Raw genomic sequence first — 459,997 nt, 5'->3', positions numbered from 1 at the left:
ACATATAGTTAATAAACGCCATACCTTCCTTTGGGTGAGGAGCGTCTTTCAGCAGAACCAGATTTTCCGACCAGACCAGCGCTCCTTCGCGAGGAAGGCTGTAGGTAATCTTGCGTCCAGTGTTGGCCTTTTCGTTTATGGCCTGCGCAGCAAGGGCACCATTAGCCCATCCCACAACTGCACAAATATTGCCGTCAGCCAGGTCGGCGTCAATTCGGGATGAATCGAAATAGAGGACGTAGGGACGGATTTTTAACAGTAGGGCTTGAGCTTTCTGGTAATCATCCGGGTTCCTGCTGTTGCTGGGGAGCCCAAGGTAATGCAAAGCAATCGAAATGATCTCACTTGGAGAGTCAAGCATTGCCACACCACACGACTGGAGCTTGCTGATGTTTTCTTCTTTGAAGATCAAATCCCAGCTATTCACCGGAGCATTATCACCCAATGCCGCTTTGACTTTGTCAACGTCATAGCCAATGCCGGTAGTACCCCATAAATAAGGTACAGCGTAGCGATTACCAGGATCGTTGACCGCGACCTGGGACAAGATATCAGGATCGATATGTGACAAATTACTCAGTTGGTTACGATCCAGCGGCTGGAGTACTCCCGCCTGGATCAGGCTTGGCAACACATTGGAGGTGGCCACAACCACGTCATACCCCGTGCGCCCAGCCATTACCTTGCTCTGCATGATTTCGGCGCTGTCGAAAGCATCCATATGCACTCTGGTGCCGGTTGCCTGCTCAAACTCCTTTGGGGTCTCCGGTGCGAGAAGCCCGAACCAGTTATACAGATACACCCCAGGCTCTACAGCCCCCACTGATGTGCTTATCCCTGCACAGAGAAGCGAGGCTGAAAAAATGGTTCGCAAATGTGACTTTTTCATGCAGCATCCTTGTCAAGACGATGTGCCCTCATGGCCATCGTAAGTCCTGCCAGCGAATATACCGGGCGTTACCGAATAGTAAATACCTACGAATACTTAGCTCTGACCTACGAGTCCCTAACCCAAAAGGGGTAGAAAATGCCGTTCGACCTTCATAGCCTGGCTTGGCACCGATCAATCGGGAAACTGATCATGCAGTTGAACCGTCCAGAGTTCTGGAGTTCGCTTGTTCGTATATTAAATGAATACGTGCAAATCGATAATTGGGTTGTATTGATCTTTAGCAATCAACAGGTGCAAGTTGTTAGTCTTCCTGAGATAGCAGATGCCGAAGAGGTAGACGCGTTCACTCATCGCTATGTGAAGGGGCTATACCTGCTGGATCCATTTTATATAGCTAATCGAGAAAATCCCCAGAGTGGTTTCTTTCATTTGCTGGATATTGCACCGGAATACTTTCTTGAGACTGAGTATTATCATCAATATTTTGCACAATATATCTCTGTGGATGAGGCTCAGTACAATGTTCAGCTCGACGCCGATAGAACGTTATGCATTTCCATTGGTAGCAAAGTCCGTTTTAATCAAGAGCAAATAACAATGCTTGATATTGTCAAGCCATGGGTGACTGCATTAATGCATCAGCGCATGTGTTTTGAAAATGATGTAGAGAAAAGTCTCACTGAACCACCCCTATGGCCAGAAACGATTACCCAGCTTGGCACACAAATAACAACGCGCGAAAGTGATGTGCTCAGATTGTTGCTGAGTGGCTTCTCTAATAAAGAGATAGCCGGAAAGCTTTCCCTCTCGGTGGAAACGATAAAGGTTCACCGTCGCAATATTTATGCCAAATTAAATATCAAGTCACAATCCGAATTGTTTGCTCGATTTTTTATGCCAAAACAGGATGTTTTTTCTACAAGTTGAAGTCGGTGTTTTAGTTTGGATATTACCGTTGAGCAACCCTATCGCCCCGTTAGATAGCAACCGGGATTGCCGGCCCGTCGCGCGGCGGCGATGCGTTGGCTCAGGTTGAACCAGCGCCTTCGAGCAACCCTGCGGTCGCTCGAAGGCGCTCCGGTTACTTCAGGTTGCCGCTGAGGAATTGCTGCAGGCGCTCGCTCTTGGGGTTGCCCAATACGTCCTCGGGCGCACCTTGCTCTTCGACCCGCCCCTGGTGCAGGAACAGCACCTGGTTCGACACTTTGCGCGCAAAGCTCATTTCGTGGGTCACCATGATCATGGTGCGGCCTTCTTCGGCCAGCCCCTGGATCACCTTGAGCACTTCGCCCACCAGTTCCGGGTCCAGAGCCGACGTCGGCTCGTCGAACAGCATGATCTCCGGTTCCATGCTCAGGGCACGGGCAATGGCGACCCGTTGCTGCTGACCACCCGAGAGAAACGCCGGGTATTGATCAGCAACCCGTGCCGGCAAACCGACCTTGTCCAGGTAGCGCCGGGCGCGATCCTCTGCGTCCTTCTTGCTGACACCCAGCACCCGGCGTGGAGCCATGGTGATGTTTTCCAGCACCGTCATGTGGCTCCACAGGTTGAAGTGCTGGAACACCATCGCCAGGCGAGTGCGGATGCGTTGCAGTTCGTTGGCGTCGGCCACGCGCATGCCGTGGCGGTCATGGACCATTTGAATCGGCTGGTTGTCCAGACTCATGGCTCCGTCGTTGGGTGTTTCCAGGAAGTTGATGCAACGCAGAAAGGTGCTCTTGCCCGAACCACTGGCGCCGATCAGGCTGATCACATCGCCGGTCCTGGCGTTCAGCGAAACGCCCTTGAGGACTTCATGGTTGCCGTAACTTTTGTGCAGGTTTTCAACGGTCAGTTTGTACATGAAAAAGCATCCTGAATTAGTGAGCCGGGCCGAGAAAAGACAACCAACGGCGTTCAGCCAGGCGGAACAGGCCGACCAGGGAGAACGTGACTGCCAGGTAGATCAACGCGGCGAGGCCGAACGATTGGAAGGTCAGGAAGGTGGCCGAGTTGGCGTCCCGCGCGACTTTCAGGATGTCCGGGACGGTCGCGGTGAAGGCCACGGTGGTCGAGTGCAGCATCAGAATCACTTCGTTGCTGTAGTAAGGCAGCGAGCGACGCAGGGCGGAGGGCATGATCACGTAGGTGTACAGCCTCCAGCCGGTCAGCCCGTAGGCTTTGGCCGCTTCGACTTCACCGTGGTTCATGCTGCGAATCGCCCCGGCGAAGATCTCCGTGGTGTAGGCACAGGTGTTCAGGGCGAAGGCGAGGATGGTGCAGTTCATCGCATCGCGAAAGAACGCATCCAGTACTGGCTGAGCCCGCACCGCGGCCAGGCTGTAAATGCCGGTGTAGCAAATCAGCAGCTGGATATACAGCGGCGTACCGCGAAACAGGTAGGTGTAGAACTGCACCGGCCAGCGCACCCAGACATTGCTCGAGACCCGGGCAATCGACAACGGGATCGACATCACGAAGCCGAAGAGGATCGAGGCACTGAGCAGCCAAAGGGTCATGGCCAGCCCGGTGATGTGATTGCCGTCCTGGAACAGGAAAGGTTTCCAGTATTCCTGCAGTAGCTCGATCATCGCACGGCCTCCCGGGTGCCTGCGGCGTAGAAGATTTCCATCCGGCGCAGGACGTAGTTCGAAACGGTGGTGATCACCAGATAGATCAAGGCGGCCAGAATCAGGAAGAAGAACAGCTGATAGGTGCTCTTGCCCGCGTCCTGGGCCACCTTGACCAGATCGGCCAAGCCAATGATCGACACTAGCGCGGTGGCCTTGAGGATCACCATCCAGTTATTACCGATGCCCGGCAGGGCAAAACGCATCATTTGCGGGAACACCACCAGGCGAAAGCGCTGAGTGCGGGTCAGGCCGTAGGCGGTAGCCGCTTCCATCTGCCCTCGCGGTACGGCAAGGATGGCGCCACGGAAGGTTTCGGTGAAATAAGCCCCGTAGATGAAGCCCAGGGTAATGACCCCGGCGCTAAAGGGGTTGATCTCGACGTATTCCCATTCCATGAAGTCGGTAAACGAGGACAGCCAGGTTTGCAGGCTGTAGAAGATCAGCAGCATCAGCACCAGGTCCGGCACCCCGCGAATCAGCGTGGTGTAGGCCTGCGCAGGGACGCGCAGCAGTGCCGATTTCGAAAGCTTGGCGCTGGCGCCGATCAGGCCCAGGCCAACGCTCACCAGCAAGCACAGAAAGGATAATTTGACCGTCATCCAGGAGCCTTGCAGCAACAGCGGGCCGAAACCCTTGAGGCTAAAGTCTGACAGCCCAAGAATCTGCAATAGGTTTTCTAACATTGAGCAGCCCTACGTCAATCAAAGAAGAGCCCATCCGGAAATGGGCGCAGGGTCATTATTTGTCGCTGTAGAGATTCAGATCGCCAAAGTGCTTCTGCTGGACAGCCGCATAGGTGCCATTGTCGTGCAGTGCCTTGATACCTTTGTTCAGCAAGGCCTGGAGCTCGACGTTGCCTTTGGCCAGACCCACGGCGGTCTTGGCTGGAAGGAGGGGGTTTTCGACCGGCTCGCTGACTTGGAAGTCGGCGCCTGGTGGCGACTTCAGGAAGCCCAGTTCGGCTTGCAGCATGTCCTGGATCGAGGCATCGAGGCGTCCGGAGATCAAGTCAGCGTACACCTGGTCCTGGTTGGCGTAGGCCTGGGTCTCTACCCCGGCCTTGTCCAGCACGGCCTTGGCGTAGGCTTCCTGGATGGTGCCTTGCTCGTAGCCGATTTTCTTGCCCTTGAGGGAGGCCGGATCGGTGCCGATGGCCGCGCCTTTCTTGAATACCAGCGCGGTCGGGCCAGAGAACAGCTCGTTCGAGAAATCGATGACTTTCTCACGCGCCGGCGTGACGGTCATGGAAGAGATCACGCCATCGAACTTGTTGGCCTTGAGGCCGGGAATCATGCCGTCGAAGTCGCTTTCAACCCACTTGCACTTGACCTTCAGCTCCGCGCAGATCGCGTTGCCCAAGTCGATGTCGAAGCCCACCAGGCCGCCGTCGGCGGCCTTGGATTCGAACGGCGCATATGAGGGGTCGACGCCAAAGCGCAACTCCTTGTACTCCTTGGCTAGCGCAGAACCGGCAGCCACACACAAAGCCAATGCAGAAAGAGTGAGAAATGCTTTTTTCATTATTTTATTCCCAGGGACCATCGAAAGCGCTTGTGCGCAAGAGCGCGTGTACTGCGTTGCGAAATGTCCTATGCACACGCAAGTACTTGTACAGACAAGCATATGCAATCACCCGGCCAATTCGCCGATTGGGTGTTTGAGAAAACGCGTACAGCGCTCTGGGATGGGCTTGGCAGGCAGGTGAACGCTGGGGGGAGGAAGCCTGCGGGGCTGTTACCTAAGCAGGTTTTTACACCCGGCTGGGGTATGCGGTAACAAAGTGTGGAATGAAGGGCGCCGACTTTCCTGGCTCAAGCCTTGACCCAACGCTGACGGCTCCAGCTACTCAATGTATCGACCGCCAACACCAGCAACAGCATCGCCAGAATCACCGTGCTGGCTTGAGCTTCCTGGAACAGGCTGAGGCTGACATAGAGCATTTGTCCCAAGCCACCGGCGCCGACGAAGCCGAGCACACTGGCCATGCGGATGTTGTTTTCCCAGCGGTACAGGATGTAGGCCAGCAGCTGTGGCAACAGGTTGGGCAGGGTGCCGTAACAGAACGCCCATATGGCATTGCCGCCTTGCAACCGGATGGCGTCGGCGGGTTCCGGCGGGGTGTTTTCCAGTGCTTCGGCGAACAGCCGGCCGAGCACGCCGGTGGTGTGCAGGGCCAAGGCCAGGGTGCCTGCGTTGGGGCCGAGCCCGGCGGCCAGGACCATCAGTGCGGCCCATACCAGTTCCGGCACGGCACGCAAGGCGTTGAGCACCAGACGCGACGCACTTTGCAGCGGCCAGCCGTAGCGTCCGGCCGCGGGCAATGCCAATAGCAGGCCGAACACCGCCGCGAGCAGGGTGCCAAGGGCGGACATGGCGATGGTTTCCAGCGCGCCGTGGACGATGGCTTGCAGATGGCCCGAGCTCAGGTCCGGGCTGAGAAAGCGCTGCGCATACGCGCCCATCTGGTGCAGGTTGCCGGTGCCGCCGAGCTCGCCGAGGTCGATGCGCAGGTAAATGAACGAGGCGATGATCGCGGCGCCGATGCACAGGAGCAGTACCAGGTTGAACAGACGATTCATGTCAGCCTCCAGCGCAGCAGGCGGCTGAGTTGATCGGCGAGCAGCACCAGGACGAGGAACGTCAGCAACAGACTCGCCACTTCACCGCCGGCGAACATGCGCAACGACAGATCCATTTGCTGGCCCAGGCCGCCGGCTCCGACGAAGCCCATCACCACCGAGGCGCGGATTGCGCATTCCCAGCGGTACACCGTGTATGACAGCAGCTCCGCCGCGACATTGGGCAGGATCCCATAGCAAAAGGCTGCGAACCGACCGCTGCCGGATTGCAGTAATGCATGGACCGGGCGTTGGTCGACCGACTCGAAAATTTCCGCGTAGACCTTGCCCAACATGCCGCTGTAGGTAATGGCAATGGCCAGTACCCCGGCCGTCGGGCCCAGGCCGACGGCGCGCACGAACAGCAGGGCCCAGACGATTTCCGGCACGCTGCGCAGAAAGATCAGCAGACCACGTACGGGCCAGCGCAGCAGTTGTCCCCAATAGCTCGGGTGGCCGGCACGGGACGCCGCAGACAGCGACAAGGCACGACTGGCGAGCAGGCTGGCGGGGACTGCCAACAGGAGTGCCAATGCCATTCCGGCCGTGGCGATGGCCAGGGTCTGCAGGGTAGCTTGCAACAACAGCTCTAGGAATTCTTCGCCATGGGCCGGTGGCCAAAAGGCTGAAACAAACCGGCCCATCTCGCTTTGACTGTCGCTTGCCAACAGGACACTGAGGTCCAACTCACTGAAGCGGATGCCCGGCCACAACAGGGCAAGGGCCAGCAGGCTGAGCAGTAAACGGGGGCGGGCGGCCGGGTCGCGGGTGTCAGACGTCAGCATCGGGGAATCTGCACACTCAAGGGCGCCGGAGGAACCGGCGAGGATTGCAGCTGCTCATTGGCGTAGAGCTTGTCGAGCAAGTCGCGGTCGACGGCGCCGGCCGGCAGGTCGAACAGGATCTGGCCATCACGCAGGCCGATGATGCGCGAAAAGTGCGCCAGGGCAAGCTCCACCGCATGCAGACTGGCGACCAGGGTCACGTTTTGTTCCCGGGCATGTCGACACAGGACCGAAAGCGTGTGCCCGGCCAACACCGGGTCCATGGCTGATACCGGTTCATCGGCCAGCAACACCTCGGGCGCCTGATACAACACCCGGGCAATGCCCACGCGCTGGAGCTGTCCACCGGACAGTTGCTGGCACTGCGCGAACAACTTGTCACTCAGGTCCAGCCTGGCCAAGGCCGCGCGTGCCCCCGGAATATCCAGCGGATGCAGCAGGTTCAGCAGGCTCTTGCCCAGCCCCCACTGACCCAGCTTGCCAGCCAGAACCGCAGTGACTACGCGCTGGCGCGGGGGCAGGGGGGGCGCCTGATGGATCAGCCCGATGCGAGCACGCAGCCGCTGCCGCTGCCGGGCAGAAAGCTGCCAGGCGTGCTCGCCGAGCACCTTTAGCTCGCCATTGCCTGGTCGCAGGGCGGTGGCCAGCAGGTTGAGCAGGGTCGACTTACCCGCGCCAGACGGGCCGATGATGGCGACCTGTTCGCGTGCACCGATGTGCAAGTCCACGCCACGCAGCGCGTGGACGCCGTTGGCGTGGGTAAGGCTGACCTGGGTCAGATGCAATGTCATTTGAGCAGTTCGGCGGCGCGTGCGGCTTCCTCGATACCCTTGTAGTTCTCGGGCTTGGTTTCGATGAAGCGGCTGGCGGCCTGCAGATCCAGAATCTCCTTGTCTCTCGGGTTCGCCGGATCGAGCGCAAGGAAGGCTGCCTTAATCTTGGCCGCCAGCGCCGGGTCGAGGGTTCCGCGCACCGTCCAGTTGTAGTCGAAGTAGGCCGGGGTGGTCGAAAACACTTTGACCTTGGTGGTATCGACCTTGCCGGCGGCGACCAGTTTGTCCCAAACGCTGGCGTTGAGCACCCCGGCGTCGACCTTGCCGGCCTGGACCCAGGCAACGGTGGCGTCATGGGCACCGGAATAGCCTACGCGACTGAAGTAGCTTTCCGGCTTGATGCCCTCCTTGAGCATGAAATAGCGCGGCATCAGACTGCCTGAAGTCGAGGACACCGAGCCAAAGGCAAAGGTCTTGCCCTTGAGATCGGCAAGGGACTTGACGGCTGGGTCAGCGGTAATGAATTTGCTGGTGAATTGGGCGTCCTGTTCTCGCTGCACCAGCGGAATGGCATTGCCGGTTTTCAAGCGTGCCTGCACGAACGTGAAGCCACCCAGCCAGGCCAGATCGATCCGGTCGGTGGCCAGCGCCTCGACCACGGCCGGATAGTCACTCACGGGTACGAACTCGACCTTCATGCCCAACTGTTGCTCCAGATAGGCGCCAAGTGGCTTGAACTTGCGCAGCAGTTCAGTGGGGGCTTCATCGGGAATCGCGCTGACTTTCAGGGTGTCGGCGGCTTGCGTCAACAGGGTGCAAACAGACAGGGTCAAGCCGACGGCCATTGCCAGGGTACGCTTGAGCATGGAAAGTTCTCCGGTACTAAGAATGTCGAAGCGCCTGGCACAAACCGAGGGGTGCATGGCGCTTTGTGAGGGTAGACGAAAAGGAGCGATATTGACTGCTTTTGGCTCAATTGCAACTTGTCGTGAAGGGGCAAATGGCTTTATGGCCGATTGCTGCCCCCACCGAATGGCAGGAAGCAGATTACTGTCTGTCACCGCGGGTGAAAATCGCCCCAAAACGGTCGGTCGCGCAATTGCCCGTCGGGCATCAAGCAATAGTCAGCTTTGGGTCGTTGCAGCTCTTCCTGTTTCTGCAACTCTGGCGAAGTCACCCCGGATGATGACTGCTGAAGCGGCAAACGTTGCGCAGCCTCTGCTGCGCTCGACTCATCGATAGGCACAGTAGTCATTTGATAGTAACAACGACCTTGCCCTTGGCTCGTCCCTGCTCGACGTACTTCAATGCCTCTGCCGTTGATTCAAAGGTGAAGGAGCGGTCAACCACAGGTTTGATGATTCCGGCCTCAACGAGCGCGGTGATTTGTTGCAGTTGGGTGCCGTTGGCCCGCATGAACACGAACGCATAGCTGACGTCCTGCTTGCGTGCCTTGCGCCGAATACCCAAGCTCAGCAGGCGCATGACTTGCTTCAATGGCCAGGACAACCCTTGCTCCTGCGCGAACTGCGCAGTGGGAGGCCCCGAGATGGAAATGAGTTGGCCACCGGGCTTGAGGACCTTGAGTGACTTCTCCAGCACATCCGCGCCGAGGCTGTTCAACACCACGTCGTAGTCGTGCAAGACACTTTCGAAGTTCTGCTGTGTGTAGTCGATCACCAGATCGGCCCCCAGCGCCTTCACCCATTCGACATTCGCGGTGCTGGTGGTGGTCGCGACAAAGGCGCCGAGGTGTTTGGCAAGTTGGATGGCGAGGGTGCCGACACCGCCGGAGCCAGCGTGGATCAGCACTTTCTGACCCTTTTTCAGTTGGGCGGTTTCGACCAGCACTTGCCAGGCGGTCAGTCCGACCAAGGGGATGGACGCGGCCTGTGCCATGTTGGTATTGGCAGGTTTCAGGGCGATCGCGTTTTCGTTCACCGCGATCAATTGGGCGAACGTCCCGATCCGCGCTTCGGGCGGGCGAGCGTAGACTTCATCTCCCGGTTTGAACCGTTTCACCTGCGAGCCGACCTCAACCACGACGCCCGCCAGGTCATTGCCCAGTATCAACGGAAATGAATAGGGCAGGATCAGTTTGAATTCGCCTTTGCGGATCTTCGAATCCAGCAGATTGACGCTGCTGGCATGTACCTCAATCAAGACGTCTTGGGCGCCCACCGCGGGGGCGGCGGCCTCGCCAATGCGCCCGGTGTTCTTGCCATAGCGATCAATTAGAAATGCCTTCATCGTGGTGCGGCTCTTGTCGGTTGGAATGAGGGTGGGCGGAGCGTTTGCGGCGTTGAGGCGCCGCGTTGTCAGGCATCAAGGAACGCCCGTGCCTTGGTCACGAAGTCAATGTAGTGCTGGAAAATGCCGCCGTGCCCGGCGTCTTCATAAATAACCAATTGTGCGTTGGGGATGCGGTTGGCCAGCGCAGTCGAGTTAACGCTGGACACCATGATGTCGTTGTCGTTGTCGCCGTTGACGATCAGCGTCGGTGTCCGCAAGCGCCCGAGGTTTTGGGGCGCCTGTTTGCCCCACGCGGTGATGGCTTTCAATTGCCGGAGAAAAGCGCTGGGCGTTGGGCCTTTGTCCCGATTTTTTTTGCGTTCTTTCAGGCGTTGCAAATACTGTGAGGCGGATTCATTTCTACTCCGAACAGCGGGCCGGATTCGATGCAGTGCCTTGCCTGCCTGCATCGAATCCGGAGCGGGTGCTCGCTACCAAAAGATCACTATTGGGTTTGGTAGCGCTGGGCAACCGCAGACTGGCGGATTTGCTGCAGCAGTCCCTGACGTGCGGTCTGCAGGCCATCCCAGCGTTCAGCTTCGTGCAGCGGCGGGATGGTCACCGGTTCACGACGATCAAAGCCGACCAGTGCGGCATCCACCAGATCACCCACTTCCATGATTTCGCTCAAGGTGTTGATGTCGACGCCGGAGCGATCCCAGATCTCCGTGCGGGTGGCGGCGGGCAGCACGGCCTGCACGTAGACGCCCTGAGGCGAAAGTTCCAGGCTCAGGCCCTGGGAAAGGAACAGCACGAACGCCTTGGTCGCACCGTAGACCGTCATACCGAACTCTGGCGCCAGACCCACCACCGAACCGATGTTGATGATCGCGCCGTCGCCTGCCTTGGCCAGGCGTGGGGCGATGGCGCTGGCGAGCCGCACCAGCGCCGTGGTGTTGAGGGCGACCAGTTGCGCAACGCTGTCGGTGCTTTGGTCGATGAAATTACCGGACAGCGCGGCGCCGGCGTTATTGACGAGGATGCCGATACGGGCGTCGTCGCGCAGGCGGGCTTCAACGGTTGTCAGATCGCCGAGTTGGGTCAGGTCCGCCGGAATGACATCGATGGCGATGTCGTGTTCGCTGCGCAGCCGGGCTGCAAGTGCGTCCAGGCGTGCCTGGTCGCGGGCAACCAGTACGAGATCATGGCCGCGTTGCGCGAAGCGCTCGGCGTAGACGGCGCCAATACCGGTGGAGGCGCCAGTGATGAGAACAGTAGGGCGAGTGCTCATGGGGTATCTCTCTTTCAGGATGTGAGAAACAGAAAGCGCGATCACTGATGGCTCAGCTTGCGATAGCGCTCGATTCAGCCAGCGTCGGGTAGTCGATGTAGCCAGCCGCACCGCCGCCATAGAGGGTGGCGGGATTGAACGCGGACAACGGCGCGCCACGTTTGAAGCGCTCCACCAGATCCGGATTGCCGATGAACGGGCGACCAAATGCGATCAGATCAGCCTGGTCTTCGGCGAGCCGCGAAGTCGCCAGGTCCAGGTCATAGCCGTTGTTGGCGATGTAGGTATGTTTGAAGCGCTGGCGCAGGGCACCGAAATCGAATGGCGCCACGTCACGCGGGCCGCCGGTCGCGCCTTCGACCATGTGCAGATAAACGACGCCGAGGGCGTCGAGTTGATCGATCACGTAATTGAATTGCGCCTGCGGATCACTGCTGGAAACGCCATTGGCCGGCGACACCGGCGACAAGCGCACACCGGTGCGATCCGCGCCGATTTCCTTGATGACGGCCGTCGTCACTTCGAGCAATAGACGCGCACGATTTTCGATCGAACCGCCGTACGCATCGGTGCGCAAGTTGGCGCTGTCCTTGAGGAATTGATCCAGCAAATAGCCATTCGCGCCGTGAATTTCTACGCCATCGAACCCGGCGGCAATAGCGTTTGCCGCGGCCTGGCGGAAATCGGAGACGATCCCCGGAAGTTCGCTGATGTCCAGTGCGCGCGGCTCGGAGGCATCTTCAAAGCGGTTGTTGACGAACACTTTGGTGGCGGCGCGCAGCGCAGAAGGGGCCACGGGAGCGGCGCCGTTTTCTTGCAGATCAACGTGCGACACACGACCGACATGCCACAGTTGCAGGAAGATTTTTCCGCCCTTGGTGTGGACGGCATCGGTCACTGTGCGCCAGCCATCTATCTGCGCCTGCGTGTAGATCCCGGGGGTGTCCTGATAGCCCTGGCCCTGTTGGGAAATCTGCGTGGCTTCACTGATCAGCAAGCCTGCGCTAGCGCGTTGGCTGTAATAGGTGGCCGCGAACTCGCTGGGTACAAAGCCTTCGCCTGCGCGGTTGCGCGTCAGCGGCGCGAGGACAACACGGTTCGACAGAGTGAGGGCGCCAAGCGTGTAAGGGGTGAACAGATTCTGGTCGGTCATCTGATATTTCTTCCGTGCCCGTTGATGGAGGTCGGTTGTGCGTGCAATTAGGATGATGATCGAAATCTAAACTGTCAACGGTTTTGATTATGACCAGCATCTATGTATTATTGGGCGCATGATTTCCCAGCGGACACGAGGTATTGCACGTGAGAGTGACCAAGGCCCAGGCGCAGGCCAATCGAGAGCACATCGTCGAGACGGCCTCTGAGCTATTCCGTGAGCGCGGTTTTGACGGCGTCGGTGTGGCGGACCTCATGGCGGCTGCCGGTTTCACCCACGGAGGCTTCTACAAGCACTTCGGGTCGAAGGCCGACCTGATGGCCGAAGCCTCGGCCTGCAGTCTTGCCAAATCGCTGACAGGCGCCCAAGCGCTCGATGTTCCGGGCTTCATCAACGTCTATGTGACCCGAGAACATCGGGACGGACGTGGCAGCGGTTGCACCATGGCCGCGTTGTGCGGCGACGCGGCGCGCCAATCGGACGATGTGAAAGCGACGTTTGCCGAAGGGATCGAGCACATCCTGCAAACCCTCGGGGACAAATATCCGACAGGGACAGATGCCGCGCCGGGTGAGGGGAGAAGGAAAATGATCGACCTGTTGTCTCGTGCTGTCGGCGCGATTATTTTGTCGCGCGCCTGCCCGGATGATTCCGCGTTGGCGGACGAGATCCTTGAGGTGTGCCGCGCTGAGATGATTGCTTCGTTGCCGGTCGATGAGAGCGAGGCGGTGTAGAAGGGCGGCTCATTCAAAGCGTGGTTTTCGGTAGAACTTCGGATTTTGATGCTCGGACCAGAAAATCAACTTTGGGCCGACTGCGGCGGTTCACGGATGGCGGTTTTCGGCCAGCAGCGGTCAGCGGGATGCGCCTGGAAAACGAGTTGATTCAATGGGCATCAGAAATGACAGTGTGTGCCGACACGATAGCTGATATCTTTCCCGCGCCAAATCGTGTCCAGTCGACGCTGACCCCATCAAGGAAGATAAGAACAATGAAGATATTATTCATTGCTTCGCTAGGAATTTTATCGCTAATTCAAGCATCACTATCCTTCGCGGATAATGTTAATGGAAAAAATCTTTATTTACAGCGATGCACCATGTGCCACGGTGTAGATCTCAAAGCAACAGGGCCATTGGCTAATAAAAGCAATCCTCCTACACCTGATCTAACAACATCCGCTTTCAAAAAACGATTAAATGATTATCCGGGCGTAATTGTATCGTCGATAATACTTCGTCCAAATGGAGGCTTGATTCCAAAAACTTTGCGTGAGAATGGTGTAAAGCTATCGCCGTACGCTTGGAGGATTAATGATCTGCGAGATTTAAATCAATACATGGGGGGTATAATTTTAAAAAATCGATGATTTTTGAGAAGAGAAGTAGGCACAGAAATTAAAAGCCATTTCAGATTTGAGGGCTTGTGGGGCAATGCCGTGAGTCAGTCGATCACTCGCAAGCCATGCTCAATGAAGTGGCAAGGCAGCTAAATAGCCGCCTTTAATAACTGCTTTATTTTTACGACGATTTATGTTTTTAACTCGGTTTGTAAGTTCTTGAATGGTATCAGCTTAAGCTGTTGGGCCAGATTCCTGTGGTGCGTACTTAGTGCATAACGTTGGAAGTGGGATGTCGAGGAGGTTCTGACTGGGCCACGCTGGCTCTTAGCGCTCTGGCTACCTTGGTTTGAATCTCGTACGCAGGCGCCTCGACGGCTGTGTAATCACGGGTATAGCGAGTGGAAAACTCCCGAACCCCCCATTGCTGGTACTGCTGCACATGCTTCAATTCATGCGCCCACAGCGCGACATTGTTAAGTGCATCATCGGCACTGCGAAAGACGATGATGTCTATCAGGGTGACTGCAGTGACATCGGGGTTCTGCAGCATGGTGTTCGCGGCGTTCAGCTCCACATCATCGCCCACCTTGTAGCGAGCCGAATCAAGCACTTGAATGTCATAGTAGGGTTCGAGTTGGGCTCGGATATTTAGCGGGATTGTCCGAATATCGCCAGTTGCCGCGGTGTTGCGCGATTGCACGATCCAACTCTGTAATCCAGTGGAAGCCATTTGGCTCATGTTTTCAAAAATCGGCCCCATTTCCTCTTTGGAGCCTGGAGCACAAAAACAAGTGACCACGCAGACTTCGTACTGCCCTTTTGGGCAGGCGTAAACAGAGAACGAAGTGCCAACGGAAAAGAGCAGTACCGATAACCGGAACATTTGACGCAAAAAGACAGCGGACACTTGGTTCTCCCAGAGGTAGTGGCGGTCGGCAGGTGATGCTTCTGGTAGCTCGCACCTGGTGTTCAACCGCGCGTTGGACCGTTGCGGCCACCGTTTGTTGCCCCCAGGCCCACAGCTTTTTCAGGCCATCTCCCACATTACCTGAAAGGCCGCGCTTGGCCGTTTCTACCCGTCGCGTTCACAGCCGCGCGGCCGACAAACGGTCGGTCGCGCGCTGTCGATCAATTGCTCATGATGGGGGCCAGTGCGGTCTGAATCCTGGACATCTGTGCTGGCGTTGTCATGCGCGTCAGCAGCCGGCCAAAGTGTGGATGCTGCACGCCCGAGATAATGTACTGCCAGCGATAGGCGCTCAGCACGCAGGCATGGATTTGCGCTGTCTCATCGACACTGAACGGTCTTGAGACACTTCTAATAAAGTAGTCGGCATCGGATGCCGATTGTGCCTGCAGGATTGCATCTACGGCCGCCACCAGCGCAATCAGATCGTTCACTGCCTGGTCGCACTCGGCTGGCGACAGTTTCGCATGCTCCGCCTTCCACTCCAGTTCATCGAGTACCACGTGCCGGCTTTCATCCTTCCAGTGAAATTTGAAGACATCCTTGAATAGGGGGCACAACTCCTCGCGCGGTGCGATGCTTTGTGTGTAGTGCGCCTGAACAAACAGCTCGATATGACAGGTCAGCGCCAGTACCGACCAAGTGCTGGCAGCAAGTACCGCACGTGCCACATCGTTTGGATCGGCAACTTGACGATATCCCGCTGGCAATTGCGAACCCATCATCGTCTCCATGCGCCGGAATAACTCCTGGTGCTTGATCTCGTCGTTGGAAAAGCGCACCAGCGCTTCGAGTGCGAGCTGGTCGTCAAATACATGGGCTCGACCTTGATCGAGCATTTTGGCACTGATAAAGCGCTCGACCAGGCCAAAGATATACGCATAGGTTCGGCCCTGAATCTGACTGAGCAGGCGTGCCTCGGCCTCGGCGAGAAAGGTCAGGCGGTCGATCTGCGAGAGTCCATCGGGCAAGAATTTGCGCGAGAAGTCGAAACTCCGGTCCTGTAGCAAATCGCGATCAATCTGCCATTCGGTTTTTTTCGATGATCTGACCATTTGAGCATAACGGGCGGCGTTGCCCGACTCTGAGCCGGGTAGGGTAGCGACGGTGTTCATATAGATCTCCTGCTGCCTTGGTCGTGTTGGAACGGGGCAATTACGGTTGACGTCGGAGCCAATGACCATCGATCTCTGAGTCCGCGTTGGTGCTAATCTAGGCGTCGCAGTTCAGGCGGTGAATGACCGATGCGCCTGAATACCTGCTCCGGAGTCCGGAAAAGAGGACGGGCAAGTGTTGGATGCGCTTTCTGATGTCTTGCGTGTGATCAGGCTGTCTGGAGGGGTCTTCCTCGAGGCGGAACTCACTGCGCCCTGGTGCATCAACGGCAGAATCTCGGCGGATGATTGCAAACCGTTCCTGGCGGCACCTCGACATATCATTGCGTCGCATTTTGTCGCCGCGGGGCACATGCAAATTCGAATAGACGGTGGTGCCACCCTCGACGTGGGGGCAGGCGAACTCGTTCTGCTTCCTCGCAACGACGCTCATTCTTTTGGCAGTGACCTGAGCATTGCGCCCATGCCGGCGAGGGAAGTCATACAGCCGCCAGAAGTCGGCGGCATTTCACACATCAAGTATGGCGGGGGCGGCGAGGTGACGCAGTTATTGTGCGGATTCCTCGGCTCAGAAACACCCTTCAGTCCGTTGCTTTCGTCGCTGCCATCCTTATTGAAACTGGACCTGCGCGCGACAGCTTCGGGTACCTGGATCGAAAGCTCATTCCGTTTTGCCGTGAGTGAAATCGCGGCGGGACGCGTGGGCTCGACAACGGTCATCGCCAAGCTATCCGAATTGCTATTCGTCGAAGCCGTCAGCCAGTATGTCGCAAGCCTTCCCGCTGAGCGGCGCGGGTGGCTGGCGGGGTTGCGAGACCCGCATATCGGGCGCGCACTGGCGCTACTCCATGCTCGTCCTACCGAGGGCTGGACTGCAGAAGCCCTGGCGCTTGAAGTGGGCATGTCGCGCTCGGTGTTCGCGGAGCGATTCACGGCATTGGTTGGACAGCCACCGATGCAATACCTGACGCTCTGGCGTATGCACGTGGCGGCTCAACACCTGCGCGAAGGTCGCGGCAATGTGGCGCAAATCGGCTTTGCAGTTGGCTACGAGTCCGAAGCCGCGTTCAGTCGCGCATTCAAACGCCAGTTCGGCACGTCACCCGGCACCTGGCGCAGACAATCGGCATGAGAAGTTCCTTGCATGCCGCTACGTGAATTCTGAGTCCGGAAGCTTCTGGCAAACGTAAAGATTTCAAACTTAGACTCGTACTTTTCTGCCGCGCGAACCATGATCGACTGTTACCTGTTGCGATAAGGCTGCAACCCTGAGCGGACACTCGTCAATGTCCGTCAGGGGCGAAAGCTGCTTGTTCCGCTATTGCAGCGGAACATACACATCAGTTTGCCATTGATCCTGCGGTGTCTCGGGGTAGACGCTCAGGTAATTGAAGAATAGCGGGTGGTCACGAAGTTCCTCTCCACTGGCAGGAAGCCAGTCGCGGTAAATCGGGTAGATCGTTTCGCCGATGTGATCCGGTGATCCCGTATGTCGCACCACGACGCAGCGACCGCCAGGAATGACGATCTCGTGCACACCAAACTCATTCGACGCCACGGCCTCGTGAATCTCGCCGCAGATTGCGAAGCGGAATGCTTGTGCAGGTGTCGTGTCGGGGTTGCTATAGGGAATGCCAAAGGTGCGACTCGATGCCACCGGCGACTGTCCGCTCTGCATACGCCACTCAATGAACCTGCGCACGCTCTCATTGACGAGCCCGGGTGGTCCGCAGTGCTCAAGCGCTGCGACCCTGATTTCAGGGAATTCCACGATTCGTACTTGCATGATGATAGTCCTGGAAAAGTGAGGGATTGCGAATACCGCATTCCAGACCTGCCAGTTCGGTTCCTTCCTGAACGCACTCGGCGTCATGCCGAACGCCCGCCTGAACGCCCTGCAAAATGCCTCGGGGCTTTCAAAGCCGGCACCGAGTGCGGCATCCAGTACCGAGTGATCAGCGAGGGCGGCCAGGCGATGTGCCGCGCGTCTTAGCCGCATCAGTTGCACATAACGTGAGACAGGCACTCCTGCGAACGCGCTGAATTGTCGATGGAAGTGAAACACCGAAAAGTTCGCCACGTGGCTCAACGTCTTCACCGACAGGTCACCTTCGAGATTGGCATCAATGTAGGCGAGTACCGCGTTGAAGCGTTTTGTGTAAGCGAAGTTGCTCGGCATGTCAGACACTGGGAATAGGCTCCTGGAAGTACGGTCGGCAATAGAATCGACTATAGCGGCGTGAACGTACCTAGCCGCGTTTGCTCAAGGTACGTTTTGGGTTGGCCGATGCGATCTCTTCCAGGGCGATGTAAAGGTCGGGGTTGGATCCACAACCCAAAGCTGTCGTTCACTGCCTGCAAATGGCGACCAGAAAGTGCCGGAGTGTGTGGTTTTTTTTATGAGGGGGGTATGAAGCGAGGGCAGTGATGCCCTCCCTATGCGTTTGCGCAACTGTCGTGGGACTCTGTCAGTGCACGCGGGTACTCACTACCTCACCGGTGGCTGCATCCTCCAGCCATACTTCAAGCCGATTGAGGCCCACGTACTTTGAGCGTGCCATTATTTTCTGGCCCGGTTTTCCGTCGAACTTCAGATTCGCAAACAGAAAGTAGCGGGGCAGCCGGTATTCCAGTTGGATGGTATAGATGCCTGGCTTCAACACAGCGCGCTGCGGGGAGTCGTTCTTGTAGTAGTACGTGGAGAACGGGATGTTGCCGACTTTGTCATCGTTGATCCTTATGATGTTCAGGTCCGGCTGGAGATCGGCAAAGTGACGCTGGGCCCTGCCCGCATAAGTATCGGTTTCGACCACGGTATAACGCGACTCGTCACCCATCGTAGCGGGATCGACGTTGGAGTACGCGGGCATTTCCGCACAACCGTGCAGGCACAGCAGTGCGATGAAAAACGGCAGGAAGATCTTTTTCATCAATAGAACCTATTATCACCCAAAAAAGTTATAGGCCTTTGGCGTGTCCGACGTGGGCAAACCGTCCAGACGTTATTGCCCAATACCTGCTAAACCCGGGATAGCGCGCATCCAGTTGCTATACATCGCTCGTTCGACGTCGCCAGCGCGCCAAGGGTAAGCTTTGCAGCGGCCGAACTTCAGGCCGCAATCGACCCAAAGCAGGCCCTTATGCAGTCGTGATTGCGCATTATTCAGCCGCCCTGAGCGTGTTGATCTGGACGATGAGTTTAGAAATATCGGCGGTTTCCACGAACAGGTCATAGGCCTCTAGATAGAGGTATTCGTTACTTGTCTGCAGGGCATTATTGGTGACGCAAGTAACCTTGCGGGCCATGCCTTGTAGTGATGCGACTGTTTGTGTGGCAGGAAGGGACTCACCAACCGAACACTCAAATTTCTGCACGAATGGTTTGCCCGTGCTCTGAGTGAAGTGTTTGTTGTAAATGATAACGCTCCCAGGTTTGAGTTTTTGCCAATCGCCATCCAGGTCGATGTTCGTGAGGATGCTTTGCTGGTTGGATTTGCCGGCGAGCTCAGTGCTGCTTGTCGCGGCGAGTTCGATCAGCCCGCGCCAGCGCAGGCTCACACGCTGGCTGCCTAGCGCTCCCGTCGCTTGCTCGCGCCAAATGCCGCGGGCCGGGCCTGATTGCAAATACACGTCCATTGGATGGTCGTTGAGCACGGCACGCGGCACGAGCGGGGAGCTGGCGTTGTAGGTGAATTGCAAATGGCTGAGCGTGTGGGTAGGTTGGCCCTGAGGCAGGGCGCTGACCTGTGCCAACAATGTCGCCGGTAGCTCCGGTGTACGCATATCCGGCGGTAATTTTTGCCGAGTGACTGGTGTAGCGAGTTTCGCCAGGGTGGCGGGCTCGGCGCATACGGCGCCAATTAGCCTGGCACGTTGCGCAGTGTCCAATGCACTGCCAATTGGCTGAACGGGCGGCGGCAGCAAAATCGGATCGCCTAAACGATAAGCCTGGCGGGTGCTGGCCTGACGGGTCGCACAGTCCACCTCGACACGCTCGAACTGGCGGCCGTAGGGCTTCCCTTCGCTTTCGTCCAGACGGATGCGCCTGAAGTCGATGGCCGCCCAGATCGAACGTCGGGTATTCACGATGCCCAGGGTGCCCGGGTCCAATAACAAGAGGTCTTCACTGTCACCGGGAAGCTGCTTCCAAACGCTGTCTCGGACCGCTTGGCACATCTGCTGAGCGATGTTCCGCGCCGTGTCTGCTGGCAGAACGTAAGGACTGCTCCACCTCTTTGCTTGTCGATAATCCATGGCTAATGTCAACGAACCGCAGGTCGCGAAAAGCCGGGCCTGGGTAGCTGGCTCGGTGCCTTCTGCCGGTACGTCAAGCGTCAGCACTGCAGTTTGGTCGAGTCTGAAAGTGCTATCCAACGGCAGCGGCCGGGATTGTACTCGGGTCGCCATGGCTCGATTTTTTGCCTGCTGCTCGGCAGCCTCGCGCTTATAGTAGTTGGCCATCCCGTTGCCTTGCAGGGCACAACCCGCGAGGGTCACTGCGATGGCGACACCCGCCAGGCGAAATAGAAGATTCACTGCAAACAGCTCCTTGGCGCACCTGGAATTCATCGTGATAACAGGTGCATCTTGTGGGGTTATCGAGGCTTTGACGTTGTTGCGGCGTGGTCGAGACAGTGGCCGTGGTAGTCGAAGGCCAAGAAATATCGAGGGGGCGGTCCTTCGTCGGCATCTGAGTATCGAGTTCATTTGAATCGGCTTGACCATCAAAATCTTTAGGAAGGGGAGAGGGCGAGGCTCGAAAGAGACTTCTCCATCCTCTTTTTCTCGAGCGGGCAGCAATCGCCCTCAGGCAGTTATCGAGAAGAGATCCAATAGGGATACGCTAAAGTTATGCGAGTCGTCGATCAATTGTGACCCGCTGTTCGCACTGCTTCCGTTCCTGGAGGGCCCAATGCCGGCCATCACCACGCGCCTGGTGGCGCTGTTTGTTCTTTGCCTGCCTCTTGCAGGGCCAGCCCAGACCAACACCTGCCCGGCTGGCGAGAAGCAAGTGTGCCTGGACGGCTGCATCTGCCTGCCGGATCTGGGGCGGATGCCTGATGGCATCTACCAGGTCGCGGCACCTGCCCTGGCGATGTGGCTGACCCAGGCCCGCGCTGAAGCGGCCAATGCCGACATCCAACCCATTCCGCCGCGCATCCGGGAGCAACTGCTGCGCTGGTACGCCCCCGGCGTCCTCGATACCGCACGCTACAAAGTCAGTGACGACGGCCAATTCAACGCCGCCACTACCATGCTGCAAAACCCCGATGTCGGTGCCGTGACGCTGATCGACATCATCCTCTTCCGGGACGCTCAAACCGCGGAACAGAACATCGCGCTCTGGGCTCACGAACTAAAACACGTGCAGCAGTTTCAGGAATGGGGGGTAGAAGGATTTGCCCAGCGGTATACACAAGATTTCAATGCTGTGGAGGCGCCGGCTTATGCCATTCAGGCTGAGGTCAGACGGGCGGTGCGGGAAGGGACTTACTGAGGGCGGCTTGACTGACTGGGTCATTTACCCGCTATGTTCACAACCATCGATAATGACTGTTTGCGAGGTCACGCCGGCGCATTACCCGGTTCGTCGCAAACATTTTGACCGCTCGATTTCAGAGGAGGCGCAGCATGGACCGATTTACCGGCGGTTGCCTGTGCGGCAACGTGCGAATTGAGACGTCGGGGCGCCCATACCGGGTCGGGATTTGTCACTGCCTGGACTGTCGCAAACATCACGGGGCCCTTTTCAATGCTTGCGCGGTGTTCCCCCAGGAGGCGGTGACGATCGAGCACGATCGTGACCCCTCGGGGCGCTTTGAGGTGTAGGTCGCACGAGCGGACGCGCTAAACCAGCGAGAGCACCTGAAGCCTCAGCTACCCAGACTGTCCGCCAACCTCCTGGCCTGCCGAGTCGCAGCCTCGCGCGCACTGAGGTCAACGTCTTCGCCCAGGATGGTTTTCTCCACGATTATCGAGTGCACATCGATCACGCCGATAAATTGCAGCCAGGCTTCCACATAGGGTTTCTGGAAGTCGAAGCGTTCCGCCGGCGTGATCGACTGCGCCGAAAAATCCAGGCCGCGGGCGTACATCACCACGGCGGTCTTGTTGTGCAGCATGCCCTCCAGGCCGCGTTCCGGGTCGAAGCTGAACAGGATGTCTTTTTGCGACACCAGGTCGATGAAGTGCTTGAGTTTGTACGGGATGCTGAAATTCCACAGTGGTACAGACATCACCAGGACGTCTGCGCGATGCAGGTGCGCGGCCAGATCTTTCAAGGTGTTCCAGGCGTCTTGCTGCGCCGGGGTCAAGGGCGTGCCGTTGAGCCCGGCGTATTTGGCGTCCATGGCCAGCTCATCGAATTCCGGCAATGCCATGTTCCAAAGATCGAGGGTCATGATTTCGGTGTCCGGGGTGTTTTCCTGATAGCGCGCAATGAAGCTGCGGGCGACTTCAAGGGAGGCCGAACGCTGTTTGCGTGGGGAACATTCGATATGGAGGAGTGTGGTCATGGGAGGCTCGGGCGGTGGGGAAGTGCGGGGCATTGCAACATAGTTTTATTTGGAATATAAATTGCGAATAAATACGCCATTAATCACGAATATAACTATGTTCGATGTACTGCTGCTCAAGACATTTGTCACTGTCGTCGATGAAGAAGGCTTCAGCCGCGCAGCCGAGAAGCTGCACCTGACCCAGTCTGCGGTCAGTGGTCACTTGCGGCGACTGGAAGAACAGGTCGGTAAACCGCTGTTGAAGCGTACGACCCGCTCCCAGCAACTGACTCCCGACGGCGAACGCTTGATCGCTTATGCGCGCACAATCCTTGCGCTGAACCGTGATGCCTGGGCGCAACTGACGCGCACGCCGTTTCACGGCCGGGTGCGGATCGGGGTGTCCGAGGATTTTGTCGAAGCACGGTTACTGCGGGCTTTTCAGGATTTCGCGGCGCAGTACCCGGGCATGGAGATCGACGTGCAGGTGGGTATTCCCGGCACGTTACTGAACCTGATGAAGCAAGGTGATCTGGAGTTGGTCATCGGTTCGCTGTGCGAAACCAAAGAGCCAGGGTTGCTACTGTGGCAAGAACCGCTGGTGTGGGCCTGGTCGGCGCAACCCGTCAGCCAATTACCGACGCCGTTGCCGCTGGCCCTGTTCCCCGAGCCGTGCCCTTATCGTGAGGTAGCGCTGACGCGGCTGGCTCAGGCGGGCATCGCCCAACGCATGACGATGTTATGCACCAGCACTGCCGGGTTGCGAGCGGCGGCGCTGGCTGGCTTCGCGGTGGCACCCATGGCGCTCAGTCAGTTGGGGCAGGGGCTGACGGCTCTTGGTGCGGAGCAAGGGTTACCGGATTTACCGGATGCGCAATTTCGGTTGTTTACCTCTGCCGAAGCGGATCAGGCGATCGTGGCAGTGCTCTCGCAGCTCATGGTTGAGTATTGCTCTGCGCGCAGGGTTTGAGGTCATTAGTGATTGAACTGGCGCTCTAGGCCCCAGGCGTTGTTGCCAACGTTCTCCGCTAACATTTTGGTAAAAAGCGCTAACCGGTTAACCACCCAGAGCCGCTTCGATCGCCGTTTCGGCGTAGAACCTCGCAGCGTCCAGCGCAGTGCCGTCGTACCAGAGACAAATCGTGTTCTTGCTGATCATCTTGGTTCTCCAGGGGGGGGACAGCTACGTGGATTCTAGCAGTGCAGGTAACCGGGCTATTTTGGCGGCTTGTGTACCGTGGAGCGGGCCTTTGCGACGGGCTGCTGTCGACCGATTCTGTTGAAAAAGTCGGCAGAATTCGATGAAAAATGCCGCGCCAGACTGGCTGCTATATTCAATGAGCCTGTCCGCTCACGTTGCTCACCGACTAAAGACGTTGCGTAAGGCGATAGTTACCCGTCGCAAGCAGCGGATCAGCGTCGCCCGGTCCGGGTGCTCACGTCTACCCACACGGCCAACACCAGAATGCTGCCCTTGACGATCATCTGCCAATAACTGTCGACGTCGAGCATGGACATGCCGTTGTCCAGGCTGGTGATGACCAGCGCGCCGAGGAGGGCGCCGTAGACCGTACCGGAGCCGCCGCGCATGGAGGTGCCGCCGATGAAGCAGGCGGCGATGGCGTCGAGTTCGCCCATGCTGCCGGCCGAAGGCGAACCGGCGGCCAGGCGCGCGGTGTTGACCACGCCGGCGAGGGCGCACATCACGCCCATGATCCCGAAAATCCAGAGCTTCACGGCCTGTACATTGATACCGGACAGGCGCGTCGCTTCCATGTTGCTGCCCACGGAATAGACGCGTCGGCCGAACACGGTCTGACTGGTCACATAGCTGAACACCCCCAGCAGGATCAGCAACAGCAGGACCGGCACGGGAATACCGTCATAGCTGTTGAGGGTCTGGACGAAACCGGCCAGTACCGCGCCGATCAACAGCACGCGCACTACGTCACGCACCAGTGAATGGGCCGCCAGGCCGTGAAGGGCGCGATTGCGCCGTTGTTTCCAGGTCAGGAACAGCGTCAGTGCGAACAGCAGAACGCCCAGGCCCGTGCCGATCGTGTGTGGCAAATAACCCTGGCCAATGTAGACGAGCTCCGGCGACACCGGGGCGATGGTCGTGCCGCCGGTAATCCCCAGCAAAATGCCCCGGAAAGCCAGCATGCCCCCCAGCCCCACGATGAAAGACGGAATGCGCAGGTAGGCGGCCATGTAGCCGTTGGCGAGGCCGATCAGCAGTCCGCACAGGACGACAAGGCTCAGGTTCGCCAGCAGCGGTATGTGGTAGATAACGTCGAGAATGGCCGCGACGCCACCGAGCAGGCCCAGCAATGAGCCGACCGACAAATCGATCTCGCCGCTGATGATGACCAGCACCATGCCGCAGGCGAGAATCCCGGTAATGGACATCTGGCGCAGCAGATTGGAGAGGTTGCGCGGTGTCAGGAATCCGCCCTCGGTCTGCCAGCTGAAGAACAGCCAGATAAACGCCACGGCAAACACCAGCGCGAGCATCTTGTAGCGGGTGAAGAGTTGTTTGACCTGATTCATTTACGCGGATTTCCGATCTTTATTGTTATGGCTGTCAGGCTGGCTGAGTGCGGCGGCGAGCACCTGTTCCTGAGTGAGTTCATGGTTGATGAAGTCGCCCTGCAACCGGCCTTCGCCGATCACCAGTACGCGGTCGGAAACGCCGAGCACTTCGGCCAGCTCCGAAGACACCATGATGATCGACACGCCTTCGGCTGCCAGCGCCCCCATCAGCTTGTAGATCTCATACTTGGCGCCGACATCCACCCCCCGGGTGGGCTCATCGAGAATCAGGACCCGGGGTTTGGTCAGCAGCATCTTCGCCAATACGGCTTTTTGTTGATTGCCACCGGACAGGCTGGTGATCGGCAGGAACGGGCTCGCGGTCTTGAGGTGCAGGCGCGAAATTTCTCGATCGATGCTGCCCAGTTCGGCTTCGGCATCGATGCGGGTCAGTTTCGAGTAACTGTCCAGCACGGCCAGGGTGATGTTCTGGCCGACTCCCAGGTCAGGAATGATGCCCTGGCGCTTGCGGTCCTCGGGCACCAGGCACAGGCCGGCACGGATTGACTTGAGCGGCGTGCGGGTGTCGATGAGTTGGCCATCCAGCCAGACTTCGCCTTCGTGGCGACCGGGGTAGGCGCCGAACAGCGCGGTCACCAGTTCGGTGCGGCCTGCACCGACCAGCCCGGCAATGCCGAGGATTTCCCCACGTTTGAGGGTGAACGAAATATCGTCGACCCGCTTGCGCCTGGGGTTGTCGACGTCGTAGCAGGTGATGTGGCGGGCTTCGAAAATCACCTCGCCAATGTCGTGTGGCTCGGTGGGGTAGAGGTTGCTCATTTCCCGTCCGACCATCTGGGTGATGATCTGTGGAATATCCATGTCCGCCATGGCGGTCGTGGCGATGTGTTTGCCGTCTCGGATCACCGAAATGGTGTCGCACACGGCGGCCACTTCATCGAGCTTGTGGGAGATATAGACACAGGCAACACCCTTGGCCTTGAGGTCGCGGATGATGTCCAGCAACACCTCGATTTCCGAACGGGTCAGGGCCGATGAAGGCTCGTCGAGGATCAGCAGGCGCGCCTGCTTGTTCATTGCCTTGGCGATTTCCACCAGTTGCTGATAGCCGCCGCCGTACTGCGAAACGGGCAGCGATACGTTCATGTCCGGCACTTTCAGTTCACGCATCAGGGCTTCGGCGCGGTGGATCATCGCCGGGTAATTCATCCGCCCACCCGGCAGCGTCAGCTCATGACCCATGAAAATGTTTTCGGCCACCGACAGGTCGGGAACCAGCGTGAGTTCCTGGTGAATGATCACGATGCCGGCGGCTTCCGTTTCGCTGATCGATTGCGCCTTGAGCGGTTGACCGTCCCAGAGGATCTCACCGTCCCAGGTGCCATGGGGGTACACCGCGGAAAGGATCTTCATCAGCGTGGACTTGCCGGCGCCATTCTCGCCGCACAGCCCGACGCACTCACCCGGCTTGACCTTGATGTCGATGCCATTGAGCGCTTTGACACCGCCGAAGGTTTTGACGATACCGTTCATTTGCAGCAGATAGTCGGACATGGCAGAGACTCATAAGCGGCAGGTACGAGGCTGGTCCCGCAGGAGCGAGCTCCTGCAGGGGGGCATTACGGGGTGATGATCACTTTCCGGCAATCTGCGCCTTGGTGTAGAACCCGTCCTGTTCCAGCAGGTCGATGTTGTCCTTGGTCAACGGAGTCGGAGTGAGCAGGATGGTGTCGACTTTTTTGCTGCCGTTGTCGTACTGCGAGCTGTAGGCGGGCTTCTCGTTACGCGCCAGTTGCACCGAGAGCTTGGCGGCTTCGGAGGCGATGAGTTTCAGCGGCTTGTACACGGTCATGGTTTGAGTGCCGGCGATCACTCGCTTGACCGCTGCGAGGTCCGCGTCCTGCCCCGAAATCGGCACCTTGCCGGCCAGTTGCTGAGCGGCCAGGGCCTGGATGGCGCCGCCCGCCGTGGCGTCGTTGGAGGCGACGATGCCGTCGATTTTGTTGTCGTTGCGGGTCAAGGCGTTTTCAACAATGCTCAGCGCTTCGGTAGGGTTCCATTCCTTCACCCATTGTTGGCCGACGATCTTGATATCACCCTTGTCGATGGCCGGTTGCAGCACTTTCATCTGACCTTCGCGCAGGACTTTTGCGTTGTTGTCGGTGGGCGCACCACCGAGCAGGAAGTAATTGCCCTTGGGCGCTGCGTGCAGCACGCCGCTGGCCTGCATCTCGCCGACCTTTTCGTTATCGAAGGAAATGTAGGCGTCGATATCCGCGTTGAGTATCAGACGGTCATAGGACACGACCTTGATTCCGGCTTTCTTCGCTTCGGCCACTGCATTGGTCAGGACCGTGGCGTTGAACGGCACGATGACGATGACATCGACGCCACGGGAAATGAGGTTTTCGATTTGCGAAATCTGCTTTTGCTCATTGGCATCGGCCGACTGTACGAAGACCTTGGCGTCCATTTTCTCCGCCGCCGCAACGAAGTAATCGCGGTCACGTGACCAGCGTTCCAGCCGCAGATCATCAATGGAGAAACCGATTTTCGGGTGGGCAGCATCGGCCATCACCGGCAGCGACAGCAGAGCCAGGGCGCCAGCAAATAGCGTGCGTTTTACGTTCTTCATGGTGGTGCGTCCTTTTATTTTTGTTTGAAAGACACGGCCTGACGATGAGTATCGGGCTGGTAGAACTGTAGAGAATCTGCAGACGCAGCGGACACAGATTTGTCGTGCGAATGTCACAGCGTTGTTGCGCCCGCAGACCCCGTTGGCGATCAGCGATAGATAAACCGGTTGACGACGTTTTCGAGCATCTCCTGCCTGCCGCTGACGGCCTGCGGATTCAGCTCGTTGGCGAATGCGTGTTCGGCTAACGACTGGAGGTTGAACTCACCCGCCAGCACCGCCTGCCCGAACGGCTGCTGCCAGCCGGCGTAGCGTTGGTCCTTGAACAGCTGAAGCTGGTCGTTCTGCACCATGGCGGCTGCCCGCTCCAGGGACAGGGCGAGGACGTCCATGGCGCCGACGTGACCATGGAACAGATCGATCTCATCGAGACTCTGGCGGCGAACCTTGGAGTCGAAGTTGAACCCGCCATTCTTGAACCCGCCGGCCTTGAGAATTTCATAGGTGGCCAGGGTCATTTCTTCGACGCTGTTGGGGAATTGATCGGTGTCCCAGCCGTTTTGCGGATCACCGCGGTTGGCGTCGATGCTGCCGAAAATCCCCAGCGAGACGGCCGTCGCAATCTCGTGATGAAAGCTATGACCGGCCAGGGTCGCGTGGTTGGCCTCGATGTTGACCTTGATTTCCTTTTCCAGGCCGAACTGCTGGAGAAAGCCAAACACGGTGGCGCTGTCGTAATCGTATTGGTGCTTGGTCGGCTCCTGCGGCTTGGGTTCGATCAGCAGGTCGCCTTTGAAACCGATCTTGTGCTTGTGCTCGACCACCATGCGCATGAAGCGGCCCAGTTGTTCGCGTTCACGTTTCAAGTCGGTGTTGAGCAGGGTTTCGTAGCCTTCGCGACCGCCCCACAACACGTAGTTGGACCCTTTCAGGCGTTGGGTCGCGTTCATGGCGCTGAATACCTGGGCGGCAGCGCAGGCGAACACTTCAGGGTCAGGGTTGCTGGCGGCGCCTGCGGCAAAGCGCGGGTTGCTGAAGCAGTTGGCGGTTCCCCACAGCAGCTTGATCCCGTTTTGTTCCTGGTGTCGCTCCAGGTGATCAATCATTTGCGCGAAGTGGTTGCGGTACTCCTTCAGCGAATTGCCTTCCGGGGCGACGTCCGTGTCGTGAAAGCAGTAATAGTCGATACCCAGTTTGGAGAAGAACTCGAACGCGGCCGCCGCCTTGCCAATGGCCAGCTCCATCGGGTCGCCGGCGTGTTGCCACGGGCGCTTGAAAGTACCAGCACCGAACACATCGGAACCCGGCCAGACGAAGGTGTGCCAATAACAGGCGGCCATGCGCAGGTGTTCGCGCATGGGTTTGCCGAGGATGATTTTGTCGGCGTCGTAGTGACGGAAGGCGAGGGGAGAATCACTGGCAGGGCCTTCGTAGCGAATCCGGTCGACATCGGGGAAGTACGGCATTGGCAATGTCCTTGTTGTTCTTGGGCGTGTCTCGATACTAACAACGGCCCCATGCCTGCTGATTATGAAAATCACCAACAGCGGGTGCGATTTTGCGTATTGAGATTCGCCGTCTGCACGCCTAGTCTGTGCAAACCGCCTCTATGGCAAGGGGCCCGGAACAAGCCTGAAAACAATGAAAACCGTACCGCCTGTTCACCGCATCGCACTGTTGTTCAACGGGAGCAAGATCTATGACCGCGGCATCATCAGCGGCATCGGCAACTACCTGAGCAGCACCCGCGCGTCCTGGGACCTGTTCCTGGAAGAGGATTTTCTCTGCCGGTTGAAAGGGATCGAGCGCTGGCAAGGTGATGGAATCATTGCCGACTTCGACGATCCGCTGATTGGCGAGGCGCTGGCTGACATCAAGCTGCCCGTGGTGGCGGTGGGTGGTTCTTATCAGGATGAACGGGCCTATCCCAAAGGGATCCCGTACGTCGCTACCGACAATAACGCACTGATCACACTGGCTTACGCGCACTTGATCGAGGCAGGGCTGCAGCGTTTTGCCTGCTTCAGCCTGCCTGAAGCGCAGGCGAATCGTTGGGCTCAGGAGCGGGAAAAATCCTTCCGACGACTGATGCAACGTGACGGCTTGCACGCCGAGGTCTATCGCGGCATGGGTACCAGCGCACCGCTCTGGGACAGCGCCGTCGAACAGCTGATCGCCTGGCTCCAGAGCTTGCCCAAGCCCATTGGCATCATCGCCGTCAGTGACGCCCGCGCCCGGCAGTTGCTGCAAGCCTGCCTGACCGCCGGAATCGCCGTACCGGAGCAGGTGGCGTTGATCGGCATCGACAACGACCCCCTGACACGCAGCCTGACCCGGGTCCCCCTGAGCTCGGTCATCCAGGGCACCGAAACCATGGGCCGCACCGCCGCGCAACTGCTGCACCAGATGCTGCACGGCAAGCCGTCCACGGGCACGCACATCCTGATCCCGCCTGATGCGATCAACGTGCAGGTGTCGAGTTTGCACCAACCTTTGGGCAACCCCTACGTCATGCAAGCGCTGCTGTTTATCCGCCAATATGCCTGCCAGGGCATCAAGACAGCGCAGGTAGCGGCTTATGTTGGCGTGTCGCGTTCATCGCTGGAGTCGCACTTTCGCACTGCGCGAGGCTGCAGCGTGCACGACGAGATTCTGCGCTTCAAACTGGCGGCGGCCACCAGCGGGCTGGAAAATACCAACACAGCGATTGCGGACGTTGCCCGTAATTGCGGTTTCAAATCCGCACAATATCTACACACGGTGTTCCGTCGCGAGTTTGGATGTACGCCCCGTGAATACCAGCAGGGCGCCAGATAGCGATGCGGGGTGCAAGGTCGCCAGTCGATTGCAGGTCAACGAGAGCAAAGCACTGCTGTCGGCAGCGCTGGACGGGTTCGGGATTGTCCTTGGCGCCGAAGACTTTCTTGAGCCGGTGTTGCGCAATGACGAGTTAGATGCAGGTACCCGGCGTCGCTACCTTTACCGTAGACATCGCCTGTGGCGGTAATTTCTACGCTGTGGTCGAGCCGCACACCATTTTTTGTCGACGACAAAGACCCGCTTCGTCACGGCTTTCAACTGGCTTGATCAGTCGCATAATGGCGCTAGGGCTTTTGCGCTTCTGCAGTTAGCATTAGGTTTTATCTACGCAGTCACCGAGTGGATCGAACATTGATCGAACGTCGCCAATTCAGCGGGGGCATGAAGGGGAAAAATCTCCGCTATCTGAATGAGAATCCTGATGAGCCTGCTCGAATGACCCGAGCAGGCTTTGTGCTGCTCGAGCATTTCTCGCTGCCCGCGTTCACCCAGGCACTGGACACCATCGTCACCGCGAATCTTCTACGCCCCAGGCTGTTTTCTTCGCGAACGTTCGGCTTGAACGACGGTGAGGTCATCAGCGATCTGGGCCTGGTCATCCGGCCGGATGCACGTCTCGATGCTACAGCCATCCACGATCTGGATCTGCTGGTTATTTGCGGTGGCTACAGGACAGAGCTCAAGGCTAATGATGAGTTCACCAGCCTGTTGCGAATGGCGGCGGATCAGGGTGTCTGTCTGGCCGGGTTGTGGAATGGCGCATGGTTTCTGGGCAGCGCAGGTTTGCTCGATGGGTATCGTTGCGCCATTCACCCCGAACATCGTCCCGCACTCGCGGAAATCTCCAAGGCGGCGCAGGTCACCAGCGAGCCCTATGTCATTGATCGCGACCGCCTCACGGCCTCCAGCCCCTCGGGGGCATTCCACATGGCGCTGGACTGGATCAAGGGCCTGCACGATAAAGCCCTGGTCGAAGGAATCGAGGACATTCTGGCGTTCGAGGAGTCCCGTTATCGGCGGATCAAGCCGGCTGAAAACATCTGTGTGAGCGCGCCATTGCGCGAGGTGGTCAAGCTGATGGATGCCAACCTCGAAGAGCCTCTGGAGCTGGAGCAACTGGCGGTCTATGCCGGCCGTTCCCGGCGGCAACTGGAACGCTTGTTCAAGGAGCAGCTCGGTACCACGCCGCAGCGCTATTACATGGAGCTGCGCATCACCGAAGCGCGGCGACTGCTTCAGCACACCGAGCTGTCCCAGGTCGACGTGTTGGTGGCCTGTGGTTTTGTATCGCCCAGCCATTTCAGCAAGTGTTATAGCTCGTACTTCGGGTACAGGCCTTCCAAGGAAAAGCGGCTCGTTAAATAAAGGCTTTCCTTCACGTCTGCGCACCTGACTTCCGGCCCGATGGCTGCCCCGTCCCGCAGGGCAGCCATCGATCGGCTTTTGACGCTATTTGTAATGCTGCTCAAACATCGCCACCTGATCCGGTGTGATCAGCTGAAAGGGCACCCAGACATCCGCCTCGACCGGCTCGCCCTTGATCATCTTGATGGCCGCTTGCACTGCGCTGGTCGCCTGGGCCTTGGGGTCTTGAAAGACCGAGGCGACCAGCATCCCGCGCTTGATCGCCGCGAGGCCGTCGGGCAGCCCGTCGATGCCGACAATCGCAATCTCGCCCTTGGCCTTGCCGGCTTGTTGCAGTGCCATGGCGGCACCGATGGCCATCTCGTCGTTGTTGGCGACGATGGCATCGAAGCCGGTGCCGGCCAGCAGCCAGTTGCTGGTCAGGTCCATGCCTTTGTTGCGCTGCCACTCGGCACTTTGTTGTTCGATGATCTTGATCCCGGGGTAGTCCTTGAGCACCTGTTTGACCCCTTCGGTGCGGTCGTGCGTGGAGTTCTGTGCCAGGTCGCCCATGATGATCACGATGTTGCCTTTGCCCCCCAGTTTGTCGGCCAGGTAGCGCATTTGCAGTTGCCCGGCCTCGATGTCATTGGACGCCACCGTGACCACGCCTTTGGGCAGCACGCGTTCGTCCGGGTGGCGGTTGACGTAGACCAGCGGAATCTTCGCCTCGACGGCGGCGCGGGTCATGTTGGCGGTGGCGGCGGTGTCCACGGGCAGGACGATGACGGCATCCACCTTTTGACCGAGAAAGCCCTGAATCTGATTGAGCTGGCGAACCACATCGCCCTGGGCATCCTCGAACTGGATCTGTACGTTCTCCTTCCTGGCAGCGTTTTCCAGGCCGCTGCGCACATAGGTCATGAAGTTGTCGTCAACCCTGGCAATGCTGACGCCGATGCGATAGCTGGCGGCGGCCCATTGGCTGGCGAGTAATAACAGCGTGGCAAATAGAAGTGTGCAGCGACGCATGATGGTTTTCCTTTTGTTGTTATGAGAGATCCAAAACGTAGGGGCTGGTTACGCTGTAGCAGCTGTCGAGCCCCAGTGAGGCTGCGTTCGGCTGCGCAGCAGTCGTCAAACCAGAAGTCGCGGTGCGTCAGGCACACCGCGTCAGCCGGATTCACGACGGCTTCGCCGTCGAACGCAGCCTCGCAGGCTCGGCAGCTGCTACAAAGAGAGCGACATTTCAATCAAGTGTGAAGGCTTGCCGAAAACGCTCAAGTGCCACTTCGCTGTCACCGCTGGCCCAGCCCTCGAGCCCGACGACACCGGTGTATCCCATGCGGAACAAGGCCTTGGCAATGGTCGGATAATGGATTTCACCGGTGCCGGGCTCCATGCGGCCGGGGACATCGGCCACCTGGATTTCGCCGATGGCGCTGCCGGCGCGCTGGATCAGTTCGATCAGGTTTCCTTCGCCGATCTGGGCGTGATAAAGGTCCAGGTTCATCTTCAAATGCGGGCTGCCCACGGCCTCGATCAGCGCCAGGGTATCGTCGGCACGAGCGAAGGGCGTGCCGGGGTGGTCCACCTCGGTATTGAGGTTTTCCAGCAGGAATACCCGGCCGGCGTCTTCACCCAGGCGGGCGATCTTTTCCAGGGTCTTGCAGGCACTCAACCACATGCGTCCCGTGGTGTGGGCCACGGGTTTGACCGGCAGGCCCTTGTCGCCCAGGCCAGTGCCATGCAGGTTGAGGCTCGGACAATTCAGCTGTGCGGCCACGGCCAGCGATTCCCGTGCACTGTCGAGCAGGTGCTGGATGCCTTCGGCGTCGGTGAGGTTGCCCGAGATGTAGCCGGTCATGGAGGTGAAGTCAGCGCCGGTGGCGACCAGGGCCGGAATGTCTTTCTGGGTCCAGTCCCAAATTTCGGCGCTGAAACCCAGCGCGTGAATCCGTTTGACGCGTTCGGTGAACGGCAGGTCGAGGAACACCATCTCGGCACTGATCGCCAGTTTGAACGGGATGAAACTCATGAACGGGCTCCTTGCACGCGCACCGCTTTGCCCTGTTGGACGGACTCGATACACGCGCGGGCAATGGCCAGTGCCGCCCGGGCATCTTCACCGCTGGCCAGTGGTTTTTCACCGGTGCGCAGGCAGTCGACAAAATGATTGAGCTCGGCCACATAGGCATCCCGCAGCAGGTCGGTGTCCATGCGTTGGGTGTCGGCCTGGATGCCATTGGCCAAGTAGCGCAGCAGGTCCGAGTCATTGAGGCTGCCCATGGTCAGCATGCCGGCGCTGCCGAACACTTCCCCCCGAACATCGTAGCCATAAACGGCCTGGAAATTGGCCTCGGCGGTGGCGATGGCGCCGTTGTCAAAACGGATCGTGCCCACAGCGGTGTCCAGAAACCCTTTGCTCTTGTAGTCCGGTGCAATCAGCGCATCGGCCATGACATAAACTTCGACCGCTTCGGCGCCGGGGTTGAGGTAGCGCAAGGTATCGAAGTCATGGATCAGGGTTTCGAGAAAAATCACCCACTGCGGCGAAGCGGCCGGATTGTTCAGCGCCGGATCGCGGGTCAGCGAGCGCAGCAGTTGCGGCGTACCGATACGGCCGGCGACCACGTCCAGATGGGCGGCGCGAAAGCTTTTGGCAAAACGACGATTGAAGCCGACCTGCAACGGCACACGGGCATCGGCGGCTGCAGCGATGGCGCGGTCGGCCTCGTCGAGGGTGATGGCCATGGGTTTTTCACAGAACACCCCTTTGCCGGCCCGGGCCGCACTGATCACCAGTTCGGCATGGCTGCGGGCGGGGGCGGCGATCAGGACGCCATCGATTTCCGGGTCATCGAGCAGTTGCTGTGGATCGGTATAGATTTTCTGCACACCCAACTCTGCCGCCAGCCGGGCGGCCTGGCCGGGGGTAGGGTCGGCGATGGCAGCCAGGCAGGCACCGGGAATGTGCCGGGCGGCGGTCTGGCCGTGAAAGCTGCCCATGCGGCCGGCACCGATGAGGCCCAGGCGGATGATCTTGGACGTACTCATGAATTGACTCCCTTTTATTGTTGTTCAATGACTTGGCCGCAGGAATGTCCTCGCTGGCATAACCCTTGGAGCAAGCGCTGTGCCAATATTTAAGTCATTGATAATTAATGGTTTAATCAATATTTTCTGAAAGAAGTGTTCATTCGCAGGACATGTCTACACTGACATGTCAAAAACATGAACATGGAAGCGGATGTCGATGATGGTCAACCCACAGGTAACAGCCTTCAGCGCGCAAGACCTCGATTACATCACCGCTCTCGGCCCTGCCTCGTTGAACGACGGCCCGATCGCCGCGCTGGAGCAGGCTTGGCTGGACTGCCTGAAAGGGCACACCGATCGACCTGTCGGGGTCAGGCAGGTGATTTGGGATTCCTGGCGGCGCAGCGTCGGCACCGGCCTCGATCCCGAGGATGGCGAATACCGGTTTGTTGCTCCTACCGTTCTGGCCGCGACGCTGGCGGCCAATCGCACGTTGATTGCAGCGGCGGCGCAGGTCATGGGGGGATTGCTGGCCTACAACCCCAGGGGCCATATCAACCTGACCGATGCTCAAGGCACGACCCTGTATTTCTGCGGCCTGGACCTCACGCCGGTGGGCAGCCGGTTGCTGGAGTCGGTGCAGGGCACCAACTGCACGGGGCTGGCGCTTGCTGAAGATCGCTTGGTGTATGTGCTGGCCGAGGAAAACTTCGCCAGCGGCTTGCGTCGACGGCGCATGCACTGCGCCGCCGCGCCGATCAGGGATGCGCAGGGCAGGACGCTCGCCATGCTGACCCTGACCGCTGAGCCGGGCTGGTTTCATTTTCATACGCTGGGCACCGTCCAGGCCGCAGCCGAAGCGGTCTCGCGGCAGATGGCGCTGCAAGCCCTGCTGGAAGAGCAACAAACCGTGCTTGAAGTGCTCAACGAAGGGCTTGTGGTGCTGGATGAGCAGGGCTGCATCAAGGCGCTCAACCGTTATGCCCGGCAATTGTTCCGCGTGGGCCAGGATCTGCTCGGCAGCCCGTTCCAGCGTCTGGGGCAAAGCGAACTGACCAACCAGATTCTGCTGCGCGGCGGGGAAGGGCTACGGGATTTGGATTGCACGTTTGAGCTGCATGATCGCAGCCACTTGGCGTGTCTGGTGTCGGTATGCCCATTGGAGCAGGGTGGGCGGATTGTTTCGTTGCGCGAGAACCGGCGCATCCGCGAAATTACGCGCCGGGTCATCGGCACTCAAGCCAGCTACACCTTCGAGACCATTCAAGGTAATTCGCGAGCGATACAGGACGCCTTGCACCTGGGACGGATCGCCAGTCGCAGTGAATCGACCACGCTGATCCTGGGTGAGAGCGGTACCGGCAAGGAGCTGTTCGCCCAGGCGATCCATAACGCCAGCGAGCGTTGCGACGGTCCTTTCGTGGCGGTCAATTGCGGGGCGATTCCACGGGATCTGGTGCAGAGCGAACTGTTTGGTCATGTCGAGGGCGCCTTCACCGGATCGGCCCGTGGCGGATCTGCCGGGAAGTTTGAGTTAGCCGATGGCGGAACGATCTTCCTCGACGAAATCGGTGACATGTCTTTCGATGCCCAGGTCAGCCTGCTGCGCGTCTTGCAGGAAGGCGAGGTGACGCGCGTGGGGGCGAAAAAGTCGCAGCAGGTGGATGTGCGCATCATCGCCGCCACCCACCGCAACCTGAGCCAGGCGGTGGCCGATGGCGCTTTCCGTGAGGATCTTTACTATCGGCTCAACGTCCTGAACCTGACGGTTCCGCCGCTGCGGATGCGCCGGGAAGATGTGCCCTTGCTGGCGCGACATTTTCTCGGTCGTTGCGCCCGCTCGCTGCGAAAATCGGTGCAGGGCATCTCGCCTGAGGCGCTGGATATTCTTTCGGCCTACAGCTGGCCAGGTAATGTTCGGGAGCTTGAAAACACCATCGAGCGCGCAACCAATCTGGCGATGACCGAACTGATCCAGCCAGGTGATCTTCCACTTGAAATCAAGCAAAGGCTGCGGCCATCGGTGCCGGGAAGTGTGCCCGAACCTCGGGCTGCACTGGACCTTGGCACCCATGAAATGAACGCGATCATCGCCGCCCTCAGGGATGCCCGAGGCAACATCCGCCTGGCTGCCCGGCAGCTGAACGTTTCTCGTGGCGGGCTGTACAACAAGATGAATCGGTTCGGGCTGAGTGCCGATGCTTTTCGTGCGAGCACCGACCTCTGATGGGTAATGCTGTTCACTTAAGCCGTAATGCGATCTGTAGCAGCTGCCGAGCTTGCGAGGCTGCGTTCGGCTGCGCAGCAGTCGTAAAACCAGAACTCGCGGTGTGTCAGGCATACCGCGTCAGCTGGATTCACGACTGCTGCGCAGCCGAACGCAGCCTCGCAGGCTCGACAGCTGCTACCAGCGAACGCAGCCTCGAGCGTTCTCTGAGGTAATGATCTGCAACGGAATATGCACCCGATGCCGGAGCGGATCGAAGTCCGGTGCGGTCTGCAACTCGATCAGTAGTTCGATCAATGCGGCCGCCAGCAATCGCGGCTGAGAGTCGATGACCAGGTCGATCAACCCTTGATCCAGGGCTTGTCGCGACAGCTCGGTCGACTCCTGCAGGATGCAACACAGCGACGGCCGTTTCGGCAGCTGTGACAGGGCCCGGATGATGCCATCGCCGCCACCGCCGACCACGCACAGCCCCCGCAAATCGGCATGGCGCGCGATGAGTTCCAGCGTCGCCTCTTCGGTGACATCGCAGTTGTCCAGGTTGATCACCGCTTCGAGTAGCCGCAACCCCGGTGCGCGCTCCGCCAGGTAACTGTGCAGCCCCTCGACCCGAGCCTGATGACCAAGAAAACGATGGCCGCCGAGCAATACGCCGATGCTGCCCTTGCGTGCGCCGCAGGTGTGAGCCAGCAGCCAACCCATGGTGCGCCCGACCTCATGATTATCCTGACCGATGTAAGGTTCTTCTGCCGCCTCATGAATGTCCGATAGCAGGGCGATCACCGGCACGCCTGCGGCTCTGATCTGCGCGATGGCGGCATTGATCAGCGGGTGAGCGAAGCTGACCACCGCCAGGCCATCACACTGCACGGCCAGTTGTTCGATCTGGGCAATGATCGCGCTGGGTGTGCGATCGAAGACGTATTCGAACTGGCAGCTCAGGTTGGCCCCGCCCTGACGTTGCGCTGCCTCGGTGATGGCGGCGGCAACGTTGGCATAGAACGCCTGGGCGGTACCGAGCAACAGGATGCCGAATCGATAGCTGGGACGACGTTCGCGAATGCGCTGGCCGATCAGCCGGGCGGCGAAATAACCGACGGCTTCGGCGGCCTGGAACACCTGCTCGGCGGTGGCCGGGCTGACCGGAGCCCGGGCGTTGAGCACCCGGTCCACGGTGGCGACACTCAAGCGAGCGTGCTCGGCAACGGTGGCGATGGTGGGGCGTTTTTTGTCGTTCATGGTGGGCCCTTGAGTCGCTTTGATAGAAAACTATCAAGCTGCAATGGGCCTGGATGATAGCTTGATAGGGAATGTATTCAAGGGATTGAGGGTGGTTTGTGCGCTCTCTATATTTTCTCCAGCGATGCCATCCCGCATCGAAAGCAAGTGCTTAAAACCATCAAGCTTGCGGAGAACAATAAAATGCCCGAACACAACGCAGCCTTTGAAAAAACCGATAAACCCGTGCCAAGGGATTATCGATTGACCGGTCCCGAAGCCGCCCGAGCGGCGCAAAAAGGTTTGGTATCGGCAACGTGGTACCAATCGCCCATCTCCCGCAAACGCATGAAAGAATTGATGCAGCGTCGCGATGGCCCGGCCCTGCGCGATACCGCCATCTGGCTGTCGGCGATGGTCGTCACCGGCTTCGGCGGCTACTGGTTCTGGGGCTCCTGGGCCTGTGTTCCATTTTTCTTCGCCTATGGACTGCTCTACGGCACAGCGTCCAATGCCCGTTGGCACGAAACGGGTCATGGTACGGCGTTCAAGACCCGCTGGATGAATGATGCGGTCTATCAGCTGTCGAGCTTCATGTTCATGTTCGAACCCCAGGTCTGGCGCTGGAGCCATGCGCGGCATCACACCGACACCATCATCGTCGGTCGCGATCCGGAAATCGTCGAGCCGCGTCCACCGAGCCTGATCATGATGGTGCTGAGCCTGTTCAGAATGCCTTACGCGTTGAAGACGATGGGGTCAGTTTGCCGGCATGCAGTAGCGCGGATGGGTGAAGAAGAGCGGACCTTCATCCCTGAATCCGAATGGCCCAAAGTGGCGAGAGACGCGCGCGTCTGGCTGGCCATCTATGGGCTTACCGTGGGTACTGCACTTTATCTGCAGAGCTGGTTGCCGCTGATGTTTATCGGCCTGCCGACCCTCTATGGCGGTTGGCTGTCTTACCTGTTCGGCCTTTCGCAGCATGTCGGCCTGGCGGAAGACGTACTCGACCACCGCAGCAACTGCCGCACGATTTACATGAACCGACTGCTGCGTTTCCTGTACCTCGACATGAACTATCACCTGGAACATCACATGTATCCGATGGTGCCTTTTCATGCGCTGGCGCAGCTTCACGAAGAGATCCGCCACGACTGCCCGCCGCCTTACGGCAGCCTGTCCGAGGCCTTCAAGGAAATCATCCCGACTATCTGGAAGCAGCGCAAAGACCCGAACCATTTCGTCTGTCGTCCTTTGCCACAAAGCACCAAACCCGCCGCAACTGTCCGGGCACAACCTGAAGCAATGCCGGGCTGATATCCAATAGGCACACCCCCTGTGGGAGCGGGCTTGCTCGCGAAGACGGCGTCACAGTCAATATCGATGTCGCCTGATACACCGCTTTCGCGAGCAAGCCCGCTCCCACATGACACCCTGTCTGTACCACTACCAGAGAAAACGCCATGACCGATCAATGGATCGATGTATGTGCCGTGGGCGATATCAATGAAGAAGACGTCATTCGTTTCGACCATGGCCAGCACACCTATGCCGTGTACCGCTCCGCCGACAGCGAGTTTTTCGCCACCGCGGGCCTGTGCACCCATGAGTCCATCCACCTGGCCGATGGCCTGGTGATGGAGCACGTTATCGAGTGCCCCAAGCACAACGGGCGTTTCGACTACCGCTCCGGCAAAGCCCTCGGCGCACCGGTGTGCGTCAACCTCAAGACCTATGAAGTCCGGGTCGAGGCGGGGCGTGTCTTGCTCGCCATCACGGTTTAACTGCACGGAGTCTGTGCCATGAGTCCTGCCAATGCTCCACTGGTCATTGTTGGCGCCGGGCATGCCGGTGGCCGCGCGGCCCTGACCCTGCGCGACGAAGGTTATAGCGGTCGCCTGATCCTGATAGGCGACGAGTTTCACCCGCCTTATGAACGTCCGCCGCTGTCCAAAGGGTTGCTGCAGGGCACGGTCGATCTGGCGGGCTACAGCCTGTGCAATAGCGCTCGGCTCGCTGAACTGGGCATCGAGCACCTGGCCGGTAACCCGGTAAAAGGCCTGGACCCGCAACGGCATCGTCTGCAATTGGCCGACGGCAGCTGGCTGCATTACGCCCGGCTGTTACTGGCGACGGGAGGGTGCTCGCGCAAGCTTGCCTGTGTGCCCGAGCATCTGCGCAATGTGCTTTATCTGCGTAGCCATGACGAGGCGCTGGCACTGCGCGCTTCGTTGCGGCCCGACACCCGACTGGTGATCATCGGCGGCGGCTTCATCGGCCTCGAAGTCGCAGCCAGCGCCCGAGCCTTGGGCTGCGCGGTGACCTTGCTCGAAGCCGGGCCGCGCCTGGCGGGACGGGTGTTGCCGGAACGGTTGTCCAGCGTTCTGTTGGAATTGCATCGCAGCCAGGGCGTGGATGTCCGGTTGAACGTGGCCATTGAAGCAGTGCAGGGCACTACTCATGTTGAATCCGTGCAACTGGTCGACGGCCAACTGCTGCCCTGTGATCTGGTGGTGGTGGGTATCGGCATGCAACCCAACACCGAGTTGGCCATGGCCGCCGGGCTTGAGGTCGGCCAGGGCATCCGTGTCGATGCGCAACTGCGCACCAGCGCGCCGGACATCTTTGCGGCGGGGGATGTCTGTGAGTTTCGGCTGCACCCGCAAGGGGTTTTCCAGCGTCAGGAAACCTGGCGCAACGCCGAAACCCAGGGCCGTCACGCCGCCCTGAATCTGCTGGGCGGCGAGTTGCCCTTCGAAGTCATTCCCGGTTTCTGGTCCGACCAGTACGACTGGGGATTGCAGACCGTGGGTGTGATCGCAAACACAGAACCCACGGCGAGCCGGACAACCCCGGGCGGCGGTTTCCTGTTGTTCTACCTCGATGACGAACAACGTCTGCAAGGTGCTTGCGGCTGGGGCCAGGGCAATAGCGTCGCCAAGGACATCAAGTTGTGCGAACGGCTGATCGCTTCGCATAACCCCCTCTCGGTAGAGGCTCTGGCCGACGCCGAAGTATCGCTCAAACAACTGCTGAGGAACTGACATGCGTGAATTCCTGGTCTTCCAGTCCCTTTGGGCCATGCAAGATCACCATGGCCAATGCGAGCTTGCGCTGGAAGCGCAACTGGAGAAAATCGCCGCCGCCGGTTTCGACGGAATCACTGACCATTTCTGGGTGGCAAACCATGCCGCACGCTTGCATGCCGCCGCCAAGGCGCAGGGCCTGCAAATCGAAGGTCAGGTGTTCCCCCGCACCGTGGATGATCTGGCGGCAGCGATCGACGTCGCGTCCCGCTACGGCTGCCACCATCTCACCCTGCAAGCCGATGTCCGGCCGCGCACGCTGGCGCAAGCCATCCAGTTGATCGAGGGGTGGCAGCGACTGGCCGAGCAGGTGGACTTTCCGATCCTGCTGGAAACCCACCGTTATCGCCTCACCAGTGATCTGCTGTTCACCCTCGACATTCTCGCTGAAATGCCCGATCTCAAACTGTTGGCCGACTTGTCCCACTATGTCGTGGGCCGCGAACTGCCGGAGCCGGCCGCGGCTGTAGACGACGAACAGATCCAGACCATCCTGCGCCACAGTTGGGGTTTTCACGGCCGTGTCGCCAACAGCGAACAGGTCCAGGTGCCTTTGAGTTTCGCCCAGCATCGACCTTGGCTGGAGCGTTTCCTGGGCTGGTGGCGCTATGGGATCGAGGACTGGCTGGCCCGACCGGACACGCTCACCAGCCTGTCCTTCACCTGTGAACTCGGCCCGCCACCCTATGCCATCACCGGGGCTGACGGACGCGACATCACCGATCGCTGGGCCGAGGCGTTGATGCTTAAGGAATTGATGCGTCAGGTTTGGAGTGATTGCCGGGGGCGACCTCGCGATGGCCTCTGATCGAGACACATACGGAGCTGTTCATTCGTATGAGCCAGGCCAAGGGCGGATACGACTCCGTTGTTCCACCCTTCCTGTGTCTCCGCCCGGGTTGCGGGTGCAGCTGGTTCTGAGCGGCTATATAAGCGTTTTCAGGTCGATCTCCTCGGCCATCGCCTTGTTGCCGGTATCGCCGGGATGCAAGTGGTCGCCGGAGTCGACAGTCGGCAGTAAGCGACTTGGGTGTTCAGGGTCGCGGGTCATTAGATCGAAGTCGATCACGGCATCGAATGCGTGGCTGGTCCGTATCCAGTCATTAATGGCCTGGCGCAGTTGTTCTTTCTCGGCGCTGTGATAATTCTTCACGATCGTTCCATCCAGGGCGCCTTCGACCGGCATCAGGGTTGTTCCAATGATGCGAATGTTGTTCCGGCGCGCTTGATCGATCAGTTGCCGATAGCCCGCAATCAACTGTTCCTTGGCTGGCAGGCGTTCGTTCGGTGCGAAGGAGGAGCCCGGCCAACTGATGTCATTGATGCCGAGCATCACAATCACCGTTTTTACTCCGGGCTTGCCCAGCACATCGCGCTTGAAACGCGCCAGTGCGCTGACACCCATGCCATCTTCGAGCAGGCGAGCCCCGGATATCCCGGCGTTGAGCACCGCGAGCCTCTGCGCGGCCAAGCGTTGAGCGAGGAAGTCCGGCCAGCGTCGATTGCTGTCCAGGGTCGAGCCATTGCCATCGGTAATCGAGTCTCCGAGCACCACCAAGGCATGGGTGTCGAGCGGTGCATCCACCAGGATGTCGCTGAGAAACAGCCGCGCTTCCACCTGTTCGCTGCCTTCCAGTCGTTGAGTGTCGACGTGATTGCCGGGGGTGATAAATGCGGTTTGTTTGCCATCCCAATGGAAGGTGGTCAGCGGTGTGTGCTGCGGCAGATAAAGAGAGATCGCAAGTTCACTGAGTGCCGGAACTGCCAGTTCCATCGGGTCGCTGACTCGTGTTTCGCCCGCAGCGAGGGTGAGCTGCTCCTGACTGCCGAATGTTAGGGTGTGCCCGGAACCGGCACGAATGTGATCGGCGCCCTCCAGCAAGGCGATACGCGCGGCACCGATGACCAGCGGTTGCTTGCCGTATTCGTTGGAAACCACCACCCGTACGCGGCTTCCGCCGCTGCTGATGCGCACCTTCTGATGAAGGGTGCTGTCGGTCAGCGCTTCAGGGATGCGCGTGGGCAGCGGCAGTTCGTTGCCCCAGGTGGGTTGAGGGCTGGCCGTCCAGGTGGTGACCCAATTTTCCGCCGCCATGACAGGGCTTGCGGCAAGCAGGGCAATCAAAGCGAGAGGCAGTGGGATTCTCGAGTGAAAGGCTTTCATCCAGGTATCTCCTTGGGTGGGGTTCAAGAAGGCCAGATTGTTCTATTCAAAATACGTGTGGTAGAAGGGTTAACCGCATACAGCCCATTCCTGAATCGAATACCCATGGACAGTCTTAAAGCAATGCACTGTTTCGTCCGCGCCGTTGAGCTCGGAAGCCTGTCGTCAGCCGCCCGTGAATTGGGCAGCACTCAGCCCACTGTCAGCAAACTGGTCGCCGCCCTGGAAAAACAATTGGGGGCCCGTCTGCTGATTCGAGGTACTTCCGGGCTGATACCTACCGAGCCGGGAAAGCGTTTTTACGAGCGTGCCAAAGGCGTGCTGGAGGAGTACGGCGAGGCCGTTGCGGATGTGCGCGGTCTGACCGAACGCCCCGAAGGGTTTCTGCGCGTCAACGTGCCGGTCAGCCTCGGTGTGTTGCGTTTGAATGCGTTGCTGTTGTCGTTCATGGCGCAGTACCCGGCCATTGAAGTGGAGCTGATCCTCAATGATCGTTTCGTCGACCTCACTGAAGAAAACGTTGACCTGGCCCTGCGCCTGGGGGGCAGCTTGCCGCCGAACGCTATCGCCCGACGCATAGCGACTTCACCGCGTTATCTGGTGGCCGCGCCTGAATACCTGCGCAACCATTCCCCATTGAACAGCCCGGCGGACTTGAGCGAGCACAACTTCCTGCGTTTTGCGTGGTTGACCGCGGGCGACCGTCTGGAGCTCAACGGCCCCCATGGTGAGCAAATCAGTGTCACGACTCAGGGGCGCTATCGAACCAACAGCTCATTGGCCATTCGCGACGGTCTTCTGCAGGGTGCGGGGCTGTGTATCACGCCGGCCTGGCTGGTCAGCGATCTGCTTGAAAACGGGCAGTTGGTCCGGGTGCTGCCCGACTGGAGCGGCCCACCGAACGACGCTTTTCTGATCTATCCCGAACGCCGCTACCGCCCGCTGCGCACGCGTTTATTGATGCAGTATCTGGCCGAACGGGTAGGGCAGTTGCCTGGTTTCTTGCCTTGACGGAGCACCCTTGATTTGACGGGTATTTGGTTGTGTTATACAACTAAATGCACATTCTGTTCGAGGTGCTTGCCGTGACCCGTACCCAGTCAGACCTGATCAACCAAGTCCGTTCAGCATCGCGCCTCATGGTGCGCGAGTTGGGGTTCATGCAAACCACGCTGGCGGCGACGGACTATTCGCCTTCGTTTGTTCACACGATCGTGGAGATTGGAGATCGGGGGGCGCTGACAGCAGGGGAACTTGTGGAACTGCTCGGCCTGGAAAAATCCACCGTGAGCCGGATGGTGCGCAAGCTCATTGAGGCCGGCGAGATCGAAGAAATTCCACACGAGGAGGATGCGCGCTCCAAGAAACTGCGACTCACGGCACAGGGCAAGAAAACCCTGCGAGCCATTGATTCGTTCGCCAGGCAACAGGTGGACGCTGCCTTGGTTTATCTGACGAATGAGCAACAACAAGCGGTGAGTGAGGGCATCGCCAACTATGCCGGCGCACTGCAAGCTCATCGACTCGGTACAGCGCCGCAGCCACCCGCGCAGCTGGAGATCGCTCGGGGCTACCGGCCCGGAATCATCGGCCGCATGGTGCAAATGCATGCCGACTACTACGCACGGCATTCGAATTTCGGCCAGCCATTCGAAAGCCTGGTTGCATCGGACATGGCGGAGTTGATGGGGCGTTTGCACAATCCACGCAACGAAGTTTGGGTGGCGTTGGATGGCCAGCGAATTGTCGGTTCCATCGCCATAGACGGTGAAGGCGAGGGCGGCGAAGCGATTCTGCGCTGTTTCATTCTGGATGACTCGGCGCGAGGCAAAGGCGCAGGCAAACGCTTGTTGGCTGAAGCCATGAAATTCTGTGACGAACAGGGCTTTTGCGCGACGCGGTTGTGGACGTTCAAAGGCCTGGATGTGGCTCGCAAACTGTATGAAGACTTTGGCTTCAAGTTGGAGCAGGAGCAGGAGGGCCAGCAGTGGGGCGCAACGGTTATCGAACAGTGTTTTGTTCGACCTGGTCCGGTTGCTGGGCCGCTAAATGGAGTTGGCGATACGCATCCACCAATTGATCTTGCGTGAATGCGCGATTTCGCCCGCTGGGATTGGGCAGGACCCAGACCGAGGCATTGCCGAAGATCTTGGACTGAAGCCCCCACGCAATTTCCCGTTGACCGGATAACGCGCTGTACGCAGCTTTGCCGAGAAACGCCACAAAGCGTGGCGCATAGCGTGCGATCTTTTGTTCAAAATCCGCGGCGGCAGCGGTGAATTCATGCACGGACAGCTGATCCGCTCGCGCCGTAGGCCGTTCAACCACTGCGGTTAATCCACATTGATATTGCAAGATCGTCCGGTCGTTTTCCGGGTGCACCTCAGTAGGCGTAAAACCGGCGAGATGGAGTGTGCGCCAGAAACGATTGCCTCGACCCGCAAAATGATGACCTTGGGCGGCGGCAGTCACGCCCGGATTAATGCCACAAAAAATCACCGCAAGTCGTTCGGTGAGAATGTCTTCGAGTCCTTCAGCCACCCTGCACCTCATACACCGCACATTACGTTGACCGCATTGCGCACAAGCTCCGTCAATTCCGTTCGGGATTTGCCCGCCCGCGCCCGTATCGAAATGCTATGCAACAGGGATGATGCGAGTACGGCGAGGGCGGCTGGGTCGACATCGTCTTTCAACTCACCGGCGCTGACTGCCGCGCGCAGACGCGTTTCGAGATCGGCATCAAGCCGGCTGAGCCGGTCCGCAAGAACCTCTCGTATTGCAGAATCCTCGACGGCTTCGGTCGTCGCCGTGCCGATCGCAAAGCAGCCACGCGGTTGCCCCTCACCCGAGAAGTAGATCGACAACTGCCCCTCATAGAAGCCCAGCAGCGCCTGCTTCAATGTCAGGTTTTTGTCCATAAGCGCTTCCTGCATGGCCGCGGAGGCAGATTCCCAATACTGCTCGAGCGCCTTGATGTAGAGCGCGTGCTTGTCACCGAATGCCGCATAGAGGCTGGGGCGATTCATGCCGGCCGCGGTGGCGATGCTGTCCAGGGAGGCGCCGGAATATCCGGTGTTCCAGAAAACCCCGAGTGCCTGTTGCAGCGCTGTCTGCGGGTCATATGCGCGGGGGCGGCCTCGGCCTTTGCCCTCTGTAATCTTTTTTTGTGCCATGTCGTACAAAATCCTTGTGTGGGGATGGACTGCTCTATATTCTTACATCATCGCACAAAATTAAGGAACCAGAAGTTCCTGAACGTCAGGTTTGTTGTAGCTGAGCTCGAACTGGGTGTTGCGGCGACGAAACCGGTGCGGTGGAGCGATCCTCCCTGACCGTGCACGGGTTTGCTTTCTCACAGCAATTTTTGCCATCAGGGCCGCAGGCGATTCTCGCAGGTGCTGGCCCGATTTCCCGGTTAAAGGTGTATTCGATCATGACTAAACAGTTCGACATCCCGGCTACGCAGACCTTCGAGCACGCAAGGCCTGACGCGCCCATCAAAAAACCGTTCAAGCAGAAATTTCGGCCCTTGTTGATTGTCGGTTTGCCGGTGCTCTTCGCAGCGCTGGGCTATGCCCGCTATCAAGCAGGCGAGGCGTTCATTTCGACCGATAACGCCTACGCCCGAGTGGCGAAGGCGTCGATCAACGCGCGTATTTCCGGACAAGTCGTCGAAATTGCGGTCGAGGACAATCAACCGGTTCACAAAGGCCAGATGCTGTTTCGGATCGACCCGAAACCGTTTCAGATCGCGGTTGACCGTGCGCAAGCACAGCTGAGCGTGGCGCGGCTGCGCATCGATGGGCTCAAGGCCGGTTACCGGCAGCAGCAGGCTGAACTGCAATCGGCCAAAGAGTCGGCCGATTTCGATCAGCGCGAGTTTGCCCGCAAGAAAGCGCTGGTCGCTACCGAGTTTGTCTCGCGGGCGATTTACGAGCGCGCCGACACCGACCTTAAAGTGGCCCGGCAACGCATCGCGTCGATCGAGCAACAGATCGCCAGCACGGTTGTCGCGTTGAACGGTAATCCGGACATCGAAGCCGATAACCACCCGACGGTTCGTGAGGCGAGGGCGCAGCTGGATGAGGCGCAGCTCTACCTCTCATATACGACGGTATATGCGCCGGACGATGGCATCGTGGCCAAGGTCGACGATCTGCAGGTAGGCAACTACGTCAGCAACGGTGCGCCGGCCTTTGCGCTGCTGTCCGATCGGCAGATTTGGGTCGAGGCCAACTTCCGCGAAACGCAGGTGACCCACATGCGTCCAGGCCAGGAAGCAACCATCAGCATCGATACCTATCCCGATCACGTTTTCAAAGCCCACGTGACCAGCATGAGCCCCGGTGCCGGATCGGACTTCGCCTTGCTGCCGCCTGAAAATGCCACTGGCAACTGGGTCAAGGTTGTCCAGCGGGTACCGGTGCGCCTTGAACTCGACGAGGCCGACCCTGCGTTTCCGCTTTTTTCGGGCACCAGCGCCACGGTCAAGGTCGATACCGGGTATCACACGCCATGGTGGCATCCGCTCAAGGCGCTGTTGACCGCAGGTAACTTCTGATGAACGCCAACCTTGCCAGACCTCAAGGTGCGGGAACATTGAGGTTCGCCGCGCTGCTCGCGACCTATATGCAGTCGGCGAACCTGCCTTTGCCGAATGCGGTACTCAGGTTTATCCAAGGCAGTCTGTCGATGACTGACGACCAGGCAGGCTGGGTATTCACCTCGTACCTCGCGGCGAGCGCCATCACCATGCCGGTTGCGCAGTGGCTGGCCGGGCGTTATGGCTTGAAGCGGGTTTATCAGGCCGCGTTAGCCTTCTTCGTTCTTGGCTTGCTGCTCGCCACGGTTGCGACGACTCCGCTGGAGTTCGTCGGTGCGCGAATTATTCAAGGCCTGGCGAGTGGCGTGCTGGCGCCGCTGTCGATGGCGATTTCAATGGAGACGTTGCCTCTGGAGAAGCGTGCGAAATTTGGCGCGACGTGGACGGCAATCGTGCTCTTGGGCATCGTCAGCGGCCCGAGCATCGGTGGTTGGGTCAGCGAGCATTTTGGCTGGCGCCCGATCTTCTACATCAGCCTTCCGTTGTCGGCATTCATCTTTTTGGTGATGGCGCTTTTGCTTGCCGAGAAGAAGGCCGAGCAACGTCCGTCGTTCGATTTCTTCGGCTTCGGCAGCTTCACGCTGGCGTTGATCAGCCTGCAAATGTTGCTCGACCGCGGCGAACGCCTGGACTGGTTTGCCTCGACCGAAATCTGGCTGGAGGCGGCGGGCTGCGCGTTGGGGCTGTACCTGTTCGCCGTGCATCTGTTGAGCAAGAAGGTGCATTTCCTCAACAAGCGTCTGTTCAAGGACCGCAACTTCGTACTGTCGACGATTATCTTTTTCGCCGTGGGTTTCGTGCTGTTGTCGACCATGGCACTGACGTCGCCGATGCTGGACGAGATCCTCGGCTATCCGCCTGATACGACAGGTTCGCTGACGATACCGCGTGGTGTGGGGCTGGTAGGGGCTTTCCTGCTGATGGGCCGTGTTCCCGAGCGTTTCGACCGTCGGTTGTTCGTGGCGATTGGCGTGGCCGTGGTGATTTACGCCAACTGGCTGATGCTCGGTTATTCGCCGTTGATGGACTGGTCGCCGGTGGCGATTGCCGGGGCGATCCAGGGGATTGGCATCGGCATCTTGATGCCGTCGCTCACCAAGATCGCGTTCAGCACGCTCGATCCCAAGTTACGCCCTGAAGGCACCGGTTTTTTCAATCTGTCGCGTGTTTACGGGAGCACCTTGGGCGTTGCGATCGTGCAGATTTTCTTCTTCAACAATACGCAAGCGATGCACCTGGCACTGGTCAGCCATCTGACGCCTTATCGCGCCGCTGCGCATGCCGTGCCGATGTCCCTGCAAGCACTGGCGGGGCTCAACGAAATGATCACCGGCCAGGCGGCTTTTATCGCGGTGATCGACCAATTCAAGCTGTTGATGGTGGCGATGCTGGTGGTCAGTCCACTGGTTGTCTTTCTTCGCAAGCCCGTTCCGACCAACTAGTTTTCGTGGAGTTTGCCCAATGAAATCCAATGCGCGCTTCATCAACAGACAGACGTTCCAAACCACGTTCGGTGCGGTGTCGGTTCTTGCGTTCCTGACGGCCTGCACCGTCGGCCCCGACTATCAAATGCAGCCGCCGAGCCTGTCGCAGCACTACGACCAACAGGCCGAGCAGCGTCTCGGCCTGGGCGGCAACCAGCCTGGCGGGCAACACATCAACCTTGGCCAAAAGGTCAGCGGTGACTGGTGGACGGCCTTCCATTCGCAAAAGCTCGACCAGGTTGTGCGTCGCGCCATCGAGGGCAATCTTGAACTCGTGGCGGCGGATGCAACGATCCGGCAAGCGGCGTCGTCCGTCGCGGCGGCGGAGGGTGCGCTTTATCCGCAGGTCGACTTTGGCGCTCAGGCGGGTCGTCAGCGGGTACACAACGCGAAAGAGCCTTCGATCTCCAATTTCTACGCGATCGGGCCGCGGGTCGGTTTTGACCTTGATGCGTTCGGCGGTAACAAGCGGCGGATCGAGCAGCAGCAAGCGTTTGCCGATCTTCAGATGCATCGATACGAAGCGGCGTACCTGACCCTGACGGGGAATGTCGCCAGTCAGGCGTTGTTGGTGGCTTCTGCCAACGCGCAAATGGCTGCCGTCGAAAAGTTGCTCGCCAATGACGCCAAGAACCTCGACCTGGTGCGCAGGGCACACGCCAGCGGCGTCACCACGCAGATCGACGTTTCGCTGGCCGAGACCCGGCTCGCCCAGGACCGCACACTGTTGCCGCCCCTCGCTCAGCAGCGTGATGCCGCGCGTCATGCGCTGTCGATTCTCACCGGCAAGGGCCCCGGTGACTGGACCGCGCCGGACTTTGATTTTGCCGAGTTCGTATTGCCGGCCAACGTGCCGGTGAGTGTGCCTTCGGAAATGGCCCACGGCCGACCGGACGTCCTGCAAGCGGAGGCAGAACTGCACATGGCCAGCGCCGCAGTCGGTGTCGCGACCGCGAACCTCTATCCCCACGTAACGCTGTCCGCGTCGCTGGTACAGGCCGCTTCCGGTAATGGCGGCGCCGCACTCTGGGGCTTCGCCGCAGGGCTGGCCGGGCCGATCTTCGATGGCGGAACGCTCAAGGCTGAACGTCAGGCTGCCGTCGACGGCTACAAGGCGACGCTCGCCGGCTATCAGCAGACGGTTATTCAGTCGTTCGGCCAGGTCGCGGACTCGTTGCAGGCGATCAACCATGACGCCGAGCAAAACCTGGCGCAGGAAGACGCGTTTCGCGCTGCCGAAACCAGTTTTCGGTTGAATCAGCAAGCCTACGCGCAGGGCGAGAACAGCATTCTCCAGGTGCTGGAAGCGGAACGTGCCTATGAGCAAGCGTTGTTGGGGCAAATCCGGGTGAAGACTGCGCAGTATCTCGACACGGTGCAGCTGTATGTCGCCCTCGGCGGTAATTCCGTCGGTGCGTTTGAGCAACGGATTGCCAGTCGCGAAGCACAGAACCCTTCGTATCAATAGCGGCTGCGGCCCCGAACATTGGAGTCAAGAGATGTCTTACGAACCTTTTTACGATGCACTTCGCGATACCCGGTTTGCGCTGAACAACGGCTCTGGTGAAATGCCGGCCGTTGGATTTGGCACGCTGTTCAGCGACCTCAGTGTCACCACACAAGCGGTCAAGGATGCCTTGGAAGCGGGCTTTCGCCATTTCGACTGTGCAGAGCGCTATCGCAATGAGGAGCGTGTCGGCGTTGCGTTACAAGAAGTGCTGGAGGCGGGCAAGATCCGCCGGGAGGACGTGTTCATCACCACCAAACTGTGGAACACCAACCATCGTCCCGAGCGAGTCAAACCTGCCTTCGAGGCCAGTTGCCGGCGCCTTCAAGTGGACTTTATCGACTGCTACCTGATCCATACGCCGTTTGCCTTTCAACCCGGTGAGAATCAGGACCCGAGAGACGAACAGGGTCGCGTCATCTACGACTCCGGCGTGACACTGATCGAAACCTGGAGAGCACTTGAACGCCTGGTGGATGAAGGCCGCTGCAAGTCGATCGGCTTGTCTGATATCACGCTGGAAACGTTAAAAGAGATTGTGGCAGTGGCCCGGATCAAACCTGCCGTGGTGCAGGTTGAATCCCACCCTTATCTGCCGGAATGGGAACTGCTCGAGTTCTGCAAACAGCATGGAATCGTCCTCCTGGCGTTCGCGCCACTGGGCCATGGCATGGAGCCGAAAGTGTTGGAGGATTCGGTGATTACAGGGATCGCCAAGCGCTTGCAGAAGACTCCGGCTCAAGTGGCATTGGCCTGGTCTGTACAACGGGGCGTTGCTTTTTTGACCACGTCCGCTACACCAAGTCATATCAAGGAAAACCTGGATATTTCCACCCTGCCGCATAGGGCGATGCTTGAGATCAAGGAAGATATTACGATCAGGATACGATTCAACTCGGTCGTGGAAACCGGTGTGCCTGGATTTATTCCACGGAAAAAGTGACACATGACGAGGAGGGCGGTCTTCTGTAAGGCCGCCCTCTGTTATCCACGCCCTTGAGGTGAAAACGATGGACGTTTTCCAGACCATGCGGTTTTTCATGGCTGTTGCCCAGAGCGGCAGTTTTACGGCGGCCGCCGAGCTATTGGACACCACGACAACCAACGTCTCCAAAGCGGTTTCCAGTCTAGAGGCCAGGCTTCAAACCCGTCTGATTAACCGCACTACCCGACGCCTGGCGCTTACCGAAGCCGGTGCGCGCTATTTGCAACGATGCGAGAGGATTCTTGACGAGGTACGTGAAGCCGATGAGGAAGCCGGGACCGCTCACACCCGACCCGTGGGCAGGCTGAAAATTCATGCCATGTCAGCCATCGGCAATCATTACGTGATCGATGCCATTGCCAAATACAGAGAGACCCATCCCTCGGTCATGTTTGATTTGACACTGACCAATCGGCTACCCGACTTGCTCGAGGAAGGGTATGACATGTCGATTGTTTTAGCGCGGGATCTGCCCGATTCAGGGTTTGTCGCTCAGCGGCTCGGCATCACTTACAGCATTCTCTGCGCCTCGCCTGCCTATCTGAAGAAACGCGGAATCCCGGACTCTCCGGGTTCTCTTTGTTCACATGATTGTCTGAGGATTGTTAATACCGTAATGCCGGTTGAAAACTGGACATTTGAGGGGCCTGAAGGCGCGGAATCAATCAATGTCCCCTTGTCTCCCTTTCACATCAATACCGCTGATGGAATGACCGTCGCTATAACAAACGGGATGGGCATCGGTATTCAGCCGATTGCTTCTGCGGTCAATGGCCTGAGGGCCGGTACGTTAGTGCGCGTGTTGCCGGAGTATCGGCTTGAAGAGTTGAATCTATTTGCAATCTACCCATCACGAAAATTCGTGGATGCGAAGACAAAGACTTGGGTGGAGTTTCTTAAACATCACATCCCGGGCATGTTGGCCTCCGATGAAAAAATCGTAGGCTCAGGAAAAACATCAGTTTTTGAGTGAGTTGCGCCGCAGGCGTGGAGTGTCGACCCTCCATCGTCCGCACGGTACTCAACCGTTTGAACATCCAGTGCCCATCACTTGATATTGCATGATATGCCGTTGATCGTGGGAGTCTTCATAGGTCATTTGTACCGGGACCGGTTTGCACTCGTCCGGAATCTCTGTGAGGCTAATGACTTTCTTAATGTCGAGCTTCGTTTCGTACGTGTAGATCTCAACAGGTGTCTTGCTGGTCGCGTTAGTTGAATGGCCATCGTCTGCAAAGGCGTGTACGCCTATACCGGCAAGTGCCAGAAGAACCGCAATTTTTAAAGTTTTCATTATCTTCACCGTATCGTCCAAGGTTTACTCGGGGGCCGGGATGATCGTAAAGCTCATCTCGGATTTTCGAGTGACTACCTCATGAGCTAATGGATACTGACGCTATTGGCTCACTGGGTAGAGACGATGTTAGGTGTTTGAACTTCTTTCAAATAGCGGCCGACTGGACAAACACTGTTGCCGGATTTCGCATGAATAGCCCAAAGATCGCAGGCTCCTACAGGGCATGGGTACGGGAGTACTCAACCTCTGCAGGAGCCTGCGATCTTTCTATTTTTGGCTACCCGACAAGGGCGGGGTGCGCGGTGGGATCAAGCGTTTCGTCCCCGTCGACTCGAACGCCGAAGCCAGGCGAAGCAGTGTCGAATCGTCGTAGGCGCGGCCGGCAAATGTCAGCCCGACGGGCATGCCGATGTCCGGCATGACGCCCATCGGCACCGTGACCGTGGGAACGCCCAGGTGGCGGATGGCGAGATTGCCGTTGGCGACCCAGACCCCGTTACTCCACGCGATATCCGCAGACGCCGGATCGACGTCGGCATTCGCCGGCCCGACGTCGGCTACCGTCGGGAAAATCACCGCGTCGAGCCCCAGCCGATCCATCCATTCTTCCAGATCGATTCGCCGGGTCAGTTCCAGGCCACGCAGTCCATCCGGCAGCGTGTCGATCTGGTTCCACGGCGTAATGCCGCGTTCGGCCATCCGCACATACTCGTCCATGCCGGCGGCAAGATCGCCCTCGCGGTTGGGCAGCGTCCCCGGGTCGTGGGGGAAAATCAGCGGCCCGTTCACGTCGACCAGGCGATGCAGTTTTGGATCACCGTTGGCCTGAAGAAAATCATCGAACGCCCAGGCCGTCAGATCCCACAACTCATGGTGCAGGAACTCTTTGGATACCAGGCCCCGGTTAAACACCGTCGGTGCCCCAGGACGATCGCCCTCGCAATTGGAAACCAGCGGGAAATCGACCTCGAGCACTTCAGCACCGGCCGCTTCGAGTGCCTTGCGCGCCTGCTCCCAGAGCCCGATCACGGAGGCGCGGGTGTTGATGCGCTGGCCCGTCGGCCCACCGATGCCGGGTGCATCGCTGGTGCCCGCGTCGGGATCGGCGTTGATGTACATGCGAGGCACGCCAAAGCGCTTTCCGGCGAGCGCATGGGCATTCGCGGCAAGCGATGCATAGGAAGCGGGGCGCACCGAAGCGACGCTCGGAATCGGCACCCAGGGTTGCATCCGCCACAGATCGCCCCGGGTATCGGGATCATCGGCCACCACCACATCGAGCACTTCGAGCAGGTCCGCCATGGTCCGGGCAAACGGCACGACCACGTCCATGGTCGGCGTCAACGGCCAGTTGCCGCGCACCGAGATCACCCCACGCGAAGGCGTATAGGCGCACAAACCGTTGTTCGAGGCAGGGCCACGTCCGCTCGACCAGGTTTCCTCCGCCAGACCGAAGGCCGCGAAACTGGCGGCGGTCGCGGTGCCTGCGCCGTTCGATGAACCCGAGGCAAAAGGGGCGGTGAGGTAGTCGGCGTTATACGGACTCTCGGCCCGGCCGTAGACTCCGCGCTGCATACCGCCGTTGGCCATCGGTGGCATATTGGTCTTGCCCAGGCAGATCGCCCCGGCACCGCGAAGCCGTTCGATGGTGAACGCATCGCGATAAGCAATCAGGTCGGCGAAGGCGGGACTTCCAGAGGCGGCGGTCAGCCCCTTCACCAGATAACTGTCCTTGGCCGTGTAGGGGATACCGTCGAGCGGGCCCAGCGTCTCGCCCTTGGCCCGACGGGCATCGGACGCCTGCGCTTCCTTGAGCGCATCGGGGTTGCGCACCACCACCGCGTTGAGGGCGGTGGGCGTGTCGGCGCCATCGTAGGCGTCGATCCGGGCCAGATAGGCCTGCACAAGCTCAACCGCCGTGGTCTGGCCGGATTCGAGCGCAGTACGCAACTCGGCAATGGAAACCTCGGTGACCTCGATCATGCGGTTACCGCCTGCCGCAGACGGGGAGCGTGGTGAAGGTTGTGGTTACGCCGGGTTTTCGGCTCAGGGACATCACATATTTCACAATGGGTTTTCATTTCGGTTCTCATTGCACTGCATTTGCGCGACAGTATCGGAGAACTCGTTGCTCTCTGTCATTCACCTGTGCCCTGAACCTGATGAGGGGCGTGTTTTTTTCTAATTGCCATCCGCCACCTTGCGTTCGATCTCGGCTATTTTCCGGCTGCGCTCGTCAGCATCCTGCTCCTGGGTTCGAGTCGCAGAGGGATCTTCACCGTTGAGGTCTACGTCGCTGTCCTCAAGCTCTGTGTCGATGAGTTCATCAGACGGATCGGTGGGCGGGGTGTCTGAGGTGGTTTCTGATTCGATGTCGTCAACACGGTCATCATTGTTCATTTCGCTTACCTCCGTTGGCCTACACATTGGATTCAGCGATAGGGTCTGAGTTCGAGATTTTTTCGGCATGCCAGCCCAATGGATACCGGAAGCTTGATGGCGCTGATATCAAAATCACATAAGTGTGGTGTGTACCCAAAAAGGTAGAGTGCCGAGCTCTGATGCCAGTCAGCTCAGCGCAATCCCCGTGGGAGCGGGCTTGCTCGCGAAAGCGGTATGTCAGGCAACATCAATGTTGACTGTGACGCCGTCTTCGCGGGCAAGCCCGCTCCCACAGGTTCCGCGGTTTGACTGACTGCTGAGCTCTAAAGACGGCCGTGATAAGCCGCTTCGAAAATTTCTGCCGCGCCATTTCGCGTCAATGGCAGCGGATTACCACCGGCACAGGGATCGACAATCGCCATATCCGCGATCAGGTCGGCCTGCTGATCATCCACCCCCAGCTCGACCAGCGTATGCGGCACGCCGATGTCCTTGCGCAGCTTGAGGACGAAGGCCATAAAGCTGTCGAAGCCCGGGGAGGGCAGGCGCAGATACGCCGCCAGACGGGTAATGCGTTCCTCGATGGCCGGGCGATTGAACTTCAACACATAGGGCATGAACGTGGCATTGGTCATGCCATGGTGGGTGTCGTACAGGGCGCCCACCGGATGCGAGAGGGCGTGCATTCCTCCCAGGCCTTTCTGGAACGCGGTGGCGCCCATCGCCGCCGCCGCGAGCATTTGTGCGCGCGCGTCGAGGTCGGAAGGGGTGTGTACCGCCCGCACCAGAGTATTGGCCACCAGGCGCATGCCTTCCACCGCGATGCCTTCGGCCATGGGATGAAAACCGGGGGCACAGTAGGATTCCAGGCAATGGGAAAACGCGTCCATGCCAGTGCCGGCGGTAACCTTGGCCGGCATGCCGACGGTGAGGGCGGGGTCGCTGATGACCACCCGCGGCATCATCTTCGGATGGAAGATGATGCGTTTGGTGTGCGTGCGCTCGTCGATGATCACCGCCGCACGGCCGACCTCGGAACCGGTGCCCGCCGTAGTCGGCACCGCGATGATCGGGGCGATGCTGCTTTCGTCGGCGCGTGTCCAGTAGTCGCCGATGTCTTCGAAATCCCACACCGGTCGGGTCTGACCGCTCATGAAGGCGATGAGCTTGCCCATGTCCAGGCCGCTGCCACCGCCGAACGCCACCACGCCGTCATGCTTGCCCGCACGCCAGGCGTCGAGCCCACCCGCGAGGTTGGCTTCGACGGGGTTGGGCTTGAGGTCACAGAACAGCGCGACACCGAGGCCGGCGGCGCGCAAGGACTCCAGCGCCGCCGTGGTGATCGGCGCACGCGCCAGGCCACTGTCGGTGACCAGCAACGGTCGCTGGATCCCTTGGCTGCGGCAGACTTCCGCCAGTTCGGCGATGCGGCCGACACCGAAGCGGATGCTCGTGGGGTAGTTCCAGTTCGCGGTCAGGCTCATGGCTCAGATCTCGTGGCGCAAGTGGAAGGATTTGGCTCGGGTCAGGTGTTCATAGCCCAGGCGCGACAGCGTTACGCCGCGCCCGCTGTTCTTCACCCCGGTCCAGGCCAGGGCCGGGTCCAGGTAATCGCAGCGGTTCATGAACACGGTGCCGGTAGCGATCTCGTTGCCGATGCGTTCGGCGGCGGCCAGGTCTTGCGTCCAGATCGAGGCGCTGAGCCCGAACTCGCTGTCGTTCATCAAGGCGATGGCTTCGTCGTCGCTGGCCACTGGCATGATGCCGACCACCGGGCCGAAGCTTTCTTCGCGCATCACCGACATGTGATGGGTGACGTCCACCAACACCTGCGGCGCGAGGTAGGCGCTGCCCGGCGGGCCGGCGGCGAAGTCCTTTGGATCGATCAGCGCCTTGGCCCCTTGTGCCAGTGCATCGGCGATCTGCTTGCGAACGAACTCAGCGGCGCCCGGTGTGACCATTGGCCCGAGGGTGGTGGCTTCGTCCAGCGGGTTGCCCAGCACGTATTGACGGGTCAGGGCAGCGAAGCGCTCGACAAAGGCCGGGTAGATTTTTTCATCGACATAAATCCGTTCGACGGCACAGCAGCTCTGCCCGGAGTTGAAGAAGCTGCCGTCCACCAGGTTTTCCACCGCATGCTCAAGGTTGGCATCTGCCCGGACGTAGGCCGGGTCTTTGCCGCCAAGCTCGAGCCCCACGCTGAGGAAACCTCCGACGGCCGCGTGCTCCATGGCCTCGCCGCCGCTGACAGAACCGGTGAAGTTCACCTGCTGCACCCGTCCGGAGGTGATGATCGCCGCGGCATAGACATGACTGAGCAGCAGGTTATGGAACAGCCCTTCGGGCAGCTGGGCGCGGCGAAAGGCTTCGGCGAAACGCTCCCCGACCAGCAGCGTTTGCGTAGCGTGTTTGAGGATCACGCTGTTGCCCGCCATCAGCGCCGGGATGATCGTATTCACCGCCGTCAGATACGGATAATTCCACGGCGCGACGACCAGCACCGTACCCAGCGGCTCGCGTTTGATATAGCGCCGAAAACCCGCGACAGGCGTGGGCTCTACCGCTGCCAACGCTTCAGGCGCAATGGCGATCATGTGCCGGGCCCGTTCTTCGAAGCCGCGCAGCTCGCCAGCGCCGAAGCGTACCGGGCGCCCCATCTGCCAGGCCAGCTCCGGCACGATCTCGTCCTTCATCGCCAGCATCGCGTCCACGGCAGCGCTGCAAAACGCGGCGCGTTCGCTCAGTGGCCGGCGTTTCCATTGCGCCTGGGCGGTTTCGGCCGCCGTCAGCGCCTGCTCGATCTGCACCGCATCGGCACGGCGGCGTTCGGCATAGACCCGGCCATCGACCGGGGAGATGAGTTGAACGGTCTCAGTCATGGTGTGCTCAATAGCGCTCGAAGCCGCGCTGCAGTTCCCAGTCGGTTATCCGCCGGTCGTACTCTTTCTGTTCCCAGTCGGCGGTGTGCACGTAGTGGTCGATCACTTCATCGCCGAACGCCTCGCGCAACATGCTTGAAGCCCTGAGCGCGGCGCAGGCCTCGCGCAGGGTTTTCGACACTTCAGGCAAATGCTCATTGACATAGGCATCGCCCTCGAACGGCGCCGCGAGTTCGAGCTTTTCGTCGATACCGGCCAGGCCTGCGGCGATCAACGCGGCGAAGGCCAGATAGGGGTTAAGGTCGGCCCCGCCGATGCGGCATTCGATGCGGATGGCTTTGCTGCCTTCGGCGCACAAACGAAAGCCTGCGGTGCGATTGTCCCGGCTCCAGACCGCCCGCGTCGGCGCGAAGGTGCCGGCCTGAAAGCGCTTGTACGAGTTGATGTAGGGCGCCAGAAAACAGGTGACGTCATTGGCGTATTTGAGCTGCCCGGCGACCCACGAGCGCATCAACTTCGACATGCCGAACTCGGCCTTGGAGTCGAAGAACAGTGACTTTTTGCCGTTCTTGTCCCATAGCGAGTTGTGAATATGGCTGCTGGAGCCGGCGGCGTCATAGCGCCATTTGGCCATGAAGGTGATCGCCTTGCCTTGCAGTTGCGCGATCTCTTTGCAGGCGTGCTTGATGATGACGTGGTGGTCGGCCATGGTCATGGCATCGGCATAACGAATGTTGATTTCTTCCTGGCCTGGCCCCCATTCGCCCTTGGAGTTTTCCACGGGAATGCCGCAGGCCTGCAGGTGCTTGCGAATCGCCCGCAGCACCGGTTCCTCGCGGGTGGTCTGCAGGATGTTGTAATCCTCGATGTAATGGCCGGCGGTCTTCGGCTGGTGGTAGTTGCGCTCGTGGATCGCCTGGTAACTCTCGTCGAACAGATAGAACTCCAGCTCAGAGGCGAACATGCCGGTATAGCCGCGCTCGCGCAGGCGTTCGACCTGTTTTTTCAGGATCGCTCGCGGGCTGTGGGGCAGGTCTTTTCTATGGTGATGATCGAGCACATCGCAGAGCACCAGCGCCGTGCATTCCAGCCACGGCACGCGCCGTAATGTAGACATGTCGGGTTTGAGCACAAAATCGCCATAGCCTTTGCTCCAACTGGCAGCGGCGTATCCCGGCACCGGTTCCATGTCGATGTCGTCGGCCAGCAGGTAATTGCAGCAGTGGGTTTCTTCGTGGCCGCTGTCGATGAAAAATTCGACCTGGAAGCGCTTGCCGACCAGTCGCCCCTGCATATCGACCATGCACACCAGCACGGTATCGATCTCGCCGGCGGCAGCGGCGCGTTTGAGTGCTTCGAAGCTGAGGAGGGGCTCGGTCATCGCGTCAGTCCTGCGTGAATGATCTGGACCTGTCTGAAATAGCTGTTGCAGACGCTCTCCAGAAAAAATCCAAACCTGCAGACGCGAGCATCGTGAGCAATAAGCTGCTGAAAGCTTAGCCTACTGTTGCTGTGCGCAAGTTTCGGTGAGCGCTGCTTTACCTGTGGGAGCGGGCTTGCTCGCGAAAGCGGTATGTCCGGCGACATCAATGTTGACTGTGCCACCGTCTTCGCGAGCAAGCCCGCTCCCACAGGGCGCTAGTTATTCCTTCGGTTCCACGTGATCCAGTGCCTGGTTCACCGCCAGTTCACCGAGCATGACCACTTGTGCAATGCCCAGCAGGGTCTTGCGGTGTGAGGTTTCCAGCAACGCTGCGAAGTTGTTGAGCATGGTGGTGGCCGAGCCGAGTGTTTCGCTGGCGTTGGCCAGCAGGGCTTCGGTGTTGTACTTCGGGTTGGCGAGGTACATGGGCTCGGGTTCGTTGGCCGTGGCCATGATTTGGGCGGCGGGGTTGAGGTAGTGGTCGAGGGCGCGCTCGGCGGCTTCGTGGAGTTTTTTTGAATCGAGGGATTCGTAGGGGGATGTCGGGTCTGTGGCAGGCGGATTGGGTGTAGGTTTGAACATGGATGAAACTCCTGATGCGAGTTTATTTAAATGGGAGCCATCACATTCGCTACCAAACGAATTAGGGTGATGGCCATACGCGGGTTGGTAGACCGGTCGCATCAGGAACCCGGCGCCCTCGAAAGGGCCCCGCGCATGGCCACCATAATAGGTGATGCCGTGCGCCGTGATACGAACGGGCTACCAAACCCGATCACTGTTTTTCAGTGACCGGGAAACGATAAAACCCGAGCCCAAAGCGCACAAGCCGGCGGATTCTGGCGCAGTCGTAGGCAACGACGCAAGGCGTTGTAGCCTTGATGAAGTAACACCGGGTGTCTTTAAACACCCGGCTTAAACACCGTTGGTGCATGCCCTGAACGCTTATGTGTGATGAATCTCCCGATCCTTGGTTTCCGGCAGGAAGAAGGTGCCAAGGATGGCCGTCATCACCGCGATCACGATCGGGTACCACAGCCCGTAGTAGATATCACCCGTGGCCGCGACCATGGCGAACGCCACCGTGGGCAGGAAGCCGCCGAACCAGCCATTGCCGATGTGGTAGGGCAGCGACATCGAGGTGTAGCGGATGCGCGCCGGGAAGAGTTCCACCAGCCAGGCGGCGATCGGGCCGTAGACCATGGTCACGTAGATCACCAGGATGGTCAGGAGCAGCAGCACCATCGGGTAGTTGGTCTTCGCCGGGTCGGCCTTCTCGGGGTAGCCGGCGTCCTTGAGGGCGGTGCCGAGGGTGGCGACGAAGGCGTCGTTGCGGGTCTTGAAGTCGGCGGCCGGCATGCCGGTGCCCTCGAAACTCGGGATGACCTTGTCACCGATGCGCACCTGCGCGACGGCGCCAGGCGCGGCTTTCTCGTTTTTGTAGGGGATGGCCTTCTTCGCCAGCACAGTCTTGGCGAGGTCGCAGGAACTGGTGAATTTGGCCTTGCCCACCGGGTCGAACTGGAACGAGCACTGGCCGGGATCGGCGACCACCGTGACCGGATTCTTCGCCTGCGCGGCGAACACGTCGGGGTTACCGAACTCGGTCAATGCATGGAAGATCGGGAAGTAGGTCACGGCGGCGAGGATGCACCCGGCCATGATGATGCCCTTGCGGCCGATGCGGTCGGACAGGCTGCCGAACAGGATGAAGAACGGCGTGCCGATCAGCAGCGAACCGGCAATCAAATAGTTGGCGGTCTGCGGGTCGATCTTCAGCGTCTGCAGCAGGAAGAACAGCGCATAGAACTGCCCGGTGTACCAGACGACGGCCTGACCAGCCGTGCCGCCTAGCAAAGCCATGATCACAATCTTGAGGTTGTCCCAGCGGGCGAAGGATTCGGTCAGCGGTGCCTTGGAAGACTTGCCTTCTTCTTTCATCTTCTTGAATACCGGCGACTCGGCGAGTTGCAAGCGAATGTAGACCGAGACGATCAGCAGCAGGATCGACACCAGGAAGGGAATCCGCCAGCCCCAGGCCTCGAAGGCTTCGGTGCCGAGCAGGGTGCGGCAGGCGAGGATCACCAGCAACGACAGAAACAGGCCGAGGGTCGCGGTGGTCTGGATCCACGAAGTGAAGTAGCCGCGCTTGCCTTTGGGCGCATGCTCGGCCACGTAAGTCGCCGCGCCGCCGTACTCACCCCCCAGGGCCAGGCCTTGCAGCAGACGCAGGGTGATCAGGATGACCGGTGCCGCCACCCCGATGGTTGCGTAGCCGGGCAGAAAACCCACGATGGCGGTGGAGACACCCATGATCACAATGGTGATGAGGAACGTGTGCTTGCGCCCGATCATGTCGCCCAGTCGGCCGAACACGATGGCGCCGAAGGGCCGCACGGCGAAACCCGCGGCGAACGCGAGCAGCGCAAAGATGAAGGAGGTTGTTTCATTGACGCCCGCGAAGAAGTGCTTGGCGATGATCGCCGCGAGGGAGCCGTAAAGATAAAAGTCGTACCACTCGAAAACGGTGCCCAGGGACGAAGCGAAAATGACCTTGCGCTCCTCCCTGGTGATCCCGCGGTTGGGCGTGCTGCCCGTGGCTGTAGTGTCAATCGTGGCCATGAGTCTTCTCCGTCTTGCTCTTGTTGAAGGCCGGAGTACCTCATCAACGTTGCCGCACCCAGGCCCTAGGGCTGATGTCGTCGGATTACCAATTGCGCGAATAATGGAAACAGGGCTGACGGCCTCGCATTGCTGCATGGTTTCTTGAAGCATAATCGGCTTCGCGCAGATATCCACTCGCCAGCCTGCCCGGCGGGGGCCGCTTGCGGAACGAAACCTGTGGGAGCGGGCTTGCTCGCGAATGCGTCGGGTCAGCCAACATCAATGTTGAATGACACACCGCCTTCGCGAGCAAGCCCGCTCCCACAAGGACTTCGCTTAACTGACGGGCACTAGCCCTTGGCCGCCATCGCGGTGACTTCCACACGCATGCCTTCGACAGCCAAAGCGGCCACGCCAACAGCGGCGCGAACCGGCCAGGGCTTGGCGAAGAAGCGCTGGTAGACCTCGTTGAACGCGGCGCGGTCGGCCATGTCGGTGAGGTAAATGGTCAGATGCAGCACCCGGTCCATGGAACTGCCGGCGTTCTCCAGTGCGACCTTGAGCGCTTGCAGAGTGCACTCGCTCTGCAGGGTGATGTCGCCCAGCTCCAGGCTGCCGTCGGCGCGGGTAGGGATCTGAGTGGAGACCAACAGGCCGCCGAAACCGGCGACATCGGAAGAGATGGATTCCGGGTCGGGATCGGGGATGAAGGTAAGGTCGTGGTTTGCCATGGGGATCTCTTGGTTGAGGTGGTATGGGGCGGTCGATGAGACACCGCTTTTTTGCGCGGCCAGTTTACAGCCTCGTCATCGGGTCGCTCGTGCAATGGCTCGAAAAAATCCTGTGGTTCGATCCAGCGTATCCGGCGATGGATGACGTCATCGACGCACTCGTGCAGAGGCGCGCGCCGCTGATGGCTCAGCGGCGCTTGCCGAATACCGATTTGGGTGGTTTGCCGAAAAACCGGGTAAAGGCCGCGCTGAAATTGTTGGGGAACTTGTAACCCACCTGATAGGCCGCCTGGGCCACCTGGCAACCGCTTTCGAGCAGGGTATAGGCCTTGCGCATGCGGATCTCGTGAAGCATGCGGTGCGGGGTGGAGTTGAAGCGGTAGTGCAGGCCTTCCTTGAGTTTGAATTCATTGAGCCCGACCGCGGCGCACAGGTACGGAATGGTCAGCGGCCGGTCCATCTGCTCGATCATGATGTCCCGGGCACGGTCGAGTTTCTCGATGTCGACGGCGCTGAACTGCAGGCTGTCGGAACTGACCGCGGGGCTCAGCAGCTTCAGCTGTTCGGAGAGCAGGCTCAGGGTGTGGATGTGCATCTCCAGCGTACCGGTCACCCCTTGATTGAGGTAGCGGGTCAGGGCGGTGGCGTGGCTGGCACTGGCCGCCGAGGTCTTCTGGAACGCCAGTTGGCGGACGTTGCCGTTGCCCAGCAGCTGGCGGGTACGCTGTTCGCCAATGTACTTGTTGAGCATGTTTTCGCCGATCAGCAGCCGCAGTTGGGACACTGTTGCCCCGGCTTCATAGCAGCGTTCGCCGAGGCTCATCTGGAACGAGGTGATGGTGGTGTAGCCAGCGCGAAACGACACCGCCGAACCGTCGACGCCCTTGTACCCGGAGTCGCCCTGCATGCCGAAGGTGATCACCAGCATATGGCGATTGTGCGGGCTGACGGTTTCTTCGATCAGGTTGCGGGTGGGGCGGTAGCGCGAGCGCACCACCATCAGGTCTTCATCCAGGCACAAACGTTCGGAATAGCACTCACCCAACTCTTCCGGCAATTGCTGGCGCATCCAGCCGCCGGTGTCGTTGCTGACCAGTCGCGAGTGTGTTGACGCGACTCGATACGACTGGGAAATCCTCTGTAAAACCGCCACTTCTATTGTCCTCCTTGATTGGGCTACGGCTCGCATATGGATTGATCCAGAATCCATACGTACACACATGATAAGCATTCGCATTAATGAATAACATGTTTCCAAGTCATCTGCCATCTCCGGGGGAGGCAGTGCGCTGATTCATTGATGGGGAAAGCAATGAGCATGCATGTGTTAAACGCCAGCGGTTATACGCTGTTTATCGGCTGCTGGGTGGGTGGGACGACGACTGTCATTGCGCAGACAGAACTGCCGGCGGTCATGGTCACCGCGAACAAGTTCGAGCAGGAACAGGAGACAGTCCCGGCCAGCCTGTCAGTGCTAAGCGGCGAAGACCTGCGCAAGGGCGCCATCGATGATCTGCAGCACCTGGCCCGGGTCACCCCCGGGTTCACTTTTCAACCCTTCGGCCAGTCTGGCACCAACCTGCCAGTGGTGCGCGGCCTGACCTCGAGCTCCACGGCATTTTCGTCATCGATGCTGATGCTGGTGGACGGCGTGCCGACCTTGATGGCGCAGGGCTTCGACCACAATCTGCTGGGGGTGGAACGCGTCGAGATCCTCCGTGGGCCTCAGTCGACCCTCTACGGCCGCAATGCCGAAACCGGGCTCTTGAGCATTCATACCCGTCAGCCTGACACCGAGCCTTACGCACGGATTGAAGCCGGTGGCGGCAGCCGCGACCAGCGTACCCTGAGCGCCGATGCCAGCACCGCCCTGGTGCCGGACACCCTGTATGCCGGGGTGTCCGGGCAATGGCTGGAGCAGGACGGTTTTATCGACAACGCCTATCGCGGCGGCCAGGCCGATGACCGCGAACGGCACAGCGCCCGGACGGTCCTGCGCTGGACCCCGGGCTTGGCCACGGACGTCAACCTGCGCTACAGCCGCCAGGATTATCGTGACGGCGGCTCGCAGTGGGGCGCGGTGAATGCGTCGCGGCGCGAGGTGCGTTCCGGCACTTCAAGCTGGAACCACTCCAGCGGCCGCAGCCTGTCCCTGGACGTGCTGCATGAGTTCGATACCGGCCTGAAGCTGCGCTCGATCACCGCACGCAATGACTTCTACGACCAGGTGCGGCAGGACACGGACTTCATGCCCGCGGACCTGTTTCACCTGGGGCGCGATTTCCACATGAACACCCTGTCCCAGGAGTTTCGCCTGGAGGGCCAGTGGCGCGCCAACCAGTGGCTGCTCGGTGCCTATGCCGATCGCGACGATCATGATTTGTCCTATGAACAGAAGCAGCCCTTGAGCCTGACCCGCACCGACGTGCAATTGGGCGGCAACACCACGGCGCTGTTCGGCCAATGGGTGATGCCCCTCGCCGAACGCTGGACGCTGACACTCGGTGCCCGGGCCGAACAGGACAAGGTGCATATCGACCCGGCGGTCGGCAGCCGCCAGAGCGCCAAATGGCAACGCTTCACCCCCAAGGCGGCCCTGCAATTCGAATGGCAACCCGATGCCTATCTATATGGCAGTTACGCCGAAGGTTTCCGCGCCGGCGGTTTCAACGCCTTCTCCAGTGCCGCCAATTACCCCGGCTACGACCCGGAAAAAGTCAAAACCTATGAGGTCGGAGCCAAGGGCTGGCTCGACGACAAGCGCCTGCGCTACTCGGCGGCGCTGTACTGGATGGACGTCCGTGACATGCAGGTGCAGCAGATCTTCCAGCCCGGCGTGGTGCATATCACCAATGCCGCCTCGGCGCGCTCCACCGGGCTCGACCTGGAAGCCGAATACCTGTTCACCGACAACTGGCGGGTGGTCAGTGCCGTGGGCCTGAACCGCACCCGGTTCGAGCGCTTCAAGGAAGGCAGCAACGACTACCAGGGCAACCACAACCCCTACGCGCCGGACCTCACCGGCCACCTCAGCCTGCGTTATGACGCCCCCCAGGGTTGGTACGCCCAGGGCGGCATCAGTGCCGTCGGCAAGATCTATCTGGATTCGGCCAACCAATACAGCCGTGGCGGCTATGGGCTTATCGACCTGAATGCCGGTTATGACTTCAGCCACTACGGCATTTGCGCCTATGTGAAAAACGCTGCGGACAAGCGCTACGACGCCGTCGGCTACCTCAATGGCACCGCCCGGGTCTACAGCCCGCCACGAGAGATCGGCCTGCGGGTCAGCTACGAACTGTGAACGATGAAGAGAGTGAGTGGCGAACTATGAACGGAATCAACCTGGCATCCCCCCATCCCCTGCAACCTTACTGGGACCTGACGCTGGCGGCGGTACGCGCCGATGTCCTGCGCATCGCCCTGGACTGGAAACTGTTCAACCTGCTGCAAGTGCCGGTCACGGCCCTGGCGATTGCCCGGCAGTTACAGCTCGACCCAGCCAATACCGGCTATTGGCTGGAGGCTCTGTGGAGCATGGAACTGTTGGAGCGCGACGATCGTCAGCCGCCCCATTACCGCAACGCCGCAGTGGCCAGCGATTACCTGCGGGCCGAGGCGCCGGACTATTGCGGTGACGCCTGGACCTTTCGCCTGCGCGGCTTGCGGCACTTCGGCAGCCAGCTCGGCGACCAGGTGCGCACCGGCCAGCTCAGCGGCCAGGCGCCGAATGTGGCGACCACCATCGACAACTGGACCACGGCGGCGCGCTTGCAGATCGCCCAGGAACAGCGGGCGGTCACCGTGGATGTGGCGTTACGACTGATGGCCCAGGTGCCGGAGTTCTCGGTCGCGCGGCGCATGCTCGACCTGGGCGGCGGTCCGGGGCTGGTGGCCATTGCCCTGGCCCGGGACAACCCGACGCTCACCGGCGAGGTGTTCGACTTTGCCCAGACCGTGACCGTGGCCGCGGATAACATTCGTCGGGCCGGCCTTGAAGGGCGGCTGGGGGTTCGCGGTGGCGATCTGGCGAGCGATCCGATCGGTGAAGGCTACGACCTGATCTGGTGTTCCTCGGTATTGCATTTCGTCCCGGACATGGCCGCGACCCTGGCCAAGATTCATGCGGCGCTGCGACCGGGCGGGGTGCTGGTCAGTGCCCATGCGGAAATCCCCGCCGACCTGGAGCACGCTCGGCGGGTCATGCCTTATTACCTGTCGATGCAGATGCTCGGGCGCCAGTTGACTCACGCCGGTGGTTTGAGCGAAGCCCTGCAGCAAGCCGGTTTCGTCAATATCGACAGTTACCCCGAAGTGGCTTTCGCCGTGGCGCCGGTATCGGTGCTGGTGGCGCGTCGGAGTGCCTCATGAACCGCCAGGACGGCGCTGGCGCCTGGCGTCTGCAACTGCTGTTCGGCTGGCTGAGTTTCGTGTTGGCGGTGCCGAGCATCTACCTGCTGCTCGGGTTGCCGCTGGTGATGCGCGAGCACGGCTGGTCGGGCACTGAAATCGGCTTGTTCCAGCTGGCCGGTTTGCCGGCGGTGTTCAAGTTCCTGCTGGCGTTGCCCGTGCAGCGCTTTGGTTTCGAGCGCGGGCATTACCGAATCTGGGCCCTGGTGCTGTGCCTGATGCTGGCGCTGTTGCTGGTGCTGGTCAGCCAGCAAGCGATCACGGCCCATCGCGGCTACCTGTTCGGCCTGGCGTTCAGCGCCGGGGTGCTGGCGACCTGGGCAGACATCCCGGTCAATGCCCTGATGATCAAGCTGCTGCCCGAGTCCCAGCGGATTCGCGCCGGCGGCATCCGCTCGGCGGCGCTGTTTCTAGGCGCCATCGTCGGTGCCGGGGTGATGTTGCTGGTGCATAACCGCTGGGGCTGGCAGGCGCCGTTTCTGCTGATGGCCGCGGGGCTGCTGTTGGGGTTGTTGCCCCTGGCCTGGGTACGCGAAAGCAGCGCCGCGGGCGCAGCTGCCGCGCCGACCAGACTTTCTCTGGCCGACTGGTCGGGCTATTTCCGCCAACCCGGTGCGCGTCTGTGGACCTGGATACTGCTGAGCAGCTTTCCCTTTGTCGGTGCCGCCTGGCTGTACCTCAAACCCTTGTTGCTGGACCAGGGCATGGCCGCGCAGCAAGTGGCCTTGATTGCCGGTGTTGGCGGAGGCGTGGTGGGGGCCCTGGCCAGCGTGCTGGGTGGTCGCCTGATTCAGCGCCTGGGGCCGGGGCGGGCGATTCCTCTGTTTATGGTCTGGGCTCTGTTTGCCCTGCTGGCGCTGACCGCGGCGGTGGGATTGCAGGCCGGGATGGTTTGGTTGGTGGTCGCGGCTTTTGTGCTGGCCACGGCCATGGGGGCGGTGTCGACACTGGTTTTCGCCCTGATGATGTTTTTCTCCCGCGCGCACCGGCAGGCCGCCGACTACGGGCTGCAAGCCAGCCTGTTCGTGCTGACACGCATGCTGGTGCCGATTGCCGCCGGGGTGCTCCTCGACCGCAGCGGTCACGTGGGGATGCTGACCGGGCTGTCCCTGGCGATGTTCGTGGTCTGTGCGCTGGCCTTGGTTGCCCGGCGTTCGATCGCGGCGGCCACGGCCGGTCTTTATCAGGAGGCGCCAACAAGGCTGTTGGCGCCCCGTCCGGTTCGAGCCGAGGCCCATGGGCCTCAGCCACGAGCCATTCAATCGTAAGTCTGACTTGAGTAAGGATGAGTTCATGAAGGCAACCTTAGGCATCTGTCTGGTGACCCAGGCTGAGCCTCTGATCGAGGATGTGACCTTTGTCATCGAGCAGTTGCAGGCCGGCTTGCAGCCACCTGCCAGCGCCGCTGACTGGCCACTGACGATCGGAGGCAGCGAAGAAATGCACCGGGCCCTGGGGCCGCGGCCAAGGAGTGAGGCGGTTCTGGAAGCCCTGATGGTCCAGGCCCGGAGCTATTTGCAAGGTAGCCCGGCGAATACCGCGGCGCTGCCGGATCTGTGGTTGATGACCTTCGATTCAGTCGAGGCGGCGCAATCGCGGTTGCGTCACCTTGACCCGCAACTGTCGAGCGAGCTGTTCATTCTCGATCTGGGTGAACAAGAGGAGGCCGGCATCGCCGACCCTTTCGACGAGTTGATTGCCGCCGCGCCCAACTCGCGTCTGTCGCCCCATTCGGCCTTGCTGTATTGCAGCCTGTCGGCCTTGGCGCAATGGATGAACCGCATCGGTGGCAATCGCCATCTGCGGGTGGCGGGAGAGGACCGCGCGGCGCGGCGTGCGGACTTGTTGCGGATCGTCCTGGATCACCTGGAACACGCGCACTTCAACCGCCTGCTGGCGCGCTCCATCAGCGGCCCGCTGCTGTCGGTGAGCCTGGCGACGGAAGTGACTCGCTTCATGCGCAGTCGCTGGCAGGAGCGCTGGGATTTTCATTCCTACACCGGGTCCATGGTGGCCGGGTTGATTCAGTCCATGCAGCAAAATGTCGCCGGCACGGGTGTGCGTTGCCTCAGTGGCTGCAACGAACACAACCTGGCGGTGAGCGCCATGGCCGGATGGCAGCTGTTCGGTCGGGCCTATGTGATCACCGTGACCTCGGGCATGATCGATGAATTCCGTGGCACCCTGGCCAACCTCAAGCGTCTCGGCGCGCCGGGGCTGATCATCTGCGCCGACAGCCCGGAAAGCGTCTGGTATGCCTTCCAGGGCACCCACGATGGTGACAACGACGGGCGCCGGGTGATCGAGGCCAAGGGCCTGCGCCAGGTGTTCATCCGCAAGGTCGAGGAGATCGGTGCCTGCCTGGAGCAAGCCTTCGCCATGCTCGCCGAGCGGGCCGAGCCGGTGTTCATCCTCGCCACTCAAGGAGTGCTGGAGTCCCGGCCCCTGGTGCCGCTGAATGTGCGTCTGCCCGAGCCGCCAGCGACCCCGGCAACCGTTCTCAGCAGCACCCGGATCGAGGCGCTGGATCAGGCGCTGGACCTGATCAACCACCAGCCGCTGCACCTGCTCTGGCAGTGCGGCAAGCTCAGCGATCAGCAGCGGCAACGGGTGCATGCCCTGGCTGAGCGCGGGGCCATTGGCCTGGCCGACAGCATCACCCAGCCCGGCAGTGTCGGCCCTTACCACGAAGGAAGGCCGGTGCCGAACTATCTGGGGCCATTGTCGTTGTATGGCTTCAGCCGACGGGTCTATCAGTTCGTGCACACCGACCACGAATTGAACGGGCCGCAAAGCCATTGCGTGTTCTTCCTCAAGGGCAAGGTCGACCAGGCCGCCACGCCGTTTTCCGAAGGCAAGCTCAAGCGTCAGTTGCGGGTGGTGCAGGTCAACCATGAGCCGCGGCATCTTTCGCCGTTTACCGACCTGGCGCTGGATGTGCCGCTGGATGTGTTCCTCGATCACATCGAAAGGGGATTAGAGGTCGAGCCGCAGATCCTCGCCATGCGTCGGGCCAAGCTCCAGATGTTGTCGGCCACCAGCGAGAGCGTGGCGGCGGACCACATCGAAACCCTGCCGATGACCTCCAATTACTTCTTTCGCCGCCTGGGCAACCTGGTGCGCGAACTGATCGAGCAACAGGGCTATCGCTATGTCGGCGTCTATGACGTCGGCCGCTGTGGCATCTCGGCGATGCGCAATGTGCCACGCACCGATCCGGGCTTTTCCGGCTGGTACGGACGCGCCCTGATGGGCGATGCCCTGATGGCCTTGCCCTATATCGCCATGACCGGCGGCGGCAATGTCCTGGCCTTTGTCGGCGACGGCGCCCGGGCGCTGGTGCCGGATATCGAGGCGCGGCTGGCCCAAGGGCTGGCCGAGGACCCTGAGGCGGCGAAGCGCAACGTGACCCTGTTCTACCTCACCAACGGCCTGTTGTCGCTGATCCAGACCTACCTCGACAAACGCTACGCCCACAATGGCGCGCAACAGGTTTCGGTGACCAGTGCCGCGCCGTTGGCGGCACCGCTGGAGCGAGTCGGGCCGATCAGCCTGCACCGCGAACGTCTGGTGAGCTTCGATGAAGCGCATCTGCGCAACGCCCTGACGCGCCCCGGACAATTGAATATTTTCGACGTGTTGCTGGCCCATAACTCGGAGGGCGACGGCTTGAGCCTGGTCTCCGAAACCGCTTGGACCCGTCAATGAGCCAGAACCCAGGAAAGACCCCCATGAAATTCGGATTTATCGCCCACCCGACCTCCATCGCCCTGCAACGTCAGGTGAAGATCATCGACCTGCTGGACCGCACCCTCGTTGAGCAGGATCGTGGTTACCAGGCCCAGCTCTGGCAGCCACGCAACCTGGTGCCGTTCGCCGACTTCGGGCGCATCGTCAGTGCCAGTGGCGCAACCTGCGAAGGCATCCTGCATTACCTGCCGCTGACCGCCGAGCAAATGCTCAGCCAGCCGCGAACCATTGCCGGCCGCGTGCTCGAAGGTGTGCAAAGCCTGAAAGAGCAGGGCGCGCAATTGGTTGGCCTGGGCGGTTTTACCGCCATCGTCGGCAATCGCGGCTTGCAGACCCTGGACCGCAGCGGCGTGCCGGTCACCACCGGCAACTCGCTCACGGCCTACGCCGCCTACAAGAATGTGCTGGAAGCCATGGCCCGCCTGGAGGTCTCGCCTGCGGACAGCGAAGTGGCCGTGGTCGGTTATCCGGGGTCGATTGCCCTGGTCATCGCCAAGCTGCTGGCCCGGGACGGTTGCCGCTTGCGTCTGGTACACCGTGGCAGTGTCGAGCAAGGCCGCGAAAGCCTGGCGTATCTGCCGGCGCAGATGCACGGCCAGGTGCGCATGACCGCAGACATCGACAGCTGCTACGACGAGGTGCGTTTCTATGTCGCCGCAACCTCCAGTGGCGGGGTGATCGACCCCTATCGGCTGGCACCGGGTTCGGTGGTGGTGGACGCCGCGTTACCCCGTGATGTGCTGCCGTTTCACCACGACCGCAAAGACATCCTGATCATCGATGGCGGTCTGGTTTCGGCCAGTGAAGCGTTGCGTTTCGGCACCGAGACCCTGGGGCTGGCACCGAAGAAATTCCTCAACGGCTGCCTGGCGGAAACCCTGGTGCTGGCGCTGGAGGGGCGTGCCGAGGCGTTTTCCATCGGCCGCGAACTGCCCGAGGAGCGGGTGCTGGAGATCGGCCGGATCGCCGAGCTGCATGGTTTCTCCCCGTCGCCGATGGCGTCCTATGGCGAACGTCTGCGCGAAGAAGACTTCCAGGCCTTGCGCCGTTTCCATCGACGGCCCACGGCCACCCCGACCGCCGAGCAGCCGACCGCGTTGCGCGCCGAAGTCCTGCGTTGTTTTGGCGAGCACATTAATCCGGTGTTGCGCGAGTTTTATCAGTTCAACCATATCGAGCGGGTGTTCACCCACGGCAGCGGTTGCTGGCTGACAGACCTGGACGGCGGGCGTTACCTGGATTTCGTCGCCGGTTATGGCTGCCTGAATACCGGACATAACCACCCGCGGGTCAATCAGGCATTGCAGACATACTTGCAACAGCAGCACCCAACCTTCGTCCAGTACGTCTCGGTGCCGCTGCAAACCAGTCTGCTGGCGCAGCGTCTCAGCGAACTGGCGCCGGGTAATCTGGAGCGGGTGTTCTTCAGCAACTCCGGCACCGAGGCGATCGAGGCCGCGTTGAAGCTGGCCATGGCCGCCATGCGTCGCCCACGGCTGCTGTATTGCGACAACGGCTATCACGGCAAAACCCTGGGCGCACTGTCGGTGACCGGCCGCGACAAGCACCGCGATCCGTTCAAACCGCTGTTGTCGCGCTGCGATTCGATCCCCTTCGGCGATCTGGCCGCGCTGGAATCGGCCTTGCGCCAGGGCGATATCGGCGCCTTTATCCTGGAACCGATCCAGGGCGAGGGCGGGGTGATACTGCCGCCGGAGGGCTACCTGAAACAGGTCCGGGAGCTGTGCAGCGCCCATGACTGCCTGTTGATTCTCGACGAGATCCAGACCGGTCTGGGGCGCACCGGCAAGCTTTTCGCCTGCGAGTGGGAGGCGGTGGTGCCGGATATTCTGGTGCTGTCCAAGTCTCTCTCCGGCGGCGCCGTGCCCATCGGCGCGACCCTGTCCAGCGCGGCGCTGTGGGACCGCGCCTACGGCAGCATCGATACCTTCGCCTTGCATACCTCGACCTTCGGCGGCGGCAATTTCGCCTCGGCCTCGGCCCTGGCGACCCTGGACGTGATCGCCGACGAAGACCTGGCCGGCAATGCCGCGCGGGTCGGCGGGCAGCTCAAGGAGGCCCTGCGCGAGGCGGTCAGCGGCTACCCGTTCATCCGCGAGGTGCGCGGTGTCGGGCTGATGATTGCCATCGAGTTCGAGTACAGCTTCCACGGTGGGGTCGAGGCATTCGTGCGCGAGTTCGCAAGCCGGATACCGGGGAACGCGGCGGGCACTTATCGCATGCTGTCGGGCAAGGCCAAGCGGCATATCGAGGAGGCCATCAGCGAGGTGGAGAAAAACTTCGAGGAAATGTTCGTGCTGCGCTTCGTCAGCAAACTGTCGCGGGAACACGGGGTGCTGACGTTCGTCACCGCCAACAACAACCGGGTGATGCGCATCCAGCCGCCGCTGGTGCTCAGCGACGCTGAAGCGCGGCATTTTGTCGAGGCGTTCAGCGCTGTGTGCAAGGACATGTCGACCTTCCTCGCCTGACACTAAAGATGCACCCCTGAAAGCCCTCGAAAGAGGGCTTTCTTCTATTCGTCATAGTCACTGGTGATTGTTTAAATGCATACAAAAACGTGGCTTCCGAATATGAAAAGCCAGACCCGTTGAATTGATTAATTGAAGTTGCTGCCTGAGAATCTGTTGCATTCAGTAACAGGTGTTAACCATGAAACTTCCCGCTCTTGTAGAACCTCTTGCAAACCTGAGTAATGAAGAAATAACCCGCTATAGCCGACACTTGTTAATTCCCGATGTGGGCCTTGAAGGCCAGCGTCGCTTGAAGAGCAGTAAAGTGCTGGTCATCGGTGCGGGCGGCCTGGGTTCACCGGCCTTGTTATATCTGGCGGCGGCTGGCGTCGGCACTCTGGGTATCATCGATTTCGACCGGGTGGACGAGTCCAACTTGCAGCGCCAGGTGATTCACCGGGTCGCCACTGTGGGCCAGTTGAAGGTTGAAAGCGCCGCCGCGGCGATCAAGGATCTGAACCCCCACGTGCAGGTCAATCTTTATGACCAGCGCCTGGAACCGGAAACCGCGGTGCAGTTGTTCAGCCAGTACGACCTGATCCTCGATGGCACCGACAACTTCGCTACCCGCTACCTGGTCAACGATGCTTGCGTGCTGGCCAACAAGCCTTATGTCTGGGGTTCGATCTTCCGTTTCGAGGGGCAGGCCTCGGTATTCTGGGAAAACGCTCCCGGCGGTGTCGGCCTCAATTACCGCGACCTGTACCCGGAGCCGCCCCCCCCGGAGCTGGCGCCATCCTGTTCGGAGGGCGGTGTGCTGGGCATTCTCTGTGCCTCCATCGGCGCGATCATGGCCACCGAGGCGGTCAAGCTCATCACCGGCATCGGCGAAAGCCTGCTGGGACGCCTGATGGTCTACGACGCTCTGGAAATGTCCTACCGGCAGATGCCGCTGCGTCGTTCACCCGGGCGCCAGCCGATCACCGCCCTGAGTGATTATCAGACGTTCTGCGGGCTGACCGCGCCCAAGGGCGTGCAACCTTCGGACATTCCGTCCATCAGCGCCCGGGAGCTGCAAGCCCTGCGCGAACGGGGCCAGGATGTGCTGGTGATCGATGTGCGCGAGCGTACCGAGTGGGACATCGTGCGCATTCAGGGGGCACAGCACATACCCAAGGGACCGAACACTGCCGCGCTGATCGAAACCCGCTTCGGCAAGCACGCCAACCTGGTCCTGCACTGCAAGTCCGGGGCGCGCTCCAAGGCGGTATTGCAGGAATTGCAACAGTTGGGCTTCAGCAATGTGCGCAACCTGGAGGGCGGCGTACTGGCCTGGGTGCGTGACGTCGAGCCGACGTTGCCGAGTTATTGAACGGGGGCGACGGGCGAGGATGTTGAGTATTCGTGCCGGCCTGCTGGAGGCCATGCTGGAACAGGCGCGGCGGGATCATCCACTGGAAACCTGCGGCATCATCGCCGCACCCGCCGGCACCAGAACCGCCGAGCGGCTGATCGCCATGGACAACGCGGCGCGCTCGCCGACTTTCTTCAGCTTTGCGCCGAAACAGCAACTGGCGGTCTGGCGTGAACTGGATGAGCGGGACGAGGAGTGCCGGGTGATCTATCACTCGCATACCGCCAGCGTGGCCTATCCCAGCGCTGAAGATGTGCAGTATGCCGGTGATGCCTCGGTGCACTACGTGATTGTTTCAACCGTTCCGGATATTGATGTCGCGGTGCGCAGCTTTCGAATCGTTAATCGTAAAGTTACCGAAGAAAGTATTCATGTCGTGCGCTGAAACTTAATGCCGGTACAGCGTTAAACAAGATTAATTAACTAATAAAAAGAGCCTTATTCGGCTCAGGGAGTTCTGCATGTCGATTTCCGTCATTGTGCCAACTTTGTTGCGCTCTTTTACTCAAGATCAGAAGCGCGTCGAAGTTCAGGGAAGTACGGTTCTTGAAGTGATCGAGCACATGGAACGGGAGTACCCCGGCGTTAAAGAGCGATTGATTCGCGACGGTCAAGTGCATCGTTTCGTGAACATCTACGTCAACGATGACGACATCCGTTTTGCCGACAACCTGGCCACCCCTCTCAAGGCCGGCGATGCCATCACCATTCTGCCGGCGGTTGCCGGTGGCTGATTGCCGGCCGATCGCTCCGGGCCTGCGTGACGTACCTCACCCGAGGCCGTCCGCGCAGCGTTATGTAACCACTCTGGCGTAGGTTTTATGTCACGTCTTCTACATGGATGTAGCCTCAGCGGCTCCTTTGCTTCTTCATCTGCCAGGCTCGCACCTCTGGCCGCGTCACTGCGCTACCAAGCGACGGCGCTGGGCCTGAACCCGCAGCCCCTGACTGATGACCCGGTGCGCGAGGGTTTGGGTTTTACCTTGCACCACCCCGATTTGAAACCACTCGATGGGCTGATTCATGGCTGGCCCGACGGCAGCTGCGCGGGTATCACCGAGCACACAGCTCAGGCGGCCTGCGGCTTGATGTCGGTGCATGGCCGGGCCAGCGGCAAGGCCCAAGGGTTGGGGGTGGATTATGTCTCGACCCTGAGCGCCAGCCTGGCTCTGCAAGGCGTATTCGCCGCCGCGCTTGGGCAGTTGCGCGGTGGTGATTTCAACGGCGTGACCACTTCCATGGCCGCGGCCGGAGTGCTGGGCATTGCTCAGTACCTGGCGGGGGCGACTGCGGGGGCGGAAGCCGAACGTCTGTTGCCGGGGGCCACGTGCGCGAAGAATCGTCCGCCGTTTGTCTCGGCCGATGGCGTGTACTTCGAACTGGAAACCCTGGATGCCGAACCCTGGCGGCGCTTCTGGGCGGAAGTGGGCATTGACGGCGAGCAGGCCGGGCAGGGCTGGAAGGCGTTTCTGCTGCGTTACGCCAAGGCTGTGGCGCCGATGCCGGCGGTGTTCCGTCAGGCGCTGGCGCGCTTATCCATGGCGCGGATCAGCGCCCTGTGTGACTTGAGCGGTGTTGCGCTATGCCCGGTGCGCAGCCTGGCCGAGCGCCGCACCGACAGCAATCTGCGCGCTCAGTTGGAGCAGGGGCCCTGGGCCTTCGACGCCATCAGCGCTGGCGGCAAACCGATGCGCGACCTGGATGGGCAGGCACTGCCGTTGAGCGGCCTGACGGTGATCGAGTCATGCCGGCGGATCCAGGGTCCGCTGGCCGGGCACCTGTTGGCGCAGCTGGGTGCCGAGGTGATCCGCATCGAGCTGCCCGGCGGCGACCCGCTTCGGGGCATGCCGCCTTGCGTCGATGGCGTGTCGGTGCGCTTCGATGCCCTCAATCGGCACAAGCAGGTCCGTGAGCTGGACATCAAGTCCGCCGCCGGCCGCGAAGAGCTGTACGAGCGGGTTCGGGACGCTGACGTGTTCCTGCACAACTGGGCGCCGGGCAAGGCCGCCGAACTGGCCCTGGATCGCGCCGACCTGATGCGGGTCAATCCGGGGCTGGTGTACGCCTATGCCGGCGGCTGGGGCCATGACCGACCGGGCGAAGCCTTGCCGGGTACCGACTTCGTGGTCCAGGCCTGGTCCGGCGTCGGCGAACAGATCGGCCAGGCCTCGGCGACGCCGGGCGGCTCGCTGTTCACCGTGCTGGATGTGCTGGGCGGGGTGGTCGCGGCCCAAGGGGTCAGCGCCGCCTTGCTGCATCGTGCCCTCAGTGGGCAGGGCGTACGGGTCGACAGCTCGCTGCTTGGCGCCGCCAACCTGCTGTGCGTGCAGCAACTGCAAGAGACCACCGCCGAAGACAGTCTGCTCAAGGGCGTGTATCCGACCCTGGCCGGGTTGCTGGCCATCGACTGCCAGACCCCGGCCCAACTTCAGCAACTGGAAATCATCCTCGCCTGCGATCTGCACAGCGACCCCGAGGGGCGTGACGGGCGGCTTCGCAGTGCCTTGGCGTCGCAGTCCGCCGCTATCTGGCAACAGGTGCTGGGCGACGCCGAAATACCGGCCTCGGTGGCCGTAGAAGACCTGTCACAGCTGGCTCAAGACAGGCGATTGAAGACGTGTTTAAGCGTGAATACCTACACCTCGGTCAACGCTCACTGGAGTTTTCGATGAATAACGCAGGCATTATTGATCTGGTTCCCGCCGACGTTCGCCGTGTTTGGGAACTCGACGGCACTTACCCCAACCGTTCGGTCTACCAACTGTTCCGCGAGCACGCGCAACGTGCCCCGGAGAAAACGGCGGTACTTTCGCCCGAAGGCAACCTGAGCTATGGCCAGTTGCATGACGCCGCGCTGCGCCTGGCCGCGAGCCTGCGTGCCGCCGGCATCGTCGCCGGCGATGTGGTGGCTTATCAGCTGACCAACAGTTGGCGCAGTTGCGCCATCGACCTCGCCGCCGCAGCCCTGGGGGCGGTGGTCGCGCCGTTTCCACCGGGACGCGGCAGCCTGGACATCCAGGCCCTGGTGCGTCGTTGCGATGCGCGGGTGGTGATCGTCCCGGCGCAGTACGCCGGTATCGATCTGTGCCAGGTCATCGAAGCCTTGCGCCCGAGCCTGTTGTCGCTGCGGGTGCTGGTGGTTGAAGGTAGCACCCGGGACGGCTGGTTGAGTCTGCAGGACATGCTTGAGGCCGAGCCGTTGACCCAAGCGCAATTGCCCCAGGTTTGCCCCAACTCACCAGTGCGTTTGCTGGTGTCGTCCGGTACTGAATCCGAACCCAAACTGGTGGCCTATTCGCACAATGCCCTGGTGGGCGGGCGCGGGCGTTTCTTGCAGCGCATCCACCCCGAAGGCGAGAGCTTCCGCGGGCTGTACCTGGTGCCATTGGGGTCATCCTTCGGTTCCACCGCCACCTTTGGCAGCCTGTCGTGGCTCGGTGGTTCGATTGCGGTGCTGCCGCAGTTCGACGTGGAGGCGGCGATCGAGGCCATCGAGCAACTGCGTCCGACGCACATCCTCGGGGTGCCGACCATGCTCCAGCGCATCGCTGCCGACGCTCGCCTGCAACAGGTCGACAAGTCCAGCCTGCTGGGGTTGATCTGCGGTGGTTCGCTGATCGATGAAGTGACCGTGCGCCGCTGCGTCGAGGCGTTCGGTTGCGGTTTCATCAGCCTCTATGGTTCGGCGGACGGAGTGAACTGTCACAACACCCTGGACGATGCCCAGGACGTGGTGTTCTACAGCGTCGGTCGGCCGAACCCGGCGGTGTGCGCGATCAAGATTGTCGACGAACAGGGCAACGAAGTGCCCCAGGGCGGCGTCGGTGAAATCAAGGCCCGTGGCCCCCTGAGCCCGATGCAATACGTCAATGCCCCGGAACTCGACGCGCAGTACCGCGATGCCGAAGGCTGGGTCAACACCGGCGACTTGGGCTACATCGACGCCGACGGCTACCTGATTCTGGCCGGGCGCAAGAAGGACATCATCATCCGTGGTGGCGCCAATATCAGCCCGGTGCAGATCGAAACCCTGGCCACCGGTCACCCGGACGTGGTCAGCGTCGCTTGTGTGGCGGTGCCGGACCCGGACCTTGGCCAGCGGGTGTGCATCTGCGTGACCCTGCGTGACGGCGCGCCACGTTTCTCCCTGAGCGAGCTGACCGACTACCTGCGCGAGCAAGGCCTGGAGGTCAACAAGCTGCCGGAATACCTGCGCTTCTACCGTCAGTTACCGCTGACCCCGGCCGGCAAGATCGACAAGAAATCCCTGGCCGCCGAAGTGGCGTTTCTGGAGAGCGGGGCGGGCATCGCATGTTGAGTGCACAGGCATTGAACGCCCGCCGGGACAGCGCCGAGCTGGCCCGGGCGGTGCGGTGTTTTGTCGACGAACGCATCATCCCGCTGGAAGCCGAACTGGCGGCGGAGCCCCGCCAGGCCGCCCGGCGCATGGCCGAACTCAGCGCCGAGGCGCGGGCCGCCGGGCTCTGGGGCAGTTTTTACCCTCAGGCCCTCGGCGGGCGTATCGCCAGCCTGCGCGACTATCTGGCGGTGGCCGAGCAGGAGGGGCGTTCCGAGTACGCCCCGGCGATCTTCGGTGACGATGCCACCCTGGATCTGCACATGCTCACCCGGCATGCCAGCGAGGACATTCGCCAGCGCTTTCTCGCGCCGTTGGCCGCGGGGACGCTGGTCTCCAGTTACGGCATGTCCGAGCCCGACAGCATCGGTTCGATCCCGGCGACCCTGAGTAGCCACGCCGAGTTCGTCGACGGCCAGTGGCTGCTGAGCGGGCGCAAGTGGTTCATCTGCCGCGCCGAGCGTGCAGGCCTGATCACGGTGATTGCCCGCACCGGCTCCGGTCCTCTTGAGAACGCCTTGTCGATGTTGCTGGTGCCCAGTGATGCGCCGGGCTTTCGGGTGGAGCGGCCGTTGTCGATCCTTGGCCGGTTCTCTGGTCAGGCTGAATTGTCCTTCGACCAGGTGCGGGTCCCGCCCAGCCATGTGCTGGGGCAACCGGGGCAGGGTCTGGCGCTGATGCAGGAACGCCTGGGGCTGGGGCGGATATTGCGTTCGGTGCACTGGCTGGGCCTGGCCCAGCGCTGCTTCGACCTGATGTGCGCGCGTATCCACTCGGCCCGTGGCCAGCAGGCGCGGCTGGCGGATAAGCAGCTGGTGCGCCAGCGGGTATTCAAGGTCTATCAAGCCATCGCCAGCGCCCGTGCGTTGCTGCAGGACGCCGCCGGTAAACACGATGCCGGGGTGGCCAACAGCATCGAGGTCAACATCGCCAAGGTCGCTGCTTCCCAGGCCTTGAGCGAGGCGGTGGATTCGGCGATCCAGATCATGGGCGCCGAGGGCCTGAGCGAGCTGTCGCCGCTGTCGGGGATCTACCGCACCGCGCGCACCACGCACATTCTCGACGGCACCGACGATGCGCTGATCAGCGCGGTAGGGCGGCAACTGCTGGACAGTTGCGCTGATGCCGGGCTGGATTTCGACGGGCCGTCGGCGATCCGGGGGATGGCCCGATGACCGAACACAAAGCCCCCCAGGGCTGGTGGTTGCGGGTGATACTGACCGCGGCGATGGCCTTGCCGATGCTGATTTTCTACGCGGTCGGCACTCTCGGCCCGTTAATCGTCGCCGACCTCGGGGTGCCGACCCATTGGCTGGGCTGGCTGATCACCAGCGCCTTCGGTTTTGCCGCGCTGTTGTCGTTGTGGGCCGGGCCGCTGGTCAACCGGCTGGGCACCCGGCGGGCCATGGCGGTGCTGTTCTGGAGCACGGTGGGTGCCTATGGATTGCTGGCCAGCCTGCCGGGATTCGTCGGCGTGGTGCTGGCGTTGGCGGCATGCGGAATTGCCCAGGCACTGGCCAACCCGGTGACCAATCTGTTGATCGCCGAGCGTGTCGAACCCCGGCACAAGGCGGCGGTGGTCGGTTTGAAACAATCCGGGGTGCAGGTCTCGGCGCTGTTCGCCGGCTTGCTGCTGCCGAGCCTGGCGATGAGTCTTGGCTGGCGCGAGGCGCTGGCCAGTTTACTGATACCCGCCTTGTTGCTGGCATGTCTGGGGCCGCGAGTGGCTCCCCTGGGGCACAAGGGTCAACCGCTGAGCCTCGCCATTGCCCGACCCAACGGGCGGCTGGCGCTGTTGATGAGCGTGCAGTTGTGCGTGGGCATCGTGCTTTCGTCGTTCGTGACTTTTCTCGGAGTGTTCGCGGCGGGCCAAGGGATGCCGGCGACATTGATCGGCGGCTTGATCGCCGGTTTTGGCGTGATGGGCATTGTGGCGCGGATTTTTTTCACGCCTTTGGGCGCGCGCATGGTCGATGAGTCCTGGCTGCTGCTGGTGTTATTGCTGCTGTCGAGCCTGGCCTTGTGGCTCACCTCCCTGGCCGCGCCGGGCAGTCACTGGCCATTGTGGGCCGGGGCTCTGGGTATGGGGCTGACGGCGGTGGCGACCAATGCGATCGCCATGAGCATGGTCCTGCGCGACCCGGGCTTCGGCAGCCCGGCACCGGCCGCGGGTTTGCTGTCGGTGGGGTTCTTTGGTGGTTTTGCCCTGGGCCCGCCGTTGTTCGGGCTGGTGCAGAACGGGCCATGGGGTTTTGCCAGCGCCTGGCTGGCGCTGATCGGCGTGTTGCTGTTGGGTTGTCTGCTGTGCCTGCTGTTGATGCGGGGTCGGCAACGTCACAGAAACAGCGCCGTCGAATCCTCCTTGAGGGCGGTCAAATGAGCATGTTCGAGGTTCTGGCGCGGCCACTTGAGACGACTGAAGTTCGGCACGCCATCAACGCTATCTTCGCGCGACTGGAGCAGATCGACGCCGAGTGCGGCCTAGGCTTTCCCCTCTATCGCACGGGAGGCGGCGAGGCATGGAAGGTCTCTGTCAGCGGCTCCTGGCTGGGTGGGTTCTGGGCTGGCCTGTGGTGGTTGCGCGCCCATTGCACAGGGCATCGTGACGATCTGCAAAAGGCCTGGCGCATTGCCGAGAGACTGCGGGGCCAGCTCGACAGCGAGACCCATCATCGCAGCCTGATTTTCTGGTACGGCGCCGGGTTGGGCGCACGGCTGTTGGCCGATCCCCAGGCCGAAGAACTGACGGAGCAGGCGGTACAGCGTCTGGCATGGGCCTTCGATCCGGTGTTGGGCTGCATCCCCCTCGGTCGCGAGATGGGTGGCGGTGAACACGGTGACAGCCGTTTGAGCATCGATCCGCTGGCCGCGACCCTGCAGCTGTTTGCCCTGCATGCCGATCCACGGCTGCTGGGGCTCGGCCGTCAACAGTTGCAGACCTCCTTCCGCGCCTGCGCAGGCACGGGCGGTGCCTGGAGCAGCCATGGGCATTTTGACCAGGGGCAATGGCAGGCCGGTGATGTCCCGGGTAATTGGTCACGCGGGCAAGCCTGGGCCATGCTCGGTCTGGAAACCGGTGCCCGCTTATACGGTGAGCCGTTTCGCAGTGACGGCAACCAGGCGGGGCGGTACTGGCGGGACAGTCGCGGCTTGTCCATCCCGGCCAATCGCCTGGATCAACCCCAGGGACCGAGCGACCCTTGCGCCGCGGCGATGGCGGCACTGGCCCTGCAAGGGCGGGCAATAGACGCTATCGAGGCTGAAGGTGCCGTCGAGTCTGAGGTGTTGCGGCAACAGGCCGGGCAGTTACTGGCGGCGATCGTGCGCAGCACCGACTTCGAGGAAGGGCGATTTATCGGCCATTGCTATCGCACCACCGCAACGGTGGAACAGAAGGTCGAATCAGCCTGCGGCAGCTTCTTTCTGTTGGCGGCGCTGCTGGCGTGGACCGGGGAGATCGATCCGCGTCGGATCTGAGGGAAGGGCGTGCGCCTCATAGCGACGCCCGGACCACCAACGGACAATCAACCGGCTGCGCGCCTTCTACTTCAAGGGCTTCGATCAGGTGCCGGGTGGCCTTGCGACCGATTTCGTAGTACGGCAGTTGCACCGTGGTCAGCGGCGGGATGAACAGTTCAGCGATACCGATCATGTTGTCGTAGCCGAGCACCGCGACATCGTCGGGAATTTTCAGACCACGGCCCAGCAGCAGCTGATAGGCACAAAACGCAATGCGGTCGTTGCCACAGATCAGAATGTCGAATTGCGGACGACCCTCAATGATGTGCCGGTCGAGGATGCCTGCGGTTTCACCATAGGCGTCATGATCGGAAAGGTCGTATTGCAGGAGCGCGTCAGGCGCCAGCCCGAATGCCTGACAGGCGCGCTGCAAGCCTTCTTGTCGCAGGCCCCAGGCCAGGCTCTGTTTGGGCAGATTGATACACAGCGGGCGCCGATAACCCTGGCTCAACGCATGATGTACGGCGCGATACTGCCCGGCTTCGTCGTCCGGCACATAACTGATCAGGCGACTGTCATCGGCCAGGCAATTGGCGAGCACCAGGGGTTTGCTCTTCAAGCGCTCGGGAATGCTGACGTGGCGAAAGCCCATGGCGCTGAAGATCAACCCGTCGGGCCGGTGCGACAACATCAGGTCGATGTTCTGGTCGGTGGGCGGGTTGCTCAACAGGTTAAGGATGAAGACATTCCAGCCCGCCTGCTGCGCGGTCTGCTCGATGGACAGCAGCAGTTCCACCGCGAACGGTGTGGTTGCGGTGTCCAGCGCGAACACGCCGATGGTGCGCGACTGGAGATTGTCGCCGCGCATTCTGCGCGCCGACAGGCTCGGTACGAATTGCAATTCGTCGATGGCGCGACGCACCCGCTGAAGGGTTTCGGGGCTCAGTTTTTCCGGGGTGTTGAGCGCTCGAGAAACCGTCATCAGGGACACGCCGGCCAGTTGTGCAACGTCTTTGACTGAAGTCATGCGAGGCGAGGCCGGTCAGGTTGACGCAGAATCATGACACAGGGCTCGGGCTTCTCGCGACTCGAATGACGCCGCTCACAGCCATCCCGAGGCCAGAGGCCACGCTCCTGGAATGCGGACGCGCCCGCCACCGCCGCTTGCCACAAGCTTCACTCCCAGACTGTCGGGCCGCGGATAGAGACGGCTGCTGAGGCTGAAGCCCCCGTTTTCGTCGAACACCTCGATGGACGAGCGATCAAGGAACACACGCAGCGCCAGCCGCTCTTGTGTCGGGTCTATCGGCACACTGCGCTGACCGGTGACTTGCGCGCCCGAACGGCTGCGGTCCAGCACCAGACGCTGCAGCGCCGCATCGTAGTAGAGCAAGGTTTCTTCATCACCCTCGTCACTGCAACGCAAGGCGATTCCCAAGTGCCCATCGGTGCACCCGAGCAGATCCAGATGCACATGGATTTCGAGCCTGTCGCCATGCACTTCCGGCACCCACCGGGCCCCCGAGCCATCCCACCAGGACGTACCCGGCAATGGCGCCTGGCGCAGAGCGGTGAGCTCCCGTGCCGGATACACGCAAAGGCGATCGTCATGCAGTTCAAGTTCGCGTGGCAAACCGAGCATGCCGCACCAATGATGGGCCTGGCTCGGCATCGGGCTTTCCCACATGTCGAGCCACGCCCACACCAGGCGTCGACCATCGGCGGCCACCAGCGTTTGCGCGGCATAGAAATCGTGGCCGTTATCCAGTTCGATAAAAGGCCCGCCGGTGAAGTGCCATTGGCTGTCGAGTTGGCCCACTCGATAACCGGTCTGGTATTTGTTGAGCCGTTCGTAACCCTGGGGTTGCATGCCTTGGGGGGAGTACAGCAACACATCGCGCCCGTTCAGGCGGAACAGATCCGGGCACTCCCACATATAGCCGTCGCCCTCGCTGCCGCTGGCCACGTAGTCGAGGAACTCCCAGGCATGCAGATCCGTGGAACGGTACAGCGGCAGCAGCGGTTGATCGCCCAGGCGTGCGCCCGCTATCAGGTACCAATAGTCATCTTCCTGCCAGACCTTGGGGTCACGAAAGTGCATGATCGCGTCTTGCGGCGCGGTCTCGATGACCGCGCCATGCTTGACGAAACGGATGCCGTCGACACTGGTGGCCAGGCACTGGACTTGACGGATCGAGCTTTCGTCACCCACGCCCTTCAGCCAGGTGTGCCCGGTGTAGATCAGCGCCAAGGTGTCTCCACACACCACCGCGCTCCCGGAAAAACAGCCGTCGCGGTCGAAGTCATCGCCGGGCGCCAGGGCAATCGGCAGATGCTGCCAATGGACCAGGTCGGCGCTCTTGGCATGCCCCCAATACATCGGGCCCCATTTCGCGTCGAAGGGGTGGTGTTGATAGAACACGTGATACTCGCCGCGAAAGAACACCACCCCGTTAGGGTCGTTCATCCAGCCCGCCGGTGGGGCAAGATGATAGGCGGGGCGGTAATCGTGGATGACCCGCGACAGGCCGTCAGCCAACGCGTCCTGCGCAAGCTCAAGGACAGAGGACATAGGAGCGCTCATGGTATTCAACGACACAGTCATAGGGCGCCTGCTCGTGCCGAGCGCAGAGGGACGCTTTCAACGGCGTGGCGCTTCAAGGCCGTGCCGTCGGCGTCGAACAAGTGCAGGTTGTCGAGGTCCAGTTGCAGCTCGACCCGATCACCCGCCTGCCATCCGGCGTTGACTTCGCAGCGACAGATCAGCGGCTCGTCCTGACCAGTCTCCAGGTGCACATAGGTTTCGCTGCCCAGGTATTCGACCGCGGTGACGACGATGCCGGCAGTTCCCTGCGCCGCCTTGAGCGATACCTGTTCCGGACGAATGCCCAGGCTCAGCAACGTGCCTGCCGCCAGATTCGAGCTGTCGAAGGGCAGGGATGTCATACCCAGGACGGGGCTGTCGACCAGGCTGGTTTCGCCTGGCGCCTGCAGGCGCACCGCCAAAAAGTTCATTCTTGGTGAGCCGAGGAAACCGGCGACAAACTGGCTGGCCGGACGTTCATAAAGGTCACGCGGGGAGCCGACCTGCTCGACGCGACCGCCATTGAGCACGACAATTTTGTCGGCCAGGGTCATCGCTTCCACCTGGTCGTGGGTGACGTAGATCATGGTCGAGCCCAGTCGATCATGCAGCCGGGCGATTTCGTTGCGCATCTGCACCCGCAAGGACGCATCCAGGTTGGAGAGCGGCTCATCGAACAACAAAATGTCCGGTTCCCGCGCCATCGCTCTGCCCATGGCCACACGCTGACGCTGCCCGCCGGACAGTTCCTTTGGCTTGCGTTGCAGCAGTTTGTCCAGTTGCAGGATTTTCGCGGTTTTCAGCACCCGCTCGCGCAGGCTGGTTTTTTCGGTCTTGGCCAGCTTCAGGCCAAAACTGATGTTGTCGTAGACGCTCATGTGCGGGTACAGCGCATAAGACTGAAACACCATGCCGACGCCACGCTCGCGCGGCTCCAGGTCGTTGACCCGACGCCCGTCGATCAGCAGGTCGCCGGCGCAGATCGAATCGAGTCCGGCGATCAGGCGCAGCAGGGTCGATTTTCCGCAGCCCGAAGGGCCGACGAACACCACGAATTCACCCGCCGCGATCTCCAGGCTGACGTCGCGCAAAATCCGCATGCCGCCTAATTGTTTATTCACGTTGTCCAGTTTCAACTTGATCACGATGCTGTTCCTTGTAGTTGTCGGGCATCAACCCTTTAACGCGCCGGTAGTGAGACCGGAAACGATTCGGCGCTGGAAGATCAGCACCAGAATCACCAATGGGACGGTGACCACCACCGATGCCGCCATCAACAGCCCCCAAGGCAACTCGTGGGGGCTGCCGCCGGAAATCAGGGCGATGGCCACCGGCACCGTGCGCTGGGTGTCGGTGAGGGTGAAGGTCAGGGCAAATAGGAACTCGTTCCATGCGGCGATGAAGGCCAACAAGCCAGTGGTGACCAGGGCGGGCCAGAGCAGCGGCAACAGCACTCGGGTCAGCGCGACCCAGGGCGATGCACCATCCATGATTGCCGCTTCTTCCAGTTCATGGGGCAGTTGGCCCATGAATGTGGTCAGCACCCAGACGGTGAAGGGCAGGGTGAAAATCGTGTAGCTGAGGATCAACGCCCAGGACGTGTTGTACAGGCCCAGGGCGCGGATCACCTCGAACAGCCCCGACAGCACCGCGACCTGAGGGAACATCGACACCCCGAGGACCATCATCAACACCGTGCCGCGCCCGCGGAACTTGACCCGGCCCAAGGCATAAGCGGCAGTCAGGCTGAGGAACAACGCCAGCGTCACCACGCACAGCGCAACCACCAGCGAATTACCGATAGCCCGCAGGAATGAGGCTTGGTTGAGCACCACCGCGTAATTGGAGAAGTCGGGTTTTTTGATCCAGTAGCTCACCTCGAACAAGGCGCTGGACGGCTTCAGCGACGTGACAATGGCGTAGTAGAAGGGGAACACCGCATACAACAGCAACACCCCGATCAGGCACCAGAACCCGAGACGCAACAGCGCTTTTTTCAGTAGTCGCGGGCTCATGACCGGACCTCCAGTTGACGGCGTCCGAGGTAGAGATAAAGCATGGCAATCACCGCAACCACCAGAAACAGCAGGGTCGAGGCCGCGCTGCCGTAACCGACGTCCTGGAACTCCACCAGGTGTTGGCGGGCATACACCGACATGCTCATGGTGCTCGACGAGTTCGAGGTCAGCACATAGATCACGTCGAACACCCGCAGTGAATCGAGGATGCGGAAGATCGCCGCTACCAGCAGCGCGGGCATCAGCAGTGGCAGCGTGACGCGCCAGAACACTTTCAGCGGATGAATGCCATCGACCCTGGCGGCTTCGTAGCAATCGCCGGGCAACATCTGCAAGGCCGCCAGCATCAGCAGCGTGACAAAAGGCACGGTCTTCCAGACGTCGACGATGATCACCGCCCACATCGACAGGTCCGCATCGGCGGTCCAGGCCAGGGGGGCGTCAATCAGGCCGAGGCTGAGCATCAGGTGATTGATGATGCCGAACTGGTCGTTGAGCATCCAGGACCAGATCTTCGCCGAGACAATGGTCGGAATCGCCCACGGAATCAGAATCAACGCCCGCACCAGGGCGCGGCCGGTGAACTTGATGTTCAGCAATAGCGCCACCAGCAGCCCGAGGACGACCTCCAGCCCCACCGACACCACGGTGAAATGCAAGGTGTTGCGCACCGCGTTCCACCATTGCGGATCGACCAGAATGCCCGACCAGCTGGAGCCGTTGTGGAACAGATAATTGCTCAAGCCGACGAAGGTGCCGCCAGCAGTGTCCGCCAGGTTGGCGTCGGTCAGGCTGAACCAGAATGTCCGCAGCAGCGGCCAGGCCGCCACCAGGGCCAGACACAGCAGCATCGGTGTCAGAAACAGCCAGGCGGCGCGTACTCGGCGACGCTGTACCGGCGTTTCCCTGGTGAGCAGGAGCTCGTCACAGGGGGCATGGGTAGTAGAGACAGACATGGTGAATTCCTTCCTTGTGGCTTACCAGTTCCGGTGTTTGATGCGCGTGAGTTCGCTTTCCAGTTCTGTCAGCGCCTGATCGACCGGCAACTCACCGGCCAGCACGCCATGCACTTGATCGAAGAACGCATTGGAAACCCGTGGATAACGAGCGGCGGTGATTGAAGCGGGGCGCATGACCCCATCGTTGAGAATGCTGTGCAGCTGACCGTAATAAGGCATGGCCGCGAGCAACTCGGGATCCTGGTAGAGCGACTCGATCACCGGGTTGTAGGCGCCAATCAGCGCACGATGTTTTTGCTGTTGGGCACTGGTCAGGTAGCTCACCAGTTCCGCGGCGAGTTTGGGATGGGCGCTGTAACGCGATACCGCCAGACCCCACCCGCCGAGGGTGGAGGCATGGGTGCCGGTGTTGCCGCCACGGGGCAGGGGAGCGACGCCGACCTTGTCTTTTACGGCGCTGTCCGGGCTTTGCACCAAGGCCCAGACATAAGGCCAGTTACGCATGAACAACGCATTGCCCGACTGGAATACGCCACGTCCTTCTTCCTCGGTGTAATTGAGTACGCCACGGGGGGAGATGTCGCCGACCCAGCTTTTGGCCAGGGTCAAGGCAGCTCTTGAAGCCTGGCTGTTGACCACGATGTCGCCTTGAGGATTGACCAGCCCGCCCTCCGGTTGGCTGCTGATCCATTCCAGCGCATTACACGTCAGGCCTTCGTAGGCACGCCCTTGAAAGATGTACCCCCATGCGTTGGCGTTGCCGGCATTGCGCTCGGCCTGTTGTACATCCTTGGCGGTAGCGGTCATTTCCTCCCAAGTCTGGGGGACTTGCTTGTTGTATTTCTCGAGCAAGTCCTTGCGGTAATACAGCAGGCCCGAGTCGGTGAACCACGGCATTGTCACCAGCCGTCCGTTCACCGTGGCGTTGTCCACCTGCGCCTGGAAGTAGCCTTGGGTTGCGTCGGCGGGCAGCACCTCGCGCAGATCCAGCAGATGTTTGGCCAGCATCCCCGGCCACACCATGTCGATTTGAATGATGTCGATGTCGCTGGACTGCGCACTGAGGATCTGTTGGTAGAAGGACAAGCGCTCGGTGGCCGAGTTAGGCGTGGACACCACCTCGACGTGATTGCCGGTCTGTTTCGACCACGCCTCGACGGCCTCCTTGCACAGTTGTAATTCCGCGCCCACCGCACCGCAGGAGATCGTCAGATTGGCTGCGCTGGAGAGGGATGGAAGCCCGGCGCAAAGGGCAAGCAGTGCTGCTGGAAGGAGTGATTTGAGCTGTTTCATAAAGCCCTCTTTATTTTTGTTTTTAGAAAAGTTAACGTTAACATCGCCAAATGTAGCAGCGTATTTGCGATGAGGCATCCTTTTTTTCGTGGATTTTGACATTTCAGAGTTCACGCAAGAAAAGACCGGTCGCAGGACAAAACAATAAAAACAAAACAGGAAATTCCTATGCAGAAAGCATCAAGCTGGCTACTCGCAGGCGTGCTCGGCACCTCGGTGGCCACCTCTCAGGCCGCGACTCTGGAAGAACGCATGGCCGCGTTTGAAGCCCGTGCCAGCGCCGCGGAAAAGCGTGCAGCTGCCGCCGAACAGCAAACCCAGGCACTCGCCAGGGAACTGCAGCAGCTCAAACAGTCCACTCCCGCCTTGCAGCCTGTTGCATCCACTGCGACCGCCACTGCGGCGCCCAGTTTGGATACTCGGTTGGCAAAACTCGAAGCCCGTCAGCAAAGCCTGGAGAAGGAGGGCAGTACCGGACACCTCACCGACGGGTTCAGCTTCAAGGGCTACGCCCGCTCCGGATTGCTGATCAACGATGGCCTGGGGGGCGGGCGGGGCGGTCCTTATACAACGCCTGCCGGTTCAGTCGGTGGTGCAGTCGGGCGACTGGGTAATGAAGACGATACTTACATGCGTATAGACCTGTCGAAAGAAGCCAATGCGCAGAACGGCACCCATTCCAAATTCACGGTTTCCATCGCCGATGGAGTGGAAAGCTCCAATGACTGGACGGCCGCCGAAAGTAACCTGAATGTGCGCCAGGTATTTACGGAACTCGATCATCTCGCCGCATTCAAGGGCAATTCGACGTTCGAGAACGCCACCTTGTGGGCAGGCAAGCGATTCGACAGGGACAATTTCGATATCCATTGGCTGGACTCGGACGTCGTCTTTCTGGCCGGCACCGGGGGTGGTATCTACGACGTGCAGATGAACAAGAACTGGCGCTCGAATTACTCGTTGATCGGGCGTAACTACGGGGATTTCAGTGAGGGCGGTGTCAATGCCGATGTGGAAAGCTACATCCTCACCTCCAATCAGTTCTTCGATAATGGTCAGTGGCAGTGGATGTTCAATGGCATTGGCTCAAAGAAAAACGACTTTGGCACTCGCACCAATGAAGCGGGCCTGAAGCCTGCGGACTCCGGCTTGCACACCATGATCGCCAATCATCAGAAAAACTTTTTCGGCAGGGAAGGCTTCTTCAAGACGGCGCTGCTCTACGGGCAAGGCCTGGGAGCCGAGGTCAAGAACATCGGCTCGGACGGCGAACTGATCGACGACGCCCGTGCGCTGCGCCTGGCGCTGTACGGCGAAACACCGATTGCACCCCACTGGCGTATCGGCCCCAGCTTGCTGGCCGAACAAAGCAAGGATCGCTACGTCAAGGGTGACGACTACCGCTGGATGACCCTGAACGTGCGGTTGGCCAATGAAATCAACAGCAATTTCGAGATGGCCTACGAAATGAGCTGGCAAACCATGAACCTCGACCCCAAGGGTTACTTGCAACGTAATGCGGTGGACGGCAACTTCTGGAAATTCACCATCGCCCCGACCTTCAAACCTGACGTTGGAGACCTGCTTACACGCCCTGAATTGCGAGTGTTCGCAAGTCTCATGAACTGGTCTTCGGACTTGGACCGCTACAGTTCCACAGACAACTTCGGCAAGACGGACTTCAATGCCGGCGGTGTGTGGCAGTACGGGATCCAGATGGAGACCTGGTTTTGATAGCCGCGTCATCGGCGGCAGTTCGGAACCTGATGGGCTGCTAATGTCAGGTCGTTAAGGTATGGAACCTGTGGGAGCGGGCTTGCTCGCGAAAGCGGTGTGTCAGGTGACATCAATGTCGAATGACGCCGTATTCGCGAGCAAGCCCGCTCCCACATGGATTGCGCCGGGCAGTGGCGGTGATTAGCCCCTGCCAGGCATGTCGATGTCATGTTGATGCACCCGTCGATACAGCGTTGCCCGGGAGATGCCCAAAGCCTTGGCGGCGGGGGTGGGCTTCCAGCGATGGCGCACAAGGGCATCGATGAGTGCCTGGCGTTCCGGACTGGCGCAGCGTTCCAGCGTGTCAGCTGAAGCCGGCTCATTGAGTCGATGGCCGGGCAGATGCTCAGGCAAGTCACTCAACAGAATCAAGTGGGTCTCGCACACCGCACAGGCGTAACGCAACACGTGCCGCAGTTCGCGCACATTTCCCGGCCAGCGATAGCCGAGCAGGCATTCCAGTGCGGCGCTTCCCAGTTGCATCGATACTTCGCAGGCCGACGATTCTTCTTCGAGTATCCGGTTGATCAATGCCAGTCGATCACTGCGTTCGCGCAACGGCGGCAATTGGAATCGCGCACCACTGAGGCGGAAGTACAGGTCCTCGCGAAACTCGCCAGAGGCGACCAGGGCCTCCAGATCGCGGTGGCTCGCGCAGACCACCTGAATGTCTATCGCTTTGCTTCGCGACGCTCCCAGGGGCGCCACTTCGCCCTCGGCTAAAACCCGCAGTAGGCGGGTTTGCAGGGGCAGGGGCATATCGCCGATTTCATCGAGAAACAGGGTGCCGCCATCGGCCTGTTCCAGCAGACCTTGCATGCCTTTACTCGAAGCCCCGGTGAAGGCGCCGGCCGCATAACCAAACAGCTCGCTTTCGATCAGGTTTTCCGGAATCGCTGCGCAGTTCACCGCGATAAAAGGTCGATCGCGGCGCAGACTGGCCTGGTGCAGCTGGCGGGCGAAGACTTCCTTGCCGGAACCGGTTTCGCCGTGGATCAGTACCGGCAGATGACGGTCTTTGACGCGAACCGCAAGGCGCAGGCTTTCTTCCAGTCGCGGGTCGAGTTCGGCGGGTGACAGTACCCGACGTGTTGGGCTGCGTTTCACCCGCCGTGGCGCGCTGAGTCGTCCATGCAGGACGTGGCGGCCACCCTGGCAGTGAAACAGGCAGAGCGATTCGTCCCTGGCCCGATGCAACAACTGCTGATCAAACACTTGGCCGACGTGTTCCGGCAGTTGACCAAAGCTTTGCAACAGCCACTGCCGCGCCGCGGGGTTCAGCGCCTGCAGTTGTCCGTCATCGTCCCAGGCGAGCAGGTAATCGGGTTGGCTGTCGACGTAGCCCGGGCTGTTGTGGGCCCGCAGCACCCAGTAACCCTGGGCACTGTTCATGAAAAACGCTTGTTCTATTTCCCGTGCGCTCTGCACCACCATCTGCCGGATCAGGTGTTGCGAACGACGGTCGTCCGGCGAGCGCACCGCAGACACATCGAGCACCCCGAGCAGTTCGCCCCGAGGATCGAAGACCGGAGCGGCGGAGCAGGTGAGTCCGATAAAAGCCGCTCGGAAGTGATCCCGTTTGTGCACCGTGACCGGTGTTCGTGCGGTCAGCACCGCAGCCACCCCGCAGGTGCCTTCCTCACCTTCCGACCAGCAGGTACCCAGGTACAGGCCTGCTTTGCGGCAATCATTACGGATGGAGGTTTCCACGCGATAGTCGATGGTCTGGCCCTGGGCGTCGGTGAGCAACACGCAGTAGTCGGCATCGCGCACGCGACCGTGGAGCCGGGCGACTTCTTCGCTGGCGATGCGCAGGAACAGTTCGGAGCGTTCTCGACACTCCTGCAACACATTCTGGGACAGGATCCGCGGCCCTTGTAATGAGCCAGGGTCCAGATGGTGTTGCTCCATGGAGCGGCGCCAGGAGTCCAGGATCAAGTCCGGCACCGGCAATTGCGGCAGGTGCGCTGCGTTCTTCAAAACACGGCTGACGCAATCCACATGCGCCTTCGAGTGTGCGGAAAGCATTTAAGGCCTCCGGTTCGATCTTCTTTTAGTTGTGCGGGCTATTAAGCGCCGTTCACGGGCGGTCGACAAGCATCGGTTCACCCCACTGCGAAGCTGAGACGCGACGTCTCAACGTCTCACCATGAACCCGTGCAGGCTGACATGGGACGTCTCAATCAAGCGAGATCCCACCACTTGTAATGCAATCAAGAACCGCTCTGGACCGGGCTTTCTGGCGATCTTTTGCGAATCTGGCACCGGCCTTGCTCTAACCCCTGCAACCAGTACGACTGGCAACCCGATAATAACAAGAGGTGCCCTATGTCCTCCTGCCGAGGCCTTTACTCTGCTTTATCTGTGGTGGCGACATGAGTCGCTTGCCCCTGACCGTCGGCATCATTGCCAATCCGGCGTCCGGTCGGGACGTACGGCGCCTGACGGCGAATGCCGGGCTGTTTTCCAGCACCGACAAGGTCTCGGTGATCCAACGGCTGCTGGCGGCTTTTGGCGCCACCGGTGTCGAGCGCGTACTGATGCCCACCGACATGACCGGCATCGCGGCGGCGGTGAAGAAGAACAGCCATGGCCGCCAGGCGCGTGACAGCCACTGGCCAACCCTGGAGTTCCTGGAACTGACCTTGCGCCAGAGTGTGGCGGACACTCGCCAGGCCGCGCGCTGGATGGCTGAACGCGGCGTGTCGCTGATTGCCGTGCTCGGCGGTGACGGCACCCACAAAGCCGTGGCCGCCGAAGTCGGCGATATTCCACTGCTGACCCTGTCGACGGGAACCAACAATGCCTTCCCGGAGCTGCGTGAGGCCACCAGCGCCGGGCTGGCCGGCGGGCTATTCGCCAGCGGCCGGATCCCGCCCGACATTGCCTTGCGTCGCAACAAGCGCCTGCTGGTGCGGATTCCGAGCCGCGACCTGTGCGAAGTGGCGCTGGTGGACGTGGCGGTGTCCTCGCTGCCCTTTATCGGCGCCCGTGCGATCAGCCGTGGGATCGATCTGGCGGAGGTGTTTGTCACCTTCGCGGAACCTCAGTCCATTGGCATCTCGGCCCTCTGCGGCTTGTGGTTTCCAGTATCGCGCCAAGCCCCCAACGGCGCCTGGATGCGCCTTGATCCGCAATCGTCCGAAGCCTTACTGGTGCCCCTGGCGCCCGGCCTGTTGCAAGGCTGCGGCGTGCTCGCGGCCGCCAGCCTTGAACCCGGTGTTGCCCATCGCCTATGCCTGAGCAGCGGCACCCTGGCCCTGGATGGCGAACGGGAAATCGAATTCAACGCCCATGACTTGCCCACCGTGACCCTCGACTCCGGCGGCCCGCTGAGCATCGATGTCAATGCGGCGCTGGCCTATGCCGCGCAAGAGCGGCTGCTGGCCATCGGTCGTGAACACCCGCAACACCCTTTGAACCTTGCACTTTGAAACTTTGAGCCTCAAGACACCCTGGAGAATAAAAATGTCGACACAGCTGACCGCTGATCAATTGCTGCATGCCTATCGGGTGATGCGCACCATCCGCGTCTTTGAAGAACGCCTGCACGTGGAGTTCGCCACCGGCGAGATACCCGGTTTCGTCCATCTTTATGCCGGTGAAGAGGCCTCGGCCGCCGGTGTCATGGCTCACCTGAGGGATGACGACTGCATCGCCTCCAACCACCGTGGCCACGGTCACTGCATCGCCAAGGGCGTCGATGTGCACGGGATGATGGCCGAAATCTACGGTAAGAAAACCGGGGTCTGTCAGGGCAAGGGCGGCTCCATGCACATCGCCGATTTCGAGAAAGGCATGCTCGGTGCCAATGGCATCGTCGGTGCCGGTGCACCGCTGGTGGTAGGGGCGGCCCTGGCCGCCAGGCTCAAGGGGACCGACGGCGTCGCCGTGGCGTTCTTCGGCGATGGCGGTTCCAACGAAGGGGCCGTGTTCGAAGCGATGAACATGGCCTCGGTGTGGAACCTGCCGTGCCTGTTCATTGCCGAGAACAACGGTTACGCCGAGGCCACGGCGTCCAACTGGTCGGTGGCCTGCGATCACATTGCCGATCGTGCTGCTGGTTTCGGCATGCCTGGGGTCACCGTCGACGGCTTCGACTTTTTCGCCGTTCACGAAGCCGCCGGTGCCGCGGTGGCGCGCGCCCGAGCCGGTGAAGGACCGTCGTTGATCGAGGTCAAATTGACCCGCTACTACGGTCACTTTGAAGGCGACGCCCAGACCTATCGGGCACCGGACGAGGTCAAGTATTTCCGCGAACACAATGACTGCCTGATGCAGTTTCGCGAGCGCACCACTCGGACCGGTTTGATCGATGCCGGCCAGTTGGACCAGATCGATGGCGAAGTGGACCTGTTGATCGAAAATGCCGTGCGCAAGGCCAAGTCCGACCCCAAGCCGAGCGCGGCCGACCTGCTCACCGACGTCTACGTTTCCTATCCCTGAACGCCCCCTATAACAAGAATCGAGACCTTCATCATGGCGAGAAAAATCAGTTATCAGCAGGCAATCAACGAAGCCCTGGCCCAGGAAATGCGCCGCGACCCCAGCGTGTTCATCATGGGGGAAGACGTCGCCGGCGGTGCCGGTGCTCCTGGTGAAAATGACGCTTGGGGAGGGGTATTGGGCGTGACCAAGGGCCTCTACCACCAATTTCCCGGCCGCGTGCTGGACACGCCGCTGTCGGAATTGGGTTATGTCGGTGCCGCGGTAGGCGCAGCGACCTGCGGCGTGCGCCCGGTGTGTGAGTTGATGTTCGTCGACTTCGCCGGTTGCTGCCTGGACCAGATCCTCAATCAGGCGGCCAAGTTTCGCTACATGTTCGGGGGCAAGGCTTCCACCCCGTTGGTGATTCGCACCATGGTCGGCGCGGGCCTGCGGGCCGCCGCCCAACACTCGCAAATGCTCACGTCGCTGTGGACCCACATCCCCGGCCTGAAAGTTGTCTGCCCGTCATCCCCTTATGACGCCAAGGGCCTGTTGATCCAGGCCATCCGCGACAACGATCCGGTGATCTTCTGCGAACACAAACTGCTCTACAGCATGCAGGGCGAGGTGCCGGAAGAGCTCTATACCATCCCGTTCGGCGAGGCCAACTTCCTGCGCGACGGCAAGGACGTGACCCTGGTTTCCTATGGGCGCACGGTCAATACGGCGATGGATGCAGCCCGCAGCCTGGCAGGGCGAGGCATTGACTGCGAGGTCATCGATTTGCGCACCACCAGCCCGCTGGACGAAGACAGCATTCTCGAAAGCGTGGAAAAGACCGGGCGCCTGGTGGTGATCGACGAGGCCAATCCACGCTGCTCCATGGCCACCGACATTTCGGCCCTGGTGGCGCAAAAAGCGTTCGCCTCGCTCAAGGCGCCCATCGAGATGGTCACCGCGCCGCATACACCGGTGCCGTTCTCCGACTCTCTGGAAGACCTCTATATCCCCGACGCGGCGAAGATCGAAAACGCCGTGCTCAAACTGATCGAGTGGAGCAAGCGTTCATGAGCCAGATCCATACCCTGACCATGCCCAAGTGGGGCTTGTCCATGACCGAAGGCCGGGTCGATGTCTGGCTCAAGGAGGAGGGCCAGGCGATCGCCAAGGGCGATGAAGTGCTCGACGTAGAAACCGACAAAATTTCCAGCAGTGTCGAAGCGCCGTTTTCCGGTGTGCTGCGCCGTCAGATCGCGCGCCAGGATGAAACCCTCGCGGTCGGTGCATTGCTCGGCATCGTGGTCGACGGCGAAGCCAGCGAGGCCGAGATCGATGCGGTGATCGAGCAGTTCCAGGCCGCGTTCGTGCCAGGTGACGGTGCCGAGGAAGACAGTGGGCCGAAGCCGCAGAAGGTCGAACTGGAGGGGCGACTGATCCGTTACTTCGAGCGTGGCGAAGGCGGGGTGCCGTTGGTGCTGGTGCACGGGTTCGGCGGTGACCTGAATAACTGGATGTTCAATCATGAAGCATTGGCCGCCGGGCGCCGGGTGATAGCTCTGGATCTGCCGGGCCATGGCGAGTCAGGCAAACAGTTGGAACACGGAGATCTGGATGAGTTGAGCGGGGTGCTGCTGGCTCTGCTCGATCATCTTGATGTTCCCGTGGCGCATTTGGTGGGTCACTCCATGGGCGGGGCGGTGTCGCTGAACACGGCGCGCCTGGCTCCCCAGCGGGTGCGTTCCCTGAGCTTGATCGGCAGCGCCGGCCTGGGCGCGGAAATCAACGGCGATTACCTGCAAGGTTTTGTCGAGGCAGCCAGCCGCAATGCCCTCAAACCACAATTGGTGCAACTGTTCTCCGACCCCGAATTGGTCAATCGGCAGATGCTTGAAGACATGCTCAAGTACAAGCGTCTGGAAGGGGTGGATGCGGCCCTGCGCCTGCTGGTTGCGGAGCTGTTCAAAGACGGGCGGCAACAACTCGACCTGCGCGGAGTGGTGCAAGAAAGCCGGCAACCCGTGTTGCTGATCTGGGGCAGTGACGACGCGATCATTCCTGCGACCCACAGCGCGGGACTGACCGCCCAGGTCGAAATCCTGCCGGGTCAGGCGCACATGGTGCAGATGGAAGCGGCCGAGCAGGTCAATCGGCTGATTCTGGACTTTGTCCAACAACACTGATGCCTCCCCTGGCGGCCATTTGCCGGGCGCCAGGGCCAACGATTTCAAGGAGATTCCAACATGAGCCTTCCAATTGATCCGACCCGCAGCATGCGTGCCGCTGTCTGGCATGGTCGTCACGACATCCGCGTCGAAGATGTGCCGTTGCCCGTCTCGCCACCAGCGGGCTGGGTGCAGATTCGCGTGCAATGGTGCGGTATTTGCGGCTCCGACTTGCATGAATACGTGGCCGGGCCAGTGTTCATTCCGGTGGATGCGCCGCACCCGCTGACCGGCATCAAGGGGCAGTGCATTCTCGGTCATGAGTTCTGTGGCGAGATCGTCGAAATCGGCGCCGGGGTCCAGGGGTTCAGTGTGGGCGAGCCGGTGGCCGCCGATGCCTGTCAGCACTGTGGCACTTGTTATTACTGCACCCATGGGCTGTACAACATTTGCGAGAACCTGGCGTTCACCGGGCTGATGAACAATGGCGCGTTCGCCGAGTTGGTCAACGTACCGGCCAACCTGCTTTACAAGTTGCCGGCCAACTTTCCCGCCGAAGCCGGGGCGTTGATCGAACCGCTGGCAGTGGGCATGCACGCGGTGAAAAAGGCCGGGAGTTTGCTGGGGAAAAATGTGGTAGTGGTTGGCGCGGGAACCATCGGCCTGTGCACCATCATGTGCGCCAAGGCGGCTGGCGCGGCCCAGGTCATTGCTCTGGAAATGTCGGGAGCGCGCAAGGCCAAGGCCCTGGAGGTGGGGGCGAGCCATGTACTGGACCCCAATGAGTGCGATGCTTTGGCAGAGGTGCGGCGACTGACCGGTGGGCTGGGGGCGGATGTCAGTTTCGAATGCATCGGCAACAAACACACGGCCAAGCTCGCCATTGACCTGATCCGCAAGGCCGGCACGTGTGTGCTGGTGGGCATCTTCGAGGAGCCCAGCGAGTTCAATTTCTTCGAGCTGGTCGCCACCGAAAAACAGGTGCTGGGGGCACTCGCCTACAACGGTGAGTTCGCAGATGTAATCGCCTTTATCGCCGACGGCCGGCTGGACATCACGCCGCTGATAACCGGGCGCATTCAGCTGGAACAGATCGTCGGGCAGGGCTTTGAGCAATTGGTTAACAACAAGGAGCACAACGTGAAAATCATCGTGTCACCCGCTCGAATCTGAGATACCTCGGCAAGCGATTGACGACGGTCGGGCCTGAACATTCCTGCCGAATTCGGGGCAGGAAATGTTCAGGCAACTTGTGGCCCACCTTTTCAGAGCTGCACCCGCCGCAGCCTGCCGCTCAACGGGACGACGGTATTGTCTGGCATGGGCAGTGGCCGGCCGGTCAAACCCATGCCTTCGCTCACCAGTACCGCATCCTCCAGCAGACACAGGTTGGAGGGGGTATCCAGGTCGCGGGCGAGCACGGCGATCTGGGCGGTTTGCGGGTTGCAGCTCAGCAGTCGCCCGGTGAAACGGGTAAAGCCGCCGTGCAGCGGTTCGCCGTTCCAGTCCGCTGGCAAGGGTTGCTGCAGGCGGTCGCAGAGCTCCAGGACCAGCACGTTGCCCTTCGGACACAGCGCCAGTCCGGTGGGCAGTTGCAGGCCGCGAATAAGCAGCTCGACTTGCCCACTGTCAGGCCAGACCCGAATTACCTGGCCGGCCCTCTCGGCGAAGTCGATGCCCTTGCGCGTCGGGTCGCCTTGCAACTCCCCGGAAAACAGACTGATCAGCACTGCGTCGGTCGCCGGTTCGTACACCAGGGTCACCGGGACGGCTTCCTGATCCTGATCCAGTTCGAGTAACTGGACCAGCACACGCTCGCCGTGTTCGCCGCTGAATTCCACCAACTGATTGGTATCGGGCTTGACCGCCAGCCAACTGCGGCGGGTCGGGTGGTAACACAGCGCATTCAGATTGCCACGGCTGTGAAACACCGGTTCGGGCGGTGTGAATTGCAGGTCCAGCAGTTTGGAACCCTCGACGTAATCGGTCTGGCTAACCAGACAGCGCCCGTCACCGCAGGCGATGTCCGACAGTCCCATGACTTCATCACGCAGCATGCGGGCCTGCATGTTCATGGCGCGAAAGCCTTGCGCGAGTATTTCGCCGGGCAGGTAGGCGCCGGGCTTGTGTGGATCCGGTCGCAGTCGACTGATACGGCCGCTGAAGGGCTGGTCCGGCAGGCCCGAGCCGGCTTCGGTCAGCAGCAGGCTGCCATCGGCCTGCACACAAACGCCCCGAGGGTTAAGCAAGCCGTCGGCGATGATCGTACTCGGGCGCAGGGTTTCACGCGGTTGCGCAGGAATATGAAGGGGAACGGGCATAGGGCTTCTCTCCATGGACAAGGGATGGACGCGGTTACTGCGGCGGTTGCCACGGTTCGCCGGTGAGATAGGCCCGGAGCAGCGCCCGCTGGCAGGGCGACATCGAGCGCACCACGGGCATGAACAGGGTGGTGCCTTTGTAGGCGTCCGAGGTTCGGGCGAGGATGGGGTTCTTCGCGGCCATGATCGCGTCGGGCTGATTGAGCGGGATGTAGCGCGACATGGCGGGGAAGGCCAGGTAGTGAAACCGCAGGACGTTGGGGTACATCAGCGGCCAGGTGATGGTGGTGCCCTTGGGGATGCCGAAGTCGGTCTGTGCGTATTTGCGAAAGCTGGTGAAGTAGCCACCGCTTGCAAGACCGTTGACCGTGTAAGTCAGCGCGACAAACCCCGCCTGGGCCTCGGTGCCCGGCTTGAGGGTGACCGGGAAACTGACGTCGAGCTGGCCGGGGTTGATGGTCAGCGAGTCAGGAAACTCGAGGAAATTCCAGTATTTCGGATTTTTGTATACCGCAGGGGCACCGGCCTTCAGGTCGATTTCGGTGGCACTGGTGACCGGGCCACCCAGGTACCTGACCTGCAGGGTGATCGACAGGCCGTTGGGGTAGTCCTCAAGATAAACGTTGCGCTGATCGGCATACACCCGATAGGTCGATTCGATGGCGTGCAGCGTGGTTTCGGAGACGGTATTGGGTGCGTTGATGGCCAGCGCCGCGGTTCGCACCGCTTGCTGCTGAGTGGCACTCAAGGGCAGGTCGACGATGCCGCCATACACGTAATAGTCGAACAACGGGCTGCTTGCCGGGTCGAGGGTGGTCAGGGTGGTGGTGCCGGCGCTGATCGTGACGGGACCGTAATCCGCGTTGGGCCCGATGGGGCTGGTGATGTCGTCCCTGACGGCCCTGAAGGTTTGCTTCGGGATGACATTCACCATGTCGATGCTCAGGATGCCGCTGTCGCCCAGATCGGCATAACCCGTGCTCTTGACGCTCTGGTTGACCAGTTGCCGGCCCGGCTGGCAGTTCAGCGGCTCATCGTCGAAGGCCGGGGCCAGCGTCCCGATGACCCGGCCGATGCTCGGGTTGGGGGTGTATTTACCGGCGGCGTAATCGGCGTCCAGTTGCTCGGTGGTCATCGTGGGACACATCTCGAACATGACGAAACGCAGGACGATGCCGGTTGCGCCCGGCGCCTGGATGATCGACCGCAGGCCGCTACTGTTCTGGTTCCAGCTGACAATACTGCTCAGGGGAAAGGTCAGCTGAAATGTGCCGCTGGCATGGAAGGAGCCGGGCGCATCCATGCTCTCTGGCTCCAGCACCCGTGTTTTGACATCCAGACTGCTGCAGACCGTGTTGGCGCGGATCAGTAGCTGGATATTGCTGTTGCCGCCAATTTGCAGACCGCCGACAAATATCTGGGTGGTGGTCGAGGAGGTAGGGTCCAGGTCCACCATCATCGGGCCGGAAACGGGTCCCTGTCCGGTCACCGGGTCCACTGAGCCGAGCAGATAGACCGGCTGGCCCACCATGTCGCCGGTGGTGCTGATACTGCCCGGACTACCCTGGGAACTGATCAAGGCGTTCTGCATGTCGACGACGTGCTGCCCGTAGTGATTCCAGCCGCCGGCGGTGTAGTAGTCGCCCGTGGGTGCATTGATCATGTTGTTCAGCTGATCGTCGGTGTAAGACTGGGCTCCCGGCGCCAGGGTCGAGGTGGTCAGGTCGAAGAGCGGCCAGTGATCATTGCCGTCGTAAGGAATAGTGGGGGAGTTGTTCGGCAGGCTGACGTCCGTGCGGATGCCGCCCCAGAAATTCAACCGTGGTCCATTGAGAATGCTCATGATCTATTCCTCGTCCTTGGTGGTTTTGCCGACAGGCGCATTGGCGAATTTGAACAGGTAGGAGAAATCGGACTTGTAGGGGCTCTTGACCGGCGTCGCCATGGAGTGGCAATTCATGCAGCTGCTGTTGGGCTGGATGTAGCTCTCCATGGTCACGTTGGCCGAGAGCGACGGGGTCGGCTGACCCAATGGGTTGCTGGGGTTGTCCGGCATCAGCGGACGCTGGGTGGTGATGAGTTGGTAGTACTTCAGCACGCTTCTTTGCAGGCCCGGGTCGGTGCGGTAATTGGTGTTGACGGCGTTGGTGATCTCGGCAATCGGGGTGACCCGGTTCAGCGGGTTCGGGGTCTGGAACGTGGTGCCGGGCTTGGGCACGCAGACCAGTTTTGTACCCTGAGTCTGCCAGTCGCAGGGTGACTGGTTGAGGGTGATGGCCGGGGCCGCGGGGTTGAAGTAGGAGTAGGTCATGCCGGCTGTTGGCTGATCGACCCATTGGCCATGCACCAACTCCTTGGGCGGAACGTTATCGATCTGCTCGAAGGTCGACCAGATCCACTGCGGATAGCCGTTGACCTTGGTGATGATGTGCAGGCCCACCAGGCCCAGGTAGGCCTCGGTGACACCGGTGCGTTGGCCCTGGTCGTTGAACGTGGGCACGCGCGCCAGCATGGTCAGGTAGCGGCTGGCGTTGTCACTGGTCGTGAGGATGCGCCAGCTCGACTTGACCTCGATGACCCCGTTGGGAAAGTTAATGTTGTTGGCTTTGGAAACGACATCGGCGTTATAGAAGCTGTTGTTGACGATGTAGTCGTAGGACGTCTCGTTGGCCGAAATGTCGTAGTAGGTCGGGTTACCGGCCTGGTCGATCAGCCAGCCGCCGACAGCCTGATCCACGGCATTCACCTGGGTGCTGTTCTTCAGCGCGGCGATGTTGATGATGCCCAGGCTTTTGGCGGTCTGCGGGGTGTTCCACGGGCCAGGATCTGCCCCCTTCGGCAGGAAGATTTCCTCCACGGTCTTGTAGGTTTGCCAAACGGTGTAGCCGGGGTCCCCAGGCTGTTTGGCGCAGTCGGGATCACCGCGCTGCCCGTTCTGTGCAGGCCAGTTCAAAGCGATGAACATCTGCCAGCTGTATTGATCGAACTGATCCTGGCTGGCGCTGGCGGCCGGCGCGGTGCTGGGGGGCTGGCAACTCAGGTTACTGGCCTGCGTCGACGGCATGGCCTGTTCCCGGGCCAGGGCCAGGCCCGACAGACTGGCCAAGCCCACTAACATCACGCAGAAACGGAATGTGGTTTTCATGGCGATCCTTCGTCGTTATTCAGGGTTTGCGTTGCATGAGCTTGTTCCACTGCGCCTTTTGGCCGTTGCTCTGTGACGCCGGTGGTTCGAACAATTGGCAGGGCGGTGGATTCGCCGGACACATGGCGGCCACTTGCGCCCAGGTCTGGGCCGGGTCCGGTTTGGCGATGCGGAAGTTGGTGTAGTTCTGGCTGACGATGGGGGCATTGGCGACGCTGGCATCACCGGAGAAATAGAACGACTGCGGATGCCGGTAGGGCGGTTGTCCCGTGGCGTTCTTGTAGAAGGCGTAGCCGAACAGGATCGGGCCTTGTGGCGAGTCGACATCCAGGGCATAGGCTTGCACGCTGCCATTGAGGTTCTGGCTGCGCGCGGCACTGTAGGGCAGGTGCTTGATGAAATCCTGCCGTGGTGGGTGGTTCATCGGCGAGAACATGCAGCAGGCCGGCATGTCCTTGGGACGGTCCTGGGGATAGGTCAGGAAGTAGGCCTTGTTGCCCAGTGACACGAAGGAGCAGGTGTAGTTGTTGTTCTTGATCGGGAAGATCGGCAGGCAGTATTTCTCGTAGTGTTCCATCATCGCGCCGAAGCCGTCGCCATCCGGCGGGATGTAGGCGGTGTCGTAGTAACTGGTGCCGCGAGAGACGGTGTAGTCCGCCGGGGTCAGGGTGGTGGGTGGATTGCTGTAGGGCGGCGGGTTTTTCTCGTAGTTGTGCATCACCCGGTACATGGTCCAGTCGCTGATCCAGTAGGCCGGGAAAAACGGATCGGAAGGCTCGCCCACGGAACGCTTGGCGATGCAGTTGCCGTTCTTTTCGTTACACCCCAGGTTGTTGTGCACCCCCATGCTGAAGTAGATGGCCTCGCTGTCCTGGGCGAAAACAGGCGGGCTGAGCAGCAGGATCAGCAGCAACAACCGGTCCAAGATGATTTTCATGGGACACCTCCTGTGAAGTGCCGGGTGGCGGACTCGCCACCCGGTAATCCGGCGTGAAACGTCAAAGGTCGTTGTAGTCGCTCATGGAGAGCTTCCTGGGTGGGAAGTTGAGTTTCACCAGGCGTTTGGCCCACAGCTGCAGCACGGCGCGGCGGCTTTGCGACAGGTCTCGGGTGATCGGCATGGCCAGGGTGCTTTCGTCCTGGTTGTCCTTGTTGATCAATATGAGTAACTGGTCGACGGCGCCCTCCACCCGCGTGCGTGAATCAAGGGGCATGTACTTGTTCATGATGGGGTAGAGGTAATAGAACGACTGCAGCACCTTTGGAAAGATGAACGTGTTCCATATTTCTTCCGGAGCTTGCGTGGAGGTGCACATGCCGTTCCAGGTGTCGATGAAGTCCTGTTGCAACTTCATGTCCAGCGGCAGGACCCGCAGCGGGGCAAGGAAGTCGACGTAGGCCTCGCTGAGCGGGAAGCTGAAGGGGATGGTCGGATCCTTATCGCCTTCCTTCACGAAGAAGCGCAGGGTGGGGAAGCCTGGCGCGACTGCCTTGCAGCCTATCTGAGCGATACCTTGGGCGTTGGTGGTGATGACGGCATAGGTGTAATTGACGGAGTTGCCCTTCTCGTCGTTCAGCGTACCGGTGCGACCGATGGGCTTGTCCAGGGTCAGGCAGGGGCGCAGGTTCACCGCGACCGGTTTACCGGAAACAGTGAGGAACTCTTGATAACCGACTGGGGTTCCAGAAGGTTCAGGCACGTCCTGCAGGTCCGTCAGTCGGCGGCCGCTGCCAGTGCTGCGGTAGAGGCCGACCGAGGGTGCGTCGGTGAACTGCGGCAGACCGGCCGTGTTCTTGCTGCGGTCCGCCGGGTTGTCGTAGAACAGCGTGAAGTCGGCGGCGTTGCTGAATGCCAGGTAGTAGTCGCTGCTGGTCACCATGTAGGGGTTGTTGTACTCGGCCACCCACAGTGTCGTGTTGGCGGCCGGCTGGCCATTGTTCTGCACCATGATGGTCAGCTTCTTGTAGTCGCCGACGTCGATGAAGCTGCCGCTTTCGATCACCTCGGCGGTCCATGTCTGCTGGGTGGCGGCGACGGTCTGGGGAGCGCTGTACAGGCCCAACCGACGTAGAATCAGGGGACCGGATTCCAATACACCCTTGGTATAGTCATCGAGGGGAACATCGAGGATACCCGAGCGCTGGTTGAAGGCCGACTGCCGATAGTCCGCGAAGTTCAAGATGACCGCCGGCTTGAATGTTCCATCCTTCTCGGCACCCAAATGGTAGGTACCGGCATTGAATTTTTCCGGGACGGGGATATCAGCCGTGGCATCCACGGGATAGCTCGGAAAGGTATTGCCCAGGTCAAGTGACAGGGTGTAGTCGTTGATCTGTGCCGAAATCACCCCCAACTTGACTTGTTGTGTCTCCTGGGAATACAGCTGGCTCATCGACACCGCCTCATTGGCCACCAGTCGCCTTCCGGCGGGCGCGGTGGGGTATTCACCGGCGAACCACAGCCCCAGGACCGCCGAGGTGCGGCTGTAGGCAGGATTGAAGAAAATCTCGTTGACGTTGTCCAAGCCCTTTCTGTAGAGGTCACGCACTTTCGCCATGACGTTCGGGTTGTTGGAACGGGTGTCGAGGCGCTGTGGGTAATCGTTGAATATCCCGTTCTTGTCATAGCAGGTCAGGTAGACGCAAAAGCGGAACATCAGGCCCTGTGCCCCTTGCTGCTCCATCTGCTGCTTCAGGTTGGCCAGCAGGGACGAGTTGCCGAGCGCCCATTCCAGATTCTCCTTGGGGAAGCAGGTCTGCCAGGTGGTGCTGACGTTCACCAGGCCACCCAGGGCTCCCCAACTGAAGTTCAGGAAACGGTCCATCATCCGGTACTTGCGGTTGAGGGTCAGGCCGCAGTTCGCGTCCCCTAACACCAGTTTGTCGAAGTACAGCGCCGTGAAGGTGTTCTGCCATGGGCTGATATCCACGAAGCGCGCCGCGGTCGGGGTATTGCTGCCCAGGGGGCTGCCGAGCAAGTGGTATTGCGCGCCGATCAGTGCATCCTTATCGATGTAGCTATTGGGCTGCACTTCGCCGCCGATAACGGTCGACTTGGTTTTCCCGTAGTTCACCAGGCCGCAACCGTTGTCGCCAAACAGATCCCATTCGGCGGGCATGTACGGGTCATGCTTCGGATTGATATTGTTTGGCACCTGCTGTACATAGGTCGGCATGCCAGCCATGTACTGCGTCGAGATGGCCCATGGCATCAGGGTGTCGGGAGCATTGTTCCGGTCGATGCCGAAGTGCGTCATGAACGACCAGTTGATATCCGTGTTCACCGCGTCATACAGCGGGAACATGTCGTTGTTGTTGGCTGTTGGCGGGTTCCAGAACATCTGGCCGTTGAGGTAGATGCGGGGAAAATTCAATACGCTCATGTCGTGCTCTCCTTAGCGTTTCCACTGGGCGCGTTTCAGCGACCAGACAAAATCCAGTTTTTTGTAGCCGTTGAAGTCTTTGTCCGGCAGCGGTGTAGTGGGGTAGGTGAGACCGCCCTGGGTCGGGATGGCGAAATTGAAGTAACCGTCGGTCTTCGAGTAGGCGGCGGTGCCGTGGCAGGCCAGGCAGGATGAGGTGTCCTGGAACGCCGATTCCAGCTGCGAGTTCGCCAGCACCTGGGTCTTGGGTTGATATTCCACGCCGATCAACTCGTATTTCGACAGCGTCGGGTTGTTGGCCTGGAACTGCGTATTGACCGGTATGGCATCCGATGTCGGTCCGGTGCTGTTTGTCATCGGCCGGGGCGGGTGGCCCTTGGTCACGGTGTACTTTCTGTTGTTGACGTTCTCGAAGGTGGTCCAGACCCAGCTGGAGTCCAGTTTGTTGACCACATGCAAGCCACTCAACGCCGCATAGCCGACCCTGTAGTCGGTGCCCTGCTGGTAATAGGCCTGGGCGGTGTAGTAGCCGTCGTTCTCCAGCTTCTTCTTGTAGTCCATGTCCGCGCCGATCCACAGCCAGGCGGCTTTCAATTCCCAGGCCGTGGCGGGAAAGTTCAGGTTGCTCGTCAGGGCCTCCTGGCCATCTACGTTGTAGACATTGTTCTTGACGATGTAGTTATAAGTGTCCTGGGACATCAGCAGTTGAAAGCGCACGACTTGGCCTCGCTGTGCCTCAGGCACGACGGTACCGCCCATTTCCAGGCTCATCCCGTCGACCTGCTGCGTGGCATTGAGGTTGTGCAGCAGACGGTTCGCGTCCAGCCCCAGGGCCTTGGCTTGCTTGAGCACCTCGTCCGGCGGCTTCATGCGGCTGTCATACGAGCCAGGGTTGACGCCATTGGCCAGGTAGACCTGGTCGGAAGGCTTGAACGACTCCCACACGCGGTTGTAACCCTGGGCGTCGGGCTGGTTCAGGCAGACGAACCAGTTCCAGGCCATGGTCTCGGGGTGCTTGTTGAACGCCGTACGGGTCTGGTCGGCACTGATTCCAAATTGCAGGAAGTTGCTGCAGTTGAAGTTGTTGGTGTCCTGTGCCTGAGCCAAACCGGCCAAGGCACTCAGAACTGTTATAGAAATGGCTCGCCGCATGGAAGCTCCTTGGCATTGGCCGGGTCGGTGTGTGAATGCCCCAGGAAGTGTTCCAGGAGCAGTTGCTTCACTGCCGTGGCCGCAAGGCGCTGGGGCAACGGCAGATCGCAATTGGTGATGAGCAGCGGGCCGGTGTTCTCGCTGTCGGGCAGGCGACCATGGCTGCCACGGACCAGGCGGGTGTCCAGCGGAATCAGGTCCATGTAGTAGCGAAAGCCGAGCTTTTTCTGCAGCAGGCGGCGCGCCACTTTCAATTTGGGGAAGCGAATGGCCGGGTCGATGAACAGTTCCAGCGGGTCGTAGCCGGGCTTGCGATGGATGTCCACGGTGCGGGCAAAGTCGGGTGCCTTGCGATCGTCGAGCCAGTAGTAGTAATCGAACCAGTAACCCGGCGCGGCCACGGTCACCAGCTCGCCGCTGCGCGGATGATCCAGTTGCCAGACCCGTTGTTCGGCTTTATCCAGCACCTGCTCGATGCCGGGCTGGCGCTGCAGCAGCGCTTTGACGCGAGGAATGTCTTGCGCCTGTTTCACGTAGATGTGCGCGATCTGATGATCGGCCACGGCAAAGGCCGCGCTGGCGCCGGGGTCGAGCAACTCCCAGGTCAGCGACTGGCGCACCTGCAACAAGCCTTCCGAGCGCAACAACCGGTTGATCGATACGGATTGCTGTACCGCTTCGATCCCATACTCAGACAACAGCATCACCGCCGCGCCTTGCTCCTGGGCAAAGGCCAGCAGGCGACCCACTTCACTGTCGATGGCCCGCACCTCGTCGGCAATCGACGGATGATCGGGGCCCAGTCGCTGCAGGCAGTAGTCGAGATGCGGCAGGTAAACCAATTGCAGATCGGGTCGATCAATCTGGAACTCGGCGATGGCGCAGTCGACGATCCAGCGGCTCGACGCGATGCCGGCCGCCGGGCCCCAGAAACCCGGAAACGGGAATTCGCCGATCTGCTGCTCGATACGCTCATGCAACGAGGCCGGTGACGAATACAGGCCGAACAGCTTGCGGCCATCGGCCGGGTAGTGCGGGCGTGGGGTGATGGCGGCGTCCACGTCCGCATACATGTTGTACCACCAGAACAACTGGCTGCAGCGAAAACCCGGGAGTTCGCGCTTGAGCGTCTGCCAGACCTTTTCTCCCTGGATCAGTGCGTTGGGTTGCAGCCAGAAACGCACTTCAGCCTGGTCGCGAAAATACCAGCCATTGCCCACGATGCCGTGCTCCGACGGCGACAGGCCGGTGAGAATCGACGCCTGCACCGTTGACGTGACAGCCGGAAACACCGGTTGCAGGCTGGCCATTTTCGCCGTTTTCAACAGGGCATTGATGTGCGGTGTCGCCGGCCCCAGCAGCGCCGGGGTCAGCCCGACCACGTTGATCAGCAGCAGCGCTTGGCGCGGATTTTCAGAGGGCATCAGCGTACGCCTCCCGCGTTTGGGATTGCAGCAATTGGCGTTGGCGCAGTTGCTCTTCGACCCAGTGCAGTTCCGCGGCGATCCCCTGCAGTTGGGCGTGCTCGGTGTCGGGCCGCAGTTGCGCGGGCAGCACGCCCCAGCTGTAGGTTTCCACTTCCAGCACAGGGCGGAAATCCCCATGGTCCGCCAGAAAGTCGAAGGTCTGCGACAGGGCGATCTGGCTGCCGCTGAGCTCAGGCAGCAGCAAGTGTTCGCTGAACAGCGGAATGTGGAAATGAATCCGCAGTTCGGGGTATTGCCCCAGGTTGTTGGCGCAATCGTCGAGGGCGGCGGGCAGGTCGGCCCAGCCCGATAACCGCGCCTGTGCATCGCGGGCTTTGACTTGATGCAGGTAGGTGGTTTCGGCGAAGTCGCTCAAGGTCTTGAGCACGTGTTCGCGCCGGTTGTGGTCTTCAGCGGGCAGGCGACAAATCAGCGCGTTGGACAATTGGATCTTGCCGACAGGCACCCGGGCCTGGCGCAGCTTTTCCAGCGACTGATAGCAGTGTTCGAAAACCACGGCCTGGTGGCATACATCAAAACACAGCGCCAGATAGTCATGGTGCGGGTCGCTGGCTTGGTAGCGGTGGAAGAAGGCGATGGCCTGGTCGGTGTTTTCCAGCACGCAGTCCGGCTCCATCTCCAGGCAGAACACGATCTTCTTACCCGTCTCCCGATGCAGCCTGGCCAGTGAAGCCGTGAGTTGGCGCAGCAGATGTTCGGCACGCTGCTGTCGCCGCGGGTTCCAGTCGGCGGCATAGCCCAGCGGTACGGTGGAAATCACGCCTTGGGGGCAATCCGACGGCAGGGCGTGTGCCAGGATTCGGGCCAGATTCAGGCTGTACGCCAGCCGTTTCGGATCAGTCCAGTTGGGCAAATAGACGTCGGCTTTCACCGCACCTTGATGAAATTGGCCATAGGGAAAGCCGTTAAGTGAAGTCAGCCGCAGCCCACTGCGTTGCAGCAGGCTGAGGAAATCCGCGCGAGCTGACGCCTGCTGTAGTTCGGCCGCGGCGAGGGCGCTGATCCACAGCCCACTGTCTTGCTCGTTCAGGCCGCGTAGAGTGCGCACACCCTGGAAATGCCATTCGATGGATGACCGTAGCCCCGCCAGGTCACGGGCCGGGTGCACATTGCTGCAATAACCGACCTGCGCGGCAGCCCACCCCGTGCCGGCACTCATTTGATCACCGGTTCCTGGCCACGCAGGGCAGAGTTGTCCTGCCACTGCCGACGCTGGTCGATGGGCAGCGGGGTGCTGACCAGGGACTTGTCCAGTTGGCCGCTTTGAGCAAAAAAGTCCACGGGGTTGTGGAACAGCACCTGTTCGACCTGGCTTTCGCTGAAGCCGGCAGCCAGCATCGCTTCACCCGTTTTCGGCACCTTGAGTGGGTCGCTGATGCCCCAGTCGGCGGCGCTGTTGACCACCATTTTCTCGGTGCCGTACTGCTGCAACAGGGCGACCATGCGCTGTTCCGACATCTTGGTGTTGGGGTAGATCGAATGGCCGCGCCAGCAGTCGCTGTCCAACACCAAAGGCAAGGTCAGTTCGTTGAGGTGGTCGATGATCACCAGGTGCTCGGCAATCCCGACTTCGCGAATCACCGCCAGGGTGCGTTTGGTGCCACCGATCTTGTCGCGGTGCGGGGTGTGCACCAGCACCGGCAAATTGAATTGTCTGGCCAGCTCCAGCTGAGCGGCGAGGAAGCGATCTTCCTCCGGGGTGATGTCGTCGTAGCCGATTTCGCCGACGGCCACGACGCCGTCTTTCACCAGATAGCGCGGCAGAATCTCCAGCACTTCATTGGCCACTGACAGGTCGTTGGCCTCCTTGGGGTTGAGGCCGATGGTGCAGAAATGATGAATGCCGAACATGCTGGCGCGAAAACGCTCCCAGCCCAACAGGGTGTCGAAGTAGTCGATGAAACTGCCGACGCTGGTCCTCGCCTGGCCCTGCCAGAAGGCCGGTTCGATCACTCCGGTGATGCCGGCGGCGGCCATGTTCTGGTAGTCATCGGTGGTACGGCTGACCATATGAATATGCGGGTCGAAGTACTTGAGCATGGTAAATCCTCGTCAAGGAAAAGGAGTCGTTGAGTGTCAGTTCTGTGAGGCGTCGGCCAGGTACTCGTGCCACTCAGGCGGCAAGCGTTGCTGCTGACTCAGGCCGGTCAGACGCTGGTGTTGCGCCGGGCTGAGCAGGTCGAAGGCAATCACTCGGGGCAGCCCGGCGGACACCGTTCGTTCAGCGGCGAGCTGTTCGTCCAGCAGGTCGAGGGCCAACTGGTTGAGGGCGACGCTGTGTCGTTGCGTCAGGCCGATCAGGCGGCGTATGTCGAGCCCCATGCCCAGTGCTTTGAGCACCAGTTGATGGAAGGCCCGTTCGCTGTAGTGACGCGACGGGTAGAAGGTGTCCAGGGCGAGGGCGGCGAACACCTGGCTGTTACTGGTACGCCCGGCTTGCAGTGCCAGTTCCACGCAAAGCCCACGGCTGTCGAGCCAGTCGAGGGCTTTCAAGGTGGCGATTTTTTCCTGATCTTCACCCCACAAAAACAGTTGGCGCAGCAACGGCAGTTGCCCGGCGAGGGGCTGTTGCTCCAGGACCTGAGCCAGCAACAATGCCCGCGCCAGCTGGACGTTGCTCCAGCCGGGACTGTGGGGCAGCGGTTGCTCCTTGAGGTTGCGCTTGCACTGGCTGCTCAACAGCGCCGCGGTATTGGCGTCCGGGCGTTGGGCAAGCCGCTCCTGGGCCTGGCGCCACCACTGCAGTTCGGTGTCATCGAGCTGTTGGGTGAGGGCCTGGTGTTGTTCGGCGAGGCAGTCGTGGCGCATTTCGAGGGCCGCCGATGGCGATGCAGTGACGTCCATGTTCATGTCGGTTTGATCCAGCGCTGGAAGTGTGGAAGCAGGAAAAACACCAGAACGCATAACAGGCTGCCCAGCGGCTGGTTGGCCACAGCCAGCACCAGGGCATCGAACAGTGGCAGAGCCGCCAGGCCAGCGCCGATGAAGGCACGGACTTGCCGTTGCTGCGGGTGGGCCAAGTGGTGCCAGTAGTGCCAGCCCAGCCAGCCAAGCCAGAGCAGCAGCACCGGCCAGAACCAGGCGTTGTCGGAATAGATCGCCAGCGCCAGCGGGCTCAACATCAGCAGTAGCGGCAGGCGACTGAGCAACTGGTTGTTGTGTTCCTGACGAGCCAGGTAGGTCAGGCCGCTGATGTAGACACCCAGCAACATGGCGCACAGCCAGATCGGCTCCGGCGGCACCGCCAGGCTGGCTGCTGCCGTGAGGTAGAGGGCCGAGCGACAGGCGCCCATCAACCAGACGCTGTGGGCGTATTTCTTGTGCAGCAGGTTGTAGCCGAGGATGCAGCCCACCAGCAGGGTGGCGCTGCCCAGTAACCAGTGCGGTTGATCGATCAACCGGCTCAGGCCCAGTACCGAGGCCGCAGCCAGTATCAGCAACAGCACAGTGGCCAGTCCCACTTGTTGGCGACTGACCAGACCCAACGTGATCGGGCGGGGATTATGGTGCTGTTGGTCCCAGTCGGCGTCCAGCAGGTCGTTCAATAACATGCCGGCCAGATACAGCAGCGACAGTGCGGCCAGCAGCAGGATCCACACCAGCGACGACGGCGGCGCCAGGGCACCGGCACTGCTGGCCAGCAGGGCGGCGGCCAGGGTGTTGGTCCACACCGTGGGCAGGTTGGATACCCTGCCCAGGGTCATCCAGGTCTTGAGGTTCGGTGATGTCTGGCTCATCGCGCGCAGCCTTCGCTGAGGGTGAGTACCGGGTCGATGCGGGTGGACAGTCGTTGCAGCGCCTGTTCCATCCGCGCGGCATCGATTTCATGCAGGTCCACCGACTCGCCGATCCGGCTGAGCATGGGGATGGAAAGTTGCCCGCCCAGGTGCTGGCGGAATTCCTCCAGCCCGAGCAAAACCTGTGAGCGCCCCTGTGCATCTTTCAAGGACAGTTCCGGCGGGCACAGGTTGAAGCCGAGCTTGTGCAGCAGGTTCAGCACCCGTTCGGTGTCGGTATCGCTCAACAGTCCCAGGACATTGGCATAGAGTCCATCCAGGGCCATGCCCACCGCTACGGCTTCACCATGGCGCAGTCGGTGCTGGCTGAGGTTTTCCAGTTTGTGCGCGGCCCAGTGCCCGTAATCCAATGGTCGTCCGTTACCGCGTTCGAAGGGGTCGCCGGCCCCGGTGATGTGCGCCAGGTGCAGTTCGGCGCAGCGGCGAATGGCATAGCGGCTGGCCGGGTGATCGAAATGGGCGAGGGCGTCGGCCTGTTGCTCCATCCATTGGAAGAAGGCCTGGTCTTTGATCAGCGCCACTTTTACCGCCTCGGCCAATCCGGCGATCTGGTCACGGCGGGTCAGGCTGGTCAGCAGCTGGAAGTCGTTGATCACCGCAGTGGCGGGGTAGAACGCCCCCAGCAGGTTCTTCTGGCCGAAGGCATTGATGCCGTTTTTCACACCGATGCCGGCGTCGTTCTGCGCCAGCACGGTGCTCGGGATGCGGATCAGGCGAATGCCACGGTGGAAGGTGGCGCAGGCGTAGCCCACCGCATCCAGCACCGCGCCGCCGCCCAGGGCCAGCACATAACAATGGCGGTCCAGCCCATGGTGCAACATGTCGCGGTAGAGCTGCTGCAACACCTGCGAATCCTTGCTCAACTCGCCGGCCGGCACCGTAATCGGCGCGGCCTGCAAGTGCAGGTCCGCCGCATGGGCGGCAAAGTAGGCGTCGATCTGTTCCAGCAATTGCGGGGCGCTTTGCAGCAGTTGTTCATCGGCGAATACCAGTACCGTCACCGGCCCTCTGTGCCGGAAGGTGAGCTGCTGGTGCAGGCAGGGATTGGCCGGATCGAACAAGTGATCGGTGAACAGCACCGGGTAGTCGTAATTGACCTTGAAACGCCCGTGCAGCGGTTGCGCTGTGTCGTGTCTGCGCAAGCTCTTGAACAGGCTGAACCCGGCGATAAACAACCCAGGCAACACCATGCTGGCGAGGATAGTCACCAACAGCGCGTTCTGCTCGACGAGAAAGGTGCCGATGGCGCTGTAGGCCAGTGCCAGACCGGCATTGGCCAGGGTGGTGACCAATACGAACGCCGGCAGCGGATAACGTTGCATCCCGGCGGCCACCACCGAAGTTTCGGCCAATACCGGCACGCCGCGCAGGCAGATCAACGATAGCGTGCCCAGCTTATATGCCAACTGCCCCGGTTGGCGCTGATGCAGGCCCAAACGACCGGACAGCAGACGAAAGTAGCCGGCCCCCAGCGCATAACCCAGCCCGGCTCCCAGGCACAGGCCAATGAAGATCACCAGGTAACCGCCCACACCGCCGAGCATGGCCACGGCCAGCAGCGCGACCATGCTCGACGGCACCGGCAGCACCACATCCAGCGCGAGCAGGGCGATCAGCAGCAGTGCCAGGTTGAGTTTCTGGGTGGGTGTGGAGGGCAAGTACAGGTTGAGATGGGTCAGGAAGTCCTGGATCTGTTGTTCGAACAACAGAAAACTGACGATCACCAGGCCTGAGAAGCAAAGCAGTGACAACCAGAAATGTCCGGCCGGCCCCTTTTGCGAGAACGCACGATACCCATGGCTGCGCTTCATCAAGCATCCCTCTTTTTTGTTATGACTGATTCCGTGTCAATAATTAAAAGCAGCGTCTGGTCGGTTTTAGATCAATAGATTCTCTCGCCTGAGGGGCTGGTTTATGTACGGTTTGGTTACGCCTGTAGAGCTAGTTTTGAACTTAGACGGTCATGGTGTTTTTGCAAGGCGGCCTGATGGCAATCTGACTTTTTCACTTGCGTGAACGCGACCCGTAGCAGCTGTCGAGCCTGCGAGGCTGCGTTCGGCGGCGCAGCCGTCGTGAATCCGGCTGACGTGGTTTGCCTGATGCACCGCGAGTTCTGGTTTTACGACTGCTGCGCAGCCGAACGCAGCCTCGCGAGCTCGACAGCTGCTACAAAAAAGCGCGTCGCGGCTATCGATGCACCTGAGTCGATGTTAAAAAATGTTATTTTAAAAAAATACTTCACATAATCTGTTCATTGATGGATTATCTGCTCAACCAGTGCCAAGCGATCGTAGCTGCCACTGTGTTGGGCGATCCGCTGGCCATGCCGCCGGTGCCCATCTCTACATCGCGGCCCGCCGCCTGCGCTTTACCGGCGTGGAACAGGCCGTTGCTTCCCTCAGGAGTACCCCATGAATAACAAGAATGTCGGTGTTGTCGGTGTTGTCGGTCTGGGCGCGATGGGGTTGGGCATTGCCCGCTCTCTGTTGCGCAGTGATTTCAATGTGCATGCCTGTGATGTGCGTGCGCAGGTGACTGAACAGTTTGCCGGGGAGGGCGGCGTGGCGTGTTCTTCGCCCGCGCAGATGGCCGCGGCGTGCGACGTGATCATTACCGTGGTGGTGAACGCCGAGCAGACCGAAACCGTATTGTTTGGCGAGGGTGGCGCCGTCGCTGCGTTGCGCCCTGGCAGCCTGGTGATCGGTTGCGCCACCGTGGCCCCGACCTACGCCGTCGACCTGGGCCAGCGCCTGACCGCCCAGGGCTTGCTGTATCTGGATGCCCCGATCTCCGGTGGCGCAGCCAAGGCGGCTGCCGGTGAAATGACCATGATGACGTCTGGCCCGGCCGATGCTTACGCCAAGGCCGAAGCCGTCCTGGCAGGCATGGCCGGCAAGGTTTATCGCCTGGGCGACAGCCATGGCCTGGGTTCCAAGGTCAAGATCATCAACCAGCTGCTCGCCGGGGTGCACATCGCCGCTTCCGCCGAAGCCATGGCGCTGGGCCTTCGTGAAGGGGTCGATGCCGACGCGCTTTACGAAGTGATCACCCACAGCGCCGGCAATTCCTGGATGTTCGAAAACCGCGTGCCGCACATTCTCAAGGCCGATTACACGCCATTGTCCGCGGTGGATATTTTCGTCAAGGACCTGGGCCTGGTGCTGGATACCGCACGGGCCAGCAAATTCCCGCTGCCGCTGTCGGCCACCGCTCACCAGATGTTCATGCAGGCTTCCAGTGCCGGCTTCGGGCGTGAGGACGACTCGGCAGTGATCAAGATTTTCCCCGGCATCGAGTTGCCGACTGCCAAGACCGAGCCGGTTTGAGGAACGCCCAATGAACACAACCCCTGCACGCCCATTGCTGGGCTGCATCGCCGACGATTTCACCGGTGCCACGGACCTTGCCAACATGCTGGTGCGCGGCGGTATGCGCACCGTGCAAAGCATCGGCATTCCGAGCAGCGAAGTGGCGGCCGGGCTCGATGCCGATGCGATCGTCATCGCCCTGAAATCGCGCACCATTCCAGTCGCCGAAGCGGTCGAGCAGTCCCTCGCCGCGCTGGCCTGGTTGCGTGAGCAAGGCTGCGAGCAAATCTTCTTCAAGTACTGCTCGACGTTCGATTCCACCGGGGCCGGCAATATCGGCCAGGTCAGCGAAGCACTGCTGGCGGCGCTGGGCAGCGACTTTACCCTGGCGTGCCCGGCGTTCCCGGAAAATGGCCGGACGATCTTTCGCGGCCACTTGTTCGTCCAGGATCAACTGCTCAGCGAGTCGGGCATGCAGCATCACCCGCTGACGCCGATGACCGATGCCAACCTGGTGCGGGTGCTGCAGTCGCAGACCCATCTGAACGTCGGCTTGTTGCGCTACGACACCATTGCCCAAGGGGCCGAAAAGGTGCGCGGGCGCATCGCCGAACTGCGGGCTCAAGGTATCGGCATGGCGATTGCCGATGCCTTGTCGGACCAGGATCTGTACACCCTCGGCACCGCCTGTGCCGACTTGCCGTTGTTGACTGGCGGCTCGGGGCTGGCCTTGGGCTTGCCGGAAAACTTCCGTCGCGCCGGTAAATTGCGCGACCTCGATGCCTCGAAACTCCCGGCGGTGGCCGGTGGTGAAGTGGTGTTGGCCGGTAGCGCTTCGATCGCCACCAATGGCCAAGTCGCAGCCTGGCTCGAAGCTGGTCGACCCGCGCTGCGGATTGATCCGTTGGCCCTGGCGGCTGGCGAACCCGTGGTGGCCCAGGCTCTGGCCTTCGCCAAGAACAATGAACAAACCGTATTGATCTACGCCACCAGCTCACCGGACGAGGTCAAGGCGGTGCAACAAAAGCTCGGCGTCGAACAGGCCGGCAGTCTGGTGGAAAACGCCTTTGGCGAAATTGCCCAAGGCCTGCGTCAGAGCGGCGTGCGGCGCTTTGTGATCGCCGGTGGTGAAACCTCGGGCGCGGTGGTTCAGGCGCTGGGAGTGCAACTGCTGCAAATTGGCGCGCAGATCGATCCGGGTGTGCCGGCGACCGTCAGCAGCACCGATGAGCCTCTGGCCCTGGCGCTCAAATCAGGCAACTTCGGTGGTCGGGATTTTTTCAGCAAAGCCTTGAAGCAACTGGCGGAGGGTGTTTCGTGAGTAATGAAAACGCCTTGCGCGAAGAAATCTGCGACGTGGGCCGCAGCCTTTATGAGCGCGGTTACACCGTCGGCAGCGCCGGCAATATCAGCGCACGGCTGGACGACGGCTGGCTGATCACGCCGACCGATGTCTGCCTCGGCCGCCTCGATCCGGCGACCATCGCCAAGGTCAATCTGGCCGGTGAATGGGTCTCCGGTGACAAACCGTCGAAGACATTGGCACTGCATCGCCAGGTCTACGACCGCAACCCGAGTGTCGGTGGTGTGGTGCACACCCATTCCACTCATCTGGTGGCGTTAACCCTGGCGGGTGTCTGGCAGCCGAACGATATCCTGCCGCCATTGACGCCGTATCAGGTGATGAAAGTCGGGCATATCCCGTTGATCAGCTACCAGCGTCCCGGCTCGCCAAAGGTGGCTGAACAGGTCGCGCAACTGGCCAACAGCGTTCGCGGCGTGATGCTCGAACGGCTGGGGCCGGTGGTCTGGGAGAGTTCGGTGTCCAGAGCCAGTTACGCCCTGGAAGAACTCGAGGAAACCGCGCGGTTGTGGCTGATGAGCAATCCCAAGCCCGAACCGCTCGATCAGGTAGCACTGGACGAGCTGCGAGCGGCCTTCGGCGTGCACTGGTAGTGCGCTGAAGTTTTTTAACACGATAGACCGATAAAGCAGGCCCTGTTCGGGAGACGCGCAGCGACTCCCACGACCCCGGCTTGCCTGAAAAATACAATAACAAGAGGACATCCAGGCATGACTCACCTTCACTGCGGCATTTTCAGACCCGGTTGCAGCACCCTTGTGTTCGCCCGGCGCGGAGGGCTTGTGAAATGAGCCCGTTAATCCTGATGGTTACCGCGGGGCTAGGGATCGCTCTGTTGTTGTTTTTGGTGCTCAAGTACAAGTTCCAGCCTTTCGTGGCGTTGATGCTGGTGAGCATTCTGGTGGCGCTGGTGGCCGGGGTGAAACCGGCCGACCTGGTCGCCACCATCGAAGGCGGCATGGGCAAGACCCTGGGTCACATCGCGATCATCATTGCCCTGGGCGCGATGATCGGGCGGATCATCGAGCTCTCCGGTGGTGCCGAGGCGCTGGCCAAGACGCTGATCAGCTGTTTCGGCAATCGACGCACGCCGCTGGCGCTGACGATTGCCGGGTTCATGGTCGGGGTGCCGGTGTTCTTCGAGGTCGGTGTGATCATCCTGATGCCGCTGGCCTATGGCGTTGCTCGCAGTGCACGCAAGCCGCTGTTGGTGTTTGCGCTGCCGATGTGTGCTGCGTTGCTGACCGTACACGCCTTCCTGCCGCCACACCCCGGCGCGGTGGCCGCTGCCAGTCAGTTGGGTGCCGACCTTGGCCGGGTGCTGATGTTCGGTCTGCCGATCACGGCGTTCCTCTGCTATGTCGGCTACCGCGTGGCCGGGCGCATGACCCGTCGGGTGTACCCGATGACCGACGATATCCGCGCCGAAGTCTATGGCCCGCATGTCACCAACGAAGACTTGGTCGCCTGGGCCAATGGCAACGGAAAGAGCGCTGAACGAGCCGCCGTCGCCGCGTCGCACATGGGCCTGGAAGAAGCCACCAGCGCGATCGTTTCCAAGTTGCCGCCAGCACCCGCGCCGGGTTTTGGCATGATCGTCAGCCTGATCGCACTGCCGATCATTCTGATTCTGCTGGGAACGCTGTCCAACTCGTTGCTGCCTGCCGACTCGGTGCTGCGCGGCATCATGACTGTGCTCGGTGCGCCATTGGTGGCGCTGCTGATCGACACCTTGCTGTGTGCCTGGTTGCTGGGTTCGCGTCGAGGCTGGAGCCGTACCCAGGTGTCTGACGTGATCGGTTCGGCCTTGCCAGGCGTGGCCATGGTGATTCTGATTGCCGGTGCCGGTGGTGTATTCGGCAAGGTGTTGGTGGATACCGGCATCGGCGCAGTGGTCTCCGATTTGCTGCGCACCACCGGCCTGCCGGTCCTCGCGCTGGGCTTTCTGCTGACCATGCTGCTGCGTGCGGTTCAGGGTTCGACCACGGTGGCGTTGGTGACCACTGCCGGCATCATCAGCCCGCTGATAGCGACCCTCAACCTCACCGCGAATCACATGGCGTTGCTGTGCCTGGCCATGGGCGGTGGCGGGTTGGCCATGTCCCATATCAACGACGCCGGTTACTGGATCTTCACCAAGCTGTCCGGGCTGAATGTGGCCGACGGCCTGCGTACCTGGACCGTGCTGACCACCTTGCTCGGCACGCTGGGTTTCGGTATTACCTTGCTGATCTGGCCGTTTGTCTAACGAACTGTCGACTTGTAGGAGCCAGGCTTGCCGGCGAAGGCGCCTTTAAGAGCGCCTTCGCCGGCAAGCCTGGCTCCTACAAAAAACATACATAGGAGCTACCATGCCTCGTTTTGCTGCCAACCTCAGCATGCTCTATCCGGAACATGAGTTTCTGGATCGCTTTGCCGCCGCTGCCGCCGATGGTTTTGAAGCGGTGGAATACTTGTTCCCCTACGACTACAGCGCCCAGGAACTCAAACAACGCCTGAGCGACAACGGCCTGGTGCAGGCGCTGTTCAACGCCCCGCCCGGCGATTGGGCGGCGGGTGAGCGGGGCACGGTGTCGTTGCCGGGCCGGGAGAGTGAATTTCGCAGCGGTTTCGATCGCGCGCTGGAATACGCGGCGGTGCTGGGCAACTCGCGCATCCATGTGATGGCCGGGTTGCTGCCGTCGGAAAGCGATCGCCCACGGCATCACGGCGTGTACCTGGAGAACCTGGCGTACGCCGCCGCGCAGGCCGCCAAGGTCGGTGTCACCGTCCTGCTGGAACCGATCAACACGCGCGACATGCCGGGCTTTTTCCTCAACCGCCAGGATCAGGCCCAGGCCATCTGCAAGGAAGTGGGCGCCAGTAACCTGAAGGTTCAGTTCGACTGCTACCACTGCCAGATCGTCGAAGGTGACCTGGCGACTAAACTGCGTCGGGACTTCGCCGGTATCGGTCATATCCAGATCGCCGGCGTACCGGATCGACACGAGCCAGACCTGGGTGAAGTCAACTATCCCTATCTGTTCGAGTTGATCGACCAGTTGGGTTATGACGGCTGGGTAGGGTGCGAATACCGGCCCCGTGGCAACACGACGGCCGGCTTGCAGTGGCTGCGGGACTGGAAGGCGCGCTAACGCCTTACAGGTTGTTATCAGAGGGCAACAGCAGTTCGACACCCTGCTTGCGGATGCTATCGGCCGCGGCAGGGGTCAGTGCGTCGTCGCTGAGGATGATGTCGAACTGCTCGAGCCCGGCGATCCGGTACATGCTGAACGTGCCGTACTTCGAACTGCTGGCCACCAGCACCACTTGCGAGGCCGATTGCATCGCGACTTGCTTGACCTCCACCTTCAGCGCCGACGGCGTGGTGAGGCCGCGACGCAAATCCCAGGAGCTGGTGGAAATGAAAGCGATATCGGTGACGATCTGACGCAAGGTGGCCACCGCCAGCCCACCCACGCACGATTGATTCGAATGATCCAGTTGCCCGCCGGTGTGAATCACCGTGACATGGGGCGCATCGATCAACGCCTGGACAATCCCGAAGTCGTTGGTCACCACGGTCATTCCCGACAGCGCCTTGATGTACGGGACGATTTCCAGTGTGCTGGTCCCCGCATCCAGATAAACCGTCATATCGGCATGCAGTAGTCGCGCGGCCAGCTTGGCCATCGCCTGCTTCTGCGGCAACTCGACCACCGCCTTGAACTGATGACTGGGCTCGCTGTGGAGCTGGCTGGCAATTCGCACGCCGCCAGTGACCGAGTAAGCACGGCCTTCCTGTTCAAGCAGCGCGATATCGCGGCGAATGGTCATGTGCGAGCAGTCGAACATTTCCATCAGTTGATGAACGCTCAGCACCTGATGCTTGCGCAGCTGGCGCAGCATCAATTCACGGCGCTGTTCAGGAATCATCGGTGCGCCGCTTTCGGCGGCGATGTCCTTTTGACTAGGCATTCGGGCTCCAGAGTGAAGAAATCCGCCGACAAGGAAAGCGGTGCAAACATAGTAGCGAATCTACGGTAAAGGAACGAGCTGTTGCGGATCTCTGTTCTGGTGACGGCAGCCTCAATCCAGATCCCGGCGGATAGCGTCCAGGCGTTCGTCGAGCAATGGGGTGAGGAGGGCGTAGCACTGCGCCGGAGTGATCGACACGGTGGTTGTACCAATCAGGCAGCGTTGCAGTTGTTCGAGCGCAGTGTGCAGCGAATGGGGAGCGTGCTTGAGCAAGCGTTCGTGCAGGTACTGCAATTGAATCAGCATCTCCAACGGGCAACTTCGATGCGCGGCGGCGCGTACCGACAGCCCGCGCAGTCGTCCCAGTTCTTCAAGTTCCCAGCAGCGCGCGGCGATGCTCGGGCGCGCCAGGCTGAGCGCACAGCGTTGCAGCTCGAGGTGCTGGATGGCGCCGAGCAGGTCCTGCAGCAATCGGCAATGGCCATCGAAATCCGCCGGGTCGCGGCGTAACGCGCTCCAGGCCTGGCACTGTGCGGAATACGGCCACTCCCTCCAGCGTTGGTCGAGCGCGTGCCCCAATGCCTGGCAACGTTGTTGCGCCTCGCGGGTGACTTGTCCGCCGAGACCGCGATGCTGCTGTAGTCCTTGCAGCAGGTCGAGACCGAGCAACAGCGCCTGCCTTAGTCTGGTGTCACCCTGCGGCAGACGGACTTGGCGGGATGGCCCATCGTCGAATGCTGTGGCGAGTGCTGGATTCATGGGCGGCTTCCGACGGTGAGCTGGTTGAGATAACGGGTCAGGTCGTGCAGCGCATTGGTTTGCGTGCTCTGTTCCTGTACCGCGCCATTGACCTGTTGCAACTGTTCGCTGAGGGCATGATTGGCTAGCTGATGCTCGCTGAGCGCCTGTTGCATGGCGCCGAGGTGTTGCAGATTGATCTGGCTATGTTGCGCCAGGTCGTCGAGGTTGGCGGCGAGCTGCTCGCTCTGCTGACTCCCGGCGGCCAGCAGGTCGCGGTGTTCCTTGACCTCGCCATCCACCTGGCGCACGGCCATGGCGATCGCCGTCGCGGCGCTGGTGATTTCGTGGGTCGCCCGGTCGGTGGCCTGGGCCAGACTGCGGACCTCATCGGCGACCACGGCAAAACCGCGCCCGTGCTCGCCGGCGCGGGCTGCCTCGATGGAGGCATTGAGTGCCAGCAACTGGGTCTGTTTGGCCAATGCCTGAATGCTGTTGACCGTGCTTTCCACGGCGGTCGTGCGCTGCAGCAACGCTTCCACGGCGTGTGCGGTATTGCCCAGGCGGTGCTGAATGGCGCGCATGCTGTCACCCACTGAGCGCGCCTCCAGGCAACCGGTTTCGCTCTGAGTGTGAGCGTTGGCGAAGGCTGCCAGCGCGCCCTTGGCCAAGGCATCGATGCTGTGCAGGGTCTGATCGATCTGTTCGCTGGCGGCGGCGATCATCGCGATGCGTTGGCTCTGTTCCGCTCCTTGGTCGCGGGCCTGTTGGGCCATCTGCTCCAGGGCACGGCTGGCGAACTGTACTTCGCTGCGCAAGCGTTCGTTGTTGCGCAGTTGCAGGCTGGCGGCCACCAGCAGCGTCGCAGGGTCGGTATCCCGGGAGCTGCGCAGCAGTTGTGCCAGTTCCGTATCCCAGAATGTCTGCAGCTGGCGTTGATGACGCTCGCGAAGCTGCCAGGCGCATCCCAGGTACAGCACGCCAGGTATCAGGGCCAATGCGCTTGCGGGCTGTTCGGCCAGTGCGAGACCACAGGCGCCGAGGGCTAATCCGAGCGGTAGCCAGAAGCCGATCCTGCTGCGTTCGAGCAGGGCTCTGCCAGGTTCGAACAAGGCTTTGGCGAATGATGTGCCGGCCGGGTGCGATGTGCCGCCATCGCTGCGCAGATGAACGATGGCGTGACCCGGTGGGTGCATTCCTTGAGCGGACATGAGGATTTCCTTCTGATGCCGGGATGAAAGCAAAAACGGCGCACGCTCTCCTGCCGCAATGTGCAGGGGAGCGGACGCCGTTGTCCGAGATGTTTGCCAAACCATCGGTGTTGATGGCTCAAGCCTGATCAAAAAGCCTAAGCAAGTTGTTTGCCAGCCTTTGCGTTCGACGGCAGGTCAGCCGGTGGAAGGCGGATTGCATTCAATGACGAAGGCAGAACAGACGAGCAACGCACCAGTCGCGGGAATGGCTGCGTCGCTGTGCTCTGTTCTGGTTCGTGCCCATCCGCATCGGGCGCACGCTTGGTAGCAGCTGTCGAGCCTGCGAGGCTGCGTTCGGCTGCGCAGCAGTCGTAAAACCAGAACTCGCGGTGTGTCAGGTAGACCGCATCAGCCGGATTCACGACTGCTTCGCAGCCGAACGCAGCCTCGCAGGCTCGACAGCTGCTACGGATCGCATTGCGGCTTACACAACGCGAGAAAATCCGGCATCGTTAGTTCATGAATTTCTGAACTAACTATTTGCTGCAGCCTATTCAATCGCTTGTCGCCATAGCCTTAGGATTCGTCACACGGGACCGCAGCCATCAGAGCAGCGGCCAGCAGCAACTTCTTTCGACTGCCCAGTAACGCCAGCCCAAACAGCGGGTGGCCTGACGCAGCCGAGAGGAATGCATGAAGCTAGAAATTTTCCGCACGTTATGGGGCTATACCGCCAGCAAGGCACAGGCCCTGGATGAACTGCTCGCCGCTGGCTTCGATGGCCTCGAAGCACGCCTGCCATTGCAGGCCGATGAGCGTGGCGAGTTCGGCGCTTTCCTGCGCAGTAATCAAGTTCCCTACATCTGCACACTGTTCAGTGCCTACGATGTATTGCCCGACCAGAACGCCACGCCCACCCAGCACTTGGCCGACATTGATCGCAAACTGGGCTGGGCCTCGGAGCTGACCCCACGTTTCGTCAATCTGCTGGCAGGCAACGACCGCTGGCCGCAGGCATTGCAGGTCGAATTTTTCGGCCAGGCCATGGAACTGGCCGCCAGGCATGGCGTGTTCTGCAGTTTCGAGACGCATCGCGCCCGTTCCCTTTACAGCCCTTGGGTGACCCTGGAGCTGATCCGCCAACTGCCGGGCCTGCGTTTCACCAGTGACATCAGCCACTGGGTGGTGTGCTGTGAGCGACTGCTGGACGATCCGGCCGACGATCTTTCGGCCTTCGTCGCACGCGTGCATCACATCCAGGCTCGGGTCGGCTACGACCAAGGCCCGCAAGTCCCTCATCCCGCCGCCCCGGAATATGCCCGTGAATTGGCGTTTCATCAGCGCCACTGGGAGGCCGTCTGGACCGCTCAGCGCGAACGTGGCTACCCGGTCAGCACCTTGACCCCGGAGTTCGGTGCCGACGGTTATCTGCATCACTTGCCCTTCACCAACATGCCGGTGGCCGACCTCTGGACCTTGAACCAGTGGATGGCCCGGACCGAGCGCGAACACTTCGACCGTTTCACCCGTGAAGGAGCCCGCCATGCGTAACACCTCGCCAACCCAAGCCAACTTCAACAGCATTCCGGTGGTGAACATCGCCGGGCTCTTCAGCATCGAACTGGAGCACCGCCTGGCCGTGGCCGAGCAACTGGGCCGCGCCGCCAGCGATGTGGGCTTTCTGTACATCACCGGGCACGGCATCGATCCGGCGCTGATCGAGGGCTTGCGCCAGGCGGCCAGGGATTATTTTGCGCAACCGCTGGACGCCAAGATGCGCCACTACATCGGCGCCTCGGAAAGCCACAAGGGCTTCGTGCCCGAAGGCGAGGAGGTCTATTCAAAGGGCAAGCCGGATCACAAAGAAGCGTTCGATATCGGCTTCGAAGTGCCAGCGGATGACCCGCTGTTCCTCAACCGTACACCGCTGCTGGGGCCGAACCACTGGCCCGACGTGCCGGGTTTCCAGAGCGCGGTACAGAACTACTATCAGGCGGTGTTCGCGTTAGGCCGCCGGCTGTTCGATGGCTTCGCCCTGGCCCTCGGGCTGGAGGAGGGCTATTTCGACGCGCTGGTGACTCGCCCACCCTCCAAATTGCGGCTGATCCATTACCCCTTTGACGCCGATGTCGTCGATGCACCGGGCATCGGCGCGCATACCGACTACGAGTGCTTCACCATCCTGCACGCCGATCAACCGGGGCTGGAGGTGCTCAATGATCAGGGGCAGTGGATCGACGCACCGCCACTACCCGACGCGTTCGTGGTGAACATCGGCGACATGCTGGAAGTCATGACCGCAGGTGCTTTTGTCGCCACTGCCCACCGGGTGCGCAAGGTTGCCCAGGAGCGCTACAGCTTCCCGCTGTTCTACGCCTGCGACTATCACACGCTGATCAAGCCGCTGCCGGCCTTCGCCAGCGATACCCGCGAATACGAGGCGCTGGCGATTGGCGAGCACATGTGGAGCCAGGCCTTGCAGACCTACCAGTACCTGCGCAAACGCGTGGAGAGCGGCGAGCTTGAGTTGCCGTCCCGGGCCCGAAAACCATCGAGTTTCGGCCATCTGAAGAACACCACCTCTCATTCCTAAAAAAACAACCCACGGAGCTTCCCACCATGAAAAGCCACAACGCCCTGACCAAACTGAGCCTGCTCGCCGCCGGCCTGTTCTGCGCCAGCACCGGCTTCGCCAGCACCGCGACCCCCGGTGTGTTGAAGGTCGGTATGGAAATCACCTACCCGCCGTTCGAGTCCTACGACGCTGACAAGAATGTGGTCGGTTCCGATCCTGAGTTGGCCCACTCCCTGGCCAAGGCGATGAGCGTCAAGGCCAATTTCGTCGACACCAAGTTTCCCAATCTGATCAACGGCCTCAACGCCGGGCATTACGACGCGATCATTTCCGGCATGTACATCACCCCCGAGCGCCAGCTCCAGGCCCGCACCATCGCCTACGCCAATACCGGCGCCGCGATCATGGTGCCCAAGGGCAGTGAGTTGAGCCCGCAGGTTCCCGAGGACTTGTGCGGCCTGAAGATCGGCCTGGAGCATGGCACTACCTGGGTCGCCAAGTTCAACCAGTTGTCCAGCGACTACTGCGTTCCCAACAACAAAGGTGCGATCACCGTCAACGAATACCCCTCGGCCCCCGAAGTGACGCAGGCGCTGCTGTCGAAGAACATTCAGGCTCAGGTGGAAATCGCCGGCGCCGCGCACATGATCGCCCAGCGCACCAACGGGCGGGTCGTGGTCAGCTCGCAGAAACTGGTTTACCCGCAGACCTTGGGCATCTACGTGAAGAAAGACGCCGAGGCGACCTATCAGGCGCTGGTCAAGGCCCTGGCCGACAGCAAAGCCAACGGTGAGTACGCCGCCATTCTCAAAAAATACGACCTGGAACCGGTCTCCGAGTAATGGCTGAAGCCGCGCCCTCGGTCGAGGGCGCGGCGTGCACGAGGTGTCTATGCAATTCGACTGGTCTTACTTTATTTCGCTGTTCTCCAAGACTGACTTCTGGGCGGCGAGCCTGACCGTCATCGAACTGAGCGCCCTGGCCTGGTTCCTGGGGATGTTACTGGGCTTCATCCTGGCGTCAGCCAAGCTGTCCGGCTCGCCCTGGCTGCGCCTGCCGGCGTCACTCTACATCTGGTTCTTTCGCAGCATTCCGCTGCTGGTGCTGGTGGTTTTCATCTACAACCTGCCGCAGTTGCTGCCCGGTGCCGGGCCGGTGCTGTCGGTACCGTTCTATTCCGGCCTGTTGGCGCTGGTGGTCACTGAGGCCGCCTACATGGCTGAAATTCATCGTGGCGGGCTGATCTCGGTCGCCAAGGGCCAGAAGGAAGCCGGCCGCGCCCTGGGTATCGGCCTGTTCGGCCTGCAACGGCTGATTGTGATTCCCCAGGCATTTCGTATCTCACTGCCGACCTTGATCAACGAATACATCACGGTGGTCAAACTGACCTCGTTGATCTCGGTGATTTCATTGACCGAACTGTTGACCGTCGGCCAGCGCCTGTATGCGCAGAACTTCCTGGTGATGGAAACCCTGGCGGCGGTGGGCGTGTACTACGTGCTGATCGTCACGCTGTTCGGTTTCGCCCTGCAGCGCCTGGAGCGCTATCTGGAGCTCAATCTGCGGACACCGCAAACCCTCGACAGCGCCTCGACACAAGCGCTGCGTGACAGCCTGGCACCTGTGCTATCGAGCAAGCTCAAGCCCCCATCCAAAGGCGCCGCCCCGGCCCTGCAACTGCAGGGCGTGCACAAACGCTACGGCGATCATCATGTGCTCAAGGGCATCGACCTGAAGGTGCAAAGTGGCCAGGTGATTTCGATCATCGGCCCGTCCGGCTCCGGCAAGACTTCGCTGATTCGTACGGTCAATGGCCTGGAACACATCGACCGGGGCGAAATCCTCTTGTTCGGCGAGGGCTTCATCAATGCCTGGGACAAACCGGATAGCCGTCGGATTCGTCAGGGCGTACGGCGCATCGGCATGGTGTTCCAGAGCTTCAACCTGTTCCCGCACCGCACACTGCTGGACAACATCAGCCTCGCTCCCCGTTATCACGGTGTCGGTCGTGTGTTGAGCGAACAACGCGCCTGCCAGTTACTCGACAAGGTCGGCCTGTTGGCACACGTCCACAAATATCCGCATCAACTGTCCGGCGGCCAGCAACAACGCGTGGCGATTGCCCGGGCCATGGCCATGGACCCGGATATCCTGCTGTTCGACGAACCGACCTCGGCGCTGGATCCGGAGCTGGTCGGCGAAGTACTCGCGGTCATCAGCCACCTGGCCCGCGAAGGCATGACCCTGCTGATTGTCACCCACGAGATGGATTTTGCCCTGTCGATTTCTGACCGGGTGATCTTCATGGAAAACGGCCACATTCAGCTGGACGCCTCGCCACAGGCGATCCGCGAGCAGCCCGAGGCTCATAGAGTGCGGCGGTTCATGGGGTTGCAGGCGCCAGAGGAGGGATGCCTGGCAAATGCATTGCCTTGAATGCCCACTCGGGACGTTTTTTTGCCTGACGTTTGACCGCGTCATCATCCATCGCGAGCTGGTTCGCTCCCACAGGTACTACGCTTCCTTGTGGGAGCGAGCCTGCTAGCGATGGCAGCCGTACGCTATAAAAACTCACCCCGGATTCAGCACTGCACACTCAGGGGGAGCGAATCGCCCTTGAAACCATCGCGCGTTTCTGCGCCCTGTTTAACGCAAATCAGGGCAACGACTTGTTGCTGCTCTGCAGATTCCCATCCACATCCTTGACCGGCCCACTGGCCAGAAAAAGGAGTACCAGGTGCTTCTGTGGTGGGCCTGCAACAGGCCCCATGACTGATCGATATGATCAATCGTAAGCTAGGGCCTTAATCCTCCAAAAGACCACACATCAAGGAAATCGGCATAGCCCTTGCTTTTGATTGTGCGGTCGGGAAATCTTCCCGCTCGAACACCTGGCGCGACGCCGGGCATAGAGAGTATTTGCCTATTCTGGTTAATTGGATAAATACAACCATTCAATGGGTATAGTTCATGATGAGTGTCGATGATTCTGGCGTCAGGGTATTCGATTATGTGGGCGTTACTATCTCGCGCGTCAGTTGATTGTCCGTCACGAACAGTATTGTTCGTGAGATCGCAGACCCTGGCTCGATTTAAGTGAAATATGCGGGAGGAAAGACACATGGCTATTTAAAAAAAACTGACAAAAGCTAACACTTGTTGAGCCGGTCCAGCACGAGGTCAGTTTTGTTTTGTTAGACAATTTTCGTTTTTCGGATTTTAAGACGCTAACAAGAGTGCCGGGTTTATTGACGTATTGATTCGAGGGGTGGAGGGTGTGTTTGGTTCGACTCTGATTTTATGCGAGTTGATAATATTGCCATTGCTGCACTATGTTAGTGCATCTGTTGTGAGGGGTTGGGATGTCGATTGAAGTTTGCTTATCATGTTCCCCGCTGGGCACCCAAGAATGATAAAAGAACTGGGGGGCTTGCGGCAGCTAAAGCACATGATCGTATAAAAAGGCCCAGGTGGCACAGGAGTTTTGTCATGGTTAATGAAAAGGATGGCGGGAGACGTTATGGAAAATAACCATCCACAACAGGTCCATGAAGTACTAGACATCTGGGGGGCTCTACAGTCGTTCATTCGAACGGCCGCTCCCCTGAAAGTGGATATGATTCTTGAAGGGGAGACGGGTACCGGGAAAGACACGTTGGCGCGGCGAGCCCATCAACTTTCCGGACGTCCAGGGTCATTTATCGCTCTGAACTGTGCCGCGGTGCCTGAGCAATTGGCGGAAAGCGAGTTGTTCGGGGTGATGGCAGGGGCTTTTACAGGGGCGCATAAATCTCGATCCGGTTACATCGAGGCTTCCGACAAAGGCACATTGTTTCTCGATGAGATTGACAGTATGTCACCGCTATTGCAGGCAAAACTGCTCAGGGTGCTGGAGATGCGTGGTATCGAGCGACTGGGCTCGACGCGTTTCGTCCCCTTGGACCTGCGCGTTCTTGTGGCAACGCAAACCCCACTGAAAACGCTGGTCGAACAGGGTAAATTCCGTCGCGACCTGTATTTTCGGCTGAATGTCATCACCGTCAAACTTCCGACGCTGCGTTCGCGACCCGACTTGATATTGCCCTTGTTCGAGCGCTTTACCTTAGACGCGGCATTCAAGCACACCAAGCCTGTGCTTCAAGCCTCGGCCGATTTGCGCAAGCAACTGCTCAACCATCACTGGCCGGGTAATATCCGGGAGCTCAAGGGTGCTGCAGAGCGCTTTGTGCTGGGGGTTTCGCCCTTGCAGGGCGAGCATCATGCCGGCGTTGAAAGTACGGTATTACTGAGGTCCCAATTGAGATCGTTCGAGAAAGCGCTCATTCAGGATTCACTTTCACGCCATTCCAAATGTATCGAGGCTGTTGTCAGCGAGCTGGGGATTCCCAAGCGTACCCTTTACCACCGCATGAAAGCTTTGGACATCACCTCTGCAAGCGAATGGATGGGAGGAGTAGTGCGTCTCTGAGCGGTTGCCAGGCATAGCCTCAATTCGTTCATGCACTGTTTTGGTTCTAAAACCTGGTGTTTATCAAACTCCCATTAGAGGAGTTCTGGAGCCCCCGATGGATCAGTCGGAATATGGCCGTGCGTATGCTCCCTTATGACGCAACCAATAGGCGTGAAAGACAGGAATTCCCTTGGCATGCATTGATCACTGGCCCGAGCAGACGACTTGGTCGATGGCTAATGATGCAGGCAAGGACTATCGGAATTTTTTGTCTCTGAGAAATATTGGAACCATTTTCTACGCACCTCCACTCATTAAGCGAATGTCATGTCGATGTTCAAAAAAACCTTCAATGATCAGGAGTAATAATTATGGCTGGTGGTGCTTCCCTTGGCGCTTCGATGGCTGCAATGACTAAGATGGACGCAACTGCTGCTGCGACCACTACGATGAATGCTGAAGCGCAATCGAACAAAATGATGACCGATACCGTGAACGGCATTTCCAGTGCCTATCAGGACTCGGCCACTAAAAGTCAGAACGCTATGCAGCAAACTGGTAAAGCGATCAACTACTAAGTTGTCGACAGCCCTGCCCGTATAAACGGGTAGGGCTGTAAGGTCAGCACTTTCAAGGAGCAGAACACATGATTTCTTCTTTGTTTAGTACCGCTTCATTGACCAGCAGCTTCAATGTTGCCGATTTCGACAGTGAAAATAGCGATACTGCCAGTAGCATCGCCTCTTTACTGAGCGACGTCTTACTTGAAAAGAAAGGCAGCGGTGCAACATTCGACAAGAAAAATCCGCTGGTCACCATGGTCGCCGAACATATGGACAAGAATCCGGAAAAGTTCGGAAAGCCTGACGATGCCACCGGCAGTGTGAACGGTTGGAAGGATGAGTTGGAGGAGGATGACTATCTCAGCGGCGATGAAAAGAAAGCCTTTGCCAAAGGGCTGGAGAGTCTGATCCAGGAGATGCTTGGGGGGAGCGTGGACAACAGCGACAGCAACAGTACGCAGAATGCTTCAGGCTCGCTGGACACGAACGACTTGCTGTCGGCCTTGCTCGGCGATCTGGGTGAAGAGACACTCGACAATCTGCTCAAGCCGACCGGCGATCCTGTTCGCGACAAGCGCGGAGAGGTGGCGTTCCAGCCTGAAGACAAGGATGTGCTCAAGGAAGTGGCGCGCTTCATGGACATGCACCCGGAAGAGTTCGGCAAGCCGGATGGCAAGTCGAAGGACTGGATGGGCGAATTGTCCGAGGGCGATACCTACATGTCCCGTGCCGAAGGCGAGCAGTTCCAGAAAGCCATCGACATGATCAAGGGGCAGGTCAAAGACAATGCCCAAGGTAATGCGCTGGCGGCAGACATGCCGAACTCCGCTCAGAATTTCCTGAACGGTGGCGCTGGCAATACGCTGCAGACCGACGCCAGCATTGCGGCCGGCAACGTACTTTCCGTGCTGGTCCAGCAGTCATCCACCAGCGCCCGTGGTTGAGGGCAACACCCATGTCTTGGCAGGAGAAGCGTGATGGCGATTGCACGCATAACAGGTAGTCATGCTGAGGTATCCGGTTCTGAAATAACGTCAGACGGTGCTCCTGCCAAGGCAGACATCGCCTGGTTCAACGCGACCTTGCACCGGCCCGTCGAGAAACCGGCCAGTGCCGATCAGGTGGCCATACCGGCTTCGCAGGCCTCGCTGTCTCTACAGCGTTTCAGCGATCGGGCCGCACGGGATCTGGATCGGGCCTCGAGGTCCATCAACCCGCAAGACGCGATGAAGGCCAACCGCTCGTTGTCCTCGTTTTATCTGGAGAGTTTGCTCAGCGCAAAAATCGTCAGCAAAGCCGCACAGAGCGTGGAAAAACTCACCAGTCTGCAATAGGCATGAATATGCGTCTTAGAGTATTGAGACTGGCCAGCGTCCTGCTGCTGTCGATGTCGATGGCGGCCTGTGGCGACCGCATGGAACTGCATCGTGGCCTTTCCGAACAGGATGCCAATGAAGTACTTGCCGAGTTGTCGAACAAGCACATCGATGCACAGAAGCGCGTGGACAAGACCAGTGTGGCGGTTCTGGTTTCTGCGCAAGATATTTCGCGCGCAGTCCGGGTGCTCAGTGCCGTGGGTCTGCCGCGCGACTCGCATTCGAGCCTGGGCGATATTTTTCGCAAGGAAGGGGTGATCTCCTCGCCGCTGGAGGAGCGGGCACGCTATATCTATGCCCTCTCGCAAGAACTGGAACGCACGCTTTCGCAGATCGATGGCGTGGTGGTCGCGCGAGTGCATGTCGTGCTGCCCGAGCGCATTGCGCCGGGAGAGCCGGTGCAACCAGCCTCCGCGGCGGTGTTTATCAAACATCGTGAGGATTTTGATCCGGACAGTGTCGTGCCGCGCATACGCAGCATGGTCGCCAGCAGTATCCCGGGGATGGCGGGCGCCGATGAAAAGAAACTCTCGGTGATCTTTGTGCCTGCTGAAACCTATCAAGCGCAGCCGGACATGGTCAATTTCGGGTTGTTCGTCATCACTCGCGATCAGTGGGAGTTCTGGCAGTTGATTATGCTGCTCAGCGCGGTAGGGCTGTTGCTGTTTCTGATAGGGCTGTTCGCGCTGAACCCGCGCTGGCGCCAAACCATGATGGCTCGACTCAAGCCCGGCAAAGAACCCTTGAGTGATTCTCGATGAGTGTCGGAGCCAATGCCGAGCTTTCACTCTACTGGTTGCGCTGGTGGGCCTATGGATGGTCGCACGCCCATCCCAGCTGGTGTCTGCAAGCGCGTATCGGTCTGGATGCCGAGCTGTGCACAACGGTTGGCCAGATTCGCTATTCATGGCTAAGCCACAAACTGGATGTTATGGCGCTGCCAGCGCAGAAACCGCGTCCAGCCTTATGGCGTCTACTCCAGCTTGCGCCGGAGGGCCGGCAACGAGCCCTGGATCTGGCGGTTGCCATCTGCGGCGGTGGCGAGTCGGGCCCGACCCTGGACGATGCCGGTCATACATGGTGTCGGCGCATGGCCAAGGCTTTGCAGCCAGGGTACTGGATGCCCGAAGGATGGCGCCATTACCCGCCCGAGGAGGCAGGTTTGTTGTTACTCAAGGCCTGGGTTGCAGAACCCTGTTGGGAAAAACTGCGTCTGGGATTTCCCCGTGCAGCCGTCGAGGCGGTCGAGCGAATCAAATTGCCAGCGATGCCGTTGTCCAGACTGGATGCAATGTGGGAGGCGGTCAGTTGGCACGTCTTTAATGTCATGGAGTAAGGGGATCAGACATGCTGGCCGTTCGCAAACTCACACTGGCTGGGGATTGCCAGCTCATTGGCGAGTCACTGTTGCGCCGCGAAGAGATAGACGATTGTTTGCTGGCCGGCCAGGTTCTGGAGGCTGCCCGAGAGCAGGCAAAAAGCATTCTCGACGCCGCGCTCACCGATGCGCGGGCGTTGCGCGAGGTTGCCGCTGAGCAAGCGCAGGCGCAAGTTTGGGAGCAGGCACAGGCATTGCTCGACGACTGGCGAGCGCAGCGCGAACAGATGTGGGAAGGGCTGAATGAAACGGCTCGGCAGCTGCTCGACGAAGCCTTGCGCACGTTACTCGCTGAAGTGCCGGAGCCTGCGCGGATCGATACCTTGCTGCGCCATCTGAAGGCCGCTCAGCCGCATGACGAAGCCAGTGTGCTGCATTGTCATCCCGACCTTGCACACGTGCTCGCCGAGCGCTTGCCGGTGCTTGGCCATTCGAACTGGACGGTGCGCGCCGACCCGCAATTGCCCGCCGATGGTTTGAGCCTGCGGGCCAGTAGCGGTGACTTCAATTTGAGTTGGCAGGCCCTGCAGCGCTGGGTTCTGCCAGAGCAAGAGCGTCTCGAAAGCTGCGCTTGAGTTTCGATCCGTCGAACATGCGATGGAACCTAAGTGGGCGCCGTACCACTCATGAGAGAATCAAGAACCAGGAGTATCACCATGTTTTCTTTGGAAGCAATCCGACACCGTCTCGATAGCAATTTCGAGCGCACGCAACAACAGTTGGACAAATCAGCCGTAGAGATGGATGGCCTTTCCCCGGATGACTGGCACGCCTTCAATACCGCCATGCGTCAGACATCCACCGCCTCCTGGGCGGCGAATCAGGAGGTAGTGGTCAAGCACAACCTCGCCAAGGCAATCATCAATGAAATCCGCTGAGCTCAGTCTGACTGTCGAGCGTTGGCTGGACAGTGGTGAGCATTCGCTGAGCCTGGCGGTCGATAGCTCCCGGATGTCTTTGCAGCGACGCGGAGGAGGGGTGTTGTGCTGCGCGATGCTCAGCACGGTGTGGCGTGGCGACGATACTTCGCTTGAGGCTGCACTGCGTCTTTGCGGTCCCAGCCTTGGACGCTTTGTCGGTGCATTGGCGCTCGATCCCCAGGAACGTCGACTGTGTCTTTTGCAACGCCTGATGAGCGATGACAGCTCGGCCATCATCCGTGCACTGGAGTCATTGGCCAATCAGCGCGATGTCTGGCAAGCGTTGCTCGCGCAAGCCCCTGCGGCGACTCGACGCCCGGACCGACCTACCTTGATGGGAAGACCTTATGTTTAAGCGACTTTGCTGGTTATCCCTGCTGGCTGCCCTGGCGCTACCGGCGATGGCGGGAGTCCCGGAGGACTGGCGCCAGTCGGCCTACGCCTACGAAGCGGTTGAAACACCCTTGTCGACAGTGCTTGCCGACTTCGCTGAGTCGTACGGGGTCAAGTTGAGCATGCATGGGGTTAACGGTGTGGTGAACGCAAAGATACGTTCAGCCAATGCCGAAGAGTTTCTCAACCGGCTGGCGCTGGAGCATCAGTTCCAGTGGTTTCTCTATAACGGCAAGCTGTATGTGAGCCCTCAGGCCGAACAGGTTTCTCAGCGCCTGGAGATTTCCGCCGATGCTGCACCCGACTTGAAGCAGGCCCTGACGGATATCGGTTTGCTGGATAAACGCTTCGGCTGGGGAGAGCTGCCTGACGAAGGCGTGGTACTGGTCAGCGGCCCCTCGAGTTACGTCGAATTTATCCGCGGCTTCAGCAAAGAGAAGGTCAAGCCTGAAGAGAAACAGCAGGTTATGATGTTCCCTTTGCGGTATGCCTCGGTGGACGATCGGGAAGTTCGTTATCGCGACCAGACTCTGGTGATTCCAGGCGTGGCCAATATGCTTAACGGTCTGCTCGACAGCCGACGCATACCTGTTTCGCCGGTGGGTTTTCAAGACAGCATACAAGCCTACCAAGGCCTGGCAGACATGGCCCGGGAGAAAATTCAGACCCTGGCGAGCGGGCGAGATACGATCAAACCTCGATCCGTCGGCACATCCGCAAGGAAGTCCAACAAAAAGGTGGTGGCTGACTCGCGTAACAATGCGCTGCTGATTTATGACGACCCGCAGAAGTACAGTGTCTATGAGAAGCTGGTCGAGCAGCTGGATGTTTCACGCAATCTGGTGGAGATCGATGCGGTGATTCTGGATATCGATCGCACCCAGTTATCGCGTCTGGAGTCGCGCTGGAACGCCCAGGCAGGAGCAGTCAGTTTCGGCAGTTCCTTGTTGACCGGTGGTACGTCGACGCTCTTTATCAGCGACTTCAAGCGTTTCTTTGCCGACATACAGGCCCTGGAAGGTCAGGGTGTGGCGTCGGTGATCGCCAATCCGTCAGTACTGACGCTGGAAAACCAGCCGGCGGTGATCGATTTCAGCCGGACCGTGTATATCACGGCCACCGGTGAGCGGGTGGCGAACATTCAACCAGTCACCGCCGGCACCAGTTTGCAGGTGATTCCGCGAACCATACCCAATGGCGCGCAGAACCGCTTTCAGTTGATCATCGACATCGAAGATGGTCAGATCGAACAGAACGCCAACAGCACCACGCCAGGGATCAAACGCAGCAGTGTCAGTACTCAGACGGTCATCAGTGAGAATCGATCGCTGGTCATCGGCGGCTTCCATGTCGATGAAAGCGGCGATCATGAGGACAAGGTTCCACTGCTGAGCGATCTGCCGCTGGTGGGGTCGTTGTTTTCCTCCAAACGCCGGGAAAACTCACGACGCGAGCGGCTGTTCATCCTGACCCCGAGGCTGATTGGCGACCAAGTGGACCCGGCACGTTACCTGGCAGCGGAGAACAAACCCCAGTTGGCGGCGGCGCTGGCGCACACCAGATCGCCGGGTAAGGACGCCCAGCTGCGCGACAAGCTGGCCAATGCCTTGGGTGAGTTGGTCAAGGGGCGCATTCCCGCCGGGGTCAACGCCTTGTCTTCTGGCGCGGAGGTACGGGATCTTTGCAAGGTCAGCGATCAGCCCCTGGCATTCAGACCTGAAAAGAGGCAGTGGTTCGCGGGAGTCGACTACAGTGTTGCCGTGGGTGTGGTGCGCAACATCGGCAAGCGGCCGCTTCAGTTCGAAGAGCAATCCTGTGCCGGGCCGCAGACGCTTGCTGTGACGGTCTGGCCGCATACCTTGTTGCAGCCCGGGGAGTCTGCTGAAGTTTTTATTGCCTTGCGTCCTGTTGCAGTTTCTGGTGTGCCGAGAATACCATCTAGAGTGTCATTATTGCCGTTGTGAAGAAAGATAATTAAGTTGATTAATTAATCATGATTCCATGTTGTTGCCTGTCCAGGTGCTTCAATAATTAGTCTTACTATTGCGGGTGGCAGGAGCGATGAAAGTAAAGGGATATAAGTATGAAAGTTAACTATTTTTCTTTTTTGTTGATCGGGAGTCAGTTGCTTTTGAGTGGGTGTTCCTCTATAGGTACAACGAACTGCCATTCGTCTGACTGTGCAAGCCCCGTGTCTAATGAGCAGCAGTTGAGTGTTTGGTGGTCACCGGCTTTACGCAACGGACAGAGTGATTACAGTAGAGTGTTGCTGCATGAATGATGTGATTATCCGAAGTGCCGATCAACACAGTTTCATTACCCATGTCGGTGATGGACGAGCCAGTGTCTGGCAATGGGCTCCCGGTATAGAACTTGTCTTTCGTGAGGAGGGTGTCGGTTGGGGCATTGCCTTGAATATTCGGCACAGTGCGCAACGACCGAACCTTTTTTCCGATACGTTGAAGCGCCGCTTTGAAGATGTAGAAACCTTCGATGGTTATTATATTTGCCTTGATAGCCAGCATACATTCGTTATCTGGCATGCGCTGCCCTGCGAGCAGCGCTCCAGCGATGCACTGGAGCAATTCCTGGCTCAGGTGTTGGAACTGGCGGGTCTGAAACACTGAATCTGGCTCGGTTCCAGAAGGAACCGAATGCCATTATTTTGGTCCTTCACGGAATCCCGGGCAACACAGGTACAAGAACGCCGCTTTGATTGATGATGTTCGTGCGAGCAAACACATCTAACAAATCGGCGTTCTTATGCGCGACATAATACCTTCCTTCCTTTTTGGGAGCGTTTTCTGTCGTCATGATCAAGCCTGATGGCGACGCGCTACAGATCGATCTGATTCCCCACTCCACCTGATTCCCTTCCTGTGGTGGATGCCAAAAGCCCTGTTTAACCACATATGAGTATTGCGAACGAGTCGTTTCGCTGTACTGCTTCGAGCAACAGGCGGGTATATCGCTGATGCTTGTCATTGTTCCTGTATTAAAAATACTCCAACTGCAGAGACGGTGTTCCACAAAATAGATGGAACCATTTTAGCTTGATCGACCACTTAGCAGCGTATTTTATTGAGGTGTGCTATGAAAAATGCATTTGATCTTCTGATTGAGGGGTTGGTTAGAGACTATAGTATGTCTAGCTTGCCGAGCAAGCAGCATGAAGATGAGGTCTATTGCTTCCAATTCGAAAGCGGAATTTCTATAAAGGTGTATCAAGACAAATTTAGATGGATATATTTTGTTGCTGAGCTTGGTGCGCTTAAGAAGGTGACTAGTGAGATTCTGATTGATTTGTTAAGCCTGAATGGTTTTAGCTTCAGAAAGCCGTTTTTCACATTAGGCTTGGGTAAAGATGGAGTCGGGGTTCTACATGCTCGAGTTCCTCTGATTGAAGTGAATAATGTCGAGATGCGTAGGGTTTTTGAAGATCTTCTAAGTGTCGGCAGCAATATTAAAAAAACTTATAGTTTTGTACAGTGAGGTAGATGAGTATGGGGAATATTTGCGGAACAACGAGTTCCCACAACGTATATAGCCCACCGGTTAGCCCAAGGCAACCTTCAGGTTCTGGGGGGGGGTTCACATCGGTGGTGGTCATGTTCTCACGTCTGTCCATCAGCTCCCCTCTGCAGAACGGGAGCGATTTCTTGAGATCCACGATCCAATGCGAAGGTTTGGCTTAAACGTAGATACTCCGCTTTATCGAACGACGGACAAAAAGTATGTGCAAGGTGGAAAGCTGGCCGGTAATCCTGAGTCATGCGCAAGGATCGCTTTGCATGAAGAGTTACAAGCGAACCCAAACGCACGGTACATCGGAGCTGCCCCGGGTGAAGCACACGCCTATTTACCGCGGCAAATGCATGCATCGGATTTGAAAGATCCGTCTTTAAATGTAATGGTCGGCTCGCAAGCACGTAGCGCGGTGCGGGGTTACTCGACCAGGAACCATGTGGCGGTTAAGATGAGGCTTGGCGACTTTTTGGACAAGGGGGGCAAGGTGTATAAGGATGTCTCATCTGTTGCTTCCAATGGCATTACTGCTAATGCGCTGATTGTTACATTGCCGAAAAATAAAAAGGTGCGAGCGCAAATTATTAACGACTAGTCGACCCGAAAATTGCCCAGTGCCTTGTTTTGGAAGTTCGTTACCTTCTCGACGAGCGCCTGAGCCTGGCAGTTATAGCGGGTATGGCGAGGGGGCAATGCCGCTGGGCAGTCTCAGATGTTTCCAATACAGAAACCAAGGCGATAGTCGTTCTTCCGTCCCTTCCAAATTCTGACAGTGCTATATCTACAGATAGAACACTTAAGATCAGACTCTCTGCAGAATTAGTTGATAGTGAGGGGCGGAATCCCTTTGCCTCTACCGATTAAGAACGCGATCTCGTTCTGCCGTCGGTTTGGGCCACTGATTATGGAGAGCACTTCACCGATATGTTCAAACGCTGCTATCGATATTCTGTCCGGTACTGCCGGGCAGATGTTTCTGGATAGCTATAGCAAGCATTTTCTTACCTTAACGTATGACCAAAAGACCTCACTCGGGAGTGACACAACATTTTTTAAGGTCTTTATGGAACTGGCTTGGCTGAACTGTCACTTATAGAGCTGAACGCTAATACCGCTCCAGGATGGGGCTTGTCCGCGCTGACGGATAAAAATTAAGGAAGACAAACATGAAGCTATCCCCCCTTGGTCAGGTGTCCAGTTCGAGTTCCGTGGATGCCGCACAGCGAACCGGCGGCAGCAGCGAATTTCATCAGCGAGCGGAACAACCGACCCAGCGCAGCTCCCACTCACTGGGCAGCATCGGCAAACGCTTCAGGAAAAAGCTCGGCAAACTCCTGCATATCGGCACCCCCTCAGGCAGCCGCCCCAATGCTTCGGCAGCGGCGTCTGGCACCACCACAACCGCTGCCGCAGCAACCCCAGCGCCAGCCATGGCCACGCCCGCCGCCCCCAGACCCGCCAGCCGCAACTCCTTAGGCGCGCAGCTTGAGCGCGCGCGCCAGCAGGAGAAACTGGACGGTAAAAAACCAGTGACACAGGGCCCGGCGAACGATGAGCCCTCGACATCAGGGAGTGCAGAAGAAGAGCCGCAAGCCTCGAACAAACTGGCAGCGAAAGGTGAACAGAGCGCTGCCGATAAAAAGACCAGCCCTTCACAGAGCCCGGCCACTACCGTCAGCGAGATCGAGGAAGTCGGCGAAGACACCGACCTGCACGGCATCAGCCTGCAAGATGGCAAAACCCCCGAGCAGGATGAACAGGCGATCAAATCGGCGCTCAGGGAAAGTCGCCGGGATGGTGCACGGTTGCAGGGCGGCGACGGTTTCGGCCGTTCGATCAGCGATCAACTGGCACCCACCGGCGAACGACCGCTGGCCAATGAACCGGGCCCCAAGTTGTCACGCAGCCATGCCGGGCGCTTCAACCATGGCACCGAACTGCTGGAGCGGACCCACGACCCGAAACGACCCCTGAGCCTGGACCGCGAGGGCCAGTTGCAGGTCGGGCGCATGGACCCGCCAGCGCTGGCCGACATCGTCCAGTCGAAACTCAAGACCGCTGACAACTCATTCGTCGCCCTGCACAGCGAGTCCGGGGCCAATAGCCACGAACACGTGCTGCTGGATAACAAGGGCAACCTGCTTCATCTCAAGCAGTCCGACACCGCGACCACCTTGCTGCGCAGCAGCCAGACCAGCGACGCCCACCAATTCCTCAAGGATTTCACCGACGCCGCCCCGCAACTGCGTAATCAGAACGGCAGCCTGGGTCTGTACGGGCACAACACTCAAATCGGCAAGGAGATCCTCGACGCGCCCGGCAAGGCCCAGTTCAGCCAGTTGACCGGCGTCCACGAAGACCACAACGGCCAGCAACTGCGCCTGCATGACGACAAACTCTATCGCTTCGACGCGGCCACCAAGGGCTGGCAAGCGCATCCGCAGCTGGCCGGGCAGACCTTCAGCGCCCTGAGCACCCAGGGCGATGGCAAGACCTACGGCCTGACCGCCGATGCGGTGGTCGACCTGAGTTCGCAAGATATTCGGCACTATCCTGCCAATAACATCAAGGCCTTCTCCGTCAGCCGTGAGGGTGAAGCCGCCTTGCTCCAGGTCAAGGACGATAAACAGAGCCTCGGGCTGCTCGATCTGACCACCACTCCAGTCACGGCGCTCACCGCCAGCATCGACGTGAAACTCGCCGATGACGCGGACGCCAGCAGCATCGCCCTGACCAAGGACGCGCTGTTGCTCAGCGACACCCAGGGCCGGCTGTACCATGTCGACCGCCAGCAATTGGGCGGCGACCGCAGCGAACTGCCGCTGACGCCAGAGCAGGCAATCACGCACCCGGACGTCAAGCTGGGCGTGACCCACCAGGCCCAGGCGTTGATCAGTGACGACCAGGGCAAGGTGCATGCGCTGGTCAAGGATCCGGCCGGTCATACCCATACTCTGCCGGTCGATACCGCCAGCGGCTCGCTCAAGCCTGGCTGGAACCTGACCGACGCCATGGTCCTGAACAACACCCGCGGCCTGCCCGGGGTCACACCGACCCCGAGCAACACCTTCGACCTGGGCCGTCTCGGCAAAGTCGGTCTGGACAATCAGCAGGTCCAACGCTGGGACGCGGCCACCCGTGCCTGGGGGCATACCGAGATCAAGGACGTCAGCCACCTGAGCATCGGCCTCGACAGCCGGGCTTACATGCTCCAGAACGGCACGCTGAAAAAGCTCGACGTGAGCCAGGCCCCGGCAGCGCAATCCTTCGGTCGTGACTATGCGCTGTCCCAGGCGACCCAAACCACCCAAGTGAGCGCCGGCAGCGCGATCGCCGGGCTGGAGGGGCGCACCATCACCAGCTTCGCCATGGTCAACCCGGAGCACTTCGTGGCCCTGGACGACACCGGCAAACTCACCGCCCACCACAAAAAAGGCCCGCTGACCGAGCTGACCACCGAGGGCCTGAATGGCTCGATCAAGTCCCTGGCGCTGGACCAGCATTCGGACCTGTTCGCCCTGAACGATCAAGGTGAAGCCTTCCAGCTGGACAAGGAAGACTGGCAGGCCAGCGAGGCGAAACCGCGTCCCGAAGCGCAATGGAAAAAGATTGCCACACCGGACGACGAACCGCTGGGCTCGCTGCGCACCGGTGATGACCAGCAATTGAACGCCACCCTGTTGCATGGCGACGACAAACCGCTGGCTCGGCAAAACAACCATGACTGGAAAGCGGTCGAACCGTCGGAAAGCAAGGATGTCCTCGGCGATTTGCATGGGCGCCTCCATGATGGCGTCAAAACCAGGCGCATTCCTGGCACCGGTCTTACGGCGCGGTTCACCGCCAGTGCCCTGGGCCGGGGAGGAATGGAAACGCAGAACCGGGTCAGTACCAAAGAATTCATCACCGCCCATGTGTTCAAGCCCACCCTGGAAATGCCGCGCTGGGTGAAGGCCACGGGCGACAGTCTGGTGCATACCGCCAAAGGCCGGGACGGTCTCAACGAGGTCTACCAGGCCGAGGGCAAGGTGATCAAAAAACTGGAAGCCATCGCCGACGCCAACACCCCGCTGCCGGCCACGGGCGAAGACCTCAAGTCACGGATCGCCCGGCTGGACCTGGGCCCGGAAGGCAAGGAGCTGGTTGAACAGCTCGAGGGGTTTCGCAGCGAGCTGGAAAACCATGCGCGCAAGAGCACCGTGCATCTGGGGCAGTCCAAAGGTCTGCTCAATGAGCATGGGGAGTTCAATCCGCCGTCCAAACGCACGGCCCTGAGCATGGGCATGTCCGATGTCGCGCGTAAGCTCAACATCAACAGTTCCGACCATAACCTGATGCAGGAGCTGCAGGGCGCCCTGAAGAAGATCGGCCCTTCGGAGGAGAACCCCACCGGCGAACTGCTGGGCAAGCTCGAAGAAAAGGGCATGAAGATTTCCCACCAGAAGGAAGAGATTCCCCTGGGTCGTCGGCGCAATCCGAGTGACGACCTGGCCCTGACCAAGGCTCGCCTGGCGCTGGATGTCGTGGCCCTCAAGGACTTGTCCGATCTGGTGGACAAGATCGAAAACGAACAAAAGCAAGCCCAGGCCCAAACACCACCGCACCCATCCCAGCCGGCAGAGTCACCGCGGATGCGCACCGCGCAAATCATGGAGTATCGCGACGGCTTGCTGCAACTGCGTGATGTGCAGTACGAAGAGCACCCGGTCAAGCAGGTCACCGACATGGGCTTCCGTGGGCATGCCAGCCTGGAGTCGACCTACGACGGCCTCAAGGCCTTCATCAAAGGGTTCAGCAAAACCGACCACGCCACCAGTTCCAACCTGCGGGCCGCCACCGGCAGCACCACCCAAAAGGAATTGGCCGGCACACTCAAGTCGGCGTTGAAACAGCTCGATCATGGCGATGATGAAATCAGCATACAGCGCAGCTATGGCGCGAGCCTGTCCACCCCTTTCGTCGGCCTGATCGGTAAACCCTTCGGCCCCTTCCCGAACGGCGGTGTCGGCGCGGCACGGACCTATACCATGGGTGCCTTGCGTGATAAAGAAGGCATCGTTGTCTATATGACGCGTGATGGTGCCCTCTCGGGTACGGCTGGGGTAGGTGCGGGCCGGGACATACTGAGCAAGCTCACACACAAGGAGGCCAACAACAAACCGATAGGCAACGATCGCGAACTCCAACCAGGTGTGCGTATGGATGCAGGTCTGAGCGCTACGGCCACGAGTACCCTGAGTAATGGCCTGCAGTTCAAGATTGCCAATGAAGATATCGACCAGTTCGTCGACCATTTGATCGACGGCAAGATCACCCCCATGGAGCTGATGAAAAGTGGCTTTTCCCATGAGGTACAGCGGGCGAAACGCTTCAACGTTGACGTAAACCTCACCGCCGGGGTCGATGGACGTGTCGGGGTCGGTCTCAGTACGGCCGACAGTACACCCTTGAACGCCGCGGCCCGCGTCATGGGTGGGGCTAACGTCAGCGTAAACCTGCTGAACTACAGCGACTATTCAATGAAATCGACTTCGGATAAAGCTACCGTGAGTGAGTCGGGCATGAACCGTCCACGCTTTTTGAACAAAGCGACCGCCAGTGCTTTCCTTCGTGCTCAAGTCGCCGGTGGACGCACAATCGCACCGCCTGCCCCTGCTCCCGGCAGTGGCGCAAAAGCCCCCCTTCCCGGGGGGCTGGGTACCGCCTCCACGCCGGAACTCATTGGATCGATGAGTGTGGAGTCGAAAACTTCCAAGATGGTCAATTTCAAGTTCGAGGAAGCACAACCCTTGAAAGAGGAGGACATCGTGAAAGTCTCTGACACGTTGAAAAGCGCCTTCAAGGACAAAGCCGCTCAGAAAGAGCTGGCTCGGCTCAGCGAGCAGTCGAAAGCGCCTGAGTTGGCGGCAGATCCAGCCAAGGCCATTGAGTCGCATCTGGAGGGGCTGGATAAACACTTTGCCAACAAGCAACCCGAGAATGACGACCAATATGCCGCTCTGCGCGCACTGACCAAGGCCGGCCACCGGCATGTCGCGGCCAAGGAGCATCACAACCAGCTCGCAGGCGCCATGTTCGAAAGTGCTTACACGAACCTGTCACGTCTGGACGAGAAAACCCTCTTGACTCAACTGGCGTCCGGCTTGAATCCAAATCATGTCGTGAGCAATGCTGAACGTATCGGCGAATTCATGGAGAAAGACCCGAAATTGAAGGCCCTTATCGGGCACCTTCAATCCACCAACGGCACGGTCGCCCGCGTCAGGCATGAACTCAAGGACAAAGCGGCCGATACCGTGGATATCGGCTCAAGGAACGGCACCATTACTCATAGTGACCTGACCACGATGCTGGGTAACCGCGACAACACGCGTATCCAGTCAATCATGGTTCTTCACGGTGTAACCCAGCCGGAAAGCTTCAGCACGCCGACACCACTTATCAGTGCCGCCAGTAGCTCGTCCCTGACGCTCACCAAGACACTTGGCAAGATCAACTTCCTCTACGGTGCGGATGAGAGTATGCCGAAGGGCTATACCCTTGATGGCGATATCGCCAGAACCAGGACAAGCGAAAAACAACTATTGAAAGAGTTGAAAGACGCAGATCTGCACCTCAAGAGCTGATCCAACAACAATCAGAATGCCGAATGGGGGGGACGACTGCTGGAGGGTTGTTTCATAAAGTCCTCTTTATTTTTGTTTTCATAGAAGATAACGTTAACATCGCAGTGCATCCGGATTAGGGGTTGGTGATTGCACTGCTGCATGTTTTTGTCATAAGTCTGCAAGAGGGATTGTTATGAGTATTGGCTGTAATGACGAGCCCGGGATGTGCCTTTCACTTACTGATTTGTTTGCGCGCATTGGCGACAAGTGGACACTGAAGGTGGTCGATGCGCTGGTCCATAGACCAATACGTTACAACGAAATCCATCAAGCGGTCGCAGGCATTTCACAACGCATGCTGACGCGGACTCTCAAAGGTCTGGAGCAGGATGGGCTGATCAATCGAACGATGTATCTGACAATACCACCTCGAGTGGAGTATGAATTGACCGAGCTTGGGCAGCAGTTGATTGTCGCCCTGCAATCACTTTATGACTGGGCCTTGGTACACCAACAGGCGATGTCCGCGGCCAGGGCGAACGTTGCCCGGACAGCACAGGATGACCAATTGCAGCCTGGTCATGATTAGCCTTGCAATGGAAAAACAGATGGGCTGAATCGCTGTTGGAATGACAACCCTGATCCGAATGAAACATTACTTCTCGGGGCTCCCTCGCGCGCCCCAAACCACCTTCTGCGCTCGACAGGGCTGTACTGGGTCCGGGCTTCCAATGGTTCAAGCGCTGGAACTGGCAGGTCTGAAAAACTGAGTCCGGCTCGATTCCAGAAGGAACCACATGCCACTGTTTTTCCACTCATGAGCTGAGCCAGACGTGTGTCCGGCATGCGCTAACATGAGAGGGATCAAAGATGGCGGACTCCAATAAAACTATTCAGCGCTTTCTCGACCGGATGGGTGAGCGGTTGGGTCTCCCCTTGGCTTTGCAACAGGGAGTATGTGCACTTTATGACAGTGACGATAATCAAGTGGCTGTTATTGAACTGCCGGAACATAGTGAAAATGTCGTCCTTCACTGTCGGCTCGGAAACGTACAAAAACGTGCTGATAATCTGCAACGCTTGCTTGATCTGAACTTCGATATCTCTGCCTTGCGCGGTTGCTGGCTCGCGCTTGATCAGGGTGAGGTACGTCTGTGCACTCAGCGCGAACTTGAGTATTTGAATGAAGACCACTTCTGCCATTGGGTGACCGGTTTTATTGCGCAGGTCCGGGAAACCCGTACTTCCCTTGGGCGACTGTTGGCGTAATGCCCATAACAGGGAACTGGCTGTTATTCGGCGCCACTTAGCGAGGGATGGTTGCAATCAGTAACTATCCCATTCACTCAAAAGCGAGGCTACAGATCATGGCAGATTTAGGTATTTCACAAAGTGTATTGGGCACATCCGGCCTGGGCGGTCTTGGCGGTACGAGCGACACGGGGCTGGGCCAGACCGGCCTGGGTGGCGGTCAATCCGGTGGTTCATCGCTGGAGGACCTGGTGGGGGCACTGTCCAAGTTGCTGCTCAAGTCGTCCGAGGGCTCAGGACAACAAGGCGCCAGTGGCACCGGGAGCGGCAGTGGTGCTGGCTCGGACGCCCTCAGCAAGTTGCTGGATCAGTTGAAGAGCGGCACCCAGGACAGCGGTCAGAGCGATGCCTCCCAAACCAAGGGCGGTGAAGATGCAGCCAGTCAGGATTTGCTCAAACAGCTACTCCAGGCGCTCCTCAAGCAACTGCAAGGTGGTGAGAGTGGTGACGGCACCGGTCAGAGCAAGGGCGTCGATGGCGCGGGTGGCGCGAGTGGTGCCAGCCCGGGTGGGGCGAGTGGAGCCGGCAGTGGCCAGGGCCTTGAAGAGCTACTCAATACGTTGATGAAAAGCCTCGGTGGCAGCTCGTTGTCGAAGTCGGTAACGCCGACTGCCGATGGTGGTGGTCAGATCAGCAAGGAGGGAACCTCGCAGGAGACGCTCGGGATGGTCGGTCAGCTCATGGACACCTATCCAGAAACGTTCGGCACGCCAGGACAGGGCAGTGGCGGTACTTCCGGTGTTGGCGACGCGCCAACCACCAAAGTTTAGAGCGCCGAAATCCAATGACTGGCTACTTATACATGAGGCTCAAAATATGGCGGACTTGAATATCATAATAAACCTTGGCCAAGGTGCTTCCGGCGCCAATGGTGTCGGCGCTCAGGGCGACACCGGGCTGGGGCAGACTGGCGCCAATGGCGGCCAGTCCGGTGCTTCGGCGCTGGAGGATCTGGCGGGCCTGCTGGCTGAAATGCTGCTCAATTCGTCTTCAGGGCAACAGGGCACAGGCACTATGGGGAGTGGCGATGGTTCCAGTGCCATCAGCGATCTGCTGGAAAAGCTGAAGAGCGGCAACAGCGACGTTCAGGGCAGCGGTCAGGGCGGTACGTCCGATAGGGGCGCGACTCAAGGCGGTGATGAGGCGGCGGACAAAGAACTACTCAAGCAGGTTTTGCTGGCACTCTTCGAGAAGGTTCTGGGTGGCGATAATGCCGAAGGCTCGAACCAGAGCAAGGGCAGCGACGCCTCGGGCGGTGCGGGTGCCGGCGGCAATCAACTCAACTCGCTGGGCGGCACCAACGAGTTGGGTGGTGGCTCGGGCGTGGGCGGCACCAGTGGCTCAGGTGACAGCCAGAGCATTGAAGACTTGCTCAACAACTTGATGAAGAGCCTCAGTGACAGCTCGTTGAAAAACTCGGTATCGCCGACCGCCGACGGCGGCGGCCAGGTCAGTCAGGATGGCAACCTGAAAGAGCTGCTGGAGTTGATCAGTCAGTTCATGGATAGCCACCCGGAAACCTTCGGCGATGCTGCGAAAAGCGGCAATACGTCGTCTGGCCAGGGCACTTCGCTGGTCTCGGCTGGCGGCAGCCCGTCGCCGGTTTCCGGTGGCGGAGGAGGGAGCGGTGCTGCTCCAGAGGTCGGTGGTTCCGAGGGCGCAGCGCTTACGGTTAGCGGAACTGCTGGCGACGGTGGCGGTGCATTGGCGCCTGCTGGCACTGACGCTACAGGTCTGGCGCCGTCCTCCAGTGCGACTTCAAGCACTGGCGGGGCTTCAAACATCGATTTCCCGAGCGCATCGAGCAATCCGACAGTGGTCAACGAGACCATCAAGGTCGGTCCTGGCGAAACCTTTGACGGTGGCGGCAAGACCTTCACCGCAGGCTCGGCCCTGGGTGATGGCGGTCAAAGCGAGGGGCAAAAACCTCTGTTCGAACTGGCCGAGGGCGCCACCTTGAAGAACGTTGTGATTGGTGAAAACGGCGCAGATGGCGTTCACGTCAAGGCGGCGAGCGAGAAGGCGGTCAACGTTGATAACGTGCACTGGACCAATGTCGGCGAGGATGCGTTGACCGTGAAGGACGGCGGTGCCAAGACCACCAACCTGAACGTCACCAACAGCACCGCTCAGGGCGCCAATGACAAGGTCTTCCAGCTCAATGCCGATGCCAACGTGAATGTCGATAACTTCAAGGTCAAGGATTTCGGCACCTTCATGCGCACCAACGGCGGCCAGCAAGGTAACTGGAATCTCGACCTGAACAACATCAGTGCCGAGAATGGCAAGTACTCTTTCGTCAAAAGCGACAGTGAAGGCCTGAACCTCAAGACCCACAACATCGATCTGCAGGGTGTCGAAAACGCCTACACCAAACTGCCTCAATCGACCAAGCGGGAGGACGTGTGATGGCAGACAGGCAGACCGAGGACCAAGCGCCTGTGAGCTGGAAGAGTCTGGTACAGGGTGGCGGTTACCTTTCGCCGGAGCAACGCAAGGCGTTCGAATACGCGATCGACCTGGTGCTCGGGCGCTTGCATGCGACGCTCGATCAACCGACGCAAGGCAGCGGACACTTTCAACTCGACCGCTATGTCGATGGGCTGGAGACCTTGTTCTTGCGTGATGCGACTGCTCAGGACCTGCAAAGCGATGCAGCCGTGACCGCTTTCTGGATAGTGCGGCTATTTGCCGACAGGATCCTGCGGGCCGCTGACACAAGCCCCAGCATGCACTGATATACCGCTGGAACCAGGCCCGGTCATTTGACCGGGCTTTTTCGTTTGGGGCTGCGATCTTTTGCTTTCCTCAGACCCGCGCCCGAATCCGCTGCCCCAGCACATCCATCACATCACAACCACCGCGCGGCAACATCGGCACCGCATGCGCCAGTTGCTGCACACCCGATCACGAATGAGTCGTGGCAGGTGGGCGCAAAGGAAGTGAGGGCAGGGCAGTCAACCGGCTGAGCGCCTGCAACAGACGGTTTGCGTGTAGGTTTGTTCGGCAACTGACGTCGGTTTTTTGCGGCTTACTCCAACTCTCCACGGCTCGCCATCCTGGCCTTGTCGAACTCAAGGTAAAGGATCGTGCGCTCGGCATTCGAGGCATTGACCACGAAATGATCGAGCGAGCCATCGAAGATCACCGCCTCGCCCGGGCGATGCTGATGGAACTCACCGTTGACGTTGAGGTACGCGTAATTGCCTTCAGACGCGGCGCTCAGGGTGATGTGCATCTGTAGCAGTCCCTCGCTGAAAATTTCCGGGTGCCGGTGGCAGGTCAGGAAACTGTGAGCGGCCAGGCGCGCCAGGGAGCACACTTTGATCCCGTCAAGGGCGCCGAGCAGGTCGAGAGTCTTGGGGAAAAACGCACGGGCGGCCTCGATCGGCTGGTTCTGCACCTGTAGCGCAAACTGCACCCAATCGCGATTACCACCTGCCTGCCCCCAGCCCTTGAGCCAGCCGTAGTCACCGCCCGAAAGCAAGTGCTGGTTGAGTTCTGTGAAGACCTGACCATGGCTCTTGTCGGTCCGGTCGATGTCAAGCAGAGGTGCATGCAGATGCGATAGTTCGTCGCGAATGATCTGCCAGTTGTTCTTCAGTTCCAGCAACGGTTTGAACGAATCCAGCGAATAAAAAGAGGGGCGCACGGCAAGGTACTCCGGATGAGCGAATAAGGAAAAATCAGCGATTGTCGGTGACCACATCAGGCGTGTACTCCTGCGAATACACGCCTGATGCGAGGTACTGTCTGTTTAACTCTTGAGCTGCAGGCCTGCGTCTTTCAACTCGGTCAGCAGCGCTTTAGTGCCAGCGTCGGTCCTGGCAATGTCGCCATCCAGGGTGTAGCTTTTCGGGACGTTTTGATCTTCACCATAGCTGAAATTGATTTTGCCAAGTGTCTTGCTGATGCTCAGGGAGGCGCTGCTGCTGGCACTGAGCAGTGGGGTCGGCGTGGTGAAGCTTTCAGGTTGAGTGACGGAGTGGAAAACAGTGATGGCCTTGATCCGCATATTGTCGCGAGTGCCGAGCATTTTGCTCAGGTCATCATTGGTGATAGTGCCGTTTCTCGAGCCGATATCCACGGTATCGGCTGGCCCGTCCTTGAGTTCCAGTCGAACGCGGGCGAGGGTACCTTCGGTCGATTGAAGATGCTTTATCAGCGCATTGAGTTTGGGGTCTTGGGCCATGAACCCGGTAATCCGTTCGGCGTTGCTTTCGACATGCTTTGGATTCAAGTCAGACAGCAGTTGGGTCAATACACCGTTCTGATCCAGGCGGGACAGGTTTGTGTAAGAGCTTTCAAATCGTGCGTTATCAAGCATGTTGTGATGGTTTTTTGCAGCCACATGTTGATTGTTGGCCTTGGTCAGGGCACGTAACGCTGCATATTGTTCGTCATTTTGCGGCTTCTTCTCTGCAAAATACGTATTCAGCCCTTCCAGGTGTGATTCGAGCGCCTTCTCGGGATCCTCCGCAGACGCTGGAGACGTTGACTGCTCGGTGAGTCTCGCCAGCTCTTTTTCGGTGGCTTTGTCCTTGAAGGCATTCTTCAAGTCGCCGGATACGGAATTTACGTCCGACTCTTTCAAGGGTTGCGCTTCAACAAACAGAAACTTGACGCGTTTGGTCGTTTTTGACTCTACCGTCACCGATCCGGAAAGCGCTGGAGCAGAAATTAGTCCCGCGCTCCCGGCTGTTGGGGCCTTTGTTGGCATGGCAGGGGCTGTGTTGGTTTGCTCAGTCGTTGAAGATCTACCGGATACGAGGGCATGTGAACCGGCAATTTGAGTACGTAAATGAATACCAGCGGTGGCATTGTTGAAAAAGCGTGGACGGTTCATGCCCCCTTCCCGACGAGTACCTTTATCCATCGTCGAGACGAGTGAATAGTCGCTGTAATTCAATAGATTGACATTAACGCTAGCCCCTCCGGTGGCACGGGCCGCTGCGGACAAAGGCGTACTGCCGCTTTCACTCAAGCCGAATCCGGCACGAGCATCGGCAATGGCGGAGAGGTTCACGTCGAAGTTGAAACGCTGCCCTTTCTGCACCTCGTGTGAATAGCCGTTTTTCATCAGCTCCATGGGGGTGATCTTGCCGTCGATCAAATGGTCGACGAACTGGTCGATATCTTCATCGGCAATCTTGAATACAAGGCCGTTGCGTGTGATGCCTGTAGCCGTGGCACTCACATCGGCATCCAGACGTATAGCTGGCTGGAACGTGCGATCGTTGCCTATCGGTTTGCTATTGGACTTCTCTCCGGTGATATCTGTGAGCACGTCCTTGCCCGCTCCTACACCGGCTTTTGCCGAGAGAGCACCTTCGCGCAATATATAGACGTTGATACCCTCACCATCACGTTCGGCATTCATGGTGTAGGTCCGAGCCGCGCCGACACTGCCATTCGGGAAGGGACCCAAGGGTTTACCGATCAGGCCGACGAAAGGGGTGGACAGGCTCGCGCCATAGCTGCGCTGTATGCTGATTTCATCATCGCCATGATCGAGCTGTTTCAACGCCGACTTGAGTGTGCCGGCCAATTCCTTTTGGGTGGTGCTGCCGGTGGCGGCCCGCAGGTTGGAACTGGTGGCGTGGTCGGTTTTGCTGAACCCTTTGATGAAGGCCTTGAGGCCGTCGTAGGTCGACTCCAGGCTGGCATGCCCACGGAAGCCCATGTCGGTGACCTGCTTGACCGGATGCTCTTCGTACTGCACATCACGCAGTTGCAGCAAGCCGTCGCGATACTCCATGATTTGCGCGGTGCGCATCCGCGGTGACTCTGCCGGCTGGGATGGGTGCGGTGGTGTTTGGGCCTGGGCTTGCTTTTGTTCGTTTTCGATCTTGTCCACCAGATCGGACAAGTCCTTGAGGGCCACGACATCCAGCGCCAGGCGAGCCTTGGTCAGGGCCAGGTCGTCACTCGGATTGCGCCGACGACCCAGGGGAATCTCTTCCTTCTGGTGGGAGATCTTCATGCCCTTTTCTTCGAGCTTGCCCAGCAGTTCGCCGGTGGGGTTCTCCTCCGAAGGGCCGATCTTCTTCAGGGCGCCCTGCAGCTCCTGCATCAGGTTATGGTCGGAACTGTTGATGTTGAGCTTACGCGCGACATCGGACATGCCCATGCTCAGGGCCGTGCGTTTGGACGGCGGATTGAACTCCCCATGCTCATTGAGCAGACCTTTGGACTGCCCCAGATGCACGGTGCTCTTGCGCGCATGGTTTTCCAGCTCGCTGCGAAACCCCTCGAGCTGTTCAACCAGCTCCTTGCCTTCCGGGCCCAGGTCCAGCCGGGCGATCCGTGACTTGAGGTCTTCGCCCGTGGCCGGCAGCGGGGTGTTGGCGTCGGCGATGGCTTCCAGTTTTTTGATCACCTTGCCCTCGGCCTGGTAGACCTCGTTGAGACCGTCCCGGCCTTTGGCGGTATGCACCAGACTGTCGCCCGTGGCCTTCACCCAGCGCGGCATTTCCAGGGTGGGCTTGAACACATGGGCGGTGATGAATTCTTTGGTACTGACCCGGTTCTGCGTTTCCATTCCTCCCCGGCCCAGGGCACTGGCGGTGAACCGCGCCGTAAGACCGGTGCCAGGAATGCGCCTGGTTTTGACGCCATCATGGAGGCGCCCATGCAAATCGCCGAGGACATCCTTGCTTTCCGACGGTTCGACCGCTTTCCAGTCATGGTTGTTTTGCCGAGCCAGCGGTTTGTCGTCGCCATGCAACAGGGTGGCGTTCAATTGCTGGTCATCACCGGTGCGCAGCGAGCCCAGCGGTTCGTCGTCCGGTGTGGCAATCTTTTTCCATTGCGCTTCGGGACGCGGTTTCGCCTCGCTGGCCTGCCAGTCTTCCTTGTCCAGCTGGAAGGCTTCACCTTGATCGTTCAGGGCGAACAGGTCCGAATGCTGGTCCAGCGCCAGGGACTTGATCGAGCCATTCAGGCCCTCGGTGGTCAGCTCGGTCAGCGGGCCTTTTTTGTGGTGGGCGGGTGAGTTTGCCGGTGTCGTCCAGGGCCACGAAGTGCTCCGGGTTGACCATGGCGAAGCTGGTGATGGTGCGCCCCTCCAGCCCGGCGATCGCGCTGCCGGCGCTCACTTGGGTGGTTTGGGTCGCCTGGGACAGCGCATAGTCACGACCGAAGGATTGCGCTGCCGGGGCCTGGCTCACGTCGAGCTTTTTCAGCGTGCCGTTCTGGAGCATGTAAGCCCGGCTGTCGAGGCCGATGCTCAGGTGGCTGACGTCCTTGATCTCGGTATGCCCCCAGGCACGGGTGGCCGCGTCCCAGCGCTGGACCTGCTGATTGTCCAGGCCGACTTTGCCGAGACGGCCCAGGTCGAAGGTGTTGCTCGGGGTCGGGGTGACGCTGGGCAGGCCGCGGGTGTTGTTCAGGACCATGGCGTCGGTCAGGTTCCAGCCGGCCTTGAGCGAGCCGCTGGCGGTATCGATCGGGAAGGCATGGGTGTGGCCGACCGGATCCTTGACCAGTGCATGCACCTGACCTTTGTCGTCACCGATCAACGCTTCGGTATGGTGGGTCACCCCCAGGTTCACCTTCGGGTGTGCGATGGCCTGCTCCGCTGTCAGTGACAGCTCGCTGCGATCTTCACCCAATTGCTGGCGGTCGACACGGTACAACCGGCCCTGGGTATCGCTGAGCAACAGCGCGTCCTTGGTCAGGGCGATGCTGGTGACATCTGCATCATCGGCGAGCTTCACGTCGATGCGCGGCGTGGTGGGACGAGCGTTCAGATCGAGCAGCCCGAGGCTTTGTTTATCGTCCTTGACCTGGAGCAAGGCGGCTTCACCCTCACGGCTGACGGAGAAGGCCTTGATGTTAGTGGCGGGGTATCGCCGATGCTCTGGCGAGCTCAGGTCGACCACCGCCTGGTCGGTCAGGCCGTAGGTCTTGCCATCGCCCTGGGTGCTCAGGGCGCTGAAGGTCTGCCCGGCCAGCTGCGGATGCGCTTGCCAGCCCTTGGTGGCCGGGTCGAAGCGATAGAGCTTGTCGTCATGCAGGCGCAGTTGCTGGCCGTTGTGGTCCTCGTGCACGCCGGTCAACTGGCTGAACTGGGCCTTGCCGGGCGCGTCCAGGATCGCCTTGCCGATTTGAGTGTCTTGCCCGTACAGGCCCAGGCTGCCGTTCTGATTGCGCAGTTGCGGGGCGGCGTCGGTGAAGTCCTTGAGGAACGGGTGGGCGTCGCTGGTCTGGCTGCTGCGCAGCAAGGTGGTGGCGGTGTCGGACTGTTTGAGATGAAGCAGGTTGCCTTTGTTATCCAGCAGCACATGTTCGTGGCCATTGGCCCCGGACTCGCTGTGCAGGGCGACGAATGAGTTGTCGGCGGTCTTGAGTTTCGACTGGACGATGTCGGTCAGCGCCGGCGGGTCCATGCGTCCGACCTGCAACTGGCCCTCGCGATCCAGGCTCAGGGGTCGTTTCGGGTCGTTGGTCCGCTCCAGCAGTTCGGTGCCATGGTTGAAGCGCCCGGCATTGCTGCGTGACAGCTTGGGGCCCGGTTCATTGGCCAGCGGTCGGTCGCCGGTGGGCGCCAGTTGATCGCTGATCGAACGGCCGAGGCCGTCGCCGCCCTGCAACCGTGCACCGTCCCGGCGACTTTCCCTGAGCGCCGATTTGACCGCCTGTTCATCCTGCTCCGGGGATTTGCCGTCTTGCAGGCTGATGCCGTGCAGGTCGATGTCTTCGCCGACTTCCTCGATCTCGCTGACGGTAGTGGCCGGGCTCTGTGAAGGGCTGGCCTCGCTGCGTGGGGTTTTATCGGCGGTGCTCTGTTCTCCTTTCGCCGTCGTTTTTGGTTTGGGCAGGCTGGCGGCGAGCTCGCGGTCGAGGCCTTCCGAGGTTTTGGGCGCCAAAGGCGGGTCGATGAAGTGGTCTTCCGGAACTGACTCCAGCTTGACCGGCATTTTTTTCAGCGGGCGGGTGGTCACTAGCTCGTGCACGCCACCCGACAGTAGCCTGGTTCGCGGTTTGTTCGAGGCTTTCGGCTCTTTCTCTGCACTCCCCGACGTCGAGGGTTCGTCGCTCGCCGAGTCCTGTGTCATCGGCTTTTTACCGGCCGCTTTCTCCTCCTGACGCGCGCGCTCTAGCTGCGCGCCTAACGAGTTGCGGCTGGCGGGTCTGGGGGCGGCGGGTGTGGCCATGGCTGGCGCTGGGGTTGCTGCGGCAGCGGTTGTGGCGGTGCCAGACGCCGCTGCCGAAGCATTGGGGCGGCTGCCTGAGGGGGTGCCGATATGCAGGAGTTTGCCGAGCTTTTTCCTGAAGCGTTTACCGAGGCTGCCCAGTGAGTGGGAACTGCGCTGGGTCGGTTGTTCCGACCGTTGATGAAAATCGCTGCTGCCGCCGGTTCGCTGCGTGGTATCCACGGAAGCCGAACTGGAGATCCGGACGTTTGATGATGGAATCATGTAGATGCTCCTCGACTCGTGCTGATATGCCGCGCGCCCGGAAAATCCCTGTCCTGGGCGAACATTAGGGATGTATTCAGTCCGGTGAGTGGCTGGCCGCATCCGCCGGTTCCACGGCGATGGCGAATAAAGGCCGGATATCGAGGGGCAGAACTCAGTTCAGGTTGTCGGTCATTTCGATGATGTCGTCAGCAGCGTGCTCATCCAGTTCGCGCAACAGGCGATAAGCCTGGGCCACCGCTTGCAGGGTTTCGCGCGGGATAAAGCGACCGACCTCACTGCGATACAGGGTGCGGGCCAGCCAGACGAAGCGTATGACCGGCACACCGGCCTCGCGGGCACGCTCGATCAGGTCACGGGCATCAGCATCCTGACCCTTGCAGATGATGCGTGGCAGGGCGGTTTCCTCTGGCCGGTAGAACAGCGCCACGGCGTAGTGCGTGGGGTTGACCAACAGCATGTCGGCGTCTTCCACCGGGGCCTTTTGCGGAGCGGGAGCGGCGCCACCCTGAGTGAGTTCGCGGCCCATGGAGCGGCGGTGCGACTTCATGTGCGGGTCGCCTTCGGAATCCTTGTGTTCCTTGCGGATGTCCTCGTGGCTCATGCGCTGACCTTTGAGGAAGAAGTATTTTTGCAGCCCGAAATCAAGTGCCGCCAGTACCAGCAAAACGCCCAGGCAGATTCGTGAAAGTCGCGAGAACATGTCGATCATGGCGCGCCAGTACGTATCCAGATCGGTGCTGGCCAGCCCGATCAAGTCCTCCACGGCGGGGGGTAACAGCGCATACAGCACGCAGGTGATCAACACCGCTTTGCTCAGGCTGTTGAACAGGTTGAACAATTGTTTGGCCGAGAACATCTGCTTGAACTGATTGATCGGGTTGAGCCGGTCGAAATCCAGTTTCAGGGCCTCTGGCGCGAAGAGGATACCGAATTGCGACCAGCCGCCGATGACCCGCATGATCACCGCCAGGCCCAGCGCCGGCAGCATGAACAGCAGAAGGTCGACGCTGGCCTTGATGAACATCTCCTTGAGCGCGGTCTGGAAAGGCATGCCCAGTTGGCCGAAGGGCACGGACATCAGGCCTTTGAGCTTATCCATGCCGCTTTCGGCAAGGGTGAAAATCAGCTCGATCAGGGCACCGAAGATCAAGAGTTTGTGAACATCCTGGCTTTGCCCGATCTGGCCTTTCTTGCGCGCGTCGTTGAGTTTTTTCTGGGTCGGTTTTTCTGTTTTTTCGCTCATCGATGGCTCCTGGCAAGGGTGTTTTTCAAGGCATCAGGGCCGCGGGTGCAGCAGCAATGGCAGGGTATGGCGCAGATCGCCCAAGGCGTCGAGCCGACCTTCGGCAAGGAACGACAGCATCGGCAGGTACAGCACCAGGAACGCCAGCCCGGCCAGGCTCTTGGCCGGCATCGCCAGGGTAGAGACTTGCAGTTGCGGGCTGTACAGACTGAGAATCGCCATGCCGAATTCGATCAGCAGCAGCAGGCCGACCAAGGGCGCAGCATAGAGCACCATGAAGCGGAAAATGCTCGCGATCAGGCTCAGGTAAACAACGAATCCATCAGCCGCGGGTATTGGCATCCATTGGGTTGCCGGCCACACGCTGTAACTGTCCCACAGCACTTGGGTGAGGCTGGAAAAGCCTGCACCGAGGATCAACAGCATGATCAGCACTTGCTTGAACATGAATCCGAGTTCAGAGGTGTTATCGCCGAGTGCCGGGTTGATCTGTCCACCGATCAGGGCGCCGCGCTGGTTGTCGAACAGGCAGCCAATGGATTCGAACAGCCAGAACGGCATGGACAGCAGAACTCCCAGCAGCATGCCGAGTACCGCTTCCTTGAGTGCCAGGCCGCAAAGGTTCAGCCAATGGAATTCAACCCCGACCAGCGTGGTGCGGATCCCCGGCATGGGCATCAGGGCCAGCGCCAGGACGATGCCGTTGCGCTGCATGCCTTTGAGTTCGCGGAAGGAAAACGCCGGAACCAGCAGCAGGCAAGGGTAGATCCGCGCCATGCCAAGGGTCAGGGCAATGACAGAGTCGGACAACAGACTGATGGCGTGCTCGAGCATGTCAGTGCCCGGTCTGCGCAATCATGCCGAACGCCAGCAGGGTCAATTGCATCAATTCGACACCGATCCAGCGCCCGGTCAGGGCCAGGGCGATGCCGACCGCGACCAGTTTGATGGCGAACGGCAGCGTCTGGTCCTGCAATTGCAGCACCGCTTGCAGCAACGATGTGACGATGCCGACGATCACTGCCACGATCAGCGGCGGCGCCGAGAGCACGACCACCAGCAGCATGGCCTGTTTGAACAGGTTCAGGATTTCCATAAGTGCCTCGATTTTTCGGGGGCAGGCGGGCGGTTACAGGTAGCTGTAGAACAAACCGTCAAGCAGGCGCGTCCAGCCGTCCACCAAAACGAACAGAAGGATTTTCAGGGGCAGGGAAATTGTCATGGGCGCGACCATTTGCATGCCCAGAGCCAGCAGGATATTGGAGACGATCAAGTCGATGACGATGAATGGGATATAGATCAAAAAACCGATCTGAAAACCGGCCTGCAACTCCGAGAGCACGAACGCCGGGACGATCACCAGAATGTCCTCACGACTGGCCTTGGCCGCCATCTCCGCCGGCCACATACGCTGGGCGTTTTCCAACAGGTGGGTCTGAATGTCGGGATCGACGTTGCGCGACATGAACAGCCGCAACGGCTCGACGACCTGGCTGGCGGAGGCCTGCATTTGCACCACTGTTTCATGCCGTTCCGGCAATTGCTTGAAGCGTTGCCCCATCTCGTTGAACACCGGGGCCATGACAAACAGGGTAGCCGCCAGCGCGATGCCATACAGCGCCATGTTCGGTGGCACCTGTTGCACCCCGATGGCGTTGCGGGTGATCAGCAGCACCATGGAAATCTTCAGGAACGCGGTGCAGATCACCATCAGCAACGGCACCATCGAGAGCCCGCCAAGAAACAAGGCGAGCATCATCGGGTCGATTTGTCCCTGACTCATCGCGGTTGTTCCAGGCGTGTAATCTGCAGACCCAGACGCCCCTCCACATCCACCAATTCGCCATGAGCCAAGGGCCGTTCGCCATGGCACAGCATGGCATTGCCCACGGTGCTGCCCTCCACGGTCAGTACCGAGCCGATGGCCAGAGTCCGCAGTTCCGATAGCTTGAGTGAGACGCTGCCCATGCGCAGGGTCAACGCCAGCGGCAGGTCGGCGAAACGGTCTGCGCTGGCGAGAGTTTGTCCGAGGGCGGAGGTGTCCAGATCAGGCAAACCTTCAAGGGCGTTCATGGGGTCAAGGCTGGGAGGGTTGAGGTAATCAAACGGTGCATTCATGGCGGTTTCTTCCAGTTCGGTGACAATGAAACGCGGAGGGTTGGTACTCTCCATCTGTAGACTCAGACGGCAGCCACCGATTTGCAGGGGGCCTTGCCCGTCCGGGGCGAAAAGTGCTTGCTCGGGGAATACGATGTCGCCCTGGCGCAAGGAGCGAAGGGCTGCTTCACTCATGTGGGTACGACCCAGCAGGAAGGGGATGCAGAGGGGCAGGTCACTGTCCTGGCCTGACAGCGGTGGGCGCCAGTTGCCTCGATCGAGCAGCCGCAGCAAGGTGGTCGGCGCCAGTCGTAACTGGCTGCAAATCCGCACATCGTTGATGCGCGCTTCCAGCAAACATTCCAGGCCGTCATCGAGGGTCGTTTGCGCAGGTTCCAGATGAATGAACAGCGCCTGCAATTCGGGGCTCAGGTACTGGTTATAGATCTGCCAATACCAGGCGCTGTCCTCCGGGTTGCGGTCACTTTCCGGCAGCATCGCCGGGCAACTGGATATCAGGCTGAGCAAGGCTTCCGCATCGCTCAATAACAAGGGGCCGCAGCCGCTGGCGATGACGTTGCCGGTGATCGATCGGGGGCCAGTGTCGAGCAGGTGCACGCTCAACGTGCCGCGGGCCGCTTCCAGCTGAAAGTCCAGCGTCAGGCCTTTACCCAAACGTCCGCGCACTTGGGCTTCATCGCTTTTCATCGGCCGCAGCCTGAGTGCTTGAATGGTCATCTCAACGGTCCTTCAGTTCGAATGACAGCTTGACTCGCCGCCCGAGACGCTGGCTCAACAGTCGGCGGCTGGATTCCTGGTTTTCCCGGCAACGCGTCCAGGCATCGCCCTGGGCAAAACGCAGGGCGATATCCATGACATTGCCCTGGCGCATGACCTGTACAGCGACTTCGCCAAGGTTCGGCAGTTCGAAAACAGCCTCGATGGGCAGGTCATCGGCGAGCGGTGGTTGTTCGTCGATATGTTGTGTGAGGGCATCCCACAGCGGAGCGCTATAAGTCGCGGCGCCAGACTCCGGTTCGAACGATGGCGTGCTGCCGGCGAAGCCCTGGGAAGACCCTTCGCCGGTGAATCCGCCAAGTGCCGGGGAGAACCAGCCGAGATCGGGGCTGATCAGCGTCTCGAAGACTTCACCGTCGTGGCGGATCTCGCTCACAGGCTCGAACGGGGGCGCGGTTCTGGGGAACTCGTTGCGGCCAGGTGTTTCCTGAGGGCGGGTGTTGGCCGTTTTGGTCGGGGCGTGGGCGTGGTTCATGACGCCTCCCGGGCAAGATCGAGCAAGTAATCGAGCTTTTCCACATCACGCAGTCGACGGCTGACTTCAAGGCGACTTTCTTCAGCCCAGAGCGATTGTTGGTCGTGTTCCTTTTGCAGCGCGATGCGTGCCTGTTCGCTGCGCTCGATCCTGCGCAGCGACAGTTGTTCCTCGGCTAGGGAATCTTTGAGTTCCGTCAGCGGCATTGGTTTGTCGCGATACTGTTCGAGCAACTCGAGGCGCCGTTGGTGATGGATCGTGCGCAAGCGCAGTGTTTCGCTGCTCAAGCTGTCGAGCCGGATGCGCATCTCATCGAGTACCTGGCGCTGACGGCGCCAGGCCTGTTCGGCAAGCCTCAAACGTTGCCGACGAATAGGCACCAGCATGTCGACGGTTTGGCCAATCATCGCGAAATCGCCGGCAGGGCAGTCGTCTTGGTCTGCATCAGAGTGGGACATTGGCGGTTACCTGAGCAAGATGATCGAGGGTGTCCTCGAAGGACACCGGTTCGCGCAGTGACTGTTGCAGGAAGTCATTGATGGCGGAGCGCGAGTCCACCGCACAATCGGTCAAAGGGTCATGACCCGGTTGGTACTCACCGAGCTTGAGGAGCATTTCCACTTGTTGATACGCGGCCATTAATTTGCGTATCTGGGTGGCGCTTCTGACCTGTTCGGTTCCCACCACACCGCTCATCGTGCGGCTGAGACTGGCGAGGATATCGACCGCCGGGTAATGGCCGCTTTCGGCGAGCCTTCTGGAGAGAACGATGTGGCCATCGAGCAGCGAGCGGACTTCGTCGGCAATCGGATCGTTCATGCTGTCCTGTTCGATCAGCACCGAATACAGGGCGGTGATCGCTCCGTCGTGGGTTCGTCCGGCCCGTTCGACCAGACGTGGCAGCAGGCTGTATACCGAGGGTGGTAATCCGCTGCGGCCGCTGGGCTCACCGCTGGCCAGGCCGATTTCGCGCTGGGCGCGGGCGAAACGCGTCAGCGAGTCGACGATCAGCAGCACCGATTTGCCTTGTTCACGAAAACCTTCGGCAATCGCGGTGGCGGTGAAGGCGGCCCGGGCTCGCTCCATGCTGCTGCGGTCGGATGTCGAGCAGACCAACACGGTGCGGCTGCGCAACTGCTCGTCGAGTTCATGATCGAGAAATTCACGCAACTCCCGTCCGCGCTCACCGATCAGGCCGAACACGATTGCATCGCATGGGGTATTACGTGCCAGTTCGGCGAGCAGGGTGGTCTTGCCGCAACCGGCGCCGGCGAACACCCCGACCCGTTGTCCTTCGCCGAGGGTCAGCATCCCGTCGATGCTGCGCAGTCCGGTGGGCAGGGGCACCTCTATTCGTGGGCGGGCGGTCGCGGCCGGGGCATCGCGAATCACCGGGATGGCGCCCGGTGTGCCGGCATCGGCGAACGCACTGGGGCCGTCGCCATCCAGGTTGCGTCCAAAACCGTCGAGCACCGCGCCGAGCAGACCGTCGTCGACACACAGACTGTGGGGCTGGAACAACGGTTTCACCGACGCGCCAATGGCAATGCCGTCAAGCGGGCCAAGGGCCGCTAGCAAGGTGTTCTGGCGGTCGAAACCGACGATTTCAGCCATGACCAGACTGCCGTCGGCCCGGTGGATTTCACACAGATCACCCATGCGCGCGTGGGGGATCTGGCTGTGCAGGAGAATCCCGCTGACCGCGCAGATACGCCCGTGAACCTCCACTGGAGCCGCTCGTTGCAGGCGTTCGCGCTCGCCCTGCGCCCAGTCTTCCAAACGCTCGAAAGCTTCACGCATCACCAGCTCAACTCGACTCGGCGCTCACCCTCGAAAATCACCCGGTGATCGTTGATCTCCACCAGACGCATCCCGTCGACCTCATCACCGAGGAACAAGCGGCGCCCATCGTTCGTGACGATATGGGCCAGCCGGCCATTGCTGATCTGGGCCACGGTAAACGGCAGGATCGGTGTCGCGACCGGCAAGGCACTCTGGACCTGGATCGGGCTTTGATACTGACGTTCGAAACGCAGCAGCATCCGTTCGGTCAGCTGCAGCAAGTCGTCTTCGGCGAAGTTGCCATGCAGGAGGATTTTTCCCGGTTCTTCGGTCAAGGTGATGCGGTTTTGCAGGTCTCGCTGTTGCAGCATTTTCAGGACGACTTTGCGCACTTCCTGTGCATCGGCCAGCTTCACTTTGGTGGCCGGTGGCGGTGCGGCGGGTACCGGTGCCTGGCGGTTGAATGCCCACAGCAGGATCCCGAGAAACAGCGCCAGACCGCTGATCATCAACACTGAAGCGATCAGTGAGGGTGGCTGACGGCGCGGCTGCGGGTATGTTGTTTCATCCCGTTGGGCGTTCATGGACAGCAGTTCTGGCTGCTCTTGGGAACCGTCCGGTTGTTCACTGACGATCGTAGGCTTGTCAGGAGGTGCTTGCTCGGCGGTGACGGTCTCGTCTTCCAGCCAGTCGGTGTTGGCGCTGACTACCGAGAGCCAGACGCCGTTCAAGGCAAAGGGGGTATCGGGTTGCAAGGTCGCAATCGCCTCGACGCGGTGCCCCTCGTTGTCGGTGACCACGCCTTCCTGACCGGTCAGCGACCAGGTGCTGTCAACCAGCCGTAGCAGGCAGTGGCGGTGTTTGATCCCGGTATCGTAGAGCGCAAGGTCGGCGTCGCTTGACGAACCGATGCTCCACTCGGCGCCGGACAAGGGCAGTGCCGCGCCACGATGTAAACCGGTTAATACGCGCAATTCATACAGCATGTTGTGCTCCATCAGGCCATTAAGGCCTGGGCCTCTTCCAGGTCGATGCGCCCCAGGACGTTGACCTGCACCGTGGATAACAGCTCGGCGAAGGACAAGACCGGAACATGATTGAAATCATCCTGCAGCAGGCTGCGCATCGGGCTGCGCAAATCCTGGGCAACCAGCAGCACCGGCGCCGGTCTGGCCCGCAATGGAAAGGCTTCGCGCAGTTGTTCGACGAAGGCGCCGGCCAGTTCCTGTTCGAGGGCGAAATAGGATTCGCTCTGGGTCTGGCGTAGCGCGTCGCGTAGCAGCACCTCGGTTTCCGGTGTCACCAGCCAGGCGTGCATGATTCCGCTTTCACTGTGCTGGTGGCAGATCTGGGCCTTGAGGGCGATGCGCACATAATCGGTCAAGGCACTCAAGTCACGTTCATGCTGGCCTTGTTCAATCAGCGTCTCGGCGATCAGGCGCACTGCCCGCAGGGATACCAGTTCGGACGAAAGCCGTTGCAGCACCGCCGAAAAACGCGCCAGGGGCAAGGTCCGTTGCAGCTCCTGGGCAAGTTCAGGTTGCTCGCTTTCGAGCCAGCCGATAATCGCCTTGGTTTCCTGCAAGCCGATGAATTGCGGCCCCGTGGACTGGAAGGCGCGGTTCATGCGTTCAAGAATCAATGCCTCGCAACTGGCTCCTTCAACGTCATCGCGCAGCAGAATGGGATGCTCTGGATCGAACCAGAACCACTGGCTTTCATCGCGCTCGGGCGTGCCCGGTTCACCGCCATCGTCTTCATTGACGTGACGGTAATCCACGGCCAGTTTTTGCGTGGCGAAACTGGCGCGGATCAGTGGAACCTCATACACGCTGAACAGAAATTCGTCGGTTTTTTGCTGCTCGTCGAATTCAATGTCGAACGAGGGCAGGGTCAGGCCAAAACGATGAACCAGGGTGTTGCGCCGTTGGCGGATCGTCTGGATCAATTGCTCGACTTCGCGGCTACCCTGATGGCTGGCGTGGAAGCGCAGCAGATAGGCCCGTGACGGGTTGAAACGGCGGATGTCTTCACGGCCATTCAGCTCGGGGTTCTTGAGTCGCTCTTCTCCGGCGTTGGCCTGTTGGGTGTTTTTATGGCTGGCGCGCAACAGTTGGATCAAGCCACTGGCCAGGCACAGCATGCTGATGGTGATGAACACCAGGCTGGGCATGCCGGGGATGGCCGCAAAGCCGAGCATCCCCACCGAGGAGATGACCCAGGCCTTTGGCTGGCTGGTCAACTGTTCGGCGATTTCGCGGCCGATATTCAGGTCCAGGGACTGACTGTCGGGGGCCACCCGGGTGATGATCATGCCGGCGGTCAGGGAAATCAGCAGGGCGGGGATTTGCGCGATCAAGCCGTCACCGATGGTCAGCACCGAATACAGGTGCATCGAATCCGCTGGTTCCATGCCGTTCTGCAGCACACCGATCGAGAAGCCGCCGATCAGGTTGATGAACACGATGATCAGGCCGGCGATGGCATCGCCCTTGACGAATTTCATCGCACCGTCCATGGCCCCGAACAATTGACTCTCCTTGGTCAACTGCTCGCGTCGCTGGCGGGCCTCGCGGACATCGATCAGCCCGCCGCGCAGGTCACTGTCGATGGACATTTGTTTACCGGGCATCGCGTCCAGGGTAAAGCGCGCAGCCACTTCCGCCACACGCTCCGAACCCTTGGTGATAACCAGGAAGTTGACGATGGTCAGAATCAGGAAAATCACCAGACCGACCGCCAGGTTGCCGCCCACCACAAAGCTGCCGAATGCCTCGACGATATGTCCGGCGTCCTGTTGCAGCAGGATCAGGCGCGTGGTGGCGATGGACAGGGCCAGGCGAAACATGGTGGTCAGCAGCAACACGGCCGGGAACGTCGAAAACGCCAGCGGCCGTGGCAGGTACATGGCCAGCACAATCAGCAAGGACGAGATGCAGATGTTCAGCGCGATCAGTACGTCCACCAGTCCGGTGGGCAAGGGCAGGATCATCATGAAGACGATGGCCATGACCATGAACGCGCCGACGATTTCGGTACGGCGCATCGCCGAAATGGCCAGTCGGTTGAGCCAATAAATTAGCTTGTTCATCACTTGGGCTGCCCCTGTCCATCGGCAAGCCCGAGTGTTTTGCGTTCCTGTCGGGATACCTCGTCCATCAACCCCAGCATCAACCGAAGGCAGTTCTGCCGGGTCTTGTTGTCTTTCCATACCGGCAACGGCAAACGCTGTAACAACGACAACAGGCCATTTAGGAAAATCGGTTGCAGGCGCTGATCGCGGCCAACGGTTTCTTCGGTCAGGGAGGAAAGGTCACGGGCAAAGAAACCATTGCCGCAGAACCGCACGATCCGCCGGGCCAACTGCAGGGTGGTCATCTTGCCGGTAGCGTTCTTCTGCGCGAGTCGCTCCAGCAGCTCGCGACAGATTTGCAGCATATTGCTCAACTGGCTGGAGGCGCTCAGGCCACGCAACATCGAGCGTAATGCCGCGCCGGGTAACGACGGTGCCATGGCCGCAATGTCGTCGGCCAGCGCCCGTTGCAGGGTGCGCAGCACCCGGGGAAATTGTTCTTCGTTGAAGCGTTCGAACAGCGACTCCAGCAGAACGGACAGCGGTTGCTGGCCGACGATGGCTTTGTAATAGAGCTGACGAATGAGCTTGCGTTGGTCGGCGTCCTGACTGAACAAGGCGATGGCGCTGGCGGTGTTCAACCCGGCGCGAATCTTGTCGCCGTGTAACGCTCGCAATTCTTCGATAGCCGTCTGTACGTCAGCGATTTCTTTGTCGTCGCCACTGGCGGTTGCCAGGCGCAGGGTTTGCTGCAAAACGATGTCGGTGCGTGCCGGATCATCCTGAGTCAGTGCCAGCATCGCCTGCATCGAAGGCTGCTGTTGCAGCAGCATCTGCATGCGCCGGGCCTGTTGTTCCAGGCTTGGTTGATCAGGATGATCGAGCAGTCGATAGAGCTCGGTCAGCTTCTCGATTCGCTCCAGACGGTTCGGCGCATGGGAGGTCTGGACGTGGCGTTCGTCGATACTCTTGGAATGCCGTTCGACACTCTCGCTGAACTTCATGCCGATTTCTTCCATGGAGTCCAGCAACGGATTTCTGGGGACCTCCACGAGTTCTCCCTTGGGGGCGGGCGCAGGAATGAAATCCGGTATTGCAGGCGTGTCGTTATAAGCGCCGATTTTCATAAATAAGGAACGCCATGAAAGAGTCTAGGTGTGTTCTGTGTGGCACTTTCCAGCGTTGGGTTCCCTTTGTTTTCACTATTTTTTGTTTCAAAGGTTGTGCAAGAAATTGCATTGGATTTGTATATTTAATGCAACAAATGGCACGGTAGTGCCATGTTTGTCTTATAAATACTCAATAAAATCAGTTGGTTAAAATTTTATAAAGATTGGTACATAAGCTGCTCTATCTCTCTCGCCATGTTGGCAATTTCATTTGCATGAAGCGAGGGATTTATTGTGGAACTAAGCAGCGTTCAGCCTGACGTGATGGGCTCAAAACATCTGGATGTTGGGGCGTTGGCAAGAAACAGCGAGCGCAAGTTGCGCAGCTTTATTACTCAACGGGTATTCAACGCAGCCGATGTCGATGATTTGATGCAAATGACTTATCTGGAAGCATTGCGTAACCAGCACAAGTTCATTGGGGCTTCGAAACCGGAAACCTGGTTGTTCGGCATTGCCATGAATCTGGTGCGCAACCACTTCAAATGCATGTACAGCCAGCCACCGTGTAGCGAACTGGAGGAGTCAGGTGCCGACAACCTTGAACACGGTCATGACCCAAGCCACGTGAGTGATCATCAGCGCATCCTCAGCCGTACGCTGAAGGCCATCGGTGAACTGTCGGAAGACATGCGTAACGTCATGAATCTGGTGGTCGAAACCGATATCAGCTATCAGGATGCAGCGGACAGTCTGGGTATTCCGATCGGTACCGTGCGCTCGCGCTTGTCCCGTGCTCGCGAGCAGTTGAAGGCCAGCGTTTTTGCAGGAGCCGTATACTCATGAGCAGCCTCAAGCAAGGAGTACCTCAGCAAGTCTTGCCACGTGGTGTACGCGAATCCACTGATGCGGATCTTCCTGCCATGATGGCGATTTTCAACGAGACGGCGGACACGGGGGCCAATTCCCCGGTGACCCGACCCATGACCCTGGAGGAGGTCACCTTTTATATCAACCTGTATAAAAACGACGGCTTGCCGGTGTATGTCATCGAGCGTGGCAACGAAGTTGTCGGTTGGTTATCGATCAACCGGTTCAGTTGGGGCACCCAGGCCTGTCGTAACACGGGTGAGGCCGCCATTTATGTGCGCGCAGACCATTACGGTCGGGGAGTGGGGGTACGCCTCGGGCAAGCCTCGGTGATTCTGGCCAGGCAATATGGCCTGGAAACGGTGGTTTCGTGGATCATGGGGGCGAACACGCCGAGCCAGCACATCGTTCAGGCCATCGGAGCACGCCTGTGGGCACGTCTGCCTAATATTGCCCGATTCGGTGAAACCCGTGCGGACGTCCTGCTGTTTGGCTTGCCGCTCTATGAAGAGCTCTCGAACCCGGCGCCGCTGTTCAATCAAAACGCTTGATAGGACGCCGATCAACGTGTGGGAGCGGGCTTGCTCTTGAAGTCAGTGTGGCAGTCGACATGGATGTTTGAATGGACTGGCCACTTCGCGAGCAAGCCTCGCGCCTGCACGGGATTTCGGTTGAGAGTGAAGTTTGTGTCACAGAGGATGGCATTGGCGTGTGCCGATGCCATCCATTTGAGCGTTTAGCGTGCCAGTCTGAGCGCCGGGTTGTCCGGGTTATAGCCTTTGGCGGCGAGCGCGGTTTTCAGCTTTTTCTCCAGCGAGCCACTGCTGCGATCGCTCAGCGCTGTTGTGATGATTTCGGCTCGTGACATGCCATGACTGGTCGAGTCACCCTGGACCGTTTCGGCATAGGCCAGGCCTTTGCCCGCTGACTGCATGCTTGCGGGGGTATGGTCGATGAAGGCCTGCGCTGGCAACATGCTCTTTAGTTTACGGCCCAATTCCTGGGTCTCGGCGTAATCGCTGCGGACATAGAGAATGGCGGAATCGGTTCTTTGGCCGAATATTTCGGGGCCGGCTATTTTTCCACTGAGGATGCTGTTCTCACTCTTGATCAGTGTTGTCATGGCCTTTGCCAATTCGCCGGCATAACGCGGTTCGACACCGATGGTCAGCCGTCCTTCGTCTTCGCCCTCCGCTTGGCGACGTGCGGGTTCAGGCACGATTCGGTAGAAGTCCTTGCCTGCACGAGGATGCTGCTCCATGTAGACACCGAGGAGGCGGTATTGCTTGCTCATGCCGTCCAGCCCTTGGGGGTACAGTTCGATCCCGTCCGTGCGTTCAAGCTTTTTCAACCCCGCCATGTAGGCTTTCTGCGCGTCGGGCGCCATCGGCTTGGTCTTGGGTGCGTCGTTCTTGAAAAGCTCGTAAATGGTCTCTCGCATGGGTTGTTTGAGCTTTTGTGCTTTTTTCGCCCAGGCGAGCAGGCTGGCAAAGGTTTTCTTGCCGTCGGGAATCTCGCCGTCCTTGATCGCGACACGGCTCGTCGCGGAGCTGCTCTGGCCTTGCTCCAGGTTGATCTGTTGCAGATTGAGGCGTCCACCCAGTGGGCGCGCAGCCTGCAGCTGTGCCTCGGCCGCTTTCTCGTTGAGCGTCTGGGCGATCCGCGAGCTCTGGCTCTGTCCGCCGAGGAGGTGGCTGGCGCTCTTGAAGAATTTGTCCACAGCGGCCTGCTTGTCCGGGCGTTGCACGCTGAGCTGCCCATCCACTGCGGCACGGATTTCATAGTGCTTGCCGTTGACCTCGATCCGTCCATGGGCCTTGAGCGCCCGAACATCGACATTCGAATCTTTCAGCGCCTCGACACTGGTGAAGCGTGATTGCACAGGGTTCATATACGAGCCTCGCGCCAGCCTTTGATCCAGTCGCACAGCGTCGCGATTTCGCGCATCAAGACCGCAACACTGAGCTTTTCCCGGGCGATGCTTTGATAGGCAAAATACAAACCGCTGCCGGCGTCCCAGCCGAGCCCGGGGCCGGCGCTGACGAGGGGGTTGAGTGCGCCACCGAGCAAGCGCTGCAGGGGCAGGTCTTTTGGCGTCTCGAGCAGGCCGATCAGCAGCAGGCGCTGGTGAAGGTCATTGCACGCCAGCTTCAGCGGATAGTCGCCATTGACGATCAGATCGCACATCCCTCGGCCATCGAAAGCCAAGGGCTGCATGTCAAGGGCGGCGGAAAGATCTTTGAGCAAGGTTTTGTAGAGGAGGTCATTCACGGCTGAATCCATACATTATGGAGATAAGGCCTAAGTGGTATGGCGGTCGCTGTCAGTTCCATCAATATGTCCCAAAACGTTGGGGAGAGACATTGCGCTCATAACGCGGATGGCTCTTTATTTTCGTGTAGGGGTGCATCTATTAATGATGCCTCCTGAGCATTTAACGTTGTTTAATTCGGCACAGCAATTTTTTCCAATACATCATAAGTCGTTCTTGTTTTCATTTGGCCTCTTTTTTTCGGAAGGCAACTGATGAGTGATCTATTTTGGCCGCGTCGCCAGCAGCATTTTATTCGCATGGTTGAACTAAGTCGACCTAACTCCCTTAATAAAGATGTACTGAATTTGTTGGGGCGTATACTGTCCATGGTTAATGCGCTTCGTAGCCTCCAGTCTCTTGGGGATGCCGGCAAACCCTTGCGTGAAAGTATCAAAAAAACCATTGCGAATCACCTGAGTTCCGCGTCTGGCTTTGTGCAGGATGATGATTCAAGCCGAATGCTGGCTTATGCGGCTGAGGGGTTGACCAGCCCTGACTCCAATCGGGCCATGGGGCCCTTATTGGCAGGCCTCAATGAAAAGGAAGTGGTCGGTTACGTGGGAGGCTTGACGACCTGGCTCGGTAAAACCAGAAGCCTTTTCTACTCGGCTTTCTTTGGAACTCCCAATGCACGGCTTCAGCGAGTGTCCGATATCATTGATGGGCATTTTCAAGAAAGTCTTCTGAGGATAAACGGTCTGTTGGGTTCGTCGCTGCGAACAGTTCCGGGTTGCTCTTATAAAATCATCGACCTGTTTGGCATTGCAGGTGAAGCCAATTCATTTCCTAAACATTTTGCCTACTTTCTTCCAGAAGATAACGGTGTCAAGCACTCGCCAGTCAAGAGAACGGTTGTCTTCGCCAATACCTACAAAAGCCTTTATGAGCATATTTCCCTGGAGCAGATTTCTCTGTTTGGCTGGACAGCCGAGCAGCTTCCTGCTCTGGAGGAAGTTGATGGGTATTTGATCGCCTGGTTTCGAGGACATGACCTTGGCCATTCGATCGTGCTGAAGGATACCGATTACGCGGCTTTGAGCCGATGCGATCGTTGGGGGTCGATGGTTGTACAAGAGGCCGTCGCCGATGTTTTTGGGTTCCTTGTTTCTCAAGACCCCGAGGTTGTTGCGCGACTTGGACTGGATCCTGCAAAAGCCGCGCGGGTTTACATGCTGGAACTCCTCAGGTACCTGAGGCGTGGTCCCGCTCTCTTTCCAGACGCCGGAGCCGCCTATATTCAACTTCGTCTGTTGGAAGAATGTGCCGTCGTTGTCAAAGAGGGTGACCGGTTGAGGGTTGATATCAATCGTTTTCATGTCGGCATGGTCTACATTGCGCAAGTGCTGCTCAATAACGTACTGAATGCAGATGCCGACACATTCAAACAATTCATCTCGCGATACAGCCCGCATTTGCTCGAGAACGCCGGGGAGGATCTGCTTTACGGACAGGACATCTGTGACATGGCTCTCGGTTATCATCAGGCGCTGATCGAGGGTAGTGACAGTGGAGTTCAATAACGGATTTTTGTTAAGTCTTTCGCTCTGCCTGGACATAGGTCTAGCCAACATGGCAATGATCACGATCGCCATTCAAAGGGGTTTTTCGCGGGGCGTCTGGCTTGGAATCGGCACCTGTGTGGGTGATTTGATTTACGCCATTTTGGCGATGGCAGGCATGGCGGTGTTGCTGCAGTTCGAAGTCGTCAGGTGGGTGCTTTGGATCGGAGGCTCGGCGGTATTGTGCTATCTGAGTGCGAAGATTCTTATCTCGACCCTGAGAGCTCAGTCAGAAATGGCTGTAGTAGAAACGGAAGGGGGTATCAGTAACCTTTCTCTATTTTCCCGTGGCATGTTCCTGGCCATGTCTTCCCCCAGTGCCATTTTGTGGTTCGCGGCAGTGGGGGGAGCCATTATCGCCCGCCAGGGTTCAGATGCTGTCAGCGCGGGGTTATTCCTCTCGGGCTTTTTCTCCGCGGGCGTGGTGTGGACGATGGTTCTTTGTACGCTGGCCTATCAAGGCGGAAAGATGCTGGGTAAAAAGATGCTTAAATTTTCACAGTTGGCTTCTGCCCTGATCTTCGCCTACTTCGCCGTTTACGTCATTTATAACGGCTATGCAGAGTTCATCGTTGGCCGTTCAGCGCTATAGCATCGAGGTGTATCTGACAGGGGAAACGCCCATGACCTTGCGAAAGGCGTTGCAGAAGTGGCCTTGGTCATAAAAGCCGAGGTCCATGGCAATCTTCAGAGGCGTTTCCCCTTTGCGCAATCGCCGTCTTCCCTCGATTAACTTCAACTGTTTGAAGTATTGCATCGGGGGTAAATTCGTCGTCTTCTTGAAGGCCCTGACCAAGTGAAACTTGGAAATGTTGGCTTCGCGGCAGAGATGTTCGAGGCTGATGTTTTCCTGCAGATTGTCCCTCATGTATTCGATCAGTCGAGACAGCCTGATTGGCGTGATGGAAATATCAGGCTTGCTTTGAAAACGTGTCATTTCGAAAAGCAAGTGGATGAGCCGTTCTTCTTGTTCGTCGGGCTGTGCCGATTTTTCGAATTCTCTGATGGCGCTCAAGAGCGCGTTATCGGTAATGACCCCTTCCTGAAAGATCGGCTGGTCCTGGTTGCCCAAAGCATTGTTTTCCGCCAAAACCGCTCGCACCTGCTGGGCATCGAGATGGATGCTCATAAAGTGAGTGCCCGTTGGACAAAACTCGGATGATTGTATGGTCAGGGGATTGTAGAGCGTTACCTGATTTGGCCCCACCTCTTGTGACTTTCCATCGAACCAGATCTTTTCATGGCCCGTCAGATTGGCGCTAATTACATATTCGTCATGAGTATGCTTGGGGTAATGAGTCCCGGCGGCATACATCTTTGAGAACTCCGCAAAGGAGTGTTTCGATACGTGTTCCATCACGAGTGTCATAGTGCACCTTTATGCTTTGCAGGAGGGCGGTCATTGAATAAATGATACGGCCTGTCGTGGATCGCACAAGACGGCACATTGTTCGCTGTTACGAACATAGTTGTTCGTAACAGGCCGCGACTTGTACCGCGCGGGCCTCTATCAGGTACTGACACGTACCGTTATTGTGGCAAATAGCGCTGTTGTATGCGCGCCAGGGTACCGTCATTGCGAAGCGTTTCAACCGCCTTGCGCAAGTCTTGCACCAGTTGAGCGGAGCACTGCTTTGAGCAGGCGAGATAGAGCTCCGCATTGCTCATGACGGGGCTCATGAACAGCTTGTGTTCAGTCAGTTTCGGCCAGATGTACAGACTCTCCGGGATACCGTTGAACCAGGCATCGATGCGACCTTTCAAGAGCATCTGCGCAGGGTTGTCGCCAATGGTCAGCGGGTGGATCTGATCGTCTCTGAAGCCTTGGGCACGGAGGATTTCCTCCTGCGCACTTCCCAGGCCGACGCCGATCACCCGATAGGTTTTCTTCGCTTGTTCGAAGCTATTCACTGGCCGGTCAAGGCTGAAAAAAGCGCGCTCCATGGGCATGATCGACGCGATCCAGGTGAAGCGATCCTCACGTTCCGGGGTGCGTGACAAGGGCGCGATCAGGCTGTCCTGCGTCTCGCTGACGTGTTTCTGCGATCTGGCCCAGGGAAGCTCATGGACATGCGCGACATAGCCTGCGTTGGCAATGGCGGTCAGGACGGCTTCTCCGACCATGCCGTGGCCCTGGGGGCCATCGACAAACGTCAGTGGTGGAGCGTCCGGGATATACAGTTCAAGCGGCAAGGGAGCGCCACTCACTTGATTGGCAATCAGCAGCGAGACCGATAGACACAACCTGCAAAGTGACGTTGCCCAGGCAGTTGAGACTCGTGAGCTCCCGCTCATGATTGGATTGTTCAGGCATTGAAAGTAGGGGAGAGCCACAATTCACCAGTGGTATTGAGCACAGGGATGATGAGTCTGATTTTGTATGGGTTCTGGTAGCGACACCGTATTCTACGCAGACTTTGCGGTGGGACACATCCACCCCAAGTGAATGTATTTTGCTGGTGCAGCGCCCCCTGGCAGGGGCGCCCATTATGCTTTAGTCAAGCCTCTAATTGCGCGATCAGTGCGTACAAATACGCTGCGCCTTTCTCGCCGATCGCGTTGCGCAACGTCCTTTCGGCTGCCGTGACTGCGTTATGGCTGGCCGCCCGGCAAAATCGATACACCAGGTCGACGGTTTTTTGCGGGTCCAGTGCCTGCTGTGTTTGCGCATCACAATGGGCAAGCAACAGGTAGCGCAAGGTCAACGTCCGGATCGCCAGTGTGATCGCCCACTCGGTAAGGCTCACACCGTAATCGAGCCCGGCACTGGTACTGGAAATGAACGGGAAACCCGTGCGGGTCATTTCGGCGGCAATGAAACGCTTCAGGATCGGGTCGAGCGTGGCGTGAACCTTTTCCCGGTAAAGGTCGCGATAGGCGGGTTTGAGCAGCCATTGAGCCTGCTCCGGCGTTTCGCCGGGTTCGATGGCCGAGGCGCCGAGAATGTGTTGACGCAATGCCGGCGGCACGCCTTGTGCGTTGAGGATATTCATCAGCACGATCAGCAGCGGGTCAGCTGTGATCGGCTCGCTGCTGACGATGGGCGGTTCATAGCCTGCCGCCTGCAGCGCCAGCTTTTCGGCCCAAAATGCATGGGGCAATGCTTCCAGCCTGGCGGCAATCCAATGCAGACGCAGCAAGACCTGTCCGGTGGACAGGTCCGTCGACAGCGCCATTTGCAGAAGAAAGTCGACTACGGCGTGCCATTGGGACGCGTCCATGCCTGCAAATGCCTGGTGGCTGGTGCCGTAAAGGTGGAAGTCGTCCTGCAGACTTTCCTCGATACGGTACGGATCGTCGCCAAACAGACCCAGGCGGGCGATTTCCGGGCAGCTCATGGTCGCAGATTTGACCAGCGAGTCATTGATCCGGCGATACATGCGTGGGTAGTTGGCACAGGTATCGGTAAGTACCTGTTCGCCCTGCTGCGCATGGATCTGGCAACGTCCGCCCTGAAGCGCTCCACATTGACCACCGGCCCGGCTCATTTGATAGCCAGAATCGTCTTTGACGATCAGGTTCAAGAGTTCAGGGTAAGTGCGGCTATACAAGTCCTGACTGCGCTCACTGACCGCGATACGCCAGTCACCCTTGCAGCAGTTGTCTTCGCAGCGCTCGGCCAAGCACGAGAATTGTTGCACATACCTGAAAGTCCTGGCGGACTGAATGCCCATGAACAATCTCCAACGGATCAAGGTGGGTTTCAGACTGAGTGGCCGTTGTGCCGGAGTTGTTCCATGTAACAAGAGTAAATAGCGACTGCTTCGCAGCCGAACGCAGACTTCGGCTGTTGCTACAAAGAGTGCGTCGCAGCCTGATCGAAGTGGATTGCCTCCCGATTCACCGGCTCAAAAAGTCTGCCCCATAGAGAACTGGAACACTTGGGTATCAGCGTTCTCAGGCTTTTTGACCGGGAACGCCAGGTTGAAACTCAACGGTCCCATCGGGCTGTACCACGTGACGCCGACCCCGACGGAACTGGCCAACTGGGCGAGGTCGACACCGTCACAACCCTGGGTGGTGCTCAGGTAGCACTTGTTGGAGTAGACGTTGCCGACGTCCCAGAACATCGAGGTGCGCAAGGACTTGCTGTCTTTGATGAAGGGCATGGGGAACAGGTATTCGACCCCGCCGGTGATGAGGATATTGCCGCCCAATGCATCGGTGTCCCGATCCGAGTAATACGCCTGGCCGGCACTGGCATAGGTGCCGGTGGCCGGGGTGTTGCGCGGGCCGAGGGTACCGCTTTCAAAGCCACGCACCGAGCCTTCGCCACCGGCCGTGTAGTTTTCATAGAAGGGCAGGCCGTCGGTTGAGCCGTAGCTGTTGCCATAACCGAGCTTGGTGTGCAAACGCAGCGAAGTGGCATTGCTGAGCGGCAGGAAGGTCTGCCCGGTGTAATCGATCTTGTAGAAACTCAGATCACTGCCGGGCACTGTCACCGTCAGGTTGAGGTTCTGCGAATGTCCGCGGGTGGCCAGCACGCCCTTGTTCAGGGTCGATTCCGACCAGCCGAGGTTGGCCTTGAGGTTGTTGAACTCCTTGCCCTCGCGTGCAATGAAATCGTAGATCTCGTCGGCGCTGTAGGTGCCTGGCTCGATGTTGTCGTGTTGCACGGTCAGGCCGAAACTCAGCCGTGAGGTTTCATTGATCGGGTAGCCAAGTGAAGTGCCGGCGCCATAACTGTTGATGGAGTAGTACGAAACGCCGTCACTGTAATAATCGCTGTAGTCGGTGGCGTTGTAGAACAGGTTGTAGCCCAGACTCACCCCGTCCGGCGTGAAGTAGGGGTTGGTAAAACCGATGTTGTACTTACTTTGGTAGTCCGAGCGGGTCAGGCCCAGGCTGGCGTAGTTGCCGGTGCCCAGGAAGTTGTTCTGAGTGATCGACCCCCCGAGGATCAGGCCGGAGCTCTGGGAGAAACCGACGCTGGCGGTAATCGAACCAGAGGCCTGCTCTTCGACGCTGTAGTTCACGTCAACCTGGTCGTCGACGCCCGCCACGGCCGGCGTCTCGACGTTGACTTCCTTGAAGAAACCCAGACGCTCAAGACGGGTCTTGGACTGGTCGATCAGGTAGGTCGAGGCCCAGCCACCTTCCATCTGACGCATTTCGCGGCGCAGCACTTTGTCGTCGGTCTTGGTGTTGCCACGGAAGTTGATGCGGTTGATGTAGGCCCGCTTGCCCGGGTCGACCACAAAAGTGATATCAACGGTGTGGTCGTGATTGTCCGGGGTCGGCACTGCGTTGACATTGGTAAAGGTGTAACCCTCGTTGCCCAGGCGACGGGTAATCAGTTCGGACGTCGTGGTCATCAGCTTGCGCGAGAACACCTGGCCTTGCTGAACCAGCAACAGGGAACGGATCTGGTCTTCAGGCACTTTCAGGTCGCCGCTGAGCTTGACGTCACGAACGGTGTACTTCTCGCCTTCGTTGACGTTGACGGTGATATAGACGTGTTTCTTGTCCGGGGTGATCGATACCTGGGTCGAGGTGATATCCATGTTGATATAGCCGCGATCCAGGTAGTAGGACCGCAGACGCTCCAGGTCACCGGAGAGTTTTTCGCGGGCGTACTTGTCATCGTTCTTGAAGAACGACAGCCAGTTGCTGGTCTTGAGCTCGAACAGGTTGATCAGGTCTTCATCAGCAAAGACCGTGTTGCCCACCACGTTGATGTGCTGGATCGCCGCGACAGAACCTTCATCGATCTTGATTTTCAGGCCCACGCGGTTACGCGGTTGTGGGATCACCTCGGCATCGACCGACGCCGAGTAGCGGCCCTGAGCGACGTATTGGCGCTGCAGTTCGTTGCGCACGCCTTCAAGGGTGGCGCGTTGGAAGATCTCGCCTTCGGCCAGCCCCGATTGCTTGAGGCCCTTCATCAGGTCTTCAGTGGAGATCGCCTTGTTGCCTTCGATCTCGATACTGGCGACCGAGGGACGCTCGACCACCGTGATGATCAGCACATCACCGTCGTGCCCCAGTTGAATATCCTGAAAGAAACCGGTCTTGAACAATGCACGGGTGGACTCCACCAGGCGACGATCGTCCGCTTCATCGCCGACGTTCAACGGCAATGCACCGAACACGCTGCCGGCGGAAACCCGCTGCAGGCCGTTAATGCGAATATCGGAAATTTTGAAGCCTTGGGCGTGCGCAAGTGTGGCGTTGAGCAGTAGTGCAGCCGAGCAGAGCAGGCGCGAAAAATTCATCAAGATCTTATCCAGAACACATCGACAAGCAGCGTAGGCGGGCGCGGATATCTCACAGCAAGACGAGTTACCGCGAAGCGAGCAGGCTGGTGGAGGTGAAGCATAAAAGCTCGGTGCGTTTGATGCGGTTAACCAAGTGTCAAGTTAGGTAAAGGTTTGCCCGGGGCGATGACGCTGTGCAGCACAAGGGCGATAATGCGCGGCCCCCACTCAAGAGCCCGCCAATGATCTCCGTATTGCTCGTCGACGATGACCAGGAACTGACAGGAATGCTCAGCCAATACCTGGAGCGTGAAGGCTTCGAGGCGACTGCCGTGCACACCGGCGAGGAGGGCGAGATTCAAGCACTGTCCGGGCGCTACAGCATTGTGGTGCTGGATGTGATGCTGCCGCGCCTGTCGGGGATCGAGGTGCTCAGGCGCATTCGCGCGGTCAGCCAGGTGCCGGTGGTGTTGCTCACGGCCCGTGGCGACAACATCGACAAAATCACCGGCCTGGAACTGGGCGCCGATGACTATGTGCCCAAGCCCAGTTCGCCGGGGGAGCTGGTGGCGCGTTTGCGGGCAATCATGCGTCGGGTGCAGCCGGTGGGCCAGTCGATCTCTGAGGTGATCAGGACCGGACCGCTGGTCTTGTGGCCCGGCAAGCGCCAGGCCCTGTGGCAGGGGCGTGAGCTGGGGGTGACCAGTACCGAGTTCAGCCTGCTTGAAGAACTGGCCCGCTGTGCCGGGCAGGTGGTGAGCAAACAGGACCTGTCGCTCAATGCCTTGGGCTGTCCCTTGACCCGCTACGACCGGCGCATCGACGTGCACATCAGCAGCATTCGCCAGAAGCTCGGTCCGCGTCCTGACGCCAAGGCCTGGATTCAGAGCGTGCGTGGCCTCGGTTACTTGTTGATCGCCGAATGATGAAACCCAGCCGGCTGTTCTGGAAGCTGTTCCTGGCGTTCTGGCTCGCCACCAGCCTGACGTTTCTGGTCGGGTTGGGCATTCTGGTGCTGGGCAGTCACGGGCTTGGCGATCCTCACTTGGAGGCCATCCTGGCCAGCGAAGAGCAACTGCTGCGCCAGTTTGGCGTCGAGTCAGGAAGGCAGCTGCTGTCGGTGTGGGAGCACCCCGGTGACGAAACCATTGGCGTCTATGACAGTGCCGGTCAACTGCTGGCAGGGTCGCCGGTCCCGCGGCCGGCCTTTGAGCGATCGGTCATCAGCAAGGACGGTTTGACCCTGTCGCTCAGATCTTCACAGCCGCTTGGCAGAGAAGGTGAGCAAGGGCCGGGGCGTTCGATTCCGCTGATCATCGGCACAGTGATGAGTGCGCTGTTCAGCGGCTATATGGCGTACTACCTGGCGTGGCCGCTGGCCTATCTCCGGCGGGCGATGAGCGACGTGGCCAAGGGGCGCTTCGAAACCCGGGTCAAGCCGATGATGGGCGGGCGCCGCGATGAAATCGTCGATCTGGCCGAGGACTGCGACCGAATGGCCAACCAGCTGAAGCTGCTGGTGGAGGCCCAACAACACCTGTTGCACGACATCTCTCACGAACTGCGCTCACCGTTGACGCGCATGCAAGCGGCCATCGGGCTGTTGCAGCAAGATCCGGCCCGCCAGGAAATGGTGGAACGCATCGAGCGCGAATCGGTGCGCATGGATACGCTGATCGAAGCGTTGTTGACCCTGGCACGCATGCAGGGTCGGCCCGAAAGTATCGACCGCGAGCCACTCGACGTCATCGAATTGCTGACGGTGATCGTCGAGGACGCTCAATTCGAGGCGGGAATGAAAGGTTGCCGGGTCAGTCTGCAGGCGTGTCCGGCTTTTGTCAGTCGTGTCAGCGGCGAGTTGCTGTATCGGTGTTTCGAGAACGTCATCCGAAACGCAGTGCGCCATACCAGGTCCATGACGACGGTTGTGGTATCGGCTGAGGTCAATCTTGACCCAGATTGCCTGACGGTGCGGATCGCCGATCAGGGGCCGGGCGTTGAAGAGGGGCGACTACACAGCATTTTTCACCCGTTCGAGCGTGGCCTGAACGAGGCCAGTAGCGGCTTCGGCCTGGGCCTGGCGATCGCTTCAAGGGCCGTGGAAATGCACGGCGGCACCATCGTGGCGCGCAACCAGCCGTCCGCTGGGCTGACCGTGGAAGTCAGCTTGCCCCGTCAGGTGTGATCTTTACACGATATTACATTGGCTTGACGGCTCTGTACGCCTCGCCTCAGTAGACTTCCCGCTCAAACTTACGCAGCGTTTGCTGATGTTTCAGCGTGGAGGTGGGCATGTTTCTGGTTCATAAAAAGGGCTTCGTTTCCGGCAAGAAAATGGTCGACGGGCTAGTGCCCTATGACTTCTTTTGCGAAGACAATCCGGCCATCAATCTGTTTGTGTTTACGGGTTCTACCACGCAGGGCAAAACGGTCGAGGAACAGACGCTCTGGGGCTTTACCCGGCTGGAGCGTTTCGAGGCGCTGACCAGCACCCTGGTATCGAACAAAAAAAATGATGGCTGGTTTCAAACGGTCAATGTGCTCACCGGGCCTGCCCAGAACGGCACCCAAAGCGTGAAATTTCAGCGGGTGCTGAAAATCATCAAGCATGCCGCTGTATCGAGCCGTGTCGCCAGCAAGGTGCAATACGAGATCCTCACGGATGACGGCGACACTTATTTCACCCGTCCGCCCGCGACAGCAGACAGCGCGCAAACCATCATCTATGCGGCAGAGCAATAACTCGTTAGTTAATAGCCGCTTGGGTGTTTACTGGAAATACATCGCACCATACAATGAGAATCATTACTACTAACTCATTGAGTGCAACGTCTTGAGCCATCCCCACCTCTTTGCCCGCCGCAAGGTTTTCATCAAACACGCGCTGCCGACACTGTCCTGCGTGATGTTCGCCGGTCCTTTGTGGGCACAGGAACTGATCGAACTGCCGACCACGGATATTCAGGCGAGTCGCGTCAGTCAAGACACCAGCTACACCACCTCTCAAGCCAGCACCGCGAGCAAAAGCGATGTGCCGATCAAGGAAGAGGCGCAATCGGTCAATGTAGTAACCCGGCAAACCCTGGCCGACTATCAGGTGCGCTCGCTGGACGACGCCATGAAGTTCGTCAGCGGCGTCAGCCAGGGCAACACCCTGGGCGGTTCCCGGGACTCGCTGGTCAAGCGAGGTTTCGGCACCAACGATGACGGCTCGATCCTGCGCGATGGCGTGCGTTCCAACCTGGGGCAAAACTTCAGCGCCACGACAGATCGCATAGAAGTGCTCAAAGGGCCTGCGTCGATGCTGTACGGCGCGCTGGAACCCGGCGGGTTGATCAACGTGATCAGCAAGAAGCCTGAATACACCCAGAGCACGACCCTGAGCGGCTCGGCCTACAGCGAAGGCGGCGGCACCCTGGCCGTGGACACCACCGGGCCGCTGGGCGATACCGGCCTGGCCTATCGCCTGATTGCCGAACGCGGCCACGAGGATTACTGGCGCAACTACGGCGTGAATGAAAGCACCCTGGTTGCACCCTCGCTGACCTGGACCGGCGAGCGCGCCAGCCTGACCCTCAGCTACGAATACAACGATTACTCCAAACCCTTCGACCGTGGCACGGTGTTCACCAATGGTCATCCGGCGGACATCGACTACGACAAGCGCCTCGACGAGAAATGGGCCAAAAGCGTCGGTATCCGTGAATTGGCTACCGCGCGTTTCGAGTATCAGCTGAGTGACGACTGGAAAACCCGCGTTACCTACGGCTGGAACAACGACCGCTACAGCCTCTCGATTGCCCAGCCGAGTTCGTTGACCGGCAACAACCTGCGACGTGCTGCCAACGGCGCTCACTACGATGACGAGACGCGCTACGCCAGCTGGGATTTCATCGGTCAGCAGGAACTGTTCGGCCAGCGCCATGACTTGCTGATCGGCGCGGACACCGAAGCGTCCGACCAATTCCGTGGCAAAACCTACCGCAATACCGCGCGGTCAGGTTTCGACATCACCTCTCCGGTTTATGGTCGTCTGGCCGAACCGAGCCTTGTCAGTGCCAGCCAAAGTGATCTGAGCAACCAGCTGAACTCCAGCTCTGTGTACTTCAAGGATAACTGGCACCTCGATGACCGCTGGATCCTGGTTCTCGGCGGTCGCCAGCAGCATTACGATCAGTACAGCGATCAGGGCCGCGGCAGCAGCTACACCGTCAACCGCGACGATAACGGTGATGCTTTCGTACCGTTCCTGGGGCTGGTCTACAAAGCCACCGATAGCTTGTCGCTGTACGGTAACTACAGCCGTTCGTTCAAGCCCAATACCGATGTCGACGATGCCGGCAATACATTCGATCCGGAGGAGGGGCGCAGCTATGAGGTCGGCGCGAAATACGATCCGCTGCCGGGGCTGAATATCAACCTTGCGCTGTTCGACATCGTCAAGAAAAACGTCGTGACCACCCAGACCGTCAATGGTACGAGCCTTTCGGAAGCCGCGGGCAAGGTCGGTTCGCAGGGCCTGGAACTGGATATCACCGGGCGCGTGGCCGAGCGCTGGGACCTGATCGGCACCTACGCTTACACCCACACGGAAATCCTCGACGACCCGGATGACGAAGGTCACCGCCTCGCTAATGCGCCGAAGCACACCGCGAGCCTGTACCTTACCCATCACCTGAATGTGCCCACGGAGTTCGGGGCCTGGCATGCAGGCGGCGGTGCGCGTTATGTCGGCGAGCGTGCGGCCAATAACGCCAACGATTTCTGGCTGAGCAGCTACACCGTCGCCGATGCCTTCGTGCGCTGGGAGGCGCCGATGTTCGGGTACAAGACTTCGCTGCAGTTCAACGTCGACAACCTGTTCGACAAACAGTACTACCCGTCCTCCACCGGCAGCCAACTGGCGGTCAATGTCGGCGAGCCGCGCACGGCACGCCTCAGCGCCAGCGTGACGTTCTGATCACACTGCCTTGACTCGCTGCCCCGTTCTGCCGGTGGAACGGGGCGGCAGTCATCCTCAGCCTTGACGACGCATCAGACCTCGGCGAGCTGAAACCGATAACCCACCCCATACAACGATTCAATCGGATGCTCCCCCGGGCAGGCCTGTTCGAGCTTGCGCCGCAGATTGCGGATATGGCTGTCGACCGTGCGGTCGGTGACCACCCGGTGATCGGAGTAGATCCGGTCGAGCAACTGATCCCGGGAAAACACCCGTCCCGGCGAGCGGGCGAGAGTGCTCAGCAGGCGCAATTCCAGGGGTGTCAGGTCCAGCGTTATGCCGTCGAGGGAGGCCAGGTACTGTTCTTCATCAATCTGCAGACGCGGCGGTGCAGTCGTCAAAAGCTGCGGGCTACGCCGCAAAATGGCTTTGACCCTGGCCACCACTTCACGCGGGCTGAAGGGTTTGCAGATGTAGTCGTCGGCGCCCAGGTCCAGCCCGAGCAGGCGATCCACTTCCTCGACGCGGGCGGTGATCATGATGATCGGCACGGCACTGAAACTGCGCAGTTCCTTGCACACTTGCAGACCGTCGCGCCCAGGCAGCATCAGGTCGAGCAGGATCAGCCGTGGCTCGCGGGCACGGACCGTCGGCACCACCTCCAGCCCGTTGTCCAGGCATTGGGTCGCATACCCGGCGGCAATCAGGTAATCACGCATCAACGCGGCCAGTTTGGGCTCGTCTTCGACGATCAGGATCGGGTTGTCGTTGACCATGGTTCAGGCTTTCCGTGGCAGGCGCAGGGTCAGCCAAAGGCCGCCCAAAGGAGAATGATCGGCACTGAGGCTGCCGCCGTGAGCCAGGGCGATGCTGTGACAGATCGCCAGCCCCAGACCGGCGCCCCCACTGGCGCGGTTGCGTGAGGATTCGCCACGGTAGAAACGCTCGAACAGCCGCGGCAATTGATCCGCGTCGACTCCGGGGCCGGAATCCAGGAAATCGATGCGTACGTTGTCGCCATCGCTAGCTGCGAGAATACGCAGCACACCGCCTTCATCGGTATAGCGCACGGCGTTTTCCAGCAGATTGCCAAACAGTTGCTGCAAGCGCTTGGGGTCGGCCTCCACCCTCAGTGGTGGTGTCGGCAGCTCCAGCTCCAGACGCAAGTGCCGGGCATTGCAGCGTTCCTGGAACATCGCTGCGCAACTGTCCAGCAGCTCGTTGAGATCACATTCGCTCTTGCGGTAAGTCAGCGCGCCCACATCGGCCAGGGACAGTTCATACAGGTCATCCACCAGTTTACTGAGCATGCCGACTTCGCCTTGCAGTGATTTCATCGACGACTGATCGAGCGTGCGCACACCGTCTTCGATCGCTTCCAGTTCACCTCGCAACACCGACAGCGGGGTGCGCAGTTCGTGGGACACATCGGCCATGAACTCCCGGCGCATTTTTTCGTTGCGCTCCAGCGTATAGGCAAGTTGATTGAAGTCGCGGGCCAACTGACCGACTTCGTCATTGGAGGACACCGCCACCCGGTTGCTGTACTCGCCTGCGGCCAATCGATGCGTGGCGGCGGCCACCCGCTTGACCGGGTCCAGCAGGGTGCGGGCGATCCACCAGGCGATCAGTATCGCCAGCAGCAACGAGAACACACCCATGGCCAGGCTGGTGCGCAACAGGTACAGACGAAAACGTTCGCCGCCGGCTTCGGTCACGTTCTGGAACGGCGTCACCGCCAGCCAGCCGACGGTTTTACCGGCGACCTCGATCGGGCGCATCAGGGCGTCGTCGGCAATCGCCGAGTAACCCATCACCAGCTGCTTTTGCTGGTCCAGCAGGGCGATGCGAAACACTGCGCCGGTCAGGTCGGACGTGGGCAGGTTCGGCCGGTGCAGGTCGGTGAAGTCTACGCCGGGCTCCGGCCGCATGAGCTCGAACCAGCGATCCGGCTGGTTGCGCAGAAATTCCCAACTGCCTTCGCGCTCATAGGCGCTGGCCAGGCGCGGCAGCACCGGGGTCATGCGCAACAGCGCCTGTTCGTTGAGGTAATCGAGAAAACCTTTGCCGAAGCTCCAGCCGTTGGCCAGCCCCATGCTCAGGATGACAAACAGCACACTGGCCAGTACCGCGATAAACAGTTTGGTGGAGATACTCAGTTTCATGGGCTCGGGCAGGTCAGTGAATGGCCCGCCCATTTAGGCCCTGGTGCGGTGAAGATTCAAGGGCGGCGGGCAATCTTCAATTTTCCTGCACATTTGCCTCGCAGTATGGCGTCTGGCTTCAGCCACCCCGTCTTGCAGAGGCATTTATGTCGACCAAAATTCTCGCCAAATCCCTGGTAACCGCCGCGGTTTTACTGTCCTTGATCGTTCTGTTGGTATTGAGCGGCTGCTCCCCCGGCGCATCCGCGCCCGTGGTCGAACCGGCCAAGGTGTCAGTGATCACGGTGCAACCCCAAAGCCAGGCGCTGACCACGGAGCTGGCCGGGCGCACTCAGGCGTTCATGGTCGCCGAGATTCGCCCGCAGGTCGGCGGTATCGTCCAGCAGCGGCTGTTTGTCGAAGGCGCCGAGGTCAAGGCCGGGCAGGCGCTGTATCAGCTCGACGCGTCCTCATACAAAGCCGCATTGGCTGAAGCGCAGGCGACCCTGGCCAAGGCTCGCGCCACATTGAAGTCGGCTCAGGCCACGGCCAAGCGTGATGCCCAGTTGGCGAAGATCGATGCCATCAGCCAGCAGGACAACGAGGATGCCCAGGCCAGTCTGCTGACAGCCGAGGCTGAACTGCAAGTGGCCCAGGCCGGCGTGGATACCGCGCGCATCAACCTGGCCTATACCCGCATCAGCTCGCCCGTCAGCGGGCGCATCGAAACCTCGACGGTCACCCCCGGCGCACTGGTGGTGGCCAATCAGGACAGCGCACTGACCACGGTGCAGCAACTGGACCCGATCTACGTGGATATCACGCAATCGACCACCGAGCTGTTGCGCCTCAAGCGCGACCTCGCCAGCGGTGTGCTGCAAAGCAACGGCGAGGGCGAAGCGCGGATCAGTCTCAAGCTCGACGACGGCAGCACCTACGCCCGTGAGGGCCGCTTGAAGTTCAGCGGGGTCAGCGTCAATGAGGGCACTGGCACCGTGACCCTGCGGGCGGAAATCGCCAATCCGGATCGGTTGTTGCTGCCGGGCATGTATGTGCGGGCGGTGCTGGAACAGGCCCGGGACGATCAAGCGATCCTGATTCCGCAGCAAGCCGTGACCCGCAGCGCCAGTGGTGTGACGTCGGTGTTGCTGGTGGTCAATGGCAAGGTCGAACAGCGTGTGCTGACTATCGATCGCGCCGTGGGCAACCAATGGTGGGTCACCTCGGGCCTGACGGCGGGTGACCAGGTGATTGTTGAGGGCGGGCAGAAAGTCCGGGTCGGCGCCCCGGTGCTGGCGCAAAACACGGGCACTCGCAGCCGCACGCGGCAATCGGCGCCGACTGCCATTGCGCAGGAGGGTTGAGCATGGCGCGGTTCTTTATCGATCGACCGATTTTTGCCTGGGTCATCGCCATCGTCATTATGCTCGCCGGCGCCTTGTCGATCAGCCAACTGCCGCTGGAACAGTACCCGGACATCGCGCCGCCAACGGTACGGATCTCCGCCACCTACACCGGCGCTTCGGCCGAGACCGTGGAAAACTCGGTGACGCAGGTCATCGAACAGCAGATGAAAGGGCTGGATAACCTGACCTACATGTCGGCCTCCAGCAGTTCGGCGGGCAGCGCCAGCATCAGCCTGACCTTTGCCGCCGGCACTAACCCGGATGTGGCGCAGATGCAGGTGCAGAACAAACTGCAACAGGCCGAATCACGACTGCCGCAATCGGTGCAGAGCGAAGGCCTGACCGTGACCAAGGGCGGTTCGGACTTTCTGATGATTGCCGCCCTGGCCTCCGACAACCCAAGCGTCACCGGCACCCAGATCGGCGACTACATTTCCAGCACCTTGCTCGACCAGATCAGTCGTATCGATGGCGTCGGCGACGTGCAGACCCTCGGTTCGGGCTATGCCATGCGCATCTGGCTGAACCCGGCACTGCTGGAAAAGTATGCGTTGATGCCCTCGGACATCAGCAGCGCCCTGGAAGCACAGAACACCGAAGTGTCCGCCGGCCAGCTCGGTGCCTTGCCGGCGGTGGCCGGGCAACAGTTGAACGCCACCATCAGCGCCCGCAGCAAGCTGCAAACCGCCGAAGAATTTCGCAACGTGGTGGTCAAGTCCACCAGCAATGGGGCGGTGGTGCTGTTGGGGGATGTGGCGCGGGTCGAATTGGGCAGCGAAAGCTACGACGTGAGTTCTGCCCTCAACGGCAAACCCGCCGCCGCCATGGGCGTGCAGCTCGCCGCCGGGGCCAATGCCTTGAGCGTGGGTGAGGCCGTGAAGGCCAAACTCAAGGAACTGGAGCCTTTCTACCCGGCAGAAATGCAGCTCAAGAACGTGATCGCATACGACACGACCCCCTTTGTCAGCCTGTCCATCGAAGAGGTGGTCAAGTCTCTGGGCGAAGCCATCGTGCTGGTGGTGCTGATCATGTTCCTGTTCCTGCAGAATCTGCGGGCCACGCTGATCCCGGCGATCACCGTGCCAGTGGTATTGCTGGGCACCTTTGGCGTGCTGGCGCTGTTCGGCTATTCAATCAATACCCTGACCATGTTCGCCATGGTCCTGGCTATCGGACTGCTGGTGGACGATGCCATCGTGGTGGTGGAGAACGTCGAGCGAGTGATGGGTGAGAAGGGACTTTCGGCGCTGGCGGCGACTCGCCAGTCCATGACGGAAATCACCAGCGCGCTGATCGGCATCGCTCTGGTGCTCAGCGCCGTGTTTATTCCCATGGCATTTTTTGGCGGTTCCACCGGGATTATCTATCGGCAGTTTTCGGTGACCATTGTCTCGGCCATGCTCCTGTCGGTGTTGGTGGCGATGACCCTGACACCGGCCTTGTGTGCGACCTTGCTCAAGCCTTCCGATGCCCAGGGCCATGGTGCGCAAAGCGGCTTCTTCGGCTGGTTCAACCGCAGCTTCGAACGCAGCGCCTTGCGCTATCAACAAGGGGTCGGCGGCATTTTGCAGCGCGGGCGTCGGAGCCTGCTGGTGTACGGGGTGATTTTGCTGGCGATGGGCGCTGGTTATGCCAGCCTGCCGACTTCGTTCTTGCCGGACGAAGACCAAGGCATCCTCATGGCGCAGGTCCAATTGCCGGTAGGCGCCACCGATAGCCGCACTCAGGCCGTGATGAAGCAGTTCGAGAGCTACATGCTCGAACAATCGGAAGTCGAGGCGCTGATCAGCATCAGCGGCCTGGGCATGGGGGGCAACAGCCAGAATACCGGCCGGGCTTTCATCAAACTCAAGGACTGGAGCGAGCGATCGGGGAAAGGGCAGGACGCAGCCTCTATTGCCCAGCGCGCGACCCTGGCGTTGGCGAGCATTAGCGATGCCAGCGTGTTTGTCATGCAGCCGCCGGCTGTACGTGGCCTGGGGCAAAGTTCGGGGTTCGACCTGCAACTCAAAGACCTTGGCGGTCTGGGGCATGACGCCCTGGTCGCCGCGCGGGAGCAGTTCATCGAGTTGGCGAAGAAAGACCCTCGGCTGCTGGGAGTACGCAGCAATGGCCTGGACGATACACCGCAGCTCAAGGTCAGCATCGACGATCGCAAGGCCGGCGCCTTGAGCCTGAGCACCAGCGACATCAACAGCACCTTGTCCACCGCGTTGGGCGGCACTTACGTCAACGACTTCCTCAACCAGGGCCGGGTGAAAAAGGTCTACGTGCAGGGCGAGGCGTCGGCGCGGATGCAGGCGGCCGACCTGGAGCACTGGTTCGTGCGCAACAGCAAAGGTGAGATGGTGCCGTTTTCCTCGTTCGCCAGTAGCGCGTGGAGCTATGGCTCGCCGTTGCTGGAACGCTACAACGGCAATGCCTCGCTGGAAGTGGTCGGTGATCCGGCACCGGGGGTGAGCTCCGGGGTCGCCATGGATGCGGTGGAAGCGATCATCAAACAACTGCCCGAAGGCATCGGCTACGAGTGGACCGGGCAGTCATATCAACTGCGCTTGTCCGGCTCCCAGGCACCGCTGCTGTACGGGATCTCGGTGCTGTTTGTGTTCCTCTGCCTGGCGGCGTTGTACGAGAGTTGGTCGGTGCCGTTTTCGGTAATGCTGGTGGTGCCGCTGGGGGTGGTCGGCGCGGTGCTGGCGACTCGGTTCAGTGGTTTGAGCAACGACGTGTACTTTCAGGTCGGGTTGTTGACCACGGTGGGGCTGGCGGCGAAGAACGCGATCCTGATCGTTGAGTTTGCCAAGCACCTGCAAGAGCAGGGCAATAGCCTGAGGGACGCGACGCTGACCGCCGTGCGTCAACGCCTGCGACCGATCCTGATGACGTCTTTGGCCTTCATGTTCGGCGTGTTGCCACTGGCATTGAGCTCCGGCGCCGGTTCAGCCGGGCGCCAGGCCATCGGCACTGGCGTGCTGGGGGGCATGTTCAGCGCCACCGTGCTGGGGATCTTCTTTGTGCCGCTGTTTTTCGTGCTGATCCGTCGTCGTTTCGGTCGCGTATCCACCGCAACAACCGCCAACCCAACCGCGCAGAAAGGTGATGCATGATCAAGTTTCATTGGCCCTTGTTGGCTGCTCTGACGTTGCTCAGTGGTTGTGTCAATCTGGCGCCGCAGTATCAGCGCCCCGAAGCGCCGGTCGCCGGGCAATGGTTGCCGTCGACCAGCGTGCCCTCAGGTGATGCGGCGGCGGATATTCACTGGCAGCAGTTCTTTACCGACAGTCGCCTGGCGCGCTTACAGACCCTGGCCCTGACCAACAACCGTGATTTGCGTCTGGCCAGCCTGAACATCGAAAAGGCCCAGGCTCAATATCGCATTCAACGGGCGGCGGCGTTTCCCACCATCGATGCCGGAGTCAGCGGCACACATAGCCGCACGTCCAGCAGCGGCACGGCGAGCACCAGTCATGAGTACAGTGCGCAACTGGGGCTGAGCAGTTATGAACTGGATGTGTTCGGGAGAGTACAGAACCTTCAGGACGAAGCGCTGGAAGACTATCTGGCACTGACCGAAACCCGGCGCAGCACCCAGATCAGCCTGGTGGCTGAAGTGGCCACGGCCTGGCTGACCCTGGCGGCGGACAATGAGCGTTTGCAACTGGCCCAGGAAACCCTGCGCAGCCAACAGGCAACCTACGAACTGACCCAACGCAGCCATGCCTTGGGCGGCTCTTCCGGCTTGGCCCTGGCCCAGGCGCAAACCACTGTGGAGTCGGCCCGAGGCGATGTGGCGGTCTACGCCAGTCAGATTCTCCAAGACCACAATGCCTTGCGCTTGCTGGTCGGCAGCGATATTCCCGATGAACTGCTGCCCGGCGCGAGCCTGCAATCGGTCGCGCTGCTGGTGCAGGTGCCGGATGAGTTACCGTCCAGTCTGTTGCAACGGCGCCCGGATGTGCTGGCCGCCGAACACACCCTCAAGTCGGCCAACATCGATATCGGCGCGGCCCGGGCGGCGTTCTTTCCGAGCATCAGCCTGACTGCCAATGCCGGTTCTGCGAGTTCGGCGTTGTCCGGTCTGTTCAAGTCCGGCAGCGGCGCCTGGACCTTCGCCCCGAGCGTCAGCCTGCCGATCTTCGATGCCGGCAGCAATCGCGCGACACTGGATGCGGCCAAGGTCGAGCGTGAAATTCAGGTGCAGACCTACCAGCAAACCTTGCAGACCGCCTTCAAGGAAGTGGCCGATGCCCTGGCGGTGCGCAGCACCCTGGACCAACGCCTGACAGCCCAGCAAGCCTTGACCGACGCCAGCCGTAAAAGCTTTGAACTGGCCGACGCGCTCTATCGCGGCGGCTCGCAAAGCTACCTCGAAGCGCTCGACGCCCAGCGTTCGTTGTACAGCGCCCAACAGGACTTGATCACCCTGCGTCTGGCCGAGCAGAGCAACCGGGTGACGTTGTACAAGGTAATGGGGGGCGGCTGGAATTAATGTTCGCGATAACGGACCGGCAGGCGACATGGTGGTTGGCGGTGATGGCCTCATCGCGGGCAAGCCCGCTCCCACAGGGGGTATGTGTCGAGTGAATAGCCGGGGCAATGCAGTTCAAAAAGGTGGGAGCGGGCTTGCTCGCGAAGAGGGCGTGTCAGTCGACATCAATGCTGCCTGAAACACCGCCTTCGCGAGCAAGCCCGCTCCCACAGGGGGGATGTGTCGGGTGAATAGCCGGGGCTATGCAGTTCAAAAGGTGGGAGCGGGCTTGCTCGCGAAGAGGGCGTGTCAGTCGACATCAATGCTGTCTGAAACACCGCCTTCGCGAGCAAGCCCGCTCCCACAGGGGGGATGTGTCGGGTGAATAGCCGGGGCAATGCAGTTCAAAAAGGTGGGAGCGGGCTTGCTCGCGAAGAGGGCGTGTCAGTCGACATCAATGCTGCCTGAAACACCGCCTTCGCGAGCAAGCCCGCTCCCACAGGGGGTATGTGTCGAGTGAATAGCCGGGGCAATGCAGTTCAAAAAGGTGGGAGCGGGCTTGCTCGCGAAGAGGGCGTGTCAGTCGACATCAATGCTGCCTGAAACACCGCCTTCGCGAGCGAGCCCGCTCCCACAGGGGGTATGTGTCGGGTGAATAGCCGGGGCTATGCAGTTCAAAAAGGTGGGAGCGGGCTTGCTCGCGAAGAGGGCGTGTCAGTCGACATCAATGCTGCCTGAAACACCGCCTTCGCGAGCGAGCCCGCTCCCACAGGGGGTATGTGTCGGGTGAATAGCCGGGGCTATGCAGTTCAAAAAGGTGGGAGCGGGCTTGCTCGCGAAGAGGGCGTGTCGGTCGACATCAATGCTGTCTGAAACACCGCCTTCGCGAGCAAGCCCGCTCCCACAGGGGGGATGTGTCGGTTCGAATAAGCGGGGCAATGCTGTTCAAAAATGTGGGGGCGGGCCTGTTCGCGATGAGGCCCGCAACCCCCTGGATCAGTGCCCGCCCACCACCATATGGCTGAACGGCGCCACATACGCCTGCAGCGTCACCAGCCCGCCGACCAGAATCGCCAGCACCACGGAGTGGAAAAACACATAACGCAGGATTTCCCCTTCATGGCCGTACCAGCGGGTGGCGGTGGACGCGACCACGATCGACTGGGCGTCGACCATCTTGCCCATGACCCCGCCGGAGCTGTTCGCGGCGGCCATCAGCACCGGGCTCAGGCCCAGTTGCTCGGAGGTTACCCGTTGCAAGCCGCCGAACAGCACGTTGGAAGCCGTGTCAGAGCCGGTCAGGGCCACACCGAGCCAGCCGAGCAGGGTGCCGAACATCGGGTAGAAAATGCCCGTTGCGGCGAAGGCCAGGCCCATGGTGGCGTCGAGGCCCGAGTAGCGGGTCAGAAAACCCAGGGCGAGCATCGCCACAATGGTGGTGAGCGAATAGCGCACTACCCACAGCGTTCGCAGGTAATGGTGCAGCAGTTGCGGGATGGAATAACCCATCAGCAGCCCGCCAAGGATCGCCGCGAGCAAAATGCCGCTACCGGTGCTGGTGAACCAGGTGAACTTGTAGATCGCGTCCTCGGTTTTCGGCGCAGGCACCACGGGCGGGACCTTCTCGATCTGTTGGTGAATCGTGGTGAAGGTCACGGTCGGGGCAAAGATCGGGTTGGCCTCGCGCATGGGCTTGCCCTGAGGATCAAGCCTGGCCGAGTGGGTTTGCGGATCCATGGCCGGGCGGGTATCGAACAGGTTTTTGAAGCTTTGAGTGCCCCAGGCGAAAACGAACACCGTGAGGATGATCCACGGCATCCATGCGCGCATCACGGCAGGTTTTGCATCGCTGGCAAAGGTCGCGCTGGCGACGGGTTTTTCGTCATGCTCCTCGGCTATTTTGGAGTTGTCGACTCGCCCTGAAAGGGCGGCAGAGGTATGCACGGTGGCTGGTTTCCAGACCCTGAGGAAACCGGTCAGGCAGGCCATGGAAATCAGCGCCGCGATCACATCCACCAGCATCGGCCCGTGGTAGTTGGAGACCAGGAATTGCGGTATGGCGAAACTGACGCCGGCCACCAGGATCGCCGGCCAGATTTCCAGCATTTTACGCCATCCGGCGAAGGCCCAGATCAGCCAGAACGGCACGATCACCGAGAAGAACGGCAACTGCCGACCGACCATCATCGACAGCTCCATTTCATCCAGCCCGGTCACTTTGGCCAGGGTGATGACGGGGGTGCCCAGAGCGCCGAACGCCACCGGCGCGGTATTGGCGATCAACGCCAGGCCGGACGCGGCCAGGGGCGAGAAACCCAACCCGATCAAAATCGCCCCGGTTACCGCCACGGGAGTGCCGAAACCGGCGGCCCCTTCGAAGAAAGCACCGAAGCAGAAGGCAATCAGCAGCAATTGCAGACGTCGATCGTCGGTGATGCGCGCCAGGGAGTCTTGCAGCACTTTGAACGAGCCGTTTTCGGTGGTCAGCCGATGCAGGAAAATGATGTTGAGCACGATCCAGCCAATCGGCAACAACCCGTTGGCGGCACCGAACAGTGCAGCTGAGCCGGCCATGTTCGCGGGCATGCCGAAGGCGAAAATCGCGATCAGCAAGGCCGAACCCAGGGCCAACAACGCCGCCAGATGCGCCTTGATGTGGAAAAACGCCAGGGAGACCAGCATCACCACCACCGGCACTGCCGCCATGATGGTTGATAGCACGGGGTTACCAAAGGGGTCGTAGATTTGCTGCCAGACCATGTTCCACCTCTGCTTTTTATTGTCGGTAGCGCAGGCCCCCCCATGGGGGGTAGGTGGCTTGAGTATAGGTGGCATTACGTTGCTGTCCTGGCGGGCGCTTGTCAGCCCTACGATGCGCTTCAGGTTTCTAGGCTCTCCCGAGGCGCGCGCTTCTTTCGACCATCGCCACGATCGTTTCAAAGAGTTCGTTCTGCGCCTGCACTGCAGTGATTTCTCCGGTCGCAGCCGCATGGGACAGCGCCTCGGCGGCACCGAGCATCGCCCGAAGACTCGCTGGCGCGATATCACCGGTTCCGGCGAAGGGGAGCAGGGCGTTGCGGCACTTGTCCATGAAGATCGCTTCGTAATCGCGCTTGATCTTTTCCAGCTCGGGCGAGCTGGTCAGCGCCGCGATCACACCCGGTATCTCGCGGCCCTGAAGCAAAACGCAGTCGACATAAGACGAGGCGATGACCATTGCCTTGCTGGCCAGTGTCGGTTCACTGGTTTCAAGCGCGGTATCCATGAGCGCGGTCTGACGTGCGTCGAACTCCTGATAGAGCACCGCCAGCAACCCGGGGCGGGTGGTGAAGTGATCGTAAACCACCGGTTTTGTGACCCCCGCCTGTTCGGCGAGCCGGCCAAGCGTCAACGCGTCCGTACCTTCCTCTCGAACGAGTTGCCAGGCGACATCCAGCAACTGGCGCAGGCGCTCCTCCCGCGACATCCGCCGGCGCGGTTGCGGACTGGAATCTTGCTCGGGTGTTTCGGTGCTTGACATGGCTATATACCAAAAGTAGCTTAGTGTGCGTAACTTACCAAAAGTATATAAGGCTCGCCTTTCACCCTCAATCACTCATTCCGTAGCAGGAGATTTTGTTATGCACGCGCTCATCGTTGTGGCTCACCATGACCCCCAATCGCTCACCCATAGCCTCGCGAGGCACGTCGCTGAAGGAGTAACTGAGGCGGATGTCGACCACTCTTTTGAAATTGCGGACCTCTGGGCGCAAGGATTCGATCCGAGATTCGGCGCGGCCGATCTCGCCGTCCATCACCGTGAAGCACCGCCGCCCGCCGATGTGGCCGCCGAGCAGGCGCGAATCGACCACGCCGATGCGCTGGTGCTGGTTTATCCGGTTTATTGGTGGTCGATGCCGGCGCTGCTCAAAGGCTGGATCGACCGCGTGTTCGCGAATGGCTGGGCGTTCGATTTCGCGGCGGATGCCAGGTTGGAGAAGAAGCTTCGCCATCTGCGGGTTCATCTGGTGGGTGTTGGCGGTGCCGACGCAGGAACCTATGCGCGCCACGGTTATGCCGACGCCATGAAGACGCAGATCGACCATGGGATCTTCGATTATTGCGGTGCTTGCGTGGTGACGTCCGAGTTGCTGCTCGAATCGGAAATCCAGGACCCGACAGTTCATCTGGAGGCTGCGCGCGCGATCGGTCGTGAGCTTTTCGCTGCCTCCGGGCGCTGCGACGCGGGGCAAGATGTTCAACGTTGCCGAGCGGTCGGTGCCGAGGCTTTTTGACAGGCAAAAAAAGAGCCTCAAAGCTCTTTGATGGGGAGGAAGTAGAGCCCAGAGGCTCAAGATGCGCATGAAACAAGTGGTGGGCTTATTGGGGTTCAGTTCACCCACCGCTTACGCAGCGATTTAAACCTCCAACCGCTGCGTATCATCATCGTAGGAAGCTGCGGGTTCGGGCTCAAGTACCATTAGTCTACTGAGTCCGGTCGGCCTGCCTGGTGTTGAATCACCCTTTTGATCCTCAACTACCCCTGCCTGAACACCAACGCCTTCAACCCACACTCAACATCGGCATCGGGAAATTCCGGCGGATTTTCCAGCCGCTGCTCAAACCGCAGGCTCGGCGCTTCGCGGGTGACGCCGTCGATGAGAAAGTCCGCGCCAAAGGCCGGGTCGTTCATGCAGGCCAAAACCGTGCCCTGGGGGCTGAGCAGTTCCGGGAGACGGCGCAGCACGCGCTGATAATCCTTGGTCAGCAGAAAACTGCCTTTCTGAAAGGACGGTGGGTCGATGATCACCAGATCGTAAGGGCCGCTATTGATCACTTTGCCCCAGGACTTGAACAGGTCGTGGCCGAGAAAACTCACCTTGCTCAGGTCATGGCCATTGAGCCGATGATTGTCGCGGCCACGGCTCAGGGCTGCGCGGGACATGTCCAGATTGACCACATGCGCCGCGCCTCCCGCAATGGCGGCCACCGAAAACCCACAGGTATAGGCGAACAGGTTCAACACCCGCTTGCCATCGGCGTTGGCCCGCACCCAATCACGACCGTAGCGCATGTCGAGAAACAGGCCGGTGTTCTGTTTGCGGCCCAGGTCCACACGATACTGCAGGCCGCCCTCGGTGATCGTCATTTCCTCGATCGGCTCCCCGAGCAGCCATTCGGTGGTGCTTTCCTGCAGATAGCGATGTTGCAGCAGCAAGGTATGCGCGCCGGAGGTCTTCCATGCAGGCGACTGCGTGAGCACCATCAGCCGCTGCTTCAAATCCTCCAGTTGTGATGCCTGCGGCTCCTTGAATATGCAGACCAGCACCACGCCTTGCAGCCAGTCGACGGTCAATTGCTCCAGCCCCGGCCAGCAGCGGCCACGGCCATGAAACAGCCGACGGGTTTCTGCGGGTGCTGCCGCAAGCGCGGTGAGCAAATGGTCGTGGAGGATGGAGAGGGCGTCTGGATTCATCGGGCAGGGTCGATCATGTGGAAAGGGCGGCATTTTAACCACAATTATGCGCGGACAAGCGGTCATGTTTAGCGGCCTGGAACGCAGAATGCCCTGGATAGGTGTATCAAAAATGAATTTTCCGCGAGGTCCGCTGTTCATACCTGTAGGTGGCGGATTTGAGCCTGCGAAACTATTTGCGCAATCAGGGAGTGGCACAGTCATGAGTCCAGCATCAACGGCGGGCACGCACATGTCTGACGGATTGATTCTTGTGGTTGAGGACGACCCGTTGATCCTGGAGTTTCTTTGCGAAATTCTTCAGGAGGAAGGCTTTACGGTTGAACCACAGATCAGCGCGGACGCCGCGTCGCAGTTTCTGGAGCAGCACGCCCCGCAGGTGGGGTTACTGCTGACGGACATCACCATGCCGGGCAAACTCAATGGCGCGGACCTGGCCAATCAGTTTGGCGACCGTTGGCCAGACAAACCGATCATGATCATGTCCGGCTTTGAAACCCCGAAAAGCTCCGGGGTCAAACATCCGGTTTCGTTCATCAAGAAACCCTGGGCGGTGGGGCAGTTGCTCGATTGTGTGCAAAGCGCCTTGCAGTCGAGCCGAAACCTGTAGCGGATGGTGTACATTGCCTGGCAACACTTGCCTGGTTCTTGCCGAAGGAAACCTCCCTTTTGTCTGTTCAAACATCCCTGCTCAACAGGTCATACCGCGCCTTCCTGTTTGATATGGACGGAACCGTCCTCAACTCCATCGCCGCCGCCGAACGGATCTGGACTGCCTGGGCCGTGCGCCACGGTGTCGATGTCGAGAGCTTTCTGCCAACCATTCATGGTGTTCGTGCCATCGACACGATCAACCGTCTGGCCTTGCCGGGGGTGGACGCTGAAGCTGAAGCGGCGTGGATCACCGAGGCGGAAATCGACGATGTGCAAGGGGTTGTCGAGGTGCCCGGCGCGGCGAGTTTCTTGAAGTCACTGCCCGCCAACCAATGGGCCATCGTCACCTCGGCGCCACGGGCGCTGGCGCTGCGCCGAATGGCGGCGGCCGGTATTCCCGAACCCGACGTGATGGTCACCGCGGAAGACGTCAGCGCCGGCAAACCCGACCCTGCTGGTTATTGGCTGGCGGCTCATCGCTTGCAGGTTGATCCTGCCCAGTGCCTGATTTTCGAAGATGCGGCCGCCGGGATTCGTGCGGGCGAAGCGGCGGGCGCCAATGTCGTGGTCATCACCGCGACCCATGTTCATCCGCTTCAGACCCTGCACGCCACACTGGCCCGTTATGACCTGGTCGAGGCACGAGTGGATCTCGACCGCCACATCAGCCTGTACGCAATCTGATGTGGGAGCGGGCTTGCTCGCGAAGGCGGTGTGTCAGTCGACCTCCATGCTGGATGTTAAACCGCCTTCGCGAGCAAGCCCGCTCCCACCGTTGATTGTGGTCAGCTCAATAGATCCCCGGAATCAATCGCCAGCTACGGGCGCAGTAAGCCTCGTATTCGCTGCCGAACTGTGTGCGTAACAGCGCTTCTTCGGAGCGAATGCGGGCGATCAGCGGTATCAGCATCAGCGCCACCAGCAGCAACCCGACACTGGAACGAAACGCCAGCGCCCAGCCCACGCCATTGATCAGCAACCCCAGGTAGCTGGGGTTGCGCACATTCCGATAAATCCCGTCGGTGACCAGGCGATGCCCCGGTTGAATCGCCACCAGCCCGCTGAAGCGTTTGCCGAGTACAAATACCGGCCACATCCGCAATGCGCCGCCGCCGATGAACAGCAACGCGCCCAGCCAACGCACGCCCTCGCCACCGAAGGTCCAGAAGTCGATCCGGTCGGTGTAGGCCGGCAGATACCCGCTCAACAACCCGAGCACCCCAAAGACCGGCAGAACCCAGCGATTGGCCCGGTCTTCACGTTCGCCAGTGCTCAAATTGCCCTCACTGAACAACGACACGATCGCCATCACCAGGGTCGCAAGCGCAATGACCACCAGCGGTGGATGCGAGAAAAACGCCGCCAACCCGCCCAGCCCGAACACCGCGAGAGCGAGGTAGGCAAGGGTGCTGACGAGGGCGAAAAACGCGAGTTTGGCTGAGATTTTCATAACTGATCTCGCAAAAAGGGCATATCACCAGTGTAGAGGGCAGCCCGTTATGAGAGCGGTAGTCGTCGAGCAGGGTGAACTAAGCTTGGATAAGGATGATCCCGCCCGTTCACTCCCGGTTCATTGAGCGACCTCAATGAACCGGGTCTGCCACAAGGAGCACGCGATGCTTCACATCAGAACGCCGCTGATTCTGCACCCGGGCCTGTCGACTCCGGCCCGGCGAATCTGGCTCAAACTGGAAAACCTGCAACCCAGCGGCTCGTTCAAACTGCGCGGCATGGGCCTTCTGTGCAGTCAGGCGGCGGCGCAGGGCAAGCGCAAAGTCGTCTGCCCTTCCGGTGGCAATGCCGGTTTGGCCACGGCGGTGGCCGCCGCCAGCCTTGGGCTCAAAGCCTGCATCGTGGTACCGAGCACCACCCCGGAAACCACCCGCGCCCGGATCAGGAAAACCGGGGCCGAGGTGATCGTTCACGGCAAGGTGTGGGACGAGGCCAATCAACGGGCGAAAGAACTCGCACAGGGGGCGGACACTGAATACGTCCCGGCTTTCGATCACCCGGTGTTGTGGGAAGGGCACAGCACGATGGTCGATGAAATCCTTGAGGACTGTCCTCAGGTCGATGCGTTGGTGACATCGGTCGGGGGCGGTGGTTTGCTGGCGGGTCTGCTCACCGGGTTGATCCGTCATCAACGTATGGACTGCCGGATTGTTGCGTGCGAAACCCGGGGCGCGGCGTCTTTCGCCGCTGCCATCGCTGCCGGGCACCCAGTCAGGTTGCCGCGCATCGATACCGTCGCCACCTCACTCGGCGCCGCGCAAGTAGCCGCCTGGCCGGTGCAGCACATCCTCGATTTTGCCCACGAATGCGTGGTGCTCAGCGATGAGGAGGCGATCATGGGCGTGGTTCGTTACGCCAACGACCTGCGCCAGTTGGTCGAACCGGCGTGCGGTGTTTCATTGGCGGTGGCGTACCTCGACCATCCGGCGATTGCCGAGGCCCATGACGTGGTGATTGTGGTGTGCGGTGGCGTCAGCATCAGCGCGCAGTTGGTCGCCGGCTGGGCACGCCTGTCTGCCGGGGTTGAAAAACACAGCGCTGAAGCAAGGTAGGGCTGTCACTAGCCCTACCGCTTACGTTTGAGACTTTATTGACCGGCTGGAACACCTTCCTGAACGAGGATCGCTCTGGCCAGATCTTCATCGCTGGCCTTCAGATCGGGATGATTCTGGCGAATCTCCTTCAATACCGACTCCAGGTAAACACCACGGATCGTGCCGCCGCTGGCGACAAAACTGGAGGCGTCATCCCGGGCGGGAACGACCAGTTTATTATCCTTGAACGTCGAGTACAGCGATGCGGAGACCCCGGCTGAGGTGGCGACATCTTTTGCATCCACCCCGGCCATAGCCGAACCAACGGGCAAACAAAGCACTAGCGAAGAGATGAGAAACAGACGGCGCATGACGGCGTCCTCCAAAGCGTGAAGCGTAAAGGAAGTAACACATAATTTAGGATGCCGGGCGGTGGTCAGGAGTTCCCTGTCGATGCGAGATATGCACCGGCGACTGTTCAGAGCCGACTCAAGGGCCGAGAACTCCCTCCGTGCCGCATTCGCTTCGTGGTCATGGACTGGCGATATTCTTCAGCCTGATCGATGATCGGCAGCCAGGGCTGGCTTGAATGAGTGGAGGGCAGGTGAGCATCGATATCGAATGCGTGGTGGTCGGGGCCGGGGTGGTCGGGCTGGCGGTGGCCAGAGCCATGGCCCGCACCGGTCGGGAAGTGATCCTGGTCGAGGCGGGCGAGGGGATTGGCGTGGGCATCAGTTCGCGCAATTCGGAAGTGATCCATGCCGGCATCTATTACCCGAGCGGCAGCCTCAAGGCGCAATTGTGCGTGGAAGGCCGGCAACGCCTGTATGCCTTCTGCGATGAGCATGGCGTCGATTACCGGCGCCTCGGCAAGCTGATCGTGGCCACCGATGATCGCCAGCGTCATGCCTTGCAGGTGTTGCTGGAGCAAGGCCTGCGTAACGGTGTCGATGACTTGCAATGGCTGGATGCCGGACAGGCACGGGCGCTTGAACCGGCGTTGTCCTGTGTCGCAGCCCTTTGGTCGCCGTCCACCGGGATCGTCGACTCCCACGCCTTGATGCTGGCGCTGCAGGCAGACGCTGAAGCGTGCGGTACTTCGATAGCCTTTCATACACCGCTGGAATCGGCCCGTTGCACCGCGCAGGGTTTCGAACTGCACATGGGCGGTGCTCAGCCCATGACCTTGAGCTGTCGTCAGTTGATCAACTGCGCGGGACTGTCCGCGCCTGAGGTGGCCGGCCGGATCGAAGGCTTGTCGGCGCGGCACGTTCCCCAGGCCTGGTTATGCAAGGGCAGTTATTTCAGTTTCAGTGGCCCGGCGCCGTTCCGGCATCTGGTCTACCCGGCACCGGAAAGCGCCGGGCTGGGCGTGCACATGACCTTGGACCTGGGCGGTCAGGCCCGTTTCGGGCCGGATGTCGAATGGGTCGGGCAGGTTGATTACCGTGTCGATTCCCGTCGTAGCGAAGGTTTCTATCAGGCGATCCGCCGTTACTGGCCGGCGTTGCCCGATGGCAGCCTGCAACCGGCCTACAGCGGCATTCGCCCGAAAATCAGCGGACCGGGCGAGCCCGCCGCCGACTTCATCATCAGCGGCCCGCACGTCCATGGCGTGCCGGGGCTGGTCAACCTGTTCGGCATCGAGTCACCGGGGCTGACCAGTTGCCTGGCGCTGGCCGAACGGGTGGTGCAGGCGATCGACCGGTAAGCGCGTGCCAATGATCGGCGGCAGCGATGACGAGCGCCGCGAGGACTATTCTTGGCAATGCGCCCATCGCCATGGGAGACCTCTGATGATCAACGTACGCACTGCCCGCATGCTCACCGATTACAAGCGCTGGGCCGATCAGCGACTCTTCGACAGCCTCATGGCGCTGCCACCGGAAGAGCTCAACCGCAAACGGCGGTCGGTGTTCAACAACATGATCGGCACCTTGAACCAGATCTACGTGGTGGACTGCATCTGGCAAGCCCACCTGGAGGGCCGAGGGCACGACTTCAAAACCTCCCATGACCTGCTCCATACCGAACTCCCCGAGTTGCGAATGGCGCAACAGGAGATCGATCAATGGTTCTGTGGCTGGAGCTCGGCCCAGACGGAGGAGTCGCTGGATAAACCCATCGAATTCACCTCCGTGTCGGGGGAAAGCGGGGTCATGAGCGCCGGCGCCATACTCTTGCATGTGGTCAACCACGCCAGTTATCACCGAGGCTGGGTGGTCCAGATGTACGCCGAGATTCCGGCCATGCCACCGATCACCGATTTGTCAGTGTTTTTGCGCGAGGTTCCGGGGTATTGAGTTCCTCCTGACTCAGAAGAATCCTGTGGGAGCGGGCTTGCCCGCGAATGCGGACTTCCAGTCGACAAAAATGTTGCCTGACATACCGCTTTCGCGAGCAAGCCCGCTCCCACGGGGTAATGCTGTTCACTTAAGTCATTTCAGTCGTGTCGTAATTCTTTGTAGCGGCTGCCGAAGGGTTGCGCACGTCCGGATCTGTGGAAGTAACTGGCCGGTCGTCCCGACTCTCCCTTTACCGATAACCACTCGTCGCTACTATCAGTTCTGACAGTAGCCGCCTCCCTCGTTCCGCTATTTCATAACTCCAGCCCACTTCCATCGTGCCGGAGCCTCACACATGACCGCCCCCGAATCCCCTGACAACACCGTACTCGCGCTGTCCCGGCCCTGGGTGTCGGGCTCGACTTATCCCGTTTCAGGCGCGCACATCGGCGTCTCGCTGGCGATTTATGATTTGGTCCCTGATGGCCAGGGCGCCACCGTTCAGGTAGATCCGCCGTTGACGGGTACGGTTGATCCGGGCGATGAGATAACGCTATGGTTGGAAGGGGAGAGCACGTTCCTGGACAGTAAAATCATTACTGATGTGGACGCGATCACGACCTTGCGCATCCCCAGGGGCCGCCTGCATCCCGACCGGATCAACAAGCTTTTTTACACGATCTCCCGCGGGAGCCAGAACATCGGCACCTCCGATGTGCTGACAGCGCTCTACAACAAAATCCGCCCTGCTCTGAAAGACAGGTTCCCCGATATCGACGGCCATTCCGAGATGGCGTTGTGGTTGTCCGACGCAATCAAGAACGGCGTCGGCGCCGACTTTGTCAGTGCACAGGTGTGCGTGTCCTACCCATACTGCCGGGCCTACGACACGATCACCTTGAAGTGCAACGGCGAAATCATGACGTACACCGTCGGCCCGGATGAAGCGCCACAGCCGCCGAACCCGGGCTCGGCGGAGCCGATCACCGTGTGTTTCATCGTGGACCGTGCGTTCCTGGAGAAGGCGGTAAGACCGGGCGGCAAGCTGGATTTTTCCTGCACCTGCACCGACCAGCTCGGCAACACCCCGGACACCGATGCGGTGTGGTCGGCGACGCAAACGGTGGACGAGGACCTGGCCGGCACGCGGTTCGCGAAGCCGATTCCGCTGGAAAACCTCGACGACTACCCCGGTGATGATTCAAGTCTTATCGAACTGGACAAACTGGGCAGCAAGCCGCTGTCGGTGTTCGTCCAGACCGATGACAACCGCATCCAGATCGGTGACCGGATTGAGGCGGTTTACACCGCAGGGTTAACGGGGTCACCCGACATCGTGGTGCCACTGGGCGGTACCGTCGAGGGCAGGCTGGGGCAGAAACTGCCCTGTGTGCTGGAAGTTGCAAATGACAAGGTTAAATCCGGTTACAGTGTCACCATTGTTTATAAGGTGTTCAGAGGCGAAACGCTGATCGGGGAATCGCGCGTGGCTTATGCGCAGGTTATCGGCGAATACCCGATAGAACTCATTGTGGACACGACTCCTCTTACTATCTCCGGGCAGAATATCTCCATTGCAGGTTCTGGACTTCCTTGGACTCTCACTGGGGTCGATCTTCCCGGCACTTTCGCCCATCGTCCTGCGTCCGGCGGCGTGCCCCCCATCACATTTACATCATCGGATGAGTCCATCGCTTCGGTCGACCGCAGTGGAATGATTCGAAGTGAAGGGAATGGGAAGGCTACCGTCACCGTCTCGGACGCCGGTGGTCAAACAAAAACCATCGACATTTCCTGCGAAAACGTCATCACATACCTGTTCAACCCAACCACTTCCACGCATCAAACGTACGAAGCGTGGCGAACCTCGATCAATGCACACCACCCCATTACCCAATCCGGCGAGGTTATTCACATAGATCTCCTTGTCCGAAAATTCACGTCACACACCCTAACCAACACCTGGGCCGGACCGGTCGTTGTAACCAACCCAATATACGCTTGGGCCTTCACCATCCCCTTCCAGCACATTAATACGCTTCTTCTCACCACCCGTTGCCCCGGCCTCTCATGGCGAGTCATTAATTCTGCTGGGGCTCCTGGCTCCCGATCAGAGGATCAGTAAAACAATATTTCCATCCTGCACTTTCGCGTCGCCTCGCAGGATGGATGCTATCCGTGGCGAGGGAGCTTGCTCCCGCTTGGCCGCGCAACGGCCCCCAAAAAGGCACCGCTGCACAGCCCAACCTCAGTTACCCACTCACCCCAGCAGACTGCCCCTACTTGGGCAGATCAATCTTATCCAGCACCCGGTTCGCGGTGATCTCCGCCACCATGATGCTGTTGGAAATGCCCAGCAGGGCATAGCGCGACTCACCCTCCAGATGATCCACCAACTGGTGGACCATCACATCGACCGAGGCCAGGGTCTCGACCAGAAAAACCGCCAGGGTTTCGGCCGTCGCCTCTGGGGCCACGGCAAACAGTTTGCTGGGTTTGCGCGTGGTGGCTTTGATGTCGGCGTTCGACGGGAAGTGGAAGTTCAGAGCCCGCTCGGCGGCCTCGTTGAGTTTCTTTGAATCGGGTTCGTACGGGGAGGTCGGATCGGTGTCCGGTGGGTTGGGTGTTACTTTGAACATAGTTGCTTACCTTTTGTAGTAGGGGCTGCAACCATCTCGCGACTAAACGAGGGTGGCAGCCGTGCGCAAGTTAGTCGACCGGCAAGGTAAAGCAAAATCCGGCGCGTCCGAAGACGCCTTGCGCACAGCTACCATAAAGTACAGGCGAATACCTGACTGACGATGCTCATGCGACCGCTTTACCTTAGCCGGGCGACTAAACCCGATCACTGATGGGCAGTGACGGGAATCAAGTTACCGAGCGGCCCCAAGGCGCACAAGCCGGCGGATTCTGGCGCAGCCGTAGGCAACGGCGCAAGGATTTGTAGCTTTCAGGAAGTATCCTTGAGGGCGCTTAAACAAGCCCCGTTTCAAGGTTAAACACGAGCAAGTGTCAAGCCTGGGGAATCAGGTCCTGCCGGCAATCGAGCACCAACCGCGCGCCCCCCAACTCGCTGCTGTCCACCTGCAGCGTAAATCCATGCAGGCTGGCAATCGCGGCGACGATCGACAGGCCCAGGCCGAATCCGCTTTGCGGGTTGCCGCCTTCGGCGCGATAGAAACGCTGAAATACCGCCTCGCGCTCGGCCGGCGCAATCCCGGGGCCGGAGTCGAGCACTTCAATGCGCGTATGCCCCGCGTCATTCACCCCACGCAAAATCACTTGGCCACCCGGCGGGGTGAATTTGATCGAGTTGCTCAGCAAATTCGCCACGGCTTCAAACAGCAGCGCACGGTCGCCGTTGAGCCCGGGCAAGGATTCGGGCATTTGCAGCTCAAAGGTCAGTTCGCCTTCTTCCGCCAGCGGCAGATAAAAGTCATGCAACTCCTGCAGCAATGGCACCGGGTCCAGTCGCACGAACCCCGAACGGCGCTGACGATCCTCCAGCTCGGAAATCCGCAACAAGCCACGGAAACGCGCCATCAAGGTGTCCGCCTCGCCGAGCACCGAGTCCAGTTGCACGGCCAGTGTCGATCCTTCATCGGCCTGTTGCTGAATCCGGTACAACTGCGCCCGCAGGCGAGTGAGCGGCGTGCGCAGGTCATGGGCGATGTTGTCGCACACGCCCTTGACCTCATGCATCAAGCGCTCGATGCGTTCGAGCATGGCGTTGACGATGGCCGCGAGCATGTCCAGTTCGTCACGGCGATTGGACAGCGGCAGGCGCCGGGTCAGGTCGCCGGCGACAATGGCTTCGGCGCTGGCCTGGATCGCCCGGATCCGCCGCAGCGGGCGCCGTCGCAATAAATGCCAGCCGGCGATGCCCGGCAAAATCGTCAGCGACACGCCCCACAGCAGCGCGTGCAGGATGATCCGGGTCACGGCAAACAACGAACCGTTGTCCCGCACCAGCACCAGCCAGCGTCCGTCCAGGGTCCGGGTGGCGACGGCGTCGCAACTGTCGGCGGGCAGGGTCGGGTCGTCGGCGTCGACGCAGTCGCCGAGCATGTGAATCTTGCCGTCCAGCGGCAGGCCTTGGGGGATCTGGCGCAAGGCGCCGAAGAGGTAGCGCTGTTGGTCATCGAACAAGCCATAGGCGTCGATGCCGCGAACGTCGAAGGTCATGCTGGCGGCGAGGGCGTCTTCCAGTTGCTCGCCCTGGAAGCGTGAAAACAGATGCTGACGTTGCATCAGCGAATGCTTGGCCAGCGTGTCCAGGTAGCTGGAGACCTCGTAGTACATGACCCCCATGAGAATCCCGCTCCAGGCCACGAACAGCGAACTGTATAGCGCCAGCAAGCGGCTGCTGGAGGAACGCCAGCCTTTAGAGGGGTTCAGCAATGACATAACCCGAGCCTCGCACGGTCCGTATCAGTGGGACTTTGCCTGGCGGGTCGATCTTCTTGCGCAGACGGCCGATGTGCACATCGATCAGGTTGGTGCCGGGGTCGAAGTGATAACCCCAGACCTCTTCGAAAATCATCATCCGCGACAGAATCTGCCCGGTGTTGCGCATCAGAAATTCCAGCAACTTGTATTCGGTGGGCAACAGCGTCAGCAACTGGCTGTCGCGGCTGGCTTCGTGGCTGATCAGGTTCAGCTCCAGATCGGCCACCCGCAGCGTGGTGGCCTGGGCGGTTACGGTGTTCTGCCGGCGCAGCAAGACTTCGACCCGGGCGGCCATTTCATCGGTGGCGAACGGTTTGGTCAGGTAATCGTCGCCGCCGGCGCGCAGGCCGCGCACCCGTTCATCGACGTCGGAGAGGGCGCTGATCATCAGGATCGGCGTGGCCACGCCCATGGTGCGCAAGGTGGTGACAATCGCCAGGCCATCGAGCTCCGGCAGCATGCGATCGAGGGTGATCAGGTCGTAGTCGCCGCTGACGGCGCGCTCCAGGCCTTCGCGGCCATTGTCGACCCAATCCACTTCAAGGCCGTGGTTGCTCAGTTCGGCGACGATTTCCCGGGCGGTCACGGCGTCGTCTTCGATGGTCAAAATACGGGTCATAGGGCTTGCCTGATAATCGGTTCAATACGAAGTTGAGGCATTTTGCCAAGAATTACGTGCGGCAAATTAAATTAACTTTCATGTGGCCTCGTGTGGCTGGTCGCAACATTGATATCATCCGGCCATGACTCTAAAGGGAAGCTGCACTGTGCGCACTTTAATGGTTCGTGGCTGGATGCCAATATCTGTGCTGTTGTTGTGCCTGTTCGGTTCCTCCGCCTGGGCTGCCAATACGCAGTGTTCGGGGAAGAAGGGCGGTATCGATCGTTGCGATGGCGATCTGTTCCTGTGCAATGACGGCTCCATCAGCGGCTCGAAGAAAAGTTGCTCGGCGATGTTTGGCACTCAAGGCCAGGCGCGACCGCAGACACTGTTACAGGAAACCGACGGCTGCGCCTGCGGCACCGGTACGTTCTGCACCGGGCCCAGAGGCGGGGTGTATTGCCTGACGCCCAGCGGCAACAAGAGTTACAAGCGCAAGTAGTTTGGTTGGCGCAATGCATAAAACCCGCCGCCATCGTCGGCTCCTTGCAAAGTGCATGGTCCTGAGAAGTTCATTGTTTTCAACTTCTTGAAATTCAACGATTTATTTAAGTGGTACGACTGGCACGCTGTCTGCAACGGCTCCTTTTGACGAGTTGTAACAACTGCCTGGAGTACAACAACAATGAATAGATCCCCCGATGGTTTTTATCCTGTCGTCGAAGAGTCCAGCACACTATCGGGCGTCTCGTGGCCCGCAATCTTCGCCGGGGCCGCAGCGGCCGCGGCGTTGTCGCTGATCCTCGTACTGCTCGGTTTTGGCCTGGGTTTCACGGCGGTCTCGCCGTGGGCCAATGAAGGTATGAGCACCAAGGGCCTGGGTATTTCGACGATTGCCTGGCTGGCCTTTACACAGATCGTGGCGTCCGGTCTCGGCGGTTACATCGCTGGCCGCCTGCGGGTGAAGTGGGCGTACATGCACGGCGATGAGGTTTATTTCCGTGACACGGCCCATGGCTTCCTGGCCTGGTGTGTGGCGACGCTGGTGACCGCGACCCTGGTGGTCGGTTCGGTCAGTAGCGTCGTCAGCGGTGGTGTGCGGGCCGGGGCAGTGGTCGCCGGCGGTGCCGCCAGCGCCATGACCCAGGCTGCCGGCAGCGCTATCGGCAATCCCGCGAATGATCCGTACGGTTACTTCATCGACAGTCTGTTTCGCGATGACCGCCCGGTGGCTGTCAGTGATGACGCCACCCACGGCACCGTCACCCGCATCTTCGCGCGCAGCCTGAGCAACGACGGTCAACTGGCCGCCGAAGATCGGGCTTACCTGGCGCAATGGGTGGCCCAGCGGACCAACCTCACGCAAGCGGATGCCGAGCGTCGTGTCGATGAAGTGTATGCCCGTACTCAAAAAGCCGTGGCCGACGCCAAACTGGCCGCGCAACAAGCGGCTGACACCGCCGCGAAAGTAGTGGCATGGACGGCTTTGTGGATGTTCATCGCGTTGCTGGCCGGCGCGTTTTTCGCCAGCCTCGCCGCGACCTTCGGCGGTCGTCGCCGGGATGCCGTGGAGTATCTGGAAGCCGACGCCTATGTGACCACCACCACGACCACGACATTGCCACCTGTTCGCTAACCCGGGAGAACCCCCATGCGCTCATTACTGCTGTTCCTGCTCGGCGTGCCGATCCCGATCATCATTCTGATTGCCTTGTTCATGCACTGATCCCTTTGAGGCATTTGGCCTCCGCCGCTTCTGCCTCCGGTAGAAGCGGCGTTTTGCTTTTTGGGAAGCGGTGTTCACAGATTTTGTGTTCGCCCCATGCCCCTGTGGGAGCGGGCTTGCTCGCGAAAGCGGCCTGCCAGTCAGCACTATGTTGGACATTGCGGTCCCTTCACGAGCAAGCCCGCTCCCACATTAGTCCGTCGGTGCAGGTGTTTTTACTGGCCTGGATCAATATTTCCTTCGGCGATATTTCCTAATATAAAACGATCCAGCCCCATCCTGCGGTATCGACTACATTGCGTTGACACGCAGCTGATGCGTTGTCGAAGTACCAGTGCAGACCTTCCCGTTTATCAGTCAGGTGGCCCGCAAGGTGTAGTGCAGCATGGAGCTGATGAAACTCACCTGAACCTTTCACGGATGAACAATCGCAATGCAACGTTTAAACAGAACCTTCGATATCCAGCCCCTGGTGCGGGCGGATATGACTGTGCGCATCAACGGCCAGACCGTCAGCGCCGCCATCGGCGAAACCGTCCTGACGGTCATTCAATCACTGGGCATTCGCCAGGTGGCCCGAAACGATCACGATCAGATCAGCGGTGCCTACTGCGGCATGGGCGTGTGCCAATGCTGCCTGGTGAAAATCGATGGCCGGCACAAACGGCGTGCCTGCCAGACGATCGTGCGTGAGGGCATGAGCATCGAAACCCGGGTCAACCGTATCGCCGGGCAGGAGGTTTTATGAGCCTGCAACCGGTGATCGTCGGCGGCGGGCCGGCGGGTATGGCCGCGGCCATTGAACTGGCACGCCATGGCGTGCGTTGTACCGTGCTTGAAGAAGCTTCGCGCCTGGGCGGGGTGGTGTATCGCGGCCCCTTGCGCGATAACGTTCAACTGGATTACCTGGGGCCACGCTATTCGGAAGCGCTGGCCAAACTGCATGGCGAGTTCCGGGAGCTGTCAGGCCTGATCGACGTGCGCTTGAATCACCGTGTGGTCGGCGCCGAAGGTGCCCGGGCGCTGGTGGTGCTGGATGTCGATGAGCGTTTGCAAGAGGTCGAGTATCCGCAACTGCTATTGGCTGCCGGTTGTCATGAACGCAGCGTACCGTTTCCCGGCTGGACCTTGCCCGGGGTGATTCTGCTGGGTGGGCTGCAACTGCAAATCAAGAGTGGCGTGGTTAAACCCCAGGGGCCGGTGGTGATCGCCGGCACCGGTCCGCTGTTGCCGCTGGTGGCCTGCCAGTTGCACGCTTCAGGGGTGAGCGTCGCCGGAGTTTATGAGGCATGCGCGTTCGGCAAGATCGCCCGGGAAAGCCTCGCGCTACTGAACAAACCGCAGTTGTTCCTCGATGGCTTGAGCATGCTCGCGTACCTGAAAATGCACGGCATTCCCATGCACTATGGCTGGGGAGTGGTCGACGCACAGGGCGAGGATGAATTGAGTTCGGTGACTGTCGCGCCGTACTCCAGCACCTGGGAGCCAGACCTGAGCCGCGCCGAACGGATTGCCGCGCAGACCCTGGCGGTCGGCTATGGCTTCGTTCCACGCACGCAACTCAGTCAGCAAATGGGCCTGGACCACGGCTTCAGTGATGACGGCTACCTGCGGGCCTGCGCCAATGTCTGGCAACAAAGCAGCGAACCGCATGTGCACCTGGCCGGTGACATGGGCGGTATTCGCGGTGGCGAGGCGGCCATGCTGGCGGGAAGGATCGCGGCGGTGTCGATCCTGCTGCAACGGGATGTGCTGGACACGGAACGGGCGCTGGTCAAACGTGACCGTTACCTGTCGAAGCTCAAGTCCATCGTGCGCTTTCGCGCGGCCGTCGACCGTTACACCGAACGCGGCGCCGGGCAGACCGCATTGCCGGCTGCCGACACGGTGATTTGCCGCTGCGAGCACGCGACCCGCGCCGACATCGATCGGGCACTGAAGCAGGGGGTGCAAGACCTGGCCAGCCTGAAAATGCGCACCCGCGTGAGCATGGGCGACTGTCAGGGGCGGATGTGTGTCGGCTATTGCACCGACCGTTTGCGCGAAGCCACCGGCCGGCAAGACGTGGGCTGGTTGCGCCCGCGCTTTCCCGTCGACCCGATTCCCTTTTCAGCGTTCCAGTCTGTCGGCACGGAGGCCGCGCGCCATGAGTAAGTTCTATGACGTAGTGATCGCCGGCGGCGGTGTGATCGGGGCGTCCTGCGCCTATCAATTGTCCAAGCGCAAACACCTGAAAGTCGCGCTGATCGACGCCAAGCGTCCCGGCAACGCGACCCGTGCTTCGGCCGGTGGCTTGTGGGCGATCGGTGAGTCGGTAGGCCTGGGCTGCGGGGTGATTTTCTTTCGCATGATGTCGGCCAATCGCAAGCGCGAAGCCCAGGGCGCGGCGGTGGCGGTGGATGCCAGCACGCCGCATATCCTGCCGCAGTCGTTCTTCGATTTCGCCTTGCAGTCCAATGCGATGTACCCGGACCTGCATCGAGAGTTGCAGGACAATCACGGGATGGATTTCAAGTTCGAGAAAACCGGCTTGAAATTTGTCATCTACGACGATGAAGACCGGCTCTACGCCGAGCACATCGTGGCGTGCATTCCGCACCTGGCGGATCAGGTGCGCTGGCTCGATCAAGCGGCCCTGCGCGAAGCCGAGCCGAGCGTCAGCCATGAGGCAAGGGGGGCGCTGGAGTTTCTCTGCGATCATCAGGTCAGCCCGTTCCGCCTGGCCGACGCCTACACCGAAGGCGCGCGGCAAAATGGCGTCGATGTGTATTTCAACACCAACGTCACTGGCGTACTGCACCACGGCTCGCGGGTCAGCGGCGTGCAGACCACCGAAGCCGGGGTGTTCCATTGCGACACGCTGATCAACGCCGCCGGTGCCTGGGCTGCCGACCTCAGCGAGCAGGCCACCGGCATTCGCATTCCGGTGAAGCCGGTGAAGGGCCAGATTCTGCTCACCGAACGCATGCCGAAAATCCTGCGCGGTTGCCTGACCACCAGTGACTGTTACGTGGCGCAGAAAGACAACGGCGAAATCCTGATCGGCAGCACCACCGAAGACAAAGGCTTCGACGTGACCACCACCTACCCGGAAATCAGCGGTCTGGTGCAAGGCGCGGTGCGCTGTATTCCGGCGCTCGCCGACATCAACCTGAAACGTTGCTGGGCCGGGTTACGTCCTGGTTCGCCGGACGAATTGCCGATTCTCGGGCCGATGAAAGGGGTGCAGGGTTACCTGAATGCCTGCGGACATTTCCGCACCGGTATCCTGACCTCGGCGATTACCGGCGTGCTGCTGGACAAACTGGTGAATAACGAGCCGTTGCCGCTGGATATCACACCGTTTCTGGCGGATCGGTTTGAGGTGGCGCCGGAGGTTGAATCGAAAGAGGCGCAGATGGCTTGACCGCAACCTCACCACAGACGCGCGAGCGCTGTGGTGAGGGCGCTTGTGCCGTCACTCTTTAACGCTCATGAACTCCTTGGCCCAACGAATGTAGTCCTCCGGCTGCGTATAAGTATGCGTCAGTTCGGTGGCGTTCAGGTCGGAGGCTTGGGTGAAGATCTGGCGTTGTTCGCGCAGGCTGTCGTAAGTGGCTTTGATGGCGGCGAAGTAGGCGCCATGGCCGTCGATGGTGACGCGCACGCCCAATTCGGCCAGGCGTTTGTCGTCGCGCAGCAACGGGTTGCCGTAGGTGACCAGCATCAGCGGTACGCTCAGGTGTTCGGCGATCTGTTCCAGATGATCGAAATCCTGCACGCCCACCATGCAAATCCCGTCGGCCCCGGCCTGTTGGTAATGCTGGGTGCGGCTGATGATTTCCTGGACTGGCAGGATGCCTGCGTTGGTGCGGGCGATGATCGCCATTTCCGAATCGACCCGGGCTTCCAGGGCCGCGCGGATCTTGCCGACACCTTCGGCGACCGTGATCAGATCGGTGGACTTGCGACCGAATTGCGCCGGCAGCAGGGTGTCTTCGATGGTCAGGGCGGCCACACCGGCGCGTTCGAGTTCGACGATGGTGCGCATGACATTGAGCGCGTTGCCGTAGCCGTGATCGGCGTCGGCAATGACCGGCAATTGCGCGACGCGGCCGATGCGGGTGGCCTGTTCGGCGAACTCACTGAGGGTGATCAACGCAAAATCGGGAGCGCCCAATACCTGCAACGACGCCACCGAACCGCCCAGGATTCCCACCTCAAAACCCAGGTCGGCGGCGATGCGTGCCGACATCGGGTCGAAGACCGACGCTGTGTGGTAGCAAGTGTCGGAAGCGAGCAGTTGGCGGAAATTACGGCGCAAATCTTGATGAGAAAGCCTGGACATACGAGTTCCACCATATAAAGGAATGGAAGGGCTTGAACAAAAGTGTCAACGCCGAAGGAACAAAAGGCTATCACGCGGGCGGGTAAAGGATGATGACGAATTTACAGGCCAAGGGCATTTCGTCTGGCTTCGCCGGCGGCTATATCTCACGCCGCAGCCACCGCCTGCTGCTGTTGGTCGCGCAGCAGCACGGCACGGACCGAATTGCCAGGTTGCAGTTGCAGGCGTTTGGCGGTGAGTCGGTCGACGATCAGGTTGTTGCCCACCACCCGCGCCCGGGCGGAGGTGATGCGGCAGTTTTCCAGGCGGCGATTGTGGATCAGCCATACCGGTGCCTGGTCGTCGGGCGTGCCGATGTCCAGTACCAGGGATTGACTGTCGCGCACCGTGCGGATTCTCGACACCGGGGCTTCGATCACCGGGCCTGCGTCGAAGATGTCGATGTAACCCTTATGGGCAAACCCCTCGGCGGTGAGAATCTTCAGCGCAGGTTCGGTGTTGGGGTGAGGTTTGCCGATCACCGCTTGGGCCTGTTCGGTGAGCAGGCAAGTGTAAAGCGGTTGACGTGGCATCAGCTCGGCGATGAAGGATTTGCTGCCCAGCCCGGACAAGTGATCGGCGTGGCTGAAATCCATCTTGAAAAAGTGCCGGCCCAGGCTGTCCCAGAACGGTGAGCAGCCTTGCTCGTCGGCACTGCCGCGCAGTTCGGCAATGAGCTTGTCGCCGAACAGCTGGGGGAACTCGGCAACGAACAGCAGACGCCCCAGCGACAGCAGTCGACCGTTACTGCCATAGCGTTGGTCGTGTCGCAGAAACAGCGAGCAGATTTCCGATTGCCCGGTCATCTCGTTGTTCAGGAACAACGTGGGGATCTGGCGCTGTATGCCCAGGTCCGGCGATGAACTGACCGTAAGCCCGACCCGGTAGTTGTACCAGGGCTCCCGCAGCCCCACGGCCCCCACGAGGGCACTGACACCGACCACTTGCTGATCGTCGTCTTCGAGCACGAACAGGTAATCGGCGTCCGCGCGCTCGACCTGGCCGGCGAAGGTGCGCTGGGCCCAACGCACCCGGTGGGTCAGGCGGTCTTCGTTGACCGGCAGGGTGGTGAACCCGGGGCCGGCCCGTTGTACCAGATCCATCAAGGCGGGCAGGTCGGTCATTTGAACCGGACGCAGAATCATGATGCAGCTCCTTCTTCGCGCCTGCTCGGGCGCTGTCGTTGGGCATGGGGCCGGTGGCAGCTCACAGGGCGACCAACCGGATCGCACTGGCGTCGGTGACGTTCAGGGCGGCACACATCTCGGTGCTCAGGGCCACGGGTTGTCCGGCGCGGTAGTCCAGTTCGGCGACGATGGCGCGATAACCCTTCAACGATTCGTTGCTTACCAGGTAACAGCCACGGGCGTCGATGGGCGAGCCTGCTTGCACCGTAGCGGTCTGGCTCCGGGCGATGGAGCGAATGTTCGAGGTGCGTGCATACAACGTCGGCCCCCCATCGAACAGGTCGATGTAGCTGTTGGTCTCGAAGCCTTCGCGTTCCAGAATGTCGAAGGCCTCCTGGCCATCGGGGTGGATCCGGCCGATGCAGTCTTGTGCAGCCTGCGGCAGCATCGGCACATAAATCGGGTACTGCGGCATCAGTTCGGCGAGGAATCTCCGGCTCTGCAGGCCGCAAAGCCGCTCGGCCTCGACATAAGGCAAATCGAAGAAATGCTTGCCCAGCGCATCCCAGAACGGTGACTGCCCCTGTTCATCGCTGTAACCGACGATCTCGGTGATCACCGCTTCGGCAAAGCGCGCCTTGTGTGCAGCGATGAACAGCAACCGCGCCCGGGACAGCAACTCGGAAAACGGTGTGCGTTCCAGCGCCGGGTCAATATGGAAACCGCGCAACAGGGAATGGCCGCTGAGGTCGTGGCACAAGGACAATGCCGGCACCCCATGCTCGATGTTCAGCTCCCGTGAGGCACTGGTGAAATGGCGGTTGCGCAAACTGTAGAACGGCTCGCCGAAGCCTGCGGTGGCGAGGATTTCCGAGCAGCCCACCAGACGCCGGGTCGTCAGATTTTCCAGCACGAAGAAGTAGTTCTCCGGGCCTTGACCCTGAACGTCTTTTTCGAACGAAACGCCGGAGTCGAGAATTTTCTCGCGCAGGCGTTCGGTGTCGTCCGGCAAGGACGTGACCCCCACCAGACTGTCACGCGCCAGTTGCTGCAACTGGGGCAGGTCGGCTATCTCGACTGGACGTAAGACCAGCATGGACATACTCCTGTATCAAAAGGTTCGGCGGCTTGCACCGAACCTGACTATCACTGTCGGTTTCCACGCGTAAAATCGGCAGTCGCCTGAAATCATGTCAGACGTTGCTCTTTTTCTTGTCAGCCGTTGCTTGGGTCGGGCAATGCGGTGCTGGCACCCAGTTTGTTGAGGAAGAACAGATAGACCAGGCCCAGGGCAATCCAGATCAGGCCGAGTTTCTGTGCATCGACGCCCATGTTGTACATGATGGCCGCGACGATGATGAAGCCGATCACCGGGCAGATCAGGTGCCGGATCACTTGGCCGGACTTCTGTCGGCGCCAGTAGTAATTGATCACGGTCAGGTGCAGCAGCATGAAACCGCTCAGGGCGCCGAAGTTCACCAGGGAGGTGAGGGTGTCTACCGAGTTGATGAACAGGTAGCAGATCACCAGCGACAACACCGCCACCAGATAAATGCTCAAGTAGGGCGTGTTGTGTTTCGGGTGCACCTTGGCCAGCACTTTCGGCAGTTTGCCGTCCCGGGCCATGCCGAACAGCAGACGCGAAACCGCCGCTTGGGAAGTAATGGCGACCGCCACGCCCCAGGCCAGCGCGGTGGCGACCGCCGTCAGGGTTGCCAGCCAGCTGCCGGCGGCGATTTCGGCGATTTCATAGAACGCGGTGTCGGCGGACTTGAAGCCCAGGCCGGCGGCCAGGTCGGTGGCAATCCAGGTTTGCACGACGAAGATCACGCCCATGACCACCAGGGTAATCAACGCCGCTTTGCCAACGCTGCGGCCCGGGTCGCCCTTGATCTCTTCGGCCAGGGTGGAAATGGCGTCGAAACCGAGGAACGACAGTACCGCGATCGACACCGCTTGCATCAGCAGGGCGAAGTTGAACGTCTCAGGGTTGTACAGCGGCGCCAGGGTCAGCTGACCGTTACCGCCGCCACTGTGCAAGGCGTTCCAGGCGTAGAACAGGAAAATCCCCAATACCACCAGTTGCGCCAATAGAAAGAGGATGTTCATTCGCGCGGTGAAGGTGATGCCCCGCAGGTTGACGAAGGTGGCGCTGACCAGAAAGGCCAGGATGAAGCCGACTTTCGGGATGTCCGGGTACAAATGATTCAGCGCCATTGCCGCGTACACGTAGAGCAGCGGCGGGATCAACAGGTAATCAAGCAGCATCAGCCAGCCGGCGATGAATCCGACATGTTGGTTGAGGCCGCGTTGTGCGTAGGAATACACCGACCCTGCAATCGGAAACGCCCGGGCCATGCTGCCGTAACTGAGGGCAGTGAACAGCATCGCCACCATGCCGATGATGTAGGCCAGCGGCACCATCCCCGGCGCTTCGGCGTTGACGTAACCATACACGCCGAACGGTGCGATGGGGATCATGAAGATCATCCCGTACACCACCAGGTCCGTCAGTGACAGGCTACGTTTCAACTCTTGCTTGTAGCCGAATTCTTCAATTTCCATGAAGCCGTTCTCCTTGATATGAAAGCAGCGGCACGCTGCGAGTTTGAAGCTGTTTCTATAGCAGCGGCGCCAGATAGTCGGTCCAGCGACTGACGTCCTCGGGGGTGCGCAGCAGATCGTTGCGCACCTCGATCAGCACCGAGTCCAGCCCGCGCGCGTCGCCGTGAACCGGCACCGTCATGTCACTCAGCGGATCGACTTTGTACGGCTGATTACCGGCGACGTTCAATGGGTGCCGGCTCAGGCCGTCGATCATTCGCTGGGCGTACTCCCTGGCCTGGCCGTACAACACGCCGACTTCCACCGACCGTGGCTGGCCGTAATATATCGGCGTAAAGCTGTGAATCCCCACCACTCGCACCGGCCGACCGTGGGCTACACGGTCGTCGATCAGGGTTTGCAGGCGTGCATGAAACGGTTTGAACAGGCAGTGCCGGCGGTATTCACGGGTGGCCTCGTCCAGATCCCGATTGCCTGGCACCTGATAGATCTCGCTCTGCAACGGAATGCTGTCCGGCGCATGGCGCGGGCGGTTGAGGTCGATCAACAGGCGTGAATAGTTGGCCGCCAACAGGGTCGCGCCCAGTGTTTCGGCCAGGCCCTCGGCCAGCGCCAGGGCGCCGATGTCCCAGGCGATGTGTTCGCGGGCGGCCGTCTCGTTCAGGCCAAGGTCATTCAACCCGGCCGGGATAAAACGACTGGCGTGTTCACACACCAGAATCAGCGGGTACTCGGAAGTTTCCCGGCTCAGGGTGTACGCAGGCTGGGTGTAGAGGCCCAGTTCGGCGGATTCAGTACAGGCGCGCATAGTGCTCACAGAGTTCGGCGGGCGAGAGCTGTTCCGTCAGCGTCAATTCCTCGGTTTTCAGGGCGAAATAGGTGTCCAGCAAGGCGCTCGGCAAGGCTTCGATCAGCGCTTCGCTGTGGCGCAGGCAATCCAGGGCCTGGGACAGGGACGCGGGCAGGGCGACGATACCGCGGGCATGGCGTTGCTCTTCGTTCAGGGAGTCAGGGATTTCATCGGTGATGGCGTTCAACGCCAGGCGCTGCTCGATACCCAGGCGTCCGGCGATCAGCAATGCAGCCATGGCTAGGTGCGGCGAGGCGGTGGCGTCCATGGCGCGAAATTCCAGGTTGTACTGCGTCGCCACGGCTTTGCCGCCCAGGCTGACGGTCGGGCAAATCCGCAGCGCCGCTTCGCGGTTGCGTTGGCCGAGGCAGGCGTAGGAAGCGCTCCAGTGATGGGGCTGCAAGCGTTGGTAGGAAACCGGTGTCGGCGCAGTGAAGGCACAGAGCGCTGGCAAGTAATGCAGAACACCGGCGGCCCAATGCTGGCCGAGGGTCGACAGGCCGTTGGTGGTGCCGGCGTCATACATCACCGGTTGGCCGGCCAGGTCCTGCAGGCTCATATGCAAATGCACGCCATTGCACACGGCATGCTCGGCCGTCTTGGGGGCGAAGCTCAGGTCAAGGCCCATTTGCCGGGCGATCTCCCGGGTGATCTCGCGCACGTTCACCGCGCGGTCGGCGGCGGCGACACCGAGGGCCGGACGGCAGGTGATTTCGTATTGGTGCTTGCCGTATTCCGGCAGGAACATTTCCGGCTCCACACCGCCGGCACGCAGCGCACTGAGCAGCCAGCCGCCGAACTCGGCGCCCTGGCGCTGGGCTTCAAGGGAGAACGCCAGGTGCTCGGCCGCACCGCTGTCGAGGTTGAATTCGTGTTCGAACGCGGCGTTGACCTGCAAGCCCAACTCGTCGCGATAGCGCTCCACCTCGTTGTGCAACAGCGTACGAGGACAGGCGCCCCACGGACGGCCATCGGTTTCGCGAATGTCGCCGTGAATGAAGTCCAGCGCCGGGGCGTTGGCATCCGGACCGTTGTTGACGGTCACCCGGCTGCTCAAGTCGGGAATCAGCCGTAAGTCCCCATAAGCGCCCCAAGGGTTGCTGGAGGCGATGATGTCTTGCGGGGTCAGCGCGCTGTTGGCCGGCACCCAGCCGCAGCCGGCCAGTTGATAGGCATCGAGCTCGTCGGTGGGGAAGGAACGGCCGCGCGTCACGCCGATCAGGTCGGTGGTGACGATGGTGGTCATGGGCAACGGCGACAGGCGAGCGCTCATGGCTGCATCTCCTGCAACCGGCCGAGCACGGTCTGGGTGTCGGTGATCCAGCAGTAGCCCTTGATGGCGTTCAGGCAGGCGTGATGCCGTTGTTCGGTGTAGGTGGCGCAGGCATCTTCGACCAGCGTCACCAGATAGCCACGGTCAGCTGCGTCGCGCACGGCCATGTCGACGCATTGGTCGGTGACGATGCCGGCGATGATCAGGTGCTTTGTTTCAAGGTTGCGCAGCACGTAGTCGATGCTGGTGGAGTTGAACACCCCGGAAGAAGTCTTGGGCAGCACGATTTCGTTTTCGGCCGGTGTCAGCTCATCGATGATCCGTGCTTGCGGGCTGCCCTTGGGCAGGTGCATGTCCGAGAGTTTGTGGTCCAGCGAACGGTCGCGACCATCGGCGGTGAGGCTTTCGATGAGCGTGTGCAACACGTTTTGCCGTGCGCTGCGAAACCCGTTGAGCAACTTGCGCTGATTGGGCACCACCTGCATGCGGGCGCGGGTCAGGAAGTAGTCGGCATCCGGCTCATTGAGGTGCGGGTCGAACTGCGGCTCGAGCCAGGCACGCTGCATGTCCACCAGCAACAGTGCGGTGTGGTCGGCGGTAAACGGCAAATTCCGGGGCGAGTGATGGGGGAGCGTGAACATCCTTATTTATCCTCCAGCAGGTGGGTGTCGAAGTCGGCTCGCAGGGCATCGATGCCTTCCAGGCGATCGGCCAGATCGGGGCTGCGCAGGGTCAGGCAGGCAATCAGTGCCTCGACCTGGGCCAGCGCCGGAACCATCGAGTCGAAGGCCGATGCCGACTCTACCGGTGCGCTGATGATCAGGTCGGCTATTTCCCGCAGCGGCGATGCATAGATGTCGGTGAACAGTACAACTCGCGCATGTCGGCTTTTTGCCGCATTGGCGACCCGCAGGGCCTGGGATTGATAGCGCCGGTAGTCGAATACCAGAAACATGTCCTGACGTTGCACGTCGAACAATCGGTCCGGTAACTGTGCGTTGTCTTCCATTACGAAACAGCCGGGCCGCAACAGGCGCAGGTGATTGAGCAAATAGTTGGCGAGGAAACTGCTGAAGCGACCGCCAAAGCAATGAACCTGGTGACGGGTGTCGAGCAGCCACTCCACCAGAATCCGCACATCTTCGGGTTGGGTCAGCGCCTGGGTTTCTACCAGTGTCCGTTGGCTGTCCGCCAGATAGTGACTCCAGGGATCATCTTTCTTGAGTTGGGCGCGGGGTTGCAGCAGGGTACTGGGGGAGCGCAGGCGGTGATCCATGTCACTGAGCAAGGCTTCCTGAAAGTCGGCGTAACCGCTGAAACCGAGCTTTTTTACCAGCCGCACGATGGTCGGATCGCTGACACCGGCATGTTCGGCCAGACGTGACATCGGCCCCAGTCCGTTACGCGGATACTGGTCCAGCAAGGCGCGGATGACTTTGCGTTCCGATGGCGTGAAGTCCAGGCCGGGCTCGGTGATCAGGTCTCTGAGAGGGGGCATCCGGGCTCCTGCTGGATGGGTGTGTCGGTTTCATTTCATAAATCGCTAAAATAGTATTTATGTAACGTGCGCTACATGTCTAGTGAATTTTTGCGCGCGTTTTCAAAGCACCAAAATGGGGCGAAAGCCCCGTGCGTGAAGGGCTACATGGATGTCGACCGGCCTTGTAGGAAATCGACCGCCGGAGCGTGAGGTATCGCCACCACTCAGGAATAGACTGGTGCTGCGAGCATGCCCATCACGTGGAAAGGAATGCGTTCAGGCTGCGCTTCTTGCGGCACAATAAGCCGATTGCTCGCGGCATCGTGCCGTCTTTCATCCCATCGACAGAGAGATCCTTCGTGCAGGCAACCCGCTTGACCCTGATTTGTCACGCTCGAACCGTCGCACAAAAACTGGCGCGTTTTCCTACGAATGAGCCATTGGAAATGGATTGGCAATCGGCGAAAGGCTCGCGCCGCAGTCAGTTCAAGCGAATGCCACGCTTGCTCTGCGGCCCGGAACTGCGAACCCGTCAAACGGCTGAGTTGTATGGCGACAACGTGGAGATTGTCGGGGCGTTGAGAGATTGCGATTTCGGCCGCTGGGCAGGCATGTCGATCGATGATCTGCAGGAATCCGAACCCGCGACGCTCCAGGCCTGGCTCGGTGACCCGACATCGGTGCCCCACGGTGGAGAGTCGGTGGCGCAGCTCGGTGAGCGGGTAGCGGCGTGGTTGAAGACCCTTGAGACGACACCGGGGCATATCGTTGCCATCACCCATCCGTTTGTCATTCGCGCCGCACTGATGCAGGTGTTGCAAGGCGCGGGGTTCAACCAGATCGATGTCGAACCGTTGTCGGCCATTGAGTTGCGGTTCAATGGTCGCTGGCGGCTACGCTTGACGGGCACAGCCCCTGAAGGAGTGCTTTGATGAAAAAGCTTCTGGTCATCGGTGTCGGCGCCGGCAATCCCGACTACATCACCATGCAGGCGGTGAAGGCGCTGAATCGGGTCGACGTGTTTTTCCTCATGGACAAGGGCCAGAGCAAAGACAAACTGATCGACCTGCGCCGCGAGATCTGCGAACGCTACATCACCGATCGCGACTACCGCTTCGTCGAAGCCCACAGTCCCGAACGTGAGCGCGGGGAAGTGGACTACAACGCCAGCGTCGAAGACCTGAACCGCGCCAAGCAGCAGACGTTCGAGCGGCTGATCAACGAGGACATGACCGACGACCAGTGCGCCGGTTTTCTGGTGTGGGGCGATCCGGCGCTGTACGACAGCACCATTCGGATCCTGCAGGCGATTCTGGCGTCCGGTCGTTGTGTGTTCGAGTTCGAGGTGATCCCCGGGATCACTAGCGTGCAGGCGTTGGCGGCGCAACATAAGGTGCCGCTCAATAGCATCGGCCGTTCGATTGAAATCACCACCGGTCGACGGCTGGCGGCCGGGCAGGTGAGCGATGCCGAGAGCCTGGTGGTGATGCTGGATGCGCAAGATGCCTACCATCAGGTGGCCGATCAGGAGACAGAGATTTACTGGGGAGCCTATCTGGGAACGCCGGATGAAATCCTTATCAGCGGCAAGCTCAAAGACGTGGCGGACGAAATTGAGCGGGTGCGCAAGGCGGCGCGGCTCGCGAACGGGTGGATCATGGATACCTACCTGTTGCGCAAGCCTTGATCGTTTTGCGGTGTTTCAGTGCTCCTTGGCTTTCCTGATTCTGATCAAAATAAACAGCAGGATGCACAGTGCAAGCGGGGTCATGGCGAGCATGGCGTCCCTCGCGGAAATGTTCGCGCCCATGGTGTGCAGACCCGAGTAGAACAGCTTGAACAGGCTCAGCAAATAATAGGTGATGGCGATAATCGACAAGCCTTCCACGGCGCGCTGGATTTTGATTTGGGTATCGGCGCGGGCGTTCAGGCTTTTGAGGATTTCCGAGTTTTGCTCTTCCATTTCCACCTGTACCCGCGCCTGTAGCAGATCCCCAAGGTTGGCGACGCTTTTGGCCAGTTGCTCCAGGCGCTGTTCGGTGACGTCACAGTACCGGACGGTGGGTTTGAAACGTCTTTCGATGAAGATACCCAGGCGTTGGCAATCCCCCACGTGAGTTTCCCTGAGTTCACCCAAACGCTCGAAAACCAGTTGCGCATACGCTCGGGTCGCGCTGAAGCGGTGTCGGGTTTTCGCCGTGCTGCTGACGACTTGCGCCGACAGGTTGGCAATGTCGGTCAGCAAGGCTTTCGCATTGCCGGTGTCGGGACCGGCATTACGTTCCGAGAGGTTTACCAGGGTCTTGTCGTAGACGTTGAGCTGAGCGCTCAAGGCTTTTGCGGTGGTGAGGGAAAGCGAAGCCATCATCCGGTAGGTTTCGATTTCCAGCAGGCGGCGGATCATCCGTCCCTGGCGGTAGGCATTCAGGCGTTTGTTGATGAATAGAAAGCGGTTGGTGCCGTCCTCGCTCAGGCGAAAATCGCTCCAGACCGTCGCATCGCCACCGCCGATGCATGAACCACAAGGGTCTTTGAATCCATAAACCGACTGATCGCCGGTAAACGACGCATCGTTGCGAACCACAATCTGCACGGCATTGATCAGGTGCTGCATGAAGGGTTCGACCCGGTCCATCAAGGCCTTGGGTGGCTGGCTCCAGCAAGGTTCGTGACTGGAGGAGGGCACCACCAGCGTCAACGTCAGGAACTCCGCGTGCCGCTCCCACTTCAAGGCATGGCCCTCCAGCTCGGTGATGCCCTGGGCCGCATCCGGGTCGACGGGGCCAGGACAGCAGCGACTCAGCAGGGTGTCGCATTGCCCGTCATTGGCCAGAAACGCCAGATGAAACACATGGGCGGGCTCGTCGAAATACAGGGACGGACGCGCGTGCAACTCGTTGTGCAGGGACAGTCTTTGCGGGTGCATGCTATTGAGGCCATGTTGGAGTTGTTTGTTCTTGGGACTGGGTGCCCCTTTTTTTAGTCACAAACAAAACCTGGCGTTGGTCAGTCTGGCCGCGAAACCTGTGGGAGCGGGCTTGCCCGCGAAGGAGCAGATCGCTGAATTCCAGACCAGCAGCGCGCGCGGATGAGCCTGGCATGAGATGCCCGGGCCGTTGTGAACTATTCTTTTTCAGGTGGCCCCTTCAATGCCGCCTGAAGGGAATCGAGGTTAATCAGGGCCCAAGAGCATTTAAGGGAGGAGCCTGGGCTAACGCCGGGTTCCTGATCTGTCGAAGACGCCATCGCTGACGATGGCAGTGATCGGCGTCGGGGATCCTGTCCGGAGTCAGATCATGAGCCAGTATCAACGGTTATTGCTGATCATCAACCCGCTGCTGCGTCACTCGCCTGCGATAAACCATGCCGCTGCCCTGGCCAAGGCCAGCGGCGCCAGCTTGCATATTGCCGCGCTGATTCCCTCGCTGGACATTCTGTCGCTGCTTGAAGAAGGCGATCGGAAAAAGGCCCGGGCGAGCTACCTGCAGGAACACCGCGACTGGCTCAAGGACCAGGCGCAAAAGATGGAGGGCAGGGGCATCGAGGTGACAACCGAAGTCGCCTGGGCCGACAACATGCGCCAGGACATCCTTGATCACGTCACTGAAATGCAGCCCGATCTGTTGATCAAGCAAGTCCAGCATGAGTCCATGCTCAAGCGCGCATTCTTCACGCCGCTGGATTGGCGGTTGTTGCGCCATTGCCCGACACCGGTCTATCTGGTGGGGGCCGAAGGCCATGCCTTGCCGCAGAAGGTCGTGGCGGCGGTTGATGTGGTCGATACCGAGCCGTCGAACAGCGAACTCAATGACCGGATCATCCTGCAGGCATCCAGCCTTGCGCTGCAGTGCAATGCCGAGTTGCATCTGCTGTACGCGTGTGACATTCCGGTCGCATTCCTGGCGGATCTGGGCGGCGGCCTGACGCTCTCGGAGCTTACCCGGGAGTTGCGCAAAGATCTGGAAACCTCATTCCTCAAGCTGTCCGCCCGCTTCGGCGTGCCCTCTGAATGCCGGCATTTCATCACCGGGCATCCTGTTTCGGCGCTGAGCGAGTTCGCCCACGAACATCAGATAGATGTGATCGTGATGGGCAGAACGCAATACGGCAGCCTGGAGAAACTGCTCGGCAGTACCACCGAACATATTCTTTATCAGGTGCCATGCAGCATTCTGGCGGTCTAGGGGCAGGGCCTCCGACCGGATGACTGCCGGCAAACGAATAGCCGGTTTAGGGGCGCGCGCCCCAGGGAGATGTTCAAATGACTCAAATTCCCTCATTGCAAACCCTCTTGCATGACCGGGCCGAGGCGGGTCGAGGCCTGGTGGAGCCGTTGCTCAAATACGCTAAAAGAGCGGATGTCATCGTCCTCGCCTTACCCCGGGGCGGCGTGCCGGTCGCCTATGAGGTGGCCACGGCCCTGGAGGTGCGCCTGGACGTGATGCTGGTCCGCAAGCTGGGAGTGCCGTCCCACCAGGAGTTCGCCATGGGCGCGATTGCCAGCGGCGGCATCCGGATCGTCAATGACGATGCGCTGCGGGCTAATGGTATCGATCAACCCACGCTCGATGACGTGGTTGCACGGGAGACGCAGGAGTTGTCGCGTCGCGAGCGTGCATACCGGGCATCGCGTGCGCCTTTGGCACTCAAGGATCAGGTGGTGATACTGATCGACGACGGCCTGGCGACAGGGGCGACGATGATGGCCGCGATCCAGGCCGTGCGCCTGCAAGCGCCGTCTCGCATCGTCGTCGCGGTGCCGGTGGCTCCCATGGAAACCGCAGAGGCGCTGCGCGACGAAGTGGACGAACTGATTTGCCCGCTCAGCCCTGATTGGCTGGTATCGATCGGTTATTGGTACACGGATTTCTCTCAGACGTCGGATGAAGAGGTCATCGATCTTTTGCATCGGGCCTGGCAAAGAGAGTCACCGATGAAATGAGGCAAACTGCTGGCCCCCCGATCTCCGGTTCGTTGTCAAACTTGCTTTCTTTTCAGAAGGTTAGGCATTGGCGATATGCGGACTTTGGTATGGATGGCTGCAACGTTTGTCCTGGTGACTGTCTCGCTCGGGGCTCAGGCAAAGGAACTCAGCAAGAACGCTCGCTATGTATGCAGCTGGGGCTCGGAAATCGCCGAGGGCGCGCAAGCCTCGAAACTTTCCGGGCTCACCCTTTACGGGGCGCGCAAGAAGCTGCAATCGCGCAAGTTTCCCCGGCCGTGGATGCGCATGACGGCCATGGGCATCACGGAGCAAACCTACAACAGCCCTTCGCGGCTGAAGCCCGCCGGCATCAGGCAAACGTATTACGAGCAATGCATCCGTCATGAGTTGGCGCAACGGTAGCCCACCGGTCGTGGGAGCGGCGCCTACGACCCCCATCCCTCCCGCACGGCCTTGCGAATCCCCTCCAGCGACATCGCAAACGCCGGGTTGTCCACAGATCGCATTACGGCCAATGACTGGTCATGCATTATCCGGCGCTTCACGAAACCGTTGTGCAAGGCGATCCGCAAACGGATAGAGCGAAAACCAGGGCCTGGCTTCGTCGATCACCCGCAGAAATGACGGTCGCTGGATCAACCGGTCGAAATAGGCGCTCAAGTGTTGATAGTCGTCGGGAAACGGCAGGAGCGTGCAGGCATAGAAAAGCGCCGGGGCAGCGGCGCAATCGGCCATGCTGAAGTCCGGGCTGGCCACCCAGATTCTGGACGCCATCCGGCGATCAAGCATGCCGTACGCGGTCTCCAGCGTGGATCGTTCCCTGCTCAAATCACCGTTGGTCGCGTGTAGTCGATCACTGACAATCCGTTGGATCGGGGTTTGTAGATAATTGTCGAAAAAGCGGTCCCATAACCGCACCTCCAACGCGGCCTCCCAATCGTCCGGAAGCAGGCGCTGTTCACCGGGGTACAGTCGATCCAGGTATTCGATGATGACGCTGGATTCCGGCAGGTTACGTTGGCGAGCATGGTCGCGAATCACCGGAAACTTTCCGATTGGCCACAATGCCTGAAGCTCGGCGCTGTCGGCGGCGTCTGTGAGATCGATGATCCTTCTTTCGAACTCGATGCCGTTTTCATAGAGCGCGATAAGCACTTTGTGGCAATACGACGCCAGTGGATGGTAGTAGAGCGTCAGCGACATTTTTCAACTCCTCGTTGGGCGTGAGGGGCGGGCGGTACAAGGCCATGACCCCTGAGATAAAAAAGCGAGGGGTAATAAATAATCATAGGCGGATGTGGGCGAGGTGTCAGGGCCGCCACTTTCCAGCGTATTTGCTTGCACAAGGAAAAATCCCTGCTTAACTGGAAACCGCTGGTCGGGTTGTGACTCATTGGTCATGGCGTTCATCTCAGCGCCCTTGTACCGTTGTCGCTGGTTTGTGCTGTCAGGCTTGCCCGGAGGAACCCGGACAGTCGATCGAACCGTGTGTCTGGTCCCAATTTGTTCAAGGAATAGAATGAAATGATGCCGAAAACTGCCATCGTCGAGATTGGTAAGAAGTACAAGGTTTATACCGAGCACTATCTCAACGCCGCTGCTGACAAGACGATCATTCTGGTCAATGGCTCGCTGGCAACGACCGCATCCTTTGCGCAAACGGTGCGTTACCTGCGGCCACGCTTCAATGTGGTTCTCTACGATCAGCCCTACGCCGGTCAATCGAAACAACACAACCGGCACGACCAACCGATCCGCAAGGAAGACGAGGCCGAAATACTGCTGGAGTTGATCGAGCACTTTCGCGCCCAGCATGTGCTGTCCTTTTCCTGGGGCGGCGCGGCGACCTTGGTGGCATTGGCCCAGCGGCCGCACCGAATCGAAAAGGCGGTGATCAGTTCATTCGCCGCGCGGATCAATACGCCGATGCGTGAATATCTGGAGAGCGGGCGGCACTTTCTCCAGGCATGCGATCGACGCAATGTCGGGCGTTTGATCAACAGTACGATCGGCAAGCACCTGCCGTCGCTGTTCAAGCGTTTCAATGAGCGCCATGTCAGCAGCCTGGACGAACACGAATACCGGCAGATGCATTTTCACGTCAATGAGGTGCTGACCCAGGACACTCACTGCTACGTGTCCTGTGCCGATGCCATCGAAGTCCCGCTGCTGTTTATCAACGGTGAATGGGATGAGTACACGTCGGTGGAAGACGCCCGTCTTTTTGCCGCTCATACCCGTCAGGCGCAGTTTCAGACCATCGAGAACGCCGGGCACTTCCTCGACATGGAACACCCGACGGCCTGGCATGACACCCAGCGGGCCTTGCTGGGCTTTCTGCAGCCGCCAGCCGTGAAGGCGCCGAGCCAGCCACGCAACCTGGCTTTCAGCGGCAAGTCGTCAGTAATCCCGCCCCTTCAGTCAGCTCACTGGTTGCGGCTTTAACTGACTCAGCAATGCGATCTGATCCGCCGGAACCCGCATGCGCAGGGCTTTATACAGCGCACGGGTTTCCAGCAGGTTCCACACCCGCAGCATGGTTTCCAGGGCATCCAGCGGCTTGCTGATGAAGTCCTTGGCGCCCAGGGCCAGCGCGCGCAGCCGGGTATCCCGGGTGGCGTCGGCGGTGAGCACGAGGATTGGCAGGTATTCGCCGGTCGGGATGCGCCGGTTGAGCTGTTCGAGTACGGCAAAGCCGTCGAACTCCGGCATGTGCAGGTCGAGAATGACCAGGTCCGGCTCAAAGCTGTTGAACAGGTCCAGGGTTCGCAGCGGCTGGGTGCTGCTCAGTACGTTGGTCAACCCTTCGCGGACAAGCAATTGTTCCATCAAATCGAGGTTGGGCCTTTGGTCGTCGATGATCAGAATGCGCAGGTCGGTGTTCACACGGGCTCCGGTAGATGCTGGTCAAGATGGGCGAGGAATGAAGGAATATGAATCGGCTTGGTCAGCACCGCGGTCGCTCCTGCTTCCAGCAAGGCCAGGTGAGTGAGGTCGCTGGCATCGGCGGTAATCATCAACACGGGTGTGGCGCGGGTACTGGAGGACTGACGCAAGCGTTGCAGGACGTTGAAACCATCAATATCCGGCAGCGTTACGTCCAGCAAAATCAATTGCGGTGCATGTTGCCGGGCCAGGTCCAGGCCCATTTGCCCTTGCATGCTGGAGAGCAACTGGATGTGCGGCCGTCGTTGCAGCAGGGTTTCGATCAGGGCCAGGCTCGACAGGTTGTCTTCGATGCACAGCACTTTGCCCTGGTAATCGGGGGCGGCGAGGGTGGGCGTTGCCGTTGGTGGGCTGATCAGTGCCACAGGTGGCTCAGTGGTTGACGGCAAGCGTTCGAAGGGCAGCTCCAGGGTGAAACTGGAGCCGTTGCCGGGCTGGCTTTCGACGGTCAGGCTGCCGTTCATCATTTCCAGCAGGCTCTTGCTCAAGGCCAGGCCCAAGCCAGTGCCTTCCACGTTCGGATCAGTCTCCAGGCGCTCGAACGGCTTGAACAGTTGATCCAGCCGATCGGCCGCAATGCCCTTGCCGGTATCGCAGACCGACACCGCAATTCGTTGTTGCAGAACCCTCACCTCAATGTGCACCTGACCCTGGGGCCGGTTGTATTTGATCGCGTTGGACAACAGGTTCAGCAGCACCTGGACCAGTCGCTGCCGGTCGGCGACGATCCCGCTGTCGGCGGCCAGCTTCGGCAGTTCGAGCAACCGGATGCCCGCATCGCAGGCCATGGGGGAAACCAGCGTCAGGGCTTCTTGCAAAACGACCGCCAGGGGCACGGCTTCGACATTGAGTGGCAGGCGCCCGGCTTCGATCTTGGCGATGTCCAGCACTTCGTTGATCAGGGTCAGCAGGTGTTGTCCGGCCCGCAGGATGTGACCGATCTGCGCTCGCTGCCCTTTGGGCGAATCCATATCCAGCAGTTGCGCGAAGCCGAGAATCGAGTTGAGCGGGGTGCGCAGTTCGTGGCTCATGCGCGACAGAAACTCGCTTTTGGCACGGCTGGCGCGCTCTGCTTCTTCCCGTGCGGTACTCAGCGCGATCTCGGCGGCACGGCGATCGGTGATGTCGCGGGTGATCTTGGAGAAGCCGCGCAGGGCACCACTGCTGTCGTATTGCGCGGTAATCACCACACTGGCCCAGAAGCGGCTGCCGTCCTTGCGGCAACGCCAGGCCTCTTCCATGTAATGACCATTGCATGTGGCCTCGCGCAGCGCCATGTCGGGATGCTGCGGACATTCTTGCGGCAGATAAAATACCGAGAAATGCTGGCCGACGATCTCCTGTTCGGTGTACCCCTTGATCCGTTCGGCGCCCGCATTCCAACTGGTGACGAAGCCTCGTGTGTCGAGGGCGAAAATGCCGTAGTCCTTTACCCCGTCGATGATCAACCGCAAGCGTTCTTCGTTGTCGCGCAGGGCCCGTTCACGTTCAGCCAGCAACAGCCCGGCCTCGACCAGGCGCGTGCCTAATTGACCGATCTCATCGTTCTCCGGCGGTTGCGGCAATAACGGTTGACCGAGTGCCAGCCGTTGGGCGTTGCCCTGAACCTGCTGCACCCGGGCGACGATGCCTTTGGACAGAAACAGCACCGCGACAATGGCGCCGAACAGCCCGCAAACGGCGGCCAGCAGGGTGGAGAACAACAGGCGTTGTCGAGTGGAGGCGGCTGCCGCGGTGCGCTCGGCCAGCAGGGTGTCCTCAAGGGTACGCATGGCGCTGATGCGTTCGCGCAATTCGTCGAGGACATGTTTGTTGTTGATCAGGATCGTGGTGATCGACTCGGGGGTTGCGTTGCGATCGTCAAGCAGTTCAACCAGACCTTCGACCTTGGTGTCGATCAGCGGCGTGATCGCCTCCAGATGTTTGCGCACCCGCTGATCGCGAACGTTGCGGTCGAGCCGTTGCAGGGCCGACTCGATCAAGGGCTTGGCTTGCCGGTAACCCGGCAGGAAATCCTCGCGATGGGTCAGCAGATAGCCGCGCACGCTGGCGGCGGCCTCGGCGAGCAGGGTGTGCACCGCCTGAATATCGCCTTGCACCAGCAGCACGCGGCGCACGTCTTCTTCCGCGCGCGCGGTCTGCCGTTCGGTGGTGTAGATCAGCACCAGCGAGAGCAACAGAATCACCAACGGCAGGGAAATCACCACCAGGGCTTTGCCGCGTAACGGCAAGTCGGCCCAGCGGCGGGCGCTGGATGCTTTCATGATTGGGTCACCAGGCCCAGCGCAATGCCACGGACAGCGGCCTGGGTGCGGTCGGCGGCGCCGAGTTTGCCGATGACCCGCTCCACATGCGCTTTGGCCGTGCCGGTGGTGATGCCAAGTTTTTCGCCGATTTCACGGTTGCTCATGCCGCTGGCCACCAGCCCCAGCACCTGGCGTTCCCGTGGGGTCAAGGTGACGGGGGCGGCGCCGCTGGCGTTGCGCTCGGTCAGGCGGCGCAGCAACTGCGCGCTGACCGAACTGTTGAGGGCCTGCTCGCCGGCGGCGACACGTTGCAAGGCGTCGATCACTTCATTACGGCTGGCATCCTTGAGCAGATAGCCCACGGCGCCGGCGTTCATGGCGGCTTCAAGGTGATCGGGGCTGTCGTCCATGGTGAACATCATCACTTTCAGGCTCGGCAGGCGCTCTTGAAGCAGGCGTGCGGCGCCCAGCCCGTTGAGCACCGGCATGCGGATGTCGAGGATGACGATGTCGGGCAAAAGACGTTCACATAAGTCCAGTGCTTGCTGGCCATTGCACGCTTGGCCGACCACTTCGAATTGCGTCAGGCCGGCGAGCAATGAGACGAAGCCGGTGCGCGTGACTTCATGATCGTCCGCCACCACCAGTCGTATGGCGTCAGTCATTGAGGGGTTCCATTCAGGCCTGAGGGGACAGTGGCGCGCAGTTGCGTTGCGCCGTGCGCATGGCTGATGCAAGTGAATTCGCCGCCCAGCAGGCTCGCGCGTTCCTGCATCGCGGCAAGCCCCAGGTGCCGGGCGCCGCAGGTGTCGAGGGGTTGTTCCATGGCAAAGCCCTGGCCGTTGTCGTCCACCCGCAGCGAGGCTTGTCCTTCATGCAGCTCCAGCGCCAGCACGACGTGGCTGGCCTGCGCATGTTTGAGAATATTGTTGATGCCTTCCTGGGCGATCCTGAACAGGGCGATCTCCACCTGGCTGGGCAAACGTGCTTCGCAACGCGCCTTCCAGTTCACTTTGATCCCCGCCTCGCGCAGGCGATCGGCCTCTTTGTCGACCGCTTTCAGCAAGCCAAAGTCGTCGAGCACCGTCGGGCGCAGGCCGCGGATCAATTGCCGGCCTTCACCGACGCAATGCTGGGCCAGTTCAAGAATCGTCTGCAAGTCCGCACCGAGTTCATCGGGCAATGGCGGGCAACGACCGGCAAAACCTTGCAAGCGTTGATGCAGCCCGGCGAGGGTTTGTGCCAGGCCGTCGTGCAGGTCGTAGGCCATGCGTTTGCGTTCGTCTTCCTGTGCCCGGAACAACCTGTGAACCAGATCGGACATGGTGCGTTCGCGGGTCAGCAATGCGTCGAGCAAGCGCTGGTTTTCCAGGTGCGCGGCGAGCAGGGTGGCGAGCAGTTGCAGGGATTCGAGGTCTTCGGTGTCCGGTGCGCTGATGCTGACGCTGTTGGCCAGCACCAACGCACCGAAGGCGGCACCATCGCCACCGCGTAAAGGCACCCGCAACACATTGGGCAGATCCGCGCTCGGCTGTTCCTGCCATTGCGGTGCGCGCATCGCGGTGTCGGCGAGGCGTTCGAGGCTGTGCAAACGATCGCGGCTACCGTGACTGGCAGTGGTTTTGACCTGCGCATTCTCATCCCATTCCAGCAGTAGCGCATGGTCCATCGCCAGGAAGGCGCAGGCCCGTTGCAACACCCGTTGGCGCATGGCTTCGGGAGCCAGTTGGGTCAGTTCCTGGCCGGTATCCACCAACAGCCGCAGCCGCGCGGCGCGACTTTGCGACTGCCGATACTGGGTACGAATGGCCAGGGCGCTAGCGGGGTCATGATCGGGGTTTTGCATGGGGCGGCTTCCGACACTGGCATGCCCGTTCGGGCAGGGGCGTCATTAAACCTTGTTAACGGGGCAGGGCGCCATCTGCCGAATGGCATAGGCAAATGGCTCCGGTTGGCCGATGGCGGGGCGCGTTCCGGGCGGCACAGTGTGCCCATCGACCATCATTGGAATAGCGCAATGAAACTCAAGACCTCAACCCTCGTCCTGTTGTTCGCCCTGACCGCCCCACTGGCTCAGGCATTAGAGGCAGTCCCTTACGTTTACAGCAGCGTGGCGCAGCAGCCCACCAACGTGAAGGATCGTGAGATCGCCGCCCTGTTTGACCATTGGAACAGCGCGTTGAAGAGCGGCAATGTTCAGAGCGTGGTCGACCTGTATGCGCCGAACGCGGTGCTGCAACCGACGGTTTCCAATCAGGTGCGCACCACGCCGGCACAGATCAAGGACTACTTCGATCACTTCATGGCGCTCAAGCCGGCAGGGCAGATCAACTTCCGTGAGATCCGCCCATTGGGCGCCAACGTGGCCATGGACAGTGGCGTCTACACCTTTACGTTGACCGAAGCCGATGGCAAGACCCGTCAGGTGCAGGCGCGCTACACCTTCGTTTATGAGCAGGTGGGCGGTCAGTGGAAGATTCTTAACCACCACTCTTCGGCGATGCCGCAAACACAGGTGTTGCACGCCGGGAAATAACTGCGATTTCGACGCCCGATCGAAACGGCCCAATGCCAGTCAGTTGAGTACAATCCATGTGGGAGCGGGCTTGCTCGCGAAGAGGGCGGCATACACAACATTGATGTCACCAGATACACCGCTTTCGCGAGCAAGCCCGCTCCCACAGGTTCCGCGCCTGACTGCCATTACCGACACGGCCCACCTACAAGTGGGCCATGTGCGTTGTGCTCAGTTCAACGCCAGGTCGTCTTCAGGCTGCTGCCCGCGTGCCTGCGCCGCGCGTTGCAAGCGGCTGGCGATCAGGGTGTTTTTCAGCAGATAGGCAATGGTCATCGGCCCGACGCCACCGGGCACCGGCGTGATCGCGCGGGCGACGGTACGAGCGCTGGCGTAATCGACATCGCCCACCAGACGGTTGCCGGACTCGTCGGTAATTCGGTTAATGCCGACATCGATCACCACCGCGCCAGGCTTGAGCCAACTGGCGTCGATCAACGCTGGCCGGCCCACCGCCGCGACCACGATATCCGCCAGCCGACACAACGCCGGGGCATCGACGCTGCGCGAGTGCACCACGCTGACCGAACAGTTGGCTTGCAGCAGCAAGGTCGCCATTGGCTTGCCGACAATGTTCGAACGGCCGATGACCACCGCGTGCAAACCGCTCAAGTCGGCACCGCAGGTTTCATGCAGCAGGCGCATGCAGCCGCTGGGCGTGCATGGGGTCAGAACCTCGATGCCCTGCACCAGCCCGCCGACGTTTTCCCGATGAAAACCGTCCACGTCCTTGATCGGGTCGATGGCATGAATCACGGCCTGTTCATCGACAGGGGCCGGCAAGGGCAGTTGTACCAGGATGCCGTTTACCGTGGGGTCGGCATTGAGTTGTGCAATCAGCTCCAGAACCTGGGCCTGGCTGGCGGTTTCCGGCAGGCGGTATTCCAGGGAGCGGATACCGACTTCCTTGGCGCGCAGCAGTTTATTGCGCACATACACATGGCTGGCCGGGTCGTCGCCGACCAGTACGACCGCCAGAGCGGGGTAGATCTGTTGGCCAGCGAGGGCCTGAACCTCTTCCCGGACCTCGTCGAGGACCTTGGCAGAAATGGCTTTGCCGTCGATATCACGGGCAAATGTGGGGGTGCTGCTGATCAAGAGAGTCACCGTTGTCTTGATTGAATGGGGGTGGAGTGATCATCGCGGCGTCTTTGCGCGCCGATGATCCATCAGAGACATGCAGGCAAGGGTGCTCAGGCTATCAGGTGAGGGCAGGCCAATACCACCGCAACACCAGAAGATCAGACACGCAAACGCACTTTTATGAAGCTCGTCGCGCACGGCCTGCACTATGCCAAGGCAAAAACCGAATCGCCCCGAGCCTCGATCGCCCTGAAGGCAAATCACGTTAACCCCCGATAAACCCTTACTGAAACGACGTTTAAAACCGCTCGACCCGCAACTGGCACAAACGCTGCATTACATCGATCAGGGTCCACGCAGTGGGCCGCCCCGTCGATCAACGAAGATCGACCGGCCGAGCAGGTCGTGGGCAACATCGGTGGATCAGGCGAAGGCGCCAGGTCGAACACCGCGAGAACAGGCAAAGACGCCTGAAACCGAGAGGTTTCAGGCGTTTTTTTTTGCTTTTTTAACCGTGATTGGCTTTGGCTGGGTGCTTACTATGAATTCCAATGTTGCCGCGTTGAACAAACTGCAAACACTGATCGTGATCGGCAATGGCATGGTCGGACATCATTGTGTCGAGCAGCTCATCGAGCGCGGCGCCCTCGACCACTACCGCCTGCATGTCTTCAGCGAAGAGCCGATGCGCGCCTACGACCGTGTGCATCTGTCCGAGTATTTCGGCGGTCGCGATGCCGAGTCGCTGGCCCTGGGTGAAGCTTCCCTGTACCAGACGCCGGGCGTCACCCTGCATCTGGGCATGCCGGTGCTGGAAATCGACCGCGCCCGGCGCCAAGTGATCACCGCACAAGGTTGCGTCGCGTACGACAAGCTGGTTCTGGCCACTGGCTCTTATCCTTTCGTGCCGCCGATTGAAGGTGCCGAAGGTGACTCGCGCCTGGTGTATCGCACCCTTGAAGACCTTGATGCGATTCGCGCTGCGGCGGCCAATGCCCGGCGTGGCGTGGTGGTCGGTGGTGGTCTGCTCGGTCTGGAAGCCGCCAATGCCCTGAAAAGCCTGGGCCTGGAAGCCCATGTGGTGGAATTCGCCCCGCGCCTGATGCCGGTACAGCTGGACGAGCAGGGTGGCCTGGCGCTGAAGGCGCAAATCGAGCGGCTCGGCGTGGGTGTGCACCTGTCCCGTGGCACGCAGTCGATCAGTGCCGGTGAGCAGTACCGTTACCGGATGAATTTTGCCAATGACGAATTTCTCGAAACCGACCTGATCGTGTTCTCCGCCGGTATTCGTGCGCAAGACGCACTGGCCCGCCAATGCGCGCTGGACATCGGTCCTCGCGGCGGCGTAGTGATTGACGATCAGTGCCTGACCAGCGATCCGAATATCTACGCCATCGGCGAGTGTGCCGCCTGGAATGGCAGCCTCTTCGGTCTGGTCGCCCCCGGTTACCAGATGGCCCGAGGCGTGGCGTCACTGCTGTGCAATCAAGCCGCCGAGCCGTTCCAGGGCGCCGACATGTCGACCAAGCTCAAACTGCTTGGCGTCGACGTCGGCTCCATCGGCGATGCCCATGCGCAGACGCCGGGGGCGCGCAGTTATCAGTTCATCGATGAAGCGACGGCCAGTTACCGTCGGCTGGTGGTGGATGCGGACAGCAAGCGCGTGCTCGGAGCGGTGTTGGTCGGCGACAACAGCTATTACGACACCTTGCTGCAATACATGCAGAACGGCATTGCCTTGCCGGCGGAACCGGCCAGCCTGATTCTGCCGTCGTCCGCCGGCGCGCCAACCCTGGGTCCGGGCGCGTTGCCCGAGTCGGCAACGGTGTGTTCGTGCCATAACGTCACCAAGGGCTCGATCTGCTCGGCCATCGACGGCGGTTGCACCGATCTGGGCCTGCTCAAATCGCAGACCAAGGCCTGCACCGGTTGCGGCGGTTGCGCGGGGCTGCTCAAGCAAGTGTTCGAGCATGAACTGATTGCCCGTGGCGTCAGTGTCGACAAGAGCCTGTGCGAACACTTCGCCTACACCCGCCAGGAACTCTATGCGCTGGTGCGGGTAGAAGGGGTGATCACCTTCGAAGAACTGCTGGCCAAACACGGTCGTGGCCACACCGGTTGCGACGTGTGCAAACCGGCGGTGGGCTCGATCCTCGCCTCGTGCTGGAACCAGCCAATCATGGACGCCTCGCTGGTGCCATTGCAGGACACCAACGATACCTTCATGGCCAACATGCAGAAAAACGGCACCTATTCGGTGGTGCCGCGCATCGCTGGCGGTGAGATCACGGCGGACAAGCTGATCGCGATCGGCGTGGTGGCGAAGAAATACGACCTCTACACCAAGATCACCGGTGGCCAGCGGATCGACCTGTTCGGCGCGCAGTTGCATCAGTTGCCGGACATCTGGTCCGAGTTGATCGAAGCGGGTTTTGAAACCGGGCACGCCTACGGCAAATCGACCCGCACGGTGAAATCTTGCGTGGGCAGCACCTGGTGCCGTTACGGCGTGCAGGACAGCGTGAAAATGGCCCTGACCCTGGAGGATCGCTACAAAGGCCTGCGCTCGCCGCACAAACTCAAATTCGCCGTCTCCGGTTGCACCCGTGAATGTGCCGAGGCGCAGAGCAAAGACGTGGGCGTGATCGCCACCGAGAATGGCTGGAACCTCTATGTGGCCGGCAACGGCGGCATGCGTCCGCGTCACGCCGAGTTGTTCGCCACCGACCTGGACGACGCAACCCTGATCCGTTACATCGACCGTTTCCTGATGTTCTACATCCGCACCGCCGACAAATTGCAGCGCACTTCCGTGTGGCGCGAAAGCCTGGAGGGCGGCCTGGATTACCTCAAGGACGTGATCATCAACGACAGCCTGGGGCTTGGCGCGGAACTCGAATCGCAGATGCAACTGGTGGTCAACCGCTACGAATGCGAATGGGCCAATGCCCTCAAAGACCCGGAAAAACTCAAGCGCTTCCGCACCTTCGTCAACGATAAACGCCCCGACCCGGACATCCATTTTGTCCAGGAGCGCGGTCAACGCCGGCCGATCATGGCCGCCGAACTCAACCTAATCCCTGTCACCGAGGAGAATGCCTGATGAGCCAGTCCAATACCCAGCGTGTCGATGCCCTTGCCACCGCGGCCAATGCCCAAGCCTGGCAGGCGGTGTGCAGCCAGCAGGATCTGGTCAGCAACTCCGGCGTCGTCGTCTGGCTCGACGGCGCCCAGGTGGCGCTGTTCTACCTGCCACAAGCCGAAGGCCGCACCCTCTACGCCATCGACAATCATGATCCGCAATCCGGGGCGAACGTCATCGGCCGTGGATTGATCGGCAGCCTCAAGGGTGATCTGGTGGTGGCGTCGCCGATCTACAAGCAGCACTTTCGTCTTGAAGACGGCAGCTGCCTGGAGTACCCCGAACAGCGCCTGCGGGTGTGGCCGGTGCGTCTGAACGCCGGCGTCGTGGAAGTCGCGGCGGCTTGACCGCCGCGCTGAACCGTATCGGAGAACGTTGATGAAAACAGCCGCACAGTTGCTGAAACTGAAGATCGTGCAAAACCAGCAGGTGCACAGCATCGCACCGGATCAGATGGTCCTCGACGCCCTGAAGATGATGGCCGAGAAGAACGTCGGCGCGCTGCCCGTGATCGAAGCAGGGCAGGTGGTCGGCGTCATCAGTGAGCGCGACTATGCGCGCAAGGTGGTGCTACAGGGGCGTTCTTCGGTCGGTACGCCGGTGCGCGAGATCATGAGCGCGCCGGTGGTGACCGCCGACAGCCTGCAGAGCATCGAGCGCTGCATGGAAGTCATGACCGACAGTCATTTGCGCCATCTGCCGGTGCTGGAGGGCGGCGAGCTGATCGGGTTGCTGTCGATCGGTGATCTGGTCAAGGAAGCCATCGTCGAGCAGGCCGATTTGATTCGTCAGCTTGAGCACTACATTCGCGGGCATTGAGCCCGCGCATACCGTAGGTCGTAAAAATCGGCTTGCGTGGAAATAAGCCTCAGTAACTGGTTGGAACAGTCGATAACCCAACAGTAGGCAATTAGCCGACCATGCACCTGCCGACAGGGGAACCATCGAGTGTCCATAAAATTACGTTTGATCTTGTTGATCGGCACTGGCTTGCTCACCGCCCTGGTCTTGAGTCTGGTCAGCTATGTGGGGAACACTCGGATGGCTGAAGCGGTGAGTGACAACGAGGTCAGCATGACCGCGCTGCGCAACCACCTCGAAGCCGACATGATGCACGATGCACTGCGCGCCGATGTGCTGTCGGCGATGCTGGTAGGGTTGGACAAGAGCCCCAGCAGCAAGGCCGAGGTGCGCAGTTCCCTCAATGAGCATGCCGCACACTTTCGCGAGATGCTCGGCGACAACCTCAAACTGCCGGTCAACGACACCCTCAAGGCCGCACTGGACAAGATCAAGCCCAGCCTCGATACGTACATCAGTGCCGCCGAGCGCATTGTCGGGCTGGCGCTGGATGATCCGCAGCTCGCACAACAGCAACTGGGCACGTTCAATAACGCGTTCAGCCAACTGGAAGACCAGATGGCCACCCTCAGTGAGCTGATCGAAACCAACACTCAACAGACCAGCGCGGGGACTCGGCAAACCATCAGCAGTGCCAACTTCACCCTCGGCGCCGTACTCATTGCCAGCTTGTTGCTGCTGCTCGCCCAAGGGCGCTCGGTCATCCTGAGCATCATGGGGCCATTGCAAACCGCCAGCCGGATAGCCGACAGCATCGCCCATGGCAACCTGAGCGAGCCTATCGTCGAGCCCACCCGCAAGGACGAAGCCAGCACCTTGATTCGCAGCCTGGCGACCATGCAGCGCGACCTGCGCGGCATGATCGAGGTGGTGCGCAGCAACGCCCACGGCGTGAGCGGCATGAGCCAGCAGTTGAGCAACGGTTGCCATCAGGTCGCGGGCAGCAGCCAGCAGCAAAGCGTCGCCGCCAGCACCATGGCCGCGGCGGCCAGTGAAATGACTGCGAGTATCGAAGAAATCACCCGGCATGCCGGGCGTGCACTGAACATGGCCAACCAAGCCGAGGAACTGGCGAAGGACGGCGGTCGGGTGATTCATCAGGTGGTCAGCGACATGGACGGGATTGCCCGTTCGGCGCAGCAGTCGGCCCAAGTGATCCGCACCCTGGACAAGGAGTCCGAGGGGATTTTCAGCATCATTCAGGTGATCAAGGGCATCGCCGACCAAACCAACCTGCTGGCGCTCAACGCCGCCATCGAGGCCGCCCGCGCCGGCGAGCAGGGCCGCGGTTTCGCCGTTGTTGCCGATGAAGTCCGCAGCCTGGCGGGTCGTACCAGTGCCTCCACCCAGGAAATCGCCACCATGGTCGCCCGCATCCAGCAAAGCACCCGTGAAGCGGTCAGCAGCATGGAGGCGGGCGTTGCACAGGTCGACAAGGGCATGGCGGTGACCGCCGACGTCGAGCGCGCCATCCGCGAAATCCTTCAGGCCACGCTCAGTACCACAGAATTGGTCAATGACATCAGCCGCACGATCGGCGAGCAGAGCCTGGCGAGCAACGAAATCGCGCACCAGGTGGAAATGATTGCCGGCATGTCCGAAGGCAATAGCAAGGTCATTAACCAGACGGCCTCGACTACCGATGAGCTGTCCACCCTGGCCGGACAGCTCTCGCAATCAGTGGATCGGTTTCGCCTTTGAGGCATCGGCTGGCCCTGTAATCGGGGCCAGTCAGCTCATCCAGTTGCCACCATCGACGTTATAGGTCTGCGCCACGATGTAATCGCTTTCGGCGGACGCGAGGAAGATCGCCATGCCGACAAGGTCTTCTGCCGTGCCCATGCGTCCATACGGTACTTCCTGTCCCGCCAGTTTTTTCTTTTCCCCGATCGGCCGGTTCTCATAACGGGCAAACAGCGCATCGACGCCATCCCAGTGCTCACCGTCCACCACACCCGGCGCGATGGCATTCACATTGATGTGATGGGGAATGAGATTGAGGCCGGCCGATTGCGTGAGGCTGATCACCGCCGCTTTGGTCGCGCAATACACCGCGACCAGCGCTTCACCGCGCCGCCCGGCCTGACTGGCCATGTTGATGATCTTGCCGCCGTGACCCTGGCGGATCATCTGTTTGGCCGCGGCCTGCAGCGTGAACAGGGTGCCGGAAACGTTGATCGAGAACAGCCGTTCGTAGCTGTCCCGGGAAATCTCTGTAATGGGTGCGAGATCAAACAGCGCCGCGTTGTTGATCAGGATATCGAGCTTGCCTGTGGTGGTGATGACCGCCGCGATAGCACCGTCGATGGATTGCTGATCGGTCACGTCCATCTCGATCGCATAGGCATTCGGCCCCAGTTCAGCTGCTGTGGCTTGCGCGCGTTCAAGGTTGATGTCGGCGATTGCGACCGTAGCGCCTTCGCGGAGATAGGCTTGCGCGAAGGTTCTCCCGATGCCCCTGGCAGAACCGGTGATAAGCGCGCTTTTTCCTTCCAGACGTTTCATTTTTTTCATCCATTCGTAAGAGCTATAAAGACGCCCCCGTTGAGGGCATTACAAGTCTGCGCAGAACCCTGTGGGAGCGGGTTTGCTCGCGAAAGCGGTATGTCAGGCGACATCGCTGTTGAATGTGCCGCCCTCTTCGCGAGCAAGCCCGCTCCCACACGGACTACCTACTTGGGATAACCAGCGCGCTTCATCTCCCGCTCGGTGCTTTGCTGCGCTGAGGCCAGGGCCTGTTCCACCGGCATCTGCCCGGTGAGCGCCGCAGATACCAGCTTGCCGACTGACGTGCCGATGGCCTGGAATTCGGGGATGGTCACGTACTGGATACCAACGTAGGGCACCGGCTGGACCGAAGGACGCGCCGGGTCGGCGTGCTGCATCATTTTCAGCGTGACACTGGCAAAGGGCGCGGCCTGCAAATACGCGTCGCTGTAGGTGGACATGCGGGTGCCTGGCGGTACGTTGCTGATGCCATCCTTCTCGGTGACCAGTTGGATGTATTCCTTGGAGGTCGCCCAGGTCACGAAGGCTTTGGCGGCTTCCTTGTGTTTGGACGTCGCCGGGATGGCCAGTGACCAGGCGTAGAGCCAAGACGAGCCCTTGTCGGTGACTTCTATGGGCGCGGCCACGAAGCCGACATTGTCGACCACTTTGCTTTGGGTTTTGTCAGTGATGAAGGAGCCGGCGACGCTGGCATCGACCCAGATCGCGCATTTGCCGCTGTTGAACAGGGCCAGCGTCTCGTTGAAGCCATTGCTCGAAACGCCCGGCGGGCCGTACTGCTTGAGGGTGTTGACGTAGAAGTTGGCGGCGGCGGTCCACTGCGGCCCGGTGAGTTGCGGTTGCCACTGCTCGTCGAACCAGCGTGCACCAAAGGCATTGGACAGGGTTGTCAGCAGCGCCATGTTCTCACCCCAACCGGCCTTGCCACGCAGGCACATTCCGTACTGTTCCTTATCCGGCTGATGCAGTTTGCCGGCGAACTCACCGAGCTGTGTCCAGGTCGGGTGTTCGGGCATGGTCAGGCCGGCGTCCTTGAACAGGTCGGTACGGTAATAGGTGATGGTGCTTTCGCCATAAAACGGTAAAGCGTAAAGGGTGTCGTTGACGGATAACCCCTGGCGAACCGAGGGAAAAATATCCTCCAGGTCATAGCTGGCGGGCAGATCTTTCATCGGCTCCAGCCAATGCTTGGCGCCCCACAGTGGTGTTTCGTAAGTGCCGATGGTGAGCACATCGAACTGACCGCCCTGGGTCGCAATGTCGGTGGTCAGGCGCTGGCGCAACACGTTTTCTTCGAGCACCACCCAGTTGAGCTTCACGTCTGGGTGCATCTGTTCAAATGTTTTGGACAACCGCTGCATGCGGATCATGTCGCTGTTGTTCACGGTGGCGATGGTCACCGTTTCGCCAGCCTGGCAGAGCAGGGCAGAGGACAGGCCGGCGGACAGAAAAAGCGCTTTGGGAATGATCTTCATCGTGTTCTCCGCTCTGCGCCTGGGGCGGCAGAAGCTTTATTGTTGTTGTAGTCCACGGAGCGGTCATAGCCGCCACGGGATGACCACAGGATTGCAGCTACCCAAGCGACGAACAAATGAACGGCACACACGCCACTGATACTTTTTTGACCGTGGAAAAAAAGTATCAGCGGGCGCCATATAGCGCGCTAGGCACCGGGCGTCGCTAGTGCGAGTCTCATGTCAGCGTCCTGAGACTTCGACTCGTCCCATGCTTCGCGGTACCTTGATAAAACCAACAAAAACGGAATCGCCCGGGTGATGAACCATCACGCAACCGCAGACAAGCCGCCAGCGCTTGAAGTCATTCTCAACGAGCCCCAGCACAGCTTTCGTTGGTATGAGCACGACTATCCCTTCGACCTGGCGCGCTGGAACCATCATCCGGAATTCGAGATCCACCTGATCCGCGAAGGCAGCGGACGGCTGTTGGCTGGTGACTACATCGGCGTATTCGAGGCCGGTCATGTCGCCTTGATCGGCCCTGGCCTGCCTCATGACTGGATCAGCGACCTGGGCAAGGGAGAGGTGATCACCGGCCGTGACGTGGTGTTGCAATTCGATGGCCAGATGCTGATGCAACTGCGCGACAAATTCCCTGAACTCAGCGAGTTGCAAAACCTGTTTCGCCTGGCGGCGCAGGGCATCGAATTTCATGGCAATACCCGCAAGGAAGCGGCTCGACTGCTGGAAGAGATCGGCCAGTGCCACGGATTGCAGCGGTTGTGCCTGTTCCTGTCATTGTTGCAGTTGCTGGCTTCGGCCCCCGACAGCGAGAGACAAACGCTTGCCAGCCTGCAATACGCGCCTATGCTCGACGCGTTGACAGCCCAGCGCATGAGCATTGTCTTCGACTACATCCTGAACGACCTCGCCGATGAGTTGCGCATGTCTGTCATCGCCCAGCGCCTGGACATGAACGAACCGGCCTTCTCCAAATTCTTCAAGCGCGCCACCGGCCATACCTTCGTCGACCTCACGCGCAAACTGCGAGTCCAGCGCGCCTGCCGTTTGCTGGCGCAAAGCAGCTTCAGCGTGGCCAATATCTGTTTTGAAGTGGGGTACGCCAACTTGTCGAATTTCAATCGGCACTTCCGCCACGAAATGCACGAGACGCCCAGCGAGTATCGGCAGCGGTTGCAACGAGCAGTGGCGGTTGGTCATTGAAGAGCACAAGATCAAAAGATGGACGTTCCCGCGATAGCGCATCTGGAATTATTTTCTTCCAGTTCTTGACATGCCTTTCGAACCAGTCCAGAATTGCGTCCATTCCTGATTCAGGAAGCCGAAAACCCCTTAGATTTCAAAGGGTTGGAAGCTAGATTAGAATCTTGTTTCCAGGTGCAAGTTTACACGTTTGATGTTGAGCTACAGAACATCAGATGTTTGAGGCCGAATAGCAAAATGGTTATGCAGTGGATTGCAAATCCACCTACGCCGGTTCGATTCCGACTTCGGCCTCCACTTTAAACGAGCTCCGTAGATCCATGATCTACGGAGCTTTTTTATTTCCTCGGTCCTGCAAGATTTAGTCTTGAAAAGGATCCTTGCGAACTTGCTTCACCGGGGCGGGATGTATATATTTCCCCCTCTGTTGCACAAGCGTCAGAACTGCCAGGTCGTAACTGGTCAGTCTCCAGACTGCTTCACCGCGCTACCGCCCGAATGGCGAAACTGGTAGACGCATGGGACTTAAAATCCCCCGCTCGTAAGGGCGTGCCGGTTCGATTCCGGCTTCGGGCACCATCTTAAATCAAGGGTTTGCGAGCGAAAGCTGATGCAAACCCTTGATTGTTTCTGGTTTTCTATTTTGGAGTTGGTCCGCAATTCACTTGGTTGGAGTAACTTTCTTGCCTAGGCGATTCCGGATGTATTGCTCGTCATAACCACGGTCGTATGCCCAAGTTGATCTCTCGCCTGCATGATGTCACCAATCGATTCGGCTTTATCCGTACCTGCCTTGGCGCGTAAATCCCGCATCTGAAATGCAGACTTCGCAACACCGGCCGCTTCTCTGGCCAAATCAAACCTTCTCCGCAACATCGCCACCGTCATTGGTGTGCCATCCTCTGTAACGATCAGTAACGATCAGCCGGGTCGAGCGGACCTTGTGTTCTGATTTTCGGGACATGATTCGATCAATCAAAACCTTCAGCTCACCGGTTACTTCTATTCGCCGCTTGGCCTTCTTTTTTCCCTGAAGCACCCAGATTTGTCCGTCGCGGACATCCCGTTCGTCCATCAGTCGCGTGTAAGTCACACGTTGGCCGGTCAGATATGCCAAGTCCATGGCGTCTTGCAAGACTACATCAGCCTTGTCGTGCATGCGCTTGAAGAGCTCATCCTCGACGTATGTGTCACGCCCCGTCTCTTTGTTGCCCTTGATGCCAGCGCAGGGGTTGGCCAGAGACGTGTTTCCAGGGGAGCCGGCGGATCACCACCGATGGTCAAACCATCGCTGGACTGATCACCGGTTCTACCGCGGAGCCATCTCCGCAACTGCGTGAGAGGCTCCAAGTCCAGCAGTTCGGGCACTACCTCTATCACCCAGCGATGACCATGAGCCACGTAATGAATGCGGTACTGCTGATCACTGCCAAGGCCGAGTTGCCAGACCTGACATCAGCCAAGCGCGTGAAGGCTCAGTACCTGGTGACCCTAGCCCTGCAATCTTACAAGGGCGAGGTAGTCGGGACGGCAGAGTGGGGGCCGGCCCGGATCACCGCCGAGATGAAAACCTTCTTCGGCGTGACGATCGATCCGAAGAACTGGACGCGTGACTGGCTCGACCTGTGGGAGTCCCTAAAAGAAGTCATCAAGGAAGTGGATATTCAGGCGCAACAGCCGGTATGGCAGGTCATTCACTCGGAAAAAGATGAAGAGGCGGCACGTGACGGGGTTTGTGCGTACTTTTCCCATAGTGCACAAGTAACGCGAAACGCACACGAAACCCTGAACCCGGCCATCGAGACGGGTTTTCATTGCCCGCCATTCGTCCACTGCCCGGCACTCATAATGTGCTACCGCCTCATATTTTTAAGCATGGATATCCCGTGCCTCTGAACGGAGAGCCAGCATGGACATTGACGAGAATGCACCAGGGAACAGATCACAACAGGAAGTAACGCGCACAACGGACAACGAAACGGGCCATGATCCTAAGCGGAATGAACCTGAGGTTCCGCTGCCGCCGGACGACGAAGCGCCTGTTGATGAAGAAATGGCTGATGTGGATGCCAACAATTCGGTGTCGAGCGAACACCCTAAGCCCTGATGATTACTTCTAGTTAATGAGCCCGGCCACTGTGTCAGGCTTTTTCGTTTTCGGCTCAGCCAACCCATTGCTCCGAGCTGGGAGTGCTGCTGTAGCCGACTTGATTCGGCAAGTTTCACCGCAGCTAGGGCGGTCTAACGGAGGGTTTGGACACTGAAAAGCCGGCAGTACAATGCTCCGCAGTTCTTGCGTCCATATCGACGAACCACGCGGCTTCTTAATTTATTTATTGAATATCAATAAGTTGCATTCTGATGTGTGTAGAGTTTTGTCGATGATGGAGTGATTTAGCCAAAAATATGGCGGCGCTCAACATTTCATAACTGAAGGTCGGCTTTACTTTAAAAAAACCAGTGCTACTCTCAGGTTTCCGTCTGGATTGTATAATGGAAGTAGGCGGGTAAATTGCACAAAAGGAGTATTGTGATGAAAGATATTAGTGTTTTGATTGTGGTTGATGTTGAGAATGCACTGGCAACAAATGATCTGAGCAGTAATGTGTATTTGATAGATAACAACAAGAACTCTGGGTCTAGTTATGAAGGTAATGATGAGCTGGTTACTGCTTGTTCTAACGGGCAGCTCATCAGCTGGAGTGTCGTTGGTGTTGTAGCTGAAAACCAAGTCGAAATTAATAATTTTACTGGCAACATGATTAACGATAAAATCTGTTTGCCTCAGAAGACGCCTAGTCAAGGACGAACTTACTGGCAAGGCCGCGTCAATGATACGGATGTTGGTGCTAAAGTGCAGTACAGCGTGGAACTGCTAATGGATGGGAAGCACACGATGAGTTTTGATCCATTTCTTTTTATTGTAAAACAATCGCAGTAGAAGGGTTGACTAGGGCAGTGCTAGGGCCGCTATATAAGTATTCCTGTAACAACTTATTTAGCTGTTTCAGTGCAACCCCTTAAAGAAAGCCCGGTTACTGTGCCGGGCTTTTTATTGTCCAAGATTCCCAACGCCCTCAGAGCCTCTGAGCGTGAGGCTCAAAGAGGTTTTTTTCGCGCCTCAGCATTGCACAAAAAGACCAGGATCGCCTGCGTGATCGTCTTGCCACTTCTGATTTGCGGCTGTCAGTCCTCCTCGCCGAAAGCGGGATATAAACATGGCTTCGACTTCAACCCTTGGCCGACTACCAGCACACGCCGCGTAAATCAGGAATCAGAGCGGACACCAAGGGTCTCCACCATTGGCACTTTCAACCAGTTTTTCAAAATTTCGTTTGAAAACCCAATTGGCGGCGACAGCAGTCATCGTCGTTTTGCAGGCTGGATTTTTTCCGGAGACGACAATATTTAGATAGTACTGATCACCGTAAATGGTCGGTCCGAACAAAACCATGTCGGTTTTCTCTGCCGTTTTATTTAGATCCAATCTAGTCGATTCGACGATATATGCACCATTCGGCAGGGCGATATTCTTTGCGTGAAAGCAATGATTCAGATAATTCTGGACTCGTTCTTCTACTTGTCCACGGTCTTGCGCCAAGCAATATTCCGGGCTCGCGGTTCCTATGCTCAGCAAATCACTCTTGGTATGAGGGTAAAGCGAACAGCCGCTCAAGAGCAGACAAAATACACCGGTGACCCTCTTGTACATCATTGAAGCTCCAATTAAACGGGTGGGATGGCGAGACATGTGGCCACTACAGTTGTCGGCCACTTTGGGCAGCACTTGAGCAACTGGTCATTTTGTGGGCGTCTTCTCTGTCATGCCTACGGTGGTGTGCCCAAGTTGATCGCGTGCAGCACGAATGTTGCCTGTCGATTCTTCCTTATCCGTCGCGGCCTTCGCCCGTACGCGCATTTGAAAATCAGCCTTTGGAATGCCGGCAAACCTCGCGGGCATCATCAAACGACTTCCTGAGTATGCTCGTCGTCATCGGCTACACCGCCAATGTCGGCAGCGCTGGATGATCTCGGCCGTGGCGCGGGTGATGCTGCAATGGCCATTGCTTCAATGAAGTGATGACTTTAGCGATGATTGTTTTTCCACGTTAATGGGAATCAGTGTTAATTACGAATGATTTTGTATAGCATGCGCCGCAGTTTTTGGCGGTTTTACTCCCTGCATTGGCCTATTCGTAAAGGTTTTTCTCTACATGCGTCGAACCCTGCTTTCCATTTGTGTGCTGCAAGCATTGTCGTCTACCTCATGGGCTGAACAAACGGAGGTATCACCCTCAACGCTTGAGCTGGACGCAACCGATGTTATCGGTACTGCGAATTACGAAAGGGCGGACGGCCCGGTGCAGGGTTATCTGGCTACGCGCTCGGCCAGCGCCACACGCACCGACACGTCGATCCACGAAACCCCGCAATCGATCAGTGTGGTCTCGAAAGATGCGGTCGAGGATCTGGGAGCCACCCGTTTGCAGGAGGCGCTGGACTACGCTGGGGGTGTGGGGCGAGCGAACAATTTTGGTGGACAGGGTTTGACCACGTTTACCGTTCGTGGCTTCACCACTGGCGAGTTTTATCGCAACGGTTTTCCGATCAACCGCGGTTATCCGAACATGCCGGATGCCAACACTATTGAGCGACTCGAAGTGCTACGCGGTCCGGCAACCATGCTCTACGGTCGGGGTGATCCTGGGGGCACGTTCAACGTGGTTTCCAAACAGCCGTTGCCCGAGCGCACCGTCACCTTGGGCAGTCAACTGAACGATCAGGGCATGAAGCGTGGCACGCTGGACGCTTCCGGCCCGCTCGACGAAGAAGGGCGCCTGGCCTATCGACTGAACGTAGTGGGCGAGGGCGGCGACACCTTCCGCGATCACGTCGAAACCGAGCGCTACGGTATCACTCCGGTGCTCACGTGGCAGGCAACCGACGCGACCAAGCTGATTTTCGAAGGCGATTTCATGCGTAACAACGCGCCTTTGGATCGAGGCCTTACACGTTACCCGAGGCAGACGGGTACCGCCTCTCGCGACAGTTTTTTCGGCGAAAAAGATGCTGGCAAACTGCATAACGACAACAACATGGCGCAACTGCGTTTCGAGCACATGCTCAATGACGACTGGACGTTGGGTGGTGGCTTCCAGTGGCTCGATGGTTCGCTCAAGGGCAACGCAGTCGAGGCCAACGGTATTGCCGCTGACGGCCGCACCTTGGGGCGCAACTTCAACTATCGCAAGCTGGAGTGGACCGACAAGGATACCCAGCTCAATCTGACCGGCCATTTCGATACCGCTGGTTTGCAGCACACGTTGCTCACCGGTATCGAGTACGAAGATTATGACTACAAGTCGATCATTCAACGCTCCAGCGGTGCTGTCGATGCGTATCCGATCGACATCTTCGATCCGGTGTACGGCCAGTCGCGTCCGGCACTGACTCGTACGCCGACCCACGACAAGGAAAACCTCAAAACTTATGCCGCGTTTGTGCAGGATCAATTGGCACTGACCGACAAACTGAAGGTGCTGGCAGGGGCGCGTTTCGAACGCTTCGAACATGACTACGAAACCTATGTCCCGGGCGGCAAGAGTTGGCAGGCGAGTGATAACGCAGTGACCCCGCGTATCGGCGTGACCTACGATTTGACCGAGACATTAGCGGTTTATGCCGACACCGCGCGCTCGTTCAAGCCCAACACCGGCGCAAGCCGCCTCGGCGGAGGGTTCGCGCCGGAGAAGGGCAAGTCGTACGAAATGGGTATCAAGTGGCAAGCACTGGATCAGCGGTTGAGTGTCGATGCCGCGATCTACCAGATCGAGAAGCGTAACGTGCTGACCACCGACCCTGTCGATTCCACTTTCAGCGTTGCTGCCGGGGAAGTGCGCAGCCGTGGTTTCGACATCAACGTTGCCGGCAACCTCACTCCCGAATGGCGCGTGATTGGCGGCTACGCCTATGTCGATGCCGAAGTGACCAAAGACAACGTACTGCGCTCTGGCACGCGGCTGCTGAACATCCCGAAAAACAGCTTCAGCCTGCTGAATATGTACGAGTTCCAGGACGGCACCCTCAAGGGATTGGGCTTGGGCACCGGATTCAAGTACGTCGACGAGCGCGCCGGACAAACCGCCAACACTGCGTTTTCGATGGGCAGCTACACCGTTGTCGACTTGCTTGGCTTCTACAAGATCAATGACAAGGTGCGGCTCAATCTTGACGTGAAAAATCTGTTTGATCGCGATTATGAAGAAGGCGCGTTCGGCAACGTTTACGCTTATCCGGGTGCGCCACGAACCGTGCAAGTCGGTATTTCCTACACGTTGTAGTGCGTTCTGCTGGCGCACGCTGCGTTTGCTCGATAACGCGGAAACCGCAGAAAATAGGCGGAAACGATCCAGAAATGATGGAACAGAAATCTAAAGCGCTATAAACGACAAAGCCCTGAATAATCGGGGCTTTGTCGTACATAAGATGGCGAAAGGCGACGGGATTCGAACTCATGGTCCTGTTGCGGTCGACGCATACCTAATACTTTCAATCATGTTCAGACCATTTTGCACGTCAACCACGCCCCCCAGAAAAGGCTGCTGAAGAAACGGGTAGCGTCTCCAAATCCGGCGTCATGCAAGAGTTTTTGAACCGCCGCCTCGGAATGTGGAGGATCAGCACCTTGAAGGATTTTCCCAAGCTTGACCTTCACTTCATCCGGGCTGGCTCCATGCTGCCGCCACCGCTGCCCCCAAGCCGCGAGCAGTAGCGGCTGGCTGGCATAAGCGTATTGATTCCCCGCGACAATCAGCGGCGCACCCGGTTTTAGATGAGCCCGAATGGACCGTAAAATTTGTCGCTTGGTTTCATCTCCATCGAGATGATGGAGTACTCCGATCAAGGTCGCTGCGTCGTATGACTCGTCTGCTGCCAGGTCTTCAACATGCCCAAGATGCATGGCCGTTCTTTCAAGCAAATTGTTTGCCTCTAATTGCTGCTTTGCAGCCTCCAACATCGGCTCGGACGGATCAACGGCCGTGAAGCGCCAACCCGGCTCAAGCTTGGCCATAGCAATAATTTCCTGCGCCGTACCGCCAGCGCCAACTACAAGTATTTTTGCCGAACGTGTAGTGCCCAGGCTTGCCGCCAGCATGCACGCAGCCAAGTCTTGGCAGGCGTCATATCCTGCTAGCGCAATTCGGCTCTGTCGTCCGTACTCATTGGCTCGTGAGGTATCAAATTTTTCTGAGTTGAGAGGGGATGATTTCAAGGCGCTTCTCCATGTCCTGAAATCAAGCTACGCCAGACACAGCAATAATAAATTCATTAATTTTATGTGGCGCATTCCTGAATGGAATGCATGCCTCAAAAAATTGCATCGTCGGATCAAGTCCGATGGCTGTTACCCATGTTTTGACTATTCGAGCGTATTGTCTGGTGGAGAGATGATCCGGATCATCCACAGCAATGCGCGTCGGTCGGGCGCTGCTTTCGGGCGCAAGTCCTGCACCAGGTCCTGGACGAGGACTGTATTGAACACCTTGACCGTGCTGGAGTGGGGCAGATGCTCGGCGAGCAGCAATGGTCAACGAAGGGCCGAAAAGCCACTCAATGTGGTGAGTAGGTTCTCTGGTGGTAGCCGTGCCTGAGTTCAGGCCAGCTGAAAATCCGACTTTTTCAACAGGCATAGGCCGAAAGCAGACGATTTGGAACGCCCCGCGAAGACAGTTTCCCATCCGCAAAACAGGTCCACCAGAGGCACCGTTTTCAGTTTTATCGCAAGACTGCCAGACTCAAACCAAGTCTTCAGGCTGCATCGTCAAAATGACTTTCCCGACGTTCTGGCAAGACTCCATCCGGCGATGAGCATCGGCAGCACGTGATAACGGGAACGTACTGTCAACGACAGGCTCGAGGCTTCCAGCGCCATCGAAGCGATCAAGCCAATGTTCGCGGAAGCGCTTGATCATGTCGTGCTTTTCCGGCTGCGTGCGGGACTTCATGACCGTGCCTATGATCTGCAAGTGTCGGTAGAGGATGTGCTCCAGCTCTACAGTCACTTTGCCGCCACCGCCGAGGATGCCGACCTGAATCAGCCGGCCGCCTTGAGAAAGGGACGCGACGTTGCGTGCGAAGTAGGGCTCGCCGACGAAGTCGATGACGACATCGACGCCTCGACCATTGGTTTTATCGGCAATGACTACGGCAAAGTCCTGCGTCTTGTAGTCAATCGCGACATCAGCCCCCAAATGCTCGACACGCGATAACTTGCTGCCTTCGGTTGTGGCATACACTGTGGCGCCTGTGGCGTAAGCAAGCTGCACGGCGGCAGATCCAACGCCTCCAGCGGCAGCGTGAATCAACACCGAGTCACCGGCCTTGAGTCGAGCCAGATGCATCATTGCTTCATGGGCGGTGACGAACACCTCCGGAATTGCTGCCGCGTGCACATAGTCCAGCTGTGCAGGGATGTGCATGGCCATGCGGTAGTCGATGCGAGCCAGTTCGGCATAGGCGCCGCCTCCAACCACGCCCATCACTCGATCTCCTACTTCGAAACCCGTTACAGCACGACCTATCTCAATCACTTCGCCGGCGATTTCCAATCCGATTATCAGCGAGTCGCCGAAATTCGGATGGCCGTACCCACCGGTTCGATGAGTCAAATCCGCACGGTTCACCCCCGCAGCATAGACACGCACTAGCAGGTCGGTAGGGCGTACTTCAGGAGCTGGAGCATCTGCGAGTTCCAGGACGTCTGCCGCGCCAAACTCTCTGATGTTGATGGCTTTCATGCTTGGTTGTTCTCCGATTCGGTAAACGTGGCATCGGCGATAGCAGACGCGGTGATGGCGCCAGGGAAACCCACATAGAAAGCCAGGTGAGTGAACGCGCGCGCCGCTTCGCGAGGACTGCTGAAATTGATATTGGACATGGGAAGCTCCCTTAAACCTGGCTGATGAATTTGTGGGTCAGATAGTGTTCGATGCCTTCAATGCCACCTTCCGAGCCGTGACCGCTTTCTTTCATGCCGCCGAAAGGAAGCTCGGTAGCGACGATGCGGTATTGGTTGATCCCGATCATCCCGGCCTCCAACCCGTCAGCGACGTCAATTGCGGTGCGCGCGCTGGATGTGAATGCGTACGCTGAGAGCCCGTAGGGCAGGCGGTTCGCTTCTTCCAGGCCATCAGCCAATTCATTGAACGGCATCAGTACGGCGATGGGGCCAAAGGGTTCTTCGTGCATGACTCGGGCGCTCATCGGCACATCTGCAAGAACGGTGGGTTGGAAGAAGAAGCCTTCACGTGACAAGGCTTCACCACCGATCAATACCCGTGCACCTTTCTCGACGGCATCGGCTACCAGTTCTTGCATCTTTGCCAATTGCCTTGGGTTGGCCAGGGGGCCGACTTGAGTGTCTGGATGCAGGCCATCGCCGACTCTCAGGGCTTTGGTAGCGGCGACAAAGTGATCGATAAATGCTTGATAGGCGCCACGCTGGATCAGAAATCGAGTGGATGAAATGCACACCTGTCCGGTCCCGCGAAACCGGTTCGCGACACCTTCGGTTGCAGCCTTTTCAATGTCTGCATCCTCGAATACGAGCACGGGTCCGTGCCCACCCAACTCAAGGGTGATGGGCTTCACGCCTTCGCCAGCTCGGGCAGATAGCAGGCGACCGATGGGCACTGAACCGGTAAAGGTCACTTTGCGAATGATCGGTGAGGCGATCAGATGGCTGGACACCTGATCCGGTACGCCGAAGACCACTTGCAGCACCCCTTTGGGCAATCCTGCGTCATCGAGGGCACGAGCCAGGGCCAGCGCTGTGGAGGGGCTTTCTTCACCTGGCTTGAGGATGACGCTGCAACCGGCGGCCAAGGCCGCCGAGAGCTTGCGAGCAGGGGTAATGGCCGGGAAGTTCCAGGGGGTGAACGCTGCCACTGGGCCGATGGCCTGGCGTTTGACCAGTTGCAGTACTCCAGGACGGTTGGCCGGTACCACACGACCATCGATACGACGGGCGCTCTCGGCGAACCACTCGAAGTAATCCGCCGCACGGGTTACTTCATCCATGCTTTCACCCAGCGGCTTGCCTTCTTCCAGTGTCATTTGCGCGGCAATGTGAGGTGCTCGTTCAATGATCAAGTCGGCGGCACGCTTGAGGATTTTTGCGCGTTTGTCAGGTACGGTCTGGCGCCATTGTTCGAAGCTCAGTCGAGCCACCTCAAGAGCATGATCAAGGTCGCCTGCGGTGGCGAAGGGGACGCGTCCGATATCCCGTCCGGTTGCCGGGTTAACGACGGCAGCAGTATCGCGCCCTTCGGCACTGATCCATTCACCACCGATAAAAAGATAAAGCGGGTCGTAGGAAGTGTTCATGATTTGGCCTTCAGTTGGTTGTCAGAGCTTCTTATGAAGTTCGGCGCCAGAGTGGCTGTGCCGCAGGGCCTGTTCAGGCAGCCTGTGCAACCAAGTCTATGGAAGGAGAGACCTTTGATTTAGTCGGCCCAAAGGGAATCATTGTTGTCAGCAGAGGTAATATCGAGCACCGGGCCGAGCGTGTAGCATCATGGAAAAATGCGGGTTATCACGGGTGGGCGTCAGATCTATAGGAAGGTCGCAATGGATAAGCTTTCGAACATGTCGGTCTACATAAAGGTTGTCGAGATGGGCAGTTTCACCGCTGTGGCAAATCATCTGGACTCCACAGTAGGTAACGTATCGCGTGCTGTTTCTGCACTTGAACACGTGCTGGATGCGCGTCTGTTGCAACGCTCGACCCGGCGCCTGTCGGTCACCGATGTGGGGCGGCGGTTCTATGAGCGGTGCACGAAAATACTGGCTGATCTTGAGAGTGCGGAAGCCGAAGCGAGCAATGCGGCCTTGCAGCCCAAGGGAACGCTACGTGTGCATTGCGTACCCGGACTGGCTCGGCAGCTCGTCACGGGTGCCGTGCTGGAATACCGCAAGCAATTTCCGGATGTCACTGTGGATTTATTGCTTTCCCAACGCATGCCTAACCTGCTGGAAGACCAACTGGATGTCTCGATTCTGATTGCCCGGACGCTGCCGGATTCGGCGTATGTCAGCCAAAAAATCGGTGTCAGCCATTGTGTCCTGGTGGCGTCTCCAGACTACCTGGCCCAGCATGCGGCCCCACTGACGCCAGAAGACCTCCGCGATCACCAGTGTCTGCTGCTGGGCACTGTGGACTATGTAAGGGATGAGTGGCAGCTGAAGAGCAAGGCGGGCGACGCGACATTTGTCCCCGCGGGGCCAAGTTTCAGCGTGAACGATATGGATGCGATGGCGGTGGCTATTCGGGAGGGGGCTGGAATTGGTTTGCTGGCTGGGTTTACGGCCATCGACGACTTGCGCTCCGGGAAGCTAGTGCGAGTTTTGCCTGACTATCATACGTATGAGCGCAACGTTTATGCCGTCTACACCTCACGACAGTTTGTCGACGCAAAAATCACTCGCTTTATTGACACGTTAAAAGACCGGGTTGGCAGTCAGCTGGCAGCCACTGCTCAGGAACTCATCGATTGAAACGCCGTGAGGGGTAAAGGTATTTGCGCCTCAATGAGACAATCCATCATCATGGTCCACGAGACGGCCATTATGTTGTTCTGCTCATTATCAAACATTTATGCTGCTACCCCAAACAGGGTACCCACCGCAGCAGTCAACGCCATTGCCAGGGCCCCCCAAAAGGTGACACGAGCAGTTGAAGCAATCATGGGGGCGCCGCCGGTATGGGCAGCCAGAATTCCTAAGAGCCCGAGAAACAGAAGCGAGCTGCCAGCAACCCCCCACATAAGTGCAGCAGTCGGAACTATCAGAACCACCAGTAATGGTAATGCAGCGCCCACAGAAAAAGTCGCCGCGGAGGCAAAGGCAGCTTGCACAGGACGCGCGGCCAACGTATCGGATATCCCCAATTCGTCGCGTCCATGAGCGCCCAGAGCATCGTGTTGCATCAACTGTGTGGCAACGTTTGAAGCCAGCGCTGTATCCAATCCCCGCTCGACGTAAATGGCAACCAGCTCTTCGTACTCCTGCTTGGGGTTGGCGGCCAACTCTTTACTTTCCCGAAGCAAGTCTGCGCGTTCGGTATCGGCTTGGGAACTGACCGATACATATTCACCAGCCGCCATCGACATTGCTCCGGCGACAAGGCCGGCAACACCTGCGACCAGAATGCTCTTTGAACTCGCACCGGCCGCCGCAACTCCCAGGACGAGGCTAGCCGTTGAAACGATGCCGTCATTCGCGCCAAGAACAGCAGCGCGGAGCCATCCTGTCCGGTGGGTTTTGTGTCTTTCGCTGTGTCTCATGGGGATGACCCCGCAACGGAATGTTTAGTCAGGTGCCCAACGCATAGGCAGACTGGCGTCTGTCAGGCTTTGAGCATTGATATCCAGCGTTTCCATGGCCGCCATTGCGTTAGCGGCGACATTCTCGGTTCCATTTTCAGAGAACCAATTTGTCACCAATGGCCGCACATATAGCGTGCTGATTGTGCAGCAGCAGTGTGAGAGCGTCTGTCATGGCTATGTTCACTTCAGAGCGATCCGGCATTGGTACGGTTCCTGGGTACGTGATGTGATTAGACTAGCTGAACTTGCGCCAGCAGAAGTCATCTCTCTAGACCGACGTCCACCTGCTTTGCCTTGGCCAACTGGAGGCATCGCGGCAGCTATGAGTTCTTCCGCAATTTATTTTGAGGTGCTGATTTTACTGGCTTTAAACGGTGGGAAAATTTGTGAGCCGCTTGAGCAGGCAAAATCCAAAGGATCGAACCGATCGGTCGTGTCCATCCGGATACTGCGCAGGCTCACCGTTTCCAGGTGTGACGCGTATAACGTCTCTGCAAAATAACTGATCAGGATGGAGCGCCGGCGTGCGCCGATCGAGTTCAGGCTACCCGCATGCACTAAATCCACATCAAACACCAGGATGTCACCCGCGGAGCCTGAAAGCTGCACAGACCGGGACTCGTCATTGAAGTCGAAGGGCTGCTCTCCCTGTTCTGGGCGATGGCTGCCGGGGACGATGCGTGTCGCGCCGTTCTCGGGGCCATAATCGTCAAAATAGGCAATGGCGTTCACTATGTCGCCTGGCCGTTGGGCCGACAAGTCGCGGTGCAGTTGCTGATGACCGCCACCTGCAAGGGGCTCGCGACCCTCTACCTGCGAGAGGAAAAACCGCTCTGCGATCAACTCACCCACCACCGCCAGCACCTCCGGCAAACGACACACAGCCTGAACCTTCGAATCCGCGTCCAACAGCGAATGGCGCCAATCCATGCCACGCGGCACTGGCCATTGCTCCGGCGGCTTCACGCCCGCATCGAACACGGCGCGAAGGTCGCTCAGCCATTCGGCCGGGATCGCTCGACGAAGCAGCGCATAACCATCTCGATGGAGTTGCTCGCGGTCAATCATGGATTCCTCGATTTCCTTATCAGCAACGCAGAACGTCCCGGAGCCGGACAACAGCATTGGACAATAATACGGCGATGGGCCGAGTAACAGTATTGAACGGGCACATCCTCGCTCGGGGGCGCTGGATACGAATGACCGTTTTTCCTGGGTGTTCAATACGCCGGGAGAGTTCGAGTATTTTTGTGCGCTGCACCCGCAGATGATCGGGAAGATTGTGGTCACGCAGTAAACGGAGGCGGGGGCGCGGGCAACAACCGGCAAGGAGCAGCCCCCTCTTCAAGCGTTAAGCCACTTTCTACTTCCTGGCAGATTCCGGTGCTGGAATAATGCGCCTTTCCAGTCAATCGGGTGAATTAATCGCCCAACACAAGCAGCCGCCTGGACTCGGCTGCCACCACTACAGGAAGGCGCTTTCACATGTCATACCGACTTGCCATTTTCGACTTTGACGGCACGCTCGCTGATTCCTTTCCGTTCTTTGTTTCGGTGTTCAACCAGGTTGCTGACAGGCACGCTTTCAATCGGATTCACCCGCAAGAGTTGGACTGTCTGCGCAAGCAGGGGGCTCGGGAGATCATGGCTCATATCGGAATGCCCCGCTGGAAGTTGCCTCTGGTGGCGCGAACCTTCATGAGCTTGATGAAGAAACATCGAAGCTCGATCCCACTGTTCAATAACATTGCCAATACCCTGGCTCATCTTGACGAAAGGGGAGTGATTCTGGCGGTGGTATCTTCTAACTCCCAAGAAAATATCACGCAAATTTTGGGCTCCAGCTGTCGCCATATCCGAGCCTTCGAGTGCGGCGTCTCGATTTTTGGCAAGGCGTCTCGCTTGCGTCGTGTGATGCGTAAATTCGACGTGGCGCGAGAGGAGGTTATCTACATCGGTGACCAACCTACGGATGGTGAAGCAGCCGCAACTGCCGGTATCGCCTTTGGTGCGGTCGCCTGGGGATATGGGACATATGATGCATTCCACAGTCTTCAATCCCATGAGTGGTTCGCCGATGTGAGCGAATTACGGCGACTGGCAGGAGGTGATGTGCACCTTGAGTCATGCGCAAGTCTGTAGGCTTGACCACTATGGGGCGATTTCAATCTCAGGTGCACTTCTTTGCTGGGGTAATCGAACCTGACTTTTCCAATGGTCATTCATTTCTGTTTCTCACCGTGGCGAGCTAACAGGACCTGCCCATCCCAATCCGCATCTGCCGTTCCTTCGGTCCGAGAAAGGAGCCGTCCACCGTCAAGAACGGTCGCTAGCGCGCTGCGCCAGGAAGAACGCCGCCAGATAGGCGACATGCGGGTGCGCCGTCAGGAACTCGATGATCGATGAGACCAAGGACGTCATGTTTCTCGACTGCCTGGTGAGGACCAGTGGTGAGGCGATCGAGATGTGTGTCTGCAATTCTCGGCCGCATCTTCTTCATGTTTCAAGGCTGGTGACCGGGCTGGTTGGCTTGTCTACCGACGGCTCCGAATTCAACCGGGGTCTTTATGTAAAACAAGGAGATATCTTCGGCCTCAAGTCGCTCAAACAGGCGAACGAACTCCTCTTCGGTAATTGCCAGGCGGATTTCAGTAGGCTGATCGGCCAGCTCAAAAAAATGCGAGGAATGCAGTTTCCCTGAATGCCCGAAGCCTTCGATGCCCGTTGCCAGGGTGGCACCGCGCAAACCCATCTCTTTGGCCAGATCGACGAGCCATTCACCGAGCATTTTTCCGCGATATCGACGGTTCTGTTGGGTAAAGAAAATCACCAAAAAGCCTTTCATGACTCATCACCTCTCTAACGTGTACCCATCAATTGAAACGAAATAAGCCCGGCAACGGTCATCGCCAGTGAGCCTGCCACGTGTAGCAAAATGGCGCCAATTGCCCAAAGAAGCCTGCCTTCCTGAATCAAGGTGACAGTTTCGGCTGAAAATGTAGAAAAGGTCGTCAGCCCTCCACAGAAGCCAGTGATGATCAGAAGTCGCCATTCAGGACTCAGTGACGGCGTTGCAGCCAGGAAGGCAATCGCAAACCCGATGATGTATCCCCCGATCATGTTGGCAATCAGGGTTCCTGGCGGAACAGTCGGGAACAGGGCATTGAGTTTGATGCCCAGTAGCCAGCGTAACCAGGCCCCAAGGGATGCGCCGACAGCGATGACGAGTAGTGACTTCAGCATAGCTGTCCGTCTCCTCGCAGCATGAGCAGGCGGGAAATCTCTAACAACTGAATGAGCAGATGGGGGGGCAACGGAGAGTTTGTAGTCACGGTCCTGTCCTGAGTAGAGGGACAGGGAGGCACACCTACGCACCCTGTCCAGGGTTCACGTAGGCATCATCAGCACGAAGGCGGTTAAAGGAGGTATGCCATCTCCTGAGCGAATGCTAAACACCCCCGCTTAACTAATCAAATCTGTACGAGATGAACGGTTGAGTCCATATACAAGTGTTCGCATTTGTCCGGCTTCATATCTTTTCACGCGCCATGCAGGCGCCAGTGACAAACGTGACTAGCGCCACTGGCCTAAAGCCGATGTATCCAATGCTTGCCACGCTTGGGAATGACAAAGTTGATCCTTCGTCAGCCAGAGTCCCGCGTGCGGGCACAGGGGCTCGGTGGGAAGTGCCAGCAGGTCGCTCAACTTCATCATGCTGATAGAGCCTCGGTCTGTTTCATCTTCGGCCTCCCAGTCGCGCAGGAATAGACGCACCTTCAAGACATCGGCACTGAAACCTTCAAACTGTGGTCGATTGTGGAGCCACTGAGGTGAATGCCTCAAGGTCCGCTCCTGGACATCCAACAGCAAGATCTGCCATGCCAAGCGACCTCCGTGGTCATCGTCGATGTTGGTATGGAGTCGAGTCAGCGCGAGATAACGTGCATCCTCGGACCAGATCATCGAGGGCGCGAGATGGCTGATGGCGCAACCGGACGCCGTCAGCAAATGCCCGCCCAGACGTGGGCTCTGGACGCGAAGCCAGCTGTCGGCGTATTCGGTTTCACAACCGAACAGCCAAGCGGCATCTTTATCCATCGGTGCTGGCTGGACAAAGTTTCCATCGGCGATTGCAGACTGTGGCCGTTTAACCAGGCGCCAATCGGGGAGGGTGCTCAGGCCTTGTGGGCTGACATTGAGCTCACACCACTCGTAGTAAAGCCGTGAGTCCTGTTGATACTGGCAAAATACAGCGGCATCGCCCGCCTCGGGTGGCGATTGATCAAAACGCTGCAATGGAGTGCTTTGCCGATCCAGATCCAGGCGACCTCGAATCACTGCCAGGCTCAGTGTCGGCCCACGAAAGTCCAACAATCGCGCGACCAACAGAGGAGGGCTGTTCATCAATTGTCGTTCCTGTGCGTCGACTACCACCACATGACCTGCTGTGGCGGGCGGCAGGGTGAACGGTATCAATGCGATGTAACGTCCAGTGTCTGAAACTCGATGATCGAGCAGCCAAACGCCCGGTAACTCCCAGCCCCCAATCCTGCAGGTATAACCCCCGAGCCCCAGGCTGTTGTCTTGCTGCCAGCTGAATTGAGCCCGCGTATCACCCATCAACGGTGCCGACTCGACCATCGTCGCGCCTCGCTGTCCATCACCCACCAGCGGCACAGCCAACCGCACGCGAGTCAGCTGCCGCTGCGCAACCTGCACCCGGCCGTTCGGATCATGGCCCACCTGAGATTCACAGTCGCTGTGTACGCTGTACAAGCCATAACCATAGCGACCGCGATCAGGCTGCGGGTAGTCGAAGTAGCACGATAGCCGCAGGTAGTGGTCATCCAGCTCCAGGGGTTCGCTCCAACCCATGGAGGGTTCGCTGTCGGCGGATCGCCACGGGCAAGGCAATGCTTGCCAGCCTCGGTCTACGTGCCAGAGCCAATATTCGAGGGGTTGCGGTTGCCCATCATCCATTCGTCCATGGCAAGCGAACGAGCGGCCATTGTGATTCCAGATGATTGAGGTATCGGCGCTGATCAACAACGAAGTGGGCTCACCGTTGATGCTCACGCTGTATTCCGGGCTCATCAGCGGGGCACACGGCTGTGGCAATTCGCGCAGGCTGGCCGGCAGCACCAGACAGGCGTCCAAACGTTGCTGACCATCGGGGGACATATGCCGGAACGTTTCGAGCGCAAGTTTTTTTTGCCAGTCACCAGGCTCGACCCACAGGTCAACAACGGGCACCAGGCTGACTTTTTCAGCCGTCGTCAGCAGTTGCTCCAGGCTGATCTCCCGTGCGCCGTTGTCGACCAGAGGGCTGTAACGCCCACTCAGGGTGCCGTCGTTAAAGGCATCCAGTTCCCAAAATTCATCACACGAACACTGGTAAAGCTGACGCAACTGTCGATCCAGAATCACCAACCCCCAGGCTTGGCGCGAGGGTAAAGGCGCGGCGAAATAACGGCCGTCATCCGAGAAGCGAGCCGACGACCCAAGGCCCTGCAGCAGCACCCCATCGGGAAACAGGTAATCGCACAGAACGGGCCCGCCCATGGCGATTTCGCTGTAGTTGAACACCCTGATGGGCTCACCCTCGGGTGTTTGTCGCGGTTCGTCCCCACCCCAGGCACTGGCGCCGTTTGAAGACTGACCAGGCGATAGCGGTGACGAGCCGGCCTGCGTTTTATCGACCAGGCCAAACCGTCTTTCCAGGTGACTGACGCAAGCCAGCCCGAAGAACATCACGACCGCTGCCCCCGCAATGTCCCAGTACGCCGGCAAAGCCCTGCCCAGATTAAAACCCAGGCCTATTGCGGCAGAGGTCATGACCCGGGCCGCCCCTCGGCCGGTACGTTGCCAACCGGCCCGCGCCGTCAGCCACATCATGGCAGCGCAACCCAGTACTACACCGAGCGCCCACGGCAGCGGTAATACCGCGACAAGGAAAATCGGGATCAACAGTACGGCGATTTGCCAAAGTAGATCGAGTAACAATCGAGGCAGGCTTTTTTCGTCAGCATGTTGATCGGAAGAGTGGGTCACCAGTACCTCGATAACAAATGGGCGATTTCAAATAGGCGGGTTTGTGCAAAAGTATCACGCTGAGTCACCAACGATCAGCCTGAAACAGTCGGCGGCTCAACCGGCAAGATCCGTATGGGCCAGGAGAAATACTGTCTAAACCAGCGACTTTTGAATGTGATGATCAAATGTAGCCAGAAAATCGTGCATGCCGATTTCTCCGAGATCCACGGCTTTAGCACCGCCGGCCGCAATAAAGGTGACATCAGTGATGCCCAGGACATTCAGGATCAGTTTCAAGTATTGGCTCGCAATGTCACGGTCTCTAATCGGGGAGTCGTGGGTATATACCCCTCCCGAAGCGAGCAGCACCGTCGCCTTTTTACCGGTCACCAACCCTTTACCATCAAAGCCCAAGGTCAGGCCTTTACGTACCACGTGGTCCACCCAGGCCTTGAGCGCCGCAGGGACGTTATAGTTGTAGACCGGTGTTGAAATAACCAAGTGATCGGTTTCCAGCAACTCGGCCGTAAGTTCATCGGATAACTGCAACACGGCTTTCATATCAGGCGAATGTTGGGTTTGCGGGGTGAAGTAAGCCTGTAACCAGGGGGCCGTCACGAACGTAAGCGCAGTGTCCGTCAGATCCCGTATTTTGACGCTGCCCTCTGGGTGTGCAGCTTCCCATGCGGCCACAAATCGGCGAGTGAGCTGCCGGGAGATTGAGGCATCCCCACGTGAACTGGTTTCAATGGTGAGAAGCCTGGACATGAAAGTAACTCCTGCGCGGTGAGGCGGCGGTATGGTTTGCGTTGTCGCCTTAGGCGATGTGCGACACACTCTACCCAATGCGATCTCTATGCAGGAGTGATGTAAATATGATTGAGTCCATCTGTTTATGTGATGGGTCATGATCGGAAATCTCAGCCTGGATCAGTTGCGGATCCTTGTAACCATTGCGGATACAGGCAGTTTCTCGGCCACCGGACGTCACCTGCGGCGTGCTCAATCTGCCATTAGCCAGTCGATTGCCACACTTGAGTCCGTTCAAGGTGTGAGGCTGTTTGATCGCAGCGGCCATCGTCCAACGCTCACTGAGGTAGGTAGAGTGCTCGTGGTTCAGGCGCGCGCGGTGCTGGCAAGCGCTGCCCAGTTTGAAGCAATGGCCGCAAGCACGGCAGCAGGAGTTGAGCCGGAGTTGGCCCTCGCCATAGATCCTTTAGTCCCCAGCGCACCGCTCATTGAAAGCCTGAGCGCTCTGCGCGAGGCTTTTCCGCATCTGGCAGTGAGTTTTTCTACAGAAGGCTTGGGTGGCGCAGAGCGCCGATTGCGCAACGGCGATGCGGCACTGGCGCTTTGCACATTGATTCCGACAGTGCCCGACGATATCAACGCACTGCCGCTGCTCAGTGTTGACTTGAGGCCAGTAGTCGCCAGCGGACATCCCCTGGCTATGTTAGGCCGTCGGGCAACAAGTGCAGACCTCAAGCCTTATGTGCAACTGGTACTTTCCGATCCGGTTTCTCCCGACGGCCCTAGCTATGGGGTGACGGGCAGTCACCAGTGGCGGTTTGTAGATCTGGCGCGGCGGCTGGATTTTTTGCTCGCCGGGTTCGGTTGGTGTCGAATGCCAGAGCATCTGATTGCGGATCATCTGGCTTCAGGACGCCTCCTGCCACTTGAGTTAGCCGCCGAGCTTCAGCGCACACCAGACACACTTACGATCTACGCCGCGCACATGCAAAATCGCGCTTTAGGGAGAGCCGGCCGATGGCTTCTGAATGATCTGACCCGTCGTCTGTGCAGGTGATGATACGAAGACGACTAACGCCAGCAGCAACGTCAGGAGTGAACCGGGTAATCCAGGTATCCACGCTGATCGCCACCAAAGAAGGTGCTCGGATCCGGCGCATTGAGCGACAACCCGTCGCGAATTCGCCGTGGCAGATCGGGGTTGGCCAGAAACGGTCTGCCGAACGCGATGATGTCTGCGCGGCCGTCGATCAAGGCTTGTTCCGCCGTCTCGGGGTCGTAGCCACCGGCGATCATCAGCACGCCGTCCCACGCGGCACGCAGTTGGCCGATGATTGCATCCCAGCGTGGATCGAAGTTCTCGTCCTTGACGGTGCCGACGACGGCAGGCTCGACGAGGTGCAGGTAGGCCAGATTCCACTGGTTCAACGAACGCACGATATGGCCGAAGGTCGCTTGCGGCGTCTCATCGCCCATGCCCATGAAGCGTCCCATCGGCGTGAGGCGTACGCCCACGCGCTGCGCACCGACTTCGTCGACGACGGCAGCAACCACTTCCAATAACAGGCGCGCACGGTTTTCCAGGCTGCCGCCGTAGCTATCCTCGCGCTGGTTACTGTTGCTGTTGATGAACTGATCCAGCAGATAGCCGTTGCCTGCATGGATTTCCACGCCATCCATCCCGGCATTCAGCGCATTGCGCGCGGCCCGGCGGTAGTCGTTGATGATGTCAGCGATCTCCGAGGTTTCCAGTGCCCGCGGAACCGGCACATCGCCCCACACACCGTTGCCATCCGTGTCGACAATGAACGTCTTGCCCGGCACGGGTAATGCGCTCGGGGCCACTGGAAGGGCATTGCCAGGCTGGAAGCTTGGGTGCGACACGCGGCCCACGTGCCAGAGTTGCATGAAGATCAAACCGCCGGCCTCGTGCACCTGGCTGCTGACTTCGCGCCAAGCCTGTACCTGCTCATCGCTGTAGATTCCCGGGGTCCAGGCATAGCCCTGGCCCTGTCGGGAGATTTGCGTCGCCTCGGTGATGATCAACGCCGCGCTCGCACGCTGGCGGTAATATTCGGCGTTCATGGCCGTCGGGACATCGCCCGGTTGTCCGGCACGAGAGCGGGTCAGCGGCGCCATCGCCACTCGGTGCGGGAGTGTGTATGGCCCCAATGCGATGGGTTGGAACAGTTGCTGCGTCATAGAATTTCTCCAGGTTTCGAAAAGAGGGAGCAAGGCGGCGATGGACGTTTGGCCAGGCACCGTATGGCCGTAAGTTAATCCGCTGCATGCCGCTTGATAATCCGCATCAGCCTCTACGCTGCATTGCGCGAAACGCAACGCTGCGCAGGGTCAGGACGGTTGCTCTGAGCGGGTCAAAGGAAGGTTCAGCCAGCGTCGGCCGGTAGCGTTCGCCACAGCATTGCCGAGGGCGGCGGCCATCGGTCCCTGGACGATTTCGGCGGCGCCGAGAAACGGCTGTCCCGGTTGGTCGAGCAGGTGAACGTCGACCTTTTTCGGCACCTGTGAAAAGCGCAGGATCGGGTAGCCACTCCAGTCGTAGCTGCGTATGCCCCCGGCGTCGTAGGCGACTTTTTCATACAGCGTCCAACTGGTGGACTGCACGATCCCGCCTTCTACTTGGTTGCGCAGGCCATCGGGATTGACGATTTGCCCGACGTCTACCGCCGTGACGACGTGATCGACCTGCACCTCGCCGGTCTGCGGATGTACGCGCAAGCGCACCGCGATCGCGCAATAGCCCATGATGTTTTTGTAGCGGGCAAACGCGAAGCCGATGCCCGCGCCGGGTTCGCTGCTTTTTTGCGACCAGCCGATGGCGTCGCGCACGCGCTCCACCACGGCCCGCGCCCGGGGATCCGCCAGATGGGCAAGGCGCAAGGCCACCGGATCGCTCCCGGCCCTGGCGGCAAGCTCATCGATGCACGCCTCGATCGCGAAGACGTTGATGTGCGCACCCAGCGAGCGCATGGCAGAGGTGCGAAACGGCATCTCAGTGACGAAGTTCATGTTGATGCGCGTGGATGCCAGCGTGTACAGCGGCACGGCATTGCGATCGCCGTCGCCTTCAGGTTGAGCGATGGGCACCGAAGGCGCAGAGGTGAACGGCCGGGCCAGCAGTCGCGCCGGCAGCAACCGGCCCGCATTGACGATGCGTTCGTTATGCGGCGTGGTCCACAGTTCATAATTCCAGTCCTGCAATCGACCTTGCGCATCAAGATTGGCCTGCACTTCAGTCACCATCGCCGAGCTGTAGGGTTCCCAGAGATTTTCCTGCTCGCGCATCCACTGCACCCGCACCGGCGTGCCCGGTATTCGCATGGCAATCAACGCCGCGTCGGCCGCCGCATCGTCTGCGCCGTTGTGGCCGTAACAACCGGACCCTTCGGTGTGGATACAGCGAACGCGCTCGGGCGGTAGCCGCACCATTTCGGCGATCCCGGCGCGCAGCGGATACACGCCTTGGGTGTGGGTCCAGACAGTGAGGGTGCCGTCCTTGAACCAGGCCACGCCGCAGGAAGGGCCGATGGATCCGTGCATCAGATATTGCTTGGTCACGCGCGCTCGATAGCTCTTGTCGGTCGCCACCTGTGGGGTGCCCTCATGGCTGATCGGGTAGCGACGTGAAGGCAGATGTTCGAGCAATGTGTGGATGTCCCGTGACTCGGGGATGGCTTGACCACCGCTCCAGCGCGCCGATTCATATCCGCTGCGCATGGCCTTGATCGCTTGCCATTCATCACGCGCCACCACGGCAAGGTAATTGCCGCCGCGAATTACCTGCACAACCCCGGCCAGCGTTTTGATCGACTCCGCGTCGAAGGTTTCCAGCGTGCAGCCGGGACGAGGAGGGCGAATGACCCGAGCGTGCAGCATGCCCGGCAGACGAATGTCCTGAACAAATGCAGGACCGCCGCTGACTTTTGCCGGAATATCCAGCCGTTGCAGCGAATGCCCGATCAGCTTGAACCCCGTCGCTGGCATTGGCGGCGATTCGGATTTGGCATAGAGGTGCAGATCGACGTTTTTGACGGCGTCGGCGTAGGACATTCGTTGTCCGGCAGGGCCGTGAATGACGCCTTCCTGCGTCGTCAACAGTGGCGGTGCCACCTCCCAGCTGCGCCCGGCCGACTGCAGCAATAACTCACGCACCTGCGCCGCCGCGTTGAACAACGCGGTGCCGCTGTCGAAAATGCTGTGGCTGCCGGCGGTGTAGCCTTCGTTGGGCGTCAGGGCAGTGTCGGCAGTCAGCAAGTTGATCGCCGTCGGCGAAACCTCCAGACGTTCGGCGGCAATTTGCAGCAAGGCTGTTTTGACGCCAGTGCCCAATTCGACCTTGCCGGTGTAGACGGTGATGCCTTCAGGGCCCACGCGGATCCACGCATCGAGGTAGGGATTGGTGCGCAGGCTGCCGGGCAGATCAGGCGCCAGCACCACCGTGCCGAGCGTATCCACTTCGGTGTCGGCCCATGCACGACGCGCCGCCGGCACCAGGGTAAACGCCACCAGCAAGGCGCCTCCACGCAAGAACGCCCGGCGACTGTGGTCGACTTTTTTCTCCACGGTCATGTCGCGCTCCCGTCTTGCCCGGCCACCAGGCTGATGGCCTCGATAATCCGCAGGTGGGTGCCACAACGACACAGGTTGCCTGCCATGTGCTCGCGAATGGTCTGCTCGTCCGGGTGCGGATTGCTTTCCAGCAATGACTGCGCGCGCATCAGCATGCCGGCGATGCAGTAGCCGCATTGGGCCGCCTGTTTATCGATAAAGGCTTTTTGCAAAGGGCCGGGACGTTCGGCGGTACCGAGGCTTTCAACCGTTCGAACCTTCTTGCCTTCAAGGCCTGCGCAGGGCGTCACGCAAGAAAAGACCGGTTTGTCATCGACGATGACCGTACAGGCGCCGCACTGCCCCAAGCCACACCCGTACTTGGCACCGTTCAGCCCCAGATGATTGCGTAGCGCATAGAGCAGCGGCATGTCAGGTTCCAGCTCCAAGGCTTGGGCCGAGCCGTTGACGTTGAGCGTGACTTGGGTCATTTCGTCTCCTGACGGATCGCTTCAATAGTGGAAGAAAGTTCTGTCCAGGGTTGGTCAGGTCTGGCTTGCTGGCGCAGGTAGGACGCCAGGGCGGTGAGTTGAACGTTGTCCAGGCTGGCGGCAAACGGCGGCATGACCGGTCCGGGCACGCCCGGAGTTGCCGGCACACCTTCGAGCACGGTTTTCAGGAAGTTGCGTGCACTCGGGGCTAGCAGCGCCGAGGTGCGATCCAGCCCCGGACGCCCGTCGATTTCGCGCATCGGCGCCGCAGGGGCATGACAACCGGCGCAGGCACTGGCGAACAGCAGGGCGCCGCTGGTCTGGTCCAAGGTCTCAACGCTCCCGGCGCCGGGTTGGATTTCGGTGATCGCAGCCTTGGTTTGCAGGCTTAGCAAATACTCGGCAATCGCCTCTGCGTCGCTGACCGGCAAGCGAGCCAGACTGAGGCTGACCGGGCGCATCGGGCCTGCGGCTGTGCCGTGCCCGTCCACCACTTCTGCCCGCAGATAGTGGACCAACTGCTCAGTGCTCCACGGGTTTGCGCGACGGGCCATGCCGAGCAGCGAAGGTGCCTCCCAGCCATCCACCTCACCGCCCGCGAGGCTCTCGCCGGACTTCTCGGCACCGATCAGGTTCAACGGTGAATGGCAGCCTGCGCAGTGGCCGGGGCCTTCAACCAGATAACGTCCGCGATTCCACGCTTCAGATTGTTGCGCCACCGGCGTCAGCGGCTTTGCATGCAGAAACAGCAGATTCCAGAACGACACCAGCGGCCGGATGTTCATCGGAAAATTCATGTGGTTTTGCATGGCCGGTGAGTTCACGGCAGGGCCGCTCATCAAGTACGCATACGCGTCGGCAATGTCGTCTTCGCTCATGCGCCGGTAGTGCACGTACGGGAAGGCGGGGTACAAGAAGTGGCCATCGCGGGAGATCCCTTCACGCATCGCCCGCTCGAACGCCGGCAGTGACCATTGGCCGATACCGGTCTGCGGGTCGGGTGTGATGTTGGTGCTGTAGAGCGTGCCGAACGGCGTCACCAGCGGCAGCCCGCCCGCCATGTATTGACCGCCCGGACGCGTATGGCACACCGCACAATCGCCGGCTTCGACCACCCGCGCACCGCGCTGCAATTGCGCGGCATCGAACGTTCGCGGGCGCTCAATCGGTGCTATCGCCGGGCGCCACATCAGCAGCGCCGCGCCGATTGCGCCGATCGAAGCGAGGACGGCCGCGCTGATCCAGAGGGGGCTGGATCTCAGGAAGTTGCCCTTCATGAGGATTTGAAACACGAGGGACGCGCGGTGCGCATCGATGAAGGATTCGGGGTCATGAACAGCTCCTTGAGCAACCGGGGGAAGGGCGCTGATGGAGAGCCCTGCGCCAAGTGCCCAAGGGTAGAGAAGACGCGAGCGGCGGAGTATTGCCACGTCGCGCAATAGCGCTTTGCGCCAACAGCAACGCCGGGGTCGTTGCGGATGGCGCATCACTGCATTGCCGGTGGCATGGATTCTCTGTGTCGGCCCATGCCCTTAGCCTTGGCACCACTTTCCTGAACTCAACGAGGTGTCATCATGCTCACGGGTAACCCCGCAGCGGCGGCCAAGGCCGAACAGCCTGCTTCACTCTCCGGCCTGATGGTCGCGTTCCTGGCGTTTTGCTGCGGCGCGGTCGTGGCCAACCTCTATTACGCCCAGCCGATTGTCGAACTGATTGCGCCGCAGATTGGCCTGTCCAGCGCCAATGCCAGCCTGATCGTTTCACTCACACAGTTTGGTTATGCGCTGGGTCTGCTGTTGCTGGTGCCGCTGGCCGACCTGATGGAAAACCGGCGGCTGGTCGTGGGCTTCACCCTCGCGGCGAGCGTTACGCTGTTGTGTGCCGGGTTGACGCACTCGCCGTCGATGTTCCTCGTGTTTTCATTGCTGATCGGCCTGACTTCAATCTCGGTGCAGATTCTGGTGCCACTGGCGGCGCACCTGGCACCCGAAGCCACGCGCGGCCGCGTGGTGGGCAATATCATGAGCGGGCTGCTGCTGGGCATTCTGTTGTCGCGTCCGTTGTCCAGCCTGCTGGTGGACGTGTTCGGCTGGCGCGGGGTGTTTTACAGCGCGGCGGCACTGATGGCCGTCATCGCCCTGATCACCGCGGCTGCGCTGCCGCGCCGTGTGCCGACGCATCAGGCGACTTATGCCGCGTTGATCGGCTCGGTGTTTACCCTTGCCCGTCGCTACCCGGTGCTGCGTCAACGTTCGTTGTATCAGGGGTTGTTATTCGCCAGCTTCAGCCTGTTCTGGACCCTCGCGCCGATTGAGCTGATGCGTCACCACGGTTTCAGCCAGGCGCAGGTGGCGATTTTTGCCCTGGTCGGAGCGGTAGGTGCAGTCGCTGCGCCGATTGCCGGGCGCTTGGCCGATGCCGGTCACGGCCGCCGCGGAACACTGGTCGCACTGCTGCTGGCACCGGCTTCATTGTTGATCGCTGCGCTGCCGGGCAGCAGTTACCTGTGGCTGGTGGTGTGTGCGGTGTTGCTGGATTTCGCCGTGCAACTGAACATGGTGCTGGGCCAGCGCGAGGTGTACGCCATCGACCCGCACAGCCGGGCACGACTCAACGCCGTGTACATGACCAGCATCTTCGTTGGCGGTGCCTTGGGATCGCTGGTGGCGAGCCCGCTCTACGAACACTTCGGCTGGAACCTGTCTGCCGCATCGGTGGCATTGCTCCCGACCCTGGCTTTGGTGATGTTCCTCGGTCGCAAGGCCAATGCCTGAGCGCCGGGTGTGGGGGCGTCCGGTGAAGCACGGTCATACAAGACGGCTGGCGAACGGTGATGCACTATCATCACCGTTTCTTTTTGACCGGATTCCGCTTATGGACAAGTTGCTGGCACTGAAGATGTTTGTTGAAACCGTGCGTTGCGGCGGTTATTCCTCCGCGGCGCGCAAGCTCGGCATCTCGACGTCTTCGGTCACTCGCCAGGTGGCGGGGCTGGAAAACGAGCTCGGCGCCAGCCTGCTCAACCGCACGACACGCAACACCAGCGTGACCGTCGCCGGGCAAACCTATTTCGAAAAGGCTGTGGCGATTCTTGACGCCATCGACGAAGCCGATGCCGTGGTTGCCGACCGTGGCAGCGAGGCGCAAGGACGCCTGCGGATCAGCGTGCCCGTCGAGTTCGGTCGGCGGATCATCGCGCCGCATCTGGGCCGCTTGCTCGAGCGCCATCCGGGACTGGAAATAAGTGTGTCGTTGAGCGATCAGGTCAGCGACCTGCTGAGCGAACAGATCGATGTGTCAGTGCGTCTGGGATCGTCGGTAGTCAGTGAAGACATCGTCAGTAAACGGGTAGGGGCCTTCCAGCGCTGGGTAGTGGCCAGCCCGGATTACCTGAGCCGCCACACGGCGCCGTGTCATCCTCGCGACTTGCTCGAGCACCAATGCCTGCGCTTCGATTACGGCGGTTCGCACCATTACTGGACGTTCCAGGGCGACGAAGAAACCATCCAGCTCAATGTGCATGGCCGCCTGCAAAGCAACAACGCCGACATCCTGCGCGAAGCGGCAATCGCCGGCGGCGGGGTGACCCTGCTGGCCGACTGGCTGGTGCGAGACGATGTCGCCGCAGGCCGGTTGACGCGGTTGCTGGAGCATTACGAAGTCAACCCCGGCAGTGCGAGCAGTTGCATCAATGCGCTGTACTTGCCCAATCACCGGGGTTCCAGCCGGATCAATGTGTTTATCGATTTTCTGGAGGAAATCCTCACGCCTGGTGGATTGAATAGCCGATAGATTCATTGCCCGTCACTTGCTGCGCTCGAACCATAAGCCGGGCACGGCCAAGCGCCTCAGCTACACAAATGGCTGACCAGTAAAACCACGTGGCAGTCTTTGCCGTCCGGGCATTTCGATCAGCCGTTGGGTCCACTCTGAGCGCCAATCATTGGCGGTGTGGGTGGCTTTGGCCTTGCGTGCGGCCCGACGGGCGGCGTTACGTTCGGTTTTGCGCGCTTCTTTGAACGCATCGGTGTTGCGGCAGCTTCTGCATTTGACGCGGTTCAGTATGCTGCTGGAGGTCAAGTTGCTGCCTTTGTGCCCGCAGGCCAGGTGCCCGCCGACTTTGAAGTGAGTGACCATGGGACATCTCCTTCGTGATGTGTAAGCGTTCGACAACCGGCGGATGAGGGCGTTCGTTCGGGATATGGCAGGCAAAAAAATGGCCCGCATGCGGGCGGGCCAGGGGATGTTTTCAAAGGAGCAAGTGAACTGTAGGGGCTCGGTTGTGAAGGCAATGTGAAATGGTCAAAGCACGTATAAAAAAAGCCCGGCAAACCGGGCCGGGTTGGGCGGCAGCGCGAGTCGGGCAGGCAGGCACAACCACGGTGACGAAGAGGTCACCGCTCAGGTGTGCTGGATTGGACTCTGTCCCTGGCTCAAATAACGCGGTCGCCTGATTTGAACCGAGGCAGTGGCGGCTCGACATGTTTGAGTGCAGACAACGCGCTACGAATCTGCGGCGTGTCTTTCTCGATGTCGTTCAAGCGGTCACGAATCCTGAGCGCTGTCGGATGCCCCCCTTGATGATCGACCCAATCGGCGATCTCCTTGCACGCAGCAGCAAGGCGGGCCTGACGGGAGTCAAGCAGGGTGAGCAGGGTGGCGATAGACTCTTTCTCGGACATGACAATCACCTCCGTTCAAGGAAATCGGCTAAAGGGCAACAAAAAGCCCGCGGGGGAGCGAGCTTTCTGCCGATGGGTCGCTGGTCCTTCAGCTCCTTCAAGTATAGACCCGGAAAATGAAAGTGGCCGGCGTCAAGCCAACCCGTGCGACACGGGCGAACTGGCCGCGTTAAGCCGGCGACATTCGCGCCTGGCGTCCTCTTCAAGATCGTAACCGTCACCGATAAAGCCGCGAGTGCGGGTATCGATGATGCGATACCAGACAGCGGCGTCGTGTGGTGGATGAGCGGTTTCTCCGGCCCGGCGGCCATGAACGATGATCTTGTTGCAGCGTTTCACAACGAAAATGTCTTCCATGGCGTCACCGAAGCTGTTCGTGTTCAGATCAAGCATAGAAGCGCTTGGCGATCATGCAAAAAACTGGCGGGTCAGTTCGTCGGTTCACTACCCTTGAAGACGACTCATGGTGTTTCAGCCTTCTCGATAAGCTTCTCCAGAAACACCGCCAGCGCCACTTCCTCTGCCCTGAGCCTTTTACGTCCCCGCGACGGAGGTAGTCCGGCCAATGCGCCTTGCATAAAGCCATCGACGACCGCCGGGTGGATGTAGCACTTGCGGCAAACCGCCGGGGTGTTGCCCAATTGCCGGGCGACATGCTTGACCATGTCCACCACCTGGCGCTTTGCATCGGCTGGCGATTGCCACTGCAACTTGCGCAACACCGCCAATGCCAGTGCGCTGCCAGCCCAGGTGCGGTAATCCTTGGCGGTGAAATCGGCACCGGTCAGCGTCTGCAGGTAGGCGTTGACGTCGGAGGAGCTGACGGTGTGCCGGTCGCCGTTCTCGTCCAGATACTGAAAAAGGTTTTGCCCGGGAATCTCCAGGCAGCGCTTGATGATCCGTGCCAGGCGTCGGTCTTTTACGGTGATCTGGTGCTCGATGCCGCTCTTGCCGCGAAACTGGAACAGGATTGCACTGCCGTTGATCTCGACGTGACGGTTGCGCAGGGTCGTCAGGCCATAGGAGCGGTTATCCCGAGCGTACTGCGTGTTGCCAACCCGGATCAGCGTCGCATCGAGCAAGGTAATCACCGTGGCCATCACCTTGTCGCGACTGAAGCCAGGAGTCGCCAACAGGGTTTCAAGCTGCTTGCGCAGCTTCGGCAGGGCCTGGCCGAACTCCCGCAAGCGCGAATATTTGTCGGCATCGCGCACTTCGCGCCAGCGCGGGTGATAACGGTATTGCTTGCGGCCACGGGCATCGCGACCGGTGGCTTGCAGATGGCCGCGCGGATCGGGACAAATCCACACATCGGTGTAGGCGGGCGGTACCGCGAGGGCATTGATGCGTTTGATCTCATCCCGATCGGTAATGCGCTGACCCGACGGAGCGAAATAGCCGAATGCGCCGCGCAGCTTCTTGCGGGTGATGCCGGGTTGGCTGTCGTCGACGTAATGCAGGTCGGACGGCAGTCCATCGGACAACGCGGTATCTGGCATGGCAGGCAATCCCGGGCGGCGAGTCAGGGTGTTAAGCCATTGACCACGCGCCGTTGCCGGGGTGCCAGGAGAATGTCTGGAGAATGCCGACAGATTTCAGGCCAGCACCGCCACCGCTTTGATTTGCGCCCACAGTTGCTGGCCGGGGTGCACGCCCAGTTGATCCCGGGAGTAGCGGGTGATTCGCGCCAGCAGCGGTGTGCCGGCCGCGTTGAGGCGGATCAGTACGTGAGCGGCGTTGTCGGCGCCGATTTCGCTGATCACCGTGACCGGCAGGCGATTGAGGATGCTGCTCTGTTCGACGCCCTGCAGGCTCAGGCTGACATCCCGCGCCTGAACCTTGCAGCGCAGGGCCTGGCCCTTGGTCATCGGCGCGTGGGCAACCCGAATGCTCAGGTTGGTGTCGGGCAGTTGCAAGGTCAACAATTGATAGTCGGCGTCATAAGCGCTGACGTGTCCTTCGATCACCACACCAGCGTCGTCGCCCAGCGCCAGCGGCAGATCGAGCCGGGCCAGGGTTTCGCCGATGGGGCCGCTGGCCAGGGCCTTGCCGTCGCTGAGCAGGACGAGGTGGTCGGCGAGCCGCGCAACTTCATCCTGGGAATGGCTGACGTACAGCACGGGGATATCCAGTTCATCGTGCAACCGTTGCAGGTACGGCAGGATTTCGTTTTTACGCTGGGTATCGAGTGCCGCCAGCGGTTCGTCCATCAGCAACAATCTGGGGCTGGTGAGCAAGGCGCGAGCGATGCCGATCCGCTGGCGCTCGCCACCGGAAAGGTTCTGCGGGCTGCGGTCGAGCAAATGGCTGATTCCCAGCAGTTCAGTGGCATGGGCCATATCGACCCGGCGCTGTTGGCGGGGGATACGCTTGAGGCCGAACTCAAGATTGCCCCGCACCGACAGATGGGGAAACAGACTGGCTTCCTGGAAGACATAACCCACGGCGCGTTTATGCGGCGGGATGAAAATCCGCCGGTCGCTGTCCTGCCAGACTTCATCGTTGATCTGGATAAACCCCTGTTCGGCGTGTTCCAGGCCGGCGATGCAACGCAGGCAGGTGGTTTTGCCCGAGCCGGAGTGACCATAAAGCGCAGTCACTCCACGGCCGGGCAGTTGCAGATCGACATCCAGGACGAACCCCGAATAACTCAGCTTCAAGCGCGTTTGAATCATCGATCAACCCCAACCCGTTTTGGTTTTACGGCTGGAGTAGAGCGCCAGCAACACCGCAAAAGAGAACACCAGCATCGCCCCGGCCAGCCAATGAGCCTGGGCGTATTCCATGGCTTCGACGTGATCGTAGATCTGCACCGAGACCACGCGGGTCTTGTCGGGAATGTTGCCGCCGATCATCAGCACCACGCCGAACTCGCCGACGGTGTGGGCGAATCCGAGAATGGCCGCAGTGACGAATCCGGGGCGGGCCAGTGGCACCATCACGCGGAAGAACGTATCCCACGGATTGGCGCGCAAGGTAGCGGCCACTTCCAGCGGTCGAATGCCAATGGCGGAAAAGGCATTTTGCAGCGGCTGGACCACGAACGGCATCGAGTACAGCACCGAGCCGATCACCAACCCCGCAAAACTGAAGGTGAGGGTGCCGAAACCCAGTGATTGGGTGAACTGACCGACCCACCCGTTAGGGCCGAGCGCCAACAGTAAATAAAAGCCAATCACCGTGGGCGGCAGCACCAGGGGCAGGGCGACGATCGCCCCGACCGGGCCGCGCAACCAGGATTGGGTCCGCGACAGCCACAACGCTATCGGAGTGCCAATGATCAGCAGGATGACCGTGGTCAGGGACGCCAGTTTCAGGGTCAGCCAGATGGCGGAATAGTCGGCACTCGATAGCGTCATTTAGAGTTGGTAACCGTAGGACTTGATGACAGCGGCGGCTTTCGGCCCCTTGAGGTAGTCAACCAGCGCCTTGGCGGCCGGGTTGTCCTTGCCCTTGTTGAGGATCACCGCGTCTTGTTTGATCGGGTCGTGCATCTCGGCCGGAACGATCCATGCCGAACCGCTGGTGACTTTGCCGTCTTTATAGATCTGCGACAAGGCCACGAAACCGAGTTCGGCGTTGCCGGTGGACACGAACTGGTACGCCTGGGTGATGTTCTGGCCTTCAACGATCTTGTCTTTGACCTTGTCGGTCAGGCCTTGCCTGGCCAGCACCTGAGTGGCAGCCAGGCCGTACGGGGCGGCTTTCGGGTTAGCGATGGAAAGATGCTGATACTGGTTGACGCTTAGAACCTTGCCCTTGGCGTCGACATAACCTTCCTTGGCCGACCACAGCGCCAGGGTGCCGATGGCGTAGGTGAAGCGCGAACCCTTGACGATGTCGCCTTCGGTCTCGAGTTTTTGTGGAGTGGTGTCATCCGCCGCGAGGAATACTTCGAACGGCGCGCCGTTCTTGATCTGGGTATAGAACTGGCCGGTTGCACCATAAGCGGCCACCAGCTTATGCCCGGTGTCTTTTTCGAAATCGGCGGCGATGGCCTGGATCGGCGCGGTGAAGTTGGCGGCAACGGCGACCTGGACTTCATCCGCCTGGGCGGACCCGAAAGCGAACACAGTGAACAGGCACGCGGGGGCAAAACGTGAGGCACGAATGATCATGAACGGCTCCGTCATAGGCGAATGAAACGCTATATAGCGGAATATATAGCGAAATGCCTGAAAACGGAACGTGACGAGATGTTTGTAGGCAGTGCGTCAAACACAAACCTGTGGGAGTGGGCTTGCCCGCGAAGACGGGGGCACAGTCAACATTAATGTCGCCTGACACACCGCTTTCGCGAGCAAGCCCGCTCCCACAGGTTTTGCGCCTAGCGATGGGTTAGCTTGGCCAATCCTTCATCCGCCAATCGCCGGGTCAGCTCTGCCGTGCTCAGTTCAACGCCCAGGGTGAATGCCTGCCCGGCCCAAAGGTTGCTGAAATCCGCTTCCCCTTTAGCCCGCAATGGCATCAGCGCACCGCCCGCCAAGGGGAAGGCCGGTGCCTTGGCGCTTATCGGTCCGAGCTCACGCATCACCCGATTGAGAATCCCGCGCGCCGGGCGCCCGGTGAAAATGTTGGTGACCGCTGTCTCGCTTTCCTTGGCCGTGCGCAACGCCTTGTGGTGGGACGCGCTGACCTTGGCCTCTGGCGTGAACAAATAAGCCGTACCTACCTGAACCGCCGATGCGCCCAACATGAAAGCCGCTGCGACGCCACGCGCATCGCTAATCCCGCCCGCCGCAATCACCGGCACTTTCACCGCATCGACGATTTGTGGCACCAGCGCAAAAGTGCCCACCTGGCTGCTCAAGTCATCACTGAGAAACATCCCCCGGTGACCACCAGCCTCGTAACCCATCGCAATGATCGCATCGCAGCCATGCTGCTCCAGCCAGATGGCTTCATCGACGGTGGTGGCCGAGGAAAGTATTTTCGCCCCAGTAGCTTTTACCCGATCCAGCAAGGACTTTTCCGGCAGGCCAAAGTGAAAACTCACCACTTCGGGACGAAACTCTTCGATCACTTCGCAGGCCGCGTGATCGAAGGGCGCGCGATTGGACACCGGCGTCGGTGCGTCGAAGTCGACGCCCAATTCCCGGTAGTACGGTTCCAGCAGATTTTTCCAGTCCCGGGCGCGCTGCTCATCCGGCAGTGGAGGCTGATGGCAGAAGAAGTTGACGTTGAACGGGCGCTGGGTGTGTTGGCGTATCGTTTTCAATTCTTCGCGCAACTGCTCGATGCTCAGCATTGCGGCGGGCATCGAGCCCAGGCCGCCGGCGTTGCACACAGCAATCACCATGGCCGAAGTCGTCGCGCCGGCCATAGGGCCCTGGATGATCGGCAGCTCGATCCCGAGCAGGTCAAGAATGCGGGTGTCTGGCCATTGGCTCATGTGCAGTGCTCTCCGACGTCGAAACAGGGCAGGGACGGTAGAAGCGAATTTGTATCAGTAATGACTGACACAAGGCCAGTCGAGTTTGAAGATTGGCTTAAAGTCGGCTGCATCGATGTGTTTTCATGTGTTATCTCAACAGCACGACAACTGAACGATTCCACCAGGAGGCAGTGATGTTCAAAGGCATTCTGATCGACAAAGACGACAGCGGTTACCGGGCCACGTTGCAAGAGATCGCTGATGATCAATTGCCTGAAGGCGATGTGACGGTGCGTGTGGCGTACAGCACGCTGAACTTCAAAGATGGGCTGGCGATCACCGGCCGCAGCCCGGTGGTGCGCAAATTCCCGATGGTGCCGGGGATCGATCTGGCAGGCACTGTCGAAGTCAGCAGTCATCCGGACTTCAAGGTCGGTGATCAAGTCCTGCTCAATGGCTGGGGCGTCGGCGAAGGACATTGGGGCGGATTGGCGCAGAAAGCTCGCTTGAATGGCGACTGGCTGATTCCGTTGCCCAAAGGATTCACCGCCGCGCAAGCGATGGCCATTGGCACGGCCGGCTACACGGCGATGCTGAGCATCCTGGCGCTGGAGCACAACGGCGTGAGTCCAGAGCAGGGCGACGTACTGGTGACGGGCGCCAACGGTGGCGTAGGCAGTTTCGCCATCGCGCTACTGAGCAAACTCGGTTATCGCGTGGTGGCCTCCACCGGCCGCACCGCCGAGCACGACTACCTCAAGCAATTGGGCGCCAGTGAAATCATCGACCGCGCCACATTGTCGGAGCCGGGCAAGCCGTTGGCCAAGGAGCGTTGGGCGGCGGTGATCGACTCGGTCGGCAGTCACACGCTGGCCAACGCTTGCGCAAGCACCAAGGCCAACGGCACCGTCGCTGCCTGCGGTCTGGCCCAGGGCATGGACTTCCCGGCTTCCGTCGCACCGTTCATTCTGCGCGGTGTGAACCTGGCCGGGATCAACAGCGTGACCCAACCCAAAGCCCGGCGGATACTGGCCTGGAATCGCCTGGCCAAGGACCTGGATATCGCCTTGCTGCCGCTGATCAGTCATGAAATCGGCTTGAGCGAGGCCATCGACGCCGCACCACGTTTACTTGCCGGTCAGCTGCGCGGCCGGGTGGTGGTCGACGTCAATCGTTGATCGTCTTGGCACCCATCAAACAGACAAACTGTAGTGAAAAGGAAATAGCGACAATGGATGTAAAACTGCGTGAAGTGCTGCCCTTCAGCGTCTCGGGTTTGCAGGTGCGAACCCGCAATGCCGCCGAGCAACAACCGGATACCGCACGTATCGGCCCTATGTGGGAACAATTTTTCGTCGAGGACGTTTTCGACAAAATCGCCCACAAACAGCCGGATTCCTTTATGTACGGCGTGTATTCCAACTACGAGTCCGACGCTTCAGGCCACTTCGATGTAACCGCGGGTGCGGCAGTCACCGCACCCTCCGAGGACTTTGCGCAGATTCAGGTTGAGGGCGGCGATTACCTGGTGTTCAGCGCCAAAGGGGCGATGCCGGACAGCGTCATTCAGGCTTGGGGCTTTATCTGGGCTTACTTCGAAGACAACCCGCAGGTTCGCCGCAAGTTCGCCACGGACTTCGAGGTCTACACCGGCCCGGAATCCGTGGCGGTCTATATCGGCATTCAGGACTCAAACGCGTTTTCGCGCGCCAGCAACTGACGCTTACGCTCCACCCCCCAGCGATAGCCCGACAGGTTGCCGTCGCTGCGCACCACGCGATGGCAGGGGATCGCCACCGCCAAACTGTTCGCGCCACAGGCTTGGGCCACGGCGCGCATGGCTTTCGGTGCGCCGATGCGCTGAGCGATATCGGCGTAACTGGCGGTGCTGCCGACGGGAATCTCCCGCAGGGCTTGCCACACTCGCTCCTGAAACGCTGTGCCGCGTACATCCAGCGGCAAGTCCAGGCCAAGGGCCGGTGCTTCGATAAAGCCGACGACCTTGGCGATCAACTGCTCGAACTCATGATCGGCGCCAATCAGGTTGGCGCGGCGAAACTTGTCCTGCAGGTCGCAGACCAGTTGATGCGGGTCGTCCCCCAACAGGATCGCGCAGACGCCACGCTCGCTTTGTGCCACCAGAATCGCTCCCAGAGAGCACTGGCCGACGGCAAAGCGAATGTCGTTGTTCTGCCCGGCCGCGCGATAGTCGCCAGGTTTCATGCCCAGCAATTGGTCCGCCGCCTCATAGAAACGGCTGTTGGAGTTGAATCCGGCGTCGTACAGCGCGTCGGTGACCGTGCCGCCATCCGCCAGGCATTCGCGAACCTTGCGTGAGCGATGGGCAGAGGCATAGCCCTTGGGCGTCAGGCCAGTGATGGCCTTGAACACGCGATGGAAGTGAAAGCTGCTCAGACCGGCGGCATCCGCCAGTTCATTCAAGGCCGGTAGCGTCTCGGCGGATTCGATGTGACGGCATGCGGCGGCCACGGTGGCGGCGTGTTGCGCGGCGACGTCACTTTGATCCTTCGCGGCCCGCTTGCTGGGGCGATAACCCGCCGCCTGAGCTTGCTCGGCGGTGTCGAAGAACTCGACGTTCTGCGGTTTCGGCAGGCGTGCCAGGCTGCTGGGGCGGCAATAGATACCGGTGGTTTTCACCGCATATACAAACTGCCCGTCGGCGCGAGGATCACGCGCGACCACGGCGGCCCAGCGAGGATCGTTTTCGGTGGCGATTGTTATCGATTGAGTTGTCATGGCTTCATGTCCGTTGACCCGTTTCATGCAGATTAACCAGCCGGTAGAGACGCCACACTCCGGGTCTTGCGGTCGAATTCGACTGTTTCATCCCGCGGTACGAAAGGTGAAGTTGATCCGTTGTTCGCCCAACTGAGGGTGATAACCCTCCTTGATCGGCAATACGCCGTGATAACGCAAACGATCCACGCCGCCCCAGACCACGATATCGCCATGGAACAGCGGCACCCGTTGGCTTTTGGCGCTGCGTTCGAAGCCGCCGAACAGGAACGTCGCCGGCAATCCCAAAGATACCGAGACGATGGGGGCTGTATAGGCGTTTTCGTTTTTGTCTTGATGCAATGACATCCTGGCCCCGGGAACATAGCGGTTGATCAGGCAGGAATCCGCTACGAAACCCACAAACCCGGCCTCTTGCGCCGCGGCCTGGGCCAGTTCGAAAAACACCTTGGGCATTTCAGGCCAGGGGGCGCCGGTCTGCGGATCGTGGCGGGTGTATTGGTAGCCGCTGCGATCGGTGGTCCAGCCCCAGGTGCCGCAACTGCTCAAGGCCACCGACATGGTAAAGCCGCCGGGTGTGATCATTTGCCGAAACGGCGCCGCTGTCAGAACCGTCTCCAGAGCCGGCAGCAACCGGTCTAGCCAGGGCAGGGCGAAGCCTCTGAGGACGCAGGATTGTTCGCCGATCTGCTCGCGCCTCGGCTGCTGTTCGGGTTCGGCGTCGGCAAACAGATCGAAAGTGATTGGGCTCATGGGGTCATAACGCATCGTGAAAGATGATTCCAAGGGTATGCCGTTTTCCGCTGTGCAGACGACTCACGCCGTGACGCAGGGTCACTCGGTAATAGCCGCGAATGCCTTTCACCGGACGCTGACTGACGGCAAAAATCAACGCATCACCTTTCTTCAGGTCAATCACTTGCGGGCGTGACTGCATCCGCGGGCGTTGTTCGGTCAACACAAATTCACCGCCGGTAAAGTCTTCTCCAGGTGATGACAGCAGAATCGCCATTTGTAGCGGGAACACGTGCTCGCCGTACAGGTCCTGATGCAAGCAGTTGTAGTCCTGCGGGCCGTATTGCAGCAATAAAGGTGTCGGCCGTTCCTGACCGGCGGCATGGCAGCGTTGCAGAAACGCTTCATGGGATTCGGGGAAACGGGTCGGCAGCTCCATGCATTCTTACCAGCGATTGGCGATGGGAACCAGTCGAGGGTAGAGCGCACTGCGCAAGCGGGCCACCGGATCCGGCAGCGGGTATCTGAAGTATTTGTACTCGCCACGGCCAAAACCGTGGCGCGCCATTACCACTTTCGAGCGAAAGGGTTCGGGCCGGGCGTACAGGGCGCTGATTTCATCGCAGGTTTCATGGTTTAAAAGCGACCTGACGATTGCGCAGCCATCCTGATCGAGTTGCTGCTCGAGCGCGCCCCAGTCGAGGGCATCGTGGTGAATCGGATCGGTAAGCAAGGGTTCTGACTCCTTGACCAAAAGGTCGAGGCGGCCAGTTTATTGCGCGTTGCAAGAGTGGACACTCCGGCGCTTGCGGTCGAATTCGCGAGGGGAGCAGACGTCCATGTTGCCGCTCCGGATCGCGTTACAGCGCTTTGCTGACGCTGATCTCGCTAATGACGTCTTCGCTCTGACCATGCAGCTTGTCCAATGCAGCCTTGGCTTCTTCTGGGGTGCCATTTTCAAGCTGGGCGAATTCGAAGCGACGCTCGCCGTTGAGTTTGTATTTAATGACGTATTTGGTCGTCTGGGCCACGGTCGTACCTGCTTGTGTTCGTATGGGCTCAGCTCAGCTTCGAGCTGGAGCGGCGGATGATCTTGATCGAGTGCGTCAGGGTCGGCTTGCGGGTCACGCTGATCGGCCGGCGGTTGACCGTGTCGATGGTGATATTCCAGAAACCGGTGCTCGGCGCGGTGATCCGGGCCGGGAAGGTGTCGAATGCGCCGCCGTGGTATGTGTGACGACCGCCGTTCTTGAAGCTGCGGAAGTTGGCGTCGTTCATCAAGCGGATGTTGCACATTTGGGAGCACTGGATGACGACGATGTCGTCTTCGTTGAGGTGCTCGCGCTGGTGGATAAATTTCATGAGGCGCCTCCAGAAGGGCTTTTTCTACAAAATCAAAACGATAGCATGGGCGATTGGCGCAGTTTATCAGCCCGAACAGGTTATTATCTGGCTGTCGGGGTCTGCTTTGACAATTAAAAACAGTTATTCGGAATTCTATGAGCGATAAAAGCAGGGAGCCTTGGAGAAAAACAGCGTTTGTGCTGTCGGAGGGTCTTTATCGGAGGTTTCGTATGAGATGGGGTGTTCTGGTCGTACCGTTGGCATTGGCGGTGGGTGGATGTGCGACGGTCTCGGACATCACTGCGACGTTGCCTACCATGAGCGTGATTTCAGGCAAGAAACCCCACGAATATGCCCAGTGCCTGTCGGAGAAGCTGGCTGATAGCCGTGGGGCGTTGCAAGTCGAACCGCATAAGGAAGGCATGCGGGTTATTGTGCCGCAGAAGTTCTCCTCGGGGCCGGCAGCGGTGTTTGACATTGAAGACCGTTCCGGCGGCAGCAGCATCAAGCTGCACGAGCGTATTTCCAATGTGCCCTTGCGCCCATGGGATGTGCGCAATGCCGCCACCGCGTGCATCTCCGGCTGATAAACTACCCCCGGTCAACATCGATGCCGTCAAAGTCGCGCTTTGACGGCATTGTCATTTCTGGAGTCGAGCATGAAGCGAGAGCAGGTGCGGGAGCGCCATGCAGAGGGTCATATCTCTGCCACCCATGTGATTCAGAACCCGGCGAATCCGGGGGAGTGGATCGTGTTTTTCAAGAAAAGTGCCGGGCGCAGTTATTTCCTGGTGGATGAAAACGATGAAGTCGAATCCTTCAGTCGCCTCGACGATTTGATCGAGACCGTGCGTGGGCTCGGGATCAAATTCGCGGAAATCCATATGTAGGGCAGGGCACCTTACTTGCAGACCACCACCACGCTGCGATTTTTGTAGTTACCGACGTCGACGCCCAGGGTTTTGTCGCTGTCCTTGGTCGAAGGTGTACCGTCGGTACCCACAATCCGATAGCCGGTGCCGGCGCAAGAAGCATCGGCTTTTTCATAGCAGGTGGCCCAGGCGTTGGCTTCGCCGGAGCAGTCGATAGTCAGGCCTTGCTCGCCATTTTTCAGGTAAGTGGTTTCGGACGTGGCACAACCGCTCAGGGCCAGTACCGCAAACAGTGGCAAAAATATTTTCATGTCGTGGTCATCATCAGTGATGGGGGCTAAACGCTGTGACAGCGGCGGCATCGAAAGGTTATAGCGAATGGCCACTGTATTGCAGGCAATCACAAAAAAGCCCTGCGCAAAGACAGGGCTGCGGTCGCGACAGGTTCAGTTCAAGGCTTGTCCTTGCCACGCCGCTTTGGCGCTGCGGGTTGATCTTGCAACACCGATGCCACTTCAATCGCCAACGCTTCTGTGGGGAACGGCCCGGCAATATTCTCTCCGCCGACACTGTCTACCCACCACTGGCCGTCTTTCACCTGATTGATCAGGTACCCGTTGACGCTTTTTGCTGCCGACATCTATCTGCCTCGTTGGCTGGTTCAAGTGGGCAATGATAGCGCCAAATGCCCTCAACAGGTGCCGATGGGTGTAGGGTAGGCGGGTTGTCTTTCGACTGATGGTGATGCAGATCTGTAGATCTCTGCTATCTATAAGAGGTTGTGCAGGTTATCTGCGGAACTATCCATCAGAATATTTCTCTATGTTGGCATCGGTTAGCCAGTGCGGGGCATTGTAAGGTGCACGCCGCCTGATTAGACTGCGCCGAAACTCGTACACACAGCCCTTTCAAGGACTTATATGATCAAGAAATGCTTGTTCCCAGCAGCCGGTTACGGTACTCGCTTCCTGCCAGCGACTAAAGCCATGCCCAAAGAAATGCTGCCGGTGGTAAACAAGCCACTGATCCAGTACGGCGTCGAAGAAGCCCTGGACGCCGGGTTGACTGAAATCTCCATCGTCACCGGTCGCGGCAAACGCGCTCTGGAAGACCACTTCGACATCAGCTACGAGCTGGAAAACCAGATCAAGGGCACTGACAAGGAGAAATACCTGGTCGGCATCCGTAAGCTGCTCGACGAGTGCTCGTTCTCCTACACTCGCCAGACCGAAATGAAAGGCCTGGGCCACGCAATCCTGACCGGCCGTCCACTGATTGGCGACGAACCTTTCGCCGTGGTACTGGCGGACGACTTGTGCGTCAACCTCGAAGGCGACGGCGTACTGACCCAGATGGTCAAGCTGTACAAGCAGTTCCGCTGCTCGATCGTGGCCATCCAGGAAGTCGATCCTCAGGAAACCAACAAGTACGGCGTGATTTCCGGCGAGATGATTCGCGACGACATCTATCGCGTTCACAGCATGGTCGAAAAGCCAAAGCCTGAAGATGCACCGTCGAACCTGGCGATCATCGGCCGTTACATCCTGACCCCGGACATTTTCGACCTGATCGAACAGACCGAGCCAGGCAAGGGCGGTGAAATCCAGATCACCGACGCCCTGATGAAGCAAGCCCAAAACGGCTGCGTCATGGCCTACAAGTTCAAAGGCAAGCGTTTCGACTGCGGTGGCGCCGAAGGCTACATCGACGCGACCAACTTCTGCTTCGAGAACTTCTACAAGACTGGCAAGGCTTACTGATAGCGGCCTGACCTGTTTGTACTGAAAAGCCACCTTCGGGTGGCTTTTTCATTTTCCGGCCCCAAATAGTTTGCAACGCTTGCCCAAAGGCCGCCCGCAGGTATGCTGGTGTCCTGCCGAGGAGATAGTAATGGCCTACGATTTTGACCTATATGTGATTGGCGCCGGTTCCGGCGGTGTGCGGGCTGCGCGATTCGCGGCCGGTTTTGGTGCGAAAGTCGCCGTGGCCGAGAGCCGCTACCTGGGCGGCACGTGCGTGAACGTCGGCTGCGTGCCGAAAAAATTGCTGGTGTATGGCGCACATTTCGCCGAAGACTTCGAGCAATCCCAAGGTTTCGGCTGGACCCCGGGTGAAGCGACATTCGACTGGGCGACGCTGATCGCCAACAAGGATCGCGAGATCAATCGCCTGAACGGCATCTATCGCAATCTGCTGGTCAACAGTGGCGTGACCTTGCATGAAGGCCACGCGAAGATCGTCGATCCGCATCAGGTCGAGATCAATGGCGAGCGTTACACCGCCAAAAACATCCTGATTGCCACCGGTGGCTGGCCGCAGATTCCGCAGATTCCGGGGCACGAGCATGCCATCAGCTCCAACCAGGCGTTCTTCCTTAAAGAGCTGCCTAAGCGTGTTCTGGTGGTCGGTGGGGGTTACATTGCGGTGGAGTTCGCCGGGATTTTCCACGGGCTGGGAGCCGAGACCACGCTGCTGTATCGCGGTGATCTGTTCCTGCGCGGCTTCGACGGTGCGGTACGCAAACATCTGCAGGAAGAGCTGACCAAGCGCGGCATGGACCTGCAATTCAATGCCGACATCGAGCGTATCGACAAACAGGCCGATGGCAGCCTGAAGGCGACGCTCAAGGATGGTCGTCAGCTGGAAGCGGACTGCGTGTTCTATGCCACCGGTCGGCGTCCGATGCTCGACAACCTGGGGCTGGAGAACACCGGCGTCAAACTCGACAAGAAAGGTTTTGTCGAGGTGGATGAGCAGTATCAAACCGCAGAGCCGTCGATCCTGGCGCTGGGCGATGTGATCGGTCGAGTGCAACTGACGCCGGTCGCTCTGGCTGAAGGCATGGCCGTGGCGCGGCGCTTGTTCAAGCCCGAGCAATATCGTCCGGTGGATTACAAGATGATCCCGACCGCCGTGTTCAGCTTGCCGAACATCGGCACTGTCGGCCTGACTGAAGAGGAGGCGCGCGAGGCCGGGCACGATGTGGTGATCTTCGAAAGCCGTTTCCGGCCGATGAAACTGACCCTGACCGAATGCCAGGAGCGCACCTTGATGAAACTGGTGGTCGACGCCAAGACCGACAAGGTCATGGGCTGCCACATGGTCGGCCCGGACGCCGGCGAGATCGTGCAAGGGTTGGCGATTGCCCTGAAAGCGGGCGCGACCAAACGCGATTTCGACGAAACCATCGGCGTGCATCCGACGGCCGCCGAGGAATTCGTCACCATGCGTACGCCGGTCGCGGGTTAATCGTCCTTCCGTGGCGCTGATGCGTCTGGCGCTGTCGCAACGACAGCGGCCAGGCGCGCGCTTTCATCCAGGCTTGCCTGCAACTTGATCAGTTCAACTTCCAGCGCTTTGTTGATGTGCGACTGCTCGTCGATGTTCTGCTTGAGTGACTGGCTTTCCAGCAAGGCAATGCGCAAGCGTTCCTGGAGGAGGGTGCGCTCGCTGTCGATGCGGTTGACCTGTTCGAGCAGCTGATCCTGTCGGCTGTTGGTGTGTTTGAGTTGCTCCTGCAACAAACTCAACTCCCGCAGCGTGCCACGGTTTTCGGTCAGCAGGCGTTCGTTATCGCGATGCAGTTGGGTGATTTCATCCTGGCGCACCAGTGCGCTTTGCTGGGCTTGACGCAACTCCATCTGAATCTGCTGCACCTGGCCTTCGTGGCGCCGCTGTTCCTGTTCGCGCTGGTCTTTGACGGCGTTGCGATAGTGCTCCAGTGCTTCGCGGGCGTGCAGGTGTTTTTCTTCCAGTGAGCGGATCTGCTCGTCCTTGTCCTGCAAGCGCAATTCGAAATCCGCCAGCGCCTGGTTCAGCCCGGCGTTGCGGGTTTGCTCGGTTTGCAGCATGGAACGGGTGTCGTGCAGTTCCGCCGATTCCTGGGTCAGTGCCAGGCTTTGAATTTCGTATTGCTGCTGCAATTCGGTATTGGCCTCGCGGGCCTCGTGCAGCTGGGTTTCCAGTTCTTTTCGTTGTTGCTCGAACTGCGCGCGCGCCTGGTCGATGGGCTCTTGCGCCTGCTCTTTCAGGCGTTGCGCCAGCCGCGCTACCAGCGCTGTCAGCTCATCATCGATCGGCTCGGAAGGTGTTTGCGCGGGCTCTGCACCGTCATCGAGCTCTTTCAGATAGCGATGGATCGTGGTTTTCGAGCCGGTATTGCCCATTTCGATCCGTACCGCGTCGATGCTCGGGTGTTCGCCGCGGGCAAGGATTGCCGAGCGTGCCGCTTGCACCAGTGCCTTGTTTACGCCGCCACGTGCCATGTCTTCTCCTACGATTTGATACTGTGGTACATACCACTAATATACACAATGTACCATGCCACGAATAAAGTTAAAAACTTGTGATAGTTGATGCGGGATATACTGGTATTACCCCGTGTGATCACTGATAAACCGGGTTTTCATATAACTAGGCAGTACGTTTTCGAGCACGAGCCCATGACCGATCTGGATCGCTACCTGCAAGCCGCCACCCGCGACAACACCCGTCGCAGCTATCGCGCGGCCATCGAGCACTTCGAAGTCAGCTGGGGCGGGTTCCTGCCGGCGACTGGCGATAGTGTGGCGCGTTACCTCGTGGCTCACGCGGGCGTGCTGTCGATCAATACCTTGAAGTTGCGCCTGTCCGCGTTGGCGCAGTGGCACAACAGCCAGGGTTTTGCCGATCCCACCAAGGCGCCTGTGGTGCGCAAAGTGTTCAAAGGCATTCGCGCGCTGCACCCGGCTCAGGAAAAACAGGCTGAACCCTTGCAGCTTCAACATCTGGAGCAAGTGATCGCCTGGCTGGAGCAGGAAGCGCAAACCGCCAGGGCGCAAGGCGATCGCCCCGGATTGCTGAGGGCCCGGCGAGATGCCGCACTGATCTTGCTGGGCTTCTGGCGTGGATTCCGCAGCGATGAGTTGTGCCGCGTGCAGATTGAACATGTGCAGGCCCATGCGGGCTCAGGTATCACCCTCTACCTGCCACGCAGCAAGGGCGACCGCGAGAACCTCGGCCAGACTTACCAGACACCGGCCTTGCAGCGCCTGTGTCCGGTGCAGGCCTATATCGAATGGATCACTGAAGCGGCGTTGGTCCGCGGCCCGGTGTTTCGGGGTATCGACCGCTGGGGCCATTTGAGCGAGGAGGGCTTGCACGCCAACAGCGTGATTCCGTTGTTGCGCCAGGCACTGGAGCGCGCCGGCATTGCGGCCGAGCACTACACCAGTCACTCCTTGCGTCGTGGCTTTGCCACTTGGGCTCATCAGAGCGGTTGGGATTTGAAGTCGTTGATGAATTACGTGGGCTGGAAGGATATGAAGTCCGCCATGCGCTATGTTGAAGCCAGCCCGTTTCTCGGGATGACCCGAATCGCTGAAAAGCCGTTGGCGCCATAGATCACGTTTTCTTCTATTAATACGTTCAGCTAATAGCGAAAACCAATCAGTAGCATCAGGTTTGCCAATGAGCCAACCGTCGATCGGGTGGGTAGGATTCACTTCATCAACTTCTTAACCCCTGACGGAGAGTCAACGATGCCTATCATCAACAGCCAAGTTAAACCGTTCAAAGCTACCGCCTACAAAAATGGCGACTTCGTACACGTGTCGGACGCTGACCTGAAAGGCAAGTGGTCTGTCGTTTTCTTCTACCCGGCCGACTTCACTTTCGTTTGCCCGACTGAACTGGAAGACCTGGCTGACAACTACGCCGAGTTCCAGAAACTGGGCGTCGAGATCTACAGCGTTTCCACTGATACCCATTTTGCCCACGCTGCCTGGCACAACACTTCGCCAGCCATCGGCAAAATCCAGTACACCATGATCGGCGACCCGACTCATGTCATCTCCCGCAACTTCGACGTGCTGATCGAAGAAGCTGGCCTGGCTGACCGTGGCACTTTCGTGATCAACCCTGAAGGCCAGATCAAAATCGTTGAACTCAACGATGGCGGTGTAGGCCGTGACGCTTCCGAGCTGCTGCGCAAAATCAAGGCCGCTCAATACGTCGCTGCTCACCCGGGCGAAGTTTGCCCAGCCAAGTGGAAAGAAGGCGAGGCCACTCTGGCTCCGTCCCTGGACCTGGTCGGCAAGATCTAACTCTGTGACGCGCTTCATCAGGGCGGAACTCCGCACCTCCTAAGTAAGCTGCACCGCCCTATAAAAACGCCCGGGCGAGATTCGCTCGGGCGTTTTTTTTCGACTTCTTTTTATCAAATACATGGAAATCGCCCGTATGTTGGACGCCAATCTTAAAGCCCAGTTGAAATCGTACCTGGAACGGGTCACCCAGCCGATCGAGATCGTTGCCTCCCTCGACGACGGTGCGAAATCCCAGGAAATGCTCGTATTACTCAAAGACGTTGCCAGTCTTTCCACCCAGATTACTTTGCTCGACAACGGTGACGATGCGCGTAAACCATCGTTCTCGATCAATCGCCCGGGAGCCGATATCAGCCTGCGTTTCGCCGGCATCCCGATGGGCCACGAATTCACATCCCTGGTGCTGGCCTTGCTGCAAGTCGGCGGCCACCCATCGAAAGCCAGTGCCGACGTTATCGAACAGATCCGCTCGCTCAAAGGCGAGTTCAACTTCGAGACTTACTTCTCGCTGTCCTGCCAGAACTGCCCGGATGTGGTTCAGGCGCTGAACCTGATGGCCGTGCTGAACCCGAACATCCGCCATGTCGCTATCGACGGCGCGTTGTTCCAGGCCGAAGTCGATGAGCGCAAGATCATGGCCGTGCCCAGCATTTACCTCAATGGCGAGATCTTCGGCCAGGGCCGCATGGGTCTGGAAGAAATCCTCGCCAAGATCGACACCAGCGGCATCGAGCGTCAGGCCGAGAAAATCAGCGCCAAACCAGCCTTCGACGTGCTGGTCGTCGGCGGTGGCCCGGCCGGTGCTTCGGCGGCGATCTACGCGGCTCGTAAAGGCATTCGCACCGGTGTGGCGGCGGAACGTTTTGGCGGGCAGGTGCTCGACACCATGGCCATCGAGAACTTCATCTCCGTACAGGAAACCGAAGGGCCGAAACTGGCCGTGGCGCTGGAAGAACACGTCAAGCAATACGACGTGGACATCATGAACCTGCAACGCGCCGACAAGCTGGTGCCGGGCAAAAACGGTGAGCTGCACGAAATCCATTTCGCCAGCGGCGCGTCCTTGAAAGCCAAGACCGTGATCCTCGCCACCGGCGCGCGCTGGCGTGAAATGAACGTTCCGGGTGAGCAGCAATACCGCAACAAGGGTGTGGCGTACTGCCCGCACTGTGACGGTCCGCTGTTCAAGGGCAAACGTGTCGCGGTGATCGGTGGCGGCAACTCCGGCGTCGAAGCAGCCATCGACCTGGCAGGGATCGTGTCCCACGTAACCCTGCTGGAGTTCGACGTGCAATTGCGCGCCGATGCGGTACTGCAGCGCAAGTTGCACAGCTTGCCGAACGTCACCGTGATCACCAGTGCGCAAACCACTGAAGTGACCGGCGACGGCCAGAAGGTCAACGGCCTGCGCTACAAGGATCGTCAGTCGGACGAGCTGCGTACTGTCGAGCTGGAAGGGATCTTCGTGCAGATCGGTCTGCTGCCTAATACCGATTGGCTCAAAGGCACCATCGAGCTGTCGCCGCGCGGCGAGATCATTGTCGATGCCCGTGGTGAGACGTCGATCCCCGGCGTGTTCGCGGCCGGTGACGTGACCACCGTGCCGTACAAGCAGATCGTGATTGCAGTGGGCGAGGGCGCCAAGGCTTCCCTGAGCGCATTCGATCACTTGATCCGCACCTCGGCGCCGGCATAAACGCCGAAGCTGAAAACACAAAACCCCATGAGTGATCATGGGGTTTTTATGTATTGCACATCCCGAATGTGGGAGCGGGCTTGCTCGCGAAGGCGGCCTGTCAGCCAACATCACTGGTGAATGACACACTGCTTTCGCGAGCAAGCCCGCTCCCACACTAGATTTGTGGTGAGTTTTACAGCGGTGCCGGCTGAATGATCTCGACCCAGTAACCATCCGGGTCCTTGATGAAGGCCAGGCTTTTCATGCGGCCGTCGTTCAGGCGTTTCTGGAAATCGCAGCCCAGCGCTTCAAAACGTTCGCACGCGGCGCGGACATCCGGCACCGAAATGCAGATATGGCCGAAGCCGCGCGGATCGGTGTTGCCGTTGTGGTAGGCGAATTCCGCATCGTTCTCGGTGCCATGGTTGTGGGTCAGTTCGAGAATGCCGGGGATCGATTTCATCCACTCGGTGCGTGCCGCGGCATCGGCCGGGATCCGGGTTTTGTCGACCAGCGCCAGGAAATACAGGCTGAACTCGGCTTCCGGAAAATCGCGCTTTTCCACCAGCGAGAAACCCAGCACACGGGTGTAGAAATCCAGGGATTTGGTGATGTCCTTGACCCGCAGCATGGTGTGGTTGAAGACGAACTTTTGGGTGGCGGTGTCGGGTTGGGCGGTCACACCGGGAAATGTATTGAGTTCTTGCAGGCTCATGGGCCCTCCGGAAAATATGTGGGGCTAGGGGGCGTTCTCAATCAGTTTCCCCGGTGCGGCGGGGAAACTGATTGAGAACGCCCCCCTGATGATCACAATGATACGCAAGGGCTCCGACATCACCAAACCAAAACCACAGGCTTGCCTGGCCGTCGGGTGAGGCTCAGACTTTGCGTCTCAATCCGTGAGTGTTCATTGCAATGATCCGATCCTGTCAATTGATGTTCGTCCTGATGTATCTGCTTACAGGTGTTACCAGTGCTCATGCAGAGGCTCCGGTCGTGACTTGGCCAAACGGATGGGTAGTCGAAACCGTCCCGCAAGACGAGGCCAAGCCCCAGGTTTCCCGGCAACGCGCAGTAAAGAACGACCAGAACGGCACACCGGTGATGGTAATGGAGCTGACCATGACTCAAGTGGAAAGCGGTCATCAGGTGAACCTGGAGGGTGTGTTGCTGGAAATGCGCAAGTCCGTGCAGAAGGACTTTTTCCAGGGCGGGTATCAGAGCGTTTGCACCAAAATTCACGCGACTACCTTGAGCCGGCTATCGGCGCTGGAAACTACTTGTACGATTACGCAGAACGGTCGACATGTTCTGTCTCAAACATTGGTCGCCGCGGTGGACGCCGATAAGGCCTATGTTCTTTCCTATGCGGGGCAGGCTGAGGTTTATAAGGCAAGTCAGGAGGACATCGAGGTCGCTCGAAACAGCTTGAAACTTTAGTTCAAGGTTTACGAATCAGCCGATTTCAGCGCACTGAGCTTTTTTAGATAGCCAAAGGGATTAAGCACAAAGTTGATTGGAATTGATCGTCGCATTTAGGCGCCACACATGAAAAAGCCCTGCATTGGCAGGGCTTTTTTATTGCCGCGAGTGCTTAGCCACGCAGCCAGGAATCAACGGTAGCGGCACCGTATTGTTCCTTCCAGGCTTTCAGGCCACGGTGGTTGCCGCCCTTGGTTTCAATCAGCTCACCGGTGTGCGGGTTCTGATAAACCTTGACCACCCGAGCGCGGCGGGTTTTAGGTGCTGTTGCCTGCAGGCCGGATTTTGCCGGGTGCGGGTCGAGGATGGCTTTGATGTCGCGCAAGCTCTTGCCGTAGGTTTTCATCAGCCCCTGGAGCTTTTCTTCGAATTCGATTTCTTTTTTGAGCCCGGCATCGTTCTTCAAAGATTCCAACTGCTTGAGCTGTTCTTGAAGGGCCTTTTCAGCTGCACGGAATTCAGCGAGTCTGGACAATATCTTTACTCCAATAGTGTGTTTGGCTGATACCAACCGCAAACAAAGCTATAAGCCAAGAGCCTTGAAGCGACTCGGTGATAATGACTCACCTGCCGATTTTGCACAGGTATGAAAAATTGTAGTAGTTAATTGGTCAAGAGTAAATCCTGACTTTTTCTTCATGTAACAAGAGTAGTCTTTTGATTCAATTTGGTGCGCATCATGATGGTCTCGGCGCTTAAAGTGGTTAGTTAATGATCACTTAATGCACTAATGAATTCGGTACCGGGCATCGGCCGTCCAAACAGATAACCTTGCAGGAAGTTCACACCGTGGGCGGTCAGATAGTCACTTTGCTCCTCGGTTTCCACGCCTTCGGCGACGATACCCAGATCGAGCTTGACCGAGAGTTCGATGATGCTGTCCAGAATGTGTCGGGAAAGGGCGTCGGCACCGATCATGGCGACAAAGCTCTGGTCGATTTTCAGGAAGTCCACATTGAACTGACGTAAATAACCAAGGCTTGAATGGCCGGTGCCAAAGTCGTCGATGGCGATCATCACACCCAACGCGCGAAGCTGCTCGAACAACTGCAGCGTGATGGCTGTCGGTTCGATGAGTTCACGCTCGGTCAACTCCAGCACCAGGTGGACACTGCCCGGCGCAAAGGTGCCGAGAAATTCACGGCAGTCCTCGACCAGCTCCAGGTCCCGACAGTGCCTGGCGGTGATGTTGATGCTAATGTGAAACGGACCGTCGAACGACGCCGACAAGGGCGCCAGTAATGCGGCGGTCTGTTGCATCAACGAACGAGTCATTGGCACGATCAGCCCGGAATGTTCGGCAAACGGGATGAACAGGTCCGGGCTTACAAGGCCTTCCCGGGGATGTTTCCAGTGCATCAATACTTCGGTGCCAGACCACAGCTTATTGTCGCCATGCACCACGGGCTGAAAGTAAGGAATGAATTCTGCGGCCTCCAGCGCCCGCTGCATTTCACGGCTGGGCGACATCGAGCGCTTCTGCAGCACATGCCCGATCGAACCTGACACCACGCCGAAGAACATCAACAGACTGAACAGTGGCGGGTATTCACTACGCATGTAACGCCAGGTTTCTCCTTCGGGGAAACCGGCGGCCACCGTAAAGGCATAACGCGAGGACGTCAGCGTACTTTGTGCTACCGGCAAGGCGGGCAGGGCGTCCTCGTGAACTTTGCCGTCGGCAGACAACCAGTTGGGACCGACTTGTAGCAACAGTAATGTCTTGCGGCCGATCAGGCGCAATTCGTTGCTCAGGTGATAACCGTTCAGCGTGGTCAATGCCCCTTTATTTCCTTCGCTGAGCCGGTACACCAACAGCGCGGTATTGGGCGTGACCGAGTTGCCGTTCATGAGCCATAACTGACCTTGGGTGTAGTCACCGGGATTGACCTTTTCCTGATATTCACCGAACAACGAACTGCAATAGAGGTTGTCGTCCCACACCAGGTTGGTCGAGCGCACGAAGGGCCGGCGCGTAACTTGTTCGCGCAAGGCCAGTTTGACGTCATTGCAGTTTTTGCCAGCCAGCGGCAGGAGCTCCTGCGCCGCTTGGGCGGTGTTGTCGAGCATCAGTTCGAACTGGCGAATGGATTCTTCGCCAGTCAGTTCAGTACTTTGCTTGAGGGTACGTTCAGCTTGCAGATAGAGAATGGCGACTCCCAGCAACACCGGGAGCAAACCGCTCAAAACAGTCACAGTGATCCGGATGCCACGCTTGCGGCGACTTTTGAGGTTCAGTGGCATTCGCAAATCCATCGCGATAAAAGAGGGCTCTCAACGGTTGGCAGGTCGACATGCCTCCCAAAAGAGTTCAGCCATGATAGTTGGCTATCGGCGCTTATGCCGCTCAACCTTTAATCAATCTTGAGGCCAGTTTAATAAAGGCCAGCGTCGCGGGGGATGACTGACGCTGATCGAGCACCGCCAGACCAACCTGGCGGCTGATGGGGGGTGACAGCGGTTTTTTCACGTAGCGGTTGTCGTTGTCGTCAGGCAGTGAGCTTTCGGCGACGACAGTCAAGGCATCCCCACGGCCTACGACGTCCAATGTGCTGAGCAACTGCGAGCAGCGATAGCGAATGTTCGGTGTCAACCGCGCTGCATTGAATAGGCGCGACACCAGCTCTGAAGACCCGGCTTCGGTCAGTACAAAAGGGTCGTGGCACAAGTCGCTCAAACTCACGCTGTCGCGACCGGCCAGTGCATGATCGGCAGGCAGCAGCGCGACCATCTGGTCTTCGATCAGTGCAATCGTGTCAAAACGTTCCTGGGGTAACACCACGAAACCAATATCGATACGCCGTTCTTCCAGCCACTGGATCACCTGGCGATCCGGCCCTTCATCGATATGAACCTCGATGCCCGGATGCGAGGCGCGGTAGTGCTGCAAGATCCTGGGCAACAGCTTGATCGATGAGGTCGGGCCGAACGAGCCGATACGCAGAGTGCCGGTTTTCATCCCGCGTGAATCGGCCGCCTCCTGGCGCAAAGTGTTGGCCAGCCCGAGCATCGCCCGAGCCCGCATTAATAGCTGCTGGCCGATGTCACTCAACTCGACCTGGGACTGATGCCGACGCAGCAGCTCGACACCCAACTCCTGCTCCAGCGACTTGAGTGCGTGGGAGACCGCAGACTGGGAAATCTCCAAACGATGGGCGGCCGCCGTGAAGCCGCGCAGTTCGGCCACCAGCGAGAAAATCTCGAGTTGAGTGAGGGTCATGAGCTTTTACTCATTTTACGATGATCGATCATTAGTCGAATGATACGCCACATGCCCGATTGCTGGCGGTGGAGACTTATGACTACGTGTGAACAGACCCTTGCGAACTCTTCGGATGTGCCGGTTTATCTGAAACTGGCGGCGGTCACCATGATCTGGGGCGGGACGTTCGTCGCCGGCCGGTTTCTGGCCGACAGCCTCAGTCCGTTATTCGCTGCGAGTCTGCGGTTCCTGCTGGCGAGCGTGGCGTTGCTGTTGTTCCTGCTGCTGGCGCGGGTGCCCTTGGTGCGACCCAGCCCCAGGCAATGGTTGCAATTGGCGCTGTTGGGATTCTTCGGGATTTTCTTCTACAACCTGTGCTTCTTTTACGGGCTGCATTACATCAACGCGTCTCGGGCATCATTGATCGTTGCGTTGAACCCGGCCGTGATCGGCTTGGCGTCGTGGCTGCTGTTCAAGGAGCGACTGAGCCGGGCGAAAGTGGCCGGTATTGCGATCTGTATTGCCGGCGCCAGTCTGGTGATCGTCAGTCGCAATCCGCAATTACTGGCCGGCAACGCCGATGCCTGGATCGGCGATCTGTTGATCTTCGGTTGCGTGCTCGGCTGGGGCATTTATTCGCTGTTCTCCAAAGGCCTGAATCAAACACTGGGGCCGGTGCAGACGGTGACGTATTCGATTTTGCTCGGCACGCTGATGCTCTGGGTGACCAGCGCTGTGCGGGGCGAGTTGAGTGTCGCGGCGCTCACCGGGCTCGGCGCACAACAATGGTTGAGCCTGATGTACCTGGGCGTGCTGGGTTCGGCATTGGCCTACATTGGTTATTACGACGGCATCCGCAAAATCGGCGCGACGCGCTCGGGCGTGTTCATCGCCTTGAACCCGTTGACGGCTGTTCTTCTTGGCGCGTTGTTGCTGGGCGAACAGCTGACACTGGCGATGTGCCTGGGCGGCGGGCTGATCCTGGCGGGGATTTTCCTGTGCAACAAACCGCTTGCGCGGGCCACGAAAAAGGGGATTGTATAAGAAGGCGGACAAACTGATTTACGCTGTGTAGAATCCGGTTACGCATATAAGAATAATCGTCTTCTGGCAGCAGAAGCCTCGCCCGCAAGAGCCTTGGGTCGACAATGAAGATATTTGGGTTTCAATTGATCTACGGTGACTTCCTCGCCCGCAGCGTGAGGGGCATCTCCTGCGCGCCACCCGCCGGTCTCAGCATTGCTAGCAACTAACGATCCGTTAATTCTAAAAGCATGATGAGGCGCCAAAATGGCAGATTTATACGAAAACCCAATGGGCCTGATGGGCTTTGAGTTCATCGAATTCGCATCACCGACCCCGAACACCCTGGAGCCGATCTTCGAGATCATGGGCTTCACCAAGGTCGCGACCCACCGTTCCAAAGACGTGCACCTGTATCGCCAGGGCTCGATCAACCTGATCCTCAACAACGAACCCCACAGCGTGGCCTCGTACTTCGCGGCCGAGCACGGCCCGTCGGTGTGCGGCATGGCGTTCCGGGTCAAGGATTCGCAAAAGGCCTACAAGCGTGCCCTGGAACTCGGCGCCCAGCCGATCCACATCGAAACCGGCCCGATGGAACTGCACCTGCCGGCGATCAAAGGCATTGGCGGCGCGCCGCTGTACTTGATCGACCGTTTCGGTGAAGGCAGCTCGATCTACGACATCGACTTCGTATTCATCGAAGGTGTTGACCGAAACCCGGTTGGTGCCGGTCTGAAGATCATCGACCACCTGACCCACAACGTGTATCGCGGTCGCATGGCCTACTGGGCCAACTTCTACGAGAAGCTGTTCAACTTCCGCGAAATCCGTTACTTCGACATCAAAGGCGAATACACCGGCCTGACTTCCAAAGCGATGACCGCACCGGATGGCATGATCCGCATCCCGCTGAACGAAGAGTCGTCCAAGGGCGCCGGGCAGATCGAAGAGTTCCTGATGCAGTTCAACGGCGAGGGCATCCAGCATGTGGCGTTCCTCACCGATAACCTGATCGATACCTGGGACCGTCTGAAGAAAATCGGCATGCGCTTCATGACGCCGCCGCCGGACACTTACTACGAAATGCTCGAAGGCCGTTTGCCGAACCACGGCGAGCCGGTCGATCAACTGCAAGCACGGGGCATCTTGCTGGACGGTTCATCCGAGCCGGGCGACAAGCGTCTGCTGCTGCAGATTTTCTCGGAAACCCTGATGGGCCCGGTGTTCTTCGAGTTCATCCAGCGTAAAGGTGATGATGGTTTCGGCGAAGGCAACTTCAAGGCGCTGTTCGAATCCATCGAGCGTGATCAGGTTCGTCGGGGCGTGCTCGCCACTGATTAAGCCGGTTCACCTGTAGAAAAGCCTGGTCAGCAGTAATGCTGGCCAGGCTTTTTTTTTGGATGGCGCAAATCCAATGTGGGAGATTCTATGTTGCAGGACAACCCTGCAACGGTCGATTCGGTTGGTATTCGCTCTGGTTTTTCATCAGAGCGAACGCCACCCGGGCGAGTTTTCGGGCAAGGATTACCAGGGCCTGAGTCCTCTTGAAACCTCTGGCCAGGTACCCTTCATAAAATGGTTTCCAGGTCGCTGAACGACAGGCGGCCATGGCCGAGTTGTGGGCCAGACGTCGTATTTCCGGATCCCCTTTCTTGGTCAGACTGCGACTCCCCGTCTTTTTTCCCGAGTCATCGACCCTCAAGTCCATGCCCAAAAAAGCGATGAAGGCATTGCTGTCCTTAAACTCGCCACGCAAAAAAGCCGTCGCAAATCCAGTTGCCGTCAGTACACCAACGCCTTCAATGGCCTTGCAACGCTCAATATTTTCGGCGGCTCCGGCCTCTTTGCTCAGGTCACGCAGCTGTTTTTGAATGGCCAAATCCGAGCGCTTAAACGTCTCCATCAGACATTTCAGCTCTTCTTCCAGGCGCGGCTCATTGGCCCAGCTCTGAGCCAGGCTGACACGCGCCTTGATCAGTGCTGCCCGTCGATGAAGCAGGCTTTGCAGGGCCTTGTAAGCCTTGGGCGGCGGGCTCCAAGCGCGTAACCCACCCTGTTCATGCGCCAGATACCGAGCCAGAAGACGAGCATCACACGGATCATTTTTAGCTCGTTGGCCGACACCGCGGCGGTAATGACTCAAGCGATAACCGTCCACGACGTAGACCTGATGACCCAACTCATAGGCCAACTCAACCGTGTCCAAGTGGTAAATGTTGGTGGCCTCAACGGCAATGCCACTTTTGGCGGGCAGCGTCTTGAGCCAACGTTTGAGTGCTGCTCGATTATTGGAGATGGCTTGTGTGGTTTGCAGATCGGCGCGATAGACGAGCACCTCAGCCTTGGCCACATCAACACCCACGACCGCTTGCGAAGTAAGGATTGTCATGACGAATCCTCGGAGCTAGGGTTTAAGAGCTTGTTGGGGTCTACCGTTGCGCTGGCTTGTCTCTATCGTCGGCCTAGCCGATGAATTCCTTATTGGCGCTTTTAGGTAGAAGGGGTGGGACGAAGTCTCCCACGGTCTGTACTGGCTAGAGTCAGAATCGGGCTTTTAGTCCCACCCACCCCTTCAAGTCTAAACATACAAGCGGGCTTGCTCGCTCCCACAGGGTTCGTCATTGCCTGGCTTATCGTCGATGCCGCATCAAATGCTTGAACCCTTCAAACACCAACACCACCACCGCCAGCCAGATCGGAATGTAGGTCAGCCATTCGCCGGCCTTGATGCTTTCCCCGAGCAGCAACGCAACGCCCAGCAACAGCACGGGCTCGACGTAACTCAACAACCCGAACAGGCTGAACGGCAGCAGCCGGCTGGCAATGATGTACACCACCAGCGCCGAAGCGCTGATTACCCCGAGTATCGGAATCAACAGCGACAGCCACGGATGTTGATCGAATACGTTAAAACCTTGTTCACCTCCCTGCACGAACCAGAGCGCCACCGGCAGCATCAACGCCATGTCCAGCCAGAGCCCGCCAAGGTTGTCCGTGGCCAAGCGTTTGCGCAGGATGAAATAGATTGGATAGCCGATCACCACCAGCAACGTCGCCCAGGAAAAACCGCCGACCTGATACAACTCGTTGAGCACGCCGAGGCTGGCGAAGAACACGGCGATTTTCTGCAGGTAGGAAAGTCGCTCGCCATAAACGATTCGCCCGGTCAGGACCATCGACAGCGGCAACAGGAAATACCCCAGCGACACATCAAGGCTATAGCCGTTGAGCGGCGCCCACATGAATAGCCAGAGTTGCAGGCCCAGCAATGCTGCAGACCCGATCAGGGCGACGAGCAACTTCGGCTTGGCGGCCAGCCGCCGAACAATCTCGACCACGCGTTTCCATTCCCCGGACACCACCATGAACACCGTCATGCAGGGCGCGGTCAGCAGCATCCGCCAACCGAAAATCTCCACGCCGCTCAAGGGGGAGAGCAGTGAGGTGTAGTAATACATGACGGCAAACAGCATCGAGGCTGTGACCGATAGAGCGATACCTTTAGACAAACTGTCCTCGCGTGACATTGATTGAGCATGAAGCGGGCGCAGAGGATACGTGGTTGATCAACACAAACCTAATGTGGGAGCGGGCTTGCTCGCGAAGAGGCCGTGTCAGTCGACGTCAATGTTGAATGCCCCACCGCTTTCGCGAGCAAGCCCGCTCCCACATTTTTGGCCGGTGTCGTACACAGAATTTGCGGTCGACACAAAACCCTGTGGGAGCGGGCTTGCCCGCGATAAATCTCAAGCCGAACGCGGTTTACGCCCTGACACAAAATGGCTCACATCATTGAACCCCGGCGTCGACGCGTGCCCCGATGTCACCAGCGAATCGATAAAGGCTTCATCTTCCGCCGTGATCTTCACCGCCTGCGCCTTGGTGTACGCATCCCACTGTGCTTCGGTGCGCGGGCCGACGATGGCCGAGGTGACGGCGCTGTTGTTCAGCACCCAGGCGATGGCGAACTCGACGATGCCCACGCCACGGTCCCGGGTGTATTGCTGGATCTGCTGGGCAATGCGCAAAGACTCAATCCGCCATTCGGTTTCCAGGATGCGTTTGTCCTGGCGTCCGGCACGGCTGTTGGCGTCCGGGGTCACGTCCGGCGCGTACTTGCCACTGAGCACACCCCGCGCCAGCGGGCTGTAAGGCACCACGCCGAGGCCATAGTTTTGCGCGGCGGTGATCTGCTCGGTTTCCGCCTGGCGGTTGACGATGTTGTACAGCGGTTGGCTGATCACCGGCCTGTCGACGCCAAGTTTGTCGGCCAAACGAATCACCTCGGCGATGCGCCAGCCGCGATAGTTCGACAGACCCCAATAGCGAATCTTGCCCTGACGGATTAAATCGCCGATGGCCGAAATCGTGACTTCCAGCGGCGTGGTGTGGTCTTCGCGGTGCAGGTAATAGATATCGAGGTAGTCAGTGCCCAGACGGGTCAGGCTGGCCTCGATACCATTGAACAGGTGCTTGCGGCTCAAACCGGTACGGTTCGGCACACCGTCCACCGGACCGTAGCCGACTTTGGTGGCCAGCACCCATTCGTGGCGGTGACTGGCGATCGCTTCACCGACGATCTCTTCGGAGCGGCCGTTGGTGTACACGTCCGCGGTGTCGATGAAGTTGATGCCCTGGTCCCAGGCCTTGCCGATGATCCGCAGGGAATCTTCGGTGCTGGTCTGTTCGCCGAACATCATGGTGCCCAATGTGAGGGTCGACACCTGTAAACCCGAATGACCCAGCGTGCGATAGCTCATGACGAAATCCTTTTACCGGTGAGAAAGCCTCAATCAAATACCAAGAACCGCAGCGCGGAGCAATCTGAATTATCGACGCAGTGCCTCACAACGCTCCTGCAAAAACGCTTGCAGCACTTTGACCCGTTCCGACACCTGCACCCGATGCGGGCACAGCAAATTGAACGGCACGCTTTCGCCTTGCCAGTCATCGAACAGCGTCACCAGCCGCCCGGCCTGCACATCGGCGGCGATATCGAGCCAGGCCTTATAGGCGATGCCATGGCCGGCCAATGCCCAGCGGCGGGCAACTTCGCCGTCATCGCTCAGGTAGTCGCCGTGCACATCGACCTCCAGCACCTCATCGCCACGGCTGAAACGCCAATTGTTATAGGGCCGACCATTGCGCAGGTAGAGCAGGGCGCCGTGTTCGCCCAGTTCCTCGGGATGCTGCGGCGTGCCGTGGCGGGCCAGGTACTCGGGGCTGGCGCAGGCCACGCGGCGATGCTGCGGCAGAATCGGCAGCGCTACCAACGTCGAGTCACTCGGCACACCGAAGCGCAGGGCCACATCGACCGTCTCGCGGAACAGGTCGGCATGGCGATCGTTGAGCAATAGCTGCAATTGAATATGTGGGTGTTGGCGCTTGAAATCATCCAGCCACGGCAACAGCACATTGCGCCCGAAGTCCGACGGCGCGGCCAGTTGCAGCACACCACTCAGGCCTTGGGTCTGTTGCTTGAGCGCTTGCTCACCCTCGGCCAACGCGGCGAGCGCCAGTCGCACACTTTCCAGATAACGCCGGCCTTCTTCAGTCAGGCGCATGCTTCGCGTGGAACGGGCCAGCAAGCGGATGCCGAGGCGGGTTTCCAGGCGTTTGAGGGCGATGCTGGCCGCCGCCGGGGTCAGCTCCAGGGCGCGGGCGGCGGCGGAAATGCTGCCGGAATCGGCGGTGCGGACGAAGATCTCCAGGTCGAGAATCGAGCTCATTGGTAAAAATCCTTTAAAGATCCTTCTGATTTACCGGGATTTTTCTTCGATTGGCAACCGGAGAAGATTGAATCTCCCTAACCCGACCGGAGATCGGCTCATGACACAACTCAACGCTTGCTTGCACAATCAGACCGTCGTGGTGATCGGTGGCAGCAGCGGAATAGGCGCAGCCGTCGCCCGGGCCGCAGCCGAGCGTGAAGCCCGTGTGGTGGCGGTGAGTCGCCGCCAGCCAGCGGTTGACCTTGATGCAAACATCCGACACGAAGCGGCGGACGTTACCGATGAAGCGTCGTTGCGACAGCTGTTCGAACGCATCGGCCCTTTCGATCATCTGGTGATCACGGCCGGTCCGGGTGTGAGTGCCAGACCGCTGGCCGACAGCGATTTGCAGCACGCCCAACAGGCCTTCGACGTCAAATTCTGGGGTACGCTGCGGGCGATCCAGGTCGCGCTGCCATACTTGAGCGCACGTGGCAGCATCACGCTGACCTCGGGTTTGTTGTCGCGCAAATTCGTCTCCGGGCAGTTCATCAAAACCACCTTGAATGCGGCGCTGGAGGCTTTGGGCAAGCAACTGGCCAAGGAACTGGCACCGCGCCGGGTCAACGTCATAAGCCCCGGCGTGACCGACACCGAGGCTTACGCCGGAATGGACGAAACCCAACGCGCCGCGATGTTTGCCCGTACCGCCGCCGCATTGCCGGTGGGCCGGGTCGGCACCCCGCAAGATCTGGCGGCAGCGTTTATTCTGGCCATGGAAAACGACTTTATCAGCGGCACCGTCATCGACGTCGACGGAGGAGGGTTGCTATGAGTTGGCACTTTGATCATCTGGCCTTCAACACCCCCGACGGGCAACCGTTGCAGGAGGCCTTCGGTTCGTTGTTGGGATTGGCGCCGGGACGCCGTCCGCCATTCCCGTTCCCCGGACGCTGGTTGTATCAGGATGCGCAGGCGCTGGTGCATGTGATCGAACAGCCGACGTTCGATGAAACGGCGTTGAGCCACATTGCCTTTCGCACCGACGAGGAGGCCGCGACGGTGTTGCAGCGGGTCCGGTCCAGCGGTTTACCGTATCAGGTGGCGCAGGTGCCGGAGGACGGGATCTGGCAGATTTTCGTGCAGATGCCGGGTGGGTTGTTGATTGAGCTGGATGCCAAGGCGGGGAGTCCGGAGGGTGTTTAACGGCGATGTTTAAAAGACATCTCCAGATACTCACTGAGGCTACATATTCTTGCGCCACTGCCTACGACTGCGCCAGAATCCGCCGGCTAGTGCGCCTTGAGCCTGGGCAGTATCGTTTCCTTGTCGCTGAAAAACAGCGATCGGGTTTGGTAGCCCGGGTCTCTAATTGCAAAGCACTGCCTTTTGCCGAGCCTTTTCGTCTCGTCTTTATGGTGGTCATGCGCAGGGCACCTTCGGGTGCGCCGTTTTCCTAGAGCCCGGTCTACCAACCTGCGTATGGCCTCCACCCATCGTTTGGTAGCGAGGGTGATGGCTCCTTTTAAGCGCTTTAGGAGTTTCATCTATGTTCAAACCAACACCCAATCCACCAGCACCCGACGACGTTTCCCCCTACGAATCCCTCGATTCCAAAAAACTCCACGAAGCCGCCGACCGCGCCCTCGACCATTACCTCAAACCACCCATCCCCAAAGACACCCAGCGCAAACCCAGCACCATTTACCATGTCGGTGAAAAGGTCGATAACGAAACCCTGCTGGTCAACGCCTGCGAATCCCTGGCGTCCGCGAGCATGATGCTCAGTGAGTTCGCCGGGCTGATGGACATGCCGCATCGCAACGTGATGCTGGGGATTCAATCGGTGGTCATGCTCGGCGAGCTGGCTGTCAACCGGGTGCTGGATAACCTCGATCCTCAGAACTGATTGATCCATTGTGGAGAGGGGGGCTTGTTGTGGCGAGGGGGCTTGCCCCCGTTCGGCTGCGCAGCAGTCGTCAATCCGGTGTATGCGATTTCTCTGATACACCGTGGTTACAGGTTTTGGGGTCGCTTCGCAACCCAACGGGGGCAAGCCCCTCGCCACGAAAGCAGTGGTGCATCCATGAAATGAAGAACGGCCCGAGAGGGCCGTTTTTATTTTCGCAGCAGCTTAAACCCGCAACGTCCGGGTCATGCGCAACGCCAGCAAACTCCCACACACAATCACACCCGCCAGCAGGTACAACGCCGCATCGGTCGACCCGGTGCTGTCCTTGACCCAACCCACCAGATACGGGCTAAGGAAACCCGCCATCTGCCCCATGGAGTTGATCAACGCCAGACCACCGGCTGCCGCACCCGCGCTCAGCATCGCCGTCGGCACCGGCCAGAACATCGGCAAGCCGGTGAGGGCGCCCATGGTGGCGAGGGTCAGGCCGAGAATTGCGATGGCTGGGGTGGTCGCGAAGTTCACGGCGATCAACAGACCCACCGCGCCCATCAGCATCGGCACCACCAAATGCCAGCGACGTTCTTTGCGCAGGTCCGCCGAGCGACCGACCATCAACATGAACACCGCCGCCAGCAAGTACGGAATCGCGCTCAACCAGCCAATCACCAGGTTGTCGCTGAAACCCAGGTTCTTGATGATCGACGGCAGCCAGAAGTTAATCGCGTAAACACCGCTCTGGATGCAGAAGTAGATCAATCCAAAGGCCCAGATCGCCGGGTTCTTGAACACTGCCCGCAAGGAGTCGGTGGTGGTTTTCGGTTTACTGGCCAGGTCTTCTGCGTGGTCGGCTTCAAGCACTGAACGCTCGTACGGGGTCAGCCACTTGGCGTTGGCATAACTGTCGCTGAGCAGGAAATAGGCGAGGGCGCCGAGAATCACGGTCGGGATGCCTTGCAGCAGGAACATCCACTGCCAGCCGGCCAAACCAGCCTGGCCCGCACCAAAGTGATTGAGAATCCAGCCGGAAAACGGGCTACCCAGCAGGCCCGATACCGGGATCGCCGACATGAACAGCGCCATGATGCGACCACGGCGGAACGTCGGGAACCACTGCGAAAGGTACAGCACCACGCCCGGGAAGAACCCGGCTTCGGCGGCGCCGGTGAACAGGCGCAGGGTGTAGAACTCGGTGGGTGTGGTGACGAACAGCAGGCAGGTCGAGAGCGCGCCCCAAGTCATCATCATCAACGCGATCCAGCGTCGCGGGCCGAATTTGGTCAGGGCCAGGTTGCTCGGCACGCCGCACAACACGTAGCCGATGAAGAAGATCCCGGCACCGAGGCCGTACACGGTTTCGCTGAATTTCAGCGCGTCGAGCATCTGCAGTTTGGCAAACCCGACGTTCACCCGGTCGAGGTAATTGAACAGGTAGCAGATGAAGATGAAGGGGATCAAACGCAGGGTAATGCGTTTGTAGACGGCGTTCTTGTCGTCAGCGTTGGCCAGGGTAGCAGTAGCGCTCTGTGACATGGCGGGCTCTCTCTTTATTATGATTTTTTGCGACGCAAGGGTAACGTTGATCGCCCGGTGAGTCTCGGCCACCCCCTGGGTGGTTGTCTTTGTGCCTGAGCACAGGGTTTGCGACCCTGGCCTGTGCGGGTGAACAACCCATCCCATCACGTTTTCAAGGATCCGCGCTATGTTCGAACTCGATCACGACCTGGCCCAGGACATCGTCGACCGGGCGATGGCCATCCTGCCCTATAACGTCAATGTCATGGACAGTCAGGGGCTGATTCTTGGCAGCGGCGAGCCGGAGCGCATCAACACCCGTCACGAAGGCGCGCAACTGGTGCTGGCCAACGGGCGCGTGGTGGAGATCGACGCGCAAACAGCGATCCATCTCAAAGGCGTGCAGCCGGGCATCAACCTGCCGCTGTTGCTCGATCAGCGTTTGATCGGTGTGTTGGGCATTACCGGCGAACCGGAGCAATTGCGCACCTACGCCGAACTGGTGCGCATGACCGCCGAGATGCTGGTGGCCCAGCGCAATCAGCAGGCCGAGCAGCAATGGCGGCGTCAGCGTTGCGACGATCTGTTGGCATTGCTGTTAAGCGAAGCGGGGGATTCGCCGCGGTTGCTGGATGAAGCGCAGCAACTGGGACTCAAGCCACAGCTGACACGGGTGCCGTATCTGTTCGAGTTGGGCATCGAACACGGCCCGAGCCAGACCGTCGAAGCGCTCAGCGCCTGGTTGACGTCACGCTACCCGGACAGTTGGTGCGTGAGCTCGGCCAAATCTTCATTGCTCTGGTGCCGCCCGGCTACGCCAACCGTTGAGAATGAACGGCTGCTGGAAAAACTCGATGGCCTGGGCTGGAACATTTTGCGCATCGCCGTGGGCGGGCAGGCCGACGGCTTGTCGGGGTTGCGTCGCTGCTATCGGCGGGTCGGCGATTTGCTGGCCTACGGGCGCGATGTGTTGCCGCATTCGCGCTTGTTGATCCTGAACCGTTATCGGCTGCCGGTGATGCTCTGGCGGCACCGCGACGACGATGCGCTGGATGAACTGCTGCGGCCGCTGCGTAAAGTCATCGCCAAGGACGGCAACGGGCAACTGCTGGCGACCCTGCGCAGTTGGTGCGAACACGACGGCCAGAGCCAGGCCTGCTCCGATGCCCTGGGCATCCACCGCAACAGTTTGCGCTACCGCATGGAGCGAATCGCCGAACTCAGCGGCGTCGACCCGCTGAAGCTCGACGGAATGCTCGCACTGTACCTTGGCGTCCAGCTCCTGCCACAAACCGAGCTGCCGACCACCGCTCCGTAGCAGCTGCCGAGCCTGCGAGGCTGCGTTCGGCGACGCAGTCGTCGTAAATTCTATAAATACGGCTTACCTGACACACCGCGCCGCATGATTTCACGACGGCTTCGCCGCCGAACGCAGCCTCGCAGGCTCGGCAGCTGCTACGACGAACAGTGCGGACAAGGGTTTTGTGGAAATGAACAATAATCCACATGGCCGCTTGTGCAGCGGACCGGCGTTATTGTTCAGCCCTGCTGGCAGCATGGACGCATTGGAACTGGAGAATTCGCATGAAAATCGTCATTGCCCCCGATTCGTTCAAGGACAGCCTCAGTGCCCAGGGCGTGGCCGAGGCCATTGCGCTGGGGTTGGCGCAGGTTTGGCCAGACGCACAATTGCTCAAGTGCCCGATGGCCGATGGTGGCGAAGGCACAGTCGAGTCGATTCTGGCGGCGTGCGACGGCGAACTGCGCCGCACCCGTGTTCGCGGGCCATTGGGCGCCACGGTCGATGCCGCTTGGGGCTGGTTGCCGCAGAGTCATACCGCGATCATCGAAATGGCCGAGGCCAGTGGCTTGCAACGGGTGCCGCTCAACCTGCGCGATGCCTGCACCAGCAGCACCTTCGGCACCGGTGAATTGATCCGCGCGGCGCTGGATGCCGGGGCGCAACGGGTGATTCTGGCGATTGGCGGCAGCGCCACCAACGACGGCGGCGCCGGGGCGATGCAGGCCTTGGGGGTGAAGCTGCTGGACGCGCAGGGCCAAACCCTGGCGCCGGGTGGTCTGGCGCTGGCGCAACTGGCCCGTCTCGATCTGAGCGACATCGACCCGCGTCTGGCCGCGGTGCGTTTCGACATTGCTGCCGACGTCAATAATCCGCTGTGCGGCCCTCACGGTGCCTCAGCGATTTTCGGCCCGCAGAAAGGCGCATCGCCCGAACAAGTCCTGCAACTGGATCTAGCCCTCGGGCACTTTGCCGAACATTGCGCGCAAGCCTTGGACAAAGACGTGCGCGATGAACCGGGCAGCGGTGCGGCGGGCGGCCTGGGGTTTGCCGCGAAGGCGTTTCTTGGCGCGCAATTCCAGGCCGGAGTGGAAGTGGTCGCCGAACTGGTGGGGCTGGCCGAAGCGGTCAAAGGCGCCGACCTGGTGATCACCGGCGAAGGCCGTTTCGATGCCCAGACGTTGCGCGGCAAAGCCCCGTTTGGCGTGGCGCGCATTGCACGCCAACACGGCGTGCCGGTCATCGTCATCGCCGGCACCTTGGGCGAGGGGTATCAGGCCCTGTACGAGCATGGCATCGACGCGGCGTTCGCCTTGGCAAGCGGGCCGATGACCCTGGAACAGGCCTGCGCCGAGGCGCCGCGATTGCTGCGTGAGCGCGCCAGCGATATCGCGCGGGTTTGGCGGGTGGCTGCCCGCAAGGCCTGATTAACACGCAGCCCTTGTGGGAGCGGGCTTGCTCGCGAAAGCGGCGGCACAGTCAATATTGATGTTGCCTGGCACACCGCTTTCGCGAGCAAGCCCGCTCCCACAGGTTTTGCGTTTTGACTCATAAGTGTTTCACCGCTGAAACACTGCTGTTCCCCTTGAAAAATATTTCTCCAACCCCCTGCAAAAATCCTAAACCCCGGCCGATACAGCCAATAGGCGTACACAAACCTATTACAACAGTGGCGCCAAACTGAAAGGTGCGCGCCATCGCCCGCCCGACAGTGATCACCGCAAGGATGCTCGCCGCCTCAATTACCGAGATCATCCTATGTCACTGCGTAATCTGAACATCGCGCCTCGAGCTTTCCTCGGTTTCGCCTTCATCGCCTTGCTGGTCATTGTGCTGGGTGTGTTTGCGGCGAATCGCATGTCGATCATCCGACAGGCCTCTATTGATATGGAAGCCACGCAGTTACCCAGCATCGAGTTTCTGGGCAATGTGACAGAAAACGTTCTGCGCCTGCGGATTCTCTCGTTTCGTGTGCTGGTCAACCGTGATCCGGCGGCGTTGCAGGAAGCCCAGACCCGCATCGGCGTGCTCGTCGACAAGGTGCGCAGCGCCCAAGCCAGTTACGCCGCCTTGCCGGCCGGCCCTGAAGAAGCGGCACTGTACAAAACCTTCTCGGCAACTCTCGATAATTACATGCAAGCCCAGAACCAGATGCTGGAGCTGTCGCGGCAGAACAAACTGGATGAGATGCGCACCCTGATCAATACGCGGATCAAGGAAGGCACCGATCAGATGGGCGAGCAGCTGAACAAACTGGTGGCGATCAACGCCGCCGATGCCAAAGCCGCGTCGGCCAAAGCGGGTGAATATTACAGCAGCGCCTTTACCGGTATCGTCGTGGTTGCGGTGATGGCTTCGCTGTTGACCGTGCTGCTGGCCTGGCTGCTGACCCGCAGCATCCTCACGCCACTGAACCGTGCGGTGCTGGCGGCGGAGACCATTGCCGGCGGCAACCTGAGCAAGGTCATCGAAGTCGACGGCAACGACGAACCGGCCCGTTTGCTCGGCGCCCTGGCCACCATGCAGACGAACCTGCGCAAGACCATCGAACAGATCGCCGGCTCCGCGACGCAACTGGGCGCCGCCGCCGAAGAACTCAGTACCGTGACCCAGGAAGCGTCCCGTGGCGTGCAACAGCAAAACAACGAAATCGAACAGGCCGCCACCGCCGTCAACGAAATGACCGCCGCGGTGGAAGAAGTGGCGCGCAATGCGGTGTCGACCTCCGAAGCCTCGAAGCAGTCGACCCAGGCCGCCCGTGAGGGTCGTGACCGGGTGGTGGAAACCGTCGACGCGATTCAGACCATGACCCACGACGTGCAAAACACCGCGTTGATGATCGAAGGCCTGGCCGCTCAGGGCCGCGACATCGGCAAAGTGCTGGACGTGATCCGCGCCATTGCCGAGCAGACCAACCTGCTGGCCCTCAATGCCGCCATCGAAGCGGCCCGTGCAGGGGAGGCCGGGCGTGGCTTTGCGGTGGTGGCGGACGAGGTCCGGGCGTTGGCTCATCGCACCGCGCAATCGACCCAGGAAATCGAGAAAATGGTCGCCGGCATTCAGAACGGCACCGGTGAGGCGGTCTCCTCGATGCAACAAAGCAACCAGCGCACCCAAAGCACCCTGGAAATGGCCCGTGCGGCGGGTGTCGCCCTGGAGCAGATCACTTCATCGATTCAGCTGATCAACGAACGCAACCTGGTGATCGCCAGTGCCTCGGAAGAACAGGCTCAGGTATCCCGCGAAGTCGACCGCAATCTGGTCAACATTCGCGACCTGGCGACCCAGTCGGCCACCGGTGCCCACCAGACCAGCACCGCCACCCATGAACTGTCGCGCCTGGCAGTAAATTTGAACGCTTTGGTGGCGCGTTTCGTGATTTGAGATAGGGTTGAAACTGGAACTCGCGCGTTAGGAGAAGTACATGCGCTATTCAGCCTTGACCCAGCGAATCGCCGGTGATGGAGCCGCAGCCTGGAAGATTCACGATCGAGCGCTGGAGTTGCGAGAGCAGGGCGTCGACGTGCTGCTGCTTTCTATCGGCGATCCCGATTTCGACACACCGCTGCCGATCGTTCACGCCGCGATCGACAGCCTGTTGGCCGGCGATACCCATTATTCCGATGTTCGTGGCAGCCGAACGCTGCGCAGCAGCATCGCCAAACGTCATCAGCGGCGCAGTGGCCAGGAGGTGGACGCCGATCATGTGATCGTGCTGCCCGGTGCGCAGTGCGCGGTGTATTCGGTTGCGCAATGCCTGCTCGATCCGGGTGATGAAGTGATCGTCGCCGAGCCGATGTACGTCACCTATGAAGGTGTATTCGGTGCCTGCGGCGCCAGCGTGGTGCCGGTGGCGGTGCGTCCGGAAAACGGCTTTCGGGTCGAACCGGCGGATATCGCGGCGCTGATCACCGAGAAAACCCGAGCCATTCTGCTCAACAGTCCGAACAACCCTTCCGGCGCCAGCCTGTCCTTGAATATCTGGCAGGAACTGGCGGCGCTGTGCGTGCGGCACGACCTGTGGCTGATCAGCGATGAGGTCTATAGCGATTTGTTGTACGAGGGCGAGCACATCAGCCCGGCCAGCCTGCCGGGCATGGCCGAACGCACCGCGACCCTTAACAGTTTGTCCAAGTCCCATGCCATGACCGGCTGGCGGGTGGGCTGGATGATCGGCCCGAAACCCCTGGCCGATCACGTGATGCATCTGTCGTTGTGCATGCTGTTCGGGATTCCGGATTTCGTCCAGAATGCCGCGCAAGCAGCACTGGATAAAGACTTGCCGGAAGTGGCGCTGATGCGCGAGGAATATCGCCAGCGTCGCGACCTGGTGTGTGCGAGGTTGAGCGGTTGCCCCGGCATCCGGCCGATCAAACCCGATGGCGGGATGTTCGTGATGGTCGATGTGCGCCAGACCGGGCTCGGCGCCCAGGATTTTGCCGAGCGCCTGCTGGAAGGCTATGGCGTGTCGGTGCTGGCCGGCGAAGCCTTCGGGCCGAGTGCGGCGGGGCATATCCGCATAGGATTGGTGGTGGATCAGGTGAGGCTGGCGGATGCGTGTCGGCGGATTGCCTTGTGTGCGGTGGATTTGCTGCAGGCGCGGCGGGCCTGACTGAGTCATCGACTAATTTGATATTGATCAACTTCTTCATCGCTTTGCTGGCTAGACTGAAAATCAATACGACGTAATAAGTCGAGGTTGTACTTCATGTACTGGTTCCGCCGGCACCGCCAACGCCTACTGCGCCTGATCCTCGCAGGATGGGTGGTTGCTGTGGCCGTAATGGCAATCCAGGGGTGTCTGGTACAGCCGATTCACAATTTGGCCGCGCCACACACTGTCGAGCAGCATGTTTTGGATGGTCATGCGCTTCACGCCAATGGTTGCCTTCAAAACTGTGAGGACACTGCCACGGCGATAAAACCTGGATTGCAGACGCCAGCATTGGATCCTGCCCACTGGGCCGCCCTGTTACTGCTCACGGCGGCAGTCATGATCCTGGTGCTTGATCCTGAGCAAAAATCCTCCCACGCCACTCTTGTACTGAAACGTCCCGCGCCGCCGGAAAGCCCGGTACGGCTGATGTTCCTCCGTTTCAACGATTGACCCCCTGCCTCAGAGTGGCGGAGCACTGGTTGCTCTGTCCTGCTGCGTCGCTTTTTCGCGACTCGGTCATTCCTGCTTATCCCCTCACAATCTCAGGAGTTCATCATGCAAGTGCATTCTAAATGGGTTCTGGCTGCCGTCTTGGTTAGCAATGCATTCATGGTCGCTGCCGAGGATGCGCATCACCCGGCTGACGCGCCAGCCGACGCAACCGTGAGCACCGCTCCGGCATCGACGGCCACAACCAAAGCCATGACCGAGCAAATGCAGAAAATGCAGGCGGCACATGACAAAGCGGCAGCGGCTGAAACTCCCGCTGAGCGCCAGGCGGCGTTGCAAGAAGGCATGAAAGCGATGAAAGACAGCATGGCCATGATGAGCAAGGAGCAGAGTGCAATGGGGTGTATGGGTATGTCTGGCGCCAAGGACGGTACAGGCAAAGGAATGATGGACATGATGATGCAGATGATGGAGCAGCAGTCGTCCATGATGGAAATGCCAATGAAAAAGTAAATGTGCGGTAGAGCTGCTGCAAATGACATGGCTCTGGCGCTGGATGGGTGAATGCAGCCAACACCCGTCTGATGTGTGTTGTTGAGGAGCACCCACCATGAACCATACTGAATCGGCCTACGGTCTCTGGTCGCTGGTTATCATCAACTCATTGGTGTTTATCCTGTTTGCCTTCAGCTTCACCCGGCCCAGGACGAGCCGCGATTGGCGCTCCTTTGGTGTGTTCTCGGCGTTCCTGGTGGCTCTGTTTACCGAGATGTACGGTTTCCCGCTGACGATCTACCTGTTGATGCCCTGGCTCACCCGTCACTTCCCTGGCGTCGACTTCCTCTCGCACGACGCTGGGCATTTGCTCGAAGTAATGATGGGGTGGAAGGTCAATCCACACTGGGGTCCATTCCACATTGTCAGCAACCTGCTGATCGCCGGCGGCTTCTGGTTATTGGCAGCCGCCTGGCGTGTGCTCTACAACGCCCAAAGCACTGGCCAACTGGCGCTCGACGGACCGTATTCACGGATCCGTCACCCGCAGTACGCTGGCTTCGTGCTGATCATGTTTGGCTTTTTGTTGCAATGGCCGACATTGATCACCCTGGCAATGTTTCCAATTCTCCTGTTGGTCTACGCCAGGCTGGCGAAGCGAGAAGAGCAGGAGATGCTTGCGCACTTCGGTGATGCCTACCGAACTTACTGTGAACAGACTCCGGCATTCCTGCCCTGGTCAGCCCCCCACAGCCCCAACACTCCGACTGGTAGCCCTCCAGGCTCAGGAAAACAACCATGAACGCTCCCTGGAAAACCGGCATTTCTCTGGCCCTGACCATGGCCATTTCCTACACCATCTGTGCGTTGCTCTATGCGCTATGGCCGGCGCAGGGTATCGCCTTTCTCAGCGCCTTGTTCCATGGGCTCGACTTCAGTCGTCTTCAAGCTCCGCAAGACTACAGTGTGGCGACTTTCGTCGGACCACTGCTGGTCTTGAGTGTATGGGGCGCGGTGGTCGGTACCTTGTTTGCGTGGCTGTCCGCCAAGCTGCATGGCAGGCCTTGATAGCTGCTTCGAGTAGGAGGCCGTGATGAGCGAATCACACATGCAGCACAGCCAACACCAGCAGGCGCTTGCATCAGGGAAAATGGCGAAAGACCCGATCTGCGGGATGATGGTTGATATGACCATGGCGTTGTCACGAGAACGTGGCGGGCGCACCTATTACTTTTGCAGCGATAGCTGCCTGCGCATCTTCGAGTCGCCAGAAAATGAACTGAAGGCGATGAAAACCCGCGTGACTATCGCCCTGACCGGTGTACTGGCCTTGGCACTGCTGCGTGCGGGCGCCTTCATCGCGCTGGCCGCGGGTGCCACCTTGCTGACTTGGGTGCCGATCCCGGCGCTCCCTTGGTTCACGTGGGGTATCTGGCTATTCCTGCTGGTAACACCGGTGCAGTTCATCGGTGGCTGGAGTTTCTACAAGGGGGCGTGGAATGCCATTCGCACCCGTAGCATCAACATGGATTTTCTGATCGCCCTCGGCACATCGGTCGCCTATTTCTACAGTGTCGCGGTGTTGTTCTTCCCGGATGTCCTGCCGGTCAAGGTAGCCGAGCGCGACGTCTATTTCGAGGTGTCGGCGGTCATCATCGCCTTCGTACTGCTTGGCAGGTACATGGAGGAGATCATCAAGAAAAAGTCCTCGGCGGCGGTACGGCGCTTACTTGATCTCCAGCCTGCGATTGCGCATGTGATTCGTGACGGACAAGAGGTCGACTTGCCCGCTGAAAACGTCATGGCCGGGGAGTTTCTGATGGTCAAGCCAGGCGAGAAAATCCCTACCGATGGCGATGTCAGTGAAGGTCAGTCAACGGTGGATGAGTCCATGCTGACCGGCGAGTCGATGCCGGTCGACAAACACCCGGGCAGTCCGGTGATTGGAGGGACGCTCAATGGCAGCGGGGTGCTCACTTTCAAGGCGAGCAGGATCGGTGCCGATACCGCACTGGCGCAGATCATCAGGATGGTTGAGGAAGCACAGACCAGCACGGCACAGATCCAGCGGTTGGCCGATCAGGTCACCGGCTACTTTGTGCCTGCGGTGGTGACGGTCGCGATACTGGCCCTGGTCGGCTGGTCTGTTGCGGGGAGTTTTCCGCAAGGGCTGTTGGCCTTTATCGCGGTGCTGATCATTTCCTGCCCCTGCGCCCTGGGCGTGGCGACGCCCGCTGCGTTAATGGTCGGTGTTGGCAAGGGGGCCGACAACGGCATCCTGATTCGCGGCGGCGAAGTGCTGGAGCGGGCAGAAAAACTGAGTACGGTGGTGTTCGACAAAACCGGCACGATTACCCGAGGCGAACCCAACGTAACCGATGTGATTTCGCTAGGCGCAGCGTCGGAACACGAGGTTTTGATGCTCGCTGCCGCCGTGGAGTCCGGTTCGGAACATCCGCTTGGTGCCGCGATTGTGCGCGCCGCCCGGCATCGCGATATCAGCCTGCCGAAAGCGAGCGACATCAAAGGGATTGCCGGTCACGGCATCGAAGGCAAGATCGACAATCGCACCCTCTGGCTGGGCAACCGGCGTTTATTCGCCCGCCAAGGCATTTCGACCGAGGCTGCCGAGGAGCACCTCATCCGTCTGGAAGCCGATGGCAAAACCGCCATGCTGGTCGGAGTCGATGACCGTTTGCTCGGTGTGATCGCCGTGGCCGATACCATTAAACCTGAAGCAGCCGAGGCCGTTGCGGCGTTGCAGGCCAGCGGCATCAAGGTCGTGCTGCTGAGCGGTGACAACCACCGTACTGCCGAAGCGGTCGCACGCCAGGTGGGCATCGAGCGAGTGATTGCCGAGGTCTTGCCGGACGACAAGGTCGCAGTGATCCGTCAATTGCAAAGCGAAGGGCAGGTCGTGGCCATGGTTGGTGATGGTGTCAACGATGCGCCTGCCCTGGCTGCCGCGGATATCGGCGTCGCCATCGGCTCGGGTTCCGATGTAGCCAAGGAAACCGGCGGCATCATCCTGCTCAAGAACGATGTGCGTGACGTGGTTAACGCGATCAAGCTGTCGCGCGCAACCATGGTCAAGATTAAACAAAACCTGTTCTGGGCATTCATCTACAACAGTATCGGCATTCCAATCGCGGCCTTTGGACTGCTTAACCCCATCATCGCTGCCGCCGCCATGGCACTCAGCTCCCTGTCGGTCATCGCCAACTCCGCGCTGCTTAAACGTGCCCGTATTGGTTTAAGCCAGGAGGCCACATCATGAAACGCGAAGTTTTGATTATCTGCCTTCTGGTCAGTGTCGCAGGTATTTCAACGGTGATTTACCTGTTGGGGCTGACGGGCAAATCGTTGGCCATAGCGGCGATATTCCTGCTATGCCCGGTCTTGGTCGGGGTGCAACTTTTTCGCGGCGTCCGCCAATTCGATAAGGACATGGCCGAGGCCCGTCGCAAACCCCACAGGAGGAATCAGTTATGAGACGCCATGACGCCCCCCTTCGCAGCGCCGGCCGTGTCAACGGGTTCTTCCTCGGCTTTCTTGCCATCGCCGGGTACTTCCTGTTGACCGAGCACCGGGCCCACGTCATTCCCTACCTGCCATTCCTGTTGTTGCTGGCCTGTCCGCTCATGCATTTGTTCATGCATCGTGGACACGGTGGGCATGGCGGTCACGAACAGGCCAATCGCGGTGAGCATGACGCGCACGGTGGCTGCTGCGGCCACCAGCACCGCGACGATCACGCAGGCCATGCGCCCGAATCCGTCGGTCAGTCGGACGACGCGACGCAACGCCCAGCCCCATGAGCGCCGTGCCGTATACCGCATGGAGGACAGCAGTAGTGAACAAGTCCTGGACAGTGGTTTCTTCAGCAAATCGACTTGCTGCGCCAAGGCGCCGAAGGGAGCGTGCTCATGCCGATACGCAGTGCGCTTGAGTTACGCGTCCGCCGGCTCGGCATCGATACCCACCAGCAGCCGGTGGCGTTCATGCCGCGGGATTGTCACGTCTGCCGCTCGGAAGGTTTTTCCGCCTTGTCACGTATCGAACTGGTCAAAGGCACGCGTCGCGTCATCGCGACGCTGATGGTGGTGGATGGACGGTGGATAGCCGGCGGTGAGGTTGGGCTATCGGAATCGGCCTGGCGGCTGCTCGGTGCCCGGGAGGGTGAAAGCGTTGCCGTGCGTCACCCGGCGCCGGTAGAGTCGATGAGCGCCGTGCGCGGGAAGATCTATGGAAGTGCGCTGTCGCGGGAGGCGCTGACCGCGATCGTGAATGACATCGACGCCGGCCGATTCAGCGACGTGGAGCTGGCGGCCTTTCTAACCGGCTGTACCGGCAACCAACTGTCGCTCACCGAGATCCGCTATCTGACCGAAGCCATGGTTGAAACCGGCGAGCGTCTGCACTGGGACCGGTCACCGGTGCTGGACAAGCACTGCGTCGGTGGGCTGCCGGGGAATCGGACCACGCCCATCGTGGTGGCCATCGTCGCGGCCAACGGCCTTTGCATACCCAAGACTTCCTCCCGCGCCATTACCTCGCCAGCGGGTACAGCCGATACCATGGAGACCCTGGCCCCGGTCGCTCTCGATTTGCCGGCGATGCGCAAGGTCGTGGAGCAAGAAAACGGTTGTGTCGTGTGGGGCGCGGCCGTGCAACTGAGCCCCACCGATGATGTCATGATCCGGGTCGAACGAGCCCTGGACTTGGACAGCCAGGGTCAGTTGGTGGCCTCGGTGTTGTCGAAGAAACTGGCGGCCGGTGCCAGTCATGTGTTGATCGATATCCCGGTCGGCGCTACCGCGAAAGTACGCGATCTGCCGGCGGCGATACGATTGCAAACGCTGTTGGTCGAGGTCGGCGGTCGGCTTGGCCTCAACGTCAAGGTGCATGTCTCGAACGGTGATGGCCCTGTTGGGCGGGGTATCGGTCCGGCATTGGAAGCGCGCGATGTTCTGGCGGTGCTGCGCGGCGATGCGCAGGCGCCGTCGGATTTGCGTGAGCGTACCCTCGACCTCGCCGGCCTGTTACTGGAAATGGCCGGCAAGGCGCCGGCCGATAGTGGCTATGCACTCGCCGCCACAACGTTGGCGAGCGGTAGCGCCTGGCGAAAATTCCAGGCCATCGCGAACGCCCAGGGCGGACTGCGAGAGCCACCGCAGGCGCGCTATAGGCACCCGGTCCTGGCCGGCCGTGAAGGCCGTGTGTGCCGCATCGACAACCGCGTACTGTCGCGCATCGGGAAATTGGCCGGGGCACCGGCGGCCCCCGCGGCCGGGCTGGTACTCGGTACGGCGCTCGGAGAACGGGTCGAAGCCGATCAGCCGCTCTATACCGTACATGCTGAAAGCCCGGGCGAACTGGCCTATGCGCTGGAGTATGCGCAGCAGCACCCGGAACTCTTCTTCATCGAGGAGGATGCGTCATGAATCCCCTGCTGTTTTGCCTCGACGGTAATCTGGCCTTACAGACCGGGCTGGCGGCGGCAGCGAGGCTGCAACCCGCCGCCTGCCAATTGAGGCAGTTTCCCGACGAGGAAAGCTATGTGCGTGTGTTGAGCGACGTGCAGGGCCGTGACGCGGTGATTTTGTGCAGCCTGCACTGCCCGGACAAACGGTTCATACCGCTGTGCTTCCTTATGGAAACCCTGCGCGAGATGGGTACCCGCTCTGTGGGCCTGGTTGCTCCCTACTTGGCCTATATGCGCCAGGACCAGCGTTTTCATCCGGGTGAGGCTGTCAGCGCGCGTCTGTTCGCCGCTCTGTTGGCCCCGCACATCGACTGGTTGGTGACGGTGGATCCGCACCTGCATCGTATCCATGATCTTGGCACCCTATACCCGGTACCGCATCGAGTCGTACATGCCGCGCCGGCCCTGGCAACCTGGATCCCCGGCAAGATCGCCCGACCTTTGTTGATCGGTCCGGATAGCGAAAGCGAGCAATGGGTATCGGAGGTCGCCCGGCTGGCGAAAGCGCCATTCATCGTGTTGCAGAAAATGCGACTCGGCGATCGGGAGGTCGCGGTCTCCGTGCCCGATATCCAGCGTTGGCGAGAACACACCCCGGTGTTGATCGACGACATCATTTCGACGGGGCATACCCTGCTCGAAACCGCCGGGCACCTGCAACGAGCAGGCATGCGCCCACCGGTGGCCTTGGCGGTGCACGGAGTGTATGCGGAACACGCCCAACGCGACCTGCAAGCGGCCGGTATTCAGGTCTTCACCAGCAATAGCATCCGGCACGCCAGCAACGCCATCGATCTGTCGACACTGCTTGCACAAGCCATCACGGAGCTTGCGCCATGACTTCCGTACTCACTCATCACGGGCACTCACGGGCTGATCGCAAACAGCGCCGTCGTGCACGAGGTACTGAGTAGACCCGGCCGATCGGAAGGTAACGCGGAGGGGAACATGAGCGTCAGGACCCGGTTCGTCATTTCTGCCTGTGAACGCTTGCACCGGATGAGCGAAGTCGAAATGTGTGAACACAAGGGGATCGGTCATCCGGACAGCCTGTGCGATGGTGTCGCGGAAGCCGTGTCGTTGGCGCTCAACCGCGCGTACCTGCAAGCCTATGGGCGCATTCAGCATTACAACGTCGACAAGGCCTTGTTGATCGGCGGCCAGAGCCAGCCGCACTTTGGTGGTGGACAGGTGCTGACGCCGATGCGCCTGATCCTGTGCGGCCGAGCCAGTTCCTTGCCGGACGCCGGGCTGGCCGAAAGTGTGCATGCAGCCGCACGTCGCTATTTGTCCGAGAACCTGCGCTGCGATCCGGCGTTGTTCGGAATCGAATGTGCGGTACGTAGCGGCAGCCCCAATCTGCAGCAGGCTTTTGTGCGCGGTATGTCTCACGCGCTGGCCAACGACACCTCCTTCGGCGTCGGTTTCGCGCCATACTCACCCCTTGAAAAACAGGTGCTGCTACTGGGGACGCTGTTGCACTCGGCCGAGTTTCAAGCGCGGTTTCCGGCGGCGGGCGACGACTATAAGGTCATGGGGGTGCGGGTTGGCGACAGGATGACATTCACCGTCGCGTTGGCGCTTATCGATCGGGAGATTCACCATGCAGCAGAGTATTTCGCGGTCAAACAGTCGATCACGGAGCATTTACGCGCGACCCTGGCGAGCCCTTGTGATCTAGCCGTCAATACACTCGACGATACGAACGCGATCGGCGTGGACGGGATTTACCTGACCGTCACCGGGTTGAGCGCAGAGCAGGGCGACGACGGCCAGGTTGGGCGCGGTAACCGCATGAACGGCCTGATCACACCTTGCCGCAGCATGTCGCTTGAAGCGGTGGCGGGGAAAAAACCGGTTTCCCATGTCGGCAAGCTGTACAACGCGCTGGCGTGGGAAGTGGCACGCGCCATCGTTGCCGAAGTCGAGGGCGTGGAAGAAGCCACGGTGCAACTGTTGTCGCGCATCGGCCAGCCGGTTGACCGCCCGGCACTGGTTGCTGTCGAACTGGGCTGCCGCATGCCTTTGAGTGCGGCCATGCGCCAGGCCGCGCAAAACCTTGCGTATGCCCACCTGTCCGACATCGAACGTACCACTGCACGTTTGGTGCGCGGCGATCTGCCTGCTTTCTGATAAAAGAAGTCAGCGGGATTGCTCAGCGGCCGCACATCACTGAGCTACCTTTTTCGGCACCTGGCTACCTGGATTCGGCGCATCCGATCAAATGCCTCAACCTTTCCACGCTCGCCCATTCACCAGATTTGCCGGCCGCTGACCCGCCAACGCCGCCAACAAATTTTCGACCGCGCAAGTCGCCATCGCCTCCCGCGTCTCATGAGTCGCCGAGCCGATATGCGGCGTCGCCACCACATTGTTCAACTGCAACAACGGCGAGTCAGGGCGCAGCGGTTCGCGCTCGAACACGTCCAGCCCGGCGGCGCGAATCCGGTTCTGCTGCAACGCTTCGATCAACGCCGCTTCATCCACCACTTTGCCCCGGGAAATGTTGATGAAGATGCTTTGCGGGCGCATCAAGGCAAATTCCCTGGCGCCGATCAGCTTTTCGGTTTCGGCGGTCAGCGGCAAGGTCAGGCAAATGAAATCGGCCTGTTGCAACAACTCGGTCAGGCTGAGGTATTGCGCGTTGAAGCGCTGTTCCACCGCCGGTTTCGGCGAATGGCTGTGATACACAACCGGCATGCCAAAACCGAAATGCCCGCGTTGCGCCAACGCCTCGCCAATCCGTCCCATGCCGATGATGCCGAGCGTCTTGCCGTGTACATCGCTGCCGAAATGCGCCGGGCCGATGTTGCGGTTCCACTGGCCGGCGCGAACCATGTTCGCCAGTTCCACCACGCGCCGGGCGGTGGCCAGGATCAGCGCGAAGCCGGTGTCGGCGGTGGTTTCAGTCAACACGTCGGGGGTGTTGCTGAGCAGGATCCGCCGCTCGGTCAGGTAGTCGATGTCGTAGTTGTCGACGCCCACGGACACGCTGGCAATCGCTTCCAGGTTCGGCGCCAGATCCAGCAGCCCGGCGTCCAGTTTCAGACTGGCGCCGAGCAACCCTTGGGCACGGGGCAGGGCCTGGCGCAGCTTGGCCAGGCCCTCGGCATCGAGGCTGTCGATCAGCGTCACCTCGGTGTGCTCATGCAGGCGAGCCATCAACAGCGGCGAGAGTTTCTTGTACAGCACGACCTGCTTTTTCATCGTCATCGTCTCAACTTCAATTCAAGGGTGAGCAGTCACTGGCGGGTGCGCAGCGGCCTTGGCCACGACCCGGTCACTGGCGCCAGGCTTGAGGAAAATCGTCAGCACCACCGAGAGCATCAACGCGCCGCTCATCAGTAAGTAGGAAGCGCCGGGCGACCCGGTGGAGCTGTTCAGGTAACCGACCAGATACGAACCGCCAAACGAACCCAACGCGCCCATGCTGTTGATCAACGCCATCGCGCCGCCAGCGACATTGGCTGGAAGAATCTCGGGAACAATCGCGAAAAACGGACCGTAAGGCGCATACATGCAAGCGCCGCCAATCACCAGCAGGGTGTAGGACCACCAGAAATGTTCAGCACCCAAGGCGTAGGAACCATAGAACGCTATGGAGGCAATCAGCAGCGGCGGCCAGACGAAACGTTTGCGCTTCTGCAATTTGTCCGAGCCCCAGGACACCAGCAGCATGCCGACCACTGCCGCCAGGTACGGCAACGCCGACAGCCAGCCCGCTTCGATCATGTCCATTTGCGCGCCGGCCTTGAGGATCGACGGCAGCCACAGCACGAAGCCGTAGACGCCAATGCTCCAGCAGAAGAACTGCAACGCCAGGATGATCACTTTCGGCGAGCGGAAGGCTTCGGCATAGTTCTTCACCGCTTTGATGCCGACCTGTTCGGCGGCCAGGGCGCTTTCCAGATCTTGCTTCTCCTGGCCGGTCAGCCATTTGGCCTGGGCCGGACGATCATCGGCCAGACGCCACCAGATAAACGCCCACAGCACCGCCGGTAGCCCTTCGATGATGAACATCCAGCGCCAGCTGAAATGCTGCACCAGATAGCCCGACACCACCGACATCCAGAGCATGGTCACCGGGTTGCCGAGGATCAGGAAAGTGTTGGCCCGCGAGCGTTCGGCACGGGTGAACCAATGGCACAGGTACACCAGCATCGCCGGCATCACCGCGGCTTCGACCACTCCGAGCATGAAGCGGATCACGATCAGCCAGTAAGCGTTGGAGACGATCCCGGTCAGTGTCGCCAGGCCGCCCCAGAGGATCAGGCTGACGAAAATCAGTTTCTTCACGCTGTGCTTCTGGGCGTAGATCGCGCCCGGAATCTGGAAGAAGAAATAGCCGAGAAAGAACAGGGCGCCGAGCATTGACGACAGGCCGGGCGTGATCATCAGGTCGGCGGCCATGCCCGAAGCGGCGGCGAACCCGTAGTTGGCGCGGTCCAGATACGCCAGGCTGTAGGTGATGAAGACGATGGGCATGATGTACCACCAGCGGCGGGTGGCCAGTGTTGCGGTTTTCATAGTGATGCTCCTGAGCTTGTTGTTTTTGTCGCAGCAGGTAACGGTTTGGGTTCAGATCATTCAGTGACTGTGATGGCCTCTTCGCGAGCAAGCCCGCTCCCACATTGGATCGGGTTCAGACACAGATCCCCTGTGGGAGCGGGCTTGCTCGCGAATGACGGCCGCAAACTCGGCGGACATTTCCAGTCGATTGGGCAACCCTTCCATATCCCCACGGCTCTGTACCGCGCGGCTGCCGATCCAGTTGGCACGCTGCACGGCTTGGGCAACGCTGTGGTTCTCCAGCAGGGCGCTGATCAGGCCGACGGCAAACCCGTCACCGGCACCGACCGTATCGACCACCGTTGCCACGGGCACGCCGGCAACGAAACCTTCATCCTGATGCGTGCGGTAATACGCACCGTGCGGGCCAAGCTTGATCGCCACGGCTTCGGCGCCCTGGTCGAGGTAAAACGCCGCGATGTCAGCCGGTTCCTCGAAACCGGTCAGCAACCGTCCTTCACTCAACCCCGGCAGTACCCAATGGGCGAGGGCGGCGAGGCGGTTGATCTCGCTGATCATCTGCTGTTCGCTGGCCCACAGGCTCGGCCGCAGGTTCGGGTCGAAGGACACGCTGCGCCCGGCATCGCGCATGCGGGTCATCAGTTCGAAGGACATTGCCCGGGCCGACGCGGATAGCGCCGGGGGAATGCCGGTGGCGTGCAAGTGCCGGGCGTTGAGCAGCGACAGGGAAATCGACTGCACCGACAAGTGACTGGCCGCCGAACCGCGACGGAAATACTCGACCACCGGATCGCTGCCGTCATCTGCGCGGGATTTGAGTTGAAACCCGGTGGGGTGCGCCGGGTCGATGTCAACGTGGCTGCAATCCAGGCCTTCTTTCTCCAGCGTATCGATGACGAACCGGCCAAGAGAATCAGCGCCCACCCGGCTCAGCCAGGCGACGTTAAACCCCAACCGCGACAAGCCAATGGCGACGTTGCTGTCCGCCCCGGCAATGCGTTTGTGGAAGTGGCCGACGTCGGCCAGATCGCCATTCTGCTCGGCGACAAACATCGCCATGGTTTCGCCGAACGACAGGATATCGAACTCAGACATGCGCGTTCTCCAGACGTAATTGGCCGAGACAGGCGAGGGTGGCGACATGTTCGGTAGTCAGTTGCACCAGGTCATCGCCTTGCAATGGATACTCCGCCGCGCGCATCACCCCTTGGGGCATGTGCCGCAGCAGTTGGCCCCACAGATGCAGGTCACTGGCGGCCGGTGGCACCGCCACCAGTTTGCCGTCGGCCCGGCGCGCCACTGCCTTGCAGTGCACGTAGCCGACATGCCGACCGAGCAACCGCGCGGCGCTGGCGGCGGATTGGTCCTGCCATTGCCAGTTGCCGATGTCGAAAGTCATTTTGATCGGCAGCTGATGTTGTTCGACATCGGCGAAAAAGCGCTGGAACGGTTCGATGCGACCGCCGTGCAAGGTCTGGTCGTTTTCCACCAGCAGCTGTACCGGGCTCCGGGTCAGTGCGCGACTGAGGGTCTGGAGGTCATTCTTGTTGGTGAAGTAACCCAGGGAGACCTTCAGCCATTTGGCGCCGAACGTTTCGGCGCGCGCCAGGGTGGTGATCAGTTCGGGATTGGGTTTCGACTGACCCGCCAGCCATAGTTCTATCGGCGAGGAATAGATGCTTTCCAAGCCTTGGGACTGGGTGTCGGTGGCCAGTTGCAGCGGGCTTTCGTCCGTCAGCAACTCTTCGCGCCACTCGATGTGCGTGGCATGGGCAGCGGCCAATACCTCGATGAAACTGCCTTGGCCGCGTTGGCGGACGAGTTCTGCGCCGTAGCTGGACAGGCTGATGGAAACGGGTGGTTTGTTCATTGTTCTACACCTCTGAAACCGGTTTCATTTTTGTTCAAAAAAATATTGATGTTGAGTTATGGGGGGTTCTTCAGGGCCCCATCACGGGCAAGCCCGCTTTCACAGGTTTTGTGAACGCCATAGATCCCTGTGGGAGCGGGCTTGCCCGCGAAGAGGCCAGTCCAGTCACTGAAGATTTCCAAGGGTCGACCCCCGCACAACCAACTGGGCCGGAAAATCCAGAGTCCGCACCGGCCCGTCATCCCCCCGTAACCGCTTGAGCAAACACTCAAACGCACTCGCGCCAATGTCCTCGGTCGGCTGGGCAAGGGCGGTAATCCCGCTGCCCACCAGCGGATACCAATCCAGATCATCCAGGGCGATCAGCCCGACATCCTCGAACAGATTGCACTGCAACTCACGCAACGCGTGGGTACTGGCCAGCGCGGCGATGCCGTTGGCGCAAAACAGCGCTTTGGGGCCAGGGCCGGGAGTTTGCAGAAAGGTGTTCAAACGCGCGGTCAGATCGCCACCGGTTTCCACCACCGCGCCCGAGAGCGCCGTACGTTGCTCGATCTGCGCCTTGAAACTGCTGACCCGCTCGATCCGCGAACTGGTGCCGTCATACGGCTCGGTCACCATCAGCACATCGCGATAACCGCGTGCTTCAAGGTGAGCAACGGCCATCTCGACGGCGGCCGGATTATCCAGCCCCACCAAGTCGCTATCGAGCTGCTCGACCTTGCGATCCACCAGCACCATGGGCATTTCCCGATGCAGCTCGCGTAACTCATCGCGGTGATGACCCAAGGTATTCACGATCAAGCCTTCGATGTTGTACGAGCGCAGCAACGCCAGGTGCTGCCGCTCCTGTTCGTCATCGCGATCGGTGTTGCACACCACCAGGCTGTAGCCGTGTTGACGGCAGGCGGTTTCCACCCCGTGCATCACGGCAATCGAATAAGGGTTACGGATATCGGCCACCAACATGCCGATCAGGCGGGTGCGCCCACGCTTCAGGCCACGGGCCATCTGGTTGGGGCGATAACCGAGTTCGGCAATCGCCTGCTCGATGCGCAGGGCCGTGGCATCGGAGAGCAGGGCGCGGTCGTCGCCGATGAAGCGCGAGACGCTGGCCTTGGAGACGCCGGCGTGTTCGGCGACGTCGAGCATGGTCACGCGGCTGCGCTGGGCGGCGGAGAAGTCATTCACGGTATGGACCTTATTATTGGCGCTATTGACGTTGCTTCCGTCAAGCGACTGAAACCGGTTTCAGGAAACCCTATTATGGGCCTCGCCGTCAACTGAGTTCCGCTGAGCGACAGGCACGGCATTTAAAAATTCCCGACAGACGGTCGATTTACCTGTCAGATATGACAGTAGCCAGCGTTGAGGGACGAGCGCTTAATTTCACCCATGTGATGGGGCAATTATTCAAGCGCGAGAAATGCCGATGCCAGTGCCTAGTGATCCTGATAAAGCCGCAACCGCGAACACCTCCGATGCAGGTGTATTGCTTGATCTTCCGCGAGTGGAGGGGGTCGACGCTTCGGATCCTGCGGGTACGTTGCCGGCAGATGCGAAACAGAAGGGCATCGGCGTCATCATTTCCCGCTGGCTGGCCTTCCCGGTGGACGCTCGGATTGACAGGGTCCAAATTTACATAGTGGGAACACCGGATCCAGTCAAGGAGCGCTTCTACGGGGCTGCCGATGACGCACTGGAGTTTCTTATCCCGGTAGAGCCGACATTACTTCCTGATGTGCCTTCCTTCGAAATCAGGTACATGGTTCGGTCGGTCAACGATACGACGTCCCTGCCGCGGCGTTTGACGTTTGCAATTACGCCACCGCCCAAAGTTCTTAAAGAGCCGACTTTCCCCGATGCCACTCCGTGGGGCTATATAAATTGCACTAAAAACAATCCCCATGATCCTGATGCTTTATTTGTTTGGGAGGGTATACGCGTATCCATTCCGTTCGACGATCGTTTTCAAGCGCAGGATGCCATCGAATTGAAGTGGCAAGGGTGGGACTCTTTAAACGGCTCGGGTACGGCATTGACGCCTCTGGTGACGTTTACAAAGACCATCACTGCAGCAGATATAAGGGATAAAAAACCGATTTCGATTGTGATAGAGCCATTCGCCACTCATATCGAACCAATGACTAACAATGATTCTGCAGTTACAAGTTATGTGTTGGTGCGTAATCGCGTTCCGATCTTCAGCTCTTATACAGGGCTTGTGAAGATAGACAGGGTTATTCCAGGCGAGAGTGGCTTTTGTTCGGATGCAAGCTGGATGTAGCAAGTACGTTGTTGTAACTGAAAAAGCTGTAATGACTGATGTTGGCGGCAAACGCTTTTATCGATGAGGTAAGGATTGATATTCAATTTTCAGCATAATGGAGAAAGCACATGACAATTTATCAAGTTGGGGTATCGGGGCAGGATAACGGAACACTGGTTGCTCCTACACCTGAATTACCAGATGGTCGCGGCCCCACCGCCGACATTATTCCTGTAGCCGCAATTCCTGTGGGACGCACTCTCGATCTTTTACTGGATACAGGCGTCTGGTTGTCGCCGAATGATCGTGATCAGGTGGCGCTGGAGGTCACACGAACCCAGCCACCTGACAACCCACAACCCTCAGACTTCACAAGGCTTTCACGCGTGAATCTCGGTGTCGTAGCGAACAGGCCTCGCAAATTCACGGTCACATTACCTACCGAATATCTGGGAGAAGATGCTACGCCAGATGGCCCGACACCGATCTGGGTCAGATGCGTTCTTTTTCAAGGGGGCCTCAATCCGCTGACATCGCCTGTCATGCAGTTGTTCATTGACCGTACCGCGCCGTGGCAAGCGAAACCGGTGCAGACGGGCACCAATCCCGGGCAAACACCCGGCGTTAAATCAACTCCGCGGGTGACGTTTCCCAATGCTCCCGGCGACCTCGACGACAACTGGGCGAGTCTCCCGGAAAGCGCAATGGGGTTGAGGGTAGCGATTGACACCAATTACGCCAATGCTCAGCCAACAGACCACGTGCGACTGTATGTGGCAGGTCAACGAACCAATCCTCCTCAGGTTTCGCCCTTCTACGATAACGCTATGCCTGCCGATGGTGAGGTAGTGATTCCAACTTCCGAGTTGAGAGGAATAACCACCGGCAGGGCCTTCATCTGGTTCATTATTACTGATGATGCAGGCAACGAAAGTGCTTGGTCAGTGAATTTCAAAAACACTCGTTTTCTGCCGCTGCCAGAATTGGGTCCATTGGTCGTCCCGGCAAACAACGATGGTCTGATCGATCTGAAGGATGCGCGTGAAGGTGTAACGGTGGAAGTGGCTCGGCCGAATGACACACGCAACGACGACGAGGTGAGTGTCAAGTGGGGAGCCCAGCCGGCCCAGGACTTGCCGTTCAGCACCCTCAACAAGCTGATTTTCACCATTCCCTGGGAGGGTCTGAGCAAAGAGTATTTCGATAATCAGACCGGCACAAATTACGAGCTGCCTGTTCTGGTCAAGGCTGACTTGATGCGTAGCAATTTATCCGTCAGTAAAGTGGATACGACGGTCAACACGGATTTCTCGACGAACCCTCCCTATATCGTCGATCCATCCAACCCGCCTCCTGAGGTCAATCCTGATTTCAGGCCATTGATTGTGCGGGGACAGGCACCTGTCACGGATAACGTGCTAGGCCCACACGACGCCAATCAAACGGCTATAGCGTACATCGATGTTTCGCCTGCGAGTGGCGGTACATTTCCAGACCCGGCACCGGGTGATCAGGTAACCCTGAAGTACCATGGCGATAAGGACGAGGTGGTTGTAAATTCAGAGCCGTTGTCCGATACAAATATCAATACAATCATTCAAGTTGAATTGCCTTACGATGTTGTCAGCCAAGGCGGTCAGGGGACGAAACAAGCATGGTGGGAGTATGAAAACCCCAACCGTAACAACACTCAACCGTCGGTCAAAACGCCTGTAACGGTCAACACCGTAGTCATCAACCTTGATCCGCCGCAGTTCGTACGGCCAGCCGGAGATGGCACAGCAGATCCATTCATCATTTGCGAGAGTCTGACCGGTGCGGATCATGTGGCGAGATTCCGGATCCCACCAAATAACCACTTCGTCCAGGATATGGAGATCACCTTTAACTGGCGTGGATTCCACAAGGACGATTATACAATACCGGCGCCGGCTGATACTGAGTTCACCGAAACCCGGAAAATTACCGCTGCCGAACTGACGGCCGGGATGATCTTTGATGTTGGGCCTTATAGTCCGGTGATTCGCAATGTTCCAGTGCCCCCACCGGAAACCCCGGATCCATCAGATTTTTACGCTGGCTATGTAAAAGTCTGGTATTCGACACCGACTGTTCCCACGTCAGGGGTAACGGAAATGACGATTTATTTGCTCAATGCCGACTTCTTGTACTGTGAATCGGAACCGGGTTGGGATCCCGCGCCATAACCAACGTATAAAAGTTCAGAGCTGCATTCGCCGGGAGAGACCGACTCTCCCGGCAGTGCTGTCGCTGTCTGTCGTAAAAACACAGATGTATTTCAAGGGTAAGGGATAAATCCCACTTATAAAAGGAATAGTCCTACATAGAAGGTTCCGGGTTGTAGGTATTCTCCGACGCCGCCAACGACGGACGTCTGATGGAGCATTTGTTTGAACCGTCTTTCTACCGTCCCGTCAAAACTCAGAGAGTAGTGACTATGAAGTTTGAAAAGATACTGGGACTGACAGTTATGAAGTTCACAGGTGTGCTCTCTTATGCAGTGGCAATCATGGCCGCTTCAGAGTCCGCCTATTCGCGAAATCTTCTGCCGGGAGAGGTGGAAACCGTCTCCAGTGGTGCAACACCCGAAGCGTGGTTTATCCCCGCAACGGCAACTCTAAACATTAATGGTGCCGGCGCGCTGAATATCTTAGTCGGTGGTGGAACGCTCAACGGCGACACCGCTGCCACATCACAGATAGATGCATCTTCAGGTGCCCGCATCAATCTGGCCCGATCTACGGTGACCAGTACAGGTTTTGATACCGCACTCGCATTGACTGACAGCTCGGCCACTGTCATAGGCAGTACGTTGACCAGTCAAGGCAGGGCAATGTCCTTGGCTCGGGACCTGCAGATACCTGTGGGATCAACCGCGACCGTGACCGGCAGCACGTTGCTTGGAGGTATTTCAGGTGCCGCAGTGACGTCGCTCAGTACTTTGAACCTCGCCGATACCCGGGTGGAGGGAACGGATCCGGATGGCATTGGTCTGGAGCTGGTCGGCGGCCACGCCAATGTCAGTGCCGGCAGCCAGATCATCGGCGGTCTCAATGGCGTCATGTTCGGGGAGGATACGGTGCTGAATCCCGGCGACCGGACCGGGCAGAGCCAGTTGAAGTTGGACGGATCAACCGTGCAGGGCCGTACGGGTGCTGCGATTAATGTCAATTTCGCAACTCCGGCGGGCCAGCCGGTCTTGATCGAAGTAAACAACGGTTCCAACCTGATCGGAGGCAACGGCAACCTCCTGGAGGTGATTGAGGGTGCCGCTGCCCGATTCCAGGTCGACAACAGCAAGCTATTTGGCAACATCGAAGTCGCTGAGGGTGGACAAGCCAGCGTGCTGTTGCGAAACGCTGCAAGCCTTGACGGCAATTTGGTTAACGTTGATTTGGTGACACTCGATACCCGAAGCGCGCTGACCGGCAACATCGAAGGTTCCGGAGCTGGCGTCGTGACGCTGGACAATAATGCGATCCTGCAGGGTGCCGTCACGGGGGTCAGCAACATGTCGATCAGCCGTGGTGCGGAGTGGAACATGGTGGGCAGCAATGCTCTCACCAGCCTTGATATGCAGGGCGGCAGCGTACGCTTCGGAACGAATCAGGCGTTCACACGCCTGGACATCGCCAACCTGTCAGGCAACGGTCAGTTCTTTATGGGCACGGATGTTGCCACCGGCAATACCGATTTTTTGAATGTCACGGAATCGGCATCGGGCAAGCATGAGTTGGTGGTGGCTGCCACTGCCAGCGAAGCAGTCAACGGTGCGCCGGTCAAGGTGGGTAACATCGCCTCGGGAGGTGCGGAGTTCTCCTTGAAAAACGGTCAGGTAGACGTTGGCGCTTTAGCCTACAAGTTGGTGAAAAAAGACCAAGGACTGTTCCTGCAACCCGATGCGGCGACGCCAAGCACGGGGTCGAAAACAGCCATGGCAATTGCCGGTACTGTTCCCACAGTGATTTATTCTGAAAGGACCACCCTCAATACCCGTCTCGGCGACCGCCGAATGGCCGGCACCCAGCCTCGGACGAGGTCCTCCGCTGTCCTGGACTCGGACACTCAAGGCTCGATATCCGGTCTCTGGATACGTACTTACGGAAATCAGTACAACGTCAAAAACGCGTACGGTGACGGTTATAAACAAAATCAGACGGGTGTCTCCGTGGGGGTGGACACGCCACTGCCTGTGGGTGACGGCCAATGGCTGATCGGTGCTTTTGGTGGTTACAGTACCACTCGCCTGAATCTGGCGCGTGGCAGCTCTGGCACGATCGACAGCATTTATCTGGGTACTTACCTGACCTGGTATGACGAAGACAGCGGGTATTACGTTGATACCGTCGCCAAGGTCAACCGTTTCAATAACGACGTTAAAGTCACGCTGAGTGATGACACTCGTACAAAGGGTAACTTCGACAATGTGGGCGTGAGTGGTTCCGTCGAAGTCGGCAAGCACATCGTTTTGAACAAAGGATATTTCATCGAGCCTTCTGCACAACTGGGTGCCGCGGCCGTGGAAGGTAAAACGTACCGTTTGGACAACGGATTGCACGTGGACAGCGATGAGACCCGCTCTTTGCTCGGCAAGGTCGGCATGACGGTTGGTCGTGAATGGGTTTTGGACAATGGCAGCAAGCTTCAACCCCGCCTGCATGCCGCGGTCAGTCATGAGTTCGTCAATAATAATCGTGTCAGTGTGAACCGCACTAAGTTCAACAATGATTTGTCCAGCACCAGCCTGGAGTTGACCGGCGGACTGAACTGGATACCTGCAAAGAATAAATGGCAGGTGTATGCCGAGGTCGGAACCAGTCGTGGCACTAAAGTTGACCAGGCGCTGGGGGGGAGCGTGGGGTTAAATGTTAACTTCTAAGTAGAGTGACGGCGTAAAAAAGGAAGCTTGAAAGCTTCCTTTTTATTATGGGCTGTTGGCGACTTATTTTCGGCTCCGGATCAGATCGTAGTTAATAAGAAATTCTCCTTGGATCGGAAACAGACTGTTGCCATCTGCCCCGCCATGATCAAACAAACCGCTCCACATTGCGGTCAGGGTTTGTTCGTCTCTATCATATTGAAGCGTGATGCTACCGCTATCGGCTACGTGTAAATCACCATTCACAGGATTTGAGTTGTAAGTTACTCTGATATCTTCAATGTCCTTGGATATTGAAAAGATTCCCGGTGCAGGTTTTGTGAAAAAAACAAATTCGATCGTTTGTGTCATGCCATTTTCAGTGTGTCCAGCTCTTAACCAGTAATGCTGACCATCGGGGAAATCCTTCAATTCTATTGAAGGGATAGAGGTAGAGCGAAACTCCTTGAATGCGGGGATTTTGACGTGTCTGAAACTTGGATTGGAATCGCCATTGATGGTGGCGGACAAGTATGCTTGCGCTTGAATATTTGTCGCATAGGCTCGGGCTGCGAAGCTCATGAGTTTATCTCCATACATAATGGTTTAGAGGCATCCAAAGACTGAGCAGTCCTAATTCTGGATGTTGTATGGAAACTTAAATAGGACTCGGTTGTAAACTGTCAGGGTTGACAGTTTACAACCTTTTTTTTTTGTGATTTTTTTGCCGCTTTTGCGCTTTTTTCTTCCATTACAAGACTTTATTCAGGGCACTTGTGCAGATTTGCCGTTACGAACAGCATTCTGCAGGGCCGCAGCAATAAAAGAAGAGCGAAAATTCATTCCCGTGGAGCCGACTTTTACGGTCAAAGAATCACGCGTCTGGAACATTTGCGCAGCACTTGCGGCACAGCGCTGGCGTCAACCCATAAGCCTAGCGTGTAGCAGGGGGACAATATCTAGAAGCTTTGTGCGACGAGTTACGGTTGATAGATCATCCCACAGGCATGCGTTGGATGGTTCATGCCTGTGGGCGGGCAGGGCGAGGCCTGTGGAATACGTCGTCTAAGCCTGCTTTTATGTGCATTGAATAATCAGTTGAAAAGCCCCGCCGCAATATTGATCGAAAACCCCAGAATCGCAGTATTAAACACAAACCCGATCAACGATTGCGCCAATACTATTTTGCGCAAGTCCCGAGTAGCCACTCCGACGTCCGAAGTTTGCACGGCCACACCGATGGTGAACGAGAAATACAGGAAGTCCCAATAATTGGGGGTTTCAAGCCCCTCAGCGAAGCGAAGCGCCAGGTCTTTGCCGTCCCAGGTGTAGAACAGGCGGGCATAGTGCACGCTGAAAATCACGCCGATCAGTAGCCATGAACCGATCACCGTGAGGGCGGTGAAACCGTAGTGCATGAGCTTGCGGGTGGTTTCCAAGTCCTTGCTGCCTGCCAGTTCGAAGGTGATAGTCGCCAGACTGGCCAGCGCCGCGATGCACACCACGAACAACACCAACCCAGCGTTTTCATCTTCGATCTCGGCAATGCGCCTCACGTCCGGGGCTTTGGCGCGTGTGGCGAGCCAGAGCATCAGGATCAGATAAGTCCAGACCCCGACATTCCAGCCGATAAGAATTTTACTGATGACCGAATCGGCCGGAGTCAGAATGCCTGCCGCGACGCCAAAGGTGGCGGCGGCGGACAGGCGAGGGTGGGTGCGGGCGAGGAAGGGCATGGGGGCTCACGGTCAGGGGCTTTTCAGCACCTTAGCAGCCTTGTCGTGAGTTGATACAGGGAGTAAGAGGTTATTGAAGTTCGTCGAATCACCGAATGCCCTTGCAACGGCTCAAACGTGTGCTGTTTTCCCCTCGATAAGGAACGTTCCGCTTATAAAAGAAATATTTTTTATTCCATCCGAGGTATGCGCCTCGCCCTTGTAGTCGTTGATGACGCCTTTCAAGATACCTCCCGACGACCCCTTCGGCGGAACCGATTCAAGCGTCAGGCTCCCACTAATTGTGCTGAAAGCTATGGCGCCGGGATAAACATCCATGTAAAGCACGTGAATTTTATCCTTGTTGGTATCAAGATCGTACGTGCCCACTGTTAGATGATCCGCGATTTTGACAGAAAGTACACTTTGGATCCCAGCTGGGATTTCGGACGAATGACAAGCAGACCATCCTGTCCAATTGTCATAAGGCATACCAACTTCCATCTTTTGCTTCCAGGATAGATCAAACAGGTTTGCATCGTATCTGTTGTGCTGCGCACCAGAAAGTTCAGGAATGGATACTTTGTTTTCACTTTCCGAGCGGACGCGAATACTATCATCAAAACCTTTAAGATCACAAAGTCCTTCGCTGATTTCAACTTCGTCCGCCCCCCACTTGGCGCTAAACTTGAAAGAGCAGGTTGCTGTCTGGCTTGCCATGTTAATGTTGACGAGGGTCAGCTCACCTGAATGCGCGACATAAGGTTGTGCGCCGGCTGAAAAAACGATATATGACGCCTTCGCAGTGGTGGTGTCGTTGTAGTCGTCGTCAATTTTGTAGGTCTCGTTGGTGACATCTCCGTTATAGGGGATTCGTAAACTGATCATGCCTTCATAGTTGGAATCCAGGTAGTGGGACGACATCGCATGTAAATAATTGTCTTTGGGGTTGAGGTAGAGTTTAAAAAACTTATTGGCGATATAGTCCGGACGATCTTTTATCTTCGCTGTAACAGTGCCGGTAGTGTTCCTGCTCATAAGTACCCCTGAATTAGCCTGAATTGTTTAACAAACTGGCGAATGCAGCTTATGAGCTCATGGCTATTTCCGATACTGTCAAATGTGGCAGGTGTAAGAAAATCGTTTCTTATAACAATTATGTATGCCAATTTAGTCTGCGGGCGACATTGGCAACCGTCGCCCGAAGGACCCCAATCACGCTTTGGTCAAGCGCTTCACCCACGTCATCACCACCACAAAAAACACCGGTACAAACACCACCGCCAATGTCGCCGTGATCATCCCGCCGATCACTCCGGTACCAATGGCTTGCTGACTCGCCGAGCTGGCCCCGGTAGCAATCGCCAACGGCACCACCCCGAGAATGAACGCCAGCGATGTCATCACAATCGGCCGCAACCGCAGGCGCGCCGCTTGCAGCGTGGCATCGATCAGGTCATGACCTTCGTCATACAGGCTCTTGGCAAACTCGATGATCAGGATCGCGTTCTTCGCCGACAGGCCAATGATGGTGATCAGCCCGACCTTGAAGAACACGTCATTGGGCATCCCGCGCAGGGTTACAGCCAGGACCGCGCCGAGCACACCCAGCGGCACCACCAGCAGCACCGAGGTCGGAATCGACCAACTCTCATACAGCGCCGCCAGACACAGGAACACGATCAGCAGTGACAGCCCGAGCAGCATCGGTGCCTGGCTACCGGACAAGCGTTCCTGCAGCGACAACCCGGTCCATTCCTGACCCAACCCCGCCGGGCCTTGCGCCACCAGCCGTTCGATTTCCGCCATGGCTTCGCCAGTGCTGTAACCGGGCGCCGGTTCGCCGGAAATGCTGATGGCCGGGTAGCCGTTGTATCGGGTCAATTGCGCCGGGCCCTGGGTCCAGTTGGCCCGGACGAAGGCCGACAGCGGCACCATTTTTTCAGCGTTGTTGCGCACGTGAATCTTCAGCAGATCGGCGACCTGGCTGCGTTGATCGCCCTCAGCCTGGACCACCACTCGCTGCATTCGCCCCTGGTTGGGAAAGTCGTTGATGTAGGCCGAACCGACCGCCGTGGTCAGCACATTGCCAATGTCGGCAAAGGATATGCCCAGGGCGTTGGCCTGTTTGCGGTCGACTTCCAGCTGAACCTGTGGCGCTTCGGCCAGGGCGCTTTCGCGCACATTCATCAGGATCGGGCTTTTCTCGGCGGCGGCGAGCAATTCGCTGCGCGCTTTCATCAGCGTGGCATGGCCGAGGCCGCCACGGTCCTGCAAGCGGAACTCGAAACCACTGGAGGTGCCGAGACCGTCAACCGGCGGCGGCAGCACCGAGAAAGCCATGGCATCCTTGATCTGGCTCAGCGCGATGTTGGCGCGATCGGCGATGGAACTCGCCGAGTCGTCGCTGCCCCGATCCGACCAGTCCTTGAGCGTGGTGAACGCTAACGCCGCGTTCTGCCCGCTGCCGGAAAAACTGAAGCCGAGAATCACTGTGCTGTCGCCGACGCCCGGTTCGGTGGCGTTGTGTGCTTCGATCTGCTCCACCACATTTATTGTGCGATTCTTGCTCGCGCCGGGTGGCAGTTGGATGTCGGTGATGGTGTAGCCCTGGTCTTCCACCGGCAGGAATGAGGAGGGCAGGCGACTGAAACACAATCCCAGGCCGACCAGCAGCACGCCATAGATCAACAGGTAACGACCGGTGCGTTTCAACGCATAGGCGACCCAGCCCTGATAACGCTCGGTCAGTTGTTCGAAGCGCCGGTTGAACCAGCCAAAGAATCCGGCTTTTTCGTGATGCTCGCCCTTGGCAATCGGCTTCAACAGCGTCGCACACAACGCAGGGGTCAGCGTCAGGGCGAGGAACGCCGAGAACAGGATCGACGTGGCCATGGACAGCGAGAACTGTTGGTAAATCACCCCGACCGAGCCCTGCATGAACGCCATCGGAATGAACACCGCCACCAGCACCAGGGTGATACCGATGATCGCCCCGGTGATCTGCTTCATCGCCTTGCGCGTCGCTTCCTTGGGCGACAGGCCTTCGGTGGCCATGATTCGTTCGACGTTCTCCACCACCACAATCGCGTCGTCCACCAGAATGCCGATGGCCAGCACCATGCCGAACATGGTCAGCACGTTGATCGAGAAGCCCAGCGCGAGCATGGTCGCAAACGTGCCCATCAACGCCACCGGCACCACCAGCGTCGGGATCAGCGTGTAGCGGATGTTTTGCAGGAACAGGAACATCACCGCAAACACCAGCAGCAGCGCCTCGCCGAGGGTGTAGACCACTTTGGTGATCGAGACTTTGACGAAGGGCGAGGTGTCGTACGGGATCTTGTATTCGACACCCGCCGGGAAGTAGCGCGCCAGTTCATCCATCTTCGCCCGCACCAGCGTTGCCGTGCTCAGGGCATTGGCGCCCGGCGACAGTTGCACACTGACGGCGGTGGACGGTTTGCCGTTCAGGCGCGTGGAGAACTGGTATTCCTGGCTGCCGATCTCGACCCGTGCCACATCACGGATGCGCACGGTGGAACCGTCGGGATTGGCCTTGAGCACGATGTCGGCGAATTCTTCAGGCGTCGACAGCTGGCCTTTGACCAGAACGGTCGCGGTGATTTCCTGAGTGGTGCGGGTCGGCAAGTCGCCGATGCTGCCTGCGGAAACCTGAGCGTTCTGCGCAACGATGGCGGCGTTGACGTCAGCCGGGGTCAGGTTGAAGCCGATCAGCTTCTGCGGGTCGATCCAGATCCGCATCGCTCGTTCGGCGCCGTACAACTGGGCTTTGCCGACGCCATCCAGACGCTTGATCTCGTTCATCACGTTGCGCGCCAGGTAATCGCTGAGCGCCACGTCATCGAGCTTGCCGTCGCTGGAGGTGAGGGTGATCAGCAACAGGAAACCGGCGGAGACTTTCTCCACCTGCAAACCTTGCTGGGTGACCGCCTGAGGCAGGCGCGACTCAACCGCTTTGAGGCGGTTTTGCACATCGACCTGGGCCATTTCCGGATTGGTGCCCGGCTGGAACGTCGCGGTGATGGTGGCGCTGCCGAGGTTGCTCTGGGATTCGAAGTACAGCAGATGGTCGGCGCCGTTGAGTTCTCCCTCGATCAGGCTGACCACGCTTTCGTCCACGGTCTGCGCCGAAGCGCCGGGGTAGGTGGCGTAGATTTCGACTTTCGGCGGCGCCACGTTCGGGTATTGCGCCACGGGTAACTGCCCAATGGCCAACGCACCGGCCAGCAGGATGAATAAGGCAACCACCCAGGCGAACACCGGGCGGTCGATAAAGAACTGCGGCATAAAAAGCGTCCTGCTTACTGACCAGAAACCTGGGCAAGTGGAAGAGGGGTATTGTCGATCTGGACTTTTTCACCGGGGCGCGCGTGTTGCAGGCCTTCAGTGACGATGCGGTCGCCGGGCTTGAGGCCGCGGGTGACGATCCAGCGATCGTTCTGCACCGCGCCCAGCTCTACCGGTTGCTGACCGACCCGCTGCTCGGCGTCGAGCAACAGCACTTGGGCGATGCCGGCACTGTCACGCTGGATGGCCCGTTGCGGCACGCTGATGCCTTGCTGATTGAACGCTTGCTCCAGACGCACGCGAACGAAGCTGCCCGGCAGCAAGTCGAGGTCCGGGTTGGGGAACTCGCTGCGCAGGATGATCTGGCCGGTACCCTGGTCGACGGTGATGTCGGTGAACAACAACTTGCCGGGCAACGGATAAAGGCTGCCGTCGTCCTGGATCAGCGTGGCTTTGGCCTGGCCCTGGCCGACTTGCTGCAGTTGGCCGGAACGGAAGGCCCGGCGCAGGTCGTTGAGCTCACGGGTCGATTGCGTCAGGTCGGCGTGGATCGGGTTCAACTGCTGAATCAGCGCCAGCGGCGTGGTTTCGTTCTGCCCCACCAGCGCGCCTTCAGTCACCAGCGCGCGGCCGATGCGCCCGGAAATCGGCGCGGTGACGGTGGCATAGCCGAGGTTAAGTTTCGCCCGCTCCACCGCGGCTTGGTTGGCGGCGACATCGGCGGCGGTTTGCCGGGCGTTGGCGCGGGCATTGTCGTAATCCTGAGCGCTGATGGCGTTGCCTTCGATCAACTGGGCGTAACGCTGCTCCTGCAATCTGGCCTGGAACGCGTTGGCTTCGGCCTTGCGCAGCGCGGCTTCGGCGCTGTCCAGGTCGGCCTTGAAGGGGGCCGGGTCGATACGGAACAGAACGTCGCCTTTTTTCACGTCGCTGCCTTCCTGGAAGACCCGCTGCAGCACCACACCGGCGACACGGGCGCGGACTTCGGCGATGCGCGGCGCGGCAATCCGCCCGCTCAGTTCGCTGCTGATCGACAGAGGGCGGGCTTCGATGGTTTCGATGCGCACCGTGGCCAGTGGTGCTTGCTCTTCGGCGGTCGAAGACTGGTCACAAGCACTCAGTGTCAACGCCAGGGCAATCAGGCTGAGTGTGGCAAGCAGGTTCTTTGACATGGAAATACCCCAATAATGACTACCCGCATCCTACGGGGAGTCGATGAGGGTAGCGGTGAAGCTTTGTAGGTGCTGTGTGAAATTGTGTAAGGGTTTTGCTCGCGTGTGCGTGAGGGCGTATATCCTTCGCAGCTTGAAACTTTTTGCGACGGTTATGCCGCCTTCGCGAGCAAGCCCGCTCCCACATTTGATCTTCAGTGCGACACAGATTCCATGTGGGAGCGGGCTTGCTCGCGAAGAGGCCGGCCCCGTCGCCACAGCACTTTCTGGAAACACCATGCCCAACATCCTCCTGGTCGAAGACGACACCGCGCTCTCCGAACTGATTTCCAGCTACCTGGAACGCAATGGCTACTCAGTCAATGTGATCAGCCGCGGCGATCACGTCCGTGAACGAGCGCGGGTGAATCCGCCGGATCTGGTGATTCTCGACCTGATGCTGCCCGGGCTCGACGGTTTGCAGGTCTGCCGCTTGCTGCGGGCCGATTCGGCGACCTTGCCGATCCTGATGCTCACCGCCCGGGATGACAGCCACGATCAAGTGTTGGGCCTGGAAATGGGCGCCGACGACTACGTCACCAAACCCTGCGAGCCCCGTGTGTTGCTGGCCCGGGTGCGGACCTTGCTGCGGCGCAGCAGCCTCAGCGAACCGCTGACCGCCAACGACCGCATTCTGATGGGCAACCTGTGCATCGACCTTTCGGAGCGCACCGTGACCTGGCGCGGGCAATTGGTCGAGTTGTCCAGCGGTGAATACAACCTGCTGGTGGTGCTGGCCCGGCATGCCGGCGAAGTGCTGAGCCGCGACCAGATTCTGCAACGCCTGCGTGGTATCGAGTTCAATGGCACCGATCGCTCGGTGGACGTGGCTATTTCCAAGCTGCGACGCAAGTTCGACGACCATGCCGGAGAGGCACGCAAAATCAAGACCGTGTGGGGCAAGGGTTACCTGTTCAGCCGTTCCGAGTGGGAATGCTGAACATATGTTCAGAATCCTCTTTCGCCTGTATCTGGTGACCATTGTCTCGTTCAGCGCGGCGATCTACCTGGTGCCGGACCTGGTGATCAAGGCCTTCCATGAGCGTTTTGTGACCTACAACCTCGATTATTCCCGAGGCTTGCAAACCCTGATCGTCAAACAGTTTCGCGGTGTCCCTGTCGAGCAATGGCCCGCAATGGCGGCGGAGATGGACAAGGAGTTCCAGCCGCTGCACATCATTTTGGCCCGCAACGACGATGCCGAATTTACCCTGGATGAGCGCGAACGCTTGCAGCGCGGGGAGAACGTGGTACGCATCGGCGACTGGGGCTGGCGCACCCTGGCGGTGACACCGTTGAACGAGCAGATGGTGGTGGAGATGGTCGTGCCACCGGACCCCACGGATGTCAGTTGGTTGTACTGGAGCATCAACGTGCTGATCGGTGCGACGATGCTGGCCTGCCTGTTGTTGTGGCTGCGCCCGCACTGGCGCGACCTGGAACGTCTCAAAAGCACCGCCGAACGCTTCGGCAAGGGCCACCTGAGCGAGCGCACGCAGATATCCTCCAGCTCCAACATCGGCAGCCTGGCCAATGTGTTCGACACCATGGCCGGCGACATCGAAAACCTGCTCAACCAGCAGCGCGACTTGCTCAACGCCGTGTCCCACGAGCTACGCACCCCGTTGACGCGGCTGGATTTCGGCCTGGCCCTGGCGCTGTCCGACGACTTGCCGGCTACCAGTCGCGAGCGGTTGCTGGGGCTGGTCGCGCACATTCGCGAACTGGATGAGCTGGTGCTGGAATTGCTGTCCTACAGCCGCTTGCAAAACCCGGCGCGGCTGCCGGAACAGGTCGAGGTGTCGCTGGATGAATTCATCGACAGTATTTTGGGCAGCGTCGATGAAGAGCTTGAGTCACCGGAAATCGTCATTGATGTGCTGCTGCACGGTCAGCTCGAACGCTTCTCGCTGGACCCGCGGTTGACCGCCCGGGCGATCCAGAACCTGCTGCGCAACGCCATGCGCTATTGCGAAAAGCGGATTCAGATTGGTGTGCAGGTGTGCCCCAAGGGCTGTGAGATCTGGGTGGACGACGATGGCATCGGCATTCCGGAGGAAGAGCGGGAGCGGATCTTTGAACCGTTCTATCGGCTGGATCGCAGCCGGGACCGGGCCACGGGCGGGTTTGGCCTGGGGCTGGCGATCAGCCGCCGAGCGCTGGAAGCGCAGGACGGCACGCTGACCGCGCAAGCATCGCCATTGGGCGGCGCACGGTTCCGTTTGTGGCTGCCCAACTCAGCCTGACGCATTCGTTGTAGCAACTGCCGAGCCAGGCGAGGGAACGATCTGCAGTTCAGTCGAGTAGTGCGGTTGACTCAATCAACCCGACCCCCGCCACCTGCATCCGCTCAATCGCAGCCGCCAGCGAACCTTCCAGATCAATCGCGCGGCAAGCATCCATCACCACAAACGCATTGAACCCCGCCGCCCGCGCATCCAGCGCAGAAAACATCACGCAGAAATCCAGTGCCAGCCCAACCATGTAAACCGTGTCGATGCCGCGTTCTTTCAGGTACCCGGCCAAACCAGTGGTGGTGGTTCGATCCGCCTCCAGAAATGCCGAATAACTGTCGATGTCCGGGTTGCAGCCCTTGCGGATGATCAATTGGGCGTGGGGCAGGTCCAGCTCCGGGTGGAACTCGGCGCCGGGCGTGGCGCGAACACAATGCTCCGGCCACAGCGTCTGTTCACCGTAAGGCAACTGAATCACGTCGTAAGGCTTGCGCCCGGGGTGGCTGGAGGCGAATGAAGCGTGGCCGGGCGGGTGCCAGTCCTGGGCAATGATGACCTGTTTGAACTGGCGGCCGATGCGGTTAATCAAGGGCACGGTCAGGTCACCCTCCGGCACCGGCAGTTGCCCACCGGGAATGAAGTCGTTCTGTACGTCGATAACCAGCAAGGCAGCGCGTGAAGAAATCGGCATGGGGTAGGTTCCTCCTTGGAAAGTCAGGTGCAGCATAGTGATAAGTTCGCTGGAGTGCTAAGCCGGCTTCTCAATAACTTCGCCGTACCCTCCAGTGCCGCCTTGATGCCCAATCAGCATCAAGGCGTGTTCGATGCTCGACCAATAGACAATGGTCATGACCCCATGGGCGATGAACGGTGAACACCGCGGTGTGAAAAATTATTCATTTTTTTCTGACAATCATTGCAAGGAAAGCGCAAATCGAGGCGCTATCCTCGACAGCGTTCGTTGTCCATTTGGAGAACTGCCATGAAAGATCAGGTCCATCACTCTGCGGCCGCAGGGTATAAAGTCGGTGCCGACACTTATGTCCGTGGTCGTCCGGATTATCCAGCCCAAGTGGCTGATTGGCTTACGGTTACCCTTGAGTTGAACGCCGATAAAACCGTGCTCGACCTGGGCGCCGGTACCGGCAAGTTCACCGGGCAGCTGGTGGCGACCGGGGCGCAGGTGATTGCGGTGGAGCCTGTGCCGCAGATGCTGGAGAAACTGTCCGAAGCCTTTCCTGAGGTACTGGCAGTGAGCGGCACCGCCACCGACCTGCCGCTGCCGGATGCGTCGGTGGACGTGGTGGTCTGTGCTCAGGCCTTTCACTGGTTTGCCAGCACCGAAGCGTTGACCGAGATTGCCCGGGTGCTCAAGCCCGGCGGCAAGCTGGGGCTGGTGTGGAACCTGCGCGACGCCAAGGTCAGCTGGATGCCAAAACTGGATGCGATTGTCAACGCGCTGGAAGGCGACACACCGCGTTATTACACCGGCGCGTGGCGCGAAGCCTTTCCACATCAGGCATTCGGGCCGTTGCAGGTGCAGTATTTCAGTCATGGTCATACGGGGTCGCTGGAGGATGTAATTTTCAATCGGGTGCGCTCCATCAGTTATATCGCTGCGTTGCCGGTGGCGGAGCGGGCGAAGGTTGATGCACAACTTCGGGCACTGATCGCCGGGGAACCGGCGCTGAGGGGGCGGGATGTGGTGACCGTGCCTTATGAAACCGTAGCGTTTGTGGCGGTGAAGGACCGTTAGATCGGCGGTGCGGCCTTCGCGAGCAAGCCCGCTCCCACAGGGGATTTGTGAGCACCAAAGACCTCATGTGGGAGCGGGCTTGCTCGCGAAAGGGCCGTTCAGACGCTAAAAAAACCTGAGACCAGTCCCGCATTTGGCCGAACCGCTGCCTTACTGCCGGCACGGCTGCCTTGTTATAGTTCGGGCCTCATTTTCTGTCCGGTAAAGGATCACTGCCATGTCTCAATACACCGCCTTCAGCGTCGAACTGGCCGATAACATCGCCCATGTGCAGATCAACCGTCCGGACAAGATCAACTCGATGAACGCCGCGTTCTGGAGCGAGATCATCGAGATTTTCCAGTGGATCGACGATACCGATGAAGTGCGGGTGGTGGTGCTCAGTGGCGCCGGCAAGCATTTTTCTTCCGGCATCGACCTGATGATGCTCGCCGGTGTGGCCAATGAGCTGGGCAAGGACGTCGGCCGCAATGCGCGCCTGCTGCGGCGCAAGATCCTGGCGCTGCAAGCATCCTTCAACGCCGTCGACAACTGCCGCAAACCGGTGCTGGCGGCGGTCCAGGGTTATTGCCTGGGCGGCGCCATCGATCTGATTTCGGCCTGCGACATGCGTTACGCAGCCCAGGACGCGCAATTTTCCATCAAGGAAATCGATATCGGCATGGCGGCGGATGTTGGCACTTTGCAACGCTTGCCGCGGATCATCGGTGACGGCATGCTGCGTGAACTGGCTTACACTGGTCGCACCTTTGGCGCCGAAGAAGCGCGTAACATTGGCCTGGTCAATCGCGTCTACAGCGACACCGCCAGCCTGATAGAAGGCGTGATGGGGATTGCCCGCGAAATCGCCGGCAAGTCGCCGATTGCCATCACCGGTACCAAAGAGATGATCAGCTACATGCGCGACCATCGCATCGACGACGGCCTCGAATACGTCGCCACCTGGAATGCCGCCATGCTGCAATCCACCGATCTGCGCGTGGCCATGGCCGCCCATATGAGCAAACAGAAACCCGAATTTCTGGATTGATTAACCATGATTTCACGCTGGACCACCGCAGTACTGGACACCGATCAACCTGGCGGCTGGGCCGTGGCGCGCAGCCCCGAAGGTTTTTTGTTCGATGACAATGGCGCACTGTTTCCACGGGAATGGCTCAAGCGTCAGGACTTGTCGATTCTCGCCGAGCATGGCATCGGTCACCTCGATGGTGAACCGGTGTACCTGCTGGAGCTGCGCAGTCACAGCGAAGTGCCGGGCTGCAACTGGAAAGGCCTGCGGGCGTTCATGCTCGACGGCGATCACACCGTCTACAAGGTACTCGGCTATGCCGCGCAAATCGGTACCTGGGCTCGTGAACATCGTTTCTGCGGCAACTGCGGGCAGGCGATGATCCAGGTGCCGCGTGAGCGGGCGATGTACTGCGAACCGTGCGATTTACGCCACTATCCGCGCATTTCGCCGAGCATGATCGTGCTGGTGACCCGTGGCGACGAGGTTCTGCTGGCCCGTTCGCCGCGTTTTGTCAGCGGGGTCTACAGCACGCTGGCGGGGTTTGCCGAGCCGGGTGAGTCGGCCGAAGATTGCCTGATTCGCGAGGTTCGCGAAGAGGTGCAGATCGAGGTCAAGAACATTCAGTACATGGGCAGTCAGTGCTGGCCGTTCCCGCATTCGATGATGCTCGGTTTTCATGCCGAGTACGCCGGTGGCGAGATTGTCTGTCAGGAAGATGAGATCGAAGACGCCCAGTGGTTCAACGTGCACGAGCTGCCGCCGCTGCCGGCGTCACGCTCGATTGCCCGCTACCTGATCGACGTCTACGTGGCGCGGCGCTTAGGCCACGCTGAACCAGTGCTGCCAGGCTAGGCGCACGGTCAGGCCCAGCACCACGGTGATGAACACCGGGCGAATGAATTTCGCACCGCCGCTGATGGCGGTGCGTGCGCCGAAGAAGGCGCCGACCATCACCGACAGGCCCATGCTCAGGCCGATAATCCAGTCCACTTGCCCGGAAAAGATGAACACCGACAGCGCCGCAATGTTGCTGACGAAGTTCATGCTGCGCGCCACGCCGCTGGCCTTGACCAGGTCGATGGGGTAGAGCAGCAGGCTGCTGACGGTCCAGAACGCCCCCGTTCCCGGCCCGGCCACGCCATCGTAGAAGCCGAGACTGAAGCCCTGGCTCGATTGCCACTTCTTCCTGATCGGTGCATCGCTGTCCAGCGGCGCTTTCGGCGTGCCACCGAACAACAGGTACAAGCCGCAGGCGAACACAATCACCGGCAGCATCTTGTTCAGCCATTCCGCCGGCAAGTAATGAGCGACCACAGCGCCGGTGAGTGCGCCGACCAGTGTGCCGACGATGGCGTGCATCCATTGCCGAGGATGGAACAGCTTGCGCCGGTAGAAGGTGAAGCTGGCGGTGGCCGAGCCGAAGGTCGAACTGAGTTTGTTGGTGCCCAGCACCAGGTGCGGCGGCAGGCCGGCGGTCAACAGCGCCGGGGTGGTCAACAGACCGCCACCGCCGGCGATGGCGTCGATGAAACCGGCAATGAAAGCGACGAAGGCCAGAACGGCCAAAGTAGTGAGGTCAACGCTGAGTTCGAAAGGCATGGAATGGGCTTATTCGGCAGGGCGCAGAAGAGGGGCTGCGGGGGAAGGCCGGTATCTTACCCATATCCAAACTTTGCAGCGACCGGTCTGGCCTATTCGCGAGCAAGCCCGCTCCCACATTTAATCGCATTCCTCTGAAGGAACTCGGTCGAATGTGGGAGCGGGCTTGCTCGCGAAGGCGTCAACTCCAACAACACATCACTTGCGCACAGGCCCATTACCGATCTGCCACACAAACGGCGGTTCGGTCCCGTTAATCGCCCAGTCCCCAACAATCCGAGCCTTGTAGATCACCGGATTGTGCGATGACACGGTCCGCGCATTGCGCCAATGCCGATCCAGCGATTTACCTTCGCGAACATCCGAAGCGCCCAAGGCGTTGAACAGCGCCGTAGTCGCCCGCTGGATCAATTCCGAGACCACCACCTGAGCTTTGGCCGATTCAATCTCCGCCGCCACATTCGCCGCGCGTTCCAGCGCTTCATCCCCTGAGAACCGTGCCAGATAAGCCCGCTGCGCCGGTTGTGCGGCTTTCAGGGCACTGGCTTCGGCGGCATACACCCACGCCGCCACTTCACCCACCACCTGCTGCACTTGCGAATCCTCGCTGACCCGCTGCGCATTGCCATGGCTATAGATGCGTCTACGCTCGCGCACCTGATGCGTCACATCGCGCAAGGCAGAGCGGCCGATGCCGGCCAGGGTCGCCAGCAGCACCAACTGATAAAACGCCGTCTGGTATTTGAAACGGGTGGCGAAGTCGATGATGTTTTCAGCCTCCACTTCGGCATCGGTAAAGCGCGAGGTGCCACTGCCAGTGGTGCGCTGGCCGAAACCGTCCCAGTCATCGCTCTGCACAATCCCCGGCTGGCGTGTGCGGACGGCGGCGATCACGTCGCCACCGGTATCGCTGCGTTGGGCATAGACGTCGATCCAGTCAGAGAAAATGCTGCCGGTGCTGTAGAACTTCTCGCCATTGAGCCGCCACTGCTCGCCATGGGGAGAAACCTTGGTGATCACTTCGCCGATTGCCACGGCGCCGATCTCGGTCCAGGCATTGCCGACGATGTCTCCGTCAACAAAGCGTTTGAACCACAGATCCCGGCCCGGCCCCGGGGGTGAGTTCAAGCGGTCCTCGGCAAAGGCGAAATGCCCGCGCAGGGCCTGGGGTACGTTGGAGTCGGCTTCGGCCAGTTCGATCAGCAATTCGAACAACTGTGGCAAGGATGCGCCGCCACCGCCGTATTCAACCGGCACTCGCACCGCGCCGAAACCGGCGTCCTTGAGCCACTGAATCGGCTCGTTCGGCAGGCTGCGGCTTTGCTCGCGCTCGACGGCACCGGCGGCGATGCGCTGGAAGATCGGCCGAAAGCGTTCGGCCAGTGCTTCATAGTCAGTGCCGGTGGACAGCGGGTTGATTACCTGGTGATCGGTCATGGGACAGCTCCTTGGCGTGGTAAAAAAATCGGCGGTGAAAGGCGTTGCATGCCAAGGGCGATTGCACGGTCCATGCCGAAGCTCGCAGGTATAGTTTATTGGAGGGTGTGGATTTCGGCGTGGCCTGAATTGTTGCTGTGGCAACAGTGCATCAGCAAATTGCTTCAGGTGTACCCGGTTACCTGCGGGAGCGGGCTTGCTCGCGAAGGGAGGTTAACATTCAACTTATTTATTGGCTGGCATACCGCTTTCGCGAGCAAGCCCGCTTGTATGTTTAGACTTGAAGGGGTGGGTGGGACTAAAAGCCCGATTCTGACTCTAGCCAGTACAGACCGTGGGAGACTTCGTCCCACCCCTTCTACCTAAAAGCGCCAATAAGGAATTCATCGGCTAGGCCGACGATAGAGACAAGCCAGCGCAACGGTAGACCCCAACAAGCTCTTAAACCCTAGCTCCGAGGATTCGTCATGACAATCCTTACTTCGCAAGCGGTCGTGGGTGTTGATGTGGCCAAGGCTGAGGTGCTCGTCTATCGCGCCGATCTGCAAACCACACAAGCCATCTCCAATAATCGAGCAGCACTCAAACGTTGGCTCAAGACGCTGCCCGCCAAAAGTGGCATTGCCGTTGAGGCCACCAACATTTACCACTTGGACACGGTTGAGTTGGCCTATGAGTTGGGTCATCAGGTCTACGTCGTGGACGGTTATCGCTTGAGTCATTACCGCCGCGGTGTCGGCCAACGAGCTAAAAATGATCCGTGTGATGCTCGTCTTCTGGCTCGGTATCTGGCGCATGAACAGGGTGGGTTACGCGCTTGGAGCCCGCCGCCCAAGGCTTACAAGGCCCTGCAAAGCCTGCTTCATCGACGGGCAGCACTGATCAAGGCGCGTGTCAGCCTGGCTCAGAGCTGGGCCAATGAGCCGCGCCTGGAAGAAGAGCTGAAATGTCTGATGGAGACGTTTAAGCGCTCGGATTTGGCCATTCAAAAACAGCTGCGTGACCTGAGCAAAGAGGCCGGAGCCGCCGAAAATATTGAGCGTTGCAAGGCCATTGAAGGCGTTGGTGTACTGACGGCAACTGGATTTGCGACGGCTTTTTTGCGTGGCGAGTTTAAGGACAGCAATGCCTTCATCGCTTTTTTGGGCATGGACTTGAGGGTCGATGACTCGGGAAAAAAGACGGGGAGTCGCAGTCTGACCAAGAAAGGGGATCCGGAAATACGACGTCTGGCCCACAACTCGGCCATGGCCGCCTGTCGTTCAGCGACCTGGAAACCATTTTATGAAGGGTACCTGGCCAGAGGTTTCAAGAGGACTCAGGCCCTGGTAATCCTTGCCCGAAAACTCGCCCGGGTGGCGTTCGCTCTGATGAAAAACCAGAGCGAATACCAACCGAATCGACCGTTGCAGGGTTGTCCTGCAACATAGAATCTCCCACAGGGTATCTCGCTCGACTCAAGACGCCAGTGTCACAAAACGCGATTCAAGCGATGGCACGGTTGCTGCTCTGGCCAAGGACTTCCCTGAAAACCCGAGGACACGTCCATGAGTCAGCAAGCCGTCAAATTTGCCTACTGGGTGCCGAACGTCAGTGGCGGGCTGGTGGTCAGCAAGATCGAACAGCGCACCCATTGGGGCATCGACTATAACCGCAAACTGGCGCAACTGGCCGAAGAGGCGGGGTTCGAATATGCCTTGACCCAGATTCGTTTCACCGCTGGGTATGGCGCCGAGTTTCAACATGAATCGGTTGCGTTCAGCCATGCACTGCTGGCCGCGACCAGCAAGCTGAAAGTGATTGCGGCAATCTTGCCGGGGCCATGGCAACCGGCGTTGGCAGCCAAGCAACTGGCGACCATCGATCAACTCACCAATGGCCGGGTGGCGGTGAACATTGTCAGTGGCTGGTTCAAGGGGGAATTTCAGGCCATCGGCGAACACTGGCTGGAGCACGACGAGCGTTATCGCCGCTCCGAAGAATTTATCCGCGCACTCAAGGGCATCTGGACCCAGGATAATTTCACCTTTCGCGGTGACTTCTATCGCTTCGACAACTACAGCCTCAAACCCAAGCCGTTGGGTCGACCGGAAGTCTTCCAGGGCGGCAGCTCCCGTGCTGCCAGAGACATGGCGGCGCGGGTGTCGGATTGGTATTTCACCAATGGCAACACTCCTGAAGGCATCAAGGCCCAAGTCGACGATATTCGCGCGAAAGCGAGCGCCAATAATCATTCGGTGAAGGTTGGAGTGAATGCCTTTGTCATTGCCCGCGACACCGAAGAAGAGGCGCGGGCGGTACTGGCGCAGATCATCGATCAGGCCGATCCGCACGCGGTGAATGCCTTTGGCGATGCGGCGAAACAGGCGGGCAGGGCGTCACCAGAGGGCGAGGGCAACTGGGCCAAATCGACCTTTGAAGATCTGGTGCAGTACAACGACGGTTTCAAGACCAACCTGATCGGTACGCCGCAGCAGATTGCCGAACGGATCGTCGCGTTGAAAGCGGTGGGGGTGGATCTGGTGCTGGCGGGGTTTCTGCACTTTCAGGAGGAGGTGGAGTACTTCGGTAAACGGGTGTTGCCGCTGGTGCGGGAGTTGGAAGCCAAAGCACAGCTCGAGCAGAGCACCGCAGTCGCCTGAACACCACAAAACATTGTGGGAGCGGGCTTGCTCGCGAAAGCGGTGTGTCAGTCGACATCAATGTTGAATGTCAGTCCGCCTTCGCGAGCAAGCCCGCTCCCACATGGATCTCTGTGAAGTTACAGGCCCAGGTCGGACAAGCCCGGGTGATCATCCGGCCGGCGGCCCAGCGGCCAGCGGAACTTGCGCTCGCTTTCCTTGATCGGCAGGTCGTTGATGCAAGCGTAACGGTTGAACATCAGCCCGTTCTCGTCGAACTCCCAGTTCTCGTTGCCGTAGGAACGGAACCAGTTGCCCGAGTCGTCGTGCCATTCGTAGGCGTAGCGCACGGCAATGCGGTTGTCGCCGTGGGCCCAGAGTTCCTTGATCAGCCGGTAGTCCAGTTCCTTGGCCCATTTGCGGGTCAGAAAAGCTTTGGCTTCTTCGCGGTTGTGGGCGAACTCGGCGCGATTACGCCATTGGGTGTCAAGGGTGTAGGCCAGGGACACCCGCTCCGGGTCGCGAGAGTTCCAGCCGTCTTCGGCCAGGCGAACTTTTTCGATGGCCGATTCACGGGTAAACGGTGGCAATGGCGGACGAACTTCGGCAGTAGACATATTAAGTCTCCCTATCAAATTAACGTTCAAGCAAGTTGTCGGGCTTATTTAAAGTGTTACAGGTCCAATAACTTTCGCGCCATGCATTGCGCATTATCGGCGGCACTGTGATCACCCGTCACAAGCGCTACGGTAATGGCACCGTCGATCAGGATCAGCAGCTGTCTGGCCAGCGTCTCCGGGTCTGTTGCGCCATATTCGGTACAGAGCTCGCGCACGTAGTCGAGCAGCTTCTGTTTGTGTTCTTTGGCGACCAGGCGAACCGGGTCTTGCGGGTCGCCGGTTTCGCCACTGGTATTGATGAATGCGCAGCCGCGAAAGCCCTCGGAGGCGAACCAGGCCTTGAGCACGGTAAACAGGTCGAGCAGCCGCTCGGCGGGGGTTTGGCCCTTGCCGACTTCGCTCCGATACCAGTTCATCCAGCGCACATCACGGCGTTGCAGGGCCGCGACGACAAGCTCCTCCTTGTTGGCGAAGTAGCGGTAAATACTTTTTCTGGAAACGCCGGCGGTTTTCACCAGAAGATCCATGCCGGTGGCAGCAATGCCACTTTTGTAGATCAACTTTTCGGTGACATCCAGAATGATGTCGCGTGTGTCATTGCTAGTGATTTCGTTCATGTGGCAAACAGTAGAATGATCGTTCTTCTTGGTCAAGAAAATATTTTTCTGTCTGCGAAATTGCTATCGCGGGCAAGCCCGCGCCCACAGGTACCGCGTTATCCTTGTGGGAGCGGGCTTGCTCGCGAAGGGCTCTTTACAGACACTGACAAGACCCAAGGCAATCCATGGTGTAAGCTCTCTGACTCTTCGGATTCGACCCTTTGCGAGCCTTATGCCGTTGCTTTTCAAACGCTCTCTGCTGCCTAAATTGCGCAGTTTTCCGCTGACCGCCGATGCCGTCACCATCCTCTCTGGCGCTGCCGAGTTCCGTCGTTGTCTGCTGGAAAAAATCGCCCAGGCGACCCGGCGCATCTACATCGTTGCGCTGTACCTGCAACAGGATGAGGCCGGCCAGGAAATCCTCGATGCCCTGCACGCAGCTAAACTGGCACGCCCGGAACTGGACGTGGTGGTGGTTGTGGACTGGCTGCGTGCCCAACGTGGCTTGATCGGTGCCGGCAAGCAGCCGGGCAACTCGGCCTGGTATCAGGAAACCACCCGCACCCACGAAAGCGAAGTGCCGGTGTACGGCGTGCCGGTGCAGACCCGCGAGCTGTTCGGCGTGCTGCATTTGAAGGGCTTCGTGATCGACGATTGCGTGATCTACAGCGGCGCGAGCCTGAACAACGTTTACCTGCACAAATTCGACAAGTACCGCTTCGACCGTTATCACCTGCTGCAGAATCAGGCGCTGGCCGATTCGATGCATCACCTGATCCAGCACGGTTTGATCACCTCCAAAGCGGTGCATCGCCTCGACCTGCCGAACCTGCCGACCACCCGCAGTCTGCGCCACGACATCGGCGACCTGCGCAGCCGTCTCAAGCACGCGGCGTACGACACCACGGCGGGTAGCACGGCAAAGGGCGGTTTATCGGTCAGTCCGTTGCTCGGTGTGGGCAAGAACAACCCGTTGAGTCGGGTGATCTGCGAGCTGATCGCCAGTGCGCAGCATCAGCTGACCATCTGCACGCCGTACTTCAACCTGCCGCTGGCGGTGACTCGGGAAATCAATCGGGCCCTGGCTCGCGGCGTGAAGATCGACATCATCGTCGGCGACAAGACCGCCAACGATTTCTACATCCCGCCCAGCGAGCCGTTCAAGGTGATCGCGGCGCTGCCATACCTCTACGAAATCAGCCTGCGACGTTTCGCCAAGCGTCATCAGCGCAACATCGACAGCGGCAAGCTGAACCTGCATCTGTGGAAGGATGGTGATAACACCTATCACCTCAAGGGCATGTGGATCGATCAGCGCTACACCTTGCTGACCGGCAACAACCTCAATCCACGGGCGTTCCGTCTCGACCTGGAAAACGCGTTGCTGATTGATGATCCGAAAGGCGAGTTGCTGGAGCCGCGTGGCAAGGAACTGGCGGAGATTTTCCAGCACACTCGCCGTATTGAGCGTTACCTGGATCTGCAAACGCTGCCGGATTACCCGGCGGGGGTGGCCAAGTTTCTCAAGCGTGTGAGTCGCGTCAGGATTGAGCGGTTGTTGTATCGGATTTTGTAGGGTTCAAAAGCAAAGATTGCAGCCTTCGGCAGCTCCGCGCCTGTGGGCGCCGCCGAAGGCTGCGATCTTTTCACAGACAACGCCGATATTCAGTTCAACCCCAACTTCCCCCGCAACATCGACAAGTCCTCAGCCAACGTATTCACCGGCCCGACCAGCGCTTTGCGGTCGCTGTCCTTCACCTTGTCATACGTTTCAAAACCACCCCCTGTAGTTTTGTACTTGGCTAACGTCTTGTTCACCGTAGCGAAGTTCTTGTCGACTTTGGCCATGAATGCCGCGTCTTGCTTCTCGATCTGCGGACGGAACAGGTCGACGATTTTCTTCGCGCCGTCGATGTTGCCCTGGAAATCATAGAGGTCGGTGTGGCTGTAGCGATCTTCCTCGCCGGATATCTTGGTGGCGGCCACTTCTTCAAGCAGCGCAGCGGCGCCGCCGACGACTTTTTCCGGTGGGAAGGTCAGGCCGGCGACGCGGGTTTGCAGGTCTTTCACGTCTTTGTTCAAGCCGTCAGCCAGCGCGTCCAGACCCTGGGTGCTGTTCTCCGAGAACAATGAATATTCGATGCGATGGAAACCAGTGAAGTCTTCGGCCTTCACGCCTTTTTCGTGGTCGTCGACCCGCGAGTCGATGGACGCATCGAGGTCACTGAACAACTCGGCAATCGGTTCGATCGACTCGTAATAGACACGGGTCGGTGCGTAGAGCTTTTTCGCGGTGGCCAGGTCGCCTTTTTTCACTGCATCGGTGAATTGCTGAGTGTGGCTGGCGAGTTCATCCAGTTGTTCGGTGACGTAGATCTTGTAGTCAGAGATCGGCCCCACTAACTCCAGCGGCGCCGTCGCCGCGAAAGCCGAAAACGGGGTGTTGAGCAAACCAAGGGTCAGCAGTAACGCGAGGGGCGACTTTTTCATGGGACGGTTCCGTGGAGTGGTAAGGGTCAGACTGAGGCTTTGGGTTGTGTGGCGTTGAGCAGCGAGCGGCCGATGAAGTCCTTGTCGCCGGTCACACCCGGCAGGGTGAAGAAGTACCCGCCACCAACCGGTTTCAGGTATTCCTCCAACGGCTCGCCATTGAGTCGGGTCTGCACGGTGATGAAGCCTTTTTGCAAATCCGCCTGGTAACAGATGAACAGCAAACCCATGTCCAGCTGACCGTTCTTGTTCACGCCGTTGGAGTAGTTGAACGGCCGGCGCAGGATCAGGTTGGCCTGGGTTGCGGCGGTGCGCGGGTTGGCCAGGCGGATGTGGGCGTCGAGTTTGGTCAGCTTGCCTTCCGGGTCTTTGGCGTAATCCGGGACTTGGGTTTCATGCGCACCATCCATCGGTGCTCCGGTGCTCTTGACCCGGCCGATAATGCTTTGCTGTTCTTGCAGCGGCGTGCGGTCCCAGCGTTCGACGAAGTTGCGGATGATCCGCACCGCCTGGTAGCTGCCGTTGACCGCCCAGGCCGGTTCGTCGCTGCCGGGCTGGACCCAGACGATGCTGTCCATGGCCTTGGCGTCGTTGGAGTCGGGGTTGGCCGAGCCGTCGCGAAAACCCAGAAAGTTGCGTGCGCTTTGCGCCGGCACGCCGGGTTTCGTCGGGGCTTGCGGAGGCACGCTGCCTTCCTGTTTCCAGCGCACCAGCAACAGATCCGGCAGGTTTTTCACGATGTCGCGCAGGGCGTGGATGTTGGTGTCGGCGGTGTTGGAGCAGAACTGCAGGCTAAGGTCGCCGTGGCAGCAGTCGGCCTCCAGTGCGTCGTTGGGGAAACCGACCATGCGGATCAGCCGCTTGGGCTTGGCGCCGGCCAGACCGAAGCGCTCGTCGAACAGCGACTCGCCCACCGATACAGTGATGGTCAGGTTGTCCGGTGTGACCACCGGGCCAAGAATCCCCGAGTCCAGCGGCGGCAGTTTGGGGTCGACCTGGGCCACCGGACCGCCCTGCATCAGGAACGCGATACGCTCGTTGAGCGTGCGAAACAGCCGCTCCAGATCTGCGCGGTCGCTGGCCAATACGTCGAACGACACCAGCATGCCGGATGTTGGGCGCGGGGTGACGATGCCGGTCTGGTGCGGGCCGTGGAAGGCGTGGCGGTCCTCGGTCTTGTCGCTGCTGGGTGCTTCGGTGACTTGCGCGGGGCTGGCGGCCATGGCCGGGCAACTCAGGGCCGAACCAGCTATCGCCACACCGGCGGCTCCCATACCCATCAATACACGACGGCGTTGTGCTGAAAACTGTTCTGAGTCGTTCATCTGTCTGAGGTCTTCTGATTACAGGCCGGAAAGGCCAAGGGCGGGATCGATTCCATCGAGTGCATCGGCCAGAACCTTGGCCTTGTCGGCGATACGTTTGCGCTGTTCGGCGCTGACAGTGTCGTAGCTGGCGTAGCCATCCTTGACCTTGAAACCGTTGAGTTCGGCGTCGAAGGCCGTGAGCGCGCTGTCAATTTTCGCCAGTAGTTCAGCGGCAGGTTTGCTCAGCAATGGCCGCAACAGGTCGACGACTTTGCGGGTCGCGTCGAGGTTGGCGGCGAAACCGTTCAGGTCGGTGTGGCTGTAGCGTTCTTCTTCGCCGCTACTGGCGCGTACCTCGGCGAGGCTGTTGAGGTTGCGCACCAGCATGCTCACCAGTTGTTCCGGCGGCAGCGACTGGGCCAGCAGTTGCTGTTTGAGGTTGGCGACATCGATGCTCAGGCGTTGTGCAACAGGCGTCAGACCGTCGAGGTTGCGTTGTTGGAACAGCGCGTATTCGAGGCGGTGGAAGCCGACGAAGCCCGGATCCTGCTCGCGCTTATCGAAGTAATCGGCGCGGGCATTGATCGCGTTGTCCAGCTCCGCCAGGCGCTGGGCTGCTGGAGCCAACCGTTGATAAGCTGCGCGAGCCGGCACATACAAGGCTTGCGCCTGGCTCAGGTCGCCGGCCTCGATTGCTTGCTCAAGCGCGGCGACGGCTTTGATCAATGCGGTGCTCTGGCTGCTCAGGTACACGCGAAACTCCGACAATGGGCCAATGAACGCCACCATCGACGGACGCGCCTTGGCCGCCGCATCGGACGCGGCAGTCGAGCTGACATGCAAGGTGCCGCGCGGGTTGCTCAGCAAGCCGCAGGTGATGGCGTAGTCGCCGGGCAACAGGTTGGCGTTGATCACCTGGCTCAGGCCAGGGGCGATGTTCTCGCGCTCTTCGACCACCAGCACGCCGTCAAGAATTTCCCATTCGACGGCACGGTCCGAGCGGTTGACGATACGGAAACTGGTGCGACCGGCCGGAACCGTCAGCGCATTCGGTTCGCAGCTGTGCGGGTGAAGGGTGACCAGCACTTGGTCGTGGTTGCTTTGGCGCTTGGCGGCGGCCATTTTCGAGGCGTAGTAGAACAGGCCACCGGCGGCGATCATCACGATCACCGAACCGGCTACCGCCCAGCGCAAGGCGCGGGGCGGGGAAGCCACTGGAGGAACTGGCGTTGACATGAAGGCCCTTACTGGCTGGAAACGGAGGAGGGTGTTTGCGCAGATGTGGCTACGGGAGCCGGGAGAAAAAACATCACCAGTGCCACCAACAGATAAGTCAGATATGCCCCGAGGGTGCTGACCGTCGGTGCGTCCTGGTAGCCGAACATCCCGGCCAGCACCGAGCCCAGCGGGCCGTCCATCGGCAGCGTGGCACTGAAATCGAAGAGCACGGTTTGCAGGTGATTCCACACGCCGGCTTCATGCAGGGCTTGCACCGAGTTGGAGAGAATCCCGGCGGCCACCACCAGGATGAACAGACCGGTCCAGCGCAAGAACGCCGAGAGATTCAGGCGCAGGCTGCCGGTGTAGATCAGGAAGCCGACGATGATCGCCAGGGCCAGGCCGAGCAGGGCGCCGAGCGGTGCGGCCGGGCCTTCGCTTTGCTGGAACACGGCGAGCAGGAAGAACACCGTTTCCAGGCCTTCCCGGGCGACGGCGAAAAACACCATGGCGATCAGCGCGGTCACTTGATGCCTGGAGCCGGTCAGCGCCTGATCGAGGGAAACGTGCAGCGAATGCTTGATCGAACGCGCCACCTTGCGCATCCAGAACACCATGGAGCTGAGAATGCCGACGGCCAGCAAACCGACCACACCTTCAAACAGCTCTTGCTGCTTTTGCGGGAATTCAGCACTGACCAGTTCCAGGCCACCGCCGACCAGCAGGGCCAGCGCGGCGGCGAGGAATACGCCGACCCACACTGCCGGCATCCATTGGCCGCGACCGGTCTGCTTGAGGTAACTGGCGATAATGCCAACGATCAACGCGGCTTCGATGCCTTCGCGCAGCATGATCAGAAAAGGAACGAGCATTCAGCACCGGGGAGTAATTAGATAGGGTGCTAATTTGTAACATGATGAAACTCATTCTCATATGGTAGTTATTGCTAATTGCCTGAACCTAAGCTGAACAACCCTGAAGATCCCACCATCCCTTAGGAGCGAGCGGTGCGCTAATATGCCCACCACTCCAATAACAAGGCTCACCCCGGTCAATGTCGGAAAAAGACACCATCGCCATTCAACTGGTGCGTGAAGCACTGTTGCAAAGTTGCGCCCCGGGCGCTGCCACCGCAGAGGTGTTGAACAAGGTCGGCATCGATCCAGCGCTGTTGGACAGCACCGACGCCCGTGTCCCGGCCACGGCCTATGCGCGCCTGTGGCGTTTGCTGGCCCGGCGCGGGGACGATGAGTTTTTTGGCATGGACCCGCGCAAGCTCAAGTCCGGCAGCCTGGAGTTTCTCTGTCGCTGCTCCATGGTCCAGCCGAGCCTGGCCGCCGGGCTGACTGCGGGGCTGGGCTTTCTATCGTTGATGCTGGAGCGCATGCCCGCGCAGCTGGTTCGCCAGCAAAGCCTGGCGGAAATCGTCCTGCTCGAAGACGACGAAGAACCGCGTCGCGCCTTCACCTATTTCACTTACTGGATGATCGTGCACGGCGTTGCCTGCTGGCTGGCGGGCCGACGGATTCCAATCCTGGCTATCGAACTGCGCTGCCCGGCGCCGGATTTTTGCGACGACTACAGGGTGATGTTTTCCGAGAACCTGCGATTCGACCGGCCGCGTACGCGGATGATTTTCTCCGCCGACTGCCTGGATTTGCCGATCAAGCGCAGCGCCGAAGAGCTCAAGCGCTTTCTGGCCCATGCGCCGGCGAACATTCTGGTCAAGTACCGCGATCCCGAGAGCCTGGCCAGCCGGATCAAGCAGGATCTACGGCAACTGCCCGCCGAGCACTGGCCGGAAACCGAGGCGCTGGCGCAGCAACTGTGCATGTCGGCCTCGACCCTGCGCCGCCGCCTGGCCGAGGAGGGCCAGACCTATCAGGGGCTCAAGGACAGCGTGCGCAAGGAACTGGCCATCGTCTGGCTGGCCGAGCCGGCCATCAGCTTCGCCGAAATCGCCACCCGCCTGGGGTTTGCCGATGCCAGCTCGTTCTACAAGGCATTTCGCAAGTGGTCGGGGTCCAATCCGGGGCATTATCGGAGTTTGATTCTTAACGAAGCCGACTGATCCGGATCATGGGGTGAGTGGTCTGGCGCCTTCGCGAGCAAGCCCGCTCCCACAGTGGATTTGTGTCCGATCACCTATCTGCAACCCACATAAAACCCATGTGGGAGCGGGCTTGCTCGCGAAGGCGTCCTCCCAGGCGCCGCATCCTGTGAACCATGGCCAAACCAGTCACGCAACTTGATAGCTTTGACCATTGTCCCGCTCCCCGCGCAGAGCGAGTATTTCCCTGTTGATTACGGTTCCCCCAACCTAATAAAAATACAGAGGGATTCTGGCAATGCGCGATTACTTGTCTGCTACGTCACAGTTCAATTATCAGCACACCGTCGATGCCGCGCTCACAGGGTCGTTGACCGCGCTCAACGCCTGCGTCGAGTGTTGCGACCGGCATGCCTTGCCGGGGCGCATAGCGCTGTTCTGGGAAGGTCGCGACGGCAGCAGCGCGACCTACACCTTCAGCGACTTGCAGGATAAGGCCGCACGCTTTGCCAATTTCCTGCTGGCCCAGGGCGTGAAGAAGGGCGACAAGGTCGCAGGCCTGCTGCCCCGCAACTTCGAATTGCTGATCACCGTGTTCGCCACCTGGCGCATCGGTGCGGTTTATCAGCCGCTGTTCACTGCCTTCGGCCCCAAAGCCATCGAACACCGTCTGAACAGTTCCGGCGCCAAAGTGGTGGTCACCGATGCGGTCAATCGCCCGAAACTGGCTGAAGTGGCCGACTGCCCGACCATCGTCACCGTCGGTGGCGCCAAGGGGCAGGGCATCGTGCGCGGCGACTTCAGTTTCTGGGCGGAACTGGCCAACTACTCCAGCGTCTGCGAACCGGTATTGCTGACCGGCGAAGACCCGTTCCTGCTGATGTTCACCTCGGGTACCACTGGCCCGTCGAAAGCGCTGTCGGTGCCGCTCAAGGCCATCGTTGCGTTCCAGAGTTACACCCGTGACGCAGTGGATTTGCGCCCCGAAGACGCTTTCTGGAACGTCGCCGATCCGGGTTGGGCCTACGGCATTTATTTCGGTGTCACCGGGCCGATGGCGATGGGGCATCCGATCACCTTTTACGATGGCCCGTTCACCCTCGAAAGCACCTGCCGGGTGATCAACAAATACGGGATTACCAACCTCACTGGCTCACCGACCGCCTACCGCTTGCTGATTGCCGGTGGCGATGAATTCGCCCGTTCGATCAAGGGCAAGCTGCGCATCGTCAGCAGCGCCGGCGAGCCGCTGAATCCGGAAGTGATCCGCTGGTTCGCCGACAACCTCGGCGTGGTGATTCACGACCATTACGGCCAGACCGAACTGGGCATGGTGCTGTGCAATCACCATGGACTGGAACATCCGATCCACATGGGCGCCGCCGGTTTCGCCTCGCCGGGTCACCGTATCGTGGTGCTGGATGACGAATACAAAGAACTCCGCGTCGGCCAGCCAGGCATCCTGGCCATCGACCGCACCCAGTCGCCGATGTGCTGGTTTGGCGGTTACGAAGGCGTACCGACCAAAGCGTTCGTCGGCAATTATTACCTGAGCGGCGACACCGTCGAGTGGAACCCGGACGGCAGCATCAGCTTCGTCGGCCGCAGCGACGATGTGATTACCACCTCGGGGTACCGCGTCGGCCCGTTCGACGTGGAAAGCGCGCTGATCGAACACCCGGCGGTGGTCGAGGCGGCGGTGATCGGCAAGCCTGATCCAGAGCGCACCGAACTGGTCAAAGCCTTCGTCGTGCTCAGCCCGCAATACCGTGCTGAACCTGCGTTGGCCGAAGAACTGCGACAACACGTGCGCAAGCGTCTGGCGGCGCACTCATACCCCCGTGAAATCGAATTTGTCAGCGAATTGCCGAAAACCCCAAGCGGCAAATTGCAGCGCTTTATCTTGCGCAACCAGGAAATCGCCAAGGCTCAAGAGGCCGCCGCGAAGAACGTTTCAGCTTGAATCCAAGGAAACAATGATGCAGATCGAAAACAAGGTTTTTCTCGTCACCGGCGGTGCCTCCGGCCTCGGTGCCGCCACCGCTGAAATGCTGGTGGCCGCCCGCGCCAAGGTGATGCTGGTGGACATGAATGCCGAAGCCGTCGCGGCGCAGGCTGCACGTCTCGGCGCGCAAAGCGTGGTAGCCGACATCAGCAATGAAGCGGCGGCAGAAGCGGCGGTGCAGGCGACGGTCAAAGCGTTTGGCGGCCTCAATGGCCTGGTCAATTGCGCCGGCATCGTCCGTGGCGAGAAGATCCTCGGCAAGACCGGCCCCCATGCCTTGGCCAGTTTCAGCCAGGTGATCAACGTCAACCTGATCGGCAGTTTCAACATGTTGCGCCTGGCTGCAGCGGCGATTGCCGAGACCGAAGCCGATGCAGACGGCGAGCGCGGGGTGATCATCAATACCGCCTCGGTCGCAGCCTTCGACGGCCAGATCGGCCAAGCCGCGTATTCGGCCTCCAAAGGCGCGATCGCCAGCCTGACCTTGCCCGCCGCCCGTGAACTGGCGCGCTTCGGCATCCGCGTGATGACCATCGCGCCGGGCATTTTCGAAACGCCGATGATGGCCGGCATGACCCCGGAAGTACGTGATTCACTGGCCGCTGGGGTGCCGTTTCCGCCACGCCTGGGCAAGCCGAGCGAGTACGCCGCGCTGGCCAGGCATATCATAGAAAACAGCATGCTCAACGGCGAGGTGATCCGTCTCGACGGTGCCTTGCGCATGGCCGCCAAATAAGGAGTATTTGTCATGACACTGTCCAACGATCCGATTGTTATTGTCAGCGCCGTCCGCACCCCGATGGGCGGTTTCCAGGGCGAACTGAAAAGCCTGACCGCGCCGCAACTGGGCGCCGCAGCGATTCGTGCCGCGGTCGAACGCGCCGGTATCGCCCCGGAATCCGTGGAAGAAGTGCTGTTCGGCTGCGTGCTCTCCGCCGGCCTCGGCCAGGCCCCGGCGCGGCAAGCGGCACTGGGTGCCGGGCTGGATAAGTCGACCCGCTGCACGACGCTGAACAAAATGTGCGGCTCGGGCATGGAGGCGACAATCCTGGCCCACGACATGCTGCTCGCCGGTAGCGCCGAGGTGGTGATCGCGGGTGGCATGGAAAGCATGTCCAACGCGCCGTACCTGCTGGACCGCGCCCGCAGTGGTTACCGCATGGGCCATGGCCGGGTGCTCGATCACATGTTCCTCGACGGCCTCGAAGACGCCTACGACAAGGGCCGCCTGATGGGCACCTTTGCCGAGGATTGCGCCGAGACCAATGGCTTCAGCCGTGAAGATCAGGACGCGTTTGCCATCGCGTCGACCACCCGCGCCCAACAGGCGATCGAGGAAGGTAGTTTTAACGCCGAGATCGTGCCGCTCACTGTGACTGTCGGCAAACAGCAAGTGCTGATCAGCCACGACGAACAACCGCCGAAAGCCAAACTGGACAAGATCGCTTCGCTGAAACCGGCGTTCCGCGAGGGCGGCACGGTGACGGCGGCCAACTCCAGTTCGATTTCCGACGGCGCGGCGGCACTGGTGCTGATGCGCCGTTCCGAAGCCGAGAAACAAGGCTTGAAGCCGCTGGCAGTGATTCACGGCCACGCGGCGTTCGCCGACACCCCGGGGCTGTTCCCGGTGGCACCGGTGGGTGCGATCAAGAAGCTGATGAAGAAAACCGGTTGGTCCCTGGACGAGGTCGAGTTGTTCGAAGTCAACGAAGCTTTCGCGGTGGTAAGCCTGGTGACCATGACCAAACTGGAAATCCCCCACGAGAAGATCAACGTCCACGGCGGTGCCTGTGCCCTGGGCCACCCGATTGGCGCGTCCGGTGCGCGGATCCTCGTGACCTTGCTCTCGGCGTTGCGCCAGAAAGGCCTGAAACGCGGCGTGGCAGCGATCTGCATCGGCGGCGGCGAAGCGACGGCCATGGCCGTGGAATGCCTGTACTGAAGCTGACGCCAATCCCTGTGGGAGCGGGCCTTGTGGCGAGGGGGCTTGCCCCCGTTCGAGTGCGCAGCGCTCGCAGATTCTTGGGTCCGCTGCGCGGCCCAACGGGGGCAAGCCCCCTCGCCACAAGGCTCCCACAGGTCTTGCGTTTCAACTTGAATTTTAAGGACTTGGCATGATCCCCAACGACGAACAACTTCAGATCAGCGACGCGGCCCGGCAGTTTGCCCAGGAACGGCTGAAACCGTTCGCCGCCGAATGGGACCGCGAACATCGCTTCCCCAAGGAAGCCATCGGCGAGATGGCTGACCTGGGCTTCTTCGGCATGCTGGTGCCGGAGCAGTGGGGCGGTTGTGACACCGGATACCTGGCTTACGCCATGGCCCTGGAAGAAATCGCCGCCGGCGATGGCGCCTGCTCGACCATCATGAGCGTGCACAACTCGGTGGGTTGCGTGCCGATCCTCAAGTTCGGCAACGACGACCAGAAAGAACGTTTCCTCAAACCCCTGGCCAGCGGCGAGATGCTCGGTGCGTTTGCGCTGACCGAACCGCAAGCCGGCTCCGATGCCAGCAGCCTGAAAACCCGTGCCCGGCTGGAAGGCGATCACTACGTGCTCAACGGCTGCAAGCAGTTCATTACTTCCGGGCAAAACGCCGGGGTGGTGATTGTGTTTGCGGTGACTGACCCAAGTGCCGGCAAACGCGGGATCACCGCGCTGATCGTGCCCACCGATTCGCCGGGCTATAAAGTCGCGCGGGTCGAAGACAAGCTTGGTCAACATGCCTCCGATACCTGCCAGATCCTCTTCGAGGATGTGAAAGTGCCGGTGGCCAATCGACTGGGTGAGGAGGGCGAAGGCTACAAGATCGCCCTGGCCAACCTCGAAGGCGGACGTGTCGGCATCGCCTCGCAATCGGTGGGCATGGCCCGCGCCGCGTTCGAAGCGGCCCGCGACTACGCCCGCGAACGCGAGAGCTTCGGCAAGCCGATCATCGAGCACCAGGCGGTAGCGTTCCGCCTGGCCGACATGGCCACCCAGATCGCCGTGGCCCGGCAGATGGTGCATTACGCGGCGGCGTTGCGCGACAGCGGCAAACCGGCGCTGGTCGAAGCGTCCATGGCCAAGCTGTTCGCCTCGGAAATGGCCGAAAAGGTTTGTTCCTCGGCGTTGCAAACCCTTGGCGGTTACGGTTACCTGAACGACTTCCCGCTGGAGCGGATCTACCGCGACGTGCGGGTGTGCCAGATCTACGAAGGCACCAGCGACATTCAGCGCATGGTCATTTCGCGCAATCTTTGAGAAGGAATCCCTCTGTGAGCAATAAAGAGCTGAACTACGAAACGATTTTGCTGGAAACCCACGGCCGTGTCGGCCTGATCACCCTCAACCGTCCGCAAGCCTTGAACGCGTTGAATGCCCAAATCGTCAGTGAACTGAACCACGCCCTCGATGGCCTGGAAGCCGATTCGAATATCGGTTGCATCGTGTTGACCGGCTCGAAAAAAGCCTTCGCCGCCGGTGCCGACATCAAGGAAATGGCCGAGCTGACCTACCCGCAGATCTACCTCGATGATCTGTTCAGCGACAGCGATCGCGTGGCCAATCGCCGCAAGCCAATCATTGCCGCGGTCAACGGTTTCGCCTTGGGCGGTGGCTGTGAACTGGCGCTGATGTGCGACTTCATCCTGGCCGGCGACAATGCAAAATTTGGCCAACCGGAAATCAACCTCGGCGTCTTGCCGGGCATGGGCGGCACCCAGCGCCTGACCCGCGCCGTGGGCAAGGCCAAGGCCATGGAAATGTGCCTGAGCGGGCGCTTGATCGATGCGGTGGAAGCCGAGCGTTGCGGGATTGTCGCGCGCATCGTGCCGGCGGATGATCTGGTGGACGAAGCACTGAAAGTCGCGGCGCTGATTGCGAAGAAATCACTGCCGATTGCGATGATGATCAAGGAAAGCGTCAACCGCGCCTTTGAAGTCAGCCTGTCGGAAGGCGTGCGTTTTGAGCGCCGGGTATTCCATGCGGCGTTTGCCACGCAGGATCAGAAGGAAGGGATGGCGGCGTTTATTGCCAAGCGTGAGGCGGAGTTCCAGGGTAAGTGATGTAGCGTTCTCACGGACGTCTTCGCGGGCAAGCCCGCTCCCACATTTGATCCAGGTTGTTCACAGATGCTGTGTACATCGCAGGACTAATGTGGGAGCGGGCTTGCTCGCGAAGCTTTTAAGGCTTCAAACCAGGTAGTGCTTGAGCTCCCGGGCAATCACCATCCGCTGTATCTCGCTCGACCCTTCATAAATCTGCGTGATCCGCGCATCCCGGTAGTAGCGCTCCACCGGGTAGTCCTCCAGATACCCATACCCGCCATGAATCTGAATCGCCGACGAGCAGACTTTCTCGGCCATCTCCGAAGCAAACAGCTTGGCCTGTGAAGCCTCAGACAGGCACGGCTTGCCGGCACTGCGCAAGCGCGCGGCGTGCAGGATCAGCAAACGCGCGGCGTTCAGTCGGGTGTGCATGTCGGCCAGCATATTGGCGATGCTCTGGTGTTCGATGATCGGCTTGTCGAACTGCACCCGATCCCGCGCATAGGCCAGCGCTGCTTCGAACGCCGCACGGGCGATGCCCAGGGCTTGCGCGGCAATGCCGATGCGGCCGCCTTCGAGGTTGGAGAGGGCGATGGCCAGGCCTTTGCCGCGTTCGCCCAACAGATTGGCTTCAGGGACGGTGCAGTTGTTCAGGGTAACGGCGCAGGTGTCGGAAGCGCGGATGCCCATCTTGTGTTCACTGCGGTCGACGATGAACCCCGTCGTTTCGGTTGGCACCAGGAACGCCGAGATGCCGCGCTTGCCCAGCTCAGGATCGGTCACCGCGAAAACGATCGCCAGTTTCGCCCGTTTGCCGTTGCTGACGAATTGCTTGGCGCCGTTGATCACCCACTGGCCGTCGCGCAGTTCGGCGCGGGTGCGCAGGTTATGGGCTTCGGAACCGGCTTGCGGCTCGGTCAGGCAGAAGCAACCGATGGCCTGGCCGCTGGCGAGGTCCGGCAGCCATTCCTGTTTTTGCTCTTCGGTGCCGTAATTGAGCACTGGCCCGCAGCCCACGGAGTTGTGGATGCTCATCAGTGCACCGGTGGCGCCGTCACCGGCGGAAATCTCTTCCACCGCCAAGGCGTAGGCAACGTAGTCGACATAAGTGCCGCCCCATTCCTCGGGTACCACCATGCCCAGCAGACCCAGCTCACCCATCTTCGCCACCAGACCGTCATCGATCCAGCCGGCCTTTTCCCAGGCTTGTGCGTGGGGCGCGATTTCGCCGCGGGCAAAATCCCGGGCCATGTCGCGGATCATCACTTGTTCTTCGCTCAATTCGATATCGTGCATGGCTCAGCTCCCGCTCTGGTCAAACCCGGTGAAAAAACTCGCGACGTGCTCGGCGTCCAGCGCCTGCAAGGTCGGCGGATTCCAGCGCGGGCTCTTGTCTTTGTCGATCAGCAAGGCGCGCACGCCTTCGATCAGGTCGCCGCGTTCGAACCACTGGCGATCCAGGTGCAGTTCAAGGGCGAAGCACTGTTCCAGGCTCAGGTGCCGACCGCGCCGCAGCATTTCCAGGGTCACGCCCATGGCCAGTGGTGAACGGCTTTCCAGCAAGTCGGCGGTGGCCATGGCCCACTCGTGGCTGTCGGCGACGGTCACTGCACGCAGTTGTTCCACCATACTCGGCACATCGGGCAGGGCGAAGAAGTGGTCGATGACCGGCCGCAGCGCCGCCAGCGGCGCTGCCGGCAGTTGCCGCACGGCGAGTTTCGCCAGCGCGCCTTGCAGGTCCTTGAGCGGGGTGTCGTGCCATTCCAGATGGTCGAGTCGCTCGTCCAGCTCGCCCAGGCTGGCGCTTTCCAGATACCAGTCGGCCAGGCCGCAATAGAGCGCATCGGCGGCGCGGATCTGCACGCCGCTGACGCCGAGATAGATGCCCAGCTCACCGGGAATGCGCGGCAGGAAGTAGCTGCCGCCGACGTCCGGGAAATAACCGATGGCCACTTCCGGCATCGCCAGACGGCTACGCTCGGTGACCACCCGCAAATCTGCGCCTTGCACCAGCCCCATGCCGCCACCCAGGACAAAGCCGTCCATCAAGGCCAGGACCGGTTTGCGGTAGTGATGGATCGTGAGGTCGAGGGCGTATTCCTCGACGAAGAAATCTTCGTGCAGGGTGTCGCCGCTTTTGAAGCTGTCGTACAGCGAGCGGATATCACCGCCGGCACAGAAGGCTTTCTCGCCAGCACCGCGCAACACCACCGCATGCACCTGCGGATCCTGTGCCCAGGCATCGAGTTGCTGTTGCAGGCGGCGGACCATGTCCAGGGTAATGGCGTTGAGGCCGGCGGGGCGGTTGAGGGTCAGGTGACCGATGTGATTGCGAACCTCGGCCAACACTTCGTTTTGCGTGGCATCCATGGACGGTGTCCCCGGGGATGAAACCTGAGCAGTCATCACTAACTCCCTGCTTTTATTGTTCTTTCTAGAGAAGCTCGCGCGCGAGCGATGCCGGATCGTAACAGTGCAAATTTGCCCTGTACAACCGGGATACGTGCAGGTTCTTTCTGCATTTTTACCTTAGTGCAAAATCAAAAGATCGCAGCCTTCGGCAGCCTGACTCCGTTTTGAATCAACCTTGAATTTGTGGCGAGGGGGCTTGCCCCCGTTCGACTGCGCAGCAGTCGCAGATAAGGGCAATGAGGTATGCCTGGAAAAACTCGTTAGCAGGTTTTGGGGCTGCTTCGCGACCCAACGGGGGCAAGCCCCCTCGCCACAAAGATGCCTTTAGGTTCTGCTGCTCAGCACTTCACCGATACTGCGCCGCTTGGCATGCAACTCACTGGCATGAATCAACTGCTCGAGGTCTTCGGGGGTAACGTCGTAGAAGGCCTCCATATCGGCGAGCGCCCGTCGCAGATCTTCGGCAGTGATCGCCTGGCTGTCGCTCGCCGGCATGAGGAGGGCCGGTTCAGCGGGACGCTTGGGATAACGAATACGCGTCAGGTTGTTGTAGGCCAACGCGCTGAGCAGCATCGCCGAGCCGCTGAGCATCACCGGTCCGAGGGCTTTCCAGCCCATGGCGACGGTCGCCGGATCTGCCACCACAATAAGCAACGCCAAGGCACCGGCCGGAGGGTGCAGGCAACGCAACCAGCACATCAGAATCAGCGCCATGCCCGCCGCCAGACAGGCGCTGCCGAGGGTGCGCCCGAGTACGTGGGCGACCAGCAGCGAGACCACTCCCGCACACAGGTAACCGCCAAGAATCGACCACGGCTGGGCCAGTGCGCCCGAGGACACGGCGAACAACAGCACCGCCGAAGCACCCAGCGGCCCGATCAAATGCAGTGCCACGTCGATGCCGAACACCTGGCCGCACAGCCAGACGCTGAACATCGTCCCCAAGGCCATGCCGATGGCGGCACGGCTCCATTCGGTGGGGCGGGTGTTGATGGCGGCGGGCAACCAGCGAGCGAGCATGACTGAAATCGATCCTTTGACGAAAACCGGGGGCAAAAAAAAGGCTTATCCGGATACCCGGAAAGCCCTTGAAGTGGTTCCAACTATTGGGGGAGGAACGGCGCACAGTTTGCCGATCATTACTGATGCTGACAAATTCATATTAATGCAGTTTCAATGCATTATTTTTGCAGTATGGCGACGCGTCGACCGCTCATGAAACAGAGAAAACCGCCCATCGCCGTTAACGCACTCAGGGCATAGAACATGGTGGGCGCGGGCGTGTGCATCAGCAGGAAGCCGCAGATCACCGGGCTCAGCGCACCGCCGAGAGCCGCGAGGTTCTGCGCGCCGTAGTAGCTGCCGCGCAATTCTTCCGGGGCCAGGGTGTCGACGAAGAGGAATTCGGCCGGGTAGATGATCATTTCACCGAGGGTGAAGATGAACATCGCGATGCACCAGCTCACCAGGCCGTCGGCCAGGCTGAAACCGATCAAGCCGAGGATGAATAGGCTGCTGCCGCCGACAATCCAGTAACGCAGTTGTTCGCGCTTGAGAAACCGGCCGATCTGGTATTGCAGCAGGATCACGCTGATGGCGTTACAGGCGAGCAGGGCGGCCATGGTTTCCAGCGCTCGTTTGGAGTCGTGGGTCACCAGCAGGTATTGCGACAGGTACAAGGTAAAACGACCGTGGACCACGGTGCTGAGCAGGCAGCCGCAGGTGAACATGATCAGCGTGCGGTCGTTTTTCAGGGTGACCAGGGTTTTGAGAAAACTTTGGGGCTGGCCGATGGCGGATGTCTGGGCCGGGTCCTTGGGAATGCCGCTCATCAGGAAAATGCTGAAAAACGCGATGCCGCCGGCGATCAGGAACGGGGCAATCGGGTACACGCCGGCGATCACCACGCCGAGCATCGGGCCGGTGGCGTAGCCGATGTTGGTCAGGGTGTAGCGCAACGAAAAGGCCTTGGCCCGCTGGCCCACGGGCAGGTTATCGCTGAGGATTGCCTTGGACCCGATCAGAAACAGCGCCGAGGCGGTTTCGGTGATCACCAGGGTGGCGGTGGTCAGGTAGAGGTTTTCGGCAAAGGTCAGCAGCACAAAGCCGATGGCACTGGACAGCATGGCGAGGATCAACAGACGACGCTTTTCGAGGCGGTCGATGATGTAACCGCCATAGAGCGCGAGCAGGGTGGCGATAAATACCGCGATGCCCAGCAACAGGCCAACGTCCTGTTGGTTGAGGCCGAGTTTGGTGCTCAAAAACAGGGTGAGCAACGGACTGGTAATGGCGCGGCTGACGACGATGGTCAGCGAGCAGATCATCAGCCGGCGGATAACGAGGGAGTAAGTGGCCACGGTGGGGCAAATTTCCTTATTCAGATTCAGTGTTTGGCGCAAGACCGAGTCGCTGCCATTCGCGAGCAAGCCCGCTCCCACATTTGAAATGCGTTCCCCTGTGGGAGCGGGCTTGCTCGCGAAGAGGCCTGCACAGACAACACAAGACTCAACTCAGCCACCGATCAAGGCTGCGAACCGATTCCAGTTCTTCCAGCCGCCACAACTGCGCAAGCAATTGCTCAGCCCGCTGTCGCGGCATCCCCCGTCCCGCCAGACTGAAGAATTTCTCCTCCAGCGCCCCATCACTCAGCGGATTGCCCGGCGCCCCCAACGGCACCTCAACGCACAGGCGCGCTTGCCGACCGTCGACGGTCCGCAAGCTAACAACAGGCTCGCCATCCTCGGACAGTTGCGGGTCGACTTCAAGGCGAATGCGCGACATCCAGTGGGCAATCCGTGGGTGGCGGCGCGGTTCATCGTCGTAGGCTTCCAACCGGCAATGCCCATGGACCAGCCGGGCCGCCAGGGCATATCGCAGGCTCATCTGCGCCGCCGGCAATGTGCTGACGTCCTGACCGCCGCACATGTCCTGAAGGAATCCGCACAACGACACCTGAACGTCCTCGACCTGATCGGCGCTGGCCTGCAATTGATCCAGCAACAGGCCCAATGCGTCGATCGCCGAATGCGTCCCTCGGCAGGCTGCGTAAGGCTTGATCGAGCAACGGGCAAGTTTCCATACATGGCCCAGTTCGGCGTCCAACGCCTCGGGCACGGCGGTGTCCGCCGCGAGGGTCTTGAGGAAGCCGCCCCAGACATCATCGAACAGTTTTGTCGGGCCGGTGATGCCTTGTTGAGCAAACCGCGCGGCCAGCAATCCACCTTCGGCGGCGCGCCCGCTGTGGAGTCTCTTGCTTTGCGAACCGTCATGGATAAACGCCCACAGACCACCGCTGAAGCTGCCGGCAATGCCCAGTGCCGACAAGGTTTGCTGTGCATCCAGCCCCAGAATCCGTGCACTGGCCGCCGCCGCGCCAAACACTCCGCACGTCGCCGTGGAGTGCCAGCCGGCGCCGTTATGGGCTGAGTAACTGCCGCAGGCTTCGAGCACCCGACGGCCGATTTCGTAGCCGATCACCACCGCAGTGATCAGTTCGCGGCCGTCCACGGACGCTTCAGAAACCGATAGCGTTGACATCGACAGCGCCGCCATCACCGCCGGCAGCACCACCGCGCCGGAATGGTCGCAGCCGCCGGTATCGTCCAGCTCCAGGGCATGCGCGGCGATACCGTTGAGCATGGTGGCTTGCGCCGCGCCGACTCGCTGACCGGTGCCCCAGACCAACGTGCTGCCGGTTTCCCCCTTGAATACCTGACGCGCCTGTTTCGCCACATCGCTGTCAGCCCCGGCCAGGGCTGCGCCGAAGGTGTCGAGAATGTGTCGCTTGGCTTGCTCCACCAACGCAGCGGGTAAATCTTCGAAACGCGTATCGACGCAGAACTGCGCCAACCGCTCCATCCGCATGCCCCCCTGATCTTTCATACGCCGTAATCCCGATAATGCCGCTCATATACAGCGGCCGGGTGATCCTCAGTCACCGGCGCTGCCGACTCGGCCCACCATTGAGCAACCTCGGCACCGGTGGCAATCCACACGTCGTCATGCTGTTGAATGCTTTGCAGCAATTCACGCAACACACCGATCCGCCCCGGCGTGGCGATGATTTCCGGGTGCAGCCGCAGCACGTAACACAGCCCGAACCGGTGAAACCCGGCGAAGTCCATTTGCAGGTTGCCCAGCGTGTGGCTGTAAGAGGCGATGCGCGATTGCGCCGGTGGCACCGCCGGGCTGAGGTTGAAGGCGAAATAGGGCTCGTCTTCCAGTTCGTAATGCAGCGGCAACTCGATCACCTCGGGGGCCGTCGGGTGGGCGAAGGGCAAATCATCGCCGCGCCATGACGAGGACCAGCGGATGCCGTGCTCGCGCAACGCCTCGATGAAACCCGGCGCACCGTTGCCGGCGGGGATGCGAAAGCCTGTCGGACGTTGACCGGTCAGCGCGCTCAAGGCCGCACAGCCCTTGGAGATCTCGGCACTTTGCTCGGCCAGGGTCAGGTTGTCGTAGTGCTGATGGCGATAGCCGGCGCAGGCAATCTCGTGTCCGCCGGCCTGGATCGCCCGGAGGTGTTGCGGGTTTTCCTCGGCGACGATGCCGGGAACAAACCAACTGCTGGAAACCCCCAGTTCTTCGAACACGCCAAGCAAACGCTCGACCCCGCGCTGGGTGCCGTAGCGCCACACCGACAAGGTCTTGTCGCGCCCGGCGACTTCCGGCGCCTGGGTGAGGATGCCGTGGATATCGTTGTAATCGACGGTCAGTACCACCGCACAGCGATAGCCGTCGGGCCAGACAATGGAATCAGCCATGGTGATGCTCCTTCAGCCACCACTGGGCGACATCGCGGCAAGTGGCGAACCACACGTCGTCGCGCTGGCGCATGTGTTCGAAGAGTTTTTCCAGGAGCAGGATGCGTCCCGGTTTGCCGGTGATCTTGGGATGGAACAGGGTGGTCAGGCACAGGCCTTCAGCCATGGCGCCATCGAACTCGCGGCACCAGTTATCGAGGGTCAGTGCGTAGCTGGCGGTTCGGTCCAGCCCGGAAGGGAAGTCCGGTGCGCGGGTGTAGGCGAGGGAGGCGTAGTCGTCCATTTCCCAGCGCCCGGGGATTTCCACCAGCGGGGTATCGAAGCCCGGCACTTTGACCAGGTAGGGCCGGTCATCGCCGCGCATGCTGCTGGAATAGGTGACGCCGGCTTCCACCAGCATGGCCGGCGTTTCGGCGCGCCAATCGCCGGACGGGGTGCGGAAACCTTCGGCGCGGATGTTCAGGTACTTCCAGAACACCTCGCGGGATTTGTGCATCACGTCCTTCTGCTGCTCCAGCGTCAGGGCGTAGAAGGATTCGTGTTTGTAACCGTGATAGGCCACCTCATGCCCGCGCTCGACAATCGCCTGGCACTGTTTCGGCCAATTCTCCACGACCCAGGCCGGGACGAAAAACGTGGTCGGGATCCGGAACTCATCCAGCAGATCGAGAATTCGCGGCAGCGCCCGATAGGGGCCATAACCGCCGAAACCGAAATACTCGGGCTTGCGCCAGATCGAGCCATTGAGCATGGCATCGCCGGTGGGGCCATCGAGGTCGAAGGCCAGGGCGAGGCAGGCTGTGTGCGTGCCGGGCCAGGTTGGCTGAAGCGAGGAGGACATCAGTGGCGCTCCGTTCATCTATAGGTAAAACACTGAACTCTGTGGGAGCGGGCTTGCTCGCGAAAGCGGTGTGTCATTCAGCACCGATGTTGACTGACAGGGCCTCTTCGCGAGCAAGCCCGCTCCCACAGTTTTCCGGGCTAACCACAAAATCGTGATCGACCCGGATCCAGTGTGGGGCGGGCTTGCTCGCGAAAGCGGTGTGTCATTCAGCATCAATGTTGACTGACAGGGCCTCTTCGCGAGCAAGCCCGCTCCCACAATGGGCATCATTCGGATGCTTATTTGCCGGCGTTAATGGTCACGGTCTTGATCGCACCCAGTTCCAGGTCCCATTTCTTCAGGATCGCCTGATAACTGCCGTCATCGACCATGCTCTGCAACGCGACTTTCACCGCTTCGCTCAGCTCGGGTTTTTTCTTGCTCACACCCATGCCCGAGAACTGCTTGGAAATCGGCAGGCCCACGGTTTTGTACATGTCCTTTTCCTGGGTCTTGAGGTACGGCAGGGTTTCGCTGCCCTGCATGGCCGCGTCGATACGGCTCTGGCGCAGTTGCGCGCGAGCGTCGGCCGAGCCTTCGGTGCCGATCACGTTGATCGCTGGCTTGCCGGCGGCTTCGCAGTTGGCCTTGCTCCACTCGGCGATTTCCGCCGGGAAGGTGGTACGGCGGCTGGTGCCGACTTTCTTGCCGCACAAGTCGACGATCTCGTTGGTGTCCTTGTTTTTCTGCAAGGTGTAGAACTGCGGACCGCTGGTGAAGTAGTCGACGAAGGTCACGCTGGCCTGACGCTCCGCGGTGTCGGTCATGCCTGACAGCACCATGTCCACGCGGTCGGTGGTCAGCGCATTGATCATTTGCTCGAAGCCGGTTTCCTGCCATTTGATCTTCACGCCCAGACGTTCGGCCAGGGCGTTGCCCAGGTCATAGTCCAGGCCAGTGAGGGTGTTGGTGGCCGGGTCCTTGAAATCCATCGGCGGGTAGTTCGGCATGATCGCAACGACGATCTCGCCCTTGTCCTTGATGCTGGCCGGCAACTCGGCAGCGAAGGCGAAACCGGATGCCAGGACGCTGGCAAGTACTGCAGGGATTACTAGGTTCTTCATGGTCGTTCTCTTATGAGTGTTGTGAGCGTCAAAGGACGCTTAGGTTCGAACGGCAGAAATGAAGCTTTGGGTGCGTGGGTTTTGCGGACTTATTAGTATTTCTTCGGGGCTTCCAGCCTCCACGATCTGCCCGCCGTCCATGAACACCATGCGGTTGGAAACCTCGCGAGCGAAGCCCAGTTCATGGGTGACGACGATCATGGTCATGCCGGTCTGCGCCAGATCGCGCATCACCGACAGCACCTCTCCGACCAGTTCCGGGTCGAGTGCCGAAGTGGGTTCATCGAACAGCATCAGCTTGGGGCGCATGGCCAATGCACGGGCAATGGCGACACGTTGTTGCTGACCACCCGACAGTTCGATCGGGTAGCTGTTGCGCTTGTCGGCCAGGCCGACGCGAGCGAGCAGTTCCACGGCTTCTTCGTGCGCTTCTTTGGGCGAACGTTTGAGCACCTGGCACGGCCCTTCGATGATGTTTTGCAGCACAGTCATGTGCGGGAACAGGTTGAAACGCTGGAACACCATGCCGGTGGCCAGGCGCTGGCGGGCAATCTGCGATTCATTGAGCTCGTGCAGTTTGTTGCCGACGATCCGGTAACCCACCAGTTCGCCGTCGACCCACAGGCCGCCCTTGTCGATTTTTTCCAGCTGATTCACGCAGCGCAGCAGGGTACTTTTGCCGGAGCCGGACGGGCCGATGATGCACAGCACTTCGCCTTGCTCGACTTCGATGTTGATGTCCTTGAGCGCGTGGAAATGGTCGTAATACTTGTTCAGGCTCACGGCCTTGACGATGCTTCTCATGTCGGATTCCTCAAGAACGCTTGCCGGCGCCGCGAGCGAAACGACGCTCCAGACGGCTTTGACCAAAGGACAGCACGGTGACCGTGGCCAGGTACCAGATACCGGCGACGATCAGCAGCTCCATCACGCGGGCGTTGGCGTAGTAGATGTTCTGGGCGTTGTAGAGCAGCTCCGAGTACTGGATGACGCTCGCCAGGGAGGTCATTTTCACCATGCCGATGAACTCGTTACCGACCGGCGGAATGATGATCCGCATGGCCTGGGGCAGGATGATCCGGCGCAGCGCTTGCAGGCGCGGCATGCCGATCGACTTGGCGGCTTCGTACTGGCCGGTGTCCACCGACAGCAGGCCGGCGCGCACCACTTCGGCGGTGTAGGCGCCCTGGTTGATGCTCAAGCCGAGGAGGGCGGCCACGAAGGGCGTCATCAGGCTCACAGTGTCCATTTCGAACAGACCGGGGATGCCGATGGTGGGGAAAATCAGCGCCAGGTTGAACCACAGCAGCAGCTGCAGGATCAGCGGCGTGCCACGGAACAGCCAGGTGTAGGTCAGCGCCACATAGCGCAGGATCGGGTTGGCCGACATGCGCATGATCGCCGTGATCACCCCGAAGACGATACCCAGCGCCATCGCCAGCACCGCCATGACAATGGTGTTGAGCAAGCCCCACATGATCGCTTGCGAAGTGAGGAACTGGCCGATGTACGACCATTCAATCTTGCCTTCGGCGAAGGCTCGCACCAGGCCGACAATCGCAATGACGATGACGGTGGCGAAAAAAATCCGCCCGTAATAACGCCGTGGCACGTGTTGATACTGGGTGATATCGAACTGGTTTTCCGCCAGTTTACGCTCCGCCTGGAGTCGTTCTGCCTGTGTCTGGCTCATGTTGCTTCTCCGTACGCCGCCCTCGATTCAGGCGGCGTGTGTGGTTTATTCGTTGCAGCACAATCCCTGTGGGAGCGGGCTTGCCCGCGAAAGCGGTGGGTCATTCAGCATTGATGTCGACTGATACGGCCTCTTCGCGAGCGAGCCCGCTCCCACAGGTTTTGCGTCCTACTTCAAAGACGGAAGCCCTGATAGTTCTCGGTCCACGCTTGCTGCGCGGCAAGGGCGGTTTTCAACCGGCCGATCTGCTCGCGCACCTGATGCGGCGCGGTGCCACCCCAGCCACTGCGGGCGGCGATGGCGGCTTCGAGGGTCAGGCTGTCGCGCACCTCTGGCGTCAGACGTGGATCGATCTCGGCCAGCAGCGCCGGCGAGGCTTCCCACAGTTCGATATCGTGTTTCTCACAGGCCTGGACCAGTGCGCCGGTGATTTCATGGGCTTCCTTGAACGGTACGCCGCGTACCGCCAGCCAGTCGGCCACTTCGGTGGCGAGGGTGAAACCCAGCGGGGCCTGACGGCGCAGTTCTTCGACGTTGACCTTCATGGTCGCGACCATCCCGGCCATGGCCGGCAGCACCAGCAGCAGGGTGTCGACGCTGTCGAGCACGCCGTTCTTGTCTTCGCTCAAGTCACGGTTGTAGGACAGCGGCAGGGATTTCAGGGTCGACAGCAGCCCGGTCAGGTTACCGATCAAGCGGCCAGCCTTGCCCCGGGCCAGTTCGGCGATGTCCGGGTTCTTCTTCTGCGGCATGATCGAACTGCCGGTGGCGTAGGCATCGTCCAGCGCGACCCAGCGAAATTGTCGCGACGACCACAGGCAGAATTCTTCGGCAAGGCGGGAAATGTTGATCCCGAGCATGCTGGCGATAAACAGGAACTCGGCGACATGATCGCGGCTGGCCACGGCGTCGATGGAGTTTTCGCACACGCCGCTGTAGCCCATTTCCCTGGCCGACTGCTGCGGCAGGCGAGCGATGGCGGAACCGGCCATGGCCGCCGCACCCAATGGCGACAGCGAGGTGCGCGCGTCCCAGTCCACCAGACGCTGCACGTCGCGCAGCATCGACTGGGCGTGGGCCAGCAAGTGGTGAGCGAAGACGATCGGCTGGGCTTGTTGCAGGTGGGTGAAGCCCGGGCAGATGCTCTCGATGTGTTGCTCGGCCTGATCCACCAGCGCTTGCTGCAAGGCCAGCACTTCGACGGCCAGGGTGCGAACGTGATCACGCAGGAACAGCCGCAGGTCATTGGCGGTCTGGTCGTTGCGCGAACGGCCGGCGCGCAGCTTGCCGCCCAGTGCGCCGAGGCGTTCGGTCAGCAGGCGTTCGATGAAGGTGTGGACGTCTTCGTCGTCCAGGGTCGGCGCGATGCTGCCGGCTCGGAAGTCATCACCGATGCGCTGCAGGGCATCGAGCATGGTCTGGGTTTCCTGCTCGTTCAGCAACCCGGCGCGCTGCAATTCCCGGGCATGGGCCTTGGAGCCGGCGAGGTCGTACGGGGTGAGGCGAAAGTAGCGCTCGGGGCAACGGGACAGGGCCGCCAGGGCTTCGGACGGGCCGCTCTTGAAGCGGGCACCCCAGAGGCGGTCGGTGGTTTGAGACATTGTTGTTTTCCTCGTCGGTAAAGCGAACTGAAATCGGTGTGCCAGGCCCTGAACACTTGCCTTGGTTGAATAGATTCAACGGGGCGTAGTTAGGCCAAAGCAGTTTCCAAGAGGGCAGTTGAATCGTTGCGAGAGCTGATCGAAGTGTCAGCTTTTAATAGTTCAAAATCAGTGAGTTGGCACTGATCGGCGGGATTTATTAACGGTTGCCAAGCCTTGCTTTCTGTGTTCATTATTATTGGTCGGCTATGTTTTTGTTGTTGGACACAGATTGTTGAATAGGGCGCCAGAGGTAAATAAGCATTATGGAAACCCCACTTTCCAATTCCGGAAACCCGCCGCCAAAAACGGTGCATCGGGCACCGCTGACCCTCAGCGGTCTGGACTTCAAATTGCTCAAAGTATTCAAGGCCGTAGTCGAGGCCGGTGGCTTCAGTGCTGCCCAGAACGAGCTGAACGTGGGCCTGGCAGCCATCAGCAAACAGATTTCCGACCTTGAAATTCGCATCGGCATGCGCTTGTGTACCCGGGGGCGGGAAGGGTTTCACCTGACCGAAGAAGGGCGTCTGGTGTATCAGGCGTCTATCGATCTATTTGCCTCGGTCGATAACTTTCGTGACCGCCTTAGTTCGGCGCAAAACGAACTTATTGGCGACCTTGGAGTGGGCGTTATTGACAATACAATTACGGACTCGAATTCACCGTTAGTTGCAGCGCTTAGAAGGATAAATGAAGAGTCACCGAAAGTAAGATTTCAACTTCAGGCGTCTCAACTGGATGAGGTGGAAAGAGGTGTAGTTGAGGGCCGGTTAGTCGCCGGGATCGTGCCGGTTTATCAGAAAAGAGAAGAGTTCGATTACTTCCCGCTTTATGAAGAACGCTCGTATGCGTATTGCGCTGTCGGCCATCCGCTGTTCTCGGTGCCGGAGGCGGAAATGGGCGGCAATGTGCTGCAGGATTACGAGTGCATCAACCACCGCTACGCGATCCATCGGGACAAACTGAATTTTGCCCGCTACGACAGCTTTTCCGCCTCGGCGACTCAAGTGGAAGCTGTGGCGCTACTGGTCAAGACGGGGCGTTTCGTCGGTTTTCTCCCCGAGCATTACGCGGCAAACCTGGTGGCTCAGGGACAGTTTCGGGCGGTGCGTCCGGACCTGATCAACATCGTCACGCCGTTCAATCTGATCCTGCGCCACAACACTGTGCGCAGTCCGTTGGTGAAGGCGTTTGCCCAGGCGCTGGGGGTGGATTTGAAGGCGCCGGTTTAACCTCAAACGTAGGCGTTCAAGTGTGGTTAACAGTAACTAAAGGACAATACATGGATACGCAGGAGCTACTGCAGGCTGCGATCTTTGATCTTGCTCTTCAGCAACATCGAAACCATCAAAAGATCGCAGCCTGCGACAGTTCCTACAAGGGCGGCGTGTGCAGCAATACGAAATCGTTTTTATCGAAACGTCCGCTCAATACCGGTGGCTGGGCACCCAGCGGAGTGCCTTGCAAGGCGTTGTAGTCGTTTCGGTCCATCATCAGCCAGGCCGGCCCCGAGAGGGCTTCCAGCTCCTGAATCGATTCGGTGAACACCGGTTGAAAGTCCTGCTCGATATTGACCATGAACTTGATTGCCTTGGCGTCTTTGCCCATGCCGTGCAGCACCAACGGCGCCGGGGCTTTTTGGATCTCTGCGAACGCGGCTCGGCTGAAGGTTTGCGTGTCGTAAAGCTGACGCTCCACCGGTTCAAACACCAGGATATAAACCGACCACAGTGCCAGGACTGCGCACCAGGCCAGCACCTCGGCTCGCCAGTGGGAGCGGAACCACGCCGCCAGCGTGATGACTTGCAGGGCCGCAAGCACGATCAATACCGGCACAAAGGCAGTTGGTTGTGCTGGCAGACGCCGCTGAACGATCAGCAATGCGACAATCAGCACCCCCGGTATCACCAACCACAGCCCCTGCATCAAACCCCGCAACCAACCGAACACTCGCCCCTGCGCCACCTGAAACGGGTACGCCGCGATGATCGCCGCCATGGGCAGCATCGGCAGCAGGTAACGGGCCTTTTTCGCCTGGGGAATCGATAAGCCGATCATCACGATCAACCCGGCCGCCGTGCAGTATTGCAACAGGCGTAATGCAGGACCTGCCTGTCGTGGATTCGTCAGCCAGACCGCGGCCAATACCAGCAGCGCCAACGGATAAGCGAGCGCATAGTTGCCTAACGACGCGGTGAAGTAATACAGCGAACCACTGACGCCTTCGCTGCCGTCCATGCGCCCCATGAACTGCATGCGCACCACGTCATGCATGAATTCCGTCCCGCCACTGGCTTCGGCCAGCCACAGCAATGCAGCGACGCACACCCCCAGCAACACAGCCGCCAACAGGCCAAAACCGAACAACCGCGACCATTGGCGATTGAGCAGGTAGTAGCTGCATAGCATACCGGTGGGGATCACCAGCCCGATCGGCCCGCGAATCCCGAAGCCCAACAGCAGCAACGCAAAAATCAGCGGCCACCGACGGGGCATGGCGAAATGATCGGCGGCGTACCCAAGGTAGAACACCGAAAAAGCCACGGCCGCCAGCATCAGGTCCTGGGACACGGCACGGGTTTCAGTGACAAACGTACTGGTGAGCAACATCAACGCGATGCTCAGCAGCGCCCAGCGTGTGGAGCAGGGCGCGAGCAGCCGGTACATCAACGTGACGATCACTGCGGCGCCGATGGCGCTCGGCAACCATGCGGTGAGGCTGTTGACCTGCCCGAACGGCAGGGACAGCAACCAGACGAACAATGTCGACAGCGCCGAGTAATCGGCATAAGGCTGGCCATAGGTGGTCGGGAAAAACGACGGCCCGTGGCGCAGCATTTCCTGGGCGAACAGCACGAACCGCGAATCGAAACCTATCGCTGTTTGCTGGTAAGCCCCGACGATGAACAGCATCAGCGTCAGCAGCCCGATACCCAGGGACTGCCGACGAATGCCGGGTGATATCGTACTCACGCGACAACTGAGGCCGCTGGCCATTGCTGCAGGGGAATCGGTAACTTGCACGATTCACCACGGCCCATCGGGAAGTACAGGAAACCGCTACGGGCCAGGCGCTCGGCGTCGTACAGGTTACGCCCGTCGAAAATCACCGGTGCATTAAGACGTTGCTGGATCAGGTCGAAGTCCGGCGCCTTGAACTGCTGCCATTCGGTGCAGATGATCAACGCGTCAGCACCCGCAAGCACCGATTCGGGCGTGCCCATGAGCATCAGCTTCGGTTCGTCAGGGTAAAGTTGTTGGGTTTCCTGCATGGCTTCCGGATCGAACGCGCGCACATTGGCCCCCGCAGCCCACAGCGATTCCAGCAGCACCCGGCTCGGCGCATCGCGCATGTCGTCGGTGTTGGGCTTGAAGGCCAGCCCCCAAACGGCGAAGGTCTTGTCGCGCAAATCACCCTTGTAGAACGCGTTGATGCGTTCGAACAGTTTGTGTTTCTGCCGCTCGTTGATGGCCTCCACCGCTTGCAGCAGGTCGCTGTTGCAATGGGCTTCTTCGGCACTGTGAATCAGTGCGCGCATGTCCTTGGGGAAACATGAGCCGCCATAACCGCAGCCGGGATAGATGAAGTGGTAACCGATGCGCGAATCGGCACCGATGCCCAGCCGTACCGATTCGATGTCGGCACCCAGGTGTTCGGCCAGTTCGGCGATCTGGTTGATGAAGCTGATTTTGGTCGCCAGCATGCAGTTGGCGGCGTATTTGGTCAGCTCGGCGCTGCGCAGGTCCATGAACATGACGCGGTCATGGTTGCGGTTGAACGGTGCATAGAGGTCGCGCATCACGTCGCGCACTTCATCGCCTTCACAGCCGATGATGATGCGGTCGGGACGCCGACAATCGGCCACGGCCGAACCTTCTTTCAAAAACTCCGGGTTGGACACGATATCGAACTGCAACTGCCGGCCGGCCTTGAGCAGGTAGTCTTCGATATGGGCGCGCAGCGTATCGCCGGTGCCCACCGGCACCGTGGATTTCTCCACCAGGATCACCGGCTGTTCACGATGACGCGCCACCGCTTCACCCACGGACAACACGTATTGCAGATCCGCCGAGCCATCCTCCCGGGATGGCGTGCCGACGGCGATGAACACTACCTGGCCATGTTGCACAGCGAATTTTTCGTCCGAGGTGAAGTGCAGCCGCTTGGCGTCCAGGCTTTCACGCACCAGGCTGGCCAGCCCCGGTTCGAAGATGCTGACGTGGCCTTGTTGCAGCAACGCAACTTTTTTCTCGTCAATGTCCATACACACTACATCGTGGCCGACTTCGGCCAGGACGGCGGCTTGCACCAGACCAACGTAACCGCTACCAAATACACTGATTTTCATGATGCACTCCTAAGTTCGGGCGCGCGAGCAGGTCGAGAATTAATAGTGATAACACCGAGGATGACCAGCGCCACCCCCAGCGTTTTTGAAAGACTGAAGGATTCGTTGAACAGCGGCAGGCTGGCGGCCAGCACATACACCAGCGCGTAACTGATGCTCAGCAGCGAATAGGCACGGCCCAGGGGTACATCCCGCAGGGCGGCGAGCCAGGTGAGCATCGACACCGCATAGGCTAGGATGGCCGCCAGCACGACAATCACAGCAGACACATCGACGCTGCCGCTGCTCAAGGCCGCTAACCATTGTTCGGGATGCGGCAAGCGAGTCATGCTCCAGCGCATACCCAGCTGCGCGACGGTGCTCAACAGCACGCTGCCCAGGGCGAAGGCGATTCCGCGACGCAGGCTCATGCGTGTTGCCCCAGGAGCGCCACGCCACCAATCACCAGCGCTACGCCCAACCAGTGACGGCGGTCGATGACTTCGTGAAAGACGAAACGGGCGACCAGTGTGATCAGCACGAAATTCAGGCTGAGCATGGGATAGGCGATACCGACTTCAAGGCGCTGCAGCACCAGCAGCCAGACCAGCAAGCCCAATCCCAGAGAAACTAGCGCCAGCCACAGCCACGGCGAGCGCAGTTTTTCGCCCCAACCAGTGGCCTTGCCGCGCCAGCTTTCCACGGCGTACTTCTGGGCGATCTGGCCCAGGCAGGTCAGCAGGGACGCGGTCAGTAGCAGCAACAGGCTCATGACGCATCCCGAGGGAAGATCAGAATCACCAGGTTGCCTTGTTCATAACGTTTGCCATCTTTGGGTAGCAGTTCGATTTCTTGCAGTTCGTCATCCCCTTTGACCCGCATCACCACGCCGACCGAGCCACTCTGGCGCGCTTCGCGCATCCACTGTTGCACGTGTTCGAGATCGACCCGCTGCTCGATAGCGTCGGGATCAGGGTAGGCGAGGCCGTATTTCAATTCACCTATCGTGTTGTACAACGCCACCTCGGGGCGTTTCAAGCGCCAGGCCAGGGCCGAGGCGGCGCCCAGGTCGTTGCTCAATAGCTTGTCGGTCTGCGCCAGCTCCTGGGCGTGCTGGAGGATGAACTGGTCGGGCATTTTGTTTGCCACAACAGAATCGGGCATTCCGGCCGGGAGCACGCCGATCAGCAGCAAGCTGCCAAAGGCCGGTGCCGCCCAGCATTGCAAGGGACGGAAGGCCTGCAGCAGGTTGGCCATGATCCAGCCGATCAAGCCGATGAACACCAGGACGAGGTTGTGCAATTCATGGTCATACAATGGCTTTTTCAGTTGCAGCCAGACCAGCGCAATCAGGGTCACCAGGCCCAATGCCAGGTTGAGCAGACCATTGATCCCCAGCACCCGGCCCTGTTCCAGCTTCAGTCGGTCGGCCAGGGTATGGCCCAGCAACAACGCCAGAGGCAGCAGGCAGGGCATGATGTAGGTCGGCAGTTTTCCATTGCTCAGGCTGAAAAACAGCAAGGGCATCAGCAACCACAGCAGCAGGAACGCGATATTGGCTTGACGCCGGGTCTGCCAGGCCTGTTTCAGCGCCGATGGCAGCAACGCCGCCCATGGCAGGCTGAACGCCACCAGCAGCGGCAGGTAGAACCACCATGGCGCATCGTGTTGAGCGTCATCCCCGGCGAAGCGGCGAATGTGTTCGTGCCAGAAGAAGAACCGCCAGTAATCGGGTTCTTGCGCGTGCACCGCCAAGGCCCACGGCAGGCTTACCGCGATGGCCACCACAATCGCCACCGGGCCGCAAGTCAGCAGTTCCCGCCAGCGTTTCTGCCAGAGCATCCAGGGCAGGGCGACCAACACCGGCAGCAGCCAGGCGAGGAACCCCTTGGTCATGAACCCCATGCCGCAGGCCAGCCCCAGCACGGCCCACCCGAGCAGACGCTGGCCGCGGCTGGTGCTGTCCAGCGCAAACCACAAAGCCACCAGACTCAGATTGACCCAGAAGGTGAATTGCGGATCGAGGTTGGCGTAGCCGGCTTGCCCGGCGACGATCGCAAAACTCATGTACAGCAGCGCACAGGCAAAACTCTTGCGCGGCTCGTTCCACAGCCGGTGAGCGATCAGATAACACAGCAACACGCTCAGCCCGGTACTCAGCACCGAGGCAATGCGCACACCAAACAGATTGTCGCCAAACAGCGCCTGGCCGATGGCGATCATCCAGTAGCCCGCGATGGGCTTTTCAAAGTAACGCAGGCTCATGAAGTGCGGCGACACCCAGTTACCGCTCAGGAGCATGTCCTGGCTGATCTGCGCGTAACGGGTTTCGTCGGGAATCCATAGGCCGTGAGTGCCCAGCGGCAATATGTACGCCAGCACCAGAACCACCAGTAACAACGGCAATGCCCAAGGTTTGCTCATGCGCCCTGGACCCCTAGCCAGCCTTCGCGACCGTCAAGGGTACCGCGTACGACCCGACCCAGAGGCAAGAGGGCGGGGGACTCGGGCAGCAGATTGCCCAGGGGTTGGAAATGAATATCACGTTGGCGAGCATCGGCCAGTAATTGGCGAAAATCGTTGGCCATCAGAATCCCTTCTACTTCGGCATGCACAGTGTAGACGTTGAGTTTTTGCGGGGAGAACCGCTCAAGAATGAAGGTGTTGAAGTCTTTGGCTGAGACGGTCGGGCCAACCACTTCGTCGAAGGTCGGCAGGTCCACCGGAACTTGCGGAGCCCCCGGACTACCATCGGTCAGGATCGGCTGGAACAGGTGATGGCCTCGACAATCGCTGTTGTAGCGAAAGCCAAAACCTTGCTTGGCTTCGATCACACGCTCGTCCGCGCGCCAACCGGCGGACGCCGAGCATTCGACTTTTTGCCCGAGGATGTCACTGAGGCTGTCGACACCACGGCGGATCTGCTCGATCAGTTGCGCTTGGCTCCAGCGTCCGGCATTGGCCTGCCAGCCGTGGTGATCCCAGGCGTGCAAGCCGACTTCATGCCCGGCCGCCTGAGCCTGACGCATCAGGTGCCCGAGGTCACGACCGATCGGTTTGCCCGGCCACGCAGTGCCGGCCAGCAAAATGTCCCAGCCATACAGACCGGCGGCGTTGGAACGGAGCATCTTCCAGAGAAACTGCGGACGGATCAGGCGCCACAAGTGGCGCCCCATGTTGTCTGGCCCGACGCTGAAGAAGAACGTTGCCTTGACCTGTGCTTCATCAAGCATTTCGAGCAACCGCGGCACCCCTTCACGGGTGCCTCGGTAGGTGTCGACATCGATTCGAAGGCCTGCCTGCATCAACGTTTTTTGTCCGCGATTTCGAGCATCGCCTCGCGCAGGAAGAAGTCCAGCGTGTTACCGATGGTCTCCTTCATCTCCACGGTTGGCGCCCAGTCCAGCAGGCGTTTGGCGTTGGCGATGCTCGGTTTGCGGTGAGACACGTCCTGATAGCCAGTGCCGTAGAAGGCCTTGCTTTCGATATCGCGGAAACCGGCGAATGGCGGGAAGTTGTCGCGCAACGGGTGAGCCTCGAACTGACGCAGCAACTCTTCGCCCAACTGACGAATGCTGGCCTCGTTGTCCGGGTTGCCGATGTTGATGATCTGGCCGTTACAGACATCGTTGTCGTTGTCGATGATCCGCGCCAGGGCTTCGACGCCATCGGCGATGTCGGTGAAGCAGCGTTTTTGCTCGCCGCCGTCGAACAGGCGAATCGGCGTGCCTTCCACCAGGTTCAGGATCAACTGGGTGATGGCCCGGGAACTGCCGATACGCGCCGAGTCCAGACGGTCCAGGCGTGGGCCCATCCAGTTGAAAGGGCGGAACAGGGTGAAGTTCAGGCCTTTCTGGCCATAGGCCCAGATCACCCGGTCAAGCAGCTGCTTGGAGATCGAGTAGATCCAGCGTTGCTTGTTGATCGGCCCGACCACCAGGTTGGAGCTGTCTTCGTCGAAGTTGGCGTCCTGGCACATGCCATAGACTTCCGAGGTCGAAGGGAAGATCACACGCTTGTTGTATTTGACGCAGTAGCGAACCAGTTTCAGGTTCTCTTCGAAATCCAGTTCGAACACACGTAGCGGATTGCGGGTGTATTCGATCGGCGTGGCGATCGCTACCAGCGGCAGGACCACATCGCATTTTTTGATGTGGTATTCGATCCACTCCGAGTGGATGCTGATATCGCCTTCGACGAAGTGGAAACGCGGATGGCTGCGCAGGCGCTCGATGGCATCCGAACCGATGTCCAGGCCGTACACTTCATAGCGGTCGTCACGCAGCAGACGCTCGGACAGGTGATTGCCGATGAAGCCGTTGACGCCAAGGATCAGCACTCGGGTGCGGCGCGGTGCACGGCCCGATTCGGCGCCACGCAGTACCGACCCATCGACCAGTCCCAGCTCGTTGGCCAGTTGCGGACCGCTCAGGTACAGGCCGTTATCGTTGCGCTGGCCGGCGTGGATCACCAGCGAGTCTTCGCCGCAGGCGATTCGCAATGGATCGACGCTGATGACCCGGCCTGGCGCCTGGCCTTCATTGCCCTTGACGACGTCGGCGCTCCAGACAATCAACTTGTGCTCGCCCACGGCGCAGAAAGCACCCGGATAAGGCTGGGTTACGGCACGCACCAGATTAAACAGTTCTTCGGCCGGTTTGCTCCAGACCAGTTTGCCATCCGCCGGAGTACGACGGCCAAACACCGTGGCTTTGGATTCGTCCTGCGGCGTTTCGCTGACTTTGCCTTGAAGCAGTGCAGGCAAGGTGTCACGCAGCAGATCGGTGGCGGCCTGGCGCAATTTGCCGTGCAGGGTCAATGCGGTGTCGGTGCGCTCGATTGCCACCCGTTGCTGGGCGATGATTGCGCCGGCGTCGGCACGCTTGACCATACGGTGCAGGGTCACGCCGGTTTCGGTTTCACCGTTGACCAGCACCCAGTTGGCCGGTGCGCGCCCACGGTAGCGAGGCAACAACGAGCCGTGCAGGTTGAAAGCACCTTTGCTGGCCGTGGCCAACAGTGGTTCGCTCAGCAGATTGCGGTAGTAGAACGAGAACAGGTAATCGGGGTTGAGCTTGCTGATGCGCTCGATCCACAGCGGGTGGTTGGCGTCTTCCGGAGCGTGCACCGGGATGCCTTTGCGGGCGCACAGTTGCGCAACCGAGCCATAGAATGCATTTTCCTTCGGGTCGTCGGGATGGGTGAACACCGCTGCAATCTCGAAACCGCTGGCAAGCAGGGTTTCAATGCCGGCGCAGCCAATATCGTGATACGCGAAGACAACAGCTTTTGCACTCATGAGAGAACCTGATCTGAAGAAGTGGAAGTAAGACCGTCAACGGTGACAACGGGAGCAGGAGCAGGGGGGGTGCTACGCAAAACCTTTTCGATAAAGAACCGTGGACGCGCCCGGACGTCGCTGTACATGCGGCCCAGGTACTCGCCCAACAGGCCCATGCCAATGAATTGCCCACCGGTGAAAACGAACAGCACGGCGAACAGGACGAACGTGCCGCCACCGGCCCATCCGGCGCCGAAAACCATGCGCAGCACAATCAACGCGATGGCGAACAGCACACCGAGCGTCGCCATGCCGAAGCCTACGATGCTCAATAATCGCAGCGGTGTGGTGGTCATGCAGGTGATCAGATCGAACATCAGATTGATCAGGCGCATCGGGCTATATTTGGATTCGCCGTGTTCGCGCTCGGCGTGGGTTACCAGAATCTCGGTGGTGTGCCGGGCGAAGCTGTTGGCCAGGATCGGGATGAAGGTGCTGCGTTCGCGGCAGGCGAGCATGGCATCGACGATGGTCCGGCGGTAGGCCCGCAGCATGCAGCCGTAGTCGGTCATGGCAACCCCGGTGGAACGCTGCACGGCCAGGTTGATCAGTTTGGATGGCCAGCGACGCAAGGCCGAGTCCTGACGGTTGTTGCGCACCGTGGCGACCACGTCGTAGCCCAGTTCGGCCTGCGCCACCAGCCGCGGAATTTCTTCCGGCGGGTTTTGCAGGTCGGCGTCGAGGGTGATGACCACATCGCCCTTGCACTGTTCGAACCCGGCCATGATTGCCGCGTGCTGGCCGTAGTTGCGGTTGAGAATGACCGCCACCACCGGGCTGCAATCACGACTGGCTGCGTCCTCGAGGATTTGCGCCGAGTTGTCGCGGCTGCCGTCGTCGACCAACACGATTTCGTAGTCATGGTGCAGTTGCTGGCACGCCGCTTCGGTGCGCCTGAGCAACTCGGGCAGGCTGTCCTGCTCGTTGTAGACCGGGATGACGATTGATACGCAACGGATCGGATAAGGTTTCACAGGCTTGCATCCAGTGTGTTTTCAATGGCGCCGACGACACGATCGACATCATCGGTGGTCATGTCGGGGAACAACGGGATCGAACACAGCCGCGCTGAATTCCATTCGGTGTTGGGCAGGTAGATGTTGGGGAAACGCTGGCGGTAGTAGGTATGCAGGTGGGTAGCGATGAAGTGAATACCGGTGCCGATGTTCTGCTCCTGCAGCGCCTTCATGAAAGCCTCGCGGTCCAGCCCGCAACGTTCGGCATCGATGCGCAGGATGAACAGGTGCCAGGCGTGCTGTTGTGCATACGCCGGAATGGCCAGCGGTTGTACCGACAGGCCTTCGAGGCGTTGCAGGTAAGTCTGCGCCAGCTCCGTGCGCTTGGCGTTGATCGCGTCCAGACGCTCCAGTTGCACCAGGGCGATGGCGGCATTGATGTCGGCCAGGTTGTACTTGAAGCCGGGTTCGATCACCTGGGCCTGGGGCTTGCGGCCGTGGGTGAGGCGGTCATAGGCGTCGACGCCCAGGCCATGAAACTTGAGCATGCGTACCCGATTGGCCAGGGCTTCGTCGTCACTGACGAACATCGCGCCCTCGGCGCAGGTCATGTTCTTGATCGCGTGGAACGAGAAGATCGCCGTGCCTTGGGCACCGACGTGCCGCCCTTTGTAGAAAGTGCCCGCCGCGTGGGCCGCGTCTTCAATGACGGCGATGCCATGTTTGTCGGCCAGGGCGTAAAGCGGATCGAGGTCGAATGCCGCGCCGGCGTAATGCACCGGAATGATCGCCTTGGTGCGAGGCGTGATCGCTGCTTCGATACTCGCCACATCGCTCATCAATGTGTCGCGGTCAACGTCGACGAAAACCGGCGTCGCACCGAGCAGACAGATCATGTTGGCGGTGGACACCCAGGTCTGCGACGGAGTGATGACTTCGTCGCCAGGACCGATCCCCAAGGCCAATAAAGTAATGTGCATGCCACCGGTCGCCGAGGACAATGCAACGGCATGCCGACAGCCAACATAGTTGGCGAAGTGTTCTTCCAGTTGCTGGTTTTTCGGCCCGGTAGTGATCCAGCCGGAGCGCAGTACTTGCTCTACCGCAGCAATTTCTTCATCGCCGATACTGGGGCGGGAGAAGGGGAGAAACGCCTGACTCATAGGCACCTCGGTACTGAAAAATAAATAGCCTGGCAGGCATATCCAATGGATCCAACATCAGCGTAGACGCTAAAACAAAAGCCACATCAAGCAGTTGCCATAAATTTGTGACAAATTACATCGTTTGATTTTTTTTGTCATGATCGGCTGGCTGGACGCCATCAAGACGCCATCTCATACCGTGAAGATTAAGCGCGATTTTGTGAAAGGAACATGAAAACCCGGTCGGGGAATCGTTTATTTGAAACCCATACAGGCACTGTTCAGGCTTCTGCCACTCATCGCGCTTTTTGTCGGAAAAGACGTACAGAACTGTCCGCCTTAATGGACTTGTGTGCCTGGCTTAGTTGTTTTTTTGCAGTGTTTTTATACAAGACGATTTCGCTTGATTGACTTGCCTGTTACCGAGTCAAAGGTCTCAAAAACCAACCTGTTGACCCAATGCCAGTCAGTCAGGCGCGGAACCTGTGGGATCGCTGAGTACATGAGCATGGCCGATGGTCGACACATGAACTTCGCTGCCAGCGGGTGGCGCGTGCATGCCGGAGCTGCGCACCAGCAATGAACGCCCCGGACGTGTATCAGCGGCCAACGCCTGCAATTCCACGGTCAAGGTGCAGGTATTACCACCGAAATCGCATTCGGTGACCACGCCGCGACAGCCGTCCGATTGCGCCAGGCCGTGGGGCGCGCTGATCAACTGAAGTTGCTCGGGGCGCAGCATGATTTGCGCTGATTTGTTATTTCTGTGGTTATTGACCGGAATGCGACCCAAATCACAATGGGCCCAGCCCGCTTCGATTGTGGCGGGCATGACCACGGCATCCCCGAGAAACAGGGCGGTTTGTTCATCAACGGGATAGCGGTAAAGGTCCAGCGGATGTCCGGATTGCACTAACCGGCCCTGACGCATCACCGCCAACTGATCGGCGAACGACAACGCTTCACTTTGATCGTGTGTTACCAGAATAGTCGTGACACCGGCGTCAGCCAGAAGCCGTGCGACCAATTTACGCATGGCGGCGCGCAAACCGGTATCGAGCGCCGAGAAAGGCTCGTCCAGCAACATCAACCGTGGTTGTTGCGCCAGGGCCCGGGCCAGCGCGACACGCTGTTGCTGGCCGCCGGAGAGTTCGTGCGGCCAACGATTGGCCATGCTCGAATCCAGCGCCACACTGTCCATCAGCTCAGCGATACGTTCCTGTTTGGCAACGCCCTTGGCTGCGAGCCCGAAACCGATGTTGGCGGCTACGGTCATGTGCGGGAACAGTGCGCCATCCTGCGGAACATAGCCGATCAACCGTTGATGCGCGGGGACCTCATGGGTGCCGTCGACCAGCGTCTGACCATTGAGCGAAAGGCTGCCCGAATCCGGGAATTCGAAACCGGCTATCATTCGCAGCAAGGTGGTCTTGCCCGAACCGGAGGGGCCGACGATCACCGTACGGCTTCCTGTCGGCACCGACAGGCTGATGTTCTCCAGGGCTCGGTGAGAGCCGTAGGACTTGCAGATCGAGTGGAGTTCAAGAGCGTTCATCGGCCAGCCGTGCGTTTGGATTGGTGATAAAGAAGTCCGGTTAACGGAAGCGACAGCAGAATCATGAGCAAGGCATAGGGCGCAGCGGCGGCATAGTCGATTTCACTGGTCATTGCCCAGAAACCGGTGGCCAGGGTGCGCGTGCCGTTGGGGGCGAGTAACAAAGTAGCGGTCAACTCATTGCTGACCGCCAGAAACACCAGCGCAGCGCCCGCGGCAGCACCGGGTGCGGCCAGACGCAGGGTGATCAGCCACAACGCCCGACCGGGCGAACGGCCGAGACTGCGGGCCATGTTCTCAAGTTCCACCGGCGCCTGGGCGATGCCCGCGCGCAAACTCACCAGGGCGCGGGGTAAAAACATCAGTAAATACGCCAGCAGCACCGTGATGGTGGTTTGGTAAATCGGCCGGGCAAAATGAATCGTCAGGGTCACCAATGCCAGCGCAACGACGATCCCCGGCAGTGCGCTGGTAATGTAGTTGCAGCTTTCCAGCACACGCTGCAACGGGCCCGGCGAGCGAATCGACAGCCAGGCAATCGGAATGGCCGCGCAGGTGGTAATGAGCGCGCCGGCGGCCCCGAGCATCAGGGTTTGTTCCAGCGCCGGCAGCAGTTCGCTCAGCTGCCAGACTTGCGCGCCGCCGGCGATCAGCCACTTTCCAAGGGTGATCAACGGTACACCGAGTGCCAGGGCACAGGTGATGCCTTGCAGCATGAGCGCAAGCAGGGTAGTGCGCAAATTCAAGCGCACGATTCTTTGTTCACGCGCGCTTCCCGACCCGACCCGGGCGTAACGCGCCGAGCCACGGGCAGCCGACTCGGCCGTCAGCATGGCCAGGCAACAGAGCGCGAGGACGCCGGCCAGCATATTGGCGGCGGGCCCGTTGAAGGTGGACTTGAACTGATCGAAGATGGCCGTGGTGAAGGTGTCGAAGCGAATCATCGCGTACAGACCGTACTCGGCCAACAGGTGCAGCCCCACCAGCAAGGCACCGCCGCAGATGGCCAGACGCAACTGCGGCAGCACCACGCGAAAGAATACCGCCCAGGGCTTGAGCCCCAACGACTCGGAGACATCTTCGATGGCTGGATCGAGCCGGCGCAAAGTCGCTGCTATCGGCAAGTAAAGAAACGGGAAATAGGCGATGACCGACACCAGAACGCCGGCAAACAGCCCATGAATCGGTGGCACCAGACTGACCCAGGCATAGCTGTGCACGAATGCCGGCACCGCCAGCGGCGCCGTCGCCAACAGCGACCACCAGCGCCGCCCCGGCAAGTTGGTGCGTTCCGTCAACCAGGCCAGGGCCAGCCCCAGTGCGATGCACAAGGGAATGGTGAGCAATACCAGCAACACGGTGTTGATCAGCAACTCGCCGACGCGTGGGCGCCATACCAGCGTCACAAGCGTCGCCCAGCCTGTCTGCACCGACACGCCGATGACGAAAGCAATCGGCAGTAACGCCAGCAACGATACCAGCACCGACAGACCAATCACCCATGCGCCGCCACGGCCCACGAACACTCCGCGAGAGCGTACGCGCAAGTGTGCAGAGGACGCCGCAGCGACCTCTACCGGTAGAGTTTCAGGAAGCAATTAGAGCAACCCGGCCTGGGTCATCAGCTCTACAGCCTTTTTGCTGTCGAGCTTCGAGACATCGACAGCCGGGGCGTCGAGTTGCTGCAGCGGTACCAGTTTCGGGTTGGACTCTGCGTTCTTGCCCACGGCGTATTCAAACGAATTGCCGGTCTTGAGGATCGCCTGACCGTCTTTGCCGGTAATCCATTTCAGGAATGCCTGGGCCTGTTCCTTGTGTTGACTGGAAGCCAGAACGCCGCCACCGGACAGGCTGACAAAGGCACCTGGATCCTTGTGTTTGAAGTAGTACAGTGAGGTGTTCTTGCTGTTCTCGCCGGTCTTGGACTGATCGACGAAGCTGTAATAGTGATAGATCACGCCGCTGTCGATCTGACCGGCATTGACTGCCTTGAGCACGGCGCTGTTGCCCCGGTAGGCGGTAAAGTTGGTTTTCATGGCTTTCAGCCAGTCAAGAGTGGCGGCTTCACCCTTGAGTTCCAGTACGGCAGCAACGATGGCCTGGAAGTCGGCACCGGCCGGCGAAGCGGCCCAGCGACCTTTCCAGTTCGGTGCGGCGAGGTCCATCAGCGATTTTGGCAAATCTGCTTCGGCCAGCTTGCTCGGGTTGTAGACGAACACCGTGGAGCGTGCGGCAATCCCGACCCATTTGCCATGCGCCGGACGATAGGCCGCGCCCACTTGTTCCAGCGTGCTTGGCGCAACCGGTGCAAACAGCCCCGCGTTGTCGACCAGCACCATGGCCGGGGAGTTTTCGGTCAGGAACACGTCGGCCGGGGAGGCTGCACCTTCTTGCACAAGCTGATTGCCCATCTCGGTATCGTCGCCATTGCGCACGGTCACTTTGATACCGGTTTCCTTGGTGAAGCCTTCGACCCAGGATTTGGTCAGGCTTTCGTGTTGAGCGTTGTAGACCACGATACCGTCAGCCTGCTCAGCGGCATACACGTGACCGGCACTGAGGAAAGCAGTGGTCAGCAATGCTTTTTTAAGGAACGAGGGGATGCGGGAAATCATTCTGTCGACGGCTCCTGTTTTTTTAGTCAACACGCGCGGATTCACTCAGCGGAACAATGCGAATCATTTGCATGTTTAAGTCGCCGCGAATGTAGAGAGCCAAATGAGAAAAAAACGTCAAAAAAACCGTTAATAGTTGTCATTTTGCTGTCGACGGAAAACCGAGTCGACGCCATGGCGGACAAAAGCATGCACTGACGCTTATTCACCCCCGGGGAATAAACGCCACGCTCTGGTCTTCACGGGCGTGGAATATCCGTTCGCCGTTGGTGGGCGTAGTGGTGATGACCTGATGGTCGGCACTCAGGTAGTCCAGCGGTAACGCATCACCGTTGCGGTACTGGGTGATAACGATGGTGTGCTGTGGGTCCCAGTGCTGGCCGCTGGTGTTGTCCAGCCAGGTCATCAGCGCAGCGGTATCGCCGGTGCGAGGAAAGTCCTGGGTTTGCTGCACGTAATAGAAGGGCGCGCCCCCGGTTTGCAGGTACATCGGTACTTTGTTGTCCACTTCGATCATCACCATGCGCCATGTATTCAGAGGGGCGCGCTTGCTGGCCTCCAGCCTGACCGTCTCACCGAACTGAACCACGCCGCCACCACCGTTGGTCCAGGGATAGAAGACCCCAAGCACCCCCATCAGCAGCACAGCAGACAGGCCGAAACCGATTTGCAACCGGCGACCGCCGAACCTGCCTGTGGCGTGGCGTTCGGCTATTCGCCGGGTGATCCACCAGGCGCCCAGCAACTGAGCGAAGGGCACCAGGGGCAACACGTAGTAACTGCGTCGACTGCCACTGGCCGTGAAAAACAACATCAACAAACCCAACCCCCAAACCAGCCAGCGAGTATGGGGTTCGATGCCGCGCCAGTGGCGCAGCGCATACCACAACGCCAGCAGCCAACAAGGTGCCCACGGCAGGGTGTAGACAGGGAGGTAAAGCAGATAGGTGTAAATCGGCCCGATGTTGTCGAAGGGCTGGAAAAACCGCACGACGTTTTCCCGTAATACCAGGCCCAGGCCGCTTTCGCCGTAAGTCGGTGCGCCGTAGAGATGCGACAACATGAACGGTGTCATGTAAAACGCCCCGGCGATTAACAGAGCCACACACAGCCGCAGATTAAGGTGCTGTTTCCAGCGACCGTCCCGCACCACATGCGGTATCAGCAGCAAGCCCGGCAGAATGAACCCGATCAGGCCTTTGAACAATGAGGTCAGGGACAACAGCAGGAAGAACACCAGGTAACGGCTGAAACGCATGTCCTGGGGACCGCGCCAATACCACCATACCGCCGCCAGCACACCGCAGACGGTGAGGATGTCGGCGGTCGCGACCCGTGCCCAGAAGACGAAATAGAAGGTGGTTGCCAGCATCCAGCCGGCAATCAACCCCGTGCCTTTGTGCCAGAGCTGCTCGCCGATCAGGTACACCAGCCAGATGCTCAACCAGGCAGCAATCACCGATGACATGCGTAATGACCAGTGCCCCAGGCCGCCGGTCAGCCACGCCGTGGCGGTGATCAGCCAGTAGGAGGGCAGCGGCTTGTCGTAATACGGCCCCCCCTTGAGGTAAGGATCGAAATAGTCACCGCTCTGCAGCATTTGCAATGCGATGTTGGCCCAGCGGGTTTCCGGCCCCCATAACTCCCGCGAACCCAGTCCCAACAATAAAATCAGCGCAGACACACCCAGCAGGAGCACTAATGCGCCCCTTTCACTTGCCCAAAACTTCATAGCGGTTTCCTGTAGGAAGAGCAGCGTCAGGGTTTGCTCTGTGGGAAAACCAGAATCTCCAGGTTACCGCGCTGGTAACGCTTGCCATCGACAGGCAACATCTCGACTTCCTGCATTTCCGCGACACTGTTAACCCGCATCACCACTCCGACCGCGCCTTTTTTGCGGGCTTCGGTCATCCACTGTCCAATATTGCCCAGAGTGACTTTACGTGAGGCCATGGCGGGGTCGTCGAGGCCATATTTAAGCTCGCCGATCGTGTTGAAAAGATCAACCCTCGGCCGCTTCAGGCGCCAGGACAAGGCTGACGCCGCGCCAAGATCGTTACTGAGCAGCGATGTCGTCTGACTCAAGGCATCCACATGCTCGGCGATAAACTGATCGGGCATTTTGCTGTCGACGATCTGTGACGGCATTGCCGCCGGCAACAACGCCACCAGCAGCCAGATGCCGAGTGCGGGCATAGCCCAGAACACCACCGGACGCAGCACCTGCAAGGCATTGGCAATGATCCAGCCGAGCAACACGATGAACACCAGAGACAGGGCGAACATCTCGGTATTTTCGTAGACCTCTTTGGTGGCTTGCAGATAAAGCAGGGCGATCAGGGCGCAGCTGGCCATAACGACATTGAGCACGCCGTTGATGCGAATGACTCGGCCTCGTCCTTGATTCAACAGCTCCACCACTGCGTGCCCCATCAGCAATGCCAAAGGCAACAGGCAAGGCATGATGTAGGTCGGCAGTTTGCCGCTACTGAGGCTGAAGAACGCCAGCGGCAACAGCATCCAGAGCAACAGAAAACCGATCACGGGCTGGCGCTTTTGCTGCCAGGCCTGGAGGAGTGTCGTTGGCAACAAGGCAGCCCACGGCAGGCTCGACGCGACCAGCAGCGGCAAATAGAACCACCACGGGCGCGCGTGTTGCGCATCTTCGCCAGCGAAACGGCGGATGTGTTCGTGCCAGAAGAAAAACCGCCAGAAGTCCGGTTCCTGATGATGAATGGCAAGCACCCATGGCAGGCAGACCACCGTCGCCACGACCACCGCCAGCGGCCCGTAGCGCAACAGTTCTCCCAGGCGTCGCTGCCAGATCATGTAGGGCAGGGCGATCAACACCGGTAACAACCAGGCGAGAAACCCCTTGGTCATGAAACCCATGCCGCAGGCAACGCCCAGCAGCGCCCAGGCACCGAGTTTACCGCGAGGGGAATGACTATCGATGGCAAACCACAATGCGACCAGGCTCAAGTTCACCCAGAGCGTGAATTGCGGATCGAGGTTGGCGTATCCAGCCTGCCCGGCGATCAGGCCGAAGCTCATGTAGAGCAAAGCGCAGGCGGCGCTTTTTCGCGGGTCGCCCCAGAGGCGTCGGGCAATCAGGTAGGTCAGCCAGATGCTCAGCCCGGTGCTCAGTGCCGAAGCGATACGCACACCGAACAGGTTGTCGCCGAATACCGCCTGACCGATGGCGATCATCCAGTAACCGGCGATGGGTTTTTCGAAGTAGCGAATGCCCATGAAATGCGGCGAGATCCAGTTGCCGCTCAGCAACATTTCCTGGCTGATCTGGCCGTAGCGGGTTTCGTCGGGAATCCACAGTCCATGGCTCATCAGCGGCAGCAGGTAGAACACCACGAACGCCAACAGCAAGCCGGGCACGATCCAGCGATCGGTCATGGGTAACGCACCGGTAGTGCTATGGGATAAAGAACGGGCAGGGTGGGACAGCAGATTATTGGGCGTCATGACTCGACCTTGGCGCAAAAGGATGTTGCTCCGCTCGGTGCTCTCGCGTGCCTGCGAAACTTCTTACATAACGGAAGCGATTTGAACTACAGAAATAGACATCAGCTACTTACTGGGTATGGAAAAGTTATAGTCGGCCCATGTAAAAGTGCGCTCTCGATATGTAAATTTAGCAATGGCTATTGTTTCAAGGTTTTACCTTGCAACAGAGACTGCCAGTCAGTGGCATTCACAACTCCGAGTACCTGAAGTTGCCCGTCGGCGGCAATGTGCACGAACAAAGAACTGCCATATTTACTGGTTTTTGCGTGTTCAAAACCGGCCTGGGCTTCGAAATCGCTGATGCAACCACTGTGCGTGACCAACACCAGATTTCGACGGGTTTGCTTGTGCGCCACCACATCGTTACGCAGGGTTTTGCCGCAGCTGACCAGCCATTCCTGGGTAACGGCATCTTTGCCGAACATGTAGTGCGAGGTTTGCGCCGTGCGGGTGGCGGGGCTGCTCAACACATCGGTCTGCGCCATGCCCAGATGCATAAAGCCTTGGCCCACGGCTGTTGCGGCGTCGCTGCCGACTCGAGTAATGCCGTCGGCGGGGCCTAGGCACGGATTGCTGGACTGGTCGCAGCGTTCCGTATGGCGAACCAGTACCGCCACTTCGCCGGCTTGCCAGCGATCGACCAGGCTGCTGGTCACTTCGGAGCCGGCCGTCGCCAGATTGATCGGAGATCTGGGCCACAAGACAAACCCCATCACCAGCACAGCGATAACCAGAGTTGTCGTTGCCGTTACCAGTTTGATGAGCCGCGATGTAAGTGCAGTTGGCAGTTTGCGCGATAATTGATCAAGCACTTTTTTACCCATCAGTACGCCATAGAGAACAACTTTCAAATACGGCCTCGCATGACAACGCAAAATGGCCATGGCGAGACCCTAGATCAAGCCAGGTGTCGGCGTAGTGAAAGGAATGTGAAAAATTTGCGTAAAGATATTTCAGCGTTCATTAAGTGAGTTGAGGTGCATTTATTGAGCCGCTGGGCAGGCTTTCGACGTGTCGGCGGTGGTCTGGCTGATGGCGGCGGCTAACCGTTTCACATTGTTTTGATGGGCCACTACCAGCTCATCGATGCTCGCGCCGGAAGGGGTCTGAAACGTGCTGCGACAGGTGACGAGTTCGGCATCGCCGTTACCGAGATTGCGCAGCCGCCATTTAACGTCGATCAGCGCGTATTGACCGGGTATCGAGTCGAAGCGTTGCACAACCAGACGCAACGACACTTTGCGCCGTGGGTTACGGTTGACCAGCTGATCGATCAGAGCACTGCGCAATTCATCTGACAGGCTCGCCCCCCACCATTGTGTTTCGAGGATGGCCAGGCCGGCGTTGCCCTGACGAATGACGATCTGCGGGCGGTCGACCTGGGGCGGCACGGTTATGCTTTCGATCTGAATGTCGGAACCACCGCCCCCGCCCGGTTGAGCCGGAGTCAGGGTATGGAATTGAATCGGGTCGCTACGGCAAGCGGTGAGAAGCAGCAACGCGGCGACCAGCGTGATCTTCAGCGACGAAACCATGGGTGTTGCTCCTGTGGTCAGTTGCGCGGTGGCCCTTGCAGATCCATCGGCGCGGCATTGTCGGGGCGGCCGCGAATCAGCGATTCCGGATGCCGCCCCATGTAGTCCGAGAGTTCACGCAACGAGCGCGACATGCGTCCGAGCTCGTCCAGGGTCTGGCTCAATTGCTCCCTCTGCGGTGAATCGTCGGCGAGGGTCGAGCTGGCCGACTGCAAGGTCTTGCTGACGTCCGCCAAGGTGGTTTGCACGCCGGGCAGGGTCTTGGCGTTGAATTGTGCTAAGCCTTTGCGCAGTTCGACGAGGTTGCTGTCGAGGTTGCCGGCTATGCGTTCGATGGGCAGCTGGTTGATCTTGTTGACCATGCTCTCGAGTTTTTCCTGCAACTGCTCAAGGCTGCCGGGAATGGTGGGAATAGAGATGGGGCGGGCCGACGGATCGAACGCGACTTTCTCCGCCTTGGGATAGAAGTCGAGCGAAATGTAAAGCTGACCGGTCAACAGATTGCCGCTACGGGCCTGAGCTCGCAGGCCGTTTTCGATGAAGGAGCCTAGCAGGCGCACGGTTGCAGATTCGTCATTGGGGTCATGCTTCAAGGCCTCGAGCATTTTGATGTGAGCCTTACCGAGGCGTTGCGGGTAGATCACGATGCCGACATTGACCGGAAAGCTGCGTTTTTTCGCGTCGAAATCCAGATTGACCGCCACCACCCGGCCGATCTCCACACCAAGAAACTCCACCGGTGCATCAACCTTGAGCCCGCGCAACGCCTGATCGAAACGCAAGCTCAGGAACTGCGCCTTGCCGTTGGGCGGGGCGAGGGCGGTGTGCTCATCCTCGAACAGGTCGAAGGCTTTATCCTCGATGGCCACTTCATCGTTAGGACTGTATTCCGGCGCGCGAAAGGCGACGCCGCCCACCAACAAGGCTGACAGGGATTCGGTCTTCACCGAAAAACCGTTGGCGCCGACATTTACATCAATACCGCTGGCGTTCCAGAACCGGGTGTTCTCGGTGACGAAGGCGTCATTGGGTGCATGCACGAAGATCTCGATGTTCACCCCTTTGCCGTCGGCATCCAGTGCATACGCCACCACTTGCCCGACGGGGATCTTGCGGTAATAGACGGGGGAGCCGATGTCCAGCGAGCCGAGGTCCTGGGTGTGCAGCATGAAGCGTTTACCCGGCTCGCCATAGGTAATGGGCGGCGGGTTTTCCAGCCCGGTGAAGTGTTTGGAGCGGGCATCGGCCTGGCCGATGTCGGCACCAATGTAGTCGCCCGACAGCAAGGTATCGATGCCCGAAACGCCACCGGCACCGATGCGCGGCCGCACAACCCAGAATTGCGAGTCTGCGCGAGTAAAGCTTTCAGCCTGTTTGTCGAGCTGGATCGTGGCGTCGACGCGTTTCTGGTCGCCGCTCAGTTTCACCTCCGAGACACGGCCGATAACCACGTTGCGGTATTTGACCTCGGTCTTGTTGGCTACCAGGCCGCTACCGGTCTTGAACGTGACGGTAATGGTCGGGCCTTCCTGCAGCCAGCTGTGCACCACCAGGGAAATCCCCACCAGCACCGCAACGATCGGCACTATCCACACCAGAGAAACGCTGAAGCGACGGGTCTTGATCGCGGCCTGGCCAGGGGCTTGCGGACCGTCAGTGGCTTGGGACTTCATCCATGGGCTCCTCATCTTGTGGGTTTTGCAGCGCTTTATCCCGCTCGTTATCCCAGATCAGCCGCGGGTCGAAACTCATCGCCGACAACATGGTGAACACCACCACCAGACCAAAGAACAGAATGCCCGGGCGCGGTTCGATATCGCCCAAAGCCTGGAATTTCACCAATGCGGCCACCAGCGCAACGACAATGACGTCGAGCATCGACCAGTAGCCGATCAGCTCGACGAAACGGTAAAGCCTCGAGCGTTCCTTGCGCGCCCAGAAGCTGCCGCGTTGCACTGTGATCAGCAGCAGGGAGAGAGCAACGAACTTGATGCCCGGCACCGCGATGCTGGCAATGAAAATGATCAGCGCAATGTCCCACGCACCGTGTGCCCAGAACTCCAACACCCCGCTCATGATGGTGCTGTCGGAGCCGTTGCCGAACAGACTGGTGTTCATTACCGGCAGCAGATTGGCCGGGATATAAAACACCAGTGAGGCCAGCAGATAGGCCCATGTCCGGGTCAGTGAATCAGGTTTGCGGGCATGCAACGGCGCACAGCAGCGTTCGCATTCGTGAGGTTGCTCAGTCATGTCGCAGGCCATGCCACAACTGTGGCACAGGCACAGGTTGAGTTCGCTGGCGAGCGGCGGCCTGTTCACAGGGTGTCCCACAAATCACGCACATCGCGCCCGGCGATGCGGATCAGCAACAGGCTGAGGACGGCCAGGGCAAACATGCCGATACCCGGCAGCACATCCAGCAACCCGGCGAGCTTGAACACCGCGACCATGGCCCCCAGCAAGCAGACTTCCAGCATGCTCCAGGGCCTGAGGGTTTCCAGCCAGCGCATGCATAGCTTGAAGCCTGGGGAACGTTGGGAGGCGAGGGCGAAACTCAATACCCAGATCAGCAGGAGCAACTGGAACATCGGCGCAATGATGATGGAAATCGCCGCCACCAGCGCAATGAAAGTGATTGGCCCCTGGCTCAACGCCACCACCGAATCCCACAGCGTCGCGCTGTTCTTCATGCCCTTGAGGCTGATGCTCATGACCGGATAGAAATTGGCGAAAGTCCACAGCACTGCCGCCGTGAAACTCAGCGCCAGGCGTTGTTGCACCGACAAACCGTTGTAACGCGCAAGCACGCCGCCGCAACGGACGCACAGGGCCTTTTGATGTTTGGCGAGCGTGACTTTTTCATACACGCAGTCGCAGTGCTCGCAGATGATCAATGGGGCAGTCGTCGCCATGGGCAGCACTCGCCGGGAGGCAGAAAAGTCAGAGCACTCCCTCAATATAGAAGTGACTTGCGATTGAGCAAATCTAAAGGCTACTCCAGGGATAACCCGAATGCGGCACTAGAGGGCATTTGTAGCAGCTGGCGAAGCCGGCGTTCGGCTGCGAAGCAGCGTGAATCCGGCTAACGCGGTCTGCCTGATACACCGCAGTTTCCGATTTTACGACTGCTTCGCAGCCGAACGCAGGCTTCGCCAGCTGCTACGGACTGCACTTCGGCTTCAGGGTATGTGCAAAGCCATTACCACGAATCTCAGCCAAGCAATTCGCGCAACCGGTACCAGAACATGCCGAGGGCCAGCAGCGGTGAGCGCAGGGCTCGTCCGCCGGGAAAGGTCATGTGCGGCACGGCGCTGAACACGTCCAACCCCTGGCTGTGGCCGGCATGAATCGCTTCGGCCAGCAGCCGGGCGCACCAGTGGGTCACGTTCAGGCCATGACCGGAATAACCCTGGGCGTAGAACACGTTCGGGTACTGGCGCAAGCGTCCGGCCTGGGGGAAACGGTTGGCGGTGATGCCGATCTTGCCGCCCCATTGATAATCGATGCGCACATCCGCCAATTGCGGGAAGACCTTGAGCATTTTCGGCCGCATATAGGCGCCGATGTCCACGGGGTCGCGCCCGGAATAATGGCAGGCGCCGCCAAACAGCAAGCGTCGATCCGCCGAGAGCCGGTAGTAATCGAGGCCGACTTTCTGGTCGCACAGCGCCAGGTTCTGCGGGATCAGTTGAGCGGCCACTTCGGGTGCCAACGGTTCGGTGGCGATGATGTAACTGCCCGCCGGTAGCACCTTACCGCTCAGGCGCGGTTCGAGTTCTTCCAGATGTGCGTTGCACGCCAGCACCAGGCTACCGGCACGCACTGTACCGCCGGCGCAGCGAACCTGCACGGAGCTGCCGTGGACCAACTCCTGCACCGGGCTTTGCTCGAAAATCCGTACCCCGAGGGATTGCGCCAGTTGCGCTTCGCCGAGCACCAGATTCAGCGGATGCAAGTGCCCCGAACCCATGTCGATCAGGCCGCCGGCATAAAGGTCCGAGCCCACCACTTGCTGGCGGATCTGCTCGGGGCCGACGAGTCGGGTTTCATGGGCGTACTCCAACTCGGCGAGGCTTTGCAGCTCAGCCTTGAACGCAGCGAACTGCGCCGGGGTATTGGCCAGCTCACAGAAGCCCCAGCGCAGGTCGCAATCGATGCCATGTTCACGGATGCGATTGCCCACCAGCTCCACGGACTCGATGCCCGCGCGCTCCAGATAACGCACGCCTTCCTCGCCGACATAACGGACGAACCCGCTGACGTCATGGCCGATGCCACGGATCAACTGCCCGCCATTACGACCGCTGGCACCCCAGCCGATCCGCCGGCCCTCCAGCAGAATCACCGAGAGCCCGCGCTGCGCCAGTTCGATCGCGGTGTTGACCCCGGTGAACCCACCGCCAATCACGCACACATCGGCCTCAAGATCCGAGTCCAGCGTGGGGTAGGGCGCCATGCCATTGGCCGACGCGGCGTAATAGGAGCGGGCGTGTTGGTTGTCGTACGGATTCATTGATTGGACTTCACTTTGCTCCAGGAACGGGTCATCAGCCGCATGATCGCCTGGGGCGGGGTGGTCGAAATGTAGAGCTTGTCGAGAACGTCCTGGGGTGGGTACACCTCTGGATTATTGACCAGTTCAGCATCCATGTAGGGCTTGGCCGCCGGGTTCGGGTTGGCATAACCCACCGAGGCGCTGACCTTGGCGATCACTTGCGGGTCCAGCAGGTTATTGATGAAAGCGTGGGCCTGTTTCGGGTTGCTGGCGTCGGCAGGAATCGCCAGCAAGTCGAACCACAGGTTGCTGCCTTCCTTGGGGATCGAGTAGGCGATGTTCACACCGTTCTTCGCTTCCTTGGCCCGGTTCGCCGCCTGGAACACATCACCCGAGTAACCGAAGGCAACGCAGATATCACCATTGGCCAGGTCCGAGACGTATTTGGAGGAGTGGAAATAGGTGATGTAAGGCCGGATGGTCAAGAGTTTGGCTTCGGCTTTTTTGTAGTCCTCGGGATTTTCACTGCGTGGGTCCATGCCCATGTAGTTGAGGACTGCCGGGAAGACTTCATCGGCCGAGTCCATCATCGACACGCCGCACTGGCTGAGTTTTTTCAGGTTCTCGGGTTCGAACAGCACGGCCCAGGAATCGATGTGATCGATGCCCAGCACTTGTTTGACTTTGTCGACGTTGTAGCCGATGCCGTTGGTGCCCCACAGGTACGGCACTGAATGCGCGTTCTGCGGATCGTTTTTCTCCAGCAGCGTCAGCAATTTCGGGTCGAGGTTTTTGAAGTTGGGCAGCTGCGAGCGATCCAGTTTGAGGAACGCGCCAGCCTTTACCTGGCGCGCCAGAAAGTGGTTGGACGGCACCACCACGTCATACCCGGTGCGGCCGGCAAGCAGTTTGCCCTCCAGGGTTTCGTTGGAATCGAATACGTCGTAGATCACTTTGATCCCGGTTTTCGCCTGAAAGTCGGCGAGGGTGGTCTCGCCGATGTAATCGGTCCAGTTGTAGACGCTGACGCTCGGCTGCGCCTGCGCCCCGGCGCTGAACAATACCGCCAGCGCGACCGGAACCACGGATTTCAATAGACGCATATCGACACCTCTTTGAATTATTCGGTTATTCAGGTGGTGTTCTCTCTGTGGGAGCGGGCTTGCTCGCGAAGGGGGCTGTCAGTCAACGATGATGTTGAATGTACTGGCCTCTTCGCGAGCAAGCCCGCTCCCACACAGGAACGATCATTAGGGGGGTTAGACGCTGAGCAATAAGAATTCCCGCTCCCAGGAGCTGATCACGCGCTTGAAGTTCTCGTGTTCGGCGCGTTTGACCGCGACATACCCCCGGACGAATTTGCTCCCCAGATAACGCTTGATGGTTTCGCATTCCTCCATGCGCGTGAGGGCGTCTTCGATGGTGATCGGCAGACGCAGGTTGCGTCGCTCGTAGGCACGGCCCTGTACCGCGGCGCTCGGTTCGATCTGTTCGACCATGCCCAGGTAGCCGCACAGCAGGCTCGCGGCAATCGCCAGATAGGGGTTGGCGTCGGCGCCCGGCAAACGGTTTTCCACGCGCATGGCGTCGGGGCTCGAGGTCGGCACGCGCAGGCCGACGGTGCGGTTTTCTTCGCCCCATTCGACGTTGACCGGTGCCGAGGTGTCGGGCAGGAAGCGGCGGAACGAATTGACGTTGGGCGCGAACATCGGCAGCACTTTGGGGATGTACTTTTGCAGGCCGCCGATGTGGTGCCGGAACAGCGCGCTCATCTGCCCGTCGGCATCGGCGAAGATCGGCTGGCCAGTGGCGATGTCGACCACGCTTTGATGGAGATGCATGGCGCTGCCGGGCTCGTCACCGATGGGTTTGGCCATGAAGGTCGCGGTGACGTTGTGCTTGAGTGCCGCCTCGCGCAGGGTGCGTTTGAACACGGTGATCTGGTCTGCCAGGTGCAGCGCATCGCCATGACGGAAGTTGATTTCCATCTGTGCCGGGCCGTCTTCGTGGATCAGCGTGTCGAGGTCCAGGCCCTGCAGTTCGCACCAGTCGTAGACGTCTTCAAACAGTGGATCGAACTCGTTGGCGGCGTCGATGGAAAACGACTGACGACCGCTTTCCGCGCGGCCTGAACGCCCCAATGGTGCCTTGAGCGGCAAGTCCGGGTCTTCGCAGCGCTGGGTCAGGTAGAACTCCATCTCCGGCGCGACAATCGGCTGCCAGCCTTTGTCGGTGTAGAGCTGCAGCACTTTCTTCAGCACGTTGCGCGGCGACAGTTCGATGGGGTTGCCGAACTTGTCGAAGGTGTCGTGGATCACGATGGCGGTGGGTTCGATGGCCCATGGCACCACGTAAACCGCGTCGGCGACGGGCTTGCAGACCATGTCGATGTCGGCCGGGTCGAGCAGGTCGTAATAGATGTCGTCGTCGACAAAGTCCCCGGTTACCGTTTGCAACAGCACACTTTCCGGCAGGCGCATGCCTCGCTCATGCAGGAACTTGTTGGTGGGTGCAATCTTGCCGCGAGCAATGCCGGTCAAGTCGCTGACCACACACTCGACCTCGGTAATCTTGTGATCTTTCAGCCACGTGAACAGCTGATCGAAAGGGACATTCATAAAGACCTCATTGTGGGTTTGATTAACGCCGGGGAGGGCGGTCTCATCCACCAGACACTTCCCCTGTGGCGCGTTGACGACTATCTTGGGTGAGCCTCGCCATTCCATCTATCCACTTTCAGCAGCACCAAAACGCACCAAACGAGTGCGTAAGGTCATCCCATGACAGCGTGCAATCCGTTACAGGTTCAAGCGTTCAATACCGCCGACGTGGCCGAGCAGATCCGCGCCACACCGGGTTGGGTGCAGCACTATCAGCAGATGTCGCCGGGGCATTTCGCCGGGCGGGTGCGCTATCTGGACTTGCAAGGCGTGGAGATTTACGAAGAACAGATGAACACTCGGGTCGAGCAGAATTTCAGCGCTCCCGAAGGCTCGCTGGCGTTCTGTTTCGATCGCAGCGATAACTCGCTGTACGTGCTGAACGGCGAAAGCCGCAACATCTGGATCACCCCGGAGAACTACCAGGAAATCGCCGTGGTGTTCGGGCCGCAATTCGTTCATCAGCATGGCCTGGACGTGGCACGGCTCGAAGGCTTGTTCATGTCGCCGCTCAATTGCGGGCAGAACGCGCTGTTCAGCCGCTGGTTGAGCGGCACCTTGACGCGACTGGAGCAGACGCTGGATCCGCCGAGCAAAGAGGCGTTGACCCAGCAATTGCTGGAGGACTGTTTGTACATCCTCGATAACGCCTGTGTGTGCCTGGATCGCGCAGGCTTGCAGCGCCGGGCCGAAGAGCGAACGGTGATGAAACGCGTTGCCGAATGGGCCGCCGATACCCCGGAAGACACCCTCAACTTGCTGGAACTGTCCCGGGTGGCCGGGGTGTCGTTGCGTCAGTTGCAGCATGCATTCAAGGCGTATACCGGGATGACACCCACGCATTGGTTGCGCTTGCGTCGGCTCAACAGCGCCCGCCGTGAATTGCTCAGCCGAACTGACAAGGAAACGACGGTCGCGCAAGTGGCGATGCACTGGTCGTTCTGGCATTTGGGGCGGTTTTCCAGCAGTTATCGAGCGTTGTTCCAGGAGCTTCCCAGCCAGACGCTCGCCCGCAAACACAGTGGACCTGGTCGGAGATCATCATGAGTCGGTTATCGTCTTTTAGTCTGTGTGTCGTAGTGTCGATGGCCTGTACGCAGGTCCAGGCCGAAACGGTTGTGCCGTTGAAAGGGCAGAGTTCGCAACAAACCCAGCTGGACATCAACGATTGCCGCAACGTCGCGGCGAGTCAGAGTTCCTCAACCCCACCACCCTCGGGCGGGCGACTGCGCGGTGCTGCGGTGGGTGCCGCTGCCGGGGCGGTGGGCGCTGAGGTGCGGGGGCGTCAGCATGACGAGTTTTACGAGGGGGTCGATGACGATGTGAAACAGGAATATCGCCAGAACCGGGCCGGGCAAACCGCAACGGCGGGCGCAGTGGTTGGTGGCGCGCGCCAGCGTCAGGAGCGTCGGGCGCAGCAACAGACCAACGCGTCGACCAGTTCAACCGCCTATACCAGCTGCCTGCAAGGGCGGGGTTATCAGGTAACGCCCTGAGCCCCTGGCGTTCTCTGCCGCTGTTCGATCAGGTGAACCATCAGGTCGGCATAAAGCGTGAGGGCGATAAACAGTCCCATGCGCACGGCGAAGGCGGTATAGACGTCTTTGCCGGCAAGACTGTCCTGAACCGATTGGCCAAGCAGAATGATCAGCGTGACCAGGGTGTTGAGCCAGAACCCCGGGGTTTGTCGAGTCGGACTCAGGGCATAGAGCTTGCGCGCCAACAGCAAGCCGAACAGCAGCATCCACAGAAAGAACATCCACAAGTGCACGAACAGGCTGAGCGCGCACCAGAACACAATGGCCAACAGCCCGCCCATCAAGGTCGAGCCGAGCAGTTCGCGACTGGCATTGCGCGTCGTTACCGTTGAACTCTGCTGGCCCAGACTGACCGCTTTCAAAATGATCGGCAGATAACTGGCCGGGTCGATCAGCGCCAACAAGAACGCCGGTATGACGATCAGGGTGGCACGCAGCGCAATCCTCGCCACTTCCTGCGCCGGCAGAGTGCTGGCGGCGGGTGGGGAGGGCGCATTGGCCGGGTCGGGAAACAGCCAGTGACTGATCGCGACGACGATGACGGCGAGGAGCAAGGCCTTGACCAGGGCACCGATGACCATCATCGCCAGATCGAACTCGGCAACGCCGGCCGAGGAAATCATGGTCAGGCCGATGATCAGAAAGGTCACGATCAAGGCGTTGCCGCCACGTAGCCCGAAACCGAAGGCCAGAAACAGGCTGACACCGATCAGCAACACACCGCTAAGGGGGTAGTAACGCAAGACCGGGATCAGCAACAGGCCGATGCCGGTGGTCAGCATCGCAACCACTGCCAGCATCACGCCGGCCTTGAATGGCAGGGGTTTGTTAAGCGTGGCCAACAGCAACACGCAAAGCACCGGCGCAATAAACGGAATCGGCAGTGCCAGGCCGAAGCTGATGGCCAGGCACAACGCCGTGCCAATGGCCAGACGCGGCGCCCGTTGAAATCCGGGCGGACGATCAGTAGGCATAAGACAGCCAGCTCATCAGCCACACAAACAAGCGCCCCAAAGGATTCAGCAGATTGTTCTGCGCAGGGAAGGCCATGACTTCGGCCTGGCCCCCGGCACGAATGGCGCGATTGTCACGTAGCGCCTGCATCGCCTCGTCAGAAAACTCGATTACCACCGGGAAGCGTTGGGCCGGACGCAACCAGTCGCGACTGTTTTGCACACTGGGCAAGGTGCCCGGCGCCGGCGTCTGCCCCACGCTGACGCCGTAGCCGACGCTGCGCACCCGCCCCTCGAAGACCTCGCCCGGCAGCGCGTCCAGCACGATCGCCACCGGAGTTCCAGGCTTGACCCGCCCCAGGTTGTTCTCGGTCATGTCCGCACTGATCCACACATCGTGGATGGCAATCAAGGTCATGACCGGCGTGCCGACCGCGGCGAATTGCCCGACGTCGGTGCGCAGGTCAGTAATCAAACCCGCCGAGCGAGCGCGGACTTGGGTGTTGGCCATGTCGAGTTCGGCTTTTGACAACGCCGTGGCAGCGCTGCGCAAAAGTGCGTTGTCTTCCTCACTGCCGCCTTCCTGTTCCCGTGCGCGCTGGACTTCGGCACGGGCCGCGGCGACCTGGCTGACAGCCTGTTCACGGCTGGCCCGCGACGCTTCAAGCAGGCGCACGGAAATGGTGCCGGGGTCTTGGCGGTACAAACTTTCAAGGCGTTGGTTATCTTGCCGAGCTTTGAGTTCATTGGCCTGGGCCGCCCGCAACGAGGCTTGCGCGGAGGCAATGCCGGCGGTGCTGGCACCGATCTGGCGGCGAGTAGACTCAAGGTCAGCGCGTGCGCGGTCGGCGGCTATTTGATAGGGCTGCTGATCGACCTCGAACAGCACATCGCCGGCCTTGACGTCCTGGTTGTTGCGCACGTTCACGCGGATCACGCGGCCCGCCACTTCGGCCGCCACCGGAATCACAAAGGCACCGACCCTGGCCTGTTGCGTATACGGCGTGAAACGGTCAGCCGACAAGTACCAGGCCAGGCTCAGGACGATCAGCAGCATCACCCATTTGATGCCCTTCTTTGCGGGATCGGCAGCCGGTTCGGGCGCCTTGGAAGAGGGCGCTTCAGTGGCGGGCGGTGAGGGTTCACTCATCGGCTTTGACCTTGTCTGACGTGGAAGAGGGGGCTCGCGAAGGAGCCGGTTCTTTCAGGAGGTTGTCCCAGTCGGTTCGGTGTTCCATTTGTCGGCGTGTGTCTGGGTCGACGGTTGGCTGGGCGCTGTACCAGCCACCACCAAGGGCTTTGTACAGGGCGATCAGGTTACTGACGGCATTGCTGCGACTGATCAGGTAATTGTCCTGTTGTTCGAGCAATGCACGTTGGGCATCCAACACACGCTGGAAGTCCGAGTAGCCTTCGCGGTATTGGGTGTTGGCCAGGCTCAGTGAACGCTTGGCGGCGGTCTGCGCTTCACGCAGGATGCGCTCGCGCTCCAGTGATTTGCTCAGGCCGCTGGCGGCATCATCGGCCTCGCGCGCGGCCTGGCGGACTTTTTCGCGATAAACCTCGATCAGCTGCTGCAACCGCGCATCCTGTACCCGCACGTTGTTGCTGATCTGGCCGTGATCAAACAGGTTCCAGCGCAAACTGGGGCCACCGATCAGGTCCAGGCTGTTGGAGGTGCCCTTCAGCGTGTCGGTCGACCAGACGATGCTGCCGAGCAAGGTCAGCGATGGATAGAAGTCGGTTTCTGCCACGCCGATCAGTGCCGACTGGGCAGCGACGTTGAGTTCGGCGGCGCGTACGTCGGGTCGACGCAACAGCAGGCTGGCGGGTACGTCTTGCAGTACGGCCCGGTCGACCAGCGGAATCAGTCCCTGGTTTTCGAGCAATTGGGGCAGGGTGTTGGGCGGTTGTCCGATCAGCACGGCCAATGCGTTGCGGGTACGCAGTACTTGCCCCTCAAGCTCGGGAATGCTGCTCAAGGTGCCGAGGTACTGGGTCTTGGCTTGTTGCAAGTCGAGCTCGGCGCTCTGGCCGCTGTTGAACAGTTTCTCGGTGATCTCGAAGTTGCGCTTTTGCTGTTCGGCGTTTTCTCGGGCGACACGTAATCGCGCTTCGGTGGTGCGCAATGAGAAGTAAGTGTCGGCCACTTGAGCACGCAGCAGTACCAGTACGTCTTCATAATTGGCTTGAGCCGCAAAGTAACTGGCATCGGACGACTCGATAGCGCGACTGAAACGCCCCCAGAAATCCAGTTCCCAGCCGACATCAAAGCCCACGCTGTGTTGCCAGAAGTGGCTGTCTTGCGGGTTGCTGCCGCCGGATTGCCGGCGGTTGAAGTACAGGCTCTCGGCACTGGCCTGTTGCAGTTGCGGATAGCGTCCGCTTTGGGCTATCCCCAACCGGGCACGGGCTTCCATGACGCGAAGGCCGGCAACTTTCAGGTTGGAATTGTGCGCATCCGCTTCGGCGATCAGCCCGTCGAGGACCGGGTCGGCGAACACTTGCCACCACTGGCGCACATCGGGATAGGCGCGTCTTTGGCTGGCCTGTTCAAGCGCAGGGCTGCTCCAGAGTTTTGTCCAGGCCTCGCCTGGGGCCTGGAAATCCGGTCCCAGACGCACGCAGCCGCCAATAGCGAGGGCAACCAGTAGAAGCAGCGGACCCGGGCGCGTCAGCATCGCAGCACTGTAAGTTGGTCACGGGAAAACCTCATCCGAGCGTCCCTAATGTTGAATGCCCTGGCTGTTGGGCGGGCTTGAACCGGTTTTGATTAGGTTAGTACAGCCAAGACAAACACAAAGTCATGTTTGACAAACAGGGCATTGAGCAACTGCTACGCTTTTGAAAGTTATTCATTCGGGTGAATAAGAAGGGTACGAAGACCATGACCAGTCCCCAGGACGAGATTGCCCCCAGCTCCACCGGTTGGCGTTTCAAAGCAGGCATCGGGATTCTCAGTTTGACAGTGCTCGCCTGGCTGTTGGTGCCGCTCGCCGCCGCTGCGGATGTGCCCGGCCCAAAGATCGCGGCACTGACAGGCATTTTGTTTATCAGCAACAAGATTCTGCTGATCCTTGCCATCGCCGTCATGGGAAAGTCTGGTTTTCAGCAACTCAAGCGCAACGTGTTTGGCTACGTTTCCACGCTCGCACCGACTGAACTGGAAGTAGGCCCGGCTCGCCATCGAATTGGCCTGGTGATGTTTTGCCTGCCGCTGATTTCATCATTTCTCGAACCCTACGTGGACACGCTGTGGCCGGGGCTGAGACCGAACCTCTGGCAGGTCCAGGCGCTGGGCGATGCCATGTTGGTCGGCAGCTTTTTCGTGCTGGGCGGGAATTTCTGGGACAAGGTGCGCGCGTTGTTTATCCGCCGCGCGCGGGTGGTGAATACCAGTGCGATGTGATTGTTTCTAACGGGAAATGATCCCGTGATCGATCGCGTATTTTACGAGGGCGGCGGGTTTGTCGATGTTGAGTTTGCGGCGGATGCTCAGGCGATGGGTTTCCACCGTGCGGACGCTGATGTCCAGCTCGCGAGCCATTTCCTTGTTGTTCAACCCCTGAGCCATTTTGTACAGCACCTGGCTCTCGCGCGGGGTCAGTTCGTTGTCGGTACTTTTATCGGCGATGAGCCGTTGGGCGATTTCGGCACTGTAGAACGTCCCGCCACTGACAATGGCTTCGATGGCCGCAATGATTTCCCGTGAAGGCGCGTTCTTCAGCACATAGCCGCTGGCCCCCGAGCGCACGGATTCACTGACGTATTCGTAGTTGTCGTACATGCTCAGCACCAGCACCTTGAGCGACGGGTACTGGCTGCGCAACAGCCGGGTCAGCTCGAGCCCGTTGATATCCTTCAGGCTGATGTCGACCAGCAACAGATCCGGCTGACAGCGCCCGACCATCTCAATGGCATCGGCGCCATTCTCGGCTTCGCCCACCACTTCAAGCGGCGCCATGACCGCCAGCAGCGATTTGATTCCATCGCGGACCAATGAGTGATCGTCGACCAGGGCAACGCGGATCGGGTAGGGCAGGTTCATTGCAGGCATTCACTCTAATTGTTATGGGTTGAGTCAGCGTTCTGCACCAGGTGGTTTCATCGGCAGCAGCACGTCCAGCTCACTTTTTCCCGGCATCGAGGTCAGGTCGAATCGACCGCCAAAATGCTCGACTCGCTCACGGATATTGCGCAGGCCAATGCCGGCCTGGCGACGCTCGACCTGGGCGACATTGAAACCGATGCCATCGTCGATCACCGTCAACCGTACGGACTTTTCGCAGCCGTGCAGGGTAATGATGACGTGTTTTGCCTGGGCGTGGCGTTCGATGTTGGTCAAGCCCTCTTGCACGATGCGAAACAACGAGGCAGCGGCGCCATCGGCCAGGTGACAGTCGAATTCGTTATCGTTGAAGGTTACAACAAGACCGCTGCGTTGCTCGAACTCGGCGGCGAGTTGACCGATTGCCGCCGGCAGGCCGAGGGTGTCGAGCAGCGACGAGCGCAGGTCGTGGGAGAGGCTGCGAACCTCACCGATCGCTTCCCCCAGGCGCTCGGTGGCGTCTCTTAAAATGCTCAAGCCCTTGTCTTGGCCGTTCTCCAGCACATGGCTGGCCAGTTCGAATTGAAACTTGATAGAGACCAGCAGCTGGCTGATGCCATCGTGCAGCTCTCGGGAAACCCGTGACCGTTCTTCCTCCTGCAAGCTGACGATGCGTTGGGTCAGACGCTGCAGTTTTTTGTCGGCCAGACGATGTTCGCTGACGTTCAGTGTCATGCCGCTGGCGAACACAAACAGCACCGCCACGAGGGCCACCACGGCAATCGCCAGCATGGTTTTGCGAATGCCTTGAGCTACTTCGGCACGCGCTTGCTGGGTGGCGCGTTCAACGTCCTCAAGGTAGATGCCGGTGCCGAGCATCCAGCCCCAACGATCGAGCATCACCACGTAGGCGAGCTTGTCGGTCACTTGGCCGGAGGAGGGCTTGTTCCAGGCGTAACGCTGGAAACCTTCACCTGATTGCGCACTTTTGAGCAACGCCTGGATCACCGGCAGGCCGTGAGGGTCGGTCATGTCCCACAGGTATTTGCCCACCAGCTCTGACTGGCGTGCATGCATCAGACTGCGACCCTCATGGTCATAAACGAAGAAGTAGCCATTGATGCCAAAGCTGAGTTTGCGCAGTTCTTCCAGTACTTGTTGCTGCGCGTGCTCATCGCCTCGACCCTCGTCATACAGCGGCGCGATCAGGCTTTGCGCCATTTCGACGTAGTTTTTCAGCTCCGCGCGCTTGCTGGCCAGAATGCTGTCTTCGATCAATTGCGCCTGTTGATCACCCAGTTGGCGGTTCAGGGAAATCACCAGCGCGCAGATGACCGCGATGGCCAACACCAGCGGCAGAATCCCGAGCGCGACGATTTTGTGTTTGAGCTGCATCTCTACTCCTGGCCAGACCGAGGGAAGGCGAAGGCCGGGCATCATATGCCAAAGATACGCGCCTGCGGCTGTGATGGAATGCAAAACCTGTGGGAGCGGGCTTGCCCGCGATAGCGGTTTGTCAGTCAACGATGATGCTGAATGTACCGGCCTCTTCGCGGGCAAGCCCGCTCCCACAGGTGTTGCATCAGCGGCGCCTACGTAGAACTACGTAGACGCCGTGTACGTAGTAACGCGGATTTATTTGTCGACAGCATGGGCGGATATTGGGTCCGCTCCGTACAGCGGACACAATTATAATAATTACCGCCGCGGCCACTGGCTGTCGGCAGGAGACACGCTATGCCCCGTCTGGCTAAACACCTCGCCTGGTTTGCCGTGGCTGTCTTGGGAGCGTTTGCGCTGAGTGTCGTGGCCCTGCGCCGCGGCGAAGCCATCAACGCCCTCTGGATCGTAGTCGCAGCAGTCGCTATCTACCTCGTCGCATACCGCTATTACAGCCTGTTCATCGCCACCAAGGTGATGCAACTCGACCCCAATCGAGCCACTCCCGCCGTACTCAATAATGATGGTCTGGACTACGTGCCGACCAACAAACACGTACTTTTCGGTCACCACTTCGCGGCCATCGCCGGCGCGGGGCCGCTGGTCGGTCCGGTCTTGGCGGCGCAGATGGGCTACTTGCCCGGCACGCTGTGGCTGATTGCCGGCGTGGTGCTGGCCGGTGCGGTTCAGGACTTCATGGTCCTGTTCATGTCCACCCGCCGCAACGGTCGCTCCCTGGGCGACATGGTGCGTGAAGAAATGGGCCGCATCCCCGGGACCATCGCGCTGTTCGGCTGCTTCCTGATCATGATCATCATCCTCGCGGTGCTGGCGCTGATCGTGGTCAAGGCCCTGGCCGAAAGCCCGTGGGGCATCTTTACCGTGATGGCGACCATCCCGATCGCGATGTTCATGGGCGTCTACATGCGCTACATCCGCCCGGGCCGCATCGGTGAAATCTCGGTGATCGGCGTGGCGTTGCTGCTGGGTTCGATCTGGCTGGGCGGGCAGATTGCCGCTGACCCGGTGTGGGCCAAGGCCTTTACCTTCACCGGACTGCAGATTACCTGGATGCTGATTGGCTACGGTTTCGTGGCGGCGGTGTTGCCGGTATGGCTGATCCTGGCGCCGCGTGATTACCTGTCCACGTTCCTGAAGATCGGCACCATCGTTGCCCTGGCGATCGGCATTCTGATCACCATGCCCGAGCTGAAAATGCCGGCATTGACCCAGTTCATCGACGGCACCGGGCCGGTGTGGAAGGGTGGGCTATTCCCGTTCCTGTTCATCACCATCGCTTGTGGCGCGGTCTCGGGTTTCCACGCACTGATTGCATCCGGCACCACGCCGAAGCTGCTTGCCAGTGAAGGCCATGCCCGTTATATCGGTTACGGGGGCATGCTGATGGAATCCTTCGTGGCGATCATGGCGATGGTGGCCGCTTCGGTAATCGAGCCGGGCGTCTATTTCGCCATGAACAGCCCGGCGGCTCTGGTCGGCGCTGATGCGGTTTCGGTTGCGCAGACGGTCAGCAGTTGGGGCTTCGCGATTACCCCGGACGCCTTGCAAGCGGTGGCCAAGGACATCGGTGAAACCACCATCCTGGCCCGTGCCGGTGGTGCGCCGACCCTGGCGGTCGGTATCGCGCAGATCCTGCACCACGTGCTGCCGGGTGAAAACACCATGGCGTTCTGGTACCACTTCGCGATCCTGTTCGAAGCACTGTTCATCCTGACCGCGGTCGACGCCGGCACCCGTGCCGGACGTTTCATGCTGCAGGATTTGCTCGGCTCCTTCGTGCCGGCGCTGAAACGCACCGAGTCCTGGACCGCCAACCTGATCGCGACTGCCGGTTGCGTGGCGATGTGGGGCTACCTGCTGTACCAGGGCGTGATCGACCCGTTGGGCGGGATCAACACCTTGTGGCCGCTGTTCGGTATCTCCAACCAGATGCTGGCCGGTATCGCGCTGATGCTGGCGACCGTTGTGCTGATCAAAATGAAACGCCAGCGCTACGTCTGGGTCACCATGCTGCCCGCCGTGTGGTTGCTGATCTGCACCACCACCGCAGGCTTCATCAAGCTGTTCGACGCCAACCCGGCGATCGGTTTCCTCGCGCTGGCGAAGAAATACAGCGATGCCTTGGCCAACGGCCAGGTGCTGGCTCCGGCCAAGAGCATCGAGCAGATGCAGCACGTGATCTACAACGCCTACACCAACGCGACGCTGACGGTGTTGTTCCTGCTCGTGGTGTTCAGCATCCTGTTCTTTGCGCTCAAGGTCGGTATCGCCGCCTGGGGCACCAAAGAACGCACGGATAAAGAAGCGCCGTTCCATGCGCTGCCGGATGCCTGATTGAGGAGGGCGGTATGTTCAATGACCTGAGTCGCCTCGGTAAATACCTCGGTCAGGCCGCGCGCCTGATGGTCGGCATGCCCGACTACGACAACTACGTCGAGCATATGCAAACCGAACACCCGGACAAGCCGGTGATGAGCTATGAGATGTTCTTTCGGGAGCGTCAGGAAGCTCGTTACGGCGGCAAGGCAGGGCCTAAGTGCTGTTGACCCGCTGATGTGATGTGGAAGTGGTTTTTGTGGGAGCGAGTCTGCTCGCGATAGCGGTCTGACAGTCAGCTGCAACGTTGAATGTTAAGCCGTCATCGCGAGCAACGTCTGGGTGCACTGGGGCACCAGCGCAACGCCTGGCTGAACAGGTCTGACAGGGCAATCGAGCTGGCGTAGCCCAACACGAGTTGCCCGGTCGAGCCAGCGGCCAGCTTGCCGGCAGACGCAGTGCCGCGCGACCAAAGTGCAGCTCTTCGGCGACCGTCAAAAAATAACGTAACTTGCGTAGATCAAGCATCGTAGGCCAAGCATCCTGTTCCTTGGGTATTGATCGGTCCGAATTCGGTATTGGTCCGAATTTGCCATTGTCTGCATTGAGCCGAGCCTGAAAAAACGCGTTGACACTCATAAATTACCGCACGTAGGATCCAGTTTCTTCAGGAGCAACAACCGGGTCAGGGAATGACGGGTCTGCCGTAATGGCATATGTGCTACATGCACGTCCTGCAACAAAGCTTCCTACATCCTTTGTAGAAGCGCATCCCTGTTATCTGACTGTGTTTTACCTTGGCTGAGGTGTCGGGTTTCATTCGACTTTGCGAAAGATAGCGCTATCTCGAAAATGGAATGCATCTCAGGCGATCTGCTGAACGTGTGTCGTGTGCAAGTCTGTCTCTGCATTACCCGTTTGACGTTTACCGGCGCAACGCTCTGTTGGCCTCGCACTTTTGAGGCGGCAAGTCCAAATATTCACAAGGAACTGAATATGTTTGTTCGTAGCATCCGCGATGTTGAAAAAACCGATTTTTTCGTCGAGTGGGGCTCAGGCACCAGTCACCGTCTGCTGACGGAGCAGGATGGAGTTGGTTTCACTATCTGCCACACCGTGGTTCGAGCCGGTACGGAATCGCTACTTCATTATCGCAATCATCTCGAGGCCTGCTATTGCATCGGCGGAGAGGGTGAAATCGAAGACATGGAGGGCACCATCCATGTAATCCGTCCGGGAGATATGTACGTACTGGACAAACATGATCGTCACTACCTGCGTGGCGGCAAGTTCACGGACCTTATTCTGGTCAGCGTTTTCAATCCTCCCCTCGTAGGCACCGAGCGCCACTCTATAAACAAACAGAGTGCCTCTTCGTATTGAGTTCCGCACCGGACTGCCTGTTCGACGGGGGCAGTCGTTCCGAACCAACGAGTAACAAGACGAAACGGGTTTGTTTCAAACCCGGTGAGTGATGGTGTGGAGTTGATGATATGAAATTGTTCAGGCCGTTACTTCAGCGGCCCATTGCGTTGCTGTGGGGAGGGTTGGCGCTATCTTCCATTGGTGACGAACTCTTCGCGATTGCCATCGCCTGGATGGCAGTGCAGATCGCCGGTACCGATGCGAGCTGGCTCAGTGCTTTACGCGGTGCTGCTGCGTTGGCAGGCGCATTACTGGGTGGAATTTGGGCGGAGCGTTGGGACCACCGTCGCACGATGATCGGCGCCGATCTGACGCGGGCCGGGCTTGCCTTGATTCCTGTGATCGCCTGGGGGCTTGGCATCATGAATCTCTGGATGCTGGCGGTGCCGCTCATGCTCATGATGATCGTCAACTCGCTCTTCGAGCCGGCGCTACGCGCTAGTCTGCCGCGCATTGTCGCGGCGCCGGACCAGTTGCAATCGGTCAACGCGCTGTTTGATGCCATCATCCGGGTTGCCAGGGTGATCGGGCCGATGCTGGCAGCGGCGATTACGTTGCTGATTCCGATCGAGCATCTTTTTACCCTGAATAGCATCACATTCCTGATCTCCGCGTATGCGGTCATGAAGTTGGGTAAAGCGTTGCCGCGTCAACCTCTTAAGGCGACCAGTCGACGTGCCGGTTTTACTGCCGGCTGGCGAAGCCTTGTGGGGCGCAGGCAAATGCAGGCGGTGTATGTGTGTGCGGGACTGGGCAATATTGCCTGGAGCGTGGGTATTTCGATCGGTATGGCGCTGGCCGTCGTCAAGTACGACATCCAGGGTTTCGGCGTACAGGGTTTTGCTGCCTACGGCCTGATCATGGGCGCCTATGGGGCAGGGAACCTGATCTCTATTTTTGTCGTGGGCAATCTGCAAATCCGCCGTTTGTATCACGGGTTTACCTTCGGCTCCGTGGTCAACGGCCTGGGCATCGCGACCATCGGTACAGCCGTGATGTATCTGCCGCCGGAGCATGTTCTGGCGGGGATGATGATCGGCGCAGGTATTGCGGCGCTCGGTGGGCCACTGATCGACATCTCATTCATTTTGCTCATTCAAACCAAGTTCAAGCAAAGCGAGATCGCGGGGCTGGCAAGGCTGCGCTTTGCCGCGCTGGGGGCGTCGATTCTGATAGCCGGTGCCTGCGGCGCTGCGCTGTATGCCCACTTTGAAACTGGCCTGATTATTGTCGCTGCCGGGATTTTCGAAGTGATCGTGGGGGCAATTGTGCTGCTCGTCCCCAAGGATAACGAAGCCCTACAGGCGAATAGGGGAGAAGTCACTTCGTTGTCGTCATCATCCTTGGCCGATGGCAGCGAGGTGGCCAGATGAAACAGTTCCATGACTATGTAAAAGACCATGCCGAGCGAACGCCGGACAACATTGCACTGACCATCAATGGTCGAGAGATCACCTGCGGAGCGTTAGACGCACTCGCCTGCGTGGTTGCCCGGCGGTTAGTGGGCACGGGGATGACGACGGGTGATCGGGTCGCGCTTCATGCACCCACTTCCATCGAAACCGTTGCCTGCGCGTTGGGCGTCATGAAAGCCGGATTCGTTCTGGTGCTGATGCATTACGGCATTGCCAGCGAAAAACTGATTCATCAGCTTAACGATATTAAGGCAAAGACCTTGATCGTACCGGCAGGTGCAAGCCTCGATGAGTTAACCGGGAGGGTGCATTTACAGTTCGTCCTGCACATGGGCGATTGGCAAACCAGTCGATTTTCCGGGTTGAATGAAGCGTTCCCGGAGTGCGGCGGGGGGCTTGAGGGCGGTGAAGTCCGCGTCATCTTTCATACCAGTGGTTCGACGAAAGACTCGAAAGGCGTGGCGGTAAGCAACAGCAATATGATGGCGGCTTACACGGCGGTTTCCAGTTATCTGGGGCACTTCGAGGATGCGGTCATCTTGAACTTCTCGCCTCTGCATTTTGATTACGGCTTTTACAACATAATGATGCCGTTGCTCGGTGGCGGCCATTCGGTTTCCGAGCATGCGCTGCCTGAGCAGCCGGAGCAGTTGCTTGATTTGATTCAGCGCCGTGGCGTAACCGGGATGCATCTTCTACCGCCTGCCGTTCACTACCTTTTGCAGGCCAACCCCAATTCGTTTCAATCCGAAAAAATCAAGTCCCTGAAGTACATTGCCAGCAGCGGGCAAGCGCTGCCTCCCAAGCATATAGAGCAATTACGATCGCTCCTTCCGGGTGTTGCCATTTACTCCATGTATGGCCTGACGGAGTGCAAGCGAGTGGCGTACTTATCACCGGAGCAACTTGATCGACGCCCCGGCTCGGTCGGCAAGCCGATTCCTGGGGTGAAGGTATTTCTGGTTGACGATGCGGGGCAACTGATCACCCAGCCTGATTGCGTGGGAGAGCTTGTCGTTGCGGGTGATCTGGTGATGCTCGGCTACTGGAACAAGCCAGAACTGACCCGACAGGTTATTAAAAACAATCTGTTCGGTGAAACGCGGGTTTACTTCACCGGTGACTTTTTTAAACGGGACAGTGAGCAGTATCTCTATTTTGTCGGTAGAAAAGACCATGTGTTTACGCGGCGGACTTTCCAGGTGAATCCCCGGGAAATCGAGCATGTGATCGTCGCTCATGAGGCCGTGAGCGAAGCAGTGGTGATTCCCGTCCCTGACGACGTGGCCGGTCATGTTCCGAAAGCCTGCGTGGTATTGAAAAAAGGCCATGAGTTGTCGGCCGACGATCTGATTCGGTACTGCGCCACCCAATTGGATTGGTACATGGTGCCCGCCATGGTCAGCTTTCATGAGGCCTTACCCCTCAACCTCAACGGTAAAACCACGGCAAGTCTCCTGGCCGCTGGCGCTGTAGCGATTTAATAAACATTCAACACGTAAACGGAATTACGGAAATGACCACGCCTTCAAACCCCGCGTTTGTCGATTCTGCCATGAACAAACTGGCCGATTACTTTGATGATCTGGCAAACGGAAAAGTCCAGGTCCCCCGGAAATCCGTCACAACGAGAATACGCGAGCGTATCCATGATGATGAGGTAACGGCTTACCATGACTTGCTGGTGACCCAGACAGGACCGCTTTTTTCGCACTTTCTGGCCAGCGTACCGGGGATTTTGGAAGAGCTTTCACACGTTGGCGTGGCACTTGACCGATATACCCGTGAGCGACGAAAAGAAGACGATCGACAATTTACCTTGTGGGAGGTCGACGCATTTGACGGGAGCAGTGCGAGGACGTTGGCCAAGTACTCCCACGGGGCAATCCGAACGCTGACCAATTCTCCGAACAAGGCCAACCGGCAGCATTTCGACACGCACGCCGACAAGGAAATATCGGCGTTTTACTCCGGATCATTTCTTCAGGTCTCGGACGATATCGTGGCGAACTCATTGGGTTTGGCCACGCCGTTTCGCGGGGTCGACTATGTCTATGAGATGGCGGCATTTCAGTTCTATGGCAGAAACCGAGACGAACATCTGAAATTTGTCTCCCGCTTCTTGCGAGAGGATGGTCTCGCGTTCTTTCTGGAAAAACTCAATCAGCCTGATCTCGGAGAGTACGAGCGGCGGGAACGGGTTAAGGACGAACAGCACAAGTCTCATTACTTTACCGAGGAGCAAATAGCCTGGAAAAGAGACGCTATGTTGTCGCAGATGGAAAACGGTCAAATCCTTTTTGCTGACTTCGTCGAAGCGGCATCCCGTTATTTTTCCCATATCTACATCATCTGGAACGGCACCAATTTCTATGAGTTTGTGGCATCCAATGACGAGAAAAGCATCAACAGGTTTATCGAGCTGCTAGACCAACCCTTTATCCCCGAAGGGTTCTGCTTCGAGTCTCCAGTGGTCAGGAAACTTTCCCGTCCCTGACACCCATTATTGAGGTAACGACGTTCATGGACTGGATGGCGCATCTGTCATTGGAACATCATGAAGCCTGCGCTCGCGCACGAACGCTTCTGGATAAGTGGAGGGGGCGTGCCGCTGAAACCGAACAGGCACGCTGTATTTCCCAGCAAACCATGGACGAATTGCTAGCCGAGGGGCTGATGCAGTTGATCGTGCCTGAACGTTATGGCGGGCTGCAGTGCGATTGGCCAACCCTGGTCGAAGTTTCCAGAATAGCCGCACGGATTTGCCCGTCGACCGCTTGGATGATCGGCCTTGTGGGCAGCCATGCGGCGATAGTCGGGCGGCTTTCTTCCGATTGCCAGGCACAGGTGTTTGCTGATGGGCCTGGGCAAATTATTGCGACGGCGTCCGTATCCCAAGAGGTCTCGATCCTGAAGGTCGACGGTGGCTTTCGCATCAGTGGCACTTGGCGTTTCAGCTCGGGGATCGATCATGCAGGCTGGGTAATCGTGTCCGCCAAGGATCCCCGAGATACATCGCTCACACCGGTGTTGTTGTTCACACTCAGGATTGGCGAGGTGCAGATCGAGGATGTCTGGCACGTCAGCGGAATGTGCGGCACCGGATCAAAAGACCTGCGGTTGGACGATGTCTTTGTGGCAGATGCTTGGGTGACTTCGCAAACCGAGTGTTATGGGGCAGCACCGGCAGGTGCCAGGCACAACCCTGACGGTTACCTGTTTGATGTGGAGTTCATTCCGTACCTGGGCAGCCTGCATATCGGCCCGGTGCTTGGCTGCGCGGAGGGTGCCTTCGATGAATGCGTCGCAGCGCTGCGAAAACGTGAGGGTACGAAGGAGGGCGCAGCAACAAAGACCCGTCCGATACTGCTGGAGCGACTCGCGGAAAGTGCGGCGCAGCTGAGTTGTGCCAGGCACCTCTACCACGCGATTTCTTTTCTACTGCACAGCGCTGGCGTGGCACGCCGCTCGCTGTCAGTGCAAGAGCTGGTCACCCTCAAGCGAGATCGCGCGTACCTGGTTCGGTTGTGTGTGCAGGCTGTGCAACGGTTGGTGCAGCAAATGGGGACGGCGGTGATCTTTGAAGCGAGCCCGGTGCAACGGCACTGGCGTGACCTTCAGGTGATGGCGTCCCATTTTGATGTGAATTGGGAAACCGCAATGCTCGCTTATGGAGATTTTGCGATGGGTCATTACCGATGTGATTCGGTCCTAAATCATGAAATATCCTGAATACGTTCGATGGCCCTGCGGCCGGCCGCTGATTTGTATCGGTAAGTGAGGAGTTCCTGTTGGCGGCTGGTACCTGTTGAGTCGTCCCAAGACTGTAATGATTTCCCGACAATGCCGTCAGCAACTCTGCCCCGGAATTCCTCGAATAATCCGCAGTTTGTCTATTCCTCTACACGGACGGCAAGATCTCATGGGCTGGTCGTCCTCTCTTGCATTCCTTTTTGCATTAGTACTTGGCATTTTCGTTTCGAGTGTCATTTCTTGGTGCATTTTCATGAGTATTAGTGGTGCACTGCTATTAATTAGTGCTCCGCGCTGGATGCCTTGTATTACAAGGACAATAAAATCAGTGAGTAGAAATTTCCCGCTTACAGGGCATAAAACTCATTTGAGTTTCTAAATGCACCAGTTTCGTACGATCCAGAGTTGTGCAATTCATTGGCGCAAAAAACGTTTCAGTGGTCATATCTTTTTTCGTCCCAATAGTGAAACAAAACGTCGCTTCAGCATCATTCTGGAAGGTTTTTTCGGTTTTCACCGATGATGACAATACTTGGGCACAGCCCTTGCAAAAGCACTTTCAAACCACCGCAAGTGTGGTTTTCAAAAAAAAAGATAATGGGGGTCGTTATAAATTGGGCGCCAGAAATCAAACCGGAAAGGCCAAGTCTCTGGCGTCGGAACGCGTCAGGAGATTACTGAAATCATGAGGAATTTATTTCCGAATGTGACAGGAAGTTAACGACGCACACTGAGGTGCTCAGCAGAAACAGTACTCACTAAAACAACGTAAGGCCTGATTTTATTGAAATAGCGAAATGATAAGAAAATGCCGTCTGTATTGCGGCAAGGAGTAGGGTATGTCCCGAGCTTTTTTTAATGAAATGTATGATGCGAGTGGTGGCTGCCGCCCACATTACCAGGAGTTCGCGCGTTGGTTGGCGGACATCCCTCTGGAGTTGCTGGATCAACGTCGTCGCGAAGCAGACCTGTTGTTCCACCGAGCCGGCATCACCTTCACCTTATACGGGGACGAGCAGGGCACCGAGCGGTTGATTCCGTTCGACATCATTCCGCGCAGCATCAAGGCCAGCGAATGGCAAATGGTCGAGCGCGGCTGCATTCAGCGGGTCCAGGCATTGAACATGTTCCTGGCCGACATCTACCACGGGCAACGTATTCTCAAGGAGGGCATTATTCCGGCCGAACAGGTTTTGGCCAACGAGGGTTATCAGGTCGCCATGCAGGGCCTGAATCTGCACCGGGGCATCTACGCTCATATCGCCGGGGTCGATCTGGTCCGCGACGGCGATGGCAGCTACTACGTACTGGAAGACAATCTGCGTACCCCCAGCGGCGTCAGCTACATGCTCGAAGACCGCAAAATGATGATGCGTTTGTTCCCCGAACTCTTTGCCGCCCAGCGTGTGGCGCCCATCGATCACTACCCGAACCTGCTTCTCGACACACTTAAAAGCTCCAGCCCGCTGGACAACCCCACAGCCGTGGTGCTGACCCCGGGTCGCTTCAACAGCGCTTACTTCGAACACGCGTTCCTGGCCCGTGAGATGGGTGTGGAACTGGTGGAGGGCGCTGATCTGTTTGTCCGCGACGATCACGTTTATATGCGCACCACCGCCGGCCCAAGACAGGTGGATGTCATTTATCGCCGTCTCGACGATGCATATCTCGATCCACTGTCGTTCAACCCGGATTCCATGCTCGGCGTACCGGGCCTGATTGCCGCTTACCGCTCAGGCAATGTGGTGCTGGCGAACGCCGTCGGCACCGGCGTGGCCGACGACAAGTCGATCTATCCCTATGTCGGCGACATGATCCGCTTCTACCTCGCCGAAGAACCGATCCTCAAGAACGTGCCGACCTGGCAATGCCGCAAGCCGGAAGAACTGTCCCATGTACTGGCGAATCTGCCGGAACTGGTGGTCAAGGAAACCCAGGGTTCCGGCGGCTACGGCATGCTGGTTGGCCCGGCAGCCACGGCGGCGGAGATCGAAGACTTCCGCGCGCGGCTCAAGGCGCGCCCCGAGGCTTACATCGCCCAACCGACGCTGTGCCTGTCGACGTGCCCGACCTTTGTCGAAAACGGTATCGCCCCACGCCACATTGATCTGCGCCCGTTTGTGCTGTCTGGCAGTGAAACCCGTCTGGTGCCCGGCGGCTTGACCCGCGTGGCATTGCGCGAAGGCTCTTTGGTGGTGAACTCGTCTCAGGGCGGCGGCACCAAAGACACTTGGGTAGTGGAGGACTAAGACATGCTTTCAAGAACCGCTTCGGACCTCTACTGGATGTCCCGTTACCTGGAGCGCGCCGAAAACCTGGCGCGCATGCTTGAAGTCAGTTACTCGTTGTCTCTGATGCCTCAGGCGGGCCGCACCGATGGCCGCGCCGAGCTGGCGATGTCACTGCTGGCCGCCGGTACGCTGGATGACTACAACGAACGTTACGGCGAACTCAACACCGAGCGCATGTTGCACTTCTTCGCGCTGGATGAAACCAACCCCGGGAGTATCTATTGCTGTTTACAAGCCGCGCGGGCCAATGCTCACGCCGTGCGCGGACGCATCACCGCCGACATGTGGGAGAACATCAACGCCACGTGGCTGGAGATGCGCAACATCGCCAGCAATGGCCTGGCGCGCTATGGCATCAGTCATTTTTGCGAGTGGGTCAAGGAGCGATCGCATCTGTTTCGCGGGGCGACCTCGGGCACCATCATGCGCAACGATGCCTACTGTTTCATTCGGCTGGGGACTTTCCTTGAGCGGGCGGACAACACCCTGCGCCTGCTGGATGCACGCTATGAAATGTTCGGCGAGGAGTCGGAGGAGGTGAGTGACAACTCCGCGCGTGGCTACTACCAGTGGAGTGCCTTGCTGCGGGCCTTGTCGTCCTTCGAGGCGTTCAATGAGATCTACCGCAATGCGCCGGGCGCCGAGCAAGTCTCCGAGATGCTGCTGTTGCGCGGCGATGTACCGCGTTCGCTGCACGCCTGTATCGAGGAGCTGGACCAGATCCTCGCCAGCCTGCCAGGCAGTAACGGACGGCCCGCCCAGCGATTGGCTGCCGAATTGAATGCGCGGCTGCGCTACACCGGTATCGACGAGATTCTCGGCTTCGGTCTGCACCTGTGGCTGACAGATTTCATCTCCCAGGTTCGCCATCTCGGCCAGACCGTTCACGAGTCCTATCTGGAGGCCGTATGAAACTGTCCATACGTCACGACACCACCTACAGCTACGCCGATGAAGTCTGCACCAGCATCCAGTTCCTGCGTCTGACGCCGCAGAACAGTGAACGCCAGCGCATCCTGGAATGGCACCTGGAACTGCCGCGCCTGGTGCGCAGCCAGTTCGATCCTTACGGCAATATCCTGCATGTATTGACGATGGACGAGCCCCACGGTGCTCTGGTGCTGACAGCTTATGGTCAGGTGGAAATCGACCAGGACCGTGAGCTGGAGCGCGACAGTCAATCGCCATTGCCGTTTTTGCGCACCAGTCACCTGACAAAAGCGGACGATGCCCTGAATGCCTTTGCCTTGCAGCATTGCGGTATGCGGCGTGATCGGATGGCGCTGACCGACCTGATGCACGGCCTGGCCGACCATATGGTCTACAACCCGGGCGCGACCACCGTGGACACCACGGCAGCCGAGGCGTTTGCGGGCGGAGGAGGGGTCTGTCAGGACCATACCCACGCGTTCCTGGCCTGCACCCGTAGCCTGGGAATTCCTGCCCGTTATGTCTCCGGTTACTTGTGCACCGAAGATGAAAGCCATTTGGCCAGCCACGCCTGGGCCGAGGCCTGGCTCGATGATGGTTGGTACAGCTTCGACGTTACCAACCGGCTGACCCGGCCCGAGCGCCATTTGAAACTGGCGGTGGGTCTTGATTACCTCGACGCTTGTCCGGTGCGCGGCATGCGTCGCGGGGGCGGGGCCGAGTCGATGCTGGCGCGGGTACAAGTAACGTCGCTGTTTCAGGTTCAGCACCAATAAGCCTGAAACGTTCGCCGTAATTGGCCATGCCGTCAGGGAGACGGTATGGCCTTTCATCCAGAATTCACGAGTAAGCGCAAATGACTTATTGCGTCGCCATGCACCTGGCCGACGGGTTGGTGTTCATCTCCGACTCACGGACCAATGCCGGTATCGATCAGATTTCAACGTTTCGTAAGTTGTTTATTTTTAGCACGCCGTGCGAGCGGCTGATTGTGTTGCAAACGGCGGGTAATCTGGCTACCTCGCAATCGGTGGTTAACTTGCTCAAGCAGCGTTGCAGTGGGCCAGGCCCGCACCTGTTGAATGTCCGCACACTCTATGACGCCACCGTGCTGGTGGCCGAAACCGTTCGCGAAGTCGTCGCGCGGGACCGTACCAAGTTGGCCGGCAAGACCGACTTGAGTTGCTCTTTTCTGGTCGGTGGGCAGATCGCGGATGGACCAATGGATGTGTACAGCATTTACCCGCAAGGCAACTTCATTCAGGCAACAGAGGACACGCCATTCCTGCAATTGGGTGAAAGCAAGTACGGTCGGCCGATACTCGATCGCAACCTGACGTACAGCGCATCACTCGAAGAGAGCCTGCGTTGCGGGCTGATTTCGTTCGACTCGACCATGCGCAGTAACCTGTCAGTGGGCATGCCACTTGACCTGCTGGTGTACAGGAAAGACAGTTTTGCCAGCGCGAAAAGTTATCGCATCACGGCTGACGACCCGTACTTCATGCGTATCCGAATGCAGTGGGCTGCCGGACTGCAGGACATGCTTGCCGCATTGCCGGCGCCGCCCGACGTCTATATGTCGGCGGTTGCCGATAAGAACTAGCTTGTTACTGAGCGAATTCATTGTTCCAAGAAAACCCCAGCGACTGGACCGTTGGGGTTTTCTTGCAGGATGCTTTCCATGGCAGGTGGAAGCACATTTATAGCTGCGTGCAATCGGGTCAATCTTGAAACATAATGTTACGTGTAATGTATATTATGTTAAACCAGATGCCATGTTAGAAATGTTCATGAGGCTCATAAGGTACTGATTCGACAAACCCGCTTCTGACGTCCAATCTCTCAACGGGCCATGTCCTTCGTGTTCATGGCGAGTCCTTGAATGAGGTGGCTGCCGATGAAGCTGATTCAGTGCCGTATCCCGGTGACTGGTTGCGAGCTCAGACGGGTGACAGCTTCGATACTATTGCATCGGCTCTCAGAATTGTCCTCGCGTTGGGCGATGACGACGAGCTTATTGTCGAGCCAGATTACCTCGCAGTAAGAGCTAATGGTCGCGTCACCCCAATTGATGCGCTGAGTGAAGGATATCGATCTGTGTTTGTGATGACAGTAGATATCATTCGTGAGCTTATCGACGACTTTGAGAACTTGGAGCAAGCGCAGGCTTTGGTCCTGATCGACGAGCTCGAAACGCACTTGCATCCCAGATGGAAAATGCAGGTCATGACTTCGCTTCGTAACGTATTTCCCAAGGTGCAGTTCATAGTCACCACTCATGATCCGTTATGTCTGCGAGGGATGGATGACGGGGAAGTCATGGTGCTGCAGAGAGATCAAGCAGGCCGTATCCACCCCCTAGCGGACTTGCCCAGTGTGAAATGGATGACTGCCGAACAACTGCTGACGTCGGACTATTTCGGTCTGGCCAGCACCACAGATCCCTCAACAGAAATTCGCCTAGCCAGTCTCGCGGGAGATGTAGCTAGAACATCGCTACGGGGGGATTCAACCTTTGTTCCTGCTGCGGCTACGTCGGATCTTGTGGGCCGCCTGGCTATCGGCGAGTCCTCAACGGAACAGATTATTCAGGAAGCTCTAATCCAATACCTTGAACGTCGTGAATCTCGGAGAGGGAATCTCAGGCCACAACTCCGGGCTGAAGCGGTTGAGGCTGTACTACAAGCCCTGAGCAAGGACGAAGTCTGATCATGAGGTATGTGGATCGCAGTGTGGTCGCCCCTCCCCCTTCATTAACGGTACCCAGCGCCTCCGTCGAAAACGAGAAGCTGGCTGCAGCCGCGTTTTATCGAACCTTCGACGCAACATCGATACCGCGGCCCACCTCGTATGTGTTTGTTCAGTACAAGGCTTTCGACGTTACCTCAACGCTCCGCATCCTCTTTCATGACAAGTGTGCATACTGCGAAGACGAGGTGGGAGATGATATGGACGTTGAGCATTTCAGACCCAAGGGCGGCGTAACGGAGGATCCTAGTCACCCTGGCTATTGGTGGTTGGCGCACAGCTGGGAAAATCTGCTCCCTTCCTGTACGCCGTGCAATCAAAACAGGCGCCAACATCTGGCTACTGAGCACATGACTGAAGAGCAATTTCTAGCTCTGCGATATAAGCCAGCCATGGTCGCGTTTGGTAAAGTGAACCAGTTTCCTATCGACGGGGTAAGAGCAACATATGGTTCGTCTCTCACCACGGAAAGTCCTCATTTGATAGACCCTACGGTTGACGACCCTGAGCCTTTCCGCATGCAAATTCTCGAGCGTGGAGCTCGGTGGCCGGGCAACGTTCACGCACCAGGGAGTCAATGAATTTCGCTTGCTCCATGCCACATAAAAGCGTCACCACTCCGTAATGATTCTGGGGCGCGACTACATCAGTCAAGATGGGGCCAAGGATGCCATATTGCCTCTATGCGTGGTTTTGAAAATACCTACTTCCGACGAGTGTCCCTGAAGGCGGCGTCAGCAGCAGCCCCCGGGCTCTCGTGGAGTACCGGGATCAGCCAGTCCGGTACGGGCTCCCCTCGTTCCAGTGCCCAGATAACCTCGACTGCCCTTGGAATCAGAAGCAACGAAGCAGCGCGCGAGCGGCCTGCGAATACCTGCGTTACTATGGCGGCCCACGTTTCTGGAAGCGGTGTGTATGAGCAAGCCGGGACAAACAGTACTGGTAGCGTTGCGCAAAATGATCGCCACAGGCGAACTAGCAGCCGGAGCAAGGCTGATGGAAGTCTCTACCGCAGAGCGATTTAGTGTCTCGCGCATGCCGGTACGGATGGCTTTTCGCACCCTGGAGCAGGAAGGCCTGATAGTGCGCTTCGGCGGTCGTGGATTCCAGGTGCGGTCGCTCAGTGCGGACGAGATCGCCGGCGCTGTGGAAGTACGTGGTGTATTGGAAGGACTGGCGGCCCGGCAGAGTGCGGAGCGCGGGCTGAGTGACCAGGCACGCGCGACGCTACAGGAATGCCTGACCCAAGGTGACAGCTTGTTCGATAAAGGCTACATCACCGAAGAAGACCTGGAAGTTTTCCACGACCTGAACATGCGCTTTCACAAGGTGATCGTTAGCAGCAGTGGCAACTCAGCCATCGCCGACGCGCTGGCGCGCAACGACCACCTGCCCTTTGCCTCCGTTTCCGCGTTGGCGTTTGATCGCACCGACATGACCCGCGAATTTCGTCGCTTCAACTTCGCACACATGCAACACCACTCGGTCGTCGATGCGCTGATTCACGGCCAGGGCGCCCGCGCAGAGGCGATCATGCGCGAGCATGCCAATGCGACGTTGCGCTATGCGGAGATATTCGGCGCTGATCCCCATAGTGATCGCATGAAAGTGATTTCCCGCAAAGACACTGACTGACGCGACTACAGATCCAACACCAACATGGCCGACCTGGCGCGCGAGCAGCAGGGTGTGAACTGATCATTGGCCGCCTGCTCATCTTCAGTGAGGAACAGGTCGCGATGATCGGGAATGCCTTCCAGTACGCGGGTAAGACAAGTACCGCAGATGCCTTGCTCGCAGGAAATGGCGACTTCTATACCGTGACTTTGCAGTACCTGAACCGCCGTTTTGTCCGCCGGCACCTCGAATACTTGCCCCGTGCTGCCCAGCTTGATGGAAAAACTGCCATCCGCGCGGGTATCCACCGGGGCTGCCGAGAAGTGTTCACGATGCAGATTTTCTTCAGCCCAGCCCTGAGCTATGGCGCCATCCAATACATGCTGCATGAAACCGCCAGGGCCGCAGGTATAGAGATGTTGATCCGCCTGTGGATTCGCCAGGATTGCGGTGATATCCAAAACCGAATCGAAATGCAGGTGCACCCGGTCAGCAAAGGGTGACGACTTGAGACGTTCAACAAAGGCCGCATGCTGGTGGGATCGGGCGCAGTAATGCAGCTCGAATTCGGCCCCCTCGTGGGCCAGATGTTCGGCCATGCTCAGAATCGGCGTGATGCCGATACCGCCAGCAAACAGCAGACTACGCCGGGCTTGAGGCACCAATGGGAACAGGTTACGTGGCGCGCTGATCTGCAGCCGGTCACCCACGTGAATGTGTTCATGCAGGCTTTTTGAACCTCCGCGAGAAGCTGCGTCCTTAAGTACGCCAATCCGATAACATTGGTGTTCATCAGGGCGATTGCAGAGTGAGTATTGGCGGACTATACCGCCCAGCAAGTGCACATCGATATGAGCCCCGGCACTGAACGCTGGCAAAGCATGGCCCTCGACACTGGCTAACTCGTAGCTACAGATATCCAGAGCTTCATTGTTACGAGAGGTCACTATTACTTCAATCATGTCACACCATAGCAACGACCACCGTTGTGACCGTTGTCATCTTGAAAGGGGCTGCCAGAACCGAGGCCCGGCGGCGTATACGACTGAGAGGAGCGCACCAGCAATCAATCGGTGACGGTCATAGCCTCAATCATGGGTACCCGTTCCTGAGCGATCAGACGCTCCAGCACTCGCCGCGACTGCACGCCACCCGAGTCGATATTGAGTTTGAGTAGTGAACGTTCTGGATTGGCCAGCAGGTTCTGCTGTTGCTGCTCGAGCATGTCCAGATCTTCACTGAAAATCTTTCCCTGCCCCTCACGGATGCTCGCAGTCAGCGCCTCATCGTGTGGATTGAAGCTGCGCGCCATCCCCCAGAAGTACCAGATGGAGGTGTCGGTTTCCGGGGTAATGAAGTCGACCACGATACTCGACGCCTTATGTTCGGGTTCAGCCTGATAACCGCCCTTCCCCACATGCGCCACACCGACCTCAATCAATACGTGACTCGGCGGGGTGAAACGGCAAATCTGCCAGCGATCGACCGGCACCTCGTCGGCAAGATTGTTTCCGCGCAGGGCCATGCGCCAGAACGGCGGCGGCATGATGTTTTCCATGTGCCGTGCCGTGACCACTTCATCACCGTGGACGGTGGTGACTGGCGCTGCCTCATCAATTTCTTTCTGACCGATACTTGATGCATGGACATAGGTTTCATGGGTCAAGTCCATGAGGTTGTCGATCATCAAGCGATAGTCGCAGTTGATGTGGAACAGCCCGCCACCGTACGCCCACTGATCATTGTCCGCCCACTCCAGGTGGTGTATCAGCGCCGGATCAGCCTTGCTCTGGTCTCCTGGCCAGACCCAGATGAAGCCATAGCGCTCCACGGCGGCATACGCTTTGTTGCATGGAAATCCGCGAACGCGCTGGCCAGGCATTGAGACGGTTGTGCCATCGCAACCCATGACCAGGCCATGGTAGCCACACACCAGATTGCCGTTCTCGACATAGCCCAATGAGAGCGGCGCGCCGCGGTGTGGGCAGAAGTCTTCGACCGCGGCGACTTTATTTTCAGCGCCTCGATAGAAGACTATTTTCTTACCGCAAATCTGCCGGCCGAGAGGTTTTTCGTTGATTTCGTCTGGGGTGCAGGCGACATACCACGCGTTCATTGGATACATATCAATACTCTTGGGTTTGTTTTTTATGGATCCATTAAATTCCTGCTTGCTGGCTTTAGTCAAGATATTCGCTAGATAAAAGCTATATATGGATCCATTGACACCAATAATGTCGTCCGAAAAATTTCTGCCACGCGCCAGTAACAAAGCAGGCGCTTAAAGGCGCGGGCCACGCAGGACGTTACGTCGACGGTCAAGCCATCGCGCGTGGCAGCAACCTTATGCAGGCTTGGAAAGGCTTGGAGATGGCGTACGTTATTCAGCCCGGCCCTGCGAAGGGTTGGCCCTGCGCGTCAGAGAGGTCTACTACCGAAATGAGCCAGGGGCTGCTTCAACATTGCGAAGCAACAACGAAACGCGAGTAAACGTCGATTACACGATTAAGGTCGGGTGAGCCGATGGCTCTGCCTGCGCCTGGCACAGGCAGAGCCAGTTGTTACGCGGTACGCCCACCCAGGGTTTCAGCTACCCAATCCGCAATGTACTGTCCAGCGTTGATGCTATTGTCGAAGCTTGAGTGCTGAACACCGCCTTCTCGGTCGGTAAAGACCTTCAATTCGCGTTTGGGGCTGTTTACCAATTGCTCAAACGAGCGGTGAGCCCACTTGAGCGGGATCTGAGAGTCCTTTTCTCCGTGGGTGACCAGGAAAGGGACTTTGATGCGATCGAGAATGCCGTCCAAATGAACGTTCTCTGAAATGTGCATGAAGTCATTGATGTCCTTCGCCCCCCAAACCCAACTGACATGTTCCCAGTAGTGAGGTACGGGAAAGCTACCTTCCTTCTCGAGCCGACGTTTCTGCACATCCCGCCAGTCGTGGTTGGCCCCCCAGACAACGCCACAGGCGAAACGTGGTTCAAAAGCAACTGCGCGCGGGCAGTAGTAACCGCCCAGGGAAACGCCTTCCAGACCGATACGCTTGGCGTCGACTTCAGATCGAGTTTCCAACCAATCAACGATTCGACTGGCCCAATGCTCGCTGTCATAGCGAGCAGTAAGACCATGCAGACGCAGTGCCTCGCCGGTACCTGGCTGATCGATGACAAGCGAAGATACACCGCGCTTGGCCAACCATGCCGGCAAGCCAACGCGGTATTTCATTTCTTTGGTGGAGTCCAGTCCGTTGACTTGTACCAGCAACGGAGCCGGGCCCTCGACGCCTTCTGCGCGCACATAGAGCCCTGAGATGATCTTGCCCTCATAAGGGATTTCAACACGCTCACAGCTCTCTTTGGATAAGGCGACGCCACGGGCGAAGGTTTCTAAAAAGCGCTGGTACAGCTCTTTACGACCAGGTGCACCATGAGCCTGCAGGCGTTCGCATGTGAGGTAGTAGGTAGCGGCGCGATTGTACTTTTCGCCTGCAGAGAGCCGCCGGCCAGCAACCTCGTCCTCCTCGGCAAGACCGCAGAGTTTGTCGGCCATCTTTGACCACGTTTCGCGGAAGGCTGAAGTGCCAGCCGCGTCGGGTTGTTTCGCCGCCTCTTGTAAAGACGCGCACATCTCTTCGATCTCGCCTATGCGAGCACCCATTTCGATGGCGAGATCCACCGACAGGTTCCAAACATAATTAGTGGGAAAATAGCGAAACATTTTTATTGTCCTTTTGCGGTCTGAAGGCGAACCCGGGGGCTTCAGGCACTCCGGGCACGATCAGAGCGGGACATTATTCAGTGCGAAGATTTATGGCCAATCGCGAGTAAGGATGCGAGGTATCACGAATCACGATACAACATACAAGAGCCGCCCATTGACTCGAGTTCTGTAAGCACAACACCCCACAATTCTGCATATCATGGGCGCAAAATAAACTTCAGCAGTGGCTGACTCCATTGAGTCATGCGGGTAATCGGATTACCTGCTGCCCTCCTCCAGCGTTTTAATAGAATCGTGGACAGTCTCTCTGAGCCAGCGGTGCATAGGGTCACCATCCATGCTGCGGTGCCATTGCATGATCTCTCTCATAACGGGGATCTTCACCGGCGGTGGAAGGATACGAAGTGGCAGGTATCGTGAGTAAAGCTCAGCCAGCCGGCGGTGCATGGTGGCTACTCGATGAGTGCCCACGATCAATTGTGGAAGCGTGTTGAAGTCGTTGGTAATGACTTCAAGTCGACGCTTGAAGCCGTATTGACTCATAAACCAATCTTCAATACTCAGTTGTCGAGACCGACCAAACCCGACAGAGATATGCCCCATTTCTGCGTATTGCTCCAGCGTCAACGCTTCACCCACTGCACTGTTGCCACTCCAGACAACACATACGTGCTCCTCCTCAAATAGCAATTGAGATGGGTGCCCTTCAATGAGATAGCGCTCCGGAACAATCATCAGGTCGATTTCCCCTCGAAGGGTCATCTCCACTGCCTGCTCCCCAGGAGGATGCATCTCAAACGTGATCCCTGGTGCTGCCTTGTATATGCGCTGAATAACCTGCGCAAAGAGAACACTGATCAGGTAGTCCGACGTGATTAAGCGAAAATGCCGCTTGCTGGAAGCCGGATCAAACAGCGGCTTTGCTGTGATGGAGGAGCGAATCGTCAGTAGCACTTCGCGTACTGGTTTTGCCAATTCAAGCGCATAGGCGGTGGGTTGCATTGAACGACCTACCTGCACCAGCAGTTCGTCCTCGAAGTACTTTCGGAGTCTGCCGAGCACGCCGCTTGTAGCGGACTGGGTCATGTGGAGACGTTCGGCAGCACGGGTAATGTTCTGCTCCTCCAGGAGCACGTCTAGCGCCACGAGAAGATTCAGATCCAAGTGATGAAATCGCATGGCGATGCATCTCCGCTGTTCTAGTTATTTTTGAGATACCTTCACCCGATACTCTCGATGCGTCAAGCCAGCCTCCTCCCCGTCGTCGAACAGCCCTCTCCTGGCTGGCTGTCCAGCCATGTATCGAGTTTTCGGATAGCTGGCATCTCAAGTTGCGATTAGTCAGCAACCGCCTCAGACAGCACCCTCCACTCCAGTCGTGCGGCATGCCAACCGCAGTGACACCACCACCGGCTCCGCTGCCGGATCATAATTTTAATGGAGTGGTAACCATGAACATTCTTGGCCTTGATGCCTTGGTATTTGGCGTCGATGACCTGCAAGCCTGCGCTGATTGCCTTCGTGATTACGGACTGAGCGTAATACACCTGGATGCCGAAAGAGGACACTTTGAGTCGTTGGACGGATCGGCCATCATCATCCGTCGTCCAGAAGATCCAGAGCTACCTGCGGCAAAGGGCCCTGCGCCTTCACTGCGCGAGACTATCTATGGCGTTGCAACCTCCACCGATCTCGACGCAATCGAGGATGAGTTGAGCCGAGATCGTGAAGTACGTCGCGATGCTAACGGCACCCTGCATACAGTAGATGACCTCGGTTTTGCTATTGCCTTCCAGGTTTCCTGGCGTCGCCGCTTCGATGCTCCAGCAGACCTGACCAATGCCCCGGGCAGCGCGCCACAACGCCCGATCAACCAACTGGGCATCACTCCCGAGATGGCGGCTCTACCTCGTACGCTTTCGCACGTCGTGTATTTCGTTCCCGATGCCGCAAAGGGTGAAGCCTTCTATCGCGATCGACTGGGATTCGTTACCACCGACAGATTCGTTGGTGTCGGCCCCTTCATGCGGGCAAAAGGCATGGATGACCATCACTGCCTGTTCATGATCCAGACCCCTCCACACATGCAAGGGTGTGAGCATTTCACCTTTCATATGGGCAGTGGCACAGAAGTCCTTCTCGCGGGTACCCGTTTTCAGCAGAAGGGTTGGACGAGTTTCTGGGGCCCCGGGCGTCACCTCTACGGCTCCAATTGGTTCTGGTATTTCAACAGCCCATTGGGTTGTCACATCGAATACGACGCTGACATGGATAAGCACGATGACGCTTGGGCTGCTCGCCAGGCTCCCATGTCTGCAGACAACTCGCAGTTGTTCCTGTTTACCTCTCGCGAGAAGTGGGCTCCGGGTGGCCCACCGCCGAAGCAGAGCTAAGCGGTGGATCGTAGCGTAGCGCTCTGCCCTCTCGATCAACTCAAAGAAGGCCGCGCGCTCGGTTTTGATCCCTTCAGGTCAGGCGGCGACACCGTGTTCGCCTTACTGCATCTAGGAGAGGTACGGGTCTATCGCAATAGCTGTCCTCACCTCGATGTGCGCCTGGAATACCGAAAGAATCGATTCCTATCAGCCGACGGACAACGCGTCATTTGCTATGCGCATGGCGCGCAGTTCATGCCGGACAGCGGAGAGTGCGTATTTGGCCCGTGTTTAGGGCAATCGTTAACCGCTTTTAAGTTCCGGTGCGAGGAAGGTTTGCTTCTTCTGTGCATAGACCCATTCGACCAACCCATTGAGGTATCGCGCGGCGCGATAGGTCACATCTGAGGACTCGATTAGTCAAATCCTGCGGCACTCGGGAAACTCAAACCCACGCACTAACAACGACCGCATCTATCAAGTATGCGGAGAACAAGAACAACACGTGAGTAACTTCATGAATATTGCAAAAGTGCTGATCGTCGGTGGTGGTATTGGTGGTTTGTGTGCCGCCATCGCATTGCGCCGTAAAGGGATTGAAGTCGATCTGGTCGAGATCAAGACCGAATGGACGGTCTACGGCGTCGGCATCATCCAGCAAAGCAACGTAGTCCGCGAAATGGCGAAGCTGGGCCTGCTCGATGCTTATCTTGATGCAGCTTACGCATTCGAAGACGTTGGTATCTACAACACCGATGGCCTGCCTCTGGTTCGGATTCCTGGGCAGCGCCTTGCCGGCCCGGAGTACCCAGCCAATGTTGGCATCTCCCGCAGAGCCCTTCATAAGGTACTTAGCGAAACAGCTATCGAACTCGGCACCGACGTTCGACTAGGTACTTCAATCGAGAGTTTTGAGCAGAGCGAGGATGGTATCGATGTGCTGTTCAACGATGCAAGCCGAGCTCGCTACTCTCTGGTTGTAGGCGCTGATGGCCTGTTCTCCAAGGTTCGTAACCTGATGTTCGGCGACAAGTACCAACCTCGCTTCACCGGCCAATCCGTATGGCGTTACAACTTTCCACGCGCCCCCGAAATCGATCATCTCGCCAACTACCAAGGCCCTTCGGGTAACGCGGGTCTCGTCCCTTTGGCTGATGACTTGATGTATCTCTTCACCACGTCTCACGAGCCGGGCAATCCCTGGATGGATGAAGGAACCCTGGCGGAGGAGCTTCGCAAGCGCCTCTCCAGCTTTGGTGGACTGATCGGCAAATTGCGTGAGCAGATCACTGATAACTCACAGGTTGTCTACAAGCCGCTTGAGGCAGTGTTCGTCGATGAGTGTTGGTACCACGGACGCGTCCTGCTCATCGGAGATGCCGCTCACGCCACTACTCCGCACCTTGGCCAAGGTGCTGGCATGGCGATTGAGGACGCCGTTGTCCTGAGCGAGGAACTCGTCTCTGGCGGCACCTTGGCTGAACAACTGCAACGTTTCATGGATCGTCGATTCGAACGCTGCAAGTTCATCAGTGAGAAATCTCTATTCGCTGGCGAAAAAGAGATGCAACAAGATCGCGACTTCGATCGCATATCCCTGGTTAAGCAAATGCTGGAGGTCACTTCACACCCTGTCTGATATCGCAGTGGTGCGCCAAGCCTGTGGCGCACCCGATCGCAATACAACACTGACCTAAAAAAACAAGAATGAGGTGACTTAAATGCTGTCTTGCAAGCACGCATCCACCCGGCCGTTACCACCACTCAAACCTCTTGCATTCGCTATTTCTATGTTAGCGATCACCGCAGGACTACCTGATGCCCACGCTTTCGAATTCGATACGGGGAATCCCGATCTTCGAGCACGGTGGGATAACACCCTGAAATACAGTTCGGCATGGCGCACAAAAGGTCAGAGCGACAAATTGATCGATGGCCAAACAGCGCTCAATCAGGATGACGGCGACCGTAACTTCGACAAGGGTCTGATCTCCAATCGTCTGGATCTGCTCTCTGAAATGGACATCACGTACAAAAACGTCGGCGCTCGTGTGAGCGGAGCCGCATGGTACGACGACGTCTACAACCGCAGCAGCGACAATAACGATCCGTCCCGCGCCAATAGCTATTCAGTAGCCTATGACGAATTCACCCATGACACCCGCACCCTGCATGGTCGTAAAGGTGAGCTTCTGGATGCCTTCCTGTTTGGCAAGACCGATGTCGGCGACATGCAAGCCTCGGGTCGAGTGGGTCAGTACGCAATGCAGTGGGGGGAAAGTCTTTTCTACGGCATGAATGGTATCGCCGGCGGCATGGCGCCAATCGATGTAGTCAAATCCTTGTCGGTACCCAATACCCAGTTCAAGGAGTTGATCCGTCCAGTCCGGCAGCTCTCTGGCCAGCTCCAACTGACTCCGGATGTATCCATCGGCGCCTATTACCAGTTCGAATGGGAAGCAAACCGCCTGCCAGCCGAAGGTAGCTACTTTTCCACCAGCGATAGCTTCGGTGAAGGTAACGAGCGCATGTTCATTGGCGCTCCGCTGTTTCCGGGTGCCCAACCGCTGGCGTTCTATCACGGTAAGGACAAAGATGCGAAGGACTCGGGGCAAGGCGGCGTACAACTTCGCTGGCGTACCGAGACAGTGGACTGGGGCGTCTACGCCATCCGCTTCCATGATAAAAATCCACAGCTGAACGTGCGCCCGGACTTCGCGAATCTGAACCCTCAGTCGGGCAAAGCCGGCGAGTACTACTGGGTCTATCCGGAAGGTATCGAGGCTCTGGGCGCGAGCTTCTCCACCACGCTCGGCAACTACAACATTGCTGGCGAGCTCTCCACTCGCTGGAACCAGCCTCTGGCGTCCACCAACCAGCGCACTCTTGCACCGGGCGAGTCGATCAACAATGACGATGACCCTCTGTATGCAACGGGGAGGACGCTGCACGCCAACATCTCATGGCTGTCCAGCCTCGAGCCGAACTTCATCGTCCCGGAAGCCAATTTCCTCGGTGAGATTGCATGGAACAGAGTCATGAGCGTCAGCAAAAACAAAGACGCCATTGACCCGAATGCAGACCGCGACGCGACCAGTCTGCGACTTGTTTACGAACCTATGTATCGCCAGTTCCTGCCGGGGCTGGATTTATCCGTGCCTATCGGCGCCAGCTACACAAACGGTGCCTCCGAGGCACTGGGCACGGGCTTCGGAGCCGATCACGGCGGTGACCTCAATATCGGGCTCAAAGGCAACTATCTGAACACCTGGAATCTGGGCCTGACGTATACGCACTACTACGGCCCGGAAAATACCTTCCTTGATGCCGCCAACCACTACACGTTCGAACAGTCGCTCAAAGATCGCGACTTCCTTGCCTTCACTGTCAGCCGCACCTTCTGACCGAGGATTATTCGATGATAAACAATAAGAAATTTGTCTCTTTGCTCACCACCTTGAGTGCCTCGCTGTTTTTTGCTCATGGGGCAATGGCAGCCGTCTCCGCCGATGAAGCGGCCAAATTGAAGTCGACGCTGACTCCATTTGGCGCGCAACGCGCAGGCAACGCCGACGGCAGTATTCCGGAGTGGAAAGGAGGCCTCACCCAGGCCGACCCCTCATACAAGGAAGGCGGCAAGCGCAATGATCCGTTCGCGGCCGACCAGGCTTTGCTCACCATTACCGCCCAGAACATGGCTCAGTACGCCGATAAGCTGTCGGCTGGCACCCAAGCCATGCTGAAAAAGTACCCGGACAGCTACAAGGTCGTGGTGTACCCAACTCGTCGCACTGCCGCTGCCCCGCAGTCCATTTACGATGCTACTTTCGCGAATGCCACCAGCGGCAAACTGGCGAGCGGCCCGGCGGGGCCTATGCCTTTAGGCGCGGCAGGCGGTATTCCGTTCCCGATCCCCCAGAATGGCGAAGAAGCCATCTGGAACCACCTGTTGCGTTGGCGCGGAGCTTCGTGGCACGCCAATTTCTCTCAGTACCTCACCACGGCGGACGGAAAGCATGTACTGACGAACGACTCCCGGGCAGATGTTCAAATGCCTTGGTACCTACCCGGTTTCAGCAGTGACAAGGGCGTCTTCTGGTCAATCCGGATGACGAACGACGGCCCACCATTACGCGCCGGAGAGGCAATCACAGGTCTTGAGAATATCAATGCCGACAACACCACTGCCTGGACGTACCTCCCTGGCCAGCGCCGAGTTCGCCGCCTTCCTAACGCCTGCTGCGACACCCCGACTCCGGCGACCGCTGGGGTGATGAGCTTCGACGAGCTCAATGTGTTTACCGGCCGAATTGACCGCTTCGACTGGAAGCTGGTCGGCAAGAAAGAGTTGTACATCCCGTACAACTCGAACCGGGTATTCACAGCCTCCAGCCCCGAAGCACTCTTCGACGCGCACCATATGAAATCCGACGCCGTGCGTTGGGAGCTGCACCGTGTCTGGGTAGTTGAAGCGACCCTGAAGAGCGGTGCTCGACACGTTATGCCCAAGAGCACCTATTACCTCGATGAGGACACCTGGACAGCCGTCCTTGGTGATCGCTACGACGCCCGGGGGCAACTCGCAAAAGTGTTGTGGACTTCGCCAGTTGCTCTGCCCGACCTCCCAGGCACTGCATCAGTCACTACCGGTTTTTACGACCTGCTTTCCGGTGCATGGTTCGTCGGTGACGTTTTTGCCGGGAAGAGCGAGCAATACCGCATCGTGCCGCCCTACAAGGACTCGGTATTTACCGCTGACGCGATGGCGGGTGAAGGCGTCCGGTGATTCTGGCGGGGCGTAAGCCCCGCCTGCATCAAATAAGAACAAAAAGGGTTGCGTGCGATGAAAAAGATAATCTCCGGCTTGCTAATGGCAGCGGGTTGCTCGTTGCTGCCGGTCTGGGCAGCAGATACGGTCGATGTCCTTTCCCAAAAGGCAGTACTCGGATCTCAAGCACTGCATGCGGTGCTCCTGGACGTCAACCAAGCCGGTTCGCGGCTGGTTGCAGTCGGCGAACGCGGTGTTGTGCTGCTGTCAGATGATAGTGGCCAACATTGGCGACAATCCGCGAGCCCCGTCAGCACAACGTTGACCAGCGTGCAATTCGTTGACTCGAAGAATGGCTGGGCTGTGGGTCACTCCGGTGTCGTGCTGCATAGCAGCGATGGCGGGGAAAGCTGGCAATTGCAGCTGGATGGAAAGCAAGCGGCTGCCCTTGAGTTGCAAGCAGCTCAATACTCCGGGGATTCAAAGCGAATCGCTGTGGCGCAGAGATTGTCGGCCGACGGTGCCGACAAGCCTCTGTTGGTAGTGAACTTCGTTGATGCAAACCATGGCGTTGCCCTTGGGGCGTACGGTCTTGCGCTGATGACGAAGGACGGAGGCAATACCTGGCAATCCTGGATGGGGAACCTTCCAAATCCGCGAGGCCTGCATCTCTATGCGATGGCTCGCGACGGCGATGAAATCATTATCGCGGGTGAGCAAGGTTTGTTGTTGCACTCCATCGATAGCGGCCTCACGTTCGAAGCCCTCAAGGGTTCTTACGAAGGCAGTTATTTTGCCGCTGCAATTCTTCCCAATAAGAAGATTCTGGTCGGAGGCCTGCGAGGCAAGCTGTTCTCCTCTGATGATAGTGGCAACAGCTTCCAGACTGTCGACAACCCCATTGCTGCTTCCCTCAATGCCATTCGCATCGCCGGTCAAAACCTGTTGCTCGTCAATCAGGCCGGCATCCTCCTGCGGAGCGGACTTACAGATCTGCACTTTCAGCCAATCACCGTTTCCGAAGGACTTCCTTTGACCTCAGTCAGTGAAACATCTGATGGCGCCCTAGTCGCTGTTGGAATGGCAGGCGCGCGGCGCCTGGCGCCTTTTTTTTCCTCCAAAATCGCGGACTGAGCCATGCACGTAAAGACCTCCCCTACTCCGTCTGCCGGCAGTCTCGACGACTTCGACAGCACCTCCGGCTCCGTATTGGAGCGCGCACTCTTCAACCATCGTGCCCTGGTTGTACTGCTTTGCCTGGTCGCGACAGTTCTGCTGGCATGGCAGGCGACACGCGTGACACTCAATGCAAGCTTCGAGAAGATGATTCCGCGTGAGCATCCGTACATCGTCAACTACCTGGAGCACCGCCAGGAACTGGCGGGTCTTGGCAATGCTGTGCGAATTGCCGTAGTGAACCCGGAGGGGAGTATCTACGACAAAAAATATTTGCACACTCTCCAGCAACTCAGCGATGAGGTGTATCTGCTGGCGGGGGTTGACCGTGCAGCAATGAAGTCGCTGTGGACGCCATCTACTCGCTGGACTGGTGTCACCGAGGAAGGGCTGGAAGGCGGCCCGGTAATTCCCGATGGCTACGACGGCGGCAGTGCAAGCCTGGAATCCCTTAAGCGTAACGTTGAGCGCTCCAACGAGATCGGACAGTTGGTGGCTTTCAACCAAAGCTCCAGCATTGTGTACGTGCCACTGTTGGAACGAACGCCTGATGGTCAGCCTCTGGATTACACCGTCTTCGCTCATGAACTGGAAAAACTGCGTACTAAATACCAAGCGCAAGGTGTTGAGATCCACATCACCGGTTTTGCGAAAGTTGTAGGTGACCTGATCGATGGTCTCAAACAAATTCTAGTGTTCTTCGCTGCAGCAATCTTGATCACCGCGGCAGTACTTTACTGGTACACCCGTTGCGTACGAAGCACCTTTCTGGTGGTGACCTGCTCTTTGGTCGCAGTGATTTGGCAGCTGGGTTTACTACCATTGCTCGGGTACGAACTTGACCCTTACTCGGTGCTGGTGCCATTTCTGGTGTTCGCAATAGGCATGAGCCATGGCGCACAGAAAATGAATGGCATCATGCAGGACATAGGGCGCGGGATGCATCGCCTGGTGGCTGCGCGGTTTACATTCCGCCGGTTGTTCCTGGCCGGCCTGACTGCGTTGCTATGTGATGCGGTGGGGTTCGCAGTTCTGATGATCATCAAGATACAGGTGATCCAGGATCTGGCAGTAATCGCCAGTCTCGGCGTAGCCGTCCTCATTTTCACAAACCTGATTCTGCTCCCGGTACTGCTCTCCTACATTGGCGTTAGCCAAAAAGCGGCTCGGCGCAGCCTTCGAGGCGAGGAAGCTGAGGCGTGTGGCGAAGAGAAACACGTTGTATGGCGTTTCCTGGATCTCTTCACTCGCAAGCGTTGGGCAACGCTATGCGTCATCGTCGCTGCGCTCATGGCCTGCGCAGGCTACGCAGTAAGCCTGAAGCTGAAAGTTGGTGATCTGGATGCCGGCGCTCCAGAGCTTCGCCCTGACTCTCGCTACAACCGTGACAATGGATTCATAACACAGCATTACGGTGCAAGCAGCGACGTATTTGCCGTGATGGTGAAGACTCGCGCTGGGGAGTGCTCGACGTACAACACGCTGAAGCGAGTTGATGATCTGGATTGGCAGCTTCGCGGACTTGAGGGTGTCGACTCGACTAACTCCTTGGCGTTGTTAAATCGCCGCGTGCTGGTTGGTCTCTCCGAAGGCAACCCCAAATGGTACGAGTTAGTGAACAACCAGGCGACCTTGAACATGGTCACCGCGGGAGCCCCACGTGGCTTGTACAACGATGACTGCAGCCTGTTGACGCTCTATGCCTACCTCAAAGACCATAAGGCCGACACGCTCAACAACGTTGTCGGAAATGTTGAAGGTTTTGCCAGGAACAATAACTCCGGCGATGCCACGTTTCTTCTGGCCGCGGGTAGTGCAGGCATTGAAGCGGCCACCAATATCGTTGTGAAACAGGCGAATCACGACATGCTGTGGTGGGTCTACGGCGCAGTCATTCTGCTTTGCCTGGTGACTTTCCGATCGTGGCGCGCAGTGCTCTGTGCAGTATTGCCTCTCATGCTCACATCGATTCTTTGTGAAGCCTTGATGGTCGCGCTGGGCATGGGCGTCAAGGTCGCCACCCTGCCCGTTATCGCTCTTGGTGTAGGCATCGGTGTCGACTATGCGTTGTACGTCATGAGCATCGTGCTGGCCCAGCTTCGCCAAGGCGAAAGCCTGTCCCGGGCCTATTACCAGGCGCTTCTGTTCACCGGCAAGGTCGTCATGCTGACAGGCGTGACACTCGCTATCGGCGTGGGCACCTGGATTTTCTCTCCGATCAAATTCCAGGCAGACATGGGCGTGCTGCTGGCCTTCATGTTTGTCTGGAACATGGTCGGGGCGCTGATCTTGTTGCCGGCGCTGGCGTATTTCCTCTTGCCCCAGAAACGCCCGGTTGCAGACACACCCGCAGTACTGAATCCGGTCGCCACACGCAACCCAGTAGCGCAGGACAAGGCTTTTCAACGCCCGGTTGCGCTGGAGGTTCGTCATGAAGGCTGAATACAAAGCCGGTACGCCGCAATCCTTATTGCTGCTGCTCGGCAGCTGCCTGCCGGTACTGGGCGCGGTACTGCTGGCCCCGGTGCTGCCACGCATGCAGGTGTATTTCGCCAACACACCGGGGGCTGCCGTGCTGGTTCCGGTGGCCCTGACTCTACCGGCCCTGATGATTGCCTTACTGGCGCCGTTCGCCGGGATGATCGCCGACCGTACCGGGCGTAAGCCGCTGTTGCTGGTGGCGATGCTGATTTACACGCTGTGCGGGACTTTGCCTCTGTGGCTCGATTCACTGCAGGCCATTGTCCTAAGCCGCGCCGGCATCGGCGTGGCCGAAGCGGCGATTATGACCTGCTGTACCGCCCTGATGGGCGACTACTATAGCGGCGGGCGCCGCGAGCGGCTGTTTGCCTTGCAGATGGTCGCGACTTCCTTATCGGCGGTGTTGTTTATGGCCATCGGCGGGCAGTTGGGCCAGGACAGCTGGCGCACGCCGTTCGCCTTGTATGCCGTGGGTCTAGTGCTTCTACCGTTGATGGCGCTGTGGCTATGGGAGCCTCGGGCGCTGGTGGCGGCTGAGGCCGCCCAGAGCCGCTTGCCATGGCGAGGGTTGTTGCCGCTGCTGGTGCTGGCGTTGCTGGCGGGCATGAGCCTGTTCATCGTACCGGTGCAGGCTGGCTACCTGCTTAACCTGCTGGGCGTGGACGCGCCGCAGCAGATCGGCATGACCATGGGCGGTAACCAGGTGGGCGTAGTGCTAGGCGCCCTGAGTTTTAGATTGATTGGTCGCGCTCGGTCTTCGTGGCTGTTGCTGCTGGCTTTTTTGTTGGCCGGCAGCGGTGGATTGTTGATGGCGGGGGCGGGCAGTCACGGCTTGGTTTCGTTGGCGGTTTTTATCAACGGACTGGGCATCGGCCTGATGCTACCCACCTTGATCACCCGGGTCATGGCCCAGGTCGGTTTCAGCCAGCGCGGGCGGGCCAGCGGCCTGTTTACCGCAGCGATCTTCGCCGGTGAGTTCGTCAGCCCCCTAGTGGTGCTGGCCATGACCGCAGGCGTTCCTTCAGCCTTGCCGATCGCGCTGGCCGTGATCGGCGGGCTGCAGTGGCTGGTAGCCCTGAGCTGTCTGCGCATCCCTACCATCGCCCCCTTGGGAGAACACGCATGAATACAGACCTATTCGGCATGGCCGGCAAGGCGGCGTTGATCACCGGCGCTACCCGCGGCATCGGTCTGGCCATCGCCCGTGCTTATGGCCGTGCCGGGGCGCGCCTGGCCATTAGTAGCGAGAGTCTTGAAGACTGTACTCGGGTGGCCGCAACCTTGACTAGGGAGGGCTTCGACGCCTGGCCCATCGCCGCCGACCTCAGCCAGCAGGAGGATGTCGTTATCCTGGCCGAGGCCGTGCTGGCGCGCTTTGGCATCCTCGACGCGCTGGTGTGCAACGCTGGCATCGCCCCGCACATGGGGCCGCTGGCAACCGCGAGCGATCTCGACTGGGACGCCACCCTGACCGTGAACCTGCGCAGCGCATTGTGGCTGACCAGTGCCGTGCTACCGGCCATGGCAGCGCGGGGTGGCGGCAGCGTGGTGCTGATGGCCAGCATCGCCGGGGTGCGCGGCAACAAGGCACTGGGGCTTTACGGGATATCGAAGGCAGGCCTGGCACAACTCGCCCGCAATCTCGCTGTGGAATGGGGCCCCGAGAACATCCGCATCAATGCTATCAGCCCCGGCGTGATTCAAACCGAATTCGCACGCCCACTAACAGATAACCCTGAAGTGATGCAGCGCCGCATGGCGCTCACCCCATTGCGTCGTGTTGGGCGCCCGGAGGAAGTAGCTGCCTTGGCACTTTTACTGGCCGCACCAGGCGGCGCGTTCATCAGCGGACAGAACATTGTAGTCGATGGTGGTACCACCATCGGTGATGGAAACTAAGGAGACTTTATGCAAAAACTTCCAGATTTTAAACGCATTGTTACGGGTCACGATGCCAAGGGGCATGCCGTCGTCGCTAGCTGCGGCGCAACACCGAACAACTTCCCGCTCAAAGCGATTCCAGGTACTGTCTTCTACGAAGTATGGAACAGCGCAACCACCCCCGCCCCACTGGACAACGCTGATGACCCTACTGCCCAGCCGCTGCAACTTATCCCTGGGCCGCTGGGTAGCGTGATTCGAGTGGTGGATATCCCGCCGGACAGCATCCAAAACCAGGTCAGCGCAGAGGATGCAGCTGCTGCGTTCGCAGAGATTGGCCAAAGCCATGCAGGTACTGGAAAGGCCGACTCTAAACACAAACTTATGCACCGCACCGAGACATTGGATTATGGAGTCGTCACGGAAGGTGAGATTTGGTTAGTGCTTGACGGGGAAGAGGTTCACCTCAAGAAAGGTGACATAGTGGTACAGCGAGGCACCAACCACGCTTGGAGTAACCGCACAGAGCAAATGGCGAGGATGGTCTTCATCCTCCTGGACGGTCGTTATGCTCCGGATCTGCAGGAGCTCCTGCCATGAAGCTTGCCACACTCAATGACGGTACCCGGGACGGACGCCTGCTCGTGGTCTCGCGCGATCTACAGCATGCTGTAGACGCCAGCGGGATTGTCGCCACAATGCAGGCTGCGTTGGATAGCTGGGAAAACGTGCAACCGGATCTGGAAAATCTTTATCGTAGTTTGAACCTCTGTGAGGTCGCCGGAAGCTTTGAGCTTGCCATTGAACAGTTGATGGCCCCACTACCGCGCGCATGGCAGTGGTTGGACGGTTCCTGCTTCCTCAGCCATGGCGAATTGATGCAGAAAGCTTTCAACCTGGAGCCCATCGAGAACATCGAACGTATCCCCCTGATCTACCAGGGTGCCGGCGACGATTTTCTTGGCCCGCGTGCAGACATACCCTTGCCCAGTGAGGCTCATGGCATCGATTTCGAAGGCGAGTTCGCTGTACTGCTAGACGGCGTCCCTATGGGTTGTCCTGCTGAGCAGGCACTAAAACATATTCGCCTGGTGCTGCAGTTAAACGACGTTAGCCTTCGCGCCTTGGCACCGCGAGAGATGAAAACTGGCTTTGGTTTCCTCCAGGCTAAGCCTTCTACCAGTTTCGCCCCTGTAGCTGTTACCCCAGACGAACTGGACGAAGCGTGGGTTAACGGCCGTGTACATCTCCCGTTAAAGGTCGAGTGGAATGGCGAGTGGTTTGGTCATCCGCACGGAGGAGCCATGCACTTTGGCTTCCACCAGTTAATTGCCCACGCTGCGCTGACGCGCAAACTGAGTGCCGGTACGTTGATCGGCTCAGGCACAGTTTCAAATGCCGACCGGTCTGTTGGGTCTGCCTGCATTTCGGAGCGCCGAGCCATCGAGACCATCGCTGAAGGTGCACCTCGCACCGGCTTCATGCACTTCGGTGACAGAATACGAATGGAGGTCAGGGGGCCCAATGATGATGTGCTATTTGGCGCAATCGATCAGCGTGTGGTGCAGGGAGGCTGGACATGCGCGTGATGGTCAGTGGTGCCAATGGGTTCGTTGGTCGTGAACTGGTCACCCACCTGCTGAAGCTGGGTGAGATTCGCGGGCGAAAGATCGAAGCGCTTCTGCTGCTTGACCAGAATCTGGATGACCTGCCAGAAGACAGTCGCCTGCGCCGCCATTCAGGCAGCATTACCGATCCGGCACTGCTGCGTCGGGTGTTGGCTGACGGAATCGATGTGGTTTTTCACCTCGTTAGCATCCCTGGCGGCGCTGCAGAGATGAATTACGATCTGGGCTACCAAGTCAATTTGCAAGCCAGCCTGGAGCTCTTGCATCAATTGCGCAACCACGACTGCCCCCCCGTATTGGTCTATGCAAGCAGTGTTGCCGTATACGGAGGTGAACTCCCTACGAGAATGGATGAAACGCAGGCTGCGCACCCTCAGCTTTCCTACGCAGCACACAAGCGCATGATCGAGATTGCCATTGAGGACTTGGCTCGCCGTGGCGAAGTCGATGGACGTGTGCTACGACTTCCCGGGATTGTAGCTCGCCCAACCGAACCAAACGGATTGAAGTCCGCTTTCATGAGCGACCTCTTGCATGCGTACGCTGCAGGTGAGCCGTATGACTGCCCAGTTTCACCGCATGCAGCTGCATGGTGGATGTCGGCTCGTTGTTGCGTGGAGAACCTGCTACATGCCGCAGAACTCACAAACTTGGCGGAGGGTCGACTCTGGCAGTTGCCGGTATTGCAACTATCCATAGCCCAGGTACTCGATGCTCTCGCAGGTCGCTTCGGCAAAGCTAATGGCGAAAAAATCAAATTCAAACCCGACCCTCAGTTGGAGGTCTTGTTCGGGCGCCAGCCACCACTTCGAACCCCGCGAGCTCGCGCAATGGGTTTTCGTCATGATGGCTCCGTTGCTGCACTACTGCGCAATGCGTTGAGAAACTCTCCCAGTCTCACCCTATCGAAAAAATCCAAAGCAGGAGCCGTCGTCCATGAACCTCAATAAATGTCGCATGCTCGATTTGTCGGTCTGTCTGGACAACAATCCCTACACAGATCCCCCGCCTCTGCTCCCCAAGATCGACTACATGGATCACCAGGAAGGTTGGCCCGAAATGGCAGCCATGTTCCCCGGTCTGCGCAAAGAAGACTTGCCTGGCAATGAGTCATGGGCGGCTGAGCGGCTCAGTATCACTACACATAGTGGTACTCACATGGATGCACCTTGGCACTATGCATCCACAACGGACGGTGGGAAGCCGGCATTCGGTATCGATGAGTTGCCGTTGGAATGGTGTTTACAGCCTGGCGTAAAGCTCGACTTTCGGCACTTGCCCGATGGACACGTGGTGACTGTATCGGAGTTGGAAGCTGAGTTACGGCGAACCAATCACGAACTGAAGCCCTTGGAAATCGTCGTAATAAACACACGTGCCGGAAGTCTGTTTGGGCAGCCGGGCTACCTCGATGCAGGCGTTGGAATGGGGCGTGACGCGACGTTATATCTACTGGAGCGAGGGGTGCGAGTGGTGGGAACTGACGCTTGGAGTTGGGACGCCCCCTTCAAGTACACCAAAGAGAAATTCGCCAAGTCAGGTGATGCTTCGATCATTTGGGAAGGGCATAAGGCCGGGCGTGACATCGGCTACGGTCAAATGGAAAAGTTGGCCAACCTGGAATTACTCCCTGCATCAGGTTTTTGGATTTCGTGCTTCCCCTACAAAATCCGACACGCCTCTGCAGGATTTGTCCGCGCTGTAGCTTTATTTGAATGACTTTGCTAGCACAAATATGAACCGGCTTGGTATGGATGCCGAGCTCGATGATGAAGGAAATGATGAGTAGGCAAAAAGGAAGACTACGTTAAGCGCAATGCGCAACATCAGTCCTACTTGTCCCAGGAAAAAATCGCTCTTCATACATCATCAAAAAAAGGGTCCTCTCGGGCCCTTTTGTACTCAAACCAGAATCACTTTGTCAGACAGGACTCAACGGTCGCGGAGCCGTGCTCAGTTTTCCATTCTTTAAGCCCCTTGTGATTTCCACCCTTGCTTTCGATGATTTCACCAGTGTTCGGTTTTTTGTAGACCACTACAGCGCAATAAATTGGTGCTGGGTGGAAAAACTCATTTGATGAACAAAAATCGATGAACAGTTGCGTTCATTTGAGGGACACTGAGCCAGTACTTTTGGGCTGCTGATCGCTTATGAACATCTGACATCGCCCACTTGTTAAATGATGTGTATGGATGTAACGTTTCCATAAGTCATTTACTTGGTTGACCGATTAGGATTCGAAATCACTTCACGGCCCTACTCCCTTCTGTGCTCCAATCGCGAAATCCCCGGAAATGACCTTTCTAGCCTCTTAACTAATTGATTCGGTTACGCATAAGAGACAACAACCCCGTACAGAGCCAGGTCGAGTGTTTGACATTTTGCTTTTTATGCAGCAAGACAAAGAGCGTCCATTGCTTCTGACGAGCCTCCTGTTCACGGGTGGATTTTTTATCGGAGCTTCAAAATTGAATTATGTGGAGCTGATTCAGCTACAAGCCGAGCAAGTCTTTGGCAACAAAGCGAACGCGGATATTTGGCTGAATCAGCCGAAAACAGAATTCGGTGGATCCACTGCGCTGGAGCACGCACACAGTGAAACTGGATACCTAAAAGTCAACGATGCACTTGAGCGAATCCACCATGGGTACTCCTTCTGATTACAAATCTACGTCAGACAATGATGCGCAAGGGCTTACGCTCCAAAGCCGCCACGGTCGCGATACTGATGCCTCGACTTCCTGCGCTGATGCGTTGCGGGCGAATTCAAGCCAGATTGAACGCAACGCCGCACCCTGCCTCTCAAGCTGAGTCCATACCGCCCCCTGAAGCATTGGGGCTGTAGACCAATCACTTTCATCGCCGAGCAAAAATGGCAGTTCGATGCAATGACAGGCGCCCCAAAGAGAATCGGGTGCCTGCCAAGCAAAGCTGTATAGGTAAACCGGCTGACCGGCCTCAGCGAGTGTATAGGCCAATTGCCGCGTGCCGTCGATGAAGAGCGAGTTAGCTAAAGGCTCTCCTTGTTGGCGCATCAGCATCCGGCGATGAGCAGTCGATAGTCCTTCGCCCTCTGGCAAAGGAAGGAACGGCAACGCTTCGTCCGCTGTCCAACCGAGCAACGTCGGTACACGGCAAGACGACCAGGCCTTTTGTAGTTCCGGCAATGCTGATAGTGGGTAGCAATCTACGATGGGACCAATGACCAGCGTAGATTTAGCAACCGACAACGCTTGGGCTTGCGCGGCCAACAATTCTTCTACGCTTGCCGTGAGTGGATCCTTACCGAGCATTGCCGCGAATGTCTCACCGAAAGCTCTGGCACCTGCTTCGTCCTGATGCACCCCCATAGGCGGACTCTGCAAAATCGCATGAGCGAACAGCGGGCGAATATTGTCCATGGCCATTAAGTAGGCAATTGACTGCCCACCAGCAGATTGCCCGAACAGCGTGACCTTTCCCGGGTCGCCACCGAGCTTAGCGATATGGCGATTAACCCAGCGAACCGCCTCAATCTGATCGAGCAATCCCAGATTGCCTTCACAAACCCCGTCCAGAAGCAAATAACCAAACACTCCCAAGCGGTAGCTCACGTTGACAACGATAACGCCGCCCTCCTGGGAAAGCTTTTCGGCCCGGTACCACGGTAGCCCACCGCCCCCCGTGAAGTAGCCGCCGCCATGAAACCAAACCATCACTGGGCAGTTATTGAGATTGCCCGGTGGCAGAGTGATGTCCAGCAAAAGGCAATCTTCGGTCTGGGGCAGATCGACTAAAGGTGCGCTCATTACGCGCTCCAGACGTGAAGGCAGCTGACAGGGGATTTTTGAATGGCCGGCGGTGGCCGACAATAAATTCTCCGGAGGTTCGATTGCCTCAGGGGGCTGAAAACGTGCGGCTTGAGCGTAGCGAATACCACTCAGGCGAATGGCAACTAGTTCGCCAGAGTCGTGCTGTAAACCAGGAATACTCGTTTCGGTTGATGACATAACAAATTCCTCCGACATATTTGGTCGTAGTAGACGGTGGTCGTGCATCAGCCGCTATCCGATTAATTTGCTAAAAAACGCCACCTTCGAAACTAAGCGTTCCATGAATGAAACGATTACTTGGTAAATACGCTAATTATTTTTTACGTTGCGCCAGGTTCCAAACGTTCTGATTTTGGAACACTACGTTCTATTCAGGCGGATAGACCAGGAAATATGAAGCATCTAACGTGAGCGATCCCGCTGGATTAGTCGCTGGTGCATAGACACTCGGACGGACAGCAGCGCATTGCAGCGTATGGGAATGACTTGCCCTGCTCTCAACATTGGATATTTTCATGCAGTCACATCCTTTCGCTTATGAAAATCAAAAAAACCATCCTGTGCGCTGGTCCGTTGTCACGGTTGCCTTTCTGGCCGTCTTGCTTGATGGCTTTGACACCACGCTGATCGCCTTTGTGGTGCCCGCGCTCTCCAAAGAGTGGGCTTTGCCCGTCTCGGCATTTTCCCCCGTATTCATTGCTACCAGCGCGGGTGCGGTAATCGGCTACTTGCTGAGTGGTCGTGTGAGTGAGCGGTATGGTAAGAAGACCGTCATCATTATCAGCGTGATCGGGTTTGCATTAGGTAGTATTGCTACATTGCTCTCCCATTCAATCTTTACCCTGGCGGCATGGCGCTTGATCACCGGAATTGGACTTGGCGCGGTATTGCCTGCTGCTATTGCTCTGGCCGTGGCAAATGGCCCCTCAGGGAGGAAAGAGGCAGTCAGTGTGGCGGTGGGTGCTGGTCTTTCGCTCGGTGCCACCGTCGGCGGTTTGGTTGGGGGGGCACTGATTGAGAGGTTCGGATGGCAAAGCCTTTTCGTGCTGGGCAGTATCTTGCCTGCGCTACTGGTTCCCTGGCTAATTTGGGTACTACCAGGTCACGAGTCAGGTAATAAGGTACTCTCCAGCACGAGTGTCGGAGTGGCGAGTTTGTTAAAAAAACCTCAACGCCTGCAAACCATGCTGCTCTGGTCGTTTTCTCTATTCACCTTCACCACCTTCTATGCGCTTTGCTTCTGGGTACCGACCGTACTGACCACCTTGGGGTTTACTGTTGCAAATGCTGCGTTGGGGGTGGCCGCTCTTGGAGGTGGAGGCGTTCTTGGCAGCCTGCTATTGATTCCGCTAGCTGCGCGATTTGGTATTCGTCAAATTCTCATGGTGACGTCTATGGCAACTGTGGCGCTGATTGGGATGACCGCCTTGAGAGCTTTCAGCCCAAGCGATTTATTGATTGCAATCGGAGCCATTGGTGCATGCCTTGTAGCCGGAACACTGGGCCAAGTAGCGATCGCGGTCAGAATGTATGAAGTACAAGCTCAAACCACAGGCGTGGGTTACTCTGCAGCATGGGGGCGGATCGGCTCTATCGTCGGTCCGGCAGCCGGAGGGCTTCTGATCAGTGCAGGTTTTGAGCCACACCAGTTGCTATTCAGCGCTGGCGTTCCAGCCGCGTTCGCCGCACTGATCATGGCGTTTCTGTTACTGACAGCCCGAAAGCAGGTTGTGCAGGCCAGCGCGCTAGGTCAAGTAGACTGATGTTGTTGCGTGAATGCCATATTTGAAGTGGCAGGTCCTATTAATTAGGGCATCCGAATCTGGTGGGAGCGTTTCGATGAACGATTTGGTTCCTACTGTTGAAGAATTGTTGTTGCTGGTAGAAGTTATTGAAGCTGGCGGCTTTACAGCGGCTAGTGCAAAAACGGGTATTCCAAAATCGCGACTTAGTCGACGCATCATGCAACTAGAGGAGCGGCTCAGCGTTTGTGTGATCGAGCGTAACTCCCGACGGTTTCGGGTCACCGAGCTTGGGTGGAGACTGAATGAGCATGGATTATTGATCCGAAGCGAAACACGAGCCGCGATGTTTAGCGCACTCGAACGCACAAGCCAACCGTCAGGACCACTTCGTATCGCTTGTCCCAGCGTCCTTGCAGAATCGTTGGTGACCGATATTGCTTTAGAGTTCGCCCTTCGTTATCCGCGTGTCCGCGTTGAATTAAATACCACTTACGGCTTCGGCAAGCCAATGTCCGCCCCTAACGATCTGGTCATTTTTCCTAGTCTAGATTCACTACCCGATTCTGACATGGTCGCGATCAAAATAGCCGACTACCCTCACCTATTAGTTGCTCGAAGCGATTGTTTTGCTGCATCAGACTGGCCTGATACCCCACTGATGCTAACGGATAAAGCAGCTATAGGTTGGGACGGCGAGAAGTCGAGCGCCACCTGGCTTTTGATGGGCCCAAACAATCAGACCATCGATGTTCGGATGTCGATCAGGTTTTGTGCAGATAATCTTTTGACCTTGCATCGGGCGGTTATGGCGGGCTTAGGCGTCGCCCGCCTGCCGGCAATGCTTTGCAACGATCAGATAGAACAGGGGTTACTGCGGGTAATTACCCCTGGTTGGTCACCGCCGCCGGTTTCCATGTACGCGCAATACTCATCACGCCGCAGCCTGAGTATGGCGGGGCGTGCGTTTCTGGAAATGCTAACAACCGCATTGCAGCGTGAAGTCGGACGTTATTGACAAACACACAAGCGACCAGCAGCGATGTGGCCGTGTCTGTCGCTCAGCACGGGTCATATCCACTGCGGTAAGGAGCGCTGGCTATTACGGTGTGATTAAGCGAAGCCTGGATTATATCCGAGCCCATCACAGCCTGTGGAAACGATCATGCAGTTGCGGGAAGTTAACGTTTGAAAAGTAGTTCCCCTGTCTGCCCTGCGGAAAAATCTCAGTATTGGCTGGCAGGGAATCACACAGCATGCTGTGGGCGGTTATCGAGTGGGCAGGAACGAGTGTTTTACTCGTTCAATCTTGAAGATCACATCCCAGCCAATCACCTTCTGCGCAGCACAATGTCTCGATCTGACCGACCTGCGCCATTACCTCACCTATAGCCCGATCGGGCTTCCGTCGATTGATCCTGAACGTATGATCCGCATGCTGATCGTGGGCTATCGCTGGTTCTGCGCGACCTGCGCTGAACGACATAACGGATGGTCGGGCTTTGGAGCGCGCGACCCAGGCATGAAGATCGGCAGGAAAGCCAGTTAACCCAAGCTAGAAGATGGGAAGGCCTGGCCGCTACGAAAGTTGTAGGAGCAGATAGGCGCTGAGGTCAGACGGCCATCATTTACTTCCCACACGGACGTCAGCGCCGGCTTTTCCAGTGTCCCCGTCCCAGAAAACCTCAGCGTACGATTTTTCGAATTTTGCGGGCTCCCCAATAAGCTGCCGCGTGGAATGATTAATGCGGCGGCCTGAAGCAAACGGCATCAGAACGAGTTGTTTTTCCGGGCGGCAAGTCGTTGCAGGGTCATGCTCGGGGTCTCGTTAAAAAGCTTTCGATATTCACTCGAGAAACGGCCGAGATGACTGAAGCCCCAACCCATCGCAATCACCGTGATATTGCGCGCCGAGCGGTCTTCGAGAATTTCTTGTCGCACAGCAGTCAAACGAAATTTCTTCAAGTAGGCCATCGGCGACATGCCGATGTACTTTTTGAAGTCTTCGAACAATTTGAAGCGTGAAACCCCGGCGACCATTTCTATATCTTCCAAGTGCAGTTGTTCACGTGCGTTGTCGTGGATGAACTCCTTGGCCTTGACCAGATAATGCGGCAATTTGAGCCCCAGGCGATTGCGAAGATCCTGCGAGTAGTTACTCGGCTGAGCCAGGATCAACCCCTTCACTAGCGCGTTTTCCAGATCGCAACTGAACTGCAACTGGCCGTACAGGTCACTTCGCTCCATTTCTTCGATAAAATGTCGTGCCATGCGCCACCAGGAGGCGATGGCGCCATTGACCGCATCCATGCACGGATCGAAACATAGCGGCTCAACGACAGGTCGCTGCAACAAGTTTTCGAGCGTCTTGTGCATTGCCGTGCGGGTGATGACCACCTGCAACTTGCGGCAATCGCCGCTGATACTCAGTTCCTGACTCTCATTCGGGGAGACGATCACCCCGTGATCACAGTCAGAGCGCAACAGTATGCCGCCCTTCCTGAATTCCTGTTCTCCCGTGAGTGGCAGGCTTAGGCTGTAACTGTTGAAGCTGTCGACATCAGCGACCCCCACTGTTACATCGGTGCCGTATTCAATGCAGCCAAGGGTGGTGGACATCGACTTGAGAACATTTCCAATATGGTGGAACTGAATGGCGCCAGGCCTGCTCGCAGTGAGCAGATGCGGCCCGCAGATATTCGACATCCAGGAGCGTGCGCCAGCCAGATCAGCGCGGTTGGCACAGAAATCACGAAAATAGGATTCAGGCTTTATACTCATTACGGAGCTACTCAACAAGGCAATGTATGCGTGCTCTAACGGCACATCTAGCGTTGTAAAACAGCAAGCATCGTGCCACGGCTGCTACCAAAAACCCCCAGGCTGATTTTGTGGATAGTATTCGACAATTTTCCGGATGGTCGGGCGCCCACAGCCCAAATGCGAATACTTCATTTTTATATCACTGTGCTCTCACAACCCCAAATCAGAGCCAGACTTCCCACCTTTGGCGACTTGTCGGCAGGGATGAACCAAACCGGTGCACGCGCTTCCCCTAATTGTCTGAGCATTACTGACGCCGAGTACTGGGTCGTCTCTACACGGTCATGTCACGCAGGTGTTACCAAGTTGGAAAAATGTGGCTAGCTATATAAAGCCACACCAATTATTTGGATATATTTAAATGAATATTCGGATATATATGACCAGCCAGTAACTGAACCACTATCGAACAACTCCTATTATTCAGGCTGCGGCACACAAATTTTCCGGACTGAATTTGGCAAAAAACCGGATAGTCCTCAATGCCTGTAACTCTTTCTAATGAACCTACCGATTTGCCAGATGTGAAAGGTACAGGTTCATGAATAATTCAAAAAGCATTGCACAGTGGAAAGAGTTCGTTAGCGGATGCCTGGACTTTCGTCCGATAGAAGGCGTCTTCCGTATTGCCCGGAATATGTTCACCGTGCCCGAGCTCTTTGATCTCGAGATGGAACTCATTTTCGAAAAAAACTGGATCTATGCATGCCATGAAAGCGAGATCCCTAATAAGCACGACTTCCTGACTATGCGTGCCGGCCGCCAGCCGATGATCATCACCCGTGATGGCGAGGGCGAGCTCAACGCAATGATCAACGCCTGCCAGCACCGTGGCACCACTCTGGTCCGCGTTGGCAAGGGCAACCAGTCCACATTCACCTGCCCCTTCCATGCATGGTGCTACAAGAGCGACGGCCGCCTGGTGAAGGTCAAAGCACCGGGCGAATATCCGGAAGGTTTCGACAAGGCCACCCGTGGCCTGAAGAAGGCACGCATCGAGAGCTACAAGGGCTTCGTCTTCATCAGTCTGGACGTGAACGGCAGCGACTCGCTGGAAGACTACCTCGGCGATGCCAAAGTGTTCTTCGACATGATGGTTGCTCAGTCTCCCACTGGCGAGTTGGAAATACTGCCCGGCAAGTCGACCTATAGCTACGAAGGCAACTGGAAACTGCAGCACGAAAACGGCCTGGATGGCTATCACGTCAGCACCGTGCACTATAACTACGTCTCTACCGTGCAGCATCGCCAGCAAGTCAATGCTGCCAATGGTGGCGGCTCCAGCACACTGGACTACAGCAAACTGGGCGCCGGTGATGCCGCAACCGACGACGGCTGGTTCTCGTTCAAAAATGGCCACAGCCTACTGTTCAGCGACATGCCCAATCCCACAGTGCGCGCCGGTTATGCCACGGTCATGCCGCGCCTGATTGAAGAATACGGTCAGCAGCAAGCCGAGTGGATGATGCACCGTCTGCGCAACCTCAACATCTACCCGAGCCTGTTCTTCATGGATCAGATCAGCTCGCAGCTGCGTATCGTGCGTCCGGTGGCCTGGAACAAGACAGAAGTCATCAGCCAGTGCATCGGCGTCAAGGGTGAGTCCGACGCGGACCGGGAAAACCGGATTCGCCAGTTCGAAGATTTCTTCAACGTTTCAGGTATGGGAACCCCCGACGACCTGGTGGAGTTTCGCGAAGCCCAGCGCGGATTCCAGGCCAGCCTCGAGCGCTGGAACGAAATATCCCGCGGCAGTGAAAAATGGGTTGAAGGCCCAACTCCCAACAGCGAGGTCCTGGGTATCAACCCGGTACTGACCGGCACCGAGTTCACCCATGAGGGGCTCTACATCAATCAGCACAGATCCTGGCAACGCTTCCTTCTGCAAGGTCTGGAACAAAAAGCCCTGAAGTTGAAGGAGGTGTGAAATGAGCGCTCTACAACATTCCGTCGAACAGTTCCTCTACCGTAAATCCGAGCTGTGTGATCAGCAGGATTGGGACGCCTATATCGCCCTCTTCGATGAGCAAAGTGAATTTCACCTACCGCAATGGGAGTCGGAGCATGTGTACACCACCGACCCCAAGCGCAGCATGTCGCTGATTTACTACTCGAACCGCTCTGGCCTTGAAGACCGGGTGTTTCGCCTGCGCACCGGTAAGTCGGCGGCTTCAAACCCGATGCCTCGCACCTTGCACATGATCAGCAACGTGCGCATCTCAGAGCGCGAAGGGGGCGAATTGGAGGTACGGGTCAACTGGAACACGCTGTACCACCGCCAGGCAATGTCCGAGCAGTTCTTCGGCCGTTGCACCTATCACCTCCAGCCCGTAGGCGACAGCTGGAAGATCACCCGCAAGCACGTGGTCCTGCTCAACGACACCATCAACTCGGTGCTCGATTTCTATCACCTCTGATTTTTGGATGTACGGATCATGAATCACAAGGTCGCTTTCAGTTTCGCCGACGGCAAAACGCTGTTCTTTCACGTGCAGGGTAACGAGATCCTCCTCGACGCAGCACTGCGCCATGGCATCAACATTCCGCTGGACTGCCGCGAAGGTGTCTGCGCCACCTGCATGGGTCGTTGCGAATCGGGTGACTACAGCCTGGACTACGTGGATGAAGAAGCGTTGTCGGCCAAGGACCTGCAACAGCGCAAGGTGCTGACGTGCCAGACACGAGTTAAGTCGGATGCATCCTTCTACTTCGACTTCGACTCGACGCTATGCAGCAATGCCGGTCCGGTTCATCAGCACGGTGTCGTCACAGCCGTCCAACAGGTCTCGCCGACCACCGCGATTTTGCATGTGGACGCCGGCGCCGACGGCCAGCACCTGGACTTCCTGCCGGGACAGTACGCACGCTTGCAGGTGCCGGGCACCGAGGCCACGCGCTCCTTTTCCTTCGCCAATCGACCGAACACCGCCAACCACCTGCAGTTTCTCATCCGCCTGCTGCCTGACGGGGTGATGAGCAATTACATCCGTGAGCGTTGCCTGGTCGGCGATGAAATACGCTTCGAAGCACCACTGGGTGCCTTCTACATGCGCCACATCGAGAAGCCGCTGATTCTCGTGGCTGGCGGCACCGGCCTCTCGGCCTTCCTCGGCATGCTCGACGAAATCGCCGAGCGCGGCTGTGGTCAATCGGTGCATTTGTACTACGGCGTGCGCCAGGTGGCGGACCTGTGCGAGGCCTCACGTATTGCTGGGTATTCCGAGTGCATTCCGGACTTTACCTACACACCAGTGATTAGCGACGAGGGCCAGGATTGGGACGGCAAGCGCGGCTATGTTGTTGAACACTTTGACGCGGCCAAGCTGCGCGAAGAGCCTTTCGATATGTACATCTGCGGTCCACCGCCGATGGTCGAGTCGGTCAAGACCTGGCTGCAGGAGCAAGGCCTGGACCACGCCCACCTGTATTTCGAGAAGTTCACTGAAAGCAATACCTGAAGCACTTCCCAGGCAAAGCAGACCCGACATTCGGCCGGATAGTCGGGTTCAGCCCCAAGGCAACGATTCCAGCCACTACGACACAGCTCAATAACTCTAACAATCCCGGCCTCAAATAATTCGACTGCCCACAAATAACATTCAGCACGCCGTAATTCACGGTAAAGCACTAGCAAAGGCGGCATTATGAAAAACACGTTCCCTCTTGCGTTGCTTGGGGCCGCACTGGCCTCTTCGCTCCCGGCCATGGCCCAGGATCCGGTGCGCATCGGTTTCATCACCACACTGTCCACACCCGCCGGATATCTCGGAGAGGATGCCCGCGATGCATTCCGTCTGGCGATGGAGCAGCAAGGTAATACCCTCGGCGGCGTACCAGTTGAGCTAGTTGTGGAAGACGACGGCCTGCAACCGGCCACCGGTAAGCAAATCGTCGACCGTATGAGCCTGGACGGCATCTCGCTGTACACCGGGGTGATTTTCTCCAACGTACTGGCCGCTGTGGTCAATACAGCGTTAAAAAACGATGGTTTCTACTTGAGCAACAATCCAGGCCCGTCCAACTTGGCGGGCGAGCAATGCATGCCGCACTACTTCGCGGCGGCCTACCAGAATGACGTTCCTCACGAGATGGCGGGGCTGGCCGCCAATGACCTCGGTTACAAAAATATGGTCATCCTTGCCCCCAACTATCAAGCTGG

The 459,997-nt window shown here is 59.3% G+C and carries 405 protein-coding genes, 2 tRNA genes, 14 pseudogenes and 1 riboswitch (2 of these 422 only partly in view); of the genes and pseudogenes, 202 read left to right on the top strand and 219 right to left on the bottom strand.

The window, feature by feature from the left end:
- Positions 1-889, bottom strand: partial view of a polyamine ABC transporter substrate-binding protein gene (locus PSH64_RS15805; protein WP_305477773.1) — the 5' portion only. Its footprint begins 215 nt before the window's first position; only the first 889 of its 1,104 coding nucleotides appear in the window; its start codon is at positions 887-889; its stop codon lies off the left edge, out of view.
- 138 nt (positions 890-1,027) lie between these two features.
- Here PSH64_RS15805 and PSH64_RS15800 point away from each other — a divergent pair, with 138 nt between their 5' ends.
- Entirely contained in the window at positions 1,028-1,819 is a 792-nt protein-coding gene (locus PSH64_RS15800) for a response regulator transcription factor (protein WP_305477772.1), read from the top strand.
- A 154-nt stretch (positions 1,820-1,973) separates the two neighbouring features.
- Here the strand turns inward: PSH64_RS15800 and PSH64_RS15795 are convergent, their stop codons facing one another.
- From PSH64_RS15795 to PSH64_RS15740, 12 genes are all read right to left on the bottom strand, one after another.
- Entirely contained in the window at positions 1,974-2,738 is a 765-nt protein-coding gene (locus PSH64_RS15795; protein ID WP_007936956.1) for an ABC transporter ATP-binding protein, read from the bottom strand.
- 16 nt (positions 2,739-2,754) lie between these two features.
- Entirely contained in the window at positions 2,755-3,465 is a 711-nt protein-coding gene (locus tag PSH64_RS15790) for an ABC transporter permease (protein ID WP_305477771.1), read from the bottom strand.
- Positions 3,462-4,190, bottom strand: coding sequence for an ABC transporter permease (locus PSH64_RS15785; RefSeq protein WP_105344553.1), 729 nt, complete (start codon positions 4,188-4,190; stop codon positions 3,462-3,464). Before PSH64_RS15785 ends, PSH64_RS15790 begins: the two co-directional genes overlap by 4 nt.
- A 55-nt stretch (positions 4,191-4,245) precedes the next feature.
- Positions 4,246-5,028, bottom strand: a complete 783-nt coding sequence (locus tag PSH64_RS15780) for a transporter substrate-binding domain-containing protein (protein ID WP_105344550.1) — start codon at positions 5,026-5,028, stop codon at positions 4,246-4,248.
- 290 nt (positions 5,029-5,318) lie between these two features.
- Entirely contained in the window at positions 5,319-6,086 is a 768-nt protein-coding gene (gene phnE, locus PSH64_RS15775) for a phosphonate ABC transporter, permease protein PhnE (RefSeq protein WP_105344547.1), read from the bottom strand.
- A complete protein-coding gene (gene phnE / locus PSH64_RS15770) occupies positions 6,083-6,910 on the bottom strand; it encodes a phosphonate ABC transporter, permease protein PhnE (RefSeq protein ID WP_105344545.1) in 828 nt (275 codons plus the stop codon). The genes phnE (PSH64_RS15775) and phnE (PSH64_RS15770) overlap by 4 nt, the downstream gene beginning before the upstream one ends.
- The gene (locus PSH64_RS15765) at positions 6,904-7,701 is read right to left on the bottom strand and encodes a phosphonate ABC transporter ATP-binding protein (RefSeq protein ID WP_305477770.1); all 798 of its coding nucleotides are present in this window, start codon (positions 7,699-7,701) and stop codon (positions 6,904-6,906) included. The genes phnE (PSH64_RS15770) and PSH64_RS15765 overlap by 7 nt, the downstream gene beginning before the upstream one ends.
- Positions 7,698-8,549, bottom strand: coding sequence for a putative selenate ABC transporter substrate-binding protein (locus tag PSH64_RS15760; protein ID WP_105344540.1), 852 nt, complete (start codon positions 8,547-8,549; stop codon positions 7,698-7,700). The genes PSH64_RS15765 and PSH64_RS15760 overlap by 4 nt, the downstream gene beginning before the upstream one ends.
- A gap of 385 nt (positions 8,550-8,934) precedes the next feature.
- Positions 8,935-9,933 carry an NADP-dependent oxidoreductase gene (locus PSH64_RS15755; RefSeq protein WP_305477769.1) on the bottom strand — a complete coding sequence of 333 codons (999 nt, stop codon included), beginning with the start codon at positions 9,931-9,933 and terminating at the stop codon, positions 8,935-8,937.
- 68 nt (positions 9,934-10,001) lie between these two features.
- On the bottom strand, positions 10,002-10,385 hold the full coding sequence (locus PSH64_RS15750) for an alpha/beta fold hydrolase (protein WP_370694445.1): 384 nt from the start codon (positions 10,383-10,385) through the stop codon (positions 10,002-10,004).
- A 35-nt stretch (positions 10,386-10,420) separates the two neighbouring features.
- Complete coding sequence (locus PSH64_RS15745; protein WP_305477768.1) at positions 10,421-11,206, bottom strand: SDR family oxidoreductase; 786 nt, start codon at positions 11,204-11,206, stop codon at positions 10,421-10,423.
- A gap of 52 nt (positions 11,207-11,258) precedes the next feature.
- The gene (locus PSH64_RS15740) at positions 11,259-12,359 is read right to left on the bottom strand and encodes an alkene reductase (RefSeq protein WP_105344531.1); all 1,101 of its coding nucleotides are present in this window, start codon (positions 12,357-12,359) and stop codon (positions 11,259-11,261) included.
- Between the two features lie 149 nt (positions 12,360-12,508).
- Between PSH64_RS15740 and PSH64_RS15735 the strand changes: the two genes are divergently transcribed.
- Both PSH64_RS15735 and PSH64_RS15730 read left to right on the top strand, forming a co-directional pair.
- Complete coding sequence (locus PSH64_RS15735; protein ID WP_305477767.1) at positions 12,509-13,096, top strand: TetR/AcrR family transcriptional regulator; 588 nt, start codon at positions 12,509-12,511, stop codon at positions 13,094-13,096.
- Between the two features lie 257 nt (positions 13,097-13,353).
- Positions 13,354-13,731, top strand: coding sequence for a c-type cytochrome (locus tag PSH64_RS15730; protein WP_305481166.1), 378 nt, complete (start codon positions 13,354-13,356; stop codon positions 13,729-13,731).
- A 238-nt stretch (positions 13,732-13,969) separates the two neighbouring features.
- On the opposite strand, the gene PSH64_RS15725 is transcribed toward PSH64_RS15730, so the two are convergent.
- Both PSH64_RS15725 and PSH64_RS15720 read right to left on the bottom strand, forming a co-directional pair.
- Entirely contained in the window at positions 13,970-14,611 is a 642-nt protein-coding gene (locus PSH64_RS15725; RefSeq protein ID WP_370694444.1) for a DUF4157 domain-containing protein, read from the bottom strand.
- 221 nt (positions 14,612-14,832) lie between these two features.
- Positions 14,833-15,786, bottom strand: coding sequence for a diiron oxygenase (locus tag PSH64_RS15720; protein WP_305477766.1), 954 nt, complete (start codon positions 15,784-15,786; stop codon positions 14,833-14,835).
- A gap of 175 nt (positions 15,787-15,961) precedes the next feature.
- Between PSH64_RS15720 and PSH64_RS15715 the strand changes: the two genes are divergently transcribed.
- On the top strand, positions 15,962-16,918 hold the full coding sequence (locus PSH64_RS15715) for an AraC family transcriptional regulator (RefSeq protein WP_305477765.1): 957 nt from the start codon (positions 15,962-15,964) through the stop codon (positions 16,916-16,918).
- A 186-nt stretch (positions 16,919-17,104) separates the two neighbouring features.
- Here the strand turns inward: PSH64_RS15715 and PSH64_RS15710 are convergent, their stop codons facing one another.
- The 3 genes from PSH64_RS15710 to PSH64_RS15700 form a co-directional block, all read right to left on the bottom strand.
- Positions 17,105-17,974 carry a GyrI-like domain-containing protein gene (locus tag PSH64_RS15710; RefSeq protein ID WP_305477764.1) on the bottom strand — a complete coding sequence of 290 codons (870 nt, stop codon included), beginning with the start codon at positions 17,972-17,974 and terminating at the stop codon, positions 17,105-17,107.
- A gap of 280 nt (positions 17,975-18,254) precedes the next feature.
- A complete protein-coding gene (locus tag PSH64_RS15705; RefSeq protein ID WP_305477763.1) occupies positions 18,255-18,716 on the bottom strand; it encodes a hypothetical protein in 462 nt (153 codons plus the stop codon).
- 229 nt (positions 18,717-18,945) lie between these two features.
- The gene (locus PSH64_RS15700) at positions 18,946-20,322 is read right to left on the bottom strand and encodes a hypothetical protein (RefSeq protein WP_305477762.1); all 1,377 of its coding nucleotides are present in this window, start codon (positions 20,320-20,322) and stop codon (positions 18,946-18,948) included.
- 376 nt (positions 20,323-20,698) lie between these two features.
- Between PSH64_RS15700 and PSH64_RS15695 the strand changes: the two genes are divergently transcribed.
- Positions 20,699-21,283, top strand: coding sequence for a DUF4157 domain-containing protein (locus PSH64_RS15695; protein ID WP_105344515.1), 585 nt, complete (start codon positions 20,699-20,701; stop codon positions 21,281-21,283).
- Between the two features lie 134 nt (positions 21,284-21,417).
- A pseudogene (locus tag PSH64_RS15690) lies at positions 21,418-21,606 on the top strand (GFA family protein); the annotation flags it as partial.
- Between the two features lie 53 nt (positions 21,607-21,659).
- Here PSH64_RS15690 and PSH64_RS15685 read toward each other — a convergent pair.
- Positions 21,660-22,301 carry an FMN-dependent NADH-azoreductase gene (locus PSH64_RS15685; protein WP_305477761.1) on the bottom strand — a complete coding sequence of 214 codons (642 nt, stop codon included), beginning with the start codon at positions 22,299-22,301 and terminating at the stop codon, positions 21,660-21,662.
- Between the two features lie 97 nt (positions 22,302-22,398).
- Between PSH64_RS15685 and PSH64_RS15680 the strand changes: the two genes are divergently transcribed.
- On the top strand, positions 22,399-23,253 hold the full coding sequence (locus PSH64_RS15680; RefSeq protein WP_305477760.1) for a LysR family transcriptional regulator: 855 nt from the start codon (positions 22,399-22,401) through the stop codon (positions 23,251-23,253).
- A gap of 93 nt (positions 23,254-23,346) precedes the next feature.
- Here PSH64_RS15680 and PSH64_RS15675 read toward each other — a convergent pair.
- The 5 genes and pseudogenes from PSH64_RS15675 to xylA form a co-directional block, all read right to left on the bottom strand.
- Positions 23,347-23,442: pseudogene (locus PSH64_RS15675) on the bottom strand (VOC family protein); the annotation flags it as partial.
- A 254-nt stretch (positions 23,443-23,696) separates the two neighbouring features.
- Positions 23,697-24,833 carry a sugar ABC transporter permease gene (locus PSH64_RS15670; protein ID WP_105344508.1) on the bottom strand — a complete coding sequence of 379 codons (1,137 nt, stop codon included), beginning with the start codon at positions 24,831-24,833 and terminating at the stop codon, positions 23,697-23,699.
- Positions 24,834-26,390 carry a D-xylose ABC transporter ATP-binding protein gene (gene xylG, locus PSH64_RS15665; RefSeq protein WP_305477759.1) on the bottom strand — a complete coding sequence of 519 codons (1,557 nt, stop codon included), beginning with the start codon at positions 26,388-26,390 and terminating at the stop codon, positions 24,834-24,836.
- A gap of 79 nt (positions 26,391-26,469) precedes the next feature.
- Entirely contained in the window at positions 26,470-27,471 is a 1,002-nt protein-coding gene (gene xylF, locus PSH64_RS15660; RefSeq protein WP_305477758.1) for a D-xylose ABC transporter substrate-binding protein, read from the bottom strand.
- Between the two features lie 149 nt (positions 27,472-27,620).
- Positions 27,621-28,937, bottom strand: coding sequence for a xylose isomerase (xylA, locus tag PSH64_RS15655; protein WP_305477757.1), 1,317 nt, complete (start codon positions 28,935-28,937; stop codon positions 27,621-27,623).
- 175 nt (positions 28,938-29,112) lie between these two features.
- Here xylA and PSH64_RS15650 point away from each other — a divergent pair, with 175 nt between their 5' ends.
- The 3 genes and pseudogenes from PSH64_RS15650 to PSH64_RS15635 all read left to right on the top strand — a co-directional run bounded on the left by PSH64_RS15650 (position 29,113) and on the right by PSH64_RS15635 (position 31,656).
- Entirely contained in the window at positions 29,113-30,288 is a 1,176-nt protein-coding gene (locus PSH64_RS15650) for a XylR family transcriptional regulator (RefSeq protein ID WP_305477756.1), read from the top strand.
- Positions 30,289-30,301: 13 nt separating this feature from the next.
- A pseudogene (locus tag PSH64_RS15645) lies at positions 30,302-30,478 on the top strand (LysR family transcriptional regulator); the annotation flags it as partial.
- A gap of 194 nt (positions 30,479-30,672) precedes the next feature.
- Positions 30,673-31,656 carry a GlxA family transcriptional regulator gene (locus tag PSH64_RS15635; protein ID WP_305481164.1) on the top strand — a complete coding sequence of 328 codons (984 nt, stop codon included), beginning with the start codon at positions 30,673-30,675 and terminating at the stop codon, positions 31,654-31,656.
- A gap of 84 nt (positions 31,657-31,740) precedes the next feature.
- Here the strand turns inward: PSH64_RS15635 and PSH64_RS15630 are convergent, their stop codons facing one another.
- From PSH64_RS15630 to PSH64_RS15620, 3 genes are all read right to left on the bottom strand, one after another.
- Positions 31,741-32,667, bottom strand: coding sequence for a sugar ABC transporter substrate-binding protein (locus PSH64_RS15630; RefSeq protein WP_305477754.1), 927 nt, complete (start codon positions 32,665-32,667; stop codon positions 31,741-31,743).
- 217 nt (positions 32,668-32,884) lie between these two features.
- The gene (locus PSH64_RS15625) at positions 32,885-33,673 is read right to left on the bottom strand and encodes a TIM barrel protein (RefSeq protein ID WP_305477753.1); all 789 of its coding nucleotides are present in this window, start codon (positions 33,671-33,673) and stop codon (positions 32,885-32,887) included.
- Positions 33,670-34,692 (bottom strand): Gfo/Idh/MocA family oxidoreductase, encoded by a 1,023-nt coding sequence (locus PSH64_RS15620; RefSeq protein ID WP_305477752.1) that lies wholly within the window; start codon positions 34,690-34,692, stop codon positions 33,670-33,672. Before PSH64_RS15620 ends, PSH64_RS15625 begins: the two co-directional genes overlap by 4 nt.
- A 193-nt stretch (positions 34,693-34,885) precedes the next feature.
- Here PSH64_RS15620 and PSH64_RS15615 point away from each other — a divergent pair, with 193 nt between their 5' ends.
- Positions 34,886-36,901 carry a sigma-54-dependent Fis family transcriptional regulator gene (locus PSH64_RS15615; RefSeq protein WP_305477751.1) on the top strand — a complete coding sequence of 672 codons (2,016 nt, stop codon included), beginning with the start codon at positions 34,886-34,888 and terminating at the stop codon, positions 36,899-36,901.
- A gap of 177 nt (positions 36,902-37,078) precedes the next feature.
- On the opposite strand, the gene PSH64_RS15610 is transcribed toward PSH64_RS15615, so the two are convergent.
- Positions 37,079-38,140: a substrate-binding domain-containing protein gene (locus PSH64_RS15610; protein ID WP_305477750.1), complete on the bottom strand. Its 1,062-nt coding sequence runs from the start codon at positions 38,138-38,140 to the stop codon at positions 37,079-37,081.
- Positions 38,141-38,323: 183 nt separating this feature from the next.
- Here PSH64_RS15610 and PSH64_RS15605 point away from each other — a divergent pair, with 183 nt between their 5' ends.
- The 4 genes from PSH64_RS15605 to PSH64_RS15590 all read left to right on the top strand — a co-directional run bounded on the left by PSH64_RS15605 (position 38,324) and on the right by PSH64_RS15590 (position 42,013).
- Positions 38,324-39,436 carry a fatty acid desaturase family protein gene (locus PSH64_RS15605; RefSeq protein ID WP_305477749.1) on the top strand — a complete coding sequence of 371 codons (1,113 nt, stop codon included), beginning with the start codon at positions 38,324-38,326 and terminating at the stop codon, positions 39,434-39,436.
- A 146-nt stretch (positions 39,437-39,582) separates the two neighbouring features.
- Positions 39,583-39,903, top strand: a complete 321-nt coding sequence (locus PSH64_RS15600; RefSeq protein ID WP_081361822.1) for a MocE family 2Fe-2S type ferredoxin — start codon at positions 39,583-39,585, stop codon at positions 39,901-39,903.
- Positions 39,904-39,921: 18 nt separating this feature from the next.
- A complete protein-coding gene (locus tag PSH64_RS15595) occupies positions 39,922-41,163 on the top strand; it encodes an NAD(P)/FAD-dependent oxidoreductase (protein WP_305477748.1) in 1,242 nt (413 codons plus the stop codon).
- Position 41,164: 1 nt separating this feature from the next.
- Complete coding sequence (locus PSH64_RS15590; protein ID WP_305477747.1) at positions 41,165-42,013, top strand: sugar phosphate isomerase/epimerase; 849 nt, start codon at positions 41,165-41,167, stop codon at positions 42,011-42,013.
- A gap of 117 nt (positions 42,014-42,130) precedes the next feature.
- Here PSH64_RS15590 and PSH64_RS15585 read toward each other — a convergent pair whose 3' ends face one another.
- The gene (locus PSH64_RS15585; protein WP_305477746.1) at positions 42,131-43,369 is read right to left on the bottom strand and encodes an SGNH/GDSL hydrolase family protein; all 1,239 of its coding nucleotides are present in this window, start codon (positions 43,367-43,369) and stop codon (positions 42,131-42,133) included.
- Positions 43,370-43,474: 105 nt separating this feature from the next.
- On the opposite strand from PSH64_RS15585, the gene PSH64_RS15580 reads away from it, so the two are divergent.
- Both PSH64_RS15580 and PSH64_RS15575 read left to right on the top strand, forming a co-directional pair.
- Positions 43,475-44,380, top strand: coding sequence for a LysR family transcriptional regulator (locus PSH64_RS15580; protein WP_305477745.1), 906 nt, complete (start codon positions 43,475-43,477; stop codon positions 44,378-44,380).
- A 47-nt stretch (positions 44,381-44,427) separates the two neighbouring features.
- A complete protein-coding gene (locus PSH64_RS15575; RefSeq protein ID WP_086944893.1) occupies positions 44,428-45,459 on the top strand; it encodes a helix-turn-helix domain-containing GNAT family N-acetyltransferase in 1,032 nt (343 codons plus the stop codon).
- Here the strand turns inward: PSH64_RS15575 and mug are convergent.
- Entirely contained in the window at positions 45,371-45,910 is a 540-nt protein-coding gene (mug, locus tag PSH64_RS15570; protein WP_305477744.1) for a G/U mismatch-specific DNA glycosylase, read from the bottom strand. The genes PSH64_RS15575 and mug overlap by 89 nt on opposite strands.
- Before the next feature lie 8 nt (positions 45,911-45,918).
- Positions 45,919-46,545 carry a TetR/AcrR family transcriptional regulator gene (locus PSH64_RS15565; protein WP_305477743.1) on the bottom strand — a complete coding sequence of 209 codons (627 nt, stop codon included), beginning with the start codon at positions 46,543-46,545 and terminating at the stop codon, positions 45,919-45,921.
- 260 nt (positions 46,546-46,805) lie between these two features.
- Between PSH64_RS15565 and PSH64_RS15560 the strand changes: the two genes are divergently transcribed.
- From PSH64_RS15560 to PSH64_RS15540, 5 genes are all read left to right on the top strand, one after another.
- Positions 46,806-47,933, top strand: coding sequence for an HlyD family secretion protein (locus PSH64_RS15560; protein WP_018930073.1), 1,128 nt, complete (start codon positions 46,806-46,808; stop codon positions 47,931-47,933).
- On the top strand, positions 47,933-49,417 hold the full coding sequence (locus PSH64_RS15555) for a DHA2 family efflux MFS transporter permease subunit (protein WP_305477742.1): 1,485 nt from the start codon (positions 47,933-47,935) through the stop codon (positions 49,415-49,417). Before PSH64_RS15560 ends, PSH64_RS15555 begins: the two co-directional genes overlap by 1 nt.
- A 19-nt stretch (positions 49,418-49,436) precedes the next feature.
- On the top strand, positions 49,437-50,927 hold the full coding sequence (locus PSH64_RS15550; RefSeq protein WP_305477741.1) for an efflux transporter outer membrane subunit: 1,491 nt from the start codon (positions 49,437-49,439) through the stop codon (positions 50,925-50,927).
- A gap of 31 nt (positions 50,928-50,958) precedes the next feature.
- Entirely contained in the window at positions 50,959-51,909 is a 951-nt protein-coding gene (locus PSH64_RS15545) for an aldo/keto reductase (RefSeq protein WP_305477740.1), read from the top strand.
- 67 nt (positions 51,910-51,976) lie between these two features.
- Entirely contained in the window at positions 51,977-52,924 is a 948-nt protein-coding gene (locus PSH64_RS15540; protein ID WP_305477739.1) for a LysR family transcriptional regulator, read from the top strand.
- Positions 52,925-52,972: 48 nt separating this feature from the next.
- Here PSH64_RS15540 and PSH64_RS15535 read toward each other — a convergent pair whose 3' ends face one another.
- The 10 genes from PSH64_RS15535 to PSH64_RS15490 all read right to left on the bottom strand — a co-directional run bounded on the left by PSH64_RS15535 (position 52,973) and on the right by PSH64_RS15490 (position 64,420).
- Positions 52,973-53,245 (bottom strand): DUF2790 domain-containing protein, encoded by a 273-nt coding sequence (locus PSH64_RS15535; RefSeq protein ID WP_305412274.1) that lies wholly within the window; start codon positions 53,243-53,245, stop codon positions 52,973-52,975.
- A 270-nt stretch (positions 53,246-53,515) separates the two neighbouring features.
- Complete coding sequence (locus tag PSH64_RS15530) at positions 53,516-55,231, bottom strand: amidase (protein ID WP_305477738.1); 1,716 nt, start codon at positions 55,229-55,231, stop codon at positions 53,516-53,518.
- 198 nt (positions 55,232-55,429) lie between these two features.
- Positions 55,430-55,648, bottom strand: coding sequence for a hypothetical protein (locus PSH64_RS15525; protein WP_105344454.1), 219 nt, complete (start codon positions 55,646-55,648; stop codon positions 55,430-55,432).
- 305 nt (positions 55,649-55,953) lie between these two features.
- Positions 55,954-57,114, bottom strand: a complete 1,161-nt coding sequence (locus tag PSH64_RS15520) for an iron-containing alcohol dehydrogenase (RefSeq protein ID WP_305477737.1) — start codon at positions 57,112-57,114, stop codon at positions 55,954-55,956.
- Positions 57,115-57,117: 3 nt separating this feature from the next.
- On the bottom strand, positions 57,118-58,509 hold the full coding sequence (locus PSH64_RS15515; RefSeq protein ID WP_305477736.1) for an aldehyde dehydrogenase family protein: 1,392 nt from the start codon (positions 58,507-58,509) through the stop codon (positions 57,118-57,120).
- Positions 58,510-58,516: 7 nt separating this feature from the next.
- The gene (locus PSH64_RS15510) at positions 58,517-59,890 is read right to left on the bottom strand and encodes a glutamine synthetase family protein (protein ID WP_305477735.1); all 1,374 of its coding nucleotides are present in this window, start codon (positions 59,888-59,890) and stop codon (positions 58,517-58,519) included.
- Positions 59,891-60,151: 261 nt separating this feature from the next.
- Positions 60,152-60,514: a DUF6124 family protein gene (locus PSH64_RS15505; protein ID WP_105344444.1), complete on the bottom strand. Its 363-nt coding sequence runs from the start codon at positions 60,512-60,514 to the stop codon at positions 60,152-60,154.
- 363 nt (positions 60,515-60,877) lie between these two features.
- Positions 60,878-62,554 carry an MFS transporter gene (locus tag PSH64_RS15500; RefSeq protein WP_105344436.1) on the bottom strand — a complete coding sequence of 559 codons (1,677 nt, stop codon included), beginning with the start codon at positions 62,552-62,554 and terminating at the stop codon, positions 60,878-60,880.
- Positions 62,555-62,886: 332 nt separating this feature from the next.
- Positions 62,887-63,267, bottom strand: coding sequence for a RidA family protein (locus tag PSH64_RS15495; RefSeq protein ID WP_305477734.1), 381 nt, complete (start codon positions 63,265-63,267; stop codon positions 62,887-62,889).
- Between the two features lie 187 nt (positions 63,268-63,454).
- Positions 63,455-64,420, bottom strand: coding sequence for an AraC family transcriptional regulator (locus PSH64_RS15490; RefSeq protein ID WP_305477733.1), 966 nt, complete (start codon positions 64,418-64,420; stop codon positions 63,455-63,457).
- Positions 64,421-64,579: 159 nt separating this feature from the next.
- Between PSH64_RS15490 and PSH64_RS15485 the strand changes: the two genes are divergently transcribed.
- The 13 genes from PSH64_RS15485 to PSH64_RS15425 all read left to right on the top strand — a co-directional run bounded on the left by PSH64_RS15485 (position 64,580) and on the right by PSH64_RS15425 (position 83,149).
- Complete coding sequence (locus PSH64_RS15485) at positions 64,580-66,571, top strand: TonB-dependent receptor (protein ID WP_370694443.1); 1,992 nt, start codon at positions 64,580-64,582, stop codon at positions 66,569-66,571.
- Between the two features lie 26 nt (positions 66,572-66,597).
- Positions 66,598-67,638 (top strand): methyltransferase, encoded by a 1,041-nt coding sequence (locus PSH64_RS15480; protein WP_105344425.1) that lies wholly within the window; start codon positions 66,598-66,600, stop codon positions 67,636-67,638.
- On the top strand, positions 67,635-68,945 hold the full coding sequence (locus tag PSH64_RS15475) for an MFS transporter (RefSeq protein ID WP_305477731.1): 1,311 nt from the start codon (positions 67,635-67,637) through the stop codon (positions 68,943-68,945). Before PSH64_RS15480 ends, PSH64_RS15475 begins: the two co-directional genes overlap by 4 nt.
- A gap of 25 nt (positions 68,946-68,970) precedes the next feature.
- Complete coding sequence (locus PSH64_RS15470) at positions 68,971-71,385, top strand: decarboxylase (RefSeq protein WP_105344420.1); 2,415 nt, start codon at positions 68,971-68,973, stop codon at positions 71,383-71,385.
- Positions 71,386-71,408: 23 nt separating this feature from the next.
- Positions 71,409-73,919 carry an aminotransferase class III-fold pyridoxal phosphate-dependent enzyme gene (locus tag PSH64_RS15465; protein WP_105344417.1) on the top strand — a complete coding sequence of 837 codons (2,511 nt, stop codon included), beginning with the start codon at positions 71,409-71,411 and terminating at the stop codon, positions 73,917-73,919.
- 181 nt (positions 73,920-74,100) lie between these two features.
- Positions 74,101-75,273, top strand: coding sequence for a molybdopterin-synthase adenylyltransferase MoeB (moeB, locus tag PSH64_RS15460; RefSeq protein ID WP_305477730.1), 1,173 nt, complete (start codon positions 74,101-74,103; stop codon positions 75,271-75,273).
- 19 nt (positions 75,274-75,292) lie between these two features.
- The gene (locus PSH64_RS15455) at positions 75,293-75,700 is read left to right on the top strand and encodes a Mov34/MPN/PAD-1 family protein (protein WP_105344412.1); all 408 of its coding nucleotides are present in this window, start codon (positions 75,293-75,295) and stop codon (positions 75,698-75,700) included.
- A 76-nt stretch (positions 75,701-75,776) separates the two neighbouring features.
- On the top strand, positions 75,777-76,049 hold the full coding sequence (locus tag PSH64_RS15450; RefSeq protein ID WP_305477729.1) for a MoaD family protein: 273 nt from the start codon (positions 75,777-75,779) through the stop codon (positions 76,047-76,049).
- Between the two features lie 87 nt (positions 76,050-76,136).
- Complete coding sequence (locus PSH64_RS15445; protein WP_305477728.1) at positions 76,137-77,987, top strand: CoA transferase; 1,851 nt, start codon at positions 76,137-76,139, stop codon at positions 77,985-77,987.
- Positions 77,984-79,633, top strand: coding sequence for a class I adenylate-forming enzyme family protein (locus PSH64_RS15440; RefSeq protein WP_305477727.1), 1,650 nt, complete (start codon positions 77,984-77,986; stop codon positions 79,631-79,633). The genes PSH64_RS15445 and PSH64_RS15440 overlap by 4 nt, the downstream gene beginning before the upstream one ends.
- On the top strand, positions 79,627-80,847 hold the full coding sequence (locus tag PSH64_RS15435) for an acyl-CoA dehydrogenase family protein (RefSeq protein WP_305477726.1): 1,221 nt from the start codon (positions 79,627-79,629) through the stop codon (positions 80,845-80,847). Before PSH64_RS15440 ends, PSH64_RS15435 begins: the two co-directional genes overlap by 7 nt.
- The gene (locus tag PSH64_RS15430) at positions 80,844-82,052 is read left to right on the top strand and encodes a CynX/NimT family MFS transporter (RefSeq protein ID WP_305477725.1); all 1,209 of its coding nucleotides are present in this window, start codon (positions 80,844-80,846) and stop codon (positions 82,050-82,052) included. Before PSH64_RS15435 ends, PSH64_RS15430 begins: the two co-directional genes overlap by 4 nt.
- Positions 82,049-83,149, top strand: a complete 1,101-nt coding sequence (locus PSH64_RS15425) for a glucuronyl hydrolase (protein WP_305477724.1) — start codon at positions 82,049-82,051, stop codon at positions 83,147-83,149. Before PSH64_RS15430 ends, PSH64_RS15425 begins: the two co-directional genes overlap by 4 nt.
- Before the next feature lie 16 nt (positions 83,150-83,165).
- Here PSH64_RS15425 and PSH64_RS15420 read toward each other — a convergent pair whose 3' ends face one another.
- The 6 genes from PSH64_RS15420 to PSH64_RS15395 all read right to left on the bottom strand — a co-directional run bounded on the left by PSH64_RS15420 (position 83,166) and on the right by PSH64_RS15395 (position 89,985).
- Positions 83,166-84,158 carry a LacI family DNA-binding transcriptional regulator gene (locus tag PSH64_RS15420; protein ID WP_105344394.1) on the bottom strand — a complete coding sequence of 331 codons (993 nt, stop codon included), beginning with the start codon at positions 84,156-84,158 and terminating at the stop codon, positions 83,166-83,168.
- Between the two features lie 75 nt (positions 84,159-84,233).
- Positions 84,234-85,736 (bottom strand): glycoside hydrolase family 32 protein, encoded by a 1,503-nt coding sequence (locus PSH64_RS15415; RefSeq protein WP_305477723.1) that lies wholly within the window; start codon positions 85,734-85,736, stop codon positions 84,234-84,236.
- Complete coding sequence (locus tag PSH64_RS15410; RefSeq protein ID WP_105344388.1) at positions 85,733-86,860, bottom strand: ABC transporter ATP-binding protein; 1,128 nt, start codon at positions 86,858-86,860, stop codon at positions 85,733-85,735. Before PSH64_RS15410 ends, PSH64_RS15415 begins: the two co-directional genes overlap by 4 nt.
- A 27-nt stretch (positions 86,861-86,887) precedes the next feature.
- Positions 86,888-87,730 carry a carbohydrate ABC transporter permease gene (locus PSH64_RS15405; protein WP_305477722.1) on the bottom strand — a complete coding sequence of 281 codons (843 nt, stop codon included), beginning with the start codon at positions 87,728-87,730 and terminating at the stop codon, positions 86,888-86,890.
- Positions 87,727-88,689, bottom strand: a complete 963-nt coding sequence (locus PSH64_RS15400; RefSeq protein WP_105344384.1) for a carbohydrate ABC transporter permease — start codon at positions 88,687-88,689, stop codon at positions 87,727-87,729. The genes PSH64_RS15405 and PSH64_RS15400 overlap by 4 nt, the downstream gene beginning before the upstream one ends.
- 21 nt (positions 88,690-88,710) lie before the next feature.
- Positions 88,711-89,985: an ABC transporter substrate-binding protein gene (locus tag PSH64_RS15395; protein WP_105344381.1), complete on the bottom strand. Its 1,275-nt coding sequence runs from the start codon at positions 89,983-89,985 to the stop codon at positions 88,711-88,713.
- A 168-nt stretch (positions 89,986-90,153) separates the two neighbouring features.
- Here PSH64_RS15395 and PSH64_RS15390 point away from each other — a divergent pair, with 168 nt between their 5' ends.
- Entirely contained in the window at positions 90,154-91,719 is a 1,566-nt protein-coding gene (locus tag PSH64_RS15390; RefSeq protein ID WP_305477721.1) for a carbohydrate porin, read from the top strand.
- 183 nt (positions 91,720-91,902) lie between these two features.
- On the opposite strand, the gene PSH64_RS15385 is transcribed toward PSH64_RS15390, so the two are convergent.
- Entirely contained in the window at positions 91,903-93,789 is a 1,887-nt protein-coding gene (locus tag PSH64_RS15385) for a sigma-54-dependent Fis family transcriptional regulator (protein WP_305477720.1), read from the bottom strand.
- A gap of 347 nt (positions 93,790-94,136) precedes the next feature.
- Between PSH64_RS15385 and PSH64_RS15380 the strand changes: the two genes are divergently transcribed.
- From PSH64_RS15380 to PSH64_RS15360, 5 genes are all read left to right on the top strand, one after another.
- Positions 94,137-95,195 (top strand): ATP-NAD kinase family protein, encoded by a 1,059-nt coding sequence (locus PSH64_RS15380; RefSeq protein WP_305477719.1) that lies wholly within the window; start codon positions 94,137-94,139, stop codon positions 95,193-95,195.
- A gap of 34 nt (positions 95,196-95,229) precedes the next feature.
- On the top strand, positions 95,230-96,207 hold the full coding sequence (locus tag PSH64_RS15375) for a thiamine pyrophosphate-dependent dehydrogenase E1 component subunit alpha (protein ID WP_305477718.1): 978 nt from the start codon (positions 95,230-95,232) through the stop codon (positions 96,205-96,207).
- Positions 96,208-96,240: 33 nt separating this feature from the next.
- On the top strand, positions 96,241-97,260 hold the full coding sequence (locus PSH64_RS15370) for an alpha-ketoacid dehydrogenase subunit beta (RefSeq protein ID WP_018928915.1): 1,020 nt from the start codon (positions 96,241-96,243) through the stop codon (positions 97,258-97,260).
- Entirely contained in the window at positions 97,257-98,369 is a 1,113-nt protein-coding gene (locus PSH64_RS15365) for an acetoin dehydrogenase dihydrolipoyllysine-residue acetyltransferase subunit (RefSeq protein ID WP_305477717.1), read from the top strand. Before PSH64_RS15370 ends, PSH64_RS15365 begins: the two co-directional genes overlap by 4 nt.
- Before the next feature lie 90 nt (positions 98,370-98,459).
- On the top strand, positions 98,460-99,524 hold the full coding sequence (locus PSH64_RS15360; protein WP_244914231.1) for a 2,3-butanediol dehydrogenase: 1,065 nt from the start codon (positions 98,460-98,462) through the stop codon (positions 99,522-99,524).
- A 92-nt stretch (positions 99,525-99,616) separates the two neighbouring features.
- Here the strand turns inward: PSH64_RS15360 and PSH64_RS15355 are convergent, their stop codons facing one another.
- The 12 genes from PSH64_RS15355 to PSH64_RS15300 all read right to left on the bottom strand — a co-directional run bounded on the left by PSH64_RS15355 (position 99,617) and on the right by PSH64_RS15300 (position 115,447).
- Positions 99,617-100,672 (bottom strand): hypothetical protein, encoded by a 1,056-nt coding sequence (locus tag PSH64_RS15355; protein WP_305477716.1) that lies wholly within the window; start codon positions 100,670-100,672, stop codon positions 99,617-99,619.
- Positions 100,673-100,706: 34 nt separating this feature from the next.
- Positions 100,707-102,515 carry a hypothetical protein gene (locus PSH64_RS15350; protein ID WP_105344361.1) on the bottom strand — a complete coding sequence of 603 codons (1,809 nt, stop codon included), beginning with the start codon at positions 102,513-102,515 and terminating at the stop codon, positions 100,707-100,709.
- Between the two features lie 3 nt (positions 102,516-102,518).
- The gene (locus PSH64_RS15345; RefSeq protein WP_305477715.1) at positions 102,519-103,817 is read right to left on the bottom strand and encodes a hypothetical protein; all 1,299 of its coding nucleotides are present in this window, start codon (positions 103,815-103,817) and stop codon (positions 102,519-102,521) included.
- A 19-nt stretch (positions 103,818-103,836) separates the two neighbouring features.
- Complete coding sequence (locus tag PSH64_RS15340; RefSeq protein ID WP_105344357.1) at positions 103,837-104,754, bottom strand: hypothetical protein; 918 nt, start codon at positions 104,752-104,754, stop codon at positions 103,837-103,839.
- A gap of 61 nt (positions 104,755-104,815) precedes the next feature.
- Positions 104,816-107,200, bottom strand: coding sequence for a hypothetical protein (locus tag PSH64_RS15335; RefSeq protein ID WP_086945630.1), 2,385 nt, complete (start codon positions 107,198-107,200; stop codon positions 104,816-104,818).
- Positions 107,201-107,212: 12 nt separating this feature from the next.
- The gene (locus PSH64_RS15330; protein ID WP_019578685.1) at positions 107,213-108,352 is read right to left on the bottom strand and encodes a hypothetical protein; all 1,140 of its coding nucleotides are present in this window, start codon (positions 108,350-108,352) and stop codon (positions 107,213-107,215) included.
- Complete coding sequence (locus PSH64_RS15325; RefSeq protein WP_105344353.1) at positions 108,331-109,776, bottom strand: alkaline phosphatase family protein; 1,446 nt, start codon at positions 109,774-109,776, stop codon at positions 108,331-108,333. The genes PSH64_RS15330 and PSH64_RS15325 overlap by 22 nt, the downstream gene beginning before the upstream one ends.
- Positions 109,766-110,998 carry a metabolite traffic protein EboE gene (gene eboE / locus PSH64_RS15320; protein WP_105344351.1) on the bottom strand — a complete coding sequence of 411 codons (1,233 nt, stop codon included), beginning with the start codon at positions 110,996-110,998 and terminating at the stop codon, positions 109,766-109,768. Before eboE ends, PSH64_RS15325 begins: the two co-directional genes overlap by 11 nt.
- Complete coding sequence (locus PSH64_RS15315) at positions 110,995-111,879, bottom strand: TatD family hydrolase (RefSeq protein WP_105344349.1); 885 nt, start codon at positions 111,877-111,879, stop codon at positions 110,995-110,997. Before PSH64_RS15315 ends, eboE begins: the two co-directional genes overlap by 4 nt.
- 36 nt (positions 111,880-111,915) lie before the next feature.
- Positions 111,916-112,689: an EboA domain-containing protein gene (locus PSH64_RS15310; protein ID WP_305477714.1), complete on the bottom strand. Its 774-nt coding sequence runs from the start codon at positions 112,687-112,689 to the stop codon at positions 111,916-111,918.
- Positions 112,686-113,576, bottom strand: coding sequence for a UbiA family prenyltransferase (locus PSH64_RS15305; protein WP_305477713.1), 891 nt, complete (start codon positions 113,574-113,576; stop codon positions 112,686-112,688). Before PSH64_RS15305 ends, PSH64_RS15310 begins: the two co-directional genes overlap by 4 nt.
- Positions 113,573-115,447, bottom strand: a complete 1,875-nt coding sequence (locus PSH64_RS15300) for a 3-dehydroquinate synthase (RefSeq protein WP_305477712.1) — start codon at positions 115,445-115,447, stop codon at positions 113,573-113,575. Before PSH64_RS15300 ends, PSH64_RS15305 begins: the two co-directional genes overlap by 4 nt.
- 600 nt (positions 115,448-116,047) lie before the next feature.
- Here PSH64_RS15300 and ltnD point away from each other — a divergent pair.
- From ltnD to otnI, 5 genes are all read left to right on the top strand, one after another.
- A complete protein-coding gene (ltnD, locus tag PSH64_RS15295; RefSeq protein ID WP_305477711.1) occupies positions 116,048-116,962 on the top strand; it encodes an L-threonate dehydrogenase in 915 nt (304 codons plus the stop codon).
- Positions 116,963-116,972: 10 nt separating this feature from the next.
- Positions 116,973-118,265 carry a 3-oxo-tetronate kinase gene (otnK, locus tag PSH64_RS15290; RefSeq protein ID WP_105344341.1) on the top strand — a complete coding sequence of 431 codons (1,293 nt, stop codon included), beginning with the start codon at positions 116,973-116,975 and terminating at the stop codon, positions 118,263-118,265.
- Positions 118,262-118,900 (top strand): aldolase, encoded by a 639-nt coding sequence (locus PSH64_RS15285; protein ID WP_305477710.1) that lies wholly within the window; start codon positions 118,262-118,264, stop codon positions 118,898-118,900. The genes otnK and PSH64_RS15285 overlap by 4 nt, the downstream gene beginning before the upstream one ends.
- 194 nt (positions 118,901-119,094) lie before the next feature.
- Positions 119,095-120,555: an SLC13 family permease gene (locus PSH64_RS15280; protein WP_305477709.1), complete on the top strand. Its 1,461-nt coding sequence runs from the start codon at positions 119,095-119,097 to the stop codon at positions 120,553-120,555.
- A gap of 103 nt (positions 120,556-120,658) precedes the next feature.
- Entirely contained in the window at positions 120,659-121,441 is a 783-nt protein-coding gene (gene otnI / locus PSH64_RS15275) for a 2-oxo-tetronate isomerase (protein WP_305477708.1), read from the top strand.
- Between the two features lie 4 nt (positions 121,442-121,445).
- Here the strand turns inward: otnI and PSH64_RS15270 are convergent, their stop codons facing one another.
- From PSH64_RS15270 to PSH64_RS30460, 3 genes are all read right to left on the bottom strand, one after another.
- A complete protein-coding gene (locus tag PSH64_RS15270) occupies positions 121,446-122,264 on the bottom strand; it encodes a DeoR/GlpR family DNA-binding transcription regulator (protein ID WP_018928936.1) in 819 nt (272 codons plus the stop codon).
- 111 nt (positions 122,265-122,375) lie between these two features.
- The gene (locus PSH64_RS15265) at positions 122,376-122,933 is read right to left on the bottom strand and encodes a hypothetical protein (RefSeq protein ID WP_019578696.1); all 558 of its coding nucleotides are present in this window, start codon (positions 122,931-122,933) and stop codon (positions 122,376-122,378) included.
- Between the two features lie 86 nt (positions 122,934-123,019).
- Complete coding sequence (locus PSH64_RS30460) at positions 123,020-123,586, bottom strand: methyl-accepting chemotaxis protein (protein ID WP_370694479.1); 567 nt, start codon at positions 123,584-123,586, stop codon at positions 123,020-123,022.
- A gap of 1,302 nt (positions 123,587-124,888) precedes the next feature.
- On the opposite strand from PSH64_RS30460, the gene PSH64_RS15255 reads away from it, so the two are divergent.
- From PSH64_RS15255 to PSH64_RS15145, 23 genes are all read left to right on the top strand, one after another.
- On the top strand, positions 124,889-125,746 hold the full coding sequence (locus tag PSH64_RS15255) for a sugar phosphate isomerase/epimerase (protein WP_305409101.1): 858 nt from the start codon (positions 124,889-124,891) through the stop codon (positions 125,744-125,746).
- Positions 125,739-126,788 carry an isopenicillin N synthase family oxygenase gene (locus PSH64_RS15250; protein WP_305409100.1) on the top strand — a complete coding sequence of 350 codons (1,050 nt, stop codon included), beginning with the start codon at positions 125,739-125,741 and terminating at the stop codon, positions 126,786-126,788. The genes PSH64_RS15255 and PSH64_RS15250 overlap by 8 nt, the downstream gene beginning before the upstream one ends.
- Before the next feature lie 26 nt (positions 126,789-126,814).
- Positions 126,815-127,612 carry a transporter substrate-binding domain-containing protein gene (locus PSH64_RS15245; RefSeq protein WP_305477705.1) on the top strand — a complete coding sequence of 266 codons (798 nt, stop codon included), beginning with the start codon at positions 126,815-126,817 and terminating at the stop codon, positions 127,610-127,612.
- Between the two features lie 49 nt (positions 127,613-127,661).
- Positions 127,662-129,206 (top strand): amino acid ABC transporter permease/ATP-binding protein, encoded by a 1,545-nt coding sequence (locus PSH64_RS15240; RefSeq protein ID WP_305477704.1) that lies wholly within the window; start codon positions 127,662-127,664, stop codon positions 129,204-129,206.
- 1,084 nt (positions 129,207-130,290) lie between these two features.
- Positions 130,291-131,238, top strand: a complete 948-nt coding sequence (locus PSH64_RS15235) for a sigma 54-interacting transcriptional regulator (protein ID WP_305477703.1) — start codon at positions 130,291-130,293, stop codon at positions 131,236-131,238.
- A 353-nt stretch (positions 131,239-131,591) separates the two neighbouring features.
- The gene (locus PSH64_RS15230; protein ID WP_260954414.1) at positions 131,592-131,798 is read left to right on the top strand and encodes an ATP-dependent helicase HrpA; all 207 of its coding nucleotides are present in this window, start codon (positions 131,592-131,594) and stop codon (positions 131,796-131,798) included.
- A gap of 68 nt (positions 131,799-131,866) precedes the next feature.
- Positions 131,867-132,727: a DNA-binding protein gene (locus PSH64_RS15225; protein ID WP_305477702.1), complete on the top strand. Its 861-nt coding sequence runs from the start codon at positions 131,867-131,869 to the stop codon at positions 132,725-132,727.
- Positions 132,728-132,760: 33 nt separating this feature from the next.
- Positions 132,761-133,117, top strand: coding sequence for a type III secretion system inner rod subunit SctI (gene sctI / locus PSH64_RS15220; protein WP_305477701.1), 357 nt, complete (start codon positions 132,761-132,763; stop codon positions 133,115-133,117).
- Between the two features lie 8 nt (positions 133,118-133,125).
- On the top strand, positions 133,126-133,920 hold the full coding sequence (sctJ, locus tag PSH64_RS15215) for a type III secretion system inner membrane ring lipoprotein SctJ (protein WP_370694442.1): 795 nt from the start codon (positions 133,126-133,128) through the stop codon (positions 133,918-133,920).
- A complete protein-coding gene (locus tag PSH64_RS15210) occupies positions 133,917-134,495 on the top strand; it encodes a hypothetical protein (RefSeq protein WP_305477700.1) in 579 nt (192 codons plus the stop codon). Before sctJ ends, PSH64_RS15210 begins: the two co-directional genes overlap by 4 nt.
- Before the next feature lie 11 nt (positions 134,496-134,506).
- On the top strand, positions 134,507-135,112 hold the full coding sequence (gene sctL, locus PSH64_RS15205) for a type III secretion system stator protein SctL (RefSeq protein WP_305477699.1): 606 nt from the start codon (positions 134,507-134,509) through the stop codon (positions 135,110-135,112).
- Between the two features lie 81 nt (positions 135,113-135,193).
- Positions 135,194-135,415 carry an HPr kinase gene (locus PSH64_RS15200; protein ID WP_007906128.1) on the top strand — a complete coding sequence of 74 codons (222 nt, stop codon included), beginning with the start codon at positions 135,194-135,196 and terminating at the stop codon, positions 135,413-135,415.
- Positions 135,402-135,812, top strand: coding sequence for a type III secretion system chaperone (locus PSH64_RS15195; protein ID WP_305477698.1), 411 nt, complete (start codon positions 135,402-135,404; stop codon positions 135,810-135,812). The genes PSH64_RS15200 and PSH64_RS15195 overlap by 14 nt, the downstream gene beginning before the upstream one ends.
- Positions 135,805-137,814 carry a type III secretion system outer membrane ring subunit SctC gene (gene sctC / locus PSH64_RS15190; RefSeq protein WP_305477697.1) on the top strand — a complete coding sequence of 670 codons (2,010 nt, stop codon included), beginning with the start codon at positions 135,805-135,807 and terminating at the stop codon, positions 137,812-137,814. The genes PSH64_RS15195 and sctC overlap by 8 nt, the downstream gene beginning before the upstream one ends.
- A gap of 309 nt (positions 137,815-138,123) precedes the next feature.
- Complete coding sequence (locus tag PSH64_RS15185) at positions 138,124-138,477, top strand: negative regulator of hrp expression HrpV (RefSeq protein ID WP_305477696.1); 354 nt, start codon at positions 138,124-138,126, stop codon at positions 138,475-138,477.
- Positions 138,478-138,943: 466 nt separating this feature from the next.
- Complete coding sequence (locus tag PSH64_RS15180; protein WP_305477695.1) at positions 138,944-139,342, top strand: CesT family type III secretion system chaperone; 399 nt, start codon at positions 138,944-138,946, stop codon at positions 139,340-139,342.
- A 103-nt stretch (positions 139,343-139,445) separates the two neighbouring features.
- Positions 139,446-139,970 (top strand): AvrPphF family type III effector, encoded by a 525-nt coding sequence (locus tag PSH64_RS15175; RefSeq protein WP_305481162.1) that lies wholly within the window; start codon positions 139,446-139,448, stop codon positions 139,968-139,970.
- A gap of 571 nt (positions 139,971-140,541) precedes the next feature.
- Positions 140,542-146,001, top strand: coding sequence for an AvrE-family type 3 secretion system effector (locus PSH64_RS15170; protein WP_305477694.1), 5,460 nt, complete (start codon positions 140,542-140,544; stop codon positions 145,999-146,001).
- Between the two features lie 175 nt (positions 146,002-146,176).
- Positions 146,177-146,572: a helix-turn-helix domain-containing protein gene (locus PSH64_RS15165; protein ID WP_305477693.1), complete on the top strand. Its 396-nt coding sequence runs from the start codon at positions 146,177-146,179 to the stop codon at positions 146,570-146,572.
- 281 nt (positions 146,573-146,853) lie between these two features.
- On the top strand, positions 146,854-147,252 hold the full coding sequence (locus tag PSH64_RS15160; RefSeq protein WP_305477692.1) for a type III secretion system chaperone: 399 nt from the start codon (positions 146,854-146,856) through the stop codon (positions 147,250-147,252).
- A gap of 98 nt (positions 147,253-147,350) precedes the next feature.
- Entirely contained in the window at positions 147,351-148,064 is a 714-nt protein-coding gene (locus PSH64_RS15155; protein WP_305477691.1) for a hypothetical protein, read from the top strand.
- Positions 148,065-148,110: 46 nt separating this feature from the next.
- The gene (locus tag PSH64_RS15150) at positions 148,111-149,703 is read left to right on the top strand and encodes a pectate lyase (RefSeq protein WP_305477690.1); all 1,593 of its coding nucleotides are present in this window, start codon (positions 148,111-148,113) and stop codon (positions 149,701-149,703) included.
- A gap of 32 nt (positions 149,704-149,735) precedes the next feature.
- Complete coding sequence (locus tag PSH64_RS15145) at positions 149,736-150,032, top strand: HrpW-specific chaperone (RefSeq protein ID WP_305477689.1); 297 nt, start codon at positions 149,736-149,738, stop codon at positions 150,030-150,032.
- A gap of 293 nt (positions 150,033-150,325) precedes the next feature.
- On the opposite strand, the gene PSH64_RS15140 is transcribed toward PSH64_RS15145, so the two are convergent.
- The 13 genes and pseudogenes from PSH64_RS15140 to sctW all read right to left on the bottom strand — a co-directional run bounded on the left by PSH64_RS15140 (position 150,326) and on the right by sctW (position 167,239).
- Positions 150,326-150,946 carry an aspartyl/asparaginyl beta-hydroxylase domain-containing protein gene (locus tag PSH64_RS15140; protein WP_305477688.1) on the bottom strand — a complete coding sequence of 207 codons (621 nt, stop codon included), beginning with the start codon at positions 150,944-150,946 and terminating at the stop codon, positions 150,326-150,328.
- 105 nt (positions 150,947-151,051) lie between these two features.
- Positions 151,052-155,684, bottom strand: a pseudogene (locus tag PSH64_RS15135) (AvrE-family type 3 secretion system effector).
- A 1,186-nt stretch (positions 155,685-156,870) separates the two neighbouring features.
- Entirely contained in the window at positions 156,871-157,962 is a 1,092-nt protein-coding gene (gene sctU, locus PSH64_RS15125; protein ID WP_305477686.1) for a type III secretion system export apparatus subunit SctU, read from the bottom strand.
- Between the two features lie 33 nt (positions 157,963-157,995).
- Positions 157,996-158,796 (bottom strand): type III secretion system export apparatus subunit SctT, encoded by an 801-nt coding sequence (gene sctT / locus PSH64_RS15120; protein ID WP_305477685.1) that lies wholly within the window; start codon positions 158,794-158,796, stop codon positions 157,996-157,998.
- Between the two features lies 1 nt (position 158,797).
- Positions 158,798-159,058, bottom strand: coding sequence for a type III secretion system export apparatus subunit SctS (sctS, locus tag PSH64_RS15115; protein WP_305445565.1), 261 nt, complete (start codon positions 159,056-159,058; stop codon positions 158,798-158,800).
- Positions 159,059-159,091: 33 nt separating this feature from the next.
- A complete protein-coding gene (gene sctR, locus PSH64_RS15110; RefSeq protein ID WP_305477684.1) occupies positions 159,092-159,745 on the bottom strand; it encodes a type III secretion system export apparatus subunit SctR in 654 nt (217 codons plus the stop codon).
- Positions 159,742-160,797: a FliM/FliN family flagellar motor switch protein gene (locus PSH64_RS15105; protein ID WP_305477683.1), complete on the bottom strand. Its 1,056-nt coding sequence runs from the start codon at positions 160,795-160,797 to the stop codon at positions 159,742-159,744. Before PSH64_RS15105 ends, sctR begins: the two co-directional genes overlap by 4 nt.
- A gap of 1 nt (position 160,798) precedes the next feature.
- A complete protein-coding gene (locus PSH64_RS15100; RefSeq protein WP_305477682.1) occupies positions 160,799-161,332 on the bottom strand; it encodes a type III secretion system HrpP C-terminal domain-containing protein in 534 nt (177 codons plus the stop codon).
- Positions 161,329-161,790 (bottom strand): type III secretion protein, encoded by a 462-nt coding sequence (locus PSH64_RS15095; RefSeq protein ID WP_305477681.1) that lies wholly within the window; start codon positions 161,788-161,790, stop codon positions 161,329-161,331. The genes PSH64_RS15100 and PSH64_RS15095 overlap by 4 nt, the downstream gene beginning before the upstream one ends.
- On the bottom strand, positions 161,777-163,132 hold the full coding sequence (gene sctN / locus PSH64_RS15090; RefSeq protein ID WP_305477680.1) for a type III secretion system ATPase SctN: 1,356 nt from the start codon (positions 163,130-163,132) through the stop codon (positions 161,777-161,779). The genes PSH64_RS15095 and sctN overlap by 14 nt, the downstream gene beginning before the upstream one ends.
- Complete coding sequence (locus PSH64_RS15085; RefSeq protein ID WP_305477679.1) at positions 163,132-164,100, bottom strand: FHA domain-containing protein; 969 nt, start codon at positions 164,098-164,100, stop codon at positions 163,132-163,134. Before PSH64_RS15085 ends, sctN begins: the two co-directional genes overlap by 1 nt.
- An 11-nt stretch (positions 164,101-164,111) precedes the next feature.
- Positions 164,112-166,205, bottom strand: coding sequence for a type III secretion system export apparatus subunit SctV (sctV, locus tag PSH64_RS15080; RefSeq protein ID WP_305477678.1), 2,094 nt, complete (start codon positions 166,203-166,205; stop codon positions 164,112-164,114).
- A complete protein-coding gene (sctW, locus tag PSH64_RS15075) occupies positions 166,205-167,239 on the bottom strand; it encodes a type III secretion system gatekeeper subunit SctW (RefSeq protein ID WP_305477677.1) in 1,035 nt (344 codons plus the stop codon). The genes sctV and sctW overlap by 1 nt, the downstream gene beginning before the upstream one ends.
- A gap of 411 nt (positions 167,240-167,650) precedes the next feature.
- Between sctW and PSH64_RS15070 the strand changes: the two genes are divergently transcribed.
- The gene (locus PSH64_RS15070; RefSeq protein ID WP_305477676.1) at positions 167,651-168,142 is read left to right on the top strand and encodes an RNA polymerase sigma factor; all 492 of its coding nucleotides are present in this window, start codon (positions 167,651-167,653) and stop codon (positions 168,140-168,142) included.
- The gene (locus PSH64_RS15065) at positions 168,139-168,717 is read left to right on the top strand and encodes a GNAT family N-acetyltransferase (RefSeq protein ID WP_305477675.1); all 579 of its coding nucleotides are present in this window, start codon (positions 168,139-168,141) and stop codon (positions 168,715-168,717) included. Before PSH64_RS15070 ends, PSH64_RS15065 begins: the two co-directional genes overlap by 4 nt.
- A 185-nt stretch (positions 168,718-168,902) precedes the next feature.
- Here PSH64_RS15065 and PSH64_RS15060 read toward each other — a convergent pair whose 3' ends face one another.
- Complete coding sequence (locus PSH64_RS15060; RefSeq protein ID WP_305477674.1) at positions 168,903-170,057, bottom strand: T3SS effector HopA1 family protein; 1,155 nt, start codon at positions 170,055-170,057, stop codon at positions 168,903-168,905.
- Positions 170,054-170,437: a CesT family type III secretion system chaperone gene (locus PSH64_RS15055; protein WP_305477673.1), complete on the bottom strand. Its 384-nt coding sequence runs from the start codon at positions 170,435-170,437 to the stop codon at positions 170,054-170,056. The genes PSH64_RS15060 and PSH64_RS15055 overlap by 4 nt, the downstream gene beginning before the upstream one ends.
- 255 nt (positions 170,438-170,692) lie before the next feature.
- Between PSH64_RS15055 and PSH64_RS15050 the strand changes: the two genes are divergently transcribed.
- Positions 170,693-172,000: a hypothetical protein gene (locus PSH64_RS15050; protein ID WP_305477672.1), complete on the top strand. Its 1,308-nt coding sequence runs from the start codon at positions 170,693-170,695 to the stop codon at positions 171,998-172,000.
- Between the two features lie 49 nt (positions 172,001-172,049).
- Positions 172,050-172,631 (top strand): LysE family translocator, encoded by a 582-nt coding sequence (locus PSH64_RS15045; RefSeq protein ID WP_370694441.1) that lies wholly within the window; start codon positions 172,050-172,052, stop codon positions 172,629-172,631.
- Here PSH64_RS15045 and PSH64_RS15040 read toward each other — a convergent pair.
- The 4 genes from PSH64_RS15040 to bamA all read right to left on the bottom strand — a co-directional run bounded on the left by PSH64_RS15040 (position 172,626) and on the right by bamA (position 178,254).
- Positions 172,626-173,408, bottom strand: a complete 783-nt coding sequence (locus PSH64_RS15040; RefSeq protein ID WP_305477670.1) for an AraC family transcriptional regulator — start codon at positions 173,406-173,408, stop codon at positions 172,626-172,628. The two genes, PSH64_RS15045 and PSH64_RS15040, sit on opposite strands and share 6 nt — an antisense overlap.
- Positions 173,409-173,569: 161 nt before the next feature.
- Positions 173,570-174,334 (bottom strand): ABC transporter substrate-binding protein, encoded by a 765-nt coding sequence (locus tag PSH64_RS15035; protein WP_305477669.1) that lies wholly within the window; start codon positions 174,332-174,334, stop codon positions 173,570-173,572.
- Between the two features lie 203 nt (positions 174,335-174,537).
- Positions 174,538-175,713, bottom strand: a complete 1,176-nt coding sequence (fliB, locus tag PSH64_RS15030; protein ID WP_305477668.1) for a flagellin lysine-N-methylase — start codon at positions 175,711-175,713, stop codon at positions 174,538-174,540.
- A 174-nt stretch (positions 175,714-175,887) separates the two neighbouring features.
- Positions 175,888-178,254: an outer membrane protein assembly factor BamA gene (gene bamA / locus PSH64_RS15025; RefSeq protein ID WP_305477667.1), complete on the bottom strand. Its 2,367-nt coding sequence runs from the start codon at positions 178,252-178,254 to the stop codon at positions 175,888-175,890.
- A gap of 224 nt (positions 178,255-178,478) precedes the next feature.
- Here bamA and PSH64_RS15020 point away from each other — a divergent pair, with 224 nt between their 5' ends.
- From PSH64_RS15020 to PSH64_RS15005, 4 genes are all read left to right on the top strand, one after another.
- Positions 178,479-179,162, top strand: coding sequence for a response regulator transcription factor (locus PSH64_RS15020; protein WP_105344323.1), 684 nt, complete (start codon positions 178,479-178,481; stop codon positions 179,160-179,162).
- Positions 179,159-180,421, top strand: a complete 1,263-nt coding sequence (locus PSH64_RS15015; RefSeq protein WP_305477666.1) for an ATP-binding protein — start codon at positions 179,159-179,161, stop codon at positions 180,419-180,421. Before PSH64_RS15020 ends, PSH64_RS15015 begins: the two co-directional genes overlap by 4 nt.
- Positions 180,422-180,528: 107 nt before the next feature.
- On the top strand, positions 180,529-180,978 hold the full coding sequence (locus PSH64_RS15010; protein WP_305481160.1) for a hypothetical protein: 450 nt from the start codon (positions 180,529-180,531) through the stop codon (positions 180,976-180,978).
- 91 nt (positions 180,979-181,069) lie between these two features.
- Positions 181,070-183,196: a TonB-dependent siderophore receptor gene (locus PSH64_RS15005; RefSeq protein WP_305477665.1), complete on the top strand. Its 2,127-nt coding sequence runs from the start codon at positions 181,070-181,072 to the stop codon at positions 183,194-183,196.
- A 74-nt stretch (positions 183,197-183,270) separates the two neighbouring features.
- Here the strand turns inward: PSH64_RS15005 and PSH64_RS15000 are convergent, their stop codons facing one another.
- Both PSH64_RS15000 and baeS read right to left on the bottom strand, forming a co-directional pair.
- Complete coding sequence (locus PSH64_RS15000) at positions 183,271-183,954, bottom strand: response regulator (RefSeq protein ID WP_305477664.1); 684 nt, start codon at positions 183,952-183,954, stop codon at positions 183,271-183,273.
- Positions 183,955-183,957: 3 nt separating this feature from the next.
- The gene (gene baeS, locus PSH64_RS14995) at positions 183,958-185,376 is read right to left on the bottom strand and encodes a sensor histidine kinase efflux regulator BaeS (RefSeq protein WP_105344313.1); all 1,419 of its coding nucleotides are present in this window, start codon (positions 185,374-185,376) and stop codon (positions 183,958-183,960) included.
- Positions 185,377-185,489: 113 nt separating this feature from the next.
- On the opposite strand from baeS, the gene PSH64_RS14990 reads away from it, so the two are divergent.
- Genes PSH64_RS14990 through PSH64_RS14980 form a run of 3 tightly spaced genes read left to right on the top strand, consistent with a single transcriptional unit; the run spans position 185,490 to position 191,217 of the window.
- Positions 185,490-186,686, top strand: coding sequence for an efflux RND transporter periplasmic adaptor subunit (locus PSH64_RS14990; protein ID WP_305477662.1), 1,197 nt, complete (start codon positions 185,490-185,492; stop codon positions 186,684-186,686).
- Positions 186,687-186,688: 2 nt separating this feature from the next.
- Complete coding sequence (locus PSH64_RS14985) at positions 186,689-189,835, top strand: efflux RND transporter permease subunit (protein WP_305477661.1); 3,147 nt, start codon at positions 186,689-186,691, stop codon at positions 189,833-189,835.
- Positions 189,832-191,217, top strand: a complete 1,386-nt coding sequence (locus tag PSH64_RS14980) for an efflux transporter outer membrane subunit (protein ID WP_305477660.1) — start codon at positions 189,832-189,834, stop codon at positions 191,215-191,217. The genes PSH64_RS14985 and PSH64_RS14980 overlap by 4 nt, the downstream gene beginning before the upstream one ends.
- Positions 191,218-192,192: 975 nt before the next feature.
- Here the strand turns inward: PSH64_RS14980 and PSH64_RS14975 are convergent.
- Together PSH64_RS14975 and PSH64_RS14970 are read right to left on the bottom strand one after the other, a co-directional pair.
- Complete coding sequence (locus PSH64_RS14975) at positions 192,193-193,956, bottom strand: L-lactate permease (protein WP_305477659.1); 1,764 nt, start codon at positions 193,954-193,956, stop codon at positions 192,193-192,195.
- Positions 193,957-194,083: 127 nt separating this feature from the next.
- Positions 194,084-194,716: a TetR/AcrR family transcriptional regulator gene (locus PSH64_RS14970; protein ID WP_305477658.1), complete on the bottom strand. Its 633-nt coding sequence runs from the start codon at positions 194,714-194,716 to the stop codon at positions 194,084-194,086.
- Positions 194,717-194,816: 100 nt separating this feature from the next.
- On the opposite strand from PSH64_RS14970, the gene PSH64_RS14965 reads away from it, so the two are divergent.
- On the top strand, positions 194,817-195,470 hold the full coding sequence (locus PSH64_RS14965) for an NAD(P)H-dependent oxidoreductase (RefSeq protein ID WP_305477657.1): 654 nt from the start codon (positions 194,817-194,819) through the stop codon (positions 195,468-195,470).
- A 242-nt stretch (positions 195,471-195,712) separates the two neighbouring features.
- On the opposite strand, the gene PSH64_RS14960 is transcribed toward PSH64_RS14965, so the two are convergent.
- The gene (locus PSH64_RS14960) at positions 195,713-196,651 is read right to left on the bottom strand and encodes a class I SAM-dependent methyltransferase (RefSeq protein ID WP_105345782.1); all 939 of its coding nucleotides are present in this window, start codon (positions 196,649-196,651) and stop codon (positions 195,713-195,715) included.
- Positions 196,652-196,853: 202 nt separating this feature from the next.
- Here PSH64_RS14960 and PSH64_RS14955 point away from each other — a divergent pair, with 202 nt between their 5' ends.
- Positions 196,854-197,261 carry a response regulator gene (locus PSH64_RS14955; protein WP_305477656.1) on the top strand — a complete coding sequence of 136 codons (408 nt, stop codon included), beginning with the start codon at positions 196,854-196,856 and terminating at the stop codon, positions 197,259-197,261.
- 59 nt (positions 197,262-197,320) lie between these two features.
- Positions 197,321-197,989: an HAD-IA family hydrolase gene (locus PSH64_RS14950; protein WP_105345787.1), complete on the top strand. Its 669-nt coding sequence runs from the start codon at positions 197,321-197,323 to the stop codon at positions 197,987-197,989.
- A 106-nt stretch (positions 197,990-198,095) separates the two neighbouring features.
- On the opposite strand, the gene PSH64_RS14945 is transcribed toward PSH64_RS14950, so the two are convergent.
- Positions 198,096-198,755, bottom strand: a complete 660-nt coding sequence (locus PSH64_RS14945) for an isoprenylcysteine carboxylmethyltransferase family protein (protein ID WP_105345789.1) — start codon at positions 198,753-198,755, stop codon at positions 198,096-198,098.
- Between the two features lie 166 nt (positions 198,756-198,921).
- Here PSH64_RS14945 and PSH64_RS14940 point away from each other — a divergent pair, with 166 nt between their 5' ends.
- Entirely contained in the window at positions 198,922-199,869 is a 948-nt protein-coding gene (locus PSH64_RS14940) for a pyridoxal-phosphate dependent enzyme (protein WP_305477655.1), read from the top strand.
- A 35-nt stretch (positions 199,870-199,904) separates the two neighbouring features.
- Here PSH64_RS14940 and PSH64_RS14935 read toward each other — a convergent pair whose 3' ends face one another.
- Complete coding sequence (locus PSH64_RS14935) at positions 199,905-200,222, bottom strand: DUF2388 domain-containing protein (RefSeq protein WP_105345794.1); 318 nt, start codon at positions 200,220-200,222, stop codon at positions 199,905-199,907.
- Between the two features lie 233 nt (positions 200,223-200,455).
- Between PSH64_RS14935 and PSH64_RS14930 the strand changes: the two genes are divergently transcribed.
- From PSH64_RS14930 to PSH64_RS14920, 3 genes are all read left to right on the top strand, one after another.
- Entirely contained in the window at positions 200,456-201,562 is a 1,107-nt protein-coding gene (locus PSH64_RS14930) for an NAD(P)/FAD-dependent oxidoreductase (protein ID WP_305477654.1), read from the top strand.
- An 85-nt stretch (positions 201,563-201,647) separates the two neighbouring features.
- Positions 201,648-202,154, top strand: a complete 507-nt coding sequence (locus PSH64_RS14925; protein WP_305477653.1) for a DinB family protein — start codon at positions 201,648-201,650, stop codon at positions 202,152-202,154.
- A gap of 337 nt (positions 202,155-202,491) precedes the next feature.
- Entirely contained in the window at positions 202,492-204,261 is a 1,770-nt protein-coding gene (locus PSH64_RS14920; RefSeq protein ID WP_305477652.1) for a hypothetical protein, read from the top strand.
- Between the two features lie 154 nt (positions 204,262-204,415).
- Here PSH64_RS14920 and PSH64_RS14915 read toward each other — a convergent pair whose 3' ends face one another.
- The 3 genes from PSH64_RS14915 to PSH64_RS14905 form a co-directional block, all read right to left on the bottom strand.
- Complete coding sequence (locus tag PSH64_RS14915; protein ID WP_105345802.1) at positions 204,416-204,775, bottom strand: DUF6124 family protein; 360 nt, start codon at positions 204,773-204,775, stop codon at positions 204,416-204,418.
- A 373-nt stretch (positions 204,776-205,148) separates the two neighbouring features.
- Positions 205,149-206,543 (bottom strand): HAMP domain-containing sensor histidine kinase, encoded by a 1,395-nt coding sequence (locus PSH64_RS14910; RefSeq protein WP_305477651.1) that lies wholly within the window; start codon positions 206,541-206,543, stop codon positions 205,149-205,151.
- A complete protein-coding gene (locus PSH64_RS14905) occupies positions 206,521-207,204 on the bottom strand; it encodes a response regulator transcription factor (protein ID WP_105345807.1) in 684 nt (227 codons plus the stop codon). Before PSH64_RS14905 ends, PSH64_RS14910 begins: the two co-directional genes overlap by 23 nt.
- Positions 207,205-207,364: 160 nt before the next feature.
- On the opposite strand from PSH64_RS14905, the gene PSH64_RS14900 reads away from it, so the two are divergent.
- The 5 genes from PSH64_RS14900 to hcnC all read left to right on the top strand — a co-directional run bounded on the left by PSH64_RS14900 (position 207,365) and on the right by hcnC (position 212,318).
- Entirely contained in the window at positions 207,365-207,688 is a 324-nt protein-coding gene (locus tag PSH64_RS14900; protein WP_305481159.1) for a hypothetical protein, read from the top strand.
- 183 nt (positions 207,689-207,871) lie between these two features.
- The gene (locus PSH64_RS14895; RefSeq protein ID WP_305477650.1) at positions 207,872-208,822 is read left to right on the top strand and encodes a hypothetical protein; all 951 of its coding nucleotides are present in this window, start codon (positions 207,872-207,874) and stop codon (positions 208,820-208,822) included.
- A 523-nt stretch (positions 208,823-209,345) separates the two neighbouring features.
- Positions 209,346-209,660 (top strand): (2Fe-2S)-binding protein, encoded by a 315-nt coding sequence (locus tag PSH64_RS14890; RefSeq protein WP_105345817.1) that lies wholly within the window; start codon positions 209,346-209,348, stop codon positions 209,658-209,660.
- Positions 209,657-211,066 carry a cyanide-forming glycine dehydrogenase subunit HcnB gene (gene hcnB / locus PSH64_RS14885; RefSeq protein ID WP_305477649.1) on the top strand — a complete coding sequence of 470 codons (1,410 nt, stop codon included), beginning with the start codon at positions 209,657-209,659 and terminating at the stop codon, positions 211,064-211,066. The genes PSH64_RS14890 and hcnB overlap by 4 nt, the downstream gene beginning before the upstream one ends.
- On the top strand, positions 211,059-212,318 hold the full coding sequence (hcnC, locus tag PSH64_RS14880; protein WP_305477648.1) for a cyanide-forming glycine dehydrogenase subunit HcnC: 1,260 nt from the start codon (positions 211,059-211,061) through the stop codon (positions 212,316-212,318). The genes hcnB and hcnC overlap by 8 nt, the downstream gene beginning before the upstream one ends.
- 51 nt (positions 212,319-212,369) lie before the next feature.
- Here hcnC and PSH64_RS14875 read toward each other — a convergent pair whose 3' ends face one another.
- From PSH64_RS14875 to PSH64_RS14840, 8 genes are all read right to left on the bottom strand, one after another.
- Positions 212,370-213,239: an oxaloacetate decarboxylase gene (locus tag PSH64_RS14875; protein ID WP_105345825.1), complete on the bottom strand. Its 870-nt coding sequence runs from the start codon at positions 213,237-213,239 to the stop codon at positions 212,370-212,372.
- A 146-nt stretch (positions 213,240-213,385) separates the two neighbouring features.
- On the bottom strand, positions 213,386-214,423 hold the full coding sequence (astA, locus tag PSH64_RS14870; RefSeq protein ID WP_105345828.1) for an arginine N-succinyltransferase: 1,038 nt from the start codon (positions 214,421-214,423) through the stop codon (positions 213,386-213,388).
- Positions 214,424-214,484: 61 nt separating this feature from the next.
- Positions 214,485-215,501, bottom strand: a complete 1,017-nt coding sequence (locus PSH64_RS14865) for an arginine N-succinyltransferase (protein ID WP_105345830.1) — start codon at positions 215,499-215,501, stop codon at positions 214,485-214,487.
- 119 nt (positions 215,502-215,620) lie between these two features.
- Positions 215,621-216,970 (bottom strand): APC family permease, encoded by a 1,350-nt coding sequence (locus PSH64_RS14860; protein WP_305477647.1) that lies wholly within the window; start codon positions 216,968-216,970, stop codon positions 215,621-215,623.
- 55 nt (positions 216,971-217,025) lie between these two features.
- On the bottom strand, positions 217,026-217,778 hold the full coding sequence (locus PSH64_RS14855; protein WP_305477646.1) for an N-formylglutamate amidohydrolase: 753 nt from the start codon (positions 217,776-217,778) through the stop codon (positions 217,026-217,028).
- The gene (locus tag PSH64_RS14850) at positions 217,762-219,093 is read right to left on the bottom strand and encodes a glutamine synthetase family protein (protein WP_305477645.1); all 1,332 of its coding nucleotides are present in this window, start codon (positions 219,091-219,093) and stop codon (positions 217,762-217,764) included. Before PSH64_RS14850 ends, PSH64_RS14855 begins: the two co-directional genes overlap by 17 nt.
- Positions 219,090-219,734 carry an isochorismatase family cysteine hydrolase gene (locus tag PSH64_RS14845; RefSeq protein ID WP_105345841.1) on the bottom strand — a complete coding sequence of 215 codons (645 nt, stop codon included), beginning with the start codon at positions 219,732-219,734 and terminating at the stop codon, positions 219,090-219,092. Before PSH64_RS14845 ends, PSH64_RS14850 begins: the two co-directional genes overlap by 4 nt.
- A gap of 2 nt (positions 219,735-219,736) precedes the next feature.
- On the bottom strand, positions 219,737-220,591 hold the full coding sequence (locus PSH64_RS14840; protein WP_105345843.1) for a MurR/RpiR family transcriptional regulator: 855 nt from the start codon (positions 220,589-220,591) through the stop codon (positions 219,737-219,739).
- A gap of 341 nt (positions 220,592-220,932) precedes the next feature.
- On the opposite strand from PSH64_RS14840, the gene PSH64_RS14835 reads away from it, so the two are divergent.
- Together PSH64_RS14835 and cobF are read left to right on the top strand one after the other, a co-directional pair.
- On the top strand, positions 220,933-221,505 hold the full coding sequence (locus PSH64_RS14835; protein WP_105345845.1) for a histidine phosphatase family protein: 573 nt from the start codon (positions 220,933-220,935) through the stop codon (positions 221,503-221,505).
- On the top strand, positions 221,505-222,260 hold the full coding sequence (gene cobF, locus PSH64_RS14830) for a precorrin-6A synthase (deacetylating) (RefSeq protein ID WP_105345847.1): 756 nt from the start codon (positions 221,505-221,507) through the stop codon (positions 222,258-222,260). The genes PSH64_RS14835 and cobF overlap by 1 nt, the downstream gene beginning before the upstream one ends.
- 15 nt (positions 222,261-222,275) lie before the next feature.
- Here cobF and PSH64_RS14825 read toward each other — a convergent pair whose 3' ends face one another.
- Positions 222,276-223,499, bottom strand: coding sequence for a DUF3422 domain-containing protein (locus PSH64_RS14825; protein WP_305477644.1), 1,224 nt, complete (start codon positions 223,497-223,499; stop codon positions 222,276-222,278).
- 370 nt (positions 223,500-223,869) lie between these two features.
- Here PSH64_RS14825 and PSH64_RS14820 point away from each other — a divergent pair, with 370 nt between their 5' ends.
- From PSH64_RS14820 to PSH64_RS14810, 3 genes are all read left to right on the top strand, one after another.
- Positions 223,870-224,757, top strand: a complete 888-nt coding sequence (locus PSH64_RS14820; protein WP_105345850.1) for a universal stress protein — start codon at positions 223,870-223,872, stop codon at positions 224,755-224,757.
- A gap of 77 nt (positions 224,758-224,834) precedes the next feature.
- Positions 224,835-225,515: a phosphoribosyltransferase gene (locus PSH64_RS14815; RefSeq protein ID WP_305477643.1), complete on the top strand. Its 681-nt coding sequence runs from the start codon at positions 224,835-224,837 to the stop codon at positions 225,513-225,515.
- Positions 225,516-225,590: 75 nt separating this feature from the next.
- Complete coding sequence (locus PSH64_RS14810) at positions 225,591-225,920, top strand: hypothetical protein (RefSeq protein ID WP_105345855.1); 330 nt, start codon at positions 225,591-225,593, stop codon at positions 225,918-225,920.
- A gap of 120 nt (positions 225,921-226,040) precedes the next feature.
- On the opposite strand, the gene PSH64_RS14805 is transcribed toward PSH64_RS14810, so the two are convergent.
- Positions 226,041-226,721: a glutathione S-transferase family protein gene (locus tag PSH64_RS14805; RefSeq protein WP_105345858.1), complete on the bottom strand. Its 681-nt coding sequence runs from the start codon at positions 226,719-226,721 to the stop codon at positions 226,041-226,043.
- Between the two features lie 321 nt (positions 226,722-227,042).
- Between PSH64_RS14805 and PSH64_RS14800 the strand changes: the two genes are divergently transcribed.
- Positions 227,043-227,963, top strand: a complete 921-nt coding sequence (locus PSH64_RS14800; protein ID WP_305481104.1) for an alpha/beta fold hydrolase — start codon at positions 227,043-227,045, stop codon at positions 227,961-227,963.
- On the opposite strand, the gene PSH64_RS14795 is transcribed toward PSH64_RS14800, so the two are convergent.
- Genes PSH64_RS14795 through PSH64_RS14780 form a run of 4 tightly spaced genes read right to left on the bottom strand, consistent with a single transcriptional unit; the run spans position 227,940 to position 232,556 of the window.
- Entirely contained in the window at positions 227,940-228,404 is a 465-nt protein-coding gene (locus PSH64_RS14795) for a response regulator (RefSeq protein ID WP_105345862.1), read from the bottom strand. The genes PSH64_RS14800 and PSH64_RS14795 overlap by 24 nt on opposite strands.
- Positions 228,401-230,728, bottom strand: coding sequence for an ATP-binding protein (locus PSH64_RS14790; RefSeq protein WP_305481103.1), 2,328 nt, complete (start codon positions 230,726-230,728; stop codon positions 228,401-228,403). Before PSH64_RS14790 ends, PSH64_RS14795 begins: the two co-directional genes overlap by 4 nt.
- Positions 230,725-231,375 (bottom strand): response regulator transcription factor, encoded by a 651-nt coding sequence (locus PSH64_RS14785; protein WP_305481102.1) that lies wholly within the window; start codon positions 231,373-231,375, stop codon positions 230,725-230,727. The genes PSH64_RS14790 and PSH64_RS14785 overlap by 4 nt, the downstream gene beginning before the upstream one ends.
- On the bottom strand, positions 231,372-232,556 hold the full coding sequence (locus PSH64_RS14780) for a sensor histidine kinase (protein WP_305481101.1): 1,185 nt from the start codon (positions 232,554-232,556) through the stop codon (positions 231,372-231,374). Before PSH64_RS14780 ends, PSH64_RS14785 begins: the two co-directional genes overlap by 4 nt.
- A gap of 171 nt (positions 232,557-232,727) precedes the next feature.
- On the opposite strand from PSH64_RS14780, the gene PSH64_RS14775 reads away from it, so the two are divergent.
- Positions 232,728-233,246 (top strand): SgcJ/EcaC family oxidoreductase, encoded by a 519-nt coding sequence (locus PSH64_RS14775; protein WP_305481100.1) that lies wholly within the window; start codon positions 232,728-232,730, stop codon positions 233,244-233,246.
- A gap of 210 nt (positions 233,247-233,456) precedes the next feature.
- On the opposite strand, the gene PSH64_RS14770 is transcribed toward PSH64_RS14775, so the two are convergent.
- Complete coding sequence (locus PSH64_RS14770; protein ID WP_181150705.1) at positions 233,457-234,383, bottom strand: bifunctional 5,10-methylenetetrahydrofolate dehydrogenase/5,10-methenyltetrahydrofolate cyclohydrolase; 927 nt, start codon at positions 234,381-234,383, stop codon at positions 233,457-233,459.
- A 526-nt stretch (positions 234,384-234,909) separates the two neighbouring features.
- Between PSH64_RS14770 and nirB the strand changes: the two genes are divergently transcribed.
- From nirB to PSH64_RS30450, 5 genes and pseudogenes are all read left to right on the top strand, one after another.
- Positions 234,910-237,471 carry a nitrite reductase large subunit NirB gene (gene nirB / locus PSH64_RS14765; protein ID WP_105345876.1) on the top strand — a complete coding sequence of 854 codons (2,562 nt, stop codon included), beginning with the start codon at positions 234,910-234,912 and terminating at the stop codon, positions 237,469-237,471.
- The gene (nirD, locus tag PSH64_RS14760) at positions 237,471-237,857 is read left to right on the top strand and encodes a nitrite reductase small subunit NirD (protein WP_018929007.1); all 387 of its coding nucleotides are present in this window, start codon (positions 237,471-237,473) and stop codon (positions 237,855-237,857) included. Before nirB ends, nirD begins: the two co-directional genes overlap by 1 nt.
- 31 nt (positions 237,858-237,888) lie before the next feature.
- Positions 237,889-238,329, top strand: coding sequence for a CBS domain-containing protein (locus PSH64_RS14755; RefSeq protein ID WP_105345881.1), 441 nt, complete (start codon positions 237,889-237,891; stop codon positions 238,327-238,329).
- Positions 238,330-238,458: 129 nt separating this feature from the next.
- Positions 238,459-239,166: pseudogene (locus tag PSH64_RS30455) on the top strand (MCP four helix bundle domain-containing protein); the annotation flags it as partial.
- Between the two features lie 42 nt (positions 239,167-239,208).
- On the top strand, positions 239,209-240,072 hold the full coding sequence (locus tag PSH64_RS30450) for a methyl-accepting chemotaxis protein (protein WP_370694478.1): 864 nt from the start codon (positions 239,209-239,211) through the stop codon (positions 240,070-240,072).
- 30 nt (positions 240,073-240,102) lie between these two features.
- On the opposite strand, the gene PSH64_RS14745 is transcribed toward PSH64_RS30450, so the two are convergent.
- A complete protein-coding gene (locus tag PSH64_RS14745) occupies positions 240,103-240,876 on the bottom strand; it encodes an L-iditol 2-dehydrogenase (RefSeq protein WP_105345886.1) in 774 nt (257 codons plus the stop codon).
- Between the two features lie 167 nt (positions 240,877-241,043).
- Positions 241,044-242,354, bottom strand: coding sequence for a sugar ABC transporter substrate-binding protein (locus tag PSH64_RS14740; protein ID WP_305481099.1), 1,311 nt, complete (start codon positions 242,352-242,354; stop codon positions 241,044-241,046).
- A 300-nt stretch (positions 242,355-242,654) separates the two neighbouring features.
- Between PSH64_RS14740 and PSH64_RS14735 the strand changes: the two genes are divergently transcribed.
- The 3 genes from PSH64_RS14735 to PSH64_RS14725 all read left to right on the top strand — a co-directional run bounded on the left by PSH64_RS14735 (position 242,655) and on the right by PSH64_RS14725 (position 244,139).
- Positions 242,655-243,560: an AraC family transcriptional regulator gene (locus tag PSH64_RS14735; RefSeq protein WP_105345892.1), complete on the top strand. Its 906-nt coding sequence runs from the start codon at positions 242,655-242,657 to the stop codon at positions 243,558-243,560.
- Positions 243,561-243,783: 223 nt separating this feature from the next.
- Positions 243,784-243,857, top strand: a tRNA-Cys gene (locus PSH64_RS14730).
- Positions 243,858-244,052: 195 nt separating this feature from the next.
- Positions 244,053-244,139, top strand: a tRNA-Leu gene (locus tag PSH64_RS14725).
- A 277-nt stretch (positions 244,140-244,416) separates the two neighbouring features.
- Here PSH64_RS14725 and PSH64_RS14720 read toward each other — a convergent pair.
- Entirely contained in the window at positions 244,417-244,719 is a 303-nt protein-coding gene (locus PSH64_RS14720) for a hypothetical protein (protein ID WP_244914245.1), read from the bottom strand.
- Positions 244,720-244,964: 245 nt separating this feature from the next.
- Between PSH64_RS14720 and PSH64_RS14715 the strand changes: the two genes are divergently transcribed.
- The 3 genes from PSH64_RS14715 (at position 244,965) to PSH64_RS14705 (ending at position 246,501) form a co-directional block, all read left to right on the top strand.
- Entirely contained in the window at positions 244,965-245,456 is a 492-nt protein-coding gene (locus tag PSH64_RS14715; protein WP_244914246.1) for a hypothetical protein, read from the top strand.
- A gap of 13 nt (positions 245,457-245,469) precedes the next feature.
- Entirely contained in the window at positions 245,470-245,667 is a 198-nt protein-coding gene (locus tag PSH64_RS14710; RefSeq protein ID WP_105345900.1) for a hypothetical protein, read from the top strand.
- A gap of 426 nt (positions 245,668-246,093) precedes the next feature.
- Positions 246,094-246,501 (top strand): hypothetical protein, encoded by a 408-nt coding sequence (locus tag PSH64_RS14705; RefSeq protein ID WP_105345903.1) that lies wholly within the window; start codon positions 246,094-246,096, stop codon positions 246,499-246,501.
- 333 nt (positions 246,502-246,834) lie between these two features.
- Here the strand turns inward: PSH64_RS14705 and PSH64_RS14700 are convergent, their stop codons facing one another.
- Positions 246,835-247,311 (bottom strand): hypothetical protein, encoded by a 477-nt coding sequence (locus PSH64_RS14700; protein ID WP_146114703.1) that lies wholly within the window; start codon positions 247,309-247,311, stop codon positions 246,835-246,837.
- Between the two features lie 48 nt (positions 247,312-247,359).
- Positions 247,360-247,558, bottom strand: a pseudogene (locus tag PSH64_RS14695) (integrase); the annotation flags it as partial.
- A 216-nt stretch (positions 247,559-247,774) separates the two neighbouring features.
- Here PSH64_RS14695 and PSH64_RS14690 point away from each other — a divergent pair.
- Positions 247,775-249,901 (top strand): TonB-dependent siderophore receptor, encoded by a 2,127-nt coding sequence (locus PSH64_RS14690; protein ID WP_305481098.1) that lies wholly within the window; start codon positions 247,775-247,777, stop codon positions 249,899-249,901.
- Between the two features lie 218 nt (positions 249,902-250,119).
- Here PSH64_RS14690 and PSH64_RS14685 read toward each other — a convergent pair whose 3' ends face one another.
- The 6 genes and pseudogenes from PSH64_RS14685 to PSH64_RS14660 all read right to left on the bottom strand — a co-directional run bounded on the left by PSH64_RS14685 (position 250,120) and on the right by PSH64_RS14660 (position 253,946).
- A complete protein-coding gene (locus PSH64_RS14685; RefSeq protein ID WP_305481097.1) occupies positions 250,120-250,833 on the bottom strand; it encodes a class I SAM-dependent methyltransferase in 714 nt (237 codons plus the stop codon).
- Positions 250,834-250,939: 106 nt separating this feature from the next.
- Positions 250,940-251,071, bottom strand: a pseudogene (locus tag PSH64_RS30445) (integrase); the annotation flags it as partial.
- A pseudogene (locus tag PSH64_RS14675) lies at positions 251,029-251,142 on the bottom strand (NADP oxidoreductase); the annotation flags it as partial. The pseudogenes PSH64_RS30445 and PSH64_RS14675, both read right to left, overlap by 43 nt.
- Positions 251,143-251,356: 214 nt before the next feature.
- Complete coding sequence (locus PSH64_RS14670) at positions 251,357-252,358, bottom strand: NAD(P)H-quinone oxidoreductase (RefSeq protein ID WP_105345912.1); 1,002 nt, start codon at positions 252,356-252,358, stop codon at positions 251,357-251,359.
- On the bottom strand, positions 252,355-252,498 hold the full coding sequence (locus tag PSH64_RS14665; RefSeq protein WP_181150706.1) for a hypothetical protein: 144 nt from the start codon (positions 252,496-252,498) through the stop codon (positions 252,355-252,357). Before PSH64_RS14665 ends, PSH64_RS14670 begins: the two co-directional genes overlap by 4 nt.
- Positions 252,499-252,509: 11 nt before the next feature.
- Positions 252,510-253,946 (bottom strand): NAD-dependent succinate-semialdehyde dehydrogenase, encoded by a 1,437-nt coding sequence (locus PSH64_RS14660; protein ID WP_305481096.1) that lies wholly within the window; start codon positions 253,944-253,946, stop codon positions 252,510-252,512.
- Between the two features lie 243 nt (positions 253,947-254,189).
- Here PSH64_RS14660 and PSH64_RS14655 point away from each other — a divergent pair, with 243 nt between their 5' ends.
- The gene (locus PSH64_RS14655) at positions 254,190-255,116 is read left to right on the top strand and encodes a LysR family transcriptional regulator (RefSeq protein WP_105346244.1); all 927 of its coding nucleotides are present in this window, start codon (positions 254,190-254,192) and stop codon (positions 255,114-255,116) included.
- Positions 255,117-255,214: 98 nt separating this feature from the next.
- Here PSH64_RS14655 and PSH64_RS14650 read toward each other — a convergent pair whose 3' ends face one another.
- From PSH64_RS14650 to PSH64_RS14640, 3 genes and pseudogenes are all read right to left on the bottom strand, one after another.
- Complete coding sequence (locus PSH64_RS14650; RefSeq protein ID WP_105345921.1) at positions 255,215-255,904, bottom strand: VIT family protein; 690 nt, start codon at positions 255,902-255,904, stop codon at positions 255,215-255,217.
- 24 nt (positions 255,905-255,928) lie between these two features.
- A pseudogene (locus tag PSH64_RS14645) lies at positions 255,929-256,148 on the bottom strand (hypothetical protein).
- Between the two features lie 137 nt (positions 256,149-256,285).
- Complete coding sequence (locus tag PSH64_RS14640) at positions 256,286-257,014, bottom strand: phytanoyl-CoA dioxygenase family protein (RefSeq protein WP_305481158.1); 729 nt, start codon at positions 257,012-257,014, stop codon at positions 256,286-256,288.
- 109 nt (positions 257,015-257,123) lie between these two features.
- On the opposite strand from PSH64_RS14640, the pseudogene PSH64_RS14635 reads away from it, so the two are divergent.
- Together PSH64_RS14635 and PSH64_RS14630 are read left to right on the top strand one after the other, a co-directional pair.
- Positions 257,124-257,243 (top strand): annotated as a pseudogene (locus PSH64_RS14635) (amidase); the annotation flags it as partial.
- A 188-nt stretch (positions 257,244-257,431) separates the two neighbouring features.
- Positions 257,432-258,088 (top strand): HAD hydrolase-like protein, encoded by a 657-nt coding sequence (locus tag PSH64_RS14630; RefSeq protein WP_305481095.1) that lies wholly within the window; start codon positions 257,432-257,434, stop codon positions 258,086-258,088.
- A gap of 361 nt (positions 258,089-258,449) precedes the next feature.
- Here PSH64_RS14630 and PSH64_RS14625 read toward each other — a convergent pair whose 3' ends face one another.
- From PSH64_RS14625 to PSH64_RS14610, 4 genes are all read right to left on the bottom strand, one after another.
- The gene (locus PSH64_RS14625) at positions 258,450-258,791 is read right to left on the bottom strand and encodes a DUF190 domain-containing protein (protein ID WP_105345927.1); all 342 of its coding nucleotides are present in this window, start codon (positions 258,789-258,791) and stop codon (positions 258,450-258,452) included.
- A gap of 14 nt (positions 258,792-258,805) precedes the next feature.
- Positions 258,806-259,189, bottom strand: a complete 384-nt coding sequence (gene crcB / locus PSH64_RS14620) for a fluoride efflux transporter CrcB (RefSeq protein ID WP_105345930.1) — start codon at positions 259,187-259,189, stop codon at positions 258,806-258,808.
- A gap of 142 nt (positions 259,190-259,331) precedes the next feature.
- A riboswitch (Fluoride riboswitch) is annotated at positions 259,332-259,393 on the bottom strand.
- Between the two features lie 126 nt (positions 259,394-259,519).
- The gene (locus PSH64_RS14615) at positions 259,520-262,000 is read right to left on the bottom strand and encodes a hypothetical protein (RefSeq protein WP_370694477.1); all 2,481 of its coding nucleotides are present in this window, start codon (positions 261,998-262,000) and stop codon (positions 259,520-259,522) included.
- Positions 262,001-262,132: 132 nt separating this feature from the next.
- Positions 262,133-262,747 (bottom strand): FMN-dependent NADH-azoreductase, encoded by a 615-nt coding sequence (locus PSH64_RS14610; protein WP_305481093.1) that lies wholly within the window; start codon positions 262,745-262,747, stop codon positions 262,133-262,135.
- 139 nt (positions 262,748-262,886) lie between these two features.
- On the opposite strand from PSH64_RS14610, the gene PSH64_RS14605 reads away from it, so the two are divergent.
- Positions 262,887-263,786, top strand: coding sequence for a LysR family transcriptional regulator (locus PSH64_RS14605; RefSeq protein ID WP_305481092.1), 900 nt, complete (start codon positions 262,887-262,889; stop codon positions 263,784-263,786).
- A 32-nt stretch (positions 263,787-263,818) separates the two neighbouring features.
- Here PSH64_RS14605 and PSH64_RS14600 read toward each other — a convergent pair whose 3' ends face one another.
- From PSH64_RS14600 to PSH64_RS14585, 4 genes are all read right to left on the bottom strand, one after another.
- On the bottom strand, positions 263,819-264,931 hold the full coding sequence (locus tag PSH64_RS14600) for an alkene reductase (RefSeq protein WP_305481091.1): 1,113 nt from the start codon (positions 264,929-264,931) through the stop codon (positions 263,819-263,821).
- Between the two features lie 150 nt (positions 264,932-265,081).
- The gene (locus PSH64_RS14595; RefSeq protein WP_305481090.1) at positions 265,082-267,319 is read right to left on the bottom strand and encodes a molybdopterin cofactor-binding domain-containing protein; all 2,238 of its coding nucleotides are present in this window, start codon (positions 267,317-267,319) and stop codon (positions 265,082-265,084) included.
- Positions 267,316-267,789: a (2Fe-2S)-binding protein gene (locus PSH64_RS14590; protein WP_305481089.1), complete on the bottom strand. Its 474-nt coding sequence runs from the start codon at positions 267,787-267,789 to the stop codon at positions 267,316-267,318. The genes PSH64_RS14595 and PSH64_RS14590 overlap by 4 nt, the downstream gene beginning before the upstream one ends.
- Positions 267,786-269,081, bottom strand: coding sequence for a c-type cytochrome (locus PSH64_RS14585; RefSeq protein WP_370694466.1), 1,296 nt, complete (start codon positions 269,079-269,081; stop codon positions 267,786-267,788). The genes PSH64_RS14590 and PSH64_RS14585 overlap by 4 nt, the downstream gene beginning before the upstream one ends.
- Positions 269,082-269,363: 282 nt before the next feature.
- Here PSH64_RS14585 and PSH64_RS14580 point away from each other — a divergent pair, with 282 nt between their 5' ends.
- Together PSH64_RS14580 and PSH64_RS14575 are read left to right on the top strand one after the other, a co-directional pair.
- Positions 269,364-270,563 (top strand): MFS transporter, encoded by a 1,200-nt coding sequence (locus PSH64_RS14580; protein WP_305481088.1) that lies wholly within the window; start codon positions 269,364-269,366, stop codon positions 270,561-270,563.
- Between the two features lie 100 nt (positions 270,564-270,663).
- Entirely contained in the window at positions 270,664-271,581 is a 918-nt protein-coding gene (locus PSH64_RS14575) for a LysR family transcriptional regulator (RefSeq protein WP_305481087.1), read from the top strand.
- 60 nt (positions 271,582-271,641) lie between these two features.
- On the opposite strand, the gene PSH64_RS14570 is transcribed toward PSH64_RS14575, so the two are convergent.
- From PSH64_RS14570 to PSH64_RS14535, 8 genes are all read right to left on the bottom strand, one after another.
- On the bottom strand, positions 271,642-271,926 hold the full coding sequence (locus tag PSH64_RS14570; RefSeq protein ID WP_105345952.1) for a hypothetical protein: 285 nt from the start codon (positions 271,924-271,926) through the stop codon (positions 271,642-271,644).
- Positions 271,927-272,222: 296 nt separating this feature from the next.
- Positions 272,223-272,471 carry a hypothetical protein gene (locus PSH64_RS14565; RefSeq protein ID WP_018929055.1) on the bottom strand — a complete coding sequence of 83 codons (249 nt, stop codon included), beginning with the start codon at positions 272,469-272,471 and terminating at the stop codon, positions 272,223-272,225.
- 132 nt (positions 272,472-272,603) lie between these two features.
- The gene (locus PSH64_RS14560; RefSeq protein WP_305481086.1) at positions 272,604-272,864 is read right to left on the bottom strand and encodes a hypothetical protein; all 261 of its coding nucleotides are present in this window, start codon (positions 272,862-272,864) and stop codon (positions 272,604-272,606) included.
- A gap of 68 nt (positions 272,865-272,932) precedes the next feature.
- The gene (locus PSH64_RS14555) at positions 272,933-273,970 is read right to left on the bottom strand and encodes a DNA topoisomerase IB (protein ID WP_305481085.1); all 1,038 of its coding nucleotides are present in this window, start codon (positions 273,968-273,970) and stop codon (positions 272,933-272,935) included.
- Positions 273,971-274,066: 96 nt separating this feature from the next.
- Entirely contained in the window at positions 274,067-275,146 is a 1,080-nt protein-coding gene (modC, locus tag PSH64_RS14550) for a molybdenum ABC transporter ATP-binding protein (RefSeq protein WP_305481083.1), read from the bottom strand.
- A gap of 3 nt (positions 275,147-275,149) precedes the next feature.
- A complete protein-coding gene (gene modB, locus PSH64_RS14545; protein WP_105345956.1) occupies positions 275,150-275,830 on the bottom strand; it encodes a molybdate ABC transporter permease subunit in 681 nt (226 codons plus the stop codon).
- Positions 275,831-276,589: a molybdate ABC transporter substrate-binding protein gene (modA, locus tag PSH64_RS14540; protein WP_305481082.1), complete on the bottom strand. Its 759-nt coding sequence runs from the start codon at positions 276,587-276,589 to the stop codon at positions 275,831-275,833.
- 209 nt (positions 276,590-276,798) lie between these two features.
- Positions 276,799-277,863, bottom strand: a complete 1,065-nt coding sequence (locus tag PSH64_RS14535; protein ID WP_305481080.1) for a nitronate monooxygenase family protein — start codon at positions 277,861-277,863, stop codon at positions 276,799-276,801.
- Positions 277,864-278,039: 176 nt separating this feature from the next.
- Between PSH64_RS14535 and PSH64_RS14530 the strand changes: the two genes are divergently transcribed.
- On the top strand, positions 278,040-279,023 hold the full coding sequence (locus tag PSH64_RS14530) for an MDR family oxidoreductase (protein WP_105345963.1): 984 nt from the start codon (positions 278,040-278,042) through the stop codon (positions 279,021-279,023).
- Between the two features lie 53 nt (positions 279,024-279,076).
- Entirely contained in the window at positions 279,077-279,565 is a 489-nt protein-coding gene (locus PSH64_RS14525; RefSeq protein WP_105345965.1) for a GyrI-like domain-containing protein, read from the top strand.
- On the opposite strand, the gene ada is transcribed toward PSH64_RS14525, so the two are convergent.
- The 5 genes and pseudogenes from ada to PSH64_RS14500 all read right to left on the bottom strand — a co-directional run bounded on the left by ada (position 279,529) and on the right by PSH64_RS14500 (position 282,699).
- Positions 279,529-280,602, bottom strand: coding sequence for a bifunctional DNA-binding transcriptional regulator/O6-methylguanine-DNA methyltransferase Ada (ada, locus tag PSH64_RS14520; RefSeq protein WP_305481079.1), 1,074 nt, complete (start codon positions 280,600-280,602; stop codon positions 279,529-279,531). The two genes, PSH64_RS14525 and ada, sit on opposite strands and share 37 nt — an antisense overlap.
- 87 nt (positions 280,603-280,689) lie before the next feature.
- Entirely contained in the window at positions 280,690-281,370 is a 681-nt protein-coding gene (gene alkB / locus PSH64_RS14515) for a DNA oxidative demethylase AlkB (protein ID WP_105345968.1), read from the bottom strand.
- Positions 281,360-282,070 (bottom strand): annotated as a pseudogene (locus PSH64_RS14510) (2OG-Fe(II) oxygenase). Before PSH64_RS14510 ends, alkB begins: the two are co-directional and overlap by 11 nt.
- Before the next feature lie 127 nt (positions 282,071-282,197).
- Positions 282,198-282,368 (bottom strand): hypothetical protein, encoded by a 171-nt coding sequence (locus PSH64_RS14505; RefSeq protein ID WP_181150707.1) that lies wholly within the window; start codon positions 282,366-282,368, stop codon positions 282,198-282,200.
- Between the two features lie 28 nt (positions 282,369-282,396).
- Complete coding sequence (locus PSH64_RS14500) at positions 282,397-282,699, bottom strand: DUF1883 domain-containing protein (protein ID WP_007900033.1); 303 nt, start codon at positions 282,697-282,699, stop codon at positions 282,397-282,399.
- Between the two features lie 212 nt (positions 282,700-282,911).
- On the opposite strand from PSH64_RS14500, the gene PSH64_RS14495 reads away from it, so the two are divergent.
- Positions 282,912-283,268, top strand: a complete 357-nt coding sequence (locus tag PSH64_RS14495) for a hypothetical protein (protein ID WP_105345973.1) — start codon at positions 282,912-282,914, stop codon at positions 283,266-283,268.
- Positions 283,269-283,340: 72 nt separating this feature from the next.
- The gene (locus PSH64_RS14490) at positions 283,341-283,571 is read left to right on the top strand and encodes a hypothetical protein (protein ID WP_105345975.1); all 231 of its coding nucleotides are present in this window, start codon (positions 283,341-283,343) and stop codon (positions 283,569-283,571) included.
- 11 nt (positions 283,572-283,582) lie between these two features.
- Here PSH64_RS14490 and PSH64_RS14485 read toward each other — a convergent pair whose 3' ends face one another.
- Together PSH64_RS14485 and PSH64_RS14480 are read right to left on the bottom strand one after the other, a co-directional pair.
- Positions 283,583-283,864 carry a hypothetical protein gene (locus PSH64_RS14485; RefSeq protein WP_105345977.1) on the bottom strand — a complete coding sequence of 94 codons (282 nt, stop codon included), beginning with the start codon at positions 283,862-283,864 and terminating at the stop codon, positions 283,583-283,585.
- A 140-nt stretch (positions 283,865-284,004) separates the two neighbouring features.
- Positions 284,005-284,193, bottom strand: coding sequence for a hypothetical protein (locus tag PSH64_RS14480; protein WP_105345980.1), 189 nt, complete (start codon positions 284,191-284,193; stop codon positions 284,005-284,007).
- A gap of 280 nt (positions 284,194-284,473) precedes the next feature.
- On the opposite strand from PSH64_RS14480, the gene galU reads away from it, so the two are divergent.
- Positions 284,474-285,313: a UTP--glucose-1-phosphate uridylyltransferase GalU gene (gene galU, locus PSH64_RS14475; protein WP_105345983.1), complete on the top strand. Its 840-nt coding sequence runs from the start codon at positions 284,474-284,476 to the stop codon at positions 285,311-285,313.
- Positions 285,314-285,443: 130 nt separating this feature from the next.
- Positions 285,444-286,802: a glutathione-disulfide reductase gene (gorA, locus tag PSH64_RS14470; protein ID WP_305481078.1), complete on the top strand. Its 1,359-nt coding sequence runs from the start codon at positions 285,444-285,446 to the stop codon at positions 286,800-286,802.
- On the opposite strand, the gene PSH64_RS14465 is transcribed toward gorA, so the two are convergent.
- Positions 286,799-287,818 (bottom strand): DNA-binding protein, encoded by a 1,020-nt coding sequence (locus tag PSH64_RS14465; protein ID WP_105345988.1) that lies wholly within the window; start codon positions 287,816-287,818, stop codon positions 286,799-286,801. The genes gorA and PSH64_RS14465 overlap by 4 nt on opposite strands.
- A 177-nt stretch (positions 287,819-287,995) precedes the next feature.
- On the opposite strand from PSH64_RS14465, the gene PSH64_RS14460 reads away from it, so the two are divergent.
- The 3 genes from PSH64_RS14460 to ahpF all read left to right on the top strand — a co-directional run bounded on the left by PSH64_RS14460 (position 287,996) and on the right by ahpF (position 291,335).
- The gene (locus PSH64_RS14460; protein WP_305481077.1) at positions 287,996-288,934 is read left to right on the top strand and encodes a site-specific integrase; all 939 of its coding nucleotides are present in this window, start codon (positions 287,996-287,998) and stop codon (positions 288,932-288,934) included.
- A 138-nt stretch (positions 288,935-289,072) separates the two neighbouring features.
- A complete protein-coding gene (gene ahpC, locus PSH64_RS14455; protein WP_105345993.1) occupies positions 289,073-289,636 on the top strand; it encodes an alkyl hydroperoxide reductase subunit C in 564 nt (187 codons plus the stop codon).
- A 136-nt stretch (positions 289,637-289,772) separates the two neighbouring features.
- Positions 289,773-291,335 (top strand): alkyl hydroperoxide reductase subunit F, encoded by a 1,563-nt coding sequence (gene ahpF / locus PSH64_RS14450; RefSeq protein ID WP_305481076.1) that lies wholly within the window; start codon positions 289,773-289,775, stop codon positions 291,333-291,335.
- A gap of 175 nt (positions 291,336-291,510) precedes the next feature.
- On the opposite strand, the gene gloA is transcribed toward ahpF, so the two are convergent.
- Positions 291,511-292,032 (bottom strand): lactoylglutathione lyase, encoded by a 522-nt coding sequence (gloA, locus tag PSH64_RS14445; protein WP_305481075.1) that lies wholly within the window; start codon positions 292,030-292,032, stop codon positions 291,511-291,513.
- 200 nt (positions 292,033-292,232) lie between these two features.
- Here gloA and PSH64_RS14440 point away from each other — a divergent pair, with 200 nt between their 5' ends.
- A complete protein-coding gene (locus PSH64_RS14440; protein WP_105345999.1) occupies positions 292,233-292,757 on the top strand; it encodes a DUF4946 domain-containing protein in 525 nt (174 codons plus the stop codon).
- A 154-nt stretch (positions 292,758-292,911) separates the two neighbouring features.
- On the opposite strand, the gene PSH64_RS14435 is transcribed toward PSH64_RS14440, so the two are convergent.
- From PSH64_RS14435 to PSH64_RS14425, 3 genes are all read right to left on the bottom strand, one after another.
- Complete coding sequence (locus PSH64_RS14435) at positions 292,912-293,274, bottom strand: histone-like nucleoid-structuring protein, MvaT/MvaU family (RefSeq protein WP_105346002.1); 363 nt, start codon at positions 293,272-293,274, stop codon at positions 292,912-292,914.
- A gap of 233 nt (positions 293,275-293,507) precedes the next feature.
- Complete coding sequence (locus tag PSH64_RS14430) at positions 293,508-295,043, bottom strand: EAL domain-containing protein (protein ID WP_305481074.1); 1,536 nt, start codon at positions 295,041-295,043, stop codon at positions 293,508-293,510.
- Between the two features lie 103 nt (positions 295,044-295,146).
- The gene (locus tag PSH64_RS14425) at positions 295,147-296,019 is read right to left on the bottom strand and encodes a LysR family transcriptional regulator (RefSeq protein WP_305481073.1); all 873 of its coding nucleotides are present in this window, start codon (positions 296,017-296,019) and stop codon (positions 295,147-295,149) included.
- Between the two features lie 78 nt (positions 296,020-296,097).
- Here PSH64_RS14425 and PSH64_RS14420 point away from each other — a divergent pair, with 78 nt between their 5' ends.
- Both PSH64_RS14420 and hppD read left to right on the top strand, forming a co-directional pair.
- On the top strand, positions 296,098-297,045 hold the full coding sequence (locus PSH64_RS14420; protein WP_305481072.1) for a DMT family transporter: 948 nt from the start codon (positions 296,098-296,100) through the stop codon (positions 297,043-297,045).
- 246 nt (positions 297,046-297,291) lie between these two features.
- Positions 297,292-298,368: a 4-hydroxyphenylpyruvate dioxygenase gene (gene hppD, locus PSH64_RS14415; protein ID WP_105346011.1), complete on the top strand. Its 1,077-nt coding sequence runs from the start codon at positions 297,292-297,294 to the stop codon at positions 298,366-298,368.
- A gap of 85 nt (positions 298,369-298,453) precedes the next feature.
- Here the strand turns inward: hppD and PSH64_RS14410 are convergent, their stop codons facing one another.
- The 4 genes from PSH64_RS14410 to PSH64_RS14395 all read right to left on the bottom strand — a co-directional run bounded on the left by PSH64_RS14410 (position 298,454) and on the right by PSH64_RS14395 (position 302,756).
- Positions 298,454-299,416, bottom strand: a complete 963-nt coding sequence (locus tag PSH64_RS14410; protein WP_305481041.1) for a transposase — start codon at positions 299,414-299,416, stop codon at positions 298,454-298,456.
- Between the two features lie 241 nt (positions 299,417-299,657).
- Entirely contained in the window at positions 299,658-300,536 is an 879-nt protein-coding gene (gene rarD / locus PSH64_RS14405; protein ID WP_105346249.1) for an EamA family transporter RarD, read from the bottom strand.
- A gap of 237 nt (positions 300,537-300,773) precedes the next feature.
- Positions 300,774-301,787: an aldo/keto reductase gene (locus tag PSH64_RS14400; RefSeq protein WP_305481071.1), complete on the bottom strand. Its 1,014-nt coding sequence runs from the start codon at positions 301,785-301,787 to the stop codon at positions 300,774-300,776.
- Positions 301,788-301,856: 69 nt separating this feature from the next.
- Entirely contained in the window at positions 301,857-302,756 is a 900-nt protein-coding gene (locus PSH64_RS14395) for a LysR family transcriptional regulator (protein ID WP_305481070.1), read from the bottom strand.
- Positions 302,757-302,856: 100 nt separating this feature from the next.
- Here PSH64_RS14395 and PSH64_RS14390 point away from each other — a divergent pair, with 100 nt between their 5' ends.
- The 3 genes from PSH64_RS14390 (at position 302,857) to PSH64_RS14380 (ending at position 304,647) form a co-directional block, all read left to right on the top strand.
- Positions 302,857-303,573 (top strand): SDR family oxidoreductase, encoded by a 717-nt coding sequence (locus tag PSH64_RS14390; RefSeq protein WP_305481069.1) that lies wholly within the window; start codon positions 302,857-302,859, stop codon positions 303,571-303,573.
- Entirely contained in the window at positions 303,570-303,944 is a 375-nt protein-coding gene (locus PSH64_RS14385; protein WP_105346020.1) for a hypothetical protein, read from the top strand. The genes PSH64_RS14390 and PSH64_RS14385 overlap by 4 nt, the downstream gene beginning before the upstream one ends.
- Before the next feature lie 343 nt (positions 303,945-304,287).
- Complete coding sequence (locus PSH64_RS14380; protein ID WP_105346022.1) at positions 304,288-304,647, top strand: DUF6124 family protein; 360 nt, start codon at positions 304,288-304,290, stop codon at positions 304,645-304,647.
- Positions 304,648-304,872: 225 nt separating this feature from the next.
- On the opposite strand, the gene PSH64_RS14375 is transcribed toward PSH64_RS14380, so the two are convergent.
- Complete coding sequence (locus tag PSH64_RS14375) at positions 304,873-306,183, bottom strand: MFS transporter (protein WP_138867492.1); 1,311 nt, start codon at positions 306,181-306,183, stop codon at positions 304,873-304,875.
- A gap of 169 nt (positions 306,184-306,352) precedes the next feature.
- Between PSH64_RS14375 and PSH64_RS14370 the strand changes: the two genes are divergently transcribed.
- The 14 genes from PSH64_RS14370 to PSH64_RS14305 all read left to right on the top strand — a co-directional run bounded on the left by PSH64_RS14370 (position 306,353) and on the right by PSH64_RS14305 (position 320,685).
- Entirely contained in the window at positions 306,353-307,483 is a 1,131-nt protein-coding gene (locus tag PSH64_RS14370; protein ID WP_305481067.1) for a sugar diacid recognition domain-containing protein, read from the top strand.
- A gap of 266 nt (positions 307,484-307,749) precedes the next feature.
- Positions 307,750-308,892: a glycerate kinase gene (locus PSH64_RS14365; RefSeq protein WP_305481066.1), complete on the top strand. Its 1,143-nt coding sequence runs from the start codon at positions 307,750-307,752 to the stop codon at positions 308,890-308,892.
- 331 nt (positions 308,893-309,223) lie between these two features.
- On the top strand, positions 309,224-310,849 hold the full coding sequence (locus PSH64_RS14360) for a methyl-accepting chemotaxis protein (protein WP_305481065.1): 1,626 nt from the start codon (positions 309,224-309,226) through the stop codon (positions 310,847-310,849).
- Positions 310,850-310,889: 40 nt separating this feature from the next.
- Positions 310,890-312,077, top strand: a complete 1,188-nt coding sequence (locus tag PSH64_RS14355; RefSeq protein ID WP_305481064.1) for a pyridoxal phosphate-dependent aminotransferase — start codon at positions 310,890-310,892, stop codon at positions 312,075-312,077.
- Between the two features lie 96 nt (positions 312,078-312,173).
- Positions 312,174-312,572 carry a hypothetical protein gene (locus tag PSH64_RS14350; RefSeq protein ID WP_305481063.1) on the top strand — a complete coding sequence of 133 codons (399 nt, stop codon included), beginning with the start codon at positions 312,174-312,176 and terminating at the stop codon, positions 312,570-312,572.
- A gap of 105 nt (positions 312,573-312,677) precedes the next feature.
- Positions 312,678-313,085: a hypothetical protein gene (locus PSH64_RS14345; protein ID WP_105346040.1), complete on the top strand. Its 408-nt coding sequence runs from the start codon at positions 312,678-312,680 to the stop codon at positions 313,083-313,085.
- A gap of 97 nt (positions 313,086-313,182) precedes the next feature.
- The gene (locus tag PSH64_RS14340; protein ID WP_305481061.1) at positions 313,183-313,869 is read left to right on the top strand and encodes an isoprenylcysteine carboxylmethyltransferase family protein; all 687 of its coding nucleotides are present in this window, start codon (positions 313,183-313,185) and stop codon (positions 313,867-313,869) included.
- A complete protein-coding gene (locus PSH64_RS14335; RefSeq protein ID WP_305481060.1) occupies positions 313,866-314,135 on the top strand; it encodes a DUF5676 family membrane protein in 270 nt (89 codons plus the stop codon). Before PSH64_RS14340 ends, PSH64_RS14335 begins: the two co-directional genes overlap by 4 nt.
- 25 nt (positions 314,136-314,160) lie before the next feature.
- Positions 314,161-316,344 (top strand): heavy metal translocating P-type ATPase, encoded by a 2,184-nt coding sequence (locus PSH64_RS14330; protein ID WP_305481059.1) that lies wholly within the window; start codon positions 314,161-314,163, stop codon positions 316,342-316,344.
- On the top strand, positions 316,341-316,559 hold the full coding sequence (locus tag PSH64_RS14325; protein ID WP_105346046.1) for a hypothetical protein: 219 nt from the start codon (positions 316,341-316,343) through the stop codon (positions 316,557-316,559). Before PSH64_RS14330 ends, PSH64_RS14325 begins: the two co-directional genes overlap by 4 nt.
- Positions 316,556-316,885 (top strand): DUF2933 domain-containing protein, encoded by a 330-nt coding sequence (locus PSH64_RS14320; RefSeq protein WP_305481058.1) that lies wholly within the window; start codon positions 316,556-316,558, stop codon positions 316,883-316,885. Before PSH64_RS14325 ends, PSH64_RS14320 begins: the two co-directional genes overlap by 4 nt.
- 108 nt (positions 316,886-316,993) lie before the next feature.
- Positions 316,994-318,511, top strand: coding sequence for a thymidine phosphorylase family protein (locus PSH64_RS14315; protein WP_305481057.1), 1,518 nt, complete (start codon positions 316,994-316,996; stop codon positions 318,509-318,511).
- On the top strand, positions 318,508-319,392 hold the full coding sequence (locus PSH64_RS14310) for a ribose-phosphate diphosphokinase (RefSeq protein ID WP_305481056.1): 885 nt from the start codon (positions 318,508-318,510) through the stop codon (positions 319,390-319,392). The genes PSH64_RS14315 and PSH64_RS14310 overlap by 4 nt, the downstream gene beginning before the upstream one ends.
- 108 nt (positions 319,393-319,500) lie before the next feature.
- Entirely contained in the window at positions 319,501-320,685 is a 1,185-nt protein-coding gene (locus PSH64_RS14305; RefSeq protein ID WP_305481055.1) for a methionine adenosyltransferase, read from the top strand.
- 96 nt (positions 320,686-320,781) lie between these two features.
- On the opposite strand, the gene PSH64_RS14300 is transcribed toward PSH64_RS14305, so the two are convergent.
- The 5 genes from PSH64_RS14300 to PSH64_RS14280 all read right to left on the bottom strand — a co-directional run bounded on the left by PSH64_RS14300 (position 320,782) and on the right by PSH64_RS14280 (position 326,143).
- Positions 320,782-321,759, bottom strand: coding sequence for a D-glycerate dehydrogenase (locus tag PSH64_RS14300; RefSeq protein ID WP_305481054.1), 978 nt, complete (start codon positions 321,757-321,759; stop codon positions 320,782-320,784).
- 21 nt (positions 321,760-321,780) lie between these two features.
- Positions 321,781-323,079 (bottom strand): MFS transporter, encoded by a 1,299-nt coding sequence (locus PSH64_RS14295; protein WP_305481053.1) that lies wholly within the window; start codon positions 323,077-323,079, stop codon positions 321,781-321,783.
- A gap of 60 nt (positions 323,080-323,139) precedes the next feature.
- Positions 323,140-324,177 carry a sugar kinase gene (locus PSH64_RS14290; RefSeq protein ID WP_305481051.1) on the bottom strand — a complete coding sequence of 346 codons (1,038 nt, stop codon included), beginning with the start codon at positions 324,175-324,177 and terminating at the stop codon, positions 323,140-323,142.
- Entirely contained in the window at positions 324,170-324,952 is a 783-nt protein-coding gene (locus PSH64_RS14285; RefSeq protein ID WP_305481050.1) for a sugar phosphate isomerase/epimerase, read from the bottom strand. Before PSH64_RS14285 ends, PSH64_RS14290 begins: the two co-directional genes overlap by 8 nt.
- A gap of 165 nt (positions 324,953-325,117) precedes the next feature.
- A complete protein-coding gene (locus tag PSH64_RS14280) occupies positions 325,118-326,143 on the bottom strand; it encodes a LacI family DNA-binding transcriptional regulator (protein ID WP_105346064.1) in 1,026 nt (341 codons plus the stop codon).
- 241 nt (positions 326,144-326,384) lie between these two features.
- On the opposite strand from PSH64_RS14280, the gene PSH64_RS14275 reads away from it, so the two are divergent.
- The 3 genes from PSH64_RS14275 (at position 326,385) to PSH64_RS14265 (ending at position 332,121) form a co-directional block, all read left to right on the top strand.
- Entirely contained in the window at positions 326,385-327,239 is an 855-nt protein-coding gene (locus PSH64_RS14275) for a hypothetical protein (protein WP_244914248.1), read from the top strand.
- Between the two features lie 110 nt (positions 327,240-327,349).
- Positions 327,350-329,428: a hypothetical protein gene (locus PSH64_RS14270; protein WP_305481049.1), complete on the top strand. Its 2,079-nt coding sequence runs from the start codon at positions 327,350-327,352 to the stop codon at positions 329,426-329,428.
- A gap of 251 nt (positions 329,429-329,679) precedes the next feature.
- Entirely contained in the window at positions 329,680-332,121 is a 2,442-nt protein-coding gene (locus tag PSH64_RS14265) for an autotransporter outer membrane beta-barrel domain-containing protein (protein ID WP_305481048.1), read from the top strand.
- Between the two features lie 63 nt (positions 332,122-332,184).
- Here the strand turns inward: PSH64_RS14265 and PSH64_RS14260 are convergent, their stop codons facing one another.
- The 5 genes from PSH64_RS14260 to PSH64_RS14240 form a co-directional block, all read right to left on the bottom strand.
- Entirely contained in the window at positions 332,185-332,682 is a 498-nt protein-coding gene (locus PSH64_RS14260; protein WP_305481047.1) for a hypothetical protein, read from the bottom strand.
- A 512-nt stretch (positions 332,683-333,194) separates the two neighbouring features.
- Entirely contained in the window at positions 333,195-333,836 is a 642-nt protein-coding gene (locus PSH64_RS14255) for a DUF1345 domain-containing protein (RefSeq protein WP_105346070.1), read from the bottom strand.
- Positions 333,837-333,947: 111 nt separating this feature from the next.
- Positions 333,948-334,853: a hypothetical protein gene (locus PSH64_RS14250; protein WP_305481046.1), complete on the bottom strand. Its 906-nt coding sequence runs from the start codon at positions 334,851-334,853 to the stop codon at positions 333,948-333,950.
- Between the two features lie 177 nt (positions 334,854-335,030).
- Positions 335,031-338,126, bottom strand: a complete 3,096-nt coding sequence (locus PSH64_RS14245) for an efflux RND transporter permease subunit (RefSeq protein ID WP_305481045.1) — start codon at positions 338,124-338,126, stop codon at positions 335,031-335,033.
- A gap of 14 nt (positions 338,127-338,140) precedes the next feature.
- Positions 338,141-339,298: an efflux RND transporter periplasmic adaptor subunit gene (locus PSH64_RS14240; RefSeq protein ID WP_305481044.1), complete on the bottom strand. Its 1,158-nt coding sequence runs from the start codon at positions 339,296-339,298 to the stop codon at positions 338,141-338,143.
- 277 nt (positions 339,299-339,575) lie between these two features.
- Here PSH64_RS14240 and PSH64_RS14235 point away from each other — a divergent pair, with 277 nt between their 5' ends.
- On the top strand, positions 339,576-340,277 hold the full coding sequence (locus PSH64_RS14235) for a response regulator transcription factor (protein WP_105346079.1): 702 nt from the start codon (positions 339,576-339,578) through the stop codon (positions 340,275-340,277).
- 4 nt (positions 340,278-340,281) lie between these two features.
- Positions 340,282-341,583 (top strand): ATP-binding protein, encoded by a 1,302-nt coding sequence (locus tag PSH64_RS14230; protein ID WP_105346082.1) that lies wholly within the window; start codon positions 340,282-340,284, stop codon positions 341,581-341,583.
- Between the two features lie 49 nt (positions 341,584-341,632).
- Here the strand turns inward: PSH64_RS14230 and pncA are convergent, their stop codons facing one another.
- A complete protein-coding gene (gene pncA, locus PSH64_RS14225) occupies positions 341,633-342,262 on the bottom strand; it encodes a bifunctional nicotinamidase/pyrazinamidase (protein WP_305481043.1) in 630 nt (209 codons plus the stop codon).
- Positions 342,263-342,553: 291 nt separating this feature from the next.
- Here pncA and PSH64_RS14220 point away from each other — a divergent pair, with 291 nt between their 5' ends.
- From PSH64_RS14220 to nudC, 3 genes are all read left to right on the top strand, one after another.
- A complete protein-coding gene (locus PSH64_RS14220) occupies positions 342,554-343,327 on the top strand; it encodes a class I SAM-dependent methyltransferase (RefSeq protein ID WP_105346086.1) in 774 nt (257 codons plus the stop codon).
- A gap of 217 nt (positions 343,328-343,544) precedes the next feature.
- On the top strand, positions 343,545-344,357 hold the full coding sequence (locus PSH64_RS14215) for a crotonase/enoyl-CoA hydratase family protein (RefSeq protein WP_105346088.1): 813 nt from the start codon (positions 343,545-343,547) through the stop codon (positions 344,355-344,357).
- A 6-nt stretch (positions 344,358-344,363) separates the two neighbouring features.
- Positions 344,364-345,194 (top strand): NAD(+) diphosphatase, encoded by an 831-nt coding sequence (nudC, locus tag PSH64_RS14210; protein ID WP_105346091.1) that lies wholly within the window; start codon positions 344,364-344,366, stop codon positions 345,192-345,194.
- Here the strand turns inward: nudC and PSH64_RS14205 are convergent.
- Both PSH64_RS14205 and PSH64_RS14200 read right to left on the bottom strand, forming a co-directional pair.
- Positions 345,162-345,941: a TSUP family transporter gene (locus PSH64_RS14205; protein WP_105346092.1), complete on the bottom strand. Its 780-nt coding sequence runs from the start codon at positions 345,939-345,941 to the stop codon at positions 345,162-345,164. The genes nudC and PSH64_RS14205 overlap by 33 nt on opposite strands.
- Positions 345,942-346,139: 198 nt before the next feature.
- A complete protein-coding gene (locus tag PSH64_RS14200; protein ID WP_305481042.1) occupies positions 346,140-347,378 on the bottom strand; it encodes an acyl-CoA dehydrogenase family protein in 1,239 nt (412 codons plus the stop codon).
- Positions 347,379-347,845: 467 nt separating this feature from the next.
- On the opposite strand from PSH64_RS14200, the gene PSH64_RS14195 reads away from it, so the two are divergent.
- Positions 347,846-348,808, top strand: coding sequence for a transposase (locus tag PSH64_RS14195; protein ID WP_305481041.1), 963 nt, complete (start codon positions 347,846-347,848; stop codon positions 348,806-348,808).
- Positions 348,809-348,925: 117 nt separating this feature from the next.
- A complete protein-coding gene (sfnG, locus tag PSH64_RS14190; protein ID WP_305481040.1) occupies positions 348,926-350,020 on the top strand; it encodes a dimethylsulfone monooxygenase SfnG in 1,095 nt (364 codons plus the stop codon).
- Positions 350,021-350,139: 119 nt separating this feature from the next.
- Here sfnG and PSH64_RS14185 read toward each other — a convergent pair whose 3' ends face one another.
- Entirely contained in the window at positions 350,140-350,616 is a 477-nt protein-coding gene (locus tag PSH64_RS14185) for a nuclear transport factor 2 family protein (protein ID WP_305481039.1), read from the bottom strand.
- A 56-nt stretch (positions 350,617-350,672) separates the two neighbouring features.
- Positions 350,673-351,236, bottom strand: coding sequence for a TetR/AcrR family transcriptional regulator (locus tag PSH64_RS14180; RefSeq protein ID WP_105346101.1), 564 nt, complete (start codon positions 351,234-351,236; stop codon positions 350,673-350,675).
- Between the two features lie 214 nt (positions 351,237-351,450).
- Between PSH64_RS14180 and pssA the strand changes: the two genes are divergently transcribed.
- Complete coding sequence (gene pssA / locus PSH64_RS14175; protein ID WP_019649652.1) at positions 351,451-352,794, top strand: CDP-diacylglycerol--serine O-phosphatidyltransferase; 1,344 nt, start codon at positions 351,451-351,453, stop codon at positions 352,792-352,794.
- An 89-nt stretch (positions 352,795-352,883) separates the two neighbouring features.
- Here pssA and efeO (PSH64_RS14170) read toward each other — a convergent pair whose 3' ends face one another.
- Genes efeO (PSH64_RS14170) through efeU form a run of 4 tightly spaced genes read right to left on the bottom strand, consistent with a single transcriptional unit; the run spans position 352,884 to position 357,105 of the window.
- Positions 352,884-353,708, bottom strand: coding sequence for an iron uptake system protein EfeO (efeO, locus tag PSH64_RS14170; protein ID WP_105346105.1), 825 nt, complete (start codon positions 353,706-353,708; stop codon positions 352,884-352,886).
- A gap of 26 nt (positions 353,709-353,734) precedes the next feature.
- The gene (efeB, locus tag PSH64_RS14165) at positions 353,735-355,033 is read right to left on the bottom strand and encodes an iron uptake transporter deferrochelatase/peroxidase subunit (RefSeq protein ID WP_105346108.1); all 1,299 of its coding nucleotides are present in this window, start codon (positions 355,031-355,033) and stop codon (positions 353,735-353,737) included.
- 18 nt (positions 355,034-355,051) lie between these two features.
- Positions 355,052-356,251 carry an iron uptake system protein EfeO gene (efeO, locus tag PSH64_RS14160; RefSeq protein WP_305481038.1) on the bottom strand — a complete coding sequence of 400 codons (1,200 nt, stop codon included), beginning with the start codon at positions 356,249-356,251 and terminating at the stop codon, positions 355,052-355,054.
- Positions 356,252-356,259: 8 nt separating this feature from the next.
- The gene (efeU, locus tag PSH64_RS14155) at positions 356,260-357,105 is read right to left on the bottom strand and encodes an iron uptake transporter permease EfeU (RefSeq protein ID WP_105346113.1); all 846 of its coding nucleotides are present in this window, start codon (positions 357,103-357,105) and stop codon (positions 356,260-356,262) included.
- Positions 357,106-357,287: 182 nt separating this feature from the next.
- Between efeU and PSH64_RS14150 the strand changes: the two genes are divergently transcribed.
- The 6 genes from PSH64_RS14150 to PSH64_RS14125 all read left to right on the top strand — a co-directional run bounded on the left by PSH64_RS14150 (position 357,288) and on the right by PSH64_RS14125 (position 364,333).
- Positions 357,288-358,304 carry an AraC family transcriptional regulator gene (locus tag PSH64_RS14150; protein ID WP_105346115.1) on the top strand — a complete coding sequence of 339 codons (1,017 nt, stop codon included), beginning with the start codon at positions 357,288-357,290 and terminating at the stop codon, positions 358,302-358,304.
- A gap of 277 nt (positions 358,305-358,581) precedes the next feature.
- Positions 358,582-360,246 (top strand): AMP-binding protein, encoded by a 1,665-nt coding sequence (locus PSH64_RS14145; protein WP_305481037.1) that lies wholly within the window; start codon positions 358,582-358,584, stop codon positions 360,244-360,246.
- A gap of 16 nt (positions 360,247-360,262) precedes the next feature.
- Positions 360,263-361,024: an SDR family NAD(P)-dependent oxidoreductase gene (locus tag PSH64_RS14140; protein ID WP_305481036.1), complete on the top strand. Its 762-nt coding sequence runs from the start codon at positions 360,263-360,265 to the stop codon at positions 361,022-361,024.
- Positions 361,025-361,036: 12 nt separating this feature from the next.
- Complete coding sequence (locus PSH64_RS14135) at positions 361,037-362,230, top strand: acetyl-CoA C-acyltransferase (RefSeq protein WP_305481035.1); 1,194 nt, start codon at positions 361,037-361,039, stop codon at positions 362,228-362,230.
- Between the two features lie 172 nt (positions 362,231-362,402).
- A complete protein-coding gene (locus PSH64_RS14130; RefSeq protein WP_305481034.1) occupies positions 362,403-363,530 on the top strand; it encodes an acyl-CoA dehydrogenase in 1,128 nt (375 codons plus the stop codon).
- Between the two features lie 29 nt (positions 363,531-363,559).
- Complete coding sequence (locus tag PSH64_RS14125) at positions 363,560-364,333, top strand: enoyl-CoA hydratase (protein ID WP_019649661.1); 774 nt, start codon at positions 363,560-363,562, stop codon at positions 364,331-364,333.
- Between the two features lie 126 nt (positions 364,334-364,459).
- Here the strand turns inward: PSH64_RS14125 and PSH64_RS14120 are convergent, their stop codons facing one another.
- The 3 genes from PSH64_RS14120 to PSH64_RS14110 all read right to left on the bottom strand — a co-directional run bounded on the left by PSH64_RS14120 (position 364,460) and on the right by PSH64_RS14110 (position 367,747).
- A complete protein-coding gene (locus tag PSH64_RS14120) occupies positions 364,460-365,611 on the bottom strand; it encodes an acyl-CoA dehydrogenase family protein (RefSeq protein WP_305481033.1) in 1,152 nt (383 codons plus the stop codon).
- A 3-nt stretch (positions 365,612-365,614) separates the two neighbouring features.
- A complete protein-coding gene (locus tag PSH64_RS14115) occupies positions 365,615-366,721 on the bottom strand; it encodes an enoyl-CoA hydratase/isomerase family protein (protein WP_305481032.1) in 1,107 nt (368 codons plus the stop codon).
- 330 nt (positions 366,722-367,051) lie between these two features.
- Positions 367,052-367,747, bottom strand: coding sequence for an HPP family protein (locus PSH64_RS14110; protein ID WP_305481031.1), 696 nt, complete (start codon positions 367,745-367,747; stop codon positions 367,052-367,054).
- On the opposite strand from PSH64_RS14110, the gene PSH64_RS14105 reads away from it, so the two are divergent.
- A complete protein-coding gene (locus PSH64_RS14105) occupies positions 367,746-367,946 on the top strand; it encodes a hypothetical protein (protein WP_146114706.1) in 201 nt (66 codons plus the stop codon). The genes PSH64_RS14110 and PSH64_RS14105 overlap by 2 nt on opposite strands.
- Here PSH64_RS14105 and PSH64_RS14100 read toward each other — a convergent pair.
- The 8 genes from PSH64_RS14100 to argH all read right to left on the bottom strand — a co-directional run bounded on the left by PSH64_RS14100 (position 367,909) and on the right by argH (position 376,737).
- Entirely contained in the window at positions 367,909-369,087 is a 1,179-nt protein-coding gene (locus PSH64_RS14100; protein ID WP_305481030.1) for an MFS transporter, read from the bottom strand. The two genes, PSH64_RS14105 and PSH64_RS14100, sit on opposite strands and share 38 nt — an antisense overlap.
- A 148-nt stretch (positions 369,088-369,235) precedes the next feature.
- Positions 369,236-370,594 (bottom strand): MmgE/PrpD family protein, encoded by a 1,359-nt coding sequence (locus PSH64_RS14095; RefSeq protein ID WP_305481156.1) that lies wholly within the window; start codon positions 370,592-370,594, stop codon positions 369,236-369,238.
- A 14-nt stretch (positions 370,595-370,608) separates the two neighbouring features.
- On the bottom strand, positions 370,609-371,496 hold the full coding sequence (locus PSH64_RS14090) for a polysaccharide deacetylase (protein WP_305481029.1): 888 nt from the start codon (positions 371,494-371,496) through the stop codon (positions 370,609-370,611).
- The gene (locus PSH64_RS14085) at positions 371,489-372,337 is read right to left on the bottom strand and encodes a polysaccharide deacetylase (RefSeq protein WP_305481028.1); all 849 of its coding nucleotides are present in this window, start codon (positions 372,335-372,337) and stop codon (positions 371,489-371,491) included. Before PSH64_RS14085 ends, PSH64_RS14090 begins: the two co-directional genes overlap by 8 nt.
- A gap of 281 nt (positions 372,338-372,618) precedes the next feature.
- A complete protein-coding gene (locus tag PSH64_RS14080; RefSeq protein ID WP_305481027.1) occupies positions 372,619-373,443 on the bottom strand; it encodes an ABC transporter substrate-binding protein in 825 nt (274 codons plus the stop codon).
- Positions 373,444-373,482: 39 nt separating this feature from the next.
- The gene (locus PSH64_RS14075) at positions 373,483-374,247 is read right to left on the bottom strand and encodes an amino acid ABC transporter ATP-binding protein (RefSeq protein WP_018929141.1); all 765 of its coding nucleotides are present in this window, start codon (positions 374,245-374,247) and stop codon (positions 373,483-373,485) included.
- A gap of 10 nt (positions 374,248-374,257) precedes the next feature.
- Positions 374,258-375,136, bottom strand: a complete 879-nt coding sequence (locus tag PSH64_RS14070) for an amino acid ABC transporter permease (RefSeq protein WP_052966338.1) — start codon at positions 375,134-375,136, stop codon at positions 374,258-374,260.
- Positions 375,137-375,309: 173 nt separating this feature from the next.
- On the bottom strand, positions 375,310-376,737 hold the full coding sequence (argH, locus tag PSH64_RS14065; protein WP_305481025.1) for an argininosuccinate lyase: 1,428 nt from the start codon (positions 376,735-376,737) through the stop codon (positions 375,310-375,312).
- A 305-nt stretch (positions 376,738-377,042) separates the two neighbouring features.
- On the opposite strand from argH, the gene PSH64_RS14060 reads away from it, so the two are divergent.
- Positions 377,043-378,008 (top strand): LysR family transcriptional regulator, encoded by a 966-nt coding sequence (locus PSH64_RS14060; RefSeq protein ID WP_305481024.1) that lies wholly within the window; start codon positions 377,043-377,045, stop codon positions 378,006-378,008.
- A 142-nt stretch (positions 378,009-378,150) separates the two neighbouring features.
- Here the strand turns inward: PSH64_RS14060 and PSH64_RS14055 are convergent, their stop codons facing one another.
- From PSH64_RS14055 to PSH64_RS13950, 22 genes are all read right to left on the bottom strand, one after another.
- Positions 378,151-379,773 (bottom strand): glycosyltransferase family 39 protein, encoded by a 1,623-nt coding sequence (locus tag PSH64_RS14055; RefSeq protein WP_305481155.1) that lies wholly within the window; start codon positions 379,771-379,773, stop codon positions 378,151-378,153.
- Entirely contained in the window at positions 379,746-381,125 is a 1,380-nt protein-coding gene (locus PSH64_RS14050; protein WP_305481023.1) for a UDP-glucose/GDP-mannose dehydrogenase family protein, read from the bottom strand. The genes PSH64_RS14055 and PSH64_RS14050 overlap by 28 nt, the downstream gene beginning before the upstream one ends.
- Positions 381,122-381,535, bottom strand: coding sequence for a 4-amino-4-deoxy-L-arabinose-phosphoundecaprenol flippase subunit ArnF (gene arnF, locus PSH64_RS14045; protein ID WP_105346151.1), 414 nt, complete (start codon positions 381,533-381,535; stop codon positions 381,122-381,124). Before arnF ends, PSH64_RS14050 begins: the two co-directional genes overlap by 4 nt.
- Positions 381,532-381,876: a 4-amino-4-deoxy-L-arabinose-phosphoundecaprenol flippase subunit ArnE gene (arnE, locus tag PSH64_RS14040; protein ID WP_105346153.1), complete on the bottom strand. Its 345-nt coding sequence runs from the start codon at positions 381,874-381,876 to the stop codon at positions 381,532-381,534. Before arnE ends, arnF begins: the two co-directional genes overlap by 4 nt.
- Positions 381,873-383,528 (bottom strand): lipid IV(A) 4-amino-4-deoxy-L-arabinosyltransferase, encoded by a 1,656-nt coding sequence (arnT, locus tag PSH64_RS14035; RefSeq protein ID WP_305481021.1) that lies wholly within the window; start codon positions 383,526-383,528, stop codon positions 381,873-381,875. Before arnT (PSH64_RS14035) ends, arnE begins: the two co-directional genes overlap by 4 nt.
- Positions 383,525-384,409 carry a 4-deoxy-4-formamido-L-arabinose-phosphoundecaprenol deformylase gene (gene arnD / locus PSH64_RS14030; protein WP_105346159.1) on the bottom strand — a complete coding sequence of 295 codons (885 nt, stop codon included), beginning with the start codon at positions 384,407-384,409 and terminating at the stop codon, positions 383,525-383,527. Before arnD ends, arnT (PSH64_RS14035) begins: the two co-directional genes overlap by 4 nt.
- Positions 384,409-386,403: a bifunctional UDP-4-amino-4-deoxy-L-arabinose formyltransferase/UDP-glucuronic acid oxidase ArnA gene (gene arnA, locus PSH64_RS14025; RefSeq protein ID WP_105346161.1), complete on the bottom strand. Its 1,995-nt coding sequence runs from the start codon at positions 386,401-386,403 to the stop codon at positions 384,409-384,411. The genes arnD and arnA overlap by 1 nt, the downstream gene beginning before the upstream one ends.
- The gene (gene arnC, locus PSH64_RS14020; protein WP_305481020.1) at positions 386,400-387,419 is read right to left on the bottom strand and encodes an undecaprenyl-phosphate 4-deoxy-4-formamido-L-arabinose transferase; all 1,020 of its coding nucleotides are present in this window, start codon (positions 387,417-387,419) and stop codon (positions 386,400-386,402) included. Before arnC ends, arnA begins: the two co-directional genes overlap by 4 nt.
- Positions 387,416-388,564 (bottom strand): UDP-4-amino-4-deoxy-L-arabinose aminotransferase, encoded by a 1,149-nt coding sequence (gene arnB, locus PSH64_RS14015; RefSeq protein ID WP_305481019.1) that lies wholly within the window; start codon positions 388,562-388,564, stop codon positions 387,416-387,418. Before arnB ends, arnC begins: the two co-directional genes overlap by 4 nt.
- Before the next feature lie 448 nt (positions 388,565-389,012).
- Positions 389,013-390,101 (bottom strand): ABC transporter ATP-binding protein, encoded by a 1,089-nt coding sequence (locus PSH64_RS14010; protein ID WP_105346170.1) that lies wholly within the window; start codon positions 390,099-390,101, stop codon positions 389,013-389,015.
- Positions 390,098-391,648, bottom strand: coding sequence for an iron ABC transporter permease (locus tag PSH64_RS14005; protein ID WP_305481154.1), 1,551 nt, complete (start codon positions 391,646-391,648; stop codon positions 390,098-390,100). The genes PSH64_RS14010 and PSH64_RS14005 overlap by 4 nt, the downstream gene beginning before the upstream one ends.
- Positions 391,649-391,699: 51 nt before the next feature.
- A complete protein-coding gene (locus PSH64_RS14000) occupies positions 391,700-392,716 on the bottom strand; it encodes an iron ABC transporter substrate-binding protein (protein ID WP_305481018.1) in 1,017 nt (338 codons plus the stop codon).
- Between the two features lie 205 nt (positions 392,717-392,921).
- Complete coding sequence (locus PSH64_RS13995; protein ID WP_305481017.1) at positions 392,922-394,448, bottom strand: glycosyltransferase family 39 protein; 1,527 nt, start codon at positions 394,446-394,448, stop codon at positions 392,922-392,924.
- A gap of 26 nt (positions 394,449-394,474) precedes the next feature.
- The gene (gene arnT / locus PSH64_RS13990; protein ID WP_305481016.1) at positions 394,475-396,196 is read right to left on the bottom strand and encodes a lipid IV(A) 4-amino-4-deoxy-L-arabinosyltransferase; all 1,722 of its coding nucleotides are present in this window, start codon (positions 396,194-396,196) and stop codon (positions 394,475-394,477) included.
- 179 nt (positions 396,197-396,375) lie between these two features.
- A complete protein-coding gene (locus PSH64_RS13985) occupies positions 396,376-397,050 on the bottom strand; it encodes a histidine phosphatase family protein (RefSeq protein ID WP_305481153.1) in 675 nt (224 codons plus the stop codon).
- A 171-nt stretch (positions 397,051-397,221) separates the two neighbouring features.
- Positions 397,222-397,773, bottom strand: coding sequence for a membrane integrity-associated transporter subunit PqiC (locus tag PSH64_RS13980; RefSeq protein ID WP_305481015.1), 552 nt, complete (start codon positions 397,771-397,773; stop codon positions 397,222-397,224).
- A gap of 17 nt (positions 397,774-397,790) precedes the next feature.
- The gene (locus PSH64_RS13975; RefSeq protein ID WP_305481014.1) at positions 397,791-399,446 is read right to left on the bottom strand and encodes an intermembrane transport protein PqiB; all 1,656 of its coding nucleotides are present in this window, start codon (positions 399,444-399,446) and stop codon (positions 397,791-397,793) included.
- Entirely contained in the window at positions 399,427-400,095 is a 669-nt protein-coding gene (locus PSH64_RS13970) for a paraquat-inducible protein A (protein WP_305481013.1), read from the bottom strand. The genes PSH64_RS13975 and PSH64_RS13970 overlap by 20 nt, the downstream gene beginning before the upstream one ends.
- Complete coding sequence (locus tag PSH64_RS13965; protein ID WP_105346188.1) at positions 400,092-400,688, bottom strand: paraquat-inducible protein A; 597 nt, start codon at positions 400,686-400,688, stop codon at positions 400,092-400,094. The genes PSH64_RS13970 and PSH64_RS13965 overlap by 4 nt, the downstream gene beginning before the upstream one ends.
- 299 nt (positions 400,689-400,987) lie before the next feature.
- Complete coding sequence (locus tag PSH64_RS13960) at positions 400,988-402,289, bottom strand: FAD-binding oxidoreductase (RefSeq protein WP_305481012.1); 1,302 nt, start codon at positions 402,287-402,289, stop codon at positions 400,988-400,990.
- Entirely contained in the window at positions 402,286-403,374 is a 1,089-nt protein-coding gene (locus PSH64_RS13955) for a polyamine ABC transporter substrate-binding protein (RefSeq protein WP_305481011.1), read from the bottom strand. The genes PSH64_RS13960 and PSH64_RS13955 overlap by 4 nt, the downstream gene beginning before the upstream one ends.
- A 156-nt stretch (positions 403,375-403,530) precedes the next feature.
- Positions 403,531-404,889, bottom strand: a complete 1,359-nt coding sequence (locus PSH64_RS13950) for a glutamine synthetase family protein (RefSeq protein WP_305481010.1) — start codon at positions 404,887-404,889, stop codon at positions 403,531-403,533.
- A 162-nt stretch (positions 404,890-405,051) separates the two neighbouring features.
- On the opposite strand from PSH64_RS13950, the gene PSH64_RS13945 reads away from it, so the two are divergent.
- Positions 405,052-405,978: a helix-turn-helix domain-containing protein gene (locus tag PSH64_RS13945; protein WP_105346198.1), complete on the top strand. Its 927-nt coding sequence runs from the start codon at positions 405,052-405,054 to the stop codon at positions 405,976-405,978.
- Positions 405,975-406,427 carry a YMGG-like glycine zipper-containing protein gene (locus PSH64_RS13940; RefSeq protein WP_305481009.1) on the top strand — a complete coding sequence of 151 codons (453 nt, stop codon included), beginning with the start codon at positions 405,975-405,977 and terminating at the stop codon, positions 406,425-406,427. The genes PSH64_RS13945 and PSH64_RS13940 overlap by 4 nt, the downstream gene beginning before the upstream one ends.
- Here PSH64_RS13940 and PSH64_RS13935 read toward each other — a convergent pair.
- From PSH64_RS13935 to PSH64_RS13925, 3 genes are read right to left on the bottom strand one after another with little or no spacing between them, the layout of a single operon-like run.
- Positions 406,412-407,443 (bottom strand): DUF2955 domain-containing protein, encoded by a 1,032-nt coding sequence (locus PSH64_RS13935; RefSeq protein ID WP_305481008.1) that lies wholly within the window; start codon positions 407,441-407,443, stop codon positions 406,412-406,414. The genes PSH64_RS13940 and PSH64_RS13935 overlap by 16 nt on opposite strands.
- Positions 407,433-408,572 (bottom strand): HlyD family secretion protein, encoded by a 1,140-nt coding sequence (locus PSH64_RS13930; RefSeq protein WP_305481007.1) that lies wholly within the window; start codon positions 408,570-408,572, stop codon positions 407,433-407,435. The genes PSH64_RS13935 and PSH64_RS13930 overlap by 11 nt, the downstream gene beginning before the upstream one ends.
- On the bottom strand, positions 408,565-410,103 hold the full coding sequence (locus tag PSH64_RS13925; RefSeq protein ID WP_305481006.1) for an efflux transporter outer membrane subunit: 1,539 nt from the start codon (positions 410,101-410,103) through the stop codon (positions 408,565-408,567). The genes PSH64_RS13930 and PSH64_RS13925 overlap by 8 nt, the downstream gene beginning before the upstream one ends.
- Positions 410,104-410,309: 206 nt before the next feature.
- On the opposite strand from PSH64_RS13925, the gene PSH64_RS13920 reads away from it, so the two are divergent.
- A complete protein-coding gene (locus PSH64_RS13920) occupies positions 410,310-410,831 on the top strand; it encodes a transporter suffix domain-containing protein (RefSeq protein WP_305481004.1) in 522 nt (173 codons plus the stop codon).
- A 6-nt stretch (positions 410,832-410,837) separates the two neighbouring features.
- On the opposite strand, the gene PSH64_RS13915 is transcribed toward PSH64_RS13920, so the two are convergent.
- Complete coding sequence (locus tag PSH64_RS13915; RefSeq protein ID WP_018925859.1) at positions 410,838-411,470, bottom strand: response regulator transcription factor; 633 nt, start codon at positions 411,468-411,470, stop codon at positions 410,838-410,840.
- Positions 411,471-411,503: 33 nt separating this feature from the next.
- Positions 411,504-412,865: a cache domain-containing protein gene (locus PSH64_RS13910; protein ID WP_305481003.1), complete on the bottom strand. Its 1,362-nt coding sequence runs from the start codon at positions 412,863-412,865 to the stop codon at positions 411,504-411,506.
- A 342-nt stretch (positions 412,866-413,207) separates the two neighbouring features.
- Between PSH64_RS13910 and PSH64_RS13905 the strand changes: the two genes are divergently transcribed.
- Both PSH64_RS13905 and PSH64_RS13900 read left to right on the top strand, forming a co-directional pair.
- Positions 413,208-415,265, top strand: coding sequence for a carbon starvation CstA family protein (locus tag PSH64_RS13905; protein ID WP_105346214.1), 2,058 nt, complete (start codon positions 413,208-413,210; stop codon positions 415,263-415,265).
- A 14-nt stretch (positions 415,266-415,279) separates the two neighbouring features.
- Positions 415,280-415,477, top strand: coding sequence for a YbdD/YjiX family protein (locus PSH64_RS13900; protein ID WP_007938220.1), 198 nt, complete (start codon positions 415,280-415,282; stop codon positions 415,475-415,477).
- A gap of 128 nt (positions 415,478-415,605) precedes the next feature.
- On the opposite strand, the pseudogene PSH64_RS13895 reads toward PSH64_RS13900, so the two are convergent.
- Positions 415,606-415,775: pseudogene (locus PSH64_RS13895) on the bottom strand (LysR family transcriptional regulator); the annotation flags it as partial.
- Positions 415,776-416,243: 468 nt separating this feature from the next.
- Between PSH64_RS13895 and PSH64_RS13890 the strand changes: the two are divergent.
- The 11 genes from PSH64_RS13890 to PSH64_RS13840 all read left to right on the top strand — a co-directional run bounded on the left by PSH64_RS13890 (position 416,244) and on the right by PSH64_RS13840 (position 429,447).
- Positions 416,244-416,630 carry an ectoine synthase gene (locus PSH64_RS13890; RefSeq protein WP_305481002.1) on the top strand — a complete coding sequence of 129 codons (387 nt, stop codon included), beginning with the start codon at positions 416,244-416,246 and terminating at the stop codon, positions 416,628-416,630.
- Between the two features lie 110 nt (positions 416,631-416,740).
- On the top strand, positions 416,741-418,045 hold the full coding sequence (locus PSH64_RS13885) for an MFS transporter (protein WP_305481001.1): 1,305 nt from the start codon (positions 416,741-416,743) through the stop codon (positions 418,043-418,045).
- Positions 418,042-419,571: a class I adenylate-forming enzyme family protein gene (locus PSH64_RS13880; protein WP_305481000.1), complete on the top strand. Its 1,530-nt coding sequence runs from the start codon at positions 418,042-418,044 to the stop codon at positions 419,569-419,571. The genes PSH64_RS13885 and PSH64_RS13880 overlap by 4 nt, the downstream gene beginning before the upstream one ends.
- A 32-nt stretch (positions 419,572-419,603) precedes the next feature.
- The gene (locus PSH64_RS13875) at positions 419,604-420,584 is read left to right on the top strand and encodes a class I SAM-dependent methyltransferase (protein ID WP_305480999.1); all 981 of its coding nucleotides are present in this window, start codon (positions 419,604-419,606) and stop codon (positions 420,582-420,584) included.
- A gap of 26 nt (positions 420,585-420,610) precedes the next feature.
- Positions 420,611-421,819 carry an acyl-CoA dehydrogenase family protein gene (locus PSH64_RS13870; protein WP_305480998.1) on the top strand — a complete coding sequence of 403 codons (1,209 nt, stop codon included), beginning with the start codon at positions 420,611-420,613 and terminating at the stop codon, positions 421,817-421,819.
- An 860-nt stretch (positions 421,820-422,679) separates the two neighbouring features.
- Entirely contained in the window at positions 422,680-424,089 is a 1,410-nt protein-coding gene (locus PSH64_RS13865) for a circularly permuted type 2 ATP-grasp protein (protein WP_305480997.1), read from the top strand.
- 3 nt (positions 424,090-424,092) lie between these two features.
- Positions 424,093-425,043, top strand: coding sequence for an alpha-E domain-containing protein (locus tag PSH64_RS13860; RefSeq protein WP_105346224.1), 951 nt, complete (start codon positions 424,093-424,095; stop codon positions 425,041-425,043).
- On the top strand, positions 425,040-425,837 hold the full coding sequence (locus PSH64_RS13855; protein WP_105346226.1) for a transglutaminase family protein: 798 nt from the start codon (positions 425,040-425,042) through the stop codon (positions 425,835-425,837). The genes PSH64_RS13860 and PSH64_RS13855 overlap by 4 nt, the downstream gene beginning before the upstream one ends.
- Positions 425,838-425,917: 80 nt before the next feature.
- On the top strand, positions 425,918-426,667 hold the full coding sequence (locus PSH64_RS13850; protein WP_105346228.1) for a proteasome-type protease: 750 nt from the start codon (positions 425,918-425,920) through the stop codon (positions 426,665-426,667).
- A gap of 284 nt (positions 426,668-426,951) precedes the next feature.
- The gene (locus PSH64_RS13845; RefSeq protein ID WP_305481152.1) at positions 426,952-427,773 is read left to right on the top strand and encodes an AAA family ATPase; all 822 of its coding nucleotides are present in this window, start codon (positions 426,952-426,954) and stop codon (positions 427,771-427,773) included.
- A gap of 954 nt (positions 427,774-428,727) precedes the next feature.
- Positions 428,728-429,447, top strand: a complete 720-nt coding sequence (locus PSH64_RS13840; RefSeq protein ID WP_305480996.1) for a GntR family transcriptional regulator — start codon at positions 428,728-428,730, stop codon at positions 429,445-429,447.
- Positions 429,448-429,452: 5 nt separating this feature from the next.
- Here PSH64_RS13840 and PSH64_RS13835 read toward each other — a convergent pair whose 3' ends face one another.
- The 4 genes from PSH64_RS13835 to PSH64_RS13820 form a co-directional block, all read right to left on the bottom strand.
- A complete protein-coding gene (locus PSH64_RS13835) occupies positions 429,453-430,391 on the bottom strand; it encodes a PDR/VanB family oxidoreductase (protein WP_305480995.1) in 939 nt (312 codons plus the stop codon).
- Positions 430,392-430,495: 104 nt separating this feature from the next.
- Positions 430,496-431,554: an aromatic ring-hydroxylating dioxygenase subunit alpha gene (locus tag PSH64_RS13830; protein WP_305481150.1), complete on the bottom strand. Its 1,059-nt coding sequence runs from the start codon at positions 431,552-431,554 to the stop codon at positions 430,496-430,498.
- A 436-nt stretch (positions 431,555-431,990) separates the two neighbouring features.
- Complete coding sequence (locus tag PSH64_RS13825) at positions 431,991-433,148, bottom strand: S9 family peptidase (protein ID WP_305480994.1); 1,158 nt, start codon at positions 433,146-433,148, stop codon at positions 431,991-431,993.
- 261 nt (positions 433,149-433,409) lie between these two features.
- Positions 433,410-434,330 (bottom strand): LysR family transcriptional regulator, encoded by a 921-nt coding sequence (locus PSH64_RS13820; protein WP_305480993.1) that lies wholly within the window; start codon positions 434,328-434,330, stop codon positions 433,410-433,412.
- A 272-nt stretch (positions 434,331-434,602) separates the two neighbouring features.
- On the opposite strand from PSH64_RS13820, the gene PSH64_RS13815 reads away from it, so the two are divergent.
- From PSH64_RS13815 to PSH64_RS13755, 13 genes are all read left to right on the top strand, one after another.
- Positions 434,603-435,544: a VOC family protein gene (locus PSH64_RS13815; protein WP_305480992.1), complete on the top strand. Its 942-nt coding sequence runs from the start codon at positions 434,603-434,605 to the stop codon at positions 435,542-435,544.
- 3 nt (positions 435,545-435,547) lie between these two features.
- On the top strand, positions 435,548-435,934 hold the full coding sequence (locus PSH64_RS13810) for a Rieske 2Fe-2S domain-containing protein (RefSeq protein ID WP_305480991.1): 387 nt from the start codon (positions 435,548-435,550) through the stop codon (positions 435,932-435,934).
- A 109-nt stretch (positions 435,935-436,043) separates the two neighbouring features.
- Positions 436,044-437,165: an FAD-dependent oxidoreductase gene (locus tag PSH64_RS13805; protein WP_305480990.1), complete on the top strand. Its 1,122-nt coding sequence runs from the start codon at positions 436,044-436,046 to the stop codon at positions 437,163-437,165.
- Positions 437,166-437,247: 82 nt separating this feature from the next.
- On the top strand, positions 437,248-438,930 hold the full coding sequence (locus PSH64_RS13800; protein WP_305480989.1) for a DUF1302 domain-containing protein: 1,683 nt from the start codon (positions 437,248-437,250) through the stop codon (positions 438,928-438,930).
- A gap of 14 nt (positions 438,931-438,944) precedes the next feature.
- Positions 438,945-440,312, top strand: coding sequence for a DUF1329 domain-containing protein (locus PSH64_RS13795; protein WP_305480988.1), 1,368 nt, complete (start codon positions 438,945-438,947; stop codon positions 440,310-440,312).
- Positions 440,313-440,369: 57 nt separating this feature from the next.
- Positions 440,370-441,428 carry a YCF48-related protein gene (locus PSH64_RS13790; protein ID WP_305480987.1) on the top strand — a complete coding sequence of 353 codons (1,059 nt, stop codon included), beginning with the start codon at positions 440,370-440,372 and terminating at the stop codon, positions 441,426-441,428.
- Between the two features lie 3 nt (positions 441,429-441,431).
- Positions 441,432-443,912, top strand: a complete 2,481-nt coding sequence (locus PSH64_RS13785) for an RND family transporter (RefSeq protein WP_305480986.1) — start codon at positions 441,432-441,434, stop codon at positions 443,910-443,912.
- Complete coding sequence (locus tag PSH64_RS13780; protein WP_305480985.1) at positions 443,902-445,077, top strand: MFS transporter; 1,176 nt, start codon at positions 443,902-443,904, stop codon at positions 445,075-445,077. Before PSH64_RS13785 ends, PSH64_RS13780 begins: the two co-directional genes overlap by 11 nt.
- Positions 445,074-445,850 (top strand): SDR family NAD(P)-dependent oxidoreductase, encoded by a 777-nt coding sequence (locus tag PSH64_RS13775; RefSeq protein ID WP_305480984.1) that lies wholly within the window; start codon positions 445,074-445,076, stop codon positions 445,848-445,850. The genes PSH64_RS13780 and PSH64_RS13775 overlap by 4 nt, the downstream gene beginning before the upstream one ends.
- A gap of 9 nt (positions 445,851-445,859) precedes the next feature.
- The gene (locus PSH64_RS13770) at positions 445,860-446,432 is read left to right on the top strand and encodes a cupin domain-containing protein (RefSeq protein WP_305480983.1); all 573 of its coding nucleotides are present in this window, start codon (positions 445,860-445,862) and stop codon (positions 446,430-446,432) included.
- The gene (locus PSH64_RS13765) at positions 446,429-447,421 is read left to right on the top strand and encodes a fumarylacetoacetate hydrolase family protein (RefSeq protein ID WP_305480982.1); all 993 of its coding nucleotides are present in this window, start codon (positions 446,429-446,431) and stop codon (positions 447,419-447,421) included. The genes PSH64_RS13770 and PSH64_RS13765 overlap by 4 nt, the downstream gene beginning before the upstream one ends.
- Positions 447,412-448,410, top strand: coding sequence for an NAD-dependent epimerase/dehydratase family protein (locus PSH64_RS13760; RefSeq protein ID WP_305480981.1), 999 nt, complete (start codon positions 447,412-447,414; stop codon positions 448,408-448,410). The genes PSH64_RS13765 and PSH64_RS13760 overlap by 10 nt, the downstream gene beginning before the upstream one ends.
- The gene (locus PSH64_RS13755) at positions 448,397-449,179 is read left to right on the top strand and encodes a cyclase family protein (RefSeq protein ID WP_305480980.1); all 783 of its coding nucleotides are present in this window, start codon (positions 448,397-448,399) and stop codon (positions 449,177-449,179) included. Before PSH64_RS13760 ends, PSH64_RS13755 begins: the two co-directional genes overlap by 14 nt.
- Positions 449,180-449,373: 194 nt before the next feature.
- On the opposite strand, the pseudogene PSH64_RS13750 reads toward PSH64_RS13755, so the two are convergent.
- Positions 449,374-449,499 (bottom strand): annotated as a pseudogene (locus tag PSH64_RS13750) (transcriptional regulator); the annotation flags it as partial.
- Positions 449,500-449,830: 331 nt separating this feature from the next.
- On the opposite strand from PSH64_RS13750, the gene PSH64_RS13745 reads away from it, so the two are divergent.
- On the top strand, positions 449,831-450,121 hold the full coding sequence (locus PSH64_RS13745; protein ID WP_305480979.1) for an MbcA/ParS/Xre antitoxin family protein: 291 nt from the start codon (positions 449,831-449,833) through the stop codon (positions 450,119-450,121).
- Here the strand turns inward: PSH64_RS13745 and PSH64_RS13740 are convergent, their stop codons facing one another.
- A complete protein-coding gene (locus tag PSH64_RS13740) occupies positions 450,122-451,498 on the bottom strand; it encodes a carboxylesterase family protein (protein ID WP_305480978.1) in 1,377 nt (458 codons plus the stop codon).
- A 290-nt stretch (positions 451,499-451,788) separates the two neighbouring features.
- Between PSH64_RS13740 and PSH64_RS13735 the strand changes: the two genes are divergently transcribed.
- The 3 genes and pseudogenes from PSH64_RS13735 to PSH64_RS13725 form a co-directional block, all read left to right on the top strand.
- Positions 451,789-453,036 carry an MFS transporter gene (locus PSH64_RS13735; RefSeq protein ID WP_305480977.1) on the top strand — a complete coding sequence of 416 codons (1,248 nt, stop codon included), beginning with the start codon at positions 451,789-451,791 and terminating at the stop codon, positions 453,034-453,036.
- A 76-nt stretch (positions 453,037-453,112) separates the two neighbouring features.
- Complete coding sequence (locus PSH64_RS13730) at positions 453,113-454,033, top strand: LysR substrate-binding domain-containing protein (RefSeq protein WP_305480976.1); 921 nt, start codon at positions 453,113-453,115, stop codon at positions 454,031-454,033.
- A gap of 218 nt (positions 454,034-454,251) precedes the next feature.
- A pseudogene (locus PSH64_RS13725) lies at positions 454,252-454,468 on the top strand (hypothetical protein); the annotation flags it as partial.
- Between the two features lie 317 nt (positions 454,469-454,785).
- On the opposite strand, the gene PSH64_RS13720 reads toward PSH64_RS13725, so the two are convergent.
- Complete coding sequence (locus tag PSH64_RS13720) at positions 454,786-455,796, bottom strand: helix-turn-helix domain-containing protein (RefSeq protein ID WP_305480975.1); 1,011 nt, start codon at positions 455,794-455,796, stop codon at positions 454,786-454,788.
- A gap of 583 nt (positions 455,797-456,379) precedes the next feature.
- Here PSH64_RS13720 and antA point away from each other — a divergent pair.
- From antA to PSH64_RS13700, 4 genes are all read left to right on the top strand, one after another.
- Positions 456,380-457,765, top strand: coding sequence for an anthranilate 1,2-dioxygenase large subunit (gene antA / locus PSH64_RS13715; protein WP_305480974.1), 1,386 nt, complete (start codon positions 456,380-456,382; stop codon positions 457,763-457,765).
- Between the two features lies 1 nt (position 457,766).
- Positions 457,767-458,255 carry an anthranilate 1,2-dioxygenase small subunit gene (gene antB / locus PSH64_RS13710; RefSeq protein ID WP_305480973.1) on the top strand — a complete coding sequence of 163 codons (489 nt, stop codon included), beginning with the start codon at positions 457,767-457,769 and terminating at the stop codon, positions 458,253-458,255.
- 18 nt (positions 458,256-458,273) lie between these two features.
- Complete coding sequence (antC, locus tag PSH64_RS13705; RefSeq protein ID WP_305480972.1) at positions 458,274-459,296, top strand: anthranilate 1,2-dioxygenase electron transfer component AntC; 1,023 nt, start codon at positions 458,274-458,276, stop codon at positions 459,294-459,296.
- 186 nt (positions 459,297-459,482) lie between these two features.
- On the top strand, positions 459,483-459,997 hold the beginning of the coding sequence (locus PSH64_RS13700) for an ABC transporter substrate-binding protein (RefSeq protein ID WP_305480971.1). 649 nt of this gene lie beyond the right edge of the window; the window shows 515 of its 1,164 coding nt (coding positions 1-515); it begins with the start codon at positions 459,483-459,485; its stop codon lies off the right edge, out of view.

Source organism: Pseudomonas sp. FP1742, assembly GCF_030687145.1.
GTDB lineage: Bacteria > Pseudomonadota > Gammaproteobacteria > Pseudomonadales > Pseudomonadaceae > Aquipseudomonas > Aquipseudomonas frederiksbergensis_D.
Note: the sequence above shows the minus strand (reverse complement) of the source record. Positions and strands in the feature narration are given on the sequence as shown.

What these genes read in the sequence shown, in the direction of transcription:
- PSH64_RS15800 (WP_305477772.1), top strand. Translation starts at nt 1,028, where the DNA reads ATGCCGTTCGACCTTCATAGCCTGGCTTGGCACCGATCAATCGGGAAA.
- PSH64_RS15795 (WP_007936956.1), bottom strand. Translation starts at nt 2,738, where the DNA reads ATGTACAAACTGACCGTTGAAAACCTGCACAAAAGTTACGGCAACCAT.
- PSH64_RS15790 (WP_305477771.1), bottom strand. Translation starts at nt 3,465, where the DNA reads ATGATCGAGCTACTGCAGGAATACTGGAAACCTTTCCTGTTCCAGGAC.
- PSH64_RS15785 (WP_105344553.1), bottom strand. Translation starts at nt 4,190, where the DNA reads ATGTTAGAAAACCTATTGCAGATTCTTGGGCTGTCAGACTTTAGCCTC.
- PSH64_RS15780 (WP_105344550.1), bottom strand. Translation starts at nt 5,028, where the DNA reads ATGAAAAAAGCATTTCTCACTCTTTCTGCATTGGCTTTGTGTGTGGCT.
- phnE (WP_105344547.1), bottom strand. Translation starts at nt 6,086, where the DNA reads ATGAATCGTCTGTTCAACCTGGTACTGCTCCTGTGCATCGGCGCCGCG.
- phnE (WP_105344545.1), bottom strand. Translation starts at nt 6,910, where the DNA reads ATGCTGACGTCTGACACCCGCGACCCGGCCGCCCGCCCCCGTTTACTG.
- PSH64_RS15765 (WP_305477770.1), bottom strand. Translation starts at nt 7,701, where the DNA reads ATGACATTGCATCTGACCCAGGTCAGCCTTACCCACGCCAACGGCGTC.
- PSH64_RS15760 (WP_105344540.1), bottom strand. Translation starts at nt 8,549, where the DNA reads ATGCTCAAGCGTACCCTGGCAATGGCCGTCGGCTTGACCCTGTCTGTT.
- PSH64_RS15755 (WP_305477769.1), bottom strand. Translation starts at nt 9,933, where the DNA reads ATGAAGGCATTTCTAATTGATCGCTATGGCAAGAACACCGGGCGCATT.
- PSH64_RS15750 (WP_370694445.1), bottom strand. Translation starts at nt 10,385, where the DNA reads ATGCAGGCAGGCAAGGCACTGCATCGAATCCGGCCCGCTGTTCGGAGT.
- PSH64_RS15745 (WP_305477768.1), bottom strand. Translation starts at nt 11,206, where the DNA reads ATGAGCACTCGCCCTACTGTTCTCATCACTGGCGCCTCCACCGGTATT.
- PSH64_RS15740 (WP_105344531.1), bottom strand. Translation starts at nt 12,359, where the DNA reads ATGACCGACCAGAATCTGTTCACCCCTTACACGCTTGGCGCCCTCACT.
- PSH64_RS15730 (WP_305481166.1), top strand. Translation starts at nt 13,354, where the DNA reads ATGAAGATATTATTCATTGCTTCGCTAGGAATTTTATCGCTAATTCAA.
- PSH64_RS15720 (WP_305477766.1), bottom strand. Translation starts at nt 15,786, where the DNA reads ATGAACACCGTCGCTACCCTACCCGGCTCAGAGTCGGGCAACGCCGCC.
- PSH64_RS15705 (WP_305477763.1), bottom strand. Translation starts at nt 18,716, where the DNA reads ATGAAAAAGATCTTCCTGCCGTTTTTCATCGCACTGCTGTGCCTGCAC.
- PSH64_RS15695 (WP_105344515.1), top strand. Translation starts at nt 20,699, where the DNA reads ATGCCGGCCATCACCACGCGCCTGGTGGCGCTGTTTGTTCTTTGCCTG.
- PSH64_RS15685 (WP_305477761.1), bottom strand. Translation starts at nt 22,301, where the DNA reads ATGACCACACTCCTCCATATCGAATGTTCCCCACGCAAACAGCGTTCG.
- PSH64_RS15680 (WP_305477760.1), top strand. Translation starts at nt 22,399, where the DNA reads ATGTTCGATGTACTGCTGCTCAAGACATTTGTCACTGTCGTCGATGAA.
- PSH64_RS15670 (WP_105344508.1), bottom strand. Translation starts at nt 24,833, where the DNA reads ATGAATCAGGTCAAACAACTCTTCACCCGCTACAAGATGCTCGCGCTG.
- xylG (WP_305477759.1), bottom strand. Translation starts at nt 26,390, where the DNA reads ATGTCCGACTATCTGCTGCAAATGAACGGTATCGTCAAAACCTTCGGC.
- xylF (WP_305477758.1), bottom strand. Translation starts at nt 27,471, where the DNA reads ATGAAGAACGTAAAACGCACGCTATTTGCTGGCGCCCTGGCTCTGCTG.
- xylA (WP_305477757.1), bottom strand. Translation starts at nt 28,937, where the DNA reads ATGCCGTACTTCCCCGATGTCGACCGGATTCGCTACGAAGGCCCTGCC.
- PSH64_RS15650 (WP_305477756.1), top strand. Translation starts at nt 29,113, where the DNA reads ATGAAAACCGTACCGCCTGTTCACCGCATCGCACTGTTGTTCAACGGG.
- PSH64_RS15635 (WP_305481164.1), top strand. Translation starts at nt 30,673, where the DNA reads ATGAAGGGGAAAAATCTCCGCTATCTGAATGAGAATCCTGATGAGCCT.
- PSH64_RS15630 (WP_305477754.1), bottom strand. Translation starts at nt 32,667, where the DNA reads ATGCGTCGCTGCACACTTCTATTTGCCACGCTGTTATTACTCGCCAGC.
- PSH64_RS15625 (WP_305477753.1), bottom strand. Translation starts at nt 33,673, where the DNA reads ATGAGTTTCATCCCGTTCAAACTGGCGATCAGTGCCGAGATGGTGTTC.
- PSH64_RS15620 (WP_305477752.1), bottom strand. Translation starts at nt 34,692, where the DNA reads ATGAGTACGTCCAAGATCATCCGCCTGGGCCTCATCGGTGCCGGCCGC.
- PSH64_RS15615 (WP_305477751.1), top strand. Translation starts at nt 34,886, where the DNA reads ATGTCGATGATGGTCAACCCACAGGTAACAGCCTTCAGCGCGCAAGAC.
- PSH64_RS15610 (WP_305477750.1), bottom strand. Translation starts at nt 38,140, where the DNA reads ATGAACGACAAAAAACGCCCCACCATCGCCACCGTTGCCGAGCACGCT.
- PSH64_RS15605 (WP_305477749.1), top strand. Translation starts at nt 38,324, where the DNA reads ATGCCCGAACACAACGCAGCCTTTGAAAAAACCGATAAACCCGTGCCA.
- PSH64_RS15600 (WP_081361822.1), top strand. Translation starts at nt 39,583, where the DNA reads ATGACCGATCAATGGATCGATGTATGTGCCGTGGGCGATATCAATGAA.
- PSH64_RS15595 (WP_305477748.1), top strand. Translation starts at nt 39,922, where the DNA reads ATGAGTCCTGCCAATGCTCCACTGGTCATTGTTGGCGCCGGGCATGCC.
- PSH64_RS15590 (WP_305477747.1), top strand. Translation starts at nt 41,165, where the DNA reads ATGCGTGAATTCCTGGTCTTCCAGTCCCTTTGGGCCATGCAAGATCAC.
- PSH64_RS15585 (WP_305477746.1), bottom strand. Translation starts at nt 43,369, where the DNA reads ATGAAAGCCTTTCACTCGAGAATCCCACTGCCTCTCGCTTTGATTGCC.
- PSH64_RS15580 (WP_305477745.1), top strand. Translation starts at nt 43,475, where the DNA reads ATGGACAGTCTTAAAGCAATGCACTGTTTCGTCCGCGCCGTTGAGCTC.
- PSH64_RS15575 (WP_086944893.1), top strand. Translation starts at nt 44,428, where the DNA reads ATGCACATTCTGTTCGAGGTGCTTGCCGTGACCCGTACCCAGTCAGAC.
- PSH64_RS15565 (WP_305477743.1), bottom strand. Translation starts at nt 46,545, where the DNA reads ATGGCACAAAAAAAGATTACAGAGGGCAAAGGCCGAGGCCGCCCCCGC.
- PSH64_RS15560 (WP_018930073.1), top strand. Translation starts at nt 46,806, where the DNA reads ATGACTAAACAGTTCGACATCCCGGCTACGCAGACCTTCGAGCACGCA.
- PSH64_RS15555 (WP_305477742.1), top strand. Translation starts at nt 47,933, where the DNA reads ATGAACGCCAACCTTGCCAGACCTCAAGGTGCGGGAACATTGAGGTTC.
- PSH64_RS15550 (WP_305477741.1), top strand. Translation starts at nt 49,437, where the DNA reads ATGAAATCCAATGCGCGCTTCATCAACAGACAGACGTTCCAAACCACG.
- PSH64_RS15545 (WP_305477740.1), top strand. Translation starts at nt 50,959, where the DNA reads ATGTCTTACGAACCTTTTTACGATGCACTTCGCGATACCCGGTTTGCG.
- PSH64_RS15540 (WP_305477739.1), top strand. Translation starts at nt 51,977, where the DNA reads ATGGACGTTTTCCAGACCATGCGGTTTTTCATGGCTGTTGCCCAGAGC.
- PSH64_RS15535 (WP_305412274.1), bottom strand. Translation starts at nt 53,245, where the DNA reads ATGAAAACTTTAAAAATTGCGGTTCTTCTGGCACTTGCCGGTATAGGC.
- PSH64_RS15530 (WP_305477738.1), bottom strand. Translation starts at nt 55,231, where the DNA reads ATGATCGAGGTCACCGAGGTTTCCATTGCCGAGTTGCGTACTGCGCTC.
- PSH64_RS15525 (WP_105344454.1), bottom strand. Translation starts at nt 55,648, where the DNA reads ATGAACAATGATGACCGTGTTGACGACATCGAATCAGAAACCACCTCA.
- PSH64_RS15520 (WP_305477737.1), bottom strand. Translation starts at nt 57,114, where the DNA reads ATGAGCCTGACCGCGAACTGGAACTACCCCACGAGCATCCGCTTCGGT.
- PSH64_RS15515 (WP_305477736.1), bottom strand. Translation starts at nt 58,509, where the DNA reads ATGACTGAGACCGTTCAACTCATCTCCCCGGTCGATGGCCGGGTCTAT.
- PSH64_RS15510 (WP_305477735.1), bottom strand. Translation starts at nt 59,890, where the DNA reads ATGACCGAGCCCCTCCTCAGCTTCGAAGCACTCAAACGCGCCGCTGCC.
- PSH64_RS15505 (WP_105344444.1), bottom strand. Translation starts at nt 60,514, where the DNA reads ATGTTCAAACCTACACCCAATCCGCCTGCCACAGACCCGACATCCCCC.
- PSH64_RS15500 (WP_105344436.1), bottom strand. Translation starts at nt 62,554, where the DNA reads ATGGCCACGATTGACACTACAGCCACGGGCAGCACGCCCAACCGCGGG.
- PSH64_RS15495 (WP_305477734.1), bottom strand. Translation starts at nt 63,267, where the DNA reads ATGGCAAACCACGACCTTACCTTCATCCCCGATCCCGACCCGGAATCC.
- PSH64_RS15485 (WP_370694443.1), top strand. Translation starts at nt 64,580, where the DNA reads ATGAGCATGCATGTGTTAAACGCCAGCGGTTATACGCTGTTTATCGGC.
- PSH64_RS15480 (WP_105344425.1), top strand. Translation starts at nt 66,598, where the DNA reads ATGAACGGAATCAACCTGGCATCCCCCCATCCCCTGCAACCTTACTGG.
- PSH64_RS15475 (WP_305477731.1), top strand. Translation starts at nt 67,635, where the DNA reads ATGAACCGCCAGGACGGCGCTGGCGCCTGGCGTCTGCAACTGCTGTTC.
- PSH64_RS15470 (WP_105344420.1), top strand. Translation starts at nt 68,971, where the DNA reads ATGAAGGCAACCTTAGGCATCTGTCTGGTGACCCAGGCTGAGCCTCTG.
- PSH64_RS15465 (WP_105344417.1), top strand. Translation starts at nt 71,409, where the DNA reads ATGAAATTCGGATTTATCGCCCACCCGACCTCCATCGCCCTGCAACGT.
- moeB (WP_305477730.1), top strand. Translation starts at nt 74,101, where the DNA reads ATGAAACTTCCCGCTCTTGTAGAACCTCTTGCAAACCTGAGTAATGAA.
- PSH64_RS15455 (WP_105344412.1), top strand. Translation starts at nt 75,293, where the DNA reads ATGTTGAGTATTCGTGCCGGCCTGCTGGAGGCCATGCTGGAACAGGCG.
- PSH64_RS15450 (WP_305477729.1), top strand. Translation starts at nt 75,777, where the DNA reads ATGTCGATTTCCGTCATTGTGCCAACTTTGTTGCGCTCTTTTACTCAA.
- PSH64_RS15445 (WP_305477728.1), top strand. Translation starts at nt 76,137, where the DNA reads ATGTCACGTCTTCTACATGGATGTAGCCTCAGCGGCTCCTTTGCTTCT.
- PSH64_RS15440 (WP_305477727.1), top strand. Translation starts at nt 77,984, where the DNA reads ATGAATAACGCAGGCATTATTGATCTGGTTCCCGCCGACGTTCGCCGT.
- PSH64_RS15435 (WP_305477726.1), top strand. Translation starts at nt 79,627, where the DNA reads ATGTTGAGTGCACAGGCATTGAACGCCCGCCGGGACAGCGCCGAGCTG.
- PSH64_RS15430 (WP_305477725.1), top strand. Translation starts at nt 80,844, where the DNA reads ATGACCGAACACAAAGCCCCCCAGGGCTGGTGGTTGCGGGTGATACTG.
- PSH64_RS15425 (WP_305477724.1), top strand. Translation starts at nt 82,049, where the DNA reads ATGAGCATGTTCGAGGTTCTGGCGCGGCCACTTGAGACGACTGAAGTT.
- PSH64_RS15420 (WP_105344394.1), bottom strand. Translation starts at nt 84,158, where the DNA reads ATGACTTCAGTCAAAGACGTTGCACAACTGGCCGGCGTGTCCCTGATG.
- PSH64_RS15415 (WP_305477723.1), bottom strand. Translation starts at nt 85,736, where the DNA reads ATGACTGTGTCGTTGAATACCATGAGCGCTCCTATGTCCTCTGTCCTT.
- PSH64_RS15405 (WP_305477722.1), bottom strand. Translation starts at nt 87,730, where the DNA reads ATGAGCCCGCGACTACTGAAAAAAGCGCTGTTGCGTCTCGGGTTCTGG.
- PSH64_RS15400 (WP_105344384.1), bottom strand. Translation starts at nt 88,689, where the DNA reads ATGTCTGTCTCTACTACCCATGCCCCCTGTGACGAGCTCCTGCTCACC.
- PSH64_RS15395 (WP_105344381.1), bottom strand. Translation starts at nt 89,985, where the DNA reads ATGAAACAGCTCAAATCACTCCTTCCAGCAGCACTGCTTGCCCTTTGC.
- PSH64_RS15390 (WP_305477721.1), top strand. Translation starts at nt 90,154, where the DNA reads ATGCAGAAAGCATCAAGCTGGCTACTCGCAGGCGTGCTCGGCACCTCG.
- PSH64_RS15385 (WP_305477720.1), bottom strand. Translation starts at nt 93,789, where the DNA reads ATGCTTTCCGCACACTCGAAGGCGCATGTGGATTGCGTCAGCCGTGTT.
- PSH64_RS15380 (WP_305477719.1), top strand. Translation starts at nt 94,137, where the DNA reads ATGAGTCGCTTGCCCCTGACCGTCGGCATCATTGCCAATCCGGCGTCC.
- PSH64_RS15375 (WP_305477718.1), top strand. Translation starts at nt 95,230, where the DNA reads ATGTCGACACAGCTGACCGCTGATCAATTGCTGCATGCCTATCGGGTG.
- PSH64_RS15370 (WP_018928915.1), top strand. Translation starts at nt 96,241, where the DNA reads ATGGCGAGAAAAATCAGTTATCAGCAGGCAATCAACGAAGCCCTGGCC.
- PSH64_RS15365 (WP_305477717.1), top strand. Translation starts at nt 97,257, where the DNA reads ATGAGCCAGATCCATACCCTGACCATGCCCAAGTGGGGCTTGTCCATG.
- PSH64_RS15360 (WP_244914231.1), top strand. Translation starts at nt 98,460, where the DNA reads ATGCGTGCCGCTGTCTGGCATGGTCGTCACGACATCCGCGTCGAAGAT.
- PSH64_RS15355 (WP_305477716.1), bottom strand. Translation starts at nt 100,672, where the DNA reads ATGCCCGTTCCCCTTCATATTCCTGCGCAACCGCGTGAAACCCTGCGC.
- PSH64_RS15350 (WP_105344361.1), bottom strand. Translation starts at nt 102,515, where the DNA reads ATGAGCATTCTCAATGGACCACGGTTGAATTTCTGGGGCGGCATCCGC.
- PSH64_RS15345 (WP_305477715.1), bottom strand. Translation starts at nt 103,817, where the DNA reads ATGAAAACCACATTCCGTTTCTGCGTGATGTTAGTGGGCTTGGCCAGT.
- PSH64_RS15340 (WP_105344357.1), bottom strand. Translation starts at nt 104,754, where the DNA reads ATGAAAATCATCTTGGACCGGTTGTTGCTGCTGATCCTGCTGCTCAGC.
- PSH64_RS15335 (WP_086945630.1), bottom strand. Translation starts at nt 107,200, where the DNA reads ATGAGCGTATTGAATTTTCCCCGCATCTACCTCAACGGCCAGATGTTC.
- PSH64_RS15330 (WP_019578685.1), bottom strand. Translation starts at nt 108,352, where the DNA reads ATGCGGCGAGCCATTTCTATAACAGTTCTGAGTGCCTTGGCCGGTTTG.
- PSH64_RS15325 (WP_105344353.1), bottom strand. Translation starts at nt 109,776, where the DNA reads ATGCCCTCTGAAAATCCGCGCCAAGCGCTGCTGCTGATCAACGTGGTC.
- eboE (WP_105344351.1), bottom strand. Translation starts at nt 110,998, where the DNA reads ATGAGTGCCGGCACGGGGTGGGCTGCCGCGCAGGTCGGTTATTGCAGC.
- PSH64_RS15315 (WP_105344349.1), bottom strand. Translation starts at nt 111,879, where the DNA reads ATGCTCAAGTACTTCGACCCGCATATTCATATGGTCAGCCGTACCACC.
- PSH64_RS15310 (WP_305477714.1), bottom strand. Translation starts at nt 112,689, where the DNA reads ATGAACATGGACGTCACTGCATCGCCATCGGCGGCCCTCGAAATGCGC.
- PSH64_RS15305 (WP_305477713.1), bottom strand. Translation starts at nt 113,576, where the DNA reads ATGAGCCAGACATCACCGAACCTCAAGACCTGGATGACCCTGGGCAGG.
- PSH64_RS15300 (WP_305477712.1), bottom strand. Translation starts at nt 115,447, where the DNA reads ATGAAGCGCAGCCATGGGTATCGTGCGTTCTCGCAAAAGGGGCCGGCC.
- ltnD (WP_305477711.1), top strand. Translation starts at nt 116,048, where the DNA reads ATGAATAACAAGAATGTCGGTGTTGTCGGTGTTGTCGGTCTGGGCGCG.
- otnK (WP_105344341.1), top strand. Translation starts at nt 116,973, where the DNA reads ATGAACACAACCCCTGCACGCCCATTGCTGGGCTGCATCGCCGACGAT.
- PSH64_RS15280 (WP_305477709.1), top strand. Translation starts at nt 119,095, where the DNA reads ATGAGCCCGTTAATCCTGATGGTTACCGCGGGGCTAGGGATCGCTCTG.
- otnI (WP_305477708.1), top strand. Translation starts at nt 120,659, where the DNA reads ATGCCTCGTTTTGCTGCCAACCTCAGCATGCTCTATCCGGAACATGAG.
- PSH64_RS15270 (WP_018928936.1), bottom strand. Translation starts at nt 122,264, where the DNA reads ATGCCTAGTCAAAAGGACATCGCCGCCGAAAGCGGCGCACCGATGATT.
- PSH64_RS30460 (WP_370694479.1), bottom strand. Translation starts at nt 123,586, where the DNA reads ATGCGCGCCATTCAGCACCGCCTGGGCAATACCGCACACGCCGTGGAA.
- PSH64_RS15255 (WP_305409101.1), top strand. Translation starts at nt 124,889, where the DNA reads ATGAAGCTAGAAATTTTCCGCACGTTATGGGGCTATACCGCCAGCAAG.
- PSH64_RS15250 (WP_305409100.1), top strand. Translation starts at nt 125,739, where the DNA reads ATGCGTAACACCTCGCCAACCCAAGCCAACTTCAACAGCATTCCGGTG.
- PSH64_RS15245 (WP_305477705.1), top strand. Translation starts at nt 126,815, where the DNA reads ATGAAAAGCCACAACGCCCTGACCAAACTGAGCCTGCTCGCCGCCGGC.
- PSH64_RS15240 (WP_305477704.1), top strand. Translation starts at nt 127,662, where the DNA reads ATGCAATTCGACTGGTCTTACTTTATTTCGCTGTTCTCCAAGACTGAC.
- PSH64_RS15235 (WP_305477703.1), top strand. Translation starts at nt 130,291, where the DNA reads ATGGAAAATAACCATCCACAACAGGTCCATGAAGTACTAGACATCTGG.
- PSH64_RS15230 (WP_260954414.1), top strand. Translation starts at nt 131,592, where the DNA reads ATGGCTGGTGGTGCTTCCCTTGGCGCTTCGATGGCTGCAATGACTAAG.
- PSH64_RS15225 (WP_305477702.1), top strand. Translation starts at nt 131,867, where the DNA reads ATGATTTCTTCTTTGTTTAGTACCGCTTCATTGACCAGCAGCTTCAAT.
- sctI (WP_305477701.1), top strand. Translation starts at nt 132,761, where the DNA reads ATGGCGATTGCACGCATAACAGGTAGTCATGCTGAGGTATCCGGTTCT.
- sctJ (WP_370694442.1), top strand. Translation starts at nt 133,126, where the DNA reads ATGCGTCTTAGAGTATTGAGACTGGCCAGCGTCCTGCTGCTGTCGATG.
- PSH64_RS15210 (WP_305477700.1), top strand. Translation starts at nt 133,917, where the DNA reads ATGAGTGTCGGAGCCAATGCCGAGCTTTCACTCTACTGGTTGCGCTGG.
- sctL (WP_305477699.1), top strand. Translation starts at nt 134,507, where the DNA reads ATGCTGGCCGTTCGCAAACTCACACTGGCTGGGGATTGCCAGCTCATT.
- PSH64_RS15200 (WP_007906128.1), top strand. Translation starts at nt 135,194, where the DNA reads ATGTTTTCTTTGGAAGCAATCCGACACCGTCTCGATAGCAATTTCGAG.
- PSH64_RS15195 (WP_305477698.1), top strand. Translation starts at nt 135,402, where the DNA reads ATGAAATCCGCTGAGCTCAGTCTGACTGTCGAGCGTTGGCTGGACAGT.
- sctC (WP_305477697.1), top strand. Translation starts at nt 135,805, where the DNA reads ATGTTTAAGCGACTTTGCTGGTTATCCCTGCTGGCTGCCCTGGCGCTA.
- PSH64_RS15185 (WP_305477696.1), top strand. Translation starts at nt 138,124, where the DNA reads ATGAATGATGTGATTATCCGAAGTGCCGATCAACACAGTTTCATTACC.
- PSH64_RS15180 (WP_305477695.1), top strand. Translation starts at nt 138,944, where the DNA reads ATGAAAAATGCATTTGATCTTCTGATTGAGGGGTTGGTTAGAGACTAT.
- PSH64_RS15170 (WP_305477694.1), top strand. Translation starts at nt 140,542, where the DNA reads ATGAAGCTATCCCCCCTTGGTCAGGTGTCCAGTTCGAGTTCCGTGGAT.
- PSH64_RS15165 (WP_305477693.1), top strand. Translation starts at nt 146,177, where the DNA reads ATGAGTATTGGCTGTAATGACGAGCCCGGGATGTGCCTTTCACTTACT.
- PSH64_RS15160 (WP_305477692.1), top strand. Translation starts at nt 146,854, where the DNA reads ATGGCGGACTCCAATAAAACTATTCAGCGCTTTCTCGACCGGATGGGT.
- PSH64_RS15155 (WP_305477691.1), top strand. Translation starts at nt 147,351, where the DNA reads ATGGCAGATTTAGGTATTTCACAAAGTGTATTGGGCACATCCGGCCTG.
- PSH64_RS15150 (WP_305477690.1), top strand. Translation starts at nt 148,111, where the DNA reads ATGGCGGACTTGAATATCATAATAAACCTTGGCCAAGGTGCTTCCGGC.
- sctU (WP_305477686.1), bottom strand. Translation starts at nt 157,962, where the DNA reads ATGAGCGAAAAAACAGAAAAACCGACCCAGAAAAAACTCAACGACGCG.
- sctT (WP_305477685.1), bottom strand. Translation starts at nt 158,796, where the DNA reads ATGCTCGAGCACGCCATCAGTCTGTTGTCCGACTCTGTCATTGCCCTG.
- sctS (WP_305445565.1), bottom strand. Translation starts at nt 159,058, where the DNA reads ATGGAAATCCTGAACCTGTTCAAACAGGCCATGCTGCTGGTGGTCGTG.
- sctR (WP_305477684.1), bottom strand. Translation starts at nt 159,745, where the DNA reads ATGAGTCAGGGACAAATCGACCCGATGATGCTCGCCTTGTTTCTTGGC.
- PSH64_RS15105 (WP_305477683.1), bottom strand. Translation starts at nt 160,797, where the DNA reads ATGACCATTCAAGCACTCAGGCTGCGGCCGATGAAAAGCGATGAAGCC.
- PSH64_RS15100 (WP_305477682.1), bottom strand. Translation starts at nt 161,332, where the DNA reads ATGAACCACGCCCACGCCCCGACCAAAACGGCCAACACCCGCCCTCAG.
- PSH64_RS15095 (WP_305477681.1), bottom strand. Translation starts at nt 161,790, where the DNA reads ATGTCCCACTCTGATGCAGACCAAGACGACTGCCCTGCCGGCGATTTC.
- sctN (WP_305477680.1), bottom strand. Translation starts at nt 163,132, where the DNA reads ATGCGTGAAGCTTTCGAGCGTTTGGAAGACTGGGCGCAGGGCGAGCGC.
- PSH64_RS15085 (WP_305477679.1), bottom strand. Translation starts at nt 164,100, where the DNA reads ATGCTGTATGAATTGCGCGTATTAACCGGTTTACATCGTGGCGCGGCA.
- sctV (WP_305477678.1), bottom strand. Translation starts at nt 166,205, where the DNA reads ATGAACAAGCTAATTTATTGGCTCAACCGACTGGCCATTTCGGCGATG.
- PSH64_RS15065 (WP_305477675.1), top strand. Translation starts at nt 168,139, where the DNA reads ATGAGCAGCCTCAAGCAAGGAGTACCTCAGCAAGTCTTGCCACGTGGT.
- PSH64_RS15060 (WP_305477674.1), bottom strand. Translation starts at nt 170,057, where the DNA reads ATGAACCCTGTGCAATCACGCTTCACCAGTGTCGAGGCGCTGAAAGAT.
- PSH64_RS15050 (WP_305477672.1), top strand. Translation starts at nt 170,693, where the DNA reads ATGAGTGATCTATTTTGGCCGCGTCGCCAGCAGCATTTTATTCGCATG.
- PSH64_RS15045 (WP_370694441.1), top strand. Translation starts at nt 172,050, where the DNA reads ATGGCAATGATCACGATCGCCATTCAAAGGGGTTTTTCGCGGGGCGTC.
- PSH64_RS15040 (WP_305477670.1), bottom strand. Translation starts at nt 173,408, where the DNA reads ATGACACTCGTGATGGAACACGTATCGAAACACTCCTTTGCGGAGTTC.
- PSH64_RS15035 (WP_305477669.1), bottom strand. Translation starts at nt 174,334, where the DNA reads ATGAGCGGGAGCTCACGAGTCTCAACTGCCTGGGCAACGTCACTTTGC.
- fliB (WP_305477668.1), bottom strand. Translation starts at nt 175,713, where the DNA reads ATGGGCATTCAGTCCGCCAGGACTTTCAGGTATGTGCAACAATTCTCG.
- bamA (WP_305477667.1), bottom strand. Translation starts at nt 178,254, where the DNA reads ATGAATTTTTCGCGCCTGCTCTGCTCGGCTGCACTACTGCTCAACGCC.
- PSH64_RS15020 (WP_105344323.1), top strand. Translation starts at nt 178,479, where the DNA reads ATGATCTCCGTATTGCTCGTCGACGATGACCAGGAACTGACAGGAATG.
- PSH64_RS15015 (WP_305477666.1), top strand. Translation starts at nt 179,159, where the DNA reads ATGATGAAACCCAGCCGGCTGTTCTGGAAGCTGTTCCTGGCGTTCTGG.
- PSH64_RS15010 (WP_305481160.1), top strand. Translation starts at nt 180,529, where the DNA reads ATGTTTCTGGTTCATAAAAAGGGCTTCGTTTCCGGCAAGAAAATGGTC.
- PSH64_RS15000 (WP_305477664.1), bottom strand. Translation starts at nt 183,954, where the DNA reads ATGGTCAACGACAACCCGATCCTGATCGTCGAAGACGAGCCCAAACTG.
- baeS (WP_105344313.1), bottom strand. Translation starts at nt 185,376, where the DNA reads ATGGGCGGGCCATTCACTGACCTGCCCGAGCCCATGAAACTGAGTATC.
- PSH64_RS14990 (WP_305477662.1), top strand. Translation starts at nt 185,490, where the DNA reads ATGTCGACCAAAATTCTCGCCAAATCCCTGGTAACCGCCGCGGTTTTA.
- PSH64_RS14985 (WP_305477661.1), top strand. Translation starts at nt 186,689, where the DNA reads ATGGCGCGGTTCTTTATCGATCGACCGATTTTTGCCTGGGTCATCGCC.
- PSH64_RS14980 (WP_305477660.1), top strand. Translation starts at nt 189,832, where the DNA reads ATGATCAAGTTTCATTGGCCCTTGTTGGCTGCTCTGACGTTGCTCAGT.
- PSH64_RS14975 (WP_305477659.1), bottom strand. Translation starts at nt 193,956, where the DNA reads ATGGTCTGGCAGCAAATCTACGACCCCTTTGGTAACCCCGTGCTATCA.
- PSH64_RS14970 (WP_305477658.1), bottom strand. Translation starts at nt 194,716, where the DNA reads ATGTCAAGCACCGAAACACCCGAGCAAGATTCCAGTCCGCAACCGCGC.
- PSH64_RS14965 (WP_305477657.1), top strand. Translation starts at nt 194,817, where the DNA reads ATGCACGCGCTCATCGTTGTGGCTCACCATGACCCCCAATCGCTCACC.
- PSH64_RS14960 (WP_105345782.1), bottom strand. Translation starts at nt 196,651, where the DNA reads ATGAATCCAGACGCCCTCTCCATCCTCCACGACCATTTGCTCACCGCG.
- PSH64_RS14955 (WP_305477656.1), top strand. Translation starts at nt 196,854, where the DNA reads ATGAGTCCAGCATCAACGGCGGGCACGCACATGTCTGACGGATTGATT.
- PSH64_RS14945 (WP_105345789.1), bottom strand. Translation starts at nt 198,755, where the DNA reads ATGAAAATCTCAGCCAAACTCGCGTTTTTCGCCCTCGTCAGCACCCTT.
- PSH64_RS14940 (WP_305477655.1), top strand. Translation starts at nt 198,922, where the DNA reads ATGCTTCACATCAGAACGCCGCTGATTCTGCACCCGGGCCTGTCGACT.
- PSH64_RS14935 (WP_105345794.1), bottom strand. Translation starts at nt 200,222, where the DNA reads ATGCGCCGTCTGTTTCTCATCTCTTCGCTAGTGCTTTGTTTGCCCGTT.
- PSH64_RS14925 (WP_305477653.1), top strand. Translation starts at nt 201,648, where the DNA reads ATGATCAACGTACGCACTGCCCGCATGCTCACCGATTACAAGCGCTGG.
- PSH64_RS14920 (WP_305477652.1), top strand. Translation starts at nt 202,492, where the DNA reads ATGACCGCCCCCGAATCCCCTGACAACACCGTACTCGCGCTGTCCCGG.
- PSH64_RS14915 (WP_105345802.1), bottom strand. Translation starts at nt 204,775, where the DNA reads ATGTTCAAAGTAACACCCAACCCACCGGACACCGATCCGACCTCCCCG.
- PSH64_RS14910 (WP_305477651.1), bottom strand. Translation starts at nt 206,543, where the DNA reads ATGTCATTGCTGAACCCCTCTAAAGGCTGGCGTTCCTCCAGCAGCCGC.
- PSH64_RS14905 (WP_105345807.1), bottom strand. Translation starts at nt 207,204, where the DNA reads ATGACCCGTATTTTGACCATCGAAGACGACGCCGTGACCGCCCGGGAA.
- PSH64_RS14900 (WP_305481159.1), top strand. Translation starts at nt 207,365, where the DNA reads ATGGTTCGTGGCTGGATGCCAATATCTGTGCTGTTGTTGTGCCTGTTC.
- PSH64_RS14895 (WP_305477650.1), top strand. Translation starts at nt 207,872, where the DNA reads ATGAATAGATCCCCCGATGGTTTTTATCCTGTCGTCGAAGAGTCCAGC.
- PSH64_RS14890 (WP_105345817.1), top strand. Translation starts at nt 209,346, where the DNA reads ATGCAACGTTTAAACAGAACCTTCGATATCCAGCCCCTGGTGCGGGCG.
- hcnB (WP_305477649.1), top strand. Translation starts at nt 209,657, where the DNA reads ATGAGCCTGCAACCGGTGATCGTCGGCGGCGGGCCGGCGGGTATGGCC.
- hcnC (WP_305477648.1), top strand. Translation starts at nt 211,059, where the DNA reads ATGAGTAAGTTCTATGACGTAGTGATCGCCGGCGGCGGTGTGATCGGG.
- PSH64_RS14875 (WP_105345825.1), bottom strand. Translation starts at nt 213,239, where the DNA reads ATGTCCAGGCTTTCTCATCAAGATTTGCGCCGTAATTTCCGCCAACTG.
- astA (WP_105345828.1), bottom strand. Translation starts at nt 214,423, where the DNA reads ATGATTCTGCGTCCGGTTCAAATGACCGACCTGCCCGCCTTGATGGAT.
- PSH64_RS14865 (WP_105345830.1), bottom strand. Translation starts at nt 215,501, where the DNA reads ATGCTGGTCTTACGTCCAGTCGAGATAGCCGACCTGCCCCAGTTGCAG.
- PSH64_RS14860 (WP_305477647.1), bottom strand. Translation starts at nt 216,970, where the DNA reads ATGGAAATTGAAGAATTCGGCTACAAGCAAGAGTTGAAACGTAGCCTG.
- PSH64_RS14855 (WP_305477646.1), bottom strand. Translation starts at nt 217,778, where the DNA reads ATGCGCGCCTGTACTGAATCCGCCGAACTGGGCCTCTACACCCAGCCT.
- PSH64_RS14850 (WP_305477645.1), bottom strand. Translation starts at nt 219,093, where the DNA reads ATGAGCGCTCGCCTGTCGCCGTTGCCCATGACCACCATCGTCACCACC.
- PSH64_RS14845 (WP_105345841.1), bottom strand. Translation starts at nt 219,734, where the DNA reads ATGTTCACGCTCCCCCATCACTCGCCCCGGAATTTGCCGTTTACCGCC.
- PSH64_RS14840 (WP_105345843.1), bottom strand. Translation starts at nt 220,591, where the DNA reads ATGCCCCCTCTCAGAGACCTGATCACCGAGCCCGGCCTGGACTTCACG.
- cobF (WP_105345847.1), top strand. Translation starts at nt 221,505, where the DNA reads ATGAAAAAGCTTCTGGTCATCGGTGTCGGCGCCGGCAATCCCGACTAC.
- PSH64_RS14825 (WP_305477644.1), bottom strand. Translation starts at nt 223,499, where the DNA reads ATGCACCCGCAAAGACTGTCCCTGCACAACGAGTTGCACGCGCGTCCG.
- PSH64_RS14820 (WP_105345850.1), top strand. Translation starts at nt 223,870, where the DNA reads ATGAGCCAGTATCAACGGTTATTGCTGATCATCAACCCGCTGCTGCGT.
- PSH64_RS14815 (WP_305477643.1), top strand. Translation starts at nt 224,835, where the DNA reads ATGACTCAAATTCCCTCATTGCAAACCCTCTTGCATGACCGGGCCGAG.
- PSH64_RS14810 (WP_105345855.1), top strand. Translation starts at nt 225,591, where the DNA reads ATGCGGACTTTGGTATGGATGGCTGCAACGTTTGTCCTGGTGACTGTC.
- PSH64_RS14805 (WP_105345858.1), bottom strand. Translation starts at nt 226,721, where the DNA reads ATGTCGCTGACGCTCTACTACCATCCACTGGCGTCGTATTGCCACAAA.
- PSH64_RS14800 (WP_305481104.1), top strand. Translation starts at nt 227,043, where the DNA reads ATGATGCCGAAAACTGCCATCGTCGAGATTGGTAAGAAGTACAAGGTT.
- PSH64_RS14790 (WP_305481103.1), bottom strand. Translation starts at nt 230,728, where the DNA reads ATGAAAGCATCCAGCGCCCGCCGCTGGGCCGACTTGCCGTTACGCGGC.
- PSH64_RS14785 (WP_305481102.1), bottom strand. Translation starts at nt 231,375, where the DNA reads ATGACTGACGCCATACGACTGGTGGTGGCGGACGATCATGAAGTCACG.
- PSH64_RS14780 (WP_305481101.1), bottom strand. Translation starts at nt 232,556, where the DNA reads ATGCAAAACCCCGATCATGACCCCGCTAGCGCCCTGGCCATTCGTACC.
- PSH64_RS14775 (WP_305481100.1), top strand. Translation starts at nt 232,728, where the DNA reads ATGAAACTCAAGACCTCAACCCTCGTCCTGTTGTTCGCCCTGACCGCC.
- nirB (WP_105345876.1), top strand. Translation starts at nt 234,910, where the DNA reads ATGAATTCCAATGTTGCCGCGTTGAACAAACTGCAAACACTGATCGTG.
- nirD (WP_018929007.1), top strand. Translation starts at nt 237,471, where the DNA reads ATGAGCCAGTCCAATACCCAGCGTGTCGATGCCCTTGCCACCGCGGCC.
- PSH64_RS14755 (WP_105345881.1), top strand. Translation starts at nt 237,889, where the DNA reads ATGAAAACAGCCGCACAGTTGCTGAAACTGAAGATCGTGCAAAACCAG.
- PSH64_RS30450 (WP_370694478.1), top strand. Translation starts at nt 239,209, where the DNA reads ATGCAGCGCGACCTGCGCGGCATGATCGAGGTGGTGCGCAGCAACGCC.
- PSH64_RS14745 (WP_105345886.1), bottom strand. Translation starts at nt 240,876, where the DNA reads ATGAAACGTCTGGAAGGAAAAAGCGCGCTTATCACCGGTTCTGCCAGG.
- PSH64_RS14740 (WP_305481099.1), bottom strand. Translation starts at nt 242,354, where the DNA reads ATGAAGATCATTCCCAAAGCGCTTTTTCTGTCCGCCGGCCTGTCCTCT.
- PSH64_RS14735 (WP_105345892.1), top strand. Translation starts at nt 242,655, where the DNA reads ATGAACCATCACGCAACCGCAGACAAGCCGCCAGCGCTTGAAGTCATT.
- PSH64_RS14720 (WP_244914245.1), bottom strand. Translation starts at nt 244,719, where the DNA reads ATGCACGACAAGGCTGATGTAGTCTTGCAAGACGCCATGGACTTGGCA.
- PSH64_RS14715 (WP_244914246.1), top strand. Translation starts at nt 244,965, where the DNA reads ATGAATGCGGTACTGCTGATCACTGCCAAGGCCGAGTTGCCAGACCTG.
- PSH64_RS14710 (WP_105345900.1), top strand. Translation starts at nt 245,470, where the DNA reads ATGGACATTGACGAGAATGCACCAGGGAACAGATCACAACAGGAAGTA.
- PSH64_RS14705 (WP_105345903.1), top strand. Translation starts at nt 246,094, where the DNA reads ATGAAAGATATTAGTGTTTTGATTGTGGTTGATGTTGAGAATGCACTG.
- PSH64_RS14700 (WP_146114703.1), bottom strand. Translation starts at nt 247,311, where the DNA reads ATGTCTCGCCATCCCACCCGTTTAATTGGAGCTTCAATGATGTACAAG.
- PSH64_RS14690 (WP_305481098.1), top strand. Translation starts at nt 247,775, where the DNA reads ATGCGTCGAACCCTGCTTTCCATTTGTGTGCTGCAAGCATTGTCGTCT.
- PSH64_RS14670 (WP_105345912.1), bottom strand. Translation starts at nt 252,358, where the DNA reads ATGAAAGCCATCAACATCAGAGAGTTTGGCGCGGCAGACGTCCTGGAA.
- PSH64_RS14665 (WP_181150706.1), bottom strand. Translation starts at nt 252,498, where the DNA reads ATGTCCAATATCAATTTCAGCAGTCCTCGCGAAGCGGCGCGCGCGTTC.
- PSH64_RS14660 (WP_305481096.1), bottom strand. Translation starts at nt 253,946, where the DNA reads ATGAACACTTCCTACGACCCGCTTTATCTTTTTATCGGTGGTGAATGG.
- PSH64_RS14655 (WP_105346244.1), top strand. Translation starts at nt 254,190, where the DNA reads ATGGATAAGCTTTCGAACATGTCGGTCTACATAAAGGTTGTCGAGATG.
- PSH64_RS14650 (WP_105345921.1), bottom strand. Translation starts at nt 255,904, where the DNA reads ATGAGACACAGCGAAAGACACAAAACCCACCGGACAGGATGGCTCCGC.
- PSH64_RS14640 (WP_305481158.1), bottom strand. Translation starts at nt 257,014, where the DNA reads ATGATTGACCGCGAGCAACTCCATCGAGATGGTTATGCGCTGCTTCGT.
- PSH64_RS14630 (WP_305481095.1), top strand. Translation starts at nt 257,432, where the DNA reads ATGTCATACCGACTTGCCATTTTCGACTTTGACGGCACGCTCGCTGAT.
- PSH64_RS14625 (WP_105345927.1), bottom strand. Translation starts at nt 258,791, where the DNA reads ATGAAAGGCTTTTTGGTGATTTTCTTTACCCAACAGAACCGTCGATAT.
- crcB (WP_105345930.1), bottom strand. Translation starts at nt 259,189, where the DNA reads ATGCTGAAGTCACTACTCGTCATCGCTGTCGGCGCATCCCTTGGGGCC.
- PSH64_RS14610 (WP_305481093.1), bottom strand. Translation starts at nt 262,747, where the DNA reads ATGTCCAGGCTTCTCACCATTGAAACCAGTTCACGTGGGGATGCCTCA.
- PSH64_RS14605 (WP_305481092.1), top strand. Translation starts at nt 262,887, where the DNA reads ATGATCGGAAATCTCAGCCTGGATCAGTTGCGGATCCTTGTAACCATT.
- PSH64_RS14600 (WP_305481091.1), bottom strand. Translation starts at nt 264,931, where the DNA reads ATGACGCAGCAACTGTTCCAACCCATCGCATTGGGGCCATACACACTC.
- PSH64_RS14595 (WP_305481090.1), bottom strand. Translation starts at nt 267,319, where the DNA reads ATGACCGTGGAGAAAAAAGTCGACCACAGTCGCCGGGCGTTCTTGCGT.
- PSH64_RS14590 (WP_305481089.1), bottom strand. Translation starts at nt 267,789, where the DNA reads ATGACCCAAGTCACGCTCAACGTCAACGGCTCGGCCCAAGCCTTGGAG.
- PSH64_RS14580 (WP_305481088.1), top strand. Translation starts at nt 269,364, where the DNA reads ATGCTCACGGGTAACCCCGCAGCGGCGGCCAAGGCCGAACAGCCTGCT.
- PSH64_RS14575 (WP_305481087.1), top strand. Translation starts at nt 270,664, where the DNA reads ATGGACAAGTTGCTGGCACTGAAGATGTTTGTTGAAACCGTGCGTTGC.
- PSH64_RS14570 (WP_105345952.1), bottom strand. Translation starts at nt 271,926, where the DNA reads ATGGTCACTCACTTCAAAGTCGGCGGGCACCTGGCCTGCGGGCACAAA.
- PSH64_RS14565 (WP_018929055.1), bottom strand. Translation starts at nt 272,471, where the DNA reads ATGTCCGAGAAAGAGTCTATCGCCACCCTGCTCACCCTGCTTGACTCC.
- PSH64_RS14560 (WP_305481086.1), bottom strand. Translation starts at nt 272,864, where the DNA reads ATGCTTGATCTGAACACGAACAGCTTCGGTGACGCCATGGAAGACATT.
- PSH64_RS14555 (WP_305481085.1), bottom strand. Translation starts at nt 273,970, where the DNA reads ATGCCAGATACCGCGTTGTCCGATGGACTGCCGTCCGACCTGCATTAC.
- modC (WP_305481083.1), bottom strand. Translation starts at nt 275,146, where the DNA reads ATGATTCAAACGCGCTTGAAGCTGAGTTATTCGGGGTTCGTCCTGGAT.
- modB (WP_105345956.1), bottom strand. Translation starts at nt 275,830, where the DNA reads ATGACGCTATCGAGTGCCGACTATTCCGCCATCTGGCTGACCCTGAAA.
- modA (WP_305481082.1), bottom strand. Translation starts at nt 276,589, where the DNA reads ATGATCATTCGTGCCTCACGTTTTGCCCCCGCGTGCCTGTTCACTGTG.
- PSH64_RS14535 (WP_305481080.1), bottom strand. Translation starts at nt 277,863, where the DNA reads ATGAGCCAATGGCCAGACACCCGCATTCTTGACCTGCTCGGGATCGAG.
- PSH64_RS14530 (WP_105345963.1), top strand. Translation starts at nt 278,040, where the DNA reads ATGTTCAAAGGCATTCTGATCGACAAAGACGACAGCGGTTACCGGGCC.
- PSH64_RS14525 (WP_105345965.1), top strand. Translation starts at nt 279,077, where the DNA reads ATGGATGTAAAACTGCGTGAAGTGCTGCCCTTCAGCGTCTCGGGTTTG.
- ada (WP_305481079.1), bottom strand. Translation starts at nt 280,602, where the DNA reads ATGACAACTCAATCGATAACAATCGCCACCGAAAACGATCCTCGCTGG.
- alkB (WP_105345968.1), bottom strand. Translation starts at nt 281,370, where the DNA reads ATGCGTTATGACCCCATGAGCCCAATCACTTTCGATCTGTTTGCCGAC.
- PSH64_RS14500 (WP_007900033.1), bottom strand. Translation starts at nt 282,699, where the DNA reads ATGAAATTTATCCACCAGCGCGAGCACCTCAACGAAGACGACATCGTC.
- PSH64_RS14495 (WP_105345973.1), top strand. Translation starts at nt 282,912, where the DNA reads ATGAGATGGGGTGTTCTGGTCGTACCGTTGGCATTGGCGGTGGGTGGA.
- PSH64_RS14490 (WP_105345975.1), top strand. Translation starts at nt 283,341, where the DNA reads ATGAAGCGAGAGCAGGTGCGGGAGCGCCATGCAGAGGGTCATATCTCT.
- PSH64_RS14485 (WP_105345977.1), bottom strand. Translation starts at nt 283,864, where the DNA reads ATGAAAATATTTTTGCCACTGTTTGCGGTACTGGCCCTGAGCGGTTGT.
- PSH64_RS14480 (WP_105345980.1), bottom strand. Translation starts at nt 284,193, where the DNA reads ATGTCGGCAGCAAAAAGCGTCAACGGGTACCTGATCAATCAGGTGAAA.
- galU (WP_105345983.1), top strand. Translation starts at nt 284,474, where the DNA reads ATGATCAAGAAATGCTTGTTCCCAGCAGCCGGTTACGGTACTCGCTTC.
- gorA (WP_305481078.1), top strand. Translation starts at nt 285,444, where the DNA reads ATGGCCTACGATTTTGACCTATATGTGATTGGCGCCGGTTCCGGCGGT.
- PSH64_RS14465 (WP_105345988.1), bottom strand. Translation starts at nt 287,818, where the DNA reads ATGGCACGTGGCGGCGTAAACAAGGCACTGGTGCAAGCGGCACGCTCG.
- PSH64_RS14460 (WP_305481077.1), top strand. Translation starts at nt 287,996, where the DNA reads ATGACCGATCTGGATCGCTACCTGCAAGCCGCCACCCGCGACAACACC.
- ahpC (WP_105345993.1), top strand. Translation starts at nt 289,073, where the DNA reads ATGCCTATCATCAACAGCCAAGTTAAACCGTTCAAAGCTACCGCCTAC.
- ahpF (WP_305481076.1), top strand. Translation starts at nt 289,773, where the DNA reads ATGTTGGACGCCAATCTTAAAGCCCAGTTGAAATCGTACCTGGAACGG.
- gloA (WP_305481075.1), bottom strand. Translation starts at nt 292,032, where the DNA reads ATGAGCCTGCAAGAACTCAATACATTTCCCGGTGTGACCGCCCAACCC.
- PSH64_RS14440 (WP_105345999.1), top strand. Translation starts at nt 292,233, where the DNA reads ATGATCCGATCCTGTCAATTGATGTTCGTCCTGATGTATCTGCTTACA.
- PSH64_RS14430 (WP_305481074.1), bottom strand. Translation starts at nt 295,043, where the DNA reads ATGCCACTGAACCTCAAAAGTCGCCGCAAGCGTGGCATCCGGATCACT.
- PSH64_RS14425 (WP_305481073.1), bottom strand. Translation starts at nt 296,019, where the DNA reads ATGACCCTCACTCAACTCGAGATTTTCTCGCTGGTGGCCGAACTGCGC.
- PSH64_RS14420 (WP_305481072.1), top strand. Translation starts at nt 296,098, where the DNA reads ATGACTACGTGTGAACAGACCCTTGCGAACTCTTCGGATGTGCCGGTT.
- hppD (WP_105346011.1), top strand. Translation starts at nt 297,292, where the DNA reads ATGGCAGATTTATACGAAAACCCAATGGGCCTGATGGGCTTTGAGTTC.
- PSH64_RS14410 (WP_305481041.1), bottom strand. Translation starts at nt 299,416, where the DNA reads ATGACAATCCTTACTTCGCAAGCGGTCGTGGGTGTTGATGTGGCCAAG.
- PSH64_RS14400 (WP_305481071.1), bottom strand. Translation starts at nt 301,787, where the DNA reads ATGAGCTATCGCACGCTGGGTCATTCGGGTTTACAGGTGTCGACCCTC.
- PSH64_RS14395 (WP_305481070.1), bottom strand. Translation starts at nt 302,756, where the DNA reads ATGAGCTCGATTCTCGACCTGGAGATCTTCGTCCGCACCGCCGATTCC.
- PSH64_RS14390 (WP_305481069.1), top strand. Translation starts at nt 302,857, where the DNA reads ATGACACAACTCAACGCTTGCTTGCACAATCAGACCGTCGTGGTGATC.
- PSH64_RS14385 (WP_105346020.1), top strand. Translation starts at nt 303,570, where the DNA reads ATGAGTTGGCACTTTGATCATCTGGCCTTCAACACCCCCGACGGGCAA.
- PSH64_RS14380 (WP_105346022.1), top strand. Translation starts at nt 304,288, where the DNA reads ATGTTCAAACCAACACCCAATCCACCAGCACCCGACGACGTTTCCCCC.
- PSH64_RS14375 (WP_138867492.1), bottom strand. Translation starts at nt 306,183, where the DNA reads ATGTCACAGAGCGCTACTGCTACCCTGGCCAACGCTGACGACAAGAAC.
- PSH64_RS14370 (WP_305481067.1), top strand. Translation starts at nt 306,353, where the DNA reads ATGTTCGAACTCGATCACGACCTGGCCCAGGACATCGTCGACCGGGCG.
- PSH64_RS14365 (WP_305481066.1), top strand. Translation starts at nt 307,750, where the DNA reads ATGAAAATCGTCATTGCCCCCGATTCGTTCAAGGACAGCCTCAGTGCC.
- PSH64_RS14360 (WP_305481065.1), top strand. Translation starts at nt 309,224, where the DNA reads ATGTCACTGCGTAATCTGAACATCGCGCCTCGAGCTTTCCTCGGTTTC.
- PSH64_RS14355 (WP_305481064.1), top strand. Translation starts at nt 310,890, where the DNA reads ATGCGCTATTCAGCCTTGACCCAGCGAATCGCCGGTGATGGAGCCGCA.
- PSH64_RS14350 (WP_305481063.1), top strand. Translation starts at nt 312,174, where the DNA reads ATGTACTGGTTCCGCCGGCACCGCCAACGCCTACTGCGCCTGATCCTC.
- PSH64_RS14345 (WP_105346040.1), top strand. Translation starts at nt 312,678, where the DNA reads ATGCAAGTGCATTCTAAATGGGTTCTGGCTGCCGTCTTGGTTAGCAAT.
- PSH64_RS14340 (WP_305481061.1), top strand. Translation starts at nt 313,183, where the DNA reads ATGAACCATACTGAATCGGCCTACGGTCTCTGGTCGCTGGTTATCATC.
- PSH64_RS14335 (WP_305481060.1), top strand. Translation starts at nt 313,866, where the DNA reads ATGAACGCTCCCTGGAAAACCGGCATTTCTCTGGCCCTGACCATGGCC.
- PSH64_RS14330 (WP_305481059.1), top strand. Translation starts at nt 314,161, where the DNA reads ATGAGCGAATCACACATGCAGCACAGCCAACACCAGCAGGCGCTTGCA.
- PSH64_RS14325 (WP_105346046.1), top strand. Translation starts at nt 316,341, where the DNA reads ATGAAACGCGAAGTTTTGATTATCTGCCTTCTGGTCAGTGTCGCAGGT.
- PSH64_RS14320 (WP_305481058.1), top strand. Translation starts at nt 316,556, where the DNA reads ATGAGACGCCATGACGCCCCCCTTCGCAGCGCCGGCCGTGTCAACGGG.
- PSH64_RS14315 (WP_305481057.1), top strand. Translation starts at nt 316,994, where the DNA reads ATGCCGATACGCAGTGCGCTTGAGTTACGCGTCCGCCGGCTCGGCATC.
- PSH64_RS14310 (WP_305481056.1), top strand. Translation starts at nt 318,508, where the DNA reads ATGAATCCCCTGCTGTTTTGCCTCGACGGTAATCTGGCCTTACAGACC.
- PSH64_RS14305 (WP_305481055.1), top strand. Translation starts at nt 319,501, where the DNA reads ATGAGCGTCAGGACCCGGTTCGTCATTTCTGCCTGTGAACGCTTGCAC.
- PSH64_RS14300 (WP_305481054.1), bottom strand. Translation starts at nt 321,759, where the DNA reads ATGAAAAAGCAGGTCGTGCTGTACAAGAAACTCTCGCCGCTGTTGATG.
- PSH64_RS14295 (WP_305481053.1), bottom strand. Translation starts at nt 323,079, where the DNA reads ATGAAAACCGCAACACTGGCCACCCGCCGCTGGTGGTACATCATGCCC.
- PSH64_RS14290 (WP_305481051.1), bottom strand. Translation starts at nt 324,177, where the DNA reads ATGTCTGAGTTCGATATCCTGTCGTTCGGCGAAACCATGGCGATGTTT.
- PSH64_RS14285 (WP_305481050.1), bottom strand. Translation starts at nt 324,952, where the DNA reads ATGAACAAACCACCCGTTTCCATCAGCCTGTCCAGCTACGGCGCAGAA.
- PSH64_RS14275 (WP_244914248.1), top strand. Translation starts at nt 326,385, where the DNA reads ATGCCAGTGCCTAGTGATCCTGATAAAGCCGCAACCGCGAACACCTCC.
- PSH64_RS14270 (WP_305481049.1), top strand. Translation starts at nt 327,350, where the DNA reads ATGACAATTTATCAAGTTGGGGTATCGGGGCAGGATAACGGAACACTG.
- PSH64_RS14265 (WP_305481048.1), top strand. Translation starts at nt 329,680, where the DNA reads ATGAAGTTTGAAAAGATACTGGGACTGACAGTTATGAAGTTCACAGGT.
- PSH64_RS14260 (WP_305481047.1), bottom strand. Translation starts at nt 332,682, where the DNA reads ATGAGCTTCGCAGCCCGAGCCTATGCGACAAATATTCAAGCGCAAGCA.
- PSH64_RS14255 (WP_105346070.1), bottom strand. Translation starts at nt 333,836, where the DNA reads ATGCCCTTCCTCGCCCGCACCCACCCTCGCCTGTCCGCCGCCGCCACC.
- PSH64_RS14250 (WP_305481046.1), bottom strand. Translation starts at nt 334,853, where the DNA reads ATGAGCAGGAACACTACCGGCACTGTTACAGCGAAGATAAAAGATCGT.
- PSH64_RS14245 (WP_305481045.1), bottom strand. Translation starts at nt 338,126, where the DNA reads ATGCCGCAGTTCTTTATCGACCGCCCGGTGTTCGCCTGGGTGGTTGCC.
- PSH64_RS14240 (WP_305481044.1), bottom strand. Translation starts at nt 339,298, where the DNA reads ATGTCAAAGAACCTGCTTGCCACACTCAGCCTGATTGCCCTGGCGTTG.
- PSH64_RS14235 (WP_105346079.1), top strand. Translation starts at nt 339,576, where the DNA reads ATGCCCAACATCCTCCTGGTCGAAGACGACACCGCGCTCTCCGAACTG.
- PSH64_RS14230 (WP_105346082.1), top strand. Translation starts at nt 340,282, where the DNA reads ATGTTCAGAATCCTCTTTCGCCTGTATCTGGTGACCATTGTCTCGTTC.
- pncA (WP_305481043.1), bottom strand. Translation starts at nt 342,262, where the DNA reads ATGCCGATTTCTTCACGCGCTGCCTTGCTGGTTATCGACGTACAGAAC.
- PSH64_RS14220 (WP_105346086.1), top strand. Translation starts at nt 342,554, where the DNA reads ATGAAAGATCAGGTCCATCACTCTGCGGCCGCAGGGTATAAAGTCGGT.
- PSH64_RS14215 (WP_105346088.1), top strand. Translation starts at nt 343,545, where the DNA reads ATGTCTCAATACACCGCCTTCAGCGTCGAACTGGCCGATAACATCGCC.
- nudC (WP_105346091.1), top strand. Translation starts at nt 344,364, where the DNA reads ATGATTTCACGCTGGACCACCGCAGTACTGGACACCGATCAACCTGGC.
- PSH64_RS14205 (WP_105346092.1), bottom strand. Translation starts at nt 345,941, where the DNA reads ATGCCTTTCGAACTCAGCGTTGACCTCACTACTTTGGCCGTTCTGGCC.
- PSH64_RS14200 (WP_305481042.1), bottom strand. Translation starts at nt 347,378, where the DNA reads ATGACCGATCACCAGGTAATCAACCCGCTGTCCACCGGCACTGACTAT.
- PSH64_RS14195 (WP_305481041.1), top strand. Translation starts at nt 347,846, where the DNA reads ATGACAATCCTTACTTCGCAAGCGGTCGTGGGTGTTGATGTGGCCAAG.
- sfnG (WP_305481040.1), top strand. Translation starts at nt 348,926, where the DNA reads ATGAGTCAGCAAGCCGTCAAATTTGCCTACTGGGTGCCGAACGTCAGT.
- PSH64_RS14185 (WP_305481039.1), bottom strand. Translation starts at nt 350,616, where the DNA reads ATGTCTACTGCCGAAGTTCGTCCGCCATTGCCACCGTTTACCCGTGAA.
- PSH64_RS14180 (WP_105346101.1), bottom strand. Translation starts at nt 351,236, where the DNA reads ATGAACGAAATCACTAGCAATGACACACGCGACATCATTCTGGATGTC.
- pssA (WP_019649652.1), top strand. Translation starts at nt 351,451, where the DNA reads ATGCCGTTGCTTTTCAAACGCTCTCTGCTGCCTAAATTGCGCAGTTTT.
- efeO (WP_105346105.1), bottom strand. Translation starts at nt 353,708, where the DNA reads ATGAAAAAGTCGCCCCTCGCGTTACTGCTGACCCTTGGTTTGCTCAAC.
- efeB (WP_105346108.1), bottom strand. Translation starts at nt 355,033, where the DNA reads ATGAACGACTCAGAACAGTTTTCAGCACAACGCCGTCGTGTATTGATG.
- efeO (WP_305481038.1), bottom strand. Translation starts at nt 356,251, where the DNA reads ATGTCAACGCCAGTTCCTCCAGTGGCTTCCCCGCCCCGCGCCTTGCGC.
- efeU (WP_105346113.1), bottom strand. Translation starts at nt 357,105, where the DNA reads ATGCTCGTTCCTTTTCTGATCATGCTGCGCGAAGGCATCGAAGCCGCG.
- PSH64_RS14150 (WP_105346115.1), top strand. Translation starts at nt 357,288, where the DNA reads ATGTCGGAAAAAGACACCATCGCCATTCAACTGGTGCGTGAAGCACTG.
- PSH64_RS14145 (WP_305481037.1), top strand. Translation starts at nt 358,582, where the DNA reads ATGCGCGATTACTTGTCTGCTACGTCACAGTTCAATTATCAGCACACC.
- PSH64_RS14140 (WP_305481036.1), top strand. Translation starts at nt 360,263, where the DNA reads ATGCAGATCGAAAACAAGGTTTTTCTCGTCACCGGCGGTGCCTCCGGC.
- PSH64_RS14135 (WP_305481035.1), top strand. Translation starts at nt 361,037, where the DNA reads ATGACACTGTCCAACGATCCGATTGTTATTGTCAGCGCCGTCCGCACC.
- PSH64_RS14130 (WP_305481034.1), top strand. Translation starts at nt 362,403, where the DNA reads ATGATCCCCAACGACGAACAACTTCAGATCAGCGACGCGGCCCGGCAG.
- PSH64_RS14120 (WP_305481033.1), bottom strand. Translation starts at nt 365,611, where the DNA reads ATGCACGATATCGAATTGAGCGAAGAACAAGTGATGATCCGCGACATG.
- PSH64_RS14115 (WP_305481032.1), bottom strand. Translation starts at nt 366,721, where the DNA reads ATGACTGCTCAGGTTTCATCCCCGGGGACACCGTCCATGGATGCCACG.
- PSH64_RS14105 (WP_146114706.1), top strand. Translation starts at nt 367,746, where the DNA reads ATGACTGAAATCGATCCTTTGACGAAAACCGGGGGCAAAAAAAAGGCT.
- PSH64_RS14110 (WP_305481031.1), bottom strand. Translation starts at nt 367,747, where the DNA reads ATGCTCGCTCGCTGGTTGCCCGCCGCCATCAACACCCGCCCCACCGAA.
- PSH64_RS14095 (WP_305481156.1), bottom strand. Translation starts at nt 370,594, where the DNA reads ATGCGGATGGAGCGGTTGGCGCAGTTCTGCGTCGATACGCGTTTCGAA.
- PSH64_RS14090 (WP_305481029.1), bottom strand. Translation starts at nt 371,496, where the DNA reads ATGGCTGATTCCATTGTCTGGCCCGACGGCTATCGCTGTGCGGTGGTA.
- PSH64_RS14085 (WP_305481028.1), bottom strand. Translation starts at nt 372,337, where the DNA reads ATGTCCTCCTCGCTTCAGCCAACCTGGCCCGGCACGCACACAGCCTGC.
- PSH64_RS14080 (WP_305481027.1), bottom strand. Translation starts at nt 373,443, where the DNA reads ATGAAGAACCTAGTAATCCCTGCAGTACTTGCCAGCGTCCTGGCATCC.
- PSH64_RS14075 (WP_018929141.1), bottom strand. Translation starts at nt 374,247, where the DNA reads ATGAGAAGCATCGTCAAGGCCGTGAGCCTGAACAAGTATTACGACCAT.
- PSH64_RS14070 (WP_052966338.1), bottom strand. Translation starts at nt 375,136, where the DNA reads ATGAGCCAGACACAGGCAGAACGACTCCAGGCGGAGCGTAAACTGGCG.
- argH (WP_305481025.1), bottom strand. Translation starts at nt 376,737, where the DNA reads ATGTCTCAAACCACCGACCGCCTCTGGGGTGCCCGCTTCAAGAGCGGC.
- PSH64_RS14060 (WP_305481024.1), top strand. Translation starts at nt 377,043, where the DNA reads ATGGAAACCCCACTTTCCAATTCCGGAAACCCGCCGCCAAAAACGGTG.
- PSH64_RS14055 (WP_305481155.1), bottom strand. Translation starts at nt 379,773, where the DNA reads ATGGCCAGCGGCCTCAGTTGTCGCGTGAGTACGATATCACCCGGCATT.
- PSH64_RS14050 (WP_305481023.1), bottom strand. Translation starts at nt 381,125, where the DNA reads ATGAAAATCAGTGTATTTGGTAGCGGTTACGTTGGTCTGGTGCAAGCC.
- arnF (WP_105346151.1), bottom strand. Translation starts at nt 381,535, where the DNA reads ATGAGCCTGCGTCGCGGAATCGCCTTCGCCCTGGGCAGCGTGCTGTTG.
- arnE (WP_105346153.1), bottom strand. Translation starts at nt 381,876, where the DNA reads ATGAGCCTGTTGCTGCTACTGACCGCGTCCCTGCTGACCTGCCTGGGC.
- arnT (WP_305481021.1), bottom strand. Translation starts at nt 383,528, where the DNA reads ATGAGCAAACCTTGGGCATTGCCGTTGTTACTGGTGGTTCTGGTGCTG.
- arnD (WP_105346159.1), bottom strand. Translation starts at nt 384,409, where the DNA reads ATGCAGGCAGGCCTTCGAATCGATGTCGACACCTACCGAGGCACCCGT.
- arnA (WP_105346161.1), bottom strand. Translation starts at nt 386,403, where the DNA reads ATGAGTGCAAAAGCTGTTGTCTTCGCGTATCACGATATTGGCTGCGCC.
- arnB (WP_305481019.1), bottom strand. Translation starts at nt 388,564, where the DNA reads ATGAGTCAGGCGTTTCTCCCCTTCTCCCGCCCCAGTATCGGCGATGAA.
- PSH64_RS14010 (WP_105346170.1), bottom strand. Translation starts at nt 390,101, where the DNA reads ATGAACGCTCTTGAACTCCACTCGATCTGCAAGTCCTACGGCTCTCAC.
- PSH64_RS14000 (WP_305481018.1), bottom strand. Translation starts at nt 392,716, where the DNA reads ATGATTTCCCGCATCCCCTCGTTCCTTAAAAAAGCATTGCTGACCACT.
- PSH64_RS13995 (WP_305481017.1), bottom strand. Translation starts at nt 394,448, where the DNA reads ATGAAGTTTTGGGCAAGTGAAAGGGGCGCATTAGTGCTCCTGCTGGGT.
- arnT (WP_305481016.1), bottom strand. Translation starts at nt 396,196, where the DNA reads ATGACGCCCAATAATCTGCTGTCCCACCCTGCCCGTTCTTTATCCCAT.
- PSH64_RS13980 (WP_305481015.1), bottom strand. Translation starts at nt 397,773, where the DNA reads ATGGTTTCGTCGCTGAAGATCACGCTGGTCGCCGCGTTGCTGCTTCTC.
- PSH64_RS13975 (WP_305481014.1), bottom strand. Translation starts at nt 399,446, where the DNA reads ATGAAGTCCCAAGCCACTGACGGTCCGCAAGCCCCTGGCCAGGCCGCG.
- PSH64_RS13965 (WP_105346188.1), bottom strand. Translation starts at nt 400,688, where the DNA reads ATGGCGACGACTGCCCCATTGATCATCTGCGAGCACTGCGACTGCGTG.
- PSH64_RS13960 (WP_305481012.1), bottom strand. Translation starts at nt 402,289, where the DNA reads ATGAATCCGTACGACAACCAACACGCCCGCTCCTATTACGCCGCGTCG.
- PSH64_RS13955 (WP_305481011.1), bottom strand. Translation starts at nt 403,374, where the DNA reads ATGCGTCTATTGAAATCCGTGGTTCCGGTCGCGCTGGCGGTATTGTTC.
- PSH64_RS13950 (WP_305481010.1), bottom strand. Translation starts at nt 404,889, where the DNA reads ATGAATGTCCCTTTCGATCAGCTGTTCACGTGGCTGAAAGATCACAAG.
- PSH64_RS13945 (WP_105346198.1), top strand. Translation starts at nt 405,052, where the DNA reads ATGACAGCGTGCAATCCGTTACAGGTTCAAGCGTTCAATACCGCCGAC.
- PSH64_RS13940 (WP_305481009.1), top strand. Translation starts at nt 405,975, where the DNA reads ATGAGTCGGTTATCGTCTTTTAGTCTGTGTGTCGTAGTGTCGATGGCC.
- PSH64_RS13935 (WP_305481008.1), bottom strand. Translation starts at nt 407,443, where the DNA reads ATGCCTACTGATCGTCCGCCCGGATTTCAACGGGCGCCGCGTCTGGCC.
- PSH64_RS13930 (WP_305481007.1), bottom strand. Translation starts at nt 408,572, where the DNA reads ATGAGTGAACCCTCACCGCCCGCCACTGAAGCGCCCTCTTCCAAGGCG.
- PSH64_RS13925 (WP_305481006.1), bottom strand. Translation starts at nt 410,103, where the DNA reads ATGCTGACGCGCCCGGGTCCGCTGCTTCTACTGGTTGCCCTCGCTATT.
- PSH64_RS13920 (WP_305481004.1), top strand. Translation starts at nt 410,310, where the DNA reads ATGACCAGTCCCCAGGACGAGATTGCCCCCAGCTCCACCGGTTGGCGT.
- PSH64_RS13915 (WP_018925859.1), bottom strand. Translation starts at nt 411,470, where the DNA reads ATGAACCTGCCCTACCCGATCCGCGTTGCCCTGGTCGACGATCACTCA.
- PSH64_RS13910 (WP_305481003.1), bottom strand. Translation starts at nt 412,865, where the DNA reads ATGCAGCTCAAACACAAAATCGTCGCGCTCGGGATTCTGCCGCTGGTG.
- PSH64_RS13905 (WP_105346214.1), top strand. Translation starts at nt 413,208, where the DNA reads ATGCCCCGTCTGGCTAAACACCTCGCCTGGTTTGCCGTGGCTGTCTTG.
- PSH64_RS13900 (WP_007938220.1), top strand. Translation starts at nt 415,280, where the DNA reads ATGTTCAATGACCTGAGTCGCCTCGGTAAATACCTCGGTCAGGCCGCG.
- PSH64_RS13890 (WP_305481002.1), top strand. Translation starts at nt 416,244, where the DNA reads ATGTTTGTTCGTAGCATCCGCGATGTTGAAAAAACCGATTTTTTCGTC.
- PSH64_RS13885 (WP_305481001.1), top strand. Translation starts at nt 416,741, where the DNA reads ATGAAATTGTTCAGGCCGTTACTTCAGCGGCCCATTGCGTTGCTGTGG.
- PSH64_RS13880 (WP_305481000.1), top strand. Translation starts at nt 418,042, where the DNA reads ATGAAACAGTTCCATGACTATGTAAAAGACCATGCCGAGCGAACGCCG.
- PSH64_RS13875 (WP_305480999.1), top strand. Translation starts at nt 419,604, where the DNA reads ATGACCACGCCTTCAAACCCCGCGTTTGTCGATTCTGCCATGAACAAA.
- PSH64_RS13870 (WP_305480998.1), top strand. Translation starts at nt 420,611, where the DNA reads ATGGACTGGATGGCGCATCTGTCATTGGAACATCATGAAGCCTGCGCT.
- PSH64_RS13865 (WP_305480997.1), top strand. Translation starts at nt 422,680, where the DNA reads ATGTCCCGAGCTTTTTTTAATGAAATGTATGATGCGAGTGGTGGCTGC.
- PSH64_RS13860 (WP_105346224.1), top strand. Translation starts at nt 424,093, where the DNA reads ATGCTTTCAAGAACCGCTTCGGACCTCTACTGGATGTCCCGTTACCTG.
- PSH64_RS13855 (WP_105346226.1), top strand. Translation starts at nt 425,040, where the DNA reads ATGAAACTGTCCATACGTCACGACACCACCTACAGCTACGCCGATGAA.
- PSH64_RS13850 (WP_105346228.1), top strand. Translation starts at nt 425,918, where the DNA reads ATGACTTATTGCGTCGCCATGCACCTGGCCGACGGGTTGGTGTTCATC.
- PSH64_RS13840 (WP_305480996.1), top strand. Translation starts at nt 428,728, where the DNA reads ATGAGCAAGCCGGGACAAACAGTACTGGTAGCGTTGCGCAAAATGATC.
- PSH64_RS13835 (WP_305480995.1), bottom strand. Translation starts at nt 430,391, where the DNA reads ATGATTGAAGTAATAGTGACCTCTCGTAACAATGAAGCTCTGGATATC.
- PSH64_RS13830 (WP_305481150.1), bottom strand. Translation starts at nt 431,554, where the DNA reads ATGTATCCAATGAACGCGTGGTATGTCGCCTGCACCCCAGACGAAATC.
- PSH64_RS13825 (WP_305480994.1), bottom strand. Translation starts at nt 433,148, where the DNA reads ATGTTTCGCTATTTTCCCACTAATTATGTTTGGAACCTGTCGGTGGAT.
- PSH64_RS13820 (WP_305480993.1), bottom strand. Translation starts at nt 434,330, where the DNA reads ATGCGATTTCATCACTTGGATCTGAATCTTCTCGTGGCGCTAGACGTG.
- PSH64_RS13815 (WP_305480992.1), top strand. Translation starts at nt 434,603, where the DNA reads ATGAACATTCTTGGCCTTGATGCCTTGGTATTTGGCGTCGATGACCTG.
- PSH64_RS13805 (WP_305480990.1), top strand. Translation starts at nt 436,044, where the DNA reads ATGAATATTGCAAAAGTGCTGATCGTCGGTGGTGGTATTGGTGGTTTG.
- PSH64_RS13800 (WP_305480989.1), top strand. Translation starts at nt 437,248, where the DNA reads ATGCTGTCTTGCAAGCACGCATCCACCCGGCCGTTACCACCACTCAAA.
- PSH64_RS13795 (WP_305480988.1), top strand. Translation starts at nt 438,945, where the DNA reads ATGATAAACAATAAGAAATTTGTCTCTTTGCTCACCACCTTGAGTGCC.
- PSH64_RS13790 (WP_305480987.1), top strand. Translation starts at nt 440,370, where the DNA reads ATGAAAAAGATAATCTCCGGCTTGCTAATGGCAGCGGGTTGCTCGTTG.
- PSH64_RS13785 (WP_305480986.1), top strand. Translation starts at nt 441,432, where the DNA reads ATGCACGTAAAGACCTCCCCTACTCCGTCTGCCGGCAGTCTCGACGAC.
- PSH64_RS13780 (WP_305480985.1), top strand. Translation starts at nt 443,902, where the DNA reads ATGAAGGCTGAATACAAAGCCGGTACGCCGCAATCCTTATTGCTGCTG.
- PSH64_RS13775 (WP_305480984.1), top strand. Translation starts at nt 445,074, where the DNA reads ATGAATACAGACCTATTCGGCATGGCCGGCAAGGCGGCGTTGATCACC.
- PSH64_RS13770 (WP_305480983.1), top strand. Translation starts at nt 445,860, where the DNA reads ATGCAAAAACTTCCAGATTTTAAACGCATTGTTACGGGTCACGATGCC.
- PSH64_RS13765 (WP_305480982.1), top strand. Translation starts at nt 446,429, where the DNA reads ATGAAGCTTGCCACACTCAATGACGGTACCCGGGACGGACGCCTGCTC.
- PSH64_RS13760 (WP_305480981.1), top strand. Translation starts at nt 447,412, where the DNA reads ATGCGCGTGATGGTCAGTGGTGCCAATGGGTTCGTTGGTCGTGAACTG.
- PSH64_RS13755 (WP_305480980.1), top strand. Translation starts at nt 448,397, where the DNA reads ATGAACCTCAATAAATGTCGCATGCTCGATTTGTCGGTCTGTCTGGAC.
- PSH64_RS13740 (WP_305480978.1), bottom strand. Translation starts at nt 451,498, where the DNA reads ATGCACGACCACCGTCTACTACGACCAAATATGTCGGAGGAATTTGTT.
- PSH64_RS13735 (WP_305480977.1), top strand. Translation starts at nt 451,789, where the DNA reads ATGCAGTCACATCCTTTCGCTTATGAAAATCAAAAAAACCATCCTGTG.
- PSH64_RS13730 (WP_305480976.1), top strand. Translation starts at nt 453,113, where the DNA reads ATGAACGATTTGGTTCCTACTGTTGAAGAATTGTTGTTGCTGGTAGAA.
- PSH64_RS13720 (WP_305480975.1), bottom strand. Translation starts at nt 455,796, where the DNA reads ATGAGTATAAAGCCTGAATCCTATTTTCGTGATTTCTGTGCCAACCGC.
- antA (WP_305480974.1), top strand. Translation starts at nt 456,380, where the DNA reads ATGAATAATTCAAAAAGCATTGCACAGTGGAAAGAGTTCGTTAGCGGA.
- antB (WP_305480973.1), top strand. Translation starts at nt 457,767, where the DNA reads ATGAGCGCTCTACAACATTCCGTCGAACAGTTCCTCTACCGTAAATCC.
- antC (WP_305480972.1), top strand. Translation starts at nt 458,274, where the DNA reads ATGAATCACAAGGTCGCTTTCAGTTTCGCCGACGGCAAAACGCTGTTC.